Annotated in this window: 406 protein-coding genes, 6 tRNA genes and 6 pseudogenes (1 of these 418 cut by a window edge); 180 read left to right on the forward strand and 238 right to left on the reverse strand. The window is 70.0% G+C overall.

Features of this window, described 5'->3' with window-relative positions; translation table 11 throughout:
• Positions 1-642 precede the first annotated feature (642 nt).
• Positions 643-1,653 carry a tryptophan--tRNA ligase gene (gene trpS / locus AC07AG_RS22505; protein ID WP_478757090.1) on the forward strand — a complete coding sequence of 337 codons (1,011 nt, stop codon included), beginning with the start codon at positions 643-645 and terminating at the stop codon, positions 1,651-1,653.
• A gap of 93 nt (positions 1,654-1,746) precedes the next feature.
• On the opposite strand, the gene proC is transcribed toward trpS, so the two are convergent.
• From proC to AC07AG_RS22530, 5 genes are all read right to left on the reverse strand, one after another.
• A complete protein-coding gene (gene proC / locus AC07AG_RS22510) occupies positions 1,747-2,559 on the reverse strand; it encodes a pyrroline-5-carboxylate reductase (protein ID WP_478757092.1) in 813 nt (270 codons plus the stop codon).
• Positions 2,560-2,648: 89 nt separating this feature from the next.
• Positions 2,649-3,386: an ABC transporter permease gene (locus AC07AG_RS22515; RefSeq protein WP_478757094.1), complete on the reverse strand. Its 738-nt coding sequence runs from the start codon at positions 3,384-3,386 to the stop codon at positions 2,649-2,651.
• Entirely contained in the window at positions 3,383-4,255 is an 873-nt protein-coding gene (locus tag AC07AG_RS22520; protein WP_478757096.1) for an ABC transporter ATP-binding protein, read from the reverse strand. The genes AC07AG_RS22515 and AC07AG_RS22520 overlap by 4 nt, the downstream gene beginning before the upstream one ends.
• Before the next feature lie 51 nt (positions 4,256-4,306).
• Entirely contained in the window at positions 4,307-5,071 is a 765-nt protein-coding gene (locus AC07AG_RS22525; protein WP_478757098.1) for a class I SAM-dependent methyltransferase, read from the reverse strand.
• 84 nt (positions 5,072-5,155) lie between these two features.
• Positions 5,156-5,671: an EamA/RhaT family transporter gene (locus AC07AG_RS22530; protein ID WP_478757100.1), complete on the reverse strand. Its 516-nt coding sequence runs from the start codon at positions 5,669-5,671 to the stop codon at positions 5,156-5,158.
• Positions 5,672-5,843: 172 nt separating this feature from the next.
• On the opposite strand from AC07AG_RS22530, the gene AC07AG_RS22535 reads away from it, so the two are divergent.
• A complete protein-coding gene (locus AC07AG_RS22535; RefSeq protein WP_478757102.1) occupies positions 5,844-8,150 on the forward strand; it encodes a protein kinase domain-containing protein in 2,307 nt (768 codons plus the stop codon).
• Positions 8,151-8,247: 97 nt separating this feature from the next.
• Here the strand turns inward: AC07AG_RS22535 and AC07AG_RS22540 are convergent, their stop codons facing one another.
• The 5 genes from AC07AG_RS22540 to AC07AG_RS22560 form a co-directional block, all read right to left on the reverse strand.
• Positions 8,248-8,559: an SH3 domain-containing protein gene (locus AC07AG_RS22540; protein ID WP_478757103.1), complete on the reverse strand. Its 312-nt coding sequence runs from the start codon at positions 8,557-8,559 to the stop codon at positions 8,248-8,250.
• 189 nt (positions 8,560-8,748) lie between these two features.
• A complete protein-coding gene (gene ilvD, locus AC07AG_RS22545) occupies positions 8,749-10,602 on the reverse strand; it encodes a dihydroxy-acid dehydratase (RefSeq protein ID WP_478757105.1) in 1,854 nt (617 codons plus the stop codon).
• A 144-nt stretch (positions 10,603-10,746) separates the two neighbouring features.
• A complete protein-coding gene (locus AC07AG_RS22550) occupies positions 10,747-11,376 on the reverse strand; it encodes a TetR/AcrR family transcriptional regulator (protein ID WP_478757106.1) in 630 nt (209 codons plus the stop codon).
• Entirely contained in the window at positions 11,373-12,197 is an 825-nt protein-coding gene (locus tag AC07AG_RS22555; RefSeq protein ID WP_478757108.1) for a sugar phosphate isomerase/epimerase family protein, read from the reverse strand. The genes AC07AG_RS22550 and AC07AG_RS22555 overlap by 4 nt, the downstream gene beginning before the upstream one ends.
• A 72-nt stretch (positions 12,198-12,269) precedes the next feature.
• Positions 12,270-13,202 carry a Ppx/GppA family phosphatase gene (locus tag AC07AG_RS22560; RefSeq protein ID WP_478757110.1) on the reverse strand — a complete coding sequence of 311 codons (933 nt, stop codon included), beginning with the start codon at positions 13,200-13,202 and terminating at the stop codon, positions 12,270-12,272.
• A gap of 71 nt (positions 13,203-13,273) precedes the next feature.
• On the opposite strand from AC07AG_RS22560, the gene AC07AG_RS22565 reads away from it, so the two are divergent.
• Positions 13,274-14,107, forward strand: a complete 834-nt coding sequence (locus AC07AG_RS22565) for a DUF3109 family protein (protein WP_478757112.1) — start codon at positions 13,274-13,276, stop codon at positions 14,105-14,107.
• Positions 14,108-14,152: 45 nt separating this feature from the next.
• Here AC07AG_RS22565 and AC07AG_RS22570 read toward each other — a convergent pair whose 3' ends face one another.
• The gene (locus AC07AG_RS22570; RefSeq protein WP_478757114.1) at positions 14,153-15,859 is read right to left on the reverse strand and encodes a BACON domain-containing protein; all 1,707 of its coding nucleotides are present in this window, start codon (positions 15,857-15,859) and stop codon (positions 14,153-14,155) included.
• A gap of 187 nt (positions 15,860-16,046) precedes the next feature.
• On the opposite strand from AC07AG_RS22570, the gene radA reads away from it, so the two are divergent.
• Both radA and disA read left to right on the forward strand, forming a co-directional pair.
• Positions 16,047-17,456 (forward strand): DNA repair protein RadA, encoded by a 1,410-nt coding sequence (gene radA, locus AC07AG_RS22575; RefSeq protein ID WP_249588569.1) that lies wholly within the window; start codon positions 16,047-16,049, stop codon positions 17,454-17,456.
• Positions 17,457-17,535: 79 nt separating this feature from the next.
• Positions 17,536-18,660, forward strand: coding sequence for a DNA integrity scanning diadenylate cyclase DisA (disA, locus tag AC07AG_RS22580; protein WP_361053464.1), 1,125 nt, complete (start codon positions 17,536-17,538; stop codon positions 18,658-18,660).
• A gap of 93 nt (positions 18,661-18,753) precedes the next feature.
• Here the strand turns inward: disA and AC07AG_RS22585 are convergent, their stop codons facing one another.
• Entirely contained in the window at positions 18,754-19,566 is an 813-nt protein-coding gene (locus tag AC07AG_RS22585) for a hypothetical protein (RefSeq protein WP_478757117.1), read from the reverse strand.
• Between the two features lie 184 nt (positions 19,567-19,750).
• On the opposite strand from AC07AG_RS22585, the gene AC07AG_RS22590 reads away from it, so the two are divergent.
• The gene (locus AC07AG_RS22590; RefSeq protein ID WP_478757119.1) at positions 19,751-20,404 is read left to right on the forward strand and encodes a phosphatase PAP2 family protein; all 654 of its coding nucleotides are present in this window, start codon (positions 19,751-19,753) and stop codon (positions 20,402-20,404) included.
• Positions 20,405-20,482: 78 nt separating this feature from the next.
• Here the strand turns inward: AC07AG_RS22590 and AC07AG_RS22595 are convergent, their stop codons facing one another.
• Complete coding sequence (locus AC07AG_RS22595; protein WP_478757121.1) at positions 20,483-21,136, reverse strand: response regulator transcription factor; 654 nt, start codon at positions 21,134-21,136, stop codon at positions 20,483-20,485.
• Positions 21,133-22,821 carry a sensor histidine kinase gene (locus tag AC07AG_RS22600; protein WP_478757122.1) on the reverse strand — a complete coding sequence of 563 codons (1,689 nt, stop codon included), beginning with the start codon at positions 22,819-22,821 and terminating at the stop codon, positions 21,133-21,135. The genes AC07AG_RS22595 and AC07AG_RS22600 overlap by 4 nt, the downstream gene beginning before the upstream one ends.
• A 948-nt stretch (positions 22,822-23,769) precedes the next feature.
• Here AC07AG_RS22600 and AC07AG_RS22605 point away from each other — a divergent pair.
• The 5 genes from AC07AG_RS22605 (at position 23,770) to cseC (ending at position 28,307) form a co-directional block, all read left to right on the forward strand.
• Positions 23,770-24,702, forward strand: a complete 933-nt coding sequence (locus AC07AG_RS22605) for an HhH-GPD family protein (protein ID WP_478757124.1) — start codon at positions 23,770-23,772, stop codon at positions 24,700-24,702.
• Positions 24,703-24,884: 182 nt separating this feature from the next.
• Complete coding sequence (locus tag AC07AG_RS22610; RefSeq protein ID WP_249588576.1) at positions 24,885-25,433, forward strand: SigE family RNA polymerase sigma factor; 549 nt, start codon at positions 24,885-24,887, stop codon at positions 25,431-25,433.
• Positions 25,421-26,107, forward strand: coding sequence for a hypothetical protein (locus AC07AG_RS22615; RefSeq protein ID WP_478757126.1), 687 nt, complete (start codon positions 25,421-25,423; stop codon positions 26,105-26,107). The genes AC07AG_RS22610 and AC07AG_RS22615 overlap by 13 nt, the downstream gene beginning before the upstream one ends.
• A 9-nt stretch (positions 26,108-26,116) precedes the next feature.
• Positions 26,117-26,830, forward strand: coding sequence for a two-component system response regulator CseB (cseB, locus tag AC07AG_RS22620; protein WP_478757128.1), 714 nt, complete (start codon positions 26,117-26,119; stop codon positions 26,828-26,830).
• Positions 26,831-26,936: 106 nt separating this feature from the next.
• Positions 26,937-28,307: a two-component system sensor histidine kinase CseC gene (gene cseC, locus AC07AG_RS22625; protein WP_478757130.1), complete on the forward strand. Its 1,371-nt coding sequence runs from the start codon at positions 26,937-26,939 to the stop codon at positions 28,305-28,307.
• A 150-nt stretch (positions 28,308-28,457) separates the two neighbouring features.
• On the opposite strand, the gene AC07AG_RS22630 is transcribed toward cseC, so the two are convergent.
• Positions 28,458-30,053: an MDR family MFS transporter gene (locus tag AC07AG_RS22630; protein WP_478757893.1), complete on the reverse strand. Its 1,596-nt coding sequence runs from the start codon at positions 30,051-30,053 to the stop codon at positions 28,458-28,460.
• Between the two features lie 271 nt (positions 30,054-30,324).
• On the opposite strand from AC07AG_RS22630, the gene AC07AG_RS22635 reads away from it, so the two are divergent.
• Positions 30,325-30,942: a TetR/AcrR family transcriptional regulator gene (locus tag AC07AG_RS22635; RefSeq protein WP_478757132.1), complete on the forward strand. Its 618-nt coding sequence runs from the start codon at positions 30,325-30,327 to the stop codon at positions 30,940-30,942.
• Between the two features lie 71 nt (positions 30,943-31,013).
• On the opposite strand, the gene AC07AG_RS22640 is transcribed toward AC07AG_RS22635, so the two are convergent.
• Positions 31,014-31,673 carry a M23 family metallopeptidase gene (locus AC07AG_RS22640; RefSeq protein WP_478757134.1) on the reverse strand — a complete coding sequence of 220 codons (660 nt, stop codon included), beginning with the start codon at positions 31,671-31,673 and terminating at the stop codon, positions 31,014-31,016.
• A gap of 600 nt (positions 31,674-32,273) precedes the next feature.
• Between AC07AG_RS22640 and AC07AG_RS22645 the strand changes: the two genes are divergently transcribed.
• The 3 genes from AC07AG_RS22645 (at position 32,274) to AC07AG_RS22655 (ending at position 36,807) form a co-directional block, all read left to right on the forward strand.
• Complete coding sequence (locus AC07AG_RS22645) at positions 32,274-35,381, forward strand: NACHT domain-containing protein (RefSeq protein WP_478757136.1); 3,108 nt, start codon at positions 32,274-32,276, stop codon at positions 35,379-35,381.
• 141 nt (positions 35,382-35,522) lie between these two features.
• A complete protein-coding gene (locus AC07AG_RS22650; protein WP_478757138.1) occupies positions 35,523-36,317 on the forward strand; it encodes a VOC family protein in 795 nt (264 codons plus the stop codon).
• Between the two features lie 55 nt (positions 36,318-36,372).
• Positions 36,373-36,807 carry a PPOX class F420-dependent oxidoreductase gene (locus tag AC07AG_RS22655; RefSeq protein WP_478757139.1) on the forward strand — a complete coding sequence of 145 codons (435 nt, stop codon included), beginning with the start codon at positions 36,373-36,375 and terminating at the stop codon, positions 36,805-36,807.
• A gap of 60 nt (positions 36,808-36,867) precedes the next feature.
• On the opposite strand, the gene AC07AG_RS22660 is transcribed toward AC07AG_RS22655, so the two are convergent.
• Positions 36,868-37,368 (reverse strand): DinB family protein, encoded by a 501-nt coding sequence (locus AC07AG_RS22660; protein ID WP_478757895.1) that lies wholly within the window; start codon positions 37,366-37,368, stop codon positions 36,868-36,870.
• Positions 37,369-37,536: 168 nt separating this feature from the next.
• On the opposite strand from AC07AG_RS22660, the gene AC07AG_RS22665 reads away from it, so the two are divergent.
• Together AC07AG_RS22665 and AC07AG_RS22670 are read left to right on the forward strand one after the other, a co-directional pair.
• Positions 37,537-40,098: an NACHT domain-containing protein gene (locus AC07AG_RS22665; RefSeq protein ID WP_478757140.1), complete on the forward strand. Its 2,562-nt coding sequence runs from the start codon at positions 37,537-37,539 to the stop codon at positions 40,096-40,098.
• 57 nt (positions 40,099-40,155) lie between these two features.
• Complete coding sequence (locus AC07AG_RS22670; RefSeq protein ID WP_478757141.1) at positions 40,156-42,720, forward strand: NACHT domain-containing protein; 2,565 nt, start codon at positions 40,156-40,158, stop codon at positions 42,718-42,720.
• 177 nt (positions 42,721-42,897) lie between these two features.
• Here AC07AG_RS22670 and AC07AG_RS22675 read toward each other — a convergent pair whose 3' ends face one another.
• Positions 42,898-45,423, reverse strand: a complete 2,526-nt coding sequence (locus tag AC07AG_RS22675) for an ATP-dependent Clp protease ATP-binding subunit (protein ID WP_249588590.1) — start codon at positions 45,421-45,423, stop codon at positions 42,898-42,900.
• A 441-nt stretch (positions 45,424-45,864) separates the two neighbouring features.
• On the opposite strand from AC07AG_RS22675, the gene AC07AG_RS22680 reads away from it, so the two are divergent.
• On the forward strand, positions 45,865-46,458 hold the full coding sequence (locus AC07AG_RS22680) for an SCO3374 family protein (RefSeq protein ID WP_478757143.1): 594 nt from the start codon (positions 45,865-45,867) through the stop codon (positions 46,456-46,458).
• On the opposite strand, the gene AC07AG_RS22685 is transcribed toward AC07AG_RS22680, so the two are convergent.
• From AC07AG_RS22685 to AC07AG_RS22735, 11 genes are all read right to left on the reverse strand, one after another.
• A complete protein-coding gene (locus AC07AG_RS22685) occupies positions 46,437-46,775 on the reverse strand; it encodes a histone-like nucleoid-structuring protein Lsr2 (protein WP_249588592.1) in 339 nt (112 codons plus the stop codon). The two genes, AC07AG_RS22680 and AC07AG_RS22685, sit on opposite strands and share 22 nt — an antisense overlap.
• A gap of 223 nt (positions 46,776-46,998) precedes the next feature.
• Positions 46,999-47,532 carry an amino-acid N-acetyltransferase gene (locus AC07AG_RS22690; RefSeq protein WP_160506416.1) on the reverse strand — a complete coding sequence of 178 codons (534 nt, stop codon included), beginning with the start codon at positions 47,530-47,532 and terminating at the stop codon, positions 46,999-47,001.
• 9 nt (positions 47,533-47,541) lie between these two features.
• Entirely contained in the window at positions 47,542-48,027 is a 486-nt protein-coding gene (locus AC07AG_RS22695) for a BlaI/MecI/CopY family transcriptional regulator (protein WP_478757146.1), read from the reverse strand.
• Positions 48,028-48,204: 177 nt separating this feature from the next.
• Positions 48,205-48,375, reverse strand: coding sequence for a hypothetical protein (locus AC07AG_RS22700; protein WP_478757147.1), 171 nt, complete (start codon positions 48,373-48,375; stop codon positions 48,205-48,207).
• Positions 48,376-48,388: 13 nt separating this feature from the next.
• Positions 48,389-49,000: a hypothetical protein gene (locus AC07AG_RS22705; protein ID WP_478757897.1), complete on the reverse strand. Its 612-nt coding sequence runs from the start codon at positions 48,998-49,000 to the stop codon at positions 48,389-48,391.
• A gap of 150 nt (positions 49,001-49,150) precedes the next feature.
• Positions 49,151-49,555: a hypothetical protein gene (locus AC07AG_RS22710; protein WP_478757149.1), complete on the reverse strand. Its 405-nt coding sequence runs from the start codon at positions 49,553-49,555 to the stop codon at positions 49,151-49,153.
• 138 nt (positions 49,556-49,693) lie between these two features.
• A complete protein-coding gene (locus AC07AG_RS22715) occupies positions 49,694-50,500 on the reverse strand; it encodes a type III pantothenate kinase (RefSeq protein ID WP_249588596.1) in 807 nt (268 codons plus the stop codon).
• Between the two features lie 7 nt (positions 50,501-50,507).
• Positions 50,508-51,491 carry a carboxylating nicotinate-nucleotide diphosphorylase gene (gene nadC, locus AC07AG_RS22720; protein ID WP_478757151.1) on the reverse strand — a complete coding sequence of 328 codons (984 nt, stop codon included), beginning with the start codon at positions 51,489-51,491 and terminating at the stop codon, positions 50,508-50,510.
• A gap of 2 nt (positions 51,492-51,493) precedes the next feature.
• Positions 51,494-53,233, reverse strand: coding sequence for an L-aspartate oxidase (locus tag AC07AG_RS22725; protein ID WP_478757153.1), 1,740 nt, complete (start codon positions 53,231-53,233; stop codon positions 51,494-51,496).
• Positions 53,230-54,231 (reverse strand): pantoate--beta-alanine ligase, encoded by a 1,002-nt coding sequence (gene panC, locus AC07AG_RS22730; RefSeq protein ID WP_478757155.1) that lies wholly within the window; start codon positions 54,229-54,231, stop codon positions 53,230-53,232. Before panC ends, AC07AG_RS22725 begins: the two co-directional genes overlap by 4 nt.
• Positions 54,228-55,166: a Rossmann-like and DUF2520 domain-containing protein gene (locus AC07AG_RS22735; protein ID WP_478757157.1), complete on the reverse strand. Its 939-nt coding sequence runs from the start codon at positions 55,164-55,166 to the stop codon at positions 54,228-54,230. The genes panC and AC07AG_RS22735 overlap by 4 nt, the downstream gene beginning before the upstream one ends.
• Before the next feature lie 150 nt (positions 55,167-55,316).
• Here AC07AG_RS22735 and AC07AG_RS22740 point away from each other — a divergent pair, with 150 nt between their 5' ends.
• Positions 55,317-56,579, forward strand: a complete 1,263-nt coding sequence (locus AC07AG_RS22740; RefSeq protein ID WP_478757159.1) for a threonine aldolase family protein — start codon at positions 55,317-55,319, stop codon at positions 56,577-56,579.
• On the opposite strand, the gene AC07AG_RS22745 is transcribed toward AC07AG_RS22740, so the two are convergent.
• Positions 56,536-56,796, reverse strand: a complete 261-nt coding sequence (locus AC07AG_RS22745) for a hypothetical protein (RefSeq protein WP_478757160.1) — start codon at positions 56,794-56,796, stop codon at positions 56,536-56,538. The two genes, AC07AG_RS22740 and AC07AG_RS22745, sit on opposite strands and share 44 nt — an antisense overlap.
• Positions 56,797-57,100: 304 nt before the next feature.
• Between AC07AG_RS22745 and AC07AG_RS22750 the strand changes: the two genes are divergently transcribed.
• Positions 57,101-58,213: a DUF5937 family protein gene (locus AC07AG_RS22750; protein WP_478757899.1), complete on the forward strand. Its 1,113-nt coding sequence runs from the start codon at positions 57,101-57,103 to the stop codon at positions 58,211-58,213.
• Between the two features lie 37 nt (positions 58,214-58,250).
• Here AC07AG_RS22750 and AC07AG_RS22755 read toward each other — a convergent pair whose 3' ends face one another.
• On the reverse strand, positions 58,251-58,925 hold the full coding sequence (locus AC07AG_RS22755) for a response regulator transcription factor (RefSeq protein ID WP_361053382.1): 675 nt from the start codon (positions 58,923-58,925) through the stop codon (positions 58,251-58,253).
• 119 nt (positions 58,926-59,044) lie between these two features.
• Positions 59,045-60,247 carry a sensor histidine kinase gene (locus tag AC07AG_RS22760; RefSeq protein ID WP_478757163.1) on the reverse strand — a complete coding sequence of 401 codons (1,203 nt, stop codon included), beginning with the start codon at positions 60,245-60,247 and terminating at the stop codon, positions 59,045-59,047.
• A gap of 162 nt (positions 60,248-60,409) precedes the next feature.
• Between AC07AG_RS22760 and AC07AG_RS22765 the strand changes: the two genes are divergently transcribed.
• Positions 60,410-61,399, forward strand: a complete 990-nt coding sequence (locus tag AC07AG_RS22765) for an SAM-dependent methyltransferase (protein WP_478757901.1) — start codon at positions 60,410-60,412, stop codon at positions 61,397-61,399.
• Here the strand turns inward: AC07AG_RS22765 and AC07AG_RS22770 are convergent.
• Positions 61,364-62,515 (reverse strand): NADH-quinone oxidoreductase subunit D, encoded by a 1,152-nt coding sequence (locus tag AC07AG_RS22770; RefSeq protein ID WP_478757165.1) that lies wholly within the window; start codon positions 62,513-62,515, stop codon positions 61,364-61,366. The genes AC07AG_RS22765 and AC07AG_RS22770 overlap by 36 nt on opposite strands.
• A gap of 64 nt (positions 62,516-62,579) precedes the next feature.
• Here AC07AG_RS22770 and AC07AG_RS22775 point away from each other — a divergent pair, with 64 nt between their 5' ends.
• Positions 62,580-63,098, forward strand: a complete 519-nt coding sequence (locus AC07AG_RS22775) for a PH domain-containing protein (protein WP_478757167.1) — start codon at positions 62,580-62,582, stop codon at positions 63,096-63,098.
• Between the two features lie 14 nt (positions 63,099-63,112).
• A complete protein-coding gene (locus AC07AG_RS22780) occupies positions 63,113-64,438 on the forward strand; it encodes a PH domain-containing protein (protein WP_478757169.1) in 1,326 nt (441 codons plus the stop codon).
• Between the two features lie 114 nt (positions 64,439-64,552).
• On the opposite strand, the gene AC07AG_RS22785 is transcribed toward AC07AG_RS22780, so the two are convergent.
• The 4 genes from AC07AG_RS22785 to AC07AG_RS22800 form a co-directional block, all read right to left on the reverse strand.
• Positions 64,553-65,551, reverse strand: a complete 999-nt coding sequence (locus AC07AG_RS22785; protein ID WP_478757170.1) for a hypothetical protein — start codon at positions 65,549-65,551, stop codon at positions 64,553-64,555.
• A 155-nt stretch (positions 65,552-65,706) separates the two neighbouring features.
• Entirely contained in the window at positions 65,707-66,681 is a 975-nt protein-coding gene (locus AC07AG_RS22790) for an ABC transporter substrate-binding protein (RefSeq protein WP_478757172.1), read from the reverse strand.
• 71 nt (positions 66,682-66,752) lie between these two features.
• Complete coding sequence (locus AC07AG_RS22795; protein ID WP_478757174.1) at positions 66,753-67,433, reverse strand: ABC transporter permease; 681 nt, start codon at positions 67,431-67,433, stop codon at positions 66,753-66,755.
• Complete coding sequence (locus AC07AG_RS22800; protein ID WP_478757176.1) at positions 67,430-68,158, reverse strand: ABC transporter permease; 729 nt, start codon at positions 68,156-68,158, stop codon at positions 67,430-67,432. The genes AC07AG_RS22795 and AC07AG_RS22800 overlap by 4 nt, the downstream gene beginning before the upstream one ends.
• Positions 68,159-68,291: 133 nt before the next feature.
• Here AC07AG_RS22800 and AC07AG_RS22805 point away from each other — a divergent pair, with 133 nt between their 5' ends.
• Positions 68,292-69,449, forward strand: a complete 1,158-nt coding sequence (locus AC07AG_RS22805) for an ABC transporter ATP-binding protein (RefSeq protein WP_478757177.1) — start codon at positions 68,292-68,294, stop codon at positions 69,447-69,449.
• A gap of 46 nt (positions 69,450-69,495) precedes the next feature.
• On the opposite strand, the gene AC07AG_RS22810 is transcribed toward AC07AG_RS22805, so the two are convergent.
• Positions 69,496-70,614, reverse strand: coding sequence for an alpha/beta hydrolase (locus AC07AG_RS22810; RefSeq protein WP_478757179.1), 1,119 nt, complete (start codon positions 70,612-70,614; stop codon positions 69,496-69,498).
• Between the two features lie 190 nt (positions 70,615-70,804).
• Between AC07AG_RS22810 and AC07AG_RS22815 the strand changes: the two genes are divergently transcribed.
• From AC07AG_RS22815 to AC07AG_RS22840, 6 genes are all read left to right on the forward strand, one after another.
• The gene (locus tag AC07AG_RS22815) at positions 70,805-72,670 is read left to right on the forward strand and encodes a phosphatidylglycerol lysyltransferase domain-containing protein (RefSeq protein WP_478757181.1); all 1,866 of its coding nucleotides are present in this window, start codon (positions 70,805-70,807) and stop codon (positions 72,668-72,670) included.
• A gap of 30 nt (positions 72,671-72,700) precedes the next feature.
• Positions 72,701-73,573: a dihydropteroate synthase gene (folP, locus tag AC07AG_RS22820; protein ID WP_478757183.1), complete on the forward strand. Its 873-nt coding sequence runs from the start codon at positions 72,701-72,703 to the stop codon at positions 73,571-73,573.
• Positions 73,570-74,106 carry a nuclear transport factor 2 family protein gene (locus AC07AG_RS22825; protein WP_478757185.1) on the forward strand — a complete coding sequence of 179 codons (537 nt, stop codon included), beginning with the start codon at positions 73,570-73,572 and terminating at the stop codon, positions 74,104-74,106. The genes folP and AC07AG_RS22825 overlap by 4 nt, the downstream gene beginning before the upstream one ends.
• A 154-nt stretch (positions 74,107-74,260) precedes the next feature.
• On the forward strand, positions 74,261-74,620 hold the full coding sequence (folB, locus tag AC07AG_RS22830) for a dihydroneopterin aldolase (RefSeq protein ID WP_160506392.1): 360 nt from the start codon (positions 74,261-74,263) through the stop codon (positions 74,618-74,620).
• Complete coding sequence (folK, locus tag AC07AG_RS22835) at positions 74,617-75,228, forward strand: 2-amino-4-hydroxy-6-hydroxymethyldihydropteridine diphosphokinase (RefSeq protein WP_249588617.1); 612 nt, start codon at positions 74,617-74,619, stop codon at positions 75,226-75,228. Before folB ends, folK begins: the two co-directional genes overlap by 4 nt.
• An 82-nt stretch (positions 75,229-75,310) precedes the next feature.
• Positions 75,311-75,802, forward strand: a complete 492-nt coding sequence (locus AC07AG_RS22840; protein WP_478757187.1) for a DUF3180 domain-containing protein — start codon at positions 75,311-75,313, stop codon at positions 75,800-75,802.
• A gap of 45 nt (positions 75,803-75,847) precedes the next feature.
• On the opposite strand, the gene folE is transcribed toward AC07AG_RS22840, so the two are convergent.
• The 6 genes from folE to dacB all read right to left on the reverse strand — a co-directional run bounded on the left by folE (position 75,848) and on the right by dacB (position 83,816).
• Positions 75,848-76,453 (reverse strand): GTP cyclohydrolase I FolE, encoded by a 606-nt coding sequence (gene folE / locus AC07AG_RS22845; protein WP_249588619.1) that lies wholly within the window; start codon positions 76,451-76,453, stop codon positions 75,848-75,850.
• Positions 76,454-76,578: 125 nt separating this feature from the next.
• A complete protein-coding gene (ftsH, locus tag AC07AG_RS22850; protein WP_249588620.1) occupies positions 76,579-78,603 on the reverse strand; it encodes an ATP-dependent zinc metalloprotease FtsH in 2,025 nt (674 codons plus the stop codon).
• Between the two features lie 192 nt (positions 78,604-78,795).
• A complete protein-coding gene (hpt, locus tag AC07AG_RS22855; protein WP_135330538.1) occupies positions 78,796-79,356 on the reverse strand; it encodes a hypoxanthine phosphoribosyltransferase in 561 nt (186 codons plus the stop codon).
• A gap of 51 nt (positions 79,357-79,407) precedes the next feature.
• Positions 79,408-80,517, reverse strand: a complete 1,110-nt coding sequence (gene tilS / locus AC07AG_RS22860) for a tRNA lysidine(34) synthetase TilS (protein ID WP_478757189.1) — start codon at positions 80,515-80,517, stop codon at positions 79,408-79,410.
• Positions 80,518-80,753: 236 nt separating this feature from the next.
• The gene (locus AC07AG_RS22865) at positions 80,754-81,872 is read right to left on the reverse strand and encodes a zinc-dependent metalloprotease (protein ID WP_478757191.1); all 1,119 of its coding nucleotides are present in this window, start codon (positions 81,870-81,872) and stop codon (positions 80,754-80,756) included.
• A 354-nt stretch (positions 81,873-82,226) separates the two neighbouring features.
• Positions 82,227-83,816 carry a D-alanyl-D-alanine carboxypeptidase/D-alanyl-D-alanine endopeptidase gene (dacB, locus tag AC07AG_RS22870; RefSeq protein ID WP_478757193.1) on the reverse strand — a complete coding sequence of 530 codons (1,590 nt, stop codon included), beginning with the start codon at positions 83,814-83,816 and terminating at the stop codon, positions 82,227-82,229.
• Positions 83,817-83,901: 85 nt separating this feature from the next.
• On the opposite strand from dacB, the gene AC07AG_RS22875 reads away from it, so the two are divergent.
• Complete coding sequence (locus tag AC07AG_RS22875; protein ID WP_351172006.1) at positions 83,902-84,390, forward strand: inorganic diphosphatase; 489 nt, start codon at positions 83,902-83,904, stop codon at positions 84,388-84,390.
• Positions 84,391-84,519: 129 nt separating this feature from the next.
• Positions 84,520-86,199 carry a threonine/serine exporter family protein gene (locus AC07AG_RS22880; protein WP_478757195.1) on the forward strand — a complete coding sequence of 560 codons (1,680 nt, stop codon included), beginning with the start codon at positions 84,520-84,522 and terminating at the stop codon, positions 86,197-86,199.
• 52 nt (positions 86,200-86,251) lie between these two features.
• On the opposite strand, the gene AC07AG_RS22885 is transcribed toward AC07AG_RS22880, so the two are convergent.
• On the reverse strand, positions 86,252-86,944 hold the full coding sequence (locus AC07AG_RS22885; RefSeq protein ID WP_478757197.1) for a DedA family protein: 693 nt from the start codon (positions 86,942-86,944) through the stop codon (positions 86,252-86,254).
• Positions 86,945-87,080: 136 nt separating this feature from the next.
• On the opposite strand from AC07AG_RS22885, the gene AC07AG_RS22890 reads away from it, so the two are divergent.
• The gene (locus AC07AG_RS22890) at positions 87,081-87,449 is read left to right on the forward strand and encodes a YbjQ family protein (protein WP_361053327.1); all 369 of its coding nucleotides are present in this window, start codon (positions 87,081-87,083) and stop codon (positions 87,447-87,449) included.
• A gap of 80 nt (positions 87,450-87,529) precedes the next feature.
• Here AC07AG_RS22890 and AC07AG_RS22895 read toward each other — a convergent pair whose 3' ends face one another.
• Entirely contained in the window at positions 87,530-88,288 is a 759-nt protein-coding gene (locus tag AC07AG_RS22895; protein ID WP_478757199.1) for a MerR family transcriptional regulator, read from the reverse strand.
• Positions 88,289-88,457: 169 nt separating this feature from the next.
• Between AC07AG_RS22895 and gad the strand changes: the two genes are divergently transcribed.
• Positions 88,458-89,879, forward strand: a complete 1,422-nt coding sequence (gad, locus tag AC07AG_RS22900; RefSeq protein ID WP_478757200.1) for a glutamate decarboxylase — start codon at positions 88,458-88,460, stop codon at positions 89,877-89,879.
• A 23-nt stretch (positions 89,880-89,902) separates the two neighbouring features.
• Here gad and AC07AG_RS22905 read toward each other — a convergent pair whose 3' ends face one another.
• The 3 genes from AC07AG_RS22905 to AC07AG_RS22915 all read right to left on the reverse strand — a co-directional run bounded on the left by AC07AG_RS22905 (position 89,903) and on the right by AC07AG_RS22915 (position 92,462).
• On the reverse strand, positions 89,903-90,652 hold the full coding sequence (locus AC07AG_RS22905) for an ABC transporter permease (RefSeq protein WP_478757903.1): 750 nt from the start codon (positions 90,650-90,652) through the stop codon (positions 89,903-89,905).
• Positions 90,653-90,726: 74 nt separating this feature from the next.
• The gene (locus AC07AG_RS22910; protein ID WP_478757201.1) at positions 90,727-91,701 is read right to left on the reverse strand and encodes an ATP-binding cassette domain-containing protein; all 975 of its coding nucleotides are present in this window, start codon (positions 91,699-91,701) and stop codon (positions 90,727-90,729) included.
• Positions 91,702-91,820: 119 nt separating this feature from the next.
• Complete coding sequence (locus AC07AG_RS22915; protein WP_478757202.1) at positions 91,821-92,462, reverse strand: PadR family transcriptional regulator; 642 nt, start codon at positions 92,460-92,462, stop codon at positions 91,821-91,823.
• A 48-nt stretch (positions 92,463-92,510) separates the two neighbouring features.
• Between AC07AG_RS22915 and AC07AG_RS22920 the strand changes: the two genes are divergently transcribed.
• Complete coding sequence (locus tag AC07AG_RS22920) at positions 92,511-93,215, forward strand: bleomycin resistance protein (RefSeq protein ID WP_478757203.1); 705 nt, start codon at positions 92,511-92,513, stop codon at positions 93,213-93,215.
• Between the two features lie 41 nt (positions 93,216-93,256).
• Here AC07AG_RS22920 and AC07AG_RS22925 read toward each other — a convergent pair whose 3' ends face one another.
• The 3 genes from AC07AG_RS22925 to AC07AG_RS22935 all read right to left on the reverse strand — a co-directional run bounded on the left by AC07AG_RS22925 (position 93,257) and on the right by AC07AG_RS22935 (position 96,336).
• Complete coding sequence (locus tag AC07AG_RS22925) at positions 93,257-93,802, reverse strand: DinB family protein (protein ID WP_478757205.1); 546 nt, start codon at positions 93,800-93,802, stop codon at positions 93,257-93,259.
• A 152-nt stretch (positions 93,803-93,954) separates the two neighbouring features.
• On the reverse strand, positions 93,955-95,415 hold the full coding sequence (locus AC07AG_RS22930; RefSeq protein ID WP_478757207.1) for an aldehyde dehydrogenase family protein: 1,461 nt from the start codon (positions 95,413-95,415) through the stop codon (positions 93,955-93,957).
• A 57-nt stretch (positions 95,416-95,472) separates the two neighbouring features.
• The gene (locus AC07AG_RS22935) at positions 95,473-96,336 is read right to left on the reverse strand and encodes a helix-turn-helix domain-containing protein (RefSeq protein WP_478757209.1); all 864 of its coding nucleotides are present in this window, start codon (positions 96,334-96,336) and stop codon (positions 95,473-95,475) included.
• A gap of 353 nt (positions 96,337-96,689) precedes the next feature.
• Here AC07AG_RS22935 and AC07AG_RS22940 point away from each other — a divergent pair, with 353 nt between their 5' ends.
• The gene (locus AC07AG_RS22940) at positions 96,690-97,175 is read left to right on the forward strand and encodes an ATP-binding protein (RefSeq protein ID WP_160506374.1); all 486 of its coding nucleotides are present in this window, start codon (positions 96,690-96,692) and stop codon (positions 97,173-97,175) included.
• Positions 97,176-97,329: 154 nt separating this feature from the next.
• Here AC07AG_RS22940 and AC07AG_RS22945 read toward each other — a convergent pair whose 3' ends face one another.
• The 5 genes from AC07AG_RS22945 to rpmG form a co-directional block, all read right to left on the reverse strand.
• The gene (locus AC07AG_RS22945) at positions 97,330-97,563 is read right to left on the reverse strand and encodes a DUF397 domain-containing protein (protein ID WP_249588634.1); all 234 of its coding nucleotides are present in this window, start codon (positions 97,561-97,563) and stop codon (positions 97,330-97,332) included.
• A 269-nt stretch (positions 97,564-97,832) separates the two neighbouring features.
• The gene (rpsR, locus tag AC07AG_RS22950; protein WP_478757211.1) at positions 97,833-98,117 is read right to left on the reverse strand and encodes a 30S ribosomal protein S18; all 285 of its coding nucleotides are present in this window, start codon (positions 98,115-98,117) and stop codon (positions 97,833-97,835) included.
• Positions 98,118-99,278, reverse strand: coding sequence for a CobW family GTP-binding protein (locus tag AC07AG_RS22955; protein WP_478757213.1), 1,161 nt, complete (start codon positions 99,276-99,278; stop codon positions 98,118-98,120).
• Complete coding sequence (locus AC07AG_RS22960) at positions 99,275-99,547, reverse strand: type B 50S ribosomal protein L31 (protein ID WP_478757215.1); 273 nt, start codon at positions 99,545-99,547, stop codon at positions 99,275-99,277. Before AC07AG_RS22960 ends, AC07AG_RS22955 begins: the two co-directional genes overlap by 4 nt.
• Positions 99,548-99,552: 5 nt before the next feature.
• Complete coding sequence (gene rpmG, locus AC07AG_RS22965) at positions 99,553-99,717, reverse strand: 50S ribosomal protein L33 (protein ID WP_009719228.1); 165 nt, start codon at positions 99,715-99,717, stop codon at positions 99,553-99,555.
• 82 nt (positions 99,718-99,799) lie between these two features.
• Here rpmG and rpmB point away from each other — a divergent pair, with 82 nt between their 5' ends.
• From rpmB to AC07AG_RS22980, 3 genes are all read left to right on the forward strand, one after another.
• Positions 99,800-100,036: a 50S ribosomal protein L28 gene (gene rpmB / locus AC07AG_RS22970; RefSeq protein ID WP_351171976.1), complete on the forward strand. Its 237-nt coding sequence runs from the start codon at positions 99,800-99,802 to the stop codon at positions 100,034-100,036.
• On the forward strand, positions 100,036-100,341 hold the full coding sequence (gene rpsN / locus AC07AG_RS22975) for a 30S ribosomal protein S14 (RefSeq protein WP_478757217.1): 306 nt from the start codon (positions 100,036-100,038) through the stop codon (positions 100,339-100,341). Before rpmB ends, rpsN begins: the two co-directional genes overlap by 1 nt.
• Before the next feature lie 73 nt (positions 100,342-100,414).
• Positions 100,415-100,924, forward strand: a complete 510-nt coding sequence (locus AC07AG_RS22980) for a hypothetical protein (RefSeq protein ID WP_478757219.1) — start codon at positions 100,415-100,417, stop codon at positions 100,922-100,924.
• 40 nt (positions 100,925-100,964) lie between these two features.
• Here AC07AG_RS22980 and AC07AG_RS22985 read toward each other — a convergent pair whose 3' ends face one another.
• The 5 genes from AC07AG_RS22985 to AC07AG_RS23005 all read right to left on the reverse strand — a co-directional run bounded on the left by AC07AG_RS22985 (position 100,965) and on the right by AC07AG_RS23005 (position 107,328).
• Positions 100,965-103,238, reverse strand: coding sequence for an FUSC family protein (locus AC07AG_RS22985; protein ID WP_478757221.1), 2,274 nt, complete (start codon positions 103,236-103,238; stop codon positions 100,965-100,967).
• Positions 103,239-103,655: 417 nt separating this feature from the next.
• Entirely contained in the window at positions 103,656-104,903 is a 1,248-nt protein-coding gene (locus AC07AG_RS22990) for an ABC transporter permease (protein ID WP_478757905.1), read from the reverse strand.
• 26 nt (positions 104,904-104,929) lie between these two features.
• Positions 104,930-105,619, reverse strand: coding sequence for an ABC transporter ATP-binding protein (locus tag AC07AG_RS22995; protein ID WP_478757223.1), 690 nt, complete (start codon positions 105,617-105,619; stop codon positions 104,930-104,932).
• Positions 105,616-106,698 carry an efflux RND transporter periplasmic adaptor subunit gene (locus tag AC07AG_RS23000; RefSeq protein ID WP_478757225.1) on the reverse strand — a complete coding sequence of 361 codons (1,083 nt, stop codon included), beginning with the start codon at positions 106,696-106,698 and terminating at the stop codon, positions 105,616-105,618. Before AC07AG_RS23000 ends, AC07AG_RS22995 begins: the two co-directional genes overlap by 4 nt.
• Positions 106,699-107,328, reverse strand: coding sequence for a hypothetical protein (locus AC07AG_RS23005; protein ID WP_478757227.1), 630 nt, complete (start codon positions 107,326-107,328; stop codon positions 106,699-106,701).
• A gap of 134 nt (positions 107,329-107,462) precedes the next feature.
• On the opposite strand from AC07AG_RS23005, the gene AC07AG_RS23010 reads away from it, so the two are divergent.
• Genes AC07AG_RS23010 through AC07AG_RS23020 form a run of 3 tightly spaced genes read left to right on the forward strand, consistent with a single transcriptional unit; the run spans position 107,463 to position 110,196 of the window.
• Entirely contained in the window at positions 107,463-108,155 is a 693-nt protein-coding gene (locus AC07AG_RS23010) for a response regulator transcription factor (RefSeq protein ID WP_478757229.1), read from the forward strand.
• Complete coding sequence (locus AC07AG_RS23015) at positions 108,152-109,645, forward strand: ATP-binding protein (protein ID WP_478757231.1); 1,494 nt, start codon at positions 108,152-108,154, stop codon at positions 109,643-109,645. Before AC07AG_RS23010 ends, AC07AG_RS23015 begins: the two co-directional genes overlap by 4 nt.
• A gap of 44 nt (positions 109,646-109,689) precedes the next feature.
• On the forward strand, positions 109,690-110,196 hold the full coding sequence (locus AC07AG_RS23020) for a hypothetical protein (RefSeq protein ID WP_478757233.1): 507 nt from the start codon (positions 109,690-109,692) through the stop codon (positions 110,194-110,196).
• Between the two features lie 22 nt (positions 110,197-110,218).
• Here AC07AG_RS23020 and AC07AG_RS23025 read toward each other — a convergent pair whose 3' ends face one another.
• Positions 110,219-111,406 (reverse strand): DUF2786 domain-containing protein, encoded by a 1,188-nt coding sequence (locus tag AC07AG_RS23025; RefSeq protein ID WP_478757234.1) that lies wholly within the window; start codon positions 111,404-111,406, stop codon positions 110,219-110,221.
• Positions 111,407-111,489: 83 nt separating this feature from the next.
• On the opposite strand from AC07AG_RS23025, the pseudogene AC07AG_RS23030 reads away from it, so the two are divergent.
• Both AC07AG_RS23030 and AC07AG_RS23035 read left to right on the forward strand, forming a co-directional pair.
• A pseudogene (locus tag AC07AG_RS23030) lies at positions 111,490-112,260 on the forward strand (ABC transporter ATP-binding protein); the annotation flags it as partial.
• 245 nt (positions 112,261-112,505) lie between these two features.
• A complete protein-coding gene (locus AC07AG_RS23035; protein WP_478757236.1) occupies positions 112,506-114,686 on the forward strand; it encodes an ABC transporter permease in 2,181 nt (726 codons plus the stop codon).
• A gap of 188 nt (positions 114,687-114,874) precedes the next feature.
• Here AC07AG_RS23035 and AC07AG_RS23040 read toward each other — a convergent pair whose 3' ends face one another.
• Positions 114,875-115,714: a nitrilase-related carbon-nitrogen hydrolase gene (locus AC07AG_RS23040; protein ID WP_478757238.1), complete on the reverse strand. Its 840-nt coding sequence runs from the start codon at positions 115,712-115,714 to the stop codon at positions 114,875-114,877.
• Between the two features lie 243 nt (positions 115,715-115,957).
• Here AC07AG_RS23040 and AC07AG_RS23045 point away from each other — a divergent pair, with 243 nt between their 5' ends.
• On the forward strand, positions 115,958-117,673 hold the full coding sequence (locus tag AC07AG_RS23045; RefSeq protein WP_478757240.1) for a bifunctional 3'-5' exonuclease/DNA polymerase: 1,716 nt from the start codon (positions 115,958-115,960) through the stop codon (positions 117,671-117,673).
• A 23-nt stretch (positions 117,674-117,696) separates the two neighbouring features.
• Here AC07AG_RS23045 and AC07AG_RS23050 read toward each other — a convergent pair whose 3' ends face one another.
• From AC07AG_RS23050 to AC07AG_RS23065, 4 genes are all read right to left on the reverse strand, one after another.
• Positions 117,697-121,137, reverse strand: a complete 3,441-nt coding sequence (locus tag AC07AG_RS23050; RefSeq protein WP_478757908.1) for an AfsR/SARP family transcriptional regulator — start codon at positions 121,135-121,137, stop codon at positions 117,697-117,699.
• 429 nt (positions 121,138-121,566) lie between these two features.
• A complete protein-coding gene (locus AC07AG_RS23055; RefSeq protein ID WP_478757242.1) occupies positions 121,567-123,690 on the reverse strand; it encodes a sensor histidine kinase in 2,124 nt (707 codons plus the stop codon).
• Positions 123,680-124,462 carry a response regulator transcription factor gene (locus AC07AG_RS23060; RefSeq protein ID WP_478757244.1) on the reverse strand — a complete coding sequence of 261 codons (783 nt, stop codon included), beginning with the start codon at positions 124,460-124,462 and terminating at the stop codon, positions 123,680-123,682. The genes AC07AG_RS23055 and AC07AG_RS23060 overlap by 11 nt, the downstream gene beginning before the upstream one ends.
• Before the next feature lie 116 nt (positions 124,463-124,578).
• Positions 124,579-124,974 carry a hypothetical protein gene (locus tag AC07AG_RS23065; RefSeq protein WP_478757245.1) on the reverse strand — a complete coding sequence of 132 codons (396 nt, stop codon included), beginning with the start codon at positions 124,972-124,974 and terminating at the stop codon, positions 124,579-124,581.
• 226 nt (positions 124,975-125,200) lie between these two features.
• Here AC07AG_RS23065 and AC07AG_RS23070 point away from each other — a divergent pair, with 226 nt between their 5' ends.
• Positions 125,201-125,719, forward strand: a complete 519-nt coding sequence (locus AC07AG_RS23070) for an FxLYD domain-containing protein (protein ID WP_478757247.1) — start codon at positions 125,201-125,203, stop codon at positions 125,717-125,719.
• An 87-nt stretch (positions 125,720-125,806) separates the two neighbouring features.
• On the opposite strand, the gene AC07AG_RS23075 is transcribed toward AC07AG_RS23070, so the two are convergent.
• On the reverse strand, positions 125,807-126,400 hold the full coding sequence (locus AC07AG_RS23075; protein ID WP_478757249.1) for a TetR/AcrR family transcriptional regulator: 594 nt from the start codon (positions 126,398-126,400) through the stop codon (positions 125,807-125,809).
• Between the two features lie 88 nt (positions 126,401-126,488).
• On the opposite strand from AC07AG_RS23075, the gene AC07AG_RS23080 reads away from it, so the two are divergent.
• From AC07AG_RS23080 to AC07AG_RS23105, 6 genes are all read left to right on the forward strand, one after another.
• Positions 126,489-127,121 (forward strand): LppU/SCO3897 family protein, encoded by a 633-nt coding sequence (locus tag AC07AG_RS23080; RefSeq protein WP_478757251.1) that lies wholly within the window; start codon positions 126,489-126,491, stop codon positions 127,119-127,121.
• 514 nt (positions 127,122-127,635) lie between these two features.
• A complete protein-coding gene (locus tag AC07AG_RS23085) occupies positions 127,636-128,175 on the forward strand; it encodes a hypothetical protein (protein ID WP_478757253.1) in 540 nt (179 codons plus the stop codon).
• Positions 128,176-128,297: 122 nt separating this feature from the next.
• A complete protein-coding gene (locus AC07AG_RS23090; protein WP_478757255.1) occupies positions 128,298-129,143 on the forward strand; it encodes a DUF4097 family beta strand repeat-containing protein in 846 nt (281 codons plus the stop codon).
• A gap of 131 nt (positions 129,144-129,274) precedes the next feature.
• On the forward strand, positions 129,275-130,261 hold the full coding sequence (locus tag AC07AG_RS23095; protein ID WP_478757910.1) for an ATP-binding cassette domain-containing protein: 987 nt from the start codon (positions 129,275-129,277) through the stop codon (positions 130,259-130,261).
• Positions 130,258-131,052 (forward strand): ABC transporter permease, encoded by a 795-nt coding sequence (locus AC07AG_RS23100; protein WP_478757256.1) that lies wholly within the window; start codon positions 130,258-130,260, stop codon positions 131,050-131,052. Before AC07AG_RS23095 ends, AC07AG_RS23100 begins: the two co-directional genes overlap by 4 nt.
• 406 nt (positions 131,053-131,458) lie before the next feature.
• Positions 131,459-131,716: a hypothetical protein gene (locus AC07AG_RS23105; protein ID WP_478757258.1), complete on the forward strand. Its 258-nt coding sequence runs from the start codon at positions 131,459-131,461 to the stop codon at positions 131,714-131,716.
• A 164-nt stretch (positions 131,717-131,880) separates the two neighbouring features.
• Here AC07AG_RS23105 and AC07AG_RS23110 read toward each other — a convergent pair.
• The 11 genes from AC07AG_RS23110 to bldG form a co-directional block, all read right to left on the reverse strand.
• A tRNA-Thr gene (locus tag AC07AG_RS23110) sits at positions 131,881-131,954 on the reverse strand.
• A gap of 101 nt (positions 131,955-132,055) precedes the next feature.
• Positions 132,056-133,603: an alpha/beta hydrolase gene (locus tag AC07AG_RS23115; protein ID WP_478757260.1), complete on the reverse strand. Its 1,548-nt coding sequence runs from the start codon at positions 133,601-133,603 to the stop codon at positions 132,056-132,058.
• Between the two features lie 244 nt (positions 133,604-133,847).
• Positions 133,848-135,053 carry a DNA polymerase III subunit delta' gene (locus tag AC07AG_RS23120; protein ID WP_249588658.1) on the reverse strand — a complete coding sequence of 402 codons (1,206 nt, stop codon included), beginning with the start codon at positions 135,051-135,053 and terminating at the stop codon, positions 133,848-133,850.
• Positions 135,054-135,300: 247 nt separating this feature from the next.
• Positions 135,301-138,468, reverse strand: coding sequence for a dTMP kinase (gene tmk / locus AC07AG_RS23125; RefSeq protein ID WP_478757262.1), 3,168 nt, complete (start codon positions 138,466-138,468; stop codon positions 135,301-135,303).
• Positions 138,469-138,578: 110 nt separating this feature from the next.
• Positions 138,579-141,410, reverse strand: a complete 2,832-nt coding sequence (gene topA, locus AC07AG_RS23130) for a type I DNA topoisomerase (protein WP_478757264.1) — start codon at positions 141,408-141,410, stop codon at positions 138,579-138,581.
• 296 nt (positions 141,411-141,706) lie between these two features.
• Positions 141,707-141,904, reverse strand: a complete 198-nt coding sequence (locus AC07AG_RS23135; RefSeq protein ID WP_249588661.1) for a hypothetical protein — start codon at positions 141,902-141,904, stop codon at positions 141,707-141,709.
• Between the two features lie 297 nt (positions 141,905-142,201).
• Complete coding sequence (locus AC07AG_RS23140; protein WP_478757266.1) at positions 142,202-143,746, reverse strand: DUF7059 domain-containing protein; 1,545 nt, start codon at positions 143,744-143,746, stop codon at positions 142,202-142,204.
• Between the two features lie 178 nt (positions 143,747-143,924).
• Positions 143,925-144,506, reverse strand: a complete 582-nt coding sequence (locus AC07AG_RS23145; RefSeq protein ID WP_351166883.1) for a small secreted protein — start codon at positions 144,504-144,506, stop codon at positions 143,925-143,927.
• 198 nt (positions 144,507-144,704) lie between these two features.
• Positions 144,705-147,113 carry a sodium-translocating pyrophosphatase gene (locus AC07AG_RS23150; RefSeq protein ID WP_478757268.1) on the reverse strand — a complete coding sequence of 803 codons (2,409 nt, stop codon included), beginning with the start codon at positions 147,111-147,113 and terminating at the stop codon, positions 144,705-144,707.
• A gap of 362 nt (positions 147,114-147,475) precedes the next feature.
• A complete protein-coding gene (locus tag AC07AG_RS23155; RefSeq protein ID WP_478757270.1) occupies positions 147,476-147,913 on the reverse strand; it encodes an ATP-binding protein in 438 nt (145 codons plus the stop codon).
• Between the two features lie 113 nt (positions 147,914-148,026).
• Complete coding sequence (bldG, locus tag AC07AG_RS23160) at positions 148,027-148,368, reverse strand: anti-sigma factor antagonist BldG (protein WP_003975386.1); 342 nt, start codon at positions 148,366-148,368, stop codon at positions 148,027-148,029.
• An 80-nt stretch (positions 148,369-148,448) separates the two neighbouring features.
• On the opposite strand from bldG, the gene AC07AG_RS23165 reads away from it, so the two are divergent.
• Positions 148,449-150,902, forward strand: a complete 2,454-nt coding sequence (locus AC07AG_RS23165; RefSeq protein WP_478757272.1) for a DEAD/DEAH box helicase — start codon at positions 148,449-148,451, stop codon at positions 150,900-150,902.
• Between the two features lie 240 nt (positions 150,903-151,142).
• On the opposite strand, the pseudogene AC07AG_RS23170 reads toward AC07AG_RS23165, so the two are convergent.
• The 7 genes and pseudogenes from AC07AG_RS23170 to ssd form a co-directional block, all read right to left on the reverse strand.
• Positions 151,143-151,547: pseudogene (locus tag AC07AG_RS23170) on the reverse strand (Rv3654c family TadE-like protein); the annotation flags it as partial.
• Complete coding sequence (locus AC07AG_RS23175) at positions 151,544-151,936, reverse strand: TadE family type IV pilus minor pilin (RefSeq protein WP_478757273.1); 393 nt, start codon at positions 151,934-151,936, stop codon at positions 151,544-151,546. The pseudogene AC07AG_RS23170 and the gene AC07AG_RS23175, both read right to left, overlap by 4 nt.
• Positions 151,923-152,138, reverse strand: a complete 216-nt coding sequence (locus tag AC07AG_RS23180) for a DUF4244 domain-containing protein (RefSeq protein WP_361053223.1) — start codon at positions 152,136-152,138, stop codon at positions 151,923-151,925. The genes AC07AG_RS23175 and AC07AG_RS23180 overlap by 14 nt, the downstream gene beginning before the upstream one ends.
• A gap of 125 nt (positions 152,139-152,263) precedes the next feature.
• Positions 152,264-153,046: a type II secretion system F family protein gene (locus AC07AG_RS23185; RefSeq protein WP_478757275.1), complete on the reverse strand. Its 783-nt coding sequence runs from the start codon at positions 153,044-153,046 to the stop codon at positions 152,264-152,266.
• Positions 153,043-153,939 (reverse strand): type II secretion system F family protein, encoded by an 897-nt coding sequence (locus AC07AG_RS23190; RefSeq protein WP_478757277.1) that lies wholly within the window; start codon positions 153,937-153,939, stop codon positions 153,043-153,045. The genes AC07AG_RS23185 and AC07AG_RS23190 overlap by 4 nt, the downstream gene beginning before the upstream one ends.
• Positions 153,936-155,111 (reverse strand): TadA family conjugal transfer-associated ATPase, encoded by a 1,176-nt coding sequence (locus tag AC07AG_RS23195; RefSeq protein WP_478757279.1) that lies wholly within the window; start codon positions 155,109-155,111, stop codon positions 153,936-153,938. Before AC07AG_RS23195 ends, AC07AG_RS23190 begins: the two co-directional genes overlap by 4 nt.
• Positions 155,108-156,250, reverse strand: a complete 1,143-nt coding sequence (ssd, locus tag AC07AG_RS23200) for a septum site-determining protein Ssd (protein WP_478757281.1) — start codon at positions 156,248-156,250, stop codon at positions 155,108-155,110. Before ssd ends, AC07AG_RS23195 begins: the two co-directional genes overlap by 4 nt.
• 520 nt (positions 156,251-156,770) lie before the next feature.
• Between ssd and AC07AG_RS23205 the strand changes: the two genes are divergently transcribed.
• Positions 156,771-157,610: an HAD family hydrolase gene (locus AC07AG_RS23205; RefSeq protein ID WP_478757283.1), complete on the forward strand. Its 840-nt coding sequence runs from the start codon at positions 156,771-156,773 to the stop codon at positions 157,608-157,610.
• 339 nt (positions 157,611-157,949) lie between these two features.
• Here the strand turns inward: AC07AG_RS23205 and AC07AG_RS23210 are convergent, their stop codons facing one another.
• Complete coding sequence (locus AC07AG_RS23210) at positions 157,950-158,765, reverse strand: Fic family protein (RefSeq protein ID WP_478757285.1); 816 nt, start codon at positions 158,763-158,765, stop codon at positions 157,950-157,952.
• A 101-nt stretch (positions 158,766-158,866) separates the two neighbouring features.
• On the opposite strand from AC07AG_RS23210, the gene AC07AG_RS23215 reads away from it, so the two are divergent.
• The gene (locus tag AC07AG_RS23215; protein ID WP_478757287.1) at positions 158,867-159,847 is read left to right on the forward strand and encodes an ATP-binding protein; all 981 of its coding nucleotides are present in this window, start codon (positions 158,867-158,869) and stop codon (positions 159,845-159,847) included.
• Here AC07AG_RS23215 and AC07AG_RS23220 read toward each other — a convergent pair.
• Positions 159,837-161,117 (reverse strand): polysaccharide deacetylase family protein, encoded by a 1,281-nt coding sequence (locus tag AC07AG_RS23220; RefSeq protein WP_478757289.1) that lies wholly within the window; start codon positions 161,115-161,117, stop codon positions 159,837-159,839. The two genes, AC07AG_RS23215 and AC07AG_RS23220, sit on opposite strands and share 11 nt — an antisense overlap.
• 346 nt (positions 161,118-161,463) lie before the next feature.
• Here AC07AG_RS23220 and AC07AG_RS23225 point away from each other — a divergent pair, with 346 nt between their 5' ends.
• The 7 genes from AC07AG_RS23225 (at position 161,464) to AC07AG_RS23255 (ending at position 170,290) form a co-directional block, all read left to right on the forward strand.
• Complete coding sequence (locus AC07AG_RS23225) at positions 161,464-163,827, forward strand: bifunctional SulP family inorganic anion transporter/carbonic anhydrase (RefSeq protein ID WP_478757291.1); 2,364 nt, start codon at positions 161,464-161,466, stop codon at positions 163,825-163,827.
• Positions 163,828-164,189: 362 nt separating this feature from the next.
• Positions 164,190-164,438: a chaplin gene (locus tag AC07AG_RS23230; protein ID WP_478757292.1), complete on the forward strand. Its 249-nt coding sequence runs from the start codon at positions 164,190-164,192 to the stop codon at positions 164,436-164,438.
• Positions 164,439-164,842: 404 nt separating this feature from the next.
• The gene (acs, locus tag AC07AG_RS23235) at positions 164,843-166,780 is read left to right on the forward strand and encodes an acetate--CoA ligase (protein ID WP_478757912.1); all 1,938 of its coding nucleotides are present in this window, start codon (positions 164,843-164,845) and stop codon (positions 166,778-166,780) included.
• A gap of 225 nt (positions 166,781-167,005) precedes the next feature.
• A complete protein-coding gene (nhaA, locus tag AC07AG_RS23240) occupies positions 167,006-168,403 on the forward strand; it encodes a Na+/H+ antiporter NhaA (RefSeq protein ID WP_478757294.1) in 1,398 nt (465 codons plus the stop codon).
• A gap of 108 nt (positions 168,404-168,511) precedes the next feature.
• Positions 168,512-169,018 carry a phage holin family protein gene (locus AC07AG_RS23245; RefSeq protein WP_478757296.1) on the forward strand — a complete coding sequence of 169 codons (507 nt, stop codon included), beginning with the start codon at positions 168,512-168,514 and terminating at the stop codon, positions 169,016-169,018.
• Entirely contained in the window at positions 169,015-169,962 is a 948-nt protein-coding gene (locus AC07AG_RS23250; RefSeq protein ID WP_361053190.1) for an alpha/beta fold hydrolase, read from the forward strand. The genes AC07AG_RS23245 and AC07AG_RS23250 overlap by 4 nt, the downstream gene beginning before the upstream one ends.
• A 139-nt stretch (positions 169,963-170,101) precedes the next feature.
• Entirely contained in the window at positions 170,102-170,290 is a 189-nt protein-coding gene (locus AC07AG_RS23255; protein ID WP_478757298.1) for a hypothetical protein, read from the forward strand.
• Positions 170,291-170,317: 27 nt separating this feature from the next.
• On the opposite strand, the gene AC07AG_RS23260 is transcribed toward AC07AG_RS23255, so the two are convergent.
• From AC07AG_RS23260 to nth, 3 genes are all read right to left on the reverse strand, one after another.
• A complete protein-coding gene (locus tag AC07AG_RS23260; RefSeq protein ID WP_478757300.1) occupies positions 170,318-171,520 on the reverse strand; it encodes a MarP family serine protease in 1,203 nt (400 codons plus the stop codon).
• A gap of 49 nt (positions 171,521-171,569) precedes the next feature.
• Complete coding sequence (locus AC07AG_RS23265) at positions 171,570-172,256, reverse strand: NUDIX hydrolase (RefSeq protein WP_478757913.1); 687 nt, start codon at positions 172,254-172,256, stop codon at positions 171,570-171,572.
• 259 nt (positions 172,257-172,515) lie between these two features.
• Positions 172,516-173,658 carry an endonuclease III gene (gene nth, locus AC07AG_RS23270; protein WP_478757302.1) on the reverse strand — a complete coding sequence of 381 codons (1,143 nt, stop codon included), beginning with the start codon at positions 173,656-173,658 and terminating at the stop codon, positions 172,516-172,518.
• A gap of 212 nt (positions 173,659-173,870) precedes the next feature.
• Here nth and AC07AG_RS23275 point away from each other — a divergent pair, with 212 nt between their 5' ends.
• Positions 173,871-174,545: a Crp/Fnr family transcriptional regulator gene (locus tag AC07AG_RS23275; RefSeq protein WP_016642758.1), complete on the forward strand. Its 675-nt coding sequence runs from the start codon at positions 173,871-173,873 to the stop codon at positions 174,543-174,545.
• Positions 174,546-174,965: 420 nt separating this feature from the next.
• On the opposite strand, the gene AC07AG_RS23280 is transcribed toward AC07AG_RS23275, so the two are convergent.
• The 4 genes from AC07AG_RS23280 to AC07AG_RS23295 form a co-directional block, all read right to left on the reverse strand.
• Entirely contained in the window at positions 174,966-175,796 is an 831-nt protein-coding gene (locus tag AC07AG_RS23280; RefSeq protein WP_478757304.1) for an MBL fold metallo-hydrolase, read from the reverse strand.
• Positions 175,797-175,863: 67 nt separating this feature from the next.
• Positions 175,864-176,733, reverse strand: a complete 870-nt coding sequence (locus AC07AG_RS23285) for an NUDIX hydrolase (protein ID WP_478757306.1) — start codon at positions 176,731-176,733, stop codon at positions 175,864-175,866.
• Between the two features lie 173 nt (positions 176,734-176,906).
• The gene (locus AC07AG_RS23290; protein WP_478757308.1) at positions 176,907-177,377 is read right to left on the reverse strand and encodes a RidA family protein; all 471 of its coding nucleotides are present in this window, start codon (positions 177,375-177,377) and stop codon (positions 176,907-176,909) included.
• Complete coding sequence (locus AC07AG_RS23295) at positions 177,374-177,535, reverse strand: Sp36 family protein (protein ID WP_003975360.1); 162 nt, start codon at positions 177,533-177,535, stop codon at positions 177,374-177,376. Before AC07AG_RS23295 ends, AC07AG_RS23290 begins: the two co-directional genes overlap by 4 nt.
• A gap of 82 nt (positions 177,536-177,617) precedes the next feature.
• Between AC07AG_RS23295 and bagA the strand changes: the two genes are divergently transcribed.
• Both bagA and bagB read left to right on the forward strand, forming a co-directional pair.
• The gene (bagA, locus tag AC07AG_RS23300; RefSeq protein ID WP_478757310.1) at positions 177,618-178,598 is read left to right on the forward strand and encodes an ATPase BagA; all 981 of its coding nucleotides are present in this window, start codon (positions 177,618-177,620) and stop codon (positions 178,596-178,598) included.
• On the forward strand, positions 178,595-180,034 hold the full coding sequence (gene bagB, locus AC07AG_RS23305) for an ATPase BagB (RefSeq protein ID WP_478757312.1): 1,440 nt from the start codon (positions 178,595-178,597) through the stop codon (positions 180,032-180,034). The genes bagA and bagB overlap by 4 nt, the downstream gene beginning before the upstream one ends.
• Before the next feature lie 200 nt (positions 180,035-180,234).
• Here bagB and AC07AG_RS23310 read toward each other — a convergent pair whose 3' ends face one another.
• The gene (locus tag AC07AG_RS23310; RefSeq protein WP_167828965.1) at positions 180,235-180,579 is read right to left on the reverse strand and encodes a WhiB family transcriptional regulator; all 345 of its coding nucleotides are present in this window, start codon (positions 180,577-180,579) and stop codon (positions 180,235-180,237) included.
• Positions 180,580-180,995: 416 nt separating this feature from the next.
• On the opposite strand from AC07AG_RS23310, the gene AC07AG_RS23315 reads away from it, so the two are divergent.
• Positions 180,996-183,248: a transglycosylase domain-containing protein gene (locus tag AC07AG_RS23315; protein ID WP_478757314.1), complete on the forward strand. Its 2,253-nt coding sequence runs from the start codon at positions 180,996-180,998 to the stop codon at positions 183,246-183,248.
• 142 nt (positions 183,249-183,390) lie between these two features.
• On the opposite strand, the gene AC07AG_RS23320 is transcribed toward AC07AG_RS23315, so the two are convergent.
• Positions 183,391-183,855, reverse strand: a complete 465-nt coding sequence (locus AC07AG_RS23320; protein WP_478757316.1) for a GatB/YqeY domain-containing protein — start codon at positions 183,853-183,855, stop codon at positions 183,391-183,393.
• Positions 183,856-183,930: 75 nt separating this feature from the next.
• Between AC07AG_RS23320 and AC07AG_RS23325 the strand changes: the two genes are divergently transcribed.
• From AC07AG_RS23325 to AC07AG_RS23335, 3 genes are all read left to right on the forward strand, one after another.
• Positions 183,931-184,857: a metallophosphoesterase gene (locus AC07AG_RS23325; protein ID WP_478757317.1), complete on the forward strand. Its 927-nt coding sequence runs from the start codon at positions 183,931-183,933 to the stop codon at positions 184,855-184,857.
• 180 nt (positions 184,858-185,037) lie between these two features.
• Entirely contained in the window at positions 185,038-185,790 is a 753-nt protein-coding gene (locus AC07AG_RS23330; protein WP_478757319.1) for a Pr6Pr family membrane protein, read from the forward strand.
• A 51-nt stretch (positions 185,791-185,841) separates the two neighbouring features.
• A tRNA-Pro gene (locus tag AC07AG_RS23335) sits at positions 185,842-185,915 on the forward strand.
• Positions 185,916-186,538: 623 nt separating this feature from the next.
• On the opposite strand, the gene AC07AG_RS23340 is transcribed toward AC07AG_RS23335, so the two are convergent.
• The 12 genes from AC07AG_RS23340 to AC07AG_RS23395 form a co-directional block, all read right to left on the reverse strand.
• Entirely contained in the window at positions 186,539-187,714 is a 1,176-nt protein-coding gene (locus AC07AG_RS23340; protein ID WP_478757321.1) for a site-specific integrase, read from the reverse strand.
• The gene (locus AC07AG_RS23345) at positions 187,714-187,902 is read right to left on the reverse strand and encodes a helix-turn-helix domain-containing protein (protein WP_478757323.1); all 189 of its coding nucleotides are present in this window, start codon (positions 187,900-187,902) and stop codon (positions 187,714-187,716) included. Before AC07AG_RS23345 ends, AC07AG_RS23340 begins: the two co-directional genes overlap by 1 nt.
• The gene (repSA, locus tag AC07AG_RS23350) at positions 187,899-189,278 is read right to left on the reverse strand and encodes a replication initiator protein RepSA (protein ID WP_478757324.1); all 1,380 of its coding nucleotides are present in this window, start codon (positions 189,276-189,278) and stop codon (positions 187,899-187,901) included. Before repSA ends, AC07AG_RS23345 begins: the two co-directional genes overlap by 4 nt.
• Complete coding sequence (locus AC07AG_RS23355; protein ID WP_478757326.1) at positions 189,271-189,456, reverse strand: hypothetical protein; 186 nt, start codon at positions 189,454-189,456, stop codon at positions 189,271-189,273. The genes repSA and AC07AG_RS23355 overlap by 8 nt, the downstream gene beginning before the upstream one ends.
• Before the next feature lie 89 nt (positions 189,457-189,545).
• Positions 189,546-189,857: a SpdD-like protein gene (locus AC07AG_RS23360; protein WP_478757328.1), complete on the reverse strand. Its 312-nt coding sequence runs from the start codon at positions 189,855-189,857 to the stop codon at positions 189,546-189,548.
• Between the two features lie 23 nt (positions 189,858-189,880).
• Complete coding sequence (locus AC07AG_RS23365) at positions 189,881-190,036, reverse strand: hypothetical protein (protein ID WP_135332310.1); 156 nt, start codon at positions 190,034-190,036, stop codon at positions 189,881-189,883.
• A gap of 12 nt (positions 190,037-190,048) precedes the next feature.
• On the reverse strand, positions 190,049-190,240 hold the full coding sequence (locus AC07AG_RS23370) for a mobile element transfer protein (protein ID WP_367043921.1): 192 nt from the start codon (positions 190,238-190,240) through the stop codon (positions 190,049-190,051).
• Positions 190,241-190,276: 36 nt separating this feature from the next.
• Positions 190,277-190,936, reverse strand: coding sequence for a DUF2637 domain-containing protein (locus tag AC07AG_RS23375; RefSeq protein WP_478757330.1), 660 nt, complete (start codon positions 190,934-190,936; stop codon positions 190,277-190,279).
• Positions 190,936-191,139: a hypothetical protein gene (locus AC07AG_RS23380; RefSeq protein WP_478757332.1), complete on the reverse strand. Its 204-nt coding sequence runs from the start codon at positions 191,137-191,139 to the stop codon at positions 190,936-190,938. Before AC07AG_RS23380 ends, AC07AG_RS23375 begins: the two co-directional genes overlap by 1 nt.
• A gap of 100 nt (positions 191,140-191,239) precedes the next feature.
• Positions 191,240-192,577 carry an FtsK/SpoIIIE domain-containing protein gene (locus AC07AG_RS23385; RefSeq protein ID WP_478757333.1) on the reverse strand — a complete coding sequence of 446 codons (1,338 nt, stop codon included), beginning with the start codon at positions 192,575-192,577 and terminating at the stop codon, positions 191,240-191,242.
• Positions 192,578-192,579: 2 nt separating this feature from the next.
• Complete coding sequence (locus AC07AG_RS23390; protein WP_478757335.1) at positions 192,580-192,936, reverse strand: SCO3933 family regulatory protein; 357 nt, start codon at positions 192,934-192,936, stop codon at positions 192,580-192,582.
• Positions 192,937-193,075: 139 nt separating this feature from the next.
• A complete protein-coding gene (locus tag AC07AG_RS23395; protein WP_478757337.1) occupies positions 193,076-193,858 on the reverse strand; it encodes a GntR family transcriptional regulator in 783 nt (260 codons plus the stop codon).
• 18 nt (positions 193,859-193,876) lie between these two features.
• Between AC07AG_RS23395 and AC07AG_RS23400 the strand changes: the two genes are divergently transcribed.
• The 3 genes from AC07AG_RS23400 (at position 193,877) to AC07AG_RS23410 (ending at position 198,042) form a co-directional block, all read left to right on the forward strand.
• Positions 193,877-194,344 (forward strand): NUDIX hydrolase, encoded by a 468-nt coding sequence (locus AC07AG_RS23400; RefSeq protein WP_478757339.1) that lies wholly within the window; start codon positions 193,877-193,879, stop codon positions 194,342-194,344.
• Between the two features lie 359 nt (positions 194,345-194,703).
• Entirely contained in the window at positions 194,704-195,279 is a 576-nt protein-coding gene (locus AC07AG_RS23405) for a hypothetical protein (RefSeq protein ID WP_478757341.1), read from the forward strand.
• A 48-nt stretch (positions 195,280-195,327) separates the two neighbouring features.
• Positions 195,328-198,042, forward strand: a complete 2,715-nt coding sequence (locus tag AC07AG_RS23410; RefSeq protein WP_478757342.1) for an HD domain-containing protein — start codon at positions 195,328-195,330, stop codon at positions 198,040-198,042.
• Positions 198,043-198,388: 346 nt separating this feature from the next.
• Here AC07AG_RS23410 and AC07AG_RS23415 read toward each other — a convergent pair whose 3' ends face one another.
• The 4 genes from AC07AG_RS23415 to AC07AG_RS23430 all read right to left on the reverse strand — a co-directional run bounded on the left by AC07AG_RS23415 (position 198,389) and on the right by AC07AG_RS23430 (position 200,229).
• Positions 198,389-198,670, reverse strand: a complete 282-nt coding sequence (locus AC07AG_RS23415) for a hypothetical protein (protein ID WP_478757344.1) — start codon at positions 198,668-198,670, stop codon at positions 198,389-198,391.
• Positions 198,667-199,398, reverse strand: a complete 732-nt coding sequence (locus tag AC07AG_RS23420; protein ID WP_478757914.1) for a GntR family transcriptional regulator — start codon at positions 199,396-199,398, stop codon at positions 198,667-198,669. The genes AC07AG_RS23415 and AC07AG_RS23420 overlap by 4 nt, the downstream gene beginning before the upstream one ends.
• An 8-nt stretch (positions 199,399-199,406) precedes the next feature.
• Positions 199,407-199,631: a hypothetical protein gene (locus AC07AG_RS23425; RefSeq protein ID WP_478757345.1), complete on the reverse strand. Its 225-nt coding sequence runs from the start codon at positions 199,629-199,631 to the stop codon at positions 199,407-199,409.
• 319 nt (positions 199,632-199,950) lie between these two features.
• Positions 199,951-200,229: a hypothetical protein gene (locus AC07AG_RS23430; protein WP_478757347.1), complete on the reverse strand. Its 279-nt coding sequence runs from the start codon at positions 200,227-200,229 to the stop codon at positions 199,951-199,953.
• A 78-nt stretch (positions 200,230-200,307) separates the two neighbouring features.
• Here AC07AG_RS23430 and AC07AG_RS23435 point away from each other — a divergent pair, with 78 nt between their 5' ends.
• Together AC07AG_RS23435 and AC07AG_RS23440 are read left to right on the forward strand one after the other, a co-directional pair.
• On the forward strand, positions 200,308-201,063 hold the full coding sequence (locus AC07AG_RS23435) for a GntR family transcriptional regulator (protein WP_478757349.1): 756 nt from the start codon (positions 200,308-200,310) through the stop codon (positions 201,061-201,063).
• Positions 201,064-201,400: 337 nt separating this feature from the next.
• Complete coding sequence (locus AC07AG_RS23440; protein ID WP_478757351.1) at positions 201,401-202,603, forward strand: Fic family protein; 1,203 nt, start codon at positions 201,401-201,403, stop codon at positions 202,601-202,603.
• 1,134 nt (positions 202,604-203,737) lie between these two features.
• Here the strand turns inward: AC07AG_RS23440 and AC07AG_RS23445 are convergent.
• Complete coding sequence (locus AC07AG_RS23445) at positions 203,738-205,318, reverse strand: multicopper oxidase family protein (RefSeq protein ID WP_478757353.1); 1,581 nt, start codon at positions 205,316-205,318, stop codon at positions 203,738-203,740.
• Positions 205,319-205,706: 388 nt separating this feature from the next.
• Between AC07AG_RS23445 and AC07AG_RS23450 the strand changes: the two genes are divergently transcribed.
• The 5 genes from AC07AG_RS23450 to AC07AG_RS23470 all read left to right on the forward strand — a co-directional run bounded on the left by AC07AG_RS23450 (position 205,707) and on the right by AC07AG_RS23470 (position 214,071).
• Positions 205,707-206,159: a MarR family winged helix-turn-helix transcriptional regulator gene (locus tag AC07AG_RS23450; protein ID WP_478757354.1), complete on the forward strand. Its 453-nt coding sequence runs from the start codon at positions 205,707-205,709 to the stop codon at positions 206,157-206,159.
• A gap of 506 nt (positions 206,160-206,665) precedes the next feature.
• Positions 206,666-210,787, forward strand: coding sequence for a WD40 repeat domain-containing protein (locus AC07AG_RS23455; RefSeq protein WP_478757355.1), 4,122 nt, complete (start codon positions 206,666-206,668; stop codon positions 210,785-210,787).
• A gap of 404 nt (positions 210,788-211,191) precedes the next feature.
• Positions 211,192-211,980, forward strand: coding sequence for a GntR family transcriptional regulator (locus tag AC07AG_RS23460; protein ID WP_478757356.1), 789 nt, complete (start codon positions 211,192-211,194; stop codon positions 211,978-211,980).
• A gap of 3 nt (positions 211,981-211,983) precedes the next feature.
• Positions 211,984-212,745, forward strand: a complete 762-nt coding sequence (locus AC07AG_RS23465; protein WP_478757358.1) for a glycosyltransferase family 2 protein — start codon at positions 211,984-211,986, stop codon at positions 212,743-212,745.
• A 393-nt stretch (positions 212,746-213,138) separates the two neighbouring features.
• Positions 213,139-214,071 (forward strand): FkbM family methyltransferase, encoded by a 933-nt coding sequence (locus AC07AG_RS23470; RefSeq protein ID WP_478757360.1) that lies wholly within the window; start codon positions 213,139-213,141, stop codon positions 214,069-214,071.
• Positions 214,072-214,220: 149 nt separating this feature from the next.
• On the opposite strand, the gene AC07AG_RS23475 is transcribed toward AC07AG_RS23470, so the two are convergent.
• Positions 214,221-215,453, reverse strand: a complete 1,233-nt coding sequence (locus AC07AG_RS23475; RefSeq protein WP_478757362.1) for an amidohydrolase family protein — start codon at positions 215,451-215,453, stop codon at positions 214,221-214,223.
• Between the two features lie 177 nt (positions 215,454-215,630).
• On the opposite strand from AC07AG_RS23475, the gene AC07AG_RS23480 reads away from it, so the two are divergent.
• The 3 genes from AC07AG_RS23480 (at position 215,631) to AC07AG_RS23490 (ending at position 217,409) form a co-directional block, all read left to right on the forward strand.
• Entirely contained in the window at positions 215,631-216,080 is a 450-nt protein-coding gene (locus AC07AG_RS23480; RefSeq protein WP_478757364.1) for a DoxX family membrane protein, read from the forward strand.
• Between the two features lie 81 nt (positions 216,081-216,161).
• Positions 216,162-216,716: a hypothetical protein gene (locus AC07AG_RS23485; RefSeq protein ID WP_478757366.1), complete on the forward strand. Its 555-nt coding sequence runs from the start codon at positions 216,162-216,164 to the stop codon at positions 216,714-216,716.
• Positions 216,717-216,869: 153 nt separating this feature from the next.
• Positions 216,870-217,409 (forward strand): hypothetical protein, encoded by a 540-nt coding sequence (locus tag AC07AG_RS23490; protein WP_478757367.1) that lies wholly within the window; start codon positions 216,870-216,872, stop codon positions 217,407-217,409.
• A 38-nt stretch (positions 217,410-217,447) separates the two neighbouring features.
• Here AC07AG_RS23490 and AC07AG_RS23495 read toward each other — a convergent pair.
• A pseudogene (locus AC07AG_RS23495) lies at positions 217,448-217,669 on the reverse strand (protein kinase domain-containing protein); the annotation flags it as partial.
• 233 nt (positions 217,670-217,902) lie between these two features.
• Here AC07AG_RS23495 and AC07AG_RS23500 point away from each other — a divergent pair.
• Both AC07AG_RS23500 and AC07AG_RS23505 read left to right on the forward strand, forming a co-directional pair.
• Positions 217,903-219,126 (forward strand): serine hydrolase domain-containing protein, encoded by a 1,224-nt coding sequence (locus tag AC07AG_RS23500; protein WP_478757368.1) that lies wholly within the window; start codon positions 217,903-217,905, stop codon positions 219,124-219,126.
• Positions 219,127-219,311: 185 nt separating this feature from the next.
• Positions 219,312-219,908, forward strand: coding sequence for a GNAT family N-acetyltransferase (locus AC07AG_RS23505; RefSeq protein ID WP_478757370.1), 597 nt, complete (start codon positions 219,312-219,314; stop codon positions 219,906-219,908).
• Positions 219,909-219,956: 48 nt separating this feature from the next.
• Here AC07AG_RS23505 and AC07AG_RS23510 read toward each other — a convergent pair whose 3' ends face one another.
• On the reverse strand, positions 219,957-220,787 hold the full coding sequence (locus AC07AG_RS23510; RefSeq protein ID WP_478757371.1) for a class I SAM-dependent methyltransferase: 831 nt from the start codon (positions 220,785-220,787) through the stop codon (positions 219,957-219,959).
• 71 nt (positions 220,788-220,858) lie between these two features.
• Between AC07AG_RS23510 and AC07AG_RS23515 the strand changes: the two genes are divergently transcribed.
• Both AC07AG_RS23515 and AC07AG_RS23520 read left to right on the forward strand, forming a co-directional pair.
• Positions 220,859-222,691: a S9 family peptidase gene (locus AC07AG_RS23515; protein WP_478757373.1), complete on the forward strand. Its 1,833-nt coding sequence runs from the start codon at positions 220,859-220,861 to the stop codon at positions 222,689-222,691.
• Positions 222,692-222,824: 133 nt separating this feature from the next.
• The gene (locus tag AC07AG_RS23520) at positions 222,825-223,604 is read left to right on the forward strand and encodes an SURF1 family protein (RefSeq protein ID WP_478757374.1); all 780 of its coding nucleotides are present in this window, start codon (positions 222,825-222,827) and stop codon (positions 223,602-223,604) included.
• Positions 223,605-223,712: 108 nt separating this feature from the next.
• Here the strand turns inward: AC07AG_RS23520 and AC07AG_RS23525 are convergent, their stop codons facing one another.
• From AC07AG_RS23525 to AC07AG_RS23540, 4 genes are all read right to left on the reverse strand, one after another.
• Positions 223,713-224,720, reverse strand: a complete 1,008-nt coding sequence (locus tag AC07AG_RS23525; RefSeq protein WP_478757376.1) for a hypothetical protein — start codon at positions 224,718-224,720, stop codon at positions 223,713-223,715.
• A gap of 311 nt (positions 224,721-225,031) precedes the next feature.
• Positions 225,032-225,691: a SigE family RNA polymerase sigma factor gene (locus AC07AG_RS23530; RefSeq protein ID WP_361053111.1), complete on the reverse strand. Its 660-nt coding sequence runs from the start codon at positions 225,689-225,691 to the stop codon at positions 225,032-225,034.
• 382 nt (positions 225,692-226,073) lie between these two features.
• Complete coding sequence (locus AC07AG_RS23535) at positions 226,074-227,129, reverse strand: aspartate-semialdehyde dehydrogenase (protein ID WP_478757377.1); 1,056 nt, start codon at positions 227,127-227,129, stop codon at positions 226,074-226,076.
• Positions 227,126-228,397 carry an aspartate kinase gene (locus AC07AG_RS23540; protein WP_478757379.1) on the reverse strand — a complete coding sequence of 424 codons (1,272 nt, stop codon included), beginning with the start codon at positions 228,395-228,397 and terminating at the stop codon, positions 227,126-227,128. Before AC07AG_RS23540 ends, AC07AG_RS23535 begins: the two co-directional genes overlap by 4 nt.
• Before the next feature lie 302 nt (positions 228,398-228,699).
• Here AC07AG_RS23540 and AC07AG_RS23545 point away from each other — a divergent pair, with 302 nt between their 5' ends.
• The gene (locus tag AC07AG_RS23545; RefSeq protein WP_478757381.1) at positions 228,700-229,113 is read left to right on the forward strand and encodes a PadR family transcriptional regulator; all 414 of its coding nucleotides are present in this window, start codon (positions 228,700-228,702) and stop codon (positions 229,111-229,113) included.
• Positions 229,079-230,188 carry a hypothetical protein gene (locus tag AC07AG_RS23550; protein WP_478757383.1) on the forward strand — a complete coding sequence of 370 codons (1,110 nt, stop codon included), beginning with the start codon at positions 229,079-229,081 and terminating at the stop codon, positions 230,186-230,188. The genes AC07AG_RS23545 and AC07AG_RS23550 overlap by 35 nt, the downstream gene beginning before the upstream one ends.
• 53 nt (positions 230,189-230,241) lie before the next feature.
• Here the strand turns inward: AC07AG_RS23550 and AC07AG_RS23555 are convergent, their stop codons facing one another.
• The 3 genes from AC07AG_RS23555 to AC07AG_RS23565 form a co-directional block, all read right to left on the reverse strand.
• Entirely contained in the window at positions 230,242-231,009 is a 768-nt protein-coding gene (locus AC07AG_RS23555) for a DUF5063 domain-containing protein (protein WP_478757384.1), read from the reverse strand.
• Positions 231,002-231,601, reverse strand: coding sequence for a recombination mediator RecR (gene recR, locus AC07AG_RS23560; protein WP_030781910.1), 600 nt, complete (start codon positions 231,599-231,601; stop codon positions 231,002-231,004). The genes AC07AG_RS23555 and recR overlap by 8 nt, the downstream gene beginning before the upstream one ends.
• Before the next feature lie 81 nt (positions 231,602-231,682).
• Positions 231,683-232,024, reverse strand: coding sequence for a YbaB/EbfC family nucleoid-associated protein (locus tag AC07AG_RS23565; protein WP_160506267.1), 342 nt, complete (start codon positions 232,022-232,024; stop codon positions 231,683-231,685).
• Between the two features lie 339 nt (positions 232,025-232,363).
• On the opposite strand from AC07AG_RS23565, the gene AC07AG_RS23570 reads away from it, so the two are divergent.
• On the forward strand, positions 232,364-233,155 hold the full coding sequence (locus AC07AG_RS23570) for an SLATT domain-containing protein (RefSeq protein WP_478757387.1): 792 nt from the start codon (positions 232,364-232,366) through the stop codon (positions 233,153-233,155).
• Positions 233,156-233,247: 92 nt separating this feature from the next.
• Here AC07AG_RS23570 and AC07AG_RS23575 read toward each other — a convergent pair whose 3' ends face one another.
• The 5 genes from AC07AG_RS23575 to AC07AG_RS23595 all read right to left on the reverse strand — a co-directional run bounded on the left by AC07AG_RS23575 (position 233,248) and on the right by AC07AG_RS23595 (position 240,020).
• Entirely contained in the window at positions 233,248-233,898 is a 651-nt protein-coding gene (locus tag AC07AG_RS23575; protein WP_478757388.1) for a hypothetical protein, read from the reverse strand.
• A gap of 112 nt (positions 233,899-234,010) precedes the next feature.
• Entirely contained in the window at positions 234,011-236,473 is a 2,463-nt protein-coding gene (locus AC07AG_RS23580) for a dolichyl-phosphate beta-glucosyltransferase (protein WP_478757390.1), read from the reverse strand.
• Positions 236,470-237,183 (reverse strand): GntR family transcriptional regulator, encoded by a 714-nt coding sequence (locus AC07AG_RS23585; protein ID WP_478757391.1) that lies wholly within the window; start codon positions 237,181-237,183, stop codon positions 236,470-236,472. The genes AC07AG_RS23580 and AC07AG_RS23585 overlap by 4 nt, the downstream gene beginning before the upstream one ends.
• 791 nt (positions 237,184-237,974) lie before the next feature.
• On the reverse strand, positions 237,975-239,336 hold the full coding sequence (locus tag AC07AG_RS23590; RefSeq protein WP_478757392.1) for an aminotransferase class III-fold pyridoxal phosphate-dependent enzyme: 1,362 nt from the start codon (positions 239,334-239,336) through the stop codon (positions 237,975-237,977).
• 186 nt (positions 239,337-239,522) lie between these two features.
• Positions 239,523-240,020 (reverse strand): hypothetical protein, encoded by a 498-nt coding sequence (locus tag AC07AG_RS23595; RefSeq protein WP_478757394.1) that lies wholly within the window; start codon positions 240,018-240,020, stop codon positions 239,523-239,525.
• A gap of 72 nt (positions 240,021-240,092) precedes the next feature.
• Between AC07AG_RS23595 and AC07AG_RS23600 the strand changes: the two are divergent.
• Positions 240,093-240,785, forward strand: a pseudogene (locus AC07AG_RS23600) (response regulator transcription factor); the annotation flags it as partial.
• Between the two features lie 206 nt (positions 240,786-240,991).
• Positions 240,992-242,344, forward strand: coding sequence for a sensor histidine kinase (locus tag AC07AG_RS23605; protein WP_478757395.1), 1,353 nt, complete (start codon positions 240,992-240,994; stop codon positions 242,342-242,344).
• Here AC07AG_RS23605 and AC07AG_RS23610 read toward each other — a convergent pair.
• Entirely contained in the window at positions 242,277-243,089 is an 813-nt protein-coding gene (locus AC07AG_RS23610; RefSeq protein ID WP_478757396.1) for a VTC domain-containing protein, read from the reverse strand. The two genes, AC07AG_RS23605 and AC07AG_RS23610, sit on opposite strands and share 68 nt — an antisense overlap.
• Positions 243,086-243,751 carry a DUF4956 domain-containing protein gene (locus AC07AG_RS23615; RefSeq protein WP_478757397.1) on the reverse strand — a complete coding sequence of 222 codons (666 nt, stop codon included), beginning with the start codon at positions 243,749-243,751 and terminating at the stop codon, positions 243,086-243,088. The genes AC07AG_RS23610 and AC07AG_RS23615 overlap by 4 nt, the downstream gene beginning before the upstream one ends.
• A 201-nt stretch (positions 243,752-243,952) precedes the next feature.
• Between AC07AG_RS23615 and AC07AG_RS23620 the strand changes: the two genes are divergently transcribed.
• The 4 genes from AC07AG_RS23620 (at position 243,953) to AC07AG_RS23635 (ending at position 248,798) form a co-directional block, all read left to right on the forward strand.
• Positions 243,953-244,555: a DJ-1/PfpI family protein gene (locus AC07AG_RS23620; protein WP_478757398.1), complete on the forward strand. Its 603-nt coding sequence runs from the start codon at positions 243,953-243,955 to the stop codon at positions 244,553-244,555.
• Positions 244,552-245,058 carry a MarR family winged helix-turn-helix transcriptional regulator gene (locus AC07AG_RS23625; RefSeq protein WP_478757400.1) on the forward strand — a complete coding sequence of 169 codons (507 nt, stop codon included), beginning with the start codon at positions 244,552-244,554 and terminating at the stop codon, positions 245,056-245,058. Before AC07AG_RS23620 ends, AC07AG_RS23625 begins: the two co-directional genes overlap by 4 nt.
• A gap of 78 nt (positions 245,059-245,136) precedes the next feature.
• Positions 245,137-247,161, forward strand: coding sequence for a serine/threonine-protein kinase (locus AC07AG_RS23630; protein ID WP_478757915.1), 2,025 nt, complete (start codon positions 245,137-245,139; stop codon positions 247,159-247,161).
• A 101-nt stretch (positions 247,162-247,262) separates the two neighbouring features.
• Entirely contained in the window at positions 247,263-248,798 is a 1,536-nt protein-coding gene (locus AC07AG_RS23635) for a substrate-binding domain-containing protein (RefSeq protein ID WP_478757401.1), read from the forward strand.
• 4 nt (positions 248,799-248,802) lie between these two features.
• On the opposite strand, the gene AC07AG_RS23640 is transcribed toward AC07AG_RS23635, so the two are convergent.
• Positions 248,803-250,086, reverse strand: coding sequence for an adenylosuccinate synthase (locus AC07AG_RS23640; RefSeq protein WP_478757402.1), 1,284 nt, complete (start codon positions 250,084-250,086; stop codon positions 248,803-248,805).
• 131 nt (positions 250,087-250,217) lie between these two features.
• On the opposite strand from AC07AG_RS23640, the gene AC07AG_RS23645 reads away from it, so the two are divergent.
• Positions 250,218-251,105, forward strand: a complete 888-nt coding sequence (locus tag AC07AG_RS23645; RefSeq protein ID WP_478757403.1) for a diacylglycerol kinase family protein — start codon at positions 250,218-250,220, stop codon at positions 251,103-251,105.
• Between the two features lie 88 nt (positions 251,106-251,193).
• Here AC07AG_RS23645 and AC07AG_RS23650 read toward each other — a convergent pair whose 3' ends face one another.
• Positions 251,194-251,703: a GbsR/MarR family transcriptional regulator gene (locus AC07AG_RS23650; RefSeq protein WP_478757404.1), complete on the reverse strand. Its 510-nt coding sequence runs from the start codon at positions 251,701-251,703 to the stop codon at positions 251,194-251,196.
• 93 nt (positions 251,704-251,796) lie between these two features.
• Between AC07AG_RS23650 and AC07AG_RS23655 the strand changes: the two genes are divergently transcribed.
• The 5 genes from AC07AG_RS23655 (at position 251,797) to AC07AG_RS23675 (ending at position 257,875) form a co-directional block, all read left to right on the forward strand.
• Positions 251,797-252,720 carry an ABC transporter ATP-binding protein gene (locus AC07AG_RS23655; protein WP_478757405.1) on the forward strand — a complete coding sequence of 308 codons (924 nt, stop codon included), beginning with the start codon at positions 251,797-251,799 and terminating at the stop codon, positions 252,718-252,720.
• Positions 252,717-254,333, forward strand: coding sequence for an ABC transporter permease (locus tag AC07AG_RS23660; RefSeq protein WP_478757406.1), 1,617 nt, complete (start codon positions 252,717-252,719; stop codon positions 254,331-254,333). Before AC07AG_RS23655 ends, AC07AG_RS23660 begins: the two co-directional genes overlap by 4 nt.
• Before the next feature lie 269 nt (positions 254,334-254,602).
• A complete protein-coding gene (locus AC07AG_RS23665) occupies positions 254,603-255,937 on the forward strand; it encodes a sensor histidine kinase (protein WP_478757408.1) in 1,335 nt (444 codons plus the stop codon).
• Complete coding sequence (locus AC07AG_RS23670; RefSeq protein ID WP_351167030.1) at positions 255,934-256,602, forward strand: response regulator transcription factor; 669 nt, start codon at positions 255,934-255,936, stop codon at positions 256,600-256,602. The genes AC07AG_RS23665 and AC07AG_RS23670 overlap by 4 nt, the downstream gene beginning before the upstream one ends.
• Positions 256,603-256,642: 40 nt before the next feature.
• Complete coding sequence (locus AC07AG_RS23675; protein ID WP_478757410.1) at positions 256,643-257,875, forward strand: cytochrome P450; 1,233 nt, start codon at positions 256,643-256,645, stop codon at positions 257,873-257,875.
• A gap of 8 nt (positions 257,876-257,883) precedes the next feature.
• Here the strand turns inward: AC07AG_RS23675 and AC07AG_RS23680 are convergent, their stop codons facing one another.
• The 10 genes from AC07AG_RS23680 to AC07AG_RS23725 all read right to left on the reverse strand — a co-directional run bounded on the left by AC07AG_RS23680 (position 257,884) and on the right by AC07AG_RS23725 (position 267,455).
• Positions 257,884-258,762, reverse strand: a complete 879-nt coding sequence (locus AC07AG_RS23680; RefSeq protein ID WP_478757412.1) for an alpha/beta hydrolase — start codon at positions 258,760-258,762, stop codon at positions 257,884-257,886.
• Positions 258,763-258,920: 158 nt separating this feature from the next.
• On the reverse strand, positions 258,921-260,150 hold the full coding sequence (gene kynU, locus AC07AG_RS23685; protein ID WP_478757413.1) for a kynureninase: 1,230 nt from the start codon (positions 260,148-260,150) through the stop codon (positions 258,921-258,923).
• On the reverse strand, positions 260,143-260,964 hold the full coding sequence (locus tag AC07AG_RS23690) for a tryptophan 2,3-dioxygenase family protein (RefSeq protein ID WP_361053041.1): 822 nt from the start codon (positions 260,962-260,964) through the stop codon (positions 260,143-260,145). Before AC07AG_RS23690 ends, kynU begins: the two co-directional genes overlap by 8 nt.
• Before the next feature lie 158 nt (positions 260,965-261,122).
• On the reverse strand, positions 261,123-261,536 hold the full coding sequence (locus AC07AG_RS23695; RefSeq protein WP_249588746.1) for a DUF3151 domain-containing protein: 414 nt from the start codon (positions 261,534-261,536) through the stop codon (positions 261,123-261,125).
• 78 nt (positions 261,537-261,614) lie between these two features.
• The gene (gene fbaA, locus AC07AG_RS23700; protein WP_249588747.1) at positions 261,615-262,646 is read right to left on the reverse strand and encodes a class II fructose-bisphosphate aldolase; all 1,032 of its coding nucleotides are present in this window, start codon (positions 262,644-262,646) and stop codon (positions 261,615-261,617) included.
• Between the two features lie 128 nt (positions 262,647-262,774).
• Positions 262,775-263,329 (reverse strand): orotate phosphoribosyltransferase, encoded by a 555-nt coding sequence (gene pyrE / locus AC07AG_RS23705; RefSeq protein ID WP_249588748.1) that lies wholly within the window; start codon positions 263,327-263,329, stop codon positions 262,775-262,777.
• Positions 263,330-263,359: 30 nt separating this feature from the next.
• Entirely contained in the window at positions 263,360-264,160 is an 801-nt protein-coding gene (locus AC07AG_RS23710) for an aldose epimerase family protein (protein ID WP_478757414.1), read from the reverse strand.
• 166 nt (positions 264,161-264,326) lie between these two features.
• Positions 264,327-265,124: an SRPBCC domain-containing protein gene (locus AC07AG_RS23715; RefSeq protein WP_478757415.1), complete on the reverse strand. Its 798-nt coding sequence runs from the start codon at positions 265,122-265,124 to the stop codon at positions 264,327-264,329.
• Between the two features lie 46 nt (positions 265,125-265,170).
• Positions 265,171-266,739, reverse strand: a complete 1,569-nt coding sequence (locus AC07AG_RS23720; protein WP_478757416.1) for a polyamine aminopropyltransferase — start codon at positions 266,737-266,739, stop codon at positions 265,171-265,173.
• 197 nt (positions 266,740-266,936) lie between these two features.
• The gene (locus AC07AG_RS23725) at positions 266,937-267,455 is read right to left on the reverse strand and encodes a DUF2617 family protein (RefSeq protein WP_478757418.1); all 519 of its coding nucleotides are present in this window, start codon (positions 267,453-267,455) and stop codon (positions 266,937-266,939) included.
• A 1,026-nt stretch (positions 267,456-268,481) separates the two neighbouring features.
• On the opposite strand from AC07AG_RS23725, the gene AC07AG_RS23730 reads away from it, so the two are divergent.
• From AC07AG_RS23730 to AC07AG_RS23740, 3 genes are all read left to right on the forward strand, one after another.
• Positions 268,482-268,685, forward strand: a complete 204-nt coding sequence (locus AC07AG_RS23730) for a hypothetical protein (RefSeq protein WP_478757420.1) — start codon at positions 268,482-268,484, stop codon at positions 268,683-268,685.
• Positions 268,682-268,888, forward strand: coding sequence for a LexA family protein (locus AC07AG_RS23735; RefSeq protein WP_478757422.1), 207 nt, complete (start codon positions 268,682-268,684; stop codon positions 268,886-268,888). The genes AC07AG_RS23730 and AC07AG_RS23735 overlap by 4 nt, the downstream gene beginning before the upstream one ends.
• Before the next feature lie 85 nt (positions 268,889-268,973).
• A complete protein-coding gene (locus AC07AG_RS23740; protein WP_478757423.1) occupies positions 268,974-270,182 on the forward strand; it encodes a pyridoxal phosphate-dependent aminotransferase in 1,209 nt (402 codons plus the stop codon).
• Positions 270,183-270,311: 129 nt separating this feature from the next.
• On the opposite strand, the gene AC07AG_RS23745 is transcribed toward AC07AG_RS23740, so the two are convergent.
• Together AC07AG_RS23745 and clpB are read right to left on the reverse strand one after the other, a co-directional pair.
• The gene (locus AC07AG_RS23745) at positions 270,312-270,851 is read right to left on the reverse strand and encodes a YbjN domain-containing protein (protein ID WP_478757425.1); all 540 of its coding nucleotides are present in this window, start codon (positions 270,849-270,851) and stop codon (positions 270,312-270,314) included.
• Between the two features lie 181 nt (positions 270,852-271,032).
• Positions 271,033-273,624, reverse strand: a pseudogene (clpB, locus tag AC07AG_RS23750) (ATP-dependent chaperone ClpB); the annotation flags it as partial.
• Positions 273,625-273,887: 263 nt separating this feature from the next.
• Between clpB and AC07AG_RS23755 the strand changes: the two are divergent.
• Positions 273,888-274,337 carry a pyridoxamine 5'-phosphate oxidase family protein gene (locus AC07AG_RS23755; protein ID WP_478757426.1) on the forward strand — a complete coding sequence of 150 codons (450 nt, stop codon included), beginning with the start codon at positions 273,888-273,890 and terminating at the stop codon, positions 274,335-274,337.
• Between the two features lie 166 nt (positions 274,338-274,503).
• Here the strand turns inward: AC07AG_RS23755 and AC07AG_RS23760 are convergent, their stop codons facing one another.
• Positions 274,504-274,872, reverse strand: a complete 369-nt coding sequence (locus AC07AG_RS23760) for a hypothetical protein (protein ID WP_478757428.1) — start codon at positions 274,870-274,872, stop codon at positions 274,504-274,506.
• Positions 274,873-275,188: 316 nt separating this feature from the next.
• Between AC07AG_RS23760 and AC07AG_RS23765 the strand changes: the two genes are divergently transcribed.
• The 7 genes from AC07AG_RS23765 to AC07AG_RS23795 all read left to right on the forward strand — a co-directional run bounded on the left by AC07AG_RS23765 (position 275,189) and on the right by AC07AG_RS23795 (position 281,490).
• On the forward strand, positions 275,189-276,178 hold the full coding sequence (locus AC07AG_RS23765; protein WP_478757430.1) for a helix-turn-helix transcriptional regulator: 990 nt from the start codon (positions 275,189-275,191) through the stop codon (positions 276,176-276,178).
• The gene (locus tag AC07AG_RS23770) at positions 276,175-277,158 is read left to right on the forward strand and encodes a helix-turn-helix transcriptional regulator (RefSeq protein ID WP_478757431.1); all 984 of its coding nucleotides are present in this window, start codon (positions 276,175-276,177) and stop codon (positions 277,156-277,158) included. The genes AC07AG_RS23765 and AC07AG_RS23770 overlap by 4 nt, the downstream gene beginning before the upstream one ends.
• 62 nt (positions 277,159-277,220) lie before the next feature.
• A complete protein-coding gene (locus AC07AG_RS23775) occupies positions 277,221-278,189 on the forward strand; it encodes a helix-turn-helix transcriptional regulator (protein WP_478757433.1) in 969 nt (322 codons plus the stop codon).
• A gap of 212 nt (positions 278,190-278,401) precedes the next feature.
• Positions 278,402-278,719 (forward strand): hypothetical protein, encoded by a 318-nt coding sequence (locus tag AC07AG_RS23780; protein WP_478757435.1) that lies wholly within the window; start codon positions 278,402-278,404, stop codon positions 278,717-278,719.
• A 65-nt stretch (positions 278,720-278,784) separates the two neighbouring features.
• The gene (locus tag AC07AG_RS23785) at positions 278,785-279,597 is read left to right on the forward strand and encodes an ATP-binding cassette domain-containing protein (RefSeq protein WP_478757437.1); all 813 of its coding nucleotides are present in this window, start codon (positions 278,785-278,787) and stop codon (positions 279,595-279,597) included.
• On the forward strand, positions 279,591-280,892 hold the full coding sequence (locus tag AC07AG_RS23790; RefSeq protein WP_478757438.1) for a DUF7224 domain-containing protein: 1,302 nt from the start codon (positions 279,591-279,593) through the stop codon (positions 280,890-280,892). Before AC07AG_RS23785 ends, AC07AG_RS23790 begins: the two co-directional genes overlap by 7 nt.
• Positions 280,879-281,490 carry a hypothetical protein gene (locus tag AC07AG_RS23795; RefSeq protein WP_478757440.1) on the forward strand — a complete coding sequence of 204 codons (612 nt, stop codon included), beginning with the start codon at positions 280,879-280,881 and terminating at the stop codon, positions 281,488-281,490. The genes AC07AG_RS23790 and AC07AG_RS23795 overlap by 14 nt, the downstream gene beginning before the upstream one ends.
• Positions 281,491-281,511: 21 nt before the next feature.
• On the opposite strand, the gene AC07AG_RS23800 is transcribed toward AC07AG_RS23795, so the two are convergent.
• The 6 genes from AC07AG_RS23800 to dnaK form a co-directional block, all read right to left on the reverse strand.
• A complete protein-coding gene (locus AC07AG_RS23800) occupies positions 281,512-282,024 on the reverse strand; it encodes a nucleoside deaminase (protein ID WP_478757442.1) in 513 nt (170 codons plus the stop codon).
• Entirely contained in the window at positions 282,024-282,527 is a 504-nt protein-coding gene (locus AC07AG_RS23805; RefSeq protein ID WP_478757443.1) for a hypothetical protein, read from the reverse strand. The genes AC07AG_RS23800 and AC07AG_RS23805 overlap by 1 nt, the downstream gene beginning before the upstream one ends.
• A 102-nt stretch (positions 282,528-282,629) precedes the next feature.
• A complete protein-coding gene (locus tag AC07AG_RS23810; RefSeq protein WP_478757445.1) occupies positions 282,630-283,079 on the reverse strand; it encodes a heat shock protein transcriptional repressor HspR in 450 nt (149 codons plus the stop codon).
• Between the two features lies 1 nt (position 283,080).
• Entirely contained in the window at positions 283,081-284,292 is a 1,212-nt protein-coding gene (gene dnaJ, locus AC07AG_RS23815) for a molecular chaperone DnaJ (RefSeq protein ID WP_478757447.1), read from the reverse strand.
• Positions 284,293-284,333: 41 nt separating this feature from the next.
• Entirely contained in the window at positions 284,334-285,038 is a 705-nt protein-coding gene (gene grpE, locus AC07AG_RS23820) for a nucleotide exchange factor GrpE (RefSeq protein ID WP_478757449.1), read from the reverse strand.
• Positions 285,035-286,903 carry a molecular chaperone DnaK gene (gene dnaK / locus AC07AG_RS23825; RefSeq protein ID WP_478757451.1) on the reverse strand — a complete coding sequence of 623 codons (1,869 nt, stop codon included), beginning with the start codon at positions 286,901-286,903 and terminating at the stop codon, positions 285,035-285,037. The genes grpE and dnaK overlap by 4 nt, the downstream gene beginning before the upstream one ends.
• Positions 286,904-287,271: 368 nt before the next feature.
• Between dnaK and AC07AG_RS23830 the strand changes: the two genes are divergently transcribed.
• From AC07AG_RS23830 to AC07AG_RS23870, 9 genes are all read left to right on the forward strand, one after another.
• A complete protein-coding gene (locus AC07AG_RS23830; protein ID WP_478757453.1) occupies positions 287,272-289,554 on the forward strand; it encodes a (Fe-S)-binding protein in 2,283 nt (760 codons plus the stop codon).
• Between the two features lie 127 nt (positions 289,555-289,681).
• A complete protein-coding gene (locus AC07AG_RS23835; RefSeq protein WP_478757454.1) occupies positions 289,682-291,058 on the forward strand; it encodes an FG-GAP repeat domain-containing protein in 1,377 nt (458 codons plus the stop codon).
• Positions 291,055-292,434 (forward strand): FG-GAP-like repeat-containing protein, encoded by a 1,380-nt coding sequence (locus tag AC07AG_RS23840; RefSeq protein ID WP_478757455.1) that lies wholly within the window; start codon positions 291,055-291,057, stop codon positions 292,432-292,434. The genes AC07AG_RS23835 and AC07AG_RS23840 overlap by 4 nt, the downstream gene beginning before the upstream one ends.
• A 143-nt stretch (positions 292,435-292,577) precedes the next feature.
• Positions 292,578-293,957 carry an FG-GAP and VCBS repeat-containing protein gene (locus AC07AG_RS23845; RefSeq protein ID WP_478757457.1) on the forward strand — a complete coding sequence of 460 codons (1,380 nt, stop codon included), beginning with the start codon at positions 292,578-292,580 and terminating at the stop codon, positions 293,955-293,957.
• A 116-nt stretch (positions 293,958-294,073) separates the two neighbouring features.
• On the forward strand, positions 294,074-295,534 hold the full coding sequence (locus AC07AG_RS23850; protein ID WP_478757458.1) for a VCBS repeat-containing protein: 1,461 nt from the start codon (positions 294,074-294,076) through the stop codon (positions 295,532-295,534).
• A gap of 155 nt (positions 295,535-295,689) precedes the next feature.
• The gene (locus tag AC07AG_RS23855) at positions 295,690-297,165 is read left to right on the forward strand and encodes an FG-GAP repeat protein (RefSeq protein ID WP_478757460.1); all 1,476 of its coding nucleotides are present in this window, start codon (positions 295,690-295,692) and stop codon (positions 297,163-297,165) included.
• Positions 297,166-297,251: 86 nt separating this feature from the next.
• Positions 297,252-298,703 (forward strand): FG-GAP and VCBS repeat-containing protein, encoded by a 1,452-nt coding sequence (locus AC07AG_RS23860; protein WP_478757462.1) that lies wholly within the window; start codon positions 297,252-297,254, stop codon positions 298,701-298,703.
• Positions 298,704-298,868: 165 nt separating this feature from the next.
• The gene (locus AC07AG_RS23865; protein WP_478757464.1) at positions 298,869-300,350 is read left to right on the forward strand and encodes an FG-GAP-like repeat-containing protein; all 1,482 of its coding nucleotides are present in this window, start codon (positions 298,869-298,871) and stop codon (positions 300,348-300,350) included.
• A gap of 181 nt (positions 300,351-300,531) precedes the next feature.
• On the forward strand, positions 300,532-301,515 hold the full coding sequence (locus AC07AG_RS23870; RefSeq protein ID WP_478757466.1) for a Yip1 family protein: 984 nt from the start codon (positions 300,532-300,534) through the stop codon (positions 301,513-301,515).
• Positions 301,516-301,604: 89 nt separating this feature from the next.
• Here AC07AG_RS23870 and AC07AG_RS23875 read toward each other — a convergent pair whose 3' ends face one another.
• Together AC07AG_RS23875 and dcd are read right to left on the reverse strand one after the other, a co-directional pair.
• On the reverse strand, positions 301,605-302,102 hold the full coding sequence (locus AC07AG_RS23875; RefSeq protein ID WP_249588778.1) for a phosphoribosyltransferase: 498 nt from the start codon (positions 302,100-302,102) through the stop codon (positions 301,605-301,607).
• A gap of 8 nt (positions 302,103-302,110) precedes the next feature.
• Positions 302,111-302,686, reverse strand: coding sequence for a dCTP deaminase (gene dcd / locus AC07AG_RS23880; protein ID WP_249588779.1), 576 nt, complete (start codon positions 302,684-302,686; stop codon positions 302,111-302,113).
• Positions 302,687-303,239: 553 nt separating this feature from the next.
• Here dcd and AC07AG_RS23885 point away from each other — a divergent pair.
• Positions 303,240-303,313 (forward strand) — tRNA-Gly (locus tag AC07AG_RS23885).
• Positions 303,314-303,404: 91 nt separating this feature from the next.
• Here the strand turns inward: AC07AG_RS23885 and AC07AG_RS23890 are convergent.
• Positions 303,405-304,253, reverse strand: coding sequence for a nuclease-related domain-containing protein (locus AC07AG_RS23890; protein ID WP_478757468.1), 849 nt, complete (start codon positions 304,251-304,253; stop codon positions 303,405-303,407).
• Between the two features lie 749 nt (positions 304,254-305,002).
• Here AC07AG_RS23890 and AC07AG_RS23895 point away from each other — a divergent pair.
• Together AC07AG_RS23895 and AC07AG_RS23900 are read left to right on the forward strand one after the other, a co-directional pair.
• Positions 305,003-305,350 carry a transcriptional regulator gene (locus AC07AG_RS23895; protein ID WP_478757470.1) on the forward strand — a complete coding sequence of 116 codons (348 nt, stop codon included), beginning with the start codon at positions 305,003-305,005 and terminating at the stop codon, positions 305,348-305,350.
• Positions 305,347-306,018 (forward strand): nucleotidyl transferase AbiEii/AbiGii toxin family protein, encoded by a 672-nt coding sequence (locus AC07AG_RS23900; RefSeq protein WP_478757472.1) that lies wholly within the window; start codon positions 305,347-305,349, stop codon positions 306,016-306,018. Before AC07AG_RS23895 ends, AC07AG_RS23900 begins: the two co-directional genes overlap by 4 nt.
• Before the next feature lie 168 nt (positions 306,019-306,186).
• Here AC07AG_RS23900 and AC07AG_RS23905 read toward each other — a convergent pair whose 3' ends face one another.
• From AC07AG_RS23905 to AC07AG_RS23915, 3 genes are all read right to left on the reverse strand, one after another.
• Entirely contained in the window at positions 306,187-306,441 is a 255-nt protein-coding gene (locus AC07AG_RS23905) for a hypothetical protein (RefSeq protein WP_478757916.1), read from the reverse strand.
• A 146-nt stretch (positions 306,442-306,587) separates the two neighbouring features.
• Positions 306,588-307,280: a TetR/AcrR family transcriptional regulator gene (locus AC07AG_RS23910; protein WP_478757474.1), complete on the reverse strand. Its 693-nt coding sequence runs from the start codon at positions 307,278-307,280 to the stop codon at positions 306,588-306,590.
• A gap of 71 nt (positions 307,281-307,351) precedes the next feature.
• Positions 307,352-307,825 (reverse strand): carboxymuconolactone decarboxylase family protein, encoded by a 474-nt coding sequence (locus tag AC07AG_RS23915; RefSeq protein ID WP_478757476.1) that lies wholly within the window; start codon positions 307,823-307,825, stop codon positions 307,352-307,354.
• A 242-nt stretch (positions 307,826-308,067) separates the two neighbouring features.
• Here AC07AG_RS23915 and AC07AG_RS23920 point away from each other — a divergent pair, with 242 nt between their 5' ends.
• Positions 308,068-308,433 carry a PH domain-containing protein gene (locus tag AC07AG_RS23920; protein WP_361050966.1) on the forward strand — a complete coding sequence of 122 codons (366 nt, stop codon included), beginning with the start codon at positions 308,068-308,070 and terminating at the stop codon, positions 308,431-308,433.
• A gap of 58 nt (positions 308,434-308,491) precedes the next feature.
• Here the strand turns inward: AC07AG_RS23920 and AC07AG_RS23925 are convergent, their stop codons facing one another.
• Entirely contained in the window at positions 308,492-308,875 is a 384-nt protein-coding gene (locus AC07AG_RS23925; protein WP_478757478.1) for a nuclear transport factor 2 family protein, read from the reverse strand.
• A gap of 270 nt (positions 308,876-309,145) precedes the next feature.
• On the opposite strand from AC07AG_RS23925, the gene AC07AG_RS23930 reads away from it, so the two are divergent.
• Positions 309,146-310,123 (forward strand): SGNH/GDSL hydrolase family protein, encoded by a 978-nt coding sequence (locus tag AC07AG_RS23930; protein WP_478757480.1) that lies wholly within the window; start codon positions 309,146-309,148, stop codon positions 310,121-310,123.
• Here the strand turns inward: AC07AG_RS23930 and AC07AG_RS23935 are convergent.
• The 5 genes from AC07AG_RS23935 to AC07AG_RS23955 form a co-directional block, all read right to left on the reverse strand.
• Complete coding sequence (locus AC07AG_RS23935; RefSeq protein ID WP_478757482.1) at positions 310,120-312,168, reverse strand: hypothetical protein; 2,049 nt, start codon at positions 312,166-312,168, stop codon at positions 310,120-310,122. The two genes, AC07AG_RS23930 and AC07AG_RS23935, sit on opposite strands and share 4 nt — an antisense overlap.
• 54 nt (positions 312,169-312,222) lie before the next feature.
• Positions 312,223-312,501, reverse strand: a complete 279-nt coding sequence (locus AC07AG_RS23940) for a DUF397 domain-containing protein (protein ID WP_478757484.1) — start codon at positions 312,499-312,501, stop codon at positions 312,223-312,225.
• The gene (locus tag AC07AG_RS23945) at positions 312,461-313,312 is read right to left on the reverse strand and encodes a helix-turn-helix domain-containing protein (protein WP_478757486.1); all 852 of its coding nucleotides are present in this window, start codon (positions 313,310-313,312) and stop codon (positions 312,461-312,463) included. Before AC07AG_RS23945 ends, AC07AG_RS23940 begins: the two co-directional genes overlap by 41 nt.
• Before the next feature lie 183 nt (positions 313,313-313,495).
• The gene (locus AC07AG_RS23950; RefSeq protein ID WP_478757487.1) at positions 313,496-314,176 is read right to left on the reverse strand and encodes a GAP family protein; all 681 of its coding nucleotides are present in this window, start codon (positions 314,174-314,176) and stop codon (positions 313,496-313,498) included.
• Complete coding sequence (locus AC07AG_RS23955; RefSeq protein ID WP_478757489.1) at positions 314,169-315,524, reverse strand: DUF1254 domain-containing protein; 1,356 nt, start codon at positions 315,522-315,524, stop codon at positions 314,169-314,171. Before AC07AG_RS23955 ends, AC07AG_RS23950 begins: the two co-directional genes overlap by 8 nt.
• 157 nt (positions 315,525-315,681) lie before the next feature.
• Here AC07AG_RS23955 and AC07AG_RS23960 point away from each other — a divergent pair.
• The 4 genes and pseudogenes from AC07AG_RS23960 to AC07AG_RS23975 all read left to right on the forward strand — a co-directional run.
• A pseudogene (locus AC07AG_RS23960) lies at positions 315,682-316,077 on the forward strand (DUF7144 family membrane protein); the annotation flags it as partial.
• Between the two features lie 206 nt (positions 316,078-316,283).
• Positions 316,284-318,026: a SulP family inorganic anion transporter gene (locus AC07AG_RS23965; RefSeq protein WP_478757490.1), complete on the forward strand. Its 1,743-nt coding sequence runs from the start codon at positions 316,284-316,286 to the stop codon at positions 318,024-318,026.
• Positions 318,023-319,351: an ion channel protein gene (locus AC07AG_RS23970; RefSeq protein WP_478757492.1), complete on the forward strand. Its 1,329-nt coding sequence runs from the start codon at positions 318,023-318,025 to the stop codon at positions 319,349-319,351. Before AC07AG_RS23965 ends, AC07AG_RS23970 begins: the two co-directional genes overlap by 4 nt.
• Positions 319,348-321,189 carry an alkyl/aryl-sulfatase gene (locus tag AC07AG_RS23975; protein ID WP_478757494.1) on the forward strand — a complete coding sequence of 614 codons (1,842 nt, stop codon included), beginning with the start codon at positions 319,348-319,350 and terminating at the stop codon, positions 321,187-321,189. The genes AC07AG_RS23970 and AC07AG_RS23975 overlap by 4 nt, the downstream gene beginning before the upstream one ends.
• Before the next feature lie 21 nt (positions 321,190-321,210).
• Here the strand turns inward: AC07AG_RS23975 and AC07AG_RS23980 are convergent, their stop codons facing one another.
• Both AC07AG_RS23980 and AC07AG_RS23985 read right to left on the reverse strand, forming a co-directional pair.
• Entirely contained in the window at positions 321,211-321,840 is a 630-nt protein-coding gene (locus AC07AG_RS23980) for a MarC family protein (RefSeq protein ID WP_478757495.1), read from the reverse strand.
• 69 nt (positions 321,841-321,909) lie between these two features.
• Complete coding sequence (locus tag AC07AG_RS23985; RefSeq protein ID WP_478757497.1) at positions 321,910-322,821, reverse strand: LysR family transcriptional regulator; 912 nt, start codon at positions 322,819-322,821, stop codon at positions 321,910-321,912.
• Between the two features lie 160 nt (positions 322,822-322,981).
• On the opposite strand from AC07AG_RS23985, the gene AC07AG_RS23990 reads away from it, so the two are divergent.
• On the forward strand, positions 322,982-324,277 hold the full coding sequence (locus AC07AG_RS23990; protein ID WP_478757498.1) for an SGNH/GDSL hydrolase family protein: 1,296 nt from the start codon (positions 322,982-322,984) through the stop codon (positions 324,275-324,277).
• 250 nt (positions 324,278-324,527) lie between these two features.
• Here AC07AG_RS23990 and AC07AG_RS23995 read toward each other — a convergent pair whose 3' ends face one another.
• From AC07AG_RS23995 to AC07AG_RS24015, 5 genes are all read right to left on the reverse strand, one after another.
• The gene (locus AC07AG_RS23995; protein ID WP_478757500.1) at positions 324,528-326,504 is read right to left on the reverse strand and encodes an FUSC family protein; all 1,977 of its coding nucleotides are present in this window, start codon (positions 326,502-326,504) and stop codon (positions 324,528-324,530) included.
• A gap of 100 nt (positions 326,505-326,604) precedes the next feature.
• Positions 326,605-327,636: an endonuclease/exonuclease/phosphatase family protein gene (locus AC07AG_RS24000; RefSeq protein ID WP_478757502.1), complete on the reverse strand. Its 1,032-nt coding sequence runs from the start codon at positions 327,634-327,636 to the stop codon at positions 326,605-326,607.
• 137 nt (positions 327,637-327,773) lie between these two features.
• Positions 327,774-328,628, reverse strand: coding sequence for a hypothetical protein (locus AC07AG_RS24005; protein WP_478757504.1), 855 nt, complete (start codon positions 328,626-328,628; stop codon positions 327,774-327,776).
• Between the two features lie 131 nt (positions 328,629-328,759).
• Complete coding sequence (locus tag AC07AG_RS24010; RefSeq protein ID WP_478757506.1) at positions 328,760-329,611, reverse strand: ABC transporter permease; 852 nt, start codon at positions 329,609-329,611, stop codon at positions 328,760-328,762.
• Positions 329,608-330,621: an ATP-binding cassette domain-containing protein gene (locus AC07AG_RS24015; RefSeq protein WP_478757507.1), complete on the reverse strand. Its 1,014-nt coding sequence runs from the start codon at positions 330,619-330,621 to the stop codon at positions 329,608-329,610. Before AC07AG_RS24015 ends, AC07AG_RS24010 begins: the two co-directional genes overlap by 4 nt.
• A gap of 131 nt (positions 330,622-330,752) precedes the next feature.
• Here AC07AG_RS24015 and AC07AG_RS24020 point away from each other — a divergent pair, with 131 nt between their 5' ends.
• Positions 330,753-331,193, forward strand: coding sequence for an SH3 domain-containing protein (locus AC07AG_RS24020; protein WP_478757509.1), 441 nt, complete (start codon positions 330,753-330,755; stop codon positions 331,191-331,193).
• Between the two features lie 97 nt (positions 331,194-331,290).
• Positions 331,291-331,683 carry a hypothetical protein gene (locus AC07AG_RS24025; RefSeq protein WP_478757511.1) on the forward strand — a complete coding sequence of 131 codons (393 nt, stop codon included), beginning with the start codon at positions 331,291-331,293 and terminating at the stop codon, positions 331,681-331,683.
• A gap of 104 nt (positions 331,684-331,787) precedes the next feature.
• Here AC07AG_RS24025 and snpA read toward each other — a convergent pair whose 3' ends face one another.
• The gene (gene snpA, locus AC07AG_RS24030) at positions 331,788-332,453 is read right to left on the reverse strand and encodes a snapalysin (RefSeq protein ID WP_249588804.1); all 666 of its coding nucleotides are present in this window, start codon (positions 332,451-332,453) and stop codon (positions 331,788-331,790) included.
• A gap of 220 nt (positions 332,454-332,673) precedes the next feature.
• Here snpA and AC07AG_RS24035 point away from each other — a divergent pair, with 220 nt between their 5' ends.
• Both AC07AG_RS24035 and AC07AG_RS24040 read left to right on the forward strand, forming a co-directional pair.
• Positions 332,674-333,612 carry a LysR family transcriptional regulator gene (locus AC07AG_RS24035; protein WP_478757513.1) on the forward strand — a complete coding sequence of 313 codons (939 nt, stop codon included), beginning with the start codon at positions 332,674-332,676 and terminating at the stop codon, positions 333,610-333,612.
• A gap of 236 nt (positions 333,613-333,848) precedes the next feature.
• The gene (locus AC07AG_RS24040; RefSeq protein WP_478757515.1) at positions 333,849-335,024 is read left to right on the forward strand and encodes a hypothetical protein; all 1,176 of its coding nucleotides are present in this window, start codon (positions 333,849-333,851) and stop codon (positions 335,022-335,024) included.
• 92 nt (positions 335,025-335,116) lie between these two features.
• On the opposite strand, the gene AC07AG_RS24045 is transcribed toward AC07AG_RS24040, so the two are convergent.
• Entirely contained in the window at positions 335,117-337,213 is a 2,097-nt protein-coding gene (locus AC07AG_RS24045) for a PhoX family protein (RefSeq protein WP_478757517.1), read from the reverse strand.
• A 356-nt stretch (positions 337,214-337,569) separates the two neighbouring features.
• Here AC07AG_RS24045 and AC07AG_RS24050 point away from each other — a divergent pair, with 356 nt between their 5' ends.
• The 3 genes from AC07AG_RS24050 to AC07AG_RS24060 all read left to right on the forward strand — a co-directional run bounded on the left by AC07AG_RS24050 (position 337,570) and on the right by AC07AG_RS24060 (position 341,187).
• The gene (locus AC07AG_RS24050; RefSeq protein WP_478757518.1) at positions 337,570-339,084 is read left to right on the forward strand and encodes a VWA domain-containing protein; all 1,515 of its coding nucleotides are present in this window, start codon (positions 337,570-337,572) and stop codon (positions 339,082-339,084) included.
• A gap of 94 nt (positions 339,085-339,178) precedes the next feature.
• The gene (metG, locus tag AC07AG_RS24055) at positions 339,179-340,813 is read left to right on the forward strand and encodes a methionine--tRNA ligase (protein ID WP_478757519.1); all 1,635 of its coding nucleotides are present in this window, start codon (positions 339,179-339,181) and stop codon (positions 340,811-340,813) included.
• A 188-nt stretch (positions 340,814-341,001) separates the two neighbouring features.
• Positions 341,002-341,187 (forward strand): hypothetical protein, encoded by a 186-nt coding sequence (locus AC07AG_RS24060; RefSeq protein WP_478757521.1) that lies wholly within the window; start codon positions 341,002-341,004, stop codon positions 341,185-341,187.
• 85 nt (positions 341,188-341,272) lie between these two features.
• Here AC07AG_RS24060 and AC07AG_RS24065 read toward each other — a convergent pair whose 3' ends face one another.
• The gene (locus AC07AG_RS24065) at positions 341,273-341,884 is read right to left on the reverse strand and encodes a TetR/AcrR family transcriptional regulator (RefSeq protein ID WP_478757523.1); all 612 of its coding nucleotides are present in this window, start codon (positions 341,882-341,884) and stop codon (positions 341,273-341,275) included.
• Between the two features lie 104 nt (positions 341,885-341,988).
• Here AC07AG_RS24065 and AC07AG_RS24070 point away from each other — a divergent pair, with 104 nt between their 5' ends.
• Together AC07AG_RS24070 and AC07AG_RS24075 are read left to right on the forward strand one after the other, a co-directional pair.
• Positions 341,989-342,900, forward strand: a complete 912-nt coding sequence (locus tag AC07AG_RS24070) for an NAD(P)-dependent oxidoreductase (protein WP_478757525.1) — start codon at positions 341,989-341,991, stop codon at positions 342,898-342,900.
• 36 nt (positions 342,901-342,936) lie between these two features.
• Positions 342,937-343,503, forward strand: a complete 567-nt coding sequence (locus AC07AG_RS24075; protein ID WP_478757527.1) for a DinB family protein — start codon at positions 342,937-342,939, stop codon at positions 343,501-343,503.
• Between the two features lie 31 nt (positions 343,504-343,534).
• On the opposite strand, the gene AC07AG_RS24080 is transcribed toward AC07AG_RS24075, so the two are convergent.
• From AC07AG_RS24080 to aspS, 3 genes are all read right to left on the reverse strand, one after another.
• Positions 343,535-344,728 (reverse strand): serine hydrolase domain-containing protein, encoded by a 1,194-nt coding sequence (locus AC07AG_RS24080; protein WP_478757529.1) that lies wholly within the window; start codon positions 344,726-344,728, stop codon positions 343,535-343,537.
• Positions 344,729-344,902: 174 nt separating this feature from the next.
• Entirely contained in the window at positions 344,903-345,808 is a 906-nt protein-coding gene (locus AC07AG_RS24085) for an intradiol ring-cleavage dioxygenase (protein WP_478757917.1), read from the reverse strand.
• A 237-nt stretch (positions 345,809-346,045) separates the two neighbouring features.
• On the reverse strand, positions 346,046-347,830 hold the full coding sequence (gene aspS, locus AC07AG_RS24090) for an aspartate--tRNA ligase (RefSeq protein ID WP_478757531.1): 1,785 nt from the start codon (positions 347,828-347,830) through the stop codon (positions 346,046-346,048).
• A gap of 164 nt (positions 347,831-347,994) precedes the next feature.
• Here aspS and AC07AG_RS24095 point away from each other — a divergent pair, with 164 nt between their 5' ends.
• Positions 347,995-350,205 (forward strand): SpoIIE family protein phosphatase, encoded by a 2,211-nt coding sequence (locus AC07AG_RS24095; RefSeq protein ID WP_478757532.1) that lies wholly within the window; start codon positions 347,995-347,997, stop codon positions 350,203-350,205.
• Here the strand turns inward: AC07AG_RS24095 and AC07AG_RS24100 are convergent.
• From AC07AG_RS24100 to AC07AG_RS24110, 3 genes are all read right to left on the reverse strand, one after another.
• Positions 350,136-351,224 (reverse strand): AI-2E family transporter, encoded by a 1,089-nt coding sequence (locus AC07AG_RS24100; protein ID WP_478757534.1) that lies wholly within the window; start codon positions 351,222-351,224, stop codon positions 350,136-350,138. The two genes, AC07AG_RS24095 and AC07AG_RS24100, sit on opposite strands and share 70 nt — an antisense overlap.
• 46 nt (positions 351,225-351,270) lie before the next feature.
• Entirely contained in the window at positions 351,271-352,227 is a 957-nt protein-coding gene (locus AC07AG_RS24105; RefSeq protein WP_478757536.1) for a pirin family protein, read from the reverse strand.
• A 152-nt stretch (positions 352,228-352,379) separates the two neighbouring features.
• Positions 352,380-352,868, reverse strand: coding sequence for an SseB family protein (locus AC07AG_RS24110; protein ID WP_135331823.1), 489 nt, complete (start codon positions 352,866-352,868; stop codon positions 352,380-352,382).
• Between the two features lie 145 nt (positions 352,869-353,013).
• Between AC07AG_RS24110 and AC07AG_RS24115 the strand changes: the two genes are divergently transcribed.
• The 4 genes from AC07AG_RS24115 to AC07AG_RS24130 all read left to right on the forward strand — a co-directional run bounded on the left by AC07AG_RS24115 (position 353,014) and on the right by AC07AG_RS24130 (position 357,342).
• Positions 353,014-354,840 carry an acyl-CoA dehydrogenase gene (locus AC07AG_RS24115; RefSeq protein WP_478757538.1) on the forward strand — a complete coding sequence of 609 codons (1,827 nt, stop codon included), beginning with the start codon at positions 353,014-353,016 and terminating at the stop codon, positions 354,838-354,840.
• Between the two features lie 207 nt (positions 354,841-355,047).
• A complete protein-coding gene (locus AC07AG_RS24120) occupies positions 355,048-356,352 on the forward strand; it encodes a M18 family aminopeptidase (RefSeq protein ID WP_478757540.1) in 1,305 nt (434 codons plus the stop codon).
• Positions 356,353-356,480: 128 nt separating this feature from the next.
• Positions 356,481-356,693, forward strand: a complete 213-nt coding sequence (locus AC07AG_RS24125) for a DUF6458 family protein (RefSeq protein ID WP_478757542.1) — start codon at positions 356,481-356,483, stop codon at positions 356,691-356,693.
• 148 nt (positions 356,694-356,841) lie between these two features.
• Positions 356,842-357,342: an LURP-one-related/scramblase family protein gene (locus AC07AG_RS24130; RefSeq protein WP_478757544.1), complete on the forward strand. Its 501-nt coding sequence runs from the start codon at positions 356,842-356,844 to the stop codon at positions 357,340-357,342.
• On the opposite strand, the gene AC07AG_RS24135 is transcribed toward AC07AG_RS24130, so the two are convergent.
• Positions 357,339-358,142: a carbon-nitrogen family hydrolase gene (locus AC07AG_RS24135; protein ID WP_478757546.1), complete on the reverse strand. Its 804-nt coding sequence runs from the start codon at positions 358,140-358,142 to the stop codon at positions 357,339-357,341. The genes AC07AG_RS24130 and AC07AG_RS24135 overlap by 4 nt on opposite strands.
• A gap of 169 nt (positions 358,143-358,311) precedes the next feature.
• Here AC07AG_RS24135 and AC07AG_RS24140 point away from each other — a divergent pair, with 169 nt between their 5' ends.
• Complete coding sequence (locus tag AC07AG_RS24140; protein WP_478757548.1) at positions 358,312-359,136, forward strand: maleylpyruvate isomerase family mycothiol-dependent enzyme; 825 nt, start codon at positions 358,312-358,314, stop codon at positions 359,134-359,136.
• 23 nt (positions 359,137-359,159) lie between these two features.
• Here the strand turns inward: AC07AG_RS24140 and AC07AG_RS24145 are convergent, their stop codons facing one another.
• Both AC07AG_RS24145 and AC07AG_RS24150 read right to left on the reverse strand, forming a co-directional pair.
• Positions 359,160-360,467 (reverse strand): MFS transporter, encoded by a 1,308-nt coding sequence (locus AC07AG_RS24145; RefSeq protein ID WP_478757550.1) that lies wholly within the window; start codon positions 360,465-360,467, stop codon positions 359,160-359,162.
• Positions 360,464-361,138 carry a GntR family transcriptional regulator gene (locus AC07AG_RS24150; protein WP_478757551.1) on the reverse strand — a complete coding sequence of 225 codons (675 nt, stop codon included), beginning with the start codon at positions 361,136-361,138 and terminating at the stop codon, positions 360,464-360,466. Before AC07AG_RS24150 ends, AC07AG_RS24145 begins: the two co-directional genes overlap by 4 nt.
• A gap of 157 nt (positions 361,139-361,295) precedes the next feature.
• Here AC07AG_RS24150 and AC07AG_RS24155 point away from each other — a divergent pair, with 157 nt between their 5' ends.
• Positions 361,296-362,186: a D-alanyl-D-alanine carboxypeptidase family protein gene (locus tag AC07AG_RS24155; RefSeq protein WP_478757553.1), complete on the forward strand. Its 891-nt coding sequence runs from the start codon at positions 361,296-361,298 to the stop codon at positions 362,184-362,186.
• Between the two features lie 77 nt (positions 362,187-362,263).
• On the opposite strand, the gene AC07AG_RS24160 is transcribed toward AC07AG_RS24155, so the two are convergent.
• The 3 genes from AC07AG_RS24160 to pdhA (AC07AG_RS24170) are packed head-to-tail and all read right to left on the reverse strand — an operon-like array spanning position 362,264 to position 365,900.
• Positions 362,264-363,727: a dihydrolipoamide acetyltransferase family protein gene (locus AC07AG_RS24160; RefSeq protein ID WP_478757555.1), complete on the reverse strand. Its 1,464-nt coding sequence runs from the start codon at positions 363,725-363,727 to the stop codon at positions 362,264-362,266.
• Between the two features lie 11 nt (positions 363,728-363,738).
• The gene (locus AC07AG_RS24165; RefSeq protein WP_478757556.1) at positions 363,739-364,719 is read right to left on the reverse strand and encodes an alpha-ketoacid dehydrogenase subunit beta; all 981 of its coding nucleotides are present in this window, start codon (positions 364,717-364,719) and stop codon (positions 363,739-363,741) included.
• Between the two features lie 2 nt (positions 364,720-364,721).
• Positions 364,722-365,900 (reverse strand): pyruvate dehydrogenase (acetyl-transferring) E1 component subunit alpha, encoded by a 1,179-nt coding sequence (gene pdhA, locus AC07AG_RS24170; protein ID WP_478757558.1) that lies wholly within the window; start codon positions 365,898-365,900, stop codon positions 364,722-364,724.
• Positions 365,901-366,281: 381 nt separating this feature from the next.
• Here pdhA (AC07AG_RS24170) and AC07AG_RS24175 point away from each other — a divergent pair, with 381 nt between their 5' ends.
• Together AC07AG_RS24175 and AC07AG_RS24180 are read left to right on the forward strand one after the other, a co-directional pair.
• Positions 366,282-366,944: a response regulator gene (locus AC07AG_RS24175; protein WP_249588831.1), complete on the forward strand. Its 663-nt coding sequence runs from the start codon at positions 366,282-366,284 to the stop codon at positions 366,942-366,944.
• A 113-nt stretch (positions 366,945-367,057) separates the two neighbouring features.
• The gene (locus AC07AG_RS24180) at positions 367,058-367,495 is read left to right on the forward strand and encodes a pyridoxamine 5'-phosphate oxidase family protein (RefSeq protein WP_478757560.1); all 438 of its coding nucleotides are present in this window, start codon (positions 367,058-367,060) and stop codon (positions 367,493-367,495) included.
• Positions 367,496-367,624: 129 nt separating this feature from the next.
• Here AC07AG_RS24180 and AC07AG_RS24185 read toward each other — a convergent pair whose 3' ends face one another.
• The gene (locus tag AC07AG_RS24185; protein ID WP_478757562.1) at positions 367,625-369,211 is read right to left on the reverse strand and encodes a protein kinase domain-containing protein; all 1,587 of its coding nucleotides are present in this window, start codon (positions 369,209-369,211) and stop codon (positions 367,625-367,627) included.
• A 295-nt stretch (positions 369,212-369,506) separates the two neighbouring features.
• On the opposite strand from AC07AG_RS24185, the gene AC07AG_RS24190 reads away from it, so the two are divergent.
• Positions 369,507-371,150 (forward strand): protein kinase domain-containing protein, encoded by a 1,644-nt coding sequence (locus tag AC07AG_RS24190; protein ID WP_478757564.1) that lies wholly within the window; start codon positions 369,507-369,509, stop codon positions 371,148-371,150.
• A 119-nt stretch (positions 371,151-371,269) separates the two neighbouring features.
• Here AC07AG_RS24190 and AC07AG_RS24195 read toward each other — a convergent pair whose 3' ends face one another.
• The 9 genes from AC07AG_RS24195 to pdhA (AC07AG_RS24235) all read right to left on the reverse strand — a co-directional run bounded on the left by AC07AG_RS24195 (position 371,270) and on the right by pdhA (AC07AG_RS24235) (position 381,261).
• The gene (locus AC07AG_RS24195; protein WP_363314693.1) at positions 371,270-371,812 is read right to left on the reverse strand and encodes a bacterial proteasome activator family protein; all 543 of its coding nucleotides are present in this window, start codon (positions 371,810-371,812) and stop codon (positions 371,270-371,272) included.
• A 106-nt stretch (positions 371,813-371,918) separates the two neighbouring features.
• Positions 371,919-372,293, reverse strand: a complete 375-nt coding sequence (locus tag AC07AG_RS24200; protein WP_478757566.1) for a hypothetical protein — start codon at positions 372,291-372,293, stop codon at positions 371,919-371,921.
• A 203-nt stretch (positions 372,294-372,496) separates the two neighbouring features.
• Complete coding sequence (locus AC07AG_RS24205) at positions 372,497-373,474, reverse strand: NAD(P)H-quinone oxidoreductase (RefSeq protein WP_478757568.1); 978 nt, start codon at positions 373,472-373,474, stop codon at positions 372,497-372,499.
• Positions 373,475-373,513: 39 nt separating this feature from the next.
• The gene (locus AC07AG_RS24210) at positions 373,514-374,626 is read right to left on the reverse strand and encodes a potassium channel family protein (protein WP_249588838.1); all 1,113 of its coding nucleotides are present in this window, start codon (positions 374,624-374,626) and stop codon (positions 373,514-373,516) included.
• Positions 374,623-376,332 carry a molybdopterin molybdotransferase MoeA gene (locus AC07AG_RS24215; protein ID WP_478757570.1) on the reverse strand — a complete coding sequence of 570 codons (1,710 nt, stop codon included), beginning with the start codon at positions 376,330-376,332 and terminating at the stop codon, positions 374,623-374,625. The genes AC07AG_RS24210 and AC07AG_RS24215 overlap by 4 nt, the downstream gene beginning before the upstream one ends.
• The gene (locus tag AC07AG_RS24220) at positions 376,329-377,462 is read right to left on the reverse strand and encodes an NTP transferase domain-containing protein (RefSeq protein ID WP_478757571.1); all 1,134 of its coding nucleotides are present in this window, start codon (positions 377,460-377,462) and stop codon (positions 376,329-376,331) included. The genes AC07AG_RS24215 and AC07AG_RS24220 overlap by 4 nt, the downstream gene beginning before the upstream one ends.
• A 93-nt stretch (positions 377,463-377,555) precedes the next feature.
• Positions 377,556-379,082 carry a dihydrolipoamide acetyltransferase family protein gene (locus tag AC07AG_RS24225; RefSeq protein WP_478757573.1) on the reverse strand — a complete coding sequence of 509 codons (1,527 nt, stop codon included), beginning with the start codon at positions 379,080-379,082 and terminating at the stop codon, positions 377,556-377,558.
• Positions 379,082-380,110 (reverse strand): alpha-ketoacid dehydrogenase subunit beta, encoded by a 1,029-nt coding sequence (locus AC07AG_RS24230; protein ID WP_478757575.1) that lies wholly within the window; start codon positions 380,108-380,110, stop codon positions 379,082-379,084. Before AC07AG_RS24230 ends, AC07AG_RS24225 begins: the two co-directional genes overlap by 1 nt.
• A complete protein-coding gene (gene pdhA / locus AC07AG_RS24235) occupies positions 380,107-381,261 on the reverse strand; it encodes a pyruvate dehydrogenase (acetyl-transferring) E1 component subunit alpha (RefSeq protein ID WP_478757577.1) in 1,155 nt (384 codons plus the stop codon). Before pdhA (AC07AG_RS24235) ends, AC07AG_RS24230 begins: the two co-directional genes overlap by 4 nt.
• A 205-nt stretch (positions 381,262-381,466) precedes the next feature.
• On the opposite strand from pdhA (AC07AG_RS24235), the gene AC07AG_RS24240 reads away from it, so the two are divergent.
• Positions 381,467-381,976, forward strand: coding sequence for an Lrp/AsnC family transcriptional regulator (locus AC07AG_RS24240; protein ID WP_478757919.1), 510 nt, complete (start codon positions 381,467-381,469; stop codon positions 381,974-381,976).
• A 43-nt stretch (positions 381,977-382,019) separates the two neighbouring features.
• Here the strand turns inward: AC07AG_RS24240 and AC07AG_RS24245 are convergent, their stop codons facing one another.
• Together AC07AG_RS24245 and AC07AG_RS24250 are read right to left on the reverse strand one after the other, a co-directional pair.
• Complete coding sequence (locus AC07AG_RS24245; protein WP_478757579.1) at positions 382,020-382,613, reverse strand: TetR/AcrR family transcriptional regulator; 594 nt, start codon at positions 382,611-382,613, stop codon at positions 382,020-382,022.
• Complete coding sequence (locus AC07AG_RS24250; RefSeq protein ID WP_478757581.1) at positions 382,610-384,127, reverse strand: 3-hydroxyacyl-CoA dehydrogenase; 1,518 nt, start codon at positions 384,125-384,127, stop codon at positions 382,610-382,612. Before AC07AG_RS24250 ends, AC07AG_RS24245 begins: the two co-directional genes overlap by 4 nt.
• Positions 384,128-384,322: 195 nt before the next feature.
• Between AC07AG_RS24250 and paaN the strand changes: the two genes are divergently transcribed.
• The gene (paaN, locus tag AC07AG_RS24255) at positions 384,323-386,014 is read left to right on the forward strand and encodes a phenylacetic acid degradation protein PaaN (RefSeq protein WP_478757582.1); all 1,692 of its coding nucleotides are present in this window, start codon (positions 384,323-384,325) and stop codon (positions 386,012-386,014) included.
• A 15-nt stretch (positions 386,015-386,029) separates the two neighbouring features.
• On the opposite strand, the gene AC07AG_RS24260 is transcribed toward paaN, so the two are convergent.
• Genes AC07AG_RS24260 through AC07AG_RS24270 form a run of 3 tightly spaced genes read right to left on the reverse strand, consistent with a single transcriptional unit; the run spans position 386,030 to position 388,939 of the window.
• Positions 386,030-386,809 (reverse strand): TrmH family RNA methyltransferase, encoded by a 780-nt coding sequence (locus AC07AG_RS24260; protein WP_478757583.1) that lies wholly within the window; start codon positions 386,807-386,809, stop codon positions 386,030-386,032.
• A 16-nt stretch (positions 386,810-386,825) separates the two neighbouring features.
• Positions 386,826-388,073 (reverse strand): HTTM domain-containing protein, encoded by a 1,248-nt coding sequence (locus AC07AG_RS24265; RefSeq protein ID WP_478757585.1) that lies wholly within the window; start codon positions 388,071-388,073, stop codon positions 386,826-386,828.
• Positions 388,070-388,939, reverse strand: coding sequence for a DUF5819 family protein (locus tag AC07AG_RS24270; RefSeq protein WP_478757586.1), 870 nt, complete (start codon positions 388,937-388,939; stop codon positions 388,070-388,072). The genes AC07AG_RS24265 and AC07AG_RS24270 overlap by 4 nt, the downstream gene beginning before the upstream one ends.
• Before the next feature lie 227 nt (positions 388,940-389,166).
• Between AC07AG_RS24270 and paaA the strand changes: the two genes are divergently transcribed.
• The 6 genes from paaA (at position 389,167) to AC07AG_RS24300 (ending at position 394,088) form a co-directional block, all read left to right on the forward strand.
• Complete coding sequence (gene paaA, locus AC07AG_RS24275) at positions 389,167-390,165, forward strand: 1,2-phenylacetyl-CoA epoxidase subunit PaaA (RefSeq protein ID WP_478757587.1); 999 nt, start codon at positions 389,167-389,169, stop codon at positions 390,163-390,165.
• Positions 390,162-390,452 carry a 1,2-phenylacetyl-CoA epoxidase subunit PaaB gene (gene paaB / locus AC07AG_RS24280; RefSeq protein WP_160506146.1) on the forward strand — a complete coding sequence of 97 codons (291 nt, stop codon included), beginning with the start codon at positions 390,162-390,164 and terminating at the stop codon, positions 390,450-390,452. The genes paaA and paaB overlap by 4 nt, the downstream gene beginning before the upstream one ends.
• Positions 390,449-391,198: a 1,2-phenylacetyl-CoA epoxidase subunit PaaC gene (gene paaC / locus AC07AG_RS24285; RefSeq protein ID WP_478757589.1), complete on the forward strand. Its 750-nt coding sequence runs from the start codon at positions 390,449-390,451 to the stop codon at positions 391,196-391,198. The genes paaB and paaC overlap by 4 nt, the downstream gene beginning before the upstream one ends.
• A complete protein-coding gene (paaD, locus tag AC07AG_RS24290; RefSeq protein ID WP_478757591.1) occupies positions 391,192-391,701 on the forward strand; it encodes a 1,2-phenylacetyl-CoA epoxidase subunit PaaD in 510 nt (169 codons plus the stop codon). The genes paaC and paaD overlap by 7 nt, the downstream gene beginning before the upstream one ends.
• Complete coding sequence (paaE, locus tag AC07AG_RS24295; protein ID WP_478757593.1) at positions 391,701-392,774, forward strand: 1,2-phenylacetyl-CoA epoxidase subunit PaaE; 1,074 nt, start codon at positions 391,701-391,703, stop codon at positions 392,772-392,774. The genes paaD and paaE overlap by 1 nt, the downstream gene beginning before the upstream one ends.
• A gap of 177 nt (positions 392,775-392,951) precedes the next feature.
• Positions 392,952-394,088 (forward strand): acyl-CoA dehydrogenase family protein, encoded by a 1,137-nt coding sequence (locus tag AC07AG_RS24300; RefSeq protein WP_478757595.1) that lies wholly within the window; start codon positions 392,952-392,954, stop codon positions 394,086-394,088.
• Between the two features lie 65 nt (positions 394,089-394,153).
• Here AC07AG_RS24300 and AC07AG_RS24305 read toward each other — a convergent pair whose 3' ends face one another.
• The 3 genes from AC07AG_RS24305 to AC07AG_RS24315 all read right to left on the reverse strand — a co-directional run bounded on the left by AC07AG_RS24305 (position 394,154) and on the right by AC07AG_RS24315 (position 397,148).
• Positions 394,154-394,501 carry a rhodanese-like domain-containing protein gene (locus tag AC07AG_RS24305; RefSeq protein WP_478757596.1) on the reverse strand — a complete coding sequence of 116 codons (348 nt, stop codon included), beginning with the start codon at positions 394,499-394,501 and terminating at the stop codon, positions 394,154-394,156.
• Positions 394,502-394,523: 22 nt separating this feature from the next.
• Complete coding sequence (locus AC07AG_RS24310) at positions 394,524-395,504, reverse strand: J domain-containing protein (protein ID WP_478757597.1); 981 nt, start codon at positions 395,502-395,504, stop codon at positions 394,524-394,526.
• 150 nt (positions 395,505-395,654) lie between these two features.
• Positions 395,655-397,148: a DUF2252 domain-containing protein gene (locus tag AC07AG_RS24315; protein WP_478757598.1), complete on the reverse strand. Its 1,494-nt coding sequence runs from the start codon at positions 397,146-397,148 to the stop codon at positions 395,655-395,657.
• Between the two features lie 550 nt (positions 397,149-397,698).
• On the opposite strand from AC07AG_RS24315, the gene AC07AG_RS24320 reads away from it, so the two are divergent.
• Positions 397,699-398,943 (forward strand): hypothetical protein, encoded by a 1,245-nt coding sequence (locus tag AC07AG_RS24320; RefSeq protein ID WP_478757920.1) that lies wholly within the window; start codon positions 397,699-397,701, stop codon positions 398,941-398,943.
• A 27-nt stretch (positions 398,944-398,970) separates the two neighbouring features.
• Here the strand turns inward: AC07AG_RS24320 and AC07AG_RS24325 are convergent, their stop codons facing one another.
• The 4 genes from AC07AG_RS24325 to AC07AG_RS24340 all read right to left on the reverse strand — a co-directional run bounded on the left by AC07AG_RS24325 (position 398,971) and on the right by AC07AG_RS24340 (position 403,328).
• Entirely contained in the window at positions 398,971-400,620 is a 1,650-nt protein-coding gene (locus AC07AG_RS24325) for an acyl-CoA dehydrogenase family protein (protein ID WP_478757600.1), read from the reverse strand.
• A gap of 195 nt (positions 400,621-400,815) precedes the next feature.
• Positions 400,816-401,427 (reverse strand): TetR/AcrR family transcriptional regulator, encoded by a 612-nt coding sequence (locus AC07AG_RS24330; protein ID WP_478757602.1) that lies wholly within the window; start codon positions 401,425-401,427, stop codon positions 400,816-400,818.
• Positions 401,428-401,543: 116 nt separating this feature from the next.
• Positions 401,544-402,758, reverse strand: a complete 1,215-nt coding sequence (locus AC07AG_RS24335) for a cation:proton antiporter (RefSeq protein ID WP_478757604.1) — start codon at positions 402,756-402,758, stop codon at positions 401,544-401,546.
• A 483-nt stretch (positions 402,759-403,241) separates the two neighbouring features.
• A tRNA-Leu gene (locus tag AC07AG_RS24340) sits at positions 403,242-403,328 on the reverse strand.
• Positions 403,329-403,713: 385 nt separating this feature from the next.
• Between AC07AG_RS24340 and AC07AG_RS24345 the strand changes: the two genes are divergently transcribed.
• The 6 genes from AC07AG_RS24345 (at position 403,714) to pknB (ending at position 411,902) form a co-directional block, all read left to right on the forward strand.
• The gene (locus AC07AG_RS24345; protein WP_478757605.1) at positions 403,714-404,610 is read left to right on the forward strand and encodes an FhaA domain-containing protein; all 897 of its coding nucleotides are present in this window, start codon (positions 403,714-403,716) and stop codon (positions 404,608-404,610) included.
• Between the two features lie 10 nt (positions 404,611-404,620).
• The gene (locus tag AC07AG_RS24350) at positions 404,621-405,145 is read left to right on the forward strand and encodes an FHA domain-containing protein FhaB/FipA (RefSeq protein ID WP_190083032.1); all 525 of its coding nucleotides are present in this window, start codon (positions 404,621-404,623) and stop codon (positions 405,143-405,145) included.
• Between the two features lie 120 nt (positions 405,146-405,265).
• Entirely contained in the window at positions 405,266-406,825 is a 1,560-nt protein-coding gene (locus AC07AG_RS24355) for a Stp1/IreP family PP2C-type Ser/Thr phosphatase (RefSeq protein WP_478757606.1), read from the forward strand.
• Positions 406,826-406,851: 26 nt separating this feature from the next.
• Positions 406,852-408,273, forward strand: coding sequence for an FtsW/RodA/SpoVE family cell cycle protein (locus tag AC07AG_RS24360; protein ID WP_478757608.1), 1,422 nt, complete (start codon positions 406,852-406,854; stop codon positions 408,271-408,273).
• Positions 408,270-409,733: a peptidoglycan D,D-transpeptidase FtsI family protein gene (locus tag AC07AG_RS24365; protein ID WP_478757609.1), complete on the forward strand. Its 1,464-nt coding sequence runs from the start codon at positions 408,270-408,272 to the stop codon at positions 409,731-409,733. Before AC07AG_RS24360 ends, AC07AG_RS24365 begins: the two co-directional genes overlap by 4 nt.
• A gap of 168 nt (positions 409,734-409,901) precedes the next feature.
• Positions 409,902-411,902 carry a Stk1 family PASTA domain-containing Ser/Thr kinase gene (pknB, locus tag AC07AG_RS24370; protein WP_478757611.1) on the forward strand — a complete coding sequence of 667 codons (2,001 nt, stop codon included), beginning with the start codon at positions 409,902-409,904 and terminating at the stop codon, positions 411,900-411,902.
• A 956-nt stretch (positions 411,903-412,858) separates the two neighbouring features.
• Here the strand turns inward: pknB and AC07AG_RS24375 are convergent.
• Genes AC07AG_RS24375 through AC07AG_RS24400 form a run of 6 tightly spaced genes read right to left on the reverse strand, consistent with a single transcriptional unit; the run spans position 412,859 to position 417,313 of the window.
• Positions 412,859-413,602, reverse strand: a complete 744-nt coding sequence (locus AC07AG_RS24375; RefSeq protein WP_478757613.1) for a class E sortase — start codon at positions 413,600-413,602, stop codon at positions 412,859-412,861.
• A gap of 24 nt (positions 413,603-413,626) precedes the next feature.
• Positions 413,627-414,958, reverse strand: coding sequence for a class E sortase (locus AC07AG_RS24380; RefSeq protein WP_478757615.1), 1,332 nt, complete (start codon positions 414,956-414,958; stop codon positions 413,627-413,629).
• Complete coding sequence (locus AC07AG_RS24385) at positions 414,955-415,608, reverse strand: aminodeoxychorismate/anthranilate synthase component II (RefSeq protein ID WP_478757616.1); 654 nt, start codon at positions 415,606-415,608, stop codon at positions 414,955-414,957. The genes AC07AG_RS24380 and AC07AG_RS24385 overlap by 4 nt, the downstream gene beginning before the upstream one ends.
• A 23-nt stretch (positions 415,609-415,631) precedes the next feature.
• Positions 415,632-415,793 carry a hypothetical protein gene (locus AC07AG_RS24390; protein ID WP_190083025.1) on the reverse strand — a complete coding sequence of 54 codons (162 nt, stop codon included), beginning with the start codon at positions 415,791-415,793 and terminating at the stop codon, positions 415,632-415,634.
• Positions 415,794-415,824: 31 nt separating this feature from the next.
• Positions 415,825-416,520: a class E sortase gene (locus tag AC07AG_RS24395; RefSeq protein ID WP_478757618.1), complete on the reverse strand. Its 696-nt coding sequence runs from the start codon at positions 416,518-416,520 to the stop codon at positions 415,825-415,827.
• 22 nt (positions 416,521-416,542) lie between these two features.
• A complete protein-coding gene (locus AC07AG_RS24400) occupies positions 416,543-417,313 on the reverse strand; it encodes a DUF881 domain-containing protein (RefSeq protein ID WP_478757620.1) in 771 nt (256 codons plus the stop codon).
• Positions 417,314-417,405: 92 nt separating this feature from the next.
• Between AC07AG_RS24400 and crgA the strand changes: the two genes are divergently transcribed.
• Positions 417,406-417,660 carry a cell division protein CrgA gene (gene crgA, locus AC07AG_RS24405; protein WP_160506128.1) on the forward strand — a complete coding sequence of 85 codons (255 nt, stop codon included), beginning with the start codon at positions 417,406-417,408 and terminating at the stop codon, positions 417,658-417,660.
• Between the two features lie 279 nt (positions 417,661-417,939).
• Here crgA and AC07AG_RS24410 read toward each other — a convergent pair whose 3' ends face one another.
• Positions 417,940-418,836: a rhomboid family intramembrane serine protease gene (locus AC07AG_RS24410; protein ID WP_478757622.1), complete on the reverse strand. Its 897-nt coding sequence runs from the start codon at positions 418,834-418,836 to the stop codon at positions 417,940-417,942.
• Positions 418,837-418,952: 116 nt separating this feature from the next.
• Positions 418,953-419,486: a peptidylprolyl isomerase gene (locus tag AC07AG_RS24415; protein WP_478757623.1), complete on the reverse strand. Its 534-nt coding sequence runs from the start codon at positions 419,484-419,486 to the stop codon at positions 418,953-418,955.
• A 262-nt stretch (positions 419,487-419,748) separates the two neighbouring features.
• Here AC07AG_RS24415 and AC07AG_RS24420 point away from each other — a divergent pair, with 262 nt between their 5' ends.
• Positions 419,749-420,471, forward strand: a complete 723-nt coding sequence (locus tag AC07AG_RS24420; protein ID WP_478757625.1) for a DUF5324 family protein — start codon at positions 419,749-419,751, stop codon at positions 420,469-420,471.
• Positions 420,472-420,570: 99 nt separating this feature from the next.
• On the opposite strand, the gene AC07AG_RS24425 is transcribed toward AC07AG_RS24420, so the two are convergent.
• Positions 420,571-420,643: transfer RNA gene (locus AC07AG_RS24425), tRNA-Ala, on the reverse strand.
• 183 nt (positions 420,644-420,826) lie between these two features.
• On the opposite strand from AC07AG_RS24425, the gene AC07AG_RS24430 reads away from it, so the two are divergent.
• Positions 420,827-421,375: a helix-turn-helix domain-containing protein gene (locus tag AC07AG_RS24430; RefSeq protein WP_160506124.1), complete on the forward strand. Its 549-nt coding sequence runs from the start codon at positions 420,827-420,829 to the stop codon at positions 421,373-421,375.
• A gap of 49 nt (positions 421,376-421,424) precedes the next feature.
• On the forward strand, positions 421,425-422,846 hold the full coding sequence (locus AC07AG_RS24435) for a serine/threonine-protein kinase (RefSeq protein WP_478757626.1): 1,422 nt from the start codon (positions 421,425-421,427) through the stop codon (positions 422,844-422,846).
• A 24-nt stretch (positions 422,847-422,870) separates the two neighbouring features.
• Here the strand turns inward: AC07AG_RS24435 and AC07AG_RS24440 are convergent, their stop codons facing one another.
• Positions 422,871-424,352 carry a hypothetical protein gene (locus AC07AG_RS24440; protein ID WP_478757628.1) on the reverse strand — a complete coding sequence of 494 codons (1,482 nt, stop codon included), beginning with the start codon at positions 424,350-424,352 and terminating at the stop codon, positions 422,871-422,873.
• Between the two features lie 142 nt (positions 424,353-424,494).
• Positions 424,495-424,623, reverse strand: a complete 129-nt coding sequence (locus AC07AG_RS24445) for a DLW-39 family protein (RefSeq protein WP_003999697.1) — start codon at positions 424,621-424,623, stop codon at positions 424,495-424,497.
• Between the two features lie 336 nt (positions 424,624-424,959).
• Here AC07AG_RS24445 and AC07AG_RS24450 point away from each other — a divergent pair, with 336 nt between their 5' ends.
• Positions 424,960-425,289, forward strand: coding sequence for a DUF6344 domain-containing protein (locus AC07AG_RS24450; protein ID WP_249588887.1), 330 nt, complete (start codon positions 424,960-424,962; stop codon positions 425,287-425,289).
• A gap of 226 nt (positions 425,290-425,515) precedes the next feature.
• On the opposite strand, the gene AC07AG_RS24455 is transcribed toward AC07AG_RS24450, so the two are convergent.
• From AC07AG_RS24455 to dnaA, 9 genes are all read right to left on the reverse strand, one after another.
• A tRNA-Ile gene (locus tag AC07AG_RS24455) sits at positions 425,516-425,589 on the reverse strand.
• 198 nt (positions 425,590-425,787) lie between these two features.
• Positions 425,788-426,525 (reverse strand): DUF3566 domain-containing protein, encoded by a 738-nt coding sequence (locus AC07AG_RS24460; RefSeq protein WP_478757629.1) that lies wholly within the window; start codon positions 426,523-426,525, stop codon positions 425,788-425,790.
• Between the two features lie 18 nt (positions 426,526-426,543).
• Entirely contained in the window at positions 426,544-429,147 is a 2,604-nt protein-coding gene (gene gyrA, locus AC07AG_RS24465) for a DNA gyrase subunit A (RefSeq protein ID WP_249588890.1), read from the reverse strand.
• A gap of 42 nt (positions 429,148-429,189) precedes the next feature.
• Complete coding sequence (gene gyrB / locus AC07AG_RS24470) at positions 429,190-431,259, reverse strand: DNA topoisomerase (ATP-hydrolyzing) subunit B (RefSeq protein WP_478757631.1); 2,070 nt, start codon at positions 431,257-431,259, stop codon at positions 429,190-429,192.
• A 265-nt stretch (positions 431,260-431,524) separates the two neighbouring features.
• Entirely contained in the window at positions 431,525-432,097 is a 573-nt protein-coding gene (locus AC07AG_RS24475) for a DciA family protein (protein ID WP_478757633.1), read from the reverse strand.
• A gap of 49 nt (positions 432,098-432,146) precedes the next feature.
• Positions 432,147-433,268, reverse strand: coding sequence for a DNA replication/repair protein RecF (gene recF, locus AC07AG_RS24480; RefSeq protein ID WP_478757635.1), 1,122 nt, complete (start codon positions 433,266-433,268; stop codon positions 432,147-432,149).
• Between the two features lie 80 nt (positions 433,269-433,348).
• Complete coding sequence (gene gnd / locus AC07AG_RS24485; RefSeq protein ID WP_478757637.1) at positions 433,349-434,233, reverse strand: phosphogluconate dehydrogenase (NAD(+)-dependent, decarboxylating); 885 nt, start codon at positions 434,231-434,233, stop codon at positions 433,349-433,351.
• Positions 434,234-434,322: 89 nt separating this feature from the next.
• Positions 434,323-435,453, reverse strand: coding sequence for a DNA polymerase III subunit beta (gene dnaN, locus AC07AG_RS24490; protein ID WP_478757638.1), 1,131 nt, complete (start codon positions 435,451-435,453; stop codon positions 434,323-434,325).
• Between the two features lie 859 nt (positions 435,454-436,312).
• The gene (gene dnaA, locus AC07AG_RS24495; RefSeq protein WP_478757639.1) at positions 436,313-438,202 is read right to left on the reverse strand and encodes a chromosomal replication initiator protein DnaA; all 1,890 of its coding nucleotides are present in this window, start codon (positions 438,200-438,202) and stop codon (positions 436,313-436,315) included.
• Positions 438,203-438,569: 367 nt separating this feature from the next.
• Here dnaA and rpmH point away from each other — a divergent pair, with 367 nt between their 5' ends.
• The 9 genes from rpmH to AC07AG_RS24540 all read left to right on the forward strand — a co-directional run bounded on the left by rpmH (position 438,570) and on the right by AC07AG_RS24540 (position 445,546).
• Entirely contained in the window at positions 438,570-438,707 is a 138-nt protein-coding gene (gene rpmH, locus AC07AG_RS24500) for a 50S ribosomal protein L34 (protein WP_006381191.1), read from the forward strand.
• A 20-nt stretch (positions 438,708-438,727) separates the two neighbouring features.
• A complete protein-coding gene (rnpA, locus tag AC07AG_RS24505) occupies positions 438,728-439,099 on the forward strand; it encodes a ribonuclease P protein component (protein ID WP_478757641.1) in 372 nt (123 codons plus the stop codon).
• Positions 439,096-439,455 carry a membrane protein insertion efficiency factor YidD gene (gene yidD, locus AC07AG_RS24510; RefSeq protein ID WP_344518424.1) on the forward strand — a complete coding sequence of 120 codons (360 nt, stop codon included), beginning with the start codon at positions 439,096-439,098 and terminating at the stop codon, positions 439,453-439,455. Before rnpA ends, yidD begins: the two co-directional genes overlap by 4 nt.
• Positions 439,456-439,458: 3 nt before the next feature.
• A complete protein-coding gene (gene yidC, locus AC07AG_RS24515) occupies positions 439,459-440,754 on the forward strand; it encodes a membrane protein insertase YidC (RefSeq protein ID WP_478757644.1) in 1,296 nt (431 codons plus the stop codon).
• Between the two features lie 14 nt (positions 440,755-440,768).
• On the forward strand, positions 440,769-441,290 hold the full coding sequence (locus AC07AG_RS24520; RefSeq protein ID WP_478757646.1) for a Jag family protein: 522 nt from the start codon (positions 440,769-440,771) through the stop codon (positions 441,288-441,290).
• 98 nt (positions 441,291-441,388) lie between these two features.
• Positions 441,389-442,105: a 16S rRNA (guanine(527)-N(7))-methyltransferase RsmG gene (gene rsmG / locus AC07AG_RS24525; RefSeq protein WP_453540321.1), complete on the forward strand. Its 717-nt coding sequence runs from the start codon at positions 441,389-441,391 to the stop codon at positions 442,103-442,105.
• A gap of 331 nt (positions 442,106-442,436) precedes the next feature.
• Entirely contained in the window at positions 442,437-443,513 is a 1,077-nt protein-coding gene (locus AC07AG_RS24530; RefSeq protein WP_283779165.1) for a ParA family protein, read from the forward strand.
• Positions 443,510-444,622: a ParB/RepB/Spo0J family partition protein gene (locus AC07AG_RS24535; RefSeq protein ID WP_478757648.1), complete on the forward strand. Its 1,113-nt coding sequence runs from the start codon at positions 443,510-443,512 to the stop codon at positions 444,620-444,622. Before AC07AG_RS24530 ends, AC07AG_RS24535 begins: the two co-directional genes overlap by 4 nt.
• A gap of 306 nt (positions 444,623-444,928) precedes the next feature.
• Positions 444,929-445,546 (forward strand): GNAT family N-acetyltransferase, encoded by a 618-nt coding sequence (locus tag AC07AG_RS24540; protein ID WP_160506106.1) that lies wholly within the window; start codon positions 444,929-444,931, stop codon positions 445,544-445,546.
• 117 nt (positions 445,547-445,663) lie between these two features.
• On the opposite strand, the gene trxA is transcribed toward AC07AG_RS24540, so the two are convergent.
• The 7 genes from trxA to AC07AG_RS24575 all read right to left on the reverse strand — a co-directional run bounded on the left by trxA (position 445,664) and on the right by AC07AG_RS24575 (position 455,455).
• Entirely contained in the window at positions 445,664-445,996 is a 333-nt protein-coding gene (gene trxA, locus AC07AG_RS24545) for a thioredoxin (RefSeq protein WP_135332065.1), read from the reverse strand.
• Positions 445,997-446,039: 43 nt separating this feature from the next.
• Positions 446,040-446,999 carry a thioredoxin-disulfide reductase gene (gene trxB / locus AC07AG_RS24550; RefSeq protein ID WP_478757651.1) on the reverse strand — a complete coding sequence of 320 codons (960 nt, stop codon included), beginning with the start codon at positions 446,997-446,999 and terminating at the stop codon, positions 446,040-446,042.
• Positions 447,000-447,181: 182 nt separating this feature from the next.
• Entirely contained in the window at positions 447,182-448,168 is a 987-nt protein-coding gene (locus AC07AG_RS24555) for a hypothetical protein (RefSeq protein WP_478757653.1), read from the reverse strand.
• Positions 448,165-448,899 (reverse strand): RNA polymerase sigma factor SigM, encoded by a 735-nt coding sequence (sigM, locus tag AC07AG_RS24560; protein ID WP_478757655.1) that lies wholly within the window; start codon positions 448,897-448,899, stop codon positions 448,165-448,167. Before sigM ends, AC07AG_RS24555 begins: the two co-directional genes overlap by 4 nt.
• Positions 448,900-448,933: 34 nt before the next feature.
• Positions 448,934-450,643: a protein kinase family protein gene (locus AC07AG_RS24565; RefSeq protein WP_478757657.1), complete on the reverse strand. Its 1,710-nt coding sequence runs from the start codon at positions 450,641-450,643 to the stop codon at positions 448,934-448,936.
• Between the two features lie 118 nt (positions 450,644-450,761).
• Positions 450,762-453,050 carry a murein biosynthesis integral membrane protein MurJ gene (gene murJ, locus AC07AG_RS24570; protein ID WP_478757659.1) on the reverse strand — a complete coding sequence of 763 codons (2,289 nt, stop codon included), beginning with the start codon at positions 453,048-453,050 and terminating at the stop codon, positions 450,762-450,764.
• 47 nt (positions 453,051-453,097) lie between these two features.
• Entirely contained in the window at positions 453,098-455,455 is a 2,358-nt protein-coding gene (locus AC07AG_RS24575; protein ID WP_478757922.1) for a DUF6049 family protein, read from the reverse strand.
• Positions 455,456-455,648: 193 nt separating this feature from the next.
• Here AC07AG_RS24575 and AC07AG_RS24580 point away from each other — a divergent pair, with 193 nt between their 5' ends.
• Positions 455,649-457,091, forward strand: coding sequence for a CCA tRNA nucleotidyltransferase (locus tag AC07AG_RS24580; RefSeq protein ID WP_478757661.1), 1,443 nt, complete (start codon positions 455,649-455,651; stop codon positions 457,089-457,091).
• Between the two features lie 111 nt (positions 457,092-457,202).
• Here the strand turns inward: AC07AG_RS24580 and AC07AG_RS24585 are convergent, their stop codons facing one another.
• Positions 457,203-457,679, reverse strand: coding sequence for an LppU/SCO3897 family protein (locus tag AC07AG_RS24585; protein WP_478757663.1), 477 nt, complete (start codon positions 457,677-457,679; stop codon positions 457,203-457,205).
• Between the two features lie 113 nt (positions 457,680-457,792).
• On the reverse strand, positions 457,793-458,320 hold the 3' end of the coding sequence (locus AC07AG_RS24590) for an MFS transporter (protein ID WP_478757665.1). The gene runs 729 nt beyond the window's last position; the window shows 528 of its 1,257 coding nt (coding positions 730-1,257); its start codon lies off the right edge, out of view; it ends in the stop codon at positions 457,793-457,795.

A 458,320-nucleotide genomic window follows, 5' to 3' on the forward strand; every position in this document is an offset into this window, starting at 1 on the left:
TTCGGTGTTTCTTTTTGTTCTTCGTTCTTGCGTTTCCGACTCTATCAGACTCTTTCGTGTCCGATTTTCCTCGGTGCCTTTCAGGTTTCCGCTCCTGCCTTTCGGCTTTCGCGTTTCCCTTTCCGGCGGTTCCGACTCTACCAGATCCTTTCGGGCCTGATTCCCAGTCAGCGGGGTTTGTCTTCCCGGCTGTTGGGCCGTTCCGACGAGTGAGACTTTAGCGGAATCCTGGCTCCCGACCTAATCGGGGGCGCCCTTTCGAACGCGGATTCCTCATTTCGCAAATACGCATGAAAACGAGCAGACGACGGGTCATCGAAGAGACACGACATCGATCGCTTGAATGGTTCTTGCGGAATGGCTGCCCGGGGACCGACCAAGGGTCGACGCTCACGTCGGGCAACTCGGAGAACACTACGTATGCGGTCTGGGCGTGTCAACCCCGGTACACGGCGGCCCCCGAGCGCTACTGTGGGAGCCGTGACTACGCATGCGCACACCCAGCTGTGGTGGGCCGCCTGACGGCGGCCGTACATACGCATGTACTCAACGGCTGCCGACTCGGCGGCCGTTTCTTGTTTCTCCCCTGGAGGATCCGGAGCCCGGTCGTCGGGCCGGCGGTCCTGACCAGGAGGCGGAGAGATGACGAGGATCTTCAGCGGGATCAAGCCGACAGGGCACCTGACCCTGGGCAACTACCTGGGCGCCGTACGGCAGTGGGCAGAGGTTGATCAGCACCGCGCGGAGTCGCTGTTCAGCATCGTCGATCTGCACGCCCTGACCGTGGACCACGATCCCGGCCGGGTGCGCAGGCTCAGTCGGCAGGCGGCGACGCTGTTGCTTGCGTCGGGGATCGATCCCGAGCGGGCCACCGTGTTCGTACAGAGTCATGTCGACGAGCACGCCCGGCTCTCGTATCTGCTGGAGTGCGTCGCGACTGACGGCGAGATGCGGCGGATGATCCAGTACAAGGAGAAGTCCGCGCTTGAGCGGGCCCGCGGCGGGAGTGTGCGTCTTTCGCTGCTCACCTATCCCGTGCTGATGGCGGCGGACATCCTGGCGTACGGGGCGGATCAGGTGCCGGTCGGTGACGACCAGGTACAGCACGTCGAACTCACCCGGGATCTGGCGGTGCGGTTCAACCAGCGGTACGGACACACGTTCGTGGTGCCGCGGGCCACGTACCCCAAGGTGGCGGCCAGGGTCATGGATCTGCAGGATCCGACGTCGAAGATGGGGAAGTCCGGCGATTCGGGGGCCGGGATCGTCTATCTGCTGGATGAGCCGGACGTCGTGCGGAAGAAGATCCTGCGCGCGGTCACGGACAGCGGGAGCGAGGTCGAGTACGACCGGGAGAACAAGCCGGGGATCTCGAACCTGCTGGAGATCCTGGCGTCCTGTGAGAGTGGGAACCCGGAGGGCTTGAGCGGTGTATATGAGTCGTACGGGGCTTTGAAGAAGGACACCGCCGACGCCGTGGTGGAGATGCTGAGGCCCGTGCAGGAGAAGCACAAGGAGCTGGTTGCTGATCCCGCGTATGTGGAGGAGGTGTTGCGGCGGGGGGCTGAGCGGGCCAGGGCGATGTCCAGGCCGACGGTGGACACCGCCTATCGCGCGATCGGTCTGCTGCCGCCGGTGAGCGAGGTGCAGTAGCGGGGTGCCGCCCGCTGTCCAGGGTGTCCGGGGTGTGCGGGGCCGCGTTGGGGGCGCGGCCGGTGCACGCCCCGGGGCCCCGGCTCCGGTCGGTCAGCTGTTGTTGCCGGAGGCCAGTTCGCGGCTGCGGTCGCGGGCGGCTTCGAGGGCGGCGATGAGGGCTGCTCGTACGCCGTGGTTCTCGAGTTCGCGGATGGCGTTGATGGTGGTGCCTGCAGGGGAGGTGACGTTCTCGCGGAGCTTGACCGGGTGTTCGCCGCTGTCGCGGAGCATCACGGCGGCGCCGATCGCGGCCTGGACGATGAGGTCGTGGGCCTTGTCGCGGGGCAGGCCGAGGAGGATGCCGGCGTCGGTCATGGCTTCGACCAGGTAGTAGAAGTACGCCGGGCCCGAGCCGGAGAGGGCGGTGCAGGCGTCCTGCTGGGTCTCGGGGACGCGCAGTGTCTTGCCGACGGCGCCGAAGATCGCTTCGGTGTGGGCGAGGTGGGCGGCCGTGGCGTGGCTGCCGGCGGAGATGACGGACATGCCCTCGTCCACGAGGACCGGGGTGTTGGGCATGACGCGGACGACGGGGGTGCTGTCGGCGAGGCGCTCCTCGATGAAGGAGGTGGTGATACCGGCGGCGGCGCTGATGACCAGGCGGTCGGGGGTGATGTGCGGGGCGAGTTCGTCGAGGAGGCGGCCCATGTCCTGCGGCTTGACGGCGAGGATGAGGGTGTCGGCCTGCTTGGCGGCTTCGGCGTTGCTGACGGGGTCCACGCCGTAGCGGGTGCGCAGTTCCGCGGCGCGTTCGGAGCGGCGGGTGGTGACCAGGAGGTCGGCGGGGGCCCAGCCGGCCCGGATCATTCCGCTGAGGAGGGCTTCGCCGATCTTGCCGGTGCCGAGGACTGCGACGGGCTGGGGCATGTGTGGGTCACCCTCCAGGTGCGGGTCAGCGCTTCGGTGTGGAGCGGGTCAGCGCATCAGCTTGGTGGGGTCATCCTCGCATTGGTGGGTCAGGCCGTGCGGCGGCGGAGGGTGGCGGCGCCGAGGGCCAGGACGAGTACAGCGCAGCTCGCGACGATGACGGCGTCGCGTACGAAGTCGCCGGTGACGGAGGAGTGGCGGAGGACTTCGTTCATGCCGTCCACGGCGTACGACATGGGGAGGACATTGGAGATCGCTTCGAGGGCCGGATGCATGTTGTCGCGCGGGGTGAACAGGCCGCAGAGGAGGAGCTGGGGGAAGATCACGGCCGGCATGAACTGGACGGCCTGGAACTCGGAGGCCGCGAAAGCGGAGACGAAGAGGCCGAGCGCCGTACCGAGCAGGGCGTCGAGGAGTGCGACCAGGAGCAGCAGCCAGGCGGAGCCGGTGACGTCGAGGCCGAGGGCCCACAGGGCGAGGCCGGTGGCGAGGACCGACTGGATGACGGCGAGGAATCCGAAGGCGAGGGCGTAGCCCGCGATGAGGTCGCCCTTGGCCAGGGGCATCGCGAGGAGGCGTTCGAGGGTGCCTGAGGTGCGTTCGCGGAGGGTGGCGATGGAGGTCACCAGGAACATCGTGATGAGGGGGAAGATGCCGAGGAGCGAGGCGCCGATGGAGTCGAATGTCTGCGGGCTGCCGTCGAACACGTAGCGCAGGAGCAGCAGCATCACGCAGGGGACGAACAGCATCAGCGCGATGGAGCGGGGGTCGTGACGGAGCTGCCGCAGGACACGGGCCGCGGTGGCGAGGGTGCGGTGGGTGTTCATCGGGGGCTCCTGGTGGAGGCGTTGCTGCTGGGGGTGGTGCTGGTGGGGGTGGTGTCGGCGTTCTTGGATGCGGCGATTGCCTCGTCGACGAGGTGGAGGAAGGCGGCTTCGACGGTTTCGGAGGCCGTGCGGGTGCGGAGGGCCTCCGGGGTGTCGTCGGCGAGGAGTTCGCCTTCGCGCATGAGGAGGAGGCGGTGGCAGCGTTCGGCCTCGTCCATGACGTGCGAGGAGACGAGGATCGTGGTGCCCCGGTCGGCGGCGATGGTGTGGAAGAGGTTCCACAGGTCGCGGCGGAGTACGGGGTCGAGGCCGACGGTGGGTTCGTCGAGCACGAGGAGTTCCGGGGCGCCGATGAGGGCCACCGCCAGGGAGACGCGGCTGCGCTGGCCTCCGGAGAGGTTGCCCGCGAGGGCGTCGGCGTGGCTCGTCAGGTCGACGTCGTCGATGGCTCGGGTGACGTGTTCGTGGCGGCGGTGGGCGGCGGGGCCGTGGCCGGGGTCCAGGACGGCGGCGAAGTAGTCCAGGTTCTGGCGGACGGTGAGGTCGTCGTAGACGGAGGGGTTCTGGGTGACGTAGCCGATGCGGGAGCGGAGGCCGGGGGCTCCGGCCGGTTGGCCGAGAACCTTCAGGGTGCCGGTGACTTTGGCCTGGGTGCCTACTGCTGCGCGCATGAGCGTGGACTTGCCGCAGCCTGAGGGGCCCAGGAGGCCGGTGATCTGGCCCTTCGGGACGGTGAAGTTCAGGGTGCGGAGGACTGTGCGGGGGCCTCGGACGACGGTCAGGTCCCTCGCCTCGATGGCAGGGGGTTCCGAGGCGCGGGGTTCCGAGGCAGGGGGCTCCGAGGCGCGGGGTTCCTCGATATTCATCATGTGATGATTATTGCGCCTCCGGCGCCGGGGGCGTCAAGGGGCGGGGGCCGCTCAGGGGGTGGGGCTGAGGGCCAACAGGAGGTCTGTTGCGTAGTACTCCTCGACGATCCCGGTGGGGAAGGTCTTCAGGAGTTCCGTGCGTTCCTCCGCGAGGAAGGCCGCCGTGCGGTCCTCGCCCAGGACCAGGAATGCCGAGTGGCTGCTGATGTTGGCCAGGTGGGATTCGAGGGGGATGCTGCGGCTCCAGCGGATCCGGTCGCTGCGGAAGTCCAGGGCCTTCGTCAGCTCGGCGGTGCGGTCAGCGGTCTTTCGCGCGCCGTCGTCGTATCCCAGGCAGCGGGCGATCCGGGCATCCTGCTCCGCGACCCACGGAACCGCCTGATCCGCGATGTTCCACCACAGGGCGAGCGCGCCGCCGGGGCGCAGCACGCGGAGGGCCTCCGGGACGGAGCGTTCCTGGTCCGTCCAGTGCCAGGCCTGGGCGTACGTGATGAAGTCGGCCGAGCCGTCCGCGAACGGCAGGTGGTCGCCGTCGCCCCGTACGAGAGGCGTGTCCGGCAGCGTGCGGCGGAACTCGCGCGCCATCCCGTCGCCCGGCTCCACCCCGACGACGTGGGCGCCGCGCTCCACCATGAGGGCGGTCGCGATGCCCGTGCCCGCACCGACGTCCAGCACGCGGGCACCGGCCAGGGGCCGGCCCGCCAGGTTCTCGACGGCGTTGAAGAGGGCGAGGGGATAGGAGGGGCGGTGGGCCGCGTACTGGGCGGCTGCCGCGTTGAAGGAGTGAGCACGGCGGTGCGAAGGGGCTGAAGTCATGCCGGTCATCCTTGCCCCAGGGGTCCGGGCTCCGTCACCCCTTGTCGTTCAAGTCGTCATTCAAGTTGTCGTTCAAGTTGTCGTTCAGGCCTTCTTCTTCTTTCGGGACGGGTTGCCCGTGCGGCGTGACGTGCGCTTCGCGTACTGCTCGCGGGCCGCCTCGTACTCCTCGCGGTGGAGCTTCTCGCCGGGGGCCTCGGTCAGGGAGCGGAAGAAGTAGGCGAGGAGGACGCCGACGAAACCGATCGTCATGAGGCCGCGCATCGACGACTGGGACGCCGGGTCGTGGCGGCGGGTGAACCCCTCCCAGGCGCGGCGGAAGGCGATCGCGCTGCAGATCGAGAACATGACGAGGACGAGGAAGTTCACGAACGTGCCCACGTCCGCGACCGCCATGCCCTCGTACGCGAAACGCAGCACGAAGCAGCCTGCGGCCGCCGCGAGCAGCGAGCCCGCCGCGACGCCGACGCGGCGCGCGCCGTAGCCGTTGTCGTGGCCGACCCAGGTGGTGCCGAAGAAGCGGAGGGGCTCGGGCTGCGGGCCGGGGGCCGTCGCGTCCGTCGCGGCCGTGCGGTCGGGGGTGCTGGAATCTGCGCTCACTCGTCGAGTATCGCCCGCGGTGGCCACGGGGCGGCGCGGGGCAGGGGTGAGGCGCGCCCTATTCGTCCCCCGCCTTGCCCTCCCGTACCACCCGACGGCTAGTTTGGGTGCCAGGACAGGTAAATGGGCCCATGCGAAAACCGGTGCACGCGGGACGGGGAGGTCGGGGAGAGTGTCGCTCCGCGGAGGTGACCCAGCTGAGATCGGCGGCTATCCGCTGGAGGCACGGCTCGGCGCGGGCGGCATGGGCACGGTCTTTCTGGCGCGTACGGCTTCGGGGCGCCCTGTCGCGATCAAGCTGATCCACCAGCAGTACGCCGGGGACGAGGAGTTCCGCATCCGCTTCCGGCAGGAGGTGGCGGCGGCGCGGCGGGTGAGCGGCGCGTTCACCGCCGCCGTGGTCGACGCCGATCCGGAGGCCGAGCACCCGTGGATGGCGACGGCCTATATAGAGGGGCACACCCTCGCCCAGCACATCGCCAAGAAGGGCCCCCTGACCGGCACCGACCTGCGCACGCTCGCCATCGGTCTGACGGAGGCGCTGCGCGACATCCACCGCGTGGGCGTCGTGCACCGCGACCTCAAGCCGTCGAACGTCGTGCTCTCGCCCGAGGGCCCGCGCGTCATCGACTTCGGCATCTCGCGCGCCGCGGACCAGCAGACGCTGACGATGACGGGGCGGGTCATCGGGACGCCGCCGTTCATGTCGCCCGAGCAGTTGCAGGCGCCGCGTGGGGTCGGGCCGCGGTCCGACGTCTTCTCGCTCGGTACGTTGCTGGTGTACGCGGCGACGGGGCAGGGGCCGTTCGACTCGGACAGCCCATATATGACGGCCTATCAAGTGGTGCACGAGGCACCGGAGTTGGATGCCGTTCCGGCCGCCCTGCGTGCGGTGGTCGAGCCGTGCCTCGCCAAGGACCCGGACGCGCGGCCGTCGGCGGACCAACTCCTCGAGCTGCTGCGGGACCTGCCGGTGGAGCTGGGGTCCGCGGCGGGTGTGCGGGGCAGCCGTACGCGGGACACGGATACGCAGCATCACCGGTCATCGGAACACGGGTCAGTGGATCCGGGGTCAGTGGATCACGGGACCGCCGGGCGTGACACCGCCGAAGCGTCCCTCGCCGCATCCGCACCCCCTGCCGAACCCACCGCCCCTGCCGCACCCGCCTCGCCCGAAGGCACCCTCATCGGCCGCGGCCTGCGCCGCCGCTGGCGTCCCGTGCTCGCGGCGGCCGTCGCCGTGGCCGCGCTCGGTGGCGGCATCGCGGCGCTCCAGCTCGGCTCGCCCGGCACATCCACCGGGGACGGCGGCGACGACGGCAAGGACCGCACGGTCGCGGCGGCCGAAGCGCCCCTGCCCGCCGGCTTCCGGCCGTGGCGCACGACCGTGCCCAACGACAAGGGCATCCCGGACGAGGTGCGGTGCGTGCCGCGCGGGGACGCGTTGTTCTGCGGGGGCGGCGGGGTCGTCGCCACCCGGCTGCGGATCTCCGACGGCAAGGAGATCTGGAAGGTCAAGAGCCCCGGTGTGCCCATGCAGGGCATGCACATCGTGGGCGCCACGAACGACACCGTCCTCGGCTACCGCCTCCCGCCGGAGACATCGTCCGACAAGCCCATCGAAGTGGTGGCGCTGGACGCCGGGACCAGCAAGGAACTGTGGTCCCGCCCGATCAGCGGCCAGTCCCAGATCTTCACCGGGCGGTCCCAGGACGTGGTCCTGTCCGGCTCGACCGTCCTGTCGGTCGACGCGGGCCGTACGCGGATCGAGGCCAGGGACGCGCACAGCGGACGCCTGCTCCGGTCGACGCCGTTCCCCGCCGGCTCGGAGTGCACGCCGGTCCCCGCGGGCCAGCGGATGTACGCGATGTGCGCGCCGGCCGCCGAAGTCGCGAACATCGAGGTGCACCACCCCGTTCTGCACACCCTCGACGTCAAGTCGGGGAAGTTCGGCAAGGGCATCGCGGTCCAGGGGCCCGTGCACCCGGTGGGCGGCGACGACGGCAGGCTCGTACTCCTCCATCAGCGGATGCAGGGCCCCGAGTTCGTCGGGTACGACAAGGTGCTGCGGGTCGACCCGGGCAGTGGCCGCGTCTCGTCACGGCCGCTGAAGAAGGTGTACGGCGCGACCCCCGGCGTCGTGGACGGCACCGTCTACTTCACCGAGCCGACCGGGATGATCAGTGCGGTCGATCCCGCGACCGGGCGCCGGAAGTGGTCCCGGCAGACCGGTGTGGAGGGGGCCTCCGGGCCGACGGCGAGCGGCGGTGCGCTGTACTTCAGCTCGCCCAGCGGGCGTGTGGTCGCCGTCTCGCCGCGGGGCAGGACCCTGTGGAACACCGATCCGCGGGTCGAGGGGCTCGCCGGTGAGGTGAACGCCAGTCCGCGGGTCGCCGTTTCGGGGCGTGTGGTCGTGGTGGCCGCGGCCAAGAACACGGTCTTCACGTTCGACGCGACGAAGCCGCCCAAGTCCGAGTGACCCTGGGCGGCTTCCCCTGCCGGATGCTGCCTGATGTGCCTCTTGCGTGCGGGGCTCAGTGGCGGTGGCTCAGTGGCAGTGGCTCAGTGGCGGTGGCTCAGCAGCGCGGAGCCACGTAGCCGTCGCTGCCCGTGCGGACGTACGTGTCGGAGACGTAGCGGCCGCTGCCGATGCGGTCCCAGAGCTTCGATGTGCCGGTCGGGCCCGTGATCTTCTCGCCGGGCTTCTGGCAGTGGATCGTCACTCGGGTGCCCGCCGAGACGCGGCCCACCTTGCTGTACGACGTGCCCGGTCCTGAGCGGACGTTGACGTCCGCGGCGATGGCGTACGTCCTTGCCGCCGCGGCCTCGATGGCCTCCGCGGATTCCGGCGCTATGACGTTCTCGGGCGCTATGACGTTCTCGCTCATGCTTCTCTCCCCCGTGAAGCGGCGGCTCGTGGCCTTGGCCGATCGGCCGCCCTTGGCATGTTCGTCACTGGGGGGACGCGTGGGCGAGGTGGGGTGGTTGCGGAACCCTCGTTACCGGTTCGCCGGGTTCGTCCTTCGAAGCCCCCCTGGCTCGCCAAGAGCCGGGGGGAGCTCCATGACGGGCTTGGATCAGCCCAGCTTCGACACGTCCCGCACCGCGCCACGGTCCGCGCTCGTGGCCATCGCCGCGTACGCCCGCAGTGCCGCCGAGACCTTGCGCTCGCGGGACTTGGGGGCGTAGACGCCGCCGAGTGCCTCGCGGCGGGCCGTCAGCTCCTCCTCCGGGACGAGCAGTTCGATGCCGCGGTTGGGGATGTCGATGCGGATGCGGTCGCCGTCCTCGACCAGGGCGATCGTGCCGCCGGACGCCGCCTCGGGCGACGCGTGGCCGATCGACAGGCCCGACGTGCCGCCGGAGAAGCGGCCGTCCGTGACCAGGGCGCAGGCCTTGCCGAGGCCGCGGCCCTTCAGGAACGAGGTGGGGTAGAGCATTTCCTGCATGCCGGGGCCGCCCTTGGGGCCCTCGTAGCGGATGACGACCACGTCGCCTTCCTTCACCTGCTTCTTGAGGATCTTGTCGACCGCTTCTTCCTGCGACTCGCAGACCACGGCCGGACCCTCGAACGTCCAGATCGACTCGTCGACGCCCGCCGTCTTCACGACGCAGCCGTCCACCGCGAGGTTGCCCTTGAGGACCGCGAGGCCGCCGTCCTTCGAGTACGCGTGGGCCGCGTCCCTGATGCAGCCGCCCGCGGCGTCCGTGTCCAGGGTGTCCCAGCGCTTCGACTGGGAGAAGGCCGTCGCCGAGCGCTCGCAGCCGGGGGCCGCGTGCCACAGCTCGACGGCCTCGTCCGACGGCGAACCGCCGCGCACGTCCCAGGTGTCGAGCCACTGCTTGATCGACGGGGAGTGGACCGTGTGCACGTCCTCGTTCAGGAGGCCCGCGCGGTACAGCTCGCCGAGGATCGCGGGGATGCCGCCGGCGCGGTGCACGTCCTCCATGTAGTACGTGCCGCCGGGCGCCACGTTCGGGGCGACCTTGGCCAGGCAGGGGACGCGGCGCGAGACCTCGTCCATGTCGGCGAGGTCGTAGTCGAGCTCGGCCTCCTGCGCGGCGGCGAGCAGGTGCAGGATCGTGTTCGTGGAGCCGCCCATGGAGATGTCGAGCGCCATGGCGTTGTCGAAGGCGGCGCGGGTGGCGATGTTGCGCGGCAGGACCGACTCGTCGTCGCCGTCGTAGTACCGCTTGGCGATCTCGACGACCGTCTCGCCCGCCTTCTCGTACAGCGCCTTGCGGGCGGTGTGCGTGGCGAGGACCGAGCCGTTGCCCGGGAGCGAGAGGCCGATGGCCTCGGTCAGGCAGTTCATCGAGTTGGCCGTGAACATGCCGGAACAGCTGCCGCAGGTCGGGCAGGCGTTCTCCTCGATGCGCAGGATGTCCTCGTCCGAGACGCTCTCGTCGACCGCGTCGCTGATCGCGTTGACCAGGTCGAGTTTTCGGACCGTGCCGTCGACCAGCGTGGCCTTGCCTGCCTCCATCGGGCCGCCGGAGACGAAGACCGTCGGGATGTTGAGGCGCAGGGCCGCGTTCAGCATGCCGGGGGTGATCTTGTCGCAGTTGGAGATGCAGATCAGGGCGTCGGCGCAGTGCGCCTCCACCATGTACTCCACCGAGTCCGCGATCAGGTCGCGGGAGGGGAGGGAGTACAGCATGCCGCCGTGGCCCATCGCGATGCCGTCGTCCACGGCGATCGTGTTGAACTCGCGCGGGATGGCGCCCGCGGCGACGATCGCCTCGGAGACGATCCGGCCGACCGGCTGCAGGTGGGTGTGGCCCGGGACGAACTCGGTGAAGGAGTTGGCGACGGCGATGATCGGCTTTCGCCCGATGTCCGCGCCGGGTACACCGGAGGCACGCATAAGGGCGCGTGCGCCCGCCATGTTGCGGCCGTGGGTGACTGTGCGGGACCTGAGCTCGGGCATCGTCGCTCGCTCCTTCTGAGTTCTCAGAGACATAGGAATCGACTGTTTCGAGGGTACGCCGACCCTCCACGATCTGGACAGGCTGTCCGGATGGCGGAACGGCCGTCTCGGTCAGCGGCCGACGGGACGGCGTACGCGAGGGGGTCAGGGGCCGGTCAGGTGCCCCTGCACCACCGGCGCGATCCGCGCGATGATCGCCTCCGGGTCCGCGGACGCGAGCGGCTCCACCTGGATCACGTACCGCAGCATCGCCGTGCCCACCAGCTGCGCGGCCGCCAGTTCCGCCCGCAGTTCCGCGTCCGGCTGGTCGACCTGACGCGCCACCCTGCCGAGCAGCTGCGTCGCGATGAGGCGGCGGAAGACGGCCGCCGCGGTGTCGTTGTTCACCGCCGAGCGCACGATCGCGAGCAGCGGTACGCGGGTGGCGGGGTTCTCCCAGACGCCGAAGATGAAGCGGGTCAGGCGCTCACCGATGCCGTCGAGCGGGCCGTCCTCGATCGCGGCGGGCGCTTCGAGCGCGGGCGCGAAGGCCACCTCGATCGCCGACGCGAAGACCTGCTCCTTCGTGCCGAAGTAGTGGTGCACGAGCGCCGAGTCCACCCCGGCCGCCTTGGCGATCCCGCGCACGGACGTCTTCTCGTACCCACGGGCGGAGAACTCGGTGCGGGCCGCCTCGAGGATGCGGTCCCGCATCGCCGGGCCCTCGGCGGACTGCGTACGGGAGGGGCGCCCCCTGCGGCGCGGAGCCCCGGCGTCCGGTGCCGGGTCCGTCACGAGCGGGGCACCTTCACCGCGGACGCCAGGTGCAGCCGCGTGTAGGCGAGGGCCTCGGCGAGATCGGCCTCACGTTCGGCGCTGGACATCGCGCGCCGCGTATTGACCTCGATGACGACGTGCCCGTCGAAGCCGCTCGTCGCGAGGCGCTCCAGGAGCTCGGCGCACGGCTGCGTGCCGCGACCCGGCACCAGGTGCTCGTCCTTGGCGGAGCCCTTGCCGTCGGCGAGATGGACGTGGCCGAGGCGGTCGCCCATGCGGTCGATCATCTCCATCGCGTCCGTGCGGGCGGTCGCGGTGTGGCTGAGGTCGACCGTGAAGTGGCGGTAGTCGTCCTTGGTGACGTCCCAGTCGGGGGCGTAGGCGAGCATCTCCCGGTCGCGGTAGCGCCACGGGTACATGTTTTCGACGGCGAATCGGACGTCCGTCTCGTCCGCCATCCGCCAGATGCCCTCCACGAAGGCGTTCGCGTACCCGCGCTGCCAGCGGAAGGGCGGATGCACGACGACGGTCGACGCGCCCAGCTTCTCGGCGGCGGCCTGCGCCCGCTGGAGCTTCACCCAGGGGTCCGTGGACCACACGCGCTGCGTGATCAGGAGACACGGGGCGTGGACAGCGAGGATGGGGATCTGGTGATAGTCGCTGAGTCTGCGCAGGGCCTCGATGTCCTGGCTGACGGGGTCGGTCCACACCATGACCTCGACACCGTCGTAGCCCAGGCGTGCCGCTATCTCGAAGGCCGTCGCCGTCGACTCCGGATAGACCGAGGCCGTCGACAGGGCGACCTTCGCATCCGGGATGCGCACCACTGGTTCTGCCACGAGGGACAGCGTACGGGCCGCGCCTGGGCGCCGGGGAGGTGGTCCAGGTGGTCTCCCGCACACCCGGGTGCCCTAGCTCGGCGGGAGGTGGTCGAGCCTGCGCAGGATCACGCCCTCGCGCAGCGCCCACGGACAGATCTCCAGCGTCTCGACCCCGAAGAGATCCATCGCACCCTCGGCGACGAGCGCCCCCGCGAGCAGCTGTCCGGCCCGCCCTTCGGAGACTCCGGGCAGCTCGGCCCGTTCCTCCGCCGTCATCGCGGCCAGCTGCGGGACCCAGTCCTCCAGGGACTTGCGCTTCAGCTCGCGCTGGACGTAGAGGCCATCGGCGGAGCGGGCCGCGCCCGCGAGCCTGGCCAGCTGCTTGAAGGTCTTGGACGTCGCCACGACATGGTCCGGGGCCCCGAAGCGGCTGAACTCGCCCACGGTGCGCGCGATCTGGGCGCGCGCGTGCCGACGCAGCGCCTTCACGTCGGCGGGGTCCGGCGGGTCCTGGGCCAGCCACGCCGAGGTCAGACGGCCCGCGCCGAGCGGCAGGCTGACCGCGGCGTCCGGCTCCTCGTCGATGCCGTACGCGATTTCGAGCGAGCCGCCGCCGATGTCGATGACCAGGAGCTTTCCCGCCGACCAGCCGAACCAGCGGCGGGCCGCGAGGAAGGTGAGGCGGGCCTCCTCGGCTCCGGTGAGGACCTGCAGGTCGACGCCGGTCTCCTCCCTGACCCGGGCGAGGACCTGGTCGGCGTTGCTGGCCTCGCGGACCGCGGAGGTCGCGAACGGCAGCAGGTCCTCCACGCCCTTGTCCTCGGCGGCCTCCATCGCGTCACGGACGGTGTTGACCAGGCGGTCGACGCCTTCGGGGCCGATCGCACCGGCGTCGTCGAGGAGTTGGGCGAGGCGCAGGTCGGCCTTGTGCGAATACGCGGGCAGCGGGCGCGCGCCGGGGTGGGCATCCACCACCAGCAGATGCACCGTGTTCGAACCTACGTCGAGGACACCGAGTCTCATATACGGAACGCTACTGCGCGTACGGCGGTCGCTGGTCCTCGGACCGGGCACCGCACGCATACCCTGGAGACGTGCCAAAGACGAAAAAGGCGAAGACCGACAAAACGAAGTCGAAGAATAAGTCGGGGAAGCCGGAGAAGGTGCAGAAGTCCCAGCCGGACGAGAAGGGCCTCGACTTCGCCCGCGCCTGGGTGGAGTTCCCGGATCCCGCGGACGACGAGCAGGTCTTCCGTTGCGATCTGACATGGCTGACCTCTCGGTGGAGCTGCATCTTCGGCAGTGGCTGCCAGGGCATCGCTGCGGGCCGTGCGGACGACGGCTGCTGCACGCTGGGCGCGCACTTCTCGGACGAGGACGACGAGAAGCGGGTCGCCGAGTCCGTGGCGCGGCTCACGCCGGACATCTGGCAGCACCACGGCATCGGTACGGAGACCGGCTGGGTCTCGACGGACGACGACGGCGAGCGCCAGACGCGTCCGTACAACGGCTCCTGCATCTTCCAGAACCGCCCCGGTTTCGCCGGGGGCGCGGGGTGCTCGCTGCACATCCTCGCGCTGAAGGAGGGGCGCGAGCCGCTGGAGACGAAGCCGGACGTCTGCTGGCAGTTGCCGGTCCGGCGGACGTACGAGTGGATCGACCGGCCCGATGACACGCGGATCCTGCAGGTGTCCATCGGGGAGTACGACCGGCGGGGCTGGGGCCCCGGTGGCCATGATCTGCACTGGTGGTGCACGTCGGCGACGTCGGCGCACGGCGCGGGCGATCCCGTGTACGTCTCCTACCGCCCTGAGCTGACGGAACTGATGGGCAAGGAAGGCTACGACCGGCTCGCCGAGCTGTGCGAGGAACGTCTGGCGTCTCAGCTGCCCTTGCTTGCACCGCACCCTGCGGATCCTTCGCGGTAGAGGAACCCCGACCCCGCCCCTTCCCGGGGCGGGGTCGGGGAAGAACTAGCCCTCGCTCGGACTCGGGCCACCGCTGTCACTCGGCGGCGGCGTCGAATTCCCCGGGTCCGACGGAGTGGGCGTCGGATCCGGCGAGGTCGGGGTCGGGTCCGGCTCCGACGGTGTGGGGGTCGGGTCCGGAGTCGAGGGGGTGGGCGTCGGCTTCGGCGGGGTCGGCTTCGGGGTCGGCCGGGGGCCTGGATGTGTCGGGCGTCCCGATCCGTTGCCGTACCCGTCGATCGAGACGATCGCGCCCGAGGGGGCGACGGAGACCCGTGCGCTCCAGTGGCCCGCCGGCTCCCGCGCGTGATCGACGTACACCCGGATCGTGAACGTCTCCCCCGGCGCGAGCGTCCCGGAGGACCGGCTGAGGTAGAGCCAGGACGCCCCCGAACTCGCCGACCAGTGGACCGGCTCGCCCCCCGATGCGGAGAGCGTGATCAGCGTCGTGCCGCCGCTCGGCTGCGCCGAGACGGTCAGGCGTCCCGCGCCCGTCCCCGAGCGGGACGGCGGCGAACCGGCGCTGATGACCTCCACGGAGACGTCCGGCGAGCGGCTGCCCGCGGTGAAGCGGGGGTCGGGCGGTGTGTGGGCATTGCCCGCGTTCTCGTAGTCCTCGCGTCTGCGGTCGCCGTTCATCCCGTCGTCCCCGGACTCGCTCGCGCTGACCGAGCGCCCGTCCTGGCCCTCACCGGTCAGCGGCGCCCCGCGATACGCCGCCCAGAGCGCGAGCACCGGGGCCGCCACCACGGTGGCGACGACCGTCGTCGTCACGGCACGCGCGCGCATCCGGTCCCGGCGCGCGGCGTGGTCCTTGGGGTCCACCGGGAATCCGCGCCGGTCGAAGCGCGGACCGGCGCCCCGCGCGCGCGGGACGTGCGCCATCGCCACGTGCACGGCGGCCCGCGGGGCCTCGATGACGGGCAGCGCGGCCGGGGACGCCGCCGTGCCGGGCCAGGCACCGGATCCGGCGCGCTCGGCGGTGCGGCGGCAGCGCGGGCAGTCGTCGACGTGCCGGACGAGCTCGCGGCGCAGGGCCGTGCCCAGGAGGAGCTGGTTGTCGCCGGTGAGGCGGGCGACGATCGGGCAGGTGCCGGTCTCCACCACGGCGAGCGCGGCCCGGGTGCGCTCCACCTCGCAGGCCGCGGACGCCAGGAGGTCGCGGGTCTTGGCGACGTCCATGCCGACGACCGCGGCGACCTCCTGCGGGGAGAGCTGGTGACGTACAGCAAGCTCCAGGGCCTCGCGCTGCTCGGGCGTCGTCCCGGCGGCCTCGGGCCAGGCCAGCTGGGCGAGTTCACGGCGACGCTGCCGCTGCGTCTCGTCCGGGGGCTCGGCGGGCTCGGCGGCCTTCGGGGCGCGGGAGGCCGGTCCGGAGGCGTGCGCGCCCTGGCGCTTGCGCTTGGCGTCGGCGAGGGCGCGCAGGCAGACCCAGCGCGCGAGTGCGTACAGCCAGGACTTCAGTTCGGTCTCGGATGACGGGACGCGTGAGCCGCGGCGCTCGGCGATGGCGAGCACGTCGCCCAGGGCCGCGGTCGCGGCGTCGTGATCGCAGAGCACGGACAGGCAGTACGTGAACAGGCCGTCCAGACAGGGCTCATAGCGTGCGGGCGGCGCCTGCGGCACCGAACGGGGCACAACGCGCTGGCGCGCGTCACGATGCGCCCGGTGTGCGCCGGTTGCTTGCGTGGGGGATTCCGGCCTGCTGCTCATCACCCGTGCGAAGTTAGGCGGATGATGCCGTGCCCTTCCTCCACCTTGAGCACATTTAATCCTTACGGGTGAACAGATCCCTCAAAAGGGGACAGGAACCCATGATTCCGTGACCCGCGCCGCCAGTGATCCGGATCGCGTACGCCACTGTCCGTGCTTGTCAGTGGTGCCCGCTACGGTTCGGTTCATGGCCACCCGTACGAAGTCCGGCAAAGACCGGCCGTCCTATCGCTGCACCGAGTGCGGCTGGCAGACGGCCAAGTGGCTCGGCCGCTGCCCCGAGTGCCAGGCCTGGGGGACGGTCGAGGAGTACGGAGCGCCCGCGGTCCGCACCACCGCCCCCGGCCGCGTCACCTCCTCCGCCCTGCCCATCGGCCAGGTCGACGGCCGCCAGGCCACCGCACGCTCCACCGGCGTGCCCGAGTTCGACCGCGTCCTGGGCGGCGGCCTCGTCCCCGGCGCCGTGGCGCTGCTCGCGGGCGAGCCGGGCGTCGGCAAGTCCACGCTGCTCCTGGACGTCGCGGCGAAGTCGGCGAGCGACGAGCACCGCACGCTCTATGTCACCGGCGAGGAGTCGGCCAGCCAGGTCCGGCTGCGCGCCGACCGCATCAAGGCCATCGACGACCACCTCTATCTGGCGGCGGAGACCGATCTCGCCGCCGTCCTCGGTCACTTGGACGCGGTGAAGCCGTCCCTCCTGATCCTCGACTCGGTCCAGACGATCGCGTCGCCGGAGATCGACGGGGCGCCGGGCGGCATGGCCCAGGTCCGCGAGGTGGCGGGCGCGCTGATCCGCGCGTCCAAGGAGCGCGCGATGTCCACGCTCCTGGTCGGCCATGTCACCAAGGACGGCGCGATCGCGGGCCCCCGCCTCCTGGAGCACCTCGTGGACGTCGTCCTGTCCTTCGAGGGCGACCGCCACGCCCGCCTCCGTCTCGTACGGGGCGTCAAGAACCGTTACGGGACGACGGACGAGGTCGGCTGCTTCGAACTGCACGACGAGGGCATCACCGGCCTCGCCGACCCCAGCGGCCTCTTCCTCACGCGCCGCACGGAGGCCGTCCCCGGCACCTGTCTGACGGTCACGCTCGAAGGCCGCCGCCCCCTGGTGGCCGAGGTCCAGGCGCTCACCGTCGACTCCCAGATCCCCTCCCCCCGGCGCACCACCTCCGGCCTTGAGACCTCGCGCGTCTCGATGATGCTGGCCGTCCTGGAGCAGCGGGGCCGCATCACGGCACTCGGCAAGCGCGACATCTACAGCGCGACCGTCGGCGGCGTGAAGCTCTCCGAGCCGGCCGCCGACCTCGCGATCGCCCTCGCCCTGGCCAGCGCGGCCAGCGACACCCCGCTGCCGAAAAATCTCGTCGCGATCGGCGAAGTAGGCCTTGCGGGCGAGGTCAGACGGGTCACGGGAGTCCAGCGCAGGCTGGCCGAAGCGCACCGTCTGGGCTTCACACACGCCCTCGTCCCGGCCGACCCGGGCAAGGTCCCGCCCGGTATGAAGGTCACCGAAGTCGCCGACATGGGGGACGCCCTGCGTGTCCTTCCGAGGTCGCGTCGCAGAGAGGCCCCACGGGAGGACGAAGAGCGCCGGTAGACTTTGCCCTGGTCTCGCCCATCCGTACGAAGTAGACGTACGGACCGGGGCTTGGACAACCCGCGACCCGAGGAGTGCAGTGGCAGCCAACGACCGGGCGTCAGCTCCCGGCAAGCCCGGCGGAAGCTCCGGTGCCGAAGGGCTGATGCGCGCCTCCCTGAGCGCGGTCGCGCCCGGCACGGGCCTGCGCGACGGACTCGAGCGCATCCTCCGCGGCAACACCGGAGGGCTCATCGTCCTCGGCTGGGACAAGACCGTCGAGTCGATGTGCACCGGCGGATTCATCCTGGACGTCGAGTTCACGGCGACGCGCCTGCGCGAGCTCTGCAAGCTCGACGGCGGCATCGTCGTCGACAAGGACATCACCAAGATCCTGCGGGCGGGCGTGCAGCTCGTGCCCGACCCGACGATCCCCACCGAGGAGACGGGCACCCGGCACCGCACCGCGGACCGCGTGTCCAAGCAGGTGGGCTTCCCCATCGTCTCCGTCTCCCAGTCCATGCGCCTCATCGCGCTCTACGTGGACGGGCAGCGCAAGGTCCTGGAGGACTCGGCGGCGATCCTGTCCCGCGCGAACCAGGCCCTCGCGACCCTTGAGCGCTACAAGCTGCGCCTGGACGAGGTGGCGGGCACGCTGTCCGCCCTGGAGATCGAGGACTTGGTGACGGTGCGGGACGTCACCGCGGTCGCCCAGCGCCTTGAGATGGTGCGCCGCATCGCCACGGAGATCGCCGAGTACGTGGTGGAGCTGGGCACGGACGGCCGTCTTCTCGCCCTGCAGCTGGACGAGTTGATCGCGGGCGTCGAGCCCGAGCGCGAACTGGTCGTCAGGGACTACGTACCGGAGCCGACCGCCAAGCGTTCCCGCACGGTCGAGGAGGCGCTCTTCGAGCTGGACGCGCTGACCCATGCGGAGCTGCTCGAACTGCCCACGGTAGCGCGGGCGTTGGGTTACACCGGCTCCCCGGAGGCGCTGGACTCCGCGGTCTCGCCGCGTGGCTTCCGTCTGCTCGCCAAGGTGCCGCGCCTTCCCGGCGCGATCATCGACCGTCTCGTGGAGCACTTCGGGGGTCTGCAGAAGCTGCTCGCCGCGAGCGTCGACGACTTGCAGACGGTGGACGGGGTGGGTGAAGCGCGGGCCCGGAGCGTCCGGGAGGGGCTTTCCCGCCTCGCCGAGTCGTCGATCTTGGAGCGGTACGTCTAGAGGGTGCCGCTGGGTGGGTGGTGGGTCTCCCGCCCACCACCCGATTGCCCCGAAGTTCCTGAGTCCCTAGGTCCCTAAGTCCCGAAGACCCGCTCAGGCCTCTTCGAGCACGAACGACGTCTTCACCGAACCCAGGCCCGGTGACTTCGCCTCGACGAGGTAGGTCCCCGCCCCCGCGACTCCCGCCGAAGGCGAAGCGCACTTCGGCTCGCTCCCCCGGCCGTCCCACTGGACGGTGTGCGTGACGCGCCCGTCGCCCGGCACCCGCAGCAACAGGCTCCCGCCACCGGCGGGGCAGTCCGCCGAGGACCAGATCTCCTTGTCGCCGTCGGCCTGAGTGATCGTCAGCACCGTCTTCTTGCCGCCGAGATCCACCTTGCAGGCCTTGCCCGCGCTGTTCTGGGCGATGAGCTCGAACTTGGGCTTCTCGCCGATCTCGTACGTGTTGTGGATGCTCCGCAGCTTCAACTTCACGTCGCCGCTCACGCAGTTGGGCAGGCTCGACCCCGCGGGCAGCTGTCCGCCCGCACCGCCGCCGCCCTTGGCGCCGTCGTCCGAGCCTCCGGCACCGCCGCCGGAACCTCCCGAGCCGCCGGACCCCCCGGAGTCACCGTCGCCGCCCGAGCCGCCGGAGCCCGAGCCGCCGTCGCCCTCGTCGTCCGACTCGTCGCGCCCGCCCGGCTGTTCGCTGATGGCGGGCCCCGAGCTGGAAGGTCCTGGCGTGATGGAGGTGGCAGGGCCGGAGCCCGACGGGCCGTCGGCGCCGTTCTTCTGGCCCCCACCCCCCAGGGTGAGGACCCACACGACTAGAAGCGCCATCAGCCCGATCAAGGACAGCAGAACGGCCCTCCGACGCCAGTAGATGGTGGAGGGAAGCGGCCCGACCGGATTGCGCAGAGATCCCACGGCCCAAACCTTACGAGAGATCCGCGCCTTGTCCTGCCCCACCCGCCGCCCTGAGCAACAAAGTTTGCGGATCATCATCACGGAACGGAGGACTCCGCTTCTGCACCCCTGTCTTTCGTCAGGGGTCGTAACCGGTCGATCGCCCCATGTGACGATTCGGGCCCACTACGTACCGTCCGTAATCATGGACACCATGGACGACGATCTCTATCGCGATGTCACCGACTTCGCCCACGACACCCCCACCTGGTTCCAGCACCTCGCCGAGGTGTGGACGGAGCTCGGACTGCTGCTCTTCGGCGTGCTCTTCATCGTCGCCTGGTGGCGAGCGCGGCGCGGCGACCCGCGCGCCCTCGCGATAGCTGTTCTCGCGCCCCTCGTCACGGCGGTGGCGTATGTGTGCAGCGAGTTGCTCAAGTCCGCGGTCGACGAGGAGCGCCCGTGCCGGGCCGTCGCAGGGGCGGTCACCTCGATCGTCGAGTGCCCGGCGTACGGCGACTGGTCCTTCCCCAGCAACCACTCGACGATCGCGGGTGCCGCGGCCGTCGGCCTCGCGCTCGCCTGGCCGCGGATCGCCGCGCTCACGCTGCCGATGGCCGTGCTCATGGCGTTCTCGCGGGTCTTCGTGGGCGTGCACTATCCGCATGACGTGCTGGTGGGGCTGCTCCTCGGCGCCGTGCTCGCCTTCATCCTCGTACGTCTGACGACGCGGCCCGTGGCACGGGTCGTCGAGGCGATGCGCGGTTCCTCGACGGGCGTCGTCAGGTGGTTCGCGGGTCCGGGCAGTCCGACGCCGGAGGTGACGTCGCACCGGCGGCCCGCGTCGCACCGCCGCTGAGGCGCCGACCGCTGAGGCACCGACCGCTCTGGCGCCGCCGCTGAGGCGTCACCCGCTCTGGCGCCGACCGCTCTGGCGTCAGAGCCGCACAAGTCCCGCCTCATAGGCGACGATCGCCGCCTGGACGCGGTTCTTGACCCCGAGCCGGTCGAGGACCGCGCTCACGTACGCCTTGACCGTGCCCTCGACCAGATGGAGCCGGGCGGCGATCTCCGGGTTGGAGAGCCCCTCCCCGACGAGCCCGAGCACTTCGCGCTCGCGCGGGGTGAGGACCGCGGTCCTGGCGCGGGCGTCGGCGCCGCGGACCGTGCGCTGCGCGCCGTAGCCGTCGATGACGTGGCGGGCCACCTTGGGCGAGAGGAAGGCGGCGCCGCCGGCCACAGCGCGTACGCCCGCGATGAGTTCGTGCGGGTCGCCGGACTTCAGCAGGAAGCCGGTGGCTCCGCCGCTCAGCGCCCGTGCGACGTACGCGTCCTCGGAGAAGGTCGTCAGCATCGCGACCGCGGTCCCGGGCACCGTCCGTACGATCTCCTCGCCCGCGGCGAGACCGTCGAGCCCCGGCATGCGGATGTCGAGCAGCGCGACGTCCGGCCGGTGGGCCTGGGCGAGGGCGACGGCATCCCGCCCGTCGCCCGCCTCGGCGACGACCTCGATGTCCTCGCCCGCGCCGAGGATCGCGCGGACGCCCGCGCGGATCATGGCCTCGTCGTCGGCCAGCAGTACGCGGATCACCGCACCCACTCCTTCTCGTGCTCCCGCACCTCGGCACGCATCTCGCCACGCACCTCGCCACCGGCCCCTGCCTTGGGGATCACGCTCTTCTCCACGACGACGCCGGCCTTGAAACAGACCCTGAAGTGCTCGACGGTGACGAAGAGTTCTCCGCTGGCCCGGTAGTAGCGGCAGTCCGCGCCTTCGGGGGGCGGGGTCGGGGCGCGTTCCTCGGGCGGATCGGACGCGGCTCTGTCGGGCAGCAGCCGTTCGGCCTCGGCCTGCGGCCCGCCGACCGTGAGCCGGGCGAAGTCGGCCGGTTCGAGGACGGCGTGCGACCGGGAGTACGCGTACCAGGCGAAGGCGCCGCCGACGAGGAGTACCCCGGTGGCCAGGGCGGCCCCGAAGGCCAGCACGGTCAGCCGGCGCGCGTGCGCGAGGCCGGGGGCGGGGGCAGGCGGGGCCGGGCGCGGATCCGGGGCCGGGCGCGGATCCGGGGCCTCGCCCTCCGCGGGGAGCCGCGCGACGACCCGGAAGCCGTCGCCGTGCGGTCCGGCGTCGAACGTGCCGCCGAGGTCTTCGACCCTGGCCCGCAGGCCGAGGAGGCCCGAACCCGCGCCGGACCCCGAGCCGGGTTCCTTGGCGGGTCCGTTGGTGACGACGACGGCGGCCTTCGTCACCTCGACCGTCACGTGAGCGCCGGGGGCGTGCCTGGCGGCATTGGTCAGGGCTTCCTGGACTACGCGGTAGACGGTTCGCTCGGACTCCGTCCCGGTCGATGTCTGAAGCAATGTCCCGGTCGATGTTCCGGTTGATGTCCGAAGCAATGTCCCGGTCGATGTCCCGCTCGATGTCCCGGTCAATTCCGCAGGGGGCGCCTCACCCCCCTCGACGAACTGAACCGCCAGCCCCGAATCGGCGGCGCGCTCCACCAGGGCGCGCACGCTCTCGCCCGCCGGGGCGAGCGGCGCGACCTCGTCGCCCTCTTCCCGCAGAAGGCCGATGATCTCGTGCAGCCGGTCCGTGGCGTCCGATGCGGCCACGCGCAGGTCGGCGACGGCGCCGCGGTGCCGTTCCGGCAGATCGGCGGCCACCTGGAGTGCGCCCGCCCGCACCGCGATGAGGCTCAGTTCGTGCCCGAGGGAGTCGTGCATGTCCTGGGCGATGCGGGCTCGCTCCCGCAGCCGGGCCCGGTCGGCGACGATGCGCTGCTCGCGCTCCAGCTGGGCGGCGCGGGACCAGCCTGCGGCGGCGAGTTCGCGGCCCTGGCGGAGGTAGCGGCCCGCGAGCCACGGGAAGACGGCCCCGAAGAGGAGCGTCCCCATGAGCACGAGCCACTCCACGACAGGGTCGACCCCGCGTACGACGATCTTGGCTGTCCCCACCAGGGCGACGGCCCCGAAGAGGAGCAGGGCGGGCCGGAGGCGATCGGCCCTGCGGCCCATGAGCAGGGCGAAGACGGCGAGGGCGGGGCCGTACGAGAGGGTGAACAGGGACGGTGCCGCCGCCAGCTCCAGCCCTGCTGCTGCCGCGAAGGCGACCAGTGGCCTGCGTCGCCAGACGGCCACTGCGAGGCCGAGCACGGCGATTCCCGCGGCCTGTTGCCAACCCGGGCGGGGCTCGTTCAGGCCCAGTCGGTCCGCCGTCAGCGCGGGCAGGGCGAGGACTGCCCAGAGTAGGGCGTCCTGCCCACGTCTGCTCTTCACCTCCGCGACGCTACTTCCCGGGGGCCCGGGCCCGCCCCTGCCGATCGTCAGGTCCTCGCCCTTGAGCAGCGGACGGTCTCTCCCACCCACCCGCCCGTCACCCCGCATCCGCCCCTGCACGAACAAGCTCTCCCGCCCACCCACCCGATTGCCCCGCGGTGACAAGGGTGGGTGAGGGCCGTGAGGGGGTGGGTGGGGAGCGCCTCCCGGCGTGGGGCGGGTGGGGGACGCGCGCCACGTACCGGGTGAGGGTCGTGCGGGGGTGGGCGGGTGGGGAGCGCTTCCCGGCGTGGGGGCGGGTGGGAGACGCGCGCCACGCACCCCACGCAAGGGTGAGTGAGAGCCCTACAGGGGCGGGCGAGGAAGGCCTCCAGGCGTGGAGGTGGGTGGGAGACGCGCGCCACGTACCGAATGAGGGCCGTACGGGGGTGGGCGGGCGAGGAGCGCCTCCCGGCGTGGGGACGGGCGGGTAGGGGACGCGCGCCACGTACCGCGTGAGGGCCGTGCGGGGGGGGCGGGGAGCGCTTCCCGGCGTGGGGGGGGTGGGAGACGCGCGCCACGCACCGAGTCAGGGCCCCGTACGGGGTGGGCGGGGAACGCCTCCCGGCGCGGGGACGGGTGGGAGACGCGCGCCACGCACCCCAAGGGTGGGTGAGGGCCGTGCAGGGGTGTGGGGGACGCGCGCCACACCCCACACAAAGGGTGAGTGAGGGACACAAAGGGTGGGTGAGGGCCGTGCAGGGGTGGGCGGGGAACGCCTCCCCGCGTGGGGAGTGCGGGTAGGGGACGCGTGCCACGCACCCCTCACTAGGGCGGGCCGGGAGCGCCTCCCGGCGTGGGGGCGGGTGGGCCGGGGGCGCGCCACGTAGCCCCCAACCAAAACCCGCACCCCCCAAGAAGCCCCGCCTGGCCCGCCCCCCGCCACCCCCATGGCAGGATCGTCCTGCCATGACTGCGCCCACGAAGCCCATGCCAATGTCAGATACTCCCGACAGCCCCGAGCCCGCCGGCGAGGCCCTGCACAGCCCCGTCATCGCCTGGTTCGACGCGAACGCGCGCGATCTGCCGTGGCGTCGTCCCGACGCCGGGCCCTGGGGCGTGATGGTCAGCGAGTTCATGCTGCAGCAGACGCCGGTCAGCCGCGTCCTGCCCGTGTACGAGCAGTGGATCGCCCGCTGGCCCCGCCCCGCCGACCTCGCCAAGGAAGCTCCGGGCGAAGCCGTCCGCGCCTGGGGACGCCTCGGCTACCCCCGCCGCGCGCTGCGGCTGCACGGCGCGGCCGTCGCCATAACGGAACGGCACGGCGGCGACGTACCCACCAAGCACGCGCAGCTGCTCGCGCTGCCCGGCATCGGCGAGTACACGGCCGCGGCCGTCGCCTCCTTCGCGTACGGCCAGCGTCACGCCGTCCTCGACACGAACGTGCGCCGCGTCTTCGCCCGCGCCGTCACCGGCGTCCAGTACCCGCCGAACGCCACCACCGCCGCCGAGCGCAAGCTCGCCCGCGCCCTCCTGCCCGAGGACGAGCGCACGGCGTCCCGCTGGGCCGCCGCCTCCATGGAGCTCGGCGCCCTCGTCTGCACCGCCAAGAACGAGAACTGCGCCCGCTGCCCCATCGCGGAGCAGTGCGCCTGGCAGACGGCAGGCAAACCGGCCCACCAGGGACCGGCGCGGCGCGGCCAGACGTACGCGGGAACGGACCGTCAGGTCCGCGGCAAGCTGCTCGCGGTCCTGCGCGATGCCGTGGCCCCCGTGCCGCAGGCTGCCCTCGACCGGGTGTGGGACGAGCCCGTGCAGCGGGCCCGCGCGCTGGACGGACTCGTCTCCGACGGACTCGTGGAGCCGCTCCCCGAGGGGCTCTACCGCCTGCCCCTCACCTGACGAGCGACGGCCGAACCACAACGAATCGCCCCCGTTTTACGTCCCGCCTACTTCTGTTACACAACCGACGGAAGGCCGTGCGCCCCCCGCTGGCTGCTCCGCACAGCCTCGTGACAACGCCTCCGTAGCTTCATAGCCGTACCGCACAAGCAGCGGTGGTCGGTGAACGGAGGCGGTCAGGTATGGCGCACGGTGAGGTGCTCGAGTTCGAAGAGTACGTCCGCACTCGGCAGGACGCCCTGCTGCGCAGTGCCCGGCGCCTGGTCCCCGACCCCGTCGACGCCCAGGACCTGCTGCAGACCGCGCTCGTGCGGACGTACGGCCGCTGGGACGGCATAGCCGACAAGCGGCTCGCGGACGCCTATCTGCGCCGCGTCATGATCAACACGCGTACGGAGTGGTGGCGGGCCCGCAAGCTCGAAGAGGTCCCCACCGAGCAGCTGCCCGACGCGAGCGTGGAAGACTCCACCGAACAGCATGCGGACCGCGCCCTCCTGATGGACATCATGAAGGTGCTCGCACCCAAGCAGCGCAGCGTCGTCGTGCTGCGACACTGGGAGCAGATGTCCACAGAGGAGACGGCCGCGGCACTCGGCATGTCGGCGGGAACGGTCAAGAGCACACTGCACCGGGCGCTCGCGCGGCTCCGCCAGGAGCTGGAGAGCCGTGACCACGAGGAGCCCGCCACCGGCGCGCTCGAACGTGAGGAGCGGGAGCGTTGCGCGGCCTGAGCACCCGGCCTTGCAGGACTGGCAGGACTGGCAGGACTGGCAGAACGATGAAGGCGGGGAGTACGGCCGTGGCCGCACTCGCCGCCATCGGCCTTTTGCTCACCGCCACCGCCTGCTCGACCGGCGGCTCCGGCGCCCGCGACGAGGGCCCCGGCAACCGCGGCGAGACGGTGATGTCACCGACGCCGTCCCCGACGCCCACCGCGACGTCCGCCGCCGCGCCGCCCTCCACCACCGAGGCGGTGAAACTCGTGAAGGACGACCCGAAGGTCAGCCAGACGGTCAAGCGCGCCCTGAAGCCCTGCGTCGCCGACGAGTACCCGGTCGACGTCAGTTACGGCAACCTGACCGGAGGATCCGCCTCCGATGTCGTCGTGAACATCATGACCTGCGGCGATGCGGTCGGTACCAGCACTTACGTGTATCGCACCGAGGGCAAGAAGTACGAGAATGTCTTCCAGGACGAGGAGCCACCCGTCTACGCGGAGATCGACCGGGGCGACCTGGTGGTCACCAAGCAGCTGTACGAGAAGGGTGATCCGGTGTCGTATCCGTCCGGCGAGGACGTCATCACCTACGAGTGGGCGGCGAACCACTTCAGGGAGACGGACCGCATCCGCAATCACTACAGCAGCGCGGCGGGCGGCGATGCTCCCGCTCCGACGGAGGACTGAGAGCACCCGATGGCAGAGCACACCCATGTCCTGTTCGTCGAGGACGACGACGTCATCCGCGAGGCGACGCAGCTCGCGCTCGAACGGGACGGCTTCGTCGTCACCGCGATGCCCGACGGCCTCCAGGGCCTTGAGGCGTTCCGTGCCGACCGGCCCGACATCGCGCTCCTCGACGTGATGGTGCCGGGTCTCGACGGCGTCTCGCTGTGCCGCCGTATCCGCGACGAGTCCACCGTCCCGGTGATCATGCTTTCGGCGCGCGCCGACTCCATCGACGTCGTGCTCGGCCTGGAGGCGGGGGCCGACGACTACGTGACGAAGCCCTTCGACGGCGCCGTCCTCGTGGCCAGGATCCGCGCCGTGCTGCGCCGCTTCGGCCACGCGAGCGGCCCCGACTCGGCGGCGCCCTCCGCGGGTGAGGGCGGTTCGCCGGACGGCGGCGTGCTGCACTTCGGCGATCTGGAGATCGACACGGAGGGCATGGAGGTCCGCAAGGACGGCGCTCCGGTGGCGCTGACGCCGACCGAGATGCGCCTGCTGCTCGAATTCTCGTCCGCGCCCGGCACGGTCCTCTCCCGCGACAAGCTCCTCGAGCGCGTGTGGGACTACGGCTGGGGCGGTGACACCCGCGTCGTCGACGTCCATGTGCAGCGGCTGCGCACGAAGGTGGGCCAGGACCGGATCGAGACGGTCCGCGGCTTCGGCTACAAGCTCAAGGCGTGAGCCGCGACGGCATGGCTGATGGCATGACTGATGGCATGGCCGACTGCACGGCGGCTGAACTGCACGTGGCGCATGAAATGAACATGGCGCTTCTCGGGGGACGTATATGAGCAGGGGGACGGTGGCCGCGCTGCGCGCCCGCCTCCGCACGGCGTTCGGCGCACGCCTGCGCACCGGCGTGCGCTGGAAGATCAGCGCGGCGATCGCGCTGGTCGGCGCGCTCGTCGCGGTGGCGCTGAGCCTGGTCGTGCACAACGCGGCGCGCGTCTCGATGCTCGACAACGCGCGCGACGTGCAGGACGAGCGGATCCAGTACGCCCAGCGGATCTACGAGACGTCCGGGCGCACGGGGCAGTTCGGCATGAAGGTCGACGACCCGGAGATGCCCAGGGAGCTCCTGGAGAAGGTGCTCGCCGGGCGCCGCGCGACGTACGTGGAGGACCACTCCAGCGGCGTGCCGGACATCTGGGCCGCGGTGCCGCTGAGCGACGGCCACATCCTGTCGCTGCACACCCGCTTCACCGACCGCAGCGCCACCGTCATGAAGGACCTCGACCAGGCCCTGGTCATCGGCTCCATCTCGGTCGTCTTCGGCGGCTGCGCGCTCGGCGTGCTCATCGGCGGCCAGCTCTCGCGGCGCCTGCGCAAGGCGGCGACCGCGGCGCAGGAGGTCGCGCAGGGGCAGACGGACGTCAACGTACGAGATGCCATCGGCGGCGTCGTGCGCGACGAGACCGATGACCTCGCGCGGTCGGTGGACGCGATGGCGGACGCGCTCAAGCAGCGGCTCGAAGCCGAGCGGCGGGTGACGGCGGACATCGCGCACGAGCTGCGTACGCCGGTGACGGGCCTGCTCACGGCGGCCGAACTGCTTCCCCCCGGCCGTCCGACCGAGTTGGTCAGGGACCGCGCGCAGGCGATGCGCACGCTCGTGGAGGACGTACTCGAAGTGGCCCGTCTGGACAGCGCGGCCGAGCGGGCCGAGCTGCAGGACCTGATGCTCGGCGAGTTCGTGACGCGGCGGATCGCGGTGCTCAACTCGGACGTGAGCGTGACGGTGGTGCACGAGTCGGAGGTCACCACCGACCCGCGCCGCCTGGAGCGCATCCTGGGCAACCTCCTCGCCAACGCCGCCAAGCACGGGAAGCCGCCGGTCGAGGTGAGTGTCGAGGGCCGCGTGGTGCGGGTCCGCGACCACGGCCCCGGTTTCCCCGCGGGTCTCCTGGAGGAGGGCCCGAGCCGCTTCCGCACCGGCAGCACGGACCGCGCGGGCGTCGGGCACGGCCTGGGTCTGACGATCGCCGCGGGCCAGGCGAGGGTGCTCGGCGCGAGGCTCACGTTCCGCAACGTGACGCCGGCGGGCGCGGGCCCGGACGACCCGGCGGAGGGCGCGGTGGCAGTCCTCTGGCTCCCGGAACACGCCCCGACGAACACGGGCAGCTTCCCGATGCTGCAGCTGCCGGACAAGTACAAGTAGCCGGTCCGGCCTGCCTGCCGCCCCCCGCCCCCCTTCCCCCCTCCCCCGCTGCCGGGTACCGACAAGCGAGGCAGTGGCGACAGCAACGGGCCCCCGGCACCAGAGTCGGTGCCGGGGGCCCGTTTCAGCCGAGGGAATCAGGACCGCAGGTCAGACGGCCTCTGCAACCGCGTCCCGCGGACCAGGCGCGGCGTCCCCAGCCACGTCCTCGGCCGGCTTCGTGGCCGGCTTCTCGGCCGGGGCCTTCTCGGCCCCCGAGCCGGAGTCGGAGCCCTTGGGCCCCGAGTCCTTGGGTCCGGCCCCCCGCAGGGGAACCTCCTTGACGAAGAACGCGGCGATCAGCGCGGCGACCCCGATGACCGCCCCCAGCAGGAACGCCGAGTGCGTACCGGCGGACACAGCATGCTGATACGCGTCCCGCACCGGCGCGGCCAGCTGCCGCAGACTGTCCGCATCCAGCTGCGCGGACTGCTCGGTGACCTTGCCGCCGAGCTCCCCGGCGCGCTCGGACATCGTGTCCTCGACCCGGTTGTTGAAGAGCGCCCCCATGATCGCGACGCCGAACGACGAACCGAGCGTACGGAAGAGCGTGGCCGAGGACGACGCGACGCCCATGTCCTTCATCTCGACGCTGTTCTGCGCGACCAGCATGGTGATCTGCATCAGGCAGCCCATGCCCGCGCCGAGCACCGCCATGTAGAGGCCGGACGTGAACCGCGAGGTGTCGGTGTCCATCTGCGACAGCAGGAACAGGCCGAGGACCATCAGTACGGTGCCGACGATCGGGAAGATCTTGTACTTGCCGGTGGAGGTGGTGAACCGGCCCGAGAAGAACGAGACGACCATCATCGAGAGCAGCATCGGAAGCAGCAGCAGACCGGAGTTGGTGGCCGAAGCGCCCTGCACCGCCTGCTGGTAGAGCGGCAGGAACAGCATCGCGCCGAACATCACGAATCCGGTGAGGAAGCCGATCACCGACATCAGGGTGAAGTTGAGGCTGCGGAAGATGTGCAGCGGCAGGATCGGCTCGGCGGCCTTCTTCTGCACGACGACGAAGCTGATGAGCGCGACGACGCCGATCGCGATGAGCTCCATGATCACGGTCGAGGTCCAGGCGTACTCCGTGCCGCCCCAGGTGGTGACGAGGACCAGCGAGCTGATGCCCACGGTCAGGAGCGCCGCACCGAGGTAGTCGATCCGTCCCTCTGCCTTCTTCTTCGGCAGGTGCAGCACTGCGGTCACCATGGCGAGCGCCACGGCGCCGAGCGGCAGGTTGATGTAGAAGGCCCAGCGCCAGCCGAGGTGGTCGGTGATGGTGCCGCCGACGAGCGGACCGCCGATCATGGCGACCGCCATGACGCCGGTCATCATGCCCATGTACTTGCCGCGCTCCCGCGGCGGGACGAGCTCACCGATGATCGCCATGACGCCGACCATCAGACCGCCCGCGCCGAGCCCCTGGACCGCGCGGAAGCCGATCAGCTGGCCCATGTCCTGCGCCATTCCGCTGAGCACGGAACCGAGCAGGAAGATCACTATGGAGGTGAGGAAGACGCCCTTGCGGCCGTACATGTCACCGAGCTTGCCCCAGATGGGGGTCGAGGCCGCGGTCGCCAGCATGTACGCGGTGACGACCCACGACAGGTGCTCCATGCCGCCGAGGTCACCGACGATCGTCGGCATCGCGGGGCTCACGATCATGTTGTCGAGCATCGCGAGCAGAATCGTGACCATCAACGCCATCATCACGACGCGCACGCTGCGCGACTGTGGCGCTTCCTTCGTCTGATCCGCCGGAGGATCCGCCGATTGCCCGTCCTGCTTCGCCTGTTCCCCCGGCTTTTTCTTGATCTCCGCCATGTTCCCCACTCCCCGGTTTCCCCGACTGCCTTCTGGTACTTACTTGCCGACCGGCAAGTTGACTACACTGAGGGAAACTAGACCCCCAACTAGCCGGGCGTCAAGTACGTAAAATCGGGTCCAAGGATTCGAGTCGAGGGAGTCGAGGAGCACCGAAATGGTCACGGGCACAGGCGCCGACGCAGGCGCAGGTACGAGCGCGGGCGCGGGCAAGCAGCACCGCCGCGGGGACACCCGCCAGCGCATCCAGGACGTGGCCCTCGAACTCTTCGCCGAGCAGGGCTACGAGAAGACGTCGCTGCGCGAGATCGCGGAGCGTCTGGATGTCACGAAGGCGGCCCTGTACTACCACTTCAAGACCAAGGAGGACATCCTCACCAGCATCTTCGAGGACCTGACCCGGCCCATCGACGAACTGGTGGAGTGGGGCAAGGACCAGCCGCACACGCTGGAGATCAAGCGGACGATCCTGACCCGCTACAGCGAGATCCTCAAGGACGCGTCCCCTCTCTTCCGCTTCATGCAGGAGAACCAGGCGACGATGCGGGACCTGAAGACGGGCGAGACCTTCAAGGACCGCATGCTCAGCCTGCTCGACATCCTCAGGGAGCCGGACGCGCCGATGACGACCCAGGTGCGCTGCTTCAGCGCGCTGTTCACGATGCACGGCGGGATGTTCGTGCTCAAGGACGCCGAAGGCGACCCCGAGGAGAAGCGCAAGGCCATCCTCGAGGTCGCCATCGATCTGGTGACACAGGCGCACGAGGGCGCCTGAGCCGCTGCCGGGTCAGGCAGTCATGGCCGTACGGGCCATGCGGTCTATACGGCCCATACAGCACATAGGGGTCAGACAGTGACGCCGTTGGAGCGCAGGAACGCGACCGGGTCGACCGCCGAGCCGTAGTTCGGGGTCGTACGGATCTCGAAGTGCAGGTGCGGGCCGCTGGAGTTGCCGGTGTTGCCGGAAGCGGCGATGTGCTGGCCGGTGGCGACGCTCTGGCCGACGCGCACGTCGATCTTCGACAGGTGGGCGTACTGCGAGAACGTGCCGTTGTCGTGCTTGATCACGATGGCGTTGCCGTACGCGGGACCGTCACCGGCGCCGTTGCCGCCCGCCTTGACGACGGTGCCGTTGTGCACGGCCTCGACGGAGGTGCCGATGGACACCGCGAAGTCCTGGCCGGAGTGCTTGCTGGACCACATGTTGCCGCCGAGCCCGAAGGACGCGGAGAGCGTGTACTTGTCGACCGGGTCCTGCCAGGAGACGGCCTTCTTGGCGGCGGCCTGCTGAGCCTTGGTCGCGGCCTTGGCCTGCGCGTTCGCCTGCGCCGACACCGAGTTGGCGGAGACGCCGGGCAGCGCGCCGCTCTTGGTGTCCGCAGCGGCCGCGATCCCGGAACCGAGAACTGCCGACGCTCCGAGCCCGAGGCCCGCGACGGTGACGACGGCCGTCCGCGTACGGAGCAGGGACAGGCCGGAATGGTGGGACGTGGCGCGCTTCGACATGGCGGATGACCTCCGGGATGGGGAGCGTGTGGCATGCGGCGCATGCCGGGCTTGGTGTGACGTGCGGTGCACGCCGGCTTTCGTGTGACGTGCGGTGCACGCCGGATTTCGGCTGGCGTGCGGTGCACGCCGGGGCTTCGTGTGTCGTGGCTCCGTGGTTGTGCGGTGCACGACGGGCACAAAGGGACCCGGCACACGCAGCACTGCGTCCCGCCGGGTTGGCCATCCCTTGGTAACCCGCACCCCGCCCCCTGCTCAAACCCCCCATCTACTACCGAAAGCCGTAGCTCCCCGACCGACTTTCTCCTCCTTGACACCCCCAAATTCCGACAATTCCCCCTTCAACCACTTGCCGGATTTGGCCGCCGAGGTCAGGTTTAACCCCACTCCAGGAAGACCCCTCGGGCCAGCACTGGCCCCGGCCGGACCCCCGGCCCCCCGACGAGCCGAAGGTCCCGGAGGTTGCGGCCCGAAGGTCCCCTCCCCCCTCCCGAACGCCACCACTATTCCGCCTAGTACCGGACATAACGCCTGTGCGTCATGTCACCGACCCCCGAGATCCACATCCTCCGGAATGTGACCGGCACTACGCTGCGGCGCATGGATCCCGCGGTCATAGGCGCCCGGCTCGCCTCGGGCGTCGTAGCCCCTCTGATCAAGAAACTGTTCGTACGGGAGGGACCGGGCGCGGGCCTGGTGGACAGGCCTGTGCGGCTGTCGGGGCTGGTGTCTTTCCGGGGCGAGAAGCGGACGCTGACGGAGCGGGACGTGCGCCGCCTCGCGGGCAGCCTGGTGACGGAATCCCTCGCCTCGCCCGGCGAGCGCCCTTTCCCGCCGGACGAGGCGGACGCGGTCACGGACGCCTTGGCCCGCGCGCTCCTGACCCTCGGCGACCTCGACATGGACGACGTCCAAGCGGTCCGCCTCGGCCACCAGAAGCTGGCCCGCTCGCTCATCTACAGCGCATCGGCATCCGGCCTTTCCACGGATGCCGCCTTCTTCCTCGACTCGATCACCGAGTGGGCCTGCCTCCACGTCCTGCAGTTCTTCACGCAGCGCTCGACCTTCGTGGCCGCGACGCTCGTGGCACAGAGCCGGACCCAGGACGAACTCGTCGTGAAGGTCGACGAGTTGCTCGCCCGCAGCCCGATCCCCGGGGCGCAGGACGTGGCCTTCGAGCGCCGCTACCTCGCATCCGTGGCGAAGAAGCACGGGAAGCTGACGATCTTCGGGATCGATCTGGCGAACTCGCCGGGGCGGTGGCCCTTGGATGCGGCGTACATGTCGCTGGAGGCGACGGAACGGCTCTGGAGGCTCCTGTCGCCGCAGGAAATGGCCGGCGTCCAGTCCGGGACACACCCCACTTACGAGCAGTGGGCGGACCAGGTGAACGAGCCGGCCCCCACGCCCCGCCCCGCCGACCAGGCACTGGCGGACCACGACCGCGTACTCCTGCGGGGCGAGGCGGGCTCCGGCAAGACGACGCTGGTGCAGTGGCTGGCGGTGAGCGCTGCGGGCCTCGACGGGGACGACGCCCGCATGGCATACCTGTACGACCGCATCCCGTATGTACTCCCCCTGCGTACCCTCACCCGCTACGGCGAGCGCCTCCCCGCCCCGGCGGACTTCCTGCCGGCCGTCGGCTCCCCGCTGGCGGGTACGCAGCCCACAGGCTGGGAGTCCCGCGTACTGACGGCGGGCCGCGGCCTGATCCTGGTGGACGGGATCGACGAGATCCCCGAGTCGGAGCGCACACGCACGCGGGAGTGGCTGAGTGACCTCATCGACGCGTACCCCGGCAACCGTTGGCTGGTGACTTCACGCCCGTCGGCCGTACGGGAGGATTGGCTGGCGGAGCAGCACTTCACGGAGCTGACGCTGTCGCCGATGAGCCGGTCGGAAGTGGCTGCGTTCATCCACCGCTGGCACGGGGCGGCACGCACGGGGGCTCCCGAGGAGGATGAGCCCCTCCGCGCGTACGAGGACCAGCTCCTGGCAGCGGTACGGGCGAAGCCGGACCTCGGCCGCCTTGCGACCAATCCGCTCATGTGCGGTCTGATCTGCGCACTCCACAGGGACCGGCGGGGGTTCCTCCCCTTGGGCCGCAAGGATCTGTACTCGGCAGCACTGTCGATGCTGCTGATCCGCAGGGACCGTGAGCGCGACATGCACGTACCGGAGCTGAGGGAGGAGCCACAGCTCCAAGTACTGCAACGTCTCGCCTACTGGTTGATTCGCAACGGCCGTACGGTGATGGACCGTTCGCGGGCGGAGTCGATCATTGACGACGCCTTGCCTGCGGTACCGGAGGTGGCGGCACTGGGCGACGCGAAGGCGGTGTACGCCCACTTCCTCCACCGCAGCGGGCTCCTCCGCGAGCCGGGTCCCGGCACGGTCGACTTCATTCACCGCACGTTCCAGGACTTCCTGGGCGCACGGGCGGCGGTCGACGAGGGCGACTTCGGCGTGCTGGCGCGCCACGCGGCGGACGACCAGTGGGAGGACGTCATCCGCATGGCCGTCGCACAAGCGCGGCCCCGTGAACGGGCGGACATATTCCGGGACTTGATCGCATGCGGGGACAAGCTCCCCGAGGATCAGGCCAGGAAGCGGATCCACCTGCTGGCGGCGGCCTGCCTGGAGCATGCGGCGGAGCTGGCACCTACGGTGCGGTCGGAGGTGGAGCGGCGGATGTCGGCTCTCATTCCGCCGCGCAGCGCATCGGATGCCCGTGAACTCGCCGCGGTCGGGCCCATGGTCCTGGATCTGCTCCCGGGACCGGACGACCTGAGCGAAGAGGACGCCCGCCACGTGGCGATCACCGCAACGCACGTCCAGTCGGACGCGGCGATCCCCTTCCTCGCGCGACTCGCGTGTCACCCCGGCATCGGAGTACGCAGCCAGCTCATGTGGGGTTGGAACCGTTATGACCACCGGCTCTATGCGGATCAGGTCATTTCTCAGCTGGACGACGGGACGACTCACTTCGTCCTGCGCACCGACGAACAGGTGGCGGATGTCGAACGGCTCGAGCTGCGCCCCAGCCACCTCGACATCCGCGACGGCGTCTCCCCCGAAGCCGCCTCCCGCCTCCTCGTGGCATGCGCACCCACCTTTCTGATGCTCAAGATCCATCCGGCGCGGCTCACAGCAGAGGCACTCGGCGCATTGCGCAACCTGACCGCGTTGCGCGTCTTCAACCTCGACGAGCCGTGGGACCTCTCCCTGTTCCCGTCCGATGCGCCGCTGGACACCTTGGGGATCTTCGAATCGCTCCGTCACCTGACGGACATTCAGCACATGGACAGATGGCCAGGGTTGAGCTGGGTGATCTTCGGCGAATTCGACCTCCTGAAAACCGCCGAGGAATGGGAACCTCTCACGCACACTCCCCGGCTCACCGCGCTGTCGCTGGCGTCTGCCAGCTTCGCTTACGCCCCTCCTGGCCTGACACTGCCCAACGTCTCGCTGTTGCAGCTGTTCCCGACAGAGGGGCAGAGCATCGCGACATCCCGCATCCCGAACCTCCTGCCAGGACTCAAGAGCCTGAACGTGCTCCCGTCCACAGCCCAAGGAACCATCGACGTCGCCCCCTTGGCGCACCTCCAGACCCTTGAGTACCTGAGAGTCCCCGTCCCCGGCGTCTGCGGCCTGGAGGCCATTCCCAGCGACGTCAACGTGATCACCTACCACCCCGTCACCGACTGAGCCGAAACCAGCCCTTCGCACCCCGCACCCCGCACCCCGCACCCCGCACCCCGCACCCGCCGAATTAGGCCAGGATCTGACCTACCGCACGCCTAACGTCGGACGCTCCCCGCTGTTCAAAAAGGCCGCAAGGAGCGAACGATGAGCCACCTCACCAGCGCCCAGCCCGACGGCACCCCCACCTGGATCGACCTCCGCGTGCCCGAGTACGACCGCACCCTGGAGTTCTACGGCGCACTCTTCGGCTGGGAGTACGCCGAGGAACCGACCCACAGCGAGCGCAGCGCCACCTGCCTGCTGCACGGAAAGCCCGTCGCGGCCATCACCCAGGCTCCGGCCACCACCACCGGCTTCGGCTGGACCATGTACGTCGCCACCGCCGACTGCGACGGAACCGCGCAACGCATCGCCGAGGCGGGCGGCACCCTGCTGGAGGAGCCGGTGGACGTCATGGCGGGCGGCGGCGCCCGCACGGCCGTCGCGGAGGATCCCGTGGGCGCCCGCTTCGGCCTCTGGCAGGCCCGCACGCGCATCGGCTGCGAAATCGTGAACGAACCGGGCTCGCTCGTGCGCAACGACCTGCTCACCCCGGCCCCCGGCCCGGCCCGAGCGTTCTACTCGGCGGTCTTCGGCTACACCCTGGACCTCAACGACGCCATGCCGGACGCGGACTTCACCTTCCTGCGCCGCCCCGACGGCCACGAGATCGGCGGAATCCTCGGCGTCCCGACACCCTCCGCGTCCACATCCACCCTCACGTCCTCCCCCGCATCCGCTTGGGCCACCACCTTCGAAGTGGCCGACACAGACGCGGTGGCCCGGCGAGCCACCGCATCCGGTGGCACATCCACCACCCCGGAGGACATCCCGTACGGCCGGATCGCCACCGTCACCGACCCCAACGGCTACGAGTTCTCCGTCATCACAAGGCCCTGAGCCGCAACCGGCCACAGACGGAATACCCCGCACCCGACGGCGGGTTGGGCCCAGCATGACGACTGACACGCACTTCGACCCGCACGCCCTGCTCGCGCAGAGCGACCTCGGCGTACTGGCGACGATCAAGTCCGACGGCCGCCCCCAGCTCTCGCCCGTCATGCCGTCGTACGACCGCTCCGACAACGTGATCCGCGTATCGACGACCGCGAGGACGGCAAAGATCGCGAACCTCCGTCGCGACCCCCGCGCCACCCTGGAGGTGACAAGCCCCGACGGCCGCGCCTGGGCCACCGCCGAGGGCACGGCCACGCTCATCGGCCCCGGAACCGACCCGCAGGGCCCCGAGGTCCAGGCCCTGGTGGACTACTACCGCGCGGCCGCCGGCGAGCACCCGAACTGGGACGAGTACCGCGAGGTCATGGTGTCCGACCGCCGGGTGCTGATCACGATGACGGTCGACAACATCTACGGCACCGAGCTCAACTGAGATCAGCTGAGATCGGCTGAGATCGGCCAAGCGCCGGCCCGGCTTGCCCGGCATGTCGGCTCACCGGCCGACCGAACCGTCCATCCGCTCACGAAGGATGTCAGCGTGGCCGGCGTGCCGGGCGGTCTCCTCGATCATGTGCACCAAGACCCAACGCATCGTCGGCGGAGGCGTCTCGCGCAGCGAACGGGCGCCTGGCCGGTCCAAGTCATTGCAGGCGTGGATGATGTCATTGCACCGCTCCATCGCATCGTCGTAGGCCGCGAGCAGGCTCTCGGCCGTCTCGTCGTCGGCGGGTGGGGACTCGTCGTCCCATGGCTCGACGTCAGCGCCGGCGTAGGCCCAGGCAAACCAATTGAGTTCAACCGCGGTCAGATGCTTGATGAGGCCGAGGATGCTGGTCCCTGATGACACCCCGGCAGTCCTGAGCGCCTCGTCGGACGCACCCGACGCCTTGGCCGCGACCGCTTCCCTCAGATAGTTGAGGAAGGCCAACAGCGTCGTCTTCTCATCGGCGTTGAGACTCGGCGGTCGCAGATCGCCACGCGGCTCGGTGTTCATCACACCGCGACACTACTCATCGACACTACTCATCGACGGCGCCGGGCGATCAGAGCTTCCCGCCTGCTTCCGCCCCCCCAGTACCAGTTGGGCCCCAACCCCGCACCCCCCAGTACCAGTTAAGCCCCAACCCCCGCCGCCCCCACCTCCTTCACCTACCCTCGACACATGGTCGAAGCCACCACGCTAGGCGCCCGCATCGCGTCCGGCGTCGTCGTGCCGCTCGTCAAGAAGCTCTTCGTGGCGGACCAGCCGGGCGCGGCCCTGGTGGACAAGCCCGTGCGCATCTCCGCCCTCATCTCCTTCAGCGGCGAGAAACGCGGCGTCACGCCCAAGGACGTCGAGAAGGTCGCCGACGAGCTCGTGCGCCGGGCGCTCAAGGCCGCCGGGCCGTACGAGCAGCCCATCGAGCCGGCGGAAGCACTCGCCGTACGGAACGCACTCGCCCACTCGCTCGCCGCCCTCGGCACCATCACCATCGAGGACTTCGAAGCCGTGTCCATGGGGCCGGAAGGCTTCGCGAACCTGCTGCGGTCCAACGCGGGCACGGTCATCATCTCCTTCGGCCTCAGCGCGAGCGGCGAACTCTTCTACGAGCGGCTCCTCCACACCGCCTGCCTCCACATCCTGAACTTCTTCACCCGGCGCTCCACCTACATCGCCCGTCAACTCACCGTCAACACACAGCAGTTGGCGCGGCTCGTGCAGGCCATCGACATTCTTCTCGACCGGCTTCCCTCCCAGACCGCCGAGGACGCCGCCTTCGAGGACCGCTACGCCACCCACATCGCGCAGCGCCACGGCACCCTCACCATCTACGGCCTCGACGCCGGCACCAGCGAGTGGCCCCTCGACACCGCCTACCTCAGCCTGGAGGCGACCCGCGAGCGCACCGGGCCCGGCGGCAGCGGGCTGCACGTCCCCGCCGAGCAGGTCCTCGCCCAGCACGACCAGGTCCTGCTGCGCGGCGTCGCCGGATCCGGCAAGACCACCCTCGTCCAGTGGCTCGCCGTGACGGCGGCGAGCCGGACGTACGAGCACGGGCTCACGCACCTCATCGGGCGTGTGCCCTTCGTCCTGCCGATGCGGCGGATCCTGCGGCCGGGGGCCGAACTGCCCATCCCGGGGGACTTCCTCAAGGCCGTCGCCTGCCCGGTCGCGGGCGATCAGCCCGCCGGCTGGGTCGACCGCGTCCTGCGCGCCCGGCGCGGCGTGCTGCTCGTCGACGGGATAGACGAGATCGCCGGTGAGCGGCGGGAATCCGCCCGCCGGTGGCTGCGTGAGCTGGCGCGGACCTTCCCCGGAAATCTCTGGCTCGTCACCTCGCGCCCCTCCGCCGTCCCCGAGCGGTGGCTGACCGCCGCCGGCTTCAACGAACTCACGCTCTCCCCGATGGCCCGCCACGACGTCGCCACGTTCGTACGCCGCTGGCACCACGCCGCCGGGGCCGACGAGTCCACCGGCGCGTCCCTGCTTCAGGCCGTACGGACCACCACCGAGCTGAACCGCCTGGCCACCAACCCCTTGATGTGCGGCATGCTCTGCGCCCTGCACCGGGACCGGAACGGCTTCCTGCCCCAGGACAGGAAGTCCCTCTACGAGGCCGCCCTCTCCATGCTGCTCGAACGGCGGGACAGGGAAAGGGGGTTGGACGATCCGGGTGGAGTGCGCATTCCCTACGCCACCCAGATCCAGCTCCTGCAGCGCCTCGCGTGGTGGCTGATCCGCAACAGCCGCTCCGAGATGGACCGTTCGGACGCGCTGCACATCATCACGCAGGCGCTCCCCTCCCTGAATCTGAGCAGCGACGCGGAGGAGATCTACACCTCGCTCCTGCTGCGCTCCGGGCTGCTGCGCGAACCCGCCGATGGGCGCGTCGACTTCCTGCACCGCACGTTCCAGGACTATCTCGGCTCCCGGCTCGCGGTGCAGGAACTGGACTTCGACCTGCTCCTGAACAACGCGGACAAGGACGAGTGGGAGGACGTCGTCCTCCTCGCCATCGCCCACGCACGGCCGAAGGAGGCCGAGCAGATGCTGCGGCGCCTCGTCGAACAGGGCACCCCGCGCGGCAAGCTCCTCGCCGCCGCGGGACTGCCGTACGCGGCGGAGGTGGCGCCCGCGATCCGTTCGTTCGTGGAGGTCGGGGTGCAGCTGCTCGTGCCGCCCGGATCAAGCGCCGAGGCGGAGGAGCTGGCACGGGCCGGGGGCGAGCTGGTGCTTTCGCTCCTTCCGGCGGCGGACGGGCTCGACGACTTCGCGGCGCGTCATGTGGTGCGTACGGCGAGCGAGTTGGGCAGTGAGTCCGCTCTGCACTTCCTGACCCAGTTCCGCGCACACCCGAGCATGGACGTCCAGCGGACCCTCGCCGCGTGCTGGCCGCACTTCGACCGCGAGCTCTACGCCGTGGAGATCCTCGCGCACCTGCCCCGCCAGGCGCGGGTCACCGTGCGCGACACCGACGATCTCCGCGCCCTGCGCTCCATCGGCGGCTGGGCGGACATCCAGGTCATCGGCGCCTACCGCGTCGAGGACCTGACCGAACTCATCGTCCGCGAGCGGCTCATCCGGCTCGGTCTGGAGGCGTCCCATCCCGTCGAAGGCCTGGCCTGGCTCTCGGCCTTCCCGAACCTCAAGAGGGTCCATGTGACCTCGGAGGTGAGCGAGGCCGTCGCGCAGCAGGCGCCGGACCGGATCGAACTCATCACCCCACCGCCGTGGAGGAGTTGACCTACCCTTGACCCTCCACGACACACGAAATCCCACCCGCAGGGACCCCCTATGTCCATGGAGCCCGTTGTCCGTATCCCCTCGACCCTCGCCACACCCCTCGTACAACGGCTCATCGGCACGCCTCCCCCGCAGGCGCCCACCACACCCGAGCTGATCGCCGCCTTCACCACCTGGCGCGGCGCGGACGCCCCTGCGACACCGGACGACGTGCACCGCACGGCCGCCGACTTCGTCCACCTCGCCGCCGAGGCGCACACGGCACCGACGACCGAACTGGCCGCCGTCGTCGATGTGTTGACGCGCACGCTGCTGGCCATCGGGGAGCTGGACCTCACGGACGTGGACGCCGTGCGCCTGGGCCCGCAGGACTACGCGCGCCGCCTCAGGGGCGCCGTGCAGGGCGCCGACCGCGCCCTGACCCCCAGCGCCGCGTGGTTCCACGACGAACTGCTCGTGGCCGTGTGCCTGCACGTGCTTTACCACTTCGTCCGGCGCTCCCCGCACATCCAGCGGCACATGGCCGAGCGCGCGAGCCGCATCCGCCAGCTCATCGACCTGAACGACGCGGAGGCCGCGGCCCGCCAGCCCGAACGCTCCCAGGAGGACCGGGACTTCGAGGCCGCCTACGCCGAAGAGGTCGTACGACAGCACGGCTGGCTCACCATCGTCGGCGTGGACCTGGCCAACGCGCCGGACCGCTGGCCCCTGGAGGACACCTACCTCAGCCTGGAGGCCGAGGAGAGCAGCGGCAGCGGCGTACCGGGCGAGCCGCGGACCGTGCTGCTCGCCGACCGGGCCCTTGAGGGGCACGAGCGGGTGCTCCTGCGCGGCGTCGCGGGCTCGGGCAAGACGACCCTCGTGCAGTGGCTCGCCGTTGCCGCGGCGCGCGAGGGCGCCCGCGTGCCCTTCGTCCTTCCCGTACGCCGCTTCGCCCGCGAGGGCTTCCCCGCCCCGGACGAGTTCCTGCACGCCATCCGCCACCCGCTCGCCGACCGGGCCCCGGAGGGCTGGGTCGTGCGCACCCTCCTCGCGGGCCGCGCCATGCTCCTGGTCGACGGCATCGACGAGGCCCCGGAGGCCACCCGCGGCGATCTGCGCAACCAGCTGCGCCGCCTCCTTCGCATCTTCTCCGGCAACGGCTGTCTGGTGACGTCCCGCCCCTCCGCCGTCGAGGACGGCTGGCTCGCCCAGGAGCGCCTCGCCGAGGAGGGCTTCAAGGAGCTGTCCCTCGCGCCGATGTCACGCGACCAGGTCACCCGCTTCATCCACGACTGGCACGCGGCGGCCATGAGCGACGAGCAGTGCAAGGAACAGGCGGAGCGCGACAAGCTGAAGGAGTACGAACAGCGCCTCCTGCACTCCGTGCGCATCTACCGCGAGCTGCGCCAGCTCGCCACCAACCCCCTGATGTGCGGCCTGATATGCGCCCTGAACCGCGACCGCTCCGGCTCCCTGCCCAAAGGCCGCAAGGAGCTGTACGACGCCGCCCTGGAGATGCTCCTCCAGCGCCGCGACCCCGAACGCGACGTCCTGTACGCCGATGACGTGCGGCTCATGCAGGGCCCCCGGGAGCTGCTCCTGCGCAAGCTGGCCCACGCGATGGTGGAGGAGGGCGTCTCGGAGCTGCCGCGCGAGCGCGTCGTCGCCATCCTGGACGGCGCCCTGCCCGCGATTCCCTCGGCGCGCGCGGAGGGCGACGGCGAGAAGATCTTCCGCCATCTGCTGCACCGCACGGGGCTGCTGCGCGAACAGGCGGGCCTCTCGGTGGACTTCATCCACCGCACCTTCCAGGACTACCTGGCCGCCAAGGAAATAGTGGCCCGCGGCCAGTTGCCCACCCTCGTCGAGCACGCGCACCAGGCCGAGTGGGAGGAGGTCATCCGGATGGCCGCCGCCCACGCACGGCCCGAGGAGTGCGCCGACTTCCTGGAGCGGCTGCTCGCCGCCGCCCCGAACCTGCGCCGCCCGCACGTGAACCACCGGCGCCTGATGGCCGCGGCCTGCCTGGAGCACGTCACCGAGCTCGACCCGGCGGTGCAGCAGCTCGTCCACGACCGTACGAAGAACCTCGTGCGCCCCACGACCGAACTGGCCGCCCGCAGCCTCGGCTGGGTCGGCCCCATCGTCCTGGAGCAGCTGCCGGACCCCGAGCAGGTGCCCAGCGACCAGCAGGCGCTCCTCCTCGCGATCACGGCGACCCGCGTCCAGGACGACGCCGCCATCGACTACCTCGCCCGGCTGCGCCACCGCTCGGCGCTGTCCATCCGGCTCGAACTCGCACGCCCCTGGCGGCACTTCGACACGGAGCGGTACGCACGCGAGATCATCGCCCACCTCGACCCGGTCGGCCTGTACTTCCCGGTCTCCGACACCGCCGAGCTCGCGGCCCTTCGGCACCTCGGCGGGCGGCCGTGGATCCAGGTCGTGGGCGTCATGCGCACCGAGGAGCTCCTCGACGGCCTGGAGCACGAGCAGCTCACCCACCTGTGGGTCACCGCCGAGCTGGCCGACACGGACATGTCCTGGCTCTCCGGCTTCCCGAACCTGAGCGTGCTCCGGGTGAACCCCCGCCTGCCCCGCGTACGGAACGTACCGGAGGGGATCACGATCACCGCGTAAAAAGAAGAGGGACAGCGCCCCGTCTTTCAAGGGGCGCGGGGAACTGCGCGAAAAGCCACAAGGCATAAGCCACAAGGCACCCGCAGCCAACGGTCAAAGGTCAAAGCAAAAGGGACTGCCCCGGACCGTGAGAAACGGTCCGGGGCAGCCCCTGTGAGCCTGTGCGAGCCCGGCGGGCTACGCCTCCTTGCTCAGGTTCGGCCCCGCGCCACCAGCGGCCTGCTCGATCGGCGGGACATCCGGAAGCGCCGCCTTCTCCTCGCCGCGGAAGGTGAACTTGGCTTCGTCGCCCTCACCCTCCGTGCCGACGACCACGATGTGGCCGGGGCGGAGCTCGCCGAAGAGGATCTTCTCCGACAGGATGTCCTCGACCTCGCGCTGGATCGTCCGGCGCAGCGGCCGGGCGCCCATCACCGGGTCGTAACCCTTCTTGGCCAGGAGCTTCTTCGCGTCACCGCTGAGCTCGATGCCCATGTCGCGGTCCTTGAGACGCTCGTCCACCTTGGCGATCATGAGGTCGACGATCTGGATGATGTCTTCCTCGGTGAGCTGGTGGAAGACCACCGTGTCGTCGACACGGTTCAGGAACTCCGGGCGGAAGTGCTGCTTCAGCTCGTCGTTGACCTTGGTCTTCATGCGCTCGTAGTTCGTCTTGACGTCACCAGCGGCGGCGAATCCAAGGTTGAAGCCCTTGGAGATGTCACGCGTGCCGAGGTTGGTCGTCATGATGATGACCGTGTTCTTGAAGTCCACGACCCGGCCCTGGGAGTCGGTCAGGCGACCGTCTTCCAGGATCTGCAGGAGCGAGTTGAAGATATCCGGGTGGGCCTTCTCGACCTCGTCGAAGAGGACGACCGAGAACGGCTTGCGGCGGACCTTCTCCGTCAGCTGCCCGCCCTCTTCGTAACCGACATATCCGGGCGGCGAACCGAAGAGACGCGAGACCGTGTGCTTCTCGCTGAACTCCGACATGTCGAGGGAGATCAGGGCGTCCTCGTCACCGAAGAGGAATTCGGCGAGCGTCTTGGAAAGCTCCGTCTTACCGACACCGGACGGGCCGGCGAAGATGAACGAGCCACCGGGACGCTTCGGGTCCTTCAGACCGGCGCGCGTACGCCGGATCGCCTGCGAAAGCGCCTTGATGGCGTCCTTCTGGCCGATGACCCGCTTGTGGAGCTCGTCCTCCATGCGCAGCAGACGCGAGGACTCCTCCTCGGTCAGCTTGAAGACCGGAATGCCCGTCGCCGTGGCGAGGACCTCGGCGATGAGCTCGCCGTCGACCTCGGCGACGACGTCCATGTCGCCGGCCTTCCACTCCTTCTCGCGCTTGGCCTTCGCCGCGAGCAGCTGCTTCTCCTTGTCGCGGAGAGAGGCCGCCTTCTCGAAGTCCTGGGAGTCGATGGCCGACTCCTTGTCGCGACGCACGCCCGCGATCTTCTCGTCGAACTCGCGGAGGTCCGGCGGCGCGGTCATCCGGCGGATGCGCATCCGGGAACCGGCCTCGTCGATCAGGTCGATCGCCTTGTCCGGCAGGAAGCGGTCCGAGATGTACCGGTCGGCCAGGGTGGCGGCCTGCACCAGCGCCTCGTCCGTGATGGAGACCCTGTGGTGGGCCTCGTAACGGTCGCGCAGACCCTTGAGGATCTCGATGGTGTGCGGCAGGGACGGCTCCGCGACCTGGATGGGCTGGAAGCGGCGCTCGAGGGCCGCGTCCTTCTCCAGGTGCTTGCGGTACTCGTCCAGCGTCGTGGCACCGATGGTCTGCAGCTCGCCTCGCGCCAGCATGGGCTTGAGGATGCTCGCGGCGTCGATCGCGCCCTCGGCGGCGCCCGCACCCACCAGGGTGTGGAGCTCGTCGATGAACAGGATGATGTCGCCGCGGGTGCGGATCTCCTTGAGGACCTTCTTCAGGCGCTCCTCGAAGTCACCGCGGTAGCGGGAGCCGGCGACCAGCGCGCCGAGGTCAAGCGTGTACAGGTGCTTGTCCTTCAGCGTCTCGGGCACCTCGCCCTTGACGATGGCCTGCGCGAGCCCCTCGACGACGGCGGTCTTGCCGACGCCGGGCTCGCCGATGAGCACGGGGTTGTTCTTCGTACGGCGGGACAGCACCTGCATGACCCGCTCGATCTCCTTCTCGCGCCCGATGACCGGGTCGAGCTTGGACTCACGAGCGGCCTGGGTGAGGTTCCGGCCGAACTGGTCGAGCACCAGGGACGTGGAAGGCGTGCCCTCCGCAGGACCGCCTGCGGTGGCGGTCTCCTTGCCCTGGTATCCGGAGAGCAGCTGGATGACCTGCTGCCGCACCCGGTTGAGATCGGCGCCCAGCTTCACGAGGACCTGGGCGGCGACGCCCTCGCCCTCGCGGATCAGGCCGAGCAGGATGTGCTCCGTGCCGATGTAGTTGTGGCCCAGCTGAAGGGCCTCGCGGAGCGAAAGCTCCAGCACCTTCTTGGCACGGGGGGTGAAGGGGATGTGGCCGGACGGGGCCTGCTGGCCCTGACCGATGATCTCCTCCACCTGCTGGCGGACCGCCTCGAGCGAAATCCCGAGGCTCTCCAGGGCCTTAGCGGCGACACCCTCGCCCTCGTGGATCAAGCCCAGGAGGATGTGCTCGGTGCCGATGTAGTTGTGGTTGAGCATCCGGGCTTCTTCCTGAGCCAGGACGACAACCCGCCGCGCGCGGTCGGTGAACCTCTCGAACATCGTTAATCGCTCCTCAGAGCGGTCAGGCAGTAAGGGGGCTGTCCCCTCCCTGTCCTTCCGCAGCTTAGTCCCGCAAGCGGGGACCGCTCATTCCAACTGCCGACACCCGGCCGAGAACAAGAGGTGCCTCCTGACCCCGAACGCCGACAACTGCTCCAACCCGATGGTGCGAGACGATGTTCCCGCAGGCCAAGCACTTACCCTCACCTCAGCTACGCCGATGGCGAACGTGAGACGGCCTGGCGCGTGTGTCGCCCCTCCCCACTAGGGATGTCTTACCCGCAACGACTGACACTCCATGCGGCGCGCGCCGGTTCCCTCCGCTACGGGCGAACACCCTTGCGCCGCCGAACACGCCCTTACGCCCTCTTTCCGGACACTGTGCGCACTCATGGAGACACGCTGCGTAACCCAGGACCCTTCCGGCCGGTTGCTCCTGGCATGGCCATCACCGTTCCCCAGCCCCGTGTACCGGTCGGACAGAGCGACCCGGTGCGGCAGTGGTACGAGAACGAACTCGGCTGGGCGACCGCCGAGCACCGCCCCGGACTGCCGGTGGGGCTCCTGACGGGGCTCCGCTTCGACGTACTGCAGTTGCCCGCTGAAGCAGGCTTCGCCGCCCTGCGGCATCTCGGGCCGAAGGCTCCGGTGGCTCTGCGGGGGGAAACGATGCGGCTCTTCGTGGCCGCGGGGAGCGCCGACGAGCTGCCGGGGCTCCTGGAGTGGCTGGAGTGGGGCGGCATCAGCCTCGACCTCACGGCCATCGGTGCGGGCGGACGGATCGACGCGCCCACGCCTCCGGGGTGGTCCGGCTCGCAGGGGGCCGCCGTATGGCTGCGACCCCCAGAGCCCGGGTGCGAGGTGGAGCCGACGCTGCCGGCACTGCCGTCCCTGTCGTGCGTGGGGGGTGGCACGGTGCCCCACAGCGACCCCGCCGTGGGCTCCGGTCTCGTACGACTTGTGGACACGGCGGCAACGCAGTGCCACCGGGTCCGGTTGCGACGGACCCGTCGTCAGCCGTTGGCCTTCTCGTAGGCCTCGCGAATGGACGCGGGGACGCGGCCGCGGTCGTTGACCTCGAAACCGTTGTCCTTCGCCCAGGCACGGATCGCCGCGGTGTCCTGACCGCCGCTCGTGGCCGCGGCACGGGCTTTGCCGCGCCCGGCCGAACCACGGCCACCGGTACGACGACCGCCCTTGAGGTACGGCTCAAGAAGACCGCGGAGCTTGTCCGCGTTCGACGTGGTGAGGTCGATCTCGTACGACTTGCCGTCCAGCGCAAACGTCACGGTCTCGTCTGCCTCGCCACCGTCGAGGTCATCGACAAGAAGGACCTGAACCTTCTGTGCCACCGGATTTCCTTTCATCGATAACTTAGGGCCGGATCGCACGGCGCGAGCCGCAGAATCGCCGCCCCCTGTTATATGCAGTACTGCAGTACGTCGGAAAGCAAACCGCTTTTGCTGGGAAAACACAAACCCCCGGGAGAGACTGAGCACCCCGAGAACCCTGGAAACGTGCGCGTTTCGGACATAGGGAACCGGGGCAGCAGGCAGCCCGGAATACCGGCGACGATCACAGATGCAGAAGCATCCGGCTGTTGCCCAAGGTGTTCGGTTTCACTCGTTCGAGGCCGAGGAACTCAGCGACGCCCTCGTCTTTGGAACGCAGCAGCTCGCTGTAGACATCTCCGTCGACAGGTGTCTCACCGATCTCCACGAAGCCGTGCTTCGCGAAGAAGTCGACTTCGAAGGTGAGACAGAAAACCCGCCGGACACCGAGCCAGCGAGCGGTCTGCAGCAACTTCCCCAACACCTGATGACCCACTCCGGCGCCCTTGACATCGGGGTTCACCGCGAGAGTGCGCACTTCCGCGAGGTCTTCCCACATCACGTGGAGGGCGCCGCAGCCGACGACCTCGGCGTTGTCGTCGCGTTCCGCCACCCAGAACTCCTGGATGGACTCGTAAAGAGCGACCGTCGCTTTGTCGAGCAGGATCCCCTGACGGGCGTAGGAGTCGAGTAGGTTGCGTACGACCGGCACATCGGCGGTGCGCGCCCGGCGTACGGAGACTGCTTTAGCGCTGAGTTCAGGGGGTTCTGCTGGCATGACCGGACGCTATCGCTCTACTTCTGGCTCCGCCTCGCCGGGGTTCTCAAGGACCGCTTGAGGGACCGCTTGAGGAGACTCTTGAGGATCCGCTTGAGGAGTCTCTTGGGGATCCGCTTGAGGGATCGCTTGAGAGACCGGGCCCACGATGCGCATCGCGTCGCTGAGTGCTTCGCGCTGTTCCGCCGACATCATCCCGAAGAACGCGACGAGAGCAGCGGCGGGGTTGTCGCTCTGCGACCATGCTTCGTTCATCAGTGCGGCGGCGTAGGCGGCCCGAGTGGAGACCGCCTCATATCGATAGGCGCGGCCTTCCGCTTCACGGCGCACCCAGCCCTTCTGATGAAGATTGTCCAAAACGGTCATGACGGTGGTGTACGCGATGGACCGTTCCTGCTGAAGGTCTTCCAGGACTTCTCGAACGGTCACGGGGCGGTTCCACTTCCACACCCGTGTCATGACTGAGTCTTCGAGTTCTCCCAAGGGGCGAGGCACACCAGAACAATAGTGGGAGATGTCACTAATCACGTGACGGACGTGGGCGAGGCGCCATTTCCACAACAAAAAGGGCGTACGACTCGGAATGAGAGCGAGTCGTACGCCAAGAGTGTGCGGGTGGTGACCTCGGGTCACCGGGAGTCGGACCTGGTCAGGCCTTGCCCAAGGTGCCGGTCAGGCCTTGGGGGCCTGCCGGGCAACTTCGGCTCGGGCGATCACGGCGTCGACGGCCGCGTCTTCCTTGGCCTTGTTGGCGCCGCCCTGGGTCTTCACGATCGTCACGATGAGACCGCCGAAGAACACGGCCATCACTACGGGGGGCAGGAGCGCGGAGACGTATTCCATGCCCCCAGAGTAGCTAGCCCGCGGCGAGCTGGTGCGGGGGGTCCGCCGGGCGGCGCTTGGGAGGGAAGACCTCGGCCGGGGTCGGCACGGGGCGGGGCTGCTCGGGAGCGGCCGGCTTCCCGGGCGGGGCGCTCGGCGTCTTGGGCTTGGGCTCCGCCCTGTCGTCGGCATCGCTCCGGCCGCCGGGGAGGGCGAGCAGACGCGTGCGCGAGGCGGGGACGAGGCGGCGGGGCGCCGGGGCCGACGTATGGGACCGGCCCGAGAGACGGGCGCGTACGGCCTGTTCGGCGATGGTCCGGCAGCGGTCGAGGAGGGTGGCCGCGACCGGGTTGCCGCGCAGGGCGCGCAGCGCCGCGAGGTCGTCGGCGCCCGGCTGGTAGCCGGAGCAGAGGACGTCCTCGAGGAGCGCGAGGTAGCCGGTGGCGGTGCCGGGCAGGGCCGCCCGGTAGCGGGCGAGGTCGGCCAGCAGGAAGGCGCGGAGCCTGGCACCCTCGCTGACCGCCTCGTCGACGGCGTCGGCGAGACGGAGACAGTCCTGGACGTCTTCGTCGGAGACGGGGCTTGGATGCAGGGCGAGGGCCAGAGCGCGGCGGAGCACACGCAGCTCCTCCGCACCGAAGGCCATGCCGCCGCGAGATCCGTATGGCGTGGGCATGGACCGACAATACGTGCCAAACGGACAAAATCCGCTTAACGCCAATCTGTGGCGTGGCTTCCGGTCAGGCTCCGGCCTGGCTTCAGGTGCGGCTTCCGCGGGACGTGGCGGCGCCCGCGCTCACTCCGAGCGGCGGCGGATCATCGCGAAGACGACCGCGCCGACCCCGAGGGCGCCGGCCGCGACCGCGGTGATCCAAGGGAGCACGCCCGCGCCGGTGTCCGCGATGGTGCCGGGGGCCTCATCCTCATCCGTCCCGGGCGTACCTGGCGTGCTGGAAGAGCTGGAAGTGCTGGAAGTGGCGGACGGTGTCTCCGTCGTGGAGAGGCCTCTGACGGAGACGCCGGGGCCATCGACGACTCCTCCCGCACCGGAGTCCACCGCGTGCGTCACCGCGTACGTGATCGTGTGCGCCGCACGGCCGTCCTCGAACCCGGTGGCCGCGCTCGCCGCCGTGGCCGGTCCGGCAAGACCGGCAAGCACCCCGGCGGCCACTGTCGCGACCAGACTTCCCCTACGCCCCATTTGCTCCACGCCCGCTCGAACCCGGTCACGTCCCGTCCCTGCGCAGACTCTTCTATGGGGCGCAGGGTTGTGTGCGCAAGCCCCGCTTATGAGCCGCCAGTTATGAGCCGACAGCTGCCGGCCCCTCGGCCGGAACGCTCAACTCCGGGAGACGTTCCGCTCGTAGACCAGGCGCAGGCCGATGAGGGTCAGCCACGGCTCGTGCTCGTCGATCACCGAGGCCTCGCCGAGCACCATGGGCGCAAGGCCGCCGGTCGCGATGACCGTCACGTCGTCGGGATCGCCGTCCGGGCCCGCCAGTTCGCGGGCCATGCGCTGCACGACGCCGTCGACCTGTCCCGCGAAGCCGTACAGAATGCCCGACTGCATGGCCTCCACGGTGTTCTTGCCGATGACGCTGCGCGGCCGGGCCAGCTCGATCTTGCGGAGCTGGGCGCCCCGCACGCCGAGGGCCTCCACGGAGATCTCGATGCCGGGGGCGATGACGCCTCCGGTGTACTCCCCGCGCGCGGAGACCGCGTCGAACGTGGTCGCCGTGCCGAAGTCGACGACGACGGCGGGGCCTCCGTAGAGCTCGACCGCCGCGACCGCGTTGATGATGCGGTCGGCGCCGACCTCCTTGGGGTTGTCCATCAGGATCGGCACGCCGGTCTTGATGCCGGGCTCCACGAGGACGGCGGGCACGTCTCCGTAGTACCGCCGTGTGACCTCGCGCAGTTCGTGCAGGACGGAGGGGACCGTCGAGCAGATGGCGATGCCGTCGATCCCGTCGCCGAGCTCCTCGCCGAGGAGCGGGTGCATGCCCATCAACCCGTTCAGGAGCACGGCCAGTTCGTCGGCGGTGCGGCGGGCCTCCGTGGAGATGCGCCAGTGCTCGACGATCTCTTCGCCGTCGAAGAGTCCGAGGACGGTGTGGGTGTTTCCGACGTCGATGGTCAGCAGCATGTCGTCGTCACTCCGCCGCGCGCAGGTCGAGGCCGATGTCCAGGATCGGCGATGAGTGGGTCAGGGCGCCCACCGCGAGGAAGTCCACGCCCGTCCGCGCATACGCCCCGGCGTTCTCCAGGGTGAGGCGGCCGGAGGACTCCAGGATCGCGCGGCCCGCCACGATGGCCACGGCCTCCTCGGTCTCGCCCGGCGTGAAGTTGTCCAGGAGGATCAGGTCCGCGCCCGCGTCCACGACCTCGCGCAGCTGGTGGAGGGTGTCGACCTCGACCTCCACGGCCAGGTCGGGGAAGGCCGCGCGGACGGCCTTGAAGGCCTGCTCCACGCCTCCGGCGGCCACTACGTGGTTGTCCTTCACCAGGGCCGCGTCGGAGAGCGACATGCGGTGGTTCACGCCGCCGCCCATCCGCACCGCGTACTTCTCCAGGGCGCGCAGGCCCGCCGTCGTCTTGCGGGTGTCGCGGACCTTGGCGCTCGTGCCCTCCAGGGCGTCGGCCCACGCGCGCGTGGCCGTCGCCACGCCGGACAGGCGGCACAGGAGGTTGAGCGCGCTGCGCTCGGCGGTGAGCAGGTCGCGGGTGCGGGTGGTGACGCTGAGCAGCGTGTCGCCCGCCTCCACCTGCTCGCCGTCCTCGACGTGCCGCTCGACCTCGAAGGTGTCCGTGCAGACGAGGGAGATGACGGCTTCGGCGATGCGCAGGCCCGCGACCGTGCCGGACTCGCGCGCGGTGAAGTCGCCGGTGGCCACGGCCTCTTCGGGGATCGTGGCGACCGATGTGACGTCCACGCCGCCGTCCAGGTCCTCCTCGATCGCCATGTGCGCGATGTCCTCGACCTGCACGGGGTCGAGCCCCGCGTCGGTCAGGAGCTGCGCGAGAGCGGGGTCGAGGCCGCACTCCAGGGGGTCGTACGCGTCGTCTCCGCCGCAGCCGCAGGCGTCGCCGCAGCCGCCGCCGGTGGGGGCGAGAGGGAGGTCGTCGGGGGTGCTCACGGTCACTTCTCCTGAAGGCTGGTCGTCGGGGGGAAGTCTGCGGTCTCTGTCGTGTGCGCCGCCAGGGTCCGGTCCGCGTTCAGGCGTACGACGATGTGGCGGCGCCAGGCCTCGTCGTCTCGGTCGGGGTGGTCCTCGCGCCAGTGGCAGCCGCGGGTCTCCTCGCGGCGCTGCGCGGCGGCGACCAGGACGCGGGCGACGCACAGGAGGTTGGTGGTCTCCCAGGTGTCGACGCCGGGCTCCGCGGTCTTGCCGTCCTCGGCGAGCGCGCCCGCCGCCTCCGCGTGGATGCGCGCCAGGCGGGCCGCGGCCTCGGAGAGGGAATCGGCGGACCTGAGCACTCCGGCGCCGTCCGTCATCACGCGCTGGATGGCGAAGCGGGCCTCGGGGGGCAGCAGGGGGTGCGCGGGGGTGTCGGGGTGGGGCACCGGTGCGGGGGCGGGCACGGGGACGGGCACCGCCGCGTAGAGGGCGGGCAGGGCCAGCTCCGCGTGCCGTTCCGCGATGTCGGCGGCGATGCGCTCGGCGTAGACCAGGCCCTCCAGAAGGGAGTTGGAGGCGAGGCGGTTGGCACCGTGCACACCGGTGCAGGCGACCTCGCCGCAGGCGTACAGACCCGGGACCGTGGTGCGGCCCTGCGGGTCGGTGCGGACGCCGCCGGAGGCGTAGTGCGCGGCCGGGGCGACGGGGATGGGCTCGGTCAGCGGGTCGATGCCGTGGGCGCGGCAGGCGGCGAGGATGGTCGGGAAGCGGTTCTCCCACATCTCGGCGCCGAAGTGCCTGGCGTCCAAGTACATGTGCTCGGCGCCCTGTTCCTGCATGCGCCGCGTGATGCCCTTGGCGACGATGTCGCGCGGCGCGAGCTCGGCGAGCTCGTGCTGGCCGAGCATGAAGCGCACGCCGTCCGCGTCCACCAGGTGGGCGCCCTCGCCGCGCACCGCCTCGGAGACCAGCGGCTGCTGGCCCTCCGCGTCGGCGCCCAGGAAGAGCACGGTGGGGTGGAACTGCACGAACTCCAGGTCGCTCACCTCGGCGCCCGCGCGCAGGGCGAGCGCGACGCCGTCGCCCGTCGACACGGACGGGTTCGTGGTCGCCGAGAAGACCTGGCCCATGCCGCCGGTGGCGAGGACGACCGCGGGGGCGTGGACCGCGCCCACGCCGTCGTGCTGGCCCTCTCCCATGACGTGCAGGGAGACACCGGCGGTGCGGCCGTCGGCGTCGGTCAGCAGGTCGAGGACGAGGGCGTTCTCCACGGTCGGTATGGACCGCGCGCGGACCGCTTCGACCAGGGCGCGGGAGATCTCAAGGCCGGTCGCGTCGCCGCCCGCGTGCGCGATGCGGCGGCGGTGGTGGCCGCCCTCGCGGGTCAGCTCGATGGCGCCTTCGGGGCTCGTGTCGAAGTGGGCGCCGGTCTCGATGAGGCGCCGGACGGCGCCGGGGCCCTCGGTGACCAGGATGCGCACGGCCTGCTCGTCGCACAGGCCCACGCCCGCCACGAGGGTGTCGTCCAAATGCTGCTCGGGGGTGTCTCCCTCGCCGAGCGCCGCGGCGACGCCGCCCTGCGCCCAGCGCGTGGAGCCGTCGTCCAGGCTGGCCTTGGTGACCACGACGGTCTTCAGGCCGGCCGCCGAGCAGCGCAGGGCCGTGGTCAGTCCGGCCACTCCGGAGCCGACGACGACGACGTCGGCCTCCAGGGACCAGCCGGGGGCGGGGGCATGCAGCCGTATTCCGGTGGCACTCATGCGGTGGCTCCGAACGTGAGCGGGATGTTGTCGATCAGCCGGGTCGCGCCGACCTTGGCCGCCACGGCGAGGACCGCCTCACCGGTGTGGCCCGGCTTTACGTCCGTGAAGTCGGCCGGGTCGACGAGCGCCAGATAGTCCAGCTCCAGCGGGGGCTCGCGGCGGGCCGCCTCGTCCAGGACGTGCCGGGCGGCGGCGCGGACGGCCGCGGGGCCGCCCGGCACGGTCGGCGTGACGGACTGGGCGAGGGCGTGGGTGTCGGCGGCGGCGCGGGACTCCCCCAGGGCGTTCAGGGCGTCGGCGCGCGCGTGCGTGACGGGGGCCTGTGCCGCACGCGCGTGGAGGGCCTCCTGCGCGGCGTGCCGGTCGCGGCCCGCGAAGAGGGCCTGGGAGAGGGCGAGCGCGGTGCGCCGCTCGGCCGGGGAGAGATAGCGGTTGCGGCTGGATAGCGCCAGGCCGTCGTCCTCGCGCACGGTGGGCACGCCGACTATCTCGATGCCGAAGTTCAGGTCCCGCACCATGCGGCGGATGAGGGCGAGCTGCTGGGCGTCCTTCTGGCCGTACAGCGCGACGTCGGGCCGGGTGAGGTGCAGCAGCTTGGCGACGACCGTGAGCATGCCGTCGAAGTGGCCGGGGCGCGTGGCCCCTTCGAGGAGTGCGCCCATGGGGCCCGCGCTGATCCGGACCTGCGGTGCGCCGCCCGGATAGACCTCGTCGACGGACGGGGCGAACACGAAGTCCGCACCCTCCTGCTCGGCGATCTTGACGTCGGCGTCCAGCGTGCGGGGATAGCGGTCGAGGTCCTCGCCCGCGCCGAACTGGAGGGGGTTCACGAAGACCGTGACCACGACTTCGCCCTCGTCGCCCGCGATACGGCGTGCGGTGCGGATCAGCGTGGCGTGGCCCTCGTGCAGGGCGCCCATGGTCATGACGACGACGCGGCGGCCGCCACGCGTGCGCGTGCGCAGCGGTTCGGCGGTGTGCACGAGGCGGGTCATCGGGTGCCTCCCTCGGCGTCGCCGCCCACGCTCCCGCCGTTCGCCAGGACTCCCAGGAGGTCCTCGGCGAGCTCGGGCTTGAGCAGTCCGTGGGCCAGCGCGCGGTCGGCGGTCGCGCGGGCCATCGCCAGATACCCGGCGACGGTCTGCGGGGCGTGCTTGCGCAGCTCGGCCACGTGCGCGGCGACGGTGCCCGCGTCCCCGCGCGCGACGGGTCCGGTGAGCGCGGCGTCGCCGGACCGCAGGGCGTTGTCCAGGGCGGCGCCGAGCAGCGGGCCGAGCATCCGGTCGGGGGCCTCCACGCCCGCGTCACGGAGCAGCTCCATGGACTCGGCGACCAGCGTGACCAGGTGGTTCGCGCCGAGCGCGAGCGCCGCGTGGTAGAGCGGGCGTGACTCCTCGGCAATCCATTCGGGCTCGCCGCCCATCTCGATGACCAGCGCCTCGGCGGCCAGGCGCAGCTCATCGGGAGCGGTGACGCCGAAGGAGCAGCCCGCCAGACGCTGCACGTCGACGGGGGTGCCGGTGAACGTCATGGCGGGGTGCAGCGCGAGCGGCAGGGCGCCGGCGCGCAGGGCGGGTTCGAGCACCTTGGTGCCGTACCGCCCGGAGGTGTGCACGATCAGCTGGCCGGGGCGCACGGCACCGGTCTCCGCGAGGCCTTCGACGAGGCCGGGCAGGGCGTCGTCCGGCACGGTCAGGAGGACGAGGTCGGCGCGCTCGAGGACCTGGGCGGGCGGGACGAGGGGGACGTCGGGCAGCAGGACCGCCGCGCGTCGTACGGAGGCGTCGGAGACCCCCGACGCGGCGACCGGGCGGTGCCCGGCGAGCTGGAGTGCCGCGGCGAGTGCGGGGCCGACTCGGCCCGCTCCCACGACACCCACCGTGAGCCTCGCGGGGCGGTCCCGCGGGTCTGGCTGATGAGGTGCGTTCACGCGATGACGCCTTCTTCCCGTTCCAGTCCGCTCCGGGTACCGGACGATTTCTCGTCATGCTAACGCGATTGGTCCGCGCCGCGTCCTCGGCTGTCCACAGGCTGTGGTTATTGGTATGACCGGCGGCCGGTCGCACGCCATGCTCGGAGAATGACTTCACATGACGGAGCAGCGCAGGGGCCGGGGCGGGAGCGGGAGCCGGGGCAGGCGCCCGGACAGGAGCAGGCCCAGGGGCGGCCCGCGGACGGCGAAGGGGCGGACGGCGAAGGAGCCGATGCTGGCGGGCAGGACCTGGCGGCCGCCCGCCGCCGGGCCGCCGCCCTCGGCGCCACCCGGACCCTGCACCGCTGGTCCGCGCACCTGCCGCTGACCGCACGGCTCTCGGCGCTCGCTGACGCGGCCCCCGAGGTCGTGGGCCCGGACGAGCCGATCGACATCTACGGCAACGCGGTCGTCGCCCGCCTTGAGGACGAGGTCGCGCGGCTGCTCGGCAAGGAGGCTGCCGCCTTCTTCCCCAGCGGCACGATGGCCCAGCAGGTCGCCCTGCGCTGCTGGGCGGGCCGCACGGGCAACGCGACCGTCGCCCTGCACCCCAAGGCCCACCCCGAGGTCCACGAAGGGGGCGCGCTCTCCGCGGTGAGCGGCCTGCGCACGGTGCATCCGACGCGGGAGCCGCGGCTGCCCACGGCCGAGGAAGTGCGTGAGTTCGAGGAGCCCTTCGGGACGCTGATGCTCGAACTGCCGCTCCGGGACGCCGGTTTCGTCCTGCCGTCCTGGGAGGAGCTCGAAGAGGTCGTGGAGGCGGCCCGCGAACGCGACGCCGTCGTGCACTTCGACGGTGCGCGCCTGTGGGAGTGCACACCGCACTTCGGCCGCCCCCTCGCGGAGATCGCCGGGCTCGCGGACACCGTGTACGTGTCGTTCTACAAGTCCCTGGACGGCCTGAGCGGCGCGGTCCTCGCGGGCCCGCGCACCCTGGTCGACGAGGCGAGGATCTGGCGGCACCGCTACGGCGGCCAGATCTTCCACCAGTTCCCCGCCGCCGTCGCCGCCCTGCTCGGCCTGAAGAACACGCTCCCGCGGCTGCCGGACTACGTGGCGCACGCGCGCGTGGTCGCCGACGCGCTGCGCGAAGGGTTCGCGGCCGCCGGGGTGCCCTGGTCACGCGTGCACCCCGAGCAGCCGCACACCCACCAGTTCCAGGTCTGGCTGCCGTACGACTCCGAGGCTCTGACCGAGGCGGCGCTCGGGCAGGCGGAGGAGACCAAGACCCAGCTGTTCGGCCGCTGGTTCGCCGACGGGCCGCCCGGCCTCTCGGTCACGGAGGTCACCGTGACCGAGGCGGGCCTGGAGTGGACGCCCGGCGACGTCAATGATGCGGTCGCGGAGTTCGTGCGCCGGATCCCCGGCTGACGGAGCCCCGGCCGGCGGAGCCCGCGCGGGCGATCCGGGCCAGGGCGGCGCGGATCCGCCCGTGGGCGGGGCGTTCCTCGACGACGGCACGGAAGCGTCCGTAGTCGCGCACCTCGCGGACGACCTGCCAGTCCTGCTGGCCGGGGGCCGGCGGGGTCCGCTCGTCGTGCTGGGCGGCGCGGTAGCTGTCGAGCAGGTACTGCTGGGTGATGCTCATGATGAGTCGCCTCTCAAGACAAATGGTACTTATCGGGCACCCTTGGGTCGACGGGAAGCCAGGGTCGGCGCAGGGGTGGGTCGTCGTGGTTCCGGTCCGGCGGCGACGCTGCCGTGCGGCCCGGTCTTTGCGAGCCGTGTGCGGCCCGGTTTTCACGAGCCTTGTGCGGCCCGGTTTCACGAGCCTTGTGCGGCCCGGTCACCACAGACTGCGCCCGCCGTCACGCCGCCGTCGCGCCGATTGACGCCGGTCGTCAATCGGCGGCCGTGATGTCGGTGGCGCGGTGCACGATGGGTCCATGAGCGTGCACATCGAGATCGCAGGCCTGCCGCAGGAGCGGATCTTCTTCGACCCTTCGCCCCTGGCGGAGCTGGGCGTCGCGCTGCACGCGCTGGCCGAGCCCGGACACCATCCGGGGCTGCACGGCTGGGCCACCGCGACCACCGCCTGCCTCAAGCCGGACCTCGCCGACCGGTTGTGCGAGGCCGACTTCCTGTGGCGGAACACGTTCTCGGACGTCTTCATGCCGTTCGCGGGGCTGGTCGACGGCGACGGCAGGCCGGGGGCGACGCTCGCCGATGAGCTCGACCTCCTCGACCGCCTGGACGACGAGCGATTCGTCATGGCGGCCCTGGAGTTCACGTGCGGCACGACGTACAACGAAGGCGGTCCCTCGCCGCTCACCGACCCCGTCCGGGGCGCCCGCGCCCTGGAGCTCGCCGCCACCCGCGGCACCCGGCAACTGGACTTCGCCGAGCGCCTCCTGACCGATCCGCACACCGTCCGGGTCTGGCTGCGCCGCCTCCTGGAGGACTGCGACGAGGCGTTCTTCGCCGACACCTGGCGGCGGGTACGCGTCCAACTGGCCGCCGACGCACGGCACAAGACGGAGATATTGCGCCGCAAGGGCCTGGCCGAGGTCCTCACCTCGGTGTCGGCGGCGCTCTCGGTGGACGCGGACAGCCGCCGCATCACCGCGGACAAGCTGGTGCCGGGCACCACGACGGCCCTGGACCACACCCTGGGCGCGGGGCTCACGTTCGTGCCCTCGCACTTCGCCTGGCCGCACCTGATGGTCCTGCACGCCCCGGGCTGGCGCCCGGTGATCCACTACCCCGTGTCCGCCCCGGACCTGGCCAAGCCCACCTCCGTGGAGACCCTGGAGCGGCGGCTCACGGCCCTCGCGCACCCGGTGCGCCTGCGACTGTGCCGCGACATGGCCCGCGCGCCCTTCAGCACCGGCGAGCTGGCCCACGCGACCGGGCTCACGGCGCCGGAGGTCTCCCGGCACCTCACGCTCCTCAAGAAGGCGGGCCTGGTCACCACGGTGCGCCGCGGCCGGTACGTGATGCACCAGCTGGACGTCACCGTGGTCGCCCGCCTGGGCAGCGACTTCCTGGAGGGCATCCTGCGCTGACCCCGTGAGGCGGGGCAGCCGTGAGGCGGGGCAGCCGTCAGGCGCCCCCGCCGCCCGCCCGCACCAGACCCGTCTCGTACGCCAGGACGACCACCTGCACCCGGTCCCGCAGGCCGAGCTTGGTCAGGATGCGGCCCACGTGGGTCTTCACCGTGGCCTCCGACAGGACGAGCCGCGCCGCGATCTCCCCGTTCGAGAGCCCCTGGGCGACCAGGATCATGACCTCGCGCTCGCGGTCCGTGAGCCGCTCCAGCTCCTTGTGCTGCGGCTGCCCGCCCGCGTTCGGCAGCATCGGCGCGAAGCGGTCGAGCAGGCGCCGCGTCGTGGACGGCGCGACCACCGCGTCGCCGCTGTGCACCGAGCGGATCGCGGCGAGCAGCTCCCCCGGAGGCACGTCCTTCAGCATGAAGCCGGACGCGCCCGCCTTCAGCCCCGAGAAGGCGTACTCGTCGAGGTCGAAGGTCGTCAGGATCAGCACCTTCGGCGGGTTCTCGTCCTGGCAGATGCGCCGGGTCGTCTCCACGCCGTCCAGTTTCGGCATGCGTACGTCCATGAGCACCACGTCGACCTCGGTCGTCCGCAGCGCCTGAAGGGCCTCGACCCCGTCGCCCGCCTCGGCGACGACGTCCATGTCCGGCTGTGCGGCGAGCACCATCCGGAACCCCGTGCGCAGCAGCGCCTGGTCGTCGACGAGCATGACGCGGATCGACATCAAAGGCCCTTTCGTGGAGGTGTTCTTGAGCGACGGATGTGTTCATGAGCGTGCGGATGCGGTCTTGAGCGTACGGACGCGGTCATGAGCGTATGGCGTGGACGTTTCGGTGACAGGTGTCAGCTTGCGGGCTTGAGCGGGAGAAGCGCACTGATGCGGAAGCCTCCGCCCGGCCGCGGCCCCGCGTCCAGCGTGCCGCCGACCATGCCGACGCGCTCGCGCATGCCGATCAGGCCGTGCCCGCTGCCGTCGGCTCCGCCGTCCTCGTACAGCTCGTGGGGCGCGCCCTTGCCGTCGTCCTCGACCAGCAGCCCCAGGCCGTCGTCGAAGTAGACGAGGCGCACGCTGGCGCCGGTGTTCTCGCCGCCGTGCTTGCGGGTGTTGGTGAGCGCCTCCTGCACGATGCGGTACGCCGTGAGCTCCACGCCGCTCGGCAGCGGGCGCGGGGTGCCCTCCACCTTGAAGTCGACCGGGAGACCGGCCGTGCGCACCTGCTCGATGAGCTCGTCGAGCTGCTCGACGTCGGGCTGCGGGACGTACTCACCGCTCTCCTGGTGCTCGCCGGTGCGCAGCACGCCGAGCAGCCTGCGCATCTCGGCGAGCGCCTGGCGCCCGGTGCCCGAGATGGTCTCCAGGGCCTGCTTGGCCTGCTCGGGGGCCTGGTCGAGGACGTACGCGGCGCCGTCCGCCTGGACGACCATCACCGAGACGTTGTGCGCGACGACGTCGTGCAGCTCGCGCGCGATGCGGGCCCGCTCGGCCGCCACCGCGACCTTGGACTGTGCCGCCCGCTCCTTCTCCAGGCGGTCGGCGCGCTCCTCCAGCTGCGCGAAGTAGGCGCGGCGGGTGCGGATGGAGTCGCCGAGCACCCAGGCGAGGGCGAAGGGCACCATCTGGAAGATCGCGAAGAAGATGCTGCCGAAGGTGCTTATGCTCTCCTCCGGCCAGCGCAGCGACGACAGCGGAGCCGCGCACAGGCCGCCTATCAGGGCGAAACGCGAGGCCCACTTGGTGCCGTCGGCCGACGCGGTGTAGATGATCACCAGCATGGCGAAGTCGGCCGGCATCGTCTTGACGTCGAAGATCAGCTGAGCGACGCCGAGGACCGCGGCGAGGATCAGCATCTTCTCGGTGTACTTGCGGCGCAGCGCCACCACGACGGACATGCCGACGACGACGAGGGCGGCCGGGACCGCCGGGTCATGGCCTTCCGCGTCGGCCATGGTGACGAGGCCAATCCCGGAGATCCCGAGCAGGACGAGGGCCCAGAAGCCATCGACCCCGGTCGGGTGTCTGCGGAGGAAGTCATAGACGCGCTGCACGTAACCCAGCGTAGGCAGCGCGACGGCCCTCCGGGGTCAACCGGAGGTCCGATCCGTACCCCTCGCATGTACTCCCCAAGGTGGAGGCCCGCTTAGCCTTCTCGCGTGACGAACGAGGTCCGAGGTGAGCGGCAGGACGTGCGACGTGGCTGGCGGGAGGCCATGGAGACCGCGCTGTACGGGCCTGACGGCTTCTATCTGCGCCCCGAAGGGCCCGCGGGGCACTTCCGGACGTCGGTGCACGCCTCGCCGCTCTTCGCGGGCGCGGTGGCCCGGCTCCTGTGCCGCGTCGACGAGGCGCTCGACCACCCGGACGAGTTGGCCTTCGTCGACCTCGGCGCGGGCCGGGGCGAGTTGACCGCGGGCGTCCTGGCCGCGCTGCCCCCGGACGTGGCGCCACGCGCGCGTGCCTGTGCGGTCGAGCGGGCCGAGCGGCCCGCGGGACTCGACCCGCGCATCGAGTGGTGCGCCCGTCCGCCCGCCGGCGTCACCGGCCTGCTCTTCGCCAACGAATGGCTGGACAACGTCCCCCTGGAGATCGCCGAGGTCGACCCCGACGGCCTGGTGCGCCGCGTTCTCGTACGCGATGACGGCACCGAATCACTCGGCGGGACGGTCGAGGGCGCGGACGCCTCCTGGCTCGCGCGCTGGTGGCCGCTCGCCCCGGAGCCGGGCCTGCGCGCGGAGATCGGCCGCCCCAGGGACGAGGCGTGGGCGGCGGCCACGGCGACGTTGACCCGCGGCCTCGCGGTCGCGGTCGACTACGCGCACGACCGCGCGGGAAGGCCGCCCTTCGGCACGCTGACCGGCTTCCGGGCGGGCCGCGAGACGGCGCCCGTGCCGGACGGCACGTGCGACATCACGGCCCATGTGGCACTCGACGCGTGCGCCCTGCCCGGAGCCTCCCTGCTCACGCAGCGCGCGGCCCTGCACGCCCTGGGGGTGAGCGGTGGCCGCCCGCCGCTGTCCCTGGCCTCCACCGACCCGGCCGCGTACGTACGGGCGCTCGCGCAGGCGGGAGCGGCGGCGGAGCTCACGGCGACCGGCGGGCTCGGCGACTTCGGGTGGCTCGCCCAGCCGGTCGGCATCACGGACCCGCTCCTTGTCACGGACCCGCTACTTGTCGATGTCGCCGACCACGAAGAACAGTGACCCCAGGATCGCCACCATGTCGGCGACGAGCTGGCCGGGCAGCAGCTCGGCGAGGGCCTGGATGTTGTTGTACGACGCCGAGCGGAGCTTCAGGCGGTACGGGGTCTTCTCGCCCTTGGAGACCAGGTAGTAGCCGTTGATGCCCAGGGGGTTCTCGGTCCACGCGTACGTGTGGCCCTCGGGGGCCTTGAGCACCTTCGGGAGGCGCTGGTTGACGGGCCCCTGCGGCAGTTCGGCGAGCCGCTCCAGGCAGGCGTCGGCGAGGTCGAGGGCGTTGTGGGTCTGCTCCAGGAGCACCTCGAAGCGGGTCAGGCAGTCGCCCTCCTGACGCGTGACGACCTTCAGGGTGTCCTGGAGCTCCCCGTACGCGAGGTACGGCTCGTCACGGCGCAGGTCGAAGTCGACTCCGGAGGCACGCGCGATGGGACCGCTCACTCCGTAGGCGTGCACCGCCTCCGGGGACAGCACTCCCACGCCGCGCGTACGTCCCCGGAAGATCTCGTTGCCGAGGACCAGCTTGTCGTACACGTCCATGCGGGACCGGACCGAGGCGACGGCGGCACGCGCGCGCGTGGACCAGCCCGCCGGGAGGTCCTCCTTGAGGCCGCCGACGCGGTTGAACATGTAGTGCATGCGGCCGCCGGAGATCTCCTCCATCACGTTCTGGAGCTCCTCGCGCTCCCGGAACGCATGGAACACCGGGGTGATTCCGCCCAGTTCAAGCGGATACGAGCCAAGGAACATCAGGTGGTTGAGGACGCGGTTCAGCTCGGCGAGGAGCGTGCGCATCCATACGGCGCGCTCGGGGACCTCCATGCCGAGCATCCGCTCCACAGCAAGGACGACGCCCAGTTCGTTCGAGAACGCGGACAGCCAGTCGTGCCGGTTGGCGAGTACCACGATCTGCCGGTAGTCACGCGCCTCGAAGAGCTTCTCCGCGCCACGGTGCATATAGCCGATGACCGGCTCCGCCTGCTGGATCCGCTCGCCGTCGAGGACGAGGCGCAGCCGCAGCACGCCGTGCGTGGACGGGTGCTGGGGGCCGATGTTGAGCACCATGTCGGTGCTCTCCGCGGCGCCGCCGATGCCGAGCGTGGTCTCCGTCGTGGGGCTCATGCGCGCATTCTCTCGTACGCGCGCTCCTACGCGACTGTCACCTCGGCTACGTACGCTTGGAGGCATGGAAACGGGGACGGCACAGCCGGCACGGCCGGCAGAGCCGGGAAAGTCAGCGGCGGAGCCGGAGTGGACCGGTCTGCCACGGGACCTGCTGAGAATGCGGCGGCTGCTCCTCGTGGTGTGGCTGGTGCCGGTCGCGGTGGCGCTCGGCGTGCTCCTGGGAATGTTCGCGGGCCCCGCATGGGCATCCTTCGCGGCACTGCCCCTGGCCCTCGTGGCGTGGGGCTGGCCGATGCTGGGCCGCAACTGGCGCTCCTGGCGGTACGCGGAGCGGGCCGACGACCTCCTGATCAGCCGGGGCGTGCTCTGGCGCGAGGAGACGATCGTCCCGTACGGCCGGATGCAGCTCGTCGAGGTGACATCGGGGCCCGTGGAGCGGCACTTCGGCCTGGCGAGCGTGCAGCTGCACACGGCGGCCGCGGCCACGGACGCCCGCATCCCCGGCCTCATCCCCGAGGAGGCCGAGCGCCTGCGCGACCGGCTCACCGAGCTGGGCGAGGCCCGCTCGGCGGGGCTGTGAGCGGCGTACGCGAGGTGACGGGGGAAGAACACGCCCCTGGCACCGAGGACGTACGAGAACGGCGTCTGCACCCCGTCACGCCCCTGCGCCGCGCCTGGGCACCGGTCGCGGTCTTCGTGGGCTTCGCCGTGCACGACCCGAACGGCACACAGCGGCGGGTCTCCGAGCTCCCGGTGACCGGGCTGCTCGCCGTGATCGCCGCCGTCCTCCTGGGCGGCGCCCTCTACGGCTTCATGAGCTGGTGGTTCACGCACTTCGCGGTCACCGACACCGAACTGCGCATCCGCACCGGCCTGGTCTTCCGGCGCACCGCGCACATCCGGCTCGACCGGCTCCAGGCGGTGGACGTGACGCAGCCGCTCGCGGCCCGCATCGCGGGCGTCGCCAAGCTCAAGCTGGATGTCGTCGGGACGGAGAAGAAGGACGAACTGGCCTATCTGGGCCAGGAGGACGCCTCCGCCCTGCGGGCCGAACTCCTCGCGCGGGCGGCCGGTTTCGCGCCCGAGACGGCCCGTGAGGTCGGTGAGGCACCGGTCAACAACCTGGTGCACGTACAGCCGCGCATGCTCGCGATCTCCCTGGTCCTGACCGGCACGACGTGGGGCATGCTCGTCGCCACGCTCATCGTGCCGCCCTTCCTGTGGTTCGCCACGCACAACCTGTGGACGGTGCTCGCGACCGGACTTCCCATGCTGGGCGGCGCGTTCGCCAGCAGTGTGGGGCGCTTCATCGGGGAGTACGACTGGAAGGTGGGCGAGTCCCCCGACGGCCTGCGCATCGACCACGGGCTGCTCGACAAGGCGCACGAGACGGTGCCTCCGGGGCGGGTGCAGACGGTGCGCGTCGTGGAGCCGTGGCTGTGGCGGCGCTACGGCTGGGTGCGGGTCGAGCTGGACGTGGCGGGCTCGTCGAACGGCGTCCTGGTCCCGGTCGCGCCGCGCGAGGTCGCGGAGTCCGTGATCGCGCGGATCCTGCCGGGCGTGCGGGTGCCGGCCGCGGCCGAGCTGATCCGCCCTCCCGCGCGGGCGGCGTGGTGCCTTCCGGTGTGGTGGAAGGGGTACGGCCTGACGGTGACGGACACGGTGTTCGCGGCACGGCACGGTCTGCTGCGCCGCCGCCTGTCCCTGGTGCCGCACGCGAAGGTGCAGAGCGTACGGCTCACGCAGGGGCCCTGGGAGCGGTTCAAGGGCGTGGCGGACGTGCAGGTGGACACGGGGGCGAACAAGACGGTGACGGCACGGCTGCGTCCCGCCGACGAGGCGGCCGCGCTGCTGTCCGCGCAGGCCGAGAGGTCTCGTACGGGACGGAGGACTGCGCGGCCTGACCGGTGGATGGCGTGACGGGGTGGAAATCAAGCCCGTCCGGCGTTTGAGGACGAGCTCGGCGAAGCCGGTGATGACGGCGGCCAAAGCCCGGGGTCCAGGACCACCCGGGGTCCAGGCCCAGGGGCCCGCCTACGCCCGCAGCGCCGTCCGCAGCTCGGCCACGTCGATCTGCTCGGTCTCGTCATGCGCCGTCAGGTCGATGACCTGACCCACGGCACGGTCCGAGCCCTCCGCGGGGGCCTTGAACTCCGCCTCGGCCTCGGCCTTGTGCACGGCGAGTGCCTCCTCGCCCACCACGTCCGCGAGGTCCACGTTCTGTACGGACTCCAGCGCCCCGGCAGTCGCCTCGCTCTTCGTGCCGAAGAAGTCGAAGCCTCCCTGGACGGCCTTGCGGCGCCTCAGCGCGGGCGGCGCGACGGCGACCGCGCGCTCATGCCCGCCGTACCCCTCGGCCGCCCCGGGCTTCCCCCGCGCTTCGTCCCCGTCCGCGCGCTGCCGGGAAGCCGCGCCCTCGGGGGAGGGCTTCGGTGTCAGCCGGTCGAGTGCCGCGTTCGCCCGTTCGTACATCGACGGGGGCGCGATCGACCCCGGGCGCACGACGGGAGCCGGTGCTTCGGCGCGGGCCGCGGGCTCCGGACGGACCGGGGCGGGCGGCAGCGCCCGCGCCGGAGCGGACGCCTCGATGGCAAGGAGCCGCCGCCCCTCAAGGGCGCTCGCCCGCTCGGTCTCCGCCGTCGCGTACCGCCGCAGCAGCGCCGCGTGTTCGTTCCGCAGGGCGGCCAGCTCGGCCCGCTTGGAGCGGAGCTTGGTCTCCAGGCGGCCCCGGATCTCACGGGACTCGTCGAGGTCGGATTCGCACTCGGCTATGCGTTCCTCGTAGCGCCACTCGTCGCTCTTGCGGGCGCGGCCCAGCTCGGCGACCTGTTTCCCGGCCGCGAGGTCCCAGCGGCGCATGACGACCGAGCCCACGACGGCCGCCGCGGCAGCCGCGGCGACGAGGCCGCGGAGCACGATCGGTTCCGCGAACAGCCAGGCGCCGCCGGCGCAGACAAGAGAGAGGCCTGCGACCGTCGAGGGTGGCAGCAGCCTGTGCAGGGGTGGGGAATGGCGGTGACGTCCACGTGGCATGGCCAGAAACTTACCGCGCGTAGGCGAACTCTGGTGCCCCGCCCGCCAAAATGACATCGCCATAGTGCCGACTTCCCGCCCTTCCCGCTCTTCTTCGGTCGCTCAACTCCAGTTTCGGCCGAGCGACTTCGAGGATGCCCCCTCCTTCTACCGCGCTACTTCTTGATCAATCCCTTGGACTCCAGATAGTCCCGGGCGACATCGGCTTCCTTCTGCCGCTCCACATCGACCTTCCGGTCGAGTTCCGCGAGATCTTCCGTCGTCAGCGCCTTGGTCAGCTTCCCCAGCGCGTCGGCTATCTCCTTGTTGCCCGCGTCCTTCGCGTTCACAACCGGAAGGATGTTGTCCGCATTCTGCAGCTTCTTGTCGTCCTCAAGGGCGACAAGACCGAAGCTGTCGAGCGTCGCGTCGGTGGTCGTGGTCAGCACCACCTGGTCCGTGCCGTTCTTGACGGCCTGCTTGGACTGCGTGGTGCCGACGCCCTTGGGGTCGATTCCCGCGACATCGATGCCGTACGTCTTCTTCAGGCCCGGAGCGCAGAACGGCCGCGACTCGCATTCGTCACTCGCGGCGATCTTGACCTTCTCGCCGGACTTACCGAGATCCGAAAGCGTCTTGAGCTTGTGCTCCTTCGCGTATTCCTTGCTCACCGCGAACGCGTTCTGGTCGACCGCCTCGCCGACCGGAAGCACCTTCAGGCCCCGCGGTTCGGCGAGCTTCTTCAGCGCGGTGACCGTGGCGTCCACATCATTCGACGCGACCGGCTTCGCCTTCGGGCCGTTCTTGCCGAGGTTGAGGAACTCCGCGAGCGTCGCCGCGTATTCGGGAGCGACATCGATCGCGCCCTTCTTCAGCTCGGGTTCGTAGACCTCGCGGTTCTGGACGGTCTTGACCTCGGCGTCGTATCCGGCGTCCTCGAGGACTCCCACATAGAGCTCGGCGAGCACCTTCTGCTCGGTGAAACGGGCCGAGCCGACGACGATCTTGCCCTTGCCGCCCGCCTTGTCCCCCTCGCCCTTGCCGTCCTTCTCCAGGCTGTCCCCGCCGCACGCGGTGAGCCCCGCGGTCAGCGCCACGACGGCCACGGCCGCCCCTGCCATCCGTCGCGCGCGACGCGTTGTGCTGTTCATCGGTGAACCACCATTTCGAAAGACCTTGGAAACACTGGAAAATGCCGCTCCGGAAGACCGCCGCCCCAAGCTCACCGCGCGACCCCCGAACGCCCTCGCATGGGATTGAAGACCTTCCCCACCACGACGAGCACCACCTCCACGAAGAGCGCGAGCAGCGCCACGAGGAGCGCACCCGCCACCACCTGGGGCGTGTTCTGCAGGTTGAACCCGGCCGTGATGATCCGGCCGAGGCCACCCTCGCCCGCCATCGCGGCCAGCGTCGCCGTGGCGACGACCTGTACGCCCGCGGACCGGACGCCGGTCATGATCAGCGGGTACGCGAGGGGCAGCTCGACCCGCGCGAACAGCTGGCCGCCGCTCATGCCCATACCCCGGGCGGCCTCCACCACCGCCCGGTCGACCTCGCGCATCCCGATGTACGCGTTGGTCAGCAGCGGCGGCACCGCGAACAGCACGAGCGCGATCAGCGTCGGCACGTCCCCGTGCTCGCCGAGCGGGGTGAGCGTGAGCAGCACGAGCACCGCGAGGGTCGGCACCGCGCGGCCGACGTTCGAGATGTTCACGGCGAGGGCGCCGCCCTTGCCGATGTGGCCGAGGTACAGGGCGATCGGCAGCGCGATCAGGCACGCGACGGCGAGGCACACACCGCTGAAGTAGAGGTGCTCGGCGAGCCGGTGCCACACCCCCTTCTCGCCCTGCCAGTTGGCAGCCGTGGTCAGCCAGTCGTACGCGCCGGTTATCGCGTTCATGCAGGTTCAGCCACCTTGGCCGTGCGGTCCGCGCGGGCGGGACGGTTCGTGCGTATGCGGTGGACGCGCGTCCACGGCGTGAGCCACCGCTGGAGGGCGAGCAGGAGCAGGTCGGCGACGATCGCGAGGAGCACGCAGAGCGCGGACGCGGTGAGGACCTGCGCCTTGAAGGTCGTGTCGAGGCCGTCGAGGATCAGCGATCCGAGGCCTCCGTAGTCGACGATCGCCCCTACGGTTGTCAGCGCCACCGTCGAGACCGTGGTGATGCGGACACCGGCGAGCAACGCGGGAAGCGCGAGCGGCAGTTCGACCTCCCACAGCAGCCGCAGCGGGCCGTACCCCATCCCCTTGGCCGCGTCCCGCGCCTCGTCCGGCACGGCCTGCAGGCCCGCCAGGATGTTCCGCACCAGGATCGTCAGGGAGTACAGGACGAGGCCCGTGACGACCAGCGAGGCCGAGAGACCGAAGAAAGGCAGCAGGAGCGAGAACATCGCGAGCGAGGGCACCGTGTACAGCACGGTCGTCAGGCCGAGGATCGGGCCCGCGAGGAAGCGCCAGCGCCGGGCGAGCAGCGCGAGCGGCAGCGAGACGGCGACACCGATGGCGACGGAGGCCGCGGTGATGCCCATGTGCTGCACGGTGGCGTCGATCAGCTCCTGGCTGCGGGAGCGGACGTACTCCCCGCAGATCCAGTCGTTCGTCACCAGACAGTTCTGTTCGCTCATCCCGCCCCACTCCCCCCGAGTCCGTTTTCTGAGGCCGTCTGGCGAGACCCTAACGCGGAGCACCGACAATCGCCGAGACTCGTCGTACTGGCGCAACATGGGCTTTACACAACACCCGCAACAATGGGGAATCATGATCCGGTTCGAGCACGTCACCAAGCGGTACGAGGACGGCACCACGGCCGTCGACGACCTGTCCTTCGAGGTCGCCGAGGGTGAACTGGTCACGCTCGTCGGCCCGTCGGGCTGCGGCAAGACGACGACGATGAAGATGGTGAACCGTCTCATCGAGCCGACCGAGGGCCGGATATATGTCGAAGGTGACGACATATCCACCATCGATCCGGTCCAACTCCGGCGTCGTATCGGCTATGTCATCCAGCAGGTCGGCCTGTTCCCGCACAAAACGGTCCTGGAGAACACGGCGACCGTCCCGCACCTGCTCGGCGTGAAGCGCGGCAAGGCCCGCGAGCGCGCCGCCGAACTCCTCGACCTGGTCGGCCTCGACCCGGCCACCTTCGGCGACCGCTACCCCGAGCAGCTCTCCGGTGGCCAGCGCCAGCGGGTGGGCGTGGCCCGCGCGCTGGCGGCCGATCCGCCCGTGCTCCTGATGGACGAGCCGTTCGGCGCGGTCGACCCCGTGGTGCGCGAGCACCTGCAGAACGAATTCCTCCGCCTCCAGCAGGCCGTCCGCAAGACCGTCCTCTTCGTCACGCACGACATCGAGGAGGCCGTCCGCCTGGGCGACCGCATGGCCGTCTACGGAGAGGGCCGCATCGAGCAGTTCGACACCCCGTCGACGATCCTGGGCGCACCGGCCAACGGCTACGTGGCGGACTTCGTCGGCGCGGACCGCGGCCTCAAGCGCCTCTCCGTGACGCCCATCGAGGAGGGCGACCTGGAGCAGCCGCCCGTCCTGCACCTGGACGACCCGCTGCCCGCGAATCTCGACGCCCGCTGGGCCGTCGTCCTGGACGGCGAGAACAACCTGCACGGCTGGATCTCCGCCGAGCACGCGCACGGCGGCCCGGGGACCGTCCGGGACCACGCACGCCGCATGGAGGCATGGCTCCCGGTGGGCGCGACCCTGAAGCAGGCGTTCGCGACGATGCTCCAGCACGACGCGGGCTGGATCGCGGTCATCGACAAGGACAGCGAGGGCCGCTTCCTGGGCGTCCTCACCCCGGCCCGGCTGCACGAGGCGCTGCGCAGGTCGACGGCCGCGGACGCGCGCGCCATCGCGCGCGAAGAGGTCGAGCTGGAGACCATCACGGCCATCGCCGGGAACTGAGGCACCACTTGCCGGTCGACAGGCCCTGCCCGCCGCCCGTCAGGCGCTACTTGCCGTCAAGCCGCCCGCTGATCCACTCCAGCGTGGCGGGGATCTCCCTGCGCCACGTGTTGAAGTTGTGCCCGCCGCTGTCGAGCGTGATCGACGAGACCCTGGTGGGCGCCTTCACCTTGCCGATGAACTTCTCGGTGTCCCCGTAGTTGTCCTCTCCTTGTTTGCTGGTGGTGACAAGGAGGGACGTCTTGGGCGCCGGCATGTGGTCGAGGTACCACATGAGGTCGGCGCGCTGCTCCAACTCCTTGTCGCCGTGGAAGAGATCGCCCGTCGTGACGTCGATCGGCGCCTTGTAGTACGCCGAGAGGCCCGCCCCGGCTGCGTACACATCGGGGTGGTGCATGGCGAGCTTCAGGGCGCAGTAGCCGCCCGTGGAGTCGCCGATGACGCCCCAGCTGCCCGCGCCCTTGCCCGTCCTGTAGTGCTCGGAGATGGCACCGGGCAGGTCCTTGGCGAAGAACGTCTCGGTCTGCGGGCCGCCGGGGATGTCCACGCACTCCGTGTCCCGCGGCGGCGCCACGGTGGGCCGCATCATGACCAGGACCATCGGCTGCATCTTGCCCTTCCTGGCCTGCTCATGGGCAGTCTGCGGGTAGTGCAGGCCCTTGATCAGCGCCTGGGCGGTGCCGGGGTAGCCGGTGAGGACCACGGACACGGGGAAGGTGCGCTTCTTGAACCGCGGCTGGAAGTACTCGGGCGGCAGGTAGACGTACGCGGGGCTCGCTATGTCCGCCTCCTTCCCGCTGACGACGACCTTCTGGATCTGGCCTCCGATCGGGGGGCTGCCGCCGCCCTTCACGTTCACGGGCCGGGTGCTGCGCACGTCGACGGGTGTCTCGCCCTTGGCGGGATCGTGGTCGACGACGACACCGGGGCTCGTCTCCTGGCCGAAGAGATCCGCCCACGTGGCGTAGAAGCCGAACGCCTGGTTGGCGGCGAGGCCGACCGAGGCGAAGATCGCCAGCTGGGTGGCGATGAGCAGCCCGACACGGCCGGTGACGGTCCGCCAGGACTGGCGGGCCAGGCGCGGCCAGAGCCAGACCGTGCCGATGAACAGCACGACGGCGAGGAGCACCGCCAACGCGAGGACCTTGTTGCTCGTCAGACCCATGGGGTGTTCTGCCTGCGCTTTCTGCCTGTTCCATCGTTCTTTTCCAGCGGTTTTCCGGTCGGGGAGTGAACCCGAGTCCCAGAAGGACCGTCCTAGAGGGCGCAATGTCGCCGGATGCCGTTTTGGTGCCGGAATCGAGCTCTCTCGCAAAGAACCACGGGATGCGATGTCTGTCAGGATAGATGCGGAAATGTCGGGTGGGGTTCCGGACAGTGAGGGCAGTCGCCCCGAGGGTCGGCGCCGTACCGGAGGGCTCCGTGACGGCAGACTCCGTGACAGCGGATTCGGCCGGCTGCTCCGCGGCCCCCGCCCCGAGGCCGTACCCACGCTCGTCGCCCGTGCCTGCACCCTCGTCGGCCTGCTGAATGTGGCCGCGGGCGTCTTCCCCCGTTTCCGGCACAGCCGCATGCACGCGATCGCCGAGGTCCTGCCCGGCGCGCTCGGCCCCTTCGCCGCCGCGCTCGCGCTCAGCTCGGGCGTCCTGTTGCTGCTGCTCGCGCACGGCCTGCGCCGCCACAAGCGGCGGGCCTGGCGGGCCGCCGTGGTGCTGCTCCCGGCCGGTGCCGTGGCGCAGTTCGCCTACCGGCACTCGGTCATCGGCGTACTGATCTCGCTCGCGCTCCTGGCGCTGCTGCTGCGCCACCGGGGTGAGTTCGCCGCGCTGCCCGACCCGCGCAGCCGCTGGCGGGCGCTCGCCAACTTCGTGCTCCTCGGGGCCGGTTCCATCGTGCTCGGCCTGGTGATCGTCAGCGTCCACCCCGGCAAGGTCATCGGGGACCCGAGCATCACGGACCGCCTCGCCCACGTCCTGTACGGCCTGTTCGGCTTCGAGGGCCCGGTCGACTACTACGGACGCACGTCCTGGACGGTCGCCTACTCCCTCGGCGCACTCGGCCTGCTCACCGCGATCACCACCATCTACCTGGCCTTCCGCCCCGAACACCCGGCCGCGCGCCTCACCGAGGACGACGAGACGAAGCTGCGCGCCCTGCTCGACAAGCACGGCGCCCGCGACTCGCTCGGCCACTTCGCGCTCCGCCGCGACAAGGGCGCCGTCTTCTCCCCCAGCGGCAAGGCGGCGGTCACCTACCGCGTGGTCTCCGGAGTGATGCTCGCCAGCGGTGACCCGATCGGCGACGTGGAGGCCTGGCCCGGCGCGATCGAACGCTTCATGGACGAGGCGAAGGCCCACTCCTGGACGCCCGCCGTCATGGGCTGCTCCGAGACGGGCGGCGAGGTCTGGACCCGCGAGACCGGCCTCGACGCGCTCGAACTGGGCGACGAGGCGGTGGTGGATGTCGTGGATTTCTCCCTGTCCGGGCGTGCGATGCGCAACGTACGCCAGATGGTCAAGCGGATCGAGCGGGGTGGCTACGAGACCCGCGTGCGGCGCGTGCGTGACCTCGGGGAGCGCGAACTGGAGCGGATACAGCGCGCCGCCGACGACTGGCGCGGCACCGACACCGAACGCGGCTTCTCCATGGCGCTCGGCCGCATCGGCGACCCCGATGACGGCGACTGCCTGATCGCCACCGCCCACAAGGCCGACGACGAACCGGGCCCCTACGGAGACCTCAAGGCCGTCCTCCACTTCGTCCCGTGGGGCAAGGACGGCGTCTCCCTGGACCTCATGCGCCGCGACCGCGCCGCCGACCCCGGCATGAACGAGCTGCTCATCGTGGCCGCCCTGCAGGCCGCACCGAAGCTCGGCATCGCCCGTGTCTCGCTCAACTTCGCGATGTTCCGCGCGGCCCTCGCCCGCGGCGAGAAGATCGGCGCGGGCCCGGTCCTGCGCGCCTGGAGGAGCCTGCTCGTCTTCCTCTCCCGCTGGTTCCAGATCGAGTCCCTGTACAAGTTCAACGCGAAGTTCCGCCCCCGCTGGGAGCCCCGCTTCGTCGTCTACCGCTCCTCCAAGGACCTCCCCCGCATCGGCATCGCGGCCATGCAGGCCGAGGGCTTCGTCACCCTCGCCCTGCCCCGATACCTGCGCCGGGGGACCGCACAGCGCCGCCCCTGCCCGCACCGCACGGCAGAGCACGAGGTCCGTGCGGCATAGACCCCGGCCGCACGGGCCTAGGCTGGAGGCATGAGTACGTTGAGCGGGCGGGGATCGGTCGAGGGGCTGCCGGAGTGGGGCCGCTGTGCGGTCATGGGGGTCGTGAACGTCACCCCCGACTCCTTCTCCGACGGGGGCCGCTGGTTCGACACCACGGCCGCCGTCAAGCACGGCATCGACCTGGTTGCCCAGGGCGCCGACCTGGTCGACGTGGGCGGTGAGTCCACCCGTCCCGGCGCCCCGCGCGTCGACGAGGACGAGGAGCTGCGGCGCGTCGTCCCCGTCGTGCGGGGCCTCGCGGCCGAGGGCGTCACGGTCTCCGTGGACACCATGCGCGCCACCGTCGCCGAGCAGGCGCTCGCCGCGGGCGCCGTCCTGGTGAACGACGTCAGCGGCGGCCTCGCCGACGAGCGCATGGTCCCCGCGGTCGCCGCCGCCGGTGCGCCCTTCGTGGTGATGCACTGGCGCGGCTTCCTCACCGACATCCACGCCAAGCCCGTCTACGAGGACGTGGTCTCCGAAGTCGTCGACGAGCTGCACGCGCGCGTGCGGGCCGCCATCGAGGGCGGCATCGCCCCCGAGCGCATCGTCGTCGACCCCGGCCTCGGCTTCTCCAAGGACGCCGAGCACGACCTGGCGCTCCTGGCCCGCATCGACCGTCTCCGTGAGCTCGGTCACCCGATCCTGGTCGCCGCATCCCGCAAGCGTTTCCTCGGCCGCGTCCTCGCGGGCCCCGAGGGCGCGCCGCCGCCCGCCCGCGAGCGCGACGCCGCCACCGCCGCGGTCTCCGCCATCGCCGCCCACCAGGGCGCCTGGGCGGTCCGCGTGCACGAGGTGCGGGCCACCGCCGACGCCGTCCGTGTCGCGCACGCCGTGACCAGCGCGGCGGGCGGTCCACAGTGACCGGGGCCAGGACCGACGTGGAACAGGTCGAGCGCGCCAACACGGCCTTCTACGAAGCTCTGGAGCGCGGCGACTTCGACGAGCTCTCCGACCTCTGGCTGGACACGGGCACGGACGCGGCACCCGAAGCGGATGCGGACCTCGAAGGCCGGGACGACGAGGACATCGCGGACGACGGCGACGAAGCCGCGATCTCCTGCGTCCACCCCGGCTGGCCGGTCCTCACGGGCCGCGGCGAGGTCCTCAGGTCGTACGCGCTGATCATGGCGAACACCGAGTACATCCAATTCTTCCTGACCGATGTGCACGTCGGGGTCGCCGGTGACACCGCCCTGGTGACCTGCACGGAGAACATCCTCAGCGGCGGCCCGCCGCCCGAGGCCGGCGGTGAACTCGGCCCGCTCGTCGGCCAGCTCGTGGTCGCCACCAATGTGTTCCGCCGCACGGACGACGGATGGAAGCTCTGGTCGCACCACGCCTCACCCGTACTCGCCGATTCCGACGACGAAGAGGGCGAGGACTCACCCTCCTGAGGGGGTAGGGGCGGTCTCCTGAGTGGGTAGGGGCGGTTCCAGGAGCCCCGCGAGCAAGGGCTGTCAGTGCTCGCAGGTAGATTCGATCGAGGCCGGTGTGCCGACCGCACTCGGTGCAGGCCTGCCGATAACGACGATTGCAGGAGTGATTCGCGTGGATCGTGTCGCGCTGCGCGGCCTCAAGGCCCGTGGGCACCACGGTGTCTTTCCTCGGGAACGCGAAGAGGGCCAGACCTTCATCGTGGACCTGGTCCTTGGCCTGGACACCCGTGCGGCCGCCGCCGACGACGACCTGGCGAAGACCGTGCACTACGGCGTCGTGGCCGAGGAGGTGGTGGCCGCCGTCGAGGGCGACCCCGTGGACCTCATCGAGACCCTCGCCGAGCGCATCGCCCAGACGTGTCTGAAGCACGAAGGAGTCCTGGAGGTCGAGGTGTGCGTCCACAAACCGGACGCCCCGATCACCGTCCCCTTCGACGACGTGACCGTCACCATCACCCGGAGCCGAGTATGACCGCGTTTTCCACGCAAGGGCAGAGCGACCCGACCGTCCAGCCGGTGCCCACCGCCGTGGTGGAACAGGTCGACGCCGCCGACACCACCCTCTCCAACCCCAAACGCGCCGTGATCTCCCTCGGCAGCAATCTCGGCAACCGCCTGGAGACGCTGCAGGGCGCCATCGACGCCCTGGAGGACACCCCCGGCCTGCGGGTCAAGGCAGTCTCTCCGGTGTACGAGACAGAGCCCTGGGGCGTCGAGCCGGACAGCCAGCCGTCGTACTTCAACGCGGTGGTCGTGGTGAAGACGACCCTGCCGCCCTCCTCGCTCCTGGAGCGGGCGCACGCGGTCGAGGAAGCCTTCCACCGCGTCCGGGACGAGCGCTGGGCCGCCCGCACGATCGACGTCGACATCGTGGCGTACGCGGACGTCGTCTCGGACGACCCGGTCCTCACGCTCCCCCACCCGCGCGCGCACGAGCGTGCCTTCGTCCTGGCCCCCTGGCACGACGTGGAGCCCGAGGCCCAGCTCGCGGGCCGCGGCCCGGTCGCCGAGCTGCTCTCCCAGGTCACCCGCGAGGGCGTCACGCCCCGTGTCGACCTGGAACTCCGCCTGCCCGAGTAATCGTTAGGGTCTATCGGACCCGCACGACGCGGAGAAGCGGATCCGTACGACGTCGAAGCGAAGAAGCGATGAAGGGTCATCCGTGAAGCAGCTGCGCATCAGGACACTCGCCGGCCTTTTCGTGGTGGCCGGGGTGCTGTCCTGGGCGGGCGCCCGCCTGTGGGACTCCGTCGGCACACTGCCGCGGGTCCCGCTGGCCGCGCCCATCGTGCTCGCTGTGATCGCCGCGGTGCTGCTGGCCACGGCGCTCTCGCTCCGCTCCCGGCTGCGCGCCCAGCGCGAGCGCCGCCCCGGGGCGAAGGGCGTCGAGCCGATGATGGCCGCACGCGCGGTCGTCTTCGGCCAGGCAAGCGCCTTGGTCGCCGCCCTCGTCGCCGGAATGTACGGCGGCACGGGCGCCTTCCTCCTGGAGTACCTGGACGTCCCGTCCCGCCGGGACCAGGCGATCTACGCCGGTCTGTCCCTCGTGGCAGGCATCGCGGTGATAGCGGCCGCCTTCTTCCTGGAGCGGGTCTGCAAGCTCCCGGAGGACGAGGACGAGCAGCACGGCGGGACGGCGGCCCCGGCCGCGTAGCGCCGACCGCACAGCGCCGATCGTCGGCAGTCGGCCACCAGCGCGCTAGCGCGCCATGATCAGGCTCATCGCCTCGTTGCGCGTCGCGGGGTCCCGCAACTGCCCCCGCACCGCCGACGTGATCGTCTTGGCGCCCGGCTTGCGCACCCCGCGCATGGTCATGCACATGTGCTCGCACTCGACGACCACGATGACGCCGCGCGGCTCAAGGATCTCCATCAGGGAGTCCGCGACCTGCGTGGTCAGCCGCTCCTGGACCTGCGGACGGCGCGCGTAGACGTCCACGAGGCGGGCGAGCTTGGACAGGCCGGTGATCTTGCCGTCGGACGACGGGATGTAGCCGACGTGCGCGACACCGTGGAAGGGCACCAGGTGGTGCTCACAGGAGCTCTGCACCTCGATGTCCTTCACCAGGACCATCTCGTCGTGGCCGAGATCGAACGTCGTCGTCAGGACGTCCTCCGCCTTCAGCCACAACCCGCCGAATATCTCCTTGTAGGCGCGCGCCACGCGCCCAGGAGTCTCCCGCAGGCCCTCGCGGTCCGGGTCCTCGCCGACCGCGATCAGCAGCTCGCGCACGGCGTTCTCGGCTCGCTTCTCGTCGAACTCGCCGATCGTGCCCTCGCCGTCCAGCGTCACGGGGTCGGTCATGTGTGCCTCGTTCCTAGCGTTCCACGCATCAGTGCGTCTGTGCGTACGAAAAAACTGCGCCCCCCAGGCTAGAACCAGGGGGGCGCAGCTTCCATTCCGGGCCTGTTGAGGCTGCCGGGGGCGGATCAGCTCTCGGGGCGATCCTTCTTGGTCACCTCGACGGGCGTGTCCGTCGGACCGGCGGTCACCGCGGGCGTGGTGCCGTTCGCACCGTTCGTCAGTGACAGCTCCCGGGGGGAGAGCACCGGCGGGCGGGTCGAGGGCGTGCGCCGCGAGGAACCGGTCCACGCCGGGCGGGCCGGGCGCTTCACGATGCCTGCGAAGACCTCGGCGATCTGCTCCTTGTTCAGGGTCTCCTTCTCGAGGAGCTGGAGGACCAGGTTGTCGAGAACGTCGCGGTTCTCGACGAGGATCTCCCAGGCCTCGTTGTGCGCGGTCTCGATGAGCTTCTTGACCTCTTCGTCGACCAGCGCCGCGACCTCTTCCGAGTAGTCGCGCGGGTGACCCATCTCGCGGCCCAGGAACGGCTCGGTGTTGTCGCCACCGAACTTGATCGCGCCGAGCCGCTCGGTCATGCCGTACTGCGTGACCATGGCACGTGCGGTCGCGGTGGCCTTCTCGATGTCGTTCGCCGCGCCCGTCGTCGGGTCGTGGAAGACGAGCTCCTCGGCCGCGCGCCCGCCCAGCATGTACGCCAGCTGGTCGAGCATTTCGTTGCGCGTGGTCGAGTACTTGTCTTCTTCCGGCAGGACCATGGTGTAACCCAGGGCCCGGCCGCGCGACAGGATCGTGATCTTGTGGACCGGGTCCGAGTTCGGAGACGCCGCCGCGACCAGGGCGTGTCCGCCCTCGTGGTACGCGGTGATCTTCTTCTCCTTGTCGGACATGATCCGCGTCCGCTTCTGCGGACCCGCCACGACGCGGTCGATCGCCTCGTCCAGTGCGTGGTTGTCGATCAGCTTCTTGTCGCCGCGCGCCGTGAGGAGCGCCGCTTCGTTCAGCACGTTCGACAGGTCGGCACCGGTGAAGCCCGGCGTACGCCGGGAAACCGCGCCCAGGTCGACGTCCGGGGCGACCGGCTTGCCCTTCTGGTGAACCTTGAGGATCTCCAGACGGCCCTGCATGTCCGGACGGTCGACCGCGATCTGACGGTCGAAACGGCCGGGGCGCAGGAGTGCCGGGTCGAGGATGTCGGGGCGGTTCGTGGCGGCGATCAGGATGACGCCGCCCTTCACGTCGAAGCCGTCCATCTCGACGAGCAGCTGGTTCAGCGTCTGCTCGCGCTCGTCGTGACCGCCGCCCATGCCGGCACCGCGGTGACGGCCGACGGCGTCGATCTCGTCGACGAAGACGATCGCCGGGGCGTTCGCCTTGGCCTGCTCGAAGAGGTCACGCACTCGCGAGGCACCGACACCGACGAACATCTCGACGAAGTCGGAACCGGAGATCGAGTAGAAGGGGACGCCGGCCTCGCCCGCGACAGCACGCGCGAGGAGCGTCTTGCCCGTACCGGGCGGCCCGTACAGGAGCACGCCCTTGGGGATCTTGGCCCCGACGGCCTGGAACTTCGCCGGCTCCTGCAGGAACTCCTTGATCTCGTGGAGTTCCTCGACGGCCTCGTCCGAACCGGCCACATCGGAGAACGTCGTCTTCGGGGTGTCCTTGGTGATCAGCTTGGCCTTGGACTTCCCGAACTGCATGACCCGGGAGCCGCCGCCCTGCATCTGATTCATCAGGAACAGGAAGACAACGACGATGAGTACGAAGGGGAGCAGGGAGAGCAGGATGCCGACGAACGGGTTCTGCTTCGATTCCGAGACGGTGTAACCGTCCGGGATCTTCTTGTCCTCGAACTTCTCCTGCAAGGTGTTGGCGATGGCGACGCCTTGGTCGCCGATGTAGCTCGCCTGGATCTTGCTGCTGTCCTTGACCTTCTGGCCGTCCTTGAGCTCGACCTTGATGGTCCGCTCGTCACCGGTGGTGAGCTTGGCAGACTCGACCTTGTCGTCGTTGATCGCCTGCACAACCTGGCCGGTGTCCACCGTCTTGTAGCCGCCGGACGAACCGACGACCTGCATCAACACGACCACGGCAAGGACGGCCAGCACGATCCACATGACTGGCCCACGGAAGTATCGCTTCACGTCCATCCATACGGAGCGATGACGCCCCGTCCCTCCTGCCATAGTGAGTTTGATAAAGACTGTTCTTCGGACGGTACCCCAGCATTGTCACCCGAAGCCGCACGGGACGGCTGACAAACCCGTCTTCGCATGCTTCAACGCCGGGAAACGGGTGAGGGTTCCCGGCCGCCTCCGAGGAGTTGGCCGGGAGGCCTGGCCTCAGCCGCCGTAGACGTGCGGAGCGAGCGTGCCGACGAACGGCAGGTTGCGGTACTTCTCCGCGTAGTCCAGGCCGTACCCGATGACGAACTCGTTCGGGATGTCGAAGCCGACCCACTCCACGTCGATCGCGACCTTGGCCGCCTCGGGCTTGCGCAGCAGCGTGCACACCTTCAGCGACGCGGGCTCGCGCGAGCCGAGGTTGGAGAGCAGCCAGGACAGCGTCAGACCGGAGTCGATGATGTCCTCGACGATCAGGACGTGCTTGCCCTTGATGTCGGTGTCCAGGTCCTTGAGGATCCGCACGACACCGGAGGACTGGGTGCCCGCGCCGTACGACGACACGGCCATCCAGTCCATGGTGAGCGGGGTGGACAGCGCACGCGCCAGGTCCGCCATGACCATCACTGCGCCCTTGAGCACTCCGACGATCAGCAGGTCCTTGCCCGCGTACTCCGCGTCGATCTTCGCGGCCAGCTCAGCCAGCTTGGCGTCGATCTCTTCCTTGGTGATGAGCACCGACTGAAGGTCGGTGCCCATGTCTTTCGCGTCCACCCGCATCACTTTCGGTCGTCCGTCCCACCGGCTGCGCGGGGACCAGGGGCCCCTCGGTCAACAGCCTTGCCGGATCACCAGTCTGCCACCCTGGCGCTGAGCGACGACTTTGCCCGGGAGATTGATGGCTCCCTGGCCGCGCCATCCCGTGATCAGCCGGTCGACCTCTTCGAGGTGCCGGGCGAACAGCGCACCGGCCGGGGCGCCCGCCTCGATGGCGGCGCGGCGCACGATCCGGCGCCGTACGGCGGGCGGCAGGGCGTAGAGCTTGGCGCACTCCAGGAGTCCCGCGGCGTCGCGCACGGAAGCTTCCGCCTGTGCGGCCCAGTGGTCCAAGGCGTCGGCGTCATCCCGGGACAACTGGGCCGTACGGGCGAGTGCTTCCACGACACCCTTGCCCAGCGCCTTCTCCAGGGCGGGCAGGCCTTCGTGCCGCAGCCGCGAGCGGGTGTAGGCGGGGTCGGTGTTGTGCGGGTCGTCCCAGACGGGCAGCGACTGGACCATGCAGGCCTTGCGGGCGGTCTGCCGGTCGATGTGCAGGAAGGGGCGGCGGTAGCGGCGGTCGGCCCCCGGGCCGCCGGACACGGCCGCCATCCCGGACAGGGAACGGATGCCGGAGCCGCGGGCGAGGCCGAGCAGGACGGTCTCCGCCTGGTCGTCGCGGGTGTGGCCGAGCAGGATCGCGGCGGCGCCGTGGCGGTCGGCGACGGCGTCCAGCGCGCCGTACCTCGCGTCGCGGGCCGCGGCCTCGGGGCCGCCGTCCCGGCCGACGTCGACGGCGACGGACTCGATGGGGTCGAGGCCGAGGGCGGTGAGTCGCGCGACGACCTCGGCTGCGCGCAGATCGGACCCGTCCTGCAGTCCGTGGTCGACGGTCACGCCGCCGGCGCGGATGCCGAGCTTGGGGGCCTCGAAGGCGAGGGCGGAGGCGAGGGCCATGGAGTCGGCGCCGCCTGAGCACGCGACCAGCACGAGTGGCGTCGTGGCCTGCTCGCGTGGAGGGTGGGGGTGAGCGGGGCGCGGGGGGACGTGCTCGGGGATGCGCTGTGCTTCGGGGCGCTGTAGATCGGCGCGCTGGGCGTCGGTGCGCTGTACGTCGGTCAGTACGTCGTGGAGTACGCGGCGGACCGCCAGGCGTATCGCCGCGACCGCAGGATGGGGACCCATGTCCGGTTCCCTTCATGAAGTTCGGGGGTGAGCCTCGGACCTGTCACTCAGGACCACACTCAGGAGATCGGGCCTCAGGCAGATCCCACGAGGTTAGTCACTCAGAGTGTGTCGATGGTGACAGAGCCGAGCCGTTCCCCGAGCATTGCACGCCTACCCATGGCTCACGGTCCCTCGGACGGGTGATTGCGGGGGCGTTCGCCTGCCATCGGCCGCAACTCGCTCCCCTACTGCCCTCACTCTCCCTTACGGTGCACCCGCGCGACCCAATCCGCCGGTTTGGCGATCTCCGACTTGGTGGGCAGCGTGTTCGGCGAAGTCCACACCCGGTTGAAGCCGTCCATTCCGACCTCGCCGACGACCGCGCGCACGAAACGCTCGCCGTCGCGGTATTGGCGCAATTTCGCGTCGAGGCCGAGCAGCTTGCGCAGGGCCTGGTCAAGGCGGCTCGCCCCGCGCGCCCTGCGCTGCTGGAACTTCTCCCGGATCTCGTTGACGGAAGGCACGACGTCCGGCCCGACTCCGTCCATCACGAAGTCCGCGTGGCCCTCGAGGAGCGACATGACAGCTGTCAGCCGGGCGAGGATCTCGCGCTGGGCCGGGGTCTGCACCAGCTCCACGATGGAGCGGCCCCCGTCGTCCTCCTCGCCCTCGGGGCGGCCTCCGGCGAGGGACTGGGCCGCTTCCCTGATGCGCTCGAGGACCGTCATCGGGTCGACCTCGGTCTCCGAGAGGAATGACTGGATCTCACCTTCGAGGTGGTCCCGCAGCCAGGGCACGGCGGAGAACTGCGTGCGGTGCGTCTCCTCGTGCAGGCAGACCCAGAGCCTGAAGTCATGGGGGTCCACGTCGAGTTCGCGCTCGACGTGCACGATGTTCGGTGCCACGAGCAGGAGCCTGCCGCCGCCGTGCTCCCCCGCCGGGAGGTCGCGGGTGGCAGGGGCGAAGGTCTCGTACTGCCCGAGGACGCGGGAGGCGAGGAAGGAGAGCAGCATCCCGAGCTCGACGCCCGTGACCTTGCCGCCGACCGCGCCGAGCACGGCGCCGCCGGGGCCGCTGCGCCGGTCCTGCATCTTGTCCAGGAGGGGCTTGAGGATCTCCCGGAACCCGGCGACGTTCGCCCGGATCCACCCGGCCCGGTCGACCACGAGCACCGGGGTGTCGTGGATGTCGTCCGTGCCCATCCGGGTGAAGGAACGGACATGTTCCTCCGAGGACTTCGCATGCTTCCGGAGCTCGGCGACGATGGCCCGCGCCTCGTCCCGGCTCACTTCTGGACCCGGCCGGACGAGCCGGGTCGCGGTCGCCACCGCGAGATTCCAGTCGACCATCTCCGCACCACCGATGCTCGTCATGCGTCAACGGTACGTGCTCGGCTCCGCCCGCGGAGGGGGTTGAGCCCCGAGATTGCCCTACTCCGGGCCCCTAGGGGCCAACGGGAAGAAATTGCCCCCCCAAAAAAAACCACCGACCGCCGCTACCGCCGGTCCGGCGGCGCGACACGACACGACACGACACGACAACGGACGAGACACCACCCCACCGGCCGGGGGTCCGGGGGTTGCCCCCGGGAAAACACAGTCAGTCGACCATCTCCGCACCACCGATGCTCCCCAACGCACCAGCACCCGGCCGACCCCACCCGCAGAAAGCACCGAGCCCCGCGACCGCCCCACTCCGGGCCCGTTAGGGCACCGCCCCGCCCGTAATCACCGGCACCCGCACCCCGCCACCGCCGAAGCCATCCGGTCGAGTGCCCCCTGTGCCGCCTTGGGGTCCGTCGTGCCTGTCGTCATGAAGGCGAAGACCAGCAGGCGGCCGTCCGTGTCCACGACCGTGCCCGCCAGCGTGTTCACGCCCGTCAGGGTGCCGGTCTTGGCGCGTACGACGCCCGTGCCCGGGGAGTCCTTGGGGTAGCGGTCGACCAGCGTGCCCGTGAAGCCCGCCACCGGCAGGCCCGTCACCACCGAGCGCAGCTCGGGGTGGGCCGGGTCGGCGGCGCGGGCCAGGAGCGCGGAGAGCAGTTCGGCCGAGTTGCGGTCGGCCCGGTCCAGGCCGCTGCCGTCCGCGAATTTGGTCCCCTTGAGGGGGAGTCGGGACTTCTTCAGCTGCCCTTCGATCGCCTTGCCCGCGCCGTCGAAGCTCACCGGCTCCTTCGAGGCGAGCGCCGTCTGGCGGGCCAGCGCCTCGGCGATGTCGTTGTCGCTGTGCGTCAGCATCCGCTCGACCAGCGCGGACAGCGGCGCCGACTCGACCTTGGCGAGAGACTCGGCCCGGTCACTCGCCTTGGACGGGCCCGGGGCCTTGTCGCCCTTCTTGTCCTTGGCGTCCGCGCCCGTCCCGATGCCCTGCTCCTCCAGGAGCTCCGCGAACTTCTTCGCCGCGTCGCCCGCCGGATCCCCCGAGCGCGGGGCCGGCCCGCTGGAGGAGTCGTCGAGGCGGCCCTCGTCGGCCATCAGGGCGCTGACCAGCGTGAGGTTCTCGTTCGGGCCGATGGGGTGCTGCTGCTCCCCCGTGTAGAGGGAGGTGTCGTACGACAGGTTCACCTTGTCCACACCGCGGTCCTTCAGGGCGCGCGCGGTGTCCTCCGCCAGTTCGCGCAGGCTCGCGGCGCTGCCCGCGTACGGGCCGTCCTTGCGGGCCGTGAGCGTGGGGTCGCCGCCTCCCACCAGGACGACGTCCTTGGAGTCCGGCTCGATGACCGTCTTCGTGGCGATGCGGTGGTCCGCCCCGGCCGAGGTCAGCGCCGCGACCGCGGTGGCGATCTTGGTGGTGGACGCGGGCGTCAGGGCGTCCCCGCCGCCCTTGCCGTAGACCCGCCGCCCGGTGCCCGCGTCGATGACGACCGCCGACCGCTCGGGGCCGAGCGCCTTGTCCTTCAGGAGCGGGTCGAGGACGCCCGCGAGCGCCTTGCCGTCCGGAGCCGGCGCGGAGCCGCCGTGCGCGGAGCCCACGGGTGCGCCGAGCCCCCTGAGCACGGAAGGTGCGCTCGGGGCGGCCGCCGGCGCACGTCCGGACGTACGACCTCCGTGATCTGTGCCACCCCCGGCCTCCTGAGAGGCCGCCCAGTCCCGCTCGGCCGTACGCTGACCGGAGGAGTCCCAGGGGCCGGCCGCGGCCACCGCACCGGCCGCGACAGCGAGTCCTACGGTGGCGGCACCCGCCGTGAGCTGCCAGGTCTTGAGCTTCGCAGGAGCTCTGAGAGTGGCAGGGATCTTGGGAGCCGGAGGCTTGGGGAGCTGCCCCGCCAGCCCCCGAACCTGCTGCCAGGTCTTCTGCCAAGGCTTGAGCTCGGGCACGACGACCAGCCCCTTTCGCGATCACACATCTGCGTGAGGGACACTTAACCACCCGAAGTATGTGCTGATCATGGAGGAGCCACCCGTGGAGTTCGACGTCACCATCGAGATTCCGAAGGGTTCGCGGAACAAGTACGAGGTGGACCACGAGACCGGCCGGATCCGCTTGGACCGTCGCCTCTTCACGTCGACCAGCTACCCCGCGGACTACGGCTTCGTCGAGAACACCCTCGGCGAGGACGGTGACCCGCTGGACGCCCTCGTCATCCTGGACGAGCCGACCTTCCCGGGCTGCCTCATCAAGTGCCGCGCGATCGGCATGTTCCGGATGACCGACGAGGCGGGCGGCGACGACAAGCTGCTCTGCGTCCCGGCGTCGGACCCCCGCGTGGAGCACCTGCGCGACATCCACCACGTCTCCGAGTTCGACCGCCTGGAGATCCAGCACTTCTTCGAGGTCTACAAGGACCTGGAGCCCGGCAAGTCCGTCGAGGGCGCCGACTGGGTCGGCCGCACGGACGCCGAGGCCGAGATCGAGAAGTCGTACAAGCGCGCGGAGGCGCAGGGTCACTGAGTGCCCCTACCTCTCCTCTGACGGGCCGCGCGATCTTCACGAAGACCGCGCGGCCCGTTCGCGTATCTGTGCGCATACTGTTCGTACTGGAGGTGCGCAAGGTTCGTATGTGGGAGCGAGGCAGTAAAAGTGGCTGACCAGGAGGCCGAAGACCGAAAGCCACAGTCGGATGAGGCACGGAGTGCGTTCACTCAGCCCACCGGCGTGATGCCGCAGCCACCGGCGCCCGAGGACGAGTCGCAGACCACATCGGAGTTCGCGATCCCGACCGGTCTGCCGAACCTCGCGTCGGCGTCGACCACGCAGGAGACCGAGAAGTCGGCGTTCACCACACCGAACACCTACAGCTCGCGCACCGCGCCCCCCGCCTTCACGCCTCCGCACGGCATCCCCCTGGTGAAGCTCACCAAGGAGACCCCCTGGCAGGACCAGATGCGCACGATGCTGCGCATGCCGGTCGCCGAACGGCCCACTCCGGAGGCCTCGCAGAAGCACGAGGACGAGACCGGGCCCGCCGTGCCGCGTGTGCTCGACCTGACGCTGCGTATCGGCGAGCTGCTGCTCGCGGGCGGCGAGGGCGCCGAGGACGTGGAGGCGGCGATGTTCGCCGTCTGCCGCAGCTACGGCCTGGACCGCTGCGAGCCGACCGTGACGTTCACGCTGCTCTCGATCTCGCACCAGCCGTCCCTGGTGGACGACCCGGTGACGGCATCGAGGACCGTGCGCCGCCGGGGCACCGACTACACCCGTCTGGCGGCGGTCTTCCAGCTGGTGGACGACATCAGCGACACGGACATCGACGTCTCCCTGGAGGAGGCCTACCGCCGTCTGGCGGCGATCCGCCGTAACCGCCACCCCTACCCCGGCTGGGCGCTCACCGCGGCCAGCGGGCTGCTCGCGGGCTCGGCCTCCGTGCTCGTCGGCGGTGGCGCCCTGGTCTTCCTGGTCGCGGCCTTCGGCGCGATGCTCGGCGACCGCCTCGCCTGGCTGTGCGCGGGCCGCGGTCTTCCGGAGTTCTACCAGTTCGTGGGGGCCGCGATGCCGCCCGCCGCGATGGGCGTCACGCTCAGCCTCGTGCACTCCCAGGAGGTCAACGCGTCCGCGGTGATCACCGGTGGCCTCTTCGCGCTGATCCCGGGAAGAGCCCTGGTGGCGGGCGTCCAGGACGGCCTGACCGGCTACTACATCACCGCGGCCGCCCGCCTCCTTGAGGTCTGCTATCTCGTCGTGGGCATCGTCGTCGGCGTCCTGCTCGTGCTGTCGCTCGGCGTGATGCTGGACGCGACGAGCCTGCAGCCGGAGACGGCGTTCGTGGCGACCGATTCGCGGCCGGTGATCCAGATCCTGGCGTCGATGGCGCTGAGTCTGGCCTTCGCGATATTGCTCCAGCAGGAACGTCACACCGTGCTGATCGTGACCCTCAACGGCGGTATCGCCTGGGTCATGTTCGGCGCGCTCGCCCAGACGTCGCTGGAGCTCTCGCCGGTCGCCGCGACGGCCGTCGCGGCCGGGCTCGTGGGGCTGTTCGGGCAGCTCTTCTCGCGCTACCGCTTCGCGTCTTCACTGCCGTACGTCACCGCGGCCATCGGCCCGCTGCTGCCCGGCAGCGCGACATACTTCGGCCTGCTCGCCCTCGCGCAGAACGACATGAACACGGGCATCAACTCGCTCACCAAGGCGGCGGCGACGGCCCTTGCCATCGCGATCGGCGTGAACCTGGGCAGCGAGGTCTCGCGCCTGATCCTCAAGATCCCGGGCGCGACCACGGCGGCGAACCGCCGCGCGGCCAAGCGGACCCGAGGCTTCTGACTTCTGACCCCGGGTCCCACCGGCCGTACGGGACTGTCGCGCCGTACGGGGACTATCGCTTGGCGTGCCGGCCGCGCGACGCCGGGGCTGCCCCGGGGGCGTCGCCCTCGGCCGCGGCCGTCTTCTTGGACTTGCTGCGCGCCCGCAGGAACTCGATGACGATCGGCACCACCGAGATCAGGACGATCAGGATGAGGATCGCCTCGATGTTCTTGTGCACGAAGTCGATGTTGCCCAGCCACGCGCCGAGCAGCGTCACGCCCGCACCCCACAGGATGCCGCCGATGATGTTGAACGTGATGAACGAGCGGTACCGCATGCCGCTGACGCCCGCGATGATCGGCGTGAACGTGCGCACGATGGGCACGAAGCGGGCCAGGACCAGGGACTTCGGGCCGTACTTCTCGAAGAAGTCGTGCGCCTTGACCACGTTCTCCTGCTTGAACAGCTTGGAGTCCGGGCGGTTGAAGAGCGAGGGGCCGACCTTCTTGCCGAAGAGGTAGCCCGCCTGGTCGCCGAGGATCGCTGCGATGCAGATGAGGACGACACAGAGCCAGAGCGGGAAGTCCAGCTGCTTCGTCGTGATCAGCAGACCCGTCGTGAACAGCAGCGAGTCACCCGGCAGGAAGAAGCCGATGAGCAGGCCGGACTCGGCGAAGACGATCGCGAGCAGACCCCAGACCCCGAACGTGTTCAGGAGGTAATCCGGGTCCAGCCAGCTTGGTCCGAGCGCAAGCGTCGTCACGGTTCGGGGCTCCTGTGGGTGAGAGGGCGATGCGGCGGGGACGGCCGCCCAAAGCTATCAACGCGAGGTGACGTGCCCAGGTTCCACTGCCCTTCCCAGGGTGCACTGTGCGTGATCTGAGACAAAGCTGTGTGCCATGGGTATCGAAGATTTCGGCGGTGGCACCGACCCGCATTCCGACGTATTGGTCGTGACGACGAACGACGTACCGGGGTACCGCGTACAACAGGTTATCGGTGAGGTCTTCGGCCTCACCGTGCGCTCCCGGCACCTGGGCAGCCAGATCGGCGCGGGTCTCAAGTCCATGATCGGCGGTGAGCTGAAGGGCCTCACGAAGACACTGGTGGAGACCCGTAACCAGGCCATGGAGCGCCTCATCGAGCAGGCACGCGCGCGGGGCGCCAACGCGGTCCTGATGATGCGCTTCGACGTCACCGAGGCCGCGGACGTGGGCACGGAGGTGTGCGCGTACGGGACGGCGGTGGTGATCGTCCAGGAGAGCTGACGTAAGGGGCTTCCGCCATGGCGTAAGCCCCTTACCCGGTCATTTCGCGTCAGATGGTCACTCGTGCCACGTGTACGCGCTCACTGCTGCCGTGCGGCGTTGGCCCGGATCGCGTCCCTCAGGTGCTCGGCGAGACCCGGCCGCATGGAGTCGTAGAACTCCTTGAACCGCGCGTCGGACACGTACATCTCGCCGAGGCCCTGGTGGATCTCGAAGGTGCACTCGTAGAACCACCTGGTGATGTGCTGCCGGTGTTCCTCGGCCATGGCCACGGCACGCTCGCCCGTCGCCGCCTCGCCGGCCGCCATGAGGGCGTCGTAGCGCTCTCCCCAGTCGGCGACCTCGGCCTGCATGCGCTTCCAGTCGTCCTTGGTGTAGCGGGCGGCCCGCCGCTGTGACTCGGCATACGCGTCCGTGCCGCCCCAGCGCTCCTCCGCCTCCTGCGCGTGCTCCTCGGGATCCTTGTCCCCGAAAACCTCGAACTTCTCCTCGGGCGTGAGGTTGATGCCCATCTTCTTCGCCTCCATCGCGGTCTCGACGGCGGCGGCCATCTCCTGGAGCTTGGTGATCCGGGCGGTCAGCAGCTCGTGCTGGCGGCGCAGGTGCGCGCGCGGGTCCGTGTCCGGGTCGTCCAGGAGTGCCGCCACCTCGTCGAGGGGGAAGCCGAGCTCCCGGTAGAACAGGACCTGCTGCAGCCGGTCCAGGTCGGCGTCGCTGTAGCGCCGGTGGCCCGCGTGGCTGCGCTCGCTGGGCACGAGCAGGCCGATCTCGTCGTAGTGGTGCAGCGTGCGCACCGTCACTCCGGCGAAACCGGCGACCTGTCCCACGGAGTAGCTCATGGCTGGCTCCCGCCTCTCTCTCGGTACGCGTTTCAGCCTGAATCCTCACGCCGCGTGAGGTGCAAGTGCAGAGCCCGGCCGCCGCCCATATCCTCGCCAGCAGGGACATGAAGGCCCCGCACAAAGCCCCGTACAGGGACAGAAGACCTCAGCCCCGAGGAGACCGCCCATGCCGCTCCATCACAGCGAGGACCCGAAGGGCGACTCCAAGAAGCGCGCCCTCTCCGTGAACCCCTTCTACGGAGAGGCCAACCCGGTCAGCGGCATGACCGAGGCGCCGCCCAAGCACCGCCTCCCCGACGGGCCGCTGCCGCCCACGACGGCGTACCAGCTGGTGCACGACGAGCTGATGCTGGACGGCAACTCACGGCTCAACCTCGCGACCTTCGTCACGACGTGGATGGAGCCGCAGGCCGGTGTCCTGATGGCCGAGTGCACGGACAAGAACATGATCGACAAGGACGAGTACCCGCACACCGCCGAGCTGGAGCGGCGCTGCGTGGCCATGCTCGCCGACCTGTGGCGTGCGCCGGACCCCTCGGGCGCCGTCGGCTGCTCGACGACCGGGTCCAGCGAGGCGTGCATGCTCGCCGGGATGGCGCTCAAGCGCCGCTGGGCCAAGAAGAACAGCGACCGCTATCCCTCCCCCACCGCACGCCCCAACCTCGTCATGGGCGTCAACGTCCAGGTCTGCTGGGACAAGTTCTGCAACTTCTGGGAGGTCGAGGCGCGCCAGGTCCCCATGGAGGGCGACCGGTACCACCTCGACCCGGAGGCCGCCGCCGAGCTCTGCGACGAGAACACGATCGGGGTCGTGGCGGTGCTCGGCTCCACCTTCGACGGGTCGTACGAGCCGGTGGCCGAGCTCTGCGCCGCCCTGGACGACCTCCAGGAGCGCACCGGGCTCGACATCCCCGTGCACGTCGACGGCGCGTCCGGCGCGATGGTGGCGCCCTTCATCGACGAGGACCTGGAGTGGGACTTCCGCCTCCCGAGGGTGGCGTCGATCAACACATCGGGCCACAAGTACGGCCTGGTCTATCCGGGCGTCGGCTGGGCGCTGTGGCGGGACGCGGACTCGCTGCCGGAGGAGCTGGTGTTCCGGGTGAACTACCTCGGCGGTGACATGCCGACGTTCGCGCTGAACTTCTCCCGGCCGGGTGCGCAGGTCGTCGCGCAGTACTACACGTTCCTGCGCCTGGGCCGCGAGGGCTACCGCGCCGTCCAGCAGGCCGCCAGGGACGTCGCCCGCGGCCTCGCGGACCGCATCGAGGCGCTCGGCGACTTCCGCCTGATCACCCGCGGCGACCAGCTGCCGGTGTTCGCCTTCACGACGCGGGACGACGTGAAGGCGTACGACGTCTTCGACGTGTCCCGGCGGCTCCGCGAGCGCGGCTGGCTGGTCCCCGCCTACACCTTCCCGGCCCACCGGGAGGATCTGGCGGTGCTCCGCGTGGTCTGCCGCAACGGCTTCACGGCCGACCTCGCGGAGCTCTTCCTCGCGGACCTGAGCAGCCTGGTGCCCGAACTGCGGGAGCAGCCGCACCCGTTCACCCGGGACAGGGACGCGGCCACCGGGTTCCACCACTAGGCCCGCCCGCCGCATGCGCGCGGCTACTTGCTGAGCGCCCCGAACCTGCGCACCGCGAGCGGCATGAACACCCCCACGAGCACCACGGGCCACACCACGGCCATCAGCCCCGCGTGCTCGGCGGCCCACGAAGTGCCCACCACCCCGGGGTCGTTGCCGAACAGGTCACGGACCGCGGTGGCCGTCGCCGACATCGGGTTCCACTCGACCGTCGCGCCGAGCCAGCCCGGCATGTTCTGCGGGACCGTGAAGGCGTTGGAGAGGAAGCCGACGGGCCAGACCAGGATCTGCACGGCCATGACCAGCTCCGGCCTGCCGGCGACCATCGCCAGGTGGATGCCGATCCACAGCATCGCGAACCGCAGCAGGAGCAGCAGACCGACCGCGCCGAGCGTCTCGCCGAGCGAGCCGTGCCAGCGCCAGCCGATGACGAGGCCGACACCCATCATCACGATCAGCGAGACGAGCGACTGCAGCATGTCGGCGACCGAACGGCCCACCAGGACCGCTCCGTTGGTCATCGGCATGGACCGGAAGCGGTCGATCACACCCTTGTTGAGGTCCTGCGTGACGGCGACCATCGTCGCGTCCAGGCCGAAGGTCATGGTCAGCGCGAACATGCCGGGCACAAGGAACTCGGCGTAATCGCCCGCGATGCCCTTTCCGCCGCCGATCAGGAAGTTGAACATCAGCAGGAACATCACCGGGAAGGCCAGGCCGACGAGCACCTGCACGGGCTGCCGCACCCAGTGCGCGAGTTCGCGCCGCGTCATGGTCCAGGAGTCGATCGCGGCCCACCTGAGGGGCGCGCCGCTCGACGTCGGAGTGCGGCTGATCGTCGTCGTGCTCACACGGCCTCCTTCGTACGTTCCTGGTCGTCGGCACGGCCCGTCCGGTCCTCCGCGGGGCCCGTCAGGCGCAGGAACACCTCGTCCAGGGTCGGCCTGCGCACCGCGATGTCCTCCGCCTCGACCCCCGCGTCCCGCAGGGCCTGCACGACCCCGGTGAGCGCCGCCATCCGGTCCACCACCGGCGCGCTGGCCAGGCGCCGGTCCGCGTCAAGGGTGGCGTCGCCGGGCAGCAGCCGTGCCACGAGCTCCAGTTGGGCCGCGTCCCGCACCACCACGTCGATCCGGTCACCGCCCGTCCTGGACTTCAGCTCGTCCGCCGTGCCGTCCGCGATGACCCGGCCCCGGTCGATCACCGAGATGCGGTGGGCGAGCTGGTCCGCCTCTTCGAGGTACTGCGTGGTGAGCAGCACCGTCGTACCGCCGTCGACCAGCGAGCGCACCGCGCCCCAGACCTCCGTGCGCCCCCGCGGGTCCAGGCCCGTGGTCGGCTCGTCGAGGAACAGCACCTCGGGCTCCGTGATGAGCGAGGCCGCGAGGTCCAGACGACGCCGCATGCCGCCGCTGTACTGCTTGACCGCCTTGCGGCCCGTGTCCCCGAGCCCGAAGCGCTCCAGGAGCTCGTCGGCCCGCACGGCCGCGCGCCGGGCACCCAGGTGGTAGAGCCGCCCGAACATGTCCAGGTTCTGCCGGCCGCTCAACTCCTCGTCCAGGGCCGCGTGCTGGCCGAGCAGGCCGATGCGCCTGCGCACCTCGTCCGGCTGCCTGTGCACGTCGTACCCGGCGACCTCCACCCGGCCCTCGTCCGCCCGCAGCAGCGTGGCGAGCACCCGCACCGCCGTGGTCTTGCCCGCGCCGTTCGGGCCGAGCACGCCGTGCACCGTGCCGCGCCCGACCGCCAGATCCAGGCCGTCCAGCGCCCGCTTCTCCCCGTACCGCTTCCGTGCGCCCTCGACGACGATCGCGTCCGTCATCCGTCTCCCTCCGAGCCCGTACCGCCCCGTAGTCAAACTTGACTACGGACTCAACGCGAAGGAAGGTATCCCCGAATCCCCAATTAGTCAAACTTGATCAGCGGTAGCTCTCGCACCGCTCAGCGATCGTCCTCCGGGTGCGCCTCCCCGGCCGCGAACGGGTTCTCCTCGCCCTCGCCGAGGATGCCCACGAACGGCTCGCCCTCCCCCGCGAACGTGTACGCCCCGCCCTCGATCCGCTTGATCAGGCCCCGCGTCCACTCCACACCGCCGTCGGCCGTGTGGACCCAGAGGTTCATGATCTCGCCGATGTGCCCGAGCTGCTCCGGACCGTCCTCGGGGGTGTAGTACTCCGTGACGGATCTGCGCCAGTCCTCGATGCCCCGCACCCGCTGCCTGAGCAGGTCGACCGCCTCGTCGCGGGGCAGGTCGACGATGAAGCCGAGGGCCGCCGAGAGCATGTCGGGACGCTGGTCGTACGAGACCAGGTTGGACCTGAGCAGGTTCAGGAACTCCTCGGTGCCCGCCTCCGTGATCTCGTACTCCGTGCGCGGCGGGCCGCCCGCCGTCGACGGGGCGATCTCGTGCGCGAGCAGCAGGCCCTGCTTGGCCATCTGCTTCAGGGCGTGGTAGATCGAGCCGGGCTTGGCGTTGGACCACTCATGGGCGCCCCAGTACTCCAGGTCGTTGCGCACCTGATAGCCGTGGGCCCGTCCGTGCTGACGGACGGCGCCGAGGACCAGCAGTCGGATCGCCGACATCGGGCCACCTCCTTCTCACTTCTAATCAACTTTGATTAGAGTACCGGCATGGCCGAGACAATGATCCCCTTGTTCCCCTGCCACGAGCTCGACGAGACCCTCGACTTCTACACAGCGATCGGCTTCGAGGTCACCTTCCACCAGAAGAGCCCCTATCAGTACGGCGTCGTCGAGCGCGGCGACATGCAGTTCCAGTTCTTCCGCATCAAGGGCTACGACCCCAAGGCGTCCATCGCCGCCTGCTACGTCATCACCGACGACGTGGACGCGCTGCACGCCTCCTTCCGCACCGGCCTCAAGCAGACCCTCGGGCGGATACCCACCCGCGGCCTGCCTCGCATCGGCGCCCTGAAGGACATGAGTTACGGGATGCGGCAGTTCCTGATGTCGGACCCGGCGGGCAACTGCATCCGCGTCGGACAGCCCGTCGCCGAGTCCTTCGAGCACTCGGCGGTACCGAAGGAGCGGTACGCGCGCGCCCTGCACCAGGCCGTGCTCCTGGGCGAGTCGAAGGAGGACCCCGCGGTCGCGGCCCGCATCATCGACCACGCACTCGCGGCGGACGGCACCCCCACGCCCGTACAGCTCGTGAAGCTCTGCGTCCTGCGGGCCGAGATGGCCGCGCAGCTCGGTGAACCTGAGCGGCCGGGCGAGTGGCTCGACCGGGCCGCCGCGGTCGAACTCACCGAGGAGGAGCGGCAGTCGGCGCGCGACGAGCTGGTGCGGGCCGAGGAGCTGCGCGAGTCCCTCTGACCCCGGACCCCGGCCCCCGGACCCCGGCCCCCGGACCGGGATCAGCCCCAGCTCTCGCCGCGCTCCTGGGCCACCAGCTCGAAGGCCGTCCTGCCGTCGAGGGTCTCGCGGATGATGTCGGCGTGGCCCGAGTGCCGGGACATCTCGGTGATCAGGCGGAGCAGCACCCACCGCATCGACACGTCCTCCTTCGGGAACCACGGCTCGTCGGGGAGCGCGAAGGTCTCGTCGAGCGTGGGCAGGGAGCGGATGAACTCCTCGGTGCGACGCGCGACTTGGCCCCAGTACGCGAGCACCGAATCGACCGTCTCGCCCTCGATCAGGCGGAAGCACTCGTCCCAGTTCGCCTCGGTGCGCTCGATCGCGGGGGCGACGCCCTTCGCCCGCGAGACCCAGCCCTCCTCGACCTCCGCGACATGCTTGAGCAGCCCGGAGAGCGAGAGCTCGCTGGCGCTCGGCTTGGTGGCCGCCTGCTCGTCGGTCAGGCCGAGCAGGGCCCGCCGGATCCCGCCGCGCTCGGCGTCGAGGAAGGCGAGCAGCGCGCCGCGCTCGTCGCCGGGGGCCTCTGCGTTGACGTGGGTGACCATGGGGTCCGCCTCTCCGAGCCTGTGGAGCCTGCCGGGCTTTCCGACACCACTGACGTTACGGACCCTTGCGGTCAGGTTCTGTCCGCAAGGGTCCGCGAGTTCTCGACGTACGGGATGGAGCCTCAGGAGGGGCAGGAGGTGAAACAGGAGGGTCAGAAGGGGAAACGGGAGCGTCCGTGCTGCACCGAGATCCACTGCTGCGTCGTGAACGCGTCCACCGTCGACTCGCCGTTGAGACGCCCGACGCCCGAGTGCTTCTCGCCGCCGAAGGGCACGATCGGCTCGTCGTGCACAGTGCCGTCGTTCACGTGGAACATGCCGCTGTTGATCCGCTGCGCGAACCGCACGCCGCGCTCGACGTCGGCCGTGTGGACGGCGCCGCTGAGCCCGTACGGGGTGTCGTTGGCGATCCGCACGGCTTCTTCCTCGCCGTCGAAGGGCACGAGGAGCGCCACCGGGCCGAAGACCTCCTGCCGCAGGACCGGGGCGTCGTCCGCCAGGTCCGTGAGGACGGTGGGCGCCACCATGTTGCCGTCCGTGCTGCCGTGCAGGAGCGCCTTGGCGCCCGCGGCCACTGCCTGGTCGACGGTCTTCGTCACCGCGTCCGCCTGCGAGGAGTTGATCAGCGGGCCGATGTGGGTCGACGGGTCCGCCGGGTCGCCGACCTTCAGGGACGCGACCTTGGCGACGAACCTCTCGGTGAACTCCGCCTCCAGGGAGCGGTCCACGAGGATGCGGTTCGCCGCCATGCAGACCTGGCCCTGGTGCACGAAGCGGCTGAAGACCGCCGCGTCCACGGCGTAGTCGATGTCCGCGTCGTCCAGGACGACAAGGGCGCTGTTGCCGCCGAGCTCCAGGATCGAGCGCTTGAAGTTCGCGGCGCAGACCGTGCCGACATGGCGGCCCACGCGGTCCGAGCCGGTGAAGGAGATGACGCTCGGGACCGGGTGCTCGATGAACGCGTCACCGATCTCGGCGATGTCGGTGATCACCACGTTCAGGACGCCGGCCGGAAGACCCGCCTCCTCGAAGAGCTTCGCGAGAAAGCTGCCGCCCATCACGGGCGTGTTCTGGTGCGGCTTGAGCACCACCGCGTTGCCCAGGGCGAGCGCCGGGGCGACCGTCTTGAGGGAGAGCAGGAGCGGGAAGTTGAAGGGGCTGATGACCCCGACCACGCCGACCGGGACGCGGTAGAGGCGGTTCTCCTTCGTGCCGTCCGGCGACGGCAGGATGCGGCCCTCGGGCTGCAGCGCGACGTGGACGGCCTCGCGCAGGAACTCCTTGGTGAGGTGGATCTCGAAGGCGGCCTTGAGCCGGGTGCCGCCCAGTTCGGCCACGATCGCGTCGGATATCTCTTCCTCACGGTCCTCGACAATGCGCAGAGCACGCTCGAAGACGGCACGCCGGGCATAGGCGTTGGTCGCGCCCCATGCCTTCTGGGCGCGCTCGGCCGCTCGGTAGGCCTGGTCCACCTCGTCGGCCGTCGCCACGGTGATCGACGCGAGCTTCTCCCCGTTGTACGGATTGAAGTCGATGATGTCCCAGGAGCCGGAACCGGCCTTCCACTCACCGTCTATGTACTGGTGAGCCAGGTCAGTGAAGAAGGACGACATGAGACCCCTAGACGCAGACAGTGCAGTCAACTGATTTCACGTCATCCTACTGATGGGTCACGTGAGTTGGAGCAGACCACGGAGAAGGTCGCGACTATCGGCCGGATTGGGGCTGTCGTTCTGCAGCTCGCCCACGACCCGCTCGTACTGGCCGACTTCCTCGGGCTTGTCGAGGTACAGGGCTCCCGTCAGCTGCTCCACGTACACGACGTCCGAGAGGTCCGACTCCGGGAAGCGCAGCATGGTGAACGCTCCGCTCTCGCCCGAGTGCCCACCGAAACTGAATGGCATGACCTGAAGGGTGACATTCGGCCGTTCGGAAATGTCGATCAGATGCTGGATCTGACCACGCATCACTTCCCGGTCTCCGTACGGGCGTCGGAGCGCGGCCTCGTCGAGCACGCAGTGGAAGCGGGGGGCCCGCTCGGAGACGAGCAGCTTCTGGCGTTCGAGGCGGAGGGCGACACGGCGCTCGATGTCCGCCTTGCTCGCGTCCTTCATGCCGCGCGCGACGACCGCGTGGGCGTACGCCTCGGTCTGCAACAGGCCGTTGACGAACTGGACTTCATAGACACGGATGAGCGAGGCGGCGCCTTCGAGCCCCACGTACGTCTGGAACCAGCCCGGCAGGACGTCCGAGTAACTGTGCCACCAGCCCGCGAGGTTGGCCTCTTTGGCGAGCGACAGCAGCGCGACACGCTCGACCTCGTCGTTGACGCCGTACAGCGTCAACAGGTCCTCGACGTCCCTGGACTTGAAGCTCACCCGTCCCAACTCCATGCGGCTGATCTTCGATTCGGAGGCTCGGATCGAGTAGCCGGCCGCTTCACGGGTGATGCCGCGCGATTCCCTCAGGCGCCTCAGTTGCGAGCCAAGGAGCATGCGCCGTACGACCGAGCCGCTCGACTCCCCTGCGGTCACTTCGCTCAATCCTCCCCATCACTTGGAAGCCAGCAGTCTGCCATTAAACGCTTCAGGCCGTACTCGTTCGGTTACAGAAACGGAAAGCCTTCGGAAGTCCTCCACAAGAAGTCGTAGGAAGAAATGGGCAAGAAGTGGCACGGGAACGAGCAAGTCCGGCGCGTGCACGTGCATCTGCCCTTGCATCTGCTGTACGCATTCGGAACCATGGTCCGCGCGCCACCGCTGTATTTGCATCGGGCGGAGCTGTACCGATGCGTCGCAGCGTCGTTATACCGACCGCACCACCGCACCACCGCACGACCGCACCACCGCTCCATCGCTATGTACCGCGAAACCGGGGAGTGCCTCGCATGGGGACGAATGGATCGACCATGCTCGAGCCGTTACGGCAGGGGCTTCCCCCACTCGACCCCTCAGCGGTCTCAAGCGCTGCGTCCTGCTCCCTGCCCGCCCGCTACGAAGCGGTGGGCAGCGCACGACAGTTCACCCGCAAGACGCTGTGTCAGTGGGAACTGGAAGAGCGCTTCGACGACATCGCCCTGGTCGTCTCCGAGTTGGTCACCAATGCCCTGAGACACGCGCTGCCGTCCGACACCCCGCGCGACCACGGGCCGCCCGTGCGACTGCACTTGATGCGCTGGACCTCGCGCCTGGTGTGCGCGGTGCGCGACCCCAGTGACGACAGCCCGGTCGCGCGCGAGACGGACGACGACTTCTCTGCCGAGTCGGGCCGCGGCCTGTTCCTGGTGGACTCGTTCAGCGACAGCTGGGGCTGGCACCCGCTCGCGGGCGCGCTGCGCGGCAAGGTCGTGTGGGCGCTGTTCCAGCTGGCGTAGGGCTCAAGCGACTTCAGCTGGCGCAGGGCTCAAGCGATTTCAGCTGGCGCAGGGCTCAAGCAACCCAATAGCGGGCCAGGGGCTGACCACCCGTCCCAGTACCAGCAACGGGGCTGACCACCGATATGGCCGCCCCAGCAACGGGGCTGACCACCTATATGAGGTGGTCGAAGTCCCCGTCCTTCATCCCGAGCAGCATCGCCTCGATCTCGGCGCGCGTGTAGACGAGCGCCGGGCCGTCGGGGAACCGCGAGTTGCGTACGGCGACGTCGCCGCCCGGCAGTTTCGCGAACTCCACGCACGCGCCCTGCGAGTTGCTGTGCCTGCTCTTCTGCCAGACCACCCCGTGAAGCTCCGTGGCAGCCATGCCGTTAAACACGTGGTGCACAGTCGCTCCCCGGTGGTGCAGTGCCTGATGTGGCTCTAGATGCAGTGGTCAACTGTCCCGGATCATAGCTGTGTTCACATGCCGATGCATGGGCAGATGCACGTGCACGCGGGGTGTTCCCTTGGTTACAGCTCTGTCAGCACCTGCCCAAGGCCCCGCACGGCATGCGAACGCCGTGTACTAGGAAGAGACGCGTACCGCGCCCCAGGTGTTCCACGTTCCGCGTAATGGTCCGGTCCACGCCCGCACGACGAGAAGCAGGACGTGGGTCAGCGGGCCGAACCGTACGGCAGCAGGGCCATCTCCCGAGCGTTCTTGATCGCGCGGGACAGGAGCCGCTGCTGCTGTGCGGAGACCCGGGTGACCCGCCGGGAGCGGATCTTTCCCCGGTCCGAGATGAACTTGCGGAGCAGATCCGTGTCCTTGTAGTCGATGTACGTGATCTTCGCCTGGTCCAGGGGGTTGGGGCGGGGCTTCTGGACGCGGGCGGACGGCTTGTGGTCGGACGGCGTGCGGGCGGACGGCTTGTGGGCGGACGGATCGCGCGGGGACATTCAGACCTCCAGGAGGGTGTCGAAGGCAGGGGGCAGGTGTTTCCAGGCGTCGCGCCCTGCGGCGAACTCCTCGTCGGTCAACAGGCAGGACTCCAGGACCTCTTCGAGACCCTCGCGGTCCAGGCCCGGCGACGTGAACACCAGGTGCTGGCAGCAGTCGCCGTGCTCCGGATGCCAGTCGAGAGCGGCCGCGGCACGGCGCACCGGCGGCACCATCTCCCACGCGGCGTCCGGCAGCGAGGCCAGCCAGGGCCCCGCGCTCTCCACGCACAGCGCACCGCCCGCCGCGTCCCAGCCGAGCAGCGTGTCCGGGTGGTCGGCCAGCCAGAACCTGCCGCGGCTGCGGGCCGCCGCGCAGGTCAGGTCCTCCAGGGCCTGGTAGAGCCGCTCCGGATGGAAGGGCCTGTCCCGGTGCCATACGAAGGTGGCGACCCCCGCCTCGTCGGCGTCGGTCGGCAGCAGCGCGCAGGACGGATGCTGGGCCGCGGCCGCCGCATCGACGTCGAATCCGGCGAGCGCGGCACCCGCCAGGTCCCCATGACCGCTGATCGGGACCTGACGGGCGGTCGGGTGGAGCTGGGCGAGCAGCGCGCGGTCCTCGTCGTCGGCGTCGGCGGAGTCCGCGACGGCGAGCACGGGTGCGTACTCGAGCTGGCGGGCCCAGGTGTCGGCGACCGTGCGCTGATCCGTGGTGGCCGCGGCGAGCCCGGCCTCCATGAGGTCGTCGCCGTTGCCGAGGTAGGGCAGGAGCAGGGCCGGGTCGACGGCCGTGATCACGCCGCTCAGCCGCAGCCCCTCGTGCGCGTGCGCCGTGATCACCTCGGCCATCGCCTTGGGCTCGACGGAGTCCCACAGCTCGACGACCGCGAGCCGCGTGAGACCGGCGTCCGCGAGCCGTTCGAGCTCGGGCACCAGGTCCTCACGCAGGGCGCAGCACGCACAGTCGTTGACCAGCGGCGCCTCACCGGTGGAGAGCACTCCGTTGGCGTCGCGCACCGTACGTACGACTGTGCCGTGCACGGCCGTCGCCAGGTCGTGGTGGAGCGCCACGCTCCCCGGGACGGCGGTGAGGAGCCGCTCGACGGCCTGCTTGCGGGCGTCGGAGTGCAGGCCGCCGACGATGGCGATGTCCATGGGCAGGGGGCGGGGGCGGGGGCTCATCGCGCTCGTCGCGCGCTGTAGCGGCGCTCGAAGCGTTCCACGCGGCCCGCGGTGTCCAGGACCTTGGCCGTCCCTGTGTAGAAGGGGTGGCTCGCGGAGGAGACCTCGACGTCGATGACGGGGTAGGTGCGACCGTCCTCCCACTCGACCGTCTTCTCGCTGGTCGCGGTGGAGCGGGTGAGGAAGGCGAAGCCGGCGGACTTGTCGCGGAAGACGACGGGGCCGTACGGCGGGTGGATGCTGCGGATGTTGTGGGTGTCCTTGCGCATGGCGGTCAGCGCTCCTCTCGGAAATCGACGTGACGCCCGACGACCGGGTCGTACTTGCGCAGCGTCATGCGGTCGGGGTCGTTACGGCGGTTCTTGCGGGTCACGTACGTGTAGCCGGTGCCGGCCGTCGACCGGAGCTTGATGATCGGGCGGAGTTCGTTGCGGGCCATGGCGCTAGTATATGAAAATGAATCCCGTTTTCAAAACGGTTCCGCAGGGGTTCCCTTCCCCATGACCGAGAGGTGCGTCACCTTGTCCGCCCACTGCCAGCTGACCGGCGCCACGCCGGGCTTCGGCAACCAGATCTCCCACTCGCACCGGCGCACGTCACGCCGGTTCGACATCAACGTCCAGCGCAAGCGCTACTGGCTCCCGAGCGAGGGCCGGTACGTACGGCTGCGGCTCAGCGCCAAGGGCATCAAGACCGTCGACGCCATCGGCGTCGAGGCCGCCGTCGCCAGGATCCGTGCCCGTGGGGTGAGGGTCTGATGGCCAAGAAGAGCAAGATTGCGAAGAACGAGAAGCGGCGCGAAATCGTCGCGCGGTACGCCGCGCGGCGGGCCGAGCTGAAGGAAATCGTCCGCCGCCCCGGCACGGGCGAGGCCGAACGGCGCGCCGCCCGGGAGGAGTTGGCGCGACAGCCACGGGACGCGAGCGCGACGCGCGTACGCAACCGGGACAGTGTCGACGGCCGCCCGCGCGGATACGTGGGGAAGTTCGGCCTCTCCAGGGTGAAACTCCGTGACCAAGCGCACGCCGGATTCCTGCCTGGGGTGCGCAAGTCGTCCTGGTAGCTTGGCGCGCGATTCACTGACTTGATTCGACCGTCGTGTAGTTCGACTGTCACGTAGGGGGATTTCAGTGCGGATGCACGTCCGGAACGTACGTATCGGTGCCGCGGCGGCGGGTCTTGTCGCCGCCCTTGTCCTGACCGGTTGCAGCAGTGACGGCGGCGACGGTGAGGACACGGGCAAGGGCAAGGAGAAGGACAAGGGATCGAGCTCGGGCTCGGACTCGGGCTCGGGCTCGGCGGGTTCCTCCGGCGGGTCCGATGCGCCGGACGAGGGCGGCAAGGACGGCAGCTCCGAGGGCAGCTGGGTCGCCACCGCCGACGGGAATCCGCTCGCGCTGGTCATCGCCGGGAAGCAGGCCACCCTGCTCGGGGAGAACGTCCTGTGCAGTGGGACCGCCGCCGGCGACGCGATCAAGCTCAAGTGCGCCAAGGGCGACTCGAACCGGACCGAGGGCACGGTCGAGTCGGTCAACGGCACGTCGATGACGGTCTCTTGGCAGGGCGCGGGGCAGGACCAGTTCACGAGGACCAAGGGCGGGAAGCTGCCTGAGGGGCTGCCTACGGCGGGGATTCCTGAGTCCTGAGTCCTGAGTCCTCAGCTCTGAGACGTGTTGTCATGTGTGGCTAGCGGGCCGTGGGACCTTGTTCGGGGTTCCGCGGCCCGCTGTCTTTCTGGTCTCTCTGCTCTTTCTCGTCTCTCTGCTCTTTCTGGCCTTCCTGGTCTTCCTGGTCTTTCTGGTTTGTTTGTGTGGCTGTTTCCGTGCCGTCCACCAGCATGGGCGGCGGCGCCGTGTCCAGGGCGTCCGACAGTTCCTCGAGGGTCGCGAGGAGGAGGCTCGCTCCTCTGCGTACGACCCGGTCGGGCACTCCCTCGCCGTCCCACTCGTCGAGGGCCTTGCGCACGGCCTCCCACTTCGGGACACGGCGTTCGCGTACGGCCTTCGCGCCCTCCTCCGTCGACTTGCGCAGGGCCTGGGCCAGGCGGTCTGCCGCGGGGACGGGGGTCGCGTCGCGGTCCGGGAGGTGGGCCTCCATCAGCATGGCCACGCGGCCGAGTTGGGCGAGGGTCTCCTCGGCGTCGGCGGCCGCGGCGCGGGAGAGACCGCGGTGGCGCACCGGTTCGTTCTTGGCGCGGTCCGCGGCTTCCTGCCAGGCGATGCGGGCGTCGCGGGCGGCGAGGAGCGCCTCGCGGACGTCCGGGCAGGAGCTGCCCGTGGGGTCGGCGTAGCGGCTGACGACGGCCGCGGCGTAGCGGCCGTCCGCGATCAGCCAGTCGGCGAGGCGGTTGCGCAGGCGCGGGGTCTCCCAGGCCGGGTACACGGCGTACGCGATCATCGCGAGGACGCCGCCGAGGAGCGTGAGGACGACGCGTTCCGGCACCGTCTGCGTCCACTGCTCGCCTCCCATGCCGAGCAGGAACACGACGTACGCGGCGACGCAGGCCTGGGCTGCGACCTGGCCCGTGCGCATGAGCAGGTACATCATTCCGGCGCAGAGCACGGCGAGTGCCGCGGAGAGCTCGGTGTCGGGGTGCGCCAGTTGCACCAGGCCCGTGGCCAGGGCGACGCCGACGAGGGTGCCGCCGAAGCGGGCCACCGCGCGGGAGTACGTCTGTGAGAAGTCCGGGCGCATCACCATCACGGAGGCCATGGGGGCCCAGTAGCCGTGGCCGAGGGGGAGCCAGGTGCCCAGGAGGTAGCCGGCGGCAGCCACCGCGGTGACGCGGATCGCGTGGCGGGTGATGGGGGATTCGTGGCGGCGGCGGAGTTCGGTTCTTATGGCGCGGAGGGCTGCGGGGAGTAGGGCGGGGAAGGTGGGGCGGAGGAGGGGGGTTGGGGTTTTGGGGGCGGGCGTTGCGGGGGTTGGGGAGGTGGCTCCGTTGGAGCCGGGGGTGGTGGGGGGTGCCTTGTCTGGGGGTCTGCCTGCTGTTTCGACCACGTCGCGGAGCAGTGCCGCCAGGCGCTTCGCCGCTCTTTGGGCCGGGCCCGTGAGGATGGCTCCGGTGTCCGGGGTCCGGAGCGTGGCCACGGCCGCGGGTGGGATCTTGACCGGTTCGCCCTGGCGGATCGCCCTGGCCGCCGCGTCCAGGATGGCTCCCGCAGCGGCCAGGATCTCGCGTACGCGGTCGCGTTCTGGGCCCTCTTCGGGGACGCCGACCGCCGGGTCGGCGAGGGATGCGAGTACCGGGCGGATGCGTTCCGCGAGGCCGCGGGCGCCGTGGAGTTCGGCCGGGCGGGTGCGGGCCTGGCGCGGGGTGACGGTCGCCGCGTCGCGGGCCGCCATCAGGGGTTCGGGGTCGAAGTCGGCGTGGGGGTCGTGCCGGAGGCGGCGGGCGTAGTCGGCCTCGGCCGCGAGGGCGTCGGCGAGGGCGTCCCGGTGGGCGCCCCATCTGCGTACGGGGAACAGGACCACGAGCGCGGCCTGGACGGCGCCGCCCACCACCATCATCGCGGCGTGGCCGGCCGCGGCGGCGAGGGAGCCGGGGAGGGTGACCGTGACCAGCATGATCGCGACGTTGGAGGAGGCGATGATGCCGATGGTCGGGCCCGCGGCCCAGCTCAGGCCCGAGAGGAAGGTCCAGAGGGAGAGGAGGGCGAGGAAGAGGAGGGTGTGGGAGCCGGTGAGGTAGCCGAGGAAGGTGGAGATGGCGAGGCTCGTGCCGGAGGCCAGGGCCAGTTCCGGGCGGGGGCGCCAGCTGCGTTGGAAGGTGGCGATGGCTGCCTGGAAGGCGCCGAAGGCGGAGCTTGCGGCTACGGCTGGGCCGAAGAGGGTGAGGCTGACGCCGATGATGATCGCGAGGCCTGCGGCGCCGCGGAGGGCGATGAGGGGTTCGAGGCGCTTCCGCTCGACGGTCAACCCCGAGCGGGTGGTCTCCTTCAGCGCTCGAAGCCAGGTCACTCTGTGATGATACGGGGCATATCGGGCTTATCTGCGGTGGGGGGGTGCCGGTTACGGCGCAGGCCGTCTGTGGGGCGGGGCCGCGCCGGTATGTCCGTACTCGCTATCGTCCGGTGGCCGCGTTGCTGCTCCGTCGAGGGAGTCCGGCGAACCGTGCTCCGTGCGGACATACCGGCACGTCCCCTCACGAGCGCTGCCGTCTGCGAGTGCGTAGGGCTTGGCGCCGTGGGGTTACGGGCGGGTGGGCGGGAAACGCAAGTTCGCCAGGGGCCGGATGCGGAGTGACGGGCGGGTGGGCGGGAAAGGCCTGTTCGGCAAGGGGCGGATGCGGGGTAAACGGGCGGGCGGGTGGGAGAGGCCCGTTCGACCAGAGGCGGATGCAGGGCGGGAGAGGCCCCGCCAGCCCCGCAGGGGACCTCACGGCGCGGTCAAGGCCGCCGTCGGGTGAAGACGGGAGGCCCGAGCCGCCGGATACAGCCCCGCAGCCACACCGATCAGCAGCGTCGCCCCGAAGCCCCCCAGCAGGGACCAGGGCGGGACCACCGCGGTCCAGCCCTGAACCAGCGCGAAGCCGTACGTCGCCACCGCCCCCAGCACCGCACCCCCCGCACCCCCCAGGGCGGAAAGCAGCAGCGACTCCGTGAGGAACTGCAGGCGGATCGCCCCCCGCGTCGCACCGATCGCCCGCCGCAGGCCGATCTCCTGGCGCCGTTCCAGGACGGAGATCACCATCGTGTTGGCCACCCCGACCCCACCCACCAGCAGCGCCACCGCCCCCAGGCCCAGCATCAGCGTCGTGAGGCCCTCGTCCGTGGCCGCCTTCGCGGCCAGCGCGTCCGAGGGGCGCGAGACCTTCACCGAACCCTCGTTGCCGGGACTCACCGTGCGGGCGAGCACCTCCCGTACGTCCGCCACCGACTCGTCCGTCGAGCGTTCGAAGACCGTGGTCGGGTGGCCGTCGAAGGGGAAGTACTTCTGCGCCGCCGGGAAGCCGACCAGCGCCACCCGGTCCAGGTTCGGGACCAGCTCTATCGGCTCGAGGATGCCCACGACCACGACGTGCTCGTCGTCCATCATGATCTTCTCGCCCGGCGACGTGATGCCGAGGCGTTCCGCCGCCACCGAGCCCAGCACCGTGACCGGAAGCCTTTCGTTCGCCTTGTTCAGCCAGATCCCCTTGTCCACCTGGGCGCTGAGCGCCGACAAGAGGTCCGGGCGGGCCGCCTGGGCGGTGACGCCCGCCGACCGCTCCTGCGGGACCACGTCGCTGCGGCGGATCCTCGCGTCCACGTTCGCCGTCGCCGTGGCGTGCTCGACGGGGCCGACGCGCTCCACCATCGCCACCGCCGTCCTGGGCAGCTTGATCTCCTGGCCGAGCGCGTCCTCGCCCGCCTCGGCGGTGAGGAGATTCGTGCCCAGACGGTCCAGGCGTGCCATCAGGTCAGCCCGGCTCGACTCCGACAGGCCCACCACCGCGACCATCGTCGCGATGCCGATCGCGATCCCGAGCGACGAGAGGACGACCCGCGCCCTGCGCGCCCGCAGGCCCACGGCACCCACCCGCAGGACGTCCGGGAGGGAGAGCCGTGAGGGCCGTAGCGCGGGGCTTCCGTGCTGCCGATCGGTCCTCTTGTGGTGCTTGTTCTTGTGGTGTTGCTTGTTCATCTTGCGTTGCTTGTTCTTCTTCGTCGTCATCCTTCTGCCTCCCCCGTGGACGAATCCGCCACCACCTCTCCGTCCCTGAAACCGACCCGCCTCGGCAGGGAATCCGCCGTCTCCCTGTCGTGCGTGATCACGCACACCGTGGTGCCCGCATCGTTCAGCTCCCGCAGCAGCGCCATCACGACCCCGCCCGACGCCGTGTCCAGCGCCCCGGTCGGTTCATCCGCGAGCAGGACGTCCGGTTCGCCCACCAAGGCGCGGGCGATCGCCACGCGTTGCTTCTCGCCGCCCGACAGTTCGCTGGGTCGGTGGCGCAGGCGGTGCGACAGCCCGACCCGTTCGAGCGCCGAGCGTGCGCGCGCCCTGCGGGCCTTCAGAGGGACACCCGCGTACAGCAGGCCGTCCGCGACGTTGTCCACCGCGTCCCTGCCCGGCGCCAGATGGAAGTGCTGGAAGACGAAGCCGATGTGGCGGGCACGGAGAGCGGAGAGCTGCGCGTCCGACAGGGCGCCGACGTCGTGGCCCGCGACGCGGACCGTCCCGGACGTCGGCTTGTCCAGGGTGCCGATCAGGTTGAGCAGCGTCGACTTGCCCGAGCCCGACGGCCCCACGATCGCGACGAGTTCCCCCGCACGCACCGTGAGGTTCACTCCGCGCAGTGCGTGCACTCCCCCGGCGTAGGACTTGGTCGCGTTCCTCAGCTCGATGACGCCCTTCATCGGGCCGCCGTCCCGACCTTCCGGCCCTCCTTGATCTCCGGGCCGCTCACCTCGATCCTGCCGTCCGCCGTCATGCCCGTCTCCACTCGCACCATGCGTGACGTGCCACCGGACACGAGCTGGAGGCCGTAGCCGCCGTTCGCGCCGCGCAGCGCCACCACCGCCTCCACCGGAACCGTGAGGACGCCCTCGCGGCTCTCGCTCACGAACTTCACGCTCGCCGTCGCCTTGGTGTCCTCGCCCGACGCCGCCGATCTGCCGCCGTCCAGGGTCACTTCGACGGTGATCCCCTCCTGCTGGTCCTCGGCCGCGTCCCCTTCGGGACGCACGGTGCCCGACACCCTGCCCGGCTCCGATCTCCCGCTGGGCAGGGTGACTTCGACCTTCGTGCCCTTGGCGGTGAGCGAGGCGTCGGACTCGTCCAGCTGCGCCCGTACGACCGGCTTCGTCGAGGCGACGGTGAGCACCGGGCCGTCGGGGCCCACCTGGTCCGCCGGTGCGGCCGTGGCGGCGACGACCTTGACCCGGTCGGGCTGGAACACCACATCTCCCTTGCCTACCTTGCCTGTTGGCGTGCGGTTCAGGGACTTCTGCCAGCGCTTGACCGCCGCCTCGGTGGCCTTGTCGAAGCGCGGGTCGACGTAGAGGCCGCTGCCGTAGCCGAGCGCGGTGAGATTGCGTTCCAGCTGGAGTACGTCCGAGCCCCTCGCGCCGGTCCGCATCTCGCGGAAGGCGGGGACCGGGCCGTAGAGGAGGGTCACGGGTTTGTCGTCCAGTTCGTAGAGAGGCAGGCCGCGGGTGACGGTCGCGCCCTCCCGTGCCGCGACCGTCACCGTGCCCTCGACCGCCGCCTTCACCTCGCGCCGCCCCGCGAAGTCGATCTTCCCGTCGACCGTCTTGGACTGGACGAGGTCGGTCCGGGTGATGGTCGTGATGGCTGGCGGCCGGGACCCGGTGTCGCCGGATTCGCCGGTGCCGTTCCCCGCCTTCGCACCGTCGACCGCGATGGCCAGTGCCGTCGCCGCGACCGCCGTCGCCGCGATCGCCGCGCCCGCCATGATCCGCGTACGCCGCTTCATCTACTGCATCCCGTCCAGGCCCTCGAGCAGCTTGTCCTTGCAGGCCTGACGGGCTTCCTTGTACGCGGGTGACTTCCGGTCGATCGACGGGGACATCGGGTTCGGCTCGCCGCCGGGCTGCACGTTGCCGCCGGACATCGTGGGGTTGGTGAACTTCGATACGCCGTTCTCGCGCATGCACGTGGCGTGCGCCAGCATCGACTCGTAGTCCTTCTGGACGTCGCGCTCCGGCTCCAGCTTCATCGCCTCGGACATCTCGGGGCCGCAGACGCCGTTCTTGCCGCCCTTCTGCTCCTCGCCGGTGCCGTTCGGATCGGTGATCTCGTCGATCTTCGGCCAGTCGAGGTAGCCGCTCAGCTTGGGATCGGGGAAGTCCTTGACCTCGCCCTTGGTCCGCATGCACCGGACGTACTTCATCTGGGCGTCGTAGAAGGCGCCCTTGCCCTCCGGCTGTTTCGCGGCCCCGGACCCGGAGTCGGAGTCGGCGATCCCGGAGGACGGGGCCGATGCCACCTCGTCGCTCGTCCGCGCTCCCTCGCCTCCCCCGCACGCGGCCGAGAAGGCGAGGAGCGGGACGGCCGCGGCGGCGACAGCGACGGAGCGCAGTCGGGTCTTGGTCTGGATGCTCATGCGAGCCACTTTCGAAGCGCCATGTGGTGGCCGCTCCATGGCCGCATGATGAGAACGTAACAATGCGCCGCTGCCCTGAACCGGCCCCCCGTACCGGCCCTGAACTGGGCAAACCGTCACTCATAATCGACGGCATGCCTCATGTGCTGCTGATCGAGGACGACGCGTCCGTGCGGGACGGGATGGAGCTGGTGCTGCGCCGGCACGGGTACGCCGTCGACACCGCCGCCACGGGCGAGGCCGCCCTCGCCCTCCTCGCCGGACCCACGGGCGCGGGCGTCGAGCTCGCCGTGCTCGACCTGATGCTGCCCGGCATGGACGGCTTCGAGGTCTGCCGACGCCTGCGGGCCGCCGGGTCCGCGCTGCCCGTCATCATGCTGACCGCGCGCGGCGACGACGGCGACATCGTGCGAGGACTGGAGGCGGGCGCCGACGACTATGTGGTCAAGCCCGTCACCGCGCCCGTCCTCGAGGCCCGGATCCGGGCGGCGCTGCGGCGTGCCGAGCCGCTGTCGCCCGGGGCGCGCGCGGACACGTACGCGGGTCTCGTCATCGACCGGTCCGGGCTCACCGTCACCAAGCGCGGCACGGCCATCGCACTGCCGCCGACCGAGCTGCGGGTGCTGCTCGAACTGTCGGGGTCGCCGGGTCAGGTATTCAGCCGCGAGCAGCTCCTCCAGTCGGTGTGGGACCACACCTTCCTCGGTGACTCACGGCTCGTGGACGCGGCCGTCGGGCGGCTGCGCGCGAAGATCGAGGACGTGCCTGCCAAGCCCCGGTACGTCCAGACCGTGCGGGGATTCGGCTACCGCTTCGGGCCGATATGACACCCCTGACGACTCTCGGTACGGCGCACGGGACGAAACGGCGCACGAAGCCGCGGGCGTGGGTGCTCGGCGGGCTGCGCACCCGCCTCGTCGTCGCCTTCGTCCTCATCGCGCTGATCAGCGCCGTCACCGCCACCGCGCTCGCCTACCGCGAGTCCCGCACCGCCGTGCTCAAGCGCGCCCAGGACGCGGCGCAGACCGACTTCCGCGACCGGGTCGGGCAGTTCGCCGCCGATCTCGGCGTACCGCCGGACGAGGTGTCGCTCAACCGGTTCGCGGCGCGGGTCGCCGAAGGGCTCGACGAGACCGTCGTCTTCGCCCAGTACCGCGACCTGAAGGCGTCGTCGGACGCGTCGGCCGACCGGAGCCGGGTCACTCCCGCGCTGCGGGCCGCCGTACGCGAACGGGAGCGCATGAGCTTCCAGCGCGTCGAGCGGCACGGCGAGCCGTACCTGGTGATCGGCACGCCCGTCACCTTCGAGGGCGGGCCGCCGTCCGGGCTCGACGCCTTCGCGGTCACCTCCCTGCGGCCCGAACAGGACGACACGGCGGCGATACTCGACGCGGTGCGCGGCGGCATCGTGCCCGTGCTGCTCCTCGCCGCCGCCCTCGCGCTGCTCGCGGCGCGCACCGTGCTCCGTCCCGTGCGGGAGCTGGGGCGCACCACGCGCCGGCACGCGGCGGGCGACCTGACCTCGCGGGTCAAGGTGCAGGGGAGGGACGAACTCGCCTATCTGGCAAGGGACTTCAACGTGACGGCGGACGCCCTGGAGGCCTCCGTCGCCGAACTGCGCGAACAGGAGGCGCGGGCCCGGCGGTTCGTCGCCGACGTCTCGCACGAGCTGCGTACGCCGCTGGCCGCGATGACGATGGTCGCCACCGTCCTGGACGAGGACGCCGGACAGCTCCCGCCGGACGTGGCACACGCCGCCCGCACGGTCAGCGCGGAGACGGCGAAGCTGTCGCGGCTCGTCGACGACCTGATGGAGATGTCCCGCTTCGACTCGGGCGCGGCCCGGCTCGACCTGGCCGAGGCGGATCTGGCGGAGACCGTGCGCGGGACGCTCGCGCTGCGGGGGTGGGAGGGACGCGTGCGGACCCGGCTCCCGGAGGGAGTACGGGCGCAGGTCGACCGGCGGCGCGTCGACGTCGCCGTCGCCAACCTGGTCGGGAACGCGCTGCGGCACGGGGCGCCACCGGTGACGGTGACGCTCGCCGCCGACGCCAACTGGGTGACCGTGGAGGTCGCGGACTCGGGGCCGGGGCTGCCGGACGAGGCTTTGGGGCGGGTCTTCGACCGGTTCTACAAGGCCGACTCGGCGCGTACGCGCTCTTCGGGCGACGACGGGGGCAGCGGCCTCGGCACCGCGATCGCGCTGGAGAACGCGCGGCTGCACGGGGGCACGATCGAGGCCGCCAACGCGGAGCCGTGCGGGGCCGTCTTCACGCTGCGGCTACCACTGCGGCGCGCTGCGGGAGATGAACGATGAGGAGAACGGTGAGGGGAACGGTGAGACGATCGATGAGGCGATCGATGAGGCGTCCGCGTACGGCAGTCGGCGCTCTGCTCGGGACCCTGCTGCTCGGCGGCTGCGGGGTGCGGCCCACCGGCGTCATCGACGCGGGCGAGGCCGCGAGCGGGCTCACCAAGGGGCTTCGGCTGTACTACGTCTCCGAGGCGGGGCGCCTTGAGGGAGTGTCGCGGCCCGACGTCGAGATCCGCGAACTCGCCTCCGTCATCAAGCTGTTGATGGCTCCCACGGAAGCGGAACGGCAGACCGGCCTCACCACTCTGGTCATGTTCGAGTCGTACGAGGTGACCGGCGGCGGCGACCGGGTCACCGTGCGGGTACCCGGGGTCGTGATCACGGAGTCCTCGGTCCAGGACCGGAACCTGACCGGGCAGCTGGTGTGCAGCCTGGCGCGGGCGAGTGCGGTGCTCGACAAGAGCGGGCGGACGAGACCCGACGACGTGCAGGTGACGGTGCGTCCGGGGAAGGGACGGCTCGGGCCCTACGTGTGCTCGGACTTCCTCAAGTGACGTCTCATCGCGTGAAAAATCCTCACGGGATGCGGCGTCGGCCGGGGGCCACGTGCGCCTCGTCCGCCGCCGCCGTTCCGTGGGTCCAGCCCTCCAGGTCCGTCGCACCCCGCACCCGGGTGGTGGTGGTCTCCGGGAACATGCGCTCGGTGTGGGACGTGACGGCCACGTCCCGTGCGGCCAGGACGGGCAGCAGCTCGCCCGCGTCCGGCGACTCCACGGTGACGTCCTGCGCCGCCGAGGCGAGGCGCGCGCCCAGGCGGTTCGCGTACGCCAGCAGGAACGCCTGACGGAACGTCTTCGTACGCTTCCGGCCGCCCGCCCGCTGCCCCGCCTCCGCCTTCGTCATCGCCGCCGTCCCCTGCACGAGGAGGGACGTGTGGAGGAGTTCGACCACGTCCAGGTCGGGCTCGAAGCCGACGACGGTCGAGAATCCGTACGCCTCGTTCCACACCGCGCGGCAGCGGTTCGCGGTGGCCACCGCGTCCAGGAGGATCGCCTTCGCCGTCTCGTACGGGGCGTCCACGCCGATGCGGCAGGCGCCGGGAGTGTCCTTGGCGTGGGTGCGGGACGCGAGCAGGGCCTCGTCGATGGTGTGCCTGGCCATCAGCTCCTGCGCCTTGGCGGTGAGCGCCTCCGCCTCCTCGGGGAACCCGGTGGCCTCGGCCTTCGCCAGGAGGGCGCGGATGCGGCTGAGGATGCGGGGCTCCTCGTGGCCGGGGGGCGGGGGCGCGTGGAGCGGGGTGCCGGGGGCGGGGCCCACCGGCTCGATCGCGGGGAGGCGCAGGAGGAGGCGGTACAGGGCGAGGGTGGTGGTGGCCTGGGAGAAGCGGTCGGACCTGGGGCCGCCAGCGTGGGGGGCGAGCTCGGTCAGCTGCGCCTGCCAGCGGGGCGGGAGCGTGTCGCCGTACCGCCTGGTCTCCGTGGTGATCAGCTCGGCGGCCAGCTGTGTCTGGTGGGTACGGTCGGTGCCGTGGGCGGCGTCGTCCTGGGCGCGGCCGACCATACGCAGCACGTCCGCCGGCTGCCAGCCCCGCTCCCACGCGCGGCGCACCAGCTCCTCGCCCCTGCGCCACAGCTCCGCGTCGGCCTCGGGGGCGGCCGCCAGGAGGGACGCGCCGGTGTCGAGGCCCTCGACACCGTCCGCGTACAGCGCTGCCGCGAACGCCTTGTCGATCACCTCGGCCACACCGGTCCCCTGATCACCCATACGTCAAGGGTATGGCTGGCCATACCCTCAGGACGCCCCCCAGTGGTCGTGCCCGGCGGGCCCCCGGGCGGTTGGGTTGAGGCATGACCTCAACTGCCGTACGGCTCACCGCTGTCCGCCGCCTCTATCGTGATGCGGGCCGTAGTACGAACCGTGATGTGAGCCGTGGTGTGAGCCGTGGCGTGAGCCGTGGTGTGACCGCCCTCGACGGCGTCGATCTCGCGATACGCGCCGGGACCTTCACCGCGATCATGGGCCCTTCCGGCTCCGGCAAGTCGACGCTGCTGCAGTGCGCGGCCGGGCTCGACCGGCCGACCTCCGGGACGGTGGAGGTGGGCGGTACGGAGCTGACGGGGCTGAGCGAGCGGCGGCTGACCCTGCTGCGCAGGGATCGCATCGGCTTCGTCTTCCAGTCCTTCAACCTCCTGCCGTCACTGACCGCAGCCCAGAACGTCGCCCTCCCGCTGCGGCTCGCGGGGCGTCGGCCCTCGCGTACGGAGGTGACGGACGCCCTGGCCCGGGTGGGCCTCGGCGACCGCGCACGGCACCGGCCGGGAGAGCTGTCGGGTGGACAGCAGCAGCGGGTCGCGCTGGCGCGTGCGCTTGTCATGCGGCCCGCCGTGCTGTTCGGCGACGAGCCGACCGGCGCGCTCGACACGAAGACCAGCCGTGAAGTGCTCGCGCTGCTGCGGGAGTTGGTCGACGGGGAAGGACAGACCACCGTGATGGTGACGCATGACCCCGTGGCGGCGGCGTACGCGGACCGGGTGGTGTTCCTGGTGGACGGGCGGGTGGCCGATGAGGTGTTTGCGCCGGATGCGGGGGAGGTGGCTCGGCGGATGGCGGGGCTTGAGGTGGAGGGCTCGGGCGCGGGGCTTGAGGTGGAGGGCTCGGGCGCGGGGCTTGAGGTGGAGGGCTTGGGCGCGGGGCTTGAGGTGGAGGGCTTGGGCGCGGGGCTTGAGGTGGAGGGCTCGGGGGCGGGGCTTGAGGTGGAGGGCTCGGGGGCGGGGCGCCTTGGGGCGGGTTGCGGTCGTGAGGCAGGTTGCGGTCGTGAGGCGGCGGGGCGTTTCGGGGCGGGTTGCGGAGAGGTGGTTGCTCGATGATTCTTCTCGCTTCCCTTCGTACGCGCTGGGCCGGCCTGCTCGGCGCCTTCGTCGCCGTCGCGCTCGGCGTGGCGCTCACTGCCGCGATGGGGCTGGGGCTCGCATCGACGTTCAGTGCGCCGGAGCGGGAGCCCGTGCGGTTCGCCGGGTCTCCTGTGGTCGTTATGGGGCAGAACACCCTGACTGTCCCGGTAAAGCGAGGCCCGGACGTCGGGTTCGTGTCGAAGCCGCTCGCTCATCCACACCCTGTGGATATCGAACTTCTGCGCGACCTTCGACGCCTCGGCCCGGTTCAGATGGACGGGGCCGGAGCCGCCCAGCGGGATGCGGTGGGCGTGGATGCTCCCGCCGAGAAGGTGCGGGAGGTCGTCGAGGACGGCGGAACCGGGGCTCGCGTCCTGACCGGGGGTGAACGGCGGCTCGCCGATCCGGAGCCGGGGCGCGATGCGGAGGCACTGGTGGCGGTGAACTCCTTCTTGGGGACGGCGGGCGGGGTGTCAGCCTTTGTCTCGGTTTTCGTCACGGCGTCCACCTTCGCCTTTGTCGTGGCGCTGCGGCGGCGGGAGTTCGGGCTGCTGCGGATGGCCGGAGCGACGCCAGGGCAGGTGCGCAGGCTGCTGCTCGCCGAGGCACTCGCGGTGGGGGTCGTGGCCTCCGGGGTGGGGTGCGTGCTGGGGGCGTGGGGCGCGCCGGTGCTTGCCGGGGCCTTGATGGACGCGGAGATCGCTCCGGAGTGGTTCGGAATCGGCGGGGCGGTCTGGCCGTACCATCTCGCCTTCTGGGTCGGGGTGTCGGTGGCCTTCGCCGGGGCGTGGACCGCATCGCGGCGGGCGGGGCGCGTGGGTCCCGTCGAGGCGCTGCGGGACGCGTCCGTCGACACCGGGGTCATGCCGTGGAGTCGGCGGATCGTGGGGGGCGCGCTGCTGGCGGCGGGGGTGGGGATGCTGGGCTGGACCCTGTGGACGGACCCTTCGGCGCTGATGAAGCGGAAGACGTACACGACCCAGCCGATGATCCTGATCACCGCACTCGCCGCGCTCACTCCTCTTCTCGTACGTCCCGTCCTGCGCGCCGTCCGCCTGCCCGGCGCGGTCGGGCTCCTGGTCCGCGAGAACTCAGCCGCGTCCGTGCGGCGCACGGCGGCTGTCGCGGCGCCGGTCCTGGTGACGGTGGCTCTCGCGGGCTCGCTGCTCGGCTCGGCGGAGACGGCGGGAGGGGCGAGGGCGGAGGAGGCGAGGGAGCGGACGGGGGCCGAACTGGTCGTGACAGGGGCCGACTTGAGACCCCTGGAGGGGGGAGGGAAGGTCGACGGGGTGAAGGTGTCCGCGTCGTCGGCGAGCACGGCCGTGTTCGTACGGGAGGAAGGCACGGCGCTGATCCGCTCGGACGCGCGGGCCGTGAGTGATCCGGCGGCGTTCGCCGCGGTGTCGCGGCTGCCGGTGGTGGCGGGGGACGTACGCGATCTCGACGACCGGTCGATCGTCGTGAACGAGGAGTGGGAGCGGCGGCGGGTGGGTGAGCGGGTCGATGTCTGGCTCGGGGACGGCAGGCCTGCGCGGCTGCGGATCGTGGCGGTGCTTGCGCGGGGGACCGGGGACGGCGGGGCGTACGTGACCTCGGCCAATGCGGGGGCAGGGGCAGAGGAAGGGGCAGGGGCGCGGATCGACCGTATTGACGTGGGGCTGCGGGCCGGGGCGGACCGGGATGAGGTGGCGGCGGCGCTGCGGGAGCGGGGCGAGGGGGCGTCGGTGCCGACTCAGGTGCGGTCGGCGGAGGAATGGCTGGCGGACACGCATCCGGCGACGAAGCCGCAGACGCGGTTGGGGCTGCTGATGCTGCTGGGTATCGCTCTGGTCTACACGGTCATCTCGCTGGCGGGAACGCTGCTGATGGCGACGTCGGTACGGGGCCCCGAGCTGCGGTCGCTGCGGATGGCGGGGGCGACGTGGGGGCAGGTACGGATGGTGATCGCCGGGGAGTCGCTGCTTGCGGTGGCGGTGGGCACGGTACTGGGCCTGGCGGTCACATTGCTCAACCTGGGCGCACTGAGCGCGGGCCTTGCACGGCTGGCGGCGCCGGCGGGGGTGGTGGTTCCGTGGGGGATGGTGGGGGTGACTGCGGGGGTCTGTGCGGTGGTTGGTGCGGGGGTGGGGGTGCTGGGGGTACGGAGACGCTGAGCGCTGCGGGGCAATCGGGCGGGTGGGCCTGTTCGGCGCGGGCGAGGCTGCGGGGCAATCGGGCGAGTGGGTGGGGAGGCCTGTTCGGTGCAGGCGAGACTGCGGGGTGACGGGCGGGTGGGTGGGAGAGGTCCTTGCGGGGCCCCTCAGCGGCGGTGCGGGCAAGGACCGCCCAGCGAAGCCGCAGGCTAACTGTCACCGCCCTCATCGATGAGGCGCCGTACCTCCCGGTCCACAAGCCCGAGCCGCGCCTCCGCGACAAGAGGAACCGCACGCCGGTGCCGGCGGGCCTCATGGACGTCGATGTCGATCGTCACCAGGCCCGGCTCCCACTTCGGCGCCTGCGCCACCACCGTCCCCCGCGGGTCCACCACCCGCGAACCGCCCCAGAACGAAGCCCCGTTCTCGTTCCCGACCCGGTTCACGAAGACCACCCAGCACTGGAGCATGCGGGCCGTGTAGGACAGCAGCGTGTCCCAGTACAGGCCCGTGTCCATCGCCTCGGGATCCAGGCTCGCCGCGCTGTTCGTGGGAATGACGATGACCTCGGCACCGTCCTGCACCGCCAGCCACGGCAGCACCGGCTGCCACGCGTCATTGCAGATGAGGGTCGCCGCGCGCCCGTGCCCGCCCGGCAGGTCGTACGCACGCAGGTGCTGGCCGGGGCTGACGTGCTTGCGCTCCTCCCAGGCCAGGTAGTTGGGGAGGTACAACTTCCGGTGGCCATGGAGGAGTTGGCCACCCGCGTAGTACGCGGACGTGTTGTACGCGCGCAGACTCGTGTGTTCGTGCAGGCCGACGATCACGTCGGGGCCGAACGTGGAGAGTTCCAGGAGGCGGGTGTCCGTCGCCTCCAGCGACGTGTCCCGCTTCAGGCCGCCCAGGTGGTACCCGTGCAGACTCAGCTCGGGGAAGACGACGAGGTCGGCACCCTGCGCCGCCGCCTGGCCGATCTGGTCCCGGGCCTCGGCGAGGTTCTCGTCCACCTCGCCGAGGACACAGTCGGTCTGCGCAAGGGCCACTCTCATGCCCTCGAGCCTCGCAGCGCCGGACACCCCTCGCATGTCGGGGACACCCGGAAGATGAATCGGCGGGTGGGCGGGAAAGGCCCCTTCGGCGCAGGCGAAGCTGCCGGAGACCCCGCCCACCCCAGGGCCCCAGCCCCGCACCCCCAGCCCCCCCAGCCCTCCAAGCCCTCCAAGCCCTCCAAGCCCTCCAAGCCCTCCAAGCCCTCCGCAGGATTGTCAGTGCCTGGTGACAGACTCGGCCGCATGACCGCAAGGTGGGCCCTCGCCGCCACCGAGGCCGGAGGCGCCACCCTCGCCCCCCTCGGGGAAGACGGCCTGCCCGCAGGCCCCACCCTGCACGAGCCGGACCTCGCCGGAGCCGTGCGCGACCGGCCCGACGTGAGCCGCTGGGTCTGGCGCTCCACCGCCGAGATCTATCCCGCCCTGCTCACCGCCGGCGTCCGGGTGGACCGGTGCTATGACATCGAGGACGCCGAGCTCCTCCTCCTCGGTCACGAGGGCCGCCTCGGCGAGCCACGCTCGGCCGCCGCCGCCTGGGCCCGGCTGCACAACGCCCCGGTGCCGGACGACCCACCCGCCAGAGCGGCGGCCCCCGGCGCCCAGGACTCCCTCTTCGAGCCCTCCCCCGTGACCTCCCTACCCTTCGACGCCCTCCTGGAGGTGTATGCCGCGCAGCAGCGAAGACACGAGGCCGCCGAGCACCCCGGCAGGATGCGGCTGCTCACGGCGGCCGAGTCGGCCGGGATGCTGGTGGCCGCCGAGATGAACGTGTCGGGCCTGCCCTGGCGCGCCGACGTCCACCACGCCCTGCTCACCGAGCTCCTCGGCGAGCGGTATGCGGGAGGCGGCAGGAACGCGGGAGCGGCCGAGCCCCGCCGCCTCGCCGAGCTCGCCGACGAGATCTCCGCCGCCTTCGGCCGCCGCGTCCGCCCCGACCTGCCGAACGACGTCATCAAGGCCTTCGCGCAGTCCGGCATCAGGGTCAAGTCCACCCGGCGCTGGGAGCTGGAGGAGATCGACCACCCGGCGGTGCGCCCCCTCGTCGAGTACAAAAAGCTGTATCGGATCTGGACGGCGCACGGCTGGAGCTGGCTCCAGGACTGGGTGCGCGAGGGCCGCTTCCGCGCCGAGTACACGCCGGGCGGCACCGTCAGCGGGCGCTGGACGACGAACGGCGGCGGCGCGCTGCAGATCCCCAAGATCATCCGACGGGCGGTCGTCGCCGACCCCGGCTGGCGTCTCGTCGTCGCCGACGCCGACCAGATGGAGCCGCGGGTCCTCGCCGCGATCTCCCGCGACCGGGGCCTCATGGAGGTGGCCGGGAGCCACGAGGATCTCTACACACGCCTCTCGGACCGCGCGTTCTCCGGCGACCGCGACCACGCCAAGATCGCACTCCTCGGCGCTGTGTACGGGCAGACGTCGGGCGACGGCCTGAAGAACCTGGCGGCACTGCGCCGCAGATTCCCCGCCGCCGTCGCGTACGTCGACGACGCAGCGAAGGCGGGCGAGGAAGGCAGACTCGTACGGACCTGGCTGGGGCGGACCAGCCCCCCTGCGGCCGGAGCCGGCGACTTCGACGAGGCGGGCATCCCGCAGGAAGATCCTGCCGAACTGCCCTCCCAGGACGGCGAGTTCACTCCCGGTTATGCCTCGTCCAACACCCGCGCCCGCGGCCGCTTCACCCGGAACTTCGTCGTCCAGGGCAGCGCGGCCGACTGGGCCCTGCTGATGCTGGCCGCGCTGCGTCAGTCCATCGCCGCGGCCGGCCTCCGCGCCGAGCTGGTCTTCTTCCAGCACGACGAGGTCATCGTGCACTGCCCACAGGAGGAGGCCGAGACGGTCACGGCGGCGATCCGCGCGGCCGGCGACCTGGCGGGGCGCATCGCGTTCGGCGAGACACCGGTGCGCTTCCCGTTCTCCGTGGCCGTGGTGGAGTGTTACGCGGACGCGAAGTAGCCCTGGTCCCGGCCGGAGGGGGCTCAGCCCTCCCGCGCACCCGCCAGCAAGTCCTTCAGCTCGCCGACGACCTCGCTGCTGTCCGTGCCGTCGAGTGCCGCAAGCGCCGCCCTCCACTGCGCGTACGCCTCCTCGGCCCGCCCCTCCGCGTACAGCAGGAGTCCGCTCTGGTGCCGGGCCAGGCCCGCCATGTGGGCGTCGGCCCGCTGCTCCGCACGCTCCAGGAGGTCGGCGCACTCGCGCGCCGCGTCCCGCGCCCTGGACACCTCGCGCAGGGCGCGGACCACGCCGAGGCGCACCTTGGACTCGTTGTGCCAGTCCTCGGCCTCGCCGTGGATGCGCAGGCTCTCCTCGAAGTGCGTGAGCGCCATGTCCGGTTGGCCGAGGAGGAGGTAGGCGCGGCCGATGTCGCAGTGGGCTTCCTGGCGGACACCGGCGTGCGCGAGGGCCTCGCCGATCACCAGGCTCCGCTCATGGTGGTCGATCGCGGTGCGCGCGTCGGTGTGCTCGTAGATGTTGCCGAGGTGGCTGAGGGCGAAGGCCTCGCTCAACGGATCGTCCAGGGCCTTGGCCAGCTCCAGGCTCTGGCGCAGCGCCTCGGCCGATTCCTCGTAGCGGCCGAGCGCTTCGAGGAGGAGGCTGCGGTTGAGGACGGCGCGGTGCACGAACGACACACAGTCGAGCTCACGCCACAGGACCAGGGCCTCGTCGATCAGGGCGAGCGCCGCACCGCTGCGCCCCGACACGTAGTTGAGGCCCGCGAGGTCGGTGAGGGCCTGCGCCTCGCCCGCGATGTCGCTCCACCGACGGGCCGCGGTCACCGCGAGGCGGTTCAGGAGGTCCGCCTCGCCGAGCCGGCCGCGGCGCTTGAGATACGAGAAGAAGCAGCGGACGAGCACGGGCAGCAGGACCGATTCACGGCCGTGGCGGTCGGCGAGGGCGATGACATTGCTGAGTTCCGTGTCGCCCCAGTCGAAGGCGTCGTCGGCGGACATCGGCGGCACGGCGGGGACCGGGGAGCCGTCTGCGGTGTGCCGGGGCGGCAGCCGCTCGTCGACTCCCCGCAGCCGGTCGTCGCGGTCCAGGCCCTCCGGCATGATCGCCATCACGGTCTGCCGCGCCGACTCCGCGTACCACTGGAGCGCCGACTCCACGACGTCCGCCGCTCCCGTGCCGTCCTGGTGGGCCGTCTCCCTCGCGAAGTCGCGTACGAGGTCGTGCGGGGCATAGCGGCCGTAGGCCGTCTCGTCGAGGAGCGCGACGTCGACGAGCCGGTCGAGCGCGGCCCCCGCGCGCCACTCCTCCACCCCCAACAGCCGTGCGACGAGCGGGACTCCGTACGCCGGGAGGTCCAGCGCCCCGATCACGGCGAGGGCGGCGGCCGCGTCCCGGTCGGACTCGCGCTCCGACATGCGCAGGGCGTCCAGGGCCACGGCGAGCGAGCGCCGCACGCTCAAGTCGTCGTGCTCCAGGTGATGCAGCCGCCCGCCGCTGACGGTGAGGAGTTCGGCGAGGGCGTCCGGGGTGAGCGCGCGGCGGGCGGCGAGGCGGGCCGCGATGATGCGCAGGGCCAGCGGGAGGCGGCCCGCGAGTTCGACCAGGGGGTGCCCGGCGTCGAGCCCCGCCCGCCCGGAGACGGCGCGCAGCAGGGCGACGCTGTCCCCGTCGGAGAGCGGCTCCAGCGGAAAACGTCCCGCGCCGTCGAGCGCGGTGAGCGGAGAACGGCTGGTGACGATGACCGAGCAGCCGGAGCCCGCGGGCAGCAGCGGCCGCACCTGCGCGGCGGTCGCCGCGTCGTCCAGTACGAGCAGGGTGCGGGTGGGCGCGAGCAGCGAGCGGAGCAACGCGGCTGCGGCGTCCGGGTGTTCGGGGCTGTGGTTCGACTCGACCCCGAGGTCCCGGAGCAGGGCGGCGAGGGCCTGGTCGGGCGTGAGGGGCGCCATGCCCGGGGTGGCTCCGCGCAGGTTGACGTAGAGCTGGCCGTCGGGGAAGTGCTCGCGCAGCCGGTGCGCCACATGCAGGGCGAGCGCGCTCTTTCCCACGCCTGCCATGCCGGACAGGACGGCGACGGGAGGCGCGGAGCCGGGCGCCGGACCGAGCGCGTCGCTGCCGCCCTGCCCCGTGAGGAGCGGAGCCAAGGAGCGCACCACTTCTTCGCGGCCCGTGAAGTGGGGTGGGGATGGGGGGAGTTGCGCGGGGTGGGTGGAGGCGGGGGCAGGGGCAGGGACAGGGGTTGAGACCGGGGCGGGTGCGGGAGCGGGAGCCGGTACGGGAACGACCGCCGCTTCAGGGCGGCCTGACGCGGCGAAGGCTTCGGGGCCTGACTCGGGGGACGCTTCTGCTGACGCGGGGAACGCTTCGGACTCACGGCCGACGGGCGCTTCGGATTCCGGAGCGGAATCCGCACCGGAGGCCACGCCGAGCCCGGCCCTGGATGCCACGCCAGGCTCCGCCCCGGCAGCCACGCCAAGCCCAGCCCCCGATGCCACGCCAGACCCAGCCCCGACCGCCCCGCCAGACCCTGCCGCCCCAGACGCCACACCAGACCCAGCCCCGGCCGCCACGCCAGACCCAGCCCCGGCCGCCACGCCAATCCCTGCCGCCCCAGACGCCACACCAGGCCCAGCCCCAACGGCCCCGCCAATCCCAGCCCCAACAGCCCCGCCACGCCCCGCCCCAACAGCCACACCAAGCCCCGCCAGCGCCGCCCCCGCAGGCTCCTGCAACACCTCCCGATGCGCCTCCCGCACCGAGGCGCCCGGCTCCACGCCCAGCTCGTCCACCAGCCTGCGCCGCAGCTCGCGGTGGACGGCGAGTGCCTCCGCCTGGCGGCCCGTGCGGTGCAGCACCAGCATCAGCTGCCGGTGGAAGGTCTCCCGCAAGGGGTACTCGGCGACCAGTTCCGCCAGCTCCGGCACGAGCCCTCCGTCACCGGCCCCGGTGGCCAACTCCGCGTCGTAGCGCAGTTCGAGGGCAAGGAGCCGCGCCTCCTCCAGGCGCGGTACGAGCGCGTGGCCCGCAGCGTCCGCGGGCAGCCCGCCCAGCGGAGTGCCGCGCCACAGGGAGAGCGCGGCGGACGCGGCGTCCGCGCAGCCGTCCCAGTCACGTTCCGCGTGCGCGGCACGGGCCTGCGCGACCAGCTGCTCGAAGACCCGTACGTCCAGCTCACCGTCGGCCACCCGCAGCCGGTACCCCGGAGGCACCGCCCGCAGCCGTTCCGGATCGTCGAGGAGGCGGCGCAGCCGCGTCACGTGGTTCTGCAGCGAGGCGTGCGCCGACGCGGGCGGCGCGCCGCCCCACAGTGCGTCCTTGAGGGCGTCGACGGAGACGACCCGGCCCGGTTCGAGCAGCAGCGCGGCCAGCAGGGCCCGGCCCTTGGCGCTCTGCACGGGCTGGGGCTCGCCGTCGGCGTCGTACACGGCAGGCGCGCCCAGGAGTCCGAACCGCAACCCGTCGCACCGCACGTCCACGCCATCTCCCGCCAACCGTTGGCCACATGTTAGCGATCGGTTGGCGGGCCCTGATGGAATCAACACATCGGGCCCGGCCCCGCCGGTACTCGCGCCAAGCGCGTAACTCGGGGGAGTGTCACCGTTGCGGCCGGGCCCGCTCAGTTTCTGCGATGCATCCTCAACTTCCTTACGGGGTGGGGAAGTTGGGGTGCTCGCGGAATCGGGTCAGCCGCACGAACGTCACCGTGCCCGCGCGGCACGCACCTGCCCACGGACCCCGGCCACACGCGTCGGTCTCCGGAATCCGGCACCAGGTGCTCACGGATCTCCCACCATTCGCTCACGCGGACAAGGCCCGCCATGAGGCCCGCTATGAGGCCCGCTATGAGGCCCGCCATGACGCCCCGCGGTGGTATCCCCGGGTAACACTCGCGGCGCCCGTCATCCCGACGGCACCCGCACCGTGAACACCGCCCCCTCCCCCGGCGTGCTCCGCGCCGTCACCGTCCCGCCGTGCCCCTCCACCAGCTGGCGGACGATCGCGAGGCCGAGCCCGCTGCCGCCGGTCGCCCGCGTACGTGACTTGTCCGCGCGCCAGAAGCGGTCGAAGACGTGCGGCAGGTCATCGGGATCGATGCCGGTACCGGTGTCGGCGACCTCCACCACCACCGCGTCGAGCGTGGCCCGGCAGCTGATCGTCACGCTGCCGCCCTCCGGGGTGTGCCGGACCGCGTTGGAGACCAGGTTGCCGATCGCCTGGCGGAGCCGGAGCGGGTCGGCCGTGAAGCAGGGGTCGCCGAGCGTCGTCGCGCTCAGCCGTACGCCCGCAGCCTCGGCCCCGGCCTGGTGCGCCGCCGCGACCTGGTCCACGACGTCGGACGCGTGCACGGGCTCGCGGTGCAGCCGGAGCGTTCCGGCGTCGGCGGCGGCGAGATCCTGCAGGTCATTGACGATGTGCTGGAGAAGCAGGGCCTCTTCGAGGAGCGAGGTGACGAGCTCGGGATCGGTGGCGACCACGCCGTCCTCGGCCGCCTCCAGCCAGCCACGGATGTTCGAAAGCGGCGTACGCAGCTCGTGCGCGACGTCGCTCACCATGGCCTGGCGCTGATCCTCAAGGGCCTTGCGGTGGGCGGCCATGTCGTTGAAGGCGTCGGCGAGCTGGCGGATCTCACCCGCCGATCCCGCCGAGCGCGCCGTGACGGGTTCGGCGGCCTCGCCCGTCTTCATCCGCTGGGTCGCGGCGGTCAGCGCCCGCAGCGGGCGGGTCAGCCGGGTCGCGGCGAAGGCGGTCACGGCGACCGTCACCGCGAGGATGCCCGCCGAGAGGCCCGCGAGCCGGGTGGTGTTGGCCCCCGAGAGGCTGAACCGCGAGCTCTCGACCGCACGGGCCACCGCGGTACGCGAACCGTCGGAGCTGGTGACGAAGAGCAGCGCGGGCTCGGAGACGTACAGCCCGAGCTGCTCGCGCCGGGCGCTGCCCACGCAGGCGGCGGTCTTGGTGTCGTACTCGCTGCCGACGCGGCTGACACCGCCGACCGCTTCAGGGGCGTACGGCGATTCCGAAGGGGTGCTCGTGGGTGTGCCGGGCTCCTTGGTCGGAACGCTCGGCTCCGGTCCGACCTGGCCACCCGGCTCCCGTCCGACCTGGCCACCGCCCGGCTCCGGTGCGACCTGGCCACCGCTCGGCTCCGCGGGCCTCTCCGTCGCCGTCTCCGCGTCCGTGGGGATGTAGCGCCCGGAATCGCGGTCGAACACGCCAAGCGACTGCCACCACGTCAGATCGAGCCCGACCTTCACGGGCGGGGCGTCCCCGCGCCGCAGGCACGCGTTGGTGAGCTCGTTGAGCCGGTCGAGCGCCTTGCTCTCGGTACGGGTGGGCATGTCGAGCCGGTAATCGTGGCAGCTGGAGTCGAGGAGCTGGGACGGATCGTTGGGGGCCTCGACGCGCGGACGCCCGCTGGGTCCCTGGACGACCCGGGCGGAAACCCCGAGGTCCTGCATGCAGCCCACGATGCTCCCGGCCACCTTCCCCAACTGTTTCCGCTCCGTCCCCGGCAGCCGGAAGGGTCCGACCGCACGCGGATCGATACGGTCCTGGCCCCCGGCCTCCGCGTCCGCGCTCCCCGCACCTGCGGTCAACGCCCCGTCGACGGCGAGCGGATCGACGACGGCCGATGCCTTGGACGGCAGCTCGACACCGGCCGATCCCTTGCCGCCCTCGCCGCCCTTGCCGCCCTCGCCTCCCTCGCCGCCCTTGCGTCGCGAGTCGGCGATGACGACACGGTCCTGCGTGGTCAGGGTGATGCGCCGCCCGGTCTGCCGGGCCAGCTCCCGCACGGTCTTCTCGGCACCCTGCCACCCGGGCGCACCGGCCGCGAGGCCGAGCAGTTCGTCGTAGACACGGGCGTCGTCGGCGAGCACCTGCCCCTGCTCCTGCCGGATCGCGCCGGACGTGGTCTGCGCGGCCAGCCAGGCGGTGGCGGCGATCGAGACCACGGAGACGAGCACGGAGACGGCGAGCAGGCGCGGCAGCAGGCTCTTGCGGAACGGTATGTCACGCGCCATGGCGCGCCGCCGCCCCGACGGCCGCGCCCGCCGTGCCGGTCAGCTTGTACCCGACGCCGAAGACGGTCACGAGATGCCGGGGCCTGCGCGGATCGACCTCGATCTTCTTGCGCAGATTGAGGATGTGCACGTCGACGGTGCGCACGGATATGTATCCGGACGACCCGTGAATACGATCGAGCAGCTGGGGCCGTGTGAACACCCGCTCCGGCTCCGCGGCCAGCGCGGCGAGCAGCTCGAACTCCCCCGGCGTGCACTCGACGAGCCGCCCGTCGACGGTCACCTCATGCCGTACGGGATCGACGGAGAGCCCGCCGACCCGCAGCACACGCGGCACGGCTTCGGCACCCTCGACGACCGGATGGTGCGTGCCCTGGGAGCGCCGCAGCAGCGTACGGACGCGGGCCATCAGCTCGCGCGGGCTGTACGGCTTCGTCAGATAGTCATCGGCCCCGAGATCGAGCCCGAGCAGCAGATCGTCCTCGGTCGTGCGGGCGGTCAGCATCAGAATCGGAATCCCGACGACGGATCCGTTCCCGCCTCCGGTCCCACCCCCGTTCCCGCCCCGCAGGACGCGCGTGACGCCGAGCCCGTCGACCCGCGGCATCATCACGTCGAGCACGAGCAGGTCCGGCGGCCTGCGCCGCACCTCGTCGATCGCGGCGCGCCCGTCGTGGACTACGGCGACCGTGTGGCCCTCGCGCTCCAGATAGCGGCGGACCAGCTCGGCCTGTTTCTCGTCGTCCTCCGCGACCAGGACAAAAGCGCACATGGTCTGGAGCATAAGCGGGGCGGGCCGGGCCAAACGGAATCCGGACAGCGGCCTGACAGGATCCTCATAACTCCTCGATCCTCATAACTCCTCGCCCCGCCCCCAAGGACGCGGCCCTACCCCTCGTGAGGCACGACCACGACCTGGAAGTCGTCCTCGTAGACGATCCGCCCGGGATCCGAGGACCGCACCACCCGGCACTCGATGCCGTGGGCGTCGAGAATCTCCAGATAGCCGGGTACGCGCTCGATGAGATGGGTGGCGGAGGCCTTGAACCAGGCCACGGCGCAGGGCGTGACGTCCTGGTCGTAGACGGTGGGGTCGACCTTCGACGGGATCGGATACGCGGCGTCGTACCAGTCGTTGTTGGCCCGCCGGAACCGCTCCTGCTCCGGCGTCAACTTCCCTTCCCTGGCAAGCCCGTTGACGAGGACGAACACTCCTGGAAAGTGCCCTCGCGGATGGCGCACGGGCGACTCATAGCGAACGTAAGAGGCATCAGCATCACTCATCGCGGCATCCTCGCACCCCCGCCCGGGGCAACGACGTACGCCGGCCAGTAGGCCGCGGCCCCGCACACCCGCGGTCGGCGACGCCCGCGAGGGGACGTGCCGGTATGCCTGTCCGCCCGAAGCACGGTTCACGGCCCCCGGCATCCAGCGCCCGGCACCCGGCAGCGCACACCCATACGGCGGCCTCACCTCGCGCCCACCCCGCACCACCCCGAAGGTGGTCCGCATGAACCGCACCCGCACGCACGGCCACGCCCGCACCCACAGCGTGGCCCGAACTCGCACCCGCACCACGCGCCTGGCCGCAGCCGCAGCCACCACCGCCCTCCTGGCCCTCACCACCACCGCCTGCTCCGACAGCGACGTGGACAAGGCCAAGGACAGGGCCGCCTCCGCGACAGCGAAGGCGGGCGAAGCCGTCTCGTCCGCCACGGAAGCCGCCGCCTCCAAGATGGCCGAGGTGAAGGACGGCGTGGACGCGAAGGCGGACGTAAAGGTCGACGGCCCCACCAAGTCGGAGGACGACCGGGCAGCGGCCAGGATCACGGCCACCAACAGCACGGACAAGAAGGCGGACTACACCGTCTCCGTCAACTTCCGCGACAGCGACGGCAACCTCCTGGACACGGCCGTCCTCAACATCAGCGACGTGGACCCGGCCAAGTCGAAGTCCGGCACGGCCCGCAGCAACCGGTCCCTGTCCGGCACCCCGAAGGCAGAAATCGGCAAGGCACTACGCCACTGACCGAGCCCGCCCCCGGACGGACAGAGACCCAGACCCAGACCCAGACCCAGAGCTAGAGCTAGCCCCAGAGCCAGAGCCCCAGACAGGTCAAGGAACGAGCGAACGCCAAATCCTCTCGGGCAGAACCCTGGCGGCCTGATCCAGGTCGACATCGTCGAAACCGGAGAGCCAGCGACGCGCGGTCGCGACGACGGGCCCCAGGACCAGCCCCTCGATCAAGGGCATCGGCAGCGGAGCAACCTCACCCGAATCCACGTGCCGCTGCATCCAGTCGGTCATCGGGGACAGCCTGGCCTCCTGCGCGTCACGGAGCTGCCTGGCCTGAGCCATCCCGAGCCGGTCGGCGTACGAGGAGTGCAGGAGCCGCGCGGCGTCCGGGTTCTCCTTGATGAACTTGAGGTAGGCCCGCACAAGGGAGCGGATACCGGTCCGTGCCGTACGGGACCGCTCCACGGAAGCGGCCATCTCGGCGAGAAGCCGGCCGAGCCAGCGCAGCAGCAAAGCGTTCATGAGGCCGTCGACGCTGCCGAAGTGGTGGTAGAGACTCCCGAGGCTGACACCGCTGGTCTTGGTGAGCGCGCCGACGGTGACGCCCTGCTCTCCGGACTCGGCGTAGACCTGGAGCGCGGCATCCAGGAGTCGGTCGGCGGTCTCTTCACCGCGCTGTTGCTTGGGGCTCATGGTGCCACCAGCGTAGAGCACACCACTTCTAGAGCACCTTTCTAGAAAAACACTCCACCCAAACGGCCCGCTGAATCATACTGACCCCGTGCCTGAACCCATATCGCCAGCGCCGCGCCCTGGCCCCACACCCGGCCCCACACCCGGCTCCGCACCCGGCTCCGCACCCGGCTCCACCGCCCGCGGCTGCCTGGCGACACTGGGCGCCGTCGGCGCCGTGCTCGTCGTCATCCTGCTCCTGAACCAGGGGGACGACGACAGCGACAGCGCCTCTCCGAGCTCCTCGACGAGCCAGGGATCGTACGACCCGTCCACCAGCACCCCGTACACGAGCGACCCCTACACGGACGCCCCGTCCACGGACGATCCGTACGCCACCGGAACCGATGCCGGAACCGACACCGGAGCCGATACGGGGACCGACCCGGTGGCCACCCCCACCAGCGAGGCCCCCACCCCCTTCCGGTCGGGCACCTGCCTCAACGGCACGCTGCCGGACTCCACGACCGCGCAAGAGGTCGACGACGTGGAAGAGGTGTCCTGCTCGGCGTCCGACGCCCACTACGAGGTGATCCAGACGATCCCCATGACGTCGGAGATGAGCCGCTGCGACGACAACCCCCGGACGCAGTACGCCTTCTCGTACCGCTACACCCTCAACGGCTCGACCATCAACGAGTACGTCTACTGCCTGGTCGGCCTAGGCTCGTACGCACGCTGATACGCACGCTGATACGCACGCTGATACGCACGCCATAGGGCTCGCACGCAGCACCGCGCAAGGCCGCGAACGACCGCTCCCGCCGAGCAACAGCAGTACAACTTTCTAGAAAGATCTTCCAATCAGGTCGACCTGCGGTCCACACTGAACCCCGTGGCCGGACCCGCGTCCGTCCGTGCGGACGAGGGGAGCGCACGGCGGGACCCGGGCTCGGCCACGGTCACGCCCGGAGCCCGGTAGGCACCGAGAGCGGACGCCCATCCCCCGCGACACCACATGGCGCCACATGGCACCACCTGACACCATCCAGCGCCAGTTGGCGCCAAGCGGCGCCAAACAGCACCACGCGGCGCCATCCCGCACACCAGGAAGCACGCGAACAGGCGAGGTGCCACGACACCCCAGGCCAGCCTCTCCACGTTTCCGCAGGTCAGCGCAGCTCACCCCAAGCCGACCCCACACCCAGCACCTCCCAGGCTTGCAGATGGCGCCACAGTGGTGCCATGATGGCGTCATGGACCTCACGCCGTATGTCGACAACCTCCGCCGCGAACTCGCGGTGGCCGCCGAAGCCGGCGGCGAGGAAGCCCGCGAGCTGGCCGAGCGGCTCACCGCCCCGCTGGAGTCGGCGACCCGTCTGACCATGCTCAACGTGCTCTCCGCCGCGATGGACGAGATCACCCGCGAGCTCGCCCCCGGCTCGGTCGACGTACGACTGCGTGGCCTCGACCCCGACTTCGTGGTGGTACTGCCGCAGCACGAGGACCAGACCGAACCACTCGACGCACCGGCTCCGGCACCTGCCGCGGCCCCGGCGAGCGCATCGACCCCGGCCGACACCGACGAGGGCGGCACCGCCCGCGTCAATCTCCGCCTGCCGGCCCACCTCAAGGCCCGCGCCGAGGAGGCCGCGAGCCGCGAGGGCCTGTCGGTCAACGCGTGGCTGATCCGTGCCGTGTCGGCCGCGGTCGACACGGGCGGCTCCACCTCCGCCCCCCGCACCCCCGCGAAGACCAGGTCCATCGGCCAGAGCTTCACGGGCTGGGTGAGCTGACCCGAGCGGACCCACCCCTCACATCCACCCCTCGCACCAACCCCTCGCACGAACCCCGCCCCGCCGCCCACGCCCGCGGGACGCCACGAACACTCAAGAGGACCCAAGAGGACGGGACAGCCATGCCTTCTTTCGACACTCCCCAGCCGATCTCGGTCAACGCCCAGGTGGACGCGGGATCCATCCAGTTCGCTGCGGGCGACCGCACCGACACCGTCGTGGACGTAGCGCCCCGGGACCCGAAGAAGCGCCAGGACGTGCGGGCCGCCGAGCAGACCGAAGTCACCTACTCGGGCGGCAGGCTGCACATCAAGACGCCCAAGCAGCGCTACCTCGTCGGCCCCACCGGCACCGTCGACGTGACCGTCGAACTGCCCGCGGACTCGGGCGTCGAACTGACCGGCGCGTGGACCCAGGTGCTCGGCGATGGCCGGCTCGGCGAGGTCCGCGTGAAGACCTCGTCCGGCGACGTCCGCCTCGACACGACCGGCCCGCTGAACCTGACCGCCTCCCACGGCTCGATCACCGTCGACCGGGTGGAGGGCCCCGCCGAGATCACCACCAGCTCCGGCAGCCTGCGCGTCGGCACCGTCGACGGCACCGCCGTCCTGAAGAACTCGCACGGCTCGACGAACGTCGGCACCGCGTCCGGCGATCTGCGGGTGAGCGGCGCGAACGGCGACATCAGCATCGAGCGCGCCGAGGGCTCGGTCGCCGCCACCACCGCGCACGGCACCCTGCGTGTGGCCGAAGTCGCCCGCGGGACAGTGCAGTTGGAGACCAGCTACGGGGCCATCGACATCGGCATCCGCGAGGGCACGGCCGCCTGGCTCGACGTCAGCTCCGGCCGCGGACAGGTGCGCAACACGCTCACCGCGTCCGAGACCCCGGAGAAGACCGAGGACACCGTCGAGGTCCGCGCCCGGACGCGGTGGGGCAACATCGACATCCGCCGATCCCGCGCCTGAGCGCTCACCGCCTCCGGCCGCCCTTCGCCAGTCACCCCACACCAGCACGCACGCCACGCACGGCACGCACTCACTCACACCGCCACTGCGTTCCGACCCTCGACCGGGAGGACCCCATGCCTTCATCTGTCATGCACACGACCAGTCAAAGTGATGGCCACGCGTCGCCCGCAGCCGTCTCCGCCGTCGCCCTGCGCAAGTCGTACGGCGAAAAGGTCGTCCTCGACGGGATCGATCTGCACATCCCGGCCGGCACTGTGTTCGCCCTGCTCGGCCCGAACGGCGCAGGCAAGACAACCGCCGTGAAGATCCTCTCGACCCTCATCAGGGCGGACGGCGGTCAGGCCCAGGTGGCGGGCCACGACGTCGCCGCCGACCCGCAGTCCGTGCGTACCGCGATCGGCGTCACCGGCCAGTTCTCCGCGGTCGACGGCCTGATCACCGGCGAGGAGAACATGCTCCTCATGGCGGACCTGCACCACCTCTCCAAGTCCGAAGGGCGCCGGACAGCAGCCGAGTTGCTGGAACGCTTCGACCTCACCGAGGCCGCCAAGAAGCCCGCATCCACCTACTCCGGCGGCATGAAGCGCCGCCTGGACATCGCGATGACGCTGGTCGGAGCCCCGCGGATCATCTTCCTGGACGAACCGACCACAGGCCTCGACCCCCGCAGCCGCCACAACATGTGGGGCATCATCCGCGAACTGGTCTCCGACGGCGTCACGGTCTTCCTCACCACGCAGTACCTGGAAGAGGCGGACGAACTGGCCGACCGCATCGCGGTACTGAACGACGGCAAGATCGCAGCCGAAGGAACAGCGGAAGAACTGAAGCGCCTGATCCCCGGCGGACACATCCGCCTCCGCTTCACCGACCCGGCGGCGTACCAGTCAGCCGCATCTGCCCTGCGCGAGGTCACCAGGGACGACGAGGCCCTGTCCCTGCAGATCCCCAGCGACGGCACCCAGCGCGAACTGCGCGCCATCCTCGACTGGCTGGACTCCGCCGACATCGAGGCGGACGAACTGACCGTGCACACCCCCGACCTGGACGACGTCTTCTTCGCCCTGACAGGCCCGGCCGGCATCCCCAACCAGACCAAGGAGAACGTCCGATGACCTCCCTCTCCCTCGCGGTCCGCGACTCCTCCACGATGCTGCGCCGCAACCTCCTGCACGCCCGGCGCTACCCGTCCCTCACCCTCAACCTGCTGCTCACACCGATCATGCTGCTGCTGCTCTTCGTCTACCTTTTCGGCGACGTGATGAGCGCGGGCATCGGCGGCGGCGGTGGGGCGGACCGGTCCGAGTACATCGCCTACATCGTCCCGGGCATCCTGCTGATGACGATCGGCGGCACCACGGTCGGCACAGCGGTGTCCGTCTCCACCGACATGTCCGAGGGCATCATCGCCCGCTTCCGCACCATGGCCATCCACCGCGGCTCGGTGATCATCGGACACGTCATCGGCAGCGTGCTCCAGTCGGTCATGAGCGTGGTCTTCGTGGGCGCGGTCGGCGTGGCCATCGGCTTCCGCTCCACGGACGCCACGGTCCTGGAATGGCTCGCGGCGTTCGGACTCCTCGCGCTCTTCGCGATGTCGCTCACCTGGGTCGCGGTCGGCATGGGGCTGGTCAGCCCGAACGCCGAGGCGGCCAGCAACAACGCGATGCCGCTGATCCTGCTGCCGCTCTTCTCCAGCGCCTTCGTCCCGGTCGACGCGATGCCGGGCTGGTTCCAGCCGATCGCCGAGTACCAGCCCTTCACCCCGGCCATCGAAACCCTGCGCGGCCTGCTGCTCGGCACCGAGATCGGCAACAACGGCTGGCTCACGCTCGCTTGGTCCGTGGCACTCACGGCCCTCGGCTACTACTGGTCAAAGGCAGTCTTCAACCGCGACCCGAAGTAACCAACCCCTCCACGAAACACAGAAGCCCCAGGCCACGGCAGTGCGCCCTGGGGCTTGGTCGTGCCCGTACCCGTGCCCGTGCCCGTGCCCCGACCTCAAGCCGTCAACTGCAGCCGCCGCACTGGCAAGGACCACCGCTCTGGCAACCGCACTGACAGCCCGGACCGCACGCGCAGTCCTTCCGGCATTCCGCAGGCATCGGCTTGGTCGTCATCGAATCAGCCTCCCGGTCTCGTGGCGTCCTGAGCGTCCGACTCAACAGATACCCCGCCCTGAACGAGGACATGGGCACTTCACAACCAGCGACTGCCGACCGCGCCCGCGTGCGCCGTCATCCGTCCAGCGCCCAGGCGCGCAGCATTGCCCAGCGACGGTGACGTTCCTGAGTGATCTTCGTTGTCAGCCCATGAAGAAGATCACCAAGATCGCCGGCCTCGCCCTCGGCACCATCGCCCTGGCCACCCCCGCCCACGCCGACAACGACAGCAACTTCGGCGGCGGCATGAACGCCGCGAACAACTGGAACTTCACCGCGGCGGCCGTGTGCCTGCAAGAGGTCGCCGTCGTCCCGGTGCTCGGCGACTGGGTGGGCGATCACAAGAACAACTGCTCCAACGGCAACGTCATCGATCACGCAGAAAGCGCCTTGCCGCCCCTCCGCTGACCGCCCACTCACTGGCCCCGCACCGACAGGTGCGGGGCGTTCTTCCTGTCGGGGGCCTCCCCCCTTGGCGCGCAGGACTCCACGAAGAACATTGCGTTCCGCCCCGCCGCATCCCGGCATGAAAAAACCCCAGGTCACGGCGAGTGAGTCCTGGGGTTAATCCGAGCCGCCTTCGGGATTCGAACCCGAGACCTACGCATTACGAGTGCGTTGCTCTGGCCATCTGAGCTAAGGCGGCACGCGTCCCGCACCTATGGTGCGATCAGCAGCGACGCCAAGTCTACACAGTTTCCGGGGGTGCTCCGTACACCCCCGGCTGACGCGGGCTCCTCGACCGCATCACCCCTGTGAGCAGCGCTTTCCGTCCTCCGGGGCCTTGCCGTCCAGCAAGTACTCGTTGATCGCCGAGTCCACGCACTTGCTGCCGCGTCCGTACGCCGTGTGCCCGTCTCCCTCGTACGTGAGCAGCTTGCCCGAGGAGAGCTGGTCGGCCAGGGCCTCGGCCCAGCGGTAGGGGGTCGCCGGGTCGCGGGTGGTGCCGACCACGACGATCGGGGCCGCGCCCTCCGCCTCGATGCGGTGCGACTCCCCCGTCGCCTTCACCGGCCAGTACGCGCAGTTCAGCGAGGCCCAGGCCAGGCCCTCGCCGAAGACCGGGGAGGCCTCCTCGAAGTCCGGGAGCGACTTCTTCACCTCGTCCGCCGTGCCGAAGGCCGGGGGCAGGTCGAGGCAGTTCACGGCGGCGTTGGCGAACATGAGGTTCGCGTACGTTCCGTCGCCGTCGCGCTCGTAGTAGCTGTCCGAGAGCGAGAGCAGGCCCGCGCCGTCCTTTTCCTTGATCGCGGCGGCCAGCGCCGTGCGCAGCTGGGGCCAGGCGGCCTCGTCGTACATCGCCGCGATCACGCCCGTCGTGGCGAGCGCCTCGCCGAGCTTGCGGCCGTCGGAGTCGCCCGTGGGGATCGGCGTGCGGTCCAGGTCGTCGAAGAGGGACTTGAGGCGCTTGCCCGCGTCCTCCTCGCTCTTCGTCCCGAGCGGGCAGTCCGACTGCCCCACGCAGTCCTTGGCGAACGACTGGAACGCCGTCTCGAAGCCCGCCGTCTGATCCCGGTTCATACGGCGGGCCGGCAGCGAGGGGTCCATCGCTCCGTCCAGGACGAGGCGCCCGACGCGGTCGGGGTAGAGCCCGGCGTACGTCGCTCCCAGGAACGTGCCGTACGAAGCGCCCACGTAGCTCAGCTTCTCGTCGCCGAGCGCCGCGCGCAGGATGTCCATGTCGCGGGCCGCCTCGACCGTGGAGACATGCGGCAGGATCTCACCGGATTGCTTCTCGCAGCCCGCCGCGAACTTCTTGAAGGAGTCCGACAGTTCGGCGGTCTCGCGCTCGTCGTCCGGTGTGATGTCCGTCTGCGTGTACGCGTCCATCTGCTTGCCGTTGAGGCAGGTGACGGGCTCGCTGCGGGCCACGCCGCGTGGGTCGACCGCGGCCATGTCGTACTGGGCGCGGACCTCTTCGGGGTAACCGAGTGCCGCGTACGTCTGGAGGTAGCCGATCGCCGAGCCGCCGGGGCCGCCCGGGTTGACCAGGAGCGAGCCCAGGCGCTTGCCGGGGCCTGTTGCCTTCTTCCGGGAGACGGCGAGCTTGATGGCCTCGCCGTCCGGCTTGGCGTAGTCCAGCGGCGCCTTCATCGTGGAGCACTCGAAGCCGGGGACGCCGCACTCGCGCCAGTTCAGCTTCTGTCCGTAGTACGGAGACAGCCCTTCCGGAGTGGCGCGGGGCAGCGCGGCCATGGACGCGTCCGCCGTCGAGCTCCCGGCCGAGCAGCCGGAGATGAGCAGTCCGGCGGCCAGGAACACGGTCGCGGGGGTGCGGAGTCCTCTGATGCGCATCACGCGAGCGTAACGCTATGAGTTGGACTGGTGACGCAAAGTGCCCGTATGGGTGACTCCGTCAATCCTCGGACCCTCGTCCACCCCTCGGCCGGTCGCCGGGCATCCGTCTGCCCCTTGGTCAGTCGCCGGGCAGCCGTCCACCCCTTGGCCAGTCGCCGGGCATCCGTCTGCCCGTTGGTCAGTCGTAGGGCATCCGCCCCCCGCCCCTCGGCCGACCCCACCGCTCCCGGTGCCAACCGGCCTAGCCCGCCCGCAACGCCACCGCCATCGCCTCCACCGCGAGCAGCGGCGCCACATTGCGGTCGAGTGCGGTGCGGCAGGCGCCGATCGCCTCGATGCGGCGCAGCGTGGACTCCGGCGATGTGCCGCGCGCCAGGCGCTCCAGCATGTCGAGCACCTCCGTGTTGGCCAGCGCCACGCGGGAGCCGAGCTGCAGGGTGAGCACGTCCCGATAGACGCCGGTCAGCTCGATGAGTGCGAGGTCGAGGCTGTCGCGCTGCGTACGGGTCTTGCGGCGCTTCTGCCGGTCCTCCAGTTCCTTCATGATGCCCGCCGTGCCGCGCGGCATCCGGCCGCCCTTCTCCGCGCCGAGCGCCGCCTTCAGGTCGTCGGTCTCCTTGACGTCGACCTCCTCGGCGACCTGCTTCGCGTCGTCGCCGGCCGTGTCGATCAACTCCTGCGCGGCCTTGAGGCAGCCACCGATGTCCTCCACCCGCAGGGGCAGCTTGAGCACGGCGGCACGGCGCTCGCGCGCCCGCGGGTCGGTCGCGAGGCGGCGGGCGCGGCCGATGTGCCCCTGGGTGGCGCGCGCGGCGGCAGCGGCGACGTCCGGCTCGATGCCGTCGCGCCGGATGAGCACGTCCGCGACGGCGTCCACCGGAGGCGTACGCAGCGTCAGATGGCGGCAGCGGGAGCGGATGGTGGGCAGCACGTCCTCCAGCGAGGGCGCGCAGAGCAGCCATACGGTGCGCGGGGCGGGCTCCTCCACTGCCTTCAGCAGGACGTTGCCCGCGCCCTCGGTGAGGCGGTCGGCGTCCTCCAGGACGATGACCTGCCAGCGGCCGCCCGCGGGCGACATCTGGGCCCGCCTGACCAGCTCGCGGGTCTCCTTGACGCCGATGGACAGCAGGTCCGTACGCACCACTTCGACGTCGGCGTGCGTGCCGACCAGGCTCGTGTGGCACCCGTCGCAGAAGCCGCAGCCGGGGGCGCCGCCGAGCGCGCGGTCCGGGCTGGTGCACTGGAGCGCGGCGCCGAAGGCGCGGGCAGCGGTGGACCGCCCGGAGCCGGGCGGTCCCGTGAACAGCCAGGCGTGCGTCATCTTCGACGCCTCGGGCCGCGGAGCGCCCGTGGCCACGGCGGTGACCAGCGTGTCGGCGTCCCGAGCGGCGGCACCGAGCTGCTCACTCACCCGATCCTGGCCCACCAGGTCGTCCCATACGGTCATCGGTCACCGCCTCCACCCTGCTTGCTCTTGGTCTTGGTCTTGCTCTTGCACTTGCTGTTGTACTTGCGCTCACGTCGCCGCGTCGCACCCCGCACCTCGCCGCGCCCCGTACCTCGCCGCACCCCGTACTCGCACGTCACGCTGTCGCATTCATTGTGGAGCACGCCACTGACAACGCAGGGCGCCCCGCAGGATGTCCTGCGGGGCGCCCGTGCGGCGTCGTACAGCGCGGGGCTCAGCGCGAAGCTCAGCGCCCGTTCCTGCCCCGGCCCCGGCCTCGGCCGCGGCCGCCCTCGTCGTCGTCCGGATCGCCCAGCAACTCATCGGCCAGCGAAGGCAGATCATCCAGCGGAGTCTCCTCCGCCCAGTCCGAGCGCGGCCGCTGCCGGGGAGTTCCCTGCTCGTCGACCTGGGGCAGCTCACGGGTCCGGTCGTTCCCGCCCCCGCCGTCGCCCCCGCCGTCCGGCGCGGGAGCAGGACGCTCGTCTCGGAAGTACCCCGGCGGCACCTTGTCCTCCCGTACGGAAGGCAGTACCGCGGTCTCGTCGGCGGCCCCCGGCACCGGCGGCTGCGGCAGCACCTCGGTCTCCTCCGAGGCGGACGTGTCCCGAACCGGCGGGAGCACCGCGGTCTCGTCGGCCGCACCCGGCGCCTGTGCACCGGGCTTCACCATGGGAGTGGGCACCGTCGTCTCGTTGTCCGGCACGGCATCCGAGGGGGACTCAGCCGGAACCGGAGCCGGAGCCGGCTTCGAACGGGACGCGGAAGGAGCCGGAGCAGCCGCCGTCGAAGAAGCAGAAGCAGTAGTAGCAGCCGAAGCGGCAGCCGCGGCCGCCGCCGAAGCCGCCGCCAGGCGCCGCGCCTCCTCGGCCCGCAGCAGGGCTTCCTCCGCCTTGCGCTGCTTCTCGACCCGACGCGCCTCCGCCTCGGCCCGAAGCCGCGCCTCTTCCTCCGCCTCCCGGCGGCGGCGCGCCTCCTCGGCTGCGCGCACCTTCTCCTCGGCGAGCAGTCGCGCCTGCTCCTCCTCGGCCCGGCGCTTGGCCTCCTCGGCGCGCTGCCTGGCCTCCTCGGCCTGGCGCTCGGCCTCGCGGCGCTGCGCCTCCTCCAGCTCGCGGCGCGCCCGCTCCTCCTCCTCGGCGCGGAGCTTGGCGAGCTGCTCCTGGCGCTCGCGCTCGATCCGCTCCTCCTCGGCCTTGCGCGCGGCTTCTTCCTCGGCCTTGCGGCGCGCCTCTTCCTCGGCCGCCTTGCGGGCCTCCTCCTGCGCCTTCACCTCGGCCTCGGAGAGCGGCAGCATCAGGTCGAGCCGGTGCCGGGCGACGGTCGTGACCGCCTCCGGCTCCTGAGCGGCGTCGATCACCAGATACCGGCCCGGGTCGGCCGCGGCGAGGGTCAGGAAACCGGACCGCACGCGCGTGTGGAACTCGGCGGGCTCCGACTCCAGACGGTCGGGCGCCTCGGTGAACCGCTCCCTGGCCGCCTCCGGAGAGACGTCGAGCAGCACCGTCAGATTCGGCACGAGCCCCGCCGTCGCCCAGCGCGAGATGCGGGCGATCTCGGTCGGGGACAGGTCGCGCCCCGCTCCCTGATACGCCACGGACGAGTCGATGTACCGGTCGGAGATGACGACCGCGCCCCGCTCGAGGGCGGGACGTACGACCGTGTCGACGTGCTCGGCGCGGTCGGCGGCGTACAGAAGTGCCTCGGCGCGGTGCGAGAGGCCTGCCGACGACACGTCGAGCAGGATCGAGCGCAGCCGCTTGCCGACCGGCGTGGCTCCGGGCTCGCGCGTCACGACGACCTCGTGGCCCTTGGCCCTGATCCACTCGGCGAGCGCCTCGGCCTGTGTGGACTTGCCCGCGCCGTCGCCGCCCTCCAGGGCGATGAAGAAGCCCGTGGCAGCGATCCCCTGCTCCGGGTCGTCGCCGCCGCGCAGCGCGTCCCGCAGGTCGTGCCGCAGCGGAACGCCCTGCCGGTCGTCGATCTTGGCGAGCACCAGCGCGGCCACCGGCAGGAGCAGCGCGCCCACCAGCATCAGCGTGAAGGCGGCGCCTCCGTGGTCGAACACGAACTTGCCGTTGACGAAGCGGTGCGGACCGATGGCCGCCGCGACCACGGGGGCGATGAGCGCGCCGAGTGCGACGAAGAGGCGTACGACCGCCTGGAGGTGTTCCGTCGTGCGCGCCCTGCGGTAGTCCTCGACCTCCTGGTCGAGCAGCGCGTGTCCGGTGTGCGCGGCGATGCCCGCGGCCACCCCGGTGAGCACCAGGAGCAGCAGCACGGTCGTCACGTCGGGCACGAGGCCCGCGGCGAGCAGCGCGACACCGGTGAGGGCGATCGCGAGCGCGAGCAGCCGGCGGCGCGGAAGCGTGGGCAGCAGGGACGGTGCGGTGCGGATGCCGACGACGGTGCCGCCGGTGAGCGCGAGGACGATCAGGCCGTACGTGACGGGCCCGCCGTCCAGGTCCTTGGCGTGCAGCACGGCTACGGCCACGGCGGCGGCGACGGCCCCGGCGATCGCGGCGCAGGCGGCGACGAGCAGCGGGATCGCGCCGGTGCGGCCCTTGTCGGTGCCGCTGCCGGTGCGCGGCCTGCGCAGTCCTTCGAGCGGGCTACGCGCGCGTGGCGTCTGCGTGGCGGGAAGTTCGAGGAAGTAGACGATCGACAGCGAGGCGGCGAAGAGGCCCGCGGCGACGAACGAGCCGAGCCCTGCCTGGTGCACCTCGAACCAGTCGAGCCCGGTGCCCAGGAGGTTCCCGATCAGCGTGACGAAGACGAGCGCGGCGGCCGCGAGGGGCAGCGCCACGAATCCCGTACGCAGCGACAGGCGCCGCAGTGCGTCCATGTGGTCCGGCAGCGGCCGCACCGTCGCGCCCTCCAGGGGCGGTGCGGGCAGCAGCGCGGGCGCCGCGCTCTCCCGGCAGACCGTCCAGAAGCGCTCGGCGACGCCGATCACGAAGGCGGTGACGAGCAGCATCGCCAGCGCGTTGTCCTGGGTCCAGTCGATCCACAGCGGGGCGACGATCAGGAGCCCGGCCCGCAGACCGTCCGCCACGAGCATCGTCCAGCGCCGGTCGAGCGGCCCGTCCGGTGAGGTGATCGAACTCAGCGGCCCCAGAAGCACCGCCCCGAAGAGCAGCGTCGCGAGAACGCGTGCCCCGAAGACGGCGGTGACCGCGAACGCGACTCCTCGATAGCCGCCCCCGAACGCCCCCTCGGCGATGGCCGCCTGCAGCGCGAGCACCACAAGGACAAGGAGGGCGAGGGCATCGCCGACACCACCGACGAGCTGAGCGCTCCAGAGGCGCTTCAGCTGCGGCACGCGCAGCAAGGCGCGGACAGCACGCTCTCGGGAATCTGCGACCAGGGCGTCGTCGGGGGCCGGGTTTCCGACCGTTGGCTGCTCGGCACGCGTCATCCGTCCAGCCTATCCGGCCGGTGTGACACACCGAAGGGGCGCCCGAACAAACAGGCGCCCCTTCAGTTCACACATTCACAGCGCCGTCACCTGGTGACGTACGCGGCTGCCTACTCGGAGTCGGACGCCTGCGCGGCGGAAGCCGCGGTCTTCTTGGCGGCCGCAGTCTTCGTAGTGGTCTTCTTCGCGGTCGTCGTCTTCTTGGCGGCCGTTTTCTTCGCAGCCGTCTTCTTGGCGGCGGTCTTCTTGGCCGGGGCCTTCTTCGCCGCCTTCTTGGCGGTCTTCTTGGCCGGACCCTTCGCCCGCTTCTCCTCGAGCAGTTCGTAGCCACGCTCGGGGGTGATGTCCTCGACGCTGTCGGCGGCCCGCAGCGTCGCGTTCGTCTCGCCGTCCGTGACGTACGCCCCGAAACGGCCGTCCTTGACGACGACCGGCTTTCCGCTGACCGGGTCCTCGCCGAGCTCCTTCAGCGGCGGCTTGGCGGCGGCCCGCCCGCGCTGCTTGGGCTGGGCGTAGATCGCGAGGGCCTCGTCCAGCGTGATGTTGAAGAGCTGCTCCTCGGTCTCCAGGGAGCGCGAGTCCGTGCCCTTCTTCAGGTACGGGCCGTAGCGGCCGTTCTGCGCGGTGATCTCGACACCCTCGGCGTCGGCGCCCACCACGCGCGGCAGGGACATCAGCTTCAGGGCGTCCGCGAGCGTCACCGTGTCGAGTGACATGGACTTGAAGAGCGAGGCCGTCCGCGGCTTGACCGCGTTCTTGCCGGTCTTCGGGGTGCCCTCGGGGAGCACCTCGGTGACGTACGGGCCGTAACGGCCGTCCCTGGCGATGATCTCGTGACCCGAATTGGGGTCGGTGCCGAGCGCGAAGTCACCGCTCGGCTTGGCGAGCAGCTCCTCGGCGTACTCGACGGTCAGCTCGTCCGGCGGCATGTCGTCGGGCACGTCGGCGCGCTGATGGCCTTCCGCGTCCTTCTCACCGCGCTCGATGTACGGGCCGTAGCGGCCGACCCGCAGCACGATGCCCTCGCCGACGGGGAAGGAGGAGATCTCCCGGGCGTCGATCGCGCCCAGGTCGGTCACCAGCTCCTTGAGCCCGCCGAGGTGGTCGCCGTCGCCGTTGCCCGCGCTGGACGCGGCACCCGCGTCGTCGCCCTCGCCGAAGTAGAAGCGCCGCAGCCACGGCACGGCCTGCGCCTCGCCCCGCGCGATGCGGTCGAGGTCGTCCTCCATGCGTGCGGTGAAGTCGTAGTCGACGAGCCGCCCGAAGTGCTTCTCCAGGAGGTTGACCACGGCGAAGGACAAGAAGGAGGGCACAAGTGCCGTGCCCTTCTTGAAGACGTAGCCGCGGTCGAGGATCGTGCCGATGATCGACGCGTACGTCGACGGGCGGCCGATCTCGCGCTCTTCGAGCTCCTTGACCAGCGAGGCCTCGGTGTAGCGGGCCGGCGGCTTGGTCGCGTGGCCGTCGACCGAGATCTCGTCGGCGGAGAGCGCGTCGCCCTCGCTGACCTGCGGGAGCCTGCGCTCGCGGTCGTCGAGCTCGGCGTTCGGGTCGTCCGCGCCCTCTACGTAGGCCTTCATGAAGCCGTGGAAGGTGATGGTCTTGCCGGACGCGTTGAACTCGGCGTCGCGGCCGTCGGCGGCCGTGCCGCCGATCTTGACCGTGACGGAGTTGCCGACCGCGTCCTTCATCTGGGAGGCGACGGTCCGCTTCCAGATCAGCTCGTAGAGCCGGAACTGGTCGCCGGTGAGGCCGGTCTCGGCGGGCGTGCGGAAACGATCACCCGAAGGACGGATCGCCTCGTGCGCCTCCTGCGCGTTCTTGACCTTCCCGGCGTACGTGCGGGGCTTGTCCGGCAGGTAGTCGCTGCCGTACAGCTGCGTGACCTGGGCGCGAGCGGCGGTGATCGCCGTGTCGGACAGCGTCGTGGAGTCCGTACGCATGTAGGTGATGAAGCCGTTCTCGTACAGCTTCTGGGCCACCTGCATCGTGGCCTTCGCGCCGAAGCCCAGCTTGCGGCTGGCCTCCTGCTGCATCGTCGTCGTACGGAACGGCGCGTACGGAGAGCGGCGGTAGGGCTTGGACTCGACGGAGCGGACCGCGAACCGGGTGTTCTCCAGGGCCGCGGCGAGCGAGCGTGCGTTCGCCTCGTCCAGGTGCAGCGTGTCGGACTTGAGCTGCCCGATCGAGCTGAAGTCGCGGCCCTGCGCGATGCGCTTGCCGTCGACCGTGGTGAGGCGGGCGACCAGCTGCGAGGGGTCGGACGCGTCGCCGGTGCGGCCGGTGCCGAAGGTGCCCGTCAGGTCCCAGTACTCGGCGGAGCGGAAGGCGATGCGCTCGCGCTCACGCTCGACGACGAGGCGGGTCGCCACGGACTGGACGCGGCCGGCCGACAGGCGCGGCATGACCTTCTTCCACAGGACCGGCGAGACCTCGTAGCCGTAGAGACGGTCGAGGATGCGGCGGGTCTCCTGGGCGTCGACCATGCGCTTGTTGAGGTCGCGGGGGCTTGCGACGGCCTCCTGGATAGCGGCCTTGGTGATCTCGTGGAACACCATCCGCTTGACCGGGACCTTGGGCTTCAGGACCTCGAGGAGGTGCCACGCGATGGCTTCGCCCTCGCGGTCCTCATCGGTGGCGAGGAAGAGTTCGTCGGAGTCCTTCAGCAGGTCCTTGAGCTTCTTGACCTGCGCCTTCTTGTCCGCGTTCACGACATAGATGGGCTCGAAGTCGTTCTCGACGTCCACGCCGAGACGGCGCACCTCGCCGGTGTACTTGTCGGGTACCTCCGCGGCGCCGTTGGGGAGGTCGCGGATGTGCCCGACGCTCGCCTCGACTACGTAGCCGGGGCCGAGGTAACCCTTGATCGTCTTCGCCTTGGCAGGCGACTCGACGATGACGAGTCGGCGGCCGCCCTTTGCGGTCTCGCTGGTCGGGGACAACTTCGCTCTTCTCTCCGGTCGGTACTCGGTGGCCGTGCCGCGTGGCCTCGTGGCCCTGCCGCATGGCCTCGCTCGGTGCGCTTGCGTTGCGCTGACGCTGCGGAGTGTGACGGTACATCCCGCCCCCGTGTCAAACGGGAAAAGCCCGCAACGGCCACTCGAACGGTAACCCGACTACCGCCATTCCTGCCGCCCGGAGTGGCGACCTGCCCTTTCACCACCGGCTTCACCACCGGCTCGGCACCGGCGCCGGGCCTACGGCCCGTACGCGCCCCGCGGCCACCGGCCGCCTCCCGTCACAACCGAGTGAAACACCACACTCCGAGCACCAGTGCGCCCGATCCGGCGAGCGCCGCGAGTGTCGCGGATGCGACAGGGTTCACACCGTGGGCGACCGGCGAGCGGTGCGCCACGCGTGCCCCGGTCCACAGCAGCAGCCCCGCTCCGAACAGCGCGAATACCGATCCCGCGAAGATCGCTGGTCCGCTCTCCATGGCATTGCCTCCCCGTACTGAGTTCCCGGCTTGGGAAACTTGCACGCCCGGGAAGCCGGGGCGCGAACCCCGGGTGAACGGAGAGCGCCCGGCCGAAATCACCGGCCGGCGCCGGGTCCGACTCGACCGGATCCGGTCGCCTCGGAACGGGTCCGCACAGTCCACCTTCTCGATGTACGGCCGGCGGTCGCCGACGCCCATCCATCCCACCCACAACGGGGGACCGGTGTCCGCGAAACGTACGAGACACGCCGTACGCGTACCGCCAACGGCCCGGCGGCACGCCTCACGGCGTCTCTAGGACGCGACCGGCTCCAGGAAGCCCTGCTCGACGAGGAGCCGGATCTGGGCGGGCGTGCGGTCCCGCAGCAATACGGGGTCCTCCCCCACCAGTTGGGCGATCGCGTCGAGGATCCGCCCGGCGCTCAGCGTCCCGTCGCACACACCGGCGAAGCCCGCGCCCACCGTGTCCACCTTGGTGGCCCGCCGCATCCCGCGCTGCTGGCGCAGCACGACGTGCTCCGGGTCCTCGGCGCCGGGCAGCCCGACCTGCTCCTGCACGACCCCGTCCGCGAGCTTGAAGTGCCCCGCGAGCAGCGCGGCGTCGTCGTGCGTCCGCAGGAAGTCCTGCCGCGCGAAGTGTTCCCGCACGGTCTCGCCCAGCGGCTGCTCGACGGGGTGCGGCCACTCCTCCACGGTCACGGACGGCTCGGCGGCACCAGATGCGGAGCCGGATGCGGAACCAGCCTTGCGGAGTGTGATCCAGCCGAAGCCGACCGCGCGCGTCTTGCGGGCCTCGAACTCGTCGAGCCACGCGTCGTACCGCGCCGCGTACGCCTCCGGATCCTCCCGGTGGTCCCCGGCGTCCCGCAGCCACAGCTCGGCGTACTGCGTGATGTCCTGCACCTCGCGCTGCACGATCCACGCGTCGCACCCGCGCGGCACCCAGGAACGGAGCCGCTCGGTCCACTCCTCGCCGTCCACGTGCTGCCAGTTGGCGAGGAAGTGCGCGTACCCCCCTTCGTTCAACCGCTCCCCTGCCTGCTGAACGAGCGACCGGCACAGATCGTCCCCGCCCATCCCGCCGTCGCGGTAGGTGAGCCGCGCCCCGGGAGAGATCACGAAGGGCGGGTTGGACACGATCAGGTCGTACGTCTCCTCGCCCACGGGTTCGAAGAGGGAACCTTCCCGCAGGTCCGCCTCCGGTGCGCCGGAAAGCGCCAGGGTGAGTCGCGTGACGTGCAGCGCCCGGGGGTTGAGGTCGGTCGCGGTCACCCGGGTCGCGTGCTGCGCGGCGTGCAGCGCCTGGATCCCGGAGCCGGTGCCGAGGTCGAGAGCGCTGGCCACGGGCGTACGCACCGTGAGTCCGGCGAGCGTCGTCGAGGCCCCGCCGACACCGAGTACGACCCCTTCGTCATGGCTGCCGATGCCGCCGGCGCCGCCGACCGCGCACCCCAGGTCCGAGACGATGAACCAGTCCTCGCCGCTCGGCCCGCCGTAGGGCCGCACGTCCACGGTCGCCTTCAGCGCACCCTCGCCGTCCGCGGCGGAGAGCCAACCGCTCTCCAGTAGAGGGCCGACCGGCAGAACGGCCGCCACGCGCGCGTGCGACACGGAACGCTGCAACAGGAAGAGGCGTACGAGCGTCTCCAGCGGCCCTTCGCCGCGGGTGGCCCGCAGCGCGGGCACGGTCTCGCTGCGCGCGAGCGCCGTGTAGGCAGGCGCCCCGAGCAGCTCGAGCAGCCCGTCAGCGGTGAAGTCGGCCGCCAGCAGGGCTTCTCGCAACTGGGCACAGACGTCGGCACGATCGGACGAGGGCAGGGGGGCGCTAGCAATACTCACCCCTTCATTGTGACCCGATACGGCCGCTCCAGCCGTCCCCCGCTGTGGGCAGGCGTTCCGCAGGGACACCCCGGCTGCCGTCCCGGCTGTGCCTCACTGCTGGACGCAACGCTGCCCCGGAGCCGGGGGGGTAGTCCCCCCGGCTCCGGGGCAGCGAGGTAAAGCGGAGGGGCAACCCCTAGGCGGCGGAAGGCGTGGCGCTAGCCGACTTGCAGCTGTCCTGCTTGCTCATCGCCTTGCCCACCTCACCCTCCTGAAGCTTCTCGAGCGCCTCGTTACCGCTCTTGCTGAGCTTGTCCAGCTCGCCCGCGACAGACTTGAGGCCGTCCGCGAAGTCCGCCTGGTTCTTGGTGTCCAGGCCGTCGACCTTCTTCTTCAGGTCGCCGTACGACTTGGAGATGGCGTTCAGTTCCTTGACCGCGTCGTCGGTCTTCTTCTGACCGCCGTCGACCGGCGGGGCGCCCGCGTCCTTCACCGCGGTGCCCATCGCCTTGTAGGCGTCGGACATGTCCTGGAACGCCTTGGAGTCGGTCTTCTGGACGTCCTCCGGCGAGCTGTTGTCCGAGGTCTCCTTCTGGATCGCGGCGTTGGCGGCGGCGATCTTCTTCGACTGCGGCTGGACCGAGTCACAGACGTCCTTGGCCCAGGAGTCCAGCTTCTCGTTGCCGTCGTCGCTGCAGCCCGACAGCGCCAGTACCAGTACCGCACCGCCGGACAGTGCGGCTGCAAGCTTCTTGTTCACCGGATTGGTCCCTTCCATGGCTCTCGGCCCCGGAACTTACACGCCAACTGGGCTACAACCGCATGCCGGGGGTCCGGTACCACCCCTATTGAAGCCATTTGCACCAAGCAGAGAGTGCGAGAGAAGGCTCACGAGAGATTCGCCGGGCGCACGAAGGGCGGACGCCGCGTCAAAACGCGCCGCCCGCCCCTGTGTTGGGCAGAGTCTGACCCGGTGTTACGAAACCACGGCCGGGTCAGCCGAGTTGCCTACTCGCTCCGCACCACCTTCCTCCTGGTCGCCCACGGCGATGCCTCGCCTCTTGGAGATGTACACCGCGCCGATGATGACCAGGATCGAGAGCACCGCGATCAGTGCCCGGATCCCCGCGCTCGCGTCATCCCCGTAGCTGAACTGGACGACCGCGGGCGCGATGAGCAGCGCCACCAGGTTCATCACCTTCAGGAGCGGGTTGATCGCCGGGCCCGCGGTGTCCTTGAACGGGTCACCGACGGTGTCGCCGATCACCACCGCGGCGTGGGCCTCACTGCCCTTGCCGCCGTGGTGGCCGTCCTCGACGAGCTTCTTCGCGTTGTCCCAGGCGCCGCCGGAGTTGGCGAGGAAGACCGCCATCAGCGTGCCCGTGCCGATCGCGCCCGCCAGGAACGAGCCGAGTGCGCCGACGCCGAGCGAGAAGCCGACCGCGATCGGCGTGAGCACGGCGAGCAGACCTGGCGTGGCCAGCTCGCGCAGCGCGTCCTTGGTGCAGATGTCGACGACGCGCCCGTACTCCGGTTCCTCGGAGTAGTCCATGATCCCGGGGTGCTCGCGGAACTGCCGCCGCACCTCGTAGACCACCGCTCCGGCCGACCGCGACACCGCGTTGATCGCAAGCCCCGAGAAGAGGAAGACGACCGCGGCGCCGAGGATCAGGCCGACCAGGTTGTTGGGCTGCGAGATGTCCATCACGAGGTTCATCGGAGCCCCGTCGCCCATTTTCTCGCCGACGTCCTTGGCCGCGGTCGCGATGGCGTCGCGATACGAGCCGAAGAGCGCCGCGGCCGCGAGTACGGCCGTGGCGATGGCGATGCCCTTGGTGATGGCCTTGGTGGTGTTGCCGACGGCGTCCAGGTCGGTGAGCACCTGCGCGCCCGCGCCCTCGACGTCACCGGACATCTCGGCGATGCCCTGCGCGTTGTCGGAGACCGGGCCGAAGGTGTCCATGGCGACGATCACGCCGACCGTGGTGAGCAGGCCGGTTCCGGCGAGCGCCACCGCGAACAGGGCGAGCATGATCGACGTACCGCCGAGCAGGAACGCCCCGTACACGCCGAGCCCGATCAGGAGCGCGGTGTAGACGGCGGATTCGAGCCCGATCGAGATTCCGGCCAGGACGACGGTGGCCGGGCCGGTGAGCGACGTCTTGCCGATGTCCTGCACCGGACGCCGGGTGGTCTCCGTGAAGTACCCGGTGAGCTGCTGGATCAGCGCGGCCATGACGATGCCGATCGCGACGGCGACGACCGCGAGAACCCGCGGATCGCCGCCGTGACCCGCGATCGCCGTGTCCGTGACGCCGTCCAGGTCGGCGTACGACGACGGCAGGTAGACGAAGACCGCCACCGCGACGAGCACCAGCGAGATGATCGCGGAGATGAAGAATCCGCGGTTGATGGCGGTCATGCCGCTCCGGTCGGAGCGCCGTGGGGCCACCGCGAAGATGCCGATCATCGCCGTCACGACGCCGATCGCCGGGACGATCAGCGGGAAGGCGAGTCCGGAGTCCCCGAACGCGACCTTGCCGAGGATCAGCGCGGCGACCAGGGTCACGGCGTAGGACTCGAAGAGGTCGGCGGCCATGCCCGCGCAGTCGCCGACGTTGTCGCCCACGTTGTCGGCGATGGTCGCGGCATTCCTCGGGTCGTCCTCCGGAATGCCCTTCTCGACCTTCCCGACCAGGTCGGCGCCGACGTCGGCGGCCTTGGTGAAGATGCCACCGCCCACACGCATGAACATCGCGATCAGCGCCGCCCCGAGGCCGAAGCCCTCGAGGACCTTCGGCGCGTCGGCCGCGTAGACCAGCACCACACTGGAGGCGCCCAGAAGGCCCAACCCCACCGTGAACATGCCGACAACGCCGCCCGTGCGGAAAGCGATCTTCATGGCCTTGTGCGAAACGGCGGTGAGATCCTTTTCGGGTTCACCTTCCGCCGGAGTGGCCTCTCGTGCGGCTGCCGCCACACGAACATTGCTGCGTACGGCGAGCCACATGCCGATATAGCCGGTGGTCGCCGAGAACACCGCACCGATCAAGAAGAAGATCGATCGGCCGGCACGCTGATTCCAGTCGTCTGCGGGCAGCAGCAGGAGCAGGAAGAACACCACGACGGCGAAAACACCGAGAGTGCGCAACTGCCTGCCGAGGTAGGCATTGGCGCCCTCCTGGATCGCTTTGGCGATCTTCTTCATGCTGTCGGTGCCCTCGTCGGCCGCGAGCACCTGGCGTACGAGCACCCAGGCGACCGCGAGAGCCGCGATCGCGACGGCCGCGATGACCATCACGATGAGGCGGTTGTCGTCGGTCAGTACTGCGGCTGCGAAGGTTGTGGGCTGGTCAAACTGATGAGGGGTAGAAAGCCCCGCCATTCGTCCTCCTTGACGCCTGGGGTGAGCTCAAGATGTGGACGGATTGTAGGGAGCGGAACCTGATCAAAACAGAGCGCCGCAAACGGAATTGGCTCGAGATTGCTTCCCAGCAAATGATCGCGACCGCAGAATGACCCCGAAAGCGGTAATGCCCCAAAACCGTTGACGGTGGTCGGCGGTCCCGAGGCAATTGACTGGGGCAATGATCCACAAAAGATCCACAAAGAAAAAAGGCCCTGCTCCCGGTTCGGGAGCAAGACCTTGGTACGGCGGTTGCCTCAGCCGCATCTCTACTGCGGGTGCCTCAGCCGCGACGCTACGGCGGTTGCCTCAGCCGTGTCGCGAAGAGGGTGCTACGCGGGTCAGAGAAGCGGCGCCGGGGTCGTCGGCCACGTCATGCGGATGAGACCGCCGCCCTCGCCCGCGGTGACCTCCACGTCGTCCACGAGCCCGCTGATGACGGCGAGACCCATCTCGTCCTCACCCTCGGCGTCCAGATCGTCGCCCGCACCGGGCCCCGAGCCGGATGCCCGGTCACCAGGAGTCGCGTGAGGGGCGTCGTCACCGACCTCGATGGAGAACTGCTTCTCGTCCTCGATCAGGGCGACCCGCACCGGCGTCGCGACACCGTTGCTCTGATGCAGGCCCACGGCGCGTGTGCAGGCCTCGCCGACCGCGAGTCTGACCTCGTCGAGAACGGCCTCGTCCACTCCGGCCCTGCGCGCGACCGCCGCCGCCACGAGCCGGGCGGTCCTGACGTGCTCGGGCAGCGCGCTGAAGCGGAGTTCAACGGTGGCCATGTATCCCCCTCGGACATACGCGCGTGCTGTCAGGGGGCCGGGCCGAGGGCCCGGTCCCCTGCTGTTCTGCCACCCCCGGGCCGGACAAGCAGCCGACCCGGGGCATCCGGCTCTCAGTCGGTGGCCGCGACCGCTTCCTCGACCGAGGTGTGAATGGGGAACACCTTGGTCAGGCCGGTGATGCGGAAGATCTTCAAAATGCGCTCCTGGTTGCAGACCAGGCGCAGCGAGCCCTCATGGGCACGCACCCGCTTCAGGCCGCCGACCAGTACGCCGAGTCCGGTGGAGTCGAGGAAGTCCACGCCCTCCATGTCGACGACCAGGTGGAAACTGCCGTCGTTCACCAACTCGACCAACTGTTCGCGCAACTTGGGCGCGGTATAAACGTCGATTTCTCCACCGACCTCGACGACCGTACGATCGCCGACGGTACGGGTCGACAGGGACAGGTCCACGGATCCTCCAGCACCTTGCTATCGAGCGGTCATCCCTTGGGACACCTCGGCAGAGCCCCCAGGACGGATCGCCAGCCGCGATGGCATTCAATCACTTACCGGCAGGCGTGCACGACGCCTTGGGACCATTGTCCATCCCGCCAGTGACACACTCGGTGCCGATGGCCAACTTTTCTCCACCGGGAGGACCCTCCTCGGGCGCCCCGGTACGCACGTCTCCACGGGCGGTCCTGGACCGGCTGACCGCGGGGCCGAGCCGTGCTTCGCGCGTCACTCATACGGAGCACTTGCCCCCGCGCGAGGCCCGATATGCAGTCTGGCCTGATCGCATCCGTTCGGAGGTCGTCTCCGCGGTGCAATCGGCCGGGATCGAACACCCCTGGGCCCACCAGGCCCTCGCCGCCGAGCACGCCCTGGACGGCGAGTCGGTCATCGTCGCCACCGGCACCGCCTCGGGAAAGTCGCTGGCCTACCTCACCCCCGTCCTCTCGGCCCTCCTGGATGGCTCCGAGGCCCCGAACGGCCGCGGCGCGACCGCGCTGTACCTGGCCCCGACGAAGGCCCTGGCCGCCGACCAGCGCCGCGCGGTGCGCGAACTCGCGGCGCCCCTGGGCAACGCGATCCGCCCCGCCGTGTACGACGGCGACACCCCCGTAGAAGAACGCGAATGGGTGCGTCAGTACGCCAACTACGTCCTGACCAACCCCGACATGCTGCACCGCGGGATACTCCCGTCCCACCCGCGCTGGTCCTCCTTCCTGCGCGCCCTGCGCTATGTCGTCATCGACGAGTGCCACACCTACCGCGGCGTCTTCGGCTCCCACGTCGCCCAGGTCCTGCGCCGCCTGCGCCGCCTCTGCGCCCGCTACGGCTCCGACCCCGTCTTCCTCCTCGCCTCCGCCACCTCCGCCGAGCCTGCCGTCTCCGCGGAACGCCTCATCGGACTTCCCGTGAAGGAGGTCGCCGACGACGCCTCGCCCCGCGGCGACCTCGTCTTCGCCCTCTGGGAACCCCCGCTCACCGAACTCCACGGCGAGAAGGGCGCCCCCGTCCGCCGCACCGCCACCGCCGAGACGGCCGACCTGCTGACCGACCTGACCGTCCAGGGCGTGCGCTCGGTCGCCTTCGTACGCTCCCGGCGCGGCGCCGAGCTGATCGCGGTGATCGCCCAGGAACGCCTCGCCGAGGTCGACCGCTCCCTCGCCCGCCGCGTGGCCGCCTACCGCGGCGGATATCTCCCCGAGGAGCGCCGCGCCCTGGAGCGTGCCCTGCACTCCGGCGAACTCCTCGGCCTCGCGGCCACCACCGCCCTCGAACTCGGCGTCGACGTCTCCGGGTTGGACGCCGTGATCATCTCCGGCTATCCCGGGACCCGCGCCTCGCTCTGGCAGCAGGCGGGCCGTGCAGGGCGCTCGGGGCAGGGCGCGCTGGCCGTCCTGGTCGCCCGCGACGACCCGCTGGACACGTATCTCGTCCACCACCCCGAAGCGCTGTTCCAGCAGCCGGTGGAGTCGACCGTCCTGGACCCCGACAACCCGTACGTCCTCGCGCCCCACCTCTGCGCGGCCGCCGCGGAACTCCCGCTCACGGACGACGACCTGGCGCTCTTCGGCCCGGCCACCGAGGAGCTGCTCCCGCAGCTGGAGGCCGCGAAGCTGCTGCGCCGCCGCACGAAGGCCTGGCACTGGACCCGCAGGGAGCGGGCCGCCGACCTGACCGACATCCGAGGCGAGGGCGGCAAGCCCGTCCAGATCGTCGAGGAGGGCACGGGCAGGCTGCTCGGCACCGTCGACGCGTCCGCCGCGCACACCGCCGTCCACGAGGGCGCGGTCCACCTCCACCAAGGCCGTACGTATCTCGTGCGCCGACTGGACCTGGAGGACTCGGTCGCCTTGGTCGAGGAGGCCGGTCCGCCGTACTCGACGACCGCCCGTGACACCACGGCCATCTCCATCCTGGAGACGGACACCGAGATCCCCTGGGGCTCCGGACGCCTCTGCTACGGCTCCGTCGAAGTCACCAACCAGGTCGTGTCCTTCCTGCGCCGCAAGCTCATCACCGGCGAGGTCCTCGGCGAGACGAAGCTGGACCTGCCGCCCCGCACCCTGCGCACCCGCGCGGTCTGGTGGACGGTCACCGAGGACCAACTGGACGCCGCCCGAGTCAATCCGGAGATCCTCGGCGGCGCCCTGCACGCCGCCGAGCACGCCTCCATCGGCATGCTGCCGCTCTTCGCGACCTGCGACCGCTGGGACATCGGCGGTGTCTCCGTGCCGCTGCATCCGGACACGCTCCTGCCGACCGTCTTCGTTTACGACGGCCACCCCGGCGGCGCGGGCTTCGCCGAGCGGGCCTTCCACACGGCCCGCGAGTGGCTCACCGCCACCCGCCAGGCCATCGCCTCCTGCGAGTGCGAGGCCGGTTGCCCGTCCTGCATCCAGTCCCCGAAGTGCGGCAACGGCAACGACCCCCTGCACAAACGCGGCGCCGTCCGCCTCCTGTCCACCCTGCTCAAGGACGCCCCCGCCCCCTGAGGGGCATCTTCCGGGGGACGGCACGGTGCCGTCGCCTGTCGGACCTGGGGCTGAGTAGCCTGCCCGCACCTCAGGCTTCCGCCCAGCAGGCGCCACAGGCGGGCCAGGCGGCCCTCCAGGGCCTCGCGCCGACCGCACGGCCGCCCGCCACCCGGCGGGCGCCACAGCCCCCGCTGCCGACGCCTGGGCGACCGGCGCCGCCGAACCTGCCCGATCCGCCGGACCCGCCGGACCCGCCGGACCTTGCTGACCCGCCGGACCCGCCCGGGATCTCACCTCCGTCACGAACGGGCCGAAGTCCGCCGCCGCGGTGACGTCCGAGACCTCGCCGTGCACCGCGCACCGCACGAGGCGCGTCCCCTGGGCCTCGGCCACCCGACCGGCCTTGGCACACGCCTTGGAGCGCCCCTCCATCCAGTGGTCAGCGGCCGCAAGAGCCGCCAAGTCGGCCGCGCCACCCGCGCGATGGCGGGCGACGATCACCTGCCCCATCGCCAGGACCGCGCCGCAGACCACGCACAGCACGGCCATCACGACGACGACCCACACCGTGGCGGCTCCCCGGTCCGACGCGATCCCCGCGGTACGAAATGCCGCCCGCCCGGACGCGGTCCCTGCGGTGCGGAACCCCGCCCGCCCCCTCACGCGCCCACCCCCACCGTCTCCTCCGCCAACGCCACCGCCTCCGACCGCAGCCGCAGCCCGAGTCCCAGCGCCCGGGGCCCCGGCGATTCCGCCGCGACCTCCACCCGCACCAGGTCTCCGTCCCGCCGCACGGCCACCGACGCACCACGCGGCGCCGCCTGCCGAGCCGCCGCCACGGCCGCGCTCTCCGGGTCCTGCCGGGCCATCGCACGCGCCCCGGCCCGTGCCGCGTCCACGCACTGGATCTGCGCGGACGCGGCAAGCAACGCCCAGACCAGCGCCATCGTGAACAGCACGAGCGTGGGCAGCACCACGGCCGCCTCAGCCGTCACGAACCCCTGGTCCCCGTGGCGGCCACGACCTCCGCGCGCCCGCTCAGAACTGGACATCGAGCGCCTTCTCCACGACCGCCTGCAGCGCCGCCCTGACCTGCCCGCTCGTCACCACCTTGTAGAGCAGTCCGGCGAACCCCACCGCCGCGATGAGACCCATCGCGTACTCCGAAGTGACCATCCCCGCGTCCCTCCGCACCGCACGCGCCCTGCACCGCAACGCCCGCGCACACAGCTGTCCCCACATCTCAACCCCCATGGAATTTCGTTCCGTTCAGATCACGGCGGCCACGCCTCACGAAGCCACCGCCCAGCCACTCGGCCGTCGAGCTCAGTCATCGGGCTCAGCCATCGAGCTCAGTCATCGACCCGCTCAGCTACCGCTCAGGTACCGCTCAACAACCCACCCGCCAGGCCGATCACCACAGGCAGCACCCCGACCGCGATGAACGCGGGCAAGAAGCACAGCCCCACCGGCACTGTCATCAGCACGCCGGCCCTGCGCGCCGCCGCCGTCGCCGCACGGCTCCGTTCCGCGCGGCACTCCGCGGCCAGACGCGCCACCGGTTCCGCCGCCGGAGCCCCCGACTCCCCCGCCCGCGCCATCAGGCGGGCCAGCGCCCCAGCGCCCGGTATCGCGCCCAACCTCCGCCACGCGTCGGCTGGTTCACCCCCGAGCCGCACCTCCGCGGCTCCCTGCGCGAGCCGCTCCCCGACCGGCCCCTTCAGCGCGTCACCGACAGCCTGGGCAGCCATGACGGGCCCCGCGCCCGCAGCGACGCACGCCGCCAACAGATCGGCTGCCAAAGGCAGTTGCCGAGCCGCCTCCGCAGCGTCGAACTCCGCGACACGAGCGCCACGCCCACGCCACCAGCGCCACACCCCGTACCCAGCACCCAACCCCACCAGGCACCCCGGAACCCCGCCCACCAGAACCCACCCGGCACTCGCGGCCCCGGCCACCGCAGGCCACCCCGACCCCATGCCCCGCCACCGCAACCACCGCCTCGACACACCACCCGGCGACTGCTCCACCACGCCCAGCACGCTCCCCGAGCGCCCCCGCACCGCACGCTCCCTCCGCGCCGCAAGGACCGCGGACACCAGCCACAGCACGGCCGCCACACCCCACACGGCCACCCCCAGCTTGTGGACAACGACACTCATCGCTCCTCCGCCCCCCGCACGATCCGCAGCGCCCACCACACGCCGACGCCCTCCAACACCCCGCCCACCGCCAGACATCCGATCCCCGCACCCGTATGCAGCAACACCCGCAACGGCGCCGCACCGAGCGCGCTCCCCATGAGCAGCCCGAGGACCGGCAGACCCGCGAGCATCACCGCCGTCGACCGCGCACCCGCCAACTGGGCGCGCAGATCGGCGCGTTGATCCCGCTCCGTCCGCAGCGCGCCCTCCAGTCGTTCGAGCCCCGCCGCGAGCCCGGCGCCGCGGTCCACCGCCACCCGCCAGCACGCCGCGAGCCCCAGCAGCCCCTGCGCCCCCGGCTCCCGCGCCGCCGCCTCAAGCGCCCCCGGAACATCCCCGCCGAACCGCGCCGCCGCAAGGACCCCGGCCCGCGCCTCCCCGAGCCCGGCTCCGGCCCCGGCCCCGGCCCCGGCCCCGGCACCAGCAAGCCCGAGGCCCCCGTCAGCCGCAGCCCGCAATGCCTCCCCCGGCTGCCGTCCCGCCCGCACCTCCCCCGCGAGTGACCCGCACAAGGCGATCACCGCGGCGGCCCGTCGCTCCCCTTCGAGCCGCGCGTCCCTGGCACGCCGCACCCGCCGTATCAACGGCACCCCTGCCGCACCCAGGGCCAGCGGCACGATCGAATCCCCGAGCAGCGCGACCACCGCCCCGCCTGCCAGCGCCCACCACTCGTGCCGCACCCGGCCGGTGGCGCGGGCCATAGCCCGCCGCCACGCCGCATCCCCCGGCGCGACCTCGCCGCCGCGCGCGAGCACAGCTCGCGCCCGCCGCAGCCCGCGGTCCCGACCGACCGTCAGCCAGGCCGCGCTCCCCGCACACACGGCCGCCGCCACTCCCGCCGCCGCACTCATGCCCCACCACTCCAACCGCCGCCTGCCAGAAGCGAGTCGAGGCGCTCCCAACCCCGCTCCCGGACGAACTCCTTCTCGCCCCACCGCAGCGCCGGCACCGTCACCACAAGGCCGGACGGATCGCGCTCCAGGACATGCACCTCGGCGATCCGCCGCCGCCCCGTGCGGTCGCGTGCGAGATGGATCACCACCGACAGCGCGGCCGCCAACTGGCTGTGCAGCGCCGCGCGGTCGAGCCCGGCGGCCGTCCCCAGCGCCTCCAGGCGGGCCGGCACGTCTCCCGCGGCATTCGCATGGACCGTGCCGCAACCTCCCTCATGGCCCGTGTTCAGAGCGGCCAGGAGATGGACCACCTCCGCGCCACGCACCTCGCCCACGACCAGCCGGTCGGGACGCATCCGCAGCGCCTGCCGCACCAGGTCGTCCAGGCCGACCCGGCCGGCTCCCTCCTGGTTCGCGGGCCTGGCCTCGAGGCGCACCACGTGAGGGTGATCGGGGCGCAGCTCCGCCGAGTCCTCGGCGAGCACGATCCGCTCCCCCGGCCCGACGAGCCCGAGGAGCGCGCTCAGCAGAGTCGTCTTGCCCGACCCCGTCCCGCCACTGATCAAGTACGAGAGCCTGGCGTCGAGCAGTGCACGCAGCACCCGGTCCCCGCCCGGCGGCACCGTCCCCGCCGCGGTCAGTTCCGCGAGGGTGAAGGCCCGGGGGCGGACGACACGCAAGGAGAGGCAGGTCGAGCCGACGGCGACCGGGGGCAGCACCGCGTGGAGGCGGGTCCCGTCCGGGAGCCGTGCGTCGACCCAGGGCCTGGCGTCGTCGAGCCTGCGTCCGGCCACGGCCGCGAGCCGCTGTGCGAGCCGCCGCACCGCCGCCGCGTCCTTGAAGGACACCCCGGTCAGCTCCAGGCCCCCGCCCCGGTCCACCCACACCCGGTCGGGCGCCGACACCAGCACATCGGTCACCGAGCCGTCCGCGAGGAGTGTCTCCAGCGGGCCCGCACCCACCAGCTCCGAGCGCAGCTGTGCCGCCGCGCCCAGGACCTCCGCGTCGCCGAGCACCCTGCCCTGGGCCCGCAGCGCCTCGGCCACACGGGCCGGGGTCGGTTCCGTCCCGCTCTCCGCGAGCCACTGGCGTACCCCGTCCAGCATCTTGGCCCCGACGACGGCGCTCATGAGCCGCCTCCCGTGGCATCGACCGGAACGCGCTCCCAGAAGGCCGTGCAGAACCGGGCGAGCGGCCCCCGCACGACGCCGCCCGGCGGCATCCCCGCGGCCATCGCGGCCGGCAGACACGCCTCCCGTGGCAGTTCACCGACGAGCGGCAGCCCGAGCAGTCGCGAGACCTCCTCCGCGTCGAAGCCGCCGAGTCCGTCGAGTCCGCCGCCCCCGGCGCGGCCTGTGCCACCGCCGGCGACCACGACCCGCAGATCCCGCAGCACCATCCCCACCGCCGACGCGACCCTCCGGGCCCCCGCCACGGCGCGCAGCTCCGCGGGCACCACCATGAGCCCCAGATCCACCTGGGCCAGCGCCTCGGCCACTCCTTCGTCCACGCGGCGCGGCAGATCCACGACCACCACGCCGCCCCGCCTGCGGGCGGCGGCGATCACCGCCCGCATGGCCTCGGGCGGGATGACCACCGCATCGCCCCGGTCCCAGCTCAGGACCCGCAGGGCATGCAGCTCGGGCAGCGACTCCTCCAGCGCGCCGCCGCCGACCCGGCCCCTGGACTGGGCGAAGGCCGGCCAGCGGAGCCCGTCGGCCGCCTCGCCCCCGAGCAGCACGTCGAGCCCGCCGCCCAGCGGGTCGGCGTCCACCAGCATCGTGCGCCGCCCCGCGCGGGCCGCCGTGACGGCCAGCGCGCACGCGAGTGTCGAGGCGCCCGCCCCGCCGCTCCCGCCGATCACTCCCACCGTGAGCGCGGGCCGCCCCACGCCCTCGGCGACATCGGCGATGCGGTCCACCAGCCATCGTTCGCCGTCGGGCAGGACCAGCACGTGATCGGCGCCGATCTCCACCGCGCGCTGCCAGACCCCGGAGTCGTCCTGATCCCGCCCGACCAGCACGACCCCGCGCCTGCGCCCGGCTCCCCGCACCCGGTCCACCGCGTCGTCGCCGACAAGGACGAGCGGCGCCGCGTCCCAGCCGCCCCTGCCCTCCGGCACCCCGTGCCGCACCTCGGGCCGCGCCCCCGCGGCGGCGCACAGCCGCAGCAGGTCGTCCAGCAGGTCCACATCTTCCGTGACGATCAGCGGTCCGCCCTGCCGTCCATCGGACGACGCCGGCCCGTCACGCGTAATCACTCGAGCCACGATCCCCAGCCCCCTCTCACTGCAAGCCCGTTGAATGCCGCGTTCCACATGAGCGATGAGCCGGCCAAAGCAATCCGGCCATGAACTTCGCGTGCAGAACGAGCGGAATCAGCGTGCAGCGGTCCTGGATAACGTGTGGATCTTGGTCAATAACTGTGGACAAGGCGTGGGCTGTGAATATCCCCTTCACCCATACCAGTGACATCTCAAGGACTTCCGCAGAGCAGCCTCACGACTACACACAGTGACGGATCTTGGGCATGCGGAAAGATCGCCGAAACGGCCGCCACAAGGCGCCAGGCGATCGAATGAGGGTCGGAAGAGGCCCGGAAAACCCATCCGGACATGCGACGACCCCCGCCGGGGGGGAGAGCGGGGGTCGTCCCCACGGTCCGACTCGGGGGGGGAGGAGCCAGACCGGGTTAGCACGGTCGCGAACGATCCGTGACTTCCATGGTGTACCCGAGAGCCTTCTCAGGCAAACCCACGCGCCTCACCTTACGCCGAATGGTGGGCGCCTATGCTCGGGCTCGTGGAAAACCACTCCTTGCCTCGCACAGCTGCCTTCTTTGACCTGGACAAGACGGTCATTGCGAAGTCGAGCACTCTCACGTTCAGCAAGTCGTTCTACCAAGGCGGCCTGATCAACCGCAGAGCGGTACTGCGAACTGCATATGCACAGTTCGTCTTCCTCGCGGGCGGAGCCGATCACGACCAGATGGAGCGGATGCGCGAGTACCTGTCCGCGCTCTGCCGCGGATGGAACGTGCAGCAGGTCAAGGAAATCGTCGCCGAGACGCTGCACGACCTGATCGACCCGATCATCTACGACGAGGCCGCGTCCCTCATCGAGGAGCACCACACCGCGGGGCGGGACGTCGTCATCGTCTCCACGTCGGGCGCCGAGGTCGTCGAGCCGATCGGTGAACTCCTGGGCGCGGACCGGGTGGTGGCGACCCGGATGGTGGTCGGCGACGACGGCTGCTTCACCGGCGAGGTGGAGTACTACGCCTACGGCCCCACCAAGGCGACCGCGATCAAGGAGCTCGCGGAGTCCGAGGGGTACGACCTCGACCGCTGTTACGCCTACAGCGACTCGGCGACCGATCTCCCCATGCTCGAGTCCGTGGGGCATCCCCACGCGGTGAACCCGGATCGCACGCTGCGCCGCGAGGCTCTCGCGCGCGGGTGGCCGATTCTTGACTTCCACCGGCCGGTCCCGCTCAAGGAACGGCGCCAGAAGCCGTCCCGGCCCGCCCTAGTCGCGGTGGCGGCGGTGGGTGCCGCGGCGGCCACGGCGGGGCTCGTGTGGTTCGTGAGCCGCCGCCGGACCTCACGTGCCCGATTCACCCTTGTTTGAACCTAAAAGTAAAGAAGTAGTGCCAGCACTTCCGCTTACTCCAGGACAGGAGTACAAAGGAGTCAACGGCCCGCGAGACCAAGGACATCCGAGAGGATTACCTTTAAACGCAACCAAGGCCCCACGGACCGATGCATGAACACCGAGCACCCACGCGACGTCGACCCGTCGATTACGGGCCAGCCGCACCAGGTGACGGGCTAAGTTCCCGACCTGATGGGCAACCTTCGAGGACGCTTGGTAACACGGTGAACATGCCAGCGGCGGTACGAGTTCTCGTACCGCCGCAACCCTGTTCAGGGCCTCTTGCCCGCGCCCCGCATACGCCGAGCGAGCGCCTCAGGCCGCGCCGCGCTGCATGGCCTCGCAGACCGCCGTCGACTCCCTGACCCCCAGCTCGACCGCACGCCCGCAGTGGGCGATCCAGGCGGCCATCCCCTCGGGCGTCCCGGACGCGTAGCCGTCGAGCGCCCCCACGTACGCCGCCCGCCCCTGTTCCGCGTGCCCCGCCTCGGCCGGGCAGACCGACTTCGGGTCGAGCCCGCTGCCCACCAGGACGATGCGCTCGGCGGCCCGTGCAACCAGGCCGTTGTGCGAGCCGAAGGGACGCAGGCTGAGCAGCTCGCCGTGGACCACGGCGGCCGTCACGAGAGCCGGTGCGGAGCCGCCCGCGATGATCAGCCGCGAGAGACCCTCCAGGCGGCCCGCCACCTCGTCGGAGTCCGGCACGTCCAGCTCGACCAGCGGCTCGTCGACCGGCTCGCCCGCCAGGCGCGGGCGCCCGGCCGCCTCGTCGTTCTCCGCCGCGGCGACCAGGTGCAGGCGCGCGAGGACCCGGAGCGGTGACTGCCGCCAGATGGAAAGGAGTTGGCCGGCCTCCGCGGTCAGCCGCAGAGCCGCGCCGACCGTGCGGGCCTCGTCGTCGCCACTGAAGTCGCTGCGTCGGCGCACCTCTTCGAGTGCCCATTCGGCACCGGAGAGCGCCGCCGAGCCACGCGCGCCGCGCAGCGCAGCCTCGGAGGTGATCTCCTGGCTGCGGCGTCTCATGATCCGGTGGCCGTAGACCCGGTCCACGGCCTTGCGCACGGAGTCCACGGAGTCGGCCACGCCGGGCAGTGCGCCCAGGGCCGCGAGCGGATCGGCTGTCGTACTCATGAGTACGACCCTACGCACCCTCGGCGCTCCCCCCACGAAGGAGTGGCCTTCTTCACGCCGTATCGATACGCCAGGTGATCGTGCGACTACCCTTGGTGAACATGAAGATCGCTTTCGTAGGGAAGGGCGGCAGCGGCAAGACCACGCTGTCCTCGCTCTTCATCCGACACCTCGCCGCCACCGGAGCACCGGTCCTCGCGGTGGACGCCGACATCAACCAGCACCTGGGCCCCGCACTCGGCCTCGACGAGGCGGTCGCCGCCGAGCTGCCCGCCATGGGCGCGCGCCTGCCCCTCATCAAGGACTACCTGCGGGGATCCAATCCGCGGATCTCCTCCGCCGACACGATGATCAAGACGACGCCGCCCGGGGAGGGTTCGCGGATCCTGCGGGTGCGCGAGGACAACCCCGTGTACGACGCGTGCGCGCGGCCGGTGGAACTCGACGACGCAGCCGTGCGTTTGATGGTCACAGGGCCGTTCACCGAAGCCGACCTCGGTGTCGCCTGCTACCACTCCAAGACGGGGGCGGTGGAGCTGCTCCTGAACCACCTGGTCGACGGTCGCGACGAGTACGCGGTCGTCGACATGACCGCCGGTTCGGACTCCTTCGCGTCCGGCATGTTCACCCGCTTCGACATGACGTTCCTGGTGGCCGAGCCGACCCGGAAGGGGGTCTCCGTCTATCGCCAGTACAAGGAATACGCACGGGACTTCGGCATCGACCTCAAGGTCATCGGCAACAAGGTGCAGGGCCAGGACGACATCGACTTCCTGCGCGAGCAGGTGGGCGACGACCTCCTGGTGACGGTCGGGCACTCGGACTGGGTGCGCGCCATGGAGAAGGGCCGCCCGCCCCGGTTCGAGCTCCTGGAGGACGACAACCGCCGTTCCCTGCAAGCACTTCAGGACGCCGTCGACACCGCGTACGAGCGCAGGGACTGGGACCGCTACACCCGCCAGATGGTCCACTTCCACCTGAAGAACGCGCAGAGTTGGGGCAACGAACGGACGGGTGCCGACCTGGCTGCCCAGGTCGACCCCGACTTCGTACTGGGCGAGCGGACCGTCGCTACGGCTTGACCGCCGGAGCGCCCGGGACGCCCTTCGGGGCCGGTGCGGGCTGGGCGGAGAGGTAGGACGCCCAGCCCTCCTTCGGGGCCTTGCCGAGCGGGAGCTTGGTCAGGCGCTCCACGGTCTGCGGGTCCTGGGCGTCGAGCCAGTCGGCGAGTTGCCTGAACGAGACGCACCGCACGTCCCGCTTGGTGCAGACCGACTCGATCGTCTCCTCGATGGCGCGCATGTACGTGCCGCCGTTCCAGGACTCGAAGTGGTTGCCGATGATCAGCGGTGCGCGGTTGCCCTTGTAGGCGCGGTCGAAGCCCTGGAGCAGGCCGTCGCGCATCTGGTCGCCCCAGTACTCGTGCTTGCCGGGGTCGCCCTGTGACGTCGTGCCCGACTGGTTCACCATGAAGTTGTAGTCCATGGTGAGCGTCTCGAACTTGCGGCCGGGGACCGGGACCAGCTGCATCGACAGGTCCCAGAGGCCTTCCTTCTTCTTGGGCCAGACCTGGTTGTTGACGCCACTGGTGTCATAGCGGAAGCCCAGTTCGCGGGCCGCCCGCATGAAGTTCCTCTGGCCTTCGAGGCAGGGCGTGCGGGCGCCGATGAGTTCCTTGTCGTAGTCGAAGGGCAGTGGCTGCGCCTTCTTCATGCCCGTGTTCGTCTTCCAGGCCTTCACGAAGGACTTGGCCTGGTTGATCTCGCTCTTCCAGTCGGCGACCGACCACTCGCCCACGCCGCGGCCGGCGCCGCAGAAGTGGCCGTTGAAGTGGGTGCCGACCTCGTTGCCCTCGAGCCAGGCGCCGCGGAGCTGCTCCACGGTGTCCTTGATTCCCTTGCGGTCGTTGAAGCCGATGTCCGAGCTGCCTGCCAGGTGCTGCGGCGGGTCGTAGAGCTTCCGTTTGGCCTCGGGGAGCATGTACACGCCGCTGAGGAAGTACGTCATCGTGGCGTTGTTCCGCTTGGCCACCTTGCGGAAGTGCGAGAAGAGCTTCTGGCTGTCCTCGCCGGCACCGTCCCAGGAGAAGACCACGAACTGGGGCGGCTTTTGGCCAGGTCTCAGTCGCTCGGGCTTGGGCAGGTGCGGCTGCCGGCCGGTGAAGGCGGTGGAACCGTCACCGATCATGCGGACCGCGCTCTTGGGGGCCGGGGCGGGGGACGCCTTCTTGGCGCCGTGCGCGCCCTCCTTGGCGCCGGTGTCGCCGTTCGAGCAACCGGCCAGCACTGCGACGGATGCCACGAGGGCGGTGATGCCCGCGGCGATCCGCTGGATCCTCTGGGTGGCGGCCATCTTCCGCCCACCTACTTCCTTCAAGTCGGCTTCGAGTCCGGATACCGGGGGTATTACGGCGCAATTGCCCGGAAATGCCCGCCAGCGCCGCCAACGTCGCACGGGGGCATGAGTAAGAAGTTCCGACAAGCCGACGAATAGCTTTATTCACCCTTCGGGGTGATCTAGTGCCCCATTTGCCCCGCTTGTCTATCCGAGACCTTTACTCTCCATTACGATTCATTTACCGAGAGTTGAGATATCCCGCCGCTGCAACGCCGTGACCCACGGCCGCGACCCGTCCTCCGGAGACCGCCGGAGGACCCCTTGTCCCGCGACCGCGCTGCCCCGGAGGAGACGGGAAACCATGTCTGCCTGCGTCCCCACCCATGCCACCGACTCGGCCCACGCCTCACGCGACCACGAGCCCCACGCGCCGCCGCCCGGCAAGTTCCGCAAGTTCCGTAAGTTCCGCATCGCGGGCGCCGACGTCTCCGCGTCGATCGCCGTCTTCTTGATCGCCCTGCCGCTGTCCCTCGGCATCGCGCTCGCCACCGGGGCGCCGCTCCAGGCGGGCCTCGTCGCCGCCGCCGTCGGCGGCCTCGTCGCCGGATGGCTCGGCGGATCGCCGCTGCAGGTCAGCGGCCCCGCCGCAGGGCTCACGGTCGTCACCGCCGACCTCATCCACCAGTACGGCTGGCGGACCACCTGCGCCATCACCGTCCTCGCCGGAATCGCCCAACTCGGGCTCGGCTGCCTGCGCGTGGCCCGCTCGGCGCTCGCCGTCAGCCCCGCCGTCGTGCACGGCATGCTGGCCGGCATCGGCGTCACCATCGCCGTCGCCCAGCTGCACATCGTGCTCGGCGGCACCCCGCAGAGCTCCGTGCTCGACAACCTCCGCGCGCTGCCCGCCCAGTTGGCCGACGCGCAGCCGTCCGCACTGTCGATCAGCGCGCTGACCCTGGCGGTGCTGCTGCTCTGGCCACGGATCCCCGGCCGTATGGGTAAAGCCCTCCGCATCGTGCCCGCACCGCTCGTCTCCGTGGCCGCCGCGACGGCTGTCGCCGTGCTCGCCGGGCTGAGCGTGGCCAAGGTCGACCTGCCCTCATGGAGCAGTCACGCACTGGCGGGCCTGCCCGAAGGGCCCGTGCTCGGGCTCGTCGCCGCCGTCCTCACGACCACGCTCGTCTGCAGCGTGCAGTCACTGCTCGGTGCCGTCGCCGTGGACAAGCTCGTCTCCGGGCGGCGCGATGTGCTCTTGGGCGGCGGCCGCTCCGACCTCAACCGCGAACTGCTCGGCCAGGGCGCCGCCAACGCCGTCTCCGGGGTGCTCGGCGGGCTCCCCGTCGCCGGGGTCGCGGTGCGCAGCGTGGCCAACGTGCGGGCCGGTGCCGTCAGCCGGAACTCCACGATGCTGCACGGCGTTTGGGTAGTAGTAGCCGCCCTGCTGATGGTCCCCCTGCTGGAGCTGATCCCGCTCGCCGCGCTCGCCGCCCTCGTGATGGCGGTCGGCATCCAGATGGTGAGCCTGAACCACATCCGCACCATCACCCGCCACCGCGAGATCCTCGTGTACACCACGACGACGCTCGGCGTCGTCCTCCTCGGCGTGCTCGAAGGGGTGGCCATCGGTGTCGCCGTCGCCGTGGCCGTCGCACTGCACCGCCTCGCCCGCACCCGGATCACGCACATCGAGGAGGACGGGGTCCACCACGTCCGCGTGCGCGGGCAGTTGACCTTCCTCGCCGTGCCGCGCCTCAGCAGAGCGCTGCACCTCGCCCCCCAAGGGGCCGCCATCATCGTCGAGTTGGACGGATCTTTCATGGATCACGCGGCGTACGAAGCGCTGCAGTGCTGGCAGGACGCGCACACCGCGCAGGGCGGCACCGTCGAGGTGACCGGACGCGCGGGGACGCGGATCGCCGAGCCCGCGAGCGCATCACACTCGTGCTGCAGGCCCTGGACGGCCTGGCGCAACCACCACTGCGACCGCCCCCAGGAGACCCCGCAGGGCGAGGAGCGGCCCAGCGGGTATCAACTGGCAAGCGGCATCAGCGCGTTCCAGCGCAACACGGCGCCCCATGTGCGGGGCGAGCTCGCCCGGCTCGCGCGTGAGGGGCAACAGCCCTCGCAGCTCTTCCTGACCTGCGCCGACTCCCGGCTCGTCACCTCGATGATCACGTCGAGCGGCCCCGGCGACCTCTTCGTCGTACGCAATGTCGGCAATCTGGTCCCGCTGCCGGGCGCCGAGAGCGGTGACGACTCGGTGGCCGCCGCGATCGAGTACGCGGTGGACGTACTGCAGGTGCGGTCCATCACCGTGTGCGGGCACTCCGGGTGCGGGGCGATGCAGGCCCTGCTCAACACCCCGCCCGGGGGCGCCCAGACGCCGCTGAAGCGGTGGCTGCGGCACGGGACGCCGAGCCTGGAGCGGATGGCCGCGCACAAGAAGGAGGGATGGGCGCGGCTCGCCGGACGGGCGCCCGCCGACGCGGTCGAGCAGCTCTGCCTGACGAACGTGGTCCAGCAGCTGGAGCACCTGCGCGGGCACGAGTCCGTGGCGCGGCGGATGGCCGAGGGCTCACTCGAACTGCATGGCATGTACTTCCATGTCGGCGAGGCGCAGGCCTATCTCCTGACCGAGAGTCAGGACGACGTATTCGACCAGGTGACACCGTCACCGCACGAAGGATCACCGCGCGAGGAGCCCCCCACCCGAGTCAAGGTCTAAATCATTCTCGGCAGGCTCCTCGCCGAGCTCGCCGTCTTGATGAGCACGGGCGACACCTTCTCTGACGTCGTCCTGCAGGCCGTCGGACAGCGGGCCGACATGATTCTCGCCGGGTCCGGCGCGGGCGCGCACCGGACCCGGTCGAGGCATTTCCGCTCGCTGGATGGAGGGGAAGCATGGGGCACTCCTCAGCGGCTTGCGGCCACCGGCTTCGGCCGAGAAGACCTGTTGGAAGCGACGCGGCCGAGGTCACACGCACGGACGGCCCAGCTCCCGCAAACGGCCCATGATCGTTTTATCTGCATGCCGGACCGGCGATACCTGGCACCCGACAGGCCCGTTCCCCCACCGGGAGGTACCCCATGCGGATTCGCACGATCCTCGCCACCGCCGCCCTCGCTGCCGCCACCGTCATCGGCGGCGCCAGCACCGCCACCGCGGACGACGGCCCCGGCGCCGACGCCATGGGCGCGGGATTCGACTCGCCCGGCGTCGGCAGCGGCAACACGGCGCAGGCCCCGGTCAACGTACCCACCAATATGTCCGGCAACTCAGCCAACGTCATTGGGGCCCTCAACCCCGCGTTCGGCGACTATGCCGTGAACGGCTGACCCGCACCTAGTTCGCCACCGCGCCCCACGAACAGGCCGTCTCCACTCACTGCTGAACGGCTCACCGCCCCGTCGCGTGCACGATGCGACGGGGCTTCCGTGGTCTCCGTTCGCACCGCCCGCCAAGCTGGCCCCACCGCCGCTCTGAACGCTGCAGAACCACGCGCCCCTGGGGAACCGCCCCGCCCCAGGGGCGTGCAGGTCGGGCACGGCAACACGTACAACGCTCGCAATGACCCCCCTGTACCCCAAGCCTCCCCAAGTGCCAGGATCGGAAGGGGTTGACCTGCACTCTCAACCGCAGAAGAATCCAAGCGGTTGTCACATTGGTCTAAACCACGAGCCGGAATTGTCTGCATGTTGTTGGGAGCCCACCAGTGAACGAGCGTCCGTCCATCGCCAACATGCTGAAAGAAGAGCGAAGGTTCGCGCCGCCGGCCGACCTGGCGGCCAACGCCAATGTCACCGCGGAGGCGTATGAACAGGCCAAGGCCGACCGGCTCGGCTTCTGGGCCGAGCAGGCCCGCCGGCTGACCTGGGCCACCGAACCGACCGAGACGCTCGACTGGTCGAACCCGCCGTTCGCCAAGTGGTTCGCCGACGGGAAGCTCAACGTCGCGTACAACTGCGTGGACCGTCACGTGGAGGCCGGCAACGGCGACCGCGTGGCGATCCACTTCGAGGGTGAGCCCGGCGACAGCCGTGCCATCACCTATGCCGAGCTGAAGGACGAGGTCAGCCGGGCCGCCAACGCGCTGACCGAGCTGGGAGTTCAGCAGGGCGACCGCGTCGCCGTCTATCTGCCGATGATCCCCGAGGCCGTCATCTCGATGCTGGCCTGTGCCCGCATCGGCGCCGCGCACTCCGTGGTCTTCGGCGGGTTCTCCGCCGACGCCATCGCCAAGCGCGTGGCGGACGCCGACGCCAAGGTCGTCATCACCTCCGACGGCGGCTACCGCCGGGGCAAGCCCGCCGCGCTCAAGCCCGCCGTCGACGACGCCGTCTCGCGCGAGGGAAGCTCCGTCGAGCACGTTCTCGTCGTACGCCGTACCGGCCAGGACGTGGCGTGGACCGAGGGCCGTGACGTGTGGTGGCACGAGCTCACCGAGCGCCAGTCCGCCGAGCACAGCCCGGAGGCCTTCGACGCCGAGAACCCGCTCTTCATCCTCTACACGTCGGGTACGACGGGTAAGCCGAAGGGCATCCTCCACACCTCCGGCGGCTATCTCACGCAGGCCGCGTACACCCACCACGCGGTCTTCGACCTCAAGCCGGAGACCGACGTCTACTGGTGCACGGCCGACATCGGCTGGGTCACCGGGCACTCGTACATCACGTACGGCCCGCTGGCCAACGGCGCGACGCAGGTCATGTACGAGGGCACGCCCGACACCCCGCACCAGGGGCGCTTCTGGGAGATCGTGCAGAAGTACGGCGTGACCATCCTCTACACGGCGCCGACGGCCATTCGTACGTTCATGAAGTGGGGCGACGACATCCCCGCGAAGTTCGACCTCTCCAGCCTGCGGGTCCTCGGCTCTGTCGGTGAGCCGATCAACCCCGAGGCCTGGATGTGGTACCGCAAGAACATCGGCGCCGACACGTGCCCCATCGTGGACACCTGGTGGCAGACCGAGACCGGCGCCATGATGATCGCGCCGCTGCCGGGCGTGACCGAGACCAAGCCGGGCAGCGCCCAGCGCGCCCTGCCGGGCATCTCCGCCACCGTCGTCGACGACGAGGCCCGCGAAGTGCCGGACGGCGGGGGCGGCTACCTCGTCCTGACCGAGCCGTGGCCCTCCATGCTGCGCACCATCTGGGGCGACGACCAGCGCTTCCTCGACACGTACTGGTCGCGCTTCGAGGGCAAGTACTTCGCCGGTGACGGTGCCAAGAAGGACGACGACGGCGACATCTGGCTGCTCGGCCGGGTGGACGACGTGATGCTCGTGTCCGGGCACAACATCTCCACCACCGAGGTCGAGTCCGCGCTCGTCTCGCACCCCTCGGTCGCCGAGGCGGCAGTCGTGGGCGCGGCGGACGAGACCACCGGACAGGCCATCGTCGCCTTCGTCATCCTGCGCGGCACGGCGAACGCCGACGACGAAGGCCTCGTGGCCGATCTGCGCAACCACGTCGGCACCACGCTCGGCCCGATCGCCAAGCCGAAGCGGATCCTGCCCGTCGCCGAACTGCCCAAGACCCGCTCCGGGAAGATCATGCGCCGCCTGCTCCGGGACGTCGCCGAGAACCGCGAGCTGGGTGACGTCACCACGCTCACGGACTCCTCCGTGATGGACCTGATCCAGACCAAGCTGCCCGCAGCACCCAGCGAGGACTAGTCAGGACCGAGCCTGAGAGGGGCATCCGGCACCGCGCCGGGTGCCCCTCTTGCGCATAAAGTGACGATCGCCGGATAGGTCCGGTCGCATGTTAGGTACGCTAAGGACCGCGTCAACATCGCGACAACGTCGCGACAAGAGCGACGCGGGAAGAAGTACCCAGGTGCGCCGGGAAGTCTGGTCGGCAAGTGTTTTGTCCTGCCTACCGACCGGAGGTCGACCCCCGTGGCCGCGCCCGCACCCAGCAACAACCGCAAGGTTCTCGGACGGCTCTCGCTGCCCGAGCGGAACTTCGTCGCGAACGCGCTGCGCACCGAGACCGTCGGCGGAGTCCTGCTCCTCATCGCCGCCGTCACCGCGCTGATCTGGGCGAACACCGCCGGCGGGTCGTACGAATCAGTGCGCGGCTTCCACATCGGACCCGGTGCGCTCGGCCTCGACCTCTCCATCCAGCACTGGGCGGCAGACGGCCTGCTCGCCGTCTTCTTCTTCGTCGCCGGCATCGAACTCAAGCGTGAGCTCGTCGCGGGCGACCTGCGCGACCCGAAGGCCGCCGCCCTGCCCGTCGTCGCCGCCCTCTGCGGCATGGCCGTACCCGCTCTCGTGTACGTCCTGGTCAACACCGTCGGCGGCGGCTCCATGGACGGCTGGGCGGTGCCGACCGCCACGGACATCGCCTTCGCGCTCGCCGTCCTCGCGGTCATCGGGACCTCGCTGCCGTCCGCGCTGCGCGCCTTCCTGCTCACCCTCGCCGTCGTCGACGACCTCTTCGCGATCCTGATCATCGCGGTCTTCTTCACCAGCGACCTCAACTTCGCGGCCCTCGGCGGCGCGGTCCTGGGCCTCGCCGTCTTCTGGCTGCTGCTCCGCAAGGGCGTACGCGGCTGGTACGTCTACGTTCCGCTGGCCCTGGTCATCTGGGGGCTGATGTACAACAGCGGCATCCACGCCACGATCGCCGGTGTCGCGATGGGCCTGATGCTGCGCTGCAGCCGCCGCGAGGACGAGGAGCACTCGCCCGGCGAGCACATCGAGCACCTGGTGCGGCCCCTCTCCGCCGGTCTCGCGGTGCCGCTGTTCGCGCTGTTCAGCGCCGGTGTCATGGTGTCGGGCGGCGCGCTGGGGGACGTATTCAGCAAGCCGGAGACGCTCGGCGTGGTGCTCGGTCTCGTTCTCGGCAAGGCGGTCGGCATCTTCGGCGGCACCTGGCTCGCGGCGCGATTCACCAAGGCCGAGCTCAACGACGAGCTCGCCTGGCCCGACGTGTTCGCGGTCGCCTCGCTGGCCGGCATCGGCTTCACCGTCTCGCTCCTGATCGGCGAACTCGCCTTCACCGAGGATCCGCTGCTCACCGACGAGATCAAGGCAGCCGTCCTGATGGGGTCCCTCATCGCGGCCGTGCTCTCCGGGATCCTGCTCAAGGTGCGCAACGCCCGCTACCGCGCGCTGTACGACGAGGAGGAGCGCGACGACGACCTCGACGGCATCCCCGATGTGTACGAACAGGACAAGCCGGAGTATCACCTGCGGATGGCCGCGATCTATGAGAAGAAGGCGGCCGAACATCGCAGGCTTGCCGAAGTGTCGGCCGGGGCACGCGCCGATGACGACGGTCCGGCATGATCTGAGCAGACTTGACTGCGCAGACTGAGCTGGGCGGTCGTATCTGAACAGACGTATGTGAGCACGCTTGCGCAGACGTACGCAGACTTAACGAGAAGGGGAGAAGCGATGAGCACACCCGACGGGCCCGTCGGCACCGAACGCAGCCTCGGCCAGCTGGTCTCCACGGCGACCAGCGAGATGTCCGCGCTGGTGCACGACGAGATCGCGCTGGCCAAGGCCCAGATGCGGCAGGACGTCAAGCGGGGTGCGGTCGGCGGTGGCGCGTTCGCCGCCGCGGGGGCGGTGCTGCTCTTCTCGCTGCCGATGCTGAGCTTCGCCCTGGCGTACGGCATCCGCACCTGGAGCGGCTGGAACATGGCGATCTGCTTCGTGCTCTCCTTCGCGGCGAACGTGCTGGTCGCCGGGGTGCTCGCGCTGATCGGCGTGATCTTCGCGAAGAAGGCCAAGAAGGGCAAGGGGCCGCAGAAGGCCGCCGCTTCGGCCAAGCAGACGGCTGCCGTACTGCAGAACGTGAAGCCGCACCCGCGTTCGATGACCCCCGCGGCTTCCACGGGTGCCACCCTCGACCGTGTCAGTGACAAGGCTGCGGCTGTGGCACGCTCGTCTTCATGACGGACCCTGCCACGCCCGCCCCCCATCCGGCCCAACCGACGTCACTCGTACGCATCGAAGGACCGTGGACCCACCGGGACGTCGCCGCCAACGGCGCCCGCTTCCACATCGCCGAGATGGGCGACGGGCCGCTGGTGCTGCTCCTGCACGGTTTCCCGCAGTTCTGGTGGACCTGGCGGCATCAGATGGTGGCGCTGGCCGACGCGGGCTTCCGTGCGGTCGCGATGGACCTGCGGGGCGTGGGGGGCAGCGACCGCACACCGCGGGGTTACGACCCGGCGAACCTCGCGCTCGACATCACGGGCGTCGTCAGGTCGCTCGGCGAGCCGGACGCCGCGCTCGTCGGGCACGACCTCGGCGGGTACCTCGCGTGGACGGCGGCCGTGATGCGCCCCAAGCTGGTGCGCCGCCTCGCCGTCTCCTCGATGCCGCATCCGCGGCGCTGGCGCTCGGCGATGCTGTCGGACCGCAAGCAGACCGCCGCGGGTTCGTACGTGTGGGGATTCCAGCGGCCGTGGCTGCCGGAGCGTCAACTCGTCGCGGACGACGCGGCTCTGGTGGGGCGTCTGGTGCGGGACTGGTCGGGGCCGCGGCTCCCGGACGACGAGTCGGTGGAGACGTACCGCCGTGCCATGACGATCCCGTCGACGGCGCACTGCTCGATCGAGCCCTACCGCTGGATGGTGCGGTCGATGGCCCGCCCGGACGGCATCCAGTTCAACCGGCGCATGAAGCGCCCTGTGCGGGTTCCCACGCTGCATCTGCACGGCTCCCTGGACCCGGTGATGCGTACGCGCAGCGCGGCGGGCTCGGGCGAGTACGTCGAAGCGCCTTACCGGTGGCGGCTGTTCGACGGTCTCGGGCACTTCCCGCAGGAGGAGGACCCTGTCGCTTTCTCCACCGAGCTGGTGAACTGGCTGAAGGATCCCGAGCCGGACCGGTAGGCCGCACGGCGCCCCGCACGGTCTCCGGACCAGGGTCATGCGAACGCTTGTTCTTCGAACGGCCAATTGCCTCCCGCATAGGCCAATTGGGGCCCGTGGGCGCGATTACCGACCTTGGGGCACGGGCACACGTCGGGGTATGGGCTGGACGCACGACTACAGTGACGCAGCACGCAACCGCCGCTCGGCCACAGCGCTGAACAGCCGTGAGAGGGGCGCTCCGCACGATCCGGGCCATGAAGGCCCCCCTCAAGGCATCGGCATTCCCCGCATCCTGCGCCGCAGGGCCCGCTGGGTCTCGGCGCGGCTGAGGCATACGCGCGACTGATCCGCCTGCTCCCCCGACCGCGCCCGGCTACAGCGCGCAGCCCTGGCTGTCGACCTCCTGGTTGGCACTGCGGCCTGCCTCGATGTCCTTGCGGACCTCGTCGGCGGTGAGTGCGTAGCCGGTGTCCGGGTCGTCCAGTGACTTCGCGAAGACCACGCCGTAGACCTTGCCGTCGGGCGTGAGCAGCGGGCCGCCGGAGTTGCCCTGACGGACGGTCGCGTAGAGCGAGTACACATCGCGGCGCACGGTGCCGCGGTGATAGATGTCCGGGCCGTTGGCCGTGATGCGACCGCGCACGCGCGCGGGGCGGACGTCGTACGGACCGTTCTCCGGGAAGCCGGCGACGATCGCGTTGTCACCGCTGACCGCGTCCTTCGACGTGAACTTCAGCGCGGGCGCCTGGAGGGTCGGCACGTCCAGGACGGCGATGTCGCGCTCCCAGTCGTAGAGCACGACCTTGGCGTCGTACGTCCGGCCGTCTCCGCCTATCTGGACCGTCGGCTCGTCCACGCCGCCGACCACGTGCGCGTTCGTCATCACGCGGCGGTCGTCGAAGACGAAGCCGGTGCCTTCAAGGACCTTGCCGCAGCCGCGGGCCTCGCCCTGCACCTTCACGATGGAGCGCTTGGCCTTCGTGGCGACCTCGCTCTTGGCGAGCCTGGGGTCGGGGGCCTGCACCTCGGTGATGGGCTCGTTCGAGAACGGGCTGAAGACCTGCGGGAAGCCGTTGCGCGCGAGGACCGACGAGAAGTCCGCGAACCACGTGTCGGCCTGGTTGGGCAGCGTGCGCGAGACGCCGAGCAGGATCTTGGAGTTGCGTACTTCCTTGCCGACCGTCGGCAGCGTCGTGCCCGCGAGGGCGGAGCCGATCAGCCAGGCGACGAGCAGCATCGCCAGTACGTTGACCAGCGCGCCGCCCGTGGCGTCCAGGGCGCGGGCGGGCTGCCAAGTGATGTATCTGCGCAGCTTGTTGCCCAAGTGCGTGGTGAAGGCCTGGCCGATGGAGGCACACACGATCACGATGACCACGGCGACGACGGCGGCCGTCGTGCTCACCGCTCCCTCGTCGTCCGTCAGGGCGCCCCAGATGACGGGCAGCAGGTACACCGCGACGAGTCCGCCGCCCAGGAAACCGATCACCGACAGGATGCCGACGACGAATCCCTGGCGGTAGCCGACGACCGCGAACCACACGGCGGCGACCACCAACAGGATGTCCAGCACGTTCACCGATTCAATCCTCGCCTCGCATCGCGGTCGCCACGTCCCCGCAACCTTGTCATGCGCGCCAGTCGAGCGGCACCTGCTTGGTGCGGTCCCAGGGGCGCTCCCAGCCTGCGAAGTGCAGGATTCTGTCGATCACTCCGGCCGTAAAACCCCAGACCAGAGCGGATTCGACGAGGAAGGCCGGGCCTTGGTGGCCGCTCGGATGGACCGTCGTCGCGCGGTTGTCGGGATCCGTGAGATCAGACACGGGGACGGTGAAAACGCGGGCGGTCTCGGCGGGATCGACGACGCCGACGGGGGTGGGCGAGCGCCACCAGCCGAGCACCGGGGTCACCACGAAGTCGCTCACCGGGATGAAGAGCTTGGGCAGCACGCCGAAGAGCTGGACGCCCCGGGGGTCGAGCCCGGTCTCCTCCTCGGCCTCGCGCAGGGCGGCGCGCAGCGGACCGTCCGTCAGCGGGTCGCCGTCCTCGGGGTCGAGGGAGCCGCCGGGGAAGGAGGGCTGGCCCGCGTGCGAGCGCAGACTCCCCGAACGCTCCATCAGGAGCAGCTCGGGGCCGCGGTCACCCTCTCCGAAGAGGATCAGCACGGCGGACTGGCGCCCGGCGCCGCTCTCCGGGGGCAGGAAGCGGCTGAGCTGGGTCGGCCGGACGGTCTCGGCGGCGCGGGCCACGGGGTCCAGCCAGGCGGGGAGGTCCTCGGTGCTGAGGCGCGCGTGCCCGTTGGGGCTGCCCGTCAGGTGGCCGCCGGGGCTGCCGGGCGCGTGTCCGCTGGGGCTGCCTGGTGCGTGGCCGCTGTGGCTGCCAGGTGCGTGCCCGCCGGGGCTGCCTGCTCGGCCGGGGCCCTGGCCGGGTGCCCGGCCGGTTCCTTGGAAGCCGTTCCCATCGCTCATGTGCGTATCGCTCGTGTCGGTTGTCTCGCTCGTGTCGCTCGCGTGCGTCATCGGCACCCCCGTCCAACTGTGGACAACGCCTGTGGACCCTCGGTTGGTTCCTCGCTCATGCCGCGCCCAGCGGGGGCGCCGCCTTTCCCGGATAGTCCGGCGGGGGCTTGAGGCGCTGGCCCGGCAGGCCGCCCATCTCGTACTTCAGGAGCTTCTTCGCCTTCTCCGGGTCGGTCTCTCCCTCTCCGTACGACGGGCAGAGGCCGGCGATCGGGCAGGCGCCGCAGGCGGGCTTGCGGGAGTGGCAGATCCGGCGGCCGTGGAAGATCACGCGGTGCGAGAGCATCGTCCACTCGCTCTTCGGGAAGAGGTCGGCGATGGCGGCCTCGACCTTCACCGGGTCGGTCTCCTCGGTCCACTTCCAGCGCCGGACGAGCCGCCCGAAGTGGGTGTCCACGGTGATTCCGGGGACACCGAAGGCGTTCCCGAGCACGACGAACGCGGTCTTGCGTCCTACGCCGGGCAGCTTGACCAGGTCTTCTATGCGGCCGGGGACCTCACCGCCGTGGTTGTCCCGCAGGGCTGCCGCCAGCCCCATGATCGACTTCGTCTTCGCCCGGAAGAACCCCGTCGGCCGGATCAACTCCTCAACCTCTTCGGGGTTGGCGGCGGCCAGGTCCTCCGGGGTCGGGTACGCGGCGAAGAGGCGCGGGGTCGTCTGGTTCACCCGCAGGTCGGTGGTCTGCGCGGAGAGGACCGTGGCGACGAGCAGCTCGAAGGGGTTCTCGAAGTCCAGCTCGGGGTGGGCGTACGAGTACACCTCCGCGAGCTCGCGGTTGATGCGGCGGGCCCGCCGGACGAGGGAGGCGTGGGACTCGGGCTTGGCCTTGGCGGTGGGCTTGGCCGTGGACTTGGCCGTTGGCTTGGCCTTGGCCGTGGGCTTGGCCTTGACCGGGGTGGTGGCCTTCTTGGCTGGGGCGGCCTGCTTCGCCGGGGCGGCCTTCTTGGTCCCGGCTGTGACCTTCTTAGTCGCGGCTGTGACCTTCTTGGCCGGAGCTGTCTTCTTTGCTGCGGTTTTCTTCGCTGTGGTGGCCTTCTTGACCGGGGTGGGTTTCGCCGCGCCCGCGGTGGCTTGATTCTTCTCCGAAGGCTTGCTCACCGGTGGCACCCTTGTCCCTTTTGTCGCATTCTCTGGTTCAGTGGAAGCGTGTTCGCCCACAGCGGAATCCGGGCGGCCTGTAACCTTCCCAGGCCCCATGGCCTGTGCTCTCACCGGCTTTTTGGACACCCGGCCAGCCTAGAGCCCGACACTGACATCCGCCCTGGACCCTATGGATCGGCCCCCAATTGGCCCCCTCCCGCACAGCATGCGACGCCAGTGCGGCAGACTTGTGACTGATCACACTGTTTGGACGGTCCGGCAAAATGGGGACCACGGTCCCCTGATGCAGGTCGACAAGGAGAGAACTCGTGGACGACGTTCTGCGGCGCGCCCCGCTCTTCGCGGCGCTCGATGACGAACAGGCCGCGGAGCTCCGCGCCTCCATGAGTGAGGTGACGCTCGCGCGCGGGGATGCGCTTTTCCATGAAGGTGACCCCGGAGACCGCCTGTATGTGGTCACCGAGGGCAAGGTGAAGCTTCACCGCACCTCACCCGACGGCCGCGAGAACATGCTCGCGGTGCTCGGTCCCGGCGAGCTCATCGGTGAGCTCTCGCTGTTCGACCCGGGCCCGCGTACGGCAACCGCCTCCGCGCTCACCGAGGTCAAGCTGCTCGGCCTCGGCCACGGCGACCTTCAGCCCTGGCTGAACGCACGGCCCGAGGTGGCCGCGGCTCTGCTGCGTGCCGTCGCCCGGCGCCTGCGCAAGACCAACGACCAGATGTCCGATCTGGTCTTCTCCGACGTGCCCGGGCGTGTGGCCCGCGCCCTTCTGGACCTGTCGCGCCGCTTCGGCGTGCAGTCCGAAGAGGGCATCCACGTCGTGCACGACCTCACGCAGGAAGAGCTGGCCCAGCTGGTCGGCGCCTCCCGCGAGACGGTCAACAAGGCACTGGCGGACTTCGCCGGGCGCGGGTGGCTTCGGCTTGAGGCTCGCGCGGTGATTTTGCTGGACGTGGAGCGGCTGGCGAAGCGGTCACGCTGACGCCGTTTCGCTGACGCTGTTTCGTACGCGGATGGGTCCCGTCTCGTTTTGAGGCGGGGCCCATCCGTGCTTCCGCACAGGCTTTCCCGCCCACCCACCCGATTGCCCCGCGGTGTGGGGTGGGTGGGTTGCCGGTCGCCCCGGCCGGGCGGGGGCGCGCCTCGGCCGGGTGGGTTGCCGCCTCGCCCCGGCCGGGCGGGGGCGCGCCTCGGTGGGTGGGTTGCCGCCTCGCCTCAGCCGGGGGGGGGCGCGCCTCGGTGGGTGGGCGGGATCGGTGCGTGGGCGGGTTGGCGTCTCGGTGGCCCGGGGGGGCGGGCGGGGCGCGTGGGTGAGCCGCCCCTCGCTTCGAGCTGTGGGCCAGCGGTTCGGTGTTCGGTGCTTGGTGTTCGGTGCTTGGTGTTCGGGGCTTGGTGTTCGGGGCTAGATCAAGCCGTGTTCGCGCAAGTAGTCCAGTTGGGCCCGTACCGACAGTTCCGCTGCCGGCCACAAGGAGCGGTCCACGTCCGCGTACACGTGGGCGACCACCTCCGAAGGCGCCGCATGGCCGTTCTCGACGGCCGTCTCGACCTGGGCCAGTCGGTTCGCGCGGTGCGCCAGGTAGAACTCGACCGCGCCCTGGGCGTCCTCCAGGACCGGGCCGTGGCCCGGCAGGACCGTGTGCACGCCGTCGTCGACCGTCAGGGACCTCAGGCGCCGCAGGGAGTCCAGATAGTCCCCCAGGCGGCCGTCAGGGTGCGCCACGACCGTCGTACCGCGGCCCAGGACCGTATCGCCCGTCAGGACCGCCTGATCGGCCGGGAGATGGAAGCAGAGGGAATCGGCGGTGTGGCCCGGCGTCGGGACCACGCGCAGCTCCAGGCCGCCCGTCGTGATCACGTCACCCGCGCCGAGGCCCTCGTCGCCGAGGCGCAGCGCGGGGTCGAGGGCCCGCACCTTGGAGCCGGTCAGCTCGGCGAAGCGCGCGGCGCCCTCCGCGTGGTCCGGGTGGCCGTGGGTGAGGAGGGTGAGCGCGACCCGCTGCCCGGCCTTCTCCGCCGTCGCGATGACGTGCTGGAGGTGTACGTCGTCCAGGGGGCCCGGGTCGATGACGACCGCGAGCCCTGAGCCGGGCTCGGAGACGATCCAGGTGTTGGTTCCGTCCAGCGTCATCGCCGACGCGTTGGGCGCGAGGACGTTGACCGCGCGGGCGGTGGCGGGACCGCTGAGGACCCCGCCCCGGGGCTGGCCGGGGAGGGCGGCGGCTTCGGTCATGCGGGGGTGACTCCCGTCCGGTTCGTGAGCATGGGCCAGGGAATGAGCAGCGTGGAGGCGTGCGTGGTCATGCGGGGCGGCCACCCGTAGGGATGTGCTTCGTGAACTCCTCGTGGCCCGGCCAGGTCAGCACCAACTCGTCCTCCTCCAGGCGCGCTTGGGCCAGGACCGGCGTCAGATCGCGCTCCGGGGCGCCGGCCAGGGCGTCGGCCGCCGATCCGTAGGGGCTCAGTTGGCGCAGGGTCGCGATGGTCGGCGGCATCATCAGGAGGTCGCCCTTGTCGTACCCGGCCGTGGCCTCCCGCGGGGCGATCCACACCGTGCGGTCGGCCTCCGTGGAGGCGTTGCGGGTGCGCTGCCCCTCCGGGAGGGCCGCCACGAAGAAGAACGTGTCGTAGCGCTTCGGCTCGAACTCCGGAGTGATCCAGCGCGCCCATGCGGCAAGGAGGTCACTACGGAGGACCAGGCCCCGGCGGTCCAGGAACTCGGCGAAGGAGTAGTCGCGGGCCACCAGGGCCTCGCGGTCCGTCTCCCAGTCGTCGCCCGTGGTGTCGCCGACGACGCTCGACGGGGTCGGTCCCGCGAGCAGCACGCCCGCTTCCTCGAACGTCTCGCGGACGGCGGCGCACACGATCGCCTGCGCGCCCGGCTCGTCCACGCCGAGGCGCTCCGCCCACGTCGCGAGTGAGGGGCCCGCCCAGCGCACGAGGTGGTCGTCGTCGCGCGGGTCCACGCCACCGCCCGGATACGCGTACGCGCCTCCGGCGAAGGCCATGGAGGCGCGTCTGCGCAGCATGTGTACGGCGGGGCCCGTCACGGAGTCCCGAAGGAGCATGACCGTGGCCGCCCGGCGCGGAGTCGCGGGAATCAGTTCGCCGCTGCTCAGCGCGCGGATGCGGTCGGGCCACTCCGGGGGGTACCACTGCCCATTAGCCATGGGCGGAGGCTATCCCCTAGTGGGCTGATGTTCGAGAGGCAACTATCGGGTGCCAGAAGGCTGCCGACAGCCAGTCGACAAGGCAGCCGACGAGCCCGTCGACAAGGCAATCGGCAAGGCAGCCGACAAGCCAGTCGGCAGGGCAGTCGGCAGGACAGTCGGCAAGGCGGCGATCACGCCTCGGTCAGCTCCACCTGAACCTCGACCTCGACAGGCGCGTCGAGCGGCAGGACCGCCACGCCCACGGCGCTGCGGGCGTGCACGCCCTTGTCGCCGAGCACCTCGCCGAGAAGCTCGCTGGTGCCGTTGATCACGCCGGGCTGGCCCGTGAAGTCCGGGGCCGAGGCCACGAAGCCGACGACCTTCACGACGCGCTTGATGCGGTCCAGGTCACCGGCGATGGACTTCACCGCGGCGAGCGCGTTCAGGGCGCACGTGCGGGCCAGTTCCTTGGCCTCCTCGGGCGTCACCTCCGCGCCGACCTTGCCGGTCACCGGAAGCTTGCCCTCCACCATCGGGAGCTGGCCCGAGGTGTAGACGTACACACCGGACTGGACCGCCGGCTGATAGGCGGCGATCGGCGGCACGACCTCCGGCAGGGTCATGCCCAGCTCGGCGAGCTTCGCCTCGACGGCCCCGCTCATGCCTGCTTCTCCCGCTTCAGGTAGGCCACGAGCTGCTCAGGGTTGTTCGGCCCGGGGACGACCTGGACGAGCTCCCAGCCGTCCTCGCCCCAGGTGTCCAGAATCTGCTTCGTGGCATGGACGAGCAGCGGCACGGTTGCGTATTCCCACTTGGTCATATGGCCGACTGTAGCCGTTCTGAGGCGCTGCTCACGGTGGCCTCCTGCTTAGCCCGGACGCCGACTGGTTAGGCTCGGAAGTGTGAGCAGGCTCCAGGTCGTCAGCGGCAAGGGCGGTACCGGCAAGACCACGGTGGCCGCCGCACTCGCGCTCGCCCTCGCGACGGAGGGCAAGCGCACCCTCCTCGTGGAGGTCGAGGGCAGACAAGGCATCGCGCAGCTCTTCGAGACCGAAGCGCTGCCGTATGAGGAGCGGAAGATCGCCGTCGCTCCCGGGGGCGGGGAGGTGTACGCCCTTGCCATCGATCCCGAACTGGCGTTGCTCGACTACCTCCAGATGTTCTACAAACTGGGGGGCGCGGGACGCGCGCTCAAGAAACTCGGCGCCATCGACTTCGCCACCACCGTCGCGCCGGGCCTGCGGGACGTCCTGCTGACCGGCAAGGCCTGCGAAGCCGTACGCCGCAAGGAGAAGAGCGGGCGGTACACATACGACTGCGTGGTGATGGACGCGCCGCCCACCGGCCGCATCACGCGCTTCCTGAACGTGAACGACGAGGTGGCGGGGCTCGCCAAGATCGGCCCGATACACAATCAGGCGCAGGCCGTGATGCGGGTCCTCAAGTCACCCGAGACGGCGGTCCACTTGGTGACGCTCCTGGAAGAGATGCCCGTCCAGGAGACCGCCGACGGGATCGCCGAGCTGCGCGCCGCGAAGCTCCCCGTGGGGCGCGTCATGGTGAACATGGTGCGGCCCGCGCTGCTGGACGAGGCCGCCATCGAACTCGGGCTCGGCGGGATCCCGCGCACCGCCATCGCCAAGTCCCTGTCCGCCGCCGGACTCGGCGGGGCCCGCCGCGGAGGTGTCGCCGCGCGTCTGGTCGACCCGCTCCTGGAGCAGGCCTCCGAGTACGCCGAGCGGTACGCCCTCGAGCGCTCCCAGCGGGACGTCCTGGGCGAGCTCGGCCTCCCCCTGCACGAACTCCCGCTCCTGGCCGGGGGAATGGACCTGGCAGGGCTCTACGAACTCGCCACGGAACTGCGGAAGCAAGGGATCGCATGACCTCGGACCCGGCACGAGACCCTGCACGAGACGCGGACACGACCCGCCCCCTGGACCCGGCCCGCACGCTCGACGTGGACGCCCTGATCGACGACCCGAAGACCCGCATCGTGGTGTGCTGCGGCTCCGGAGGCGTCGGCAAGACGACCACGGCGGCCGCCCTTGGCCTGCGCGCCGCCGAACGGGGCCGCAAGGTCGTCGTCCTGACCATCGACCCGGCGCGCCGGCTCGCCCAGTCCATGGGGATCGACTCGCTCGACAACGTCCCGCGCCGGGTCAAGGCGGTCGAAGGCAACGGCGAGCTGCACGCCATGATGCTCGACATGAAGCGCACCTTCGACGAGATCGTCGAGGCGCACGCGGACAAGGAGCGGGCGAGCGCGATCCTCGGCAACCCCTTCTACCAGTCGCTCTCGGCGGGCTTCGCGGGCACGCAGGAGTACATGGCGATGGAGAAGCTGGGGCAGCTGCGCTCCCGCGACGAGTGGGACCTGATCGTCGTCGACACGCCGCCCTCGCGCTCGGCCCTTGACTTCCTCGACGCGCCCAAGCGCCTCGGCTCCTTCCTGGACGGGAAGCTGATCCGGGTGCTCATGGCCCCGGCGAAGGTGGGCGGCCGGGCCGGGATGAAGTTCCTGAACGTCGGGATGTCGATGATGACGGGGGCCCTGGGCAAGCTGCTCGGCGGTCAACTGCTGCGTGACGTCCAGACGTTCGTGGCTGCGATGGACACCATGTTCGGCGGCTTCCGCACCCGCGCGGACGCCACGTACCGGCTGCTCCAGGCGCCGGGCACGGCGTTCCTCGTGGTGGCGTCGCCGGAGCGGGACGCGCTGCGCGAGGCGGCGTACTTCGTGGAGCGCCTGGCCGCCGACGACATGCCGCTCGCCGGTCTCGTCCTGAACCGGGTGCACAGCAGCGGCGCCGCTCAGCTCTCGGCCGAGCGGGCGCTTGCCGCCGCGGAAAATCTTGAAGAGAGCCGCATTGTGGATCAGGTGGACGGGAAGGTTGCACTTCGTAGCTCCCACGAGGCTCCCGGCAACTCCCCCGAGGCCCCTGGCAGTTCCCGGACTCCCGCACCTTCTGAAGCACCTTCTGAAGCATCCTCGGAAGCACCTTCCGAGGAGTCCTCCGAAGTATCTGAAGCACCTGAAGCGTCTGAGGCACCTGAAGCGTCTGAAGGACCTTCTGAACTCCATGACACGCATCCGCCCGTGGCACAGCTGACCGCAGGCCTGCTGCGACTGCACGCGGAGCGCATGCAGCTGCTCGCGCGCGAACAGCGCACGCGCGACCGCTTCACCGCGCTTCACCCCGAGGTTGCCGTGGCCGAAGTGACGGCACTGCCGGGCGATGTGCACGACCTGGCAGGCCTTCGGACCATCGGGGACCGGCTCGCGGCCGGTACTGATGGTGATCCGGCCGGAGCTGCCTGAGCAGCAGGACCGGCGCTGCCTGAGCAGCAAGGACCGGCACACACTGCCACGCGGTCGGTGGGGGCCTCCCCCTGAGGGCATTCCCATGAGGGCATTGCCATGAGGGCACTCCCCACCGCCACGCGGCGGACGGGCACTGAAACCCGGCGGGCGCTGACCTGACGGGCACTGACCCGACGGGCACTGAAACCCGATGGGCGCTAACCCACTGCCGCGTAGCTCTCGTACGTCTCGTCGTCCTCCAAGTCCACGGGCAGCAGGCCCGCGCCACGCTCGTACTCGGAGCGCGCCGTCTCCAGCAGACGGCGCCATGAGGTGACCGTTGGACGCCTGCGCAGCAATGCGCGGCGCTCCCGCTCAGTCATGCCACCCCACACGCCGAACTCGACGCGGTTGTCCAGCGCATCAGCCAGGCACTCGGTCCGCACCGGGCATCCGGTGCACACCGCCTTGGCCCTGTTCTGCGCTGCTCCTTGAACGAACAGTTCATCTGGATCGGTAGTGCGGCAGGCCGCCTGCGCACTCCAGTCGGTTACCCAGCCCATACCGGCGCCGTCCTCTCCCGAATCGAGGCTCCCCCACGGCGGCAGCGGCATATTCACCGCCGCCAGTTGAGGACGTTACGGAGGTTGGGCACAGCGCAACACCCCCTTCGGGCCCAATCTTGGATGGCCCGAACGGACTATGCGTAAGCGGCAGATCACCCGACGGAGTGAGCTGGCGACATGCGTGATTAACCCGGCAAATGCGGGCACTTCAGCTGAGTCACAACGGGCATCGAATGCCGCATGAGGCGAATTCGGACACACTTTCCCTAGCCCCAAAAGAGCAGAGGGAGTCCCCATTCGGGATTCGGGACCGACGGAGGGGTTGTTGCCAAACCGCACTGCTGTGACAGTTGAGAGCAGCTTAGGCCAAGGCATTGAGGCGTGTCCGGCGAATCAGAACGTAGGCTGCCCCCATGGGAAAGAAGCGCTCGGGCGGTGGTCTGTCACCAACTCAGCAGGCCGCGAAGTTCCTAGGTGTCAGCGTGCTCGCTGGAGCCGTGCTGGCAGGTATCGCCCTGCCCGCGGCCGGCGCGCTCGGCCTCGCGGCGAAGGGCTCGGTCGAGGGATTCGACGAGATCCCCTCCAACCTGAAGCAGCCGCCGCTGAGTCAGCGCACCACGATCCTGGACAACAAGGGCGGCTCCATCGCCACGGTCTACTCACGTGACCGCACCGTGGTGCCGCTCAAGGAGATCTCGCCGTACATGCAGAAGGCGATCGTCGCGATCGAGGACTCGCGCTTCTACGAACACGGCGCGATCGACGCGAAGGGCATCCTGCGCGCGCTGAACCAGAACGCGCAGAGCGGCGGCGTCTCCCAGGGCGCGTCCACGCTCACCCAGCAGTACGTGAAGAACGTCTTCGTCGAGGAGGCGGGCGACGACCCGACGAAGGTCGCCGAGGCCACCCAGCAGACCCTCGGGCGCAAGATCCGCGAGCTGAAGTACGCGATCCAGGTCGAGGACAAGCTGGGCAAGAAGCGCATCCTCAGCAACTACCTGAACATCACGTACTTCGGACAGCAGGCATACGGAGTCGAGGCCGCGGCCCAGCGCTACTTCTCCAAGCCCGCCAAGAGCCTCCAGGTCCAGGAGGCCGCGCTGCTCGCCGGCATCGTGCAGTCGCCCAGCCGGTACGACCCGGTCAACGACACCGAGGAAGCCACCAAGCGCCGCAACACGGTGCTGCAGCGGATGGCCGAGACGCACGACATCACGCAGGCGGAGGCCGAGGCGGCGAAGGAGAAGCCGCTCGGCCTGAAGGTGAGCAGGCCCAAGAACGGCTGCATCACGGCGGTCAGCGGCGCCGGGTTCTTCTGTGACTACGTACGCGAGGTCTTCCTCTCCGACCCCGTCTTCGGCAAGACCAAGGAAGACCGGGCCAAGGTCTGGAACCAGGGCGGTCTGCGGATCAAGACCACCCTCGACCCGCAGGCACAGCAGTCCGTGCAGGCCTCGATAAAGGATCACGTCAACCAGTCCGACGACGTGGCCACGGCGGCCACCATCGTCGAGCCGGGCAGCGGCAAGATCCTGGGCATGGGCCAGTCGCGGCCCTACGGCTTCAAGAAGGACGAGACCACGATCAACCTGTCCGTGGACGACTCCATGGGCGGCGGCGCGGGCTACCAGCCGGGATCGACCTTCAAGCCGATCGTCGCGGCGGCCGCCCTGGAGGGCGGCATGCCGCCGACGAAGAGCTACGGCGCTCCGTACGAGATGCCCTACCCAGACAGCGTCGCGGCGTGCGACGGCAAGAAGTGGGTGAACTCGGGCGGCGCGAAGCTCACCAATGAGAACGAGTCCGAGGTCGGCCCGTACGGCATGAAGGAAGCGACCGCGAAGTCGGTCAACACCTACTACGTGGAGATGATCGGCGACATCGGCATCTGCCCGGTGACGAAGATGGCCAAGGAGATGGGCGTCGAGCGGGCGGACGGCCGCAAGATGGACCAGGCGCCGTCGATCGCGCTCGGCACCCAGGAGATGTCGCCGCTGACGATGGCGGGCGCGTACGCGACGTTCGCCTCGCGCGGCAAGTACTGCTCGCCCGTCGCGATCGAGTCGATCGCCGCTCCGGGCGGCAAGACGCTGCCGGTGCCGAAGTCGACGTGCTCGCGCGCGATGTCTCCCAAGACGGCCGACACGATCAACACCCTCCTCAAGGGCGTGGTCGAGGACGGAACCGGCCAGCAGGCCGGCCTCGGCTCCCGGCCGAGCGCGGGCAAGACGGGTACGACCGATTACCGCTACGCCGCCTGGTTCGTGGGCTACACCCCGAACATGTCGGGCGCGGTCTGGGTCGGCGACCCGCAGCACAAGCGGCAGATGGTCGACATCACCATCGGCGGAGTCCCGTACGACAAGGTCTTCGGTGGTGAGGTCCCCGGCCCGATCTGGCGGGACGCGATGAGCGGCGCGCTCGCGGGCAAGCCCGCGCCGGGCTTCAACACCGTCCACATCCCGGACGGCGACAAGGACAAGGACAAGGACAAGCCGCACGAGGACAACAAGCCGGGCGGCGGCGGCCACGGCGGTGGCGGTGGCGGCAATGGCGGAGGCAACAACGGCGGGGGCGGCGATCCCTGGCCGGACATCTCGCTGCCGCCGGACGTCATCGGGGGGAACGGCAATGGGGGCGGGATCGGCGGGGGCTGGGATCGGTGAGCGGCGGCCGGTAGGTCTTCCGGATAGCTGTTCCGGATAGCTGTTCCGGATCCTCCGCTTGATACGTGCTCGATACGTGGATGAGGGCGCCCCCTGAAGCAGGGGGCGCCCTCATCCATTTCCCTTAGGCGGGTGGGCGTGCTCAGCCCGCGAGCAGCTGCTTGACCACGGCGGCGACGCGGCCGCCCTCCGCCAGGCCAGCGACCTTCGGGTTCACGATCTTCATGACCTGGCCCATGGCACGCGGCCCCTCGGCGCCGGCGGCCTTCGCCTCCTCGACGGCCTGGGCGACGATCGCCTTCAGCTCGTCCTCGGAGAGCTGCTTCGGCAGGTACTCGGCGAGGATCTCGCCCTCCGCCTTCTCCTTCTCGGCCTGCTCGGCACGCCCGCCGTTGGCGAAGGCCTCCGCGGCCTCGCGGCGCTTCTTCGCCTCGCGGGCGATCACCTTCTGCACCTCGTCGTCGGAGAGCTCGCGGGCCGTCTTGCCCGAGACCTCCTCCTTCGTGATGGCGGTGAGGGTCAGCCGGAGCGTCGAGGAGCGCAGCTCGTCGCGCCCCCTGATAGCGGCGGTGAGGTCTTCCTGAAGCTTCGCCTTGAGCGTGGTCATGCGGTGATTGTCGCAGGTGCGTACGGCCCGACGCCCGCTGATTTACGGGGCCTTCGGGTCTGACACGATGGGTGGATGCGCGCGCGATACGCAGTACCTCTGGGAATCACGGCGACGGCCGCCGCCGGTCTGGCCTACTCGGTGGGCATCGAAGCCCGCCTCTTCCGACTGCGACGGGTCACGGTGCCGGTCCTTCCACCGGGGATGCGACCGCTCAGAGTCCTCCAGGTCTCGGACATCCACATGGTGTCCGGGCAACGCAAGAAGCAGCGCTGGCTGCGCTCCCTCGCGGGCCTCCGCCCCGACTTCGTGATCAACACCGGGGACAACCTCTCCGACCCGGAGGGCGTACCGGAGACGCTGGACGCGCTCGGCCCGCTGATGCAGTTCCCCGGGGCGTACGTCTTCGGCTCGAACGACTACTACGGCCCGAAGCCGCGCAACCCCGCCCGCTATCTGCTGGAGAAGGTGCAGGGCAAGCACGGCCTGAACGGCAACCCGCCCGCCGTCGGCGTCATCCACAACCCGTGGGAGGACCTGCGCGACGGGTTCGACGCCGCGGGCTGGCTGAACCTCACCAACACCCGGGGCGCGCTGAAGATCGAGGGCTACGAGATCGGCCTCACCGGCGTGGACGACCCGCACATCAAGCGCGACCGGTACGCGCAAGTGGCGGGCGGTCCCGAAGCGGGCGCCGACTTCTCGATGGGCATCGTGCACGCCCCGTACCTGCGCAGCCTCGACTCCTTCACGGCCGACGGCTACCCCTTGATCCTCGCGGGCCACACCCACGGCGGCCAGGTGTGCATCCCCTTCTACGGGGCGCTGGTCACCAACTGCGACCTGGACACGGACCGCGTGAAGGGCCTGTCGACGCACGAGGCGGAGGGACACACGTCGTACATGCACGTCTCGGCGGGCTGCGGCGCGAACCGCTACACCCCGATGCGCTTCGCGTGCCCGCCGGAGGCGACGCTGCTTACGTTGACTGCTCGGGGCTGAGGGGTTCCCTCCCGGGGGGGGGAGCAGCGGGGAGCGGGGCGGGACGGGCTGGCGCGTGTCCCGCGCACAGAACAGGGAGCCCCTCCCCGCTCCCCGCTCCCTGCTGCTCCCTGCCCCCTGCTGCTCCCTGCTGCTCCCTGCCGCGCTGCGGATGAGCGGAACGGTGCTTACCGTGGGGACATGATCACGCGGACCTCGTCGACCGCTCCGGCGGAGGCGGTCGTACCGCGCCCGCGCCGCCCCGTGACCGCGGTCTTCCGGGCACTGGTCGCCCTGGCCGCGGTCACCGGCATCGTGATCGACCTGGCCATCGGCAGCCCCCTGCGGGTGCTCAGCTACTTCACCATCCAGAGCAATGTGCTGCTGGCGGTGGTCTTCACCTTCTCCGCCCTGCGCGCCTGGCGGGGCCACCGCGCCCTGCCTCCGCTCGTGACCGGCGGCACGCTCCTCTTCATCTCGATCACGGGCCTCGTCTACCACTTCGTCCTGGCCAACGGCTCGAGCGGCTTCGCCATGACGGACGACATCGAGACGTACTCCGGCTGGCACTCCCTCTCCAACCAACTGCTGCACACCGTGACCCCGATCGGCGCGCTCCTCGACTGGCTCCTGCTCACCCGCCCCGGCGGCCTCCGCCTGCATCACGCCGCCCAGTGGATGGTCTACCCACTCGCCTACCTGGCCTTCGCCCTGACCCGCGGCGCGCTCATGTCCCCCGGCTCACCGGCGCGCTACCCCTACCCGTTCCTGGACGTCGAGGCACACGGATACGCGGGGGTCCTGGCCAACGCGGTCTTCTTCGGCCTGGCCTTCTACGCGCTGGCCCTGCTCCTGGTCGGCCTGGACCAGATCCGCCCAGGTCGCCGAGGCACGGTGCGGCCCGGGAGCCAGGGCCCGAAAACCGGATTTCGTCTCCGGGCGCCGGTCCGCTAAAGTAATCGATGTCGCCACGACCTGCGCAGCGGGCCAGTGGAGCAACGACATCGGGGTGTAGCGCAGCTTGGCAGCGCGCTTCGTTCGGGACGAAGAGGTCGTGGGTTCAAATCCCGCCACCCCGACAGCTAAGCAGCAGGTCAGAGGGCCGGTACTGATTTCAGTACCGGCCCTCTGGCTTTGTGCGTGACTATCTGAGTGACTACCTGCGCGGAGTCCTCGCGTCCGCCTCCCAGTCCCCGCTACGGTGTGGCTCCCGATTGAGGGACCTGTCGTCAGACCGAATAGGTCGGGCAGGTGGCGGGACAGACTGAAAAGTCGCCGCCTGAGGGATACACCTCTGTTTACGGGCTCGGCGCGGCCAGTAGGTAGAGATCACTCGACTCTCTCTCGTGAGGCTTGGCCGTTGATCGCCAGTCACCGGCACGAATGATCCTTAGTTCTGTGCGCTTGGCAGAGCTCCCAATCCGCTGCACGCGGCTGGGAGTGTCTGCCGTGTCGTAGACCAGTCCGGCCGTGCCCGTCCGAAAGGTACTTGGCCACATGAACTGGGACGACCACATCGCTCAGCTCTTGTTCACCGTGTTCGGCCTCTTCACGCTCTTCCTCTTGCTGCTACGCAGCTTCGGTCGCGACGTGATCAGGCTCATTCGAGAGGTACGAGACGAGTGGAACAAGCTTCGGTAGATGCCTGACGGCTGAGTCGTGCGGGGCGTGAACTGCAATGAGGAAGCGCCCCGCATCCCGATCAGCGACTAGGCCCGAAGATCTTGTCCATGGCGACCGCCCCGGTCTGGATTACTGGACGGATCTGCTTCCGGTAGACCTCCTCCGTGACAGCCGTGCTGGAGTGACCGACCAGCCGCGAGATCTCTTCGAGCGGGATCCCACCGTCCGACAAGATCGAGACGAAGGACGTGCGGGTCTCCCGAGGCGTCCACTCGTGAGGCTCGATCTCGATACCGGGCATCTTCGCGGCGTGGGCGAGGACCTTGCGGAACTCGCGCCGGACGTTCGCGGCGTCGAGCTCGGTCCCCACGGCTGACCTGAAGACGAGGCCCGTCTCCTGCCACTGGTCACCGGCCGCAACACGCTGCCAGCCCTGACGCTCCCGCTGGATCCTCAGGGCGTCGACAGCCCGACCGGGCAGAGCGAGCGTGCGGCGGGACTTCTTGGTCTTGGTGTCGCCGGAGCTCCGGACCGAGCGCCATACGGCGAGGTGCGGCGGGATCTCGGGGGTGGCGGTTGAGTCCCCGTCGAGGTCGACATGATCCCAGCGGAGAGGGCGCATCTCCTCGGTACGGCCGCCGGTGAGGAGCGAGACGACGAAGTACGCGTAGAGCGGGGAGTCCTCCGCAGCCACGAGTACGGCGTCCGCCTGCTTGAGCGTGAGGGACTTGGATGGCCGGCCGGGGCGCCCCGCGGGGACCGAGCACAGCTCGACGACGTTGCGCTTCACCTTGTCCCGCGCCATGGCTCGCTTCACAGCGCGGTTCAAGCACGAGCGGATCGCTTCCAGTGAGCGGGTGCTGAGCACCTTCGACTTGGCGCCGAGCCACTTGTCCACGTCATCGGCGCTGAGATCCCGGAGCTTCCGCGCGCCTAGGGCGGGGATCACGTGCGTGTTGCAGAGGATCGTGTTGGTGGTGAGCGTCGACGTGTCGCGTCCGTTCAGCCCGTACTTGAGCCAGTCCGTCACTGCGTCCTTGACCGTGTAGCCGGTGGGCGCGATCGCGAGGCCGTCCTCGTAGTCCCGCAGCACCTCTTTGAGCTTGGCTTTGGCCGCCGTCTTGGTCGTACCGCTGGCCTTCTTCACGATCCTCTTGCCGCTGGGGTCGAAGCCGAGGCTGGCTGTGGCGATCCAGCGTTGCCGCTTCTCGTCCCAATGGAGGCCTCCGTCTCCCCTACTTCGTCGCTTCGACATCAGGCCGCCTCATCCATCTGGTCGCGGATGAAGTCCTGGACAGCGACGGCGGGGATACGGCGGGCGCGGTCAATGGTGAGGGAGGCCAGGCGGTGCGTGCGGATCAGGTCGTAGACCTTGGAGCGTCCGAGCTTCAGCCGCGCCATGACTTCCGGCACGGTCAGCAGGTCGGCGGGGGCGGTGGTCATGCTGCGGCTCCTTCCGGGGCGAGTTGGTCGCGCAGGGCTTCACGGGCGGTATCGCGGTTGATCTGGAGCTCTCGGGCGATAGTCGCGGCGAGGGCGGACTCACCCGGCGTGTGGCCGTGGCCCGCGTACTGCCAGTCGGCGAGGACGAGGACGGTGTCCGGTTCGCGGTCGTCCAGGCCGAGGGCGTCGCGTTCCTGTGCGGCGCGGAAGTCGGCGCGGGCTTGGCGGAGTTCGCCGAGGGTGGTGGAGTAGCGGCGGGACTTGGAGGAGAAGTGGCCGCGGAAGCCGAGCATGTGCGCCCAGGCCCAGAGGCGGCGCTCCGGGTAGAGCGGATCGAGCAGCTTGCAGGCTTCGATCAGGCGGCGGGCGTGGGCCGGAACCTGGTGGCGGTCGAGCTCGGAGAGTTCGCCGATGCGGCGGTCGAGGGTGCCGGTGTTCTCGGCCGCCTTGGTGGCGTACTTGGCGACGTACGAGGCCACGGCTTGCTCGGTGATGTCGGAGCCGTCGCCGAAGGCCTTGACCGGGCGCACGTCGAGTTGGGTGCCCCAGCGGAACGTACGGGCCGGTTGCTCGTCGGCGGCCGGGACCGAGGCGGAGGTGTACGAGTGCGTCGCAGCGGCGTGGATGGCGTCGGTGAGGAGGCCGACGCTCGCCCAGGACGGGGGTGGGGTGTCGGGACCGTCCGGGCCGTCGAGGCGGATCACGGCGTGGAAGTGGAGGGCGCCGCGCTTCTGGAATTCGGCGACCTTGCCGTACGAGAGGCGGGCGGACTCCTTGAGTTCGCGTTGGGTGAGTCCGGCGCGGGCGGCGATCTCTCGGCGTAGGCGGGTCGTGAATCTCATCCACAGGTCGCCTGCGTGGTTGTTGAAGAGGACTGCGGCTGCGTAGTCGTATGTGGTCGGGTCGAGGGCGGTGCCGAGTGCCGGGTCGTCGGTGGGGTGGCGGGTGCCGCAGCGGCAGGTGCCACGGTCGGGACGGTTGTGGACTGGGCCGAAGGACGGGGCGGTGAGCGTGGTGAAGACGCGCGGGTGGTCGCGGACCGTGGAGGGGACATCGCGGCGGTCGTCGCCCGCCAGGCCTGCGCGGATCAGGTGGTAGGTGTCTCCGGCGTACGTCCAGGCGCAGGAGGGGCAGCGGGAGGCTCGGCGGTTGCCGCAGGCGAGGCGGAGGCGTCCGCCGGGCTCGTTCTGGGTGGAGTAGTGGTGGAGGGCCTCGCCGGTCGTTTTGTCCTTGGTGAGGGACCAGCCGGTGAGGTGGATCGGGTCGGAGCAGCCGCCGGTACGGCGGATCTGGTCCTGCCAGCGGTCGAAGTCGGAGGCCGAGGCCACCCTCAGCAGGTCGCCGAGGGTGATCGGGTCGAGCTGCGTGTCAGACACGGGCGCCCTCCCGCGTGAGTGAGCGGCGGAGGGTGGCGATGCCGTGGCAGTCCAGGCAGTGGGCGGTGGTGAGGCGCAGGTGGCCGTGCCGGTCACGGCCGCCGAGGGTGATGGCGACGGAGGCGAAGCCGTCGCAGGCCGGGCAGATGTTGGACGGCGGGCGGGTGCGTGCGGTCATGATGGGGCTTCCTTCCGGATCTCTGGTTCGGAGAGGGGCACGGCTCCCGGGCGGCGGAGACTTGGCGGTTGAGGCCGCCCGGGGGCCGGTCAGCGCCGCTTGTGCTCGGCGGTGATGAGGGAGCGGACGACCAGTGCGCAGATGGCGAGCGAGGCGCCGGTGATGGCGACCGCGAGGAGCATGGAGACCAGGACGGCGCCGACGACCAGGACGACGGCGGTGCCGCTACCGACGAGGGCGACGACACTGCCCGGCGTGAGCTGGACCGTGGGCCGGGCGGGAGCAGTCGGGGCGATGGGTGCCGGTGTCTGGGGCTGCTGAACGACGGCGGCCGGGGCGGTGGTCAGCGGGGTGACCATGCCGGTCGGGGCCGGGTTGGTCGGGATCTTGGGGCGGAGCATGGTGGATCTCCCTTCACAGGCTGCTACTTGACGGTGGAGTCGATGGCGGGGGCGAGCAGGCTGTCTGCGAGGAGGTAGCCGCAGAGCAGGAGGACGATCACCAGCCACCACGGCGGGTGGATGAGCTTGAGACCGAGGTAGCCGACGACGATCAGGGCGAGCCAGAGCGGGACATCCATGGCGGGGTCTCCTCAGCGGACCTTGCAGCGGTGGGTGCGGGCGGCGAGCTGAGCGGCCGACTGGCTGGCGTAGTCGGAGGACCAGCCGCAGCGGTCGGCGGTGCACACAGCGGCGTGCTTGGTGTGGCCGTGGCGGTCGCGGTGGGTGCCGATCTGGACGGGGCCGATCTGCATCACGGAGTGGAAGTGGTCGCGGGCGGGCATGGGTGGTTCTCCTTTCGGGTCGGGTCGCTTTCGGGATCAGGTGAGTTGGGCGGCGATGGCGTCGGCGAGCTGGGGCGGGACGCCGAGGCGGGCCCGGAGGGTGTCGGTGTCGATGCGGGAGCCGGTGCGGGCCTGGTGGTCGTCGGCGACCTTGCGGGCGTGGTCGACCAGGGCGGCGGGGACCGGGGGCGCGGGTTCTGCGGCCGGGAGCGCGGGGGCGTCCTCAGCCGCAGGGACTCGGGCGGCTTCCGGCTCCGTGACGACCGGAGGCTCCGGTGCGGATTCGGGAGCTGCGGGTGCCGGCCGATCCGACTCCGGCGCGGTCTCGGGTGCGTGCGCGGTATGGGCCAGGAGCGTGCCGCCGAGGAAGGCGAGAGCGGGCCACCCAGCGACGCCGAACCGGAGCCAGGCCGGAGGGTGCTGCAGGTCGAGGAACCCCGCGGTGGCGACATTGGCGCCGAGAGAGGCCACCAGGGCGATCAGAAACCAGCACCAGGCGAGCCGGGACGGACCCTCACTGCGAAGCCGCCGCCAGGCCGCGACCAGGAGCAGGTCGACGCTGATCGGGTAAGCCCACGCCTTCCAGCCGTCTTGCCCGGCAGCGGCAGCGAGGTCGTGCAGGTGGGCGAAGGACAGGGCGCCAGCGATGAAGGCCTGCACGAGGACGGCGTCCAGGCGGATCGCGGGCCGGGCCATTACGAGCCCTCACCTGGGTAGTCCGGCCCATCGGTCGGGTCGTAGTCGGACGGCAGCGGCGGGAGAACACGACGAGGCAGCGAGGCGGCGACAGCCGCACCCGTGACGGCCACGAACTCCTCGTCGGCGTCAGGCAGGTCGGCATACAGGGCCAGGGCGCCGAGCAGCTGCACTGTGCGGTTGAAGTCCTCGTAGGCGTCCACTGGTTCACCTCCGGATTTGGGCATGGGCGGGGTAGGGACGTGGCGCGGATGCGGTCGCGCCGACCGAAATGCGGGATGGTCAGGCCGTGGCGGTGGCGGCCTAGGAGAGCGGCACATGGGCCGAGGGCAACGGGGCAACGACGGGCCGGAAGGGTGCCAGCTCGGGCAGGTCCGGGGTGCGGTCGGCGTGCCGGTTGCAGATGTTCACGGCTTCGCGCAGCGAGGTGTGCGGGGCGCGGATGCGGGCCCAGCCGCCGGTCGAGTCGCCGGTGACGGCGATGCCGGGTGTCTCGGTGGGGATCTGGATGGCGGCGAGGACGGCGTCCGGGGCGATGTCGCCGAAGGCCATGTTGGCGCTGGATTCGTCGTTGACGCGATGGGCGGTACGGCCGGTGAGCTGGGCACGGAGCATCGTGATCCCCTTGCCGAGCTCGGAGCCGAAGCGCTGGCCGCAGATCTCCAGATAGATCCCGGCAGCGCGGCCGAGCTGAGCGAGGCGGACCAGGTCCGTGATGATCCGGTCGCGCCGCTTCTCCTCGTCCTTGCTTGCATAGAGGGCCAGTTCGGCAACCTCGTCGACCAGGACGACGACGGGTACGGGCCGCAGGTCCTCGCGCAGGTCCCAGATGTCGGCGGCGATCTCCGCATCGGGTATGCCGACGCTGATGCGCTGCTCGGCGCGTATGAGCTCGTAGACGGTCTCCATGTGGGAGACGAGCGCGTCGAGGAGTTCGAGGGCGGTGTCGGGGTTGTCGGCGAGGGCGGAGAAGCGCCGGGCGAGCGGGAAGAGTTCGACGCCTTGCTTGCAGTCGATGCCGACGAGGGCGACGTCCTGAGCGGCGAGCCCGGCAACGAGGTTGCGCTGGTAGACGGACTTGCCCGACTCGGTGGCGCCGAGCGTGAGCCCGTGCGGCACGGCCCGGTAGTCGCGGTAATGCACGGCCCCGTCCTCGCGCAGGGCGACGGGAATGCGCATCGGGCGGCTGTCGCTGGTGGCGGGCATCTGCACCCGCTTGAGCACGTCGTAGCCGGTCATCCGCAACTCAACGACGCTGGAGCGCAGTTCGCGTGAGGTGACGCCGTACATCCCGAAGGAGTGGCGAAGCCGGTCGGTGGCGGCCGAGACGTCGAACGCGTCCTGCCCCGGACGGAGCTTGAGGCGAAGGACCAGGCCGGTGCGGGTGGGCCGCAGGCGCAGGATGCGAGGAGCTCGCGGCTCAGGCACCGGGCGGTTGGCCATCCGGGCGAGCGAGAGGCGCCAGCGCGAGGGCGGGACGGTGAGCCCGCAGGCCTCCATGACCGAGGCGTAACGGACCAGGACCCGTAACGCGGCGAACGTGACGCCGAAGCTCACCCAGTACCAGGCGGGGCGCCGCCACCGCAGGATCACTGCGGAGGCGACGACCAGCAGAAGCAGCGCGACCGTGAAGCCGGTCATGATCAGGCCGCCTTGGGCTTCGTGGCACCACCGGTGAGCGAGGTGACTGCGACGGCGCGGAAGGCGATGCCGTGCCGCTTCTGCCCGTTGAACTCGTTCTCCCACGGGCGGGCGATCAGACCGGTGAGGGCGACCGGGGTGCCCATGGCCAGCTCGTCAGAGATGCCGGGCTGAGGGACGGTGACGGACAGAATCTCGACCGAGTCGTTGGCCGCGAACATCACGTCCACGGTCATCAACTGGGCACCGGTCTCGACGTCTTGAGCAAGCTCACCAGTCCGACGGTCCTTGACCTTGGGCTGCGGGGCCTTGGCGACCATCACGGTGGCGGTGGAGGTGTCGACGGGGATCTGACGCACTACGGATCACTCCTCTAGAGATGCTGGACTCCGCCACTCATGTATAGGAGTGACATGAAGAAGAGTGCATCACTCCTATACATGAGTCAACCCGCCGCAACGGAGAAGTCACGGCGGGCTGCGAGGAGTTGAGGAAGTGTCAGTCGGCGGCAGGGATCCGATACTCGAAAACGAACTGGTCAGCGGCCATGAGGGTGTCGCAGACCTCGACCACACGGCCTTCGGTCGTGCGGGCCTCACGGATCAGATGAACCACCGGAGCTCCGGGGCTGAGCGCGAGCTCGGTCGCCTCCGCCTTGGAGGCCGGACGCGCTTGCAGCGTCTCGACGAACTCGGCGAACTCGTGCCCGTGGTCTTCGAGTCGGGCGTAGATGCCACCGCCGCCGGGGTTCTCGGCGAACAGCTCGGGGATGTCCTTCACGACATCCCACGGCAGATACGAGGACGCGGTCTCGACAGGGGTGCCGTTGCGGAAGTAGAGACGCCGCCGGGCAAGGACCTGAGTGCCAGCCTCGACGCCCAACCGCTCGGCGGCATCCGCGGGGGCCTCCATGGGCCCGATGTACAGAACGCTGACCTTGGCGGTGGCACCGGACTGCGCAGACTCGGCGAGGTACGCGGCCTTGCCACCCTCCTGCCGAAGCGAACGGCGGAAGCGATCCGAGGACCGATGCCGTACCGGCGGCCGATCCTTCACCATCGAGCCCTTGCCGTGCCGAGTCTCGACGAGCCCACTGGCCCGCACCTCGACCATGGCCTTGCGAATCGTCCCGCCGGCCACGCCGTAGCGCTCCACCAGCTCCGACTCACTCGGCACCATGTCACCAGGCTTCAGGACTCCCGCCCGGATCTGCCGAACGATGTCGTCAGCGATCTGCACATACCGAGGTCCGGCCCTCCCCTCTCCTACCGCAGTTCCCATAGTCCTTCTCTTCCTCCTATGCTCCTGTACATGAGTAACAGCGCCAAGGAAGGCCAGTCAACGCCACTGCACTCCGTGTCCGTAGCCGGAGTAGTGGTACGCGAGGACGGCCGACTCCTGGCAATCCGCCGCGCGGACAACGGCACTTGGGAACTCCCTGGCGGTGTGCTCGAACTCGACGAGACCCCCGAAGAGGGCGTACGACGCGAAGTCCTGGAAGAGACGGGCATCCACATCGAGGTGGACGAGCTCACCGGGGTCTACAAGAACACGACGCGAGGCATCGTGGCGCTGGTCTTCCGCTGCAAGCCGGTCGGCGGCACCGAGCGCACGTCCAGCGAATCAACGGCAGTCGACTGGCTCACCTCGGAAGAGGTCGCCGAGTGGATGTCCGAGGTCTACGCGATCCGGCTCCTAGACGCCCTAGATGGGGCAGGCCCTCACGTACGAAGCCACGACGGCAAGCGCCTGATGCCAACGCGATAGAACTTTCCCTACTTCATCAAGGCCCGCGCACAGCGCGGGCGCGCCGCCTCGACGGCGCGACCTGCCTCCTGTCTCCGCCCCGGCTGGCCGCGCCAGGCGGCGCGCTCGCGAGCTGCGGGCATGAAGTGGGAGACACCCTCTGTGGCTGGGGCGGTCGGCTCCACGGCTTTAGGCAGCCACTTTGGGGCGAGCCTCTAAGATCATGGCCCCAACGTCGTGCTTTAACGGGCAGGTCCACAGACTGCCCGACTCGCGATGAGCTTACGGGGCCATGATCACTCGCCCCAAAGCAGCTCCAGCCCAAAGCCGCTCCGCCGACCGCGCAGGGTGCATCCGGTGATAGCGCTGCCCTAAGTGCCGTGCTGATCGACCCCAGGATCGATCCCTGCAATTCCAACTGCTCGTCACCCCAACTGTCCTATGCTGACAGCGAGATCAGGAGTGAGGCGATGACGACACCAGAGCCAACCAGGCCGGAGCCAGGCTCGCTGCATAGCGAGTTCGCACTGGAGCGATACCGCTACATACTCCAGCAGATCCACGCCGTCAACGAGAATGCACACCGTTTTCTCGCGATCTATCAGACACTCGGCACTACGCTGGTAGGGGCGACACTGGCCCTATTTGTCGGTTATCGAAAGTGGGAAATAGACCCGGATACAGCTCGATCCGGAGTGATTGGACTTCTGACTCTCACTACCGTTGTCGCTGCTTTCACCATGACTTTGATAATTGTAGGCGCGGTAGCCTGGGTCGACTATCGCAATGAAGAGTGCGACATAACTGACGCAATAATCGGCCCCGATTTCCGGAAAAGACCCCGCCCGAAGAATCTATTGCGATGGTACGAGACTTACGTCCTCCTCTTCATAGTTGTTTCCATTATCGCAATGTGGACACTTAGTGCGCTCCTGATCATTCCAGCAATAACATGATGCACGGGATGAGAAGGAAATCGTGTTGGCTTCAGAGAAAGGCGTTTAATGTCCTATCAGGAGACACGCTTTTGGAAACTCTTTGAAGACCAAGCAAGCGTGCAGGCTCAGAACGAGTCGAGCAGGCTCGTGGAGCAGTTCAAAAGCAGTCGCCAAAGGGGCGCATTGATTGCTGCAGAGATTTGCCGAGATTCCGCAGATCTGACACAGCATGACATCTCTCATATTGACGCATTGTGGGATTACGCCGAACTGATCTGCGGGCCTGAATATTTTCTGAATCCTGCAGAGATCTATGTCCTCGGTGTTGCTTTCCTTGCCCACGATCTCGCAAATGGGATGTCTGCCATTCCTGGAGGCATGGAGGAGATCGCAAGAGACGCAAGGTGGTGGGATGCATTAGCGGCGGAGTATCGCGCCGAACATGGCAAGGTTCCATCGTCTGAACGTCTCGCCGACGTGGGACCAGCTATTGAAGTCCGCGCCCGTGCACGGTACCTGCGTGAGACGCATGCGGACTACGCGGCGAGAATCCCTTTGATTCCGTATAAAGATCAAGTCACTGGCGATTCATATTACCTGATCGAAGACGCAGAGCTGCGCAACCAATACGGATACCTGGCCGGTCGAATCGCGGCAAGCCATTGGTGGCCGTCAAAGGTACTGCGGCAAGAATTTGGGGTCAAGATCGGCGCACGCGCCAGTATGCCAAGTTCGTGGGAAGTTGACCCACTCTCACTTGCTTGCATTCTCCGGTGCGCAGACGCCAGCCACTTGGATTCCCGCAGAGCTCCAGCTTTCCTGCGTGTCATTCGAAGCCCCGGTGTCGAATCACGACCCCATTGGGTTTTCCAAGACAAACTCCAGAAGCCTCGCATCCACGACGACCGCCTATCTTACACAAGCCTTAGCCCATTCGACAGAAGCGAATCTGATGCGTGGTGGGTCTGCCACGACGCCCTTTCAACATTGCATTACGAGCTCACATCAACCGACGATATTTTGTCGGATGCAGGAAGGCAACGTTTCTCGGTTCGGGGCGTAGTAGGAATCAGCGACCTAGAAGAACTGTCCCGGAATATTAGGACTGATGGATGGCATCCAATCGATGCTAGCGTCAAGGCAACCGACGTGATCACTCTCGTCCGTAGGCTTGGGGGTGCCGAGCTATATGGAAATGACACGTCAATTCCCATACGGGAGCTTGTCAGCAACGCTGCCGATGCGGTGCGGGCAAAGAAGGCTCTGCTGTCGGCCTCCGGAACGCCCTCCTGGGAGGTCTCAGGGGATATCACCGTATCGCTCAAGAGTGACGCCCAGGGGGATTGGTTGCATGTTCGCGATACGGGCATCGGCATGTCGAAAAACGTTCTAACCAATGCACTTCTCAATTTCGGCACCTCTTATTGGGATTCAGCTCAATCCCGCCGAGATCTCCCAGGCCTTCTTTCGTCCGGGTTCCGCCCGACAGGGCAATATGGAATTGGATTCTTTTCCATCTTCATGATCGGAAAATCGGTACAGGTTATCTCTCGACGTTACGACGCAGCCTCAAGTGAAACGATGGTTCTTGAATTTGCTCACGGCCTCACTGGACGACCGATGCTGCGAAATGCCGATACTCAAGAGCAGCTAGTTGCAGGTGGTACCGAGGTCAAGGTTCTGTTGAGTACCCCTAGCTCCGATATCCTTAGTCTTTCTTCCCGTAACGGAAAGAAGAATCACGTAACGCTCGCCGAATATTGTGCGTGGCTATGTCCGGCATTGGATGTAAATCTGTACGTGGCGCAAGGCGAGAAGGGTAGAAGTCTCGCTGTGTCGGCAGGCGACTGGCAGCACTTGGAACGAGACGCACTCGTCGACCGGATCTATGTACACCTGACACCAGACGTGCGCGATGCTTTCAAATCGCATATCTCGGGTGATCTGGAACCGGTTTACTCGCCAGATGGCGAAATGGTGGGCCGTTTGTCCGTGGCGCCCCCCATCCCCCACTTCGAAAAGTCTCCTGATTCCGAATCGGACGACAGCACATACCAAGATTGGGTATCGATAAAAGCCCCCCTTGTCGTTGGAGGGGTGCGCGCAAAAACAGGTATATATAATTCGGCAGGCCTAGTTGCCGGAACGACACAGAGGGCGGCTCGGGATGTCGCAGTTCCCATTATTGAGGCGATAGATTTCTCCGATTGGGCCACTTGCCAAGCGAAGAGATGGAAACCATCATGGGAGCGAGCTTTCCATGGCAGCATAAAGGGGAACCTAGTTGCACTCCATGCCGAACCGGCCCAGATGCCGGTAGCTCAGACAACTACTGGCGATGTGACGTTTGAGCAACTTGTGAGTCACTGCAAAGATCTATCTCGCGTTATTTTGCTTCACGATGCCGCCTGGAGAAACTACTGCGGGCGGAGCGCCGGGCAATCTTCGTTTCACGATGACGTTATCTTGATGGATCCAGCAATGCATTCGGTCCTGTCTTCGGACACCTCCTTTCGCGATGCAGATGATTTTGCAGTTATGGGGTGGTCTAAGAGCGTGGACGCCGACGCTACGAACACCATGGCCGGTGTCATCATTCGCGCTATAGCTAAAGCCTGGGGCATAGAGGAATCGGATCTTCAGTCTCGCTACTCTCGACGTGCAAGAAGCGAGATCCGCCAGGTAGAGGTGGTAGGTGTAAACGAAGACGGTGGAGTGGCCAAAGAGGTACGCTTGACAGCTTTCGCTGTCGTTTCACGGGATGCGCTTCTCGGACACTAGAGGTTGCTCTGGCGGATCGCGATCCCTGAAACCCCACCCTCCCTTAGACGACGGTGCATCAGCTTCCGATGTCAGTGCGCCGCCTGGCGCCCCCCCCCCATCGGTATCGAGTCGAATACGTTTCGAAGTTGATCGGCGCAACGTAGGTACCCGCTGAACGCGCAGGTCAACGAAACCTCTACGCTCGGTGGTTGAGCGTCTTTTGCAGTGCTTGGCCCTCAGGGGAGGAGGTCAGTCGTCGAGTCAGATCGCTGTTACAACGCCTGGCTGGGGCACAGAGACGGACGCCGAACCGGCGGGATTTGGAGGGGACTCAAGCACCCGTCAGAAGCGGTGGAGTCTCCACTCACTGCTGGGAGGCTCCGCGGCTAGTCGCTACGCGGAGCACATCCCGTAAGGCTCCCGTCAGATCCTGGACCAGAAGTAGCAGCACCTCCGCCTCTGTAACCGCGTCGGCCGGTAGTTCCTGTGTTTGCTCCAGCAGTGCGGCTGCCATGCCGAGCTGCACCGCCTCGATGTTGTCCGCCAAGCGGGACATGTGGCCATCGCTGTCGTCGGTGCTGAGATAGCAGGGCTTGCCCTCCGGCCCCGACCACGGGAGGAGCCGCAGCTCGTTTCGGGTTGTCATCTTTCTGTCCATCCCTCGTCGGTCACATGGTGGGTGGTGAAGACCGCATCGGCGCGGTCCCCTGGGAGCACCAGGAGCGCGGCCTCGACCACGCGCCCAGTCATGTCGGCTGTCACGCGTGTGATCGCGAGAACCGCCAGGGCGGAGCTGATCCGAAGGGTTGAGGCTTCGTCTGGTGTCGGGAGGCGAGCGCTGACCGTCTCTCGGACATCGGCCGAGGTCGGGCGCAGTGCTGCGAATCTCGCCTCTGCTCCCTCATATGGGCGCGGCTCGTTGAGCACGGCGGCCGGCGCCAGGTCGCGAGGTACGTAGACGCGGGCCAGGCTGTGCGGCGACTTCGCCTCGTAACTGACGCAGTGGAATTCCGTCAGGGGGCTACCGGTCGGCACCTGCAATAGAGCTGTCAGATGGCCCCGCGCTCGTATCTTGGTGCTGTGGACTGTGATGCGCAGAGTCGTGTCAGGGGCGGTCTGCGGGGGCTGCGTGCCCCAGCCGCCGACGTAGGTGATTCTGCGGAGGGAACGGCGGACGAAGTTCCCCTTGCCGTGGATCTTCTCGATTAGGCCCTCTCCTTGGAGCACTGCCAGCGCACTCCGCAACGTCGCTGTGCTGACCTCGTATTGGGCGGCTAGTTGAGTCTCAGAGGGGAGGCATTCGCCGGGCTTGAGTCGACCGGTCGTGATCTGGTTGCGGAGGTCATTGGCGATGCTGTGCCGACGAGAAGGCATGGATTTGATCACCGCCTTCTCGTCATCCGAAGCGCGACGAGTCGCGTTCGCGGGTGGATGGTCAGCAACTCGCCCGACTCGAAAACGAGTTGCTTGGCGCCTTGGGGCAATTGGAAGAGGTCGGACACACAGCAGGGCTGGCCGCCGACGTGGATGACGTCGCCGCGCTTCACGCTGGCTGCGGTGATCTCGACCGTGGAGGCCAGCGCGCCGCTGGGGGCCCACCCCCTCACCGCAGTACCTCCGTGGGTGTCCGCTGGATGGCCGTCGCGTGGCAGGGGCAATCGCAAGCCTCGTAAACCACAGGAACGTCAACGGGTGCGGTGGCAGGGGAAGACTCCGCGCATGCGTGGTGAGCGCCGATCCGGCACGCGCTCGACCAGTAGGGGGCGGCCTCCGTGTGCGTGATGCGGGGGCGCTGGCTGGGTGGCATCAGCAGGCACCCGCCAGGGTGCACCAGAGGCGAGGTACTGCAGTCGGGTGCTGCCGTGCACGCTCCTCACAGACGAGTAAGAGGGCACGTTCGATGCGGTTGAACACGCTGCTCAGCTCCTATCGCTGATGGCCTGGTCCGCCGACATCGCCCGTCGTCGGGACCGTCTTGCGTACGACCGCCCAGAGGGTGCGGTCGTTCAAGCTGGTGGCGAGAAGGCCAAACCGGTCGGCCTCTGCCACCACTTCCAGGGCCTCCCGCCATGACTCGGCGGAGAGCGATTCCGGCACCTCCGCTTCGATCGACGTGTCTCGGTCGTGCTCCTCCACGCGTGTGGAGAGCCCGAGGGCCGATAACCGAGCTGCGATGGCCTCCGCGCTCACTTCTGAAGCAGGCACAGGGCAGCCTCCGTCACCGGCGATCACTTTGAGTTAAGCTAGTTAACTAGGTTAGAGCTAGTGGACTAGATTTTCCATATGCCTGAGCAGCCGCCTTATCTCCGCATCGCCGACGTACTGCGGCGGCGGGTCGCGGAGCGCGAGTGGACGCCCGGAGACCGGCTCCCGTCCCGCGCCCAGATCGCCCAAGAGTGCGGCGTGGGCGAGAACGTGGTGCGTCGGGCTCAGGAGCTCCTGATCTCCCAGGGAGTGCTGGAGGGCCGCGCCGGTTCTGGCACCTACGTAGCCGAGCCCCGGCAGCGCGTCCGTGTTGTGCGATCAGCGGCGCGTGAGCAGCCTCAGAGCTCCCCGTTCCGCGCGGATATGAAGGCCGTGGGCAGGCAAGGGGACTGGGAAAGTCGGACCGATGCCAAAGTCCCGGCGCCGGCCGAGGTCGCCACACGTCTCGGGATTGCCGAGGGTGAGCTGTGCGTACGCACCGCCTACGAGTTCCTCGCTGACGGCAAGCCGGTCCAGCTGTCGACGAGTTGGGAGCCGTACGAACTCACCGGCGGCACCCTCGTGGTACTCCCCGAGGGGGGCCCGCATGCCGGGGCGGGCGTCGTGAACCGCATGGCCGAGATCGGCATCGCCGTCAGCCACGCTGTGGAGCAACCAGAGCCGCGGCAGGCGACCGCCGAGGAGGCGTCACTCCTAGGTATCCAGAAAGCGGCGCTGGTCACTCACATCCGGCGGACGTACTACAGCGACGAGGGCCAACCCGTGGAGACGGCGGACATCGTGGTGCCCTCTGCGCTGTGCGAGATCGTCTACGAGATTCCGATCGGTCGCTAGCAGAGAATCCACGGCTCGCCACCCCCAACGCCGCACCTAGCGGACAGTTCACGGAATGCCCGGCCCGCTGGAAGCGTACGGCGTCGTGATCATTCGCTACATGGCAGCCTCGGCCCAAAACCGCTACATCAACCGCCCTCGGCGCTGACCTAGACATGCGGGCGGCATCCTCTCCTCGCTACTGGCGAGTACCGTCAACCTCCGAGGAGCAAACTAGCCCAGGTGGAGGGACACTCAGGAGGACATTGGTCGGGACATAGGCAAAGCCCAAAGCGTTTGAGACAATGGTCTGTACCCCATCTTGACCTGGGGCTTTGGGGATGGAGAGACAAGACAGATGCGACGCTACGAGGAGACACATCCGTGGCTTGTCTTCAAGCCAGACCTCGACTTGGGGCCCGAGACGTGGATGCAGTTGGGTGAGATCCACTCCAAGTGTGAGCACGTGGCAGGCGTGCCGCTGCACCCTGCGACCCAGGAGCACTTCAACCAGGTGTTCCTGAGCAAAGGCGCCCATGCAACCACGCGCATTGAGGGCAACACGCTCTCCGAAGAGGCAGTGCGGAAGCGGATCCAGAACGAGCTGAAACTGCCGCCTTCGCAGGAGTATCTCGGCCAGGAAGTAGACAACGTCCTGGAGGCCTACGGCATGATCATGTCTGATGTGGCCGAGGGTAAGTCTCTGGAGCTCACGCCTGAGCGAGTCTTGGAGCTCAACCGGATCATCTGTAGGGACCTAGACAACCTGGCGGATGACGCTGTCCCTGGTCAGCTCCGTGAGCATGGGGTATCGGTAGCCAACTACGTGGGGGCACCGGCTGAGGACTGCGAGTATCTCGTCAACCGACTATGCCAGTGGCTCAAACAACTAGAGGCCGATGCTCCGGCAGGTTTTGAATTCCAAGTGGCTGTCGTGTCGGCGATCCTCGCTCACCTGTACTTGGCCTGGATCCACCCCTTTGGGGACGGGAACGGCCGGACGGCGCGCATGGTTGAGTTCCAACTCCTGGCCAAAGCTCGGATGCCAGACGTATCCGCCCATCTGCTAAGTGACCACTACAACCGGACACGTACGCGGTATCTAAGTGTGCTCGACAGAGCCAGCAAGGTTCAGCCGTTCGACACCAAGCCATTCGTCCGCTACGCGCTCCAAGGGCTCCTGGACGGCCTCCGGGAACAGGTCGAAATGATCAAGGCTCAGCAGATGGTCGTGACCTGGGAAAACTTCGTACACGGCAAGTTCCGCTACGAGACGAGTCCAGCTGCTCGGCGACGGCGGCACTTGGTGCTGAGTCTGCCAGTAGGCGAGATCACCGCAGCTACCGATGTCAGGCGCCTGAACCCTGAGCTGGCGGAGGAATACGCCGGACACACTCAGAAAATGATCAACAGGGACCTGAACACCCTGCGGGACTTGGGACTGGTACACCGAACACGTTCGGGCGTGCAGCCTGCTATCGATCAAATGCGAGCCTTCTTGCCCCTGAGGGCGGCACTGAGCCAGCCATTGGCTAGCCACAAGCCGAAGAAGGCGTCCTAGGCAGGCTGAGTGTCTAACTGCGTGACAACGCTGCCGCACGGCAGCGAACAACCGTGGACGTCAGCGGACCATCAGTGCAGGTGACGGGCACACCAGCCCAAGTACAGCCGCCCACCCAAGTTGCTTCGGGACGAAGAGGTCGTGGGTTCAAATCCCGCCACCCCGACAGCTGAAACACCAGGTCAAAGGCCCCTCCCAAACGGGAGGGGCCTTTGCGTTTAGCTGAGTGACCAACTGCGTGACTACGCATCCAGGGCAGCCGTCAGAGCATCTGCATCCACACCCCCGCAGTCCTCGATCGGGCATGAAGCTTTTACGCCAGGCCATGCGCGGCCGGCGTCGGCTACTTAGCTTGCTCGTCCGCTGTTCGCCGAGGCGATATCCCATCGGCCTCAAGCGCACGCGAAGCGGCGTCGACAAAGCCAACGTAGGCCTCGTACCCAACCCGCTCGACCTCCTGAAGCTCCGCCAACTGCTCTGGGTACGCTGAATCAGCTTCCAGACTCCTAAGCAATCGCTTAGCGGCAACTCTATGGTCATGAAGCCGTAGGTTGGCTTCAGATGCAGCCGCTCTGACCTTCGCTGGTCCCTCAACCTGAACGGCGACAAGCAGCTGCTCCGTATCACCATCGAGTAAGGCGTCGGCCTCCACGCACTTGAAGCGAGCAGCCCGACAGTCTGCCTGGCGCGTGGCGGCATCGTCGGCGTCAAGCCCGTACCGCAGCTCAACCTCCGCATCAGCCAGATGCCAGAAGATCTTGTGGAAGCGCTCGGCATAAGCAACGTAAGCCGAACGCCGAGGGTCCCTCAACAAACGCGCGTGCTCGGCCCGAAGCTGTAAGCGAGTAGTCGAACGGCCCACCCAGCCAGCCACAAGGCCAGCAACCGCCGTTCCCAGGGCGCCTACCCCAGCGCCCAAGATCGCAGCTATACCTGAGTCCATGGTCAGATTCTGCCGAGCCAGGTCCCTCCTGGAACTCGAAGCGGGAAAAGAAGGGGCAGGCACCGATCGGCGTCCTTCCTCGGCCTCGGGCACAGCGTCTGTCTCCCGAGTGAGGTGGTGCCCGCTGAGATCCACCACGTTCGCGGGTTACCCGGCTACCCCAGTTGCAGCGACTGCCAGGGTGTCGTCGTTCAGTGGTGGGATTCGCCGTGGTGGTTCGTGGGGGCGATTGTCTTGGAGACCTTGTCCTCGCGGCCGGGCTTGACGACTAGGAACTGGCCCATCATGCCGGCGTCCTCGTGGCTCAGGACGTGGCAGTGGTACATGTACGGGGTCCGTTCGTCGGTGGGGTTGTCGAATCTGACTGCCAGCCTTGTGGTGGTGCCGTGCAGGTAGGCGGTGTCCTTGGGGCCGCGCATGTAGGCGGGAGGTTCTTCGCCGTCGACGTCCAGGACGTTGAACGTGGCGCCGTGGACATGGAAGGCGTGCACAGTGCCGTCGCCGCGCTCGATTTCCCAGATCTCAGTGGTCCCGGCCGGTACGACTTCGTCGACGCGGTTCATGTCCATGCCCTTGCCGTTGATCTCGACGCCGAGGAGTTCGAACTTCCGGCTCTTGGCGTTGGCGGGGACGGTGATGTCTGCGGGTGCGCCGTCTATGCGGGTGGGCAGTTGGGGGGAGGGCTTCAGGCTCTGGGCTGCCCGTAACTGGAGGAGGTCGAAGGTGTCGTCGCCGCCGGAGAAGCGGCCTGTGGGGAAGCCGACGTCCAGGTCCGGGGGGAAGCTGCGCAGAACCGCCTTCTCGCCGGGCCGGAACGCCACGACGATCTCGGCGCGTTCGCCGGGCGCGAGCCGCAGTCGGTCCAGGGGGCGAGGGCGCTTGAGGAGCCCGTTCTCGACGGCGACGAGGTGGAAGGTCTTGTCGTCCGGGAAGCCCAACTCGTACACGCGGGCGTTGGAGCCGTTGAGGAGGCGGAGGCGGACGCGCTGGGTGGTGACCTCGAAGTGGGGGTCGTGGGTGCCGTTGACGAGGATGGTGTCGCCGAGCACGCCGATGGTGTCGGCCATCGCGATGTCGTCGCTGAGGGTGGACTCGGTGAAGTCGAGCGAGCCGTCGTCATGGAAGTTCTTGTCCTGGATGACGAGAGGGATGTCGTCGGTTCCGTAGGCGGAGGGCAGTCCGGCGCGGCGGGACACCTCGTCGTCGACGATGATCATTCCGGCTATGCCGCGGTAGACATGGCTGCCGGTGGAGCCGTGCGGATGCGGGTGGTACCAGAGCGTGGCGGCGGGCTGGTGCACGGTCCAGCGGGGGTTCCAGGTGGCACCTGCCGCGATCATCTGGTGCGGGCCGCCGTCCATGGCGGGTGGAAGGTGCATGCCGTGCCAGTGCAGGGTGGTGTCCTCCGGCAGGCCGTTGTGCACGGCCATGGCTATTCGGTCGCCGTCGTGGACCCGCAGGGTGGGAGCGAGGTAGGGGCCGTTGGCGCCCCAGGTGGCGGTCTGCTTGCCGGGCAGGAACTGCGACTTTCCGGGCGCGAGGTGCAGCTCGTACCGTCTGCTGCCGTCGCGGGATGCGGAGGGGTCGAGCAGTTCGGGGATGCGCAGCGGGTTGCGGAATCTGAGTTCGCCGACGTTGCTGCGCTTGTGACTGCTGTATGCGACCTGCCAGTTGGCGCCCCAGCCGAGCCCGGCAACCAGGGCGACACTGCCGGTGGTGAGCACGGTGCGGCGGGACGGGCGCTTGAACGCGTTCTTGAAACGGGGCGACATGGAACCCTTGAGTCCTTACTGAACAGGTGGGCAACGGGCTTGCTGAACAGGTGTGCAACGGGCTTGCGGAGCAAGGTGGGCAACGAGCTTGCGGGGCAAGGTGCGGGCGGCAGCGCCCGCGGGGCACAGGGGCATCACGTAGACGCCGCGGCCGCGGTCTTTGCGTTCGTTCGTGCCAGAGGGGCTCGGAGCAGGAGGTCACTCATGCGGCGTTGGTGGCGGCCTAGACGCTCAGGTTCGGCGTGGGGGCGAAGGCCAGGATCTGGGAGGGGAGACGCTCAGAAGGCTGGCGCCAGGGGCGTACCCTCCCCGTGGTAACTTCACAAGAGATGTTACTGCGCTGAAGAAGTATCTTCCCTGAAGAAGAGACTAGGGAGTGGGAGAATCCTTGTCAACGCCGTCGATGCGCCCTGACGCGGGCGAGATCTACCGCCAGTACCTCAGTGCGGTGCTGCTGCACAGCCACGCGAGCGCCCATGCGTGCAAGCTCGGCGCCACCGATCTGTACGCGCTGAACATCCTTCATCTGTCGGGCTCGATGACCCCGGGCGAGCTGTCCTCGCGCGCAGGCCTGACGACCGGACCGACCACCCGCCTGATCGACCGCCTGGAGCAGGCGGGCTACGTACGCCGCGTGCCCGACCCCGGCGACCGGCGCAAGGTGAGCGTGGAGCCGGTCGGCGAACCCGCCGATCTCGACCGCGTCATGGCCCCCGCCCGCCAGAAGATCGGCCAGATCCTCGGCAGCTACGCGCCGGAGCAACTCGACGTCCTCTTCGACTACTTCGCCCGCGCCGCCGACGCGTACCAGGAAGCCGTCGAGCAGCTGCGCGATCAGTGATGTCGAGGGGCCGCCACATCGGACACGTCTGCCACGTCGGACACTTCGGGCACGTCGGGCACGTCTGGCACGTGGGCCGCGTCTGCCAAGTGCAGGAGTCGAGGATGGGGCGCAGGGGCCAGGCCCTCTGCAGCGTGCCGCGTCGTTTCGGCACCGGTCCCTCCCCTGTGGGGACCGGTGCCGAACGACGGACTGCATCGATCCGCGCCATGTCGGCGTAACAGCGCGGATCGAGGAAAGACGGATCCGCAGTCCACGCGACAGCGGTCCGGAGGTGAGCGGCGGAAACCAGCCGAGGCGATGCAGCGTCGCGATTCACCTCTGCGGGGCACCCCGAGCTGGTGACCTGCCCTGACGCTGCGCGGTTGGTTCGCTACCGGTTCGTGATCCTGCCAGTTGAGGCCCCGGAGGAGGAGGTTCCGTCATTGTCCGGACGCCTTATCCGCAGGTCAGCCGTATAAGGTGAGTTTTCCGGTCCGGATGTCTTGGTGCGGGGGAAGTTAGGGGTGGAGGCCTTGAGTTCCGACTCAGGGGCACGCACAGCCTTCGCGGAACGTCTCGCGCTGCTGTACAAGGAAGCCGGTAACCCACCCCTCCAACGCGTGGCCGAGGCGGTCGTCCGGCAGCAGCGCGTCGACGAGCGAGGGCGGACCGTACGGGTGTCCGCCCAGCGGATCAGCGACTGGCGGCGGGCCAAGAACGTGCCCGCCCAGTTCGCTGCCCTCTCGGCGGTGCTTCATGTCCTGATACCCGAAGCGCGGCGCGAGCAGCCCGCCCCGGTGTCCACGGGGCTGTACGACATGGCCCAGTGGCACCTCCTGTGGGAGCGCGCGGTGGCCGACCCGGTCAGCGGTCGCGCCGCGCCGGCACCGGCGTCCGCGGAAGACGAGGAACGGCTTCAGGCCGAGGCCCCGACCGCCGTCCACGGTGTATGCCCGTACCGAGGGCTTGCTTCGTATCGCCAGCAAGACGCACGGTGGTTCTTCGGTCGCGAGCGGAGCACGGATGCCCTCGTCGCTCAGCTCCGTGCCGCGGAGAAGACGGGCGGCCTGGTCATGCTCGTGGGCGCCTCGGGGGCGGGAAAGTCCTCCCTCCTGAATGCGGGGCTGGTTCCCACGCTGCAGAACGGCGCGCTGAGCGGCGACAGCAGCCAGGCAGGACCCGTGCTGCAGCTCGTGCCGGGAAGTGATCCCCTCGCGGAACTGGCCCGCCAGATACCCGACCTCGCGCCCCTCATCTCTGCCGCCGAGGAACCAGCGGCGCCAGCGGTGCCAGCGGTGCCAGCGGCGCGAACGGTGCCTGTGGTGCCTGTCGCACCTGCCGTATCTGCCGTACCTGCCGTACCTGCCGTACCTGCCGTGCCAGAGCCCGGCAGTCCGCAGTTCTCCGACGCGGTGCGGGAGGCCGTCTCCGCATGGGCGCGACGCGAGACCTCGTCCGCCGCCGCCCGGCCTGTCGTCATCGTGGATCAGTTCGAGGAGACGTTCACTCTCTCCTCCGACGAGGCGGACACGCGCACTTTCATCCAGCTTCTTCAAGCTGCCTGCGCGCCCAGCGACGCCGGTGACCCCGCTGCCGCGCTCGTGGTCCTCGGCGTACGCGCCGACTTCTACGAGCATTGCCTCGGGTATCCCGAACTGGCCGACGCGCTGCAGCACCGGCACATGGTGCTCGGGCCGCTGACCACCACGGAGTTGCGTGACGCGGTGACCGGTCCGGCCAAGGCCGTGGGGCTCGAGCTCGAACCGGGGCTCGCGGAACTGATCGTCCGGGAAGTGAGCACGGACGGACCCCGCGGCACGCACGACGCGGGAGTGCTTCCGCTCCTGTCCCATGCCCTGCTCGCCACGTGGCAGCGGCGGAAGGCAGGACGGCTGACGCTGGGCGGCTACCGCGCGGCGGGGGGAATCCAGGGAGCCGTCGCGGCGAGCGCCGAGCGCGCCTGGTCCGACCTCGACCCGACGGCCCGCACGGCCGCGCGACTGCTCCTCCTCAGGCTTGTCCGGCTCGGTGAGGACACCCAGGCCACCCGCAGACGGGGTACGCGGCGCCAGCTGGCCGAGGAGTCGACCGATCCCGGCAAGACGGAGGAGTCGCTCGAAGCGCTGGTCCGCGCCCGGTTGGTGACGCTCGACTCGGAGACCGTGGAGATCACGCATGAGGCGCTGCTGCACGCCTGGCCCCGGCTGCGCGACTGGATCGACGAGGACAGGAACGACAACCTGCTGCGCCAGCGCCTGGAGGAGGACGGCAGGACCTGGGAGGACTCCGATCGCGACACGTCACTGCTCTACCGGGGTTCCCGTCTCGAACAGGCCCGCGCCTGGCGGAAGACCGCCGGTGGCACCTTCCTGACCAGAGGAGCCGTGGAGTTCCTGGCCGCCTCGGCCCGCCTCCGCAGGCGTACGGTCCTGATCATTCGTGGTGCGGTGGCGGCTCTGGTCGTTCTTGCCGTGGTGGCCGTCGTATCGGCGGTGGTCGCGTGGCAGCAGCGGGACGACGCGGTGTTCGAGCAGGTGGTCGCCGAGGCCGATCGCGCCCAGCACACGGATCCGTCCCTGTCCGCCCAACTCGACCTGGTGGCACACAATCTGAGGCCGGACGACCAGGGAACGACGAACCGCCTGCTCTCGATCGTGAACGCCCCGCTGGCCACCCCGCTCCTCGGCCACAAGGGCGCCGTCTACCTCACCTCGTTCAGCCCGAACGGACGGCTCCTGGCCACCGCCAGCTACGACAGGACCGTACGACTGTGGGACGTCTCGGATCCGTCCCGTCCTCAGCCCATGGGCAAACCCCTGACGGGACATACGAGTTGGGTGAGCAGCGCGGTCTTCAGTCCGGACGGCGACACTCTCGCCACCGCGTCGGAAGACGGCACGGTGCGGCTGTGGGACGTGCGGGATCCCCGCCACCCGCGTTCGCTTGGACCGCCCGTCGTCGGCCATGGCGGTGCGATCTATCTGGTCGCCTTCAGCCCGGACGGGCGCACTCTGGCCTCCGCCAACGACGACCACGCCGTTCGGCTGTGGAACGTGGCCGACCCGAGCCGGCCGAAGACACTCGGCGCCTTGCCAGGCCACACCGCCGCCGTACGCTCCGTGGCCTTCAGCCCCGACGGGCGGACACTGGCGGCCGGTGGCGACAACGGCACGGTCAGGCTGTGGAACATCGCCGAGCCCCGTCGCCCGAAGCCGGTCGACAAGGTGCTGACCGGCCATACGGGCACGGTGCACTCCGTGGCCTTCAGTCCCGACGGACGAACTCTCGCCAGCGGCAGCAGGGACAACACCATCCGCCTCTGGAACGTCACCGAACCACGCCACGCGAAATCCCTCGGCCCGCCTCTCACCGGCCACACCGGCGCCGTGTGGTCCGTGGCCTTCAACCCGGCCGGGACCATGCTCGCCGCCGCAAGCGCGGACAGCACGGCGAGCCTGTGGAACGTCCGTGATCCGGCGCACCCGTCGCAGGTCGGCGAGCCTCTCGCGGGCAGCAGCGGGGAGATGTACGCCCTCGGCTTCAGCCCCGACGGACGGACCCTCGCCACCGGGAGCGGCGACAACAAGGTCCGTCTGTGGTCGATACCGACGTCGGACATGATCGGCCGGACCGGAGTGTTCCGCCCTGATGGCAAGGTGCTCGCCACGGCCGCGCGCGACGAACAGCTTCGGCTGTGGAACGTCGAGCGTCCCAACCGGCCCGTGGCGCTGAGCAAACCGTTCAAGCCCTGGGACGGGGACGCGCGTTCGCCGGTGTTCTCCCCCGACGGCCGCACCCTCGCGGTCCTTACGGGAAACCGCGCGGTGCAGCTGTGGAACGTCACCGACCCGACCCGTCCCGTCCCCCACGGGCCGCCCGTCGCCCTGCGGACACGATTCGCGGCCGCGCTGGACTTCAGCCCGGACGGGCGCACGATGGCGACCGCCGACACCGACCGCACCATTCAGCTGTGGGACGTCAGCGACCCTTCCCGTCTCCGTAAGCTCGGCGGGCCGCTCACAGGCCACAAGGGCTACGTCAATTCCCTCGTCTTCAGCACGGACGGACGCGCTCTCGCCAGCGCCAGCGCGGACGGCACGATCCGGCTCTGGAAGGTGTCCGACCCGCGCCGTGTCACCCTGCTCGGCAAGCCTCTCAAGGGGCACCTGGGTCCCATCAACGAGCTCGCCTACAGCCCGGACGGCCATACGCTGGCCAGCGGGAGCGACGACGGCACGGTGCGGCTCTGGGACGTCACCGACCCCGACAAAGCAGCCCAGTTGGGCTCCCCTCTCACCGGCCACACGGACGCGGTGGTCTCCCTGACGTACAGCCCGGACCGCCGCACCCTGGCGAGCGGCGGCAACGACAACACGGTCCGCCTCTGGGATGTCACCCGCCCCTCCAGCGCCTCCCCCATCGGTCAGTCCATGAGTCCCAACGCCAAGACCGGCAGTTTCCTGTCGTTCAGCCCGCAGGGCGAGATGCTCGGAGTTTCCAGCGGCACGGATACCGTACGGCTTTGGAACTTGGACACCGACGAGGCGATTCGTCGCATTTGCTCGACCACTCGGGACGTTCTTACGCGGGAGAAATGGCACGAGTATCTGCCTCGCCTCTCGTACGCGCCACCCTGCGACGACTAACGGGTTGCCACCCCTCCCCAACGGATCACGTTGCGTGATCCCGGTCACAACTCCCCCTTTCGACGGAGTAGTTGCCTCCCTTTACCCGAGCAGCCTTGTTACGGTTGGACACAGCCCGATCGCTGGTGCATCCCCCGTCGCCAGCGATCGGGCGCTTTCGTGATCCCACCGCCCGGTGGTCCAAATTGAGGCACGGCCGGACAGCTAATTCCGGCCCAACTCGGTGGTGGGGCCATGCTTCGCGGACGGCGGGCCTTGCATAACGCAGGTCCGGCTCACCTCGCTCGTTAGCGAAGCCTGATAGCGGAGCCCGATGGCGGGGCCAGTTGGCGACCGAGCCTCGTCAAGTCCTCTTTAGGAGTCGTATGCTGGGCCCGCTGTGAACGACGGGACGGTGCGCGCGGATGGCGAAGGCCTACGAGAAGATCGCGGACGGGCTCCGCGCGCAGATCCGCGCAGGCCGGCTCGGGCCCGGTGACCGGCTGCCGTCCGAGTCGGACCTCATCAAGACCACCGGGCGCAGCGGGCCGACCGTCCAACAGGCCCTGCGCGTACTCCAGGCAGAGGGCCTGATCGAGAAGCAGCACGGCCGCGGCACCTTCGTCCGCCGCCCACGTACGCCGGTTCAGCGCACGAACGCACGGCATCAGTGGGAGAAGGACCGCGCTCGCGCACCCGAGCGGCAGCGCCTGGACACGGGGGCGACCGAGCGCGACACCGGCCTCGGGGTCGGCGACCTCGTCTTTCACGCGGCGTACCGCGAGATCGGGGCGTCCAAGGAGATCGCAGCAGCGCTGGGCGTCGGTGAAGGGACAGCACTCGTCGAGCGCACCTACCGCACCCGCCACAGCTCCGAGCGGAATCCGTTCAGCCTCGTCACGTCACATCTGATCCGCGACCTCGTCAAGCAGAACCCCGACCTCCTGGACGAGACGACGGAGCCCTGGCCGGGCGGGACATGGAACCAGCTGCTCACGGTGGGCATCGAGATCGACCGCGTCGAAGAACGGGTGACGGCTCGGCCCCCGACGGTGGAGGAGGCGGACGAGCTGGGCCTGCCGCCCGGCACGTCGGTTCTCGTCCTTCGCAAGACCTTGTACGACACGGACAACCGCATCGTGGAGATGTCCGACGTCACGCTGCCCGGCGATCGCACGGAAATGCTCTTCACGACTCATTTGGAAAGGTGGTGAGCCGTGAGCCGGCGCATCATCGTCATCACGGCCGTCCATGCACCGTCGGCGCACTTCCTGGCCGACGCGTACAAGTCCCTCTGCGAGCAGGAGTTGCCCGCCGGCTGGGAGTGGCACTGGCTGATCCAGGAGGACGGGACGACCGACCAGGTCGCGCCCCATGTCCCCGACGACGCCCGGATCACCTTCAAGCAGGGACGCCCGGGAGGCCCCGGGGTCGCCCGGACCATCGCCCTGGCCCACGCGGACGGCGCGTACGTCAAGGTCCTGGACGCCGACGACCAGCTCGCGCCCGGTTCGCTGGCCCGCGACCTCGCGGCGCTCGAAGCCGATCGAACCATCGGCTGGGCGACGTCACGCGTGCTCGATCTGCTCCCCGACGGATCCACGGCCGGTTTCCCCGGTGACCCCGAGCACGGGCCGATCGAGCGTGGGGAAGTGCTCGACCACTGGGCTACTCACGACTACCGCGCGCAGGTCCATCCGGCGACGCTCTTCGTCCGCCGCGACCTGCTCGTGGCCCTGGGCGGCTGGATGGCGCTGCCCGCGTCCGAGGACACGGGGCTGCTGCTCGCCCTGAACTCGACGTCCCGCGGCTGGTTCTCGTCCGAGGTCGGCCTGCTCTACCGCAAGTGGGACGGCCAGGTGACCGGCCAGGCGGCACACGTCGACACGGCGGAGCGCGATGCCCGTATGACCGTGGTCGAGTCCAGGGCGCGAGCGCTGGAGCACTTCCAGTGGCGTTACCCCGCCCGCTCCGACTGACCGGAACCTCACAGGGTGCGCGTGGATCGAAACCCAGCGGGGTGAAACAATTGGGGGCTGCTTTACAAAGAATCTTCCGACGAAGTGCGGATCAACGGTTACGAGTTGAAGCAGATGACCCTTCGGGATACGACCCCGGGGGCGCTGATGGCAGCAATCATCTTCTGCACGTCAGACGGCAGCGGATGGATTAGGAACTTACAGGGCTCACTCTCACTCGTTCGGCATTCATTCAACAGCGGCTATGCCGAAACCGGCGGAGAGGCACTGTCCGTCAAGAAAGCAGGTAAAGCCGTCATGTGCGGCGCGCGCTGGTCCTGGAACGCTGATCCTGGGCCGAGTACCGACCATCCGATCTTGCCCGCGCCGCGGCGGACTCGTACGGTCGCGGCTATGCCCCCCGCTTCTCTCCACCGCGCGTCGGAGCTTCTGGTCACGCTCGGCCGCGGCTACGTACGCAACGCACCCGGCTCCCTGCTCAAGGGCCCCCTCGCGGCCCGGTACCTCAACCCGCGCCTGCGCGACCACCCGCGTCAGCGCGTGGTCGACGCGGAGTTCGGAGCCCGCTTCGCCTGCGACTCCCGCGACCTCATCCAGCGGTTCATCAGCCTCTACGGTGTGTGGGAGCCGCACATGACCCGGTGGCTGCAGAGCCGTCTGCGCGCCGGTGACACGTTCGTCGACGTCGGCGCCAACATCGGCTATTTCGCGGTCCTGGGCTCCCGCCTCGTCGGCGGCACGGGGCGGGTCGTGGCCATAGAGGCGTCTCCCGCCTTCCACGAGCGCGTGCTGCAGCACCTCAGGATCAACGACTGCGCCAACGTCCGCGCGGTCAACGCGGCAGTCTCCGACAGCCACAGGACGCTGACCTTCGTGCTCGCCAGCTCGAACAACATGGGGGCGAACTCGATCGTCCCGTACGACGGTCCCGCCGAGTCGAGCTTCGAGATGAAGGCCCGGCCCTTGCCCGAGATCCTGGACGAGGACGAACTCACCCGGGCCCGCGTCATCAAGATCGACGTCGAGGGCGCCGAGGGCGGCGTCATCAGAGGCCTGGCTCCTGCCCTGGGGCAGCTCCGCCCGGACGTGGAGATCGCCGTGGAGGTCACACCGGAACGCATGGCCCAACTGGGTGATTCCATCGACGAGTTGATGGACACCATGGCTCAGCACGGCTTTCACACCTACCGGCTGCCCACGGACTACAGGCCCGAGAACTACCCCCGCGCCCTGCGTCACCCGGAGCCCCCGGTGCGGTGGCGGGGCCCCATCGTCGGTGAGAGCGAGCTGGTCTTCTCCCGTGTCGATGCCGAGACCCTGCGCTGACCCGCTCCGGCTTCCCGGCGCTCCGGCTCCACGACCCGCTAACCCGCTGACCCCCTGACCCGCTTGCCCAGTGGTGGAGCCGGCCGCTCCCGGCCCACCACGAGCGGGCGCACCCCCGGGCGCACCCTCGGGCGCCTCTGCAGGCCCGCTTACAGACGCGCCTGCAGGTCCCGGTCGAACGGCAGATCCAGCATACGAATCGCATTCCCGCGAAGCAGCTTGTACGCCACGTCCTCGGGAAGGTGGCCGACGTGGTCCTGAGCCACGGCCTTCGTGTGCGGCCATGTCGAGTCGACGTGCGGATAGTCGGTCTCGAAGGTGGCGTTGTCGACGCCCACGGTCTCGATCGACGCCACACCGTGCTTGTCCCGGAAGAAGCAGCAGAAGATCTGCCGGTAGTAGTACATCGACGGGGGCTCCGGGATCAGATCCTTGACCCCGCCCCAGGCCCGGTGCTCCTCCCACACGTCGTCGGCGCGCTCCAGGGCGTACGGGATCCATCCCATCTGCCCCTCGCTGTAGGCGAGTTTGAGGCGGGGGAACTTCACAAGGACCCCGGAGAAGAGGAAGTCCATCATCGAGGCCATCGCGTTGTTGAAGCTCAGGGACGCCTGAACGGCCGGGGGCGCGTCCGGCGACGCCGCAGGCATCTGTGACGACGAGCCGATGTGCATGTTCACGACCGTGCCGGTCTCCTCGCACGCCGCGAAGAACGGGTCCCAGTACCCGGAGTGGATCGACGGAAGGCCCAGGTGCGTGGGGATCTCGCTGAAGGTCACGGCGCGCACCCCGCGAGCGGCATTGCGCTTGATCTCGGCGACGGCGAGGTCCACGTCCCACAGCGGGATGAGGCACAGCGGGATCAGCCTCCCGCGGCTGTCACCGCACCACTCCTCCACCATCCAGTCGTTGTACGCCCGGACGCAGGCGAGCCCGACCTCCTTGTCCTTGGCCTCGGAGAACGTCTGCCCGCAGAAGCGCGGGAACGTGGGGAAGCAGAGGGAGGCCTCGACATGGTTGATGTCCATGTCCTCCAGGCGGGCCTTCGGGTCCCAGCAGCCACGGCGCATCTGCTCGCGTGTGATGCCGTCGAGCGTCATCTCGTCCCGCGAGAAGCCGACGGCGGCGATGATGCGCTTGTACGGGAAGATCTCCCCCTCGTACTCCCACCAGTCGGTGACCTGCCCTGCGGGATCCGTCGTGAACTTGTACTTGCCGCCGATGTACTCGAGCTCGCCGATACCTGCGGTGAAGGGCTTGGGGCCCCGGTCGCGGTACTTGCTCGGGAGCCACTTCTCGAAGAGGTGGGCGGGTTCGATCACGTGATCATCCACGCTGATGATGCGGGGGAGCTCCTTGGCCCCGACCTCGTTGTTGTCCACTGCTGTGCCCCCAACTACCTGCCGGTTTCCCTTACACGCATCTGACGGTCCATCAGATTGAGGTTATGGGCTCGCTTCGGCAACGGCAACAGCTCGCCTGAAACTCGACCCCTTGCGCGATCGAGCCGCATCCGCTGAACTGACGATCCGTCAGGTCGGAACGAAGGAGGGCACTCGATGCAGACGATGTGGCTCAGCGGGGCCGAGTGGGTCGCCGTACTCCGGATCGGGCTCGGCCTGTGGTGGCTCGAGAGCTGGCGCCACAAGGACAAGAAGACCTGGTTCACCGGAGGGGGCATCGGCTGGGCCGTGGGCATCGCCGAGAAGCACCGCTGGCAGTTCGTGCGGTCCGGCTTCGACCTGACCGTGAAACCCCGACCGCAGGTGATGGCCTACATCGTCGCCTACGCGGAGCTGGCCCTCGGGCTCGGCCTCATCTTCGGCTTCCTCACACCGATCGCGCTCATCGGCGGACTCGTACTCAACCTGATCTACTTCGTGTTGATGATCCACGACTGGGCCGAGCAGGGTCAGAACCTGATGATGGCCCTCATCTCACTCGTCGTTCTCTTCGCCATGGGCTGGCAAGTCTGGTCACTGGACGACGCGTTGGGGCTCTTCCTGTAGGCGGGAGATCCTTCCCCCCGACTCTCCGCACTCGTAAGATCGTCCAGTCATCCTGAGGAGTCCGGCTGCATTGGGGGAACAGTGGGAACGGGCGAACAGCTCGTCACGGTGGCCGCTGTCCTGCTCGGCGCCCTCACCACGCACGTGACCAACTACCTGCTGGAGCGCAGCCGGAACCGCACCCAGCTCCTGACGCGGTGGGACGACAAGAAGGTCGAGGCGTACGGCAATTACGTGGACGCGGCGAAGGTCCGCATAGCCATGGCCGTCCGGCTCTACGAGCAGCGGGAAGACCTGCGGGATCACCGTCGCACCGAGCACGAGCTCCGTGACGACCTGGCGGAGGCGGGGCGTGCCTGGGGCAGCGCGTTCGAGCGGGTCATGCTGATGGGCGGTGACGACGCGGTCGAAGCGGGCCACGACCTGAACTTCCTCATCGCGCAGATCGATTGGCAGGCGACAGGCAGGACCGAGGGAACGCTCGGCGAGTGGCGCCACCGGAACCGGGAAGCGTTCCGTGCCATCAACACCTTCCACGACGCCGCTCGCAAGGATCTGGGCATCCAGGGCAGCGTCTCGGGTGAACAGCACCCGGAACGCGATCTGTTGCTGCCGCCCGCCCGGCAGGACTCGTAGCGAAGAGAGCGCTTCGTTCGCGTCTCTGGTCTGTTGCACGGCAACGTGCCACCCTGCCCGACACATCCGCCGTCCACCGCTGTGGACGACGCCGGGGCGGGGGCGAGGGCGGGGCACGACGCTCCGTCGCTCCCTGCAGCCAAGGAGGTGCCGGTGAACGAGCACAACCACGAAGAGCGGGAGCCGACGGCCGCAGCCCTCAAGGCGCGGCACGCCGCGCGGGCCGAGAGCGCGGCCGCGCGGGCGGCGGCCCTCAGCCGCTACGTCGAGCGACAGGCCTCCGAAGGCCACGCGGACGCCGCATGGAAGGCCGCGCACGCGGCCCGCGTGGCGGCGCAGGCCCTCGCCGTGCTCTCCGAGAGCGAGCCCGATCCCGCGGCGGATTCACGTTGCGCCAGGAACGCTGCCTCGTCCGCCGCGCAGGCTTCCCAGATGGGTCAACTCGTCGACGGCGAGGCCGAATCGTCCGCCCTCGCCTGCCAGGCCGCCCTCAAGGCCTCGCTGGCCGCGGGGACGGCGGCGGGCGCGAAGTCCCTGGGCGCCGACGAAGGCCTGAACACCGAAGCCGACACCGCGGAGAAGGCCGCCGTCACCGCAGCGGAGAACGCGGGATGGATCCGGCCCGGCGAGGACATCCCCAGTGTCGCCACCGGTGTGCGGAGTCCTGAAGTGATGTCCATGCTGCATCTGTGACGGTGCCCTGCCCGTCGTAAAAGGTCAGGGCGCGCCGCCCCCAGAGAAAAGAGGTCACCGGCGGGTCCCGCGGGCAGGCCCCGCATCCTCTCGGGTGCCATGTAGTCGACTGAGCCGATGATGCCGCCCGTCGCCGTGTGCGGCTCCCCGCCGAGTGCGGCGATCCCGAAGTCGGTGAGGACGGCGCTGCCGTCCGGTCGCAGCAGCACGTTGGCAGGCTTCACGTCCCGGTGCAGTGCTCCGGTGACATGCACGGCCCTCCAGGGCGGAGGCCGTCATCCGGCCGCAGAGCTGCGCACGTCATCCCGCCGCAGAGCTGCGTACGTCATCCCGCCGGAGAGCGGCGACGGACCGCGATCAGTGTCCGACTGCCGAACATCGGTCCGATCGAGTGGACTCGCGGGGACGCGGACCGCAGGAGGGCCTCCCGCCACGCTCGGGGTGGTGCCGTTGCACCCTCACCTCAGCCTCGAACCGGAAGCGGTGCCCCGACATGCGAAGTACTTCCTCCCGGCGACTGTTCGCAGCTTCGCTGCTGGTGGCGTCCGTGCTGGCCCCGATGGCGGCGGCTCCCGCCACCGCCACCACCGCAGGTACCGCGGTCCAGCCCGCGGTCGGCGACGGCCACGGCCACGGCCAGGACGACTGCGCCTCGGGCGGCTTCGACCGCCGCACGACCGCGCGCCTGGACAAGGCCATCGCGAAGGTCCGCCGGGATGCCGGTATCCCCGGTGTCGCCGTCGGGCTGTGGATGCCGGGCAAGGGGTGCTACGTCCGCGCGACCGGGGTCGCCGACAAGGCCACCGGCCGGCCGATGACCACCGACCTGTACACGCGGATCGGCAGCGAGACCAAGACCTTCACGGTCACCGCGCTGCTCAAGCTCGTCGATGACGGGCTGATCCGGCTCGACGACCCGATCTCCCGCTACGTCGACGGCGTACCGAAGGGCCGCCGCATCACGCTCCGCCACCTCGCCGAGATGCGCAGCGGCCTGTTCCCGTACACCGCCGACGCGGACTTCCAGCACGATCTGCTGAGCGACCCGAGCCGTTCCTTCACCCCGCGGGAGGTGCTCGCGTACGGCTACAAGCACAAGAACACCTTCGCGCCGGGCAAGGAGTTCCAGTACTCCAACACCAACCTGGTCCTCCTGGGGCTGGTGATCGAGAAGATCAGCGGCCAGTGCGCCGCCGACTTCATCGACGAGCAGGTGCTCCGCCCGTCCCACCTAGAGCACACCCTGTTCCCCAGCGGACCCGAGTTCCCCGAGCCGCACCCGCGCGGCTACACCAACCAGACGCTGAGCGGAAAGGTCGAGGACGCCACCGACTGGAACCCCAGCTGGGGCTGGACCGCCGGGGCGATGATCTCGAACATGCACGACCTGCGCCGCTGGGCCAAGATCGTCGCCACCGGGGAGCTGCTCAGCCCCGCGACCCAGAAGCAGCGGCTGCGGATGCTGCCGACCGGCTACCCCGGTACGAGCTACGGCCTCGGCATCTTCAAGAGCGGCGGCTGGATCGGGCACAACGGCTCCATCCCGGGCTACGAGAGCGTGACGGTCTACCTTCCCTCGAAGAAGGCGACCCTGGTGGTGCAGCTCAACACCGACATCACACAGAACGGTGTGGAGCCGTCGTCGCCGCTCGCCCGCGCGATCACCGAGATCGTCACCCCCGGCAACGTCTACGACCGCCCGGTACCCCCGCGCTAGAAGCGCCCCGCCCGCCCGCCGAAGGCACGTGAACGCGCGGAGGGGCCCGGGTGCCGCACTGACCCGGTGCGATGGATACCCGACGCCCCGTTCCGCTCACCGTTCGGTGGTGTCACCATGCGGAGTCCAGGGGTGTCGAGGGGGCCGAGGGGTTCCCTCGGCGGGGGCGGGCGGAGGAAGAACGAATGGCAGAGGTGTTCTTGCGGCGGCTGACCCGTTGGCAGGCGGAGCAGCAGCGGGAAGCGGTCGCCGACGTCTATGTCGAGGCCTACGAAGGAGACGCCGGAGCCGAGTACCGGGACCGGCAGGGGTTCCTGCACACGTTCGAGAGCACCGTGCAGCGGCTCGACTTCGACATGGTCGTCGCCGACGCGGCGGGCCTGATCGGCTGTCTGTACGGCTACCGCGCCGCGCGTACCGGCGACTGGTGGGAGGGGTTCCGCGGCGTCCTTCCCCCGGAGGTCGAGGAACGCACGGCCTCGGGCCGGGTCTTCATCCTGACCGAGCTGATGGTCGTGCCCGCCTACCGGCGCCAGGGCGTCTCGGACCGCCTGCGCACGCTGCTGCTCATCCGGCACACCACGGATCTGGTCGTCGCGGTCATCAAGCGGGACGACGATCTGGGGCGGGAGGTCCTGCGGTCCTGGGGCTGGACGAAACTCGGGGAGTTCGACCGGGGTGCGCCCGGATCGACGGCGCCGCCCCGCCGGGGCGAGACCGAGACCCCGACGCCGGCCGGGATCGTGTGGGAGGGGTGGATGCGGCCCACCGCGCGGCCTTGAGCGGCGGCCTTGAGCGGCGGCCTTGAGCGGTGCGCGCACCCGGAAGGCTCAGGTCACCGCCTTGCTCGCCTTCAGGGAGTACATGAGGGGGATGCGGGGGCGGTCCGCGGGGAACCGGTAGGTGCCGTCGCGCAGTTCGAGGCTGCCGAAGCGCTCGAAGAGCGTCGCGTCGTGCTCGTGGAGGAAGTCGATGCGCAGGCCCGCCGCTGCCAGGGCCGTGACGACCTCGCCCACGGGGTGCTGCCATTCCACGCTGCGGTTGTGCACCGTGGGGGTGGTCGTGTCCGCGTATCCGCCGGGGGTCTCGTCGATCCAGGCGTCGCGGGCGAAGTAGTCGTACTCGATCCGTGAGCCCGTCGCGTCGTCGAGGATGTCCGCGAGCGGGTGGAACTCCGAGAGGTAGAGGAAGCCGCCGGGCGCGACGAGCGCGGCCGCCGTCTCGGCCCAGCGCTGGATGTCCGGGAGCCAGCACAGGGCGCCCACGCCGGTGTAGACGATGTCGTACGAGGAGTCGGGCACCGCATCGGCCGCGTCGTAGACATCGGCGGCGACGAAGGACGCCTGGTCGGCGGTGAGGCCGAGCTCCGCGGCGAGGTCGCGGGCCGCGTCGACGGCGGGTTCGGAGAAGTCGAGCCCGACCACGCGGGACGCGCCGTGCCGGGACCAGGAGAGGGTGTCGAGGCCGATGTGGCACTGGAGGTGGAGCAGCGAGCGCCCGGTGACGTCACCGACCTCCGTGAGCTCGAAGCCGCGCAGCGGGTCCTTGCCCGAGCGGAAGGCTGCGAGGTCGTAGTAGTCGCTGGCGAGATGGAGGGGGACTCGCTCGTCCCAGCGTCTTCGGTTGGCCTCGCGCCAGTCGGAGGGGGTCGGTGAGTACATCCCAGAAAGTTATCCACAGGCTGGGGACCCTCGCCAGCGGATTGTCGGCGGGGGCGTGCACTATGGGGTCCATGAGCGACTTGGGTGCGGGTGCAGTGGAGACGACCGATGCGGGCGGGGGCACGGAGATGCCGGACTGGGAGAAGCGGTTCCGTGCGCCGCGCGTGTCGCTGCCCGACTGGGCGGAGGACGCCCCCGACCGGTCCCTGTTCGTGTCGAACGCGACGGGGACGTACGAGCTGTACGCATGGGACCGCGCGACCGGCGAGCAGCGCCAGGTGACGGACCGGCCGAACGGCACGACGGACGGCCTCGTCTCGCCGGACGGCGAATGGATCTGGTGGTTCGACGACACGGACGGCGACGAGTTCGGCGTATGGATGCGCCAGCCCTTCGCGGGCGGCGGCAGCGACGAGCCCGCGGTGGCGGGACTCGAAGCGTCGTATCCGGCGGGCCTCGCCCTCGCGCACGACGGGCGGATGGCGGTCGTCGGCCGCTCGACGGACGAAGAGGGCTCGACGATCCATGTCGTACGTTCCCCGGGCGCCGACCCCGTCGAGATCTACCGCCACCGCGAGTCCGCCGGCGTCGGCGACCTCTCCCACGACGGCTCGCTGATCGCCGTCGAGCACACGGAGCACGGCGACGCGATGCACTCCACCCTCCGGGTGGTCAGGCCGGACGGCTCCACGGTCGCCGAGCTCGACGACACCAAGGGCGGCACGGTCGAGCTGGGCCTCGAGGTCCTCGGCTTCGCTCCGGTCGACGGGGACACCCGGCTGCTCGTCGGGCATCAGCGGCGTGGCCGCTGGGAGCCGATGGTGTGGGACGTCGCGTCGGGCGAGGAGACGGACCTGGCGCTCGACCTGCCGGGGGACGTGAGCGCCGAGTGGTATCCGGACGGCTCCGCCCTGCTCATCGCGCACAGCTTCGAGGCGCGCAGCGAGCTGTTCCGGTATGGATTCGCCTCGGGCGATCTCGTCAGGGTCGACACTCCCGCCGGGTCCGTTTCGGGGGCGACCGCGCGGCCGGACGGCAGCGTGGAGTACCTGTGGTCGTCGGCCGCCGAGCCGCCGGTGGTGCGCTCGACGACGGGCGGCGTCGTGCTCGACCCTCCGGGCATGAAGGCCCCGGCCTCCGTGCCGGTGGAGGACGTGTGGGTGGAAGGCCCGGGCGGCCGGGTCCACGCCCTCGTGCAGAAGCCGGCCGGCGCGAGCGGCCCCCTGCCCACGGTCTTCGAGATCCACGGCGGCCCGACGTGGCACGACAGCGACGCGTTCGCGGCGGGCCCTGCGGCCTGGGTGGACCACGGCTATGCGGTGGTGCGGGTCAACTACCGCGGCTCGACGGGGTACGGCCGCGAGTGGACGGACGCCCTCAAGCACCGGGTCGGCCTGATCGAGCTGGAGGACATCGCGGCGGTCCGGGAGTGGGCGGTGACGTCGGGCCTCGCGGACCCGGCCCGCATCGTCCTGGCCGGCGGCTCCTGGGGCGGGTATCTCACGCTGCTCGGCGTCGGCACCCAGCCCGACGCCTGGGCGGTGGGCCTGGCCGCGGTGCCGGTCGCGGACTACGTGACGGCGTACCACGACGAGATGGAGGCCCTGAAGGCCATGGACCGCACGCTCCTGGGCGGTACGCCCGAGGAGGTCCCGGAGCGCTTCGAGGCCTCGTCCCCGCTGACGTACGTGGACGCGGTGAAGGCGCCGGTCTACATCTCGGCGGGCGTGAACGACCCGCGCTGCCCGATCCGCCAGGTCGACAACTACGTGGACCGGCTCAAGGCCCGGGACGCGGTGCACGAGGTGTACCGGTACGACGCAGGGCACGGCTCGCTCGTCGTGGACGAGCGGATCAAGCAGGTGCGGTTGGAACTGGACTTCGCCGAGCGACACCTCCGCTAGCCGGGGACCTGGCCGCGGGGCGGGCCGTGGCCGTCGGGCGGGCGGTGGCTGCGGGGCGGGCGGTGGCCGTGGGGCGGGCGGCTTCGCCAACCCCGCGGCCTGTCTCCGACGGGCGCCCCCGTACCGTGGGGGTGTGTACCGGTTCCTGCTGACGCCCCGCTGGTGGGGGATCAACGTCTTCGTACTGCTGGCCATCCCCGTCTGCATCTTCATGGGGTCATGGCAGCTGGGGCGGTTCGAGGACCGCGTCGAGGCGCACGACGCCGCGCAGAAGCAGGCGGACCGGCAGGCGTCGCCGGCCAAGTCGGAGACGAAGCCCAGGCCGCTGGACTCGCTGCTCCCCGTGGACCAGGAGACATCCGGGGAACGGGCGTCCGCGACAGGGCGGTACGGCAAGCAACTGCTGGTCCCGGACCGGGAGTTGGACGACAAGCCCGGGTATTACGTGTTGACGCTCCTGCGCACCGACAACGGCAAGGACCTGCCCGTCGTGCGGGGCTGGCTCCCCGGGAACGCGAGCGCGGCGAAGGCTCCCGCGGCGCCGTCCGGTGAGGTCACCGTGACGGGCGCGCTCCAGGCCTCCGAGAGCCCCGGGTCGAACGGGGTCAGCGCGGCCGGAGGGCTGCCTGACGGGCAGCTCGGCGCCATCAGCGCGGCCTCGCTGGTGAACCTGGTCCAGGGCAATGTGTACGACGCCTGGGTCACCCTGGAGAAGGGCGACTCCGGGATGAAGGCCGTGCCGGCGGCCGCGCCGGAGAACTCCGGGCTCGACCTCAAGGCCTTCCAGAACCTCGGCTACACCGGCGAGTGGTTCGTCTTCGCGGGGTTCGTCGTCTTCATGTGGTTCCGGCTGTTCCGACGGGAGCGGGAGTTCGCGCGGGACGCCGAGCTGGGGCTGTTGCCCGAGAGTTAGCCCGCGCGGCACTCAAGAACGCAGAACGCCGGGCGGGCTGGAAGCTTCCAGCCCGCCCGGCGTATGCGTGTAAGCGTGTGCGCGTGTGTGCGTACCCGTCGGTGTCGCCTACGACGCCGACAGCATTCCCGTCTTGTAGACCGTCCCCGCACACGCGTTGGCGATCGTCGCGCCCGACGCGGGCGCGCCCGCGGGCGCCGTCAGGGACACCGTCACTCCGCCGTCGAGGACGCCGCCGTCCTCGCGCACCATCTGGGGCTCGACGCCGCCCGGCGTACCGCCGTCCCCGCCGCTGCCCTCCGTCGGTGTCGGGTCGGGCGAGGGATCGCCGCCGCCGTCCGTGGGACACGCCTCCGAAGGCACCCAGGCGAACTTCACCTCGTACGCGGCCCCCGGCTGGAGGACCAGCGAGCTGACCGCCTGGGCCGGGTCCGGCAGACCGGTCGCCGCGTCGCCCGCCACATGGTCGGCGACGCCGATCTTCGCGGGGTCGGCCGCCCCCGTCGTCGACGTGGTCACGCTGCCCGCGGCGCTGACCGTGCAGCTGCTGGTGGAGACGTTCGAGATGCGGAAGCTGCCGTACACCTTGCCGTCGGCCTCCGCCGCACCCGCGCTACCGCCTGCGTCGCCGAGCTGGTCCGCCGTGCAGGCAGGCGAGTCGGCGGATTCTGTGCCCGACGGGTCGGGGCCACCGGTCGCGCCGCCGCTGGACTCGCCCTTCCCCTTGCCGTCCTTCTTGTCCTTCTTGTCTTTCTTGTCCTTGGACTTGGAGGGGCCGGAGTCGCTGCCCTCGCCCTTCTCCCCGCCGTCCGGGCCCTTGCCCTGACTGGAACCGCCCTGCGTCTGCTCGCTGTTGCCCGCGATCGACGGCCGGTCGTCCGATCCGCCGCCGGAGTTCGTCACGTGCACGAGAGCGGGGATGGCGGTACCGATGAAGAGCGCGGCGGCGGCCATGCCGACCACGGCCTGGCGCTTGCGCGCCCGCCGCGCGGGCACCGCGTGCCGCAGACGCTCCAGGGCGCGGTCCCCCGGCTCGATCTCCTGGACGGCCGAACGCATCATCCTGCGCAGCGCCAGCTCGTCGGGGCCGCTCTCACCGCCGAAGAGGGAATCCAAGGCGGAATCAGACGCGGGATCCGGCGTGGAATCCGGTGCGGGATCCGGCGTCGAATCCGATGCGGCACCCGGTGAAGCGTCCGGCGAGTCGCCCGGCGAAGCGCCCGGCGCGGCACCGGCCTCACGCTCGGACCCGGTGGGCTCGTCACCCTGACCGTGTTTCACAGTTCCGTCCCCAGCATGCTGCTCAAACTCGGCGCTCTCGGCGCTCTCAGTACTCTCGGCGCTCTCTGCGTTCCCGACGTTCTCTGCGTTCTCGACGTTCTCGACGTCTTCATCGCGATCACGCTCGCGCCCGTACTCCTGCTTACTCATGCCGGTGCCTCCATGGCGACCCGCAGAGCCGCGATCCCGCGCGAGCCGTACGCCTTCACCGACCCGAGCGATATGCCCAGGGTCTCGGCGACCTGCGCCTCGGTCATGTCCGCGAAATACCGCAGGACCAGGACCTCGCGCTGGCGGCGCTGGAGACCGCGCATCGCCTTGATCAGTTCGTCCCGCTCAAGGAGGTCGTACGCACCCTCCTCGGCGCTCGCCATGTCCGGCATCGGCTTCGAGAGCAGCTTGAGACCGAGGATCCGGCGCCGCAGCGCGGACCGCGAGAGGTTCACGACGGTCTGCCGCAGATAGGCGAGCGTCTTCTCCGGGTCCCGGACGCGTTTGCGCGCCGAGTGCACCCGGATGAACGCCTCCTGCACGACGTCCTCGCAGGAGGCCGTGTCGTCGAGAAGCAGCGCCGCGAGACCGAGGAGCGACCTGTAGTGGGCGCGGTAGGTCTCGGTCAGGTGGTCGACTGTGGTGCCCGCGCTCATCGTCTCCTCAGCGCCCTCGCGCTGCGCCGGGATGCGGGCCGATCTCGTGGTGGGCATGGGGGCGATCACCGGCATGCCGGCGGGCGCACGGGGACGGCGAGGCGGACGCAGGGTCGCGCCCCTCGCCTGAACCGCTGTGAAATCGAGTACCTCTGCCACGCCTGTTGGACACGCTTACCCCCGTGAGGGTTGTACGCATCGCGCGGCGCGTTTGCGGCAGGCATCGTCGGTGTCGGTGACGATGCATCAAATGCCCCCATGCGTACCAGCTCTTCCCCTATGCCCAGTTTTCGCAGCGCTCAGGTCATGCCCCCGGGAGGGCGATCGCAAAGACGCGCCCCGCCCAGCTGCCGGTTGCAGTGGACGGGGACGAATAATGCGAATCTTCGAACGCGGCAATGGTCCAGTTCAAGCGATCCTGGCCACCAAGTTGGACACAGAACTTACACAGATCCCACAAACGCTTTCACCCCGGGGATCATTCAGGCCCGGTCGGGCCTGATCAGGCACGATCAGGCCTGGTCTGGACCGATCTGCCCCATCAGGACGTGAACTCCGCCGCCACCAGCTCCGCGATCTGGGCCGTGTTCAGCGCGGCCCCCTTGCGCAGGTTGTCCCCGCACACGAAGAGCTCCAGGGCCGTCGGATCGTCCAGCGCGCGCCGCACCCGGCCCACCCACGTGGGGTCGGTCCCGACCACGTCGGCGGGTGTCGGGAACTCACCGGCGGCCGGATTGTCGAAGAGCACGACGCCCGGGGCGGTGGCCAGGATCTCGCGCGCGCGGTCCACCGTGACCTCGTCCTCGAAGCGCGCGTGGACGGTCAGCGAGTGGGTGGTCACGACCGGCACGCGTACGCACGTGGCGGCGACCTTCAGATCGGGCAGGCCGAGGATCTTGCGGGACTCGTCCCGCACTTTCATCTCCTCGGACGACCAGCCGTCGTCCCGCAGCGTCCCGGCCCACGGCACCACGTTCAGCGCCACGGGCTCCGGGAAGGGCCCGGTGTCGTCGCCGACGGCGCGTCGTACGTCACCGGGGTGGGTGCCGAGCTCCGAGCCCGCCACCAGCGACATCTGCCGCCGCAGCGTGTCCACGCCGTCGCGCCCGGCCCCGCTCACCGCCTGGTACGAGGAGACGATCAGCTCGCGCAGGCCGAACTCGGCATGCAGCGCGCCGACGGCCACGATCATCGAGAGGGTCGTGCAATTGGGATTGGCGACGATGCCGCGCGGGCGTACGCGCGCGGCATGCGGATTGACCTCCGGGACGACCAGCGGCACGTCCGGGTCCATCCGGAAAGCGGCGGAGTTGTCCACCACGACCACGCCCTTGGACGCGGCGATGGGAGCCCACTGCGCGCTGACCTCGTCGGGCACGTCGAACATGGCGACGTCGACGCCGTCGAAGACGTCCTCGCCCAGCGCGAGGACCTCGATCTCCTCACCGCGCACGGTCAGCTTCTTGCCGGCCGAGCGCGGTGAGGCCACGAGTCGGATCTCGCCCCAGATGTCGGCGTGCTGCGACAGGATCTGGAGCATGACCGCGCCGACGGCCCCGGTCGCTCCGACGACCGCGAGCGTCGGCTTTCCGGTCATCGCCCGGTGCCTCCATAGACCACGGCCTCGTCCGTGTCGGAGTCGAGGCCGAAGGCGGTGTGCACGGCGCGGACGGACTCGTTCGCGTCATCGGCGCGGGTCACGACCGAGATGCGGATCTCGGAGGTCGAGATCAGCTCGATGTTCACGCCCGCGTCGCTGAGCGCCTCGAAGAAGGCGGCCGTGACGCCGGGGTTCGTCTTCATGCCCGCGCCGACCAGCGAGATCTTGGCGATCTGGTCGTCGTAACGGAGCGAGTCGAAGCCGATCGCCGAGCGGGTCTTCTCGAGCGCGTCGATCGCCTTGCGGCCCTCGGCCTTGGGCAGCGTGAACGAGATGTCCGTGAGCCCGGTCGAGGCCGCCGACACGTTCTGCACGATCATGTCGATGTTGACCCCGGAGTCCGCGATGGCGCGGAAGATCGCGGCGGCCTCACCCGGCTTGTCCGGCACGCCGACGACCGTGATCTTGGCCTCCGAGGTGTCGTGCGCGACACCGGAGATGATGGCCTGCTCCACCTTGCGGTCCCCTTGCGGTTCGTTGCTGACCCACGTGCCCTGCAGCCCACTGAAGGACGAGCGCACGTGAATCGGGATGTTGTAGCGGCGGGCGTACTCCACGCAGCGGTGGAGCAGCACCTTGGACCCGGAGCTCGCGAGCTCCAGCATGTCCTCGAACGAGATCCAGTCGATCTTCTGGGCCTTCTTCACCACACGGGGGTCGGCGGTGAAAACGCCGTCCACGTCCGTGTAGATCTCGCAGACCTCAGCGTCGAGCGCGGCCGCGAGGGCGACAGCGGTCGTGTCGGATCCACCACGACCGAGCGTGGTGATGTTCTTGCCCTCCTGGCTGACGCCCTGGAACCCGGCGACGATGGCGATGTTGCCCTCGTCGATCGAGGCCCGGATGCGGCCCGGCGTGACATCGATGATCCGCGCTTTGTTGTGGACGGAGTCGGTGATGACACCGGCCTGGCTGCCCGTGAACGACTGGGCCGCGTGACCCAGGTTTTTGATCGCCATGGCCAGCAGCGCCATGGAGATCCGCTCCCCGGCGGTCAGCAGCATGTCGAATTCACGCCCGGCAGGAATCGGGGATACCTGCCCGGCAAGATCGATCAACTCATCCGTCGTGTCACCCATGGCGGACACCACGACAACGACCTGATGGCCGTTCTTCTTGGCGTCGACAATCCTCTTGGCGACCCGCTTGATGCCCTCGGCATCGGCTACGGAGGAGCCTCCGTACTTCTGCACGACAAGGCTCACGTGCGCTCCTCGCTCAGTCCGTCTCTTACCGCACTGCTGCGGTCGGCTCAGTCTAACGAGCGGCCGAAATTCGCCTCGCAGATATCACATCGTGAGATGTCCCGCCCACTAAGTGATCATCCACCGGCATACGCTCCCGCTGCTCGGGGCGCACGTTTCGACCGCTCGGCTTGGCACATGCCCGCTGGGGAGTGGAGCACTCCGGAAAGTGGGGCGGGTCACAGGTTCTCCACGTCGGGGGGTGGCGGATGTCCGAGACTCGGACTATTCTGAAAACTCAACTAGTCGAGGAGGTGAGGTACATGCCGGAAGTCAGCTCGGCCTGGCTGCGTGCGGCGTTGCCGTTGTGCCTGCTCGGGATGTTGGACCGGGGCGAGAGCTATGGCTACGCACTGCTTCAGGAGTTGAGTGCGGCCGGGATGACCCATGCCAAGGCGGCGACTCTCTATCCGGCCTTGACCAGGCTGGAAGAGGAAGGTGCCGTCGACATCCGCTGGAGCGCGGGCGACGGCGGACCCGGGCGGAAGTACTACAGCCTCACCGACACGGGCCGCGAGCGGCTGGCCGTCGAGTATCGCGCCTGGCGTCACTTCGACGGCGTGGTGACCGCCCTGGCCGGCGGCGCTGACGGCGGGGACTCGCCGGAGAGGTCGGAGAGCCGACAAGAACTGGGGGAACACGATGATGCGTACGGACGGCAAGGAACAGAAGCCTGACTGGCCCAGCGGCGACGACGCGCAGTGGGCCGCCGAGTTCGAGTTCGCTCTGGCTCTGGGGCACACACCGCCCGACGGGCTCGCCGAGCAGGTGCTCGAGGAGGCCCGGCTGACCGCCGCGGAGGCGGGGCTCCCCGCCCGGGAGGTACTGGGCGATCCCGCCGCGTACGCCGATGCCGTGGCCGCCGAGCGGATCGACGAGGCCCATCGCAGCTCCGTCGACGTCGAGGGCTTCGCCGCCGGCGACCGGTTCACCAGCTCACTCCTTGTGGCTGGCGCCCAAGTCGCCCTGTTCGGTGTGGTGTTGTGGGCAAGCGTGGGGCTCTGGATTCCGGTCGGCTGGCCCACGGGTGGGGCCGGGCTGCTGCTCGCCGTGCTCATCGTCCTCGTGACCGGCGTCATCCCCGAGCTGCGTGCGGCGGGGCGGCTTCGGGCCGGGCGGGCCGCCATGGGCTGCGCCGCTGTGCTCGTGGTGGCCTGCGCCGCGGGGTTCACCGCCATACCCCGGGGTCCTCAAGTGAGCGTTCCCGCACCCTCGTTGTTCGTCGTCGGCGCGCTGCTCGGGGTGCTGGGATGGCGCGTTCCCGCCGAGCCCGTCGGGCGCTGGTTCCGTGGCCGGTCCATGCCCGCCGAGGCGATACGGAGTGATGACGAGGCCTGGCTGACACGGCTCTCCGCGCTGCTGCGGGGACGGCACGGCATGTCCGCGGGGAGCGCCCGGCGCTGTGTGGCCGAGGCGCGGGACCATCTCGCCGCCTCGGGCGGGAGTGCCGCGGACGAGTTCGGCGATGTCGAGGTCTACGCACTGCGGCTCAGCGAAGGGCCGGGGAAGTCGCGGCGCGCGGCGCGGGCCGAGGTGCTGCCGACCGCCCTGTTCACCGGGGGGCTTCTCTGGTGGGGGCTCGACCTGGTCAGCGACCCGGAGCCTGCGTCCCTCTGGTTCTGGGCCAAGGTCGTCGTGCTGGCCGTCGGCGTGTGGGCCTGGGCCACCACCGCGTGGTCGCTGTGGCGGAAGTTGCGGCCGGGCGGCGCGGGCCGCACGGGCGGCGCGGGCGACTTGGGTGCGAAGGGCTGATCCTCACCGGCCTTGTCCGGTCCGGGCGGTTGGGCCCGGACCGGAGCTGCCGGTCACTGCACCGAGCGCAGGCCCAGGGGCCCGGCGATCTCCTCCGCCATGACCTTGCCCGCCGCCTCTGCCAGCGCGTCCTCGGCCAAGTCCTCGTCCGTGTCCAGGCCGTTGAGGTCCTCAAGGGGCTGGTTCAGGCGGACGTGGGCCACCAGGGACTGGAGGGCGCGGAGGGCGCCGGATGCCGTGGAGCCCCAGTTCGAGAAGTACGAGAACTGCCACCACCACAGGGCCTCCGTGGTGCGGCCCGCACGGTAGTGCGCCAGGCCGTGGGAGAGGTCGGCGACCACGTCTGCCAGGTCGTCCGAGATGCGGCAGGCCACCGGGGCCTTGCGGGGCTCGTACGGATCGAAGACCTCGGAGTAGACGTCGATCGGCTCCAGCATGGCCGCCAGGCGTTCACGCAGGTCGTCGACGTCGCGCTCCGGGCCGAGGTCCGGCTCGTAGCGCTCCTCGGGGACGATGTCCTCGTGCGCGCCCAGGCGGCCGCCGGCCAGGAGGAGTTGGGAGACCTCCAGGAGGAGGAAGGGGATGGCCGAGTCCGGCTCGTCGCCCTTGGCCACCTCTGTCACCGCGACGATGAAGCTCTCGATCTGATCCGAGATCTGCACGGCGAAGGAGTCCGGGTCCTGGGCGGACGCGTGCAGGAGGACCGTCGACTCAGCATCGATGATCGGTTCCGGGACGACGATCGGCTCGGCAACCACGATCTGCTCGGCGGCGGCTGTCGCTTCCGGCTTTGCTGCGTTCTCCGGCTGCTTCTTAGACATCTAGGAGTCGTCTCCCCTCGAAGGCGCGGCCCAGGGTGACCTCGTCCGCGTATTCCAGATCTCCCCCGACAGGGAGCCCGCTGGCCAGGCGGGTGACCTTCAGGCCCATGGGCTTGATCATGCGCGCGAGGTACGTCGCCGTGGCCTCGCCCTCCAGGTTCGGGTCCGTGGCGAGGATCAGCTCGGTGACCGTGCCGTCCGCGAGCCGCGCGAGCAGCTCTCGTATACGCAGATCGTCCGGGCCGACCCCCTCGATGGGGCTGATCGCTCCACCCAGTACGTGGTACTTCCCCCGGAATTCGCGCGTACGCTCGATCGCCACGACGTCCTTCGGCTCCTCGACCACGCAGATGACGCTGAGGTCGCGGCGCGGGTCGCGGCAGATGTTGCAGAGCTCTTCCTGCGCGACGTTGCCACAGGTCGCGCAGAAGCGGACCTTGTCCTTCACCTCAAGGAGGGCGTGCGCGAGGCGGCGTACGTCCGTCGGCTCCGCCTGCAGGATGTGGAAGGCGATCCGCTGCGCGCTCTTGGGACCGACGCCGGGCAGCCTGCCCAACTCGTCGATGAGGTCCTGAACCACGCCTTCGTACACGGGGTGCCTTTCCTGCTTCCAGTTTTCTGCTCTTGCCGAGTATCAGGCTTTGATACGTACGGTAGTTGGCCTGCGGCCCTCTTAGAAGGGAAGGCCCGGGATACCGCCGCCGCCCAGGCCCTGCGCGAGCGGGCCCAGCTTCTGCTGCTGGAGCGCCTGCGCGTTCTCGTTCGCCGCCTGGACCGCCGCGACGACCAGGTCCGCGAGAGTCTCGGTGTCCTCCGGGTCGACCGCCTTCGGGTCGATCACGAGGCCGCGCAGCTCGCCGGAACCGGTGACCGTCGCCTTGACGAGGCCGCCGCCCGCCTGGCCTTCGACCTCGGTGCGCGCGAGCTCCTCCTGCGCGGTCGCGAGGTCCTGCTGCATCTTCTGGGCCTGCTGGAGCAGCTGCTGCATGTTGGGCTGGCCACCACCGGGGATCACGATCAGCTCCTGTCTCGGATGGTCTGTGACGTTTTGTTGAGGTATTTACGGTGGATTTTCCACCTGGAATGAGCCTACGTGGTCGCGGGTGCCCTCGCCCCAGCACTCTTTCGAGTGAGATCGGCCGTCCTCCTATACCTGATCAAGCACCTCTTCCGGGCGGAAATACCGTGAAACCGGGCTCAGGGCCACCCATTGGGCGGTAGGACTGGGGCTGCGCATGAGCAGATGACAGCAGATGACAACTGTCGCGTCAGCACCAGCTGTCACGGGGCGCGCACCGTACGGAACCGCCGCAGGGAACAGTCAGGGATCTCGTAGAGGTAGAGGGAGTGCCGGGTGAGCCAGCCGGATATGCAGCCCGAGGGGGTGCCCCATGAGGGGCAGGGTGCCGGGGCCGGTGCCGGGGCGGGTGCCGGTGCGCAGCGGAGCGCTTCCGGTGGCGCGGACGGTGATCGGCTCGGGGATCTGACGGGGCGGGCCTTTCCCCTCGGCGACTGGGGTGAGCCCGCGGAACGGCTCGACGAGCTGTACCGGTGGGTGGAGCGGGGCGCGCTCAACACCGCGGAGTGGTACTTGTCCGACCGGGCGTGGAAACGGTGCGGGGCGCGGCTTGCGCGGGCCGGGGCCGCGGTGGGGGCCGTGGGGGCGGGGGTGTTTCCGCTGCTCGATCTCGCGGGGGCGGTGGAGAACGTCGCCACCTGGGGTTTCGTCTCGCTGCTCGCGGGGGTCGCGTGTCTCGGGTGCGACCGGTTCTTCGGGCTGACCTCCGGGTGGATGCGGGACGTGGCCACCGCGCAGGCCGTGCAGCGGCGGCTTCAGGTGCTGCAGTTCGACTGGGCGTCGGAGAGTGTGCGGGAGGTGCTCGGGCCCACCGAGGGGACCGCGAGTGAGGCTGCCGAGCGGTGTCTTGGGGTGCTGCGGCGGTTCTCGGAGGATGTGACCGAGCTGGTGCGGTCGGAGACCGCGGACTGGATGGTGGAGTTCCGGTCGGGCCCCGCGCCGTTGGCCATGCAGGCCGTGGTTCCTGCCTCCCGGGGGGAGGCAGGAACCGTCCTCCCCATCCGGGCCGCCCTGCCGCCGGGGGCGCGCCCCAACATGCCTCGGCAGCGCCCGCCTGAGCCTCGTTGAGAGGGATGGGGGGGGTGGAGAGGTGGGTGCAGGTTGGGGCGGTCCCTGCGGGGCGGTCCCCGCGGGGCCCTCCCCCATCCCGCCCAGCCGGGTCAGCTGTAGATGATCATTGAGCCTTGCGCCAGGCTTCTGGTGGTTGCCGCGTGCAGGCCGAGCCACACGTGGCGCTCCCTCGCGAAGGGGCTGTCGTCCGGGGGAGCCGGGGCCGCCGGTTCCTCCAGGGACGTGGGCGCCTCCGGCGGAGTCGGCGGACGCGGAGGGTTCGCCGCGTCTATGCCGATGGACGGGGCCACGAACTCCAGTTCCCGCAGCAGCGCCTGCGCCGAGCCCAAGGGGCCCCCGCCCGCAAGCAGTTCGTCGTTGGACAACGGCGCCGGGAAGTCGACAGGGACGTACGCACCCGCGTGGTCGTAGTGCCAGACCAGGTGCGACTGCTGGGCCGTCGCGTCGAACATCTCCAGCAACTGCTCGTAGTCCCCGCCCAGTTCGTCCACCGGCGTGACCTCGAGGCCGCAGACCTGGAGCAGATACGCCCGGCGCAGGAAATGCAGCGCGTCGTAGTCGAAGCCCGCGACCGGGGCCACGTCCCCGGACAGGCCCGGCATGTAGGCGAAGACGGGAACGGGGGGCAGGCCGGCCTCGTGCAGCGCCTTGTCGTACGCCGCGATCTCCTCCGCGAAGGGGTTGTCGGGGCTGTGGCACAGCACGTCGACGAGCGGGACCAGCCACAGATCACAGGCCAAGGGTGCTCCTCAGGTCAGGCTCATACGCGGTCTCATACGCGGTCGGCATTTCGGACGTCGGACGTTCCTCGCGTTCAGGCAGCGTAGTCCGGGCGGACGCCCCCTAGCTCCCCTAGTGCAGATCCCAGATCCACACCCCGTCTACCCACTTTCCGGGCCGGTCAAGGAGTTCCTCCACCGTCACCCGTAGTTCGGCGTCGTGCTCCTGCGGCACGAGGACCAGGACGCCCGCGTTCCAGTACGCCAGGTCCTCGCGGGCCGCCCTGCGCCACGCGTCCGTGATCTGCGGCGCACGGCCCGACGCACGGACGTCCCGCAGGAGGTTCGACGTGTTGCGGGGCGAGGCTCCGTAGATGCCAACCCGGTCCGGGCCCCAGGGGCCGTTGAAGTAGCCGCCGGGGAGGCTGAAGCCCAGGTCGGCCGTGGTCTGCCAGTGCAGCGCCTCCGCGCCGGAAGGATCCGGGAGCGGTACCGGTACGAGGGACTCGCCCTCCCCCACGTACTTCCGCCAGGCCCCGTCGGCGATGAACGCCGGGACCTCCGCCCGCTCCACAGCCCGCAGCGGCGCCGGCACGATCGGCAGGAGCGCGAGGGCGACCACGGCCACGCCCGCGTACCGCGCGGCCGTCATCCGGCGCGCAGAAGCCAGGAGGCGGGCCAGCGCGAGGGCGATGAGCATCCCGAGCGCCGGGGCGCACACCATCGCCACCCGCGACTCGATCACCGACTCGAAGAGCGGCGCGTGCGCCAGGGCCGCCCACGGGCCCGGCAGCACGATGTCCGTCAGCGGGATGCGGAACTTCGGGCCCAGCGAGAGGAACGCCGCCGCGAGGACCGTGAAGGCCAGCGCCTTCACCACCGCCCGCTCCCAGAGCCGTACGACGATCGCGAAGGCCAGCGCGGCCAGGGGCCAGCCGTAGAAGGCGTTCTGCTCGGTGGGGTTCGCGGAGAGGGCGGATGCCGTCTCGGCGTTGCCCGCGAGCGAGCGTTCGGCGAAGGAGAGGAGCGCGAGCGGACTGTTGCCCGCGTTGTCGCCGTGCAGCACGCTCGTGTAGCTCTGCGGCCCGAAGAACTGCCAGTGGAGCGGGAAGGCGACCAGCGGGACGGTGACCGCCACCGCCACCCCGAGGCCGCGCGCCAGGGGCCGGAACACGTCCCTCGCGACATCCCTGCGCACAAGGCCGTACGCCGCCGCGAACAGCAGCATGCCGAGCGCCGCGAGCAGCAAAGGTTCCTCGCCGAGGAAGATCTGGTACGTCGTGAAGAGCCCGAGGACGACCCCGTCCCGTGCGACGCTCGTGCCCTCGGCCTCGCAGAGGCGCAGCGCCCTGTCGATGATCAGCGGGATCATGAACAGGACCATGAAGTTCGGGTGCGCGTGGGCGTGGCTGATCATCGGTGGCGCGAAGGCGGCGAGTGCCGCGCCGACGGCCGCCGCGCCCCGGTGCCGTACGAGACGCCTGAGGATCAGCCAGTACCAGGCGACCCCGGTCGCGGCGAGGCCCAGCGTCATCGCCGCGTTCAGGGCGACCGCCGGGCCGAAGAGCCAGGTCACGGGGGCGAAGGGGACGGAGAGGCCGAGCATGACCGTGTTGGCCATGAGGTTCACGCCGTCGGGGAAGTTCTGGAGGGTCGTGAAGAGGGGGTTCTGGAGGTGGCGGACGTTGTCCGCCGTCACCGCGAAGAACCACTCCCATTGGTTCTGGTCCTGGAGCGAGTCGGGGAGATAGCGGTCGCCCGGTGCGATCCAGCGGCCCGAGTAGAGGGTGATGGCCATGGCCAGGAAGAACGCCGCGACGAGCAGGTCCTTCGGGCGAATGGCACGGGCCTTGAGCTTGGTCAGTTCGGCCAGGACCTTCACGTAGTCGAGCGGGCGGACCTTCGAGCCCTCCTGGTGCGCCCAGCGCACCGGCACCTCGGCGACGGGCCAGCCGGCGCGGCGGAAGTACTGCAGTATCTCGACGTCGATCCCCCAGCCGCGCAGGCGGGACGCGGCGAAGGCCTCACGGGCACGGTCGCCGTCGAAGAGCTTGAAGCCGCACTGGGTGTCGCGGACTCCGGGGACGGCGACCGTTCGTATCAAGAAGTTGCCGGTACGTCCCAGGAGTTCGCGCAGGCGGTGCTGGTGGCTCTCGATCGTCGCGCCGGGCCGGGCGCGGGAGCCGATCGCCGCTCCATGGCCGTCGGCGAGCGCCTTGTCGAGGCACTCGAGCTCCTCGATGGGGGTGGCCAGATCGGCGTCGGTGATCAGGACGCGGTCGCCGCGCGAGGCGAGGACGCCGAGGCGCAGGGCGTGGCCCTTGCCGAGGTTGCGGTCGGAGTGGATGAGCTGGACGCGGGGGTCGGCGGCCTCGGCGTCGGCCGCGATGTCGAGGGTGCCGTCGGTGGAGCCGTCGTCCACGACGATCAGCTCCCACTGGGTATCCCGGGTATCCCGGGTATCCCGGGTATCCCGGATACCGCGGTCGGCTCCTTCGGGCCCGTCCTCCAGGTACGCCCTGATCGCGGCCAGCGTGGGAGCCAGGCGCCGCTCCTCGTTGTAGGCGGGGACGACGACGGTCAGATCCACGCTCATGCAGCGGCCAGCCGCTCGATGAGGGCGAGCGAGTGGGCGTTGTACTCGTCGACGATGGCGTGCGCGCCCTTGGGGTCGCGGTGCACGAGGGCGTCGACGAGCTCGGTGTGCCGGGCCCACAGGGTGCCGCGCAGGTCGCCGTCGCCGCGTTCGACGGCGCGGCGGAGGTAGGTGACGGCGCAGACCCAGGACTGGACGCGGATGCGGTGCAGGAAGTCCGAGAGGTAGGGGTTGCCGAAGAGGGCGCTGAGCTCGCGCCAGAAGCGCAGGTCGTAGCCGATGAGGACGTTCAGGTCGCCCGCGCAGGCGGCGCGTGCGGCCTCCTCGCCGCGGCGGCGTACGGAGATGAGCGCGTCGGAGGCTTCCTGCTGGCCCTTGGGCCCCAGCGGAGTTCCCTTGTCGATGAGGTCGCGGAAGATTCCGTCGGCGACGAGGCCGCGGGCCTGCAGCATGCTGCGGTAGTCGGCGAGGGAGTGCTCGTGGACGCGGTAGCCGCGGTGCTGGTCGGCGTCGAGGAGGCCTTGCGCGGCGAGGTTCACCAGGGCCTCGCGGACCGGGGTCGCGGAGACGCCGTACTGCTCGGCGATCTCCTTGACCGTGAACTCCTGGCCGGGCTCCAGACGGCCGCCGAGGATCTCGTCGCGCAGCGCGTCGGCGATCTGCTGGCGCAGAGTGCTGCGGATGACGGCGGTGCCGTCGGTGCCGGGCATCTGGGTTCCCTCGGGAGTGTCTGGCGGGCCGGTTCTGGCGGGGGCGCCTTGGCGGTCGTCTTGCTTACGAGCACGTCAGACTACGCGGTCGGGGTTCCCGGGGGGTGGGGGCGTTTGTGGGGGGGCGTTTGTGGGGGGCTTGGTTGGGGTGGGGGCGTTTGGGGGGCTTTTCCCTGGGCTGGTCCCTGGGCTGGTCCCTGGGCTGGTCCCTGGGCTGGTCCCTGGGCTGGGTGACCTTCCGGGGGGGCTTCCCTGCGCTGAGGGGGGGGCGGTCTTCGGGGGTGGGGCTTCCCTGCGCTGGGGGGGCTTCGGGGGTGGGGCTGCCTTCCGGGCGGGGTGGCCTTCCGGGGCCGGGGCCGGGGCCGGATCGCGGGTGCGGGTCCGTCTGTGCCTGTGCCTGTGCCGCCGCTTCGCGGCGGATCTTTCCCGCCCACCCACCCGATTGCCCCCGAGGGTCATGGGTGGGTGGGATCCGCCACAGGGTGATGGGTGGGCGGGTGGGAGTGATCCGCCGCGAAGCGGCAGCACAGGGCGGCGAAGGTCCGAAGCCTGGGACCACCGCGAGGCGGTCCGGGGCGGGGGCGGGCTCGGACCTGGCACCACCGCGAGGCGGTCCCAGGCGGGAACGGGCTCGGACCTGGCACCACCGCGAGGCGGTCCCAGGCGGGAATGGGCCCGAAGCCTGGGGCCACCGCGAGGCGGCCCCGGGGCGGGGGCGGGCCCGAAGCCTGGCACCGCCGCCAGCGGTTCAGGGCCGGGACGGGCCAGGCTTCGGGGGGGTGGCTCCGGGGTTAGGACACGTGTTCGTCTGCCGCGCTCAGCGCCGCGTCCAGCGCCGCGAGGCCCTCCTTCGCCTCCGTGTCCGTGATGTTGCACGGGGGGACCACGTGGGTGCGGTTCATGTTGATGAAGGGCCACAGGCCCTGCTTCTTCGCGGCGGCGCCGAACGCGGCCATCGGGGCGTTCGCCTCGCCCGTGGCGTTGTACGGGACCAGCGGCTCGCGGGTCTCCTTGTCCTTGACCAGCTCCAGGGCCCAGAACATGCCGAGGCCACGGACCTCGCCCACGCTCGGGTGCCGCTCGGCGAGCTCCGCGAGGGCGGGCGCGATGATCTGCGTACCGACCCGTGCCGCGTTCTCGACGATGCCCTCGTCCTCCATGACGTTGATCGTCGCGACGGCCGCCGCGCAGGCCAGGGGGTGCCCGGAGTACGTGAGACCACCCGGGTAGGGCCTGCGGGCGAACGTCTCCGCGATGGCGGAGGAGATCGCGACACCACCGAGCGGGACGTAACCGGAGTTCACGCCCTTCGCGAAGGTCAGGAGATCGGGCACGATGCCGCCGTCGAAGTGATCGGCGGCGAACCACTTGCCGGTGCGGCCGAAGCCCGCCATGACCTCGTCGAGGATGAAGACGATGCCGTGCCGGTCGCAGATCTCGCGTACGCCGGAGAGGTAGCCGGGCGGCGGGGTCATGATGCCTGCCGTGCCGGGGACGGATTCCAGGATGATCGCCGCGATCGTCTGCGGGCCCTCGAAGGCGATGGTGTCCTCGAGGTGCTGGAGGGCGCGCTCGCACTCCTGCTGCTCGTTCTCGGCGTAGAAGGGGCTGCGGTAGAGGAACGGCGCCCAGAAGTGGACGACGCCCGCCGTGCCGTTGTCGGAGGGCCAGCGCCGGGGGTCGCCGGTGAGGTTGATCGCGGCGGAGGTGGCGCCGTGGTACGAGCGGTAGGCGGAGAGCACCTTCGGGCGGCCGGTGTGCAGACGCGCCATGCGGGTCGCGTTCTCCACGGCCTCCGCGCCGCCGTTGGTGAAGAAGATCTTGTCGAGGTCGCCCGGGGTCCGCTCGGCGATGAGGCGTGCGGCCTCGGAGCGGGCTTCCACGGCGAAGGCGGGGGCGAAGGTCGTCATCGTCGCCGCCTGCTCCTGGATCGCGGCGACGACCTTCGGGTGCTGGTATCCGATGTTCGTGAAGACGAGGCCGCTGGTGAAGTCGAGGTAGCGGTTTCCGTCGTAGTCCCAGAAGTACGAGCCCTCGGCGCCGGCTACGGCGAGGGGGTCGATCAGCTCCTGTGCGGACCAGGAGTGGAACACGTGCGCGCGGTCCGCCGCCTTGACGGCGGCGCCGACCTGGGGGTTCGGCTGAGGGGTCATGTGGGCGAGGGTAAATGTCCACGGAGTGGACGGGACATGGGCGGTCTGTTTCGCGGGGGCGGGGGGTACTGGACAGTGTGTCGGGGCCCCGGGGCGGGGGCCCTGCACCTGGGCCGTGCGGTTGCCCTCGTTCACGCCGGACGGGCTGAAGATCCCGCCGGACGGGCCGCGCATCGAACCCGGCCCTCAGTCATCCGCATCCCCGTCCGCCCCGTCCGCCACCACCCCCGCCCGCGGCTTTCCGTCCTTCCCGCAGCGGATCTCGTACGGCAGGTCGTCCCGCTCGTCGTCGTCGCTCGGTTCCGCCTCCAGCCGGGCCACCGGGCCCGGCCCCCGTTCCACGTCGTCGTCCATGTGGAAACCGTCCGCCGGGCTCCACGAGACGAGATACACCGTCCCGTCACCCCTGCACTCGACCGTCGCCGTCCCACCCGTGAACCGCAGGGTCGACCGGTCGGAGGCAGGCTTCGACGGAGGCGCGCTGGACGGCGACGGAGAGCGGGACGCCTGTGGTGACGCCGATGTCGCCGCCAGGGCCCTCTCCACCGCGGCCTCGTCCAGAGGGCGGCTGTGTGCCGCGCCGCCGCTGTCCGAAGTGGCCAACTGCCAAGCGCCGAGCGCTCCCGCGGCCGTGCCGACACCCACCCATGCCGCGGTCACCACCGCGCTCCGCCACTTCCTCATCCGGCCACTGTGCCGCACAGTTTCCTAACGCCCGGTTAAGGGCTGCCCAAAGCACCTGACTACGGTGGATGTATGGCCCATCTTCTCGTCGTGGAGGACGATCCCCAGCTGCGCGGCGCCCTCGTGCGCGCCCTGCGCGACAAAGGGCATGCCGTCGCCACCGCGCCAGGCGGCATGGCAGGACTGGACGCCGCGGTGACGACCCACCCCGACCTCGTCGTACTCGACCTGGGGCTCCCGGACGTCGACGGCGCCCAGATCCTGCGTATGCTCCGCGCCGTCAGCGACGTACCCGTCATCGTCGCGACCGCGCGCGACGACGAACCCGAGATGGTGGCGATCCTCGAAGACGGCGCCGACGACTACATCGTCAAGCCGTTCGGCGCCGCCCAGCTCGACGCCCGCATCAAGGCCGTCCTGCGCCGCCTCGGCGCGACCGAGGCCGCGGAGGAGCCCCTGCGCGTCGGAGGTCTGGCCATCGACCCCGCCTCCCGCGAAGTCATCCTGGACGACCGCCCCCTGGACCTCACCCCCCGCGAGTTCGACCTCCTGGCCTACCTCGCCCACCGCCCCGGCCAGGTCGTCTCCCGCCGCGAACTCCTCGCCGAGGTGTGGCAACAGCCCCTGGGCGGCGCCGACAAGACGGTCGACGTCCACCTCTCCTGGCTCCGCAGGAAACTCGGCGAGACCGCCCAGACCCCCCGCTACCTCCACACCGTCCGCACCGTCGGCGTAAAGCTCACGGCACCCGACGACGCCCCGGCCCCCACGCTCCCGCAGCCGCGCGACGCACCCGAGGGGACGGGCCGGTATGTCCACCCGGAGCACGGTTCGCAGGACTCCGGTGCCGCAGCAGCCCCGCGGCCACCGGACGACAGCGAGGACGGACATACCGGCGAGGCCCCGCCCCACAACTGCAGCAGCGACGAACTCACCCCCCACGACACCCCCCAAGGCCCAGGGGCCAGCTGATGCGACGCAGCCTCCTCCTCCTCACCGCCGCCACCACCGCCCTCGTACTGACCGCCCTCCTCGTCCCCCTCACCCTCCTCACCCGCACCCACGCCGCCGACCGCACCACCGCCGAGGCCACCGCCCGAGCGCAGTGGGTGGCGCACGCCATCGGCCCCACCCTCGCCACCCCGGACGAGCGCGAGACCGCCGAGCAGACCGTCGAGAGCGTCAACACCCAGAATCTGCCGACCACTTCACTGATCCTCGCCGACGGCACCGCCATCGGACCGAGCGCTCAGAACAGACAGACCCCCCGCATCACGGACGCCATCCGCCTCGCCCGCACCGGCCGCGCCTTCACCTACGAGCCCTCCACCGGCGGCCGCCTGGTCCTCGTCCCCGTCCAGGGCGCCGCCGACGGCACCGCGGTCGTCCAAGTCACTCTCACCGAGCGCCAGTTGTACGCGGGCACCATGACGTCCTGGCTCGTGCTCGCCGGGATCGGGGTCGGGCTCGTACTCATCGGGCTGCTCCTCGCGGACCGCCTGGGCGCACGCCTCGTAGGAGCGACCCGCCGCCTCGCCCGCACCGCGGACCGCCTGGCCGCAGGCGACCTCACCGCACGCGCCACCCCCGAGGGCCCGCCCGAACTCCGCCTGGTCGCGGGCCAGCTGAACCACCTCGCCACCCGCATCGACGAACTCCTCACCGCCGAGCGCGAGAACGCCGCCGACCTCGCCCACCGCCTCCGCACCCCCGTCGCCGCCCTCCGCCTGGACGCCGAGACCCTCCGCGACACGGAGGAGGCGAACCGCATCGCCGCGGACGTCGCCGCCCTCGAACGCAGCGTCGACGACGTGATCCGTAAGGCCCGCCGCCCACTGCGCGACGCCCCTTACGCGGACCTGGCGGCCGTGGCACGCGAACGCGCCGCGTTCTGGCAGCCGTTGGCGGAGGATCAGGGGCGTACGACGGAGACATCGGCCCGGCAGGAGTCCGTCCCCGTCCCCGTCCCCGAGGACGACCTCACCGCGGCCATCGACGCCCTCATCGGCAACGTCCTCGACCACACCCCCCAGGGCACCCCGTTCCGCATCACGGTCCGCACCACCCCGGAGGGCGACGCCGAGCTCACCGTCGCCGACGAGGGCCCCGGCCTCCCGCCGACGTACGCGGCGCAACGCGGCACCAGCGGCGGCGGCTCCACGGGCCTTGGCCTGGACATCGCCCGCAGGACCGCCGAGGACGCGGACGGCACCTTCGCCATCGCCTCCGACGCCACCCGCGGCACGCGCGTGACCCTCACCTTCCCGCAGGCGCCCCCGCGGCCCGCGGAAACGCGACCCGCACCGCCCGAGCCCACCGGTTGACCCCCAACTCCGGCCGCAGCGCGGCGAACCCGCCGCAGTACTTCGTGAAGTCCGCGGCCCGCACTCCGTACCGGTGAAGGACCCGGTCCGCCTCCGTCAGATGCCCCTGCGTCTTGGTCTCCACCAGGACGAGCCCGGAGTCCGCCTCCACCGACCGCCCCGTGGCCACGTCCCGCACCACGAGCCCGGCATCACACGTGATCCGCTGCCCGTCGGCCACGAAGGTCGCCCGCTGGTACTCCGTGACGAGCGCCGTGGTCAGCCCGCCCGGCGCCTCGATCCCGTACGACCCCCGCAGCACACCCGCGAGGAATCCCTGGCGCGCGGCATCGAGCACACAGTCGTCGCCCTCAAGACGCTGCCGGTGCTTGACCGTCTCGCCCCGGCCGCTCTTCAGCTTGATCTCGAACTGCCGCTCGCCGCTGTCCTGGTAGACCCGCTCCCGGATGCGGTAGCGCAGCCGCCTGCCCTGCCGGTGATGGTGGTAGGTGAGGAGCTCAGGGGTGTCGTAGTACGTCGAGTGGTAGCTGAACCAGCGCTTTCCGCCGATGCTCAGGGCCCGGAAGGGGCCCGAGGCGCGGCGCGGGTCCGTGAGCAGGGCCGCCAGGTCGTCGAAGATCTCGACCGGCACGAGATAGCTGTTGTCGTAGCGGGCGAGCAGCTCGGCCCGCGCGTTGACCTCGTCGAGTGCGATGGGGTGCGCGGCGAGCGCGGCCCGTCCGATGGCGCGTACGGCGGGGTTCACACGGTCTCCTTCTGGTGGGGGACGGCAGGCGTGCGGGACCGGGTCGTGCGGCGTCGTGGTGCTGTACGTATGAACTCCCCGGCCCGCTCGGAAGGTTCCGGCTGCCGGAAGCGGACTTCCAGAACCATCAGGTCACGTACGTAGTCGACCTCCTGGACGGTCCAGCCGAGCGGCTCCCCCAGGCGCCGCGCCAGCTCGGCACGGAGCTCGGTCTCCTCGCGGTACACGGCGTCCAGGGTGACGACAGCGCGCCGGTCACCGGCGAAGAGACGGGGGTGGTCGGCGCCGTACATCACCAGGAGCAGCACGGCCGCGAGCCCGGCGGCGACCGGCAGGTCCAGGCCCGGAAGCCCGCAGAGGAGGCCGAGGACGAGGGTGATGAAGTAGTACGCGACCTCCTGGTGCTGCACCGCGTCCGAGCGGAGCCGCACGATCGAAAGCACCCCGAAGAGCCCGAAGCCGAGCGCGAGCCCGCCGTTGCCGCCGGCGCTCGCGAGGGCGGAGACGACCGCGAAGAGCGCGACGTTCAGGGCGAGGTAGGCGGGGACCAGCTCCCTTCTGCGGTGCCGTGGATAGAAGACCCCGAAGGTCAGGAGGGTCACGGCCACCAGGTCGAGGCCGAGGTGGGCGGCCATCTGTCCGAGGTTCTCTGCGCTGTCCATGACCAGGACGCTAGGGAACGGCGGGTTAAGGCCGCCCCCACCGGGAGTTAACGAGCCGGGCGCAGGCGATCCGGTCCGGAGCGACCTCTTGACAGCACACTGTCCATTTGGCAGCATACTCACATAAGGACATGCACAGCAGCGCACCAGCACAGCGGAGCAAGCGCAGCATTCAGCGGCACCCACCCAGTGGAGGCAGTCATGACCCGCAAGCCGAAGCCCGTGCACCTCGCCGTTTACGACACGCTCGCCGACTGGGAGCCGGGATACGCCACCGCGTACCTCGCCCGCGCCGGGTACGAGATCCGCACCGTCGCCGCAGGATCGCTCGACCCGGTCACGACCTCGGGCGGCGTCCGCATCCAGCCCGACCTGACCCTCGCCGACCTGCGGCCCGAGGACAGCGCGCTGCTGATCCTGCCCGGCGCCGACCTGTGGGACACGGGCGACGACCTGGCCCTCTTCGGCCGCGCGGCCCGCGCCTTCCTCGACGCGGACGTGCCGGTCGCCGCGATCTGCGGGGCCACCGCCGGGCTCGCCCGCGAGGGCCTGCTCGACGAGCGCGACCACACCAGCGCGGTGTCGTTCTACCTCGCGGCCACCGGATACAAGGGCGGCGAGCGGTACGTGGACGTCGACGCCGTCACGGACGGCGGCCTGACCACGGCGGGGCCGACCGAGCCTGTGGCCTTCGCCCGGGAGATCCTCGGGCGGCTCGGCGCCTTCGAGGGCGAGAAGCTGGACGCCTGGTACCGGCTGTTCCACGACTCGGACGCGTCCGCGTACGAGGTGCTGGAATCGTGAGCACCGACCAGAACCCGGCAGCCGACACACAGCAGGACAAGGTGCGGGAGCAGCAGGACCTGTTCTCCCGCACCGCCCTCGGCGTCTTCCGGCTCAACGGCCAACTCCTCTCCGTGGCGGATGAGTTGGCCAAGCCCGGCGGTCTCACCGCCGCCTGGTGGCAGGTGCTCGGCGCCGTCCTGCGCGAGCCCCTGCCCGTCGCCGGGATCGCCCGCGCGATGGGCATCACCCGGCAGAGCGTGCAGCGCGTCGCCGACCTCCTCGTGCGGCGCGGCCTCGCGGAGTACGTGCCGAACCCCGCCCACCGCCGCGCCAAGCTCCTGCGCCCCACGGACGAGGGCCTGGCCGCCGTCCGCAGGATCGGTCCCGGCCACGCGGACGTCGCCGCCCGGCTCGCGGACGCGCTCGGCGAGGAGGAGTTCGCGCGGACCGTGCGGGTGCTGGAACGGCTTTCCGGCGCCCTGTCCGACCTGGATACGGAACAACCCGTTACGGAGCCGTAGCAGGCAGTCCGTGCCACGATGTCCCACCGCCCCACTATCCTCGATCTGTTGCACACCAACGGGGGAGGCGGCGCGGCGATGGAGAAGCTCGGGCCCGGGGATCCACAGCGAATAGGTGCCTATCGGCTGCTCGCGCGACTCGGCGCGGGCGGCATGGGGCACGTCTACCTCGCGCGGTCCGACCGGGGACGTACGGTCGCGGTGAAGCTGGTGCGTGAAGAGCTCGCCGAGCAGGAGGAGTTCAGGAACCGCTTCCGGCAGGAGGTGCAGGCGGCGCGGCGGGTCGGCGGCGCGTGGACGGCGCCGGTGCTCGACGCGGACACCGAGGCGACGATCCCCTGGCTGGCCACGGGATATGTCGCGGGCCCCTCCCTGCAGAGCGTCATCTCGCACGACCACGGGCCGCTGCCCGAGCGGTCCGTGAAGATACTGGCCGCCGGGCTCGCCAACGCCCTCAAGGACATTCACGCGGCGGGCCTCATCCACCGCGACCTGAAGCCGTCGAACGTGCTCGTCACCATCGACGGCCCCCGCGTCATCGACTTCGGTATCGCCCGCGCGCTGGAGACGGTCACCGACGGCGGTCTGACCCGCACCGGCGCGCTCGTCGGCTCGCCCGGTTTCATGGCGCCCGAGCAGGTGCGTGGCGACCGGATCACCCCGGCGTGCGACGTGTTCTGCCTGGGCTCGGTCCTCGCGTACGCGGCTTCGGGCGCGCTGCCGTTCGGCACGGCCAACAGCGGCGTGCACGCGCTGATGTTCCGTATCGCGCAGGAGGAACCGGATCTGGAGGGGCTGCCGGAGGAGCTGGCCGAGCTGGTCGGCGACTGCCTGCGCAAGAACCCCGCGGACCGGCCCTCGCTGGAGCAGCTCCTTGAGCGGACGGGCGCGGAGGACACGCTCGGCGACGGCGGCCGGACGCGGGACCCCTGGCTCCCGGGGGCGCTCGTGGCCCAACTGGGGCGCCATGCCGTGCAGTTGCTCGACACGGAGAATCCGGACGACGGCGGTTCGGACGCACCGTCCGCGAAGGGCGCCGTCCCGCCGGTGTCGCTCGCGCCGCCGAAGGGTCTGGCGGGCGGGGGCGACGGCAGTGCGCCCAAGCCCGCCAATGCCGAAGCCGGTTCCGGTTCCGGTTCTGGTTCCGGGCCCGCTGCGGCGGCCGTCGCCGGAGCCGGAGCAGGAGCTGTGGCCGCCGGGGCCGCCGCCGCGTCCGGGGCCGGGAGCAAGCCGGAGCCCGCCGACGGCGACACACCGCCACCGCCCGGCAGACCGGGCGAGGCCGCCCCCCTCGACCATCTCCCCACGATGATCACCGGCCAGGCACCGCCGCCGACACCCCCGCCGGGCTCGGCATACGGCTACCCCCAACAGCACCCCCAACAGCCGCAACAGCACCCCCAACAACACCCCCAGCCCGGCTACGGCTACCCCCAGCAGGGCCCGTACGGGCCCACACCCCCCTACGGACCCACACCTCCGTACGGCCCTCTCGTCCACCCCCAGGGCGAGCCCCCGCGCCGCAGCGGGCGGTCCACCGCCGCGCTCATCGCGGTGGCCGTCATAGTGGCCATAGGGGCGGGTGGCACGGTGTACGCGGTGATGAAGGGCGAAGGCAGCACGAAGGCGGGCGGCACGAACTCCAAGTCGCCGTCCAACAGCGCCCCCGAGACACCGGGCACACCCTCCGGGGAGAATCCGCAGGACCCCGAGAGCCCGCCCACGTCCCCCGCGGCCAAGGACGAGGACGGCGCGGTCCCGGACAAGTTCCTCGGCACCTGGAGCGGCTCCATCCAGAACGACCTGGGGAGCAATTCCCGCCAGCTCGTCCTCCAGCAGGGCGAGGTCGGCGACACCGTCGTCTCGATCACGGCGGACGGCCCGACCGACACGGGAGGCACGTACCACTGCGTGTTCCAGGGGAAGTTGGAGTCGGCAAGCGGCAACACCCTGCGCATCGGACCGACGGACGTGATCGTCGGCCAGCCCGCGACCTCCTGCAGGCCGGGCCAGGCGAGCACGGTCACGCTGCTCTCGAACGGCAGGCTGCACCGGGAGAACACGGGTACGGACAAGGGGCTGACGTACGACAAGGAGGGCTGAGCCCGCGGTAGTTGAACCCCGGGCGAACAGCTCCCGTCCGGACGGACAAGGGACGGACAAGGGCGGCCCGACGGCCGCCGGCGGCGCTTAACGTCCCGCCCATGAACTGGTTGGGCACCGAAAACACCATCGCCGTGCTCGCCATCCTGGTCGGCATCGCCGGCGCGTTCGTCCCCGTGCTGCTCGAACGCCGCGTACCGCGCCGCAAGCGCATCGGCTACCGCAAGCAGATGGACACGGCGATAGGCGACAACGTCCGTACGGGCGACGCGAACGCGCGCCTCGGTCTCTTCGACGAGGCCCCGGAGATGTCGGACGCGACCCTGGTGCTCCTGCGCGTCGAGAACGACGGCTCGCTGCCGATCGACGTCGCCGACTACACGGGCCGCTCGCCGCACGGCCTGACCGCGGTCTTCGAGACCCGCACGATCCGCGCCGTGGCGGTGACGCTGCCGCCCGAGGCCGACCACTTGATGGAGCACTTCGCGCCCGGCACGGGCCTCGGCTACGAGGACGGCAGGCTGCACATCCCGCGCGTGCCGCTCAACCGAGGCGAGTACTACAAGCTCCTCGTCCTGCTCACCGGCGGCCCCGTGGACAGCGGCTACACCGTCATCGGCGGCATCCAGGGCGGCGAGACGCACGAGAACCACAGCGCGGCCCCCGACGAGAAGCCGCCGCTGTTCAGCAGGCTCTCGCAGCGGGTGGCCATCGCGCTGAGCCTGGTGATCCTCGGCCTCGCGGGCCTCATCCTGCGCCCCGACACCCAGCCGCCGCCCTCGTACTGCCAGACGGGCAGCCTCACCCTGACCGGGTCGACCGCTTTCGAGCCGGTGGCCACCGAGCTCGCGGACAAGTACATGAAGGACTGCGAGGGCTCGGACATCGGGGTGAGCGCGCACGGAAGCCGGGGCGGCGTCAGGGAGTTGGCCGCGGCGGACACCGGGCCCGGCGAGGGGTCACCGCCGGTGATCGCCTTCTCCGACGGGCCGCGCCCCGGCAGCTACACGCAGCTGAGCGAGACGCGGGTGGCGGTCTCCCTGTTCGCCCTCGTCCTGAACGACGGGGTACCGGTCAAGAACCTCTCCACGAGGGACGTACGCCGCCTCTTCACCGGCGAGATCCGCAACTGGAAGGAGCTGCGCGGCGGCCCCGACCTGCCGGTGGTCCTGGTCAGCCGGGGGTCGAGCTCCGGCACGCGGGTCACCCTCCAGCAGCGGGTCCTCAAGGGTGCCCCGGAGGTCCAGGAGTCCTCGAGCGACTGCCTGACGAAGGACATCGGCCCCCGGGCGCCGGTGATCCGCTGCGAACTCGACTCCACGGAACAGGTCCTGGACACGGTCGCCGCCACCCCGGGCGCGATCGGCTACAGCGAGCTGCGCAACACGACCACCCTCAAGGGCGTGCACCGCCTGAACCTGGACGGCCACACCCCGTCCGTCGACCACATCCAGTCAAGCGGCTACCCGTACCGCGAGATCGAGTACGCCTACACCTACGGCAGCCCGCCCGCCGACTCGCTGGCGTCGAGCTTTCTCGCGTACGCGATCCGCGGGAACGGGCAGGACGTGGTCCGCACCCACGGGCACCTGCCGTGCCAGACGCCCGTGGGAATGCGGATGTGCGGGGAGAACTGAACCGCTAGATGAACGAGTTGATCTCGATCGTCTCCGTGCGGCCCGGACCCACGCCGATCGCGGAGATCGGGGCGCCCGACATCTCCTCGAGCGCCTTCACGTAACCCTGCGCGTTCTTCGGCAGGTCGGAGAAGGTCTGCGCCTTGGTGATGTCCTCGGACCAGCCGGGCAGCATCTCGTAGACCGGCTTCGCGTGGTGGAAGTCGGTCTGGTTGTACGGGAGTTCCTCGACACGCTTGCCGTCGATCTCGTACGCGACGCAGACCGGGATCTGCTCCCAGCCCGTCAGGACGTCCAGCTTCGTGAGGAAGAAGTCCGTCAGGCCGTTCACGCGGGTCGCGTAGCGCGCGATCGGCGCGTCGAACCAGCCGCAGCGCCGGTCGCGGCCCGTCGTCACACCGCGCTCGCCGCCGATGCGGCGCAGGTCCTCGCCGTCCTGGTCGAAGAGCTCCGTCGGGAACGGGCCCGCGCCGACGCGCGTGGTGTACGCCTTCAGGATGCCGATGACGCGGCTGATCTTCGTCGGGCCGACGCCCGTACCCGTGCAGGCGCCGCCCGCGGTCGGGTTCGACGAGGTGACGAAGGGGTACGTGCCGTGGTCCACGTCCAGGAGCGTGCCCTGGCCGCCCTCGAACAGGACGACCTTGTCCTCGTCGAGCGCGTTGTTGAGGATCAGGGTGGTGTCGGCGACGTACTGCTTGATGTTCTCGCCGTGCTCCAGGAGCTGCTCGACGATCTGGCCGGTCTCGATGGCGCGGCGGTTGTACAGCTTGGTCAGAAGCTGGTTCTTGACCTCGAGAGCCGCCTCGACCTTCTGCTCCAGGATCGACTGGTCGTAGAGGTCCTGGACGCGGATGCCGGTGCGGTTGATCTTGTCGGCGTACGTCGGGCCGATGCCGCGGCCCGTCGTGCCGATCTTGCGCTTGCCGAGGAAGCGTTCCGTCACCTTGTCGACGGTCACGTTGTACGGCGTGATGATGTGCGCGTTACCGCTGATCAGCAGCTTCGACGTGTCGACGCCGCGCTCGTTCAGACCGCTCAGCTCGGAGAGCAGGACCGACGGGTCGACGACGACTCCGTTGCCGATGACAGGCACGCAGTCCGGGGAGAGAATCCCGGAAGGGAGGAGATGCAGCGCGTACTTCTGGTCGCCTACGACGACCGTGTGGCCGGCATTGTTGCCGCCCTGGTAACGCACCACATAGTCCACGGAGCCACCGAGCAGGTCGGTGGCCTTTCCCTTGCCTTCGTCACCCCACTGAGCACCGAGCAGCACAAGTGCGGGCACAGGCGTACACCCCTTCCGGGCGGGGCATGTCCAAGGTCAGGGGCCGTAGCCGCCATATGGGTGTGCCTTGGATGCTGCCCCGGAATAGACGAAGCCCCTGGCGCAATAGCGCAAGGGGCTCTTGCACAAAGATGCTACCCGAGGACTCAGAAAAGGGGCGCACGTTGTCGGCTCGCGACCAGCTGCTAGTCGTCATCGACCCGGTCGCCCGGCGCACGGACGGTGAGTCGGTACGGATCGCGAAGGACGTACTCGGCGCGGGTGCGGCCGTCCGGATCTGCCTGCCGGACGGGCCGGAGGATTTCGCGAAAGCCCTGGCCAGAAGGGGTGCGCGGCGTCCCGTGGTGATCGGCGACGACCGGGCTCTGCTGCGCGCGGTGGCGGCGCTCCACCGGGAGCGGGAGCTCCATTCGTGTGCGGTTTCGGTCGTTCCGGTGGGCGCGGTCCAGGTACTTTCGCGGTCTCTCGGAGTGCCCGTCGGAGCCGTCGCGGCGGCCCGCGCGGTGCTCGAAGGGGTCGAACGGCGGCTGGATCTGCTCGTCGACGACAGCGACGGGGTGGTCCTCGGGACCCTGCGGATCCCGCCCGTCACGGCTTCGGCGTCCGGGAGTATTTCCAGGAGCGCGTCCGGGAGCACGGCGGTGGACGGCCACCCCTGGCTGCGCACGTGCCAGTCCTTCGTACGCACCCTCGCGCGCCCCTCGCGCGTGGCGTCGGCGCCCGGTCCCGCGCCGGCGCGGCTGCGGGTGGAGGCGGACGGCGTGCTCGTGGTGGACCTGGACCAGCCGGTGGAGGGGGTCTCGGTGCGTCCGGGGGCCGACGGTTTCGCGGAGGTCGAGGTCCGGCCCGCCTCGGTGGGCCCGGCGGCCGAGACCGAGACCCTGCGGGTGCGGGCGCGGACGGTCACGGTGTCCGGGGCGGATTTCCGCTACCGGGCGGACGCGGTGGTCGGGGGGCCGGTGCGGACGCGGACCTGGGCGGTGCGGGCCAGTGCCTGGGGCTTGATGCTGCCTCGGTGACCGGCCTTCGGGTGCGGGCCGTTCCCTCCCGGGCCGCCGCTTCGCGGCGGATTCTTTCCCGCCCACCCACCCGAATCCCTGGAGCGACTCACTTTCCGAACAAGCTCTCCCTGCGCACCCGCCACCGCTCCAGCATCCCGGCGATCTCCTGCTCGACGAACTCGAAGAACGCCAGCGTCTCGGCCATGCGGCGGCCCGCCGGGGTGTCGGGACCCAGGCTGGTGACGCCGTCGGTCAGGGCGCTCTCCCAGCGCTTGAGGACCCCGTCACGGTTGGCCAACGCCTCGTACCACTGGTTGCTGTGCACCCGGAAGAGGTCCCTCCGGGAGCCGGGGTCGCGCTCGCGGGCCACCATGTGCTGCTGCGTGAGATAGCGGACCGCGCCCGAGACCGCCGCGGGGCTCACCTGGAGCCGCTCCCCCAGCTCCGCCGAGGTCATCGCGCCCGAGTCCGACGCGAGGAGCGCCGCGAAGATCCTCGCGGGCATCCTCGGCATGCCCGCCTCGACCAGCTGCGCGGCGAACTGCTCCACGAAGCGCGAGACGACCTCTTCGTCGCGCCGCGCCTCTTCGTTGAACCCCTCGGACCCCTTGGGCATCTGCCGATCATCTCCCCTGCTGTGCTGGTCGCGGTCGAGTTTATACGCTTCCTTAACTTCACAACTTTGTGAAAGTAGCGTACGTTCTGAAACATGACGAAGGCAATCACCGTCTCCGGACTGCACAAGTCGTTCGGAAGGACGCACGCCCTTGACGGTCTCGACCTCGACGTCGAGACCGGCGAGGTCCACGGCTTCCTCGGCCCCAACGGCGCCGGGAAGTCCACGACCATCCGGGTCCTCCTCGGCCTGCTCCGCGCCGACTCCGGCGCCGCCCAGCTGCTCGGCAAGGACCCGTGGAGCGACGCGGTCGAGCTGCACCGGCGGGTGGCCTACGTACCGGGTGACGTCACCCTGTGGCGCAACCTCTCCGGCGGCGAGGTCATCGATCTGTACGGGAAGCTGCGGGGCGGCCTCGACCAGGCCCGCAGGGCCGACCTCGTCGAGCGGTACGAACTCGACCCGACCAAGAAGGGGCGTACGTACTCCAAGGGCAACCGGCAGAAGGTCGCCCTCGTCGCCGCCTTCGCCTCGGACGTCGACGTGCTGATCCTCGACGAGCCGACCTCCGGGCTCGACCCGCTCATGGAGGAGGTCTTCCAGAGCTGCGTCGAGGAGGAGCGCGACCGTGGCCGCACGATCCTGCTCTCCTCGCACATCCTCAGCGAGGTGGAGACGCTCTGCGACCGCGTCAGCATCATCAGGAAGGGCCAGACCGTCGAGACCGGATCGCTGGCCGACCTGCGCCACCTGACGCGGACCAGCGTCACCGCCGAGCTCGCGGGACCGCCCAACGGGCTCGCGCGGCTGCCCGGCGTCCACGACATCGACGTAGCCGGAAACCGGGTCAAGCTCCAGGTCGAGACCGACAAGCTGGACGCGGTACTGCGCGCGCTCACCGAATCCGGGGTCCGGTCGCTCCTCTCCACGCCGCCCACGCTGGAGGAGCTCTTCCTGCGGCACTACCAGGACGACGCGCCGGCCGGCGGCGTCACCGAGGGAGTGGCTGCGCGATGACTGCTGTCGCCGAGACCTCCGCGTTCACCTCTCGCACCGGCGGATCGCGTCAACTCGCGGGCACGGGCGCCCTGTTGAGGCTCGCCCTGCGCCGCGACCGGGTCATGCTGCCCGTCTGGGTCCTGATCGTCGCGGGCATCGTCCTCGCGATGCCGGGCTCGCTGGAGCAGACGTACGGCACGGGGGCCGAGCGGGCCGAGGCCATGCGGTCGATGAACGCCAACTCCTCGATGCGGGCGCTGTACTCGCCGGTGTTCGGGGACTCCATCGGCGCGCTCTCCGCCTGGCGCATCGGTGTCTACGCCGCGATCCTCGCCGCCGTGATGAGCCTGATCGTCGTCGTACGGCACACGCGCGAGGAGGAGGAGACGGGCCGCCAGGAGATGCTCTCCGCCGCGATGGTGGGGCGGCGTGCGCCGCTGACCGCCGCGCTGCTCGCCGCGTTCGTGGCGAACGCCGCCGTGGCGCTGCTCGTCGCGGGCGGCATGGCGGGGCAGGGCTCGGCCGGTGCGCTGGCGCTCGGGCTCGGCGTCGCGGGCACCGGCATGCTCTTCGCCACCATGGCGGCGATCGTCGCCCAGCTCACGGAGAGCGCGCGGCTCGCCAAGGGGCTGACCTCCGGGATCCTGGGGGCCGCGTACGTGCTCAAGGCCGCCGGTGACGCGGGGACCGAGGACGGGTCATCGGTCCTGACCTGGCTCTCGCCGCTCGGGTGGGTGGAGAACATCCGCGCCTACGCCGGTGAGCGGTGGTGGGTGCTGCTCCTGATCGGCGCCGCGATCGTGGCGCAGGGCGCGGTCGCGTACAACCTCGCCGGGCGGCGCGACGTCGGCATGAGCTTCCTGCCGACCCGGCCGGGACCGGCCAAGGGCGGGATCGCCACGGCGGGCGGTCTTGCCTGGCGGCTGCAGCGGGGCAGCGTGCTCGGCTGGGTGCTCGGCTTCCTGGTCTCCGGTGTCGTCTTCGGCGGGATGGCCGAGGGGGCGGCGGACATCGTCGGGGACAACGAGAACACCCGGGACATCATCGAGCGCATGGGCGGCCAGTCCGGCCTCACGGACGCCTTCCTCGCCACGATGGTCGGCATGCTGGGCATGATCGCCTCGCTGTACGTGGTCGCGTCGGTCCTGCGGCTGCACGGCGAGGAGACCTCGCAGCGGGCGGAACCTGTCCTGGCCAACGCGGTGGGGCGGCTGCGCTGGGCCGGGGGCCACCTGGTCATCGCCTTCGGCGGCGCGCTGCTGCTGATGCTGGTGGGCGGTCTCGGTCTTGCTCTCGGGTACGGGAAGGACCTCGGGCCGATCATGGGGGCGTGCCTGGTGCAGGTGGCCGCGATCTGGGCGCTCGGCGGGCTCGCCGTGCTGCTCGTGGGGGCGTTCCCTCGGGCGGCGGTGGGTGCCTGGGCGGTGGCCGGGGTCTGCCTGGCGATCGGCTGGATCGGCCCGGCGTTGGACCTGCCACAGGTGGCGATGGACCTCTCCCCCTTCGGGCACCTTCCCAAGCTGCCCGGCGGGGGCATGGCGTGGGGGCCGGTGGTGGTTCTCGTGGGCGTCGCGGCGGTGCTGGTGGGTGCGGGGCTGGCGGGGCTGCGGCGCAGGGACCTTCTCTCGTAACCCCGCATCCGCCTCGGGCCGAACGTGCCTCCCCCACCCACCCGCCCGTCACCCCGCATCCGACCCTGGACGAACTAGCCTCTCCCACCCACCCGCCCGATTGCCCCGCAGTGACAGGGGGTGGGTGGGGGGCTAGACCGCACCGACCCGCACCGACCCGCACCGCCCCGCCACCGCAGCCCCACCCCCGCGTAGTACCTGCGACGGACCCCGCAGAACCCCTCCCTGGCGGGACGACCCTCCTCCCCCGCACCCGTACCTTCGTAAGCGTGACTGACGCGACCAAGACCGCCCCTGGCAGCAACGGCAGCAGCCGCAGCCCGGAGTTCCGCCTGGCCATGGATGCTCTCGGAGGGCTTCGCCAGGACCTCTTCCGTGATGCCTTCGCCTACCGGCCGCTGCCCCAGACGCGTAAGGACGGGGCAGTGTCCCGGCGCCTTCCCGCCCGCATACGCCAGTACGCGGGCTGGGCCCCGCACGCGGCGGTCTTCGCCGCCGCCTTCTTCACCTTCCTCCTCGCGTACGTGGACGACTCCGGTGGCCTCGACTACGTGGTCACCGGGCTCATCCCGGCCGCCGCCGTCGTCATGACCCTGGTCAGGCCCGTCGGCGCCTGGTGGGTCCTGGTCGCGAGCACGCCCTTCTCCGGCGCCCTCGGCGGCCAGTGGGACGGCTACCCCTGGACCACGAGCGTCTTCTTCGCGCACATCACCGTGATGACGGTGATCACCCTGCGGACCCGCCCCCGCACCGCCGGCTGGATGTGGGTCGGCACGGCGGCGTACGGCATCGCCGCCGAGGTCTTCCTCAGCCCGGGGTACACCACGAACCTCCCGGAGATGCTCTTCTTCTCCGCGCTCACCCTCCTCGCCGCCTCCCTCGTGCACATCCGCCGCGAGGCCAAGCGCGAGGTCAGCGTCCAGCGGACCGTCACCGCCATCGAGCGCGACAAGCGCACGCTGCTCGAAGAGCGGACGACGATCGCGCGCGAGCTGCACGACGTCGTCGCCCACCACATGTCGGTGGTCGCCATCCAGGCGGAGGCCGCGCCCTACCGCGTGGAGAACCCGCCGCCCGAGCTGGAGCAGGCGTTCGTCACCATCCGCGAGAACGCCGTGGCCGCACTGACGGAGCTGCGCCGCGTCCTCGGTGTCGTACGCGCGGAGGACTACGAGGCACCGGACGCCCCGCAGCCCACGCTCGGCGACCTCGACCGCCTCATCGCGAACGTCCGCGAGACCGGCCTGGACGTCGAGAAGGTCGTCACCGGCGCGGTCCGCGAACTCCCACAGGGCGTCGAGCTGTCCGCGTACCGCATCGTCCAGGAGGCGCTGAGCAACACCCTGCGCCACGCACCCGGCGCCACGGCCCGCGTCGAGGTCGGGTATGTCCTGGGAGGCCTCGGCCTGCGCGTCGTCAACGGGCCCGCGCAAGGCCTGGTCAAGCCCTCCCCCGGAGCCGGCCACGGCATCACCGGCATGCGCGAGCGTGTCACCATGCTGGACGGCGAGATGACGACCGAGGAGACCGCCGACGGCGGCTACGAAGTCACCGTGTTCCTGCCCGTCGCGTCCGCATCGGAGCCCACCGGAGGCCAGGAATGACGATCCGCGTACTGATCGCCGACGACCAGATGATGGTCCGCGAAGGCTTCTCCGTCCTGCTCAACGCGATGCCGGACATCGAGGTCGTCGGGGAGGCGGTCAACGGCCGCGAAGCCGTCGACCGCGTCCGCGAACTCAGCCCCGACGTCGTCCTGATGGACATCCGCATGCCCGTCCTGAACGGCATCGAGGCGACCCGCGAGATCGTCGCTGCGGACGTCACGTCGAAGGTCCTCGTCCTGACCACCTTCGACCTCGACGAATACGTCTACCAGGCGCTGCGCGCCGGCGCCTCGGGCTTCCTCCTCAAGGACGCGTCCGCGCGCCAGCTCGCGGACGGCGTCAAGGTGGTCGCGGCGGGCGAGGCCCTCCTCGCGCCCTCCGTGACGCGCCGCCTCATCACGGAGTTCTCCAAGCTGGGCGAGACACCGCGCCTCTCGGCGACGGTCCAGGCACAGCAGTACGGCGAGCTCACCGAGCGCGAGACGGAGGTCCTCGTCCTCATCGCCCAGGGCCTGTCCAACGGCGAGATCGCCTCCCGCCTCGTCGTCGCCGAGTCCACGATCAAGACCCACGTGAGCCGCATCCTGGTGAAACTGGGCCTGCGGGACCGCACGCAGGCGGCCGTCTTCGCGTACGAGGCACGGCTGGTCACCCCGGGCTGACCTCTTCCTGGGCGGGCACCCGTGCGGCTAGCGTCCCTCCATGGACGCCTCCATGGACGCCCCCGCACCTCCCTTCGCCCCCTGGTCGCCGGAGTTCATCGCCGACCCCTACCCGGCCTACGCACAGCTGCGGGCCGCCGGGCGGGTCCACCACTTCGAACCGACCGACCAGTGGCTGATCCCGCACCACGCCGACGTGTCGGCGCTGCTGCGGGACCGGCGGCTCGGACGAACCTATCTGCACCGCTTCACGCACGAGGAGTTCGGGCGCCAGGCGCCTCCGCCCGGACACGAGCCGTTCCACGTCCTGAACGACAACGGCATGCTCGACCTGGAGGCGCCGACCCACACCCGGATCCGGCGCCTGGTGTCGAAGGCGTTCACGCCGCGCACCGTGGAGCAACTCCGCATGTATGTCGAGGAGTTGGCCGATCGGCTTGTGGAGGGTCTGGTGGCCGACGGGGGCGGGGATCTCGCGGCCCGCGTCGCCGAGCCGCTGCCGGTGGCCGTCATCGCGCAGATGCTGGGCATCCCCGAGTCCGACCGGGACCAGCTGCGGCCCTGGTCGGCCGACATCTGCGGGATGTACGAGCTGAAACCGTCCGAGGAGACGGCGCGGCGGGCCGTCAGCGCCTCGCTCGAATTCTCGGCGTACCTGCGCGAACTCATCGCCGTACGACGCGAGAAGCCCGGCGACGACCTGATCTCGGGGCTCATCGCCGCCCACGAGGACGGGGAGTCCCTCAGCGAGCAGGAGATGATCTCCACCTGCGTGCTGCTGCTCAACGCGGGGCACGAGGCGACGGTCAACGCCACCGTCAACGGCTGGTACGCGCTCTTCCGCAACCCGGAACAGCTGGCCGCCCTGCGCGCGGATCCCGGGGGTCTGATCCCGACCGCCGTGGAGGAGTTGATGCGGTACGACACCCCGCTCCAGCTCTTCGAGCGGTGGGTCCTGGACGACATCGAGGTCGACGGCACCGTGATCCCGCGCGGCAGCGAGGTCGCCCTCCTCTTCGGCTCGGCCAACCACGACCCGGCGGTCTTCACCGCCCCGGCCGAACTGGACCTGGCCCGCGCCGACAACCCGCACATCTCCTTCAGCGCGGGCATCCACTACTGCATCGGCGCACCCCTGGCCCGCATCGAACTGGCCGCCTCGCTCGGGGCATTGCTGCGCCGGGCGCCGGGCCTGTCTCTCGCCTCCGAGCCGGAGCGCAGGCCGAACTTCGTGATCCGGGGGCTGCGGGAGCTCCTCGTGCAGGTCCCCTGATCCCGCCCTCAGAACGCCAGCTGCGCGATCTCCTCCGCCACCACCGCACACGCGTCGGCCGCCGGGTCGATCAGCGGGAAGTGCCCGACGTCCTCCAGGAGCGTGACGCCGACGACCTCGCCCGCCTTCGCCGCCGCGTCGGCATACGCCTCGGCGACCGCCTGCGGCACGACGATGTCCGTGCGGCCCTGGACGACGGTCGTGGCGATGCCGGTCGGCAGCAGGGCCGCCGGGTCGGCGTGCGGGAGACGCTCGTCGAACTTCTCGTCGCCGCCGAGGAGTTGGAGCGCGGCATCCGAGCAGACACCCAGCTCCTGCGCCACGCGGAAGTCGGCGATGGGCGCGAGGGCGACGACGCCACGGAAGGCGGCGGGCCGGTCGATGCGCCAGGGGGAGCCGGTGGGCAGCACGTGCCGGGACGCGGCCCAGAGCGCGAGGTGGCCGCCTGCGGAGTGGCCCGTGACGACCGTGCGGCGGGCGTCGGCCGACGGCAGGACTTCGGCGACGAGCGCGGGCAGCGCGTCGAAGGCGGCCGCGACGTCGTCGAAGGTCTCGGGCCAGCGGCCCGCGGCGGGGCCGCCCCCCTGGGCGGGAATCGAACTGCCGCGCCGGTACTCGACATTGGCCACGGCGAAGCCCCGTCTGGCCAGGAAGTCCGCGAAGGGGGTGATGTGCTGCCGGTCGTACGGGGCCCGCCAGGCGCCGCCGTGCAGGACGACGACGAGGGGGGCGGGGGTCTCCGTGACGGTCCGTGGTGCGAAGAAGTCGACCACCTGGTCGGGGTGTTCGCCGTACGCGGCGGTGGCGTCGGGCGTCACCGCGGGGTGCGAGAAGGCGGAGTCGGCCTCTGCGGCATCGCGGGCCACGGCGGCGGCGTCGTCCGGCATGCGACAACCTCTCTGCGGGGAGTGGAGCTGCTGCGGGTGGGTGTTCATTTGATCTTCCCCTACCCCGCCCCTTCCCGATACCGGGGTTCCGCCCCGAACCACGCCCGTGAAGGGGCGGGATCCGGGGACGGAATCACCGGAAGCCATCAGCCGGTGGATCAGCCGGTGGTCTCACCAGTCTCACCCAGCGTCCGCGCGAGGACTCCCGCCGCCCGCTCCACATCGGCGAAGCCGACGTACAACGGCGTGAAGCCGAACCGCAGCACGTCCGGCGCCCTGAAGTCACCGACCACGCCCTGCTCGACCAGGCGCCGCATGACATCACCCGCGTCCTCGCAGCGCAGCGCGACCTGGCTGCCGCGCTCCTCGTGCGCGGCCGGGGTGATCACCTCGACCCGGCCCTCGGGGACGTAGGCCTTCACGCACTCGACGAAAAAGTCCGTCAGGGCAAGGGACTTGGCCCGTACGGCCTCGATGGACACCCCGTCCCAGACGTCGAGCGCCGCGTCGAGCGCCAGCATCGACAGGATGTCGGGCGTACCGACCCGGCCCCGCACGGCGCCGTCCGCCGCCTCGAACTCCGGCCGCATGCCGAAGGGCTCCGCGTGCGAGTTCCAGCCGGGCAGCGGGGAGTCGAAGCGGGCCTGCAGATCCGCCCGTACGTAGATGTAGGCAGGTGAACCCGGCCCCCCGTTCAGGTACTTGTAGGTGCACCCGACCGCGAGGTCGACGCCGTGCTCGTCGAGCCCGACGGGCAGCGCGCCCGCGGTGTGGCACAGGTCCCAGACCACGAGCGCGCCCGCGTCGTGCACGGCCGCCGTCAGGCCGGGCAGATCGTGCAGCCGTCCGGTGCGGTAGTCGGCGTGGTTGAGGAGCACCACGGCCGTTCGCGGGCCGAGGACTCCGCGCACCTCGCCCGGCGCGACCGGCACCAGCGTGCATCCCGTCATCCGCGCCACCGACTGAGCGATGTACCCGTCCGTGGGGAACGTCGTCGCGTCAACCACGATCTCGTCGCGCCCCTCGCCCGGGTCACGGACCATGCGTACCGCGGCGACCAGGGCCTTGAAGACGTTCACGCTCGTCGAGTCGCCGACGACGATCTGGCCGGGGGCGGCGCCCACGAGGGGGGCTATGCGGTCGCCGATGCGCTCGGGGGCGGTCCACCAGCCGCTCTCGTCCCAGGAGCGGATGCGGAGCTGGCCCCACTGGCGCGAGATGACGTCCGCCACGCGGGCCTGGACGTTCACCGGCAGCGCGCCGAGCGAATTCCCGTCCAGGTAGACGGTGTCGTCCAGGACGAACTCCTCGCGCTTCGGGCCGAGTTCGTCCGCTGCGTCCTTCTTCGCCGCTTGCGCACGGAGGTCGTCGTACGAAACCTCAGACATGGCTCCTCGCAGTCCACAGCTCGGGGAAGACGTTCTTCGTCGCGCGCTTCTCCAGCCAGGCCACGCCGGCCGAGCCGCCCGTGCCCGTCTTGGAGCCCATCGCGCGCCGGGTCGCCACCAGGTGGTCGTTGCGCCAGCGCCACACCAGCTCGCCCACGTCCGTCAACACCTCGCCGAGCCGGGCGAGTTCATCGCTCTCGTCGCCGGAGTAGAGGTCGGTCCACACCTTCTCGACCTCGGGCGAAGGCTCGTACTTCTGCGTCAGGTCACGCTGCAGCACGGCGGCCGGCACGGCGTGGCCGCGGCGGGCGAGCAGGGCGAGGACCTCGTCGTAGAGGCTCGGCTCCTGGAGCGCCTTCTCCAGCTCCGCGTGCACGCGCGGCGCGCCCCGGTGCGGCACCAGCATGGACGCGGACTTGTCGCCGAGCAGGAACTCCATACGGCGGTACATCGCGGACTGGAATCCGGATCCCTCGCCGAGCGCGGAACGGTAGGAGTTGAACTGCCCGGGGGTCAGCTGGGCGAGCGGGCGCCAGGAGGCGTTCAGCGCCTCCAGCTCGCGCAGGCTGCGCTTGAGCGCGGCCACGGCGGTGGGGATGTCGTCGCGGCGCAGGGCGTGCGACGCGGTCTCCCACTCGTGCACGATGACCGTGAACCACAGCTCCATCACCTGGGTGGTGACCAGGAAGACCATCTCGCCGGGGTCGTCCGAGCGCAGGTGCTGGAGGTGCGTGAGGACGTCCGCCTGGACGTAGTCCTCGTAAGGGGTGGTTCCTGCGAAGTCGAGGTTCGGGGTGTCCGCCTCTTGGGACATCGCGATCTCCTTGATACGTACTCCGGGTAGCGGTCCGCCCCTGCCGTTACCGACACGGGGGCCCCGGTCCCCACCGGCATCCTCCGCAACATCCCACGAAACGGCAAGACCTGCCTGGTCACAGCGGCGTCCAGGCAGGTCACGCACGTCTTGGGGTGCTAACCCAGGGTGTCCGCCGCCGCCGCGGAGGAGTCCCTCAGGAAGCCCGAGCAGCGCTCGTACTCCTCCTGCTCGCCGATCGACTGCGCGGCGCGCGCGAGGCCGTGCAGGGCACGCAGGAAGCCGCGGTTCGGCTCGTGCTCCCACGGCACCGGGCCGTGGCCCTTCCAGCCCGCGCGGCGCAGCGAGTCGAGGCCGCGGTGGTAGCCCGTGCGGGCGTACGCGTAGGACTCGACGACGCTGCCGCGCTCGAACGCCTCGTCGGCGAGCTGCGCCCAGGCGAGCGAGGAGGTCGGGTACTTCGCGGCGACGTCGGCGGGCGCCGCGCCGTTCGCGAGGAGCTCACGCGGCTCCGGGTCGTCGGGCAGGTGGGTCGGGGGCGGTCCCCCGAGCAGATCCTTGTGAATGGCCATGGGTTCCAGTCTGCTCCATACGCGTACGGGCCCGGCACCCAGGGAAGGGTGCCGGGCCCGTACGGACCGCCAGGGCGGTTACTTCAGCTTCGTGCCCGTGGAGCGCAGGTTCGCGCAGGCCTCGGTGACGCGCTTGGCCATGCCCGCCTCGGCGGCCTTGCCCCAGGTGCGGGGGTCGTACGTCTTCTTCGAGCCGACCTCGCCGTCGACCTTCAGGACGCCGTCGTAGTTCTTGAACATGTGGTCCGCGACGGGACGCGTGAAGGCGTACTGCGTGTCCGTGTCGAGGTTCATCTTCACGACGCCGTTCTCCAGGGCGGTCGCGATCTCCTCGGCGGTGGAGCCGGAGCCGCCGTGGAAGACGAAGTCGAACGGCTGCGAGCCCGCGGCCTTGCCGTGCTTGGCCGCGACGCCCTCCTGGAGGTCCTTGAGGAGCTCGGGACGCAGGACGACGTTGCCCGGCTTGTAGACGCCGTGGACGTTGCCGAAGGACGCGGCCAGGAGGTAGCGGCCCTTGTCGCCCAGGCCCAGGGCCTCGGCCGTACGCAGCGCGTCGTCGACGGTCGTGTACAGCTCGTCGTTGATCTCGTGCGTGACGCCGTCCTCCTCGCCACCGGTCGGGGTGATCTCGACCTCGAGGATGATCTTCGCGGCGGCGGCCTTCGCGAGCAGCTCCTGGCCGATGGCCAGGTTGTCGGCGAGGGTCTCGGCGGAGCCGTCCCACATGTGCGACTGGAAGAGCGGGTTACGGCCGGCCTTGACGCGCTCTGCGGAGACGTCGATCAGCGGACGGACGTACGTGTCCAGCTTGTCCTTGGGGCAGTGGTCGGTGTGCAGCGCGACGGTGATGTCGTACTTCGCGGCGACGATGTGCGCGAACTCGGCGAGGGCCACGGCGCCCGTCACCATGTCCTTGTTGTGCTGGCCGCCCAGGAACTCCGCACCACCGGTGGAGATCTGGATGATGCCGTCGCTCTCGGCCTCCGCGAAACCGCGCAGCGCAGCGTGCAGGGTCTGCGAGGAGGTCACGTTGATGGCCGGGTAGGCGAACTTGCCTGCCTTCGCCCGGTCCAGCATCTCGGCGTAGACCTCGGGGGTTGCGATGGGCATGTGTCCGCTCCTTGTGATGTGCGGGTGTGTGCTTGGCCCTGACCTAAGGGGGCGACGTCATCGTCGCCCCCATCTTTCCAGACTTGCCGGGCGGCTCGGCCCGGACGTAGGTCCTCAGTCGCCGGTACTCAGTCGCTGAGGCCGAGGTCGTCCTTGGAGTACGCGAAGAGGTACGGCACCCCGGCGCCCTCGGTGATCTTCTCGCCCGCGCCGGTGGCGCGGTCGACGATGGTCGCGACGCCGACCACCTCGGCACCGGCCTCGCGCACGGCCTCGACGGCGGTGAGCGGGGAGCCACCGGTGGTGGAGGTGTCCTCGACGACGAGTACGCGGCGGCCCTTGATGTCGGGGCCCTCCACCCGGCGCTGCATGCCGTGCGCCTTGGCGGCCTTGCGCACGACGAAGGCGTCGAGGCGCTTGCCGCGCGCGGCGGAGGCGTGCAGCATCGCGCCGGCGACGGGGTCGGCGCCCATGGTGAGGCCGCCGACGGCGTCGAAGTCGAGGTCGGCGGTGAGGTCGAGAAGCACCTGGCCGACCAGGGGGGCGGCCTCGCCGTCGAGGGTGATGCGGCGCAGGTCGATGTAGTAATCGGCTTCGAGACCCGAGGAGAGGGTCACCTTGCCGTGCACCACGGCCTTGTCCTTGATCTGCTGCAGCAGGGCGCCACGTACGTCGTCAGTCATGCCTGTCAGCTTAAAGCCGCGTCCAGCGGCTCAGAGCCGCGTCCAGGTCCAGGTCGTCGACGTCTCCAGGGGGTCGATGGGGGTGACGAGGCGGGGCAGGGTGTTGAGGCCGTCGGGCGGCCCGGTCTGCGGCTCGACGCACACGGCGGCTTCCTGCTCGTCGTACACGACGACCCACTGCTCTCGGCTCTTCACCTTGAGCTCCAGCTGCTCGGGCCAGGTGAGGGTGACGTCGACGCCGTCGGGCATGCCGAAGCAGTCGTCCCAGGGGCTGGCGGTCGGGGCGATGCGGTTGCCGGTGGGGAGGTGGTCGTCGCCGCGCTCCTCCTGCCAGGCGGGGCTGAAGTCGACGCGCACGCCTTCGCCCGCCGGGTCGCCGAGGCTGCGGTTGAACCACGGGTGCCAGCCCGCCTGGGCGGGGAAGGAGTCGCCGTACGTCTCGATGCCCAGGGTGAGGGTGAGGGAGTCCTCGGTGAGGGCGACGAGCTGGGTGACGCGGCCTTCGTAGGGCCAGGGGTCGGCGAGGTCGTAGGTGAAGGCGGCCTCGGTCCTCCCCGCACGGGCGGTACGCCAGGCCGCGTCGCGGGCGAAGCCGTGGATGGCGTGGGGCGGGGAGTTGAGGGGCATCTGGTGGGTCGTGCCGCCGTTGCGGAACTTTCCCTCGCGGATGCGGCCGGCCCAAGGGGCCATGGGGAAGCAGCCGTAGCGGTCGCCTTGGCGCAGCAGCTCCAGGCCGCCGACCTTGAGGCTCCCGACCCGGCAGCCGTTCCCCGGCCGCAGGGTGATTTCCGCGTCGCCCGCGGTCAGTGTCACGTCTTCGTCGCTACTCACGGGGTCGACCCTACGGCCACGGATTTGTCCCCGACCCCGCCCCTTCCCGGCCGTATCGATCTGCCCCGGCCTTATCCATCTGCGGCTCCGCCGCGTGGCGTGCCTGCGCCCCGGGCCTGCCTGGGGCTGCGCCCCGGACCCGTACAAGATGTCCTCGCCGGAGCGCTCACCGCCTGCGGCGAAGCGCCCGCCCCACCACGATCGCCGAGGCCAGCACCACCGCGGCGGCAGGCGCGGCCCACCGCAGCGTCGCGCTGGTGGACATCGACTCGGCCGCCGGCGCGGGAGCGTACCGCCCCCGGGGCGGCGCGTGGTCGACCTCCTCCGCGCTGCGGCCGATCATCGTCCGCCGGGCGTGCGCGGCCTCCGCGGGCGGCACCAAGATCTCTTCCTCGGCTTCGTCGAACGACGAAGGCGGAACGTCCGTCTCGAAGACGGAGGCGGAGGCGGAGGCAGAGGCAGCGGCAGAGGGCGGATCGACAGGCTCCACCACGACAGGCTCGGCCTCGGGCTTGGGCTCGGGCTCATCGGCCCCCCGCCCCAACCCCTCCGCGAACCGCTCGAGCAGCCTCCGCACCGCGCCCTCCACAGCCTGTGGAGAACTTTCGGAGACGCGCCCCTCGCCCGCACCCGTACCGGAGAAGACGACCCGAGTCCCGCCCTCGCCCTCTGCGGCGGACTCAAGCCGCAGCACCAGCGAAAGCTTCACGGAGCCACCGCCCCGCACCTCCACGCCCTCGCCCTCGATCGCGAAGGAACCGTCGCCCCGCGACGCGACCCGCGCCGCGCCGCGGTACGTGATCGTGTGGCCGCCGACCCGCACCTTGAGACGGCCGGAGAGCGGTGACGCGGACTCGTCCGCGTCGCGCTGCAGTCCGGGCACCGCCCCAGCGACCTGCTCGGGGTCACTCAGCACCTGCTGAAGACGGTCGGCGGGAACCGGAACGAACACCTCATGCTCCATGGCAACCGAGCCTACCCACGTGGCCGAGACCATGTACGTCAGTTCGTCAGTTCGCGTACCGCGGGTGCACCAGAGTGGAGGGGGTCAACCCCCGCATCCGCGTCCGTTCGGCGGACGCCACGTCCACCCGCAGCAGCCCGGCCGTCCGGGGCGGGTCGAGGACGGGGCGGGATCCGGCCGCCAGGACGAAGCCCCAGTCGCGCGGCGCCGACGCGCCGTCCGCCGTCCGGTCGGGGCCCGCCGCGAACCCGGAGAGACGGCCGCCCACGCGGTACGGCTCGGTCCGCAGACCCGCCGCCCGCAGCGTCGCCTCCACCGTCCAGAAGGCGCGGGGCCGCGCGGCGACAGGCCCCGCGTGCACGGAGAGACGGCCGCCCGCGGCCAGGGCCCGGCACACGAGGCCGTAGAACTCCTGGGAGTAGAGCTTGGTGCTCGCGGTGATGCCGGGGTCGGGCAGATCGGAGATCACCACGTCGTACGTACGAGGGGGCGAGCGCAGCCAGCGGAACGCGTCGGCGTGCACCACGCGCACCCGGGGGTCGCGGTACACCTGCTCGTTCAGCTCGCTCAGCGCGGGGTCGCTGCGCGCCAACTCCACCACCCCCCGGTCGAGTTCGACGATGTCCACCCGCCGCACCCCGGAATGCCGCAGCACCTCGCGCGCCGCGAGGCCGTCGCCGCCGCCCAGGATCAGCACGCTCTCGCGGCGGCCGTTCATCGCGGGGCCGACGAGCGCGCGGTGGTAGCGGTGCTCGTCGCGGCCGCTGACGCGCAGGCGCCCGTCGAGGTAGAGGTCGAGCGAGTCGAGCCGGCCGCCGGTGAGGACCACTTCCTGGACGTCGGTCTGCACGGCGACCCGTACGTCCTTGCCGTAGACCGCCCGCCGCGCCGCCGCCTCGAAGTCGCCGACGAGCACGGCGGCCGAGGCGAGCACCCCGAGGACGGTGACGTTCGCGACGAGCAGCGCCCAGCGGCCGCGCACGCTCAGGTCGTGCCGGAAGAGACCGAAGACGAGGGCGCCGCCCGCGAGCGCATTGACCGCGCCGGTGATCAGCGCCCCGGTCAGCTGGCCGAGCAGGGGGAGCAGGAGGAAGGGGAAGGCGAGGCCGCCCACCAGCGCGCCCACGTAGTCGGCGGCGAACAGGTCCGAGACCGCGCCGCTGGGGTCCTGCCGTCTGATCCGCTGGATGAGCACCATCAGGAGCGGCACCTCGGCGCCGATGAGCAGGCCGATGGCGAGCGAGAACGCGACGAGCAGATACCGCGAGCCGCCCGCCCAGACCTCGCCCCGGTCGCCGGTCCAGGCGAACGCCGCGTACAACGCCATCGCGCTCAGCCCGCCGACCAGTGCGAGCGCGGACTCGACCAGGCCGAATCCGGCGGCGGCACGGCACCGCAGGCGCTTGGCGAGCAGGGAGCCGATACCCATGGCGAAGACCATCACGGAGAGGACCACCGACGCCTGCGTGACCGAGTCACCGATGAGGTACGAGGCGAGGGCGACGAGTTCGAGTTCGTACACCAGACCGCAGGCCGCGCAGATGAAGACGCCCGCCAGGACGAGGAACCGCCCCGTCCTGGGCGTCACGGGTAAAGGCGTTGACGGCTCGATCACCTTGGGAACGCTACGTCACCGAACTCTCACGTCCAGTCACCCACAAGGGTGCACCTCGACGTCAGAGGTGTAAATGGGGTGCGGCAAGGGGCACTTGGTGACGCCCTGGTCGGCCCTTGGCCGGAGCGCCGCGAGCGGCCCGGTCGGAGCGCCGCGAGCGCCCTGGTCGGAGCGCCGCCAGCGCCCCGGGCCGCCGCTCAGAGAGTCGCCGGCATCCGAACTCCCACGCGAGTGCGGGTCGCGACGAGTTGCCCGTCCTGCGGGTAGGCGTGCCAGGTGCGCCATTGCACCGAGCCCTCGTGCCGCTGCGCCAGCATCGCCGTGAACGCGTGCGGGCTGCCGGGAAAGACCCCCGCGAGGCCGTGCGGATGCTCGGCCACCAGGGCGAGCAGCTCCTGCGCTCGCCCCGCGAACTGGCCGCGCGAGAGGGTCTCGACGCGCGCCGCGAATTCGTACTCCCACTCGCCCAGGCGCTTGGAGACGCCGAGCGGGAGTGGCGTACTGCTGCCGGGGATGCAGGCGACGGTCTCGGAACAGGTGCCCTGCTCCTCTTCGAGGAGCACCTGGTGCGAGGCCCCCAGGAGCCTCAACTCCATTTTGGCATCGCTGAGTTCGAGTTCGAGTGTGGCGAGCGCGGGCAGCGGCTCGCGCCCAAGGGTCCAGGCGAGGTCCGCGGCGCACGTGTCGGTATAGACAGTCTTCAGGGTCGTGAGCATGGGTCGGCTCCGCTAACACGCAATGGAGGTGGTGCCGGCGCACCCGGTCGGACACCGGGCGGTCGGAATGCCGGCTCGTGCCCACGCGAACGAACGGCCTGTTTGTCCAAGTCGTCCGTACGAGGGCGGTGCTGACGGTTAAGAGGGAATCATGGACTGCTGCACTGCCACACCATTTTTACCCAACTTCGGAGGGTTTCCATCCCCTCGGGGGCTGCACAGTTCAACTGTTCAATGGCTCAACGACAAAGTGCCCGGCAGGAGTTGCCTCCCACCGGGCACTTCAACAGATGGACGGACCAGCTGCCCCGTGTCAGCTGCCTCCGCCACCACCACAACCGCCACCGCCACCGCCGCCGCACGAAGAGCTGCCGCCGCAGGACGAACCGCCGCCACAGGAGCTGCCGCCGTGGTGGCCGCCACTGTCACCACCACCGACCCACCAGCCGCCACCGGCCGCGGAACCTGACGCACCGGCCCCACCGGAGTGCGACCTCTTACCGCTTCCCTTGCCACTGGCAACAGCGAGTGCGACGACGACCAGAACAACCGCGACAAACACGAAGACCAGGATCATGACCTCCACGCCCCTTTCCGTTCCCCCGAAGCAGGCCCCCCGTGGGTCCGCGTTCTCTTTTCACGTTGTACTTGCGTGAAAGGGGAATGCCCTCGTGCACGCTGACCCAAAGCAGAGTTGAGCAAGTTCAGAGGGTTCTCGCGGGGCAATTGCCCCTGACCTGATCAGGGGGCAGTTCAAGGGCTGTTAGCGCCTCACTGCCTTCTGTGGCCGTGATTTCCTGCGCAGGAGGCGCCAAGGCCCTGGCCGATGGCGCGAGGGGTGAGCTCTCGACTGTCGGGCACCGGGTTCGAGCGCCGGACCGGTGCCCGTCAGCGGGCTCTCGCTCGGCCCGGCCAGCGAAGCGAGCGCCGCAGACCTGAGCCCCCGAGTAGAGGCAGCCGCGCGCTCAGTCACGTCGCGGCGTTTCGCCTTGTCATAAAAATCGAACATGTGATCTAGTCGCATGCATGGAGCCTTCGATTCCCGATGACCTAGTACGCATACAGCGGGAGTGGACTGCGACCTACGCGCAGCTTGCCCAGCAGCCGGGCCGCACCGCACTGCGCCGCCGATTGCTCGCGCTCTCCATGGCACTGGCACGGCGCCCGCTGAGCCCTGCCGAGCGCGCCGAACTGCGGCAGCGTGCCCGCTCGGACGGCGCCGGACAGTGAGTCTCACCGAGCGCCAGGAGCAGATCCTTCGCTGCATCAGGGAAGCGATAGCCGAGACGGGTGTGTGCCCCACCCTCGAAGAGATCGGGGCCGAGGTGGGGCTTTCGAGCAAGTCGGCCGTGCATTACCAGCTGAAGCGCCTCGAAGCGCTCGGGGCCATCGCTCGTGCCGGCCACCGTGCCCGGATATATCGGCTCGCCTGACTCCCGTACGTAGCCACGCCTCGGGCATCGCTTCAGGCCGCCAAGCCCCTACGTGAGTTGAGGAACCCCAGAAGTTCGGCGCAGGATGGCGGCCATGACCTCCACTTCCGGGAACGCGCGCCCGCTGCTCAACCGCCGCCTCGCCGAGTTCGGTACGACGATTTTCGCCGAGATGTCTGCGCTTGCCGTGAAAACGGGGGCCATCAACCTCGGCCAGGGCTTCCCGGACACGGACGGTCCCGAGGAGATCCGTGAGGCCGCGGTGCGCGCGCTGCGGGACGGGCGCGGCAATCAGTACCCGCCGGGCCCCGGCATCCCCGAGCTCCGCACCGCCGTCGCCGAGCACCAGCGGCGGCAGTACGGCCTCTCGTACGACCCCGACCGCGAGGTCCTGGTCACGGCGGGTGCCACCGAGGCGATCGCGGCGTCCCTGCTCGCCCTGGTCGAGCCCGGCGACGAGGTGATCGCCCTGGAGCCGTACTACGACTCGTACGCGGCGTCGATCGCCCTGGCCGGCGGCAGGCGCGTGCCCGTGACGCTGCGCCCGGACGCCGCCGAGGGGCGCTTCCGGCTCGACCTGGACGAGCTGCGCGACGCGATCACGCCCCACACCCGGCTGCTGCTCCTCAACACCCCGCACAATCCGACCGGCACGGTCCTGACCCGCGCGGAGCTCACCGAGATCGCGAAGCTCGCGGTCGAGCGCGACCTCCTCGTGGTCACGGACGAGGTCTACGAACACCTCGTCTTCGACGACGGCGACGGCACGACGCACATCCCCCTCGCCTCGTTCCCCGGCATGCGCGAGCGCACGGTGACGATCGGCTCCGCGGGCAAGACCTTCTCGTACACCGGCTGGAAGGTCGGCTGGATCACGTCCACGCCCGAGCTCGTGACGGCGGTCCGGTCGGCGAAGCAGTTCCTCACGTATGTGTCGTCGGGTCCGTTCCAGTACGCCATCGCCGAGGCGCTCGCCCTGCCGGACTCGTACTTCGCGTCCTTCCGCGAGGGCATGCGGGCCAAGCGGGACCTCCTGGGTGAAGGCCTCACGGCGGCCGGCTTCGACGTCTACCGGCCTGCGGGCACGTACTTCATCACCACCGACATCCGTCCCCTCGGCGAGAGTGACGGCTTCGCCTTCTGCCGTGCCCTGCCCGAGCGCGTCGGCGTGGTCGCCATCCCGAACGCGGTCTTCTACGACCACCGGGAGGCCGGCGCCCCGTTCGTGCGCTTCGCGTTCTGCAAGAAGGACGAAGTCCTCGCGGAAGCGGTCTCCCGGCTCAAGTCGCTGTGACCGGCGCAGGTCTCACGTCTCCGTTTCGCACGGCTCCGTTTCGCACGGCTCCGTAACGCGAGAGCCCGGCCGGGGAGCGCCCATCTGCGTGGTGGGCGTCCCGGCCGGGCTCTCGCGCGGACGTGGGGCCTAGGCCTCGTCGCCGGGCTTCTCTTCACCCTCGGTGGCGTCGACCTCGGCCTCGAGGCCGAGCTGCTCGACGAGCCACTTGTCGAACTCGATCGCGGCGCGCACCCAGCTGACCGTCGACGACACGAAGTGCTCGAGGGAGACTCCGGTGCCGATCAGCATCTGCGCCTCGCCGATGAGGCGGACGGTGCCGTCGTCGTGGGTGTGCGTGTAGACCTTCGGCCACAGGGTGCGGCGGTTCCAGTCGTCGATCGCCTCGAGGAGCTGGGACTTCTCCTCGATGCCGTGCGCGCGGTCGTAGAACGTCCGCACCGAGAAGACCTGCTGGTCCCCTTCGCCACGGAACATGAAGTACGTGCGGAACTCCTCCCACGGCGCCGCGAGGTCACCCTCTTCGTCGACGACGTGCTTGAGCTCCATCTGGTCCAGGAGCTGCTTGACCAGGTCCTGGTCGGGGACAACGGGGCCCGCCGGTCCATCGCCCTGCTGCGGTTCGGGCTGTCCCCCGAAATTCGGAATCGAGGACGGGTCGATGCTCACGTGCTTAGTCCCTTCGTACGGATTCCGCCATCCTGCCCCATGTCGGGCGGGGGCCCGCAACCCCCGCCCCCGATGTGACCGGGTTATGCCGCCCTGAAACCCTTCACAGGGTCTTTCCCGCTGAATTTCCGGGGGTGCTTCCGGGTGTGCTTCCAGCTGTACTTCCTGCTGTGCTTCCGGCGCTCTCTCCTGTCGCGGGGCCGACGATCAGGCCGTCGCCGAAGGTGTCCACGCGGACCGTGTCCCCGTCCTTCACCTCGCCCGAGAGGATCTCCTTGGCGAGCCGGTCGCCGATGGACGTCTGGATGAGGCGCCGCAGGGGCCGCGCTCCGTACGCCGGGTCGTTGCCCTCGTCCGCCAGCCACGCGAGCGCCTCCGGGGAGACCTCCAGCGTGAGCCGCCGCTCGGCGAGCCGCTTGGCGAGCCGCTCGATCTGCAGCTCGGCGATGTGCGCGAGCTCGTCCTTGCTGAGCGCGGAGAAGACCACGAGGTCGTCGAGCCGGTTGAGGAATTCCGGCTTGAAAGAGGCCCGTACGACTTCCAGGACCTGCTGCTTCTTCTCCTCCTCGGAGGTCAGCGGCTCGACGAGGTACTGACTGCCGAGGTTCGACGTCAGGACCAGGATGGTGTTGCGGAAGTCCACCGTCCGCCCCTGCCCGTCGGTGAGCCGCCCGTCGTCGAGGACCTGGAGCAGCACGTCGAAGACCTCAGGGTGCGCCTTCTCGACCTCGTCGAGCAGGACGACGCTGTACGGGCGCCTGCGCACGGCCTCGGTGAGCTGGCCGCCCTCCTCGTAGCCGACGTACCCGGGCGGGGCGCCGACCAGCCTGGCCACGCTGTGCTTCTCGCCGTACTCGCTCATGTCGATGCGGACCATGGCGCGCTCGTCGTCGAAGAGGAAGTCCGCGAGGGCCTTCGCCAGCTCGGTCTTGCCGACGCCGGTCGGGCCCAGGAAGAGGAAGGAGCCGGTGGGGCGGTCGGGGTCGGCGATACCGGCCCGCGTGCGGCGCACGGCGTCCGACACCGCCTGCACGGCCTCGGTCTGCCCGATGAGCCGCTTGCCGAGCTCCTCCTCCATGCGCAGGAGCTTCTGCGTCTCGCCCTCCATGAGGCGTCCCGCGGGGATGCCGGTCCAGGCTCCGACCACATCGGCGATGTCGTCGGGACCGACCTCCTCCTTGACCATCGTGTCCTTGGAGACCTCCTCCTCGGCCTCGGAAGCGACCTCAAGGTCGTGTTCGAGGGTGGGGATCTCTCCGTAGAGCAGCTTGCTCGCGGTGTCGAAGTCGCCGTCGCGCTGGGCGCGTTCGGCCTGGCCGCGCAGCTCGTCGAGCTTCTCCTTCAGCTCACCGACGCGGTTGAGGGACTGCTTCTCCTTCTCCCAGCGCGCGTTGAGCCCGCGCAGCTCCTCCTCCTTGTCGGCGAGGTCGCGCCGCAGCCTTTCGAGGCGCTCCTTGCTCGCGGGGTCGGTCTCCTTGCTGAGCGCCAGCTCCTCCATCTTCAGGCGGTCGACGGCGCGCTGGAGTTCGTCGATCTCCAGCGGCGACGAGTCGATCTCCATGCGCAGCCGGGACGCGGCCTCGTCGACCAGGTCGATGGCCTTGTCGGGAAGGAAGCGGGAGGTGATGTACCGGTCGGAGAGCGCGGCGGCCGCGACGAGTGCGCTGTCGGCGATCTGGACCTTGTGATGAGCCTCGTAGCGCCCCTTGAGCCCGCGGAGGATCGCGATGGAGTCCTCGACGCTCGGCTCGTCGACGAGGACCTGCTGGAAGCGGCGCTCCAGGGCGGGGTCCTTCTCGATCCGCTCGCGGTACTCGTCGAGGGTGGTCGCGCCGACCATCCGCAGCTCGCCGCGGGCGAGCATGGGCTTGAGCATGTTGCCGGCGTCCATGGCGGAATCACCCCCGGCACCGGCCCCCACGACGGTGTGCAGCTCGTCGATGAAGGTGATGATCTGCCCGTCGCTCTCCTTGATCTCGGAGAGGACGGTCTTGAGGCGCTCCTCGAACTCACCGCGGTACTTCGCGCCCGCGACCATGGCCCCCAGGTCGAGCGAGACGAGCCGCTTGTTCTTGAGGGACTCGGGGACGTCCCCCTTCACGATGCGCTGCGCGAGCCCTTCGACGACGGCCGTCTTGCCGACGCCGGGTTCGCCGATGAGGACGGGGTTGTTCTTCGTGCGCCGGGACAGGACCTGCACCACGCGCCGGATCTCCTGATCCCGCCCGATGACGGGATCGAGCTTGCCCTCCCTGGCGGCGGCGGTGAAATCGGTGCCGAACTTCTCCAGGGCCTTGTACTGACCCTCCGGGTCCTGAGTGGTCACCCGGCGTCCTCCCCTTGCCTTCTCGAACGCGTCGAGCAGCTTCTTGGCGGTGGCCCCGTGCTGGCTCAGGACCTCACCCGCGGGACCGCCCTTGGCGGCGATGCCGATCAGCAGATGCTCGGTGGAGAGGTAATCATCGCCCAGCTCCTTCGCGCGCTGCGAGGCGTCGGCGATGACCGCGAGCAGCTCGCGGTTGGGCTGCGGGGGCGCGACGGTGGATCCCGTGACGCTGGGCAGAGTGCTCAGCGCCCGCTCGGTGTCGGCGCGGACGGCGGCCTGGTCGGCCTCGACCGCGGCGAGCAGGTCGGTGATGTTCTCGTTGTCCTGCCCCTCGAGCAGCGCGAGCAGCAGATGCGCGGGGGTCAGGTCGGGGTGCCCGTCCTTCACGGCCAGGTTGCTGGCCGCGTTGATCGCGTCCCGGCTCCTGTTGGTCAGCTCGGCGTCCACGTAGTCGTCTCCTCCTTGCGATCCTGCGATCTTGCGATCCGTATGGCGTACGGCCGGTATGGCGTAGGGCCTGGCGGGTGTACGGCCTGGCGGATGTACGGCCCGTCCGGCGTACGGCCTGGCGGGTGCCCTCCGCCCCACCTGACTTAAACAGCGTACATAAAGTTGAGTCTATTCCACTCAAGGAAGCGAGGGCAGGGTGCGCGGGGGGGCGAGGGCAGGGTGCGCGCGGGCGGCGGTCGGGCGGCGGTTAGGTTCGCTGCATGGCCATGGACCCGCATCACCCGACCCCCGCCTACCTCAGCTTCTGGCGCGAACGGCATCTCTGCACGCTGACGACACTGCGCCCCGACGGCACCCCGCACGTCGTTCCGGTCGGCGTGACGTACGACCCGGAGGCGGGTGTGGCCCGCATCCTTGCGAGCGGGTCGAGCGCAAAGGTCTCCCACGTCCGCGCGGCGACGGGGTCGGGCGACGAGGGGCCGGGCGACGGGGGGCCGGGGGCGCGGGTGGCGGTCTGCCAGGTGGACGGGCGGCGCTGGGCGACGCTGGAGGGGTACGCGCGGGTGCGTACGGAGGCTGCGGAGATCGCGGAGGGCGAGCGGCGCTACGAGGAGCGGTACGAGAGGGCTCCGAGGGTGAATCCGAAGCGCGTGGTCATCGAGATCACGCTGACGCGGGCGATGGGCAGCAGGGCCGTGACGGCGGAGTAGCTCGCCCTTCGGCCGCGGGGAACGGGGGACGGAGCCGGGGCCGGAGCTGCAACCGGAGCCGGGGCCGGGGCCGGGGCACACCACAGCGGCGCCACCGTGTTCAGGTCCACGGTGGCGCCGCTGCTGGGGGAAGCACCTGCGCGATGTACAACGACGGGGGATCGCGTCAGGCGCTGCGGGGGGTGGCTGTGATGGCTCCTGTAGTGCTCGAACTCTGCTGGTCCTGCTGCTCTCCGGGCCGGCCGGGGTCACCGACCAGCTGGTGGTCACGCCGGTCGAGATTGACGAAGACCATCCCGTACCGAATGGCACACCGCACGGGCTGCGGGGCGCCGCGCGGCTTGCGGAGGCACCGGTAGGCCCGGATCTCCTCCTCGTCGTCACGGGTGACGACTACCGGCTCACCGAGGAGCGTGACCATCAAGGAGTCGCCTGCGTGGGGTATCGCGGTGGCGAGATCGATGAAGTGCCAGCCGGATCGGTAGGCGGTGGCCATTTCTCGGCGGAAGGTGCGGTCGTCGGGGGGAGTACTCATGACGCGACACCCTCAGCCCCAGGCAGGACATTCCAAGAGACATCCCCCTTGGCGGCCTGCGTTGCGACACCGCTTCCCGAGGCGCCCCCGGAGGAGTTCCAGGAAACGTCACCCGCAGTTGCAAGGGTGAACGCCGCGGCAGCGACGGTCATGACTAGCGCCGAGCGAAGCATTCTCGTGAACATCGTCAGCTTCGTCCTCACTTGGTAGGTCCTATCCCCCGGCTCCAGAAAGACGATGTCTTAATCCAGCACGTCGAGGCCACAGGATCGATGCATCATGTTCCTGTACGTACAGGACCCTGGGGGGTGGAGAATTGCTCACAACAAGCACGAAACCGACACATCCCCACCCCATCACTGAGTTCTGCGATGAGGGGGCGCGTCTCTATGCAAGCGCCCTGAGTGCGGGGCGCATCGCCCGGGCGGAGATTGAACCCGCCCCCTGCTTGGTCGAATTCGCGCTGTTGCACCCGGATCCGGACGACGCGAATTGGCTGCGTCCCGTACCGCCGTCCGCCATCCTCACGCAGCGCCTTCACCCCATCGAGCGCGAGATCAGGGACCGGCGACAGCTCACCATCGAACTAACCGATGTGTTTGAGCCTTTCATGAACATCAGTTCACAACCATCGGTGGCCACGCACGCCATCACGGTCCTCGAAGGCTTGGCGAGTATCAACGCCACACTGGACGCGGCGACAGCCGTATGCAGGGAGGAAATACTCACCATCCAGCCCGGCGGCGTTCGCGGCGGCGACATGCTCTCCCAGTCCCTGGAACGTGTGCGAGAACCTCTGGACCGAGGCGTGCGCATGCGAACGCTGTATCAGCACACGGTGCGCCACGGCCCTGGCGTCTTCGCCTACCTCGAGCAGCTCGACCCCCGCCAGATCCAGGTCAGGACGCTGGAGGAGCTGATCGACCGAATGATCATCTTCGACCGGGCGACAGCGGTCATACCCGCCCGCCGTGACCGACAAGTAGCCCTGGAGCTCCGTCATCCGGGCCTCGTCGCGTACCTTGCCTCCGTCTTCGACCAGTTCTGGGAGCAGGCGACCCCGCTGCGCGAGGAAACCCCTTACAGCCCGGCGCACAACGGAATTACCGGCGTTCAACGCACCATCGCCAAACTCCTCATCGACGGTCACGTCGACGAGGCGATCGCCCGCCGCCTCGGCATGAACGTCCGTACTTGCCGAGCCCACATCGCCAAGATCGCCGCCGCACTGGGCAGTGGAAGCCGGGCCCAGCTCGGCTATCTGATAGCCCAGTCGGGCATCCTCGACCAAGATCGCCCCGAATGACGGTGGAAGCCCACTCCCACGGCCCGGAAGAGTTGTGTGACGCGGGGACACAGCTCTATGTGCGCGCGCTGCGAGAGAGACGGGTCGCGCGCGATGACGCACGGGCGGCACCGTGTCTGGTCGACTTCGGCCTCCTGCACCAGGACGAGAAAGACGCCCGGTGGCTGAAACCGACAGCCCCCGCTGTGGCTCTTCCCCGGCTGCTCGGGGCCATCACCGAACGCATTACGGAGCAACGCCGCCATGGGGCGCGACTGGCCGCGGCGTTCGAACCGCTCATGGCGCTCGGCGCAGGCGCCGCCAATGCCCCCGCCTCGAGCGCCCCCGTCGCCGTCACCGTACTGCGGGGAATTCCACGGATCATCGAAGTCATCGATCAGGCCGTGGCAGTGAGCTCGGAAGAAGTTCTCACGATCCAGCCCGGTGGCGCCCGCCCGGTCGACATATTGGCCGCTGCCATCCCGCGCGAGCAGGCACTGCTCTCCCGTGGAGCGCGGATGCGGACCCTCTACCAGCACACGAACCGGCATGACCTGGCAGCCCTCGCCCACTTCGAGCAACTCGACGGCGATGTTGAGGTGCGCACTCTGGACGAGGTGACGGAGCGGCTGTTCCTCTTCGACCGCACCGTCGCGTTCATTCCGGCCAGCGCGGACCGCTCCGTCGCACTGGAACTGCGTCATCCCGCCATCATCGAGTTCCTCGTCACGGCCTTCTACCGCCAGTGGCGCCTTGCGACGCCCATGTTCCCGCATGCGGCGCCGCAGCCCACGAAGGACGGCGTCACCACCCGGCAGCACGCCATAGCCAGCCTCCTCGTCGAGGGCCTCACCGATACCGAGATCGCCACCCGCCTCGGCATGAACGTGCGCACGGCCCGCGTCCACATCGCCAAGCTCGCCACCATCCTCGACAGCCGGAGCCGGACCCAGCTCGGCTATCTCATAGGGCGGTCCGGGATTCTGAACCCCGAGACATGAGCGCGGAGCCGCAGAGGACTCAAGAGACGCGGAGAGCGGAGGTCAGAGAAGTGGAGACGGCCATGGAGCACGTACCGCACACCGCCGAGCAGCTCTGCGAGCCCGGCCTGGCCGTCTACACCCGCGCCCTGCGCGAGGGCCGCGTCCGCAGCGAGGACGCCGCGCAGACCCCCTGCCTCGTCGACTTCGGCCTCCTCCACCCCGACCTGGACGACATGCGGTGGCTGCACCCCACCGCGCCGGCCGTCGCCCTGCCCCGGCTGCTCCGCACCTTCGAGGACCGCGTCGAGGACCAGCATCGGCTGGAGAGGCGCCTGGCCTCGGCGTTCGAGCCGCTCATCGCCCTGGACGCGGAGCTCAACTCTGTCGAAGAGAACCCCGCGATCACCGTCCTCGACGGCCTGGAACGCATCAACGCCGCCATAGACCGGGCCATGCGCGACGTCACCGAGGAGTTCCTCGCCATCCAGCCCGGCGGCACACGCCCGCCGGAGACCCTCGCCGAAGCGCTCCCCCGGGACCAGGCGATCCTCAGCCGCGGCTGTCGGATGCGCACGCTCTACCAGCACACGACACGTCATTCCCTGCCCGTGCTCGGCTACTTCGAGCAGCTGGAGGGCGATGCCGAGGCCCGCACCCTCGACGAAGTCACCGAGCGCCTCTTCGTCTTCGACCGGACGGTGGCGTTCATCCCGGCCAGCAAGGACCGCAGCGTGGCCCTCGAAGTGCGCCACCCGGGCCTCGTCGAGTACTTCGCCACCACGTTCTGGCGGTTGTGGCGCCTCGCCACCCCCATGTGGCCCCAGGCCGCGCCCCAGCCCGCCGAGAACGGCATCACGCCTCGCCAGCGCGCCATCACCAAGCTTCTCGTCGAGGGCCTGACCGACGCCGAGATCGCGGAACGCCTCGGCATGAACATCCGCACGGCCCGCGTCCACATAGCCAAACTGGCCACCACTCTGGGCAGCCGAAGCCGTGCCCAACTCGGCTATCTAATAAGCCAGTCGGGGATCCTGAACACGGACGACTGAGCCCGAAGAAGCGCTCGCCGGTGCACAATAATGCGCCCCTGCACCATTCGTCCCCTCCTCAGCGAGATGCACTGCAACAAGATGACGCTGGCGGCACATCCCCAGCCGCACCAAGGTGGATGTCGGCGGAGCTAGCCCGGTTCGGGTCGATCTCGCGCCACCATCGTCAATCCCCAGGGGGGGAAATGGAAAAGGTTTCCTTTGTAATCCGGATGACAACCACGAAGGCAGCGAAGGCATTTGTAGTGGCGGCGTTGGCGGCCACGGCCGTCGGCCTCACCGCTCCGACGTCGAGCGCCTCCAGCGAAAGGTCGTGGGACGACGGCTGCCGGGGCTACTGGTACTCAACCGCCGGTCACGGGTACTGCAAGAAGGCCAACACGTGGTACTCCAACGGCTGGTACACGGACTACAACTGCAACAACGAGGTCGATGAGCAGCACTACGACAGGCTGCGCAACGGCTACCGGGGTAAATACGACACCTACGAGTGCACGTTCAAGATAAACAACACGGACGCACACCACTAGTTCACCGGCGCTGCGGGTGGGTCCGTCGTTCCGGCGGGCCCGCCCTGCAATTTGGGAATCCATCTATGACGACCATTCCAGTCGCCCGGTTGACCGCCCTCACCCAGGGATTCGGCCGCCGACGCATCATCGAGGGTCTCGACCTGTCCATCCAGCCCGGCGTCACCGGACTGCTGGGGCCCAACGGGGCAGGCAAGACCACCCTGTTCCGTACGCTCGCCACGATCACGCCCCCGCAGAGCGGAGGTCTTGAACTCTTCGGTGAGGCCGTCACCAGTGAGCGGGATGTGCGGCGGGTCCGTCCCCGCATCGGGTACCTCCCACAGGACTTCGGGTACTACCCCGCCTTCTCCGTCACCGATTTCGTCCGTTACTGCGCCTGGCTGCGTGAGGTTCCGTCCAAGGAGGCCGAGGCGGCCACCGACGAGGCGCTGGCTGCTGTCGGGCTGGACGACCGGGCCCGTGACCGGATGAAGTCGCTCTCCGGCGGCATGCTCCGTCGCGCCGGTATCGCCGCAGCCATCGTCGGCTCCCCTGCCCTCCTTCTCCTCGACGAGCCCACCGTCGGCCTCGACCCCGCCCAGCGCCTCGACTTCCGTGAACTCATACGTTCCCTCGCCCGCGCCGGCTCCGCCGTGGTGCTCAGTACGCATCTGGTGGAGGACGTGGGTGCTGCTTGCGACTCCGTCCTCGTCCTCAGCGACGGCCGGGTGGTCCACAGCGGGAGCCCACAGCAACTGGCAGAGCTGTCCACACCGACGGTTCCGGGGGACAGTCCGCTGGAGCGCGGCTACATGACGGTTCTGGGCAGTCGCAGGGACAGCCGCAGGGACAGCCGCAGCGACAGCCGCGGGCCTGCCGAGGAAACCGCATGCTGAACGCCTACCGCATCGAGTTGCGGCGCTCGCCCCTCCTCACCGCCTTCCCCGTGATGATCGCCGTGGATCTGCTGGTGCTCTTCGGGAGGTCCCGGTACTGGATCGGCGTGTGGCCCGAGGCGAGCGTGGCGGCGCAGATCGTCACGCTCTTCCTGGGACCCGTCCTCGCCGGTGTGTCCGCCTGGCAGGCCGGGCGTTCCTCCCGGTCGGGAATGCCCGAGTTCCTTCTCGCCGCCGCCCGGCCCGGCTGGCGGATCGAGGCCGTGCGGCTGGCCGCGACCCTCACGCTCGGTTTCCTCGCGTACGGGATCGGGTGCCTCACCGCCGCGGCCGTCTCGATCAGCGAGGCGGGACCGGGCTTCCTGTGGCCGTCCTACCTGCTGCTCGGCGCCTCGACCCTGATCATTTTCGCGTCCGTGGGGCATCTGGCCGGCCGCTGGTGGCCATCGGCGGCATTCACGCCCATCGTGTGCGCCCTGGGCTGCTTCATCAGCATGCTGGCCCTGCCGTTCAAGTTCAACGTCCTCGCGGGGCCGCCGGACACCCACATGAACGCGCTGCCGATCGCCCTTCGCCTGCTGTGCGCTCTCGCCCTCGCAGTCCTGGCGGTGACGGCACCGCCGCTGACGGGGAAGGCCGCGCGCCAGATGCCCCGCCGGAAATCGCCACGGCACGTACGCGGTACTGCCGTCGGTGCGTTCGTCGTCACCCTCACCGCGCTGGCCTCGACCTCGGCCGCCGGCGAACTGCGGGTGGAGCGTCCGTCCTCGGCGACCACGCCGCTGTGCGACCGTGCCGACGCCACAGCCCCGCGGGTGTGCGTCTGGCCCGAGCACCGGAAGTATCTGCCGGAGCTGACGCGGATGGCTCAGCGCCTCGGCCGTACCGATCAGTCCTGGGTCAAGACACCCGCCGTGTTCCACGAGTTCGGGCTCCGGCGAACGGACCTGGGAGACCGCGGCTTCGACATCGCCGAAGGGCACGTCCGCACCGCGGCGATCGCCATGTCCGACCAGGTGTTCACCGAGTCGATCGGCGACTGCAGCCCGCCCCACGACGAACGCGATGCGTGGCAGTCCATGGACAACATCTCGCTATGGCTCGAATACGAGGCAGTGGGACAGGACCCGGCCGTCGCCGACGAGGGCCTCCACATGGAGGGAGTCGACGCCGCCCAGCGCGAGGCGGCCAGAGCGGCGCGGATGCCGTCGGCTCAACAGCAGAAGTGGATCGAGCGGGAGCGCGGCCAGGTACTTCGTGAGAGGTCGTGGTGCAAGCCTGATGAATGGCGCTGATCTGCTCCGCTACGCACGCGTCCACCGGGCCGCGGCAGTCCTCTGCGGAACCGCGGCGGTCGCCCTGCTGTCGGCCTTCTTCGGCGGCACCGCCATCGCGCTTCCCTCCATCGGGAGCGGAGGAGTCACCACAGGCGTGCCGTACCGGCAGGAGCTTCCGCTTCTCACGGCGGTCTTCCTCTCCGCCGCTCTCGACGGGGCCATGTCGGCACACGACGCCATGGGCGCATCCACGATGCATCGCTTGCGCGCCGCGTACTGCACCGCGCTGACCTTGACGGTGTGCGCCTTCTCGTTCGGTGCCGAGGCCCTCGCCAACGGTCCGGAGTCCGGGATCGTCTTCGTCCGGTCCACCGTGATCTGGCTGGGCCTCGCCCTGCTGTCCGCCCGTGCGCTGGGGCAGCAGCTCAGCTGGGCCGTCCCGCTGGCCTCGGTCCTCTTCCTGGTCTGGTATCCCCTCAACTGGTGGGACTGGACGGCCAACCCGGCCACCGACCTCTTCAGCTGGGCCGTCGCCGCCGTCGCACTGGCTCTCGGAGTCACCGCGACGGCAGCCACTCCCTGGCGCCGCAGAGCCTGTTCTCCGGCCGCGCGGTGACGCGCCGCTCCGGACCGGCAGTCAGGACGAGGCGCGTCGGCCCAGCGCGAACCGGCGGTGCAACTCCCGGACCTCGTCCGCCAGTTCAGGAGCAGGCCCCGCCACCGCCACCCCGGGCGCGACCTCCCCGATCGGGAGGGAGTTGACCGGTCCCGGTGGCGTGCCCAGTTCCTTCAGCCATGACGTCAGTTGTGCCGACGACGCCGCGTACGCGATGCGGCCCAGGCCCACCCAGGCGTGCGCCGCCGAGCACATGGGGCAGTGTTCGCCCGAGGTGTAGACCGTGGCGCACGCCCGTTCCCCGGGCGGCAGGTTCTCCGCCGACCAGCGGGCCAGTTCGAACTCGGGGTGGCGGGTCTGGTCTCCGCCCGCCACTCGGTTGCGGTCCTCCTGGAGGACCTTGCCGTCCGCCGACACCAGGAGCGAGCCGAAGGGTTCGTCGCCCGCTTCCAGGGCCTGCCTCGCCAGCTCCACGCAGCGGCGCAGGTGCGTCAGGTCCGTCTCCGTCGGCGGGCTCACGGGAGAGGTGGGCATCAGGACTCCGTCCACGTTCGCAGTAGTTCTTCGCGCTCCGCCGCCCTCGGCGTCCCGCCCTCATGGCGCCTGCCCCACTCCGCCATCGCCGCCAGGGTCGTCAGCAGCGTGCCCGCGCCCTGCGTCAGGCGGGACAGGAGCTCGCGGGAGAGGTCGTACTCGGTCTGTGAATACCCTGTCGCCGCCGCCGTGTACACCACCAGGCCCGTGTCGCCGTCGGCGTCCGTGACCCGCAGCGTCATCGTCGGCGCCTCGTCGCCCCCGCCGAGGCCCACCGTCAGGGCCATGTCCACCAGCACGCCCACGTTGCGCTTGAGGGACTTCACGGGGACGTCCTGCGCCGCCAGCGCGTGGACGTCCTCCCAGGGCCACATGCCCGCCTGCTTGTCGCCCAGGGCCACCACGCCCTCCGGCGTCAGCCGCACCCCCGCGGCGAGGCCCGACGGCTTCGCGCCCACGTACACGTCGCCCTCGGCGATCCAGAACAGTCCCACCATGGCCATGGAATTCCACTTCCCCCGCGACAAACACTTCTGGTCGACCACCGCAACGCGCGAAGGGGCCGGGAGGTTCCCACCTCCCGGCCCCTTCGCGACAACGCAGAACTACTGCTCCGACGACCTCTTCGGGCGCCACACCACCAGCGCGCTCGCCTGCTGCACGTCCTGGTACGGGACCAGGTCGCGGCGGTACGACGCGTGCACCGCCGCCTCGCGCTGCTGCATCGCCGCGGCAGCGCCCTCCACCGCCGACGACAGCTCCGCCACCCTCGACTGGAGCGCCGCCACTTGGTTCTCGAGCTCGATGATGCGCTTGATGCCCGCGAGGTTGATGCCCTCTTCCTGCGACAGCTGCTGCACCGTGCGGAGCAGGTCGATGTCGCGGGCCGAATACCTGCGGCCCCGGCCGGGTGTGCGGTCCGGGGAGACCAGGCCCAGGCGGTCGTACTGGCGCAGGGTCTGCGGGTGGAGTCCGCTCAGCTGGGCGGCCACCGAGATGACGTAGACCGGCGTCTCGTCGGTCAGTTGGTACGGATTTCGACGACGGCCGTCCATCTCATGCTCCCTTCGCGGCCTGGAACAGTTCTGCCCGCGGATCGTCGTCCGCAGTCGCCTTGCGGTAGGCCTCCAGGGCTTCCTTCGCCGTGTCGGTGAGGTCGGTCGGAACCGCCACCTCCACCGTCACGAGCAGGTCGCCCCGCGAGCCGTCCTTGCGCACCGCGCCCTTGCCCCGCGCCCGCATCGTACGACCGTTGGGGGTGCCCGGAGGCAGCTTCAGGGTGACCGGCGGGCCGCCCAGTGTGGGGACCTTCACCTCGCCGCCCAGTGCCGCCTCCGTGAACGTCACCGGCACCGTCACCGTGAGGTTGTCGCCCTTGCGGCCGAAGACCGGGTGGGTGTCGACGTGCACGACCACGTACAAGTCGCCTGCCGGGCCGCCCCGTTCACCCGGGCCGCCCTTGCCGCGCAGGCGGATGCGCTGGCCGTCCGAGACGCCCGCGGGGATCCGCACCTGCATCGTGCGGGACGACTTCGCCCTGCCCGAGCCCTTGCAGACCTCGCAGGGGTCCTGGGCGATGAGCCCGCGGCCCTTGCAGTCCACGCAGGGGTCGGTGAGCGAGAATCCGCCGCCGCCCCCGCGCGTCACCTGGCCCGTGCCGACGCAGGTCGGGCACACGCGCGGCGTGCCGTTCTTGTCGCCGGTGCCGGAACAGGCCTTGCACGGAGCCTGGGAGGACATGCGGAGCGGGACCGTGGCCCCGTCCACCGCCTCCGTGAAGCTCAGCGTGACCTCGGACTCGATGTCCTGGCCGCGCCGGGGCTGCGTACGCGTGCCCGCGCCGCCCGCCCCCGTCCCGCCTCGGTTGAACAGGCCCCCGAAGACGTCACCCAGACCGCCGCCGAAGCCGCCGGCACCGCCGGCGCCGCCCGCTCCACCGCCCGGGGCGCCGCCTCCGAAGAGGTCCCCCAGGTCGAAGTTGAAGGAGCCTCCGGCGCCGCCGCCTCCGGGACCCGCCCGGAAGCCGCCGTTGCCGAAGAGAGCACGCGCTTCGTCGTACTCCTTGCGCTTCTTGGGGTCCCCGAGGACGTCGTTCGCCTCGGAGATCTCCTTGAAGCGCTCTTCTGCCTTCGCGTTGCCCTTGTTGGCGTCCGGGTGGTTCTCGCGGGCGAGTTTCCGGTACGCCTTCTTGATCTCGGCCTCGGTGGCGTCCTTGGGGACGCCGAGGACCTTGTAGTAGTCCTTCTCGATGAAGTCCTTGGTGCTCATCCCCGACGTCCCTCCTCTCGCTTCACAACAGCTCCGTTACGTCAGCCCTCGTCCGGGCCACCGGTCTCCTTGTCCTGGACCCCGTCGGCGGGGGCCTCGGCGGATTCCTCGCCCTTGACCGTCTGCGCACCGGGCTGCGGCTCGGCCACGGCCACCCGCGCGGGGCGGATGGTGCGCTCGCCGATGCGGTACCCCGGCTGCAGGATCGCGACGCAGGTCGTCTCCGTGACGTCCGGTGCGTACGAGTGCATCAGGGCCTCGTGGATCGTCGGGTCGAAGGGCTCGCCCTCCTTGCCGAACTGCTGCAGGCCCATCTTGGCGACGACCGTCTCCAGGGCCTCCGCGACCGACTTGAACCCGCCCACCAGCTCGCCGTGCTCACGCGCGCGGCCGATGTCGTCGAGGCTCGGGAGCAGTTCGCCCAGGAGGTTCGCCGCGGCGATCTCCTTGACGGTGACCTTGTCCCGCTCCACACGGCGGCGGTAGTTCTGATACTCCGCCTGGAGCCGCTGGAGGTCCGCCGTGCGCTCGCCGAGCGCCGTACGCACCTGGTCCAGCTGCGCGATCAGGCCCGCGTCCTGGGCCGACTGCGCCGATGCATTGCTTGCTGCGTCCCCGGCCGGGGCCGCCGGGCCCTCCTCGGTGGAGGGCTCGGCGGCCTGCGGCGCCGCGTCATCAGGGGTGGCGCCGGAGGGGACGTCGGACTTCTCGGTGTCGTCACCGAAGCCCGGAGTCTCCTCGGTCATGCGGCGCCGCCCTTCGAGTCACCGGGCTTCTCGTCGTCGACGATCTCGGCGTCGACCACGTCGTCCTCCTTGGACATGTTCGGGGCCTCGGCGCCCTCGGCACCGGGGGCGGCGCCCTCGGCTCCGGCGGCCTGCGCGTCCGCGTACATGGCCTGGCCGAGCTTCTGGGAGACGGCCGCGACCTTCTCGGTGGCCGTGCGGATGTCCGCGGTGTCCTCGCCCTTGAGCTTTTCCTTCAGCTCTTCGACGGCGGACTCGACCTCGGTCTTCACGTCACCGGGGACCTTGTCCGCGTTGTCCGCGAGGAACTTCTCCGTCTGGTAGACGAGCTGCTCGCCCTGGTTGCGGGACTCGGCGGCCTCGCGGCGCTTGTGGTCCTCGTCCGCGTACTGCTCGGCCTCCTGGCGCATGCGGTCGACCTCGTCCTTCGGCAGCGAGGAGCCGCCGGTGACGGTCATCTTCTGCTCCTTGCCGGTGCCGAGGTCCTTGGCCGTCACGTGCATGATGCCGTTGGCGTCGATGTCGAAGGCGACCTCGATCTGCGGGACACCGCGCGGGGCCGGCGGCAGGCCCGTGAGCTCGAACATTCCGAGCTTCTTGTTGTACGCCGCGATCTCGCGCTCGCCCTGGTAGACCTGGATCTGGACGGACGGCTGGTTGTCCTCGGCCGTCGTGAAGATCTCGGAGCGCTTGGTCGGGATCGTGGTGTTGCGCTCGATGAGCTTGGTCATGATCCCTCCCTTGGTCTCGATGCCGAGGGACAGCGGGGTGACGTCGAGGAGCAGGACGTCCTTGACCTCGCCCTTGAGGACACCGGCCTGCAGGGCGGCGCCGATGGCGACGACCTCGTCCGGGTTCACGCCCTTGTTGGCGTCCTGGCCACCGGTCAGCTCCTTGACGAGCTCCGCGACGGCGGGCATACGGGTCGAGCCACCGACGAGAACGACGTGGTCGATCTCGGAGAGCTGGATGCCCGCGTCCTTGATGACGTTGTTGAACGGGTTCTTGCACCGCTCAAGAAGGTCGGACGTGAGCTGCTGGAACTGGGCGCGCGTGAGCTTCTCGTCCAAGTGCAGCGGGCCCTCGGCGGACGCCGTGATGTACGGAAGGTTGATCGAGGTCTCCGTGGAGGAGGACAGCTCGATCTTGGCCTTCTCGGCCGCCTCGCGCAGGCGCTGGAGCGCCATCTTGTCCTTGGAGAGGTCCACGCCGTGGCCGTTGTTGAACTGCTTGACCAGGTAGTCGACGACGCGCTGGTCCCAGTCGTCACCACCGAGGTGGTTGTCGCCGTTCGTGGCCTTCACCTCGACGACGCCGTCGCCGATCTCCAGGAGGGACACGTCGAAGGTGCCGCCACCGAGGTCGAAGACGAGGATCGTCTGGTCGTCCTTGTCGAGGCCGTACGCGAGCGCGGCGGCCGTCGGCTCGTTGACGATGCGCAGGACGTTCAGGCCCGCGATCTCGCCGGCCTCCTTCGTCGCCTGGCGCTCCGAGTCGTTGAAGTACGCCGGGACGGTGATGACCGCGTCGGCCACCTTCTCGCCCAGGTACGACTCGGCGTCGCGCTTCAGCTTCTGCAGGATGAACGCCGAGATCTGCTGGGGGTTGAACCCCTTGTCGTCGATGTCCACCTTCCAGTCAGTGCCCATGTGGCGCTTGACCGAACGGATGGTCCTGTCGACGTTCGTGACCGCCTGGCGCTTGGCCACCTCGCCGACCAGCACCTCGCCGTTCTTCGCGAAGGCGACGACGGACGGCGTGGTCCTGGCGCCCTCGGCGTTGGTGATGACGGTGGGCTCGCCGCCTTCAAGAACGCTGACGACAGAGTTAGTCGTGCCCAGGTCGATGCCGACCGCACGTGCCATTTCGATTCCTCCAGATGTACTTCTTGAGTGGATCTGGCTCAAGGATGCATGGTCGCTTCGCTTGAGTCAACAGAGCTGAGTCGGGGGCACTCAACTCTTATCCCCTGCTTACGCGCAGGTCGGGGGTTTCCGGGGTTGGTGCAGCACCCTGGCCGCGGCCCCGTCGTGGCTGGTCGCGCAGTTCTCCGCGCCCCTGGCGGGGCACCCCCGGGAGCGCCAGGACAACCGCGACTCGGCAAGGGTTGCCTGAGCGACGCAGATCACCGCCACGCTGGCTACAGTGCGGCTGAGTAAGTGGGTAGTCTCAGACGGACTGCATAAGTTACCGCTTAGTAATAGTTCGCCTCGCAGGCCCGAGGAGCCCCCAAATGCAACTCGCCGCGATCATCGTGTCGCTGGTCCTAATCGCGGTCGGCGTCGCGCTGTTCGGCCGTGCCATCGTGCAGATCTACCAGTTCATGCGGCTCGGCCAGTCCGTCCCGGCAGGCACCCGCACCGATCAGCCCGTGCAGCGCACCGTCACCGTGGCCAAGGAGTTCCTCGGCCACACCCGCATGAACCGCTGGGGCGTCGTCGGCGTCGCGCACTGGTTCGTGGCCGTCGGCTTCTTCTCGCTGCTCCTGACCATCGTCAACGCCATCGGCCAGCTCTTCAAGGCCGACTGGATGCTGCCGATCATCGGCGAGTGGGCGCCGTACAACATCTTCGTCGAGTTCCTCGGCACGATGACGGTGCTCGGCATCGCGACGCTGATCGTCATCCGGCAGCTGAGCAACCCCGACCGGCCCGGCCGCAAGTCCCGGTTCGCGGGCTCCAAGAAGGGCCAGGCGTACTTCGTCGAGGCCGTCATCCTCATCGTGGGCATCTGCATCTTCATGCTGCACGCCCTTGAGGGTGCCCAGCACCACGTGGACAGCTACGAGGCGTCGTTCTTCATCTCGTACCCGGTGGTCTCGGCGCTCGGGGACCTCGGCGTCTCCACGCTGCAGAACCTCACGTACCTCTTCGCCATGATCAAGATCGCGACGTCCTTCATCTGGATGATCACCGTCGCGCTCAACACGAACATGGGCGTCGCCTGGCACCGCTTCCTCGCCTTCCCGAACATCTGGTTCAAGCGCGAGGCGGACGGCTCCACGACCCTCGGTGAGCTGCAGCCCATGACGTCCGGCGGCAAGCCGATCGACTGGGAGGACCCGGCCGAGGACGCCGTCTTCGGCGTCAGCCAGGTCGAGCAGTTCTCCTGGAAGGGGCTCCTCGACTTCAGTACGTGCACCGAGTGCGGCCGCTGCCAGTCGCAGTGCCCCGCCTGGAACACCGGAAAGCCGCTCTCCCCGAAGCTCCTGATCATGTCGCTGCGCGACCACGCGCACGCCAAGGCCCCGTACCTGCTCGCCGGTGGCGGCAAGGACATGGAGGGCAACGAGAAGGCGACCGAGGAGCAGCTCAAGGACGTTCCCGCCGCCGCTCTCGCGGAGGCCGAGCGCCCCCTCATCGGCACCGCCGAGGAGAACGGCGTCATCGACCCCGACGTCCTGTGGTCCTGCACCAGCTGCGGCGCCTGCGTCGAGCAGTGCCCGGTGGACATCGAGCACATCGACCACATCGTCGACATGCGCCGCTACCAGGTGATGATCGAGAGCGCGTTCCCGTCCGAGGCCGGGACGATGCTCAAGAACCTGGAGAAGAAGGGCAACCCCTGGGGTCTGGCCAAGAAGCAGCGCCTTGAGTGGCTCAAGGAGCTCGACTTCGAGGTGCCGGTCGTCGGCAAGGACATCGAGGACCTCACCGAGGTCGAGTACCTCTACTGGGTCGGCTGCGCCGGCGCCCTGGAGGACCGCGCGAAGAAGACCACCAAGGCCTTCGCCGAGCTGCTCAACATGGCGGGCGTCAAGTTCGCGATCATGGGCGGCGACGAGAAGTGCACCGGTGACTCCGCACGCCGCCTGGGCAACGAGCCGCTGTTCCAGCAGCTCGGCCAGGAGAACGTCATGGCGCTGAACATGGCGTTCGGCGAGGAGCTCGACGACGACGGCAAGGTCACGCCCGACTCGGCCAAGCCGAAGACGGCGAAGAAGATCGTCGCGACGTGCCCGCACTGCCTCAACACGCTCGGCAACGAGTACCCGCAGCTCGGCGGCGACTACGAGGTCATCCACCACACGCAGCTGCTACAGCACCTCATCGACGAGGGCAAGCTCATCCCGGTGACGCCCGTCGAGGGCCTCATCACCTACCACGACCCGTGCTACCTGGGCCGGCACAACAAGATCTACACGCCGCCGCGCGAGATCATGTCCGCCGTCCCCGGCCTGCGCCAGCAGGAGATGCACCGCCACAAGGAGCGCGGCTTCTGCTGCGGCGCCGGTGGTGCGCGGATGTGGATGGAGGAGCGGATCGGCAAGCGCATCAACACGGAGCGGGTCGACGAGGCGCTCAGCCTCAACCCCGACATCGTGTCGACGGCCTGCCCGTTCTGCCTGGTGATGCTCACCGACTCCGTCAACGGCAAGAAGAACGACGGCGTCGCCAAGGAAGCCCTCCAGGTCGTGGACGTCGCGCAGTTGCTGCTCGACTCCGTGAAGACCCCGGTGGACCCCGCAGGTGAGGCCGAGACCGCGGACGAGCCGGAGCCCGAGCCGGTCAAGTAGCCGCGCTCCCGCACCGCCTTCAGGCCGGTTCCGCCCTCCGGGGCGGGACCGGCCTTTCGTGTGGAGCGGGAGGGGGGCATCATGTGCTGGTTGTTGTCAGCTGGGGCGGTCGGGGTGGGTGATGGGCATGCGCAGTGCCGGGATACGTGGCATACCTGGCGTCAGACGCGGGGGTGTCGTGGGTACGGCGGCCGTCGTCAGCTGCGCGCTGCTGCTCGCGGGCTGCGGCGGCACCGACGACGCGGGCAAGCCCGAGACACGGCACAGGCCCGTCAGCATGGCGGGCAAGGGCGCGGCGCAGCAGCCCGTCCCGCAGGGCAAGGGCAGCAAGGTCGACGACGACTTCAACGGTGACGGCGCCCCCGATCTCGTACTGGACGACCTGGTGCACAGCGGCCACGGCGACGACGCGGGCATCGGCGTCGTCTACGGATCCAGGAGCGGACTGCGGCCCGGGGCACGGCAGTTGCTGAGCGCGCGGACCAACGGGGCGCGCACCAAGGGCGAGTTGCCCGCGTCCTTCGAGTCGGAGGCGTCCTGCGACCTCGACAAGGACGGGTTCACCGATCTGCTGGTCTCCACCGACCCGCCCTACGACGGCATCGGCCAGCCGCCCGTGCCGCTGCAGATCCTCTTCGGCTCGCCCAAGGGCCTGACCGGCAAGGCCGTGAAGGTGAAGGTGCCCGCGCAGGCACGTTTCGGCAACGACTGGTCCGACCAGCCGGTGTGCGGCGACTTCGACGGGGACGGCGCCGCCGACCTCGTCCTGCACGCGAGCGGCGCCCGGCTCACCTACCTGCGCGGCCCGTTCAAGCGGACCGGCGCCCCGCGCGCCGCGGGCAAGCCCCTTGCCGCGCCCGGCAACGACCTCGTCACCGGCAGGGCCACGGACGTCGACCGCGACGGCTACGACGACGTCCTGGTCCGCAAGGCCACGAACGCGTCCGGCGCCGCGGCAGGCGCCCTCGTCCTGGGCGGCCCGAAGGGCCCCGCCGAGACCGGCGTGCTCTTCCCGGCGGGCACCGACATCGCGTTCGGCCGCTTCGGCAAGGCCAAGGCGACGGACGCGGCGATCGCGGGCCCGGCGGGCGTCGCCCTGCGCTACGACGTGCCCGGCACCCTGCGCGGCACGCTGGAGGCGAAGAACGTGGCCGTGGACGCGGGCGACCTCGACGGGGACGGCCTGAGCGAGCTCGTCCTGAGCGGGGGCGGCAGCGGAAGCGGGGGCGGCGCCGGTGAGGTGCGGGTCTTCCGGGGACGTACGGCGGGGATCGACGCGAACGCCACCGCGACGGTGATCCCCTCGGCCAAGGGCACCACGCAGGTCCTGGCCATCGCGGACTTCGACGGGGACGAGCGGGCCGATCTGATCCTTCGTACCTACCGGGGAGACGGCGAGGACACGGTGGGGGTGTATCCGGGGGTCAAGGCCGACCTGGTCGCGCGCAAGCCCCGGCTCACCTTCTCCACACAGGATTTCCTGGCGCTCGGGGACGGTGCGTGAGAGCAGCGCGGCGGCTGGGCCTCGTGGCCCTCTGCTGTACGGCGGCTCTGCTGGCCGGATGCGCCGGATGCGGTGCGTCGGACGACGGGACCGGGACCAAGCGGTCCGGGCGGCCTGCCGCGGGCAAGGCGTCGAAGGACCCTTCGCCCAAGGACTTCAACGGCGACGGGTACGACGACTACGCGACCGTCCTGCAGTCCGGCCGCCTGACGGACCGGAACCGCGAGCGGACCACCTCCACGCTGACCGTGGTGTTCGGCTCCCCGGACGGCCTGCGGCCGGAGTGGTCGGTGAACCTCCCCGCGGGCCCCGAGCAGGCGGTGTTCGGCCGCCTGCTGCGGACCGACCTCGACGGCGACGGCTTCACCGACCTCGTCTCCTCGCGGCGCGCGTCCGGCTCCAGTGACACCGAGGCCTTCGCGATGTTCGGTGGCGCGCGAGGGCTCTCCGGTGCCACGCGCCTCGACGTGGACGGCTTCACGCCGGAGGCCGCCGGTGACTTCGACGGCGACGGTGCCACGGACCTCTTCGACGGCAGCCGGACCCTGTTCGGCCCCTTCGACCGGAAGAGGAAGGCACCGGCCCGCTCCGAGCCGGTGGACACACCCAACGCCTTCCCCCTGGCCGCCGTCACCGGCGACTTCGACGGGGACTCCCGCACCGACGTGGTGATGACGAACGAGTACCACGGGGACGACTACGAGCAGAACGACGACCCGCCCGCGGCCCCCGCGCAGGCCGTCTACTTCCGCGGCGGGGCCAAGGGGCTCGCCCGCGACGAAGGCCCGCAGGGCGAGCTCGCGGGAAGCATGGAGACCTACGACGGGCCGCGCGGCGGCGGCGCGGGCGACGTGGACGGCGACGGCATCGACGACTTCGTCGCCACCGGCGAGGCCGCCCACGGCACCAGCAAGCTCACCGTCATCCACGGCTCGAAGGCCGGGCTCGGCAGCGGCCGCACCTCCCGGGTCATGGAAGGGCGCGGCTCGACCTGGGGCAGCGGCCCGATGATCGGCGACGTCGACGGGGACCGACGCGCGGACCTGGTGGCGGGGCGGCCCGGCTTCCGCATCGTCGACCCCGACAGGATCCTCCTGCTGCGCGGCGGCCCCCACGGCCCGACCACGCAGCGGACCCAGACCGTGACCGGCGGGGACGACGGCCTGCCCGAGGGCGTCGCGCCGAACCAGCTGGAGCGTCTCGACCTGCTGGACGTCGACGGCGACCGCCGCCAGGACGTGGTCGTCTTCTCCCAGAAGTGGAAGAAGGCCCCGGGCCACTTCCTGGTCATCGGCGGCACCGGGAAGGGCCTGGAGACCGGGGGCATCCAGCACTTCACGGCCGACGACGTCGGTGTCCAACTCTGGCGCGAATAGCACCTTTTGGCACTCCCTGGGGTGCCCGGGAGACGGCGGAGCCCGTTCACTTTCCGGCCACCTCTCCGCCCCTGTCGCACAACCATTCGTACGCCTCACCAGTCACACCCCCGGAAGTATTTCCCCACTCCCGGGAGTCCCACGTGCGCGTACGTAATCTGGCCATCGCCGCCGGCGTCGCGGCCCTCGCCGCCGCGGGCCTGACGCTGCCCCTCGCGGGCACGGCGAGCGCCGCGTCGACTCTCAAGGACGACTACAACGGCGACGGCTACCGCGACCTCGCGATCGGCACGCCCGGCGCCAACTCCGTGACCGTGACGTTCGGCTCGGCATCGGGTGTGTCCGAGGGCCGCTCGGTCACCGTCACCCAGGACACCGCCGGGGTCCCCGGAGTCACCGAGGACGAGGACGAGTTCGGCGAGAACGTCACCAGCGGCGACGTGAACGACGACGGATTCGCGGACCTGATCGTCGGCGCCCCCGGCGAGAAGGTGACGGGCAGGCCCTCCGGCTCCGTCACCGTCATCAAGGGCGCGAGGAACGGATTCACCGGCGGCAGCCACGTCGTGAACGCCCCCGCCGACACCGCGGGCCGCTTCGGCGAGGCCACCACCTGGAACGACCTGGACACCGACGGCGCGCCCCAGCTGGCCGTGATCAGCGGCGACAACTGGTGGTACTACTCCAGTGCGGGCGAGGACGGCCGCGCGTACGGTCTTGAGGTCGACTTCATCCCCGAGGGCGCGCACCTCGACGGCATGGTCAGCGGCAACTTCAAGCACAAGGACGGCTTCGGCTACGTCCTGTACGGCGAGCGCGCCGACGGCGGCGCCTACACCGCCCACATGAACGGCGGCGCCGGAGACTACGGCTACCAGGCGGAGGTCATCGCCGAGGGCGCCGACCCGACGGCCACGCGGGACGCGGCCACCGCCGGTGACGTCAACGGCGACGGCTACGCCGACCTGGTCACCGGCAACTCCCGTGACGGCAAGGGCGGTTCGGTCACCGTGCGGTTCGGCGGCGACGACAAGTTCGGCGCCCCGGTGACGTACGACCAGAGCAGCGCGGGCGTTCCGGGCGCCGACGAGGCGGACGACGGCTTCGGCGCGTCCGTGGCCGTGGGCGACGTCACCGGCGACGGCCTCGCCGACCTCGCGGTGGGCGCGCCCGGCGAGGAGGTCGGCACGGTGGACGGCTCCGGCAGCGTGACGCTCCTCAAGTCCGCCGCGGGCAAGTTCACCTCCGGCAAGGCCTGGCACCAGGAGACCGCGGGCGTGCCCGGTGTCTCCGAGGCGGGCGACGGCTTCGGTGCGTCCGTCCGCCTCAAGGACATCAACAAGAACGGCAAGGCGGACCTGGCCACGAGCGCGGTCGGCGAGGACATCGGCACGACGGTGGACGCCGGGGCCGTGTGGAACCTGCGCGGCACGTCGACGGGGCTGACGTCGTCGTACGCGGCCTCCTTCAACGGGACGGACTTCGGGTTCGGCGGCGTGAGCTTCGGCCGGACGCTGCGCTGATCCTCCGGTTCTCCGGTCCTCCGGTCCTCCGGTCCTCCGGTCCTCCGGTTCTCCCGTTCTCCCGAACCCCTTACCCCTTATTCCTGTTATTCCTGGCAAGAGTTGGAGAGATCTCAGTGGCCAAGCAGCCGCGCAAGCCTGCGCGCAACAAGATCCTCGCGGCGGGCGCGCTCTGCGCCGCGACCGTGCTCGGCGTCTCCGGACTGACCGCGGGCGGCGCGTCCGCCGCCGAGCCCGCGAAGCCGCAGGCCGACTACAACGGCGACGGTTACGCGGACCTCGCGGTCGGCGTGCCCGGCGCGACGGTCGGCGGCAAGGCCAAGGCCGGGTACGTGAACGTGGTCTGGGGCGGCGCGTCGGGCCTCGGCAAGCACGGTTCGGCCACGGTCAGCCAGGCCACGGCGGGCGTGCCCGGCACGGTGGAGGCGGGCGACGCGTTCGGCACGGCCGTCGACTCCGGCGACATGAACGGCGACGGCTTCAGCGACCTGATCGTCGGCGCGCCCGACGAGGACAACGACGCGGGCATCTCCGCCGGGACCGTCGCCGTCGTGTGGGGCTCGGCGAGCGGCTTCAAGGGCGGCTTCACCGCGGCCAACGGCACCTACAGCGACAACAGTTACGGCGAGCTGCTCGCCACCGGCGACTTCGACAAGGACGGCGACCAGGACATCGCCCTCAACTCCCGCTTCGACGAGACCAGTTCGGTCGTGGTGCGGTCGGGACCGTTCACCGAGGGCTCGTCCGCGAAGCTCTCCCGGGTCGACGGCTGGCACTTCGGCGGACCCGTCGCGATGGTGGCCGGTGACTTCGACGGGGACGGCCGGGACGACCTCGCGATCTCCCACAAGGGCATGGAGGACGCCGGGACGAAGGTGCGGAGCCTCGACGCGTCCGGCGAGTGGCAGACGACGTGGGGCACGGGCGACTACACCGACACCGCGCTCGCCACCGGTGACTTCGACGGCGACGGCACGGCCGACCTGGCGATCGGCAACGTCCAGCCGAACCCGGAGGCGGAGTTCAACTTCTGCGAGAGCCGCCTCGGCGGGGCCATCGCCACGGTCTACGGCAAGCAGGGCAGCACGCTGGGCGGCGACGTCTCGTGCACGACCCAGGGCAACCCGCGGGTCGGCGGCAATGAAGAGGCCGAGGACAACTTCGGCGCGCACCTGGCCGTTGCGGGCACCGCGACGGACGGCATGGACGAGCTGATCGTCGGCGCCGACACGGAGGCCGTGGGCGCCGAGAAGAACGCCGGGACGTACTGGATCCTCGGCTCCCTCGGCACCGGCAAGGACCTCGTGGGCCCCGCGTTCAGCCAGAACTCCGCGGGTGTGGCGGGCACGGCGGAGGCGGGCGACCGCTTCGGGGCCGCGGTCGCGTCCGCCGACTACAACGGCGACGGCCGGGTGGACATCGCCGTGGGCGCGCCGGGCGAGGACGCGAAGTCGGGCGGTGTCTGGTACGCCCCGACCGCCGCGGCCGGCACGCCGGACCTGCCGGTGACGTCGGTGACTCCCGGGAAGCTGGGGCTCTCGGGCGCCAGTGGGTACGGGGCGGTGCTGAACCGCTGAACCGCTGAGCCGCTGCACCGCTGCACCGCTGAGCAGGTAGCGAGCCCAAGTCTTCCCGGGCGGGCGGGCGGAGGTTTCCGTCCGCCCGCCCGGGGTTCGACCACCCCCCTGAACCGCCCCTGAACAGACGACAAAAAAGACAGCCAGGAGCTCCCATGCCCAAGCACAAGCGCACCACCCCCACCCACAGACCCGGCCGCCTGGTCGCGGCAACCGCTGTCGCCGCGGCCCTCACAGGCGGACTCCTCACCCTCTCGGCGACCTCCGCGGTCGCGGCCCCCGCGGCCGCGCAGCCGGACGACGCCGACTTCAACGGCGACGGCGCGGCCGACCTCGCCACCTCGGCCGCCGGAGCCACCGTGGGCGGCAAGGACAGCGCGGGCCAGGTCGTCGTGACGTACGGCGGCGCCGAGCAGCGCCACGTCACGTACAGCCAGAACAGCGCGGGCGTGCCCGGCACCGCCGAGAAGGGCGACGTCTTCGGCGCCGACACCGCGTACGGCGACTTCGACGGCGACGGCTACGACGACCTCGCCGTGGCGGCCAACGGCGAGGACGTCGGCTCGGACGTCGACGGCGGCACGGTCCAGGTCCTGTGGGGCTCCCCCGGCGGCCTGTCCGGCGGCTCCACGATCACGGACCCGCGCCCCACGAAGCACGACCGTTTCGGCGGCCCCATGGAGGCGGGTGACTTCGACGGCGACGGCAAGGACGACCTCGCCGTCGGCGCCTCGTCGGGCGCGGCCACCATCGACGTCTTCGACGGCGGCATCAAGCGCACCGGCGCCACCGGCGGCCACTACACCGTGCTCCCGCCCATCCACAGCGGCGAAGGCGCGGGCCCCTTCACCCTGCACTCCGGGGACGTCAACGGCGACGGCAAGGACGACCTGATCGTCAACGGCTTCTCCACCGCCGACGACTACAACGCCAACCTCTGGCTGCCGGGCAGCGCGAACGGCGTCACCACCAGCGGCGTGCAGCGGCTGCCCGCGGGCTACATCACGGACGTGGGCGACACGGACGGCGACGGCTACGGCGACGTCATCATCGGCCTCACCTGGGACGAGGGCATCGACGGCGCCAACAAGGGCGGCACGGTGTACGTGGTCAAGGGCAACGCGAACGGCCCGTACGGCGGCAGCGAGGCCATCACCCAGGAGTCGCCGGGCGTCCCGGGCGGCAGCGAGACGGGCGACGCGTTCGGCGCGGAGCTCGACCTCGGCGACATCAACGGCGACGGCCACCTGGACCTGGTCGCGAGCTCCCCCGGCGAGGACCTGGAGGGTGTCTCCGACGCGGGCGCGGTCACCGTCATCTACGGCGCGGCGGACGGCTCCGGCCTCTCCACGCAGGGTTCCGCGCTCTACAGCCAGAACACCCCGGGCGTCCCCAACTCCGACGAGAAGAACGACTTCTTCGGCTCGGACGTCCACATCGACGACCTGAACGCCGACGGCCGGGGCGATGTCTCCGTCGGTGCGTACGGCGAGAACGGCTCCAACGGCGCGCTCTACATCCTGGACGCCCTCCCCGACGGCACCCTCGCGGGCACCTCCGGCGTCTACACGTCCACGGTCGGCATCTCGGCCACGGGCACGCCGCGCTTCGGCGCCAACTTCGCGGACTGACCGCCCGCTTCCTTCCTCTCCCGCCCCTCCCGAACACCGGGCCCGCACCCCTCCGTGCGGGCCCGGCCCATGCCTCCGGAGTCTTGATGCGCAACCCCACCCGTGTCCTCCTGCCCGCCGCCACGCTGGCGGCGGGCCTGCTCACCGCCCTGCCCGGCACCGCGACGGCCGCGCCGTCCGGCCTCGCGGGCGACTTCAACGGCGACGGGCGCCGCGACGTGGCGATCGCCGCCCCGGCCGCCACGGTCGGCGGCAAGTCCTGGGCAGGCCATGTCGCCGTCGCGTACGGATCGGCGTCCGGCAGCCCGGACCCGGCCCGCCGCACGGTCGTCAGCCAGAACTCGCCCGGCGTACCGGGCGAGGCCGAGAAGGACGACGAGTTCGGTCACCAGATCGCGGCGGCGGACCTGAACCGCGACGGGTACAGCGATCTCGTCGTCACCTCGTCGCGCGAGAAGGTCGGCAGCCACCCCGACTCGGGCACGGTGGTGATCGTCTGGGGCTCGTCGTCCGGCCTGTCCGGCGGCACGACGGTGGACAACCCCCAGCCGCTGCACGGAAGTTACTTCGGGCTCGGCCTGGCCGCGGGTGACTTCACCGGGGACGGGAAGCCCGACCTCGCCGTGTCCGCGCAGGGCGACACCGGCACCAATCCGTTCAAGATCCGCCTGATCCGGGGCCCGTTCACCAAGTCCGGCTCGACCGGTTCGGTCACGTCGTACGCCGCCCCGCTCGAAAGCCCGACCCTGACCGCGGGCCGGGTGAACGGCGACGCCAAGGCCGACCTGGTGGTCACCGGCAGGAAGACCAACAGCGACCACCTCGGGGCGGCCGTCCACTACAAGGGCACGGCATCCGGCCTGACCAAGGGCGCGACCCTGCGCGCGGGCACGACCGCCGCCATCGGCGACCTGGACGGCGACGGATACGGCGACATCGCCATCGGCAACCCCGACGAGCCCGGCGACGAGCCGTCCGGCTCCAAGGGCGGCGAGGTCAGCGTCGTATACGGCACCTCGTCAGGACCGAGCGCCACCCGCCGTACGACCCTGACGCAGAGCAGCGCGGGCGTGCCGGGCGCCTCCGAGTACGGGGACAACTTCGGCGCTTCGGTGGCCGTGGGCGACCTCGACGGCGACGGCCACGCGGAGCTTGCCGCCGGCGCCCCCGGCGAGAGCCTCGGTTCCGAGCCCGACGTCATCATGGGCGCGGGCTCGGTCACCGTGCTGCGCGGCTCCGCCTCGGGCCTCCGGACGACGGGCGCGATCACGCTCACCCAGGACAGCCCCGGCGTCCCCGGCGCCTCGGAGTCCATCGACGGCTTCGGCGCGACCCTGCTCGCCTCGGACATCGGCGCCGACGGCCGCCTGGACCTCACGGCGACGGCCTCCCAGGAGAACGACGACGCGGGCGCCCTCTGGCACCTCCCCGGAGCCGCGGACTCGCTCTACTCCACGACGTCGTCCACCAGTTTCGGCCCGAGCAAGCTGGGCCTGTCCACGAAGTACTCGGCCTTCGGCTGGGACCTCGCGGGCTGAATCGAGGCGTGCGCGCAGGGAGGGCAACCCTTGGCCAACCCCAGGTGTCACACAGGTGAATCAGCCACAGCGGTCACGTCAGTCGAAGCAGCGAAGCAGTCGAAGCAGTGAAGCCGCAGACACGGCGGCTGACTCCCCGTGCCCACTTCTGAGTTGGAGCTCCCTGTGCCCCTGCGCGCACGCACCCGCACCCTCGCCGTCGCCGCCACCGCGACAGCCCTGGCGGCCACCGGCCTCACCCTCCCCTTCGCGGCCGGGGCGAGCGCCGCGCCCGCGCCCGCTGCCGCTCCCCTCACCAGCGACTTCAACGGCGACGGCTACGACGATCTCTTCGTCGGCGTGCCCAGCGGCACCGTCGGCGGCAAGGCCAAGGCCGGTTACGTGAGCGTCGTGTTCGGCGGGAAGTACGGGCCGGGTCCGCACGGCGTGCGGCGCATCACCCAGGCCACCGTCGAGGTGCCCGGCACCCCGGAGGCCGGTGACCGGTTCGGCGGGGCCGTCGTCGCCGCGCATGTGGACGACGACAAGTACGCGGACCTCGTCATCGGTGCTCCCGGAGAGGACATCGACGCCAAGACCGACGCCGGTTCCGTCACCGTCCTCTACGGCACCGGCGACGGCTTCGCCCTGGCCAACACCGCCGCCCGCGGCGCGAAGTCCGGCGACGTGTTCGGAAACGCCCTGGTCGCCGCCGACTTCACCGGTGACACGGACGTCGACCTCGCCATCGGCGGCAAGGACCAGGTCGTCGGCAACTTCAACCCGCTCACCGCCGACACCCAGCCCCTCATGGCCGACCGCATGGGCGGCCGCGCCCCCGTCATGACGACCGGCGACTTCAACAACGACAAGCTCCCCGACCTCGCCCTCGGCTACTACACGCAGAACCAGCCCTACACGCAGTCCCACCTCCGCCTCTACGGCTGGAACAAGGACGAGGGCTCCATGGGCAACTTCTGGAACAACTCCAACGGCGCCGCGAACGCCCTCGCCTCCGGCGACTTCAACGGCGACGGCTTCGACGACCTCGCCGTCGGCAACTGCCGCGAGATCGCCGACGAGAACATCGACGACCCGTGCGGCCCCGAGGAGCTCACCAAGGGCGGCGGCATCCACATCCGCTTCGGCGACGCCAACGGCAGCTTCGGCTGGGAGCAGCAGACCTTCAACCAGGACACCGCGGGCATGCCCGGCGTCGCCGAGACGGGTGACGGCTTCGGCGACGCGCTCGCCGTGGCGGACATCGACGCCGACGGCCACGACGACCTGATCGCGGGCGCCCCCGGCGAGGCCATCGGCAGCGCGGCGAAGGCGGGCAGCTTCACCGTCCTGAAGGGCGGCGAGATGGGCCTGCTCGACCCGGCGGGCGCGGCGAACCCGGGCACGGTCGCGTACCAGCAGAACTCCCCCGACATCCTGGGCGTCGCCCAGGCGGGCGACCGCTTCGGCGGGGCGCTCGCCTTCGGTGACCACAACGGAGACGGCGTCCCGGACCTGTCCGTCGCCGCCCCCGGCGAGAACTCCTCCGCGGGCGGCGTCTGGGACCTGCCCGGCGCCAAGGCCGGCGGCTCGGTCGTCACACCGAACTCCCTTGGCCTGCCCGCCTCTTCCGACCCGCTGGCGTACGGTGCGGTGCTGGGGAAGTAGGCGGTGAAGTAGGCGGTGAAGTAGGCGAAGTAGGCGGTCACCCGCGGCACGCCGCAGGTCACCCGGGACCCTGGGGTAAACCCCTCAGGGTCCCCCTAAGGGTTGTCACAGGTCAGCGGCAAAGCCGCTCTCCTCCCGAGGAGGGACGACCCGGACCCATCAGACCAGGTACGTTCGATTCGTGGCTGGATTCAGGATCGGACGCGGCCGGGACAACCGCACCCCGCAAGCGCGACCCCAACAACGACCGCGGCAGGAGCCGTACGGGCAGCAGGCCCCCCAGGGCCAGCAGCCTCCGTACGGCTACCCTCAGCCGCCCTCCCAGCAGTACGGCGGCCAGCAGCCGCCGTACGGCCGAGGTCAGGGCGGCCAGGGCCAGGGCCAGGGCGGTTACGGCGGGCAACAGTGGCCGCAGGCGGGCGGCCATCACGGCAACCACGGCGAGCCGGAGTACTTCGGCGGGCCGGGCGGAGACCCGGGGCACGGAGGCGGCCAAGGGGGCCAGGGCGGCTTCGATCCGTACGCCGCCAACAACCCAGGTCACACCCAGGCCTTCTCCGTGGGTGAGGACCCGTACAACCAGGGCGACACCTACCGCGCAGGCCAGGCCCCCGCGCCGGTGGGCCCTCGCCTGCACTGGAAGGACCTCCTGCGCGGCATCGTGCTGCGCCCGGGGCCGACCTTCCTCCAGATGCGGGACTACGCGATGTGGGCCCCGGCCGTCATCGTGACGTTCCTCTACGGCCTGCTCGCGATCTTCGGCTTCGACGGCGCCCGCGAGGACGCCATCAGCGCCACGCTCTCCACGGCCGTCCCGTACGTCCTGACGACGGCCGTCGCGATCACGATCAGTGCCTTCATCCTGGGCGTGGTCACGCACACCCTCGCCCGCCAGCTCGGCGGCGACGGCGCCTGGCAGCCGACGGTCGGCCTCTCCATGCTGATCATGTCGATCACGGACGCGCCCCGCGTGATCGTGGCGATGTTCCTCGGCGGCGGCCAGCCCTTCGTGCAGCTGCTCGGCTGGGCGACCTGGGTCGCGGCGGGCGCGCTGCTCACCGCGATGGTGAGCAAGTCGCACGATCTGCCGTGGCCGAAGGCGCTGGGCGCGGCGTCGATCCAGCTGCTCGCGCTGCTCGCGATCATCAAGCTGGGTACGTTCTAGTACGTGGGCGCGTTCTAGTACTTGAGATGGAGGAAGGGCCCCGGCGGATCACTCCGCCGGGGCCCTTCCTCCATCCATCCATCCACACCTCAGGCGTCGAGAACCTGTCCGGCGCGCCGCACGACGGGTGCTTCGACGCTCCACGGGAAGTTGATCCAGTCGTCGGTGCGCTTCCAGACGTACTCGCACTTCACGAGCGACTGCGACTTCTCGTAGATCACGGCGGACCGCACCTCGGCGACGTGGTCGAGGCAGAAGTCGTGCACGAGCTTCAGCGTCTTGCCGGTGTCGGCGACGTCGTCGGCGATCAGCACCTTCTTGTCGGTGAAGTCGATGACGTTGGGCACGGGCGCGAGCATGACCGGCATCTCCAGCGTCGTCCCCACCCCCGTGTAGAACTCGACATTCACCAGGTGGATGTTCTTGCAGTCGAGCGCGTACGCGAGCCCGCCCGCGACGAAGACGCCACCGCGGGCGATGGAGATGATGACGTCGGGCTGGTACCCGTCGTCGGCGATCGTCTGCGCGAGCTCGCGCACCGCGCCGCCGAACTTCTCGTACGTAAGGTTCTCGCGCACGTCACTCATGCTGGATGTCACACCTGGGTCCGATGGAAATTGAGGAAGGAACGGGAGGCGGTCGGCCCGCGCTGCCCTTGGTAACGCGACCCGTACCGCTCCGACCCGTAGGGCGACTCGGCGGGCGAGGTCAGCCGGAACATGCAGAGCTGCCCGATCTTCATCCCCGGCCAGAGCTTGATCGGCAGGGTCGCGAGGTTCGACAGCTCCAAGGTCACATGCCCGCTGAAGCCCGGGTCGATGAACCCGGCGGTGGAGTGCGTGACGAGCCCGAGCCGCCCGAGGCTCGACTTGCCTTCGAGCCGGCTGGCGAGGTCGTCGGGCAGGCTGATGACCTCGTAGGTCGATGCGAGCACGAACTCGCCCGGGTGCAGGATGAACGGCTCGTCGCCCTCGGGCTCCACGAGCCGCGTCAGGTCGGCCTGCTCCACGGAGGGGTCGATGTGCGGATAGCGGTGATTCTCGAACACCCGGAAGAGGCGATCGAGCCGCACATCGATGCTGGAGGGCTGCACCATGGATTCGTCGTACGGATCGATCCGTACTCGTCCGGCGTCGATCTCGGCCCGGATGTCCTTGTCTGAGAGAAGCACGCACCGAGGATACGCAGAGCGCGCGGGCCCGCCCCAATCGGACGGCCCCGCGCGCTGCGGTTCTCCGCGTTCTCGCTCCTGCGGCTCTCCCGCTACCGCGGCTGCCGCGGCTGCCGCTGTGCTACCGCTTCTGCGACACGACCGGCACGGCATGCCGCAATCGGGCGCACCGCGGACAGCGGATGAGCCGTCCGGGTCCGAGCCGGTCGGCCTTCTGCATCGGGAACGAAGCAGTGCTGAACACGTGCCCTTCGGCACATCGGACGACGGTGCGCTCCATCAAGTCCTCGAGTCCCTTCCCCAAAGCCGTAGTTGAGCCCTTGGCGCCCCCTGCTCACCTCATACGCGAGCGGGCGCCGAAAGGCCACATTACGGGACGAATGGGGCGCCCCTCCAGGCGGCACTCCGGTCTCTCACCGTACGCCCCAACTCCCGCGTCCCGCAGACGCATCCACGCCCCGGACAGCACGCGGACCCCGGGGGTAAAAGCGCCCGGGGCCTGGGATGAGGTAGAGTGTGCGACGTTACGACACCGCCACAGACGGTGTTTTTCGCGGGTGTAGTTTAGTGGTAGAACATCAGCTTCCCAAGCTGAGAGTGCGAGTTCGATTCTCGTCACCCGCTCCACAATCAAGGCCCAGGTCAGCGACCTGGGCCTTTTTGCTGTGCGGTTTCCCTCAGTCGTCGCGTGCCAGATCCGTGCCGGACGCCGCCTTGATCATGAACTGACCCAGGTTCGACGATCGCGGGCGACGGCGTAGACGGACTCGATCGCCTCTGACGTGAGCACCCCTCCGTGCCGCCGGAAGGCCGAGATCTCTCGATCCTTGATCACTTTCACGTCGCCGAGGGACGAGGCAACGACCACGCTGGCCGGGGACACGAAGACCAGCACCGGAGCCACCTCCACAGCGAAGCCACAGGCCCTGCTCAGCACGGTTGATGCCCTGCGGCCTTCGTGACGGCTGTTGCGCACGTACGGGTGCCCGCGGCCGCCGTTGACCTTGACCGCGCTGTCTCCCACCCAGATGCGGGCGTCGCGGAAGTACTTGGTGTTCAGGCAGAAGACGCCACCAGGGCCTATCAGCAGGTGATCGATGTCCGCCCCGCTCGGCAGGGGTATCGAGTGGAGGGAGCGCCATCCCCGTCTCTTGAGTCGATCAAGCCTGGCACCCACGATCCGCTCCCCGGCAAGACCCTTCCGCCAGGAGTCGCTCTCGTCCTTCCGGCGCCACACGTGCATCACTTGTCTGGCCAGCCAGGTCGGCGCTCCTTCGAGTTGTGGGAGGAGGGAGTCACCAGGACGGTTCGCGGCGAGATCATCACTCACCGTCAGCGGAGGTGATGCGACCGTGGGGCGGGAGCGGGATGGAACGGAAGCACGTGACGTAGGGGCGACCAGATAGGGCGCCAACGCCTCCAGGGCTTGATCTCGATACGACGTCCGAAGGACTTCGATGTGCCCGGACGCGCAGTCGTACCAGGCGACGGTGTCGCCTCCCGCGGTGGTTACGTAGAGCCGGTCGAGCCCATGCCGCTTCCACCGCTTGACCACTAAGCCAGTCATCTCCGCCCCCACCGACGACGCCGCAACACCGTGATGGGATCAATCCCCGCGCCCAACGACAAGGAGGCATCCAGTCATCACCCCGTAGGCCACCGGGTTTGCTACTGGCTTCTCCACCTCCCCCCCCAAGGCCCCAAGGCCCCGCCCGCGCTGCCGCGGACGGGGACTCCGCCCCGGCGCGTCAGTTCCTCCGGCGACGCCCCTGCGCATAGCGGCCGTGCCGATCGTGTTCCCGCCATTCCTCGTCCTGAGGGTCACGGTCTTCGTCGCCCGCGTTGTCCCCGGGAGCCGCTATGCGCTCCCCCTTGTTGACCTTCGCCAGCATCGAGGCCAGGGGATCAGGGGGATCGTCACTGAAGCGACCGGAGCCGCGCTCGGGCGGCGGCGCCGGCTCTGTCCTGTCGTCACGCGACCCTGATGTACCACTCATGAGCAGCCCCCTCCGACTCACCGAGATGCACTTGAGATCTTTCCCCGGAAGGCCACGGGGGTAACCCGACTTCGACCTTGCCGGCGCTGTTCAATCCTGCCGGAAGCCGACCGCCGCTGGACCCACTTTCGGCCTCAACACCCCTCCACACCTTGCGCGTTGACCGCGTCGGCTTCGCAGACGAGGCTGCGGCGAGTGTGCTGTGGTGGTTCGTCGCAGCCTGAACGAGTTCATGATGCGCGGTGGGATACCTGGGAAGAGCGTGTGTCAGTCCGCGGATCACAGAGCCCGCCTCCGGCTCTTCCTGGATAATCGACGTATGGCAACACAGCCCGGTCTCTCCGATCTTCGCCGTGCAAAGTTCGCTCGGCGTGCGCCTGCCGCGCTCTCCGAACTCGTCGGGCCTCAGCACGGCACGGTCTCCCTTCCGCTGCATCTGGCGTGGTCGGGGCTGACCACGTTCGATCTCGACCAGCCGCGGCTGCGGATGAGCTACTACAGGATCGTCCTGGCCGAGGGGCTACGCGATGATCTGGTCCAATTCCTCAACCGCGACCTTCTGGTCAGCCTCTGGCCCACGCTGCGCACACTGGTCAGCCGTGATGTCCGGGAGGTGTGGGAGAGCTCCTTCGACGAGCTGGCTCACGAAGCCCAGGCCGCTGCGTGAACCTCACGGATCTACACCGTCGCTTGCTTGCGGATGTCCTCGACGTGGGCGGTGTCTACCCTCTGGCGCTTACCGGTGGCTATGCGGTCCAAGCACACGGGTTGGTCAACCGCCTCAGCCAGGATCTCGATGTCGCAACCGAGAACCCGGAGCGCATGGAGGATATTGCCGCTGCCGTACGCACCGGCCTGGAGAAGCGTGGCTGGCGCGTACGAGCTCTGGAGACCGATCCGCTGTCGGCGCGGCTCATCGTCACGGATCCCGCCAGCCGTGAGGAGTGCGAGGTCGATGTCCTCAAGGAGACACTGTGGCGACCCCCTGTTCGCACCGAGCACGGGTTGGTGCTGTCTCTCGAAGATGTCGTCGGCACCAAGGTTCGCGCACTGGCCGACCGGGGACTCGCCAGGGATCTGGTCGACGTACAAGCCGCGGCGGACCGCTGGAGCCGCATTGAGCTGGAGGAGCTCGGACGTCGCCACGCCCGTGACTCCTTCGACCTGTGCGAGCTTCAAGCCCGATTGAGCGGGGCCGACTGGATCGACGACACGGAGTTCGGCGCCTACGGGCTCGACGACCCAGCGATCACTGAGCTGCGTCGGTGGGCGCAATCGTGGGCCGACGACATCGGTGAACGAGCCCAGGAGCTGGCGACTCCGGACGAGGACTGAGGGCCTCAAGGCGCGCCGTGCGACCACGAACGACGGTCGCCAACCTTGCGTCCCTCAACCTCCCGGTCGGCGCCGACGGCGAGGTCATGGTGGACCCCGTCGGCACGGGCAAGCAGTAGCCCTCCGGGGGCGAAGGCGCCAGAGCGGGTGCCGGCTTCCCGGCTCAGCTCACACGCCGCGGCAAGGTCCGGACCCGGAATCGGTCTCGCAGCGCACCGCGTCGGCGACCGTGTCGCGGACCTCGGCCTTGGACGGCGTACGCCCAGCTCCCTCAAAGGTGCGCGAGAACAACGGCTCGTCCCAGTCCCGGTTCGCCATGGCCGCGGGATGGATGCCCTGGCGAATCATCTCGGCCTCGCTCATGGCCTTGCGCTTGGCGCCTCCTTGATGATCGTCGGCCGGAGGGCTCGCGCCCCCCGTCACCGGCCTGCCGCCAGGCGTCGCACGGGGCTTGCGGGGTGCGGGGTCGGGCACGGGTTCTGGCTCCTGGTGCTCGCTCGAGGGCGGCCGAGCGCTGCACAACGGCTCCGCCCGTTGCGTCGCCCCGCCGTTCGGCGTGCCGTGCTGACTCAGCCTGTGTTGCGCGGCGCGCGGTGTGGGCCCAATTCCTTTAGTACGTCGCCGAGTTGGGCCTCCGTCAGGGCCGTGCCCGGTAGTGGTGGGGTGGGTCGTGAGGTGCGTAGGCCGTCGAGGAGCAGGGTCAGGGGGCGGTGCCAGGTGTCGGGGGTTGTTGCCGTCGTCAGGGCCGGGATGGCTCGGCCCAGGGCCGCGAGGGCGAACAGGACGTCTTCCGTGGTGGCGTCGGTGCGGATCGTGCCCTGCTCGCGGGCCCGGTCCAGCAGGATCTCCATCGTCTCGCGGTTGTGCGCGTGGACTGCCTGGAGCGCTTCGATGCCCTCCAGGTGCGTGGTCATGAGGTCGTTCGTGCCGCGGTCGGCGGCCAGGGTGACGAAGACCGCCCGCAGGTAGTCGTTGAGCGCCGCCCAGGCGTCCGGCGCGGCGCGCGCCTGCTCGCCGACCGCCATCGTGCCCGTCAGCAGGTCATGGAAGACGGCGTCGATGAGGGCGGCGCGGGTGGGGAAGTTCCGGTAGAGCGTCGCGTTCCCCACTCCCGCCCTGCGCGCGATCACGTCCAGCGGCGCCTCGAGGCCCTGCTCCGCGAACACCTCGCGGGCCGCCCCCACCAGGAGATCCCAGTTGCGCCGCGCGTCGCGCCGCTGCGGCCGCAGCGGGGGCGTCGCGCGGTGCGAGTCGCCGGTCATCGTCACCCTCCTACCGGGGAGTGCTCCCCGGTAGGGATGCTACTGCCGCTCTCCCCCGCGACGCGTGACCGTCATGCGAACTGGCCCGGCTGATAGTCCCCGGCCGGCTGCTGGACCATGACGTTCACGCGGTTGTAGACGTTGATGAGGGCGATCAGCGAGACCAGGGAGGCGAGCTGCTCCTCGTCGTAGTGCTTGGCGGCATTCGCCCACGCCTCGTCCGTGACACCACCGGCCGCGTCGGCGATGCGCGTCCCCTGCTCCGTGAGCTCCAGGGCCGCGCGCTCGGCGTCCGTGAAGACCTTGGCCTCGCGCCAGGCGGCGACGAGGTTGAGGCGCGTCGGGGTCTCGCCCGCGTGCGTCGCGTCCTTGGTGTGCATGTCGGTGCAGAAACCGCAGCCGTTGATCTGGCTCGCGCGGATCTTCACCAGCTCCTGCGTCGCCGCGGGCAGCGTCGAGTCGGAGATGACCTTGCCGGCCGAGTTGATGTGCTTCAGGACCTTGCCCGCGAGCGGGCTACCGAAGAGGTCGAGGCGAGCTTCCATGGTGGGCTCCTATGCCGCTGTGCCGCTGTGCCGCATGCCGCTGTGCCGTTTGGCGCGCTTTCTGCGGGCTACACCTCACTGACGGACCTGACGGGCGAGACGTGACACCGCCAGATGTGACCTGCGTCTCGCCGTTCTTCCTGAACCGGACGTCAAGTTCCGCGCGTTACAGTCTGAAGATCCTGTGAGTTCAGCCGGGTTCGCAGGAGTTCGCAGGAGTTCGACGCATTGGGGGGCCTCTCATGGCACTGTTCGGAAACGCGCACACGATCGATCCGATGACCGCACAGCAGGACTACGCCCGCCTGCTCGGCCACGGCGAGCAGGTCCAGGCAGCGTTCCTGCTGATCCGCGACACCATGCTCTTCACCGACCGCCGCCTCGTCCTCGTCGACAAGCAGGGGATAACCGGCAAGAAGGTCGAGTACCACTCCGTTCCGTACCGCAGCATCACCCACTTCTCGGTGGAGACCGCCGGGCACTTCGACCTCGACGCCGAGCTCAAGATCTGGATCTCCGGCACCCCCGAGCCGATCGCGAAGACCTTCACCAAGGGTGTCGACATCTATGAGGTGCAGGCGATCCTCACGCAGTACGTGGCGCGCTAGGCGTGGCGTAGTCGAGCCTCGCCGCCAAGGGCGACGGACGGCGTGCCCCCGGCCGGATTCAGGCCTGGGGCACGCGGTCCAGGAATCCGTGCACCGTGCGGATACGGCCGTCCTGCGCGAGCGCGATGACGTCGAAACCGGCGACCGGCGCGGAGCCGTCCGCCACCGACACCAGCTCCCACCCGAAGCGCGCGATGTCGTGGTGGCCGTCGACCGCGCCGGTCCGCCGGAACTCGAAGCCCGGGAACTGCTCGTGGGCCCCGCCGATCACGGCGGCGATGGACGCGTGCCCGGAGACATCGGCCAGCGGGTCCGTGTAGCTGCCGTCCTCGCTCCAGGCCGCGGCCACGGCCTTGGTCACCTCATCGGCACCCTCCGCGTTCCAGGCCTCGAAGTAGCGGGCGACAGCGGTCTCGTACGGGGACGTGGCGTGTGCGGTCATGGCGTTCTGCCTCCTGCGGCTCGGTCGTTCGACTGGTCATGCGGTTGGTCATGCGGTTGCTCGTTCAGTTGGTCACCCGGGGGCGTCATTCGGGTCGTCACCCGTCATCCGGGTGCTCCGTGCGATGACTTGAGCTTGCCCGGCAGCCCTGCGCGGGTCGATTACGTCCGAGGTAATGCGGGGCCGGAAGCGTCACCCCGTCTCTTCTCACGCGGGTGCGACTGTGCTTGCCTTGGGGGCTATTTCGGTCGCCTGAAGGGGAGTTGGCGTATGCGCAAGGCGTGGATCGGTGGGGTGTCGGCCGCCGTGCTGCTCCTCGGGGCGTGCGGCGACCCCGGGTCAGGGGGCGCGTCGGACGAGGTCCCGCAGACCCCCGACGTCACGCGGGCCGCCGGGCCGTCGAAGGAACCGGCCCGTCCGTCGAAGGAACCGGCCGAGCCCTCCGCCCCGCCGCCCTCCTCGACCACCCGCCAGCGGGCGGCCGAGAAGCCCCGCGACCGCACCGGCAAGTCCCCCAAGGTCCTCTACCTCGGCGACTCCCTCGCCATGGAGAACCAGAACGTCCTCGGCGATCTCCTGCGCTCGGAGCTCGGCGCCCGCTACCGCAGCGCCCCCTACTCCGGTACCACCCTCTGCGACTACCTCGACGGCACCGGCAAGGACTCCCTCGTCCCCGACAAGCACAAGGCCGCCGCGCTGGTGCGGGCCGAGCGGCCCGACTATGTGGTGCTCCAGTTCTGGGGCAACGCGTGGGGCTACACGCCGTGCATGGACGGCATCACGTACGACAAGGCGCGGCAGAAGTACTTCGACCGGTACGCCGCCGACGCCAAGGCGCTGGCCTCGCAGATCCATGACGCCGCCCCAGGCGGCGACAAGCCGCGCATCGTGTGGGTGCTCCAGGGGCCCGACCCGATCACGCCCGACCGCGTGCGCCGCGTCGACGCCGTCTACCAGGCGCAGGCGCGGGCCTCCGGCGGGATCGTCGCCGACGCGGGCCGCGCGGTCAGCCCGGCGTCGGACCGGCACAAGTGGGTGGAGAAGCTGCCGTGCACGACGTACGAGACGGAGAACCCGGCGTACTGCACCGAGCCGGGCCGCAGCCGCACCGCCCTGCACCGAAGCGACGACTACCTGCACTTCTGCCTTGCGCCCACCACACCCAAGTCCCGCCCCTGCCCCACCCGTTCACCCGGCATCCGGCGCATCGCCGCCGAGATCACGCGCGCCGTGGCCAGGGCCTCCTAGCGCCGGGGTTCGAAGCCCTTCCCGTCCACCACCGCCGACACGCGTGTCCGGCCGTCGTCGCCCCGGCACAGGACCAGGGCCGTCGCCGAGTCCGGGTCGGCCAGCAGGTCGCGGGTTCCGGAGCAGGGGGTGCGGGCGACGGTCGTGGAACCCTTGGTCCTCAGGTCGATGCGGACGTCGGGCTTCGCCGGTGGCTCGGTCCGCTCCTGCCGGAACTCCAGGGCGGTGAGCAGCCCTGAGGCGCCGAGGGCCAGCACGGCATTGCGGTTCGTCTCCGGCTTCCAGGGGCCGCCCGAGCCGTCGAGCGCCGCCACGCGGTCGCCGCGTTCGGGAACCTCCGAGTGGGCCTTGTCCCTCTCCAGCGGGCCCCAGCCGACGCGGACGGCATCGCCGACGGCCGTCGCGAACACGCCGTTGCGCAGCTCGACGGCCGGATGGAGCGGGGCCCGCGCGGCGGGCACGCGCTCCCACTCCCTGCGGGAGACGGAGTCCGACGGGACGAACCGGCGCGTGGCGTAGGTGCGCTTGAGGGACTTCCCCTTGCCGCACCGCCAGGTTCCCGCCACGTCGGCGCCGTTCCCCCGTGCCCGTATCCACTCCACCTGACCCTCTTCGCAGCCGTCCGGCCACGTGACCTCGACGTCCGACAGCTCGAAGAGGAGGGGCAAGTCCGGTGCTCGGTAGTCGGGTTCGTCCGGGGGATAGGCCGGATCCGGCTCGGAACGCGGCAGCGTGACCAGGACGTTCCGCCATCCGCAGCGCTCCACCAGGAGCGATCCGGGGTCGTCCGGCGATGCGTAGTCGACGAGGTAGGCGCAGCCCGCCCCCATGCCCCTGCTCTGGGCGAGCAGCTCCGCGCCGTCCCGCCGGACGGCGACAACTCCCCCGCCTGAACTGGCCAGATGGACCAGACTCGCGTCCGCCAGGGTCACCATCCTCGGCGGCGCGGCGGGCTGCCGGTAGGACGTGATGAAGCTCCAGCCCTTCGGTCCCGGCATCGGCAGGACCGTCGCGCCCCACTCGCGCCCCGTGTACGAGTCGAGGCTGACCAGCATCGACCCGATCAGGACGAGCACCGAGCAGCCCTCGCTCACCGCCACCTGCATCAGTTCGACCCGCTCGGAGGTACGGACGGTGAAGCTCCAGCGCCGGCTGCCGTCACGCGCGTCACGTCCGGTGACCCGTGCGGCGCGGTCGTCCTCCTCAAGGGCCACCAGCGTGCCGCGCTCGCGCCCCTCGTACGCGCATGTGCTGAGCGCGGCGGGCCCGTCGAAGGTGCGCTGCCAGGCGATCCGGCCCGGCCGTGCGGGTGCCCCCGGCCGGTAGCCGGACGACCTCACCTCATGGGACCCCTTGTGCAGGCGGGACGCGGCGACCGGCTCCGACTCCGCGTAATCGCCCCACCAGGGCCCCAGCGCCTCGACCCGCGCGTCCCGGATCCGCTCGGCGCCCTCGACGGACGCCACGGAGAGCAGTCCCCCCGCCAGGACCCCGGCCAGCACGCACGCCGTGCCGCCGCGCAGCCTGCGCCGCAGTGCGTCGCCGTCCGCCGCCTCCGCGTACGCGTCCACGTCCAGCCACGGCCGGTCCCGCCACGCCAGGAACACCGCGGCCACGGCGACCACGGCCGCCGCGAGCGCGGTCGCGAGGGGTGCGGCCTGGGGCCACGCCGTGAGCACGGCGTGCAGTTCGCGGTCCGTCGCACCCCACCACCACTGATTGGCGGCCTCGATCGCCTTGTCCTCGCTGCGGCCCGCGGCGATCTCGTCCGCACGGCTCCAGGTGACGAAGAGCAGGGCTCCCGCGACGGCCGCGGAGCCCGCGGCGCTCGCGGCGAGGGCCGTCCCTCGTCGCCGCCCCACGCCGGGCACGAGCTGCGCGGCGACCAGCAGGGCCGCGGCGAGCAGCGGCAGCGCGCGCAGCCACCACTCCGCCGTGCCGAACTCATCTCCCGTACGGCCCGACCACCACGGGTACGCGGCGGCGACGGCGAGCGTCACGGCCACCCCGAGGAGAAACGGCCGCCACAGCTTTGCCGCGCTCATCTCCCCACCCCCCAGGGGAGGTTAAGCGCGAACCGGCCATTCCGGGCCCGGGAGTTACCTCAGGGTCCCGTTGGCGGCGGCCTCGACGAAGGTGGCGAAGGCGCGGGGGGTGGTGGTGAAGGCGGGGCCTTCGGGGTTCTTGCTGTCACGGACGGCGATGGTCCCTTGGCAGGGGGCGAATTCGATGCATTCGCCGCCACCGGAGCCGCTGTACGTCGACTTACGCCACGTTGTGCCGTCGAGGGGGGCGCATTCGATGCAGTCGCCGCCACTGCTGCCGCTGTAGGACGACTTACGCCACTGCGCGCCTGTCAGGTTCTGGCCGGTCCCCATAGCGTTCCTCCATCACACGAGCGATCAGCGTGGCTGAGTCCTCCCGTGAGAGGGCCGCGCCTTGCAAGCGAGCGTAACCGAGCGAACGCTCCCTGATCACTTGTGGGTTGGCAGTCATATGGCCCGAGTCATAGCTCTCCGAGTAGAACAAGTCAGGGTCATCGACGAAACGCAGCAGGTTGAACGAGCCCATCACAGCAGCGTGTTGGCCCACCGAGAACGGCAGCACCTGAAGGTGCAGCCAGGAAGTGTCGCGGAAGTCCAACAAGTGGCTCAGTTGGTCTCGCATGATGCTGCGCCCACCGATCTCCCGATGCAGCACCGCTTCGTCGAGCACGACGAACAAGGCCGGTGGATTGCCCCGGCCAAGGATCCGCTGCCGCTCCATGCGCGCCGCGACCAGCTCGTCCAGACGGTCCGTATGCTCCACGCCGAGCACCGCCCGCGCGTACCCCTCCGTCTGCAAAAGCCCGTAGACCAGCTGGCATTGATACGTGGAGATGTACGTAGCCCGAGCCTCAAGCTCCGCGTACTGCTGGAACCACGTAGGCAACTGGCTCCGCAACACCAGCCCCACCAACCGCGAAAACACCCCATCAGTCCCGAGCGCCGCATCCACCCGCTCGGAGAAGTCCCGCGTCGGCACCTTCTTCGCCGTCTCGATCTGGCCGATCAGTGACGCCGTACAGAAGATGCAGCTCCCCAACTGCGCCTGTTTCAGCCCCGCCGCCTCCCGCAGGCGCCGCAGCTCCGAGCCGTAGTAGTCCAGTGGTGATGCGCTGGGGTCGAGGTCACGGATGTTGTTCGGCACGCGAGGGCCACCCCCATTGCCAACGCCGCACGGCGTACGAGCACTTCGTAGCCCAGCGTAACCAGCCAACTCCACACCGGTGACCGGAATGACCCAACTCAGCCGTCAGGCTGAGGCGTCGGGCTGAGGCGTCGGGCTGAGGCGTCGGGCTGAGGCGTCGGGCTGAGGCGTCGGGCCGAAGCCTCAGGCCGCGAGGCCAGCCACCGCGTCGCCGACGTACTTCGCCCCCAGGATCGCGAGCACCGCCATCATGATGGCGGCGTTGTGCGCCGCCATCCACGCCTTCCACTCGCCCAGCACCTTCGCGGACCTGGACCCTCCGAAGACGTACACGGCCAGGGGAAGCAGCGTGCAGAGCGAGGCGATCACGACCATCAGGACGGCCGCGACCACCTTGCCGCCCGTGCCCGCCGTACTGGACGCGATCGAGACCGCGCCGCCGACCGCGAGGACGAGGTTCTTGGGGTTGGCGACCGCGAGCGCCGCCGCAAGGCCCGCCGCCTTGCCCGGCGTGAAGCGGTCGATCGCCGCCATCCAGCCCGGCGGCTTGGCCTCCTGGCCTTCCCGAGGGCGGTCCTTCCACTGCTTCAGGCCCATCAGGAGGAACACGACGCCGAGGGCGAGCTTCAGCCACAGGGTCCAGGTGGCCGGGCCGTCGTCGTCGCCCGACGCGTCCGCGCCCGAGCCCGCCAGGACGATCACTGTCACCAGGGCGGCGAGCGAGAGGACCCAGCCCGCGGTGAACGCGATGCCGTTGGCGCGGCCCTTGGGTGTCGCCAGCATCAGGATGACCGCGATCAGCGGGAGCGGGCTGATCGCGATGCCGACCGCGGAGGCCAGCATCTGGCCGATGGCGTCACCCATGCGTGCCCGCCTTCGGGTCCGCCACCGTCAGCTGCGGCAGACGCCAACTGCCGTCCAGGACCGAGGAGTCGGGGCCGTAGATGCGGACGGCGATCGTGAAGGGGCCGTCCGGGGCCGGCAGCCAGTTCGCCGCCTGCTTGGGGTCGGTGGGGGCGTCCCGCTGGACGTGGAGGGTCAGGCCTCCGTCGTCGTCGTGGACGACGCCTTGCGTCCGGTCGCCGATCGAGTAGCGGTCGATGGGATTGGCGACCAGGAGCCGCTCCGGAAGCCGGTACATCGTCGCCGACCAGAAGAAGCGGGCCGGAGGCAGCGATCCGGCGGCGAAGTGGACCGTGTACGCGTGCTTCGAGGCGTCCGGCGGGCGATTGCCCCGGTCGTCCTCCGCCCAGCCCGCGTACCAGGCCTCCGCCGACGGGAGTCCGTACAGGCCCTTGGCGACGCCCACCGCGCGGGTCAGGAAGTCGGTGCCGTGTTCCGCCCGTGTGCCGAACCAGCCCGTGGAGTCGACGGCGTCCTTCTTCGCCTCCTCCAGGCGGGTGCCGGCGTCCGCGATGCCCTGCTCGACCGCCTGCCTGGTCTCCGGCCCAAGGGCGGAGGGTTCGAACTCGCCCGTGCCGCGCACGCCGAGGGCGGCCAGGCGGGTGCGCAGTGCGCGGTCCTCCTCCAGGGGCGGGAAGAACTGGAGCAGGAAGTCCAGGAGCGTGAAGAACTCGACGCTCTCCAGGTCCTCTTCGCGCCAGGTCGGCCAGACGGGCTCCTCCGCCGGGTGCGGCGCCGGTGCGTCCAGGTACTCCGAGAGGCGCCGCAGGCGGTAGCCCTCCTGGATGGCGCGCAGGGCTTCCACGTCGTCGGCCCCGGCCAGACTCGTGCGGCCCAGGCAGCCCACCAGGAAGGTGTCGGCCCGCAGGACGTCCGCGATGCCCGGCGGGATCTCGCCCCGCCAACCCGGGCCCGTGATCAGGTAGTCGGCCGCTTCCTGGCCCGTGGTGCGGGCGCCGACGAAACCGACGTACGACGTGTCGAGGTCGTGGAAGGGGAGGACGTAGTAGCGGTCGACCGCGGGGACGGACACCACCCATGGCTCCGCGCGCAGGTCGAGCCAGGCCCAGGAGTAGGGCGTGTCGTTGTTCGGGGTCACCACGTCCGTGTTGGCGGGGGTGAACGGCTCCGAGTAGTGACGGAAGGTGCCGAACCCTCCCACGTAGCGCGGGTCTTGGGGGTCGATCGCCTGCGGATACATCGTCCGGTAGTTCTCCAGCAGCGCGAAGCCCCAGATCCAGGCGTCGGCCGCCGTCTCGCGTGCCTCGTCGGGGGTCGGGTGGTCCTGGTGCGTGACTGGTTCCGTCATGGTGTACAAATTCGCACCTTTTGCCCTCTTTTGCATTCCCGGACCGCGTGCTGTGACGGGCCCCGGTGGGTCACCCGAACGGCCCCCGCCCGCTCGCCCACCGCCGTGGCCCGTCACAGGCTCGGAGTTCCTTGACAGAAAGAGGGGTGGCCCCAACATGGCCAGCAACACGAGCAGCCCGCGAGGCGAGAGCCCCTGGGCTTCCGGCGGAACGATGTTCGCGGGTGTCCTGATGCTGGTCTACGGCATCCTCGGCATCCTCGAAGGCATCGCGGGCATCGCGAAGGACGACGTCTACGCACGCATCGGCGACTACGTCTACAAGTTCAACCTCACCACGTGGGGCTGGATCCACCTGATCCTGGGCATCCTGCTCGTCGTCGTCGGCTACGGCATCCTCAAGGGCGCGGCCTGGGGCAAGGCGTGCGGTGTCGCCCTCGCCTCGATCGCCATCGTCGTGCACTTCCTGTGGCTGCCCTACCAGCCCGTCTGGGCGCTGATCTCGATCGCGATCGGCATCTTCGTCGTCTGGGCGCTGTGCACGGACCACTCGGACCGGCACGCGGGCCACGGCAGCCATCGCGGCCCGTCGGGCGACGAGGGCGGCTGGGGTGCCAGGAGCACGTCCTCCGGACCCGGCCCGTTCGCCGAAGGCTCCGGCGGCGGCAACCCGCCCTCCGCGCCCGGCCCCGGGCCCATCGGCAGCCCTGACCGCACACCGCCCGCCGGAACCTGACCGGACGCGGGGCAGGGGCGGCCGTGCGCACCAAGCCCGGCCGCCCCTGGCCGTCCGTCAGGCGTCCCTGGCCGTCCATCGGGCGCCCGCGGCCCGCCGATGTCAGCTCCGGGATGGTGACCGGGCTCTTCTCGATCCCGGAGGGCATGGCGTACGCGGCGATCGCCGGGTTCAATCCGGTCGCCGGGCTCTACGCGGGTGTCGTACCGGCGATCGTGGGCTCGTTCACCGCCCGCACCGTCCTCATGGTCACCACCCTGACCAGCGCCATCGCCCTGACCTCGCAGAGCGTGCTCTCCGATGCCGGGCTCGACCCGAAGGACGCGGGGAACGTCGCGACGCTGACCTTGATGGTCGGCGTCGTCATGCTCCTGATGGGGCTGCTGCGGCTCGGCGTGGTGCTCAGCTTCGTGTCGAACGCCGTGATGACCGGCTTCTCCACCGGTATCGCGCTGCAGATCATCACCGGCGTACTGAAGGACGCGACCGGCTACAAGCCCGAGGGCCACAACAAGCTTGTGCAGGTGGAGGATTGGCTCGTCCACGCCGGTGACTGGGAGGGGGCCGCGACCCTCGTCGCCGTCGTCACGGTCGTCGTCTGGGCGCTCGCGCGTGCGGTGAAGCGGCTTGAGCCCGTCGCCCTGCTCATCGCCATGGTGGTGGTCGCGGTGGGCGTCGCCGTGTTCGCCACCGATGTGGAGCTCGTGCGGGACATCGCCCACATCCCGGGTGCCCTTCCCGGTTTCTCCGCCCCGGACTTCTCCGCCGTGCCCGACCTGATCGGCGGCGCCTTCTCCGTGGCGCTCGTCGCGCTCGCCCAGGCCGCGGGGATCGCCCCGTCCATGCCGAACCCGGACGGCAGCCGCTCCGACGTCAACGGCGACTTCCGCGCCCAGGGGTACGCCAACGCCCTCGGCGGTCTCTTCCAGGCGCTGCCCAGCGGCGGTTCGCTCTCGCGCACGGGGGTGGCGGTGAGCGCGGGGGCGCGGACGCGGTGGGCCGGGGTGATCTCCGGGGTCTTCCTCGCCCTGGTGGTCCTGGTGTGCGGGTCGCTGGCCGAGCGGATCCCGATGCCGGTGATCGGCGGGCTCATCCTCGTGGTGGGCGGCGAGCTGATCTGGGGCAAGCGGCACGACATCCTGCTCGTGCTGCGTACGTCGTGGATGTCGGCGGGAGCCATGATCCTGACGTTCCTCGCCACCACCCAACTCCCGCTCCAGCAGGCCATCGTGATCGGAGCGGTGCTCTCGCTGCTGCTGTACTGCGCGCAGGCGGCGCGGCAAGGGAAGCTCGTCCGACTTGAGCGGGGTGCCGGAGGGCTGTGGGCCATCGGGGGGCCGCCGCCGGACCGGCTCACTCCGGGGGAGATCACCGTCCTCGATTACGCGGGGTCTTCGTTCTTTGCCGAACTGCCTCGCATCGAGGGGGAGTTGCCCGAAGTCGAAGGCGCTCGCGGCAGCGTCCTCATGCTCGTCGTGCGCGCCCTGCCCGACGTGCCCTCCTCGGCCGTGCTCAAGCTCCTCGACCGGTACGCCGCCGGACTCGCCGCGCAGGGCGGGCGGCTCGTCCTGGTCGGCGTGCAGCCTCCGCTGGCGCGGCTCCTGGAGAAGTCGGGCCTGGCCGCGCGGCTCGGGGACGGCGGCATCGTCCCCGCCGAGCCGGAACTGTTCGCGCCGCTGGACAAGGCGATCGCCGCGGCCCGCACCGCCCCCGGCGGCCCCGCTGCCCCCGCCACCCCCACATCACCGCACCGGGAGACCCCGTGACCGTGCCCCCGCAGGCCCGCGCCCTGCTCCCGCTCGTCCTGCCCGCGCTGCTCATCGGCGTCGGGTCGAGCCTCGTCCTGCTGCTGCTCAGCTTCGTCGCCGAGCGGCTCCAGGACCTGCTGTGGGACACGCTGCCGGACGCCGTCGGGGTCTCCGGGACCTCGGCGGGCTGGATCATCGCCATGCTCACCGCGGCGGGTCTCGTCGTCGGGCTGCTGGTGTGGAAGATGCCGGGGCACGCCGGGCCCGACCCCGCGACGCTCGGGCTCGTCGATCCGCCGCTGCCCGTGCGGATCCTGCCGGGCATCGCGCTCGCCGTCATCGTGGGGCTCGCGGGCGGCGTCAGCCTCGGCCCGGAGAACCCGATCACCGCGATCAACATCGCCCTCGCCTACGCGCTCGGCATGAAGGCGATGCCCCGCACACCCGCCGCCGACTGGGTCGCGCTCGCCGCGGCGGGGACCATCGGAGCGCTCTTCGGGACGCCCGTCGCGGCGGCCCTGATCCTCTCCGAGACCGTGGCGGGACCGCCCGACCCGCGCCCGCTGTGGGACCGGCTGTTCGCGCCGCTGGTCTCGGCCGGCGCGGGGTCGCTGACCACCGTGCTCATCGCGCACCCCACCTTCGAGATCGACGTCCCCTCGTACGACGGGCCGCACTGGGGCGACGTGCTCTCGGCGATGGTCATCAGCTCGGCGGCGGCGGTCGTCGGCCTCTGCGCCGTGTACGTCTTCCCGTATCTCCACCGCGCCTTCCGCCAGCTCGGACACCCCGTGCTGATGCTCACCATGGGCGGTCTCGTGCTCGGCGCCCTGGGCGCGCTCGGCGGCCACCTCACGCTCTTCAAGGGCCTGGACGAGATGAAGGAGCTGACCGACCACGCCTCCGACCACGACGCGGGCAACCTGCTGCTGCTCGCCGTGGTCAAGCTGCTCGCGCTCTGCGTGGCCGCCTCCTGCGGCTTCCGGGGCGGACGCATCTTCCCCGCCGTCTTCGTGGGCGTGGCCCTCGGCATGTTCGCGCACGCGCTCGTGGACGCGGTGCCGCCCGCCCTGGCGATCAGCTGCGCCATCCTCGGTGTCCTGCTCGCCACGACGCGGCAGGGCTGGCTGAGCCTGTTCACGGCCGCCGTCGTCGTGCCGGACCTCGACCTGCTGCCCTTGCTGTGCGTGGCGGCCCTGCCCGCCTGGCTGCTGGTGACCGGGCGTCCCGACATGCTGATCGAGGAGGAACCGCACAAGATGGACGGATCTGCCGCGTCCGGTTCCGCGGCCCCCGCCGACCCCCCTGGCCCCGCCGCTCCGTCGAATGGACCCGCCTCATGAGCGCCGCCCCCACCAGCGACCTGCCCTTTGACGACACCGCCGACTTCGCCGACGCGGACCGCGGGTTCATCGGCGCCCTCGTGCCCGCCGTCGTACGGACGGACGACGGCCGGGTCATCTGGGACAACGACGCCTACGGCTTCCTCAAGGGCGAGTGCCCCGACACCGCCCACCCGAGCCTGTGGCGCCAGGCCCAGCTCTGCGCGCGCCAGGGCCTGTACGAGGTCACCGAGGGCATCTACCAGGTCCGCGGCCTCGACCTGTCCAACATGACGCTCGTCGAGGGCGAGAGCGGCGTCATCGTCATCGACCCGCTGATCTCCGCCGAGTGCGCGGCGGCGGCGCTGGCCCTGTACCGCGAGCACCGCGGGGAGCGCCGCGTCACCGGCCTCATCTACACGCACTCGCACGGCGACCACTTCGGCGGCGCGCGCGGCGTCCTGCCGCGCGGCAGCGGCAAGGACATCCCGATCGTCGCGCCCGAGGGGTTCCTGGAGCACGCGGTCAGCGAGAACGTCTACGCGGGCCCGGCCATGTCGCGCCGCGCGATGTTCATGTACGGCGACAGCCTGCCGAAGGCCCCCGAAGGGCAGATCAGCGCGGGCCTGGGCATGACGACGTCGACCGGCACCCTGACCCTCATCCCGCCCACCGTCGACATCACGCGCACCGGCCAGGAAGAAGTCATCGACGGCGTACGCATCATCTTCCAGCTCACGCCGGGCACCGAGGCGCCGGCCGAGATGAACTTCTCCTTCCCCGACCGCCGCGCGCTGTGCCTCGCCGAGAACGCCACGCACAACATGCACAACATCCTGACCCTGCGCGGCGCGGTCGTGCGCGACGCCCGCATCTGGTCGCGCTACCTGGACGAGGCCATCGGCTTCTTCGGCGACACGTACGACGTCGCATTCGCCTCGCACCACTGGCCGACCTGGGGCCGCGAGCACGTCGTGAAGATGCTCTCCGAGCAGCGCGACCTGTACGCCTACCTGCACGACCAGACCCTGCGCATGCTCAACCAGGGCCTGACGGGCCCGGAGATCGCCGAGGAGTTCCGGCTGCCCCCGGCCCTGGAGAAGGCCTGGCACGCGCGCGGCTACTACGGCTCGGTCAGCCACAACGTCAAGGCGATCTACCAGCGCTACCTGGGCTGGTTCGACGGCAACGCGGCCCACCTGTGGGAGCACCCGCCGGTCGAACTCGCCCGGCGGTACGTCGAGTTGGCGGGCGGCGCGGACGAGGCACTGACCAAGGCACGCGCGTACGCGGCCGACGGCGACCTGCGCTTCGCCGCCACACTCCTCAACCACATCGTGTTCGCCGACCCCGGCGACGCGGCGGCGAAGGAGACCCTGGCCGGGGTCTACGACCGGCTCGGACACGGCGCCGAGAACGGCACCTGGCGCAACTTCTATCTGACCGCTGCGCTCGAACTCCGCCAGGGCACGGGCAGGGTCCAACTGGACATGTCCAACCCAGAGATGGCGATGGCGCTCACCACCGAGCAGCTGATCGACTCGATCGCGGTCAACGTCGACGGCCCCCGCGCCTGGGACGAGAGTTTCGTCATCGACCTCGTCCTCACCGACGAGCAGAGCCGCCGCCGCCTGAACCTGCACAACGGCGCGCTCACGCACCGCGAGTCCCAGGCCGCCTCCGGCGCGGGTCTCACGCTGACCCTCACCAAGCCGCAGCTCCTGGGCGTCCTGGCCGGGAAGGGCCTCGACGGGAAGGGCCTGGACGGGATCGCGGTGGAGGGCGACCCGGAGCTGCTCAAGCGGCTGTTCGCGGTGGTGACGAAGCCGGACCCTTCGTTCGCGATCGTCACGCCCTGAGGCGTCACCGGCGTTCGAGGCTCACTCACGCTCCAGTCCCGGTACGCCCAGCGCCGAGAGCCCGTCCAGGACGAGGTCGACGCCGACCGCGGCGAGCAGCAGGCCGAGCAGCCTGCCGAAGAGTTCGATCGTGGCGTGGTGGGTGCCGCGCAGGACGCGCGCGAGCAGGACCACGCACACCAGGTCCAGGGCGATCACGGTGACGTAGGCGCCGACGACCGTGGACCGCCAGGTCCAGGTGTCGCGGGCCGCCGCCTCGATCAGGACGGCGGTCATGGCGAGCGGGCTGACGATGTACGGCATCAGCAACTCGCGTACGCCGCTGACGAGATCGGGCGCGTCCTGGTCCGCGCGGTCCGAGCCGAGGTGGACGCCGAGGACGAGCCCCACGGCGTAGATGAAGAAGATGACGCCGCCCGCGAGCTGGAGCGCGGGCGTGGAGATGTGGAAGAGCTCAAGGAGCCACGGCGCGGTGAACCCCGCGATGAGGCCCACCACGACGGCGGCCCCGGACGAGACGAGGGCGATCATCCGCAGCTCGCGGACCGGATGGTTCTGCGCGAGGCCGCCGAAGGCGAGCAGCACCTTGGGCGGGCCGACGACGGAGAAGAAGGTGATGAAGGCGGCGGAGTACGTCAGGGCAGCGGTCACGCACGGCATCCTGTACCGCGCGGCGCCCCGAATGCGGCGGGCGCGCCTGGAACGCGGGCGCGGGCGCGCCTAGAAGGGGGCTGGGCCGCCGTTCGCCGCGACCGTGTCGCGCACCGCGCGGACGAAGGCCTCCAGGCGCGGGGTCCCCTCGGCGGCCGTGCGCCAGATCAGCGCGACATCGGCCGACGGGACGTCCGTCAGGGGTACGAAGGTGATGTCGGGCCGTGAGTAGTACTTCTCCACGGACGCGATGACCGGCGAAAGACCCTGCCCCGTGGCGACCAGCGTCATCAGCTCCTGGAACCCGGCGACGGACTGACCACGGCGGATGGGGAGGCCGCTGGGCGTGCGGGGCGGGACATGGAAGTCCCACCAGTAGGCGGGCGCTCCATTGACGACACCGAAGAAGGTCTCGCCCGCGAGTTCTTCGAGGGACACGCTGTCGCGCCCGGCCAGGCGGTGGCCGAGCGGCACGGCGAGCATGCGGGGTTCGTTGATGACGACGGGCCCGACGGTGAGGTCCGGCTCCTCGACGGGCAGGCAGGTGAACAGCGCGTCGGCGTCGCCGCTACGGAGAGCGCCGAGCGGGTCCCCGAACTGGGTCTCCCGCATCCGGACGTCACATCCCGGGCAGCGCTCGCGGAACGTCGCCAGGATCGCGGAGGTCAGCGTGCCCGCGCCCGACCCGAGGAAGGCCACGGTCAACTCGCCCTCGACGCCGCGGGCCACGTCCTGGGCGCGGGCGACAGCGGCTTCCATGCGGATGTGGAGAGGGGCGAGATCGTCGTACAACTGCCTTCCGAGCGGCGACATTTCGACACGTCGGCTGGTCCGCTCGAAGAGCGGGGCACCGATCTTGCGCTCCAGCTTCTTCACGGTCTGGCTGACGCGGGCCTGGGAGAGGAGGAGGCGTTCGGCGGTGCGGCCGAAGTGGAGTTCTTCGGCGAGAGTCAGGAAAGTCTCCAGCTCCTGGCGTTCCATTCCGCTGCCACCCCGTCCCTGACCTGCATCGATAAGTCTGAGCGCATCGATCGTTTCATGGATCGTCGTTGATCGGGGGGTGACGGGGGCGGATCTTGGAGGAGTCCGGTTCTTCTCTTCCCCGGGCATCGACATCCTCCTCAACTCCTCGGAGATTCCCATGCTTTCGCGTACTCGTACCCATACCCGTACCCGTACCTCTCTCGTCGCCGCCGCTGCCGCGCTCGCCCTGACCGCCGGTCTGGCCGTCACCGGGGCTCACGCCTCCGGCTCGGGGGCAGGGTCGCGGCCGTCCGGGCCCGCCTGGACGGCCGCCTGGGCCGCGTCGCCGCAGCGCGCCAGTACGGGCTTCAAGGCCAACTGGTCGGAGGACGGCTTCTCCGGTCAGACCCTGCGCCAGGTCGTACGCGTCACGGAGGGCGGCGACAGAGCCCGCATCCGCCTCTCCAACGCGTACGGCACCTCGCCGCTGCACATCGCCGGGGCGAGCATCGCGCGTACGAAGAAGGGGGCGGCGATCGAGGAAGGGTCGGTACGGCGGCTGACGTTCGGGGGGAGGCGGTCGGTGGAGATACCGGCGCACGGGCAGCTGTCGAGTGATGAGGCGGGGCTGGACCTGAAGCGGTTCGAGTCGGTGACCGTCACCTTGTATCTCTCCCGCACGACCGGCCCCGCCACCTTCCACGCGCAGTCGTTCGCGACGAGTTATCGGGCGGACGGGGAGCATGTCGGGGACACGGGGGCGGGGGCGTTCGACGAGTCGACGGAGTCCTGGTACTTCCTGTCGGGGGTGGATGTCGCCGGCAAGAAGGCGCGCCGCGGTGGGGGTGTTGTTCTGTTCGGTGACTCCACCACCGACGGGTTCGCCTCCTCGACCGACCTCAACCGGCGCTGGTCCGACGCCCTCGCCGAGCGGCTGGCCAAGGCGGGGACGCCTCGGCCCGTGCTGAATGCCGGTATCGGCGGGAATCTCGTGCTCAACGACTCGGCCTGGTACGGGGAGAGGGGTACGGCTCGCTTCGGGCGGGACGCGTTGGACCTGCCGGGGGTGGGGACGGTGGTCGTTCTTGAGGGGCTGAACGACATCGGGTTCAGCGAGAGCGATACGCCTACCTATAAGCCTGCGCCGAAGGTGAGTGCTGAGGAACTCATCGCGGGGCACCGGAAGTTGATCCGGGCTGCGAAGGCGAAGGGGGTCAGGGTCGTGGGGGCCACGTTGTTGCCGCTCGGGGGGTCTGATCACTATGGGGAGCGGGCGGCGAAGGTGAGCGATGAGTTCAATGAGTGGGTGCGGACTTCGGGGGAGTACGACGCGTACGTGGACTTTGACCGGGCTCTCGCGGATCCCGCGGACGGGGAGCGGATTGCTCCGCAGTTCGACAGTGGGGATCATCTGCACCCGAATGACGCGGGGTATCGGGCGATGGCAGAGGCTGTGGACCTCGAAGAGCTTTAGTCCCCAACCCCGCCCCTTCCCGGCTGTATCCATTGGCGGCTCCGCCGCGGGCCGCTCTGGCGCGGGGGCCTTGGTGGCCGTCATCACCGGCTTCGCCGAGTTCGTCCTCAAACGCCGGACGGGCTGGAACTATCCAGCCCGTCCGGCGTTTGAGGACATCTCTTGGGGGTCCAGGGGGCGGAGCCCCATGGTTTCGGGAAGGGGTGGGATTGGGGAAAGCCCCGCAGGGACCGCCTGAACCCGCACCCCTTCACCGTCGCGGCGAGGCAATCGCACGCGCCGCGACGACTTCCTGCCGCAACGGCTCCAGCACACTCTCCTGCGGCCCGGTGAACTCCGCAGGCACCTCCTCCAGGATCTCCGAGCCCCTCAACCCCTCCGACAGCTCCCGGAGTTGGCGGGCCACCTCCCCCACCTCCGTCAGCGTCGGCTCCTCCGACCCATGGCGGATCCGGACCGCCGCAGCGGTGGTCGCGTCCACGATCCGTTCGACCGCGATCACCAGCGGCCACCACGCCGCTGCCCTGGCCCCCATCGGGGGCGGCTCCGTCAGCGCTCGCTGGAATTCCGTCCGGATGACCGAGAGGTCCCGGTACAGGCCGCGCCGCATCCGCGCCCGCGCCGCCGCGTCCACCGCCGTGCCGAACGCGCTCTCCACGTACGACGCCGTGTCGGCCACCGTGTCCGCGAGGCGGTCGCCGATCCGCGTGTGCCAGCTCTCCGGCCACAGCAAGTACCCCGCCACCAGCGAGATCGCGCAGCCGATCAGGCTGTCGACCAGGCGTGGCACGACGAGTCCGAAGCCCTGGTGGTTCAGGACGTCCGACAGGAGCAGGATCACCGGGGTGATCGCGGCCGTCTGGTAGCCGTAGCCCCTCGGCGTGAACGCCGGGATCAGGGACGCCAGGACCAGTATCACCGGCACGTCCCACCAGCCCCGCGGGACCTGGGACAGGACCGCCGCCGCCACCACGAGCCCCGCCGCCGTGCCCAGCGCCCGCAGCACCGCCCGCGAGAAGACCGAGCCGAAGTCCGGCTTCAGCACGAACGTGACGGTGAGCGCCACCCAGTACGAGCGCGGCACCTCGATCAGTGACACCAGCGACTGCGCGATGCCGATGCACAGGGCGAGACGCAGGCCGTAGCGCCATGACGCGCTCGACAGGATCACGTTGCGCGCCGCTCTGCGGGCCCGCACGCGCAGGGCCGCCGGGCTGCCCAGGCGGTCGTCGCTGTCGTCCTTGATGGTCACGATGCCGTGCGGATCGGCGTCGTTGAGGAGTTCCGCCACGTGCCGCAGGGCGTGGTCGACCGCGTCGGCCGAGGGGTCCGGCGGTGCGGGGAGCTCGGGGGCCGGGATGTCCGCGTCCCGGGGCGATGCCACCGCGTCCGCCAGGCGCCGCACCTCCGCGGGGAACTCCGGCGGCATCGGAACCCCGCACTGGTGCGCGGCGGGCGCGGCCTCGACGACCGGCGTGATCGCGTTCAACTGGGCGATCAGGCGCACCAGATCGGGGTTGCGGCCGTGCGAGCGGGTGCGGCGCGCGAGGACCAGGTCGTACGACGTGTTGAGGGAGGCCGTCACCTCGGCGCGCGCCTCCTCGTACCGTTCCGTGCCCGCCGCCTCCAGGAGCGCCGCCACGCTGCGGTAGGTCCCGGCGACGGCGGCCCGCTCCGGGATGCCGGACCGGAAGGGCCATGCGAGGAGGGCGAGGGCCAGGACCAGGAGGCCGCCACCGGTCATCAGGACGGGGGCGAGCCACCACTGACCCGGCATCGGAAGCCCCGCCCCCACCACGGAGTTGAGCAGCAGGAGCAGACCCGACACGGACGCCACGGCGCCGATCGTGGACATCATCCCGGAGACCAGCGCGACGAGGGTGACGACGCCGACCGCCACCCAGCCGTGCCCGAAGACGAGCGAGCCGATGGTGACGCCGAGCGCCCCGAAGAGCTGCGGGACCGCGATGTTGAAGATCCGCATGCGGTACGCGTCGGCGGTGTCGCCGATGACCCCGGAGAGTGCGCCCATGGAGGCGAGCGCGCCGTACTCGGGCCGTCCCGCCGCGAGCCCGATCAGGAGAGGCAGTGACATGGCGACGGACGCGCGTGCCACGGCCGCCCACGGGATCGGCGCCGCCTGCGGTTCGAGCGTCCTGACCAGCCAGGGAGGTGGGGCGAGGGCGCTCAGAGGGCCCGGTGGTGCGGGTGAATCGCGGCGGGGCATGCGGCCATTATCGCCGCCCTTGCTGCCGCTCTGCCCCGCCTGACCTGCGTTTTACCGGTCCGCCCGGCCTGCGTGCTAGCCGTTCGGCCCGGCCTGTGTGCTAGCCGTTCGGCCTGTGCAGCGTCAGGTCCACCACCAGGGCCCGGTGGTCCGTGTCGCCGATCTCCAGGAAGCGGGCGTCCTTGGCCGAGAAGTCCGGGGTGGCGAGGACGTGGTCGATCTGGGTGCCGAGCGGCGACATGAGGTCGGCGGGCCAGCTGGGGGTGCGGGCGGAGCCGGAGAGGGCCGCCGCGTCGCGTACGCCGCCGGTGTCCAGGATGTCGCGGAAGGCCGCGTGGTCCTGCGTGGCGTTGAAGTCGCCCGCGATGATGGTGGAGCGGTTCGCGCGCCTGCCCTGGGCTGCGTAGTCGCGGAGTTCGGCGAGTTCGGTGCGCCAGGTGCCGAGCTGCTTGGGCAGCGGCGGCATGGGGTGGGCGAGCTGGACGCGGACCTGGTGACCGTCCTGCAGCTCGGCCACGGCTCCCGGCATGCCCAGGGTGCCCGCGAGGCCGCTCGCCTTCTTCAGGGGCAGCTTGCTGACGATCACCGAGCCTTCGGCGCCGCCCGCCTCGCTCGCGGTGCGGTAGGGGTAGTCGGAGCGGGGCAGTTCGTCGCGCAGGGTGTCCGAGCAGGTGTAGTCGCACTCCGGGACGAACAGGAGGTCCGGCTTCTCCTTGCGGACCGCCTTGACCAGGCCCTGGGTTCCCCGGCCGAACTCCACGTTCGACGCCATGACGCGGACGTCGGCGACCGCCGGTCCCCGCGGGTCGTCCGCCTTGCCGTACGGCTCCAGGAACCAGGCGATGCCGCCGAGCGCGACGACTCCCCAGACGAGGCCGACGCGCCAGCGGGCGAGTGCCGCGAGCAGGAGACCTGCGACCGTCGGGGCGAGGAGGAGGGGCAGGAAGGCGAGGATCTGCGGTACGGGGGTGAAGCCGTCGGAGTCCGCGATCCGGAAGCCGAGGATGGTGCTGACGGCGGCCAGGAGGAGAGCGGCCAGCCAGGCGGAGGGGCGCTGACGGGGGCGCCTCCTCGCCTGCGGCTCGGGCCAGTCCCCCGTGGGGGCCGCCGCCGCTGCCGTCACGCTGTCCAAGGGGCGGCCTTTCCGTCCGGGGTCTGTGCCGAATCTTCCCCTAGAGACGGCGGGAGGTGGGCGGGGGTTGCATTCCCCGATCCCGCCCCTTCCCGAAACCGTGGGGCTCCACCCCCTGGCCCCCGTGCAAGGCGGTCTCACACGCCGGCCGGGCTGGACCTGCCGGATGGTCTCCGGCGCCGAAGCAGCCACGCGGCAAGTGCAACCGCGAGGCCCACCCCCAGAATCACCCACCCCGCCACGCTCAGGGAGTGCGTCAACGCGTCGTAGACCGCCTCCGCGGCCGGGCGCGAGACATCCTTCGGCAGGTCGTCCAGGGTCAGGCCCCGGCCCACCATGACCGCCACCGCAAGGACCGCCCCCGCGAGGCCCGCGCCGAGGGCCGTGCGGATGATCGCCCGGCGGCGGCGCACCGCGAGGAGGATGCCGGCCACGGCGAGGAGCACCGCCGCGACCGGGAGCCAGAGGCCCGCCATCTGGAGCATGTGGAATCCCTTCCCGAAGGGGCCGAGGTCCGAGGACTCCATGAGCGTCACCTCGGTGTGTGTGACCGGGATGCTGTCCGCGAACGGCACGCCGTCATCGGTCAGTTGTTTCTTGACCTGCTCGGTGATGGGCGCCAGGTCGATGGCGACCGCGCCGCCTTCCGAACGGTCGCTCAGCGCGTCCTGCACCGCGTCGTGCGCCGCGCGGTTCGCCGCGTTCCAGGCCGTCCTGAACGCCTTCGTCTCGGTGAAGGACCGCACAGCGTCCCGTACGAAGGACTCGACGGTGCCCTGCAGCGGGCCCACGTCGATCTCCTTCATCACCGAGTCGGTGACCGCACCGGCCACCGCGTCCCGCACGTCGGGGTCGGAGGCCAGCGGCGCCATCGTGGCCACGTACGCGTCGGCGTCCTCGATCTCGTACTTCGCCCAGGTGGAGAGTGCACCGAGCGGCACCAGGAGGACGGCGAGGACCAGCAGGACGGCGGACAGCGGGCGTCTGAACACGTCCCCCAGCAGAAGTCCCGGTCACGTGGGGCGCGACCGGGACGAGTGCATACGGGGCAAGGACGGGGCCGGAACCACCCCTTGCGGTTACTTGCTGTGCGGTTACCTGCTGTGCGATTGCTCGCTTGCAGCTACTTGCGGTTGTAGAGGCGCATCGTCACCGGGCCGAAGACCGCCACGAGCAGCACCGCCCAGCCCAGCGCCCAGACCAGCGACGAGCCCGGCGACGTACCCGCCATCAGATCGCGGACCGCGGAGGCGACATGGGTGATCGGGTTGTTGTTCACGAACGCCTGCAGCCAGCCCGGCATCGTCTCGGGCTTCACGAAGATGTCGCTCAGGAACGTCAGCGGGAAGAGCACCATCATGCTGACGCCCATCACCGACTTCTCGGTGCGCAGCAGGAGACCGAACATCGTCCACACCCACGAGAAGGCGAAGGAGAAGACGATGAGGAGGAGCACTCCGGCAAGGACGCCGAGGACGCCGCCGTCCGGACGGAAGCCGATGATCATGCCGACGGCCAGCATGACCAGGGACGCGATGGCGTAGCGCAGGGCGTCGCCCAGGAGGTAGCCGACCATCACCGACGGGCGCCAGATCGGCAGCGTGCGGAAGCGGTCGAAGACGCCCTTGTCGATGTCGATGTTCACCGAGACGCCCGTGTACATCGTGATCATGACGACGGACATCACGAGGATGCCGGGCAGCAGGTACTGGATGTACTCGCTCGGCGATCCGGCGAGCGCGCCCCCGAAGAGGTACGTGTACATCAGCACCATCATGATCGGGAAAGCCGTCACGTCGAAGAGCTGCTCCGGCACATGCTTGATCTTGAGCATGGCCCGCCAGCCGAACGTCAGGGACGCGGAGACCGCGCTGGGGCGCTGCGGCCGGTCACCGGCGATGAGCAGTTCGGCGAGGGACTCGGTCCTTACGGGCGCCAGGTCCTGGGCCTCGGATGTGGTGGTCGCGGTGCTCATGCCTTTGCCTCTTTCTCCGCCATGTCTTTCGCCGCCATGTCCGTCGCGTGATGAGCGGTGCCGGTGAGGGCCAGGAACACCTCGTCCAGGCTGGGCTGGCCGAGGGAGAAGTTGTCGACGGTGATCCCGGAGCGGGCCAGTTCGGCCAGGGCGCGCGATGCCTTCTCGGCGGCGTCCGTGCCGTTGCGCTCGCCGTTGCCGACGCGGGCGGTGAGGGCGACCGGGTCGGGTTCCAGCTGGACCTCCGCGTCGAGCGCGATGCGCAGCGCCTTCGCGGCGTCCTCACGCTGCTCCGCGTCCCGCAGCCGTACGTGCACCGAGCCGGCGCCGACCGACGCCTTCAACTCGCCCTTGGTGCCCTCCGCGATGACCTTGCCGTCGTCGATGACGGCGATGCGGGACGCGAGGTGGTCGGCCTCGTCCAGATACTGCGTGGTCAGCAGGACCGTCGTGCCGTGCGCGACGACCGCGCGGACGATGTCCCAGACCTGGTTGCGGCTTCGCGGGTCGAGGCCCGTCGTCGGCTCGTCCAGGAAGAGCAGGTCGGGGGTGTTGAGGATGGACGCCGCGATGTCGATGCGGCGGCGCATTCCGCCGGAGTAGTTCTTCACCTGGCGGGTGGCCGCGTCGCTCAGGCCGAAGGCCTCAAGGAGCTGCCCGGCCCTGCTGTAGGCCGCCTTCTTGCCGTGTCCGGTGAGGCGGGCCAGGAGCACCAGGTTCTCGGTGCCGGTCAGGTCCTCGTCGACCGAGGCGTACTGACCGGTGAGGCTGACCCTGCTGCGTACGGCGTCGGCCTCCCGCACGACGTCGTGGCCGAAGACGTGGGCATCGCCGCCGTCCGGGCGCAGCAGGGTGGCGAGCATCTTCACGGTGGTGGTCTTGCCTGCGCCGTTCGGGCCGAGCAGGCCGTAGACCGTGCCGGACGGGATGGTGAGGTCCACGCCGTCGACGGCGCGGTTGTCGCCGAAGGTCTTCACCAGGCCCGCGGTCTCGATGGCCACGCTGTTCATGTCGTACGCCCTCTCCACGTCTGTGGTCGTCCGTTACGAGGGCAGACCGCCCCCGCGGCTGAAACTCATCGTCCGGTGGAGCACTAGCCCGAACGGGTGTTTGCTGGAAGAGGGGAAAGAGGAGGTCGATCATGCGGACCACTCCGGCCCTGAGGACTACTCCGGCCGCCCTGGGAACTCTCGCCGCAGCGTTCCTGACCGCAGGTGCGCTGTCCCTCGGAGGTGCTTCACCAGCATCCGCCGCCGCACCACCCACGCACAACCACCACGCGATCTGGGGGACGATCGTCGCCCCCGTCGACCTGAAGATCCGGGACATGCCGTCCACCAGCGCCACGATCGTCGCGAAGCTGCCCGCGGAGAGCCAGGACCGCGTCGAGTGCGTGACGCAGGGTACGAGCGTCTGGGGCGACACGTCCTGGTACTGGCTGGGCGGAGTGCAGGGCTGGGCGAGCGCCGCGTACGTCGATGTCGGCGGTCAGCACGTGCCGAGCTGCGCGTCCGCAGACCCGTGCAAGGAGTACAAGCCGTGCTGGGACACGTGCCAGGGCGGCTACAACCGCTACCACTGAAGCCGCCGAGTTGCCGGTCGGCGCGGGCGGGTGTGCTCTTGATGTGGGGCGGGTGTGAAGCGCCCGCCCGGGGGCGAACGCGTCAGGAGGAACCGTCATGGCTCACGTGGCATCCACCTCAGCGGCACCCCGCGTGCTCGGCGGATCCCCCGCCTCGAGGATCGCGACGACAGCCGTGCTCCTCGCCGTCGTCTACGGCATCTGGGCGGCGGGCATCGCACGCGACGCGGGCGCCATCACCGCGGGCAACGTCCTGCTCGGCGTGGTCGCCGGTGTCATCGTCGGCGCCGCCTACATGGGGCTGCGCCGGGCCGCGCCCCGGCTCCCCCGCGAGCTGCGCGCCGCGGCCTGGGCGACCTTCGCCGGCGTCGCGTTCGGCTATCTCTACAGCCTGACCGACGCGACCATCCTGCGGTCCGTCTTCATGGCGCTCCCGGTGGCGGGTGGCGCGTTCGCGCTGACGTTCTACCGCTACTACACGAGCGAGTAGCCCCCTTCTCCCTTCCGCCTTCCGTACGGCAACCGCCCCTGAACGCCACTGTGCCCATCAGCGTCGAGCGCGCTGATGGGCACAGTGGGTGAAGAGGGGCCGGATCAGCCGACCTTCTCCAGTCTGTCCAGCTTGTCCAGCGCCTTCGCGAGACCGTTGGCCCACAGCTGGTCCACCTGGGCACGCTCGTTCGCGTCCGGCTGCGAGTTGGTGCACGAAGTGCCCGGTCCGCCGCCGGACATCAGCTCGCTGCACGGGCCTTCGTAGTGGTCAGGAAGGCCGAGGACGTGACCCGTCTCGTGCGCGGTCACACGCGTCGAGTCGTACTGCTGGTTCTGCGCGTAGTCCAGGAAGATGTACCCGCTGCCGTGGCCGTCCGTGCTGGCGTACGAGCCACGCGGGTCATTCCCCTCGCGGTACTCGAAGCTCGCACCGCCACTCCCCTCCTGGAGCTTCACATTGGACACCGCGCTGTTCCAGATGGAGGTACTGCTGGCTATCTGCTGGGCGAAGGTCGGGGCACCGGAGGCGTCGTACACCACCGTGACCTGCTTCGCGCCGGGGTTGGCCGCGCGCTTCTCGGCGACCGACTTCAGGACGGCCTCGAAGAACGCCTTGTTGGCCGCGGCTTCCTCGCCGGAGCCCGCGTAGTTGGCGTACGCGGAGTTGACGGACGGCGCGGTGGGGGTCGCGGCCGTCGCCGATGTCGTGCCGAGACCGGCGGCAGCGAGGCCGATGACGGCCGCGACCGACAGGTAACGCTTGTTCATGTGGGGGGCTCCCTACTCGTTCTGTGAAAGGTGAACGGTTCGGTACCGGGAGTGTCGGGGAGCCAGGGGCGTCCAGGGATGATGGCAAGTGGCGATAGCACCGAGCTATCGCCTGCCCTTCGCCAACCTTCCGGGCGGTTGCGTCCGTGCCCAACTCAGGCGGTTCCCGTGGGGTTTGTGAGTCTGGTGCGCCGACGCCCACCGCTCTACGCTCACAGCCATGGAGCTCGAGGTGAGGCACCTCCGCGCGCTGTGCGCCATCGCCGACACCGGCAGCCTGCACAAGGCCGCGCGCCAACTCGGCATGAGCCAGCCGTCGTTGACGACTCAGCTGCGCCGCATCGAGCAGGAGGTCGGCGGCCAGCTCTTCGCCCGCGAACGCACCGGCTGCCGCCCGACCCCGCTCGGCCGTCTCGCCCTCAGCCGCGCCCGCCCCCTCGTCAGCGAGATGCGCGCGCTGGTCAACGAGACCAAGGCGGCGGCAGCCCGGGTGTCCGAGAGCCCGCAGCTGCGCATCGGATCCACGGCAAGCCGTGCCATACCGGGCTGGCTGCGGCGGCTGCGGCTGCGCCTGCCCGGCACCGAGACCTCGCTCCAGATGGACGTCTCCGCCAACGCGCTGCTGCGCATGGTCGCGGGCGGCCAGCTCGACGTGGCCTTCGTGCACGAGGTGGAGGGGAGTCCGCTGCGGCTCCCGGAGGGGCTGCGGCGGCGCGTCCTGGTCGAGCGTGAGCCGCAGTTCGTCTTCCTCCCGGCCGACCACCCGGCCGCCGCGCAGCCCGTCGTCCACCTCACCGACCTCGCCGCCGACCGGTGGATGGTGGACCCGACGGTGGACGGCGAGTGGGACGGGCTGCTGCGGGTGCTCCGCGCGGCCGGACTCAACCCCCGTGTCCTGCACGGGGATTACCTCACCGCGTCGTCCCTCGTCGCCACCGGCGAGGTCGTCACCGTCTGCCAGCCGACCTCGCGCGCGAGACCCGACATGGCGGTCCGGCCGCTGCACGGCGACCCGCTCGGCGTGCGGCTGCTCGTGGCGGCCCGCACGGAGGGGGAGCTCGACGCGGTGTACGGGGATCTTGAGGCCGCGTACTGGGAGGCGGCGCGCCAGGCGCCCGCCTATGGGGAGTGGCTCGCGGGGCAGGCGACGGCGGCGTGACGCGGCGCTCGGGGCGCCTGGCGTGACCTAGGTCCCGGCAACTGGTGACCTTTGGCCACACCACCTCTGACCTGCACTTTTGCCTGCTTTACGGTACTGGGTCGGCGTATCCGGCCGGTTGTTACGTTCTCTACGGATGACGCACACACAGCGCCCGTAGCTTCATGTCTGTCGCCGCCGCAAAGAGGCACAAAGACGGACAGTTCGACCGACCGACCAGTCACAAGGGATCCGCTATGCGCGCCACCCGCCGTACCTTCCGCACCGCCGCCATCGCCACCGGAGCGATCGCCGCTCTCGCCGTCCCGACGACGGCGGCCTTCGCCGCCGACGCCCCGTCGAACCCGAACCCGCAGGGCCAGGTCGCCCCGGGCGACCAGACCGGTCAGGACCAGACGGGCCAGGACAAGTCCAAGGACCAGGATCAGGGGCAGGACCAAGGCCAGGACAAGCAGACGGACGACGAGACGCCGAAGCCGGGCAGCTGGGAGTCGAAGGGCACGACCGACCTCGGCAAGGGCTGGTCGGCGAAGGTCGACGTGAACGCGTCCGCACGCACCGCCAAGGCCGCGATCTCCCTCGACGGCGCCGCCAAGGGCTCGCTCACCGCGTACGAGAAGTCCGCGAGCACCACCATCGACGGCAACACCTTCACCCTGACCCCCGACGGCACGGTCACCGCCAAGCTCGTGGACAAGGACAAGGACAAGGACAAGCCCGTCCCCGGCGGCTGGGTCTCCAAGGGCGTCACCGACCTCGGTCACGGCTGGTCCGCGAAGGTCGACGTGAATGCGTCCGCGCGCAGCGCCAAGGCCGAGATCTACCTCAACAAGTCCGTCAAGGGCTCCCTGAAGGCCTACATCAACCCGTCGAGCACCAAGATCGACGGCTGCACCTTCACGCTCTCCGCCGACGGCACCATCAGCAAGAAGGCGGCCCCCAAGCCCAAGCCGCAGCCCGTCGACAAGCGGGTCTACGTCCGCACCGCCAAGCTGGCCGACGGCTCCACGGCCAAGATCTACAAGCTCGGCCAGCACCACTACCAGGCCGACATCTACGCCAAGGGCGTGAAGCTCGACACCCTCGACGCCAACGGCAAGGCCGCGACCGGCGAGAACAACGGTCTGCACGTCATCCTCCGCCCCGACGGCACTATCAAGTCCTGGGTCGAGGGCAAGACCGGCCCGAACCACAAGCCGCAGCCGAAGCCGCAGCCGCAGCACAAGACCGGCTCCGGCACCGGCACCGGTACGGGCTCCACTGTCGTCCCCAAGGGCGGTGTCAAGGCAGGCGCCGAGGACGTGCACCCGGCCGGCGAGAGCACCCCGCTGATAGCGGCGGGCGGCGGCATGGCGGCGCTGGGCGCGGCGGGCCTCGGCTTCGCGGTGTACCGCCGCAAGCAGAACAACTGAGCGCGCGGAAGCGGCGGTACGACGATGGGGCACCCCGGGCCTGCGGGGTGCCCCATCGTCGTACGCACCGAAAGGGTCGAAAGGGCCGGCCCTCAGACGCCGATGTCGCAGCCGTCCTTGCGCCAGACGGAGACGACCGACGGCCGGACGATCTTCCCGGCCCCGTCGGGCCATGCGCTCGCGGGCTTCTCCACGGACGCGCCGTCGACCTCGCCCGGGTGCTGCACGGAGACGAGCACCCGGCGGTCCTGGACCAGCGGGCCGCAGGTCTCCGCGCCCTTCGGCATGGTCAGGAACTGCTTGAGCTCACCGCGCCGGTCGCCCTTGGTCGCGACACCGAACAGCCCGTCGTGCGAGCCGAGTTGGTTGCCGTCCGTCGAGATCCACAGGTTGCCGTGCGGGTCGAAGGCGACGTTGTCCGGGCAGGAGATCGGGCTGACCTTGTCCTTCGGGAAGCCCGCGAAGTACGTGGCCGGGTCCTCGGGGTCGCCCGCGACGAGGAAGAGCGACCAGGCGAAGGTGGTCGACTCGGGCCGGTTGCGGCGCTCGGTCAGCTCCAGGATCTGCCCGTGCTTGTTGAGGTTGCGCGGGTTGGCCTCGTCGGCACCGGCCTTGCCCGCCTTGCCGCGGTCGGAGTTGTTCGTGAGCGCGACATAGACCTTGCCGGTGTACGGGGAGGGCTCGATGTCCTCGGGGCGGTCCATCTTGGTGGCGCCGACCTTGTCACCGGCCTGGCGCGTGAAGACGTACACCTCTTCGGCGGTCATGCCGTCGACGTGCGAGACGGCGTGGCCCTTGGGGCCCGCGGTGGCGAGCGGGATCCAGACGCCGCTGCCGTCGAACTCGCCGTCCGCGGGGAGCTTGCCGGTGCCGTCGATCTCGGCGGCCGGGGAGTCGCCGGTCAGCTTGGCGACGTACAGCGTGCCCTCGTCGAGCAGCGTGAGGTTGTGCTCGTGCGCGGCGCGGGACGTGCCCTTGGCGACGCGCTTGCTGCTGACGAACTTGTAGAAGTAGTCGAACTTCTCGTCGTCGCCCATGTAGACGACGGGTCGGCCGTCGTGCGTGAGGCGCGGCTGCGCGGCCTCGTGCTTGAAGCGGCCGAGCGCGGTGCGCTTGCGCGGGGTCGATTCGGGGTCGTACGGGTCGAGTTCGACGACCCAGCCGAAGCGGTTGGCCTCGTTGGGCTCCTTGGCGAGGTCGAAGCGGTCGTCGAACCGCTCCCACTTCCTCTCGGACGCGGCGCCGATGACGCCGTAGCGCTTGAGGCGAGCGGCGGCGGTGGGCTCGGTGACCTTCTCCGCGTTGGCGAAGTACTGGTTGAAGTTCTCCTCGCCGTGCAGTGTCGTGCCCCACGGGGTGGTGCCGCCCGCGCAGTTGTTGAGAGTGCCGAGGACCTTGGTGCCGCGCGGGTCGGCCTTCGTACGGACGTACTCGCTGCCCGCGGCGGGGCCCGTGAGCCGGAACTCGCTGGTGGCGGTGAGGCGGCGGTTGAGCTGGTGGCGGCTGACGGCGCTCAGCTTTCCGCTCCTGTGCTCCTCCTCGACGACCACGACGGAGAGGCCGTGGGCGGCCCAGGCGATCTCGACCTGCTCGCGGGTGGGGTTCGCGGCGTCGTATCCCTTGAACATCAGGATCTCGTCGGTGTACTCGTGGTTGGCCACGAGGACCTGACGCCCGCGCTCGCGGTGCAGCGGCAGGAGGCTCAGGAAGTCGTTGTTGTACCCGAACTGACCCGCCTGCGCCTTCGCGGTCTGCTTGTCCGCGTCGAAGGCGGGGGCGCCGCGGAGGATGGGCTCGCCCCAGCGGATGACGACGTTCTGGGCGTAACCGTCCGGGATCGTCACGGAGTCGGTGGTGTTGGGCGCGACGGGCGTGAAGCGGAGACCGCGCGCCCCCTTTTTGCTCTTGTGCGACGGGGGTTTCCGGGCCGCGGCGGCGGCTTCCGCCTCCGGGGCGGCGGGGCCCGCGATGACGGCGCTGCCCGCGGCGGTCGCCACGGTCACGACCGCGGCGGCGCGCATCATGGAGCGGCGGCTGAGCGCTCCGGCTATGACGTCGCCGACGTACTCGTTGTCACTGGTGTTGGGCACCTCGTGGAAGCAGGCATCACCACAACGGAACCGGCAGGTCATGGCGGAACGGCCGCCGCTCCCCTGATGCGAGGTGATGATCGGCAGCAGCTTGCGCACGGTTCCTCCGTTGTGTGGACGTGTGTGGCACGTGTCTCGGCGTGGCTTGATTCCGCCGGAACGCTAGGCGCGGAGGTCGGCAGGGCGACGGCCTGAGAGTGAACGGGAGGTGAACCGGGGGCGCACATAGGGCAGTTGGGGTGCGTGTGCGCGGTAAGGGTGATGGTGGAGGGGTGGTGGGGCGACCCTCACGAAGATCGCGTATCGCGGCGGCTAACCTTACGTGTCCGCCCTGGCCAGGGGTTATCGGGAATCAACTCACGCGAAGGGGTGCACCCATGGGCATTCTGAGTGTCCTGCGGAATGCGTTCGGACGGTCGTCACGCAAGGGGGAGCAGGCTCCGGAGCCTGAGGCAGTGACCCCGGAGGCTCCGGAGACCCCGGGTGCGCCGGAGTCCCTGGAGACCTCGGAGACCCCGGAGAAGCCGGAGACCCCGGAGGCTGCGACCTCTGCGACGGTTCCGGCGCCCTCGTCCGAGCGGGTGCCTCCGGCGGCCGAGCCGAAGCCGACGGTTCCGGCGCCGTCGTCCGAGCCTTCGCCTTCGGCGGTGGACGATCTCGTCGCCGCGGCGTTCGACCGGGACCGCGTGACGGTGCCGGCACCTTCGCCGGAGCCGGACCTGGCTCCTGAGCCTGCGGCTGCCGCCGAGGAGCCGGAGACTGAGCCCGCCGCCCCGGAGCCGGACGCCGAGCCCGTCGCCCCGGAGCCGGAAGCTGCGGCTGCCGCCGAGGAGCCCGAGGCTGAAACCGTCGCCCCGGAGCCCGAGGCTGCGGCTGCCGCCCAGGAGCCCGAGGCCGAGCCCGTCGCCCCGGAGCCGGAAGCTGCGGCTGCCGCCGAGGAGCCCGAGGCTGAAACCGCCGCCCCGGAGCCCGAGGCCGAGCCCGACCCGGTTGTCGCCGACGCCGCTGACCCGGAACCGTCAGTTGTGCCCACCCGTCCCGCCGAGCGGGACGATTGCCCACAACAGGAAGCCCCCGCAGAGCCTGAGCCTGCAGCCGAGGCCGTCACCTCCGCCGCCGAGGCGGAGGCAGAAGCAGAGCCGAAGCCGGACCAGGAAGCCCCCGCAGAGCCTGAACCGGCAGCCGAGCCGGTCGACGAGTCGTCCGCCGCACAGCCCTTGACGCCGGGTGCCGATGAAGCGGCGGAAGTACTCGTGACCTCGGCGGAGCCGGAGCCGCAGGGGGCCGATGACACCGCTGGGGCACCCGCGGCTTCGGGGGAAGAGGACTCCGCCGCAGCCCTGGCGCAGCCAGCCCTCGCCGCCGCGTACAAGGCAGCAGCAGCCGCCCTGCAGAAGAGGGACCTCACCGGAGTCCGCGCCCCGGTCTACCTCGTACTCGACCGCTCCGGATCCATGCGCTCGTACTACAAGGACGGCTCCGCCCAGAGCCTGGGCGAGCAGGTCCTCGCCCTGGCGGCGCACACCGACCCCGAGGCAACCGTCCACGTCGTCTTCTTCTCCACCGAGATCGATGGCACCGGCACCCTCACCCTCCCCGAGCACGAGGGCCGCATCGACGAGCTGCACGCGGCAGCGGGCCGCATGGGCCGCACCAGCTACCACCGCGCGATCGAAGAGGTCGTGTCCCACTACGAGAAGTCGGAGCACAAGGGGAGCCCCGCCCTCGTCGTCTTCCAGACGGACGGCCCCCCGGACGCCAAGGGCCCGGCCAACCAGGCCCTCGCGGACGCGGCCAAGCACCCCCTCTTCTTCCAGTTCGTCGCGTTCGGCGAGCACGAGGCGAAGGGCTTCGACTACCTCCGCAAGCTGAAGGCGGACAACGCCGCCTTCTTCCACGCGGGCCCCGCCCCCCGCGAGCTCACGGACGCGGAGCTGTACGAGGGCCTGCTCGCAGCCTGGCGCCCGTAACCCCACGGGGTGGGCCCCAGGGGGTGGACCCTCCGGGGTCCACCCCCTGGAATCGAGGTGAACCGCCCCCTCCGGGGCCGTTAGGATTTCGACCATGGCGGCCACTGGATCCGAGAAGCAGGGGACGAGCGAAGGCGCAAAGGCGTTTTACGTGTCGACCCCCATTTACTACGTCAACGACGCTCCTCACCTGGGCCACGCCTACACGACCGTTGCAGGGGACGTGCTCACGCGCTGGCACCGTCAGCGCGGCGAGAAGGTGTGGTACCTCACCGGCACGGACGAGCACGGTCAGAAGATCATGCGCACTGCCGAGGCGAACAACGTCACGCCCCAGGAGTGGTGCGACAAGCTCGTGGACGAGGCCTGGCGGCCTCTCTGGGAGCACCTGAACATCGGACACGACGACTTCATCCGCACCACGGAGAAGCGCCACACGGACCGCGTCCAGGAGTTCGTCCAGGATCTCTACGAGAAGGGCGAGATCTACAAGGGCGGCTATGAGGGCCCGTACTGCGTGGGCTGCGAGGAGTACAAGCTCCCCGGCGACCTGATCGACGGCGAGGCCGGCGGCGAGTTCGCGGGGCAGAAGCTCTGCCCCATCCACAAGAAGCCGGTGGAGCTCCTCAAGGAGGAGAACTACTTCTTCAAGCTCAGCGAGTACGGCCCGAAGCTCCTTGAGCACTACGCGGCGAACCCGGACTTCATCCAGCCCGAGTCGGCGCGCAACGAGGTCGTGAACTTCGTCAAGCAGGGCCTGCAGGACCTTTCGATCTCGCGCTCGACGTTCGACTGGGGCGTCAAGGTCCCGTGGGACGACAAGCACGTGATCTACGTCTGGGTCGACGCCCTCCTCAACTACGCGACGGCCGTCGGCTACGGCGCGGACGAGGAAAAGTTCAAGACAACCTTCCCCGCCGACGTGCACCTGGTCGGCAAGGACATCCTCCGCTTCCACGCGGTCATCTGGCCCGCGATGCTGATGGCGCAGGGTCTGCCGCTGCCGGGCCGCATCGCGGCGAACGGCTGGCTGATGGTCGGCGGCGAGAAGATGTCGAAGTCGAACCTGACGGGCATCAAGCCGCAGGACCTCACCTCGCACTTCGGCGTCGACGCGTACCGCTGGTACTTCCTGCGCGCCATCGCGTTCGGCCAGGACGGCTCGTTCTCGTGGGAGGACTTCACCGCCCGCTACACAAGCGAACTCGCGAACGACTACGGAAACCTCGCCTCGCGCGTGGCCGCCATGGTCGGCAAGTACTTCGGCGGCGCGCTTCCCGAGGCGACGGCGGTCGGTGCCGCGGAGCAGGCGGTTCAGGAAGGTCTGGCCCAGGCGGTCGCCGCGGCCGACCTGAAGATCGGCGAGGAGCTGGACTTCCAGGCCGGCATCCTGGCGGTCTTCGCCTTCGTCAAGCAGGTCAACGGCTACATCACGGAGCAGGAGCCGTGGAAGGTGGCCAAGGACGAGTCGCCGGAGGGCCAGGCCCGCCTGGCGACGATCCTCTACACGGCGGCGGAGTCGCTGCGCGCGGTGGCCGTCCTGCTGAACTCGATCATGCCGGAGACCTCGCAGAAGCTCTGGGAGTCGCTCGGCGCCGAGCCCTCGCTGGGCGCGCTCGCCGAGCAGAAGGTCCAGGACGCGGGCACGTGGGGTCAGCTGCCGGTGGGTGCGACGGTGACGAAGGGCGCGGTGCTGTTCCCGCGCCTTGAGGAGACAAAGCAGTCATAACCGGTCGGAATGTCCGCCCGATCGGTCGGACCGTCCGTCTCGAACTGCGCTGAAGGGGCTCGCGATTGAACTCGCGGGCCCCTTCATCTTGCCCAACTTGGCTGATTCATGCGGGTCAAATAGCGATACCGATCACATTCGACCAGAACTCACGCCGTCTTCACATCTTCGTACGTACGCTTCACTGTATGACCACGACTCCCGACACCCCCGACCGGCCGCGCTCAGCGGCCGAGGTGAACGAGGAGATACGCGCGCTCTGGCTGCGCACGGGCGGGTATCTCCGCCCCGAGCAACACCTGGAGTACGAGAAGCTCGTGGCCGAGTGGGCCGAGGCGACGGCAGCGGCGGCGACGCACACGCCGGCCGTTTGAGCCGACCGCGACGGGATTCAACAACCGCGGCATCTTTCACCCACCGCTTTCACCCACCGCGGGACCAGCGCCCCGCAGCCACCGCTCAGACCTCGTACGACCCCACGAGCCGCGCCAGCTGACGCCCCGCGGCCCGTAGCGGCTCCTCGCTGCGGTTGACCTGGGCGGTCACCTCGGCGCCCTCCAGGGCACTGATCACGGTCGTCGCCACTTCCCGCGCGTCCGCCGCGCCGAAGCCGTGGCCGAGCAGCTTCGCCTCGACCAGGCGCTCCCAGCTCTTCAGCGCGGTCGCGCACACCCGCTGGATCTCCGATTCCGTGCCCAGCGTCTCCAGGGCGGCGGCGGTGACGGGGCAGCCGTCGATCCAGCCCGACTCCCGCAGCCCCACGGCCAGTTCCGCGGCGCAGGCCTCGATCGCGGCGCCGGGGTCATCGGCGGTGGCCAGGCCCTCGCGCAGCATCTCGGCGAACTCCTCGCCGCTGTACGTGATCGCGGCCACCGCCACGGCCTCCTTCCCGCCGGGGAAGAAGTGGTAGACGGAGCCGAGCGTGGCCTCCGCGTCCTTCGCGATCTGCTTGATGCCGGTGCCGACGTACCCCTGGCGCTGCAGCAGCCGTGCGGCGGCGATGACGATGCGGTCGCGGGTGCCGGTCGTCGCGCCCGCGCCAGGGCCGGGGGTCGAGGTGGTCTGAGCCATGCGGCCAGCGTACCCCCCAACTAATTAGAGCGTTCGTTCCAGAGGCGTGCTACGTTCTCCCCGTGCTCTAGATAGAGCGCTCGTTCTAGACCAGGAGGACGTACGTGAACACCACCCCTGCCGCCGCCCCTGTCACCCCTGTCACCCCTGTCTCCCTCATCGGCCTCGGCCCCATGGGCCGTGCGATGGCCACGGCCCTGCTCGACAAGGGCCACCAGGTCACGCTCTGGAACCGCACCGCGTCCCGCGCGGACGACCTGGTGGAGCGCGGCGCGATACGCGCCGCCACCCCCGAGGAGGCCGTCGCCGCCAACGAGTTGGTGATCCTGAGCCTCACGGACTACGACGCGGTGTACGCGGTCCTCGAACCGGCGGCAGCGGCCCTTTCCGGCCGAGTGATCGTCAACCTCAGCTCGGACACCCCGGAGAAGGCCCGCGAGGCGGCGAAGTGGGCCGCCGGGCACGGTGCCGCCCACCTCACGGGCGGCGTACTCGCCCCGCCCCACGGCATCGGGAAGCCGGAGTCCTCCACCTTCTACAGCGGCCCGCGCGAGGCGTACGACAAGCACCGGGCGACCCTTGAGGTGCTGACGGGCGAGACGGACTACCGGGGCGATGACGCGGGCCTCGCGGCGCTGATGTACCAGCTGAACATGGTCATCTTCTGGACGAGTGTCTCCAGCTACTGGTACGCCGTCGCGCTGGCCAAGGCCAACGGCCTGTCGGCGACGGACATCCTCCCGTACGCATCGCAGAACATGACCGGAATGCCGGAGTTCCTCTCCTTCTACGCGCCCCGCATCGATGCGGGCAACCACGAGGGAGACGTGGACCGCCTCGCCATGGGCCTGGCCAGCATGGAACACGTGGTGGACACCCACACCGACTCGGGCGTGGACGCCGCGCTGCCGAGGGCGGTGGCCGACCTGTTCCGGCGCGGAATGGAGGCGGGCCACGCGGCCGACAGCTTCTCCAGCATCGTGGAACTGCTGGGGCAGAAGGCGCCCACGGCCTGACGGCGACTGTCAGTGGCCCCTGCCAGACTCGCCCGCATGACTGACACCGGCGGCGACCCGATGGCGCCAACTCCCCTCCACTACGCGCCCCGTTGGAGCGAGGACACCCGCGAGCCCCTGCCGGACACGGGCGGCGAGCGGGAAGCCCTGACGACATCCCTGGACTGGCACCGGGCGACCTTCGAGCTCAAGTGCCAGGGCCTGACGCGGGAGCAGCTGTCGGAGCGCGCGCTCACGCCGTCCGGGCTGTCGCTGCACGGCCTGGTGCGGCATCTGGCGGGGGCGGAGCGCTGGTGGTTCCGCATCCAACTGACGGGCGAGGAGGTCCCGTTGCTGTACTACTCCGACGACGACCCGGACCAGGACTTCGACGACCTGGCCGGCGACGCCGGGGAGGCGTTCGCGGTGTGGCACGAGGAGTGCGAGCACTCGCGCCGGATCGTGGCGGCGACGGAGTCGCTGGACGTGACGGGCGTCCGCAGATCCACGGGTGAGCCGATCTCGCTGCGCAGGATCCTGATCGACATGATCGCGGAGTACGCGCGGCACAACGGTCACGCGGATCTGCTGAGGGAGCGGATCGACGGGTCGACGGGGATGTAGACAGCTCGGCGGCTCGGCGGCGCGGCGGACGTCACTTCTTGCACAGGGCGGTGTCGACGAGAGCGTCGGCGTTCGTGAAGCCCTTCGCGGTGGGCGCCCAGTCGGCGGTGACGACGACCGTGGCGGCGCGGCCGTCATCGGTGACGCCGGGCAGCGAGTGGTATCCGGGGATGTCACCGCCGTGCCCCCACGCCACTCCGCCGCAGCTCAGGGGTGTGCTGATCAGGCCAAGGCCGTAGCCGGTCCCCTTGACGGGGCTGTCGGGGATCTCGACCGTGGTGCGCATCTGCGCGAGCTGTGCGGGCTTGAGCAGCTTGCCGCCGATCAGGGCGGAGAAGAAGCGGTTCAGGTCGCTGGGGGTGGAGATCAGCTGCCCGGCGGACCATCCCCAGGAGGGGTCGAGCTCCGTACGGTTCTTCAGCGGCGCCCCGGGCTTCGCGGCGTGGTATCCCTGGGGGTGGGCTCCGCGGATGCCCTCCTCGCCCACGTCGGGGAAGTAGGTGCGGCGCAGCCCGGCGCGGTCGATGACCCGCTCGGTGATCTGCTCGGCCAGCGGCCGCTTTGTGACCTTCTCAATGATCATGCCCGCCACTATGTAGTTGGTGTTGTTGTACGCCCAGCTCTTCCCGGGGGCGAACTGCGCCTTGTGCGCCAGCGCGATGTCGAGCAGATCCCGGGGCTGGTAGTACGTGTGACGGCCCTTGCCGAAGACGTCCTCCAGAATGTGGTCGGAGTAGTTGGGCAACCCGCTGGTGTGCTGGAGCAGCTGGCGGACCTTGATGTCACGGCCGTCGATGCCCTCGCCCCGCAGCAGGCCGGGCAGGTAGTCGTCCACGGGGGCGTCGAGGTCGACCTTGCCCTCGCCGACCAGTTGGAGGACGACGGTGGCGGTGAACGTCTTGGTGTTGCTGCCCGCCCGCACCTGCCCGTCCACCGGCACCTTCGCCCCCGTCCTCAAGTCCCCGACACCGGCGGTGTAGTTGCGGGCACGCCCGTCGCGGTCGACGGTGGCGGCCAGAGCGGCGGGAAACTTGTCCTCGGTGACCAGACGCTCCATGCCCTTGCGCAGGTCATCACGGGAACCGTGCGACGGCGCGGCGGACGCGGGCAACGTGCCGGCCACGGCCAGCGCGGCGGCCGTCACCGCCACCGCCGCGGCGGTCCGCCGCGGCCTCGAGGGTGACGCCGCCTGGACACGCGAGAGCTTCTGAGGACGAGCAGACATGGGTGAACTCCCCTGCGCGACCTGCTTGGCCGCATCGGAAAACCGGACGCGTCCAGCGTGCGCTCCCAAGATCCACTGCTCCATCCGGACACCGGGCCCATGCGATCTCGGGGTAACCCCCGGCCCCTTCGGGGGCCAGGCCCGCCCCGGTCCTGAGCTCGCTCCACCGCCCCGCTACGACGTCCCGTCGTGCGTCTCGTCCGGGTCCACGCCCATCGTGATCGACCCGACGACACCCTTCCCGATGTGGCCCTTGCGGTACTTCAGCTCGAGGAGGCCGTCCTGCGTGCCGCCCCCGCCGTAGATCGTGTCCTCGTCCAGCGTCGTGCGTTCCGTCGTGCTCGTGGAGTACGGGGCCACCTCGGCGGAGGCGAGGACCGCCGTCTCCGCGAAGAAGAACTGGCCCGTGTGGCAGGCGTGGCCGCCCTCGTAGCCCGAGTCCGTCATCTTGCCGCCCACGTGGACCTTGGTGTGGATGTGCACGGCACGGCCCTGGTACCAGCCGGGGAAGACCGTCCTGAACTCCACGTAGCCGTGGTTGTCCGTGAGTTGCGTACCCCGCAGGTAGCGCTCGTCGTCCGTCGGCTCCTGGTGGCCGCCTCCGCCACCGCCCGGACCGCCGGAGGGCGGGGTCCCGGTGGGCGTCCCGGTCGGCGTCCCGGTCGGTGCGCCGGTGGGCGTCCCGGTCGGCGGGGTGCCGCCTCCACCGCTCATGGACTCGTACCCGGAGTAGATCCCCAGCGCGTCGCAGTGCCAGATGTCCACCGCCGCCCGCTTCAAGGGCTTGCACGTGTCGGAGTCGATCACCTTGAGGCGCAGGGTGAAGGGAATGCCCTCCCTGTCCTCCGTGATGTCCTTCCGGATCTTGTCCGCGTCGATGTAGTACGGACCCTCGGTCGTCTCGCCGGTCAGGCGGTAGCACGTCTCCTCGGCCGATGCACCGGAGGCCGCGGCGTCCGCTCCCGCCGTTCCTTCCGCCCCCGCCGCTCCCTCCGCTGACGCACTCGCCGCCACCGCCCCGCCCACGCCCATCGCCGCCACCGCGGCCCCGGCCGCGAGCACGACCTTACGGCGCGTCATGTTCCGTTTGTGCGCCGGGACTTGGGGCTTCTCGCCGTCGAACGGCTGAGCATCGCTCTTCTCTGTCATGCCCCGGACGCTAGGCACCCCGCCTGTCAGGAGCGTGTGCGCCTGCTGTGCCCACGCACAGCAAGAGGGCCCGGAACCAAAGTGGTTCCGGGCCCGACTCACCAGCTACCAGGGCTACTTGAGCCCCTTGAGCTATGTGGACTGCTTGGACTGCTTGGACTGCTTGCGCTACTTGTCCGTCTCGCCCTTGCCGGAGGCGACCGGCTTGCGCAGCGAGATGTTCAGCTCGCGCAGCCGCGACTCCTCCAGCTCGGAGGGCGCGCCCATCATGAGGTCCTGCGCGTTGCCGTTCAGCGGGAACGCGATCGTCTCGCGGATGTTCGGCTCGTCCGCGAGGAGCATGACGATGCGGTCGACGCCGGGGGCGATGCCGCCGTGCGGCGGGGCGCCGAGGCGGAAGGCGCGGAGCATGCCCGCGAACTCCTGCTCGACCGTCTCGCGCGCGTAGCCCGCGATCTCGAAGGCCTTGAGCATGACCTCGGGCTCGTGGTTACGGATGGCGCCGGAGGACAGCTCGATGCCGTTGCAGACGATGTCGTACTGCCAGGCGAGGATGTCCAGCGGGTCCTTCTCCTCCAGGTCCTTCATGCCGCCCTGGGGCATCGAGAAGGGGTTGTGGGAGAAGTCGATCTTGCCGGTGTCCTCGTCCTTCTCGTACATCGGGAAGTCGACGATCCAGCAGAAGCGGAAGACGCCCTCCTCGAAGTGGCCCGCGCGCTTGGCCGCCTCCACACGGACGGCCGACATGATCTTGGAGACCTCTTCGAACTCGCCCGCGCCGAAGAAGACCGCGTGGCCCGCCTCCAGGCCGAGGCGCTTCGTCAGCTCCTGGACGTTCGCCTCCGTCAGGAACTTCGCGATCGGTCCGGTCAGCGAGCCGTCCTCGGCCACGCGCACCCAGGCAAGGCCCTTCGCGCCCTGCTCGACCGCGTAGTCACCGAGGCCGTCGAAGAACTTGCGGGACTGCGACGCCGTGTCCGGGACCGGCAGCGCGCGGACGTGCTTGCCCGCGAACGCCTTGAAGTCCGAGTCGGCGAAGATGTCCGTGATGTCGTGCAGTTCGAGCTTCGCGCGCAGGTCCGGCTTGTCGTTGCCGTACTTCAGCATCGACTCGCGGAACGGGATGCGCGGGAACGGCGACGTGACCTCGCGGCCGTTGCCGAACTCCGTGAAGATCTCCGTCATCAGCTTCTCGATGGGCTGGAAGACGTCTTCCTGCTCCACGAAGCTCATCTCGACGTCGAGCTGGTAGAACTCGCCCGGCGAGCGGTCGGCGCGCGCGTCCTCGTCGCGGAAGCACGGCGCGATCTGGAAGTAGCGGTCGAAGCCCGAGATCATGAGCAGCTGCTTGAACTGCTGCGGGGCCTGCGGCAGGGCGTAGAACTTGCCCGGGTTCAGGCGGGAGGGCACGACGAAGTCGCGGGCGCCCTCGGGGGACGTCGCGGCGAGGATCGGCGTCGCCATCTCGTTGAAGCCGAGGGCCACCATCTTCGAGCGGATCGAGGCGATCACGGACGAGCGCAGCATGATGTTGCGGTGCATGCGCTCGCGGCGCAGGTCCAGGAAGCGGTACTCAAGGCGCCGCTCTTCGTTCACGCCGTCGTCCGCGTTGACCGTGAAGGGCAGCGGGGCCGCGGTGCCGAGCACCTCGACCTCGGCGGCCTCGATCTCGATCTCGCCGGTGGGCAGCTCGGGGTTCACGTTGTCCGCGCCGCGCGATACGGCCTTGCCGTCGACCCGGACGACCGTCTCCTTGGAGAGCTTGTCCAGGACCTCGGCGGCCTTGGTGCCGGGGCGGGCCACCAGCTGCGTGATTCCGTAGTGGTCGCGCAGATCGATGAAGAGGATGCCACCCAGGTCTCGGCGATTGTGCAGCCAGCCGCTCAGCCGGACGTCGGAGCCGACGTCAGAGGCGCGGAGCTCGCCGCAGGTGTGGGACCTGTACCGATGCATCTTCGTTCATCCAGTCTTCGCGAATAGGGGAGAGAGCAGACAGTCCCCAAGGCTACCGTCCGGGCGGAGATCGCTTTCCGGATTACTGCGCGGATCACCCCGGGGGCGCCTCCCGCCACCCCCGGCGGTGGCGACTTGTCCATCGATCTTCCTAAAGTGGGTCAATGCGCACCGACGATCCCCTGCAACAGGCGGGGGACGAACCCCTGCCTCCCGTGCGGGACGTCCTCGCCGCCATCGCGACCGGCCTGTGGCGCTGGGACAACGCGGCCGGCACCGTCACGCTCGACGCCGAGGCGGCCCGGCTCCTCGGGCTTCCCCCGCGGGCCCAGACGCTCACCGAGGCGGGCGTGCGCTCCCGCTTCCACCCCGTCGACTGGAACGAGATCGACGGCATCGTCCAGCTCGCCGTCGCCGAGGGCACCCTGGCCGAGGCCCGTCTGCGGATCATGGACGAGCAGGGGCGCCGTGTCCTGCGCATCGTGCGCAGCCGCTCCAAGCCGATCGTGGACCAGGCCTCGCACTCGTACGAGCTCATCGGCACCCTGCAGGAGGTCACCGAGCCCCCGCCGGGCGCCGCCGCCCGCAGCCCGGTCACCGGCGACTGGCGGCGCTCCCGCGAGGCGTTCCTGCTGGATGCCGGGCGCGCGCTCGCCGAGGCGAGGTCGACGGAGGAGGTGCTCCGGGTCGCGAGCGGGCTCTCCATGCCGGGGTTCTCGCCGGACGGACTCGGTGTCTTCGGGGTCGAGGGCGACCGGCTCAAGGTCATCGGGCACCACGGGCACCAGCCGGGGGACGACCTGCCCTTCTCGGCGATGCCCCTGGACACGGACTATCCGGCCGCCGAGGTGGTCCGCACGGGCCGCGCGGTCTATCTCTCCTCGCCCGAGGAGTACCACCGCCGCTATCCCGCCACCTGGCCGCTGGCCCAGCCCTTCGAGCGGCAGTCGTGGGCGTTCTTGCCGCTGACCGTCGCGGGCCGCACGATGGGCGCCTGGCTCGCCGCCTTCGCCTACCCCGTCTCCTTCACGCCGGACGAGCGCTCCGTCCTGACGACGGTGGCCAGGATGCTGGCCCAGGCCCTGTCGCGGGCCGGGGTCGCCGAGTCGGAGCGGGAGCTGACGGAGGGTCTCCAGCGCTCGATGCTGCCGCTGCTCGGGCCGCGCATCCCGGGGATGAGCGTGGCCGCGCGGTATGTGCCGACCGGCGGCGGGCTCCAGGTGGGCGGCGACTGGTACGACATGATCCCGCTGCCCAACGGCCGCATCGCCTTCGTCATCGGCGACGTCCAGGGGCACGACGTGCGCGCGGCGGGCCTGATGGGGCAGCTGCGGATCGCCCTGCGCGCATATGCCTCCGAGGGCCACCGCCCGGACGCCGTGCTCTCCCGGGCGACCCGCTTCCTCTCGGGGATCACGGACGGCATCGCGATCGGCTCGGACGGCGACGCCGGCGGCGACCCCTCCGACCCGCGCTTCGCGACCTGCCTCTACGTGGAGGCGGACCCGGCCACCGGCGTCCTGGAGATCGCCCGCGCGGGCCACCCTGAGCCCGCGATACGGATGAGCGACGGAACGGTCCTGCTGCGCCCCACGGCGGGCGGTCTGCCGCTGGGCATCGACCCGGACGCGGACTACCCCACGACCCGCCTCGTCCTGGAGTCCGGCGAGACGATGCTGGTCTGCACCGACGGCCTCATCGAGACCGGCGGCCACGACCTGGACAGCGGCTGGAAGCGGATCCGCACGATCCTGGAGGAGCACGGGGGCGACGGGGACGACGACGGCCTGGAAGAGCTCGCCGACACCCTCGTACAGGCCGTGCACGGCCCCTCGTCGCACCACACCACGGGGTCCCTCGTGGACCGCCGCGAGGACGACATAGCGGTCCTGCTGCTGCGCAGGGCCGCCCACCCCGCCCACCGCACGCCCGCACGCCGCACCGTCCTGACGGTCGCGCAGGCCGAGCCGGAGCGGATCGCGGGGGCGCGGCGCCATGTGCGGGAGCTGCTGCACGACTGGGCGGTCGCCGACCAGGTCGACTCGGCGGTCCTGATGGTCTCCGAGATGATCACGAACGTACTGGTGCACACGGACGGCGACGCGCTGCTCGTCGCCGAGGTCATCGGGGAGCCGGGCTCGCGCCGGCTGCGGGCCGAGGTCTCGGACGGCAGCGACGACCTGCCGCACAAGCGCCACCCCGGTGAACTGGCGTCGTCCGGGCGGGGGTTGGTCCTGATGGAGCTGCTCGCCGACGAGTGGGGGGTGGACCCGAGGGGCGAGGGCAAGAGCATCTGGTTCGAGCTCTACGAGGGGGCCGCGGAGCCCTCCACTGGGCCCTCGGAGGCGTCCGGCCCGGCCGAGCCCGCCGGATAGCGTTCCCGAAGCTCGGAGATCACCCCGAAGGCCGCCGCCGTCACCGGCACCGCGAGGAGCATCCCCAAGATCCCCGCCACGGAGGCCCCCGCGGTGATCGCCAGCATGACGACCGCCGGGTGCATCTGCACGGTCCGCGACTGGATCACCGGCTGCAGCACGTGCCCTTCGAGGACCTGCACGGCGAGTACGACACCGAGCGCCCACAGCGCGATGATCACCCCGCGGTCGGCGAGCGCGACCAGGACGGCGACGGCGCCGGAGATGAACGCGCCCAGATACGGGATGTAGGCGCCGATGAAGACGAGCGCGCCGAGCCCCCACGCCCCCGGCACCCGCAGGATCAGAAGACCGACGGTGATGCAGATGGCGTCGATGAGCGCGATGAACGTGGTGCCGCGCATGAAGCCCTCGACGGCCTCGAAGGCGCGCCGGCCCATCGCCTCGACGGTGTCGGCGGTGCCGCGCGGGGCGAGCGAGCGCATGGAGCCCATGGCCCGGTCGGAGTCGCGCAGGAAGAAGAAGACGAGAAGGAGCGCGAGGACGGCCATGGCGATCATCTCGCCGACGACGCTGAGCCCGCTGATCACTCCGGACGCGGCGGATCCGCCGAACTTGCCGAGCAGGTCCTTGGCGTTGGACGCCATGTCGTCCAGGGACGTCCCCGCGGCGCCGAAGTGCTCGGAGAGGTCGGTGGCGGCCTGCTTCAGGGAGGCGACGATCTGGTCGCCGGTGTCGATCAGCGCCTTGACCACGATGTACATCGCGCCGCCGACCACCGCGAGGACGACCGCACAGGTGAGACCCGCGGCCAGTGAGCGCTGCACCTTCATCTTCAGGAGCCAGCGGTAGACGGGACCCAGGAGCGCCGTGCCGAGCAGGGCGAGCAGCACCGGTGTGACGGCCGTCTTGAAGATGACGACGAGCCAGATCGCCACGGCTGCCACGCCGGTGACGAGCAGGAGGACGGCGCACCAGGCGGCGGTGCGCCGTGCGGGCTCGGGCAGAAGGGTGCTCACCCTCCTACCCGAGCATGGGCCGCGTGGGCCCGCACCTTCTGTACGGCTACATGCCGTGCACGGCAGGGACCGTGCCGAGCAGACCCTTCTGGAAGTCCTCGAAGGCCTGCTGCAGCTCGGCCTGACTGTTCATCACGAACGGGCCGTAGTGCGCCATCGGCTCACGGATCGGCTGTCCGCCGAGCAGCACGACCTCCAGGTCGGGGGTGTTCCCGTCCTGCTTCTCGTCCGCGCGGACGGTCAGCGAGGAGCCCGCGCCGAAGACCGCCGTCTGGCCCATGTGCACCGGGCGGCGCTCGGCTCCGACCGTGCCGCGCCCCGCGAGCACGTACGCGAGGCCGTTGAAGTCCTCGCGCCAGGGGAGCGTGACCTCGGCGCCGGGGCGCACGGTCGCGTGGATCATCGTGATCGGCGTGTGGGTGATGCCGGGTCCGTCGTGCCCGTCGAGCTCACCGGCGATGACGCGCAGGAGCGCGCCGCCGTCGGGGGTGGTCAGGAGCTGCACCTGGCCGCCGCGGATGTCCTGGTAGCGGGGGTCCATCATCTTGTCCCGCGCGGGCAGGTTCACCCACAGCTGGAGGCCGTGGAAGAGGCCGCCGGACTGGACGAGGGACTCCGGCGGTGCCTCGATGTGCAGGAGGCCCGATCCGGCGGTCATCCACTGGGTGTCGCCGTTCTGGATGGTGCCGCCGCCACCGTTCGAGTCCTGGTGCACGAACGTTCCGTCGATCAGGTACGTGACCGTCTCGAAGCCGCGGTGCGGGTGCCAGGGGGTGCCCTTGGGCTCCCCGGCTCCGTACTCCACCTCGCCCATCTGGTCCATCATGATGAACGGGTCGAGGTACTTGTAGTTGATCCCCGCGAACGCCCGGCGCACCGGGAAGCCCTCGCCCTCGAAACCGCTCGGCGCGGTCGTCACGGCGAGCACGGGGCGGGCCACGGCGTCGGCGGACGCGGCCACGCGGGGCAGGGTCAGCGGGTTCTCCACGGTCACAGCGGGCATGTCGGTGCCTCCTTCTCGTACGCTCAGTTTAGTTGAACGTAGAACTTCTTGCCACCGGGAACGCGAGACGCCCGGAGGGAATTCCCCCCGGGCGTCTCATCTGGCCTGAAACGGCCTGCGGTGGCCTGCGGCGGCCCGCACGGCAGCGGCGGCTAGCCGTACATCCGGCGCATCGCGAAGTCGACCATCTGCTCGACGGCCTTGGCGTCGAAGACCATGCGGTGCTCGCCCTCCATGTCGAGCACGAAGCCGTACCCCGTCGGCAGGAGGTCGATGACCTCCGCGCCCGTGATCACGAAGTACTTGGACTCCTTGCCCGCGTACCGGCGCAGCTCCTTGAGCGAGGTGAACATCGGGATCACGGGCTGCTGGGTGTTGTGCAGGGCGAGGAAGCCGGGGTTGTCGCCGCGCGGGCAGTAGACCTTCGAGGTGGCGAAGGCCTGCTGGAAGTCCTCCGCGGACATCGAGCCCGTGGTGAAGGCGCGCACCGCGTCCGCGAGGGACGGGGGCGACGGCTCGGGGTAGAGCGGGGGCTGCTGGGCGTAACCGCCCGCGCCGCCCGGCATCTGCTGCGGCGGCGGCTGCGCCCCGGGCGGGGCGTACTGCTGCTGGGCGCCTGGGCTCTGGTCGTAGCCGTACATGTCCGCAAGAGTACTGAGCCCACGAGAGGACTGAGTCACAGATGACCTATTAGGGGTTGCTTCTTATTACTGGCGGGTAGCATCATCGTAGCTACCAGCTGGTACTGATCCCGTTGATCCCTTTTCTGCTTACGGAGCCGTCGCCATGGGGCACTACAAGTCGAATCTCCGCGACATCGAGTTCAACCTCTTCGAGGTGCTCGGCCGCGACAAGCTGTACGGCACCGGCCCGTTCGCGGAGATGGACGTCGACACCGCCAAGAGCATCCTCGAGGAGCTGCGCCGCCTCGCCGAGAACGAGCTGGCGGAGTCCTTCACGGATGCCGACCGCAACCCGCCGGTCTTCGACCCGGCGACCAACACCGCGCCGGTCCCGGCGTCCTTCAAGAAGAGCTACCAGGCCTTCATGGACTCCGAGTACTGGCGTCTGGGCCTGCCCGAGGGCATCGGCGGCACGACCGCCCCCCGCTCCCTGATCTGGGGTTACGCGGAGCTGCTCCTGGGCGCCAACCCGGCCGTCTGGATGTACTCGTCCGGTCCGGCGTTCGCGGGCATCCTGCACGACGAGGGCAACGAGGCGCAGAAGAAGATCGCCGCGATCGCCGTCGAGAAGCAGTGGGGCTCGACGATGGTCCTGACCGAGCCGGACGCCGGTTCGGACGTCGGTGCGGGCCGCACCAAGGCGACTCCGCAGGAGGACGGCTCCTGGCACATCGAGGGCGTGAAGCGCTTCATCACGTCCGGTGAGCACGACATGTCGGAGAACATCCTCCACTACGTCCTCGCCCGCCCCGAGGGCCACGGCCCCGGCACGAAGGGCCTCTCGCTCTTCCTGGTCCCGAAGTTCGAGTTCGACTGGGAGACCGGCGAGCTGGGCGAGCGCAACGGCGTGTACGCCACGAACGTCGAGCACAAGATGGGCCTCAAGGCCTCCAACACCTGCGAGATGACGTTCGGCGACCAGCACCCCGCCAAGGGCTGGCTGATCGGCGACAAGCACGACGGCATCCGCCAGATGTTCATGATCATCGAGTTCGCCCGCATGATGGTCGGCACGAAGGCCATCGCGACGCTCTCGACGGGTTACCTGAACGCCCTGGAGTACGCCAAGGAGCGCGTGCAGGGCCCGGACCTCGCCCAGTTCATGGACAAGACGGCGCCCAAGGTCACGATCACGCACCACCCGGACGTACGCCGCTCGCTGATGACGCAGAAGGCGTACGCGGAGGGCATGCGCGCCCTGGTCCTGCACACGGCGGCGGTCCAGGACGACATCGCGGTGAAGGAGGCGGAGGGCGAGGACGCGTCGGCGCTCATCGCCCTGAACGACCTCCTCCTGCCGATCGTGAAGGGCTACGGCTCGGAGAAGTCGTACGAGCAGCTGGCGCAGTCGCTCCAGACGTTCGGCGGCTCGGGGTACCTCCAGGAGTACCCGATCGAGCAGTACATCCGTGACGCCAAGATCGACACCCTCTACGAGGGCACGACGGCCATCCAGGGCCAGGACTACTTCTTCCGGAAGATCGTCCGCAACCAGGGTGCCGCGCTGAACGGCCTCGCCGAGGAGATCAAGAAGTTCCTCGCGGTCGGCACGGGCGGCGAGGGCCTGGCCGGGGCCCGCGAGGAGCTGGCCAAGGCCGCGGTCGAGCTGGAGGCCATCGTCGGCGTCATGCTGACGGACCTCGCGGCCACGGAGCAGGACGTGAAGTCCATCTACAAGGTGGGCCTCAACACGACCCGCCTCCTGATGGTCTCCGGCGACGTCGTCGTCGGCTACCTCCTGCTGCGGGGTGCGGCGGTCGCCGCCGAGAAGCTGGAGACGGCCTCGGCGAAGGACAAGCCCTTCTACGAGGGCAAGATCGCGGCGGCCAAGTTCTTCGCCGCGAACGTCCTGCCGGGCGTCGCGAACGAGCGGAAGCTGGCGGAGAGCGTGGAGCTGGACCTCATGGAGCTGGACGAGGCGGCGTTCTAGCCTCCACGACACTTCAGGCGGCCCGCTCCCGATACGGGGGCGGGCCGCGGCATTTCCGCCCGGCGCGGCAGCGGCGCGAGTGGGTCTCAGTGCAGGGCCCCCCGGCCAGAAGACGGTACAAGCAGGCCGGACACGGGCACATCCGGTACAGAACCTCCCGGAAAAGGCCCCCCTCGCCCCGAGGAACCGCTAGCTAGGCTGGAAGCCATGAGCACACCTGCCCGCTTCGACCGCGGCCACTCCGACGACCTCATGACCTTCCTGGCGGCAAGCCCCTCCCCGTACCACGCAGTGGCGACCGCCGCCGAGCGGCTGGAGAAGGCCGGTTTCCGGCAGGTCGAGGAGACCGACGCCTGGGACGGGTCGACCGGCGGGAAGTATGTGCAGCGCGGCGGCGCGATCGTCGCCTGGTACGTCCCCGAAGGCGCCTCCGCCCACACCCCGTACCGCATCGTCGGCGCCCACACCGACTCCCCCAACCTCCGCGTCAAGCCGAAGCCGGACGCCGGCGCGCACGGCTGGCGGCAGGTCGCGGTCGAGATCTACGGCGGCCCGCTGCTCAACTCCTGGCTCGACCGCGACCTCGGCCTCGCCGGGCGCCTCTCGCTGCGGGACGGCTCGACGCGCCTCGTGAACATCGACCGGCCGCTCCTGCGCGTCCCGCAGCTGGCGATCCACATGGACCGCGGGGTCATCGCCGACGGCCTCAAGCTCGACAAGCAGAAGCACATGCAGCCCATCTGGGGGCTCGGCGACGACGTGCACGAGGGCGACCTCATCCACTTCCTGGAGGAGGAGTCGGGGCTCGCCCCCGGCGACGTCACCGGCTGGGACCTGATGACGCACCCCATCGAGGCACCCTCCTACCTCGGCCGCGACCGCGACCTCATCGCGGGCCCCCGCATGGACAACCTGCTCTCCGTGCACGCGTGTACGGCGGCGCTCGCCGCCGTCGCCACGGCGGACGGCGCCGACTCCCTTCCGTACATCCCCGTGCTCGCCGCCTTCGACCACGAGGAGAACGGCTCGCAGTCCGACACGGGCGCGGACGGCCCGCTGCTCGGCAGCGTCCTGGAGCGGTCCGTGTTCGCGCGCGGCGGCACGTACGAGGACAGGGCCCGCGCCTTCGCCGGCACCGTCTGCCTCTCCTCCGACACCGGCCACGCCGTGCACCCCAACTACGCGGAGCGGCACGACCCGACGCACCACCCGCGCGCCAACGGCGGCCCGATCCTCAAGGTCAACGTCAACAACCGGTACGCCACGGACGGCGCCGGACGTGCCGTGTTCGCCGCCGCGTGCGAGAAGGCCGGCGTGCCCTTCCAGAGCTTCGTGTCGAACAACGCGATGCCCTGCGGCACGACGATCGGGCCGATCACCGCGGCTCGGCACGGCATCAAGACGGTCGACATCGGCGTCGCGATCCTCTCCATGCACAGCGTGCGCGAGCTGTGCGGGGCGGACGATCCGCACCTGCTGGCCAACGCGTTGGTCGCGTTCCTCGAAGGCTGAGGGAACAGGGACGAGGGATCAAGGCCGACGACTGACGCCGACGGCTGAACGTCAATCTCCGCTTCTCCGTGTGGCCGTGGCGGCTCCGGGTACCCGGGTGCCAGCCACGACATAGGGAGGCGGTCCACATGGGCCTGGGCGGATGCATCATCCTCATCGCCGTCGGCGCCATACTGGCGTTCGCCACCGACTGGGAGCTGGACGGCATCAATCTCACCGTCACCGGCCTGATCATGATGGCCGTGGGCGTGATCGGTGTCGCCGTGTTCACCAACGCACGCCGCAAGACGGTCGTGCCGCCGGGCGCCACGGTGATCAGGACAGAAGACGACCACCACTGACACCCCCACCGACACCACCGAGGCCACCACCGCGGCCACCGACCTCCGCCGGGCCCGGCAGCCGCACCCCCACGGCTGCCGGGCCCGTCACGGTGAACTCCCCCGGCTTCCCCCGCTGTCATGCCCGCCACGGGGTAGTCATGGCCACATGAAACTTCTCGTACGCGACCGGCTGCTCGGCATCGGCGACGACTACTGGATCGAGGACGACCAGGGCCAGAAGGTCTTCCTCGTCGACGGCAAGGCGATGCGCCTGCGCGAGACCTTCGAGCTCAAGGACATGCAGGGCCGCGTCCTCATCGACATCCGCGCCAAGATGCTGGCACTGCGCGACACCATGGTGATCGAACGGGACGGCGACCCACTGGCCACGGTCAAGCGCAAGCGCCTCTCGCTCCTGCGCAACCACTACCGCGTGGACCTGGTCGACGGCACCGAACTCGACGTGAGCGGCAAGATCCTGGACCGCGAGTTCGCCATCGAGTACGACGGCGAACTCCTGGCCGACATCTCGCGGCGCTGGTTCCGGGTCCGCGAGACGTACGGCCTCCACGTCACCCGGGACGACGCCGACGCGTCCCTGCTCCTTGCCGTCGCGGTCTGCGTGATCCGCCTGGCGGAGAAGGAACGCGGCGACGACGAGGACTAGCGCCGGGGGGCCGCGACTCCGAGCAACCGGTCCTTCAACGCGGGGAACTGCTCCCGCGTGGCCGCGACCTTCGCGGGATCGAGGTCGACGGTGAGGACCTCCTCACCGTCCCCCGCCTCGGCGAGCACCTCGCCCCAGGGGTCGACGACGACGCTGTGCCCGGCCTGGGGAACCCCGGCATGCGTACCGCCGGTGCCACAGGCAAGGACGTACACCTGGTCCTCGACCGCCCGCGCCCGAGCGAACAGCGTCCAGTGCTCCCGCCGCCGCGCGGGCCACCCCGCGGGAACGACGAACATCTCCGCGCCCGCGTCGACGAGCCCCCGGAACAGCTCGGGGAAGCGGAGGTCGTAGCACGTGGCGAGCCCGATCGCCGCCGAAGGCGTCCGCACCGTCACCAGATCGCTGCCCGCCCCCATCAGGACGGCCTCGCCCTTGTCGAAGCCGAACCGGTGGATCTTCCGGTACGAGGCGGCGAGTTCGCCCTCGGGCGAGAAGACGAGCGAGGTGTTGTAGAGGTCTCCGGAAGCGTCCCGCTCCGGGATCGACCCCGCGTGCAGCCAGACGCCCGCGTCACTCGCGGCCTTGGCCATCGCCTCGTACGTAGGCCCTTCCAGCGGCTCCGCCTCGCTCGCGAACGACTCGTACGCGAAGGCGCCCGTGGTCCACAGTTCGGGGAGAACGACGAGATCCGGCCGCTCACGCTCGGCTACCTCACGTACCAGTGAAGAGACCCGCGAGCGGCGGGAATTGACCGATTCGCCCTCGTCTACGGCGATCTGGATGAGGGAGGCGCGCACACTACCACCGTCCTGGCATTCGAGCCGTCAATGCAGGCCTACGATCGTCACACGAAAGCACTGCCGGGGTGCCTGTGGGCAGCGTACTGTGATTTTCCGGGGGACCCCCCCGGACCCCCATTACGCGTCTCAGACACCCACCGCCCGCGTACGACCGTCGAGGGGTCCCGTGAGTCTCCATCCCAGCCTGCAAACCTACGCCGACGCCTGGACCCAATCCGTATCAGCCATATCCGAGCTGGTGTCACCGCTCGCCGAGGGAGAGTGGAACTGGGCCACGCCCTGCCCCGGCTGGTCGGTGCGGGATGTCGTCTCCCACGTCATAGGCCTGGACTGCGAGATGCTGGGCGACCCGCGCCCCATCCACACCCTGCCCCGCGACCTGTACCACGTACAGACCGAGGGCCAGCGGTACATGGAGGTACAGGTCGACGTCCGGCGCCACCACACCGCGCCCGAGATGACCTCCGAGCTGGAGTACACGATCATCCGCCGCTCGCGGCAGCTGCGGAACGAGTCGCGCGACCCGTCCCACAAGATCCGCGGCCCGCTGGGCACCGAGCAGACCCTCGAACTGGCCACGCGGATGCGCGCGTTCGACGTCTGGGTGCATGAGCAGGATCTGCGGACGACGCTGAAGAAGCCCGGCAACCTGGACTCGCAGGGAGCGCTCGTGGCGCGCGACCTCCTCCTGCACGGCCTGCCCAAGGTCGTCGCCAAGAAGGCCGCGGCGCCCGCCAATTCGGCGGTCGTCTTCGATGTGAGCGGCCCCGTCGAGTTCCTGCGCACGGTCCGTGTCGACGCCGACGGCCACGCCACGGTCGACAGCGCCCCCTCGCTCGGCCCGCTCGCCACGCTGAGCCTGGACTGGGAGACGTACTTCCGCCTGGCGTGCGGCCGCATCACGTACGCGTCCGTGGCCGACCGGATCAAGGTCGAGGGCGATCACGGCCTGGGCGAGGCGATCCTGCGGGAGTTCGCCGTCACGCCGTAGCCCTCGGGCCACGCGGGCGCGCCTCAGACAGGGACGTGCACGGCCTCCACGCGGCTGGCGACAAGCCGCTCCCTCTCCCGGCGCACCGCGCGCGTCCGCAGCCGCAGGATCTGGCTGAGGCCGATCGCTTCGAGGACGAAGACGGCGGAGAAGGCGATGCGGTAGTTGTCGCCGGTCGCGTCCAGGAGGACGCCGATGGCGAGCAGTGTCGTCATGGAGGCGACGAAGCCGCCCATGTTCACGATGCCCGACGCGGTGCCCTGCCGCTCCGGCGGATTGGCGGGCCGCGCGAAGTCGAAGCCGATCATGGACGCGGGCCCGCAGGAGCCGAGCACGACGCAGAGCGCGATGAGCAGCCCCATCGGGGCGTGGTCGCCGGGGTAGTGGATCGTGACCGCCCACATCACGGCCGTCGCCGCGACGGTGCCGATGGCCAGCGGGGTGCGCGCCGCGTGGTGCCGGGCGACGATCTGGCCGTAGACCAGGCCCACGACCATGTTGGACAGCACGACGAGGGTGAGCAGTGCCCCGGCCGTGGCGCGCGAGAGCCCTTGCGCCTCGACGAGGAACGGCAGGCCCCACAGGAGCAGGAAGACCATCGCGGGGAACTGCGTGGTGAAGTGCACCCAGAGACCGAGCCGGGTGCCGGGCTCGCGCCAGCTGAGGGCGATCTGCTTGCGCACGAAGGCCCCACCGGTGTGCGACGCCGGCTCCGGCTCGTGGCCCTCGGGGTGGTCCTTGAGGAACAGCGTCATCAGTACGAGGACGACGACGCCGCACAGCGCGCTGCCCGCGAAGGCTGCGGTCCAGCCGACGGAGTGCAGGAGCCGGGCGAGGACGAGGGTGGAGACGAGGTTGCCCGCCATGCCGACCAGACCGGCGAGCTGGGCGACCAGCGGGCCGCGCCGGGCCGGGAACCAGCGGGTGCCCAGGCGCAGCACGCTGATGAAGGTCAGCGCGTCACCGCAGCCGAGCAGCGCGCGGGACGCGAGCGCCATCCCGTACGAGGGCGAGAACGCGAAGCCGAGCTGCCCGAGTGTGAAGAGCACGACGCCGATGGTCAGCACGCGCTTGGTGCCGAGCCGGTCGACCATCAGGCCGACGGGTATCTGCATGCCCGCGTAGACGAGGAGCTGGAGGATCGAGAAGGTGGAGAGCGCGGAGGCGTTGACGTGGAAGCGGTCGGCGGCGTCGAGCCCGGCGACGCCGAGGGAGGTCCGGAAGATGACGGCGACGAAGTAGACGGCGACGCCGATGCCCCAGACGAGCACGGCCTTGCGACCACCGGGCGGGTCACCGGGGAGGGAGACGGGGGCGGAGGGCGAGCTCATCGGACCTCGCCCCGCGCGAGATCCCGGAACCACCCGACGTGCCGGGTGACCACACCCACGGCCCCGTCCGCGTCCCCGGCGCGCAACGCGTCGAGGATCTCCTCGTGCTCGGCGAGCGTCTTGGCGATCCGGTCGGGATGCGAGTGCATCACCGCGACGCCCATCCGCAACTGCCGGTCCCGGAGCTGGTCGTAGAGACGGGCGAGGATCTCGTTCCCCCCGCTCCGCACGATCTCGGCGTGAAAGCACCGGTCGGTCACGGCGGCAGCGGAAAGGTCACCGGCGGCGGCCTGCTCCCGCTGCTGGGCCAGCAGTTCCTCCAGGCGGGCGATGAGACCCCCCGGCGCCGGCACCGCCTTGCGCACCGAGTGCGTCTCCACCAGGAGCCGCGTCTCGACGACGTCGGCGATCTCCTGCACGGACACCGGCAGGACCAGCGCCCCCTTCTTCGGATAAAGGCGAAGGAGTCCCTCCACCTCCAGCTTCAGGAGGGCCTCGCGCACCGGCGTGCGGGACACCCCGACGGCCTCGGCGAGCTCGCCCTCGGTGAGCAGCGTGCCGCCCTCGTACCGGCGGTCGAGCACGCCCTGCTTGACGTGCGCGTACACGCGCTCCGCTGCGGGCGGTGGCTTCAGGGCTCGCGTGGGGGACGAGGCGGGTGCGACAGGCATGCGCACAGCATAGATACAACACGTACCCATAAGGACGTCCAGTCCACGATTCGGACTTCACCCCCCTGGGAGCACATCCATCCGCCCCTCTCGTGCGTCTCACCATCGAGCGGCACCCTCATGTGGCCGCATTCCAGGGGCATTTGGAGCACAGACCTTGAAAACCCGCATTAAGGGCATTCGTCGCGCATCGGCAGTTATCGTCACCGCGGGTGCGGTACTCGCGGGCGGAGCCCTCACGACCCCGGCCCATGCGGCCGCGCTGCCCAAGCCGTCGATCGCCGCCAAGGGCGGCTTCGTGATGAACAACGGCACGGGCAAGACGCTCTTCACCAAGGCCGCGGACACCCGCCGGTCCACCGGCTCCACCACCAAGATCATGACGGCCAAGGTGGTGCTCTCGCAGCCGAACCTCAACCTCAACTCCAAGGTCAAGATCGAGAAGGCCTACAGCGACTACATCGTCAGGAACACCGCCTCGTCCGCCCGCCTGATCGTCGGCGACAAGGTCACCGTCCGCCAGCTCCTGTACGGCCTGATGCTGCCGTCCGGCTGCGACGCGGCGTACGCGCTCGCGGACAAGTTCGGCAAGGGCTCCACCCGCTCCGCCCGCGTGAAGTCGTTCATCGGCAAGATGAACTCCCAGGCCAGGACCCTCGGCCTGCGCAACACGCACTTCGACTCGTTCGACGGCATCGGCGGCGCGGGCAACTACTCCACGCCCCGCGACCTGACGAAGCTCGCCAGCAGCGCGATGAAGAGCTCCACGTTCCGTACGGTCGTGAAGACGAAGTCGACGAAGCAGAAGGTCACCACGAAGAGCGGTGGCTACCGCTACATGTCGTGGTCGAACACGAACAACCTGCTCAGCAGCTACAGCGGCGCGATCGGCGTGAAGACCGGCTCCGGCCCGCAGGCCAAGTACTGCCTCGTCTTCGCCGCGACCCGCAACGGCAAGACGGTCATCGGCACGGTCCTCACCTCGACCTCCGCGACCAACCGCACGAAGGACGCGAAGAAGCTGATGGACTACGGCTTCAAGAAGTAGGCCCGACGCGGTGGCCCCGACGGGGACACGAAGAGGGGGCCCGCCGCAGCACGCGGCGGGCCCCCTCTTCGTACGGGCTATGCCCAGGTGATCAGCCGCTTGGGCTGCTCCAGGATCGCCGCCACATCAGCGAGCACCTTCGAGCCGAGCTCGCCGTCGACCAGGCGGTGGTCGAAGGAGAGCGCGAGCGTTGTCACCTGACGCGGCTTGACCTTGCCCTTGTGGACCCAGGGCTGGAGCTTGATCGCGCCGACCGCGAGGATCGCGGACTCGCCGGGGTTCAGGATCGGCGTACCGGTGTCGACGCCGAAGACGCCGACGTTCGAGATGGTGACCGTGCCGCCCTGCATCGCGGCGGGGGTCGTCTTGCCGTCCTTGGCCGTGGACACCAACTCGCCCAGCGACGCGGCCAGTTCGGGCAGCGTCTTGGCGTGCGCGTCCTTGATGTTCGGGACGACCAGGCCGCGCGGCGTCGCCGCGGCGATGCCCAGATTCACGTAGTGCTTCTGGACGATCTCCTGATTCGCCTCGTCCCAGGCCGCGTTGACGTCCGGGTTGCGCCGGATCGCCACGAGGAGCGCCTTGGAGATGAGCAGCAGCGGATTGACCCGCAGGCCCGCGAAGGCCTTGTCCACCTTGAGCTCGTCGACCAGCTTCATCGTCCGCGTCACGTCCACCGTCACGAACTCCGTGACGTGCGGCGCCGTGAAGGCCGAGCCGACCATCGCCTGGGCGATGGCCTTGCGGACGCCCTTGACGGGGATCCGCGTCTCGCGGGCGTCGCCGCCCACCGCCGGGGCGGCAGCGGCGGGCGCGTCGGCGGCCACCGGCTGCGGCGCGGACACGAGGGCGGAAGCGGGAGCGGAAGCAGGCGCGGGGGCGGGCGTCGTGGCGGAGGCCACCGCCGCGTGCACGTCCTCGCGCGTGATGATCCCGTCGGCCCCGGACGGGACGATGGCCGTGAGGTCAACTCCCAGGTCCTTGGCGAGCTTGCGCACCGGCGGCTTGGCCAGCGGACGCTCACCGGCGGGGGCGGGAGTGGCCGGGGCGGGGGCGGCAGCCGTGCCGGAGCCGTTCAGTTCGGCCTGGACCGCCGCCGCGTAGTACGTCCCCGCGGCCTCGGCCTGCTCCGAAGCGGCCTTGCGCGCGCGGCGCTTCGTCGAGGACTCCGCGACCCCATAGCCCACGAGCACGGGCTGGCGCCCGGCGGGAGCTGCCTCCTCCTCAGGGGCGGGGGCGGCTGCCTCAGCGGGCGCGGCGGTCTCGGCGGGCGCGCTGCCACCGGACACGTCCACCGAGATGATCACCTGGCCGACGTCGACCGTGGTGCCCTCGGGGAAGCGCAGTTCACGTACGACACCGTTGAACGGAATGGGCAGCTCGACGGCGGCCTTGGCCGTCTCGACCTCGCACACCACCTGCCCGTCGGTGACCGTGTCGCCCGGCGCCACGAACCACTTGAGGATCTCCGCCTCGGTGAGCCCCTCGCCCACGTCGGGCATCTTGAACTCGGCCAGCGCAGCGTCTGTCATCGTCGTCACGACCCTCTCCCTCAGTACGCCAGCGAGCGGTCGACAGTGTCGAGCACCCGGTCGAGGCCCGGCAGGTACTCCTCTTCCAACCGCGCCGGCGGATACGGCGCGTGGAAGCCGCCGACCCGCAGCACGGGAGCTTCGAGGTGGTAGAAGCAGCGCTCGGTGATGCGGGCCGCGATCTCCGCGCCCGTGCCCAGGAAGACCGGGGCCTCGTGGACCACGACGAGCCGCCGCGTCTTCTCGACCGAGGCCTGCACCGCGTCGAAGTCCATCGGCGACATGGAGCGCAGGTCCACGACCTCAAGGGACTTGCCCTCCTCGGCGGCGGCCGCCGCTGCCTCCAGACAGACCTTCACCATCGGGCCGTACGCGACGAGCGTCAGGTCCGTGCCCTCGCGGGCGACCCGGGCCTTGTGCAGCGGCGCCGGGATGGCCTCCGTGTCGACCTCGCTCTTGTCCCAGTAGCGACGCTTCGGCTCGAAGAAGATCACCGGGTCGTCGCTCTGGATGGCCTGCTGCATCATCCAGTAGGCGTCCGACGAGTTCGAGGGCGAGACGACCTTGAGGCCCGCCACGTGCGCGAACAGCGCCTCGGGCGACTCGCTGTGGTGCTCGACGGCGCCGATGCCGCCGCCGTACGGAATGCGGATGACGACCGGCATCTTGATCTTGCCGAGCGCGCGGGCGTGCATCTTCGCGAGCTGCGTGACGATCTGGTCGTACGCCGGGAAGACGAAGCCGTCGAACTGGATCTCCACCACCGGGCGGTAGCCCCGCAGGGCCAGGCCGATGGCCGTGCCGACGATGCCGGACTCCGCGAGCGGGGTGTCGATGACACGCTCCTCGCCGAAGTCCTTCTGCAGCCCGTCGGTCACACGGAAGACGCCGCCGAGCTTGCCGACGTCCTCGCCCATGATGAGGACCTTGGGGTCGGTGTCGAGCGCGGTGCGCAGCGATTCGTTGATCGCTTTGGCAAGGGGAAGTTTCTGTACGCCCATGGTCACTTACCGCCTTCGTCCGCGAACGACGCCTGGTACGCGGCGAACTGGGCGCGCTCCTCGTCGACCAGCGCATGCCCGTCCGCATACGCGTTCTCGAAGATCGACATCAGATCCGGATCCGGCATCGCCCGCACCACCTCTCGCACTCGCTTTCCCAACGCTTCGCTCTCCGCCTCGAGTTCCGCGAAAAATCCCTCATCCGCGTGACCTTCGGCCTCGAGGTAGGTCCGCAGGCGCAGGATCGGGTCCTTGGCCTCCCAGGCCTCGCGCTCCTCGTCCCTGCGGTACTTGGTCGGGTCGTCGGACGTGGTGTGCGCGCCCATGCGGTAGGTGAACGCCTCGATGAGCGCCGGGCCCTCGCCCGTACGCGCCCGCTCAAGGGCCCACTTGGTGACGGCGAGCACGGCGAGCACGTCGTTGCCGTCGACCCGTACACCCGGGAAGCCATAGCCCTGCGCGCGCTGGTAGAGCGGCACGCGGGTCTGCTTCTCGGTGGGCTCGGAGATCGCCCACTGGTTGTTCTGGCAGAAGAACACGACGGGGGCGTTGTAGACCGCGGAGAAGGTGAACGCCTCGGCGACGTCGCCCTGGCTGGACGCGCCGTCCCCGAAGTACGCGATCACGGCCGAGTCCGCGCCGTCCTTGGCCACGCCCATCGCGTAACCGGTGGCGTGCAGGGTCTGCGAGCCGATGACGATCGTGTACAGGTGGAAGTTGTTGGTGTTCGGGTCCCAGCCGCCGTTGTTCACGCCGCGGAACATGCCGAGCAGGTTCGTCGGGTCGACACCGCGGCACCAGGCGACGCCGTGCTCGCGGTAGGTCGGGAAGACGTAGTCGTCGTCGCGGGTGGCGCGGCCCGAGCCGATCTGGGCGGCCTCCTGGCCGAGCAGCGACGCCCACAGGCCCAGCTCGCCCTGGCGCTGCAGGGAGGTGGCCTCGGCGTCGAAGCGGCGGGTGAGGACCATGTCGCGGTAGAGGGCGCGCATGTCGTCGGCGGTGATGTCCGCGACGTAGCCGTCGTACTCGGCGTTCTTGACCCGCTTGCCCTCGGGGGTCAGCAGCTGGACAAGCTGGGGTTCCGTGCTTTTCTTCGGCGCGGCCTTCTTGGCGCTTGCGCGCTTCCCGCCGCTTGTAGTGCTGCGGCGCGGTGTGCGCGCGGCGGTGCTCTCCACGGTCACGTGTGCTCCTCCGTCGGTCCGGCCCCCGGGATTACCGGGTAAGCCAGTGCGGCTCGCCTGATCCGTGCCCGCGCACGGGGTGGGTGCGACTCGGCCGGGAACAGGCGTGACAGGTGCCCCGGCGAGCGCCCTGCACAATGCACGTTACCCAGTGCTTCCCAATTCTGTGAAACCCCATCTGACCTGCGAATTTGCTTGGATTTCCAAGTATCTGACTGCTTGGATTTCCGAGTAAATGCAGAAAGTCGGGAACAGTTCCTGGTCACAGCACTGATCACAGCCTGGCAGGGGGCCGGAACACCGGCACGTTATCCCGGCCACCCCACGCACGGGAAGAGTTCAGCTCAGGCACTGCGAGAGATCGTGTGTGAGACTGGCTCCGTGCGCGAAGACGGAAAAATTACGGTATTTCTCCTCGACGACCATGAAGTGGTCCGCCGTGGAGTCCATGAGCTGCTCTCCGTGGAGTCCGACATCGAGGTCGTCGGCGAAGCCGGAACGGCTGCGGACGCCCTGGTCAGGATCCCCGCGACCCGACCCGATGTGGCCGTGCTCGACGTGCGGCTCCCGGACGGCAGCGGTGTCGAGGTCTGCCGCGAGATCCGTTCACAGAACGAGGACATCAAATGCCTGATGCTGACCTCGTTCGCGGACGACGAGGCTCTCTTCGACGCGATCATGGCGGGCGCTTCCGGTTATGTCCTGAAGGCCATTCGCGGCAATGAACTGCTCTCCGCCGTACGTGACGTGGCGGCCGGAAAGTCCCTGCTCGACCCCGTCGCCACGGCCCGGGTCCTGGAGCGCCTGCGCGACGGCAACACCCCCAAGGGCGACGACCGTCTGTCGAACCTCACGGACCAGGAGCGCAAGATCCTCGACCTGATCGGCGAGGGTCTGACCAACCGGGTGATCGGCGAACGGCTGCACCTCGCCGAGAAGACGATCAAGAATTACGTGTCCAGCCTGCTCTCCAAGCTCGGCATGGAGCGGCGCTCGCAGGCCGCGGCGTACGTGGCGCGCATGCAGGCGGAGCAGAACCACTGACACGCACCCGTCACCCTGCGTCACGGTTTGTGATCGGAAACGGGACTTACGTCCCCGTCCCCTAGGGGCGGGATCCCCTTCCCCGGCCCCCGCCGGTGCCGGAGGGTGGACGCATGCCTTCCGACGATCTGGAACAGGACGAACGGCTCGCCTTCGAACTGCTCGGCCGCACCGACTACGGCCGGGTCGCGACCAGCATGCGCGCGCTGCCCTTCCTCGCCGCCGCCCGCCACGTCGTCGTGGACGGACGCATCCTGCTGCGGATGCACAGCGGATACGGCTATCACCAGGCCTGCATCGGCAGTGTCGTCGCCTACGGGGCGGACAACCTCAGCGCGGAGACCGCGCGCACGGGCCAGTGGACCGTACAGTTCGTCGGCCTCTGTGAAGCCGTCGAGCCGACCAACGACGAGCTGGAGCTCTTCGGCCCCGGCCCGCACTACGTGGACGGTGAGCTCTACGACCCGGTCTACATGCGCATAGAGCCGCAGCTGGCCACGGTGCACACCCTCCAGGGCGGCCGGGAGCGACAGCTTCAGCGCATCTTCTAGGACGCGTGCAGACGCGCGCAGACGCTTACTGACGCTTATGAACGACGCACGCGCGCGTGGCGCCCTTTCGGGGCTCCACGCGCGCGTGCGTCTCGCTTTCGCCTTCGCTGACGGACCGCTCGGGGCGGCTCAGCCGTCGCCTTCGCCGCCGGCGACATCCCCGCCCTGCGTGCCGCCGTTCGTCACCGGCGGGTCCTCGCTGGTCGGGGTGCTGGGGTCGTCCGTCGGCTCCGTCGGGTCGTCCGTGGGCTCCGTCGGGTCGTCCGTCGGCTCGGTCGGGTCGTCCGTCGGCTGGCTCTCGGTCGGCGTCGTGGGAGTCGTCGGGCCGGTGGTGTTCGGCTGTTCTGGGGAGTAGCTGCCCTGACCGCCGGAACCGTCGCCCGGCAGCGTCTCCTCGTCCGAGGTGTCCTCTTCCGGACTCTTGCTCGGCTTCTTCGTATCCGACTGCTTGGTCGGCGCCTTCGTCGGGCCTTCCTTTTCCTTCTGCTTGCCGTCGCCCGCCGTCAGCGCGTACGTGACACCCACGGCGATCGCGATGACCGCGAGCACCGCGAAGATCCACATCTTGCCCCGGCCGCGGCCGTTCCCGTCGCGGTGACCGCCGTCGAAGCCGCCGTCGTCGCCGCCCGGGGGACGCAGCATGGCGCCCGGGATCTGCGCGGTGCCGGAGTCGCCCGGGTGCTGCATCGCGGTGGTGCCCGCGACGCCCATCGCCGGGGTGCTGCCGCCCTCGTGCATGCCCGCCACGTCGACGGGACCGGTGTTCCAGGTCCCGGTGTGGCTGCCCTGCTCGTGCAGCATCTGCAGCCCGTACTGGACCAGACCGCGCATCTCCTCGGCCGTCTGGAACCGGTCGTCCGGGTCCTTGGCGAGCGAACGCATCACCAGGCCGTCCAGCTCCGGCGGCGCCGCGTCCGAGGTCTCGGACGGCGGGACGGGGATGTCCTGGACGTGCTGGTACACGACGGAGAGCGGCGTCTCACCGGTGAACGGGGGCCGCAGGGCGAGCAGTTCGTAGAGCAGGCAGCCGGTCGCGTACAGGTCGGAACGGTGGTCGACGGCCTTGCCGAGCGCCTGCTCCGGGGAGAGGTACTGGGGCGTGCCCATGACCATGCCGGTCTGCGTCATCGTCGACTGGGCGCCGTGCAGCGCACGGGCGATGCCGAAGTCCATCACCTTCACCGCGCCGGTGTTGGTGATGATCACGTTCGCGGGCTTGATGTCGCGGTGCACGATGCCGTGCTGGTGCGAGTACGCGAGCGCCTCGAGCACCCCGGAGACGATGATCAGGGCCTGCTCGGGACCCGGCGCCTCCGCGTTGAGCAGCAGATCGCGGATCGTCCGGCCCTCGACGATCTCCATGACGATGTACGGGACGACACTCGGCCCGACGACGTCCTCGCCGGAGTCGTAGACCGCCACCACCGCATGGTGGTTGAGCCCCGCCACCGACTGGGCCTCACGCGTGAAGCGGGCCTTGGAGACCGGGTCTTCCGCGAGGTCGGAGCGGAGCAGTTTGACGGCGACCGTACGACCGAGACGTACGTCCTCGGCCGCGAACACCTCCGCCATGCCGCCCCGGCCGAGTCTGTGGGTCAGCCGATACCGGCCGTCCCCGACAAGTCCGCCATTACCCCACAACTCCGGCGCGTCTGACATACCGCCGCCACTCGCCTCGGGGTCGGACGGGCCCTGAGCGCGCTGCGTCTGTGCCATCAGTCCTCGCCGTCGTTTCTGGTCGTGGTGCTTGGTGGTACTGGGGGAACCCCGCCGGGCCACGCTACAGCCTTCGCGTGGCCCGGCGGTTCGAGGTGGACCGGACATCAAACCCGCCGGGGACCCTGTCACGCAAACTTGTAACGCTTCCGAGACGCTTCTTGCGCGTACGGTCACGGAACGGGCATCGAGCTTGACGTGGCAGTGCCCTCGGGCAGACTTGGCCAGGAATAGCGGGAATCGATCACCGACCGCGGAGCCGTCCGGCACACCGCGCCGATGGGGGACGCACGACATGAGCAGCCAGGACGGCGCACAGGGACGGTATGCGGGGCGCTCGCTGGCCGGTGGCCGGTACCAGCTGCGCGATCTTCTCGGTGAAGGCGGCATGGCCTCCGTTCACCTCGCGTACGACTCCGTACTCGATCGTCAAGTCGCGATCAAGACGCTTCACAGCGAACTCGGACGCGAGCAGTCCTTCCGCGAGCGCTTCCGCCGCGAGGCCCAGTCGGTGGCCAAGCTCACGCACACGAACATCGTCTCGGTCTTCGACACCGGCGAGGACGAGCTCGACGGCACGACGATGCCGTACATCGTCATGGAGTACGTGGAGGGCAAGCCGCTCGGCTCCGTCCTCGACGCGTCCGTCGCCCAGTTCGGCGCCATGCCGAGCGACCAGGCCCTGAAGATCACCGCCGATGTGCTCGCCGCGCTCGAGATCAGCCACGAGATGGGCCTGGTCCACCGCGACATCAAGCCCGGCAACGTGATGATGACGAAGCGCAACGTCGTCAAGGTCATGGACTTCGGCATCGCCCGCGCCATGCAGTCCGGCGTCACCTCCATGACGCAGACCGGCATGGTCGTCGGCACCCCCCAGTACCTCTCGCCGGAGCAGGCGCTCGGCCGCGGCGTCGACGCCCGGTCCGACCTGTACTCCGTCGGCATCATGCTCTTCCAGCTGACCACCGGACGGCTGCCCTTCGAGGCGGACTCCCCGCTGGCCATCGCGTACGCGCACGTCCAGGAGGAGCCGGTCGCTCCGTCCTCGATCAACCGCTCGCTGCCGCCTGCGGTCGACGCGATCGTCGCCCGCGCGCTCAAGAAGAACCCGAACGAGCGTTTTCCGACCGCCGAGGCCATGCGTGACGAGTGCCTGCGCGTCGCCCAGTCCCTTCAGGCGGCCGCGCCGAGCATCGTGCCGGGCGCCCAGACGGCGAGCGGCGCGGGCGTCGGCGCCGCGGTCTTCCCGCCGGTCGACTCCTCGCTCCCGCAGCAGGGCGGCGTCCAGACGCCGTACCAGCCGGGTCCGGGTACGTACGGCCCCGCCACACCGGCCCCCGTGACCCCGGGGTACGGCTACCCGCAGCAGGGTGGCTACCCGACCCCGGCGCCCACGAACGCGTACGCCCCGCAGGCCTCGCAGACCCCGCCGCCGTACACGCTCTCGCCGCAGTCGGCGCAGACGGCCGTGCACGGGCAGGGCGGCGGTTCCGGCTCGGGCGGCGGCAAGCGGAACATGCCGATGGTCGTCGGCTCGATCGTCGTCGCGCTGCTCGCCATCGGCGGCGTGATCGCGGCGGTGTCGATGAGCGGTGACGACGGCGGCAAGGACCCCAAGAAGAAGGAGTCGAACGCGCCGGTGGCGGGTCATCGGGGTCCGGACCGGACCCAGACGATCGACACCGAAGAGTGCACCGAGCCGGAGACCGCGTACAACGACGAGGACAAGATCAAGGTCCCCGACTTCACGTTCCAGGACTGGCGCTCCGTGCAGAAGTGCCTGCAGGCAGCGGGCTGGCAGTACGACAAGCGCACGGTGGACGAGAACACCTACGGGGAGGACACCGTCATGTCGCAGTCCCCCAAGGAGGGCTCCGACATCGACCCGGACGACGTGGACATCGAGGTCACCATCTCCACGGGCAACCCGGCCTGAGCCGCAGAACCTTCAGAGCCGCCGCAGAACCTGACGCCTGACGCGAAGGGCCCGGTCACCTCGTGACCGGGCCCTTCGCGTCTTCGTACGTACGTGTCGTCTTCAGTACCGGATGACCTCTAGAGGTAAGGCCCGCCGGTCCGCCCCGCGATACCGCCGTCCTCTTCATCCTCGCCGCCGCCCACACCGGGCGGCAACGCGCGCCGCATCGATTCGAGCTGCGCCCGCGCCGCCATCTGCTGCGCGAAGAGGGCCGTCTGGATCCCGTGGAAGAGCCCCTCGAGCCAGCCCACCAGCTGGGCCTGCGCGATGCGCAGTTCGGCGTCGCTGGGCACTCCGTCATCGGTGAAGGGGAGGGAGAGGCGCTCCAGTTCCTCGACGAGCTCGGGGGCGAGACCGTCCTCGAGCTCCTTGACCGAACTGGCGTGGATCTCCTTGAGCCGTACCCGGCTCGCCTCGTCGAGAGGTGCCGCCCGCACCTCCTCGAGCAGCTGCTTGATCATGCTGCCGATACGCATGACCTTCGCCGGCTGTTCGACCATGTCCGTCACCGGGACCTCGCGGGATTCGTCGTCTCCGCCGCCGCCGAGCGCCATTCCGTCCTGTCCGACAACCAGGACCTGGGGGCTCTCCGGCGACCGTTCGTTCCTCGGCATCTCCATGCCGCCATTCTCTCGCACGCGTACATCACACATCGGTGGTGCCCCCATTTGCCGCTGATCCACCGTGTACGAGGGGGCCGACCGTGTAACGAGGGAGCCAGCCGTGTCAGCCGCGGCGCAGCCGTACGGCGAAGAATCCGAGACCGAGGCCGATGAGGACCAGGCCGCTGCCGAGCGGCAGGACGCGCAGGCCGGGCAGGGCGGGTTCGGTGGCGGTCCGCCGGGTGGCGTCGGATGCGGTCGTCCGGGTGGCGGACTGCCGGTCGGCCTTCTCGGCGGGGGGCGGCTCCGGCCTCTCGGCCGGTACGGACACCGTGGCGGGCGGTGGTGGTGGCACCGGATCCGCACGTCCGGGCCGGGCCCTGCCGTCGCCGGAGACGCTTCCGGCGCGGGTCTCGCTGGGCGAGGGATCGGCGGCGTACGCGACAGGTGAGACACCTGAGACAGGTGAGACGGCCAGGAGCACCGTCAGAACCAACAAGGGGCGAAGCCATGGAGTCACCGTGCTGACCCCCTCCCGCTACCGGGTCGCCAAGATCAAGAGAGATCACTGAAGCTGCATCAAGCGTCACACAGTGACACAACTCCGGCATCTTGACCGTCTCGGCGACCCGGCAGCGGGAGCAGCTGCGGGAGCAGTTGCAGGAACAGCCGCGGGACAGCGGGAGGCCACGTCCCCGCGCGCTAGCGGACGAGCAGCACCTTCCCGATGTGCGAGCTCTCCTCCAGCACGCGATGGGCGGCCGCCGCGTCACTCATCGGCACCGTCCGGTCGACGATCGGGCGTACGTGGCCCGCGGCGATCAGGGGCCACACGTGCTCGCGCACCGCTGCGACGATCGTCGCCTTCTCCTCGGCGGGACGGCCCCGCAGCGAGGTCGCGGTGACGGCGGCACGCTTGCCGAGGAGCGTGGCGATGTTCAGCTCGCCCTTGACGCCGCCCTGCATGCCGATGATCGCGAGTCGGCCGTTGGTCGCGAGGGACTGCACGTTCCGGTCCAGGTACTTGGCACCCATGTTGTCGAGGATGACGTCCGCGCCCGCGCCGTCCGTGGCCTTCTTGATCTCCTCGACGAAGTCCTGCTCGCGGTAGTTGATGAGGATGTCCGCGCCGAGCTCGCCGCAGAAGTCGAGCTTCTCCTTGGTGCCCGCCGTGACCGCCACCTTGGCACCGACGGCCTTCGCCAGCTGGATCGCCATGGTGCCGATGCCGCTGGAGCCGCCGTGCACGAGGAACGTCTCGCCGGGCCGGAGGTGGGAAATCATGAAGACGTTGGACCAGACCGTCGAGGTCACCTCGGGCAGCGCGGCCGCCGTGACGAGGTCGACGCCTTCGGGCACGGGCAGCAACTGTCCGGCGGGGACGACGACCTGCTCGGCGTAGCCGCCGCCGGCGAGCAGCGCGCACACCTCGTCGCCGATCTCCCAGCCGGAGACGCCGGGGCCGATGTCGGTGACGCGGCCCGCGCACTCGAGCCCCGGGTAGGGGGACGAACCGGGTGGCGGGTTGTAGAAGCCCTGGCGCTGGAGCAGGTCGGCGCGGTTCACGGCGCTGGCCACGACGTCGACCAGCACCTCACCCTCGCCGGGTACGGGATCGGGGACCTCGGCCCATACGAGCGCTTCGGGTCCACCGGCTTCGGGGATCGTGATCGCATGCATGCGGGCGAGGCTACTCCCTGCGGATTCCGGCCGGTCCGACTACGTGCGCAGTCCGCCCCGCGGCGGATTCGACCGGGCGTCGGGCGCCATCGGTGACGTCGGCGTCGCCCGCACGATGGTGATCAGCCGGTCCATCAACTGCAGCTTCCCGACGGCAGGATCGTCGTATCCGAGCACGCGGTGCCCGCGTACGACACTGACCACCAGGTCGTCCGTCTCGCGGACGCCCATCCCCACCTCGGCCTTTATCACCGGCCGTTCGACGAGATCGAGCCCGCTGCCCTGCTGGATCAGATCCTCCATGACCATGCCCGCGCTCGGGCTGAGCACGGAGAGGCCGAGCAGCCGTCCCGCCGCGCTGGCGCTGGTGATCACCGCGTCGGCGCCGGACTGGCGCAGCAGCGGCGCGTTCTCCTCCTCGCGCACCGCGGCCACGATCTTGGCCCCGCGGTTCATCTGCCGGGCGGTCAGCGTGACCAGGACGGCGGTGTCGTCGCGTTGGGTCGCGATGATGATCTGCCGGGCGCGCTGCACCTCGGCGCGGAGCAGCACATCGCTGCGCGTCGCATCGCCGATGACGCCCGCGTAGCCCTCGGCGGTGGCGGCGTCGACGACCTTCGCGCTCGGGTCGACCACCACGATCTGCTCGGGCTTCAGACCGGTCGCACAGACGGTCTGGATCGCGGAGCGGCCCTTGGTGCCGAAGCCGACGACGACGGTGTGTTCACGCAAGTTGGACCTCCAACGGTTGAGACGCCATTCCTCGCGCGTCCGCTCCGTGAGTACTTCAAGGGTGGTGCCGACCAGGATGATCAGGAAGAGCACGCGCAGCGGCGTGATCAGGAGAATGTTGCAGAGCCGCGCGCTGTCGCTGTACGGGACGATGTCGCCGTAACCGGTGGTGGAGAGCGTGACGGTGGAGTAGTAGGCGGCGTCGAGGAAGTCGAGCCCGTCGTCCGAGTTGTCGTGATAGCCGCCGCGGTCGATCCAGACGATGAAGGTCGTCAGGGCGAGCACGGCGAGCGCCATCATCAGCCGCTTGCCGACCTGCAGCAGGGGGCGCTCGACCACCCGGCGCGGCAGCTTGATCCGGTGGGTGACGAGGTGTTCGTCGGGGTTGCGGGCGATGGCGTCATGGCCGGGAAGTTTCACGTGAAACACTCCCCGGCTGTGTCTGCGGCTGTGGTTGTCGCTGTGGCTGTGGTTGCGGCTGTGGGTGCGGCTGCGTTCGGGCCGGTGGCTGTGGCCGCGTCCGGGCGTGTGGCTGTGGCCGCGTTCGTGCCGGTGGCCGCGTTCGTGCCGGTGGCCGCGTTCGTGCCGGTGGCCGCGTCCGAGAGGGCCCACGGGAGGTCGAGAACCTCCAGCTCCTGGCCCTGTCGCCCGCCGCCCGGCGGGACGACCGCGAGCCCGTCGGCCACCGCGATACCGCGCAGCATCGCCGGGCCGTTGTAGTGCAGCGGCACCGCGTGGTCGGCGCGGAGCATGACGGGGACGAGACGGGTGTCGTGCGGATGCCCGTGCACGTCCTCGCGCAGCTCGGCGGTGTACGCCGACGTGGCGGGTCGCCCCGAGAGCGTACGCAGCAGGGGCTCGGCCAGGGTCAGCAGGCCGGAGACGGCCGCGAGCGGATTGCCGGGCAGGCCGACGAGGTGCTGGTCGGGGCGGATGCGGGCGAGCAGCATGGGGTGCCCGGGGCGTACCGCGACGCCGTCCACGAGGAGCTCGGCGCCGATGCGGCGCAGGATGGGATGGACGTGGTCGACCGGCCCGGAGGCGGTACCACCGGTGGTCACGATGAGGTCGGCGGCGGATCCGGTGATGGCCTGGTGGAGCGCCTCGGCATCGTCACCGAGCCTGCGCACGGCGATGACTTCCGCGCCCAGTGAGCGCAGCCAGGGCGGAAGCATCGGCCCGAGCGCGTCGCGGATGAGGCCCTCGTGGGGGAGCCCCTCGGTCAGCAACTCATCGCCCAGGATCAGCACTTCGGCTCTGGGCCGGGGGACCACGGGCAGTTCGTCGTAGCCTGCGGCTGCCGCGAGACCGAGCACCGCCGGAGTCACCAGGGCGCCGGGCGGCAGCAGTTGATCGCCGGAGCGGCACTCCTGGCCGCGCGGCCGGATGTCCTGCCCGTGCGCGACGTCACGCCGGGGGTGCAGCCGTCCCTTGTCGTCCGTGAGGCCGTGCTCGCTGCGGATGACGGCGGTGGCCTCCTGCGGAATCCGCGCCCCGGTCGCGATCCGCACGGCCTCGCCGTCGGAGAGCGGGTCCGGCCGTCCGTGCCCGGCGAGGATCCCGTCGGCCCGCACGTCCCACGGCCCGGGTCCCGCGACGACCCAGCCGTCCATCGCGGAGGTGTCGAAGGAGGGGAGATCCGTGAGGGCGACGAGGGGCGCGGCGAGTACCAGGCCGAGCGCTTCCCCGAGGGGGACAGCGGTGGGCGCGGCGGTGGAGGGCACGGGCCTCGGCGCACGGCCGGCGAGGGTGCGGGCGACGGGCCAGGGGGTGATGTCGCGGTGGTCGCGGTGCTTGGCCGCCTGGGGGTCTCCGTTCGGCTTCGGCCCCTGCCCGGGGGGAGCGGACGGGGCGGACGCGGCGGGCGTGCCGGGAGCGGCTGGTGTGCCTGGAGCGGGCGGTGCGCCTGGAGCGGGCGGTGTGCCGGGCGGAGGCGGTGTGCCGGGCGGAGGCTGGGGCACGGCTTCGTGCCCCAGGTTGCCCGGGGCGGCCGACGCACCCGCGCCCCGAAGACCGCCGCCGACGGGCTCACCGTCGGCGCGCCTGCCGGTCCTCCGGCCATGGTCGTCGTTCACCAGGGCGAGAGCCTCGTCGAGCTCGGCGTCCGGCGCGGGCTGCCCACTCATCCGGCATCCGGCCGCATGTCGGCCCGTGCGTCCTGCCCCGGGTCGGGAGCGGCACCCGGCGGCGTGACGCCAGGTGCCACGCCAGGCGTCGCGTCGGGCGCTGCGTCAGGCGCTGCGCCCGCGTCGGAGCCGCCCTCCTCCGCCCACCGCGTGGCCAGCGCCGCCGCCTTGCGGGCGGCCTCGGCCACTGCCTCGGGCCCGCCGCCCTCCGCGGCCCGCGCCGCCGCGTACCCCACCAGGAAGGTGGTCAGCGGAGCCGCAGGCCTGGCCACGCCGTGTGCGGCGTCGCGCGCGAGGTCGAGCAGCAAGCCGGTGTCGACGTCGAGCTCGATGCCCAGTTCGTCCTTGACTGCGGAAATCCATTCATCCAACACGTGCCCATGCTCCCTGATGCGGGCCCGAGCGGCCGCGATGTCGTCCCAGGTGTCGCAGTCGAAGGACGCGACGGGGTCGGCGACCCGGGTGAGTTCGAGCCGCGCGGTGAGGGACCGCAGCGGAAGTCCTGTCAGACCGTCGTGCTCAGCGGCGAGCAGTGCGATCTCACGCTTCAGCGACGCACTGCGGTAGGCCGCGACCAGCGGCTGGTCCCGGCCGCCGGGATCGCTCAGCACCGCACCGTCCGCGCCGCTCTTCCGCAGCGCGGCGAGAAGGCTGTGGACCGTCCGCCTCTCCAGGAACGGCAGATCGGCGGAGAGCGCCACGACCTGCTCCGCCCCCGTGCACCGCAGCCCCGCGTCGAGCGCGGCGAGCGGCCCCGCACCGGCGGGTTCCTCGCGCGCCCACACCACGGGGCGCGCGGTCGGACGGGGCTCGGCGACGACCACGGTCGTCCCCGCGCCGGAACACGCGCCGAGCACCCGGTCGAGCAGCGCCCGGCCGCCCACCCGCAGGCCCGGCTTGTCCGCACCGCCGAGCCGTCTGGCGCCGCCTCCCGCGAGGACCACGGCGTCGTACGGATCGTCGTAGGGGACATCCGCCGGGGCGGCCTTCGAGACGTCGGCCGAAGCGGCGTTCGAGGCGGCGTCCTGGGCATCGGTCGAGGCGGCGGTCGGGGCGTCGTCCGGGGCATCGGTCGGGGCGGCGTTCGAGGCGGCGGATACGGCGCCACCCGGAACCCTCTGCGCGGTCATCCCCCGAGTATGGGCGCACGAAGGATCAATGCCACCCCCTGTACGGGGACTCACATCACCGCGCCAGGACTCACACCGCCGCCCCGCGCCTCCTCACACCGACCGCAGCAGCACCGCGGGCTGCTCCACGCAGTCCGCCACGAACCGCAGGAACCCGCCCGCCGTGCCTCCGTCGCACACCCGGTGATCGAACGTCAGCGAGAGCTGCACGACGTGCCGCACCGCCAACTCCCCTTGGTGCACCCATGGCTTGGGCACGATCCGGCCCACGCCGAGCATGGCCGCCTCGGGGTGATTGATGATCGGCGTGGAGCCGTCGACCCCGAACACCCCGTAGTTGTTCAGCGTGAACGTGCCGCCCGTCAGTTCCGCCGGCGTCAGCTTTCCGTCCCGGGCGGCCTCCGTGAGCCGGATCAGCTCGGCGTTGACGGAGTCGGTGGTCCGCGTGTTCGCGTTCCGCACCACGGGGACGACAAGACCGCGGTCGGTCTGCGCGGCGAAGCCGAGGTGGACATCGGCGAGCCGGACCACCTCGCGCGCCTCCAGGTCCACGGTGGAGTTGAGCATCGGATAGCGGGCCAGCGCGGCCACGCTGATGCGGGCGAACAGCGCGAGCAGCGAGATCTTCCGCCCGTCGCCCTCCTTCGCGGCTCCGTTCATCGCGGCGCGCGCCGCGAGCAGTTCCGTCGCGTCGGCGTCGACCCAGCAGGTGGCTTCCGGTATCTCGCGCCTGCTGCGGGACATCTTGTCCGCGACGAGGCCCCGGATGCCGGTCAGCGGATAGCGGACTTCCGCACCCGTCAGGGCAACGCGCGGCTCCTCGCTCACCGCTCCCACCGGTGTGTGCGTGGTCTCGCTCATGGGCGTGGCCGCAGGCGTAGGTGTGGCCTCGTGTGCGGGCGCCGGTCCCGCCGCGATGGCGCTCTCCACGTCCGCCCTCGTGATCAGCCCGTCAGGACCCGTGCCCATCAGGACACGGAGATCCACGTCGTTCTCCCGCGCCAGCTTGCGTACGAGGGGTGAGATCACCGGTATCGGGCCGTCCGCGCGCGGGAGTGTGCCCGCCCCCGAAGAAACCGAGGCCCCGGACGGCCCGGCGGCCTGCTCCTGCCGCCGCGACGGCTTCTCCTGCCGGGCGGACTGCGGGACGGCCTGCGGGACGGGCTGCGGGACGGCCTGCGCGGCAGGCTTCGGCGCGGGCTGCGTGACAGGCCCCGCCGAGCGCACCCTCCTGCGCCGCGCGGGCGCCGCAGCCGTGCCGTACCCGACCAGCACGTTTCCGGAGGACTCCTCGGCGGCGGCCGTCTGCAGGGCCCGCTCCGCCGGCTCCTCCGGAGCCGGGACAGGGCTCCCCGCCGGGGCGCCGACGGCGACCGTCAGCAGCGGCGCGCCCACCGGCAGTTCCGTCCCTTCCTCGCCGAAGAGGGCCGTCACCACGCCGCCGTACGGGCAGGGCACCTCCACCAGCGCCTTGGCCGTCTCCACCTCGACGACGGGCTGGTCCACGGCCACGACATCGCCGACCTGCACGAGCCAGCGGGTGATCCCCGCCTCCGTGAGCCCCTCGCCGAGGTCGGGCAGCTTGAACTCGAGGCTGTTCACATTCAGACCGGGCGCCATCAGCTGTCCGCCTCCCACTGCAGTCGCGCGACCGCGTCCAGGATCCGGTCCACGCCCGGCAGATGATGCCGCTCGAGCATGGGCGGCGGATAGGGAATGTCGAATCCGGCGACGCGCAGGACCGGCGCCTCCAGGTGGTGGAAGCACCGCTCCGTGACGCGAGCGGCGATCTCCCCGCCGGGGCCGCCGTACCCGCCCGACTCGTGCACGACGACCGCGCGTCCGGTCCGCCGCACGGAAGCGGCCACCGTCTCGTCGTCGAAGGGCACGAGGGAGCGCAGGTCGACCACTTCGAGGTCCCACCCCTCGGCGACGGCCGCCTCGGCCGCCTCCAGGCAGACGGGCACGGACGGCCCGTACGTGAGGAGCGTGGCGCTGCGCCCGCTGCGCCGCACCACTGCCTTGCCTATGGGGTCAACGGCCTGCGGCGCGTCCGGGTTCCAGTCGGCCTTCGACCAGTAGAGGCGCTTCGGCTCCAGGAAGACGACGGGGTCGTCGGAGGCGATGGAGGCCCTCAGCAGGCCGTAGGCGTCGGCGACCGTGGCGGGCGTGACGACATGGAGCCCCGGAGTCGCCATGTAGTACGCCTCGGAGGAGTCGCTGTGGTGCTCGACTCCGCCGATGCCACCGCCGTAGGGCACACGCACCGTGATGGGCAGCGGCATCGCGCCCCTCGTGCGGTTCCGCATCCGCGCGACGTGGGAGATCAGCTGCTCGAAGGCGGGGTAGGCGAACGCGTCGAACTGCATCTCGACGACGGGCCGGAGCCCGTACATCGCCATGCCGACGGCCGTCCCCAGGATGCCCGCCTCGGCGAGCGGTGTGTCCGTACAGCGGTCCTCGCCGAACTCCTTGGTGAGTCCGTCGGTGACACGGAAGACCCCGCCGAGCGCCCCGACGTCCTCTCCGAGGACGTGCACGGCCGGGTCCTCGGCCAGGGAGTCACGCAGCGCGCGCCCCAGCGCCTGCGCCATGGTGGCCGGTTTGGCCGCCTTCTTGGTGGCCCGTTCGGCCGCGACCGTACTCATCGCGCGTTCTCCTCGCCGTCCGCGTCGTCTTCGTCCGATGCCTCGAGCTCGGCGCGCAACTGCGCCGCCTGCTCGCGCAGTTGGGTGGTCTGCTCGGCGTACACATGGCTGAAGAGGTCCATGGGGTTCAGCTCGGGGTCCTGGTTCATGCGCTCACGCAGGTCGGCCGCCATCGCCTCGGCGTCGTCGCGGGCCGTCCGCCTGCGGTCCTCGTCGAGGAGTCCGCGCTCGGTCAGCTCCCGCTCCAGGAGCAGGATCGGGTCGTGCGCGCGCCAGGCCTCGACCTCGGTGTCCCCGCGGTAGCGCGTGGCGTCGTCGGCGTTCGTATGGGCTTCCATGCGGTACGTCACCGCTTCGACGAGGGTGGGGCCGCCGCCCGCGCGTGCGCGGGACACCGCGTCGCTCAGCACCTCGTGCACCGCCGCCGCGTCATTGCCGTCCACCAGGCGTCCCGGCATTCCGTACCCGACGGCCTTGTGGGCCAGGGACGGGGCGGCCGTCTGCTTGTCGAGGGGCACGGAGATCGCGAAGCCGTTGTTCTGCACCAGGAAGACGACGGGTGCCTGCCAGACGGCCGCGAAGTTCAGCGCCTCGTGGAAGTCGCCCTCGCTCGTGCCGCCGTCGCCGACCATGGCGAGCGCGACCACGTCGTCGCCCTTCAGACGGGCGGCGTGCGCGAGACCCACGGCGTGCGGGAGCTGGGTCGCCAGAGGGGTGCACAGGGGCGCTATGCGGTGCTCTCGCGGGTCGTACCCGGTGTGCCAGTCGCCGCGCAGCAGGGTCAGCGCCTGGACGGGGTCGAGGCCACGGGCGACCGCGGCGAGCGTGTCCCGGTAGCTGGGGAAGAGCCAGTCCCGCTCCTGGAGAACCATCGCGGCGGCCACTTCGCACGCCTCCTGGCCGGTGCTGGAGGGGTAGACCGCGAGCCTGCCCTGCTTCGTCAGGGCCGTCGCCTGCGTGTTGTACCGCCGTCCGAGCACCAGCTGTGCGTACAGGCGGCCCAGGAGCTCCTCGTCGGCCTTGCCGGCGGCCTCCGTGCCCAGGACGCGATACGGCTCCGCGTCGGGCAGCAGCGGCGCGGGATCGGTCCTGAGCTGCCATGCGGGTGGCGGGGTGGGCCGGTAGACGCCCCGCTGCTCCATGACCGTCATGTCGGCACCTCCATGTGGAAGCGGTCTCCTCGTGGGAGCGGCAAAAGAGGCGCGGCAATGTGAGGCGCCTCACCTACCGATTGTTCGGTCGTCGGCACATTTTGGCTACAGGCACCTCCAGGCTGTGGACAAACGGTTCTGCACAGCCTGGGATGGATGCAGTACGTCCATGGTAGGGAGGCGGGGGGACATGGCATCTGAACGAATGGCCGACGGACGCGACGGTGATCGTCCCGAAAGCCGGTCCGGCGACCGCCAGGAGGGCCTGCCCCGCCCCCTGGACTCCATCGACCGCGACATCCTGCACATCCTGCACACGGACGGTCGCGCGTCGATACGCGCCGTGGCCGAGCGCGTCCATGTGTCACGGGCCAACGCGTACGCGCGCATCAACCGCCTCATCGACGACGGGGTGATCCGCGGCTTCGGCGCCCGGATCAACCACGAACGGGCAGGCCAGGGCGCATCCGCGTACATCACGCTCAAGATCGTCCAGAACACCTGGCGCACGGTGCGCGAGCACCTGCGGACACTGCCGGGCGCCTCGCACATCGCGCTGGTCAGCGGCGACTTCGACGTGCTGCTCCTGGTGCACACGCCGGACAACCGCGCACTGCGCGAGCTGGTCCTCACCCGGCTGCAGTCCATCCCCGAAGTGCTCAGCACACGTACGTTGCTGGTCTTCGAGGAGGACGACCTGGAGGCGGAGAACTGATCCGCAGGCCGCGGAGGCGGGCCTGTCAGCCGGAGCCGGTGCGTCAGCCGCCGCTGCGCAGCCCCGCGAAGGCCATCTGGACGACGGCGTCGGCGACCTGCTGTCCCGACGAGGCGCCGCGTGCGTCCGGTCGGTACCACTCCGCGATGGAGTTGATCATTCCGAAGAGCAGCCGGGTGGCCAGGCGCAGCTCCATGTCCGAGCGCAGGTCGCCGTCGGCGACGGCTTCCTTGAGCAGATCGGCGACCTGCTGGTCGAACTCCCTGCGCCGCTCCATGGCCCACCGCTCGGTGTCCGTGTTGCCGCGCACGCGCAGCAACAGCGTCACATAGGGCAGTTCGGCGATCAGCACCTCGACGGTGCGGCGCGTGACGTGCTCCAGGCGCTGCACGGCGGTGCCCACGCGCGCGTGCTCCTCGGCGAGGATCCCGAAGAGCCCGTCGAGCGCCCGGCTGACCGCACGGCGCAGCAGCTCTTCCTTGCCCGATACGTGGTGGTAGATCGAGGACTTGGAGATTCCGGCCGCCTTGGAGAGGTGCTCCATGGACGTGCCGTCGTAGCCGCGCTCGTTGAAGACCCGGACGGCCACCGTCAGGAGGCTCTCCGGGGTGTACGTGTCACGCCTGGTGGTGGTCATGAGTGGAGGTCCTCTCGCGCTGCCGCGCGGCGAAGCGCCTGGGACGGTGCGTAGCGGCCGGTGGGGTACTCCTGGTGCAGGCATTCCAGGATGTCGATGGCCCAGTGCAGGTTGAGCGACTCGCCCCATTCGAGCGGTCCGCGCGGGTAGTTGACGCCCAGGCGCATCGCCGTGTCGATGTCCTCCCTGCTGGCGACACCGCGCGCGACGGCGTCCTGGGCGAAGTCGACGAGCATGGCGACGGTCCGGGCCACGATCATCCCCGGGACGTCGGCGATGACGCTGACCTGCTTGCCCAGCGCCTGGAAGAGGCCCACGGCCTCCTGGAGCTGGTCCTCGCTCACCGCCACGGAGGGGGCCAGGGCGATCCTGGTCGCGGAACGGTAGTCCAGCGCGAGATCGAACTGGATCACCGCCGTCTCGGCGTCGTCCGCGGCGCAACCGTCGGCCAGATACATCCTGACGCCGCTGGGGAGTTCCATCCACCCGGGGCGGTCGGGGTCGTAGGGCTCCTTGAGCGCGATGTCGATCCCGGCTTCGTCGATCAGCTTGACGACGTCGTGCGCCTGGAACTGGTCTCCATGCACCGCGACGGACGCCGGAGCCGGCGCGGGCGCCGCCGTGTGCGGCTCGGCGCGCGCCGCGTCGTCCCCGTACGCGTACCAGCCCTGGCCGGACTTGCGGCCCAGGCGACGCGACTCGACGAGACGGCGCTGGGCGAGCGACGGCGTGAACTTGGGGTCCTGGAAGAAGGACTCCCACACGGAGCGGGTGACGGCTTCGTTCACGTCCTGGCCGATGAGGTCGGTGAGCTCGAAGGGGCCCATCTTGAAGCCGCCCGATTCGCGAAGGACGGCGTCGATGGTGGCCGGGTCGGCGACCCGCTCCTCATGGAGGCGCAGCGCCTCGGCGTAGAAGGGGCGGGCGATCCGGTTGACGATGAAGCCGGGGGTGTCCGCGCTGCGCACCGGCGTCTTGCCCCAGGCCCGCGCCGTCTCGTACGCGCGCGTGGCCGCCGTTTCGTCGCTCGCGAAGCCGCTGACGACCTCGACGAGAGGGAGGAGCGGCGCGGGGTTGAAGAAGTGCAGGCCGACGAAGCGGCCCGGCTTCTTGAGCGTGCCCGCGATGGCGGTGACGGAGAGGGAGGACGTGTTGGTGGCGAGGAGACAGTCCTCGGCGACGATCTCTTCCAGCTCTTCGAAGAGGCTTTGTTTGACGGGCAGTTGTTCCACGATCGCCTCGATGACCAGTCCGCACCCGGCCAGCTCGGCAAGACGGTCGACCGGCGCGAGCCGGTCCCCCGCGGCGACGCGGTCGTCGGCCGTGAGCCTGCCCTTCGCGACGAGCCGGTCCAGGCGTGCGCCGATCGCCGCGGCGGCGGTCCTCGCCTGGCCCTCCACGGCGTCGTACAGCCGCACGGGGTGGCCCGCCAGCAGGGCGACCTGGGCGATGCCCTGCCCCATGGTGCCGGTGCCGACCACGGCAACGGAGCTGCTGAGCTCGAGTGCTGTCATGCTCGCGATCCTCCCGCACGAGGTGCCCGCCGGAAGGTGCGGGGTGCCCGGCGAGAAGTTGTCCACAGGTTCGGCGGACCCCCTTGTCCCGACCGATCGTTCGGTTACTCTAGCTCTGTCTGTCCGTCCCTGCCCACTGCCCTGCCCAGCTCGCCGGCTCGACGAAGAGCCGGCTCGACGAGGAGTTGGTCCGATATGGCCGCCGAACTCACCGCGCACCAGCTGATCGCCACGCACCGGCCCACACTCGACCAGGCGCTGGAGACGATCCGCACGCGCGCGTACTGGTCGCCGCACCCCGAGCACCCCAAGGCCTATGGAGAGAACGGCAGCCTGAGCCTGCCCGAGGGCAAAGCCGCCTTCGACGCCCTCCTGGGCAACCGCTTCGATCTCGACCAACCGGGCACGGACGACTGGACCGGCGCGGAAGTCTCTCCGTACGGGCCCGAGTTGGCCATCACGTACCCCCACCCGGACATCGACACGCTGCTGCCCGCGATGCGCGCCGGAATGCGTGCCTGGCGCGACGCGGGCGCGGAAGTGCGCGCGATGGTCTGTCTGGAGATCCTGTCGCGCATCAGCGCACGCACGCACGAGCTGGCGCACGCGGTCATGCACACCAGCGGCCAGGCCTTCATGATGGCCTTCCAGGCCGGCGGACCGCACGCCCAGGACCGCGGCCTGGAAGCGGTGGCGTATGCGTACGTCGAGCAGGCCCGCACCCCTGACAACGCGGAGTGGTCCAAGCCCCAGGGCAAGCGCGACCCGATCGCCCTGGACAAGCGCTTCACACCCGTGGCGCGCGGCATCGCGCTCCTGATCGGCTGCAACACGTTCCCGACGTGGAACGGCTACCCGGGCCTGTTCGCCTCCCTGGCCACCGGCAACCCCGTCCTGGTCAAGCCCCACCCGCGCGCGGTGCTGCCGCTCGCACTGACGGTGCGCATCGCGCGTGAGGTCCTCGCCGACGCGGGCTTCGACCCGAACCTGGTGTGCCTGGCCGCCGAGCGGCCGGACGAAGGCATCGCCAAGACCCTCGCCGTCCGCCCCGAGATCAAGATCATCGACTACACGGGCTCGACGGCCTTCGGTGACTGGCTGGAGGCCAACGCCCGCCAGGCGCAGGTCTACACGGAGAAGGCCGGCGTGAACACGGTCGTCGTCGACTCGACGGACAACTACAAGGGGATGCTGGCCAACCTCGCCTTCTCCCTGTCGCTGTACAGCGGCCAGATGTGCACGACCCCGCAGAACCTCCTGATCCCCCGGGACGGCATCGCCACGGACGCCGGAGCGAAGTCGTACGACGACGTGGTGTCCGACCTCGCCGCGTCGGTGAACGGCCTGCTCGGCGACGACGCCCGTGCGAACGGCATCCTGGGCGCCCTGGTCAACCCGGACGTGAAGGCCCGCCTGGAGGCGGCGACCGGACTCGGCGAAGTGGCTCTCCCCTCACGGGAGATCAGCAACCCCGAGTTCCCGGACGCCGTGGTCCGCACCCCGGTGATCGTCAAGCTCGACGGCGCGAAGCCGGACGCCGAGGCGGTCTATCTGAACGAGTGCTTCGGACCCGTCTCCTTCGCCGTCGCGGTCGATTCCTCGGCGGACGCCGTGGAGTTGCTGCGCCGCACGGTGCGCGACAAGGGCGCGATGACGGTCGGCGCGTACACGACGTCGGACGAGGTGTCCGGTGCCGTGGAGGAGACCTGCCTGGAGGAGTGCGCCCAGCTCTCCTTGAACCTCACGGGCGGCGTCTATGTGAACCAGACGGCGGCGTTCTCGGACTTCCACGGCTCGGGCGGCAACCCGGCGGCGAACGCCGCCCTGTGCGACGGCGCGTTCGTGGCCAACCGCTTCCGTGTGGTGGAGATCCGCAGGGACGCCTGACGCTCGGCGGCGGGTTCAGGCCTCCGTGCCCGGGGGCCTGCCCGCCGACCAGTGGAAGAGGGTCATCCCGACGCTGGTGGCCAGGTTGTAGCTGGAGACCTGGGGCCGCATCGGCAGCGACACCAAGTGGTCGGCGCGCTCCCGCAGTTGCGCGGAAAGACCACTGCGCTCGGACCCGAAGGCCAGCACGGCGTCGTCCGGCAGCTTGAGGCCGCGGATGTCCTCGCCCTCCGCGTCGAGCGCGAACACCGGCCCCGGCGGCAGCTCGCGGACGTCCATCCGCTCGACGGCCGTGGCGAAGTGCAGGCCCGCGCCACCGCGTACGACCGTGGGATGCCAGGGGTCGAGCGTGCCGGTCGTGACGACTCCCGTCGCCCCGAATCCCGCGGCGAGCCGGATCACGGCCCCGGCATTGCCCAGATTGCGGGGGTCGTCGAGGACGACGACCGGCGCGGTCCTCGGCATGCGGGCCAGCGCGTCGAGGTTGGCGGCACGGGACGGACGGACCGCGAGGGCGGCCACCCCTGTGGGGTGCAGACGCGGCACAAGGGCGCGCAGGGTGCCCTCGGGGACCTGGACGATGAGCGCGTCGAGGGCGTCCCTCACATCGGGCGCGAGGTCGTCGGCAAGGGCGAGGACCGCGGCCTTGTCCCCGGCAAGCGCCGAGGGGATCGGCGCTCCGAAGCGCAGCGCGTGCTTGATGGCGTGGAAACCGTCGAGGAGCACGGAGGTGTCGGCGGCCTCGCGCCAGGCACGCAGGGCATCGTCCGGATCAGGCTGGTGCGTCCCGTTCATCCCGCGTACGTCCCGTTCATGAAGGGAAGCCTACGCGCGCGTGCTCGGTGGATTCCCTGGCCGGTTCCTCGTCGGCCCCGCGTTGCACCGGCACCGTACGACCGCGTGAGAACCGCGAGAACAGCGCTCCACGCGCGCGTGCCGTCCAGCCGCCGACGCGTCGCAGGAACGACGTCGGCAGGAACACCGCGTCGGCCGCGATCATCGCGAGCGAGAAGAACGGCAGGCCGAGGACGACGGCGATGACCGCGTGCTCGCAGATCATGGCGGCGAGCAGGACGTTCTTGACCCGCCTGTTGAACAGGGTGAAGGGGAAGGCGACCTGCACGGCGACCGTCCCGTACGTCACCAGCATCACCATGAGGCCGTGCGAGGCGAGCAGGTCGGAGAGCGCGGGCCAGGGGGAGAAGTAGTCGAGTTGCAGCGGGTAGTAGATGGCCGTGCCGTCCTGCCAGCGGCTGCCCTGGATCTTGTACCAGCCTGCCGTCGCGTAGATCAGACAGGCCTCGACCATGATCACCAGGAGTGCGGCGTTGTGCGCGAGCTTCACGATGACATCGAGGAGCCTTCGCCCCTCGCCGTCGGGTGCGCGCCGCGTGACGGCCCACCACAGGCCGTGCGACAGCCACAGCCCCCAGAAGACCAGCAGCCAGCCGCCGCTGAGCTCCCCCATGAACGTCACCACGGACAGGCCAAGACCAAGAATCCACCACAGCACGGGCCCGACCCGGTCGACGGGCTCCGCCGCCTTCTCCAGATCTTCCGGCCGGCCGGCCGACGCCGTACGCGCGCGTGCGGCGCGCCGGGCGTCGAGCGACCAGACCTGGCCGCAGCGCGTGAACACCAGGTAGGTGGCCATGAGGTGGATGACGTTGTCGCCGCCGTCGCCCATGAAGATCGAGCGGTTCTGCAGCGAGAGCACGCCGATCATGAAGAGCACGGACATCGTGCGGGTGCGCCAGCCGAGCATCAGCAGGACGCTGCTGAGGACGGCGAGCGCGTACAGGGCCTCGAACCAGATGGGCCCGTCGGACCACATCAGGGCCGTGAAGGCGTGGTTCTCCGCGATGAGCTGCTGGGCCATGTCCCAGCTCCACGGGCTGTCGGGCCCGTACAGCTCGTGGCGGTTGGGGAGTTCGCGCAGCAGGAAGAGCAGCCAGGTGGCGGCGAACCCGATGCGGACCACTGCGGTCTGGTAGGGACCGAGGGCGGATGCGGTGATCCGTTCGATGCCGTGGCCGAGCACGGAGCCGAAGCGCTTCATCGGGTGTCCCCCTCGGACTCCTGGGCCTTGCCCAGCGGCATGTCGTCAGGTGTCACCGGCCACCAGGGCAACTGGCGGAGCACCGGTTTGGTGGTGACCTTCTCGTCGCTCCACTCGGGGGCGGGCACGTTCGTGGTCTTGGAGCGGACCTGGACACGCTCGACGGTGGCACCCCGGCCCATGGGCTCCTCGCGCTCGACGCGCATCACGACGATGCGGCGGATGTAGCGCTCCGAGAGCTGTCCGCGCAGGCCGCGGGGACGATTCTGCGCGTCGTGCGCGGCGACGTAGAAGTCCCAGGCCCTGCGCAGTTCGTTCTGCTGCGTGTGGCTGGGCAGCAGATTGCCGTCGATGGCGGCGCCGTCGCGCGCGGAGAGGTCGTACCAGCCGGTGGTCCGGGTGCTTCCGTCATCCGTACGGATCTCGGCGCGGGCCTGCACCGCGATGTTCTGCTGCATCGGGTTGGGCGCGAAGAGCTTCCAGTTCTGCTCGAACTCGGGATAGATCCAGTCGTCGACGGCCTGGCCGTGCTGCTTGGTCATGGTGTTCGCGGGGGCGACGTGGAGGAAGAGCATCCCGACGTGGACGCAGGCCGTGACGGTGATGAGGGCGAGCGCCAGCGCGGCGGCGACCTGATAGCGCGGGGAGAGGGCGGCGATGCCTGCGCGGGGCGGGGGCAGATCGGCGCGGGCGGGCCGGGTGGCGGGGGTGCCGTCGGAGGGGTGGGGGGCGGTGACGCCGTCGGAGGGTGAGGTGGCCGCTATGCCGCCGGAGGGTGAGGTGGCCGCGATGCCGTCGGAGGGTGAGGGGACGGCGTTGAAGGACGGGAGCGGCGGCTCGTTCGCGTTGTTGTCGTTCGCGTCCATTCCGCCCCGATTCCCGATCCCGCACGGTGGTGTGCGCCCGTCGGCCCGCCCGTCACACGGCTCTCTACCGCCCGCTTCGCACCGGAACGGTACTCATGCCTGCGCGCCAGGCACAGCGTCCGTGAAGTTATCCACAGGGTTGACACCTTATGGCGCTGAGCCGCACCATTGAATTCCACGAACCGAACGATCGGTCGGTAGCTAGCTAAAGGTCGAGGGGGACCGCGATGGCGACAGCAGCCGAGCATCAGACGGCCCGGTCCGCACCGGACCAGGCAGCGGCCGACGCCGCACGCACAGCGGCGCACGAATCCGCTTTCGACGCCGCCGTCGCGGCCGACGAGCGCATCGAGCCACGCGACTGGATGCCCGACGCCTATCGCGCCTCGCTCGTCAGGCAAATAGCGCAGCACGCCCACTCCGAGATCATCGGCATGCAGCCGGAGGCCAACTGGATCACGCGCGCCCCGTCCCTGCGGCGCAAGGCGATCCTCATGGCCAAGGTTCAGGACGAGGCCGGTCACGGCCTGTATCTGTACAGCGCGGCCGAGACCCTCGGCACCAGCCGCGACGAGCTCCTCGACAAGCTCCACTCGGGCCGCCAGAAGTACTCATCGATCTTCAACTACCCCACGCTGACCTGGGCCGACGTCGGCGCGATCGGCTGGCTGGTGGACGGCGCCGCGATCACGAACCAGGTCCCGCTCTGCCGCTGTTCGTACGGCCCCTATGCCCGCGCGATGGTCCGCGTCTGCAAGGAGGAGTCGTTCCACCAGCGCCAGGGGTACGAATCGCTGCTCGCCCTCAGCCGGGGCACCGAGGCCCAGCACGCGATGGCGCAGGACGCGGTGGACCGCTGGTGGTGGCCGTCCCTGATGATGTTCGGCCCGCCGGACGACGAGTCGTCGCACTCGGAGCAGTCGATGACCTGGAAGATCAAGCGCCACTCGAACGACGAGCTGCGCCAGCGCTTCGTGGACATCTGCGTCCCCCAGGCCGAGTCGCTCGGCCTCACGCTCCCCGACCCCGACCTCGTGTGGAACGAGGAGCGTGGGCAGCACGACTTCGGCGCCATCGACTGGACCGAGTTCTGGGCGGTCCTCAAGGGCAACGGCCCCTGCAACGAACAGCGGATCACCCAGCGCAAGAGCGCGCACGACGAAGGCGCGTGGGTGCGCGAGGCAGCAGCGGCGTTCGCCGCCAAGCACGGGGAGGCGAAGGCATGAGCAGCTCGACCGACTGGCCGCTGTGGGAGGTGTTCGTGCGCTCCCGCCGCGGGCTCTCCCACACCCACGCAGGCAGCCTGCACGCACCGGACGCAGAGATGGCCCTGCGCAACGCCCGCGATCTGTACACCCGCCGGAGCGAAGGCGTCTCCATCTGGGTCGTGCCGTCCACCCAGATCACCGCGTCCTCGCCCGACGAGAAGGACTCCTTCTTCGAACCGGCGGGCGACAAGCCCTACCGCCACCCCACCTTCTACGACATCCCGGACGGGGTGAAGCACCTGTGACCGCGCCACTGACCCCGAAGGCCACCGCCTCGGCCCTCGCCCTGGGCGACGACGCACTGGTGCTCTCCCACCGGCTGGGGGAGTGGGCGGGCCACACACCCGTCCTCGAAGAAGAGGTCGCCCTCGCGAACATCGCCCTCGACCTGCTCGGCCAGGCACGCGTCCTGCTCTCCCTGGCCGGGGACGAGGACGAACTGGCCTATCTGCGCGAGGAGCGCGCCTTCCGCAACCTCCAGCTGGTCGAGCAGCCGAACGGCGACTTCGCCCACACCATCGCCCGCCAGCTCTACTTCTCCACCTACCAAACCCTGCTGTACGGCCAGTTGGCGAACACGGACAGCACCTTCGCCCCACTGGCGGCGAAGGCGGTCAAGGAAGTCGCCTACCACCAGGACCACGCGGAGCAGTGGACGCTGCGGCTCGGCGACGGGACGGCGGAGAGCCATGAGCGGATGGAGCGCGGGATCGACGCGCTCTGGCGGTTCACCGGCGAGATGTTCCAGCCGGTGGAAGGCCTCGACGGCACGGACGGCTCCGAAGGCATCGACTGGCAGGCACTGCGCGAGAGCTGGACCGCCTCGGTGACCGCCGTCATCGAGAAGGCGACCCTGACCGTGCCCTCGGGCCCCCAGGAAGGAGCCTGGGCGGCGGGCGCGGGACGCCAGGGTCTGCACACCGAATCCTTCGGGCGGATGATCGCCGAGATGCAGCACCTGCACCGCAGCCACCCGGGGGCGTCATGGTGACCACCGCCCTCGAGGAAGAGCTCCTGGCCCTCGCGGGCTCCGTGCCCGACCCGGAGCTGCCGGTCATCACGCTGGCCGAGCTCGGGGTCCTGCGCGGAGTGCGTGTCCGCGGCATCGGCAAGGTCGACGTCGAGCTGACCCCCACGTACACCGGCTGCCCCGCCATCGAGACCATGACCGCCGACATCGAGCAGGTACTGCACGAGCGCGGCATGTCGGAGGTCTCCGTGCACACCGTGCTCTCCCCCGCCTGGTCGACGGACGACATCAGCGCCGAAGGCCGCCGCAAACTGGCGGAGTTCGGTATCGCGCCCCCGCGCCCGCACAGCACCGACGGGCCCGGCGGCGGCAACGGACCGATACCCCTCACCCTCTCCGTCCGCTGCCCGCACTGCGGCTCGACCGACACCGAACTGCTCAGCCGCTTCTCGTCGACGGCCTGCAAGGCCCTGCGCCGGTGCGTCGCCTGCCGTGAACCCTTCGACCACTTCAAGGAGTTGTGATGGCACGCTTCCACCAGCTCCGGATAGCGGCGGTCGAGCAGCTCACCGACGACTCCGTGACGCTGACCTTCGAGGTGCCGCCCGCCCTGCGCGACGAGTATCGGTACGCACCGGGCCAGCACCTCGCCATCCGGCGCTTCGTCGACGGCACCGAGATCCGGCGTACGTACTCGATCTGCGCCCCCGCGCCCCACCCCGAAAGCCCCTCGGAGCCACGGACCTTGCGGGTCGGGGTGCGCTTCGTCGAAGGCGGCGCCTTCTCGACGTACGCCCTGAAGGAAGTCGCCGTCGGTGACGAGCTGGAGGTGATGACCCCGGCCGGACGCTTCACGCTGGAACCGGCACCCGGGCGCTATGCGGCGGTGGTCGGCGGCAGCGGGATCACACCCGTGCTCTCCATCGTCACGACGCTCCTGGAACGCGAACCGCACGCCACGTTCTGTCTCATCCGGAGCGATCGCACCGCCGCGTCGACGATGTTCCTCGAGGAGGTCGCCGACCTCAAGGACCGCTGGCCGGACCGATTCCAGCTGGTCACGGTGCTCTCCCGGGAAGAGCAGCAGTCCGGGCTCGACTCCGGACGGCTCGACGAGGAGCGCCTTGGCAAGCTGCTGCCGGCGCTGCTGCCCGTCGAGGAGGTGGCGGGCTGGTTCCTGTGCGGTCCGTTCGGACTGGTGCAGGGAGCGGAGAAGACACTGCGCGGCCTCGGCGTGACGCGGCAGCGCATCCACGAGGAGATATTCCACGTGGACGACGGCCTCGCCTCCCCGGCGCCCGCCACCACGGCCACCCCCGCGCACAGCACCGTGACGGTGACGCTCGACGGGCGCTCGGGCACCTGGCCCGTCCAGGACGGGGAGTCCCTCCTCGACACCGTGCTGCGCAACCGCGCGGACGCGCCGTACGCCTGCAAGGGCGGGGTGTGCGGGACCTGCCGGGCCTTCCGGGTCTCGGGCGAGGTGCGGATGAACCGCAACTTCGCGCTGGAACCGGAGGAGACCGAGGCGGGGTATGTGCTGGCGTGCCAGTCGCATCCGGCGACGGACACGGTGGAGTTGGACTTCGACCGCTGAGACCTTCGCTGCCCCGGCGCGCTCTCCTTCCCTATGCCCTTTCCCTGTCCCCTTTCCCTGACCCCTTCGCTGTTCCCTTCCCGTAGAACCTGTTCTATCTTGACGACCCGTCAGAAACAGCGGGCGTAGGCAGAAGCAGAGACAGAGCCGTCGGGCCGGTGCACGGGAGGACAAGCAGTGGACTTCACCTTCACCGAGGAACAGCAGGCGGCCGTCGAGGCGGCGAAGGCGCTCTTCGCCTCCGTCGCACCCGACGGCGTGCCGAGCCCCGCCCTCGCACCGGGCGCCGTCGCAGAAGACTTCGACCGCGCCCTGTGGTCCAAGCTCGCCGGATCCGGCCTGCTCAGCCTGCTCCTCGACCCCGAGCACGGCGGTGCGGGCCTGGACGCCATCGCCCTCTGCCTCGTGCTGCGCGAGTCGGCGAAGAAGCTCGCCCGCGTCCCGCTCCTGGAGAGCAGCGCGGCCGCCTATGCCGTACAGACGTACGGCAGCGAGGAGTTGAAGCGGCGGATCCTGCCGAAGGCCGCCCGCGGAGAACTCGTCCTGACCGTCGCGGCGAACGGCCGCAGCGGCCACGACCCCGCCGAACTCTCCGTCACCGCACGGCAGGACGGCGACGACTGGCTGCTCGACGGCACACAGACAGCAGTGCCCTGGGCGCAGAACGCCGACATCATCGTGGTGCCCGCCCACACATCCGCCGGGCGGGCCGTCCTCGCCCTGATCCCCCGCGAGCACGAAGGCCTCACGCTCGCCGATCAGGTGTCCACGAACGGTGAGCGCCTCGGCGAACTCGGCCTGGATTCCGTACGGATCGGCGGCGCCGGCGTCATCGAGGCCGACGGAGCCTGGGACTGGCTGCGCGATCTGCTCGCCACCGGGACGTGCGCCCTCGCGCTCGGCCTCGGCGAGGGCGTACTGAGCATGACCAGCGAATACACCAGCAAGCGCGAGCAGTTCGGCTTCCCCGTCGCCACCTTCCAGGCCGTAGCCGTGCAGGCCGCCGACCGTTACATCGACCTGCGCGCCATGGAGGTCACCCTCTGGCAGGCCGCCTGGCGCATCAGTACCGGCGCGAGCGGCGCCCTGCCCGCCACGGGAGACGTGGCCGTCGCCAAGATCTGGGCGTCGGACGGCGTACGCAGAGTGGTGCAGACGGCCCAGCATCTGCACGGCGGCTTCGGATCCGACACCGACTACCCCCTGCACCGGTACCACGCGTGGGCCAAGCAGCTGGAGCTGTCCCTGGGCCCGGCAGCAGCGCACGAGGAGGCACTGGGCGACCTGCTCGCCGCCCACCCGCTCGGCGGCTGAAGCGGCGGATTCAGCTGAAGCGGCTGAAGCGGCGGATGAGGGACCGCGGGCCAAGCTCCCGGACGCTAGACCACGGTGCCCGGCTGGCCCTTGTCGTCGACGACGGGCCGGCCCGCGGCCTCCCAGCTCTGCATGCCACCGTCTACGTTCACCGCGTCGATGCCCTGCTGGAGGAGGTACATGGCCACCTGCGCAGAGCGTCCGCCGACCCGGCAGATGACATTGACCTTGCCGTCCTGCGGGGCGGCTTCGGTCAGCTCGCCGTAGCGGGAGACGAACTCGCTCATCGGGATGTGCAGCGCACCCTCGGCGTGACCCGCCTGCCATTCCTCGTCCTCACGGACGTCAAGGAGAAAGTCGCCGCTCGCGAGGTCGTTGACGCCGACCGTGGGCACATGTGATCCGAAAGCCATGCCCCCGACGCTACCCGACCGGCTAGGCGGTCAGCCGCGCGAGTTCGGCCTCGCGCTCGGTGACCTGCGCGAGCAACTGCTCGGCGATCTCGTCGAGGAGCTGGTCCGGATCGTCCGGCGCCATCCGCAGCATCGCGCCGATCGCACCCTCCTCCAGCTCCCGGGCGACCACGCTGAGCAGCTCCTTGCGCTGGGCGAGCCACTCAAGGCGTGCGTAGAGCTCTTCACTCTTGTTCGGCCACTGCTGCTCGGCCACCGGACCGGCCGCCCACTCCGCGGAAAGCTCCCGCAGCAGGGGCTCGTCCCCACGGGCGTACGCGGCGTTCACCCGCGTGATGAACTCCTCGCGGCGGCTGCGCTCACCGTCGTCCTGGGCCAGGTCGGGATGGGACTTGCGGACGAGCTCGCGGTAGAGCTTGCGGGCCTCGTCGCTGGGCCGCACCCGCTGCGGGGGGCGCACCGACTGATCGGTCAGCATCGCGGCGGCCTCCGGATAGAGACCCTCGCCGTCCATCCAGCCGTGGAACAGCTCCTCGACGCCCGGCATCGGCATGACCCGCGCCCGCGCCTCGTCCGCCTTGCGCCGGTCCTCCGGATCACCGCTGCGGGCCGCGAGAGCCTCCGCGATCTCGGCGTCCAGCTCGTCGAGGCGGGCGTACATCGGGCCGAGCTTCTGGTGGTGGAGCCGGGAGAAGTTCTCGACCTCGACCCGGAACGTCTCGACGGCGATCTCGTACTCGATCAGCGCCTGCTCGGCCGCCCGGACCGCCTTCTCCAGCCGGTCTTCGGGCCGCGCGGCGCCGCCCTGCCCCGCCGCCCCGTCGGAAGCCCCCTCACGAGTCTCGCCGGGAGCCCCCTCGGAAGCCCCTTCGGTCGCCCCGCCTGAAGCCCCGTCTGAAGCTTCGCGACCAGCGGTCACGGGCGCGGGATCCGGTTCAGGATCCAGATCGGGTTCGAGGTCAGGCGTCTGGGGCTGCGTCGGCTCGGCTTCCGGGGTTGTCACCCGTCCAGCCTAGGCCACTGCGACACCGCCCTGTCCGTGCGTCGGGGCGCGCGCCGCGGGGGGCTGAGGGGTGCTGAGGCGGGGCCTCGCCGTACGCCTCGGGTGGGGGCCCTCCCCCCTCCCTCCCCTCGCCCCCTCCCCCCTCCCCCCTCACACCCCCGCCTCCGCAGCCACCCGCCCCTCCTTGACGGCACGCACCAGCTCCGTGTGGTCCGCCTCCGTGCGGTTCGCGTACGCCACCGCGAACGACGCCATCGCCGTGTCCAGCTCGTCGTTCTTGCCGACGTATCCCGCGATGAGCCGCGGGTCGGCGCTGTGCGCGTGCGCGCGGGCCAGCAGGGCCCCGGTCATCCGGCCGTAGTCGTCGATCTGGTCGGCGGCCAGTGCCGCCGGGTCGACGCTGCCCTTGCGGTTCCTGAACTGCCGTACCTGGAAGGCCCTCCCGGCGACCGTCGTCCACCCCAGCAGGAAGTCGCTGACCACCTGCATCCGCTTCTGCCCGAGCACCACCCTGTGCCCCTCGTGCGCGACCTCCGGCACCGCGAAGCCCGCCGTGGGCAGATGTGGGAGCAGCGCGGAGGGACGTGCCTCCTTGACCTGGAGCACCAGCGGCTCGCCCCGGTGGTCGAGCAGCAGCACCACATACGACCGCAGGCCGACGCTGCCCGTGCCCACGACGCGGAACGCCACGTCCTGGATCGCGTATCGCGCGAGCAGCGGCAGTCGGTCCTCGGACAGCGTGTCCACGTACTCCCCGAGCGCGGAGGCGACCTCGGCCGCTTCCGCGTCCGGTATTCGCCGCAGCACCGGCGGGGCGTCGACGAAGCGCCGCCCCACCAGGCCGCCCTCGCCCTCGACGCGCTCGGTCGACTTGGCGGCGAACCGGGCGCTCGTGTTCTGCCGGGCCTTCTCCGAGACGCTCTCCAGGGTTCCGAGCAGGTCCCGTGCGTCCGTGTGCGATACCAACTTCTCGTCCGCGATGGCGTTCCACGCGTCGAGCGCAGGAAGCTTCGCGAGCAGCCGCATCGTGCGGCGATACGCCCCCACCGCGTCGAACGCCGCTTCCCTGCAGACGTCCTCGCTCGCCCCCGCCTCACGCCCCGCGAGCACGAGGGAGGCCACGAGCCGCTTCACGTCCCACTCCCAGGGGCCGTGCGCCGTCTCGTCGAAGTCGTTCAGGTCGATGACAAGGCCGCCCCGCGCGTCCGCGTACAGACCGAAGTTCGCCGCGTGCGCGTCGCCGCATATCTGGGCGCCTATCCCCGTCACCGGGGTCCGCGCGAGGTCGTACGCCATCAGGCCGGCGGCTCCGCGCAGGAAGGCGAAGGGCGACGCGGCCATCCTGCCCATCCGGATCGGCGTGAGCTCGGGGAGCCTGCTGCGGTTGGACTCCTCCACGGCCTCGACCGGATCGGGGCGGCCGTCGTCCTCGGCGAACCACTCGTGCGACGCGCGGCTGACGCGCGCCCGCAGCGCCTTCCCCTCCTTCTTCGGCGAATCCTTCTTCGGCGAAAGCCTCGCCCCCGCCGAGCCCGCCGAGCCCGCCGAATCTGCCGAGCCCCGAGAGGGCCACTCCGCGAACCCCTTCACCTGAGGAAGCCCCGCACCACCGAATCGCGCACCGTCGGTCTCCGCCATGCCCATTGCCCTCGCCCCGCATCCCCCACGTCCGGGCGGCCCCCCATGGGCCTCACCTGGCATGAAGGTACCGCCGGGCACCCGATCGGCGTCAGAGCCTGTGGACAACCCGCGACCTGTGGAAAACACCGACGCCCGGCGTGCCCCTCACACCCCTCGAACCCCTCGCACCCGCCCCGCACGCTCACCCAGAGCCCACACCCTCACCCTCACCCTCCCCGCCCATTCCCCCGGACGGCCCACCCACCGCGCCGGACGACACCGCGGCAGGTCCCCTGGCAGTCAGCGCGCTGGCACCGACGAGGAGGCAGGGGAGGCACCGGTGGCGAACGACGAGACACCCGCGAGCCCGGACGACAAGGTGCCGGACAACAGGGAGCCACCCCCAAGCCAGGCCGCCCGTTCCGACCAGGCCGACCAGCCCGACCAGGCCGACCAGCCCAACCAAGCCACCCGTACCGACCAGCCCAACCAATCCACCCAAGCCACCCAAGCCGCCCAAGCCACCCGAGCCGCCCAAACCGAACTAAAAGACCTCCGCACCCGACTAGCAGCCCTGGAGTCCGAGCAAGCCCAAAGCGGCAGCGGCCGCCGACGGCACCGCGGCCGGTCGTTCCTGGCCGCGGTGCTCATCGTGATCGGATGCGTGCTCGCGCCGCTCGCCGTCGTCGCCTCCTGGGCGGCCGACCAGGTCGGCGACACGGACCGTTACGTCGCCACGATCGGCCCGCTCGCCTCCGACCCCGCCGTGCAGGACGCCGTCGCCGACCGGGCCACGGATGCCCTGATGAGCCGCATCGACCTGGCGACTCTCCTCTCCGACGCCCCCGCCGCCGACCGGCCCCGCCTGGAGAAGGCCCTCGGCAGGCTCGGCGACTCCCTGGAGGGCGCCGTCCGCAGCTTCGTGCACGACAAGGCACGTGCCGTGGCCGGGTCGGACGCCTTCGAGAGCATCTGGAAGCAGGCCAACCGGCAGATCCACGGCTCGCTCGACAAGGCGCTGACCGGGAGCGGCGGTGGCTCCGTGAAGCTGGAGGGAGACACGGTCACCCTCGATCTGGCGCCCCTCGTCGACCGCGTCAAGCAACGCCTGGTCGACGAGGGCATGACGGTCGCGGGCCGGATCCCCGAGCTGCACACCGAGTTCACCCTCGTCAGGTCGGAGGACATCGGCAAGGTCAAGACGTATGTGCGGCTGCTGCAGCTGGCGGGCAACTGGCTTCCCGTCATCGCCCTGGTCCTCGTCGCCGCCGGCGTCCTGCTCTCCGTACGCAAGAGAAGGACCCTGGTCACCGCGGCGCTGGCGGTCGCCTTGGCCACCGGGCTCCTGGGTATCGGGCTGCGGGTCTTCCGCGTGCTCTACCTCGACCGGTTGCCGGCGAACGTCTCTCAGGACGCGGCCGCGGCGGTGTACGACACCATGACCCACTTCCTCTTCACCACGGTCCGCATGGTCGTGGCGCTCGGCGTCGTCGTCGCCCTGGCCGCCTGGCTCACCGGCGGCGGCCGCAGGGCCGGCCTGGTGCGCGGTCTGTGGACCTCCGGCATCGGGGCCGTACGCGGCACCGCGGACCGCGCCGGGATGCGTCTTGGCCCGGTCGGTCCCTTCGTGCGCCGCTACCGCACGTGGATCACCTGGGTACTGGTGGCCGCCGCGCTCCTCACCTACCTGCTGTGGTCCTACCCGACGGGCTGGGTCGTCGTCGGGCTCGCCCTGTGCCTGCTCTTCCTGCTTGCGGTCACGGAGTTCCTGGCCGGAGAGCAACGGCTCGAACCACAGCACACGAACCACAGCGGCTGAGCCAGGACAAGGACTCCCGCCCCCCTCTCACGCAGGCAACCGCTCCAGCAGCGCCGCGAAATCCGTGCCCGGCGGCAGCGTCCCGAAGGCGAAACCCTGGTCACCCGCCAGCCGTGACGCGCAGAACGTGTCGGCGACGGCGGCCGGTGCGTGGCGGACGAGGAGCGAGCCCTGGAGGACGAGCGCGGCCCGCTCGATGACGCGGCGGGCGCGCAGTGGAGCGTCCTCGGTGAGGACGAGTTCGCCCCGCAGTTCGCGCCAGGCCGCGTCCAGGCGCCGGTCGGCTCCGGCCGCCGCCTCGATCTCCGTGCGGAAGGCTTCGAGGGACTCGGGCTCGCGGGCCAGGGCACGCAGCAGGTCGAGGGCGTTGACGTTGCCCGAGCCCTCCCAGATGCCGTTGAGCGGGGCCTCGCGGTACAGGCGCGGCATGCCTGATGCCTCGTCATAGCCGTTGCCACCGAGGCATTCGAGGGCTTCGGCGACGAAGGCGGGCTGCCGTTTGCACACCCAGTACTTGGATACTGCGGTGGCCAGGCGCAGGAACGCGCGCTCCTGGGTGTCGCCGCGCTGGGCCCGGTCGGCGGCGCCCGCGAGGCGCAGGCCGAGGGTGGTGGCGGCCTCGGACTCCAGGCCGAGGTCGGCGAGGACGTTGCGCATCAGCGGCTGGTCGATGAGCTTGGCGCCGAACACCGAGCGGTACCGGGTGTGGTGCGCGGCCTGGGCGAGGGATTCGCGGATGTGTCCCGCGGAGCCGAGCACGCAGTCCAGGCGCGTCATCGTCACCATGTCGATGATGGTGCGTACGCCCTTGCCCTCGTCGCCGACGATCCAGGCCACCGTGTCGTCGAACTCGGGCTCGCTGCTCGCGTTGGAGCGGTTGCCGAGCTTGTCCTTGAGCCGCTGGATGCGGAAGGTGTTGCGGCTGCCGTCGGGCAGTACGCGCGGGACCAGGAAGCAGGACAGGCCGCCGGGTGCCTGCGCGAGCACGAGGAACAGGTCGTTCATCGGGGCGCTGGTGAACCATTTGTGCCCGCGCAACCGCCAGGTTCCGTCGGCCTGTTCGACGGCGGCCGTCGTGTTCGCCCGGACATCCGTACCGCCCTGCTTCTCCGTCATGCCCATCCCGGCGAGCAGGCCTCGCTTGCCGGTCGGGGTGCGCAGGCCGGGGTCGTAGACCTTGCTGGTGAGCAGCGGCTCGTACACCTTGGCGAGGTCGGGAGCGCGCCGCAGGGCGGGGACGACGGCGTATGTCATGGAGACCGGGCACATGTGGCCCTGCTCCATCATGGTCGCCACCATGAAGGTCGCGGCGCGCGCGACATGGGCGCCGGGCCGCTCGTCCGCCCAGGCGGCACCGGCGGCGCCCGCGCCGACGGTGGCGTCCATCAGCGAGTGGTACGCGGGGTGGAATTCGACCTCGTCGACGCGGTTGCCGTAACGGTCGTGGGTACGCAGCTCGGGCTCGTGGCGGTTGGCCTGTTCCGCCCAGGTGCGCGCCTCCTCGCTGCCGACGACCCGTCCGAAGCGGTGCAGGTCGTCGAGGTGCCACGCGGCGCCCTCCCGGCGCACGCCCTCGACGAGCACCGCGTCGTCGGCGGCGTCGTGCCCGGTCAACGGCGGTGCCTGGTTGGTCACTTCGTGGGTGACGGAGGTGGGGTGGCTTATCGGCGTGGACATGGTGCCTCCTGCGGGAGAGCGGGTCGGAAGTCTGCCGGGGTCGGGTGCCGGGATGTCACGTCAGTCGGTCCGCGTCAGTCGTCCGCGTCAGTCGGTCGAGGGCGGGTGGGCCGGGATGCCGCGTCAGCCGACCGAGGGCGGGTGGATCGGAATGCCGCGTCAGCCGACCGAGGTCGAGCGGGCCGGGATGTCACATCAGTCGGCCGGGGCGGCACCCGCGCAGCGCAGCGCCGTGGCGGTGAGTTCGGCGAGGAGTTCGCCGGTGGCGCTTTCGTCCGGGGTGCCCAGCGGGTCGACGAGGACCTCGCCGATCGCTCCGGTGAGCGCGGCCGCGGTGATCTCGCCGTTCTGCGCGGGCAGCAGCCCCGCCGCCATGCCCTCGTGCACCACTTCGGCGAACAGCGCGCGGTAGCGGCGGCGGAAGTCGAGGCGCTCGGCGCCGACCGCGGGTTCGGCGGGGGCGGCGAGCAGGGCGTAGGCGAGGCCGCGGTTCTCCAGGGCGCGGCGGGCGAAGACCTCCACGCCCTGGCTGAGGCGTTCGACGGGGTCGCCCGGCCCGTGCAGCACTTCGCCGAGTACGTCCACCTCGCGTCCGGCGGCCCGCCGGAACACCTCCACCGCGAGCGCCGCCTTGGACGGGAAGTGCTGGTAGACCGAGCCTGCCGCGATGCCTGCCGAGTCGGCCACCGCGGTCACGGACGCCTGCGACCAGCCCACTTCGGCTACGACGACGGTGGCGCAGGCGACGAGGCGCTCCCGGGCGGCTTCGAGCCGGCGCATTTCGGCAGGGGTCTTGCGGTAGGCCATAAAAGAAGTGAACCACCATTCAGAGCTTCACGCCACGATCGCCCCCACTCCTACTCCCACTCCAGTCGACCGCCCCCAAAAAGAGACGCCCTCCCCGCTAATCCCCACATCTCCCCTCACCACGTCTCCGCCTCGGCGGCATCCCGCCCCTGAGGCCCCGCCCCGCCCTCCTTGGCCCGCATCCGCAGACCAAGCAGCGGGAAGACGAGTACGGAGACCATGGCCGCCCCGACCAGTGCGGCGGCCTCGCCCTTCCCCAGTACTTCTTCGTCGAGCCCGATCGTGGTGATGGCGACGACCAGGGGCAGGCACGTGGCGGAGTACACGGTCAGTGCCCTGCGGCTGAGCGGGGAGAGGTCGCGTGGCGCGAGCGCGTACGCCGGAAGTCCCCGCACGACGAGGAACAGGAGCAGGAACACCGGCAGCAGCACGAGGGGACGCCCGCCGTCGAGGAGCGAGGCGAGGTCGAACTCGATGCCGGTCACGATGAAGAACAGCGGTACGAGGAAACCGAAGCCCATCGCCTCGATCTTGCCCAGCACCTCCTCACCGACCTCCGGCTCCGTGCCCTGCAGCACGAGCCGGGTGAGCAGTCCGGCGGCGAAGGCGCCCAGGAGCACGTCGAGTCCGAACGCCTGCGACAGGGCCAGCATCGCGACCAGCAGCAGCATGACGAAACGCACCGCGAACTGGCCGCTCGTGTGCAGCGTCGACCGGATGATCCGGCCGAACCAGGGCGGGCGCGGGCGCAGCGCCCAGTACACGGCCCCGGCGGTGATGGCGGCGAAGACGGCGAGTACGACCGTCGACACACCTGGATCACGGCCGCTGAGCAGGACGGAGATGGCGATGATGGGCCCGAACTCACCGACCGCGCCGAACGCCATCATCACCGTGCCGAACCGGCCCTGCAGGTCGCCGCTGTCGCGCAGGATGGGCAGCACCGTGCCCAGCGCCGTACTGGTGAGGGCGGTACCGATGATCACGCTGCGGGGGAAGTCGAGGCCGGTCAGGGCCAGCGCGATCGCGAGCCCCGCCACCAGCGAGATCGCCCAGGCCCAGACGGAACGGCGCAGGGTGTCGCCGCGGATCGCGGCGAACTGGATCTCGTAGCCCGCGAGGAAGATGAGCATGGACAGGCCGAGGTCGGACAGGACGTCGATGACCTCGTCCGAGTGGGCCAGGCCCAGCACGTCGGGGCCGATGAGAATGCCGAGCACGATCTCGAAGATGACCAGGGGAACACGGACCCGGCGCGCGAGGCCGTGGGCCAGCAGAGGCGCGAGTACCGCGACGGCCATGATGAGGATCAGCGTTCCCGGATGATCCATGACGGCGTCCCCTCACATACGGCCGGTGCGTGATGCGCCGACGAACCTCCGACGATCTCCGACGTTCGGGGTAGCGGACCGCCGCGGCACGTGAGAGCGGCCCATGCGGGTGACACCTTGCGTGTGTTGATCACACAGGGCAGCACAAGACAGGCCAAGGCAGGCCAAGGCAGGCCAAGCCGCATAAGTGACGATCGGTCAGATGATGGGATCGTTCGGGGCGGTGCGGCCGCGCCTGCATCACGGCTCCACGCCCGTCCCGCCCCTCACACCCGTCCCGCCTGTCCCGCCTGTCCCGCCTGTCACGACCCCGGCCCGCATGGCGCGCACATGACAATCACAAGCTCACAGAACGAGACCCCGGCAAGTGAGATAGCTCACCACAAGATCCACACCAGCGTCACCCTCCGGGCCGCGGCCCGTCCAGGCAACGAGAAACGGGCCCCCACCAGGACTTTCATCCTGGTGGAGACCCGCTCCACATGGTGCGCGAGGGGGGAGTTGAACCCCCACGCCCTTTCGGGCACTGGAACCTGAATCCAGCGCGTCTGCCTATTCCGCCACCCGCGCATGGGTGTTGTCTTGGGTCTCTCACTGCTTGGTGCGAGCGCCTTCCGACATCCAGAAGATTAGCACGCTGCCGGGGGTGGATTCACATCCGTATTCGGGGGCACCTGCCCTGATGATCCGAAGAGATCCGGGCCCGGCCGACCGACTTGAGCCGTACCCGGCGATGCTCCGCGGTCGGGTGCGGGACACTGGTTTGAGGCCCCCTCTACGATCCCTGGTAGAGGAGCCTGAGAGAAGCCGGAAGGATCCCGGAACCCTGGTGCGGGCATGCCTTGTGAGAGGCGACACTCATCGACTGGGCGGACAGGGGGAACCAGCCGATTTCCCTGCGCGTGGATACGATCAGTAAGCAGTACCAGGATGACTACGACGGAGGAGGTGCCCCATGGGAGTCATGAAGAAGTTCGAGCAGCGACTCGAAGGTCTCGTCAACGGCACCTTCGCCAAGGTGTTCAAGTCCGAGGTCCAGCCCGTCGAGATCGCCGGCGCCCTGCAGCGCGAGTGCGACAACAACGCGACGATCTGGAACCGCGAGCGGACCGTCGTCCCCAATGACTTCATCGTGGAGCTCAGCGCGCCCGACTTCGAGCGCCTGAGCCCCTACTCGGGACAGCTCGGCGACGAGCTCTCCGGGATGGTGCGCGAGTACGCCAAGCAGCAGCGGTACAGCTTCATGGGCCCCATCAAGGTCCACCTGGAGAAGGCCGAGGACCTCGACACGGGTCTGTACCGAGTGCGCAGCCGCACGCTCGCGTCCAGCACCTCACAGAGCCCCGAGCGCGCTCCTGCCGGCCCCTCCGCGGGCCCCACGAACGCCGGCCACAGCCCCGCCAGGCCGCCCGCGGGCGGAGCCGGCGGTGGCTACGGCTACCCGCAGCCCCCTCAGCCCTCCAGCGCTCCCCCCATGCCCGCCGCGCCGCCCCCGGGCGGTCGCCCCGGCGGGGCCGCTCCGGCACCGAGCCGCCCCCAGGGGCCCGGCGCCGGGCCCCTTCCGGGTGCGCAGGTACGGCGCTGGATCGAGATCAACGGCAATCGCCATCAGATCTCCCGCCCGACGCTGGTGCTGGGTCGCAGCACCGACGCCGATGTGCGGATCGACGACCCCGGCGTATCGCGCCGGCACTGTGAGATCCGGACCGGAACGCCCTCGACGATCCAGGATCTCGGGTCTACCAACGGCATCGTGGTAGACGGGCAGCACACCACCCGCGCTACGCTCCGCGACGGCTCGCGGATCGTCGTGGGCCAAACCACCATCGTTTACCGGCAAGCCGAAGGGTGAAGCGGGGGCAATGTCAGAGCTGACCCTGACGGTCATGCGGCTGGGTTTCCTAGCCGTTCTGTGGCTGTTCGTGATCGTGGCCGTCCAGGTCATCCGTAGCGACCTGTTCGGAACACGCGTCACACAGCGCGGCTCACGCCGTGAGAACGCACGTCCGCAGCAGGCCGCCCGCCAGCAACAGCAGGCGGCCGCACCACCTCCCCAGCGCCAGCAGCAGGGCGGCGGGCGGCAGCGCCGTGGCGCCCCCAGCAAGCTGGTCGTATCCGAAGGGATCCTCGCGGGCACGACGGTCGCCCTGCAGGGTCAGACGATCTCGCTGGGCCGAGCGCACGATTCGACGATCGTGCTGGACGACGACTACGCGTCCAGCAGGCATGCCAGGATCTACCCGGACCGTGACGGCCAGTGGATCGTCGAGGATCTCGGGTCCACCAACGGCACGTATCTGGACCGGACCCGACTCACCACCCCGACGCCCGTTCCGCTGGGCGCGCCGATCCGCATCGGCAAGACCGTCATCGAGCTGCGGAAGTAGTACGACAATGAGCGAGCGGAGCGAGCGAGCCGACGCGGTCCACACACTGGACGCCAGCGCGCTCCCGACCGGAGGGTGGGCACCGTGCGGATGTACCCGGAGCCGACGGGCGAGGTGCGCATGAGTCTGTCTTTGCGCTTCGCCGCCGGATCGCACAAAGGCATGATCCGGGAGGGGAACGAGGACTCCGGTTACGCCGGTCCGCGTCTCCTCGCGATCGCCGACGGCATGGGGGGCCAGGCCGCGGGTGAGGTGGCGAGCTCCGAGGTGATCTCGACGCTCGTCACCCTCGACGACGACGTACCGGGATCGGACATCCTCACGTCGCTCGGCACCGCCGTGCAGCGCGCCAACGACCAACTGCGCCTGATGGTCGAGGAGGACCCCCAGCTCGAGGGCATGGGGACGACGCTGACCGCCCTGCTGTGGACGGGCCAGCGCCTTGGCCTCGTCCACGTCGGCGACTCACGCGCCTATCTCCTTCGGGACGGCGTCCTCACGCAGATCACCCAGGACCACACCTGGGTGCAGCGCCTGGTCGACGAGGGCCGGATCACCGAGGAGGAAGCCACCACCCACCCGCAGCGCTCCTTGCTGATGCGCGCGCTGGGCAGTGGTGAGCACGTCGAACCGGACCTCTCCATCCGTGAGGTCCGTGCCGGCGACCGCTATCTGATCTGCTCGGACGGCCTGTCCGGCGTCGTCTCGCACCAGACGATGGAAGACACCCTCGCGAGCTACCAGGGCCCGCAGGAGACCGTGCAGGAGCTCATCCAGCTCGCGCTGCGCGGCGGCGGCCCCGACAACATCACGGTGATCGTCGCCGACGTCCTGGACATCGACAGCGGCGACACCCTGGCAGGCCAGCTCTCCGACACCCCCGTGGTCGTCGGCGCGGTCGCCGAGAACCAGCTCCAGGCACAGGACGACGACGGCGCCATGCAGACCCCCGCGGGCCGTGCGTCGGGCCTCGGCCGTCCCGTGCCCCCGCAGCCCTCCGGAGGCGGCTTCGGGCCGCCCGGCAGCGGGGACACGGCGAGCTACGCCCCCGAGGGGAGCTTCGGCGCGTACAGCGACGAGGACTTCGTGAAGCCCCGCGGCGGCCGTAAGTGGCTCAAGAGATCGCTCTACACCGTGCTCGCCCTGGCGGTCATCGGCGGCGGCCTGTACGGCGGCTACCGCTGGACCCAGACCCAGTACTACGTAGGAACGAACGACGAGAACGTCGCCCTGTACCGCGGCATCGACCAGGACCTGGCGTGGGTCAGCCTGTCGAAGGTCGAGGAGAACTACCCCAAGATCGAACTCAAGTACCTCCCGCCGTACCAGCGCAAGCAGGTCGAGGGGACCATCCCCGAGGGCAATCTCGACGACGCCAAGAGCAAGATCGAGGAGCTTGGCCTGCAGGCATCCGCCTGCGAGAAGGACGCCAAGCGCCGCGAGGCGGAGCGCGAGAACGCCAAGCCCGGCGAGGGCGAGGCGGGCGGCACGACCGGTCTGGCCGCCAAGGCCCCCACGGACGATCCGACCGACCCGGCGGACAAGAACAGCCCGAACGAGTCGAACGACAAGAACAACTCGACCGACAAGAACAAGTCCAAGACCGCACCGACTCCCACACCCGGCCCCAGCCTCTCCGAGGACGAGGAGAAGCTGGTCCCGCTGTGCGGTAAGCAGTAAGCAGCCGTTGGGGGCCTTTGCACGCCATGAGCAGTAGCACTACACACACGTCGACCATCGGCGCGATCGGAGCGCCGAGCAGGCGCAACACCGAGCTCGCGCTCCTCGCGTTCGCCGTCGTCATCCCGCTGTTCGCCTACATCAACGTGGGCCTCGCGATCGACGGCAGGCTGCCCTCCGGCATGCTCGGCTACGGCTGCGGGCTCGGACTCCTGGCATCCGTCGGTCACATCGTGGTGCGCAGGTACGCGCCCTACGCCGACCCGCTGCTGCTGCCGCTCGCGACGCTGCTCAACGGCCTCGGTCTGGTGGTCATCTGGCGCCTGGACCAGTCGGAGAAGCTGCAGAGCCTCGCCAAGGCGGCGACCGGCTCCTTCAGCCCCTCCGCGCCCAAGCAGCTGATGTACTCCGCGATCGGCATCGCGCTCCTGGTCGCCGTGCTCCTCGTACTGAAGGACCACCGCGTCCTGCAGCGCTACACGTACATCTCCATGGTGGCGTCGCTGGTCCTGCTGCTCCTGCCGCTCGTGCCGGGTCTCGGCATGAACGTCTTCGGCGCCAAGATCTGGATCAGCGTCGGCGGATTCTCCATCCAGCCCGGTGAGTTCGCGAAGATCGTCATCGCGATCTTCTTCGCCGGTTATCTGATGGTGAAGCGCGACGCGCTCGCCCTGGCGAGCCGCCGCTTCATGGGCCTGTACCTTCCGCGCGGCCGTGACCTCGGTCCGATCGTCGTGGTCTGGGCCATGTCGATCCTGATCCTGATCTTCGAGACCGACCTCGGTACGTCACTGCTGTTCTTCGGCATGTTCGTCGTGATGCTGTACGTCGCCACCGAGCGCACCAGCTGGATCGTGTTCGGTCTCGTGATGTCGTCGGTCGGTGCCGTGGGTGTGGCCACCTTCGAGCCGCACGTCAAGCAGCGCGTCGACGGCTGGCTGAACCCGTTCTCCGACACCGTCCTTGCGCAGAGCGACCAGATCGCCCAGTCCCTGATGGCGTTCGGCTCCGGCGGCGTGCTCGGCACCGGCCTCGGCCAGGGCCACTCGGACCTGATCGGCTTCGCCGCCAACTCCGACTTCATTCTCGCCACCTTCGGCGAGGAGCTCGGCCTCGCCGGCGTCATGGCGATCCTGCTCCTCTACGGGCTGATCGTCGAGCGCGGCGTGCGCACGGCACTCGCCGCTCGCGACCCCTTCGGCAAGCTCCTGGCGATCGGCCTGTCGGGCGCCTTCGCCATCCAGGTCTTCGTCGTCTCCGGCGGCGTCATGGGCCTGATCCCGCTGACCGGTATGACCATGCCGTTCCTCGCGAACGGTGGTTCCTCGGTGATCGCCAACTGGGCGCTGATCGGCATCCTGATCCGCATCAGCGACACCGCGCGCCGCCCGGCGCCGGCCCCCGCCCCCAACCCCGACGCCGAGATGACCCAGGTGGTCCGACCGTGAACAAGCCCCTGCGCCGGATCGCGATCTTCTGCGGGCTCCTCATCCTCGCCCTGCTCGCGCGGGACAACTGGCTCCAGTACGTGCAGGCCGACACCCTGGCCGAGCACGAGAAGAACCGCCGCGTCCCCATCGAGCGGTACGCCCAGCCGCGCGGCGACATCATCGTCGACGGCAAGGCCATCACCGGGTCCAAGGAGACCAACGGCGACGACTTCAAGTACAAGAGGACGTACAAGAACGGGCCCATGTGGTCCCCCGTCACCGGCTACGCCTCACAGCGCATCGGCGCCACGCAGATCGAGTCCATCGAGGACGGCATCCTCACCGGCAACGACGACCGGCTCTTCTTCACCCGCAGCCTGGACATGATCACGGGCAAGAAGAAGGAGGGCGGCAACGCCGTCACGACCCTCAACGCGGCCGCGCAGAAGGCCGCGTACAACGGTCTGAAGGGCCGTGGCAAGGGTGCCGTCGCCGCGATCGACCCCTCCACGGGCGCGATCCTGGCCCTGGCCTCCGCTCCTTCGTACGACCCGTCGGACTTCGCGGGCATCACGGACAAGGAAGGCAAGCTCTTCCAGAAGCTGGACAAGGACAAAGACCAGCCGATGCTCAACCGCGCCCTGCGCGAGACGTACCCGCCCGGCTCCACCTTCAAGGCGGTGACCGCCGCGGCGGCCCTGGAGCACGGTCTGTACGACGACATCGACTCGCCCACCAAGTCGCCGCTGCCCTGGACGATGCCCGACACCCAGACGCCGCTGCCGAACGAGGGCAACATCCCCTGCAAGAACGCCTCGCTGCGTGAGGCGCTGCGGGTGTCCTGCAACACCGTCTTCGGCAAGATCGGCTCGGACCTCGGCAAGGACAAGATGCTCGAGACGGCCGAGAAGTTCGGCTTCAACGAAGAGCAGTTCGTGCCGGTCCGCTCGAACGCCTCCGTCTTCCCCGAGAAGATGGACAGGCCGCAGACCGCGCTCTCCTCCATCGGCCAGTTCGAGACGGCCGCGACGCCGCTGCAGATGGCCATGGTCGCCTCGGCCATCGCCAACGACGGCAAGCTGATGGAGCCGTACATGGTCAGCGAGCTGCAGGCCCCGAACCTGGACGTGATCGAGAAGCACACGCCCAAGGAGATGAGCCAGCCGCTGTCCGAGGAGAACGCCCAGAAGCTCCAGGACATGATGGAGACCGTCATCAACGACGGCACCGGCACGAACGCCAAGATCCCGGGCGTCACCGTCGGCGGCAAGACCGGTACGGCCCAGCACGGCGTCGACAACAGCGAGAACCCCTACGCCTGGTTCATCAGCTACGCCAAGACCGACTCCGGTTCGCCGGTGGCCGTCGCCGTGGTCGTCGAGGACAGCAAGGCCAGCCGCGACGACATCTCCGGTGGCGGTCTCGCCGCCCCCATCGCCAAGAGCGTGATGCAGGCGGTACTCGACAGCAAGAAGTGACCCCCGTCACGGCCTCTTCACATCAGTGCACGTTGCGATACCGGTCCTGTATCGGGTGACGGTCGCGGCCGGGTCACGTAAGGCGAGCCGGGTACGGTATGCCCGGACAGCACACCGCCGGACCACACAAGGGTGCGGTCGGGACTGACGGAGAGGGCTGGATTAGCTATGGAAGAGCCGCGTCGCCTCGGCGGGCGGTATGAGCTGGGCCAGGTGCTCGGCCGAGGCGGGATGGCGGAGGTTTACCTCGCGCACGACACCCGCCTCGGACGCACCGTGGCGGTGAAGACGCTGCGAGTCGACCTCGCGCGTGATCCGTCGTTCCAGGCCCGGTTCCGCCGTGAGGCCCAGTCGGCCGCTTCGCTCAACCATCCTGCGATCGTCGCGGTCTACGACACCGGCGAGGACTACGTAGACAACATCTCCATCCCGTACATCGTGATGGAGTACGTCGACGGCTCCACGCTGCGTGAGCTGCTGCACTCCGGGCGCAAGCTGCTGCCCGAGCGCGCCATGGAGATGACCATCGGCATCCTCCAGGCCCTTGAGTACTCCCACCGCAACGGCATCGTCCACCGCGACATCAAGCCCGCGAACGTCATGCTGACGCGCAACGGCCAGGTCAAGGTCATGGACTTCGGCATCGCCCGCGCCATGGGCGACTCCGGGATGACGATGACGCAGACGGCGGCGGTCATCGGCACCGCGCAGTACCTCTCGCCGGAGCAGGCCAAGGGCGAGCAGGTGGACGCGCGAAGCGACCTCTACTCGACGGGCTGCCTGCTCTACGAGCTGCTCACGGTCCGCCCGCCCTTCGTGGGCGACTCCCCGGTCGCGGTGGCCTACCAGCACGTCCGTGAAGAGCCCCAGGCCCCGAGCGTCTTCGACGGCGAGATCACGCCGGAGATGGACGCCATCGTCCTGAAGGCCCTCACCAAGGACCCGGACTACCGCTACCAGTCGGCCGACGAGATGCGCGCCGACATCGAGGCCTGCCTCGACGGCCAGCCCGTCCAGGCGACCGCCGCCATGGGCGCGGTCGGCTACGGCGGCCACCCGGACGACCAGCAGACGGCGATGCTGCGCCCGCAGAACGGCGGCGGCCAGACATCGATGATGCCGCCGGTCGGCCCGGACGACGGCTACGACGACCACTCACGCCGCCGCCAGAAGAAGAGCAGCACTTCTACGGTGCTGCTGGTTCTAGCGGGCTTGCTGGTCCTGGTGGGCGCGATCCTGATCGGGAAGTGGGCGTTCACCGGGGGCGGTGGCAGCGATTCGATCAAGGCGCCGAACTTCGTGGGCGAGAAGCTCGCCGACGCCAAGCAGTCGGCCAAGAACGTGGACCTCGTACTCGACGACTCCGAGCACAAGCCGTGTGAAAAGTACCCGAAGGGCCAGATCTGCTCCCAGGACCCGGGCGCAAACGCCACGGTCAAGAAGGGCGACACGATCAACGTGACGGTTTCTACCGGAGCGCGGAAGGTCGCGGTGCCGAAGGTCATCGGCCTGGACGTCGACGCCGCCACGGAGAAGCTGGAGAGCGACAAGTACCAGTTCGACGTCAAGACCAAGCCTGTGGAGTCCACCGGCACGCCTGGCGAAGTACTCGACCAGGACCCCACCTTCGGTACCGAAGTGGAAAAGGGCAGCGTCATCACCCTTGATGTCGCCAAGAAGGCGGCCAAGTCCGTGGTCCCCGACGTCACCGGCAAGACCTGCGAAGAGGCCAAGGCCCAGCTGGAGAGCAACAACCTCACCGGTACGTGCGAGGAAGAAGAGAGCGACACCGTCGAGGCCGGCAAGGTCATCTCGCAGAGCCTCGCCCCGCAGACCGAGGCCGACCCCGGCTCCACGGTCACGCTGAAGGTCGCCAAGAAGGCCGAGCAGGCCACCGTTCCGGCCCTCACCGGCCAGAAGCTCAAGGACGCCCGCAAGGCCATCGAGGACGCCGGTCTGACGGTCGGCACCATCACGGGCCCGCAGGACGACGACGCCCTCGTCGTCCTCTCCGACCCGCCCGCCAATCAGCAGGTCGCACCCGACACCGCGATCAACCTGACCACGGCAGGCGGCAACCAGGGCGACAACGGCGGGGGCAACGGCGGGGACGACGGAGGCGGCTTCCTCGGAGGCAGCGCCGGCTTCTCCCGCAACAACGAAGACTGACCCTCCGCAGCAGTCACCCGGCACACGACAAGAGCCCCGGGCCCGCCCAGCAGGCGGTGTCCGGGGCTCTTCTCCGTCCTATAGCAAGGAAGGTTCTTGAGTGGTGGAGGTTTTGGGGTGTCGGGAGTCAATCCAGATCCACTGGACACGAACATTTACTCTCGGCCGAAAATATATTTCACATCAAGCCACTTTGCAGCAAGCGGAACACGCTCTGCCACTTAATTAAAAACCGTCTGCGGCATTTCACCGACCGGAAGCCGCATCCCCGCAAACCAGAGCCAGACAGAACACCCCACTCTTGAATCTGATTGACATGCATGCGCCAAGCAGGTAAGTTAGCGTAAAATTTCCGCACACAAAAAGGAACAATGGGGGACCAAATGAACGTATCGATCACTCGTCTTAGCTCTATCACCGCCGGAGCTCTACTTGCCCTCTGTTTCAGCGCTGGACCCGCGTCGGCTGGGGAGAGCGCACATTCTAATGCGCCGGAAAAACTCGGCTCCCATTGCTCCAGGGGCGGCGTGGGGGAGTTCTACCATGTCGGAGACATGTTCTCCGCTGAGGATACATGCGTAGATGGGAAGTCCGTAGTCCTCCTCGTTGACGTCCCCCCTCTCGGGTCTGGATGGCACAGAGATTTTGAAATATGGGATCACAACGGCTCCGGAAACGGAAGCGAGAGCAAGACTCACAACGTGACAGAAGGCAAAGCCGTTCAGATCATTGCATGCATAGGGGACTATTCGAATCAAGATGACATCATATGCGATACCGCCTGGAGGTTCGGAAAGGCCTAATCTGACCCCCGAATCGGCTATGCGCCATTCAATTTCTGCATCCTGCTGAACCTGAAATCGTGCAGTTACAGTGGATGGGGGCCGAGCCACAATTTAGTGTTGTCGCTTCGGCCCCCATGCAACAAGTGGACGAGCCTCCCAGGACCATTCCGCTCAGTCCAGCTCCGCCGGCGGCGTCCGCCTGTTATCGACCTTTTCGACCCGCTCCAGCTCGCCCCAGACCACGTAGCGGTAGTTGGAGGTGTAGACCGGCGTGCACGTCGTCAGGGTGATGTAGCGGCCCGGCTTCTTCGCGCCCGATTCCTTCGGGATCGGGTCCAGGGCCTTCACGTTGTACTTCGATGTCTCGGGCAGCGTCGAGTACACCTTGTACACGTACCACTTGTCCCGGGACTCGAAGACGATCGCGTCGCCCTTCTTGATCTTGTCGATCTTGTGGAACTTCGCGCCGTGCCCGTCGCGGTGCGCGGCCAGCGTGAAGTTGCCTTCCTTGTCCTGCGGGAGCGCCGACTTGATCGGGTCCTCGTAGTAGCCCGCGACCCCGTGGTTGAGCACCTTGCTGCTGGTGCCCTTCCTGACCAGGACCTCGCCGCCCCCCATCGCGGGGACGTGGAGGAAGCCGATGCCGTCCTTGGTGTTCAGGTTCCCCGGGCCGCCCGCCCAGCGGTCACGCACCCGGTCGCCCTGCTTGTGCGCCTCGCGGTCCGCGACGACGTTGGTCCACCACAGGGAGTAGACGACGAAGAGACCGAGCACCAGGCCCGCGGTGATGAGGAGTTCGCCGAAGACGCTGACCGCCGTGGCGACGGGTCCGCGTCCCCGTGGCCTCGGTGCGCGCGCGGGCGCGGGCGTGGGCGCCTCGGCCTTGTCCTCGTCGTGGTCGGTCGTGGCTGCCACTCGATGTGCCCCGTTCTCACCGTTCTATTGGACGAGCGCGCTCGGCTTGCCCTTGCTGCGCGGGCGCTCCTCGACCATCTTGCCCCAGACGATCATTCGATACTTACTCGTAAATTCCGGGGTACAGGTGGTCAGTGTGATGTACCGGCCCGCTTTGGTGAAGCCCGACCCCGGCGGGACCGGTCCGATCACCGAGGTGTTGCTGGGCTGGGTCTGCGGCAGGATGCTCGCCATCTTGTAGACGAAGTACTTGTCCTGCGTCTCCACGACGATGGGGTCGCCCGGTTCGAGCTGATTGATGTACCGGAACGGTTCCCCGTGGGTGTTGCGGTGGCCCGCGACCGCGAAGTTGCCCTTCTTGGCGTCCGGCATGGGCGTCTTGGTGCTGCCCTCGTTGTAGTGGCCGACCATGCCGCGGTCCAGGACCTTCGACTTGTCGATGCCCTCGGCGATCGGCACGACCACGTCGAGGCGAGGGATGTGCAGGAGCGCGAAGCCCTGGCCCGGCTCGAAGGCGCCCGGCTTGCCCTTGCCCTTCGCCCACCTCTCCTGGAGGTCGCTGGCGGCGCCGTTGGCCTGCTGGTGGGCGCGGATGTTCGTCCACCACAGCTGGTACGTCACGAAGAGAAGCATCAGGACGCCGACGGTGATGAACACCTCGCCGAGTCCTCGGCTGATCACCGTGCCCGCTGAGGGCTTACGGGCACGCTCGGCGCGACGGGCCTCCACGCGGGAGAGGGGGGCCGCGGACGCCGTCCCGGCGCGGGGGACGTTCGAAGCGCTGGAGGCGCTGGAGGCGCCCTTCTTGGCGGCCTTGCGGCGGGCTGCCCTGCCTCCGCCTTCCAGCGGCGCCTCGGGCGCCGGATCCGCATAGGGCTCCGGCTCAGGCTCCGGCTCCGGCTCGGCTATTCGTCGCGTGTCCGCTGTCCGCAGGCCCACCGTCTCGTCGTCGACCGGCGGCTGAGGATCCAGCCGCGGCTGGGGGACCACCGGCGGCTGAGGCACCTCGGGTATCGGAGGGGCGTACGCGCCGTACAGCTCCTCGTACGTCGGCTCCCGCACCCCGTACCAGTCGCGGGCGTACCCCTCGGGGTCGTACCACTCCTGCTCCTGAGGCTGCTCCGGCAGCGGAGCGACCGCCGGCTCAGGCTCCGGCTCCGGCCCCGCGGGCCCGCTGCGGAACCACGGCGAAGGATGCTGACCCGGCAGCGGGTCCGTCAGCGGATCGGCGAGGTGGTCGACGGCCGCCTCGAACGCCCCGGGCTGCTCGAATGCCCCTGGATCCCCGTACGACGCGTACTGATCGTCGCCGTAAGGAATTCCGGAGGAATCGCGCTCGGGGCGCAACGCGGTCACGCCGTGGCCCTGCCCACCACCGGGGCAAGACCGCTCGACCGACCGATCGCCCCCGTGTCGCCGCACTCCACGAGCCAGTTGGCGAGCATGCGGTGGCCGTGCTCGGTGAGGACCGACTCGGGGTGGAACTGCACGCCCTCGACCGGCAGTTCACGGTGGCGCAGGCCCATGATGATGCCGTCCTCCGTCCGCGCGGTCACCTCGAGCTCGGCCGGAACCGTGGCCGGCTCGGCGGCGAGCGAGTGATAGCGCGTGGCGATGAACGGCGACGGCAGCCCGGCGAAGACACCCCTGCCCTCGTGCACCACCGCGGAGGTCTTGCCGTGCAGCAACTCCGGCGCACGGTCCACCACTCCGCCGTACGCCACCGCCATCGACTGCATGCCGAGGCAGACGCCGAACACGGGCACACCGGTGTCGGCGCAGTGCCGCACCATGTCCACGCAGACACCCGCCTGCTCGGGCGTGCCGGGTCCCGGCGACAGCAGGACGCCGTCGAAGCCGTCCTGCGCGTGGCGCAGCTCGACCTCGTCGTTGCGCAGGACCTCGCACTCGGCACCCAGCTGGTAGAGGTACTGGACGAGGTTGAAGACGAAGCTGTCGTAGTTGTCGACCACGAGGATGCGGCTGGGACGTCCTTCAGTGCTCACTGGGCTCACCGGGCTCACTGTGCTCACTGGCCGTCCACCGTCACATCGTTGAAGGGGAGCAGCGGCTCGGCCCAGGGGAAGACGTACTGGAAGAGCACGTAGACCACAGCGAAGACGAGCACCAGCGAAAGCAGTGCCCTTACCCATGCGTTTCCCGGCAGATGCCGCCAGATCCAGCCGTACATGCCGTCCCTTCCGTAGCCGTACGGCACCAGACTAACGGCGCAGTGCCTCCGGTTTCCCGGCCTCGACGGGCTGGGTCGCGTCGAGGTGCGCCCAGACGATCAACCGGTGGCTGTGGCCCCACTCTGGCTCACAGGTCGTAAGGGTGAGGTAACGCCCCGGCCCCTCGAATCCGGACTTGCGCGGAACCGGATCGATGACCCCGATGTCGCCGGGCAGCGTCTTGTGGGGCTTGTTGTCGATGCGGTACGTGAACCACGTGGTGCCGTCGGTCAGGACCACGGCGTCGTCCGGCCGCAGCTTCGGGAAGTCCTTGAACGGATCGCCGTACGTGCGGCGATGCCCCGCCACGGAGAAGTTGCCCTTCTGGCCGAGCTGCGCGGTGTCCTCGTAGTGGCCGAGCCCCTTCTTGAGGGTGTCGGTCCCGGTGCCCTGGAGCACCGGCTTGTTCCACGTGAAACCAAGCCGCGGGATGTACATGACGGCGAAGGGCTTGCCGTCCTCATAGGGACCGGGCTTCGCGGGGGACGCCTCGGTCTCGGTGGGCTTGTCGTCCGTGCCCGTGGCCACCGAACCCTGCGACCACTGGTCCTGGAGCGTGTCGATCTGACTGTCCATGGCGTTGTCGGCCTTCACACCGGTCCAGAAGAGGACGTACACCACAAACAGAACAATCAACGTGCCCATGGTGATGCACAGTTCGCTGAACGTCCTGACGAGCACTCGCACCGACACAGGCTCCCCCAGCGGCTTACTCCACGGGCTTCGCGTAGTGGAGATCCACTGTGCCCGAGTAGCCGGGAAGAGTCATCGCCCCGTCGTCATCGACTTTCCAGCCGAGGCCGTACGCGTTGACGTACAGCATGTAGTTCTGGATCTCCGGGGACGCGGCGAGCGCCGTCTTGAGCTTCTCCGGGTCACCGACGGCCGTCACCTTGTACGGCGGCGAGTAGACGCGGCCCTGGAGGATCAGGGTGTTGCCCACACAGCGGACGGCGCTGGTGGAGATGAGCCGCTGGTCCATGACCTTGATGCCCTCGGCACCGCCCTGCCAGAGCGCGTTGACGACGGCCTGGAGGTCCTGCTGGTGGATGACCAGGTCGTTCGGCTGGGGCTCGGGGTAGCCGGGGAGCTTGGCGGTGGCGTTCGGCGGGGCGTCGGCGAGGGTGACGGAGACGGCCTCACCGCTGAGCTTCTTGGTGCCCGCGTTCTTCTCCAGGGCCTTGAGCCGGGCGTCGTCGGCCTTCGTGCCGCCGTTGTCGCGCTCGGCCAGGGATTCGACGTCGTCACGCAGCGAGCCGTTGGACTCGTCGAGCTTCCCGTTCTTGTGGCTGCGCTCCTCGATCAGGTCGGAGAGCTTCAGGAGAGAGGCGTCGGTGCGGATGTTCGTGCCCTTGGCCGTGTTGAAGCTGGTGAAGAAGATGAGGCCCGCGAGCGCGAAAACGGCGGCCGTGAGCAACCGGACCGGCCGCCAGCGAGCACGACGAGCGGGACCTGTGGGGGAGTCGGCGGAATTGCTCAACGTACCCTTATCTCCTTCAGCGCCGCGGAAGCACTACGCTAACGGACGCCCGGGGGAGGGCTCAGCTCCCCGTATCGACAGGAGAGACCCTCGTGCCGAAGTCACGGATCCGCAAGAAGGCCGACGATTACACGCCGCCCGCCAAGAAGGCGACGAACATCAAGCTGACCAGCCGTAGCTGGGTGGCTCCGGTGATGCTCGCGATGTTCCTCATCGGGCTCGCCTGGATCGTCGTCTTCTACGTCACCGACGGCAAGCTGCCGATCGACCCGCTGGGCAACTGGAACATCGTGGTCGGCTTCGGCTTCATCGCCGCTGGGTTCGGCGTCTCCACTCAGTGGAAGTAGCGCGCGCCCCGCAGGGCTGTACGCAAGCCTTGCCCTGAGTTATCCACAGCGCTATCCACATCCCGGCCTCGGCTGGGGAAAAGAAAGACGATCTGTGGATAACCCACTCGGTGTTGACGCCGGTATGACTGGCTGATCGCCATGCAAGCCCTCACAGGCCCCTTGTCCCTCCTGGGGAAACCCAGGTCAGCGACAAGGGGCACTGTTGTTCCCCACAGAATGCACAAGCGTGGACACACGCTGTGGACAACCTTGGCCATCGGATGACAACGGTGAGCTTCAGACGAGCTGCGCGGTCCTGATGACCACCGTCGCGAGGACCACGACAAGGACCACGGCGCAGGTCCCCCACTGCACGAGCGTCCGCCGCTCGCGGGGCGCGTGCACCATCCCGTACGCGATGGCGACACCGGCGACCAGACCGCCGACGTGCGCCTCCCAGGCGATGCCGCTCCAGGTGAAGGTGAAGAGCAGGTTCAGCGCGAGCAGCGCGATGACGGGGCGCATGTCGTAGTTCAGGCGCCGCATCAGGACCGCGGTCGCGCCGAGCAGACCGAAGATCGCTCCGGACGCACCGAGCGAGGCCTGGCTCGAGTCCGCGACGACGTACGTCAGTGCGCCGCCCGCCAGGCCGGACAGCAGGTAGAGCGCGAGATAGCGGGCGCGGCCGAGCGCTGCTTCCAGGGGGGCGCCGAGCCACCACAGGCCGAGCATGTTGAACGCGATGTGCCAGATCTCCTGATGCGTGAACATCGACGTCACAAGGCGGTACCACTGGCCCTCGGCGACGCCCTCGGTCGGCACGAAGGGCTCGGGCGGCCATGCTCCGACCAGGACCAGTTCATTGACCAGGCGGTCGCCCATGGCGAGGACCGCGATGAACACCGCGACGTTCAGGCCGAGCAGGATCTTGGTGATCAGGCGCGGGTCGTCGGCGATCGAGCCGCCCGCGAGGGTGCGCGGCTGGTTCGCCGTGGGTGCGTGGCCGGTGCCCGAGCCCTCGCGCACGCACTCGGGGCACTGGAAGCCGACCGAGGCGCTGATCATGCACTCCGGGCAGATGGGGCGCTCGCAGCGCGTGCAGCTGATGCCGGTCGTGCGGTCCGGATGCCGGTAACAGCCCGGCAGTTCCTGTGCGTCCTGTGGCCCCTGCGGGCTGCCTGGTGCCTGGTCCATGGGGTCCCCTCAATGTCCGTACGAAGGCGCGGCCACGCGCGCGCGGCGAACGCACCGCCCCGCCCTTCCATACGGATGGGCGGGGCGGTTTGGTTCCCTCGCGGGGTGCGCCGGTGTCAGGCGGTGCGGGTCTCGATGACGACGGACTCGATGATCACGTCGTTCACCGGACGGTCGGTGCGCGGGTTCGTCTGCGTGGCCGCGATCTCGTCGACGACCTTCTGGCTCGCCGGGTCCGTGACCTCGCCGAAGATCGTGTGCTTGCGCGTGAGCCAGGCGGTCGGGGAGACCGTCACGAAGAACTGGGAGCCGTTGGTGCCCGGCCCGGCGTTGGCCATGGCGAGCAGGTAGGGCTTGTCGAAGGCGAGGTCGGGGTGGAACTCGTCCTCGAACTCGTAGCCCGGACCGCCCGTGCCGTTGCCCAGCGGGTCGCCGCCCTGGATCATGAAACCGCTGATGACGCGGTGGAAGACCGTGCCGTCGTAGAGCCGACCCGTCGTCTTCTTGCCGGTGGCCGGGTGGACCCACTCACGCTCGCCCTTGGCGAGCTCGACGAAGTTCTTGACCGTCTTGGGCGTGTGGTTGGGGTGCAGCAGCACCTCGATGTCGCCGCGGTTGGTCTTCAGGGTGGCGTAAAGCTGCTCGGCCACGGTCTGCCTTCCGTTGTCTTCTGTTGTCTTCTGTGACGCCCCCGATCCTCCCACGGACCGGATTGCGACGAGTAGCCACCGAGTGGGAGCGCGCCGCGACGATCCGTGGCATTGTCGGCGAAGAAACTCTCCTTGTACCGATTTGATCAAATTGATCACACCCGGATGCCCGCCCTCTCATGCCTCGGAGCCATCCAAAAGGCATGATCCTTGAAAGGGTGGAAAGGTGACATACCTATAAGCCACCGAGGAGGAGGATCCCGTGACCCGCATCGACAGCGTGCGCGCCGCGACCGGTTCGGCGAGGGACAGCGTGCGGCATGCCGCGGAGGCGGTGGCCCCCTACGCCGGCACGGCCAAGGACCAGGCCGTCCATTACGCGCACGAAACCCGCGTACGGCTCGCACCCAAGGTCTCGCAGGCCGCCGAGCAAGCCCGTGTCCAGTACGGGGCTCACGTCGGCCCGCGCATCGAGCAGGCCCGTACGCATGTGCCGCCGAAGGTCGACCAGGCCGCGCACGAAGCAGCCGTCCGCACCCGCAAGGCGGCCGAGCAGACCCGCAAGGCCGCCCAGCAGGCCGCCGACTATTCGAAGCCGCGGATCGAGCACGCCGTGGCCGTGGCTCAGCCCGTCCGTGACGAGGCGGCGTCCCGCGGTGCCGCGGCGCTCGCCGCGCTGCGCGGTGAGGTCTCGCCCAAGGAGATCCAGCGGCTGGCCCGCAAGCACAACCGCCGGGCCCGCGCAGGACGCGCGGCCAAGGGGCTCATCGTCCTGGGCATCCTGGCCGGTGGTGCGGTCGCTGCCTGGAAGTGGTGGGACAAGCAGGCCAACCCGGACTGGCTCGTCGAGCCGCCGGCCGCGACGGAGGTCCCCGACAGCACGCCGCTGACCTCGGTCGACGGCAGCGGTCAGGGCTCCCTCGACCCCGAGGTCCAGGCCAAGCAGGCCGAGACGGAGGCCGCGGACCAAGACGACCTGCGCTGACCCGGAGGCATCGTCCGGGCCCCTGTCCCGGAAACACCGACAACGCCGTAGGGCGGGGTCACCTCAGCTGAGGTGACCCCGCCCTACGGCGTTTCTCTGTGGAGCCTAGGAGATTCGAACTCCTGACATCTGCCTTGCAAAGGCAGCGCTCTACCAACTGAGCTAAGGCCCCGAAAACGGCGCACCCAGCCGGAAGAATCCCGCTCCGGTGGGCAACGCAGACCAGAGTACCGGGTCACCCCCCAGATCTCGCAAAAGGATTGGGGGTCCCGGTGAACGACCACGCTCCGTAAGATGCTCGGCGTGGTTCGCGGCAGCGAACCACGGTTTTTTGGGGAAGCGATGGGGAGACGCAATGGACGCCGCACAGCAAGAGACGACCGCGAGAGCACGAGAGCTCCAGCGGAACTGGTACGGGGAGCCGCTGGGGGCGCTCTTCCGCCGTCTCATCGATGATCTGGGCCTCAACCAGGCACGCCTCGCCGGCGTCCTCGGTCTGTCCGCGCCCATGCTGTCCCAGCTGATGAGCGGGCAGCGCGCCAAGATCGGCAACCCCGCGGTCGTCCAGCGCGTCCAGCTCCTCCAGGAGCTGGCGGGCCAGGTCGCCGACGGCAGCGTCAGCGCCGCCGAGGCCACCGACCGCATGGACGAGATCAAGAAGTCCCAGGGCGGCTCCGTCCTGACCAACACCTCGCAGTCGACGACGAGTTCGGGTGCGCCCACAGTGAAGCGTGTGGTGCGCGAGATCCAGTCACTGCTGCGCTCCGTCGCCGCGGCGGGCGACATCATCGATGCCGCGGACTCCCTCGCACCGACCCACCCGGAACTGGCAGAGTTCCTCCGGGTATACGGCGCCGGACGCACCGCGGACGCGGTCGCCCACTACGAGGCGCACCAGAACTGAGCCGTCGGCCGGGCCACCGGGCGGCCCGGAGGGGGAGCAATGCGCGACCATGGGTGAGGTCTTCGCCGGCCGCTACGAACTGGTCGACCCGGTCGGCCGCGGGGGAGTCGGAGCGGTCTGGCGCGCCTGGGACCACCGGCGACGCCGCTATGTGGCCGCCAAGGTCCTGCAACAGAGCGACGCGCACGCGCTGTTGCGCTTCGTGCGGGAGCAGGCGCTCCGGATCGACCACCCCCATGTGCTCGCACCCGCCAGCTGGGCCGCCGACGACGACAAGGTCCTTTTCACCATGGCCTTGGTCGCCGGCGGCTCGCTGGCCCATGTGATCGGTGACTACGGCGCGCTGCCGCCCCGCCTGGTCTGCACGCTCCTGGACCAGCTGCTCTCCGGTCTCGCGGCGGTGCACGCCGAGGGGGTCGTGCACCGTGACATCAAGCCCGCCAACATCCTGCTGGAGGCCACCGGCACCGCGCGGCCGCATCTGCGGCTCTCCGACTTCGGCATCTCGATGCGGATGGGCGAGCCGCGACTGACCGAGGCCGACTATGTGGTGGGGACGCCCGGTTACTTCGCGCCGGAGCAAATGATGGGCGCCGAGCCGGACTTCACCGCCGATCTCTTCGCCGTCGGCCTGGTGACCCTCTATCTGCTGCAGGGCGCCAAGCCGGACGCCAAGGCCCTGATCGAGCACTTCGCCGCGCACGGCACTCCTGGGGCGCCGAAGGGCGTGCCGGAGCCGCTGTGGCAGGTCGTCGCCACGCTTCTCCAGCCGGACCCGCTCGCGCGGTTCCGCACCGCCACGGGTGCGCGCAAGGCGTTGAACTCGGCCGCCGAGCTGCTGCCGGAGCCGGGGCCCGACGACGAGATCGTCGAGATCTTCGACCAACTGGGCCCGCTCCCCCGAGGGTTCGGCCCCGACGGGCCCTGCACGACCCCACCACCGCCGGACTTCGCTCCTCCGTCCGTACCGGTTCCACCCCCGTCCGTTCCGCCCCCGCCTGTCTCCGCGCCGCAGACGGGAAGCTTCCCGCTGCCCCAGCCACAGGCCCAGGCCCAGGTCCAACCTCAGGCCCAGCCCCAACCAGAAGCCCAAGCAGAGGCCCAGCAAACGCCCCCGCAGCAAGCGCCACCGCAGCAGGCCACTCCGCCCCCGCTCCCCGCTCAGTCCCCGCATGTCCCCTCCCCCCACCAGGTGCCGATTCAGGCGGCGTCGGCTCAGGCGCCCGTACCGGGAGCTGTACACCTCGCACCCCACGAACCCTCACAGTCCGTGACGCCACCAGCGCATCACGTAGCCATCCCTACTTATCCATACACCGCTCACGCCCCGCAGGTTCCGCTCCAAAGCCGACCAGTTCCGCAGCGCCACCGGCAGAAACGACCGGGACCGCCCCCGAAGGTGGCGATCCCGATGCTGCTGGCCGCGCTGGCCTGCTTCGCGGTGGGCATCTGGGCCCTGACCCAGACCTGAGACCCAGACCTGAACCAGGCCCCACTACCAAGCCGGTGGCGGCCCATACTGCGAACCTGAACCCGGCCCCGAACCCGGCCCCGAACCCGGCCCCGGAGCCGAAACCGCCGCCGAAGCCACCGCCGAAGCCGCCGCACGCCTCCGCCCGATCAGCGTCCACACCCCCAGGACCATCAGCAGCAAGGTCCCGGCGCCGAACCCCCCGGCAGCGATCACCTTCATCCCGTCCGCATCGCCACTCCCGTCACCACCACCGCCACCGCCACCGCTCTCACCCCCGGCAGGCGTGTCGCCCCGCGCCGCGGCGTCCTTGTCCTGACCGGTGACGCTGAACTCGTCCGAGGGGCGCGCCGTCCCGACGTACGCGGGCCCCGCCTTCGCGGCTCCGTCGACGTTCACCCGCAGCGTCAGCCCCAGCGGCTCCTTGCCGAACTGCCGGGCGACCTTCGGGTTGAGGTGGACCGAGAGGTAGTACCACCCGGCGAACCGCGTCCCGGCCACACCGTCGACCGGGGAGTAGCGGTTCTCGTACGCAACGGGAGCCAGTGGCTCCAGCGTGGTCGACTTCTGCTGGCCGTCGTATGCCGTTTCGGCGTCGTCGATGCGCGCGCGTACCGGGTTGGACAGCGACATGACGAGCGCCGACGTGACGTACTCGTCCCTGCCCCCGCTCGCGCTGCCCAGCTCCGCACTGGCGGAGATCTGCTGCCCCCAGTCGACCGGCACGCGGTAGAAGAGTGTCTGGCCCGGCTCGATCCGGTCGCCCCAGACGCCTGCACGCAGCGCCCTGGCGTCGTTGAAGCCCGTGCCGCCCCTGCGTTCCTTGCGCGCATCGGTGGGAGGAGTGGGCGAGGCGGAGTTCCACGACTCCGGCGGCGTCGTGGGGACGCTCTTCGCCACTGCGGGCTCCGAGACGACGCGCAGCTCCGTGTCCCAGGTCTCCGTGCTGGAGCCGGGGTCGCTGTTCCGCTCGACCACTACGTAGTACGTGCCGGCCACCTCGCACCGGTTGTCGGCGGGGCCGACCTCCCGTACCGCCCAGGCGGTGATGGGCCGCGGGCTCTGCGCCGTACCGAATCGCGCGTCGCCGGAGTTGCAGTTGTTGCCGTTCGCGTCCTGCAAGGTCACCTCGACGCCGTCCCCGTAGACGACCTTGGCGTCGAGTCGGGGAACGGCGGTGGCCGAGACGTACACGGTCTCTCTGGCGTCGAGTTGTACCTGGTAGTAGAGCTTTCCCCCGCGTGCGAGAGAGCTCTTGTACGTCGCCCCGGGCGTGAGTTTCGCACTGCCCATGCTGTTCTTCGCGCCCTCGACCGGCACGGCCCGGCCGGCGAAGACGTACGGACTCGGCGTGCCCGCCGCGGCCTGTCCCGGCAGCGTCGTCACCACGCACAGCGCCGCTCCCGCCGCCAGCGTCACCCGGCATCCGCGTGTCATCCGGCCTCTGCGCAGCCGCCCCATCACGTGCCACCCCTCCCCGAGCACCCAGCCGTCCCGGCCAGACATGCCCGCGCGGAGGCGCGACAACCTTTGCTCACGCAAGGCGATGGCTTGCGTGGGCAAAGGCGGGCGACCGGAGAGATCCGGACAGCACAAGGCCCCGGCCGCAGAAGCGACCGGGGCCTTGTAAAGAGACTGTTGTCGGTACTCACGAACCCGTGGGCACGGAGTCAGTCGCCTCCGTCCACAGATCCTGCTCGGCGCGATCCGCCTGGATCTGGCGGTACACGAGGAGTCCGCCGATGGCGGCCAGTGCGACCAGGAGAAGCTTCTTCACCGCGCGACCTCGTCTTTCTTGACGTAAGGGACCTCTGAAGCCCGACTATACACACCGACCGATACCGATCGGTGACCTGGATCCACCCCAACTCCCGCCCCGAACACAGCAGTCGAATCGGGCTCCGCCACTCCTTGGCGCCTCACGGCCCGGCGTGACATTCGCCGCTCTCGACCTCACCCGGCCCCCTCCCAGGCCCCTCAAGGGCCCTTTACGGCCATCCGGGTGGTGTTCATCTGAACATCGACGCGCCACGAGCGTCGGTCCCCCACTCTCGGCTCCGCATACACATCATGAGGAAAGTACGCAAATCGCCCAACCCGAAAGTGAGACGCCATGACCGGCACCAAGGCCATGAAGCTGTGGACCACGCTCATCACCGCCTTCCTCGCACTCTTCGCCACACTGGGATTCACGACGACGGCAACGGCGGCCACGCCGGTACAGCAGGCCACGGAAACGTGCAAGAGCGCGCCGACCATGACGGCACCACTCGCGGCCTACTGGGCAGCAGCGTACGAACGGTCCTTGCCGCCCACGATGAAGCAGCGCATCCGCGCCGAGGCACACGGATCGTCCCCCAGCTGCCGCCACCTCCCCACGGACGACACGGAGACGGCCGTTGAGGCCGAGGCCCATCCGGGCGGGCTCGCCGCAGAACCGTAATCACGGCCCCGGCCGGCCCGGCCGTTGCCCCAGGGGCCCCACAGACACAAAGAAGACCCCCAGCCGAGACGGCTGGGGGTCTTCTTCATCAGCAACTCACCCCCGGCAGGGCGTGCGCTCGGGAAACTGAGACGGGCGCACCGCAACCTCAGCGAGCGCACGCAACGGGACGTCGTCACCCATGCGAAAGACCCCCAGCCGTATCGGCTGGGGGTCTTTCGTCTTGTGGGGCTAACAGGATTTGAACCTGTGGCCTCATCCTTATCAGGGATGCGCTCTAACCAACTGAGCTATAGCCCCGCCGCGCTGCGGTGTGTCCCGCGCGCTGACCTCTGAAGATTAGCGCACGTGCGGGCCAGTCCCAAAATCGATACCTCGGCGGGGGCCGGACCGGCCCTGAGGTGCGGGCTTCGCGGTCCCGGCGTCGCCGGGAAGAGGAACAGGGCCCCTCCCCATGAGGGGCGAGACCCTGGACCCACAGAGATCTGAGCGGCAGGACTACTCGTCCTCGGCCAGCGTCAGCTCGACGCCGCCCACGAAGCCCGCGGAGAGGTTGTAGATGAACGCGCCGAGCGTCGCGAGCGCCGTGGCGAGGACCACGTCGATGACCGCGATGATCGTCGTGAACATCAGGACACGCGGCAGCGACAGGAAGGACTGCAGGTCGAAGCCGTTGGACTCGTTCGAGCCCGTCGCCTCCGAGATCGTGCCGCCCACCGTCGAGAAGACGCCCATGGCGTCCATGACCATCCACAGCACGGCGGCAGCGATGATCGTGCAGATGCCGAGCGCGATGGAGAGCAGGAAGCTGACCTTCATCACCGACCACGGATCGGCCTTGGCCACCCTCAGCCGCGCCTTGCGCGTACGAGGCGTCGTGCGCGCCCCGGTCCGCGGCCTGCGCACGGAACCCGTCTGGGAATCCTGCTGGTAGGCCTGCGGCGGGTGGTACATCTGCCCGCCCTGCTGCTGTCCCTGCTGGGGTTGACGTTCCCCGGGCAGCGCGCCTGAGGCTCCTTGGGTGCCTTGGGCTCCCTGGGTCCCTTGAGTACCGGCCGCGTAGGACCCGTCGTACTGCGCTGACTGAGCCGGCTGCGGCCCTCGGGTGTCGGTCACGGTTCCCCCCTGGGATCCACGAGACTCATGCGAGTCGGGAGAATCAGTGGCGGAGCCACGGACACCGTCTGTACCGGCTGGGCCGGTTCCACTTGCTCCGGCGCCCGTGGCTCCACTCACGATGACTCTCTCCTCGCGCTACTCGGCCGTGGACTCCGTGCCCTCGTCCGTACCGACGGCCGGCTCGCCGTCAGCGGTCTCGTCGACGACGATGTCGCCGTCGACTTCCTCCGCCTCGCGCCCGGCCTCGGCGTTACGAGCGATACCGACCACGGCATCGCGCTTGCCCAGGTTGATCAGTTGGACGCCCATGGTGTCACGGCCCGTCTCCCTGACCTCGTTGACTCGCGTACGAATCACACCGCCGCCCAGGGTGATGGCGAGGATCTCGTCGGTCTCCTCCGTCACCAGCGCGCCCACGAGTTCGCCGCGGTCCTCCACGATCTTGGCGGCCTTGATGCCGAGGCCACCACGACCCTGGACGCGGTACTCGTCGACGTTGGTCCGCTTCGCGTACCCACCGTCGGTTGCGGTGAAGACGAAAGTACCCGGCCTGACGACATTCATCGAGAGCAGTTCGTCGCCACCTCGGAAACTCATTCCCTTGACGCCCGAGGTCGCACGGCCCATGGGACGCAGCGCATCGTCCGTTGCGGTGAACCTGATCGACTGCGCCTTCTTGCTGATGAGCAGCAGATCGTCCTCGGACGACACGAGCTCGGCGCCGATCAGCTCGTCGTCCGAACCGTCGTCCGTCTCGCGGAGGTTGATGGCGATGACGCCACCGGCGCGCGGCGAGTCGTAATCCTTGAGCGGGGTCTTCTTGACCAGGCCGCCCTTGGTGGCGAGCACCAGGTAGGGCACCGCTTCGTAGTCACGGATCGCGAGGATCTCGGCGATCTTCTCGTCCGGCTGGAAGGCGAGCAGGTTCGCGACGTGCTGGCCGCGGGCGTCGCGTCCGGCGTCCGGCAGCTCGTACGCCTTCGCGCGGTAGACCCGGCCCTTGTTGGTGAAGAACAGCAGCCAGTGGTGGGTCGTCGACACGAAGAAGTGGTCGACGATGTCGTCTTCCTTGAGCTTCGTGCCGCGGACGCCCTTGCCGCCGCGCTTCTGCGAGCGGTAGTCGACCGTCTTCGTACGCTTGACGTAACCGCCGCGCGTGATCGTGACGACGATGTCGTCCTCGGCGATCAGGTCCTCCATGGACATGTCGCCGTCGAAGGGCACGAGCGCCGAGCGACGGTCCTCGCCGAACTTGTCGACGATCGCCGCGAGCTCCTCGCTGATGATCTGGCGCTGCCGCTCGGGCGAGGCCAGGATCGCGTTGTACTCGTTGATCTTCGCCTGCAGTTCGTCGTGCTCGGCGACGATCTTCTGGCGCTCCAGGGCGGCCAGGCGGCGCAGCTGCATCTCGAGGATGGCGTTCGCCTGGATCTCGTCGATCGAGAGCAGGCCCATCAGGCCCTCACGCGCGACGTCGACCGTCTGGCTGGCGCGGATGAGCGCGATGACCTCGTCGATCGCGTCCAGGGCCTTCAGCAGGCCGCGCAGGATGTGGGCCCGCTCCTCGGCCTTGCGCAGCCTGTACTTCGTACGCCGGACGATGACCTCGATCTGGTGCGTCACCCAGTGGCGGATGAACGCGTCCAGGGAGAGGGTGCGCGGCACACCGTCGACCAGGGCCAGCATGTTGGCGCTGAAGTTCGACTGCAGATCGGTGTGCTTGTAGAGGTTGTTCAGGACGACCTTGGCGACCGCGTCCCGCTTCAGGACGACGACGAGGCGCTGGCCCGTGCGCGAGGACGTCTCGTCGCGGACGTCGGCGATGCCGCCGACCTTGCCGTCCTTGACCAGGTCGGCGATCTTCTGCGCGAGGTTGTCGGGGTTGGTCTGGTAGGGGAGCTCGGTGACCACCAGGCACTGGCGGTTCTGGATCTCCTCGACCGCGACGACCGCGCGCATCGTGATGGAGCCACGGCCCGTGCGGTACGCCTCCTCGATGCCCTTGCGGCCCACTACTAGTGCGCCGGTGGGGAAATCGGGGCCCTTGATGCGCTCGATCAGGGCGTCGAGGAGTTCCTCGTGCGAGGCCTCCGGGTGCTCGAGCGCCCACTGCGCGCCCGCCGCGACCTCGCGGAGGTTGTGCGGCGGGATGTTGGTGGCCATGCCGACCGCGATGCCCGCCGAGCCGTTGATCAGCAGGTTCGGGAAGCGCGCCGGCAGGACCGTCGGCTCCTGGTTGCGGCCGTCGTAGTTGTCCGTGAAGTCGACGGTCTCCTCGTCGATGTCACGGACCATCTCCATGGCCAGCGGCGCCATCTTGCACTCGGTGTACCGCATGGCGGCCGCCGGGTCGTTGCCCGGAGAGCCGAAGTTTCCGTTGGAGTCCACCAGGGGCATCCGCATCGACCACGGCTGGGCCAGGCGGACCAGGGCGTCGTAGATGGAGGAGTCGCCGTGCGGGTGGTAGGTGCCCATGACGTCGCCGACGACGCGGGCGCACTTGTAGAAGCCCTTCTCGGGGCGGTATCCGCCGTCGTACATCGCGTACAGGACGCGGCGGTGGACGGGCTTCAGGCCGTCCCGTACGTCGGGCAGCGCACGCGACACGATGACGGACATCGCGTAGTCGAGGTACGAGCGCTGCATCTCCGTCTCGAGCCCGACGGGCTCGACACGCATGCCCACGCCGGGAACGGCGGGCTCCTCTTCGGGCATCACAGGGGTGTTCTCGTCGGCCATTGCTGGTCAAAGTCCTTTCGAGGTGCGGCTTGTACGGCCGACTCAGATGTCGAGGAAGCGGACGTCCTTGGCATTGCGCTGAATGAACGAGCGCCGTGCCTCGACGTCCTCTCCCATCAGCACCGAGAAGAGGTCGTCGGCCTGTGCCGCGTCGTCCAGGGTGACCTGGCCGAGCACGCGGTGTTCCTGGTCCATCGTCGTGATGCGCAGCTCCTCGGCGTTCATCTCACCGAGACCCTTGAAGCGCTGGACCGAGTCGTCCTTGATGCGCTTGCCGGCCTGGCGGCCGAGCTCGACCAGCGCGTCGCGCTCGCGGTCCGAGTACGCGTACTGGAAGTCGTCCCGGCTCCACTTGATCTTGTAGAGCGGCGGGCGCGACAGGTAGACGTGGCCGGATTCGACGAGCGGCCGCATGAAGCGGAACAGGAACGTCAGGAGCAGGGTGTTGATGTGCTGACCGTCGACGTCGGCGTCCGCCATCAGGATGATCTTGTGATAGCGGAGCTTCTCGATGTCGAAGTCCTCGTGCACGCCCGTGCCGAAGGCCGAGATGAGGGCCTGGACTTCCTGGTTGTGCAGGATCTTGTCGATCCGCGCCTTCTCGACGTTCAGGATCTTGCCTCGGATGGGCAGGATCGCCTGGTACATCGGGTCACGGCCGGACTTCGCCGAACCACCGGCGGAGTCACCCTCGACGATGAAGATCTCGCACTTCGTCGGGTCGTTCGACTGGCAGTCGCTCAGCTTGCCGGGCAGCGACGCCGATTCGAGCAGGCCCTTGCGGCGGGTCAGGTCGCGCGCCTTGCGGGCGGCGACGCGTGCCGTGGCGGCCTGGATGCTCTTGCGGATGATGTCCGCGGCCTCGTTCGGATTGCGGTCGAACCAGTCCGTGAGGTGCTCGTGCACGACCTTCTGCACGAAGGTCTTCGCCTCCGTGTTGCCCAGCTTGGTCTTCGTCTGGCCCTCGAACTGCGGCTCGCCCAGCTTCACCGAGATGATCGCCGTCAGACCCTCGCGGATGTCCTCGCCCGTGAGGTTGTCGTCCTTCTCGCGCAGCAGCTTCTTCTCGCGCGCGTACCGGTTGACCAGGCCCGTCAGTGCGGCCCTGAAGCCCTCCTCGTGCGTACCGCCCTCATGCGTGTGGATCGTGTTCGCGAAGGAGTAGACACCTTCGGTGTACTGCGAGTTCCACTGCATGGCGATCTCGGCCGAGAGCATGCGCTCCTTGTCCTCGGCCTCGACGTCGATGACGGTCGGGTGGATCACCTCACCCTTACGGGAGTTGAGGTACTTCACGAAGTCGACGATGCCGCCTTCGTAGAAGTACGTCACCGTGCGGGCGTCGGCGGCCTCGTCATCGGTCGCCTCGGCCGAGTCCGCACCCGCCGTCGCCTTGGCGGAGTCGCGCTCATCAGTGAGTTTGATGGTCAAACCCTTGTTGAGGAACGCCATCTCCTGGAAGCGCCGTGCCAGCGTCTCGAAGGAGTACTCGGTCGACTCGAAGACGTCCGGGTCGGCCCAGAAGGTGACCTGGGTGCCCGACTCGTCGACCGCCTCGTGCTTGGCGAGCGGGGCCGTCGGCACGCCCAGCTTGTAGTCCTGGGTCCAGCGGAAGCCGTCGCGCTTGATCTCGACCGCGAGCTTGGTCGAGAGCGCGTTCACGACGGACACGCCGACGCCGTGCAGACCACCGGAGACGGCGTAACCGCCGCCGCCGAACTTGCCGCCCGCGTGCAGGACGGTCAGGACGACCTCCACCGCGGGCTTCTTCTCCACGGGGTGCATGTCCACCGGGATGCCACGGCCGTTGTCGATCACGCGCACGCCGCCGTCGGCGAGGATCGTGACGTCGATGGTGTCCGCGTGTCCGGCGAGCGCCTCGTCGACGGAGTTGTCCACGACCTCCTGCACGAGGTGGTGCAGGCCACGCTCACCGGTCGAGCCGATGTACATGCCAGGTCGCTTGCGAACCGCGTCCAGACCCTCGAGGACGGTGATCGCGCTGGCGTCGTACGAGGCTGTGACCTCGCCGTTCTCGCCAGCGACGGTAGACGGGATGTTCTCGTTGGGGTTGCCGGAATCGGCCACGAAGCGCCCTTTCTGGCACAGCACAAGCCAAGCTTCCGGTGGTGGCCGGAGCGGCTGCGTCGTTCAGCGATAGTCAGCGTTGTTCTATGCGTCCCACAAGTGGGGCGGGATTAGCTTCCAGTCTACCGGTAGCGCCGACAGTGATGGGGGTTTGCCGGTACCTGAGTCCGCATGTGCCGTCCTGAACCGGCATCATCCGACTCCCCATATGCGGCCCGGGGCTCTAAGAGGCTCACAGCGGCACTCAGCGCTTCGGGGTGTCAACCGCGAGCTACCACCCGGTACGGCCTCAGCCGTAGGTGTCCCCGGGGCCCGTGCTGCCCGGCGCGCGCAAGGGTCCGAAGCGGCGCGGGGGGCCGCCGGGACCGAGGACCTTGATGAGGCGGACGGTGCCGTGACCCAGGTCTTCGTTGAGGCGCGCGACCAGCTGGGGGGCCATGAGACGCAGCTGCGTCGCCCACGCCGTGGAGTCGCACTGCACGGTCAGGATCCGCTCGTTCTCGTCGTACCTCTGCGGGACGCAGTGCTTGGCCAGGTCGTCGCCGACGATCTGCGGCCAGCGGCCCATCACACCGCCGACCGCGGCCGGCGTCTCCCAGCCGCGCTCGGTGATCAAGCGGTTGATCGCGGAGCCGAGCGGCTGCGGGTCACGCCCGTCGGCGCGCGCGCCGGAACGGAGACCACCCCTGCGGGCCTGCTTCTTCTGCTGCGCGGCATCGCCACGCGCGCGTGCCTGCTCCTTGGCGGCACGCAGGGCGACCCGGGCAAGGTCGATGCCGGAGGGCTCGGGCGTCTTCGGCGTGTCCTTGGGGGCGTCCTGGGGGCCCTGGGGGGTGCCCTTGGCGGGCTCTTCGGCGCTCATACGCGCTCCCCGTACTGCCGGTGCTCCCCGTGCTCCCCGTCGAGGCGCGTCATACGCGTTCCACCGCGCCGTCCGCCACCGCGAACCGCGCCCCTGCGAGCACGCCCGGCACGTCGTCGTCCACCGCTGCCGTCACCAGGACCTGCTCGCCCGGCGCCACCAGCTCCGCGAGACGCTCCCTGCGGCGCGCGTCGAGCTCCGCGAACACGTCGTCCAGGACGAGCACCGGTTCGTTCCCCTCGGCGCGCAGGAGGTCGTACGAGGCCAGGCGCAGCGCCAGGGCGTACGACCAGGACTCGCCATGGCTCGCGTACCCCTTCGCGGGGAGCTGGCCCAGCTTCAGGAGCAGGTCGTCGCGGTGCGGGCCGACCAGCGTCACGCCGCGCTCGATCTCCTGCTTGCGCGCCTCTTCGAGGGCGGCGATCAGCTGCTCGTACAGGACCTCGCGCGTCTGGCCCTCGCCCGGCGCCGACGGCTTGTATTCGAGCGTGACGGGTCCGCCGCCGGGTGCCAGCTGTTCGTACGCCTTGTCGGCGAGCGGCTGCAGCGCGGCGATCAGGTCGAGCCGCTGCGTGAGCAGTTCGGCGCCGGCTGCGGCGAGGTGCTGGTCCCAGACGTCGAGCGTGGACAGGTCCATGGAACGCCCGCCGTGCCGCCGTGCCAGGGCCGCCGACTTCAGGAGGGTGTTGCGCTGCTTCAGTACGCGGTCGTAGTCGGACCGCACGCCCGCCATGCGCGGGGAGCGCGCCGTGATCAGCTCGTCGAGGAAGCGCCTGCGCTCACCGGGGTCGCCCTTGATCAGCGCCAGGTCCTCGGGCGCGAACAGCACCGTGCGCACGATGCCGAGCACATCACGGGGTCTGACCTGCGAGGACCTGTTGATACGGGCGCGATTGGCCTTGCCAGGATTGAGCTCCAGCTCGATCAGCTGCTGGCGCTCGCCCTGCCGGACCGCCGCCCGGACGACGGCGCGCTCGGCGCCCATGCGCACCAGCGGGGCGTCCGAGGAGACCCGGTGGCTGCCGAGCGTGGCGAGATAGCCGACGGCCTCCACGAGGTTCGTCTTGCCCTGGCCGTTGGGGCCCACGAACGCGGTGACGCCCGGATCGAGAGGGACCTCGACCCGGGCGTACGAGCGGAAGTCGGCCAGCGACAGATGCGTGACATGCATGGTGTGCGCCGACCTCCCCCGGCTACTTCACTTGCTGAGCGGCCTGTGCGTAACAGCTTTGGTTGCGCACAGGCTGTGGATCAGTGCTCGCTCTTGGACTCGACCGCGTGACCGCCGAACTGATTGCGCAGCGCCGCGATCATCTTCATCTGCGGGGAGTCGTCCTGCCGCGAGGCGAAGCGGGCGAAGAGCGAGGCCGTGATCGCGGGCAGCGGCACGGCGTTGTCGATGGCGGCTTCCACCGTCCAGCGGCCCTCGCCGGAGTCCTGCGCGAAGCCGCGCAGCTTCGCCAGGTGCTCGTCGTCGTCCAGGGCGTTGACCGCGAGGTCAAGGAGCCAGGAACGGATGACCGTGCCCTCCTGCCAGGAGCGGAAGACCTCGCGCACGTCCGTGACGGAGTCGACCTTCTCCAGGAGCTCCCAGCCCTCGGCGTAGGCCTGCATCATGGCGTACTCGATGCCGTTGTGAACCATCTTCGAGAAGTGGCCCGCGCCGACCTTGCCGGCGTGCACGGAACCGAAGTCACCCTCGGGCTTGAGGGCGTCGAAGATCGGCTGGACCTTCGCGATGTTCTCGGCGTCGCCGCCGTACATCAGCGCGTACCCGTTCTGCAGGCCCCAGACGCCGCCGGAGACGCCGCAGTCGACGAAGCCGATGCCCTTGGCCGCGAGCTCCTCGGCGTGCTTCTCGTCGTCCGTCCAGCGGGAGTTCCCGCCGTCCACGACGACGTCGCCGGGCTGGAGCAGCTCGGCGAGCTCGTCGACGGTGGACTGGGTCGCGGCTCCGGCCGGAACCATCACCCATACGACACGCGGACCCTTGAGCTTGCCCACAAGCTCTTCGAGGCTGTGGACGTCCGCGACGTCCGGGTTGCGGTCGTATCCGATGACGGTGTGGCCTGCGCGGCGGATCCGCTCGCGCATGTTGCCGCCCATCTTGCCGAGGCCGACGAGACCGAGCTCCATCAGTGGTTCCTTAAGTAGCGATGTGGCGTGGAGGCACCTTCGTACCCGCGTCCGAGCCTACGCCCGGACGCACGCTCACACCTGTGGGCTCAGCCGCTCAGACGTACGGGCATGATCAGGTACTTGTACGCCTCGTCGGCCTCGGCATCCAGGGCGGGCTTGCCGCTCAGGAGCGCGGGCTTCGTCGACGTCGTGAACGACAGCTGGGCGACCGGGGAGTCGATCGCGCTCAGGCCGTCGAGCAGGAACGTCGGGTTGAAGGCGATCGAGACGTCGTCGCCCTCGAGCTGGGCGTCGACCCTCTCCACAGCCTGTGCGTCGTCGCTGGAGCCGGCCTCCAGGATCAGCACGCCCTGCTCGAAGCTGAGCCGCACCGGAGTGTTCCGCTCGGCCACCAGGGCCACGCGCTTCACGGCCTCGACGAACGGGGCGGTCTCGATGACCGCGATCGAGTTGAACTCCGTGGGGAAGAGCGTCTTGTACTTCGGCAGGTCGCCCTCGAGGAGTCGCGTGGTCGTACGCCGACCGGCGCCCTCGAAGCCGATCAGGCCCTCACCGGCACCGGAGCCGGACAGCGCCAGGGTGACCGTGTCGCCGCTCGTGAGCGCCTTGGCGGTGTCCAGGAGCGTCTTGGCGGGGACCAGGGCGACCGCGGAGGCCTCGGGGTTCTCCGGCTTCCACAGGAACTCGCGGACCGCGAAGCGGTAGCGGTCGGTGGAGGCCAGGGTGACCGTGTCGCCCTCGATCTCGATGCGTACGCCGGTCAGGACGGGCAGCGTGTCGTCGCGGCCGGCGGCGATGGCCACCTGCGCGGCGGCCGATGCGAAGACCTCACCGGGGACCGTGCCGGTCGCGGTGGGCATCTGCGGCAGCGCGGGGTACTCCTCCACAGGAAGTGTGTGGAGTGTGAATCGCGAGGAGCCGCAGACCACCGTGGCCCGCACACCGTCTGTGGAGATCTCCACCGGACGGTTCGGCAGGGCGCGGCAGATGTCGGCGAGCAGGCGACCGGAGACGAGGACCGTGCCCTCGTCGTCGATCTCCGCGTCGACGGAGACACGCGCCGAGACCTCGTAGTCGAAGCTCGACAGGCTCAGTGCGCCTTCCTCGGCCTTCAGCAGCAGGCCCGCGAGGACAGGTGCCGGAGGCCGGGCCGGGAGACTGCGCGCCGCCCACGCCACCGCCTCTGCGAGTACGTCGCGTTCCACCCGGATCTTCACTTAGCCGCCCTCCTGCTGTTGCTGGCACTGGGGACCAGTCTGACGCACAGCACTGACAGTGGGTGCCCGTCGGGGTCAAGTCGTGACGAGCGGCGTCGGAGGTCCGGAGCGCGAGTTGTGCACAGGCCCCCCTTCCAAGCGAATTCCCCGGTGACTCTAAGTGGGAGTAGTAGTAGGGCCTGTGGAAACCGTGGATAACCCTGTTTTCGCAGGTCAGTGCCGGTTTTTTGTCCACCGGGCCTGTGGGCGGAGGCGGTGGACAACCGGTGGTTTCTGTGGACGGGCGAAAGTTCTGCACACCCGGTGCACAGGCAAGGGGTACTTCTCCCCAGCGCTGTCCCCAGCTTTACCCACCTTCCCCACAGGCCAACCGACCACGTTGGTGTGACGCCTTTCACTCGGCACGGTGACGGGGCGCGTTGCGTTGCCGAACAGTGGACAGCCGTGTGGAGAAGCTGGGGAAAGCTGGGGACAACCGGCTCGAGCCTGTGGGTTGCCGGTGGACAAGTTCATGCACACCCTGTGGACGAGAATTTCATCCACAGCCTGTGGAGGACCGTCGTCCACGAATCCACAACCACCTGACCTGGATTGATGATCCTTCAGCAGGGTCCCCTGTGGACATCATCTGGACAACTTCCCGGTCCCCAGGGTGTGGAAGGAAAAAAGACCACAGATCTGTGGAGAACAGGCCTCTCAGCTGCGGAAATCGAACAGTGGAGGGGGCGGACGGGGTCCACGCGCGCGTGCGCAACGGCAAAGGGCGCCCCGGAAGTTGTCCCGGGGCGCCCTTCGCGAGCTTCTGTCAGTGCTTCTGACGGCACTTCTGGCGGCGTGTGTCAGCGCGTGTGCGCGTGTGTCAGCCGTTCTTGATGCGGTTGGTCAGCTCGGTGACCTGGTTGTAGATCGAGCGCCGCTCGGCCATCAGCGCGCGGATCTTGCGGTCCGCGTGCATGACGGTCGTGTGGTCGCGGCCGCCGAACTGCGCGCCGATCTTGGGCAGGGAGAGGTCCGTCAGCTCACGGCAGAGGTACATCGCGATCTGGCGGGCCGTCACCAGCACACGGCTGCGCGAGGATCCGCAGAGGTCGTCCACCGTCAGGCCGAAGTAGTCCGCCGTCGCGGCCATGATGGCCGGAGCCGTGATCTCCGGAGAGGCGTCCTCGCCGCCGGGGATCAGGTCCTTGAGGACGATCTCCGTCAGGCCCAGGTCCACCGGCTGCCGATTGAGCGAGGCGAAGGCCGTGACCCGGATCAGCGCGCCCTCGAGCTCACGGATGTTGCGTGAGATGCGGGACGCGATGAACTCCAGGACCTCCGGCGGGGCGTTGAGCTGCTCCTGCACCGCCTTCTTACGAAGGATGGCGATACGCGTCTCCAGCTCCGGCGGCTGGACGTCGGTGATCAGTCCCCACTCGAAGCGATTGCGCAGCCGGTCCTCCAGCGTCACCAGCTGCTTGGGCGGCCGGTCACTGGAGAGCACGATCTGCTTGTTCGCGTTGTGGAGCGTGTTGAAGGTGTGGAAGAACTCCTCCTGCGTCGACTCCTTGCTCGCCAGGAACTGGATGTCGTCGACGAGCAGGATGTCCATCTCGCGGTACCGCTTGCGGAAGGTGTCGCCCTTGCCGTCGCGGATGGAGTTGATGAACTCGTTCGTGAACTCCTCGGAGCTCACGTAGCGCACGCGCGTGCCGGGATAGAGGCTGCGGGCGTAGTGCCCGATCGCGTGCAGAAGATGCGTTTTGCCGAGCCCGGACTCTCCGTAGATGAAGAGGGGGTTGTACGCCTTGGCGGGCGCCTCGGCGACGGCGACGGCCGCCGCGTGCGCGAACCGGTTCGAGGCGCCGATCACGAAGGTGTCGAAGAGGTACTTCGGGTTGAGGCGCGCGGTGGGCTCGCCGGGGGCCGACGCGGGGGCCGGCTGCGCGGCCAGCGGGCCGGGGGCGCCGTGACCGTGGACACCGTGCCCGTTGCCGTGGCCGCCGCCCCGCGGGTCGTGGCCTCCGGAGCCGGGGGACTGCTCGTGCCGCTCACGCCGGTCGTGGCGGTCGTGGCGGTCCTGCTGGTCCTGCCGCTCCTGGCGGTGCTGTTCATACGGGGAGCGGCCCTGCGGCGGCTGCGAACGGTAGTCGTGCTGGGGCTGCTGAGGGCTCGCGTACGGATCCCGCTCGGGGAAGCCGAGCCGCGGCTGCTGCCAGCCGTAGTCGTCCTGCTGCTGGGGCTGCTGCTGTGGCCAGGCGCCGGGACCGGGGCGCTGGTAGTCGGGGTACGCGGGGCGGGCGGTCGGCAGCTGGTCGGGCCCGCGGCCCGATGAGTGCTCGTCCGAGGTGCGGCGGCCGTAGCCGTCGTACGACTCATGTCCCTGACCGGGGCCGGGGTGCTGCTCGGGCTCTTCGTAGCGCTGCTGCTGTTGCTGGCCGGGCTGCTGCTGGAGGGGCGGCGCCGGCGGAGTGGGCCGGTCCATGGGGTCGCCGACCGAGTCGTCCACCGTGATGGCGATACGGATCGGGCGGCCGCACTCGCGGCTCAGCGACTCACTGACGATGGGGGCGAGCCGTCCCTCGAGCACGCCCTTGGCGAACTCGTTCGGTACGGCGAGCAGCGCGGTGTCGGCCACCAGCGCCAACGGCTGGCAGCGCTTGATCCAGCGCTCGTCCTTCGCGTCGACCCCGTGCCCTCGCCCCTCACCCAGCAGCTGCTCCAGAACTCGTGGCCACACTGCGGCAAGATCGGCAGGTACGTCAGCCACAAGGCACGCTCTCTCACGGGGTCCCACGAAGGTGTGGTTCTTGGGACGGAAATCGGGATGGGGAGGGAGAAGGGAATGAATCGGAGTTTGGCCAAGGTAGTCAGGGCGACGGCTGCGGTTCAAGTTGTTGTCCACAGGCTGTGCACAGTGTCTCTCCCTGACGGTCGGTTTGACCGGATGGCGTAGCCCCGCGTACCGTGACCAGGTCGAGTTGTCGATGGCTGCTGCCGCCTGCCTCCGATGGGCAAAGATCACGATCTGTGATTGTGAAGCGGTGCACTCGGTGCGTATTCGCGAGCTTCTCGTGGGCGCACGGTGACAGCCAGGCGATGTCCCGCCACCACACAATCATTTCTGGAGCCCCCGAGTGAGCAAGCGCACCTTCCAGCCGAACAACCGCCGCCGCGCCAAGACCCACGGCTTCCGCCTGCGGATGCGCACCCGTGCCGGTCGCGCGATCCTCGCGAACCGTCGTGGCAAGGGTCGCGCCAGCCTTTCCGCTTAATCGCATTAGGTCATGACGTCGTGCTGCCTACCGAGCATCGGCTGAGGCGGCGCGAAGACTTCGCGACCGCGGTACGCCGAGGACGACGGGCCGGACGCCCGCTTCTCGTCGTCCATCTACGTAGCGGTGCAACGGACCCGCACGCGCCTGGGGAGAGCGTTCCCCAGACGCGTGCGGGTTTCGTCGTGAGCAAGGCCATTGGCGGAGCCGTCGTACGCAACAAGGTGAAGCGCAGGCTTCGCCATCTGATGCGTGACCGGGTGGCCCAGCTGCCCCCCGGTAGCCTGGTAGTCGTACGAGCGTTGCCCGGTGCGGGTGACGCCGCCCATGCACAGCTGGCCCAAGACCTGGACGCCGCTCTTCAGCGGCTGCTGGGAGGGGGCGCTCGATGAAGTACCCACTGCTGGCTCTGATCAAGCTGTATCAGTGGACGATCAGTCCGCTGCTTGGTCCGGTGTGCAAGTACTACCCGTCGTGCTCCCGTTACGGCTACCTCGCCATCGACCGGCACGGTGCCATCAAGGGAACGGCGCTTACGGCCTGGCGCATCCTGCGGTGCAATCCGTGGTCGCTCGGTGGTGTCGACCATGTCCCGCCGCGCAAGCGCCCGCGCTGGCACGAGATGCTGCGTGCCACGTGGCAGGAACGCAAGGGCGGGCCCTCCGCCGCTGGCGTGCCGTCCGGGGAGACTTCCCCGGATACCCCGAGCCCGGCCGCCGAGACCCCGTCCCATGCTCAAGGAGCCTGATTAGTGGACACGATTGCCAGTCTGTTCAGCTTCATCACGACACCCGTTTCCTGGGTCATCGTCCAGTTCCACTCTCTGTACGGGGCGATCTTCGGCCCCGACACGGGCTGGGCCTGGGGCTTGTCCATCGTGTCCCTGGTGATCCTGATCCGTATCTGCCTGATCCCGCTCTTCGTGAAGCAGATCAAGGCGACCCGGGCGATGCAGACGCTGCAGCCCGAGATGAAGAAGATCCAGGAACGCTACAAGAGCGACAAGCAGCGTCAGTCCGAAGAGATGATGAAGCTGTACAAGGAGTCGGGCACCAACCCGCTCTCCTCGTGCCTTCCCATCCTGGCGCAGTCGCCGTTCTTCTTCGCCCTGTACCACGTGCTCTCCGGCATCGCTTCGAACGACACCATCGGCGTCATCGACAAGCCGCTGCTCGAGAGCGCCCAGAAGGCGCACATCTTCGGCGCCCCGCTGGCCGCGAAGTTCATGGACAGCGAGGAAAAGGTCGCGGCGCTCCATGCCTCGCTGACCGACGTCCGCGTCGTGACCGCGATCATGATCGTCCTGATGTCGTTCTCGCAGTTCTACACGCAGCGCCAGCTGATGACGAAGAACGTGGACACGACGGTCAAGACGCCGTTCATGCAGCAGCAGAAGATGCTGATGTACGTGTTCCCGATCATGTTCGCCGTGTTCGGCATCAACTTCCCCGTCGGTGTTCTCGTCTACTGGCTGACCACCAACGTGTGGACCATGGGCCAGCAGATGTTCGTGATCCGCCGGAACCCGACTCCGGGCTCCAAGGCCCAGGCCGCGTTCCTGGAGCGCCTGCAGAAGCAGCTCACGCACACCAAGAAGGTGCGGGGCCGCGGCAACACGAACGTCATCAAGGCGATCGTCGCCAAGGGCCGTGACCGCAACGAGTTCGAGCGCAAGTTCATCAACGGTCTGAGCAAGGAAGGCCTGGTGGCCCAGGCCGACGGCTCCGTCGCGCCGAGCGAGTCCGCCGTCGCCACGGAGACCGAGGACGGCACTCCGGTCGCCGGTGGCGGTGCCCCGAAGCGGCAGCAGCCCAAGCGTCAGAGCAAGTCGCAGCGCCAGTCCGCCGCCGCACACAAGGCGGAGAGCGACGCGGAGACGCCTTCGGACGCGAAGACGTCGCTGGAGAAGACTCCGGACGAGCCTGAGGACGCCGCTCCCAAGGGCAAGGCCGCGGGCGGCAAGACCGGGTCAGGGAACGCACGCAGCCAAGCCAAGTCCGGGCAGCGCAAGGGCCAGCAGCGCCCCAAGCACCCGTCCAAGAAGTAGAAGGAGTCCATCCCGTGACGGAAGGCACCACCGCCCCCGCCGAGGCCGAGGTCGAGGCCGGCGACACTCTCACCCGCCTTGAGCAGGAGGGCGAGATCGCGGCGGACTACCTCGAGGGTCTGCTGGACATCGCCGATCTCGACGGCGACATCGACATGGACGTCGAGGCCGACCGCGCCGCTGTTTCGATCATCAGCGACTCGAGCAGCCGCGATCTGCAGAAGCTCGTCGGCCGTGACGGTGAGGTCCTGGAGGCGCTCCAGGAGCTGACGCGTCTCGCGGTGCACCGCGAGACCGGTGACCGCAGCCGCCTGATGCTGGACATCGCGGGCTACCGCGCCAAGAAGCGCGAGGAGCTCTCCGAGCTGGGTGCCAAGGCCGCGTCCGAGGTGAAGAGCTCCGGTGAGCCGGTCAACCTCAAGCCGATGACGCCCTTCGAGCGCAAGGTCGTGCATGATGCGGTCAAGGCCGCCGGTCTGCGCAGCGAGTCGGAGGGCGAGGAGCCGCAGCGCTTCGTCGTCGTGCTTCCCGCCTGATCGCACATCGTTTTCCCGGCCCCGTCTGTTCACAGGCGGGGCCGGTCTTTTCAGCCTGATAGTCAGCCACCCCAGTGCGGTACGGAAGGACGGTCCCCGTGACGGAGGCAGCGGAGCTCCCCTCGGCGCCCGAGCAGGCCCGGGCGGTATTCGGTGAGCGCTTCTCGGACGCGGTCCGGTACGCGGAGTTGCTGGCCGACGCGGGAGTGCAGCGTGGCCTGATCGGTCCCCGCGAAGTGCCTCGGCTGTGGGAGCGGCATCTGCTGAACTGCGCGGTCCTCTCCGAGGTCGTGCCCGAGAACGTGATGGTGTGCGATGTCGGTTCGGGGGCGGGCCTGCCGGGCATTCCGCTGGCTCTCGTCCGGCCGGACCTGAAGATCACGCTGCTTGAGCCGCTGCTGCGCCGGACGACCTTCCTCACCGAAGTGGTCGAGCTGCTCGGACTCGACCACGTGACGGTCGTGCGTGGGCGCGCCGAGGAGGTCCTTGGCAAGCTGCCTCCCGTCCACGTGGTGACCGCGCGGGCCGTTGCGCCACTGGACCGTCTCGCGGCCTGGGGAGTGCCTCTCCTGCGTCCCTATGGGGAGATGCTGTTGCTGAAGGGCGACACGGCCGAGGAAGAGGTCAAGGCCGCAGGGGCCGCTCTGGGCAAGCTCGGCGCGGTGAACACTTCGGTGCTGCACGTGGGCGAGGGTGTGGTGGACCCGCTGTCCACGGTCGTGCGGGTGGAGGTCGGGGAGAGCCCCGGCGGTGTGCGCTTCGCAGCCAAGCGCGCGAAGGCCGCCCGAACGGGGCGGACTCGGCGTCGTCGCTGAGCGATTCCTCCCTCGTCGTCGAGGGGGACCTGATCCCTGTTCGTCTAAGGAGTCGGCCCTCGTCGTTCATCCGTCCTGACGACGAGCCGTACTCCACAAAAGCTGCCAAACGTACGCATACCGGGGTGTCGCGCAAGCGGCACCCCGGCTGCCGTGCATCGTGTTTCACGTGAAACGTCGCTCACTGCTGCATGGCATCATCAGTCGCGGCCGGGCTGCGGAACCTCGCGACCGGCGGCCACTCGGTTCCCTCGATAAGGGAACGGAGTTGTCCACAGAGGTGGATTCGTCCACAGAAGACCGGGCCTCGCTGGTTCACGACCCTCAAAGCATGGGAGGCTCTGTTCATTGCGAGCCTGAAGTCGAGGAGAGTGAATCCTTGCGGTCCGACGCCAACATCGCGGGACCGATGACCGATCCGGTCCCCGGTCCCCGTACCGAGTCGGCGGGGGAGGATGTTTCACGTGAAACACCGCCCCCGATGGACGACACCCCTATCGGTCGTGCTGCCCAACTGGCGGTGGAAGCCCTGGGCCGTGCAGGCGAGGGCCTGCCACGACCCGAGCAGACCCGAGTCATGGTGGTTGCCAACCAGAAGGGTGGAGTGGGCAAGACGACGACAACCGTCAACCTCGCCGCTTCACTCGCTCTGCACGGCGCGCGCGTCTTGGTCATCGACCTCGACCCGCAGGGCAACGCCTCCACGGCTCTGGGTATCGACCACCACGCGGAAGTGCCGTCCATCTACGACGTGTTGATCGACAGCAAGCCGCTCTCCGAAGTCGTGCAGCCGGTCCCTGATGTCGAGGGACTGTTCTGCGCCCCGGCCACCATCGATCTCGCCGGTGCGGAGATCGAGCTGGTGTCACTGGTGGCGCGGGAGAGCCGATTGCAGCGGGCGATCCAGGCGTACGAGCAGCCGCTGGACTACATCCTCATCGACTGCCCTCCGTCGCTCGGTCTGCTGACGGTCAACGCCCTGGTTGCCGGCGCGGAGGTGCTGATCCCCATCCAGTGCGAGTACTACGCACTGGAAGGCCTCGGCCAGCTCCTGCGCAACGTCGATCTGGTGCGGGGGCACCTCAACCCCCATCTGCACGTCTCGACGATCCTGCTCACCATGTACGACGGCCGCACCCGGCTCGCCTCACAGGTGGCGGACGAGGTGCGCACTCACTTCGGCGAGGAGGTCCTGCGGACGAGCATTCCCCGCTCGGTCCGCATCTCCGAGGCGCCGAGCTACGGCCAGACCGTGCTCACCTACGATCCGGGGTCGAGCGGTGCCCTCTCGTACTTCGAGGCGGCACGGGAGATCGCGCTACGCGGCGTCGGCATTCGCTACGACGTACAGCACGCCCACATGGGCGCCCAGAATGATCAGCACAGCACGACGGAGGGGATGCAGTGAGCGAGCGACGGAGAGGGCTGGGCCGCGGCCTCGGCGCCCTGATCCCTGCGGCCCCGACGGAGAAGTCGACCGCCCAGGCTATGAATGGTGCTTCGGCCTCGCCCAGTGCCGTACCGGTACTCACCGCCGAGCGGGGTGTGGCTGCCGCGAAGGTGGCGGCGCTCCCGCAGAGCCCCGTTTCACATGAAACGGAGCAGCCGCTGAACGAAGCGGTGGAGGCCGAGGAAAGTCCCGTTGGTGCGCACTTCGCCGAGCTGCCTCTCGACTTCATCACGCCCAACCCGAGGCAGCCCCGTGAGGTCTTCGACGAGGATGCCCTCGCCGAGCTGGTGACCTCCATCAAGGAGGTCGGGCTTCTCCAGCCTGTCGTCGTCCGGCAGGTAGGGCCCTCGCGCTACGAGCTCATCATGGGTGAGCGGCGCTGGCGGGCTTGCCGTGAGGCAGGGCTTGAGCGCATCCCGTCGATCGTCCGCGCGACGGACGACGAGAAGCTCCTCCTGGACGCGCTCCTGGAGAACCTGCACCGTGCGCAGCTGAACCCGCTGGAAGAGGCTGCCGCCTACGACCAGCTGCTCAGGGACTTCAACTGCACACACGATCAGCTGGCGGACCGGATCGGTCGTTCCCGCCCGCAGGTCTCGAACACGCTGCGGCTCCTGAAGCTGTCCCCGGCGGTTCAGCGCAGGGTCGCTGCTGGAGTGCTCTCCGCGGGCCATGCTCGTGCTCTGCTGTCCGTCGAGGACTCGGAGGAGCAGGACCGCCTCGCGCACCGGATCGTGGCCGAGGGGCTCTCGGTGCGTGCTGTCGAGGAGATCGTGACCCTCATGGGTTCGCGGCCGCAGAGTGCCCCGCGGGCCAAGGGGCCGCGTGCGGGCGGTCGGGTGTCGCCGTCGCTGACCAACCTCGCCACTCGTCTCTCCGACCGGTTCGAGACTCGCGTGAGGGTGGACCTGGGGCAGAAGAAGGGCAAGATCGTCGTCGACTTCGCCTCGCTGGAGGACCTGGAGCGCATCCTCACGACCCTCGCCCCGGGCGAGGGACCGGTCCTGAAGAACGGGCTCGCCGAGGACTCCGCCGAGGACGACGCTTCCGAGGGCGAAGAAGCCTGAGCCTCATCAGCCAGTCCGCAAGAGCGGGCCGTGTCCGGTGTGTACCGGAACACGGCCCGCTCTTTGCTTTCTTACGGTATCGGTGCAATCGCATCGTGGATACGATGCGATTGGGTATGGCGCATCCAGCTGACGGCACCTCATTGGGGAGGAGAGGGCCATGCGATCGGTGAGCCGCACCGGATTGATGACTGCGGGCCTTGGGCTGGGAGCCGTCGGCGGATTCGTCGGCAGCCTGCTGAAGGAACGGAGCGCTCTGACTGCCGCCCGTGATGCGGCGGGCGAAGGAAGTGAGGAACAGCCTTCATGGGGCGTCGGCTCGTACCGCTCACGCTGGACAACCTTCCGGACCTTCCCCAGCGTTGCCGGACGTGTGTCTTCTGGGAGCTGGACCCGGTCAGCGGCCAAGCCGCAGTAAAGGCCGGTACGCCGGAGCTCGAGAAGGAGGCGTGGATCTCCGCCGTCCTGCTGGAGTGGGGATCCTGCGGCCGAGTCGTCTACGTCGACGATGTTCCGGTGGGCTTTGTGCTGTACGCCCCGCCGGCGTACGTGCCACGCGCCACCGCCTTCCCGACGAGCCCTGTATCCCCCGATGCCGTGCAGCTGATGACCGCCTGGATCATGCCGGGCTATCAGGGCCAGGGGATCGGCCGGGTGATCGTCCAGACGGTCGCGAAGGATCTGCTGCGACGCGGGTTCAAGGCGATCGAAGCCTTCGGGGATGCCCGGTGGGAGAAGCCCGCCTGCGTGCTGCCCGCCGATCATCTACTGGCGGTGGGCTTCAAGACGGTCCGCCCGCATCCCTCGTATCCACGGCTGAGGCTCGAGCTGCGTACGACGCTCTCCTGGAAGGAGGACGTCGAGTTGGCGCTCGACCGACTGCTGGGGGCGGTGCAGAAGGAGCCCGTGCTCCGACCGCTCTGACTCATCCCGGCACTCGCCCCTGCCACCCACTCCTGTCATGCGAATGGGCCAACCCCGGAGGGTTGGCCCATTCGTGTTTCACGTGAAACATCGCGCCGCTCGTTGCGACGCCGCTCGCTACTCGGCGATGAAGTCCGCGAGGTCGCGCTCCAGAGCGGCCTTCGGCTTGGCGCCGACGATCGTCTTGGCCACCTCGCCGCCCTGGTACACGTTCAGGGTCGGGATGGACATGACGCCGTACTTGGCGGCGATGCCCGGGTTCTCGTCGATGTTGAGCTTGACGATCTCGATCTTGTCGCCGTGCTCGGCCGCGATCGCCTCGAGGGACGGGGCGATCTGGCGGCACGGACCGCACCAGGCGGCCCAGAAGTCCACCAGGACGGGCTTGTCGTTCTTCAGGACGTCTTCCTCGAAGGAGGCGTCGGTCACGTTCTTCAGAGTGCCGGCCACGGCGGGCTCCTTAACTTGGTGATGCGGTGGGGAGGATGGGATGTCAGACGGCGGCGGCGGCCGTCTCGCTGTCCGCGAGGGCAGCGAGGAACCGCTCGGAGTCGAGGGCGGCGGAGCAGCCGGTGCCGGCCGCCGTGATCGCCTGGCGGTACGTGTGGTCGACGACATCACCGGCGGCGAAGACGCCGGTCTGGTTCGTCCGGGTCGAGGGGGCCTCGACCTTCAGGTAGCCCTCGTCGTCCAGGTCGAGCTGGCCCTTGAAGAGCTCGGTGCGCGGGTCGTGGCCGATCGCGATGAACAGGCCGGTCACGGGGAGCTCGGAGGTCTCGCCCGTCTTCAGGTTGCGCAGCGTCAGACCGGAGAGCTTCTGCTCGCCCTTGATCTCGGCGACCTCGCTGTCCCAGATGAATTTGATCTTCGGGTCGGCGAGGGCGCGGTCCTGCATGGCCTTGGAGGCGCGCAGGCTGTCGCGGCGGTGCACGATCGTCACGGACTTGGCGAAGCGGGAGAGGAAGGTGGCCTCCTCCATCGCGGTATCGCCGCCGCCGATCACGGCGATGTCCTGGTCCTTGAAGAAGAAGCCGTCGCAGGTCGCGCACCAGGAGACACCGCGCCCGGAGAGCGCGTCCTCGTTCGGCAGGCCGAGCTTGCGGTGCTGGGAGCCCGTGGTCACGATCACGGACTTCGCGAGGTGCACGGTGCCCGCCGTGTCCGTCACGGTCTTGATCTCGCCACTGAGGTCGACGGAGATCACATCGTCCGGCACCAGCTCGGCGCCGAAGCGCTCGGCCTGGGCCCGCATGTTGTCCATGAGCTCGGGGCCCATGACGCCGTCCTGGAAGCCGGGGAAGTTCTCCACCTCGGTGGTGTTCATCAGCGCACCGCCTGCGGTGACGGCGCCCTCGAACACCAGGGGCTTCAGCGACGCTCGCGCGGTGTAGAGCGCCGCCGTGTAGCCGGCGGGCCCGGAGCCGATGATGATCACGTTACGGACGTCGGTCACGGCTTGATTCCTCGTCTCTGGAGACTGCTGCGTACTGCTGGTGGGTGCCTGTCTCAGGTCTCTCACCCCACCCAACGGATCCTACGGGGCATGCATTCCCGACGTGTCCGAGCGCACGGAAGCACGTCAGGGACGTCAGGATGCCACGCTGGGCCGAGTCTCCCGCCGCGACGGCTAGAGAGTCAGGGCCGCGCGTAGGAGTTGGTCAGCAGTACCTTGCCCGCAGCGGTGGCCGACGACGGCTTGTCCACACACGTCGCGTCGATGACGTACGCGGAGACCTTTGTGTTGTCGGACTCATGGGACGCAACGACGAGGTAGGCGTCCTTCCCCTTGTAGGTGCCCTTCTCGGCGGCGAGCGGTGTCCTCTCGCCGATGCCGAGTTGGATGCACTGCGGGACGGTGACGGTGGACTCGCGCATCGGCGCGTTCTTGTCCTTCGGGGACTCCGGGCTGGACCGCACGCCGAAGGACGGCTCGTCGCTGCCGGAATCGGGTCCCGTGGTGGGTTCCTTGGCGAGCAGGTCGGTCACCTGGCCCTTGAGCTTGCCCTCGGAGAAGGCGTTCGCGGAGTCGGAGTGGCCCGACGCCGTGTCGCTCTTGCCGCCCGAGTCTTCGCCCACGTTCTGTATCAACAAGGAACCGAGACCGATGGCGGCCGCCGTGAAGACGGCACCGAGCACGACCCTACGCCGACGGCCTGTCCGGAACTTGCTTCCGCGTCCGGGCCCCGTGGCGGAGCGGGGGTGCCCAGCGGGCCGGTCCACGTGCGGGCTGGAGGCGGGGGCGCGAGAGGACTCAGAGGGCCTGAAGGGTTCATCTGCGGCGGGCGTTGTTTCACGTGAAACACGCACGGCGGCCGCGGGCCGCACCATCGGGTCCGGCTCGATCGGCTCGACGGAGCCGGGTGCGGTGGAGTCCAGCAGAGCTTCCGCCGCCAGTGCCGCGTCGATGCGCCCGGCGATGTCTGCCGGCATCCGTGGCGGTCCCGGCAGCGTGCCGAGGATGCCCCGGATCTCTTCCAGGGAGTCGTAGACATCGGCGCAGAGCGTGCAGTCGTCCAGGTGCCGTCGGACGTCGACGGTCCGGGAGGGGGTGAGCAGCCCCTCCGTGAGGTCGGAGATCTCAGCGACTTCTGGGTGCCCGGCCGAGTCGGTCGTGGTTGTCACGCTCGCCCACCTCCGCCCTTCGCAGCAGCTGAATCGCTTGGTCCCGCATCCCGTGGTCCCGCTGCAGGTGGGACGGATGCCCCCTGCGTCCGGTTCCTTCCCGGGCCCGACTTCTTGCCGTCCTTGTCGTCGCCGCTGTCTCCGCGCTGCGCACGGGGCTCCGTACGCAGGTGAGTGAGCAGCGGCAGCAGTCTGGCTCTGCCGCGTGCGCATCGGCTCTTCACGGTGCCGGTGGGCACCTCCAGCACCTGGGCTGCTTCGGCCACCGGATAGCCCTGCATGTCCACCAGGACGAGGGCGGCGCGTTGGTCGTGCGGCAGGGTGCCCAGTGCCTCGACGAGCTCGCGGTGCAGATCGCCGCGCTCGACGGGGGCGGCCGCCGACTCGTGCGGCTCGAGGAGCTGCTCGAGCCGTTCGGTGTCGTCGATGGGAGAGGTCTTCCGGGACGCCGCCTTGCGTGCCCGGTCGAGGCAGGCGTTCACGGTGATCCGGTGCAGCCACGTCGTGACGGCCGACTGCCCGCGGAAGGTGTGCGCGGCACGGTAGGCGGAGACCAGGGCGTCCTGGACGGCGTCAGCGGCCTCCTCGCGGTCGCCCAGCGTGCGCAGGGCCACGGCCCACAGGCGGTCGCGGTGGCGCCGGACAAGCTCGCCGAAGGCGTCCTTGTCCCCTTCCACATGGCTGGCCAGGAGGTCCTGGTCGTTCATCTCGCCGTACGTGGTGTCGTCCACCGTCGAACCCCCTCCCCCGATGAGCCTTCGGCCCTCAGCCCGCGAACTTCACGTCCGTGATGGCCTGCTTGTACCCCGCGCTGCTGTACTCATCACGGGGTGACTGCGGTACATCGGTGAGCCAGACGAGTACGTACTGCGTCTTGACCGGCTTCTTCGCCTTGATCTTGGCGCTCTTGCCCGTGGTCGTGACGGTCCCGATCTTCTTCATCGCGCTCGGGGGCGTCGACGAGGACATCGAGTCCGCGGCGTACAGCTCGACCGTCGTGTGGTCGCCGCCGTAGCGGAGCCCGAGCGACGCGGTCGACACGTCCTCTTCCTTGCCGAGGTCGTAGACGATTCCGACGCCGGGCTTGTACGGGGCCAGCTTGGGGCCCTCTATGAAGCTCTTGGACCGCCAGTACGTCGAGTCGTCGCCGTCGTACGTGTTGCGGACACCCGCAAGATCCTGGGGGCCGCCCTCGAGGACGTACTCCTCGCCACTCGCGATCTTGATCGGATGCGTGGACTTCGGCTTGTTCTTGTCGCCCTCGTCGGAGGTGTCCGTGCTGCCGGGGTCATCGGAGTTCCCCCGGTCCAGGAGCGCGTCCGCGAGCTGCCAGCTGCCGAGACCCAAGGCCGCGATGAGCAGTGCGGACACGGCCCACTTGAGGGCCTTGCCGGTACGGCTCTGCAGCGGGGGCGGCGGGGTCGGCACCGGCTGGGTGGCTCCCGGACGGGGTGCGGTGCGGCCGTAGGTGCCCTGTTGGTAGGTCGTGCGCTGGTACTCGGGCGGTGCGGTGAACGCGGGCTCCGGCGGGCGGATGCGCGGCATCTCACCGATCGCCTTCACCAGCTCCTCCGGCGTCGTGCACGGCGGCTCCTGGCGGGATGCCGTCGCACCCTCGTTCACGAGCGCGCGCATGGCGAGCTCGGAGAGGCCCCTGTGCACGCCTGCGCGCACCTGGTCGGGGGCGATCAGGCCGACGCCCTTGGGCAGCCCGGAGAGGCCGTACGCGTCGTCCTCGTACGGCCAGCGCTGGGTCAGCGAGGCGTACAGCAACGCGCCGACGGCTTCGGTGTCCGTGCGCTGCGGGGTGTCGGAGCTGATGCCACGCAGCGCCGCGTTCACGGCGAGGCCGCGGATGCGGTACTGACCGGAGGACGTCCGCAGCACGGCGCTCGGGGTCAGCCGCAGGTGGGCGAGACCCTCACGGTGCGCGGCCGCCATGGCCTGGGCGATCTGACTGACGAGCTGGTACGCGTCGTGCGCCTCAAGAGGGCCCGCAGCGAGCAGCGCGGTGAGTTCCGTGGCGTCGGGCAGCCACTCGTGCACCACGTAGACGAGGTCGTTCTCCTCGACCGCGTCCAGGACGTGCACGAAACGGGGGTCGCCGAGCAGCGCCGACGAGCGGGCCGCGGCGAGGACTGATCGTGCCCGTGGATGGTCGGCGGGCAGCAGATGCACGCCGACGGCCCGGCGGAGCTTCTCGTCCACCGCACGCCAGCTGCTGAAACCGTCCAGACGGGTGACGCACTCTTCGAGTCGATAGCGTCTGGCGAGCTTGTGACCGCTGTGCAGCTCGGGGGGTGATGCCGCCCCCGGGCTTGTGGGCTCACCGGTCTCTGCTGTGCCTTCTTCTGCCGTTTCCCGCTCCCGGGTCTGGGCCACCCCGTCGGCCGTGGCCTCGTCCGCTTTCGCGGTCAGCGGCTGATCGCCGCTGTTGTCTGCCACGTCGACGGCAGCCGTGCTCCGTTCCGCCACCGTCGTTCCTGCCTCCCCATCCATCGCGCTTCGTCAGACGCCAAAGCCAATTGTGCCCACAGTCCGGCGCTATGCACGACACGCGGTGGCCGGTGATGGTTGTGCGAACCCCTGGATCTCACCGTCCGAGACGGCCGCGGACCATCCCGACCATCGAATTGAGCTCCGCAATCCGCATCTTTCGGGCGGCCACGAAGAAGACGCCTCCGAGGACGATTCCGCCGACCACCAGAGCGATCAGGGAACCGCCGGCGCCGTCGCCCAGGGCCTTGAGGATCCCGAAGCCGACTGCGCCGCCGAGGATCGCCGCCGGGATGCACGCCATGGCGAGCCGGGCGTAGGTGCGCAGGACATGGGTGCCGTCCAGGTCGCCGCCGAGGCGGTTGCGCAGCCTGCGCCAGGCGACACCGACGCCGACCGCGTAGGCGAGGCCGTACGCGGCGGCCATGCCGATCACAGCCCACTGTGCGGGCAGGAGAACGTAGGCGAGGCAGCTCGCCGCCGCGTTGACGGCCGCCACGATGACCGTGTTGTAGAAGGGCGTCCGGGTGTCCTCGTAGGCGTAGAAGCCGCGCAGGACGACGTACTGCACCGAGTAGGGGATCAGGCCCAGGCCGAACGCCATCAGGACGAAGCCCATGGACTGGGCGGCCTCGCTGCCGCTGGACGCGAACAGCAAGGTGCACATCGGGACGCCGAGCGCTACGAACGCGAAGGCGACCGGCACGATCGCCACCGCGGAGGTGCGCAGCCCCTGTGAGATGTCGTCGCGGACCGCGCCGGGGTCGTTGTCATGGGCCGCCCGCGAGATGCGGGGAAGCATGGCCGCCATGACGGAGACGGTGATGATGGCCTGTGGCATGCCCCAGATCAGCTGGGCGTTGGAGTAGGCCATGATGCCCGTGCCGTCCTTGCCGGAGGCCTTGCCCGCGGCGGTGGCCAGCTGGGTGACGACGAGCACGCCGGCCTGGTTGGCGAGGACGAAGAGCACCGTCCACTTGGCGAGCTTGACCGCCTTGCCGAGACCGTGGCCCTTCCAGTCGAAGCGAGGCCGGAACCGGAAGCCCGTCTCGCGCAGATACGGGATCATCGCCAGCGCCTGGACGACCAGACCGAGCAGGGTGCCGATGCCCAGGAGACGGACACCGTCCGCGGGGATCGACTCGACCCTCATGCCCGAGTCACCGGACGTTCCGTAGACCCAGATGAACAGCCCGAAGGTGAAGATCATGACGATGTTGTTGAGGACCGGGGTCCACATCATCGCGCCGAACTTCCCGCGGGCGTTGAGGATCTGGCCCATCACCACGTGCACGCCCATGAAGAAGATGGTGGGCAGGCAGTAGCGGGCGAAGGTGACCGCGACGTTGTTGGCCGGCGGGTTGTTCGCGATGGGCGTCGACATCAGCTTGATCAGCAGAGGCGCCGCGAAGACGGCCAGGGCGACGATGAGGCCGAGCGCGACCATGACGAGGGTCAGCAGGCGGTTGGCGTAGGCCTCGCCGCCGTCCTTGTCGTCCTTCATGGCGCGCACCAGCTGTGGCACGAAGACCGAGTTGAGGCCACCGCCGACGGTCAGGATGTAGATCATCGTCGGCAGCGTGTACGCGACGGTCCAGGCGTCACCGAGGGTCGCGGCGCCGAGGGCCGCGGTGATCACCATGGTGCGGACGAACCCGGTGAGCCGGGAGACCATCGTGCCCGCGGCCATCACCGCGCTCGACTTCAGGAGACTCGACGCCCGTCCGCCGCCGCCGGACTTCGGGGCCGGTGCGGGAGCCGGGGGAGCTGCCGGGGCCGGGACCATCGGGGGCTCGGGGGGCTGGTAGCCGCCCGGCTGCTGATAGCCGTTGCCCTGGGGGTAGCCGTTCCCCGGGGGATAGCCGTTGCCTTGGGGGTAGCCGTCCTGGGGATAGCCGCCCTGCTGATAGGTGGCGGCCTGCTGCTCGCGGTAGCCGCCCGGCTGCTGGTCCCGGAAGAGGTGGGCGAAGGCGTCCGGCTCGTGGCGCTCCTCGCCGGCCTGGGTGACCAGGTCGTCGACGCCCACGAACTGCGTCGTACGGGCGTCGTCGCCGTACGGGAGGTGCCGGGTCGGGCCTTCGGGTTCGGGGGCCGGGGTCTGGGCCCACACGCGGGGGTCCGGGGCGTGCTGCGGGGAGGGCGGCTGAGCGTAGAGCGGCTGAGGGTCCTGGTAGTAGCCGGGAGGCGGCGGGGGGTGCGCGGCGCGGTCGTACAGCGCCTCGGTCACCGGGTCCTGGGCGGCGAGATCCTGTGCTCGGTAGGGGTCCTGGTCGTAGGCATCCTGGAGGTACACGTCCGGAGCAGGCTGGGGAGGCACCTGCCCGTCCTCAGGAGGACCGGAACCGCCCGCGCCCTGGCCACGGTCACCGTCGTACGGCGCGTTCATGGATTACCCCACCTCATCGTCCCCGGGCCCACCGGCCACGACATCGCTCAACGGTCCACTCTCTCACCCGTGTCCGACGGGTCGGTGCTTTCCGGAGCGGTGTCCGGTGTCGGGTCACTCGGCTGCTCGGGGTCGTCCTCCCCCGACTCCGTGCCGGACTCGCCGTCCGGGCCGTCCTCGGGGCCCTCCTCGGCCTGCTGCCGGGCGGCCCGCTTGCGCTGCGTGTACATCCGGAATCCGGCGAGTACGAGAAGCAGCACGCCGCCCGCGATGACCAGCATCACGGTGAGGGTGATCTCGGTGACGTTCACGTCGAAGCGGACCGCCTTGCCGTACGGCTGGCCGTCCTCGGTGTAGAGCTGGGCGTAGACCGGGACCGGGCCGTTGGCGTTGGCCGTCGTGGTGAACTTCACCGACTGGGCGTGTCCGCCCGCTACCTTCACCGGCTGTTCGTAATAGGCCTGGTCGCCGATCTTCAGACGCGTGGGGTTCTCCGACGTCAGACGCAGAACCATGTGGTCGACGCCCTGGACCAGGTTGTTCTGCACCGTCACCGGGATCGTCGCGCTGCGGCCCGAGAGCTTCGCGTCGGACTTCTGGATCAACGCCACCTGGTCGATGAGCGTGGTGAGGTAGTTCTCCACGCCCTGGCGGTATGTCGCCGCCTCGGCCGCCCTGCCCCGCCAGGACGTCGACATCTCGCGGTCTATGGCCCGCCCGAAGGGCGTGATGACGCGGTCGGGCTCGCTGAGGATCGTCTGGAAGCGGTTGAGCTTGTTCTGGGTGTTCTGAATGGACTTGAAGGCCGACTTCGGCAGCTCCTGCTTGCGCAGCGCCGCCGGATAGGAGCCGGCCGAAGGCACCTGGGTCGTGGCCGCCGAGTCCGGCTTCGCCTTCGCCGCCGCCGACAGGTCCTGCGGCTGCGACCAGCGGTCGTCGGAGAGGGTGGTCAGCGCCTTCGCCATCGCCTGGGCCTGGCTGGCGGACGGCATGCGCTGCGGGGCGACGACGATGCTCCGCTGCTTGTCCGGATCCTGCAGCGTGACCATCAGGCTCTGGGCGAGGAATTCCTGCACGGCGAGCGTGGAGCTCTCGGCCCCCGTCATGTCGCCCTGGAAGGCCGTGGAGAGGCGCGCGTCGGCTACCACGGCCGTCGTGCCGCCACCGATGGGCCGGGCGGCGCTGGGGGTGTACGGCAGCGCGTTGCCCTCGCGCAAGCTGTCGCTCCGGGCGATCACCGTGTGGGCGCCCGCCGAGGTGGAGACGTCGACGATCGAGGGATCGAGGGCGCCGTCCACGGGCCACGCGAAGTCCGACTGGGGCTTGACGTGGAGGATGGACTCCACGGCCAGCGCTCCCGCGACGGTGGCGTCCTTGAGCTGGCCCAGGGAGCCGGTGACGGCCCTGCCGTTGTGGGCGAGCGAGGCCAGGTCGGGATCGGCGAAGGGCAGCCCGACGACCTTCTCGTCCTTCACGGTCTGCTCGAGCTTGTTGAGCCACTCCTTGGCGACCGCCTGGCCCTTGCCCGCCGTGGTGCTCTTGCCGTCGGCGGTCTGCACCCGGTAGTTCCGCGTCATCGCGTCGACCGAGGCCAGCAGGTCGGGATCGATGACCCAGGTGACATCGAGCCGGCTGCCCAGGGAGAGCATCTGCTCCAGGCGGCCGCCGGGGGCGAGCTCCTTGGCCAGGTCGTCGTCCGTGAAGACGGGCGTCTGCTGCTCGTCTGAGCCGGTCTCCGCCGTGAGGTGCGCGGTGGAGATGAGCGGCCACAGATAGGTTGTCTTGGTCTTCGTGTCAGCGGCGCCCGACTGCCAGGGCAGGAAGGTCCGCTCGAAGCCGAGCACCTGGGACCACGGCTGGGTGGCGGTGCGGCCGGTGAGCGAGACACCGAGCTGGTAGACGCCGTCTGCGCCGAGATCCAGCGCCTTGACCGGCACGGAGATGCTGAAGTCCTGGCGGATGCCGGGGGCGAGCTTGGAGAACTTCTTGACGTACTTGCCGCCGACCTCCGTGCCGTCGGCTCCGGCCTGGTAGCCGGTGCGCTTGGCTGCGGAGTCGATCTGGCTCCGGCCGTTCAGGACCGGCCCCAGGCGCAGCCCGACCTCGGCTCCCGTGACCGTCTGCTTGCCCTCGTTGGTGACCGTGCCGGAGACGGTGACCGTGTCCCCGTCCGTCGGAGCGGTGGGTGTGAGTTTGTTGAGCGAGACGTCGACGGTGTTCGAACCGGTGGCGTCTGCTGCCGCGCTCGCTTCCTCGCTCGGCGCCGCGGCGTGCGCGGTCGGCGCCGCCGGAAGCTGCAGCATCCCGGTCAGCAATGGGGCCGCAGCCAGCAACGCTGCCGTACGCCGCAGCCACCGGCGGGCAGGTGAGGGACTGGTCCCCGGGAAGTCTGCCGCCTCGGCCACGCGTTGCCCGTCCTCGTTGTCGTCAGTGGTCGTCGGTTGTGCGTCCACGCATGGTAACGAGGTGCGCTGTGGCGAAGTGCCGCGGACTGCTCCACATGATCGGAAGACCTGGCCGGAGAGGGGCGCGCGGCCCCGGAGGCCCCGCCGAAAACCGGGCAGCTGGGGGCGTCCGGGGCACGTACCCTTTTCTGTTGTGCCGAACGCCAATGAAGAAAATCCCAGCGCACTGAGTCAGGTGCAGCGCCGCGCGGTCAGTGAGCTGCTGCGTGTGTCCCCTGTCGCGGACGATCTTGCCCGCCGTTTCCAGGAGGCCGGGTTCTCTCTCGCCCTGGTCGGCGGGTCGGTCAGAGACGCGCTCCTTGGCCGGCTCGGCAATGACCTGGACTTCACGACCGATGCCCGCCCCGAGGACGTACTGAAGATCGTCAGGCCGTGGGCGGACTCGGTATGGGAGGTCGGGATCGCCTTCGGCACCGTGGGGAGCCAGAAGGACGGCTACCAGATCGAAGTCACGACGTACCGCTCCGAGGCGTACGACAGGACCTCGCGCAAGCCCGAGGTGTCGTACGGCGACTCCATCGAGGAAGACCTCGTACGCCGTGATTTCACCGTCAACGCGATGGCCGTCGCTCTCCCCGAGAAGGAGTTCATCGACCCGCACGGCGGTCTCGAGGACCTGGCGGGGCGCGTCCTGCGCACCCCTGGCACCCCGGAGGACTCCTTCTCGGACGACCCGCTGCGGATGATGCGGGCCGCGCGGTTCGCCGCGCAGCTGGACTTCGAGGTGGCTCCGGACGTCGTCGCCGCGATGAAGGCGATGGCCGAGCGCATCGACATCGTCTCCGCGGAGCGCGTCCGTGATGAATTGAACAAGCTGCTTCTCTCGCCGAACCCGGCGAAGGGACTTGCTCTACTTGTCGACACGGGCATCGCCGACCGCGTACTGCCCGAGCTTCCGGCGCTGCGTCTGGAGCGTGACGAGCACCACCGTCACAAGGACGTCTACGACCACTCTCTGATCGTCCTTGAGCAGGCGATGGCGCTGGAAGAGGACGGCCCGGACCTGACGCTGCGGCTCGCGGCGCTGCTGCACGACATCGGGAAGCCGCGGACGCGGCGCTTCGAGGACGACGGCCGGGTCTCCTTCCACCACCACGAGGTGGTGGGGGCCAAGATGACCAAGAAGCGGATGACGGAGCTCAAGTACTCGAACGAGCTCGTGAAGGACGTCTCGCGTCTGGTGGAGCTGCACCTGCGCTTCCACGGCTACGGGACGGGCGAGTGGACGGACTCGGCCGTACGCCGCTACGTACGCGACGCGGGCCCTCTCCTCAGCCGGCTGCACAAGCTGACCCGGTCCGACTGCACGACGCGCAACAAGCGCAAGGCCAATGCCCTGTCGCGTGCGTACGACGGCCTGGAGGAGCGCATCGCGCGGCTTCAGGAGCAGGAGGAGCTGGACTCGATTCGTCCGGACCTGGACGGCAACGAGATCATGCAGGTCCTGGACGTGCGGCCGGGCCCGGTGATCGGTCAGGCCTACAAGTTCCTGCTGGAGCTGCGGCTGGAGAACGGGCCGATGGAGCGGGACGAGGCGATCGCGGCGCTCAAGGAGTGGTGGGCCGTGCAGGAGTGAGATGGGGCTCGTTGCGATGTTTCACGTGAAACATCGCACCGGATCCGGACATGCGCCGGACATGCGAAGGGGCACTGTTTCACGTGAAACAGTGCCCCTTCGCTTATGCCGTTACTTGGTCTTCAGGCAGAGCACCACATCGTGGCTGCCGCCGGTCTGGTAGTAGGAGACCTCGGTCCCCTTGACCGTCTCGCACTTGCTGACGCTGCTCGTGTTGTCGAACTTCTCGATGACCTCGAACTCGGCGTCGCTGGAGGAGCAGTCGGCGTTCTTGAGGTCCGGCTGCGACTGCGTGCCCTTGTTGTGCAGGCAGTCACCGACGGCAGTGGTCTCGGCGTCACTCTTGCCCAGCTGCCACTTGACGACCGCGATGATGATGCCGATGACGATGACGGCACCGATCCGCAGGACCACCTTGCTCACGCGTCGGCCGCCGCTCGTCGCGGCCGGAGGCGGAACCGGGGCACCCTGGTTGTAGGGCGGGTAGGGCTGCTGCGGAACGCCGGGCTGGCCGGGCTGTCCCGGCTGGCCGGGGTGCGGCTGCACGCCCTGGCCGTACGGATTCTGGCCCTGGGGCGGAGTAGTCACTTGGGGGTCCCCCTCGAACGGAAGCGCGATGGCGCGGATACGACGTCCGTAAGTTATAGGGATGCAGTGACATCTCTGAAGCCCGGAGTGGCTCTGTGGCATTGATGTGACACTTACTGTGCGTCAAATCTGGCCATAGCGGCAGTAATCGCTGCGTAGATAACGGCGACCGTGACCACCAGCGGAACCGATCGCCCGTCAGGCGGCAGCATCAGGGAGGCAACTCCGGCCGCGCCGACGAAAGCGACGTTGAACAGGACGTCGTAGACGGAGAAGATCCGGCCACGGAAGCTGTCGTCCACCGCTGACTGCACCACGGTGTCCGTGGCGATCTTCGCGCCCTGGGTCGTCAGGCCAAGAAGGAACGCCGCGATCAGCAGCGGGACAGGTGAGAAGGGCAGGGCGAGCGTCGGTTCCAGGATCGCCGCCGCGCCCGCGCAGACGACGATCCAGCCGCCGGGCGTCAGCTGGTTCACCGCCCAGGGCGTCACGACGGCCGCCGCGAAGAAGCCCGCCCCCGAGATCCCCACGGCGAGCCCGAGCAGGGCGAGCCCGTCGGACTCCGATGACGACCAGGCGTACCGGCAGAGCATCAGGACCATGACCGTCAGGGCGCCGTAGCAGAACCGCATGAGCGTCAT

It is taken from the genome of Streptomyces sp. NPDC044044 (assembly GCF_056434405.1).

Bases quoted from the DNA above. Each gene is read 5' to 3' on its own strand.
- AC07AG_RS22865 (WP_478757191.1), bottom strand. From the start codon at position 81,872: ATGACGAGCATCGGTGGTGCGGAGATGGTCGACTGGAATCTCGCGGTG.
- AC07AG_RS23950 (WP_478757487.1), bottom strand. From the start codon at position 314,176: ATGGGTGACGCCATCGGCCAGATGCTGGCCTCCGCGGTCGGCATCGCG.
- AC07AG_RS23500 (WP_478757368.1), top strand. From the start codon at position 217,903: ATGCGAAGTACTTCCTCCCGGCGACTGTTCGCAGCTTCGCTGCTGGTG.
- AC07AG_RS23290 (WP_478757308.1), bottom strand. From the start codon at position 177,377: ATGAGCGGGGCCGTCGAGGCGAAGCTCGCCGAGCTGGGCATGACCCTG.
- AC07AG_RS23535 (WP_478757377.1), bottom strand. From the start codon at position 227,129: ATGACCGGAAAGCCGACGCTCGCGGTCGTCGGAGCGACCGGGGCCGTC.
- AC07AG_RS23505 (WP_478757370.1), top strand. From the start codon at position 219,312: ATGGCAGAGGTGTTCTTGCGGCGGCTGACCCGTTGGCAGGCGGAGCAG.
- AC07AG_RS23975 (WP_478757494.1), top strand. From the start codon at position 319,348: ATGAGCGCCGCCCCCACCAGCGACCTGCCCTTTGACGACACCGCCGAC.
- AC07AG_RS24075 (WP_478757527.1), top strand. From the start codon at position 342,937: ATGACTGACACCGGCGGCGACCCGATGGCGCCAACTCCCCTCCACTAC.
- AC07AG_RS22710 (WP_478757149.1), bottom strand. From the start codon at position 49,555: ATGGGGCGTAGGGGAAGTCTGGTCGCGACAGTGGCCGCCGGGGTGCTT.
- AC07AG_RS22645 (WP_478757136.1), top strand. From the start codon at position 32,274: ATGGATCCCGCGGTCATAGGCGCCCGGCTCGCCTCGGGCGTCGTAGCC.
- AC07AG_RS23940 (WP_478757484.1), bottom strand. From the start codon at position 312,501: ATGGGGACCGGCCAGAACCTGACAGGCGCGCAGTGGCGTAAGTCGTCC.
- AC07AG_RS24335 (WP_478757604.1), bottom strand. From the start codon at position 402,758: ATGGATCATCCGGGAACGCTGATCCTCATCATGGCCGTCGCGGTACTC.
- AC07AG_RS22690 (WP_160506416.1), bottom strand. From the start codon at position 47,532: ATGCCAGCAGAACCCCCTGAACTCAGCGCTAAAGCAGTCTCCGTACGC.
- AC07AG_RS23725 (WP_478757418.1), bottom strand. From the start codon at position 267,455: ATGCTCACGACCCTGAAGACTGTCTATACCGACACGTGCGCCGCGGAC.
- paaE (WP_478757593.1), top strand. From the start codon at position 391,701: ATGGCACGCTTCCACCAGCTCCGGATAGCGGCGGTCGAGCAGCTCACC.
- AC07AG_RS23325 (WP_478757317.1), top strand. From the start codon at position 183,931: ATGCGCGCGCGATACGCAGTACCTCTGGGAATCACGGCGACGGCCGCC.
- AC07AG_RS24105 (WP_478757536.1), bottom strand. From the start codon at position 352,227: ATGCCCGCTGTGACCGTGGAGAACCCGCTGACCCTGCCCCGCGTGGCC.
- AC07AG_RS24130 (WP_478757544.1), top strand. From the start codon at position 356,842: ATGAAACTTCTCGTACGCGACCGGCTGCTCGGCATCGGCGACGACTAC.
- AC07AG_RS23245 (WP_478757296.1), top strand. From the start codon at position 168,512: ATGAGCACACCCGACGGGCCCGTCGGCACCGAACGCAGCCTCGGCCAG.
- AC07AG_RS23375 (WP_478757330.1), bottom strand. From the start codon at position 190,936: ATGGCCCGGCCCGCGATCCGCCTGGACGCCGTCCTCGTGCAGGCCTTC.
- AC07AG_RS23925 (WP_478757478.1), bottom strand. From the start codon at position 308,875: ATGACCGCACACGCCACGTCCCCGTACGAGACCGCTGTCGCCCGCTAC.
- AC07AG_RS22660 (WP_478757895.1), bottom strand. From the start codon at position 37,368: ATGAACACCGAGCCGCGTGGCGATCTGCGACCGCCGAGTCTCAACGCC.
- AC07AG_RS24270 (WP_478757586.1), bottom strand. From the start codon at position 388,939: ATGGACGCGAACGACAACAACGCGAACGAGCCGCCGCTCCCGTCCTTC.
- AC07AG_RS22680 (WP_478757143.1), top strand. From the start codon at position 45,865: ATGGCCATCACCGTTCCCCAGCCCCGTGTACCGGTCGGACAGAGCGAC.
- pknB (WP_478757611.1), top strand. From the start codon at position 409,902: ATGGAAGAGCCGCGTCGCCTCGGCGGGCGGTATGAGCTGGGCCAGGTG.
- AC07AG_RS23930 (WP_478757480.1), top strand. From the start codon at position 309,146: ATGCGCAAGGCGTGGATCGGTGGGGTGTCGGCCGCCGTGCTGCTCCTC.
- AC07AG_RS23365 (WP_135332310.1), bottom strand. From the start codon at position 190,036: ATGGATGTCCCGCTCTGGCTCGCCCTGATCGTCGTCGGCTACCTCGGT.
- AC07AG_RS24360 (WP_478757608.1), top strand. From the start codon at position 406,852: ATGAGCAGTAGCACTACACACACGTCGACCATCGGCGCGATCGGAGCG.
- AC07AG_RS23400 (WP_478757339.1), top strand. From the start codon at position 193,877: ATGCTCCTGTACATGAGTAACAGCGCCAAGGAAGGCCAGTCAACGCCA.
- AC07AG_RS23085 (WP_478757253.1), top strand. From the start codon at position 127,636: ATGGACCTCACGCCGTATGTCGACAACCTCCGCCGCGAACTCGCGGTG.
- AC07AG_RS23215 (WP_478757287.1), top strand. From the start codon at position 158,867: ATGAAGATCGCTTTCGTAGGGAAGGGCGGCAGCGGCAAGACCACGCTG.
- AC07AG_RS23445 (WP_478757353.1), bottom strand. From the start codon at position 205,318: ATGTCGCCCCGTTTCAAGAACGCGTTCAAGCGCCCGTCCCGCCGCACC.
- tmk (WP_478757262.1), bottom strand. From the start codon at position 138,468: ATGACGCGTGCCGAGCAGCCAACGGTCGGAAACCCGGCCCCCGACGAC.
- AC07AG_RS24410 (WP_478757622.1), bottom strand. From the start codon at position 418,836: ATGGACCAGGCACCAGGCAGCCCGCAGGGGCCACAGGACGCACAGGAA.
- AC07AG_RS23340 (WP_478757321.1), bottom strand. From the start codon at position 187,714: ATGTCGAAGCGACGAAGTAGGGGAGACGGAGGCCTCCATTGGGACGAG.
- AC07AG_RS23615 (WP_478757397.1), bottom strand. From the start codon at position 243,751: ATGGACAGCGCAGAGAACCTCGGACAGATGGCCGCCCACCTCGGCCTC.
- AC07AG_RS23510 (WP_478757371.1), bottom strand. From the start codon at position 220,787: ATGTACTCACCGACCCCCTCCGACTGGCGCGAGGCCAACCGAAGACGC.
- AC07AG_RS22560 (WP_478757110.1), bottom strand. From the start codon at position 13,202: ATGAGACTCGGTGTCCTCGACGTAGGTTCGAACACGGTGCATCTGCTG.
- AC07AG_RS23955 (WP_478757489.1), bottom strand. From the start codon at position 315,524: ATGACGGAACCAGTCACGCACCAGGACCACCCGACCCCCGACGAGGCA.
- AC07AG_RS24390 (WP_190083025.1), bottom strand. From the start codon at position 415,793: ATGTACGGCTGGATCTGGCGGCATCTGCCGGGAAACGCATGGGTAAGG.
- AC07AG_RS24345 (WP_478757605.1), top strand. From the start codon at position 403,714: ATGGGAGTCATGAAGAAGTTCGAGCAGCGACTCGAAGGTCTCGTCAAC.
- AC07AG_RS22540 (WP_478757103.1), bottom strand. From the start codon at position 8,559: ATGAGCGAGAACGTCATAGCGCCCGAGAACGTCATAGCGCCGGAATCC.
- AC07AG_RS23065 (WP_478757245.1), bottom strand. From the start codon at position 124,974: ATGAGTGATGCTGATGCCTCTTACGTTCGCTATGAGTCGCCCGTGCGC.
- pdhA (WP_478757577.1), bottom strand. From the start codon at position 381,261: ATGACGGTCATGGAGCAGCGGGGCGTCTACCGGCCCACCCCGCCACCC.
- AC07AG_RS23935 (WP_478757482.1), bottom strand. From the start codon at position 312,168: ATGAGCGCGGCAAAGCTGTGGCGGCCGTTTCTCCTCGGGGTGGCCGTG.
- hpt (WP_135330538.1), bottom strand. From the start codon at position 79,356: ATGCGGGTGGACGCGAAAGACATGGGCACCGACCTTCAGTCGGTGCTC.
- AC07AG_RS23855 (WP_478757460.1), top strand. From the start codon at position 295,690: ATGCCCAAGCACAAGCGCACCACCCCCACCCACAGACCCGGCCGCCTG.
- AC07AG_RS23285 (WP_478757306.1), bottom strand. From the start codon at position 176,733: ATGGCTAATGGGCAGTGGTACCCCCCGGAGTGGCCCGACCGCATCCGC.
- AC07AG_RS23645 (WP_478757403.1), top strand. From the start codon at position 250,218: ATGCTACCCGAGGACTCAGAAAAGGGGCGCACGTTGTCGGCTCGCGAC.
- AC07AG_RS23775 (WP_478757433.1), top strand. From the start codon at position 277,221: ATGGAGCACGTACCGCACACCGCCGAGCAGCTCTGCGAGCCCGGCCTG.
- cseB (WP_478757128.1), top strand. From the start codon at position 26,117: ATGGCAGAGCACACCCATGTCCTGTTCGTCGAGGACGACGACGTCATC.
- radA (WP_249588569.1), top strand. From the start codon at position 16,047: ATGGCCACCCGTACGAAGTCCGGCAAAGACCGGCCGTCCTATCGCTGC.
- AC07AG_RS23605 (WP_478757395.1), top strand. From the start codon at position 240,992: ATGCGACGCAGCCTCCTCCTCCTCACCGCCGCCACCACCGCCCTCGTA.
- AC07AG_RS23675 (WP_478757410.1), top strand. From the start codon at position 256,643: ATGGACGCCTCCATGGACGCCCCCGCACCTCCCTTCGCCCCCTGGTCG.
- AC07AG_RS24185 (WP_478757562.1), bottom strand. From the start codon at position 369,211: ATGGCACAGACGCAGCGCGCTCAGGGCCCGTCCGACCCCGAGGCGAGT.
- AC07AG_RS22815 (WP_478757181.1), top strand. From the start codon at position 70,805: ATGTCGGGTGGGGTTCCGGACAGTGAGGGCAGTCGCCCCGAGGGTCGG.
- AC07AG_RS22610 (WP_249588576.1), top strand. From the start codon at position 24,885: ATGGCGCACGGTGAGGTGCTCGAGTTCGAAGAGTACGTCCGCACTCGG.
- AC07AG_RS24065 (WP_478757523.1), bottom strand. From the start codon at position 341,884: ATGGCTCAGACCACCTCGACCCCCGGCCCTGGCGCGGGCGCGACGACC.
- AC07AG_RS24325 (WP_478757600.1), bottom strand. From the start codon at position 400,620: ATGTCCACGCCGATAAGCCACCCCACCTCCGTCACCCACGAAGTGACC.
- AC07AG_RS23660 (WP_478757406.1), top strand. From the start codon at position 252,717: ATGACTGCTGTCGCCGAGACCTCCGCGTTCACCTCTCGCACCGGCGGA.
- trpS (WP_478757090.1), top strand. From the start codon at position 643: ATGACGAGGATCTTCAGCGGGATCAAGCCGACAGGGCACCTGACCCTG.
- AC07AG_RS23580 (WP_478757390.1), bottom strand. From the start codon at position 236,473: ATGAGCGTGGATCTGACCGTCGTCGTCCCCGCCTACAACGAGGAGCGG.
- AC07AG_RS24245 (WP_478757579.1), bottom strand. From the start codon at position 382,613: ATGACCACCACCAGGCGTGACACGTACACCCCGGAGAGCCTCCTGACG.
- AC07AG_RS23075 (WP_478757249.1), bottom strand. From the start codon at position 126,400: ATGAGCCCCAAGCAACAGCGCGGTGAAGAGACCGCCGACCGACTCCTG.
- AC07AG_RS23415 (WP_478757344.1), bottom strand. From the start codon at position 198,670: ATGACAACCCGAAACGAGCTGCGGCTCCTCCCGTGGTCGGGGCCGGAG.
- folE (WP_249588619.1), bottom strand. From the start codon at position 76,453: ATGACCGACCCCGTGACGCTGGACGGCGAGGGCACGATCGGCGAGTTC.
- AC07AG_RS24220 (WP_478757571.1), bottom strand. From the start codon at position 377,462: ATGACCGCGCAGAGGGTTCCGGGTGGCGCCGTATCCGCCGCCTCGAAC.
- AC07AG_RS24350 (WP_190083032.1), top strand. From the start codon at position 404,621: ATGTCAGAGCTGACCCTGACGGTCATGCGGCTGGGTTTCCTAGCCGTT.
- AC07AG_RS23875 (WP_249588778.1), bottom strand. From the start codon at position 302,102: ATGAGTGACGTGCGCGAGAACCTTACGTACGAGAAGTTCGGCGGCGCG.
- AC07AG_RS23205 (WP_478757283.1), top strand. From the start codon at position 156,771: ATGCTCGGGCTCGTGGAAAACCACTCCTTGCCTCGCACAGCTGCCTTC.
- AC07AG_RS23150 (WP_478757268.1), bottom strand. From the start codon at position 147,113: ATGGCGGGGCTTTCTACCCCTCATCAGTTTGACCAGCCCACAACCTTC.
- AC07AG_RS23555 (WP_478757384.1), bottom strand. From the start codon at position 231,009: ATGTCTAAGAAGCAGCCGGAGAACGCAGCAAAGCCGGAAGCGACAGCC.
- AC07AG_RS24215 (WP_478757570.1), bottom strand. From the start codon at position 376,332: ATGAGTGGGCAGCCCGCGCCGGACGCCGAGCTCGACGAGGCTCTCGCC.
- AC07AG_RS22745 (WP_478757160.1), bottom strand. From the start codon at position 56,796: ATGAGCATCACCCAGCAGTACCTGCTCGACAGCTACCGCGCCGCCCAG.
- AC07AG_RS23785 (WP_478757437.1), top strand. From the start codon at position 278,785: ATGACGACCATTCCAGTCGCCCGGTTGACCGCCCTCACCCAGGGATTC.
- AC07AG_RS22930 (WP_478757207.1), bottom strand. From the start codon at position 95,415: ATGTCGTCCTTCTTCACTGACCTGGCTCACCAGTACATAGACGGTGAG.
- AC07AG_RS24015 (WP_478757507.1), bottom strand. From the start codon at position 330,621: ATGAACAGCGTGGCCATCGAGACCGCGGGCCTGGTGAAGACCTTCGGC.
- AC07AG_RS23910 (WP_478757474.1), bottom strand. From the start codon at position 307,280: ATGACCGGCGACTCGCACCGCGCGACGCCCCCGCTGCGGCCGCAGCGG.
- AC07AG_RS24145 (WP_478757550.1), bottom strand. From the start codon at position 360,467: ATGAGCTCGCCCTCCGCCCCCGTCTCCCTCCCCGGTGACCCGCCCGGT.
- AC07AG_RS24260 (WP_478757583.1), bottom strand. From the start codon at position 386,809: ATGAACGGGACGCACCAGCCTGATCCGGACGATGCCCTGCGTGCCTGG.
- yidD (WP_344518424.1), top strand. From the start codon at position 439,096: ATGAAGTACCCACTGCTGGCTCTGATCAAGCTGTATCAGTGGACGATC.
- AC07AG_RS23480 (WP_478757364.1), top strand. From the start codon at position 215,631: ATGCAGACGATGTGGCTCAGCGGGGCCGAGTGGGTCGCCGTACTCCGG.
- AC07AG_RS24095 (WP_478757532.1), top strand. From the start codon at position 347,995: ATGCGCACCGACGATCCCCTGCAACAGGCGGGGGACGAACCCCTGCCT.
- AC07AG_RS24305 (WP_478757596.1), bottom strand. From the start codon at position 394,501: ATGGCTTTCGGATCACATGTGCCCACGGTCGGCGTCAACGACCTCGCG.
- proC (WP_478757092.1), bottom strand. From the start codon at position 2,559: ATGCCCCAGCCCGTCGCAGTCCTCGGCACCGGCAAGATCGGCGAAGCC.
- AC07AG_RS23440 (WP_478757351.1), top strand. From the start codon at position 201,401: ATGCGACGCTACGAGGAGACACATCCGTGGCTTGTCTTCAAGCCAGAC.
- AC07AG_RS22810 (WP_478757179.1), bottom strand. From the start codon at position 70,614: ATGGGTCTGACGAGCAACAAGGTCCTCGCGTTGGCGGTGCTCCTCGCC.
- AC07AG_RS24040 (WP_478757515.1), top strand. From the start codon at position 333,849: ATGCGCGCCACCCGCCGTACCTTCCGCACCGCCGCCATCGCCACCGGA.
- dnaJ (WP_478757447.1), bottom strand. From the start codon at position 284,292: ATGAGCACCAAGGACTTCATCGAGAAGGACTACTACAAGGTCCTCGGC.
- AC07AG_RS23420 (WP_478757914.1), bottom strand. From the start codon at position 199,398: ATGCCTTCTCGTCGGCACAGCATCGCCAATGACCTCCGCAACCAGATC.
- AC07AG_RS22640 (WP_478757134.1), bottom strand. From the start codon at position 31,673: ATGTCGAAGCGCGCCACGTCCCACCATTCCGGCCTGTCCCTGCTCCGT.
- AC07AG_RS24120 (WP_478757540.1), top strand. From the start codon at position 355,048: ATGAGCACACCTGCCCGCTTCGACCGCGGCCACTCCGACGACCTCATG.
- AC07AG_RS24110 (WP_135331823.1), bottom strand. From the start codon at position 352,868: ATGTACGGCTACGACCAGAGCCCAGGCGCCCAGCAGCAGTACGCCCCG.
- AC07AG_RS23060 (WP_478757244.1), bottom strand. From the start codon at position 124,462: ATGTGCGCTTTTGTCCTGGTCGCGGAGGACGACGAGAAACAGGCCGAG.
- AC07AG_RS22770 (WP_478757165.1), bottom strand. From the start codon at position 62,515: ATGAGCCCCACGACGGAGACCACGCTCGGCATCGGCGGCGCCGCGGAG.
- AC07AG_RS24440 (WP_478757628.1), bottom strand. From the start codon at position 424,352: ATGTCTGGCCGGGACGGCTGGGTGCTCGGGGAGGGGTGGCACGTGATG.
- AC07AG_RS23385 (WP_478757333.1), bottom strand. From the start codon at position 192,577: ATGACCGGCTTCACGGTCGCGCTGCTTCTGCTGGTCGTCGCCTCCGCA.
- AC07AG_RS23090 (WP_478757255.1), top strand. From the start codon at position 128,298: ATGCCTTCTTTCGACACTCCCCAGCCGATCTCGGTCAACGCCCAGGTG.
- gad (WP_478757200.1), top strand. From the start codon at position 88,458: ATGCCGCTCCATCACAGCGAGGACCCGAAGGGCGACTCCAAGAAGCGC.
- AC07AG_RS22800 (WP_478757176.1), bottom strand. From the start codon at position 68,158: ATGAGCGAACAGAACTGTCTGGTGACGAACGACTGGATCTGCGGGGAG.
- AC07AG_RS23310 (WP_167828965.1), bottom strand. From the start codon at position 180,579: ATGGGCTGGGTAACCGACTGGAGTGCGCAGGCGGCCTGCCGCACTACC.
- AC07AG_RS23315 (WP_478757314.1), top strand. From the start codon at position 180,996: ATGGGAAAGAAGCGCTCGGGCGGTGGTCTGTCACCAACTCAGCAGGCC.
- AC07AG_RS23330 (WP_478757319.1), top strand. From the start codon at position 185,038: ATGATCACGCGGACCTCGTCGACCGCTCCGGCGGAGGCGGTCGTACCG.
- nth (WP_478757302.1), bottom strand. From the start codon at position 173,658: ATGGGGCCTGGGAAGGTTACAGGCCGCCCGGATTCCGCTGTGGGCGAA.
- AC07AG_RS24475 (WP_478757633.1), bottom strand. From the start codon at position 432,097: ATGAGCGCCGAAGAGCCCGCCAAGGGCACCCCCCAGGGCCCCCAGGAC.
- AC07AG_RS23435 (WP_478757349.1), top strand. From the start codon at position 200,308: ATGCCTGAGCAGCCGCCTTATCTCCGCATCGCCGACGTACTGCGGCGG.
- AC07AG_RS24205 (WP_478757568.1), bottom strand. From the start codon at position 373,474: ATGCATGCGATCACGATCCCCGAAGCCGGTGGACCCGAAGCGCTCGTA.
- rpsN (WP_478757217.1), top strand. From the start codon at position 100,036: ATGGCCAAGAAGAGCAAGATTGCGAAGAACGAGAAGCGGCGCGAAATC.
- AC07AG_RS22995 (WP_478757223.1), bottom strand. From the start codon at position 105,619: ATGAAGGGCGTCATCGAGCTGAGGAACGCGACCAAGTCCTACGCCGGG.
- AC07AG_RS22700 (WP_478757147.1), bottom strand. From the start codon at position 48,375: ATGGAATACGTCTCCGCGCTCCTGCCCCCCGTAGTGATGGCCGTGTTC.
- AC07AG_RS22910 (WP_478757201.1), bottom strand. From the start codon at position 91,701: ATGACGGACGCGATCGTCGTCGAGGGCGCACGGAAGCGGTACGGGGAG.
- AC07AG_RS23055 (WP_478757242.1), bottom strand. From the start codon at position 123,690: ATGGCGCGTGACATACCGTTCCGCAAGAGCCTGCTGCCGCGCCTGCTC.
- AC07AG_RS22940 (WP_160506374.1), top strand. From the start codon at position 96,690: ATGGGGACGAATGGATCGACCATGCTCGAGCCGTTACGGCAGGGGCTT.
- AC07AG_RS22775 (WP_478757167.1), top strand. From the start codon at position 62,580: ATGGAAACGGGGACGGCACAGCCGGCACGGCCGGCAGAGCCGGGAAAG.
- AC07AG_RS22570 (WP_478757114.1), bottom strand. From the start codon at position 15,859: ATGAGCAGCAGGCCGGAATCCCCCACGCAAGCAACCGGCGCACACCGG.
- AC07AG_RS23145 (WP_351166883.1), bottom strand. From the start codon at position 144,506: ATGGAAGGGACCAATCCGGTGAACAAGAAGCTTGCAGCCGCACTGTCC.
- AC07AG_RS23045 (WP_478757240.1), top strand. From the start codon at position 115,958: ATGACCGCAAGGTGGGCCCTCGCCGCCACCGAGGCCGGAGGCGCCACC.
- AC07AG_RS23175 (WP_478757273.1), bottom strand. From the start codon at position 151,936: ATGTCCAGTTCTGAGCGGGCGCGCGGAGGTCGTGGCCGCCACGGGGAC.
- AC07AG_RS23730 (WP_478757420.1), top strand. From the start codon at position 268,482: ATGGAGCCTTCGATTCCCGATGACCTAGTACGCATACAGCGGGAGTGG.
- AC07AG_RS23320 (WP_478757316.1), bottom strand. From the start codon at position 183,855: ATGACCACGCTCAAGGCGAAGCTTCAGGAAGACCTCACCGCCGCTATC.
- AC07AG_RS24435 (WP_478757626.1), top strand. From the start codon at position 421,425: ATGGGTGAGGTCTTCGCCGGCCGCTACGAACTGGTCGACCCGGTCGGC.
- AC07AG_RS22675 (WP_249588590.1), bottom strand. From the start codon at position 45,423: ATGTTCGAGAGGTTCACCGACCGCGCGCGGCGGGTTGTCGTCCTGGCT.
- AC07AG_RS24060 (WP_478757521.1), top strand. From the start codon at position 341,002: ATGACCACGACTCCCGACACCCCCGACCGGCCGCGCTCAGCGGCCGAG.
- AC07AG_RS24540 (WP_160506106.1), top strand. From the start codon at position 444,929: ATGGGGCGTCGGCTCGTACCGCTCACGCTGGACAACCTTCCGGACCTT.
- AC07AG_RS23395 (WP_478757337.1), bottom strand. From the start codon at position 193,858: ATGGGAACTGCGGTAGGAGAGGGGAGGGCCGGACCTCGGTATGTGCAG.
- AC07AG_RS23760 (WP_478757428.1), bottom strand. From the start codon at position 274,872: ATGAGTACTCCCCCCGACGACCGCACCTTCCGCCGAGAAATGGCCACC.
- AC07AG_RS23410 (WP_478757342.1), top strand. From the start codon at position 195,328: ATGTCCTATCAGGAGACACGCTTTTGGAAACTCTTTGAAGACCAAGCA.
- AC07AG_RS23920 (WP_361050966.1), top strand. From the start codon at position 308,068: ATGGCACTGTTCGGAAACGCGCACACGATCGATCCGATGACCGCACAG.
- AC07AG_RS22790 (WP_478757172.1), bottom strand. From the start codon at position 66,681: ATGAACAGCACAACGCGTCGCGCGCGACGGATGGCAGGGGCGGCCGTG.
- AC07AG_RS22990 (WP_478757905.1), bottom strand. From the start codon at position 104,903: ATGAACAAGCAACACCACAAGAACAAGCACCACAAGAGGACCGATCGG.
- AC07AG_RS23810 (WP_478757445.1), bottom strand. From the start codon at position 283,079: ATGGACGGCCGTCGTCGAAATCCGTACCAACTGACCGACGAGACGCCG.
- AC07AG_RS23180 (WP_361053223.1), bottom strand. From the start codon at position 152,138: ATGGGGGTTGAGATGTGGGGACAGCTGTGTGCGCGGGCGTTGCGGTGC.
- AC07AG_RS22630 (WP_478757893.1), bottom strand. From the start codon at position 30,053: ATGATGGCGTTGATGGTCACGATTCTGCTCGCGATGCTCGACAACATG.
- gnd (WP_478757637.1), bottom strand. From the start codon at position 434,233: ATGGAGCTCGGTCTCGTCGGCCTCGGCAAGATGGGCGGCAACATGCGC.
- AC07AG_RS23015 (WP_478757231.1), top strand. From the start codon at position 108,152: ATGACACCCCTGACGACTCTCGGTACGGCGCACGGGACGAAACGGCGC.
- AC07AG_RS24020 (WP_478757509.1), top strand. From the start codon at position 330,753: ATGCGGACCACTCCGGCCCTGAGGACTACTCCGGCCGCCCTGGGAACT.
- AC07AG_RS23225 (WP_478757291.1), top strand. From the start codon at position 161,464: ATGTCTGCCTGCGTCCCCACCCATGCCACCGACTCGGCCCACGCCTCA.
- fbaA (WP_249588747.1), bottom strand. From the start codon at position 262,646: ATGCCCATCGCAACCCCCGAGGTCTACGCCGAGATGCTGGACCGGGCG.
- rpsR (WP_478757211.1), bottom strand. From the start codon at position 98,117: ATGTCCCCGCGCGATCCGTCCGCCCACAAGCCGTCCGCCCGCACGCCG.
- AC07AG_RS22915 (WP_478757202.1), bottom strand. From the start codon at position 92,462: ATGTCGGCGATCCGACTGCTGGTCCTCGGCGCCGTCCGTCAGCACGGA.
- AC07AG_RS23695 (WP_249588746.1), bottom strand. From the start codon at position 261,536: ATGGCCATTCACAAGGATCTGCTCGGGGGACCGCCCCCGACCCACCTG.
- AC07AG_RS23120 (WP_249588658.1), bottom strand. From the start codon at position 135,053: ATGACCGTATGGGACGACCTGGTGGGCCAGGATCGGGTGAGTGAGCAG.
- AC07AG_RS23210 (WP_478757285.1), bottom strand. From the start codon at position 158,765: ATGAGTACGACAGCCGATCCGCTCGCGGCCCTGGGCGCACTGCCCGGC.
- AC07AG_RS24530 (WP_283779165.1), top strand. From the start codon at position 442,437: ATGGGAGGCTCTGTTCATTGCGAGCCTGAAGTCGAGGAGAGTGAATCC.
- AC07AG_RS24165 (WP_478757556.1), bottom strand. From the start codon at position 364,719: ATGGGCGTACAGAAACTTCCCCTTGCCAAAGCGATCAACGAATCGCTG.
- AC07AG_RS24265 (WP_478757585.1), bottom strand. From the start codon at position 388,073: ATGAAGCGCTTCGGCTCCGTGCTCGGCCACGGCATCGAACGGATCACC.
- AC07AG_RS23460 (WP_478757356.1), top strand. From the start codon at position 211,192: ATGGCGAAGGCCTACGAGAAGATCGCGGACGGGCTCCGCGCGCAGATC.
- AC07AG_RS23770 (WP_478757431.1), top strand. From the start codon at position 276,175: ATGACGGTGGAAGCCCACTCCCACGGCCCGGAAGAGTTGTGTGACGCG.
- rpmG (WP_009719228.1), bottom strand. From the start codon at position 99,717: ATGGCCCGCAACGAACTCCGCCCGATCATCAAGCTCCGGTCGACGGCC.
- AC07AG_RS23370 (WP_367043921.1), bottom strand. From the start codon at position 190,240: ATGCCCGCCCGCGACCACTTCCACTCCGTGATGCAGATCGGCCCCGTC.
- AC07AG_RS22905 (WP_478757903.1), bottom strand. From the start codon at position 90,652: ATGACGCGGCGCGAACTCGCGCACTGGGTGCGGCAGCCCGTGCAGGTG.
- AC07AG_RS24315 (WP_478757598.1), bottom strand. From the start codon at position 397,148: ATGGGCATGGCGGAGACCGACGGTGCGCGATTCGGTGGTGCGGGGCTT.
- AC07AG_RS23005 (WP_478757227.1), bottom strand. From the start codon at position 107,328: ATGAGCATCCAGACCAAGACCCGACTGCGCTCCGTCGCTGTCGCCGCC.
- AC07AG_RS23790 (WP_478757438.1), top strand. From the start codon at position 279,591: ATGCTGAACGCCTACCGCATCGAGTTGCGGCGCTCGCCCCTCCTCACC.
- paaB (WP_160506146.1), top strand. From the start codon at position 390,162: ATGAGCAGCTCGACCGACTGGCCGCTGTGGGAGGTGTTCGTGCGCTCC.
- AC07AG_RS24330 (WP_478757602.1), bottom strand. From the start codon at position 401,427: ATGGCCTACCGCAAGACCCCTGCCGAAATGCGCCGGCTCGAAGCCGCC.
- ftsH (WP_249588620.1), bottom strand. From the start codon at position 78,603: ATGGACGTGAAGCGATACTTCCGTGGGCCAGTCATGTGGATCGTGCTG.
- AC07AG_RS24125 (WP_478757542.1), top strand. From the start codon at position 356,481: ATGGGCCTGGGCGGATGCATCATCCTCATCGCCGTCGGCGCCATACTG.
- acs (WP_478757912.1), top strand. From the start codon at position 164,843: ATGCTGAAAGAAGAGCGAAGGTTCGCGCCGCCGGCCGACCTGGCGGCC.
- tilS (WP_478757189.1), bottom strand. From the start codon at position 80,517: ATGGGTCCCCATCCTGCGGTCGCGGCGATACGCCTGGCGGTCCGCCGC.
- AC07AG_RS23220 (WP_478757289.1), bottom strand. From the start codon at position 161,117: ATGGCCGCCACCCAGAGGATCCAGCGGATCGCCGCGGGCATCACCGCC.
- AC07AG_RS23715 (WP_478757415.1), bottom strand. From the start codon at position 265,124: ATGGAGCATGAGGTGTTCGTTCCGGTTCCCGCCGACCGTCTTCAGCAG.
- AC07AG_RS23690 (WP_361053041.1), bottom strand. From the start codon at position 260,964: ATGTCCCAAGAGGCGGACACCCCGAACCTCGACTTCGCAGGAACCACC.
- AC07AG_RS23230 (WP_478757292.1), top strand. From the start codon at position 164,190: ATGCGGATTCGCACGATCCTCGCCACCGCCGCCCTCGCTGCCGCCACC.
- aspS (WP_478757531.1), bottom strand. From the start codon at position 347,830: ATGCATCGGTACAGGTCCCACACCTGCGGCGAGCTCCGCGCCTCTGAC.
- AC07AG_RS23740 (WP_478757423.1), top strand. From the start codon at position 268,974: ATGGCGGCCATGACCTCCACTTCCGGGAACGCGCGCCCGCTGCTCAAC.
- dnaK (WP_478757451.1), bottom strand. From the start codon at position 286,903: ATGGCACGTGCGGTCGGCATCGACCTGGGCACGACTAACTCTGTCGTC.
- AC07AG_RS22925 (WP_478757205.1), bottom strand. From the start codon at position 93,802: ATGGTCACCCACGTCAACGCAGAGGCCCCCGGCGACGAGCGCGGCGCG.
- AC07AG_RS23135 (WP_249588661.1), bottom strand. From the start codon at position 141,904: ATGGAGAGCGGACCAGCGATCTTCGCGGGATCGGTATTCGCGCTGTTC.
- AC07AG_RS24250 (WP_478757581.1), bottom strand. From the start codon at position 384,127: ATGACAGCACTCGAGCTCAGCAGCTCCGTTGCCGTGGTCGGCACCGGC.
- AC07AG_RS22765 (WP_478757901.1), top strand. From the start codon at position 60,410: ATGGAGACCGCGCTGTACGGGCCTGACGGCTTCTATCTGCGCCCCGAA.
- AC07AG_RS24355 (WP_478757606.1), top strand. From the start codon at position 405,266: ATGAGTCTGTCTTTGCGCTTCGCCGCCGGATCGCACAAAGGCATGATC.
- AC07AG_RS23255 (WP_478757298.1), top strand. From the start codon at position 170,102: ATGGGCTGGACGCACGACTACAGTGACGCAGCACGCAACCGCCGCTCG.
- AC07AG_RS23105 (WP_478757258.1), top strand. From the start codon at position 131,459: ATGAAGAAGATCACCAAGATCGCCGGCCTCGCCCTCGGCACCATCGCC.
- AC07AG_RS24080 (WP_478757529.1), bottom strand. From the start codon at position 344,728: ATGTCTGCTCGTCCTCAGAAGCTCTCGCGTGTCCAGGCGGCGTCACCC.
- AC07AG_RS22705 (WP_478757897.1), bottom strand. From the start codon at position 49,000: ATGGCCTTCGGTGCGGAGGAGCTGCGTGTGCTCCGCCGCGCTCTGGCC.
- AC07AG_RS23990 (WP_478757498.1), top strand. From the start codon at position 322,982: ATGCTTTCGCGTACTCGTACCCATACCCGTACCCGTACCTCTCTCGTC.
- AC07AG_RS23895 (WP_478757470.1), top strand. From the start codon at position 305,003: ATGGCAACACAGCCCGGTCTCTCCGATCTTCGCCGTGCAAAGTTCGCT.
- AC07AG_RS22525 (WP_478757098.1), bottom strand. From the start codon at position 5,071: ATGACTTCAGCCCCTTCGCACCGCCGTGCTCACTCCTTCAACGCGGCA.
- AC07AG_RS23355 (WP_478757326.1), bottom strand. From the start codon at position 189,456: ATGACCGCACGCACCCGCCCGCCGTCCAACATCTGCCCGGCCTGCGAC.
- AC07AG_RS24190 (WP_478757564.1), top strand. From the start codon at position 369,507: ATGAGCAGCCAGGACGGCGCACAGGGACGGTATGCGGGGCGCTCGCTG.
- AC07AG_RS22955 (WP_478757213.1), bottom strand. From the start codon at position 99,278: ATGAGCCCCCGCCCCCGCCCCCTGCCCATGGACATCGCCATCGTCGGC.
- AC07AG_RS23670 (WP_351167030.1), top strand. From the start codon at position 255,934: ATGACGATCCGCGTACTGATCGCCGACGACCAGATGATGGTCCGCGAA.
- AC07AG_RS23360 (WP_478757328.1), bottom strand. From the start codon at position 189,857: ATGCTCCGCCCCAAGATCCCGACCAACCCGGCCCCGACCGGCATGGTC.
- AC07AG_RS23985 (WP_478757497.1), bottom strand. From the start codon at position 322,821: ATGGAACGCCAGGAGCTGGAGACTTTCCTGACTCTCGCCGAAGAACTC.
- AC07AG_RS22650 (WP_478757138.1), top strand. From the start codon at position 35,523: ATGAGCCACCTCACCAGCGCCCAGCCCGACGGCACCCCCACCTGGATC.
- AC07AG_RS22795 (WP_478757174.1), bottom strand. From the start codon at position 67,433: ATGAACGCGATAACCGGCGCGTACGACTGGCTGACCACGGCTGCCAAC.
- AC07AG_RS23280 (WP_478757304.1), bottom strand. From the start codon at position 175,796: ATGACCGAAGCCGCCGCCCTCCCCGGCCAGCCCCGGGGCGGGGTCCTC.
- AC07AG_RS23915 (WP_478757476.1), bottom strand. From the start codon at position 307,825: ATGGAAGCTCGCCTCGACCTCTTCGGTAGCCCGCTCGCGGGCAAGGTC.
- AC07AG_RS23470 (WP_478757360.1), top strand. From the start codon at position 213,139: ATGCCCCCCGCTTCTCTCCACCGCGCGTCGGAGCTTCTGGTCACGCTC.
- AC07AG_RS24150 (WP_478757551.1), bottom strand. From the start codon at position 361,138: ATGCCTGTCGCACCCGCCTCGTCCCCCACGCGAGCCCTGAAGCCACCG.
- AC07AG_RS23635 (WP_478757401.1), top strand. From the start codon at position 247,263: ATGAACTGGTTGGGCACCGAAAACACCATCGCCGTGCTCGCCATCCTG.
- AC07AG_RS23070 (WP_478757247.1), top strand. From the start codon at position 125,201: ATGAACCGCACCCGCACGCACGGCCACGCCCGCACCCACAGCGTGGCC.
- AC07AG_RS23890 (WP_478757468.1), bottom strand. From the start codon at position 304,253: ATGACTGGCTTAGTGGTCAAGCGGTGGAAGCGGCATGGGCTCGACCGG.
- AC07AG_RS23115 (WP_478757260.1), bottom strand. From the start codon at position 133,603: ATGCGCATCAGAGGACTCCGCACCCCCGCGACCGTGTTCCTGGCCGCC.
- AC07AG_RS23755 (WP_478757426.1), top strand. From the start codon at position 273,888: ATGGCCATGGACCCGCATCACCCGACCCCCGCCTACCTCAGCTTCTGG.
- AC07AG_RS23190 (WP_478757277.1), bottom strand. From the start codon at position 153,939: ATGAGTGCGGCGGCGGGAGTGGCGGCGGCCGTGTGTGCGGGGAGCGCG.
- AC07AG_RS23655 (WP_478757405.1), top strand. From the start codon at position 251,797: ATGACGAAGGCAATCACCGTCTCCGGACTGCACAAGTCGTTCGGAAGG.
- metG (WP_478757519.1), top strand. From the start codon at position 339,179: ATGGCGGCCACTGGATCCGAGAAGCAGGGGACGAGCGAAGGCGCAAAG.
- AC07AG_RS23295 (WP_003975360.1), bottom strand. From the start codon at position 177,535: ATGACCAAGTGGGAATACGCAACCGTGCCGCTGCTCGTCCATGCCACG.
- AC07AG_RS22520 (WP_478757096.1), bottom strand. From the start codon at position 4,255: ATGATGAATATCGAGGAACCCCGCGCCTCGGAGCCCCCTGCCTCGGAA.
- AC07AG_RS24450 (WP_249588887.1), top strand. From the start codon at position 424,960: ATGACCGGCACCAAGGCCATGAAGCTGTGGACCACGCTCATCACCGCC.
- AC07AG_RS22805 (WP_478757177.1), top strand. From the start codon at position 68,292: ATGATCCGGTTCGAGCACGTCACCAAGCGGTACGAGGACGGCACCACG.
- grpE (WP_478757449.1), bottom strand. From the start codon at position 285,038: ATGACCGAGGAGACTCCGGGCTTCGGTGACGACACCGAGAAGTCCGAC.
- AC07AG_RS23185 (WP_478757275.1), bottom strand. From the start codon at position 153,046: ATGAGTGTCGTTGTCCACAAGCTGGGGGTGGCCGTGTGGGGTGTGGCG.
- AC07AG_RS24230 (WP_478757575.1), bottom strand. From the start codon at position 380,110: ATGAGTACGGTCGCGGCCGAACGGGCCACCAAGAAGGCGGCCAAACCG.
- AC07AG_RS22590 (WP_478757119.1), top strand. From the start codon at position 19,751: ATGGACACCATGGACGACGATCTCTATCGCGATGTCACCGACTTCGCC.
- murJ (WP_478757659.1), bottom strand. From the start codon at position 453,050: ATGAACGCGCCGTACGACGGTGACCGTGGCCAGGGCGCGGGCGGTTCC.
- AC07AG_RS22920 (WP_478757203.1), top strand. From the start codon at position 92,511: ATGGCCGAGACAATGATCCCCTTGTTCCCCTGCCACGAGCTCGACGAG.
- AC07AG_RS23155 (WP_478757270.1), bottom strand. From the start codon at position 147,913: ATGGCCACCGTTGAACTCCGCTTCAGCGCGCTGCCCGAGCACGTCAGG.
- AC07AG_RS22890 (WP_361053327.1), top strand. From the start codon at position 87,081: ATGGGTATCGAAGATTTCGGCGGTGGCACCGACCCGCATTCCGACGTA.
- AC07AG_RS22715 (WP_249588596.1), bottom strand. From the start codon at position 50,500: ATGCTGCTGACCATCGACGTCGGAAACACCCACACCGTCCTCGGACTC.
- AC07AG_RS23095 (WP_478757910.1), top strand. From the start codon at position 129,275: ATGCACACGACCAGTCAAAGTGATGGCCACGCGTCGCCCGCAGCCGTC.
- AC07AG_RS24180 (WP_478757560.1), top strand. From the start codon at position 367,058: ATGCCTTCCGACGATCTGGAACAGGACGAACGGCTCGCCTTCGAACTG.
- folP (WP_478757183.1), top strand. From the start codon at position 72,701: ATGAGTACGTTGAGCGGGCGGGGATCGGTCGAGGGGCTGCCGGAGTGG.
- AC07AG_RS23345 (WP_478757323.1), bottom strand. From the start codon at position 187,902: ATGACCACCGCCCCCGCCGACCTGCTGACCGTGCCGGAAGTCATGGCG.
- AC07AG_RS24035 (WP_478757513.1), top strand. From the start codon at position 332,674: ATGGAGCTCGAGGTGAGGCACCTCCGCGCGCTGTGCGCCATCGCCGAC.
- AC07AG_RS23860 (WP_478757462.1), top strand. From the start codon at position 297,252: ATGCGCAACCCCACCCGTGTCCTCCTGCCCGCCGCCACGCTGGCGGCG.
- AC07AG_RS23515 (WP_478757373.1), top strand. From the start codon at position 220,859: ATGAGCGACTTGGGTGCGGGTGCAGTGGAGACGACCGATGCGGGCGGG.
- paaD (WP_478757591.1), top strand. From the start codon at position 391,192: ATGGTGACCACCGCCCTCGAGGAAGAGCTCCTGGCCCTCGCGGGCTCC.
- AC07AG_RS23035 (WP_478757236.1), top strand. From the start codon at position 112,506: ATGATTCTTCTCGCTTCCCTTCGTACGCGCTGGGCCGGCCTGCTCGGC.
- AC07AG_RS22670 (WP_478757141.1), top strand. From the start codon at position 40,156: ATGGAGCCCGTTGTCCGTATCCCCTCGACCCTCGCCACACCCCTCGTA.
- ilvD (WP_478757105.1), bottom strand. From the start codon at position 10,602: ATGCCCGAGCTCAGGTCCCGCACAGTCACCCACGGCCGCAACATGGCG.
- AC07AG_RS23595 (WP_478757394.1), bottom strand. From the start codon at position 240,020: ATGAGGAAGTGGCGGAGCGCGGTGGTGACCGCGGCATGGGTGGGTGTC.
- AC07AG_RS23020 (WP_478757233.1), top strand. From the start codon at position 109,690: ATGAGGCGTCCGCGTACGGCAGTCGGCGCTCTGCTCGGGACCCTGCTG.
- AC07AG_RS22655 (WP_478757139.1), top strand. From the start codon at position 36,373: ATGACGACTGACACGCACTTCGACCCGCACGCCCTGCTCGCGCAGAGC.
- AC07AG_RS23795 (WP_478757440.1), top strand. From the start codon at position 280,879: ATGAATGGCGCTGATCTGCTCCGCTACGCACGCGTCCACCGGGCCGCG.
- AC07AG_RS23025 (WP_478757234.1), bottom strand. From the start codon at position 111,406: ATGGGTGATCAGGGGACCGGTGTGGCCGAGGTGATCGACAAGGCGTTC.
- AC07AG_RS22980 (WP_478757219.1), top strand. From the start codon at position 100,415: ATGCACGTCCGGAACGTACGTATCGGTGCCGCGGCGGCGGGTCTTGTC.
- recF (WP_478757635.1), bottom strand. From the start codon at position 433,268: ATGCATGTCACGCATCTGTCGCTGGCCGACTTCCGCTCGTACGCCCGG.
- AC07AG_RS23165 (WP_478757272.1), top strand. From the start codon at position 148,449: ATGGCATTCAATCACTTACCGGCAGGCGTGCACGACGCCTTGGGACCA.
- AC07AG_RS22515 (WP_478757094.1), bottom strand. From the start codon at position 3,386: ATGAACACCCACCGCACCCTCGCCACCGCGGCCCGTGTCCTGCGGCAG.
- AC07AG_RS23250 (WP_361053190.1), top strand. From the start codon at position 169,015: ATGACGGACCCTGCCACGCCCGCCCCCCATCCGGCCCAACCGACGTCA.
- AC07AG_RS24115 (WP_478757538.1), top strand. From the start codon at position 353,014: ATGGGGCACTACAAGTCGAATCTCCGCGACATCGAGTTCAACCTCTTC.
- AC07AG_RS23630 (WP_478757915.1), top strand. From the start codon at position 245,137: ATGGAGAAGCTCGGGCCCGGGGATCCACAGCGAATAGGTGCCTATCGG.
- AC07AG_RS23000 (WP_478757225.1), bottom strand. From the start codon at position 106,698: ATGAAGCGGCGTACGCGGATCATGGCGGGCGCGGCGATCGCGGCGACG.
- AC07AG_RS23780 (WP_478757435.1), top strand. From the start codon at position 278,402: ATGACAACCACGAAGGCAGCGAAGGCATTTGTAGTGGCGGCGTTGGCG.
- AC07AG_RS24085 (WP_478757917.1), bottom strand. From the start codon at position 345,808: ATGACGCGCCGTAAGGTCGTGCTCGCGGCCGGGGCCGCGGTGGCGGCG.
- AC07AG_RS23995 (WP_478757500.1), bottom strand. From the start codon at position 326,504: ATGCCCCGCCGCGATTCACCCGCACCACCGGGCCCTCTGAGCGCCCTC.
- AC07AG_RS23680 (WP_478757412.1), bottom strand. From the start codon at position 258,762: ATGCCGGACGACGCCGCCGCCGTGGCCCGCGATGCCGCAGAGGCCGAC.
- AC07AG_RS22785 (WP_478757170.1), bottom strand. From the start codon at position 65,551: ATGCCACGTGGACGTCACCGCCATTCCCCACCCCTGCACAGGCTGCTG.
- AC07AG_RS23835 (WP_478757454.1), top strand. From the start codon at position 289,682: ATGCGCAGTGCCGGGATACGTGGCATACCTGGCGTCAGACGCGGGGGT.
- AC07AG_RS24240 (WP_478757919.1), top strand. From the start codon at position 381,467: ATGGCCGACGGACGCGACGGTGATCGTCCCGAAAGCCGGTCCGGCGAC.
- AC07AG_RS23805 (WP_478757443.1), bottom strand. From the start codon at position 282,527: ATGGCCATGGTGGGACTGTTCTGGATCGCCGAGGGCGACGTGTACGTG.
- AC07AG_RS23800 (WP_478757442.1), bottom strand. From the start codon at position 282,024: ATGCCCACCTCTCCCGTGAGCCCGCCGACGGAGACGGACCTGACGCAC.
- AC07AG_RS24195 (WP_363314693.1), bottom strand. From the start codon at position 371,812: ATGGAGATGCCGAGGAACGAACGGTCGCCGGAGAGCCCCCAGGTCCTG.
- bagB (WP_478757312.1), top strand. From the start codon at position 178,595: ATGACCTCGGACCCGGCACGAGACCCTGCACGAGACGCGGACACGACC.
- AC07AG_RS22605 (WP_478757124.1), top strand. From the start codon at position 23,770: ATGACTGCGCCCACGAAGCCCATGCCAATGTCAGATACTCCCGACAGC.
- AC07AG_RS22635 (WP_478757132.1), top strand. From the start codon at position 30,325: ATGGTCACGGGCACAGGCGCCGACGCAGGCGCAGGTACGAGCGCGGGC.
- AC07AG_RS24025 (WP_478757511.1), top strand. From the start codon at position 331,291: ATGGCTCACGTGGCATCCACCTCAGCGGCACCCCGCGTGCTCGGCGGA.
- snpA (WP_249588804.1), bottom strand. From the start codon at position 332,453: ATGAACAAGCGTTACCTGTCGGTCGCGGCCGTCATCGGCCTCGCTGCC.
- AC07AG_RS23545 (WP_478757381.1), top strand. From the start codon at position 228,700: ATGCCGGAAGTCAGCTCGGCCTGGCTGCGTGCGGCGTTGCCGTTGTGC.
- AC07AG_RS24430 (WP_160506124.1), top strand. From the start codon at position 420,827: ATGGACGCCGCACAGCAAGAGACGACCGCGAGAGCACGAGAGCTCCAG.
- paaA (WP_478757587.1), top strand. From the start codon at position 389,167: ATGGCGACAGCAGCCGAGCATCAGACGGCCCGGTCCGCACCGGACCAG.
- panC (WP_478757155.1), bottom strand. From the start codon at position 54,231: ATGACCCGCCTCGTGCACACCGCCGAACCGCTGCGCACGCGCACGCGT.
- AC07AG_RS23010 (WP_478757229.1), top strand. From the start codon at position 107,463: ATGCCTCATGTGCTGCTGATCGAGGACGACGCGTCCGTGCGGGACGGG.
- AC07AG_RS22895 (WP_478757199.1), bottom strand. From the start codon at position 88,288: ATGAGCTACTCCGTGGGACAGGTCGCCGGTTTCGCCGGAGTGACGGTG.
- AC07AG_RS23620 (WP_478757398.1), top strand. From the start codon at position 243,953: ATGACCCGCAAGCCGAAGCCCGTGCACCTCGCCGTTTACGACACGCTC.
- AC07AG_RS24225 (WP_478757573.1), bottom strand. From the start codon at position 379,082: ATGGCGCCCGGTCTGAATGTGAACAGCCTCGAGTTCAAGCTGCCCGAC.
- AC07AG_RS22960 (WP_478757215.1), bottom strand. From the start codon at position 99,547: ATGCGCAAGGACACCCACAACATCCGCAGCATCCACCCGCCGTACGGC.
- AC07AG_RS23100 (WP_478757256.1), top strand. From the start codon at position 130,258: ATGACCTCCCTCTCCCTCGCGGTCCGCGACTCCTCCACGATGCTGCGC.
- AC07AG_RS23040 (WP_478757238.1), bottom strand. From the start codon at position 115,714: ATGAGAGTGGCCCTTGCGCAGACCGACTGTGTCCTCGGCGAGGTGGAC.
- AC07AG_RS23590 (WP_478757392.1), bottom strand. From the start codon at position 239,336: ATGACCCCTCAGCCGAACCCCCAGGTCGGCGCCGCCGTCAAGGCGGCG.
- AC07AG_RS23585 (WP_478757391.1), bottom strand. From the start codon at position 237,183: ATGCCCGGCACCGACGGCACCGCCGTCATCCGCAGCACTCTGCGCCAG.
- AC07AG_RS23650 (WP_478757404.1), bottom strand. From the start codon at position 251,703: ATGCCCAAGGGGTCCGAGGGGTTCAACGAAGAGGCGCGGCGCGACGAA.
- pyrE (WP_249588748.1), bottom strand. From the start codon at position 263,329: ATGACTGACGACGTACGTGGCGCCCTGCTGCAGCAGATCAAGGACAAG.
- folK (WP_249588617.1), top strand. From the start codon at position 74,617: ATGACCGCGTTTTCCACGCAAGGGCAGAGCGACCCGACCGTCCAGCCG.
- AC07AG_RS22725 (WP_478757153.1), bottom strand. From the start codon at position 53,233: ATGAGTGCCACCGGAATACGGCTGCATGCCCCCGCCCCCGGCTGGTCC.
- paaN (WP_478757582.1), top strand. From the start codon at position 384,323: ATGGCCGCCGAACTCACCGCGCACCAGCTGATCGCCACGCACCGGCCC.
- AC07AG_RS22755 (WP_361053382.1), bottom strand. From the start codon at position 58,925: ATGTCGATCCGCGTCATGCTCGTCGACGACCAGGCGCTGCTGCGCACG.
- AC07AG_RS24010 (WP_478757506.1), bottom strand. From the start codon at position 329,611: ATGAGCACCGCGACCACCACATCCGAGGCCCAGGACCTGGCGCCCGTA.
- AC07AG_RS23550 (WP_478757383.1), top strand. From the start codon at position 229,079: ATGATGCGTACGGACGGCAAGGAACAGAAGCCTGACTGGCCCAGCGGC.
- AC07AG_RS22740 (WP_478757159.1), top strand. From the start codon at position 55,317: ATGACTTCACATGACGGAGCAGCGCAGGGGCCGGGGCGGGAGCGGGAG.
- gyrA (WP_249588890.1), bottom strand. From the start codon at position 429,147: ATGGCCGACGAGAACACCCCTGTGATGCCCGAAGAGGAGCCCGCCGTT.
- AC07AG_RS23830 (WP_478757453.1), top strand. From the start codon at position 287,272: ATGCAACTCGCCGCGATCATCGTGTCGCTGGTCCTAATCGCGGTCGGC.
- AC07AG_RS22665 (WP_478757140.1), top strand. From the start codon at position 37,537: ATGGTCGAAGCCACCACGCTAGGCGCCCGCATCGCGTCCGGCGTCGTC.
- AC07AG_RS23195 (WP_478757279.1), bottom strand. From the start codon at position 155,111: ATGAGCGCCGTCGTCGGGGCCAAGATGCTGGACGGGGTACGCCAGTGG.
- cseC (WP_478757130.1), top strand. From the start codon at position 26,937: ATGAGCAGGGGGACGGTGGCCGCGCTGCGCGCCCGCCTCCGCACGGCG.
- kynU (WP_478757413.1), bottom strand. From the start codon at position 260,150: ATGTCTGAGGTTTCGTACGACGACCTCCGTGCGCAAGCGGCGAAGAAG.